Genomic DNA, 448,412 nt, shown 5'->3' with positions numbered 1-448,412 from the left:
CGCGGGGGCGGGCAGCCGGCTGAAGCTCGCCACCAACGCGTGGCTCGCCACCGTCGTCGAGGGCACCGCCGACTCGCTGCTGCTCGCGCGCGAGCTGGGGCTGCGACCCGAGCTCTTCCTCGAGGCGGTGCAGGGCAGCGCCCTCGACTCGGCGTACCTGCAGACCAAGGGCCGGGCGATGCTGGCCGGCGACCTGGAAACCTCCTTCGCGCTGAGCAGCGCTGTCAAGGACGTCGACCTCGTGCTGGCCGCGGCGCTGGAGGCCGGCGTCGACCTCGCCGCCCTGCCCGGCATCCGCGAGCACCTGCAGCGCGCGCTCGACCAGGGGCACGGCGACGACGACGTCTCGGCCACCTACCAGGCGCACTGAGCCCGGTCGGTCGCTGCTCAGGCGAAGGCCAGCCCGGTGCGCTCGGCGAGCTCGTCGGCGGTGAGGCCGTGCAGGTCGACGACCCTCGGGCCGTCGGCTCCGACCTCGAAGGTGCCGTGGTCGGTGTAGACGCGGCTCACGCAGCCCAGCCCGGTGGCGGGGTAGGTCAGCTCGGGCACCAGCTTGGAGCCGCCCTGCTTGTCGAAGAGCGTCATCATCACGAAGACCTGCTTGGCCCCGATCGCGAGGTCCATCGCCCCGCCCACGGCGGGGATCGCGTCCGGAGCACCGGTGTGCCAGTTGGCCAGGTCGCCGGCCACCGAGACCTGGAAGGCGCCGAGCACGCAGACGTCGAGGTGACCGCCGCGCATCATCGCGAAGGAGTCGGCGTGGTGGAAGTAGGACGCCCCCGGGGTCTCGACGACCGGGATCTTGCCGGCGTTGATCAGGTCGGGGTCGATCTCGTCGCCCGTGGCCGCGCGGCCCATCCCGAGCATGCCGTTCTCGGTGTGGAGCACCACGCCGCGCTCGAGGTCGAGGTGGTCGGCGACCAGCGTCGGCTGGCCGATGCCGAGGTTGACGAAGGCGCCCTCGGGGATGTCGGCGGCGATGCGCGCCGCGATCTGGTCACGCGTCAGGGACGCGTCGTGGGTCTCGCTCACAGGACCACCACCCGGTCGACGTAGATGCTGGGGGTCACGACGGCCTCGGGGTCGAGGTCGCCGGTGGGGACGACGCGCGAGACCTGCACCACGGTGGTCGTCGCTGCCGTCGCCATGACCGGACCGAAGTTGCGGGCCGTCCGGCGGTAGACCAGGTTGCCCATCCGGTCGGCGACGTGGGCCTTCACCAGGGCGTAGTCACCCGACAGCGGACGCTCGAGGACGAAGCGTCGTCCGTCGAGCTCGCGCTCCTCCTTGCCCTCGGCCAGGAGCGTGCCGACGCCGGTGGGGGAGTAGAAGCCGCCGATGCCCGCTCCCGCGGCGCGCATCCGCTCGGCGAGCGTGCCCTGCGGCACGACCTCCAGCTCGACGCGGCCGGCGCGGTAGAGCTCGTCGAAGTGCCAGGAGTCGCTCTGCCGGGGGAAGGAGCAGATCATCTTGCGCACCAGCCCCTCGCGCAGGAGCAGCGCCAGCCCGTGGTCCCCGTTGCCCGCGTTGTTGTTGACCACGGTCAGGTCACCGGCGCCGTGACGGCGCAGTGCGTCGATCAGCTCGACCGGCTGGCCGGCGCTGCCGAAGCCACCGATGAGCACGGTGGCGCCGTCGGGGATGTCGGCCACGGCCTCGTCGGCGGCGGCCGTGGCGTCGCTGCGCTCGATCACGTCGGTCATGCCGTGCCCTCCAGCACCACGGCGAGACCCTGCCCCACCCCGATGCAGATCGCCGCGACGCCCCAGCGGTGGCCGCCCTCGCGCATCACCTTGGCCAGCGTGCCGAGCACGCGGCCGCCGGACGCGCCGAGCGGGTGGCCCAAGGCGATGGCGCCCCCGCGGGTGTTGACGACCTCGGGGTCGAGCCCCGAGGCGCGCCACGCGTCGAGGCACACCAGGGACTGCACGGCGAAGGCCTCGTTGAGCTCGACGGCGCCGACGTCGTGCCAGCCGATGCCGGCCCGCGCGAGCGCCTTCTCCGCCGCCTGCACGGGTGCATAGCCGAAGCGCTGCGGGTCGAGCGCGTGCGCGGCGCGCCCCGCGACCCGCGCCACCGGGTCGCGACCGATGGTCGTCGCGGCGGCCTCCGACCCGAGCAGCACGGCGGCGGCACCGTCGGAGAGGGGCGAGGCGTTGCCGGGGGTGATCGTGCCGTCCTTGCGGAAGGAGGGACGCAGCCGGCCGAGCGCCGCGGTCGAGGCGTCGGGACGGATGCCCTCGTCGCGCGTGAGGTCGACCCCGGCGACGGGGACGACGAGGTCGTCGTAGAAGCCGTCCTCCCAGGCCTGGTGCGCGAGGGCGTGGGAGCGCGCCGCGAACTCGTCCTGCCGCTCGCGGGAGACCCGGAACTCGTCCACGAGCTGCTCGTTGCACTCGCCCAGCGACACGGTCCACTCCGCCGGCATCTCGGGGTTGACCAGGCGCCAGCCCAGCGACGTCGAGACTGCCTCGAGGTTGCCCGCGGGGAAGGCGCGGCTCGGCTTGGGCAGGACCCAGGGGGCGCGCGTCATCGACTCGACCCCGCCGGTCAGCACGACGTCGGCGTCGCCGGTCTCGATCTGCCGGGAGCCCGTCATCGCGGCGTCGAGCGAGGACCCGCAGAGCCGGTTGACGCTCGAGCCGGGCACCGAGGTGGGCAGGCCGGCCAGGAGCGTGGCCATCCGGGCGACGTTGCGGTTGTCCTCCCCGGCGCCGTTGGCGTTGCCGAGGACCACCTCGTCGACCAGCGCCGGATCGAGGTCGGGACTGCGCTCGACGACCGCCCGGACGACGGTGGCCGCCAGGTCGTCGGGGCGGGTGCCGGCCAGGGCGCCGCCGAACCTGCCGAACGGCGTGCGCACGGCGTCGTAGACGAAAGCGGAGGTCACTGCTCTCCCTCGGGGTCGGTGTCGGGGTGGGTGCCAGGGTCAGGGTCGGTGTCACGGGCGGGGTGCGGCTCGGCCAGCACCTGCTGGGCGACGCGGAAGGCGGAGTTGGCCGCGGGCACGCTGCAGTAGACGGCCGTCTGGAGCAGCACCTCGGAGATCTCCTCCGGGGTCAGCCCGTTGGTGCGGGCCGCGCGCAGGTGCATCGCCAGCTCCTCGTGGTGGCCACCCGCGACGAGCGCCGTGAGCGTGACGATCGAGCGGCTGCGGCGGTCGAGCCCCGGGCGCGTCCAGATGCCGCCCCAGGCGTACTCGGTGATGAAGCGCTGGAAGTCGCGGGTGACGTCGGTGATCGCCGCCGTGGCACGGTCGACGTGCGCGTCGCCGAGCACCTCCCGGCGCACCCGCATCCCGGCGTCGTGCAGCGAGGTGCGCTCGCCGGCGCCGGCGGGAGCGCCGTCCGAGGGCAGGTCACCGGTCAGGTGACGGCGCAGCAGCTCGACGACGCGCGCGGGCGACTCGGCGGGGGCGAGGTGGGCGACGCCGTCGAGCACCTCCAGCCGGCCGTGGCGCACTCCGTCGGCGACGGCGCGCATGCCCTCGACCGGGGTCGCGACGTCGTCGCTGCCGGCGACGGCGAGCACGGGGGCGTCGATCTCGCCGAGCCGGTCGCGCAGGTCGAGGTCGCCGAGCGCCTCGCAGGCGTGGGCGTAGCCGGCACGGTCGACGTGGCGCAGCTCGTCGAGCAGGCGGCCGGCGACGCCGGGGGAGCGCTCGAGGAAGCCGGGGCCGAACCAGCGCTGCGCGGACCCCTCGACGACCGCGGCGGTGCCGGCGCGGCGTACCAGGTCGGCGCGCTCCTGCCACATGGCCGGATCGCCGATGCGGGCGCCGGTGCACACCGCGACGACACGGTCGACGCGGTCGGGGGCGTCGAGCGCGAGCTGCAGCCCGACGGCGCCCCCGAGGGAGTCGCCGGCGTAGCCGAAGCGCGCACGGGGCCCGACGGTGCGGTCGACGAGCTCGAGCACGCCGCGCGCGAGGTCGGCGACGGTGAAGGCCCGTCCGTCGGAGCCCCGGTCGTGACCGTGACCGGGCAGGTCCCAGCCGACGACGTGGTGGGTGGCGCCCAGCGCCGGTGCCACCTCGCCCCACAGCGTGGCGACCGAGGTGCCCAGCGACGGGCCGAGCACGAGCAGGGGCTGTCCCTCACGGCCACCGAGCTGGGTGCCGGTCAGGGTCGGGACCTGGGTGTGCGGGGTCTGGCTCACGAGTCCTCCTCGTCGACGGCGTGGGCGCGCTCGAGCACCTCGTGGACCAGCGCCGCGGCCGCGCCGAGGTAGCTCCGCGGGTCCTGCTCGTGATCGTGGTCCCGATCCTGCTCCCTGTCCGGCGGCCGCTCGTCGCGGACCGCGCGGATGCCGGTGCGCTCGGCGAGCAGGTCGGGCGCCGCGGCCTCGGCGCGCTCGGCCATCCGGGCGGTGTCGACGTGCAGCCCCGCGACCAGCTCGGCCGCCTGGGACGCGCCGACCAGCGTGCGGCGCGAGAGCTGCGACAGCGTCGCCCACTCGACGTGCCAGCCGCCGTCGGGCCGCTCGTCGACGGCCTCGCCGGCCGCGAGGTGCAGCTGGGCGGCGAGGCCGGGACCGGCGAGGGCCGCGCGGCGGACGAGCACGGAGAGCACGGGGTTGCGCTTGTGCGGCATCGTCGAGGAGCCGCCGCGACCGTCGGCCGCCGGCTCGGCGACCTCGCCGACCTCGGGCCGGGCGAGGACCAGCACGTCGCGGGCGACGTGACCGAGCGCGTCGGTCGTGCGCACGAGGGCGTCGGCGTAGCGGGTCAGCGGGGTGCGGACCGTGTGCCAGGGCGGAGCGGGGTCCAGACCCAGGGTCGTCGCGGTGGCGGCGACGAGGTCACGCGCGGCGACGGGGTCGCCGGCGAGCTCGACCGCGGCCGCCAGGGTGCCGGCCGCGCCCCCGACCTGCACCGGGAAGTGCAGCCGCAGCAGGTCGTCGCGGGCGTCGAGCACCCCGTGCAGCCAGCCCGCGACCTTCAGGCCGAAGGTGGTCGGCACGGCGTGCTGGGTGAGCGTGCGGCCGACCATCACGTCGTCGCGGTGCCGGGCGGCGAGCTGGGCGAGGCTGTCGGTGAGGTCCTCGAGGTGGGCGAGCACCCGGCTGGTGGTGCTGCGCGCGCAGAGCACCAGCGCGGTGTCGACGACGTCCTGGCTGGTGAGGCCGCGGTGCAGCCAGCGAGCGGCGACGGGGTCGTCGTCCTGCAGCCGCGAGCGCAGCAGGGCCACCAGGGGCACGACCGGGTTGCCGCTGGCCTCGGCGGCCCGGGCGACGGACCCGAGGTCGTCCTCGCTGACGCGCTCCGCGAGCGCGCTCCGGTCGCCGGGGCGCAACGCCTGGAGCCAGGCCGACTCGACGTCGACCATGGCGCGCCAGAAGGCCTCGGCGGCGAAGCTGTCGCCGGCGCGCTCGTCGCCGGGCCAGAGGAGGTCGGTCACGCGTCAGGCCTCGTGCCGCGGGAAGGTGAGGAAGACGGTCTCGTCGTCGCCCTGCAGCCGGAGGTCGAAGCGGTAGCCGTGCTCGTCCGCCGTGGCGACCAGGGTGTGACGACGCTCCTGCGGCACGCCCGCCAGGAAGGGGTCCTCGCGCAGCGCGGCGTCGTCGACGGGCAGGTAGACGCGCGTGAAGAGCCGGTTGAGCAGGCCGCGGGCGAAGACCGTCATCGCGACGAAGGGTGCCCGCCCCGGCTCGGCGCCCGGGACGACGGTGGTGAACTCGTAGCTTCCGCCGCCGTCGGTGGCGGCGCGCCCGAAGCCGGTGAAGGGGTAGCCGCGCCGCAGCGACCCCTCGGCCCGGGGGAGGCTGCCGTCGGCGTCGGCCTGCCAGATCTCCAGCAGGGAGTCGGGCACCGGCGTCCCCTCCCCGTCGGTGACCGTGCCGTGCAGCCGGACGGCGCCCGGGTGCGTCGCGGGCACCAGCTGCTCGCCGCCGGCGACGGGGAGCGCGTAGCCGTAGAAGGGGCCGACGGTCTGCCCCGGCACGGGCACCTGGTCGGGCTGCTCGCGGACGTGGCTCATGCGTCGTCCTCCTGCTCCATCGGGGTGGCGTGGCTGCCGGTGAGCACGATGTCCCACCGGTAGCCGGTGGCCCACTCGTGGGTGGTCAGGTCGTGGTCGTAGGCGGCGACGAGCCGCTCGCGGGCCCGGGGGTCGACGATGCTCTGGTAGATCGGGTCGAGGGCGAGGAGCGGGTCCCCGGGGAAGTAGACCTGCGTGACCATGCGCTGGGTGAACTCGCTGCCGAAGACCGAGAAGTGGATGTGCGCGGGTCGCCAGGCGTTGTGGTGGTTGCGCCACGGGTAGGGGCCGGGCTTGATCGTGGTGAAGCGGTAGCCGCCGTCGTCGTCGGTGAGGCAGCGTCCCACCCCGGTGAAGTGCGGGTCGATGGGCGCGGGGTGCTGGTCGCCCTTGTGCACGTAGCGCCCGGCGGCGTTGGCCTGCCAGATCTCCACCAGCTGGCGGCGCACCGGCCGGCCGTCGGCGTCGACCACGCGGCCCGCCACGACCATCCGCTCGCCGATCGGCTCGCCGCCGTCCTGGATGGTCAGGTCGGCCTCGTCGACGGCCACGTCGCGGTGGCCGAAGACGGGGGCCACCAGCTCGATCGACTCGGGGTCGGCGTGGTGCAGGTCCTTGGTGGGGTGCCGGAGCCGGCTGCTGCGGTACGGCGCGTAGTCCAGCCGCGGCTGGGTGCGCGGCGCCGTGCCTGCCCTCAGCTCGGCGTCGTACGCCGCGCTCGCCGCCGAGATCTCGGCGTCGACGTCGGCCTGGGTGGCGGTGGGGGGTGTCGTGCTCACCCGAGGCAAGGTAGGGCAGCGACGCGCCGCAGCCCCGACACCTCTTCCACTGACCGGAAGGATCGGGTGGTGGCGGTCACACCGGGCTGGTTGCCTCCACGGAATGTCCACCACCTCGCCCGCCACCCCCACCCGCCGCAGCGCGGGCTCCTGGCCCGTCGTGCTGTGCTGGGTCGCCGTCGCGCTCGACGGCTTCGACCTGGTCGTCCTCGGTGCCGTGATCCCGACCCTCGCCGCCGAGGGCGCGCTCGGCTTCACCAACCAGTCGCTGACGCTGGCCTCCACGCTCGGTCTGGCAGGCGTGGGTGTCGGCGCCGTGGCCGTCGGTCCGCTGACCGACCGCTTCGGGCGACGGGTGACCCTGCTGACCTGCATCGCGTCGTTCTCGGTCTTCACCCTGCTGGTGGCGGTGGCGCCCTCGGTCTTCTGGTTCACCACCCTGCGCGTGCTGGCGGGTGTCGGGCTCGGGGCGTGCCTGCCGACCGCGCTGGCCTACATGAGCGAGCACGCCGCGCCCGGCCGCGGCGGCAGCGCGATGACCCGGCTGATGACCGGCTACCACGTCGGCGCGGTGCTGACCGCGCTGCTGGGTCTGCTGCTGATCGGGCGGCTCGGCTGGGAGTCGATGTTCGTCGTCGGGGGTCTCGCGGGGCTCGCGGTGCTGCCGCTGATGTGGTGGAAGCTCCCCGAGAGCGAGGCCTACCTGCGCGCCAAGGAGGCCGCCCGCGACGGGTCTGGCGCGGGTGCGTCGGTGGCACCGTCGCGGCCGGCCGACGTGGTCAAGGGGCGCTACCTGGCCGTGAGCCTCGGCCTCTGGACCGCGTCCTTCATGGGGCTGCTGCTCGTCTACGGGCTCAACACCTGGCTGCCCTCGATCATGGGCGCCGCCGGCTACTCCATCCAGAGCGGCGTCGCGCTGCTGCTGACCCTCAACGTCGGCGCCGTGATCGGCCTGCTGGTCGCGGGCGCGATCTCCGACTCGCGCGGCAACAAGCCGACCGTGCTGGTGTGGTTCGGGATCGCGGCCGTGGCGCTCGCCCTGCTCTCGATCCGCATCGAGTCGACCGCCGTGGTGTACGTCGCCGTGCTCATGGCCGGCGTCTTCGTCTTCAGCTCCCAGGTGCTCGTCTACGCCTTCGTCGGCCACCTCTACCCGCCGGAGATCCGGGGCACCGCCCTCGGCATGGCTGCCGGTGTCGGCCGGGTCGGCGCCATCGTCGGCCCCTTCCTCGGGGGTGCGCTCGTCAGCCTCGGCGTGGCCTACCCGTGGGGCTTCTACGCCTTCGCCCTCGCGGCGGTGCTGGCGGTGGCCGCCCTGGCCACGGTGCCCGCCCACATGCCTGCACACGTGCCCGGCGAGGGGCACGACGAGGGGCACGACCAGGTGCGCCCCGACCCCGCGTAGGTGAGCATGGCCCCATGGCCGGCAACGTCTCCTCCCCGAGCACCACGGTCACGGGCCGTGCCCTCTCGCTCGTGGCGGCCTTCGACGAGGACCACCGCCGGCTGACGCTGACCGAGCTGGCCACCCGTGCCGGCCTCCCGGTGCCGACCGCGCACCGGCTGCTGGCCGAGCTGGTGGAGTGGGGTGCGCTGGCGCGCGACCCCCGCGGCTCCTACGTCATCGGGCGCCGGCTGTGGGACCTCGGCATGCTGGCACCGGTGCAGCGCGGCCTGCGCGACGTCGCGTCGCCGTACCTGCACGACCTGTACGGCGCCACGCACGCGACCGTGCACCTCGCCGTCCGCGACGACCTGAGCGCGCTCTACCTCGACCGGCTGGCCGGTCACACCTCGGTGCCGGTGGTGAGCACGGTCGGCTCCCGACTGCCGCTGCACGCGACCGGGGTGGGCAAGGTGCTGCTCGCCCACTCCTCCGAGCAGGTGGTGCAGGAGGCGCTCGCCCGGCTCGAGCGCGTGACGCCGTACACCGTGACGCAGCCGGGCCGGCTGCGACGGCAGCTGGAGCAGGTCCGCCACGACGGCTACGCCGTCACGCGCGAGGAGATGAGCCTGGGCGCGTGCTCGCTGGCGGTGCCGGTGGTCTCCCGCGAGCGGGTGGTGGCGGCGCTCGGCATCGTGGTGCCCTCGCTGGAGAGCAGCCAGGTGCGGCTCGTGGCCGCGCTGCAGGTGGCGGCACGCGGGATCGCACGCTCGCTGGGCAGCGCCGACGACCCGCGCGCCACCCCCTGACGGCGACCCTGCTGCTTCCACTGGCCGGAACGAGGCGGTGGTGGGCGAGGAGCGGCCTGGCCATCCTCGTGGGCATGCCAGACGTGACGCGTACCCAGGTGGCGGTCGTGGGCGGCGGTCCCGCCGGCCTGCTGCTCTCGCACCTGCTGCAGCGCTCGGGGATCGACTCGGTCGTGGTCGACATCCGGACCCGCCGCGAGATCGAGGAGGCCCACCGGGCCGGGATCCTGGAGCACGACAGCGTGCGCACGCTGGTCGACTCGGGGGCCTCGGAGCGGGTGATGCACGAGGGCGCCCAGCACGACGGCATCGAGCTCGCCTTCGGCGGAGGGCGCCACCGGATCGACTTCGCCGGGCTCGTCGGCGCCTCGACGCGGCTCTACCCGCAGACCGAGGTCTTCGTCGACCTGGCCGACGTGCGCGAGCGCGACGGGGGAGACGTGCGCTTCGGCGTCACCGACGTCTCCGTGCACGACGTCGAGACGGACACCCCCGCGGTGCGCTTCACCGACGCCCAGGGGGTCGCGCAGGAGGTGCGCGCCGGGGTCCTGGTCGGCGCCGACGGCAGTCGCAGCGCCTGTCGCCGTGCGGTGCCCGAGGCCCACCGCACGCAGTACTTCCGGGAGTATCCCTACGCCTGGTTCGGGATCCTGTGCGAGGCGCCGCCCAGCGCCGAGGAGCTCATCTACAACCACTCCGAGCGTGGCTTCGCGCTGATCAGCCAGCGCACGGAGTCGCTGCAACGGATGTACTTCCAGTGCGACCCCGACACCGACCCCGAGGACTGGAGCGACGACCGGATCTGGGAGGAGCTGCAGACCCGGTTGCAGAGCAACGGCTGCACGCTGCGCGAGGGCCCGATCACCTCCAGGTCGGTGCTCCCCTTCCGCAGCTTCGTCCAGGAGCCGATGCGGCACGGCGCGATGGTGCTCGCCGGGGACGCCGCGCACACGGTCCCGCCGACCGGGGCCAAGGGGCTCAACCTCGCGATCGCCGACGTGACCGTGCTCGCCGACGTGCTCGCGCGCGCCGTCCCGGCCGGTGACCTCGGCCTGCTCGACGAGTACACCGAGCGGGCACTGGCCCGGGTGTGGAAGGCGCAGTACTTCTCCTACTGGATGACCACGCTGCTCCACCGGCCGCCCGAGGCCTCGCCCTTCGACGTGCGCCGGCAGCAGGGCGAGCTGGCGGCGCTCGTGTCGTCGGAGGCGGGCTCGACCTTCCTGGCCGAGGCCTACTGCGGCTGGCCGGGCGGGCGCTGACGCGGCTGCCGTGACCCGGTGCGTGACCCGGTGCGTGACCTGGTCCGTGACCTGGTCCGTGGGCTAGCCCAGAGTGGCCCAGTTCCGCGTGGCGCGGTGACTTCCGGGGTCCGACAGGGTCAAACTCAGTGATCCTTTCGAACTATCCGCGCGTGTTGTGCCCTCGGGCAAAACGGACAGGGCGTCTCATGGTCGAAAGGACTCACGAGGGGACGAACCAGACATGATCACCACCGACGCGGCGCTCTACGGTGCCGGCGGCGCCACGGCAGTGCTCGACGAGGTGCTGCCCGTGCGCAGCACCTGCGGCTGCGGCCAGGACCTGGGCGGCGTGCACCGCCAGCACTGCCCGCGCTGCGGCTGCTGCCTCGCCTGAGCCGCTGACCACGGGCCGCGCCGCCTGACGGCCCGGTCGCGCGGTGGCCGGCCGCCCGCTCCTGGTGCTGGTCGCTGCCTGTCGCCGCCCGGCACACGGGGTCGCGTCGGTAGGGTCTGGCCGACAGGGTGGTCGAGGAGGGGGAGCAGTGGGCGGGCAGCCGATCGAGCAGCGTCGCGAGGGGCGCGCCGCGGCGATCTGGACCATCCCCAACATCATCAGCATGATCCGGCTCGCCGGTGTGCCGCTCTTCCTGTGGCTCGTGATCGTCCCCGAGGCCGACGTGCTCGCCCTCGTGGTCCTGATGGTCTCCGGCTTCTCCGACTGGCTCGACGGGTACCTGGCCCGGCGCCTCGACCAGATGTCCGACCTCGGCCGCATCCTCGACCCCGTCGCCGACCGGCTCTACATCCTCGCGGCCGTGATCGGGCTGCTGTGGCGCGACATCATCCCCTGGTGGGTGGCGATCATCCTGCCTGCCCGCGACGCCTTCCTCTGGTGCCTCGTCCCCTTCCTGCGCACCCGCGGCTACTCGGCGCTGCCCGTGCACTACCTCGGCAAGGCCGCGACGGCCGCCCTGCTCTACGCCTTCCCGCTGCTCTTCCTCGGCGACGGGGAGGGCACCGTGGCGACGCTGGCCCTGGTCTTCGGCTGGGCCTTCGCGGTCTGGGGGATCGGCCTCTACTGGTGGGCCGGACTGCTCTACGCCTGGCAGGTGCGCACCCTGATGGCCGACCGCAGCCGGCACGCACCGCGGGTGGCCCCGGACGGGAAGCCCTGAGCGTGGCCGCGCCTCCCAAGCTGCCGCCCCAGGCGACCATGGGGCTGCTCGACTACCTGACCGCCCACGCGCTCGACGAGGACTACGCCTACGCCAGCGAGCGTCGCCGCCCGAGGGGCCCCCGGGCCGGCCCTCAGAGCGGTCGGGAGAGCGGTCCGGGGAGTGGTGGAGGCCGCCGCGGGGGGCGTCGCCCCGAGCGACGCCGTGTCGGCCTCGCCGGGGCCCTGGTGCTGGCGCTCTTCGGCGTGCTGCTCGTGGTCGCCGCCGCACGCACCTCGCAGGGTGCTGCCGCCGACGCCGCCCAGCGGGAGGACCTGGCCGCCCAGGTGTCAGCGCTGCGCGACCGCGTGTCCGAGGAGCGGCGCAGCATCCGTGCGCTGCAGCGCGAGACCGAGCGGCTCCAGGCCCAGCAGCTCGCCTCCGACGACAGCGCCACCGGGCTGCGCCAGCGGGTCGAGGGGCTCGGCCGGCTGACCGGCACGCTGCCGGTGCGGGGACCCGGCGTCGTCGTGGTGGCCGACGACGCCCCCGGCAGCGACAGCGACCGCACCACGGTGCTCGACAGCGACCTGCAGCGCCTGGTCAACGGCTGGTGGGCCGCGGGGGCCGAGGCGATCTCCATCAACGGCCAGCGGCTGACGACCCTCTCGACGATCCGGCTCGCCGGGTCGGCGATCACCGTCAACGCCCGCTCGCTGCGACCGCCGTACCGGCTGGAGGTGATCGGCGACCCCGACACGCTGCCCGCCCGCTTCGCCGAGAGCTCCAGCGGTCGGGCATGGTTGGACCTGCAGCAACAGGTGGGCCTGCAGCTCGACATCACCCCCGTCGAGGAGCTGCGGCTGTCGGCCACCGAGGCCACGCTGCGCTTCGCCAACCAGGACGACGAGCAGGGAGTGACGCCGTGATCGCGATCCTCGGGCTCGTCGTCGGGGTGCTGCTCGGTCTCTGGCTCAACCCCGACGTGCCGCTCGTGGTCCAGCCCTACCTGCCGATCGCGGTCGTCGCCGCGCTCGACGCCGTCTTCGGTGCGCTGCGCGCCTTCCTCGACGGCATCTTCGACGACAAGGTCTTCGTCGTCTCCTTCACCAGCAACGTGCTCATCGCCGCCCTGATCGTCTTCCTCGGGGACCAGCTGGGCGTCGGCGCGCAGCTCTCGACCGGCGTCGTCGTCGTGCTCGGGATCCGGATCTTCTCCAACGTGGCCGCCATCCGCCGCCATCTCTTCCATGCCTGACGACGAGCGTCCCGACCCGGGTCCCGCCGCGGCTCCGCCGACGGGGCGTGCCCGGCTGCGCGCGGCGCTGCTGCGTGCCTCGCGCGGCCAGCTCGTGGTGGCGGTGCTCGTCGGGCTGCTCGGCTTCGCGGCCGTCACGCAGGTGCGGCTGGCCAACTCCGACGACGACTACGCGGGCCTGCGCGAGGCCGAGCTGGTGCAGGCCCTCAACGGTCTGCAGGCGGCGGCGGCCCGGGCGGAACGCGACATCGCCGAGCTCGAGGCCACGCGACAGCGGCTGAGCAGCTCGAGCGATGCCCGCGGCGCCGCCATCGAGCAGGCGCAGCGCGAGCTCGACACGCTGAGCGTGCTGGCCGGCACCGCCGCCGCGACGGGTCCCGGCATCCGGGTGACCGTCGAGGACCCGCAGGGCGAGCTCAACCTCAACGACCTGCTCGACGGGGTCGAGGAGCTCCGCAACGCCGGGGTCGAGGCGATGGAGATCAACGACCGGGTGCGGGTCATCGCCCAGACCTCCTTCGAGACCGACCCGGCGGGCGTCCGCGTCGACGGCGTGGCGCTCGAGCCGCCGTACGTCATCGACGCCATCGGGGACCCCGCCACCCTCGCCGGGGCGCTGGGCTTCCAGGGCGGCTTCACCGACGACGTCGAGCTCAGCGGGGCCCGCGTGACGGTCGAGGAGCTCGACGAGGTGGAGGTGTCGGTGATCCGCAGCGCCGCCGCGCCCCGGTACGCCGACCCGGTCCCCGGGCAGTAGGGTGACCAACCCGGCACGAGCACGGGTGTAGCAGCCTGAGGAGCAGCGTTGACCTTCCCGGATGACCTGAAGTACACCGCGGAGCACGAGTGGGTGCGCGACCCCGGTGAGACCCCGGGCTCGGTGCGCGTGGGCATCACCTCCTTCGCGCAGGACGCCCTGGGCGACATCGTCTTCGTGCAGCTGCCGGAGGTGGGGGAGACCGTGGCGGCGGGCGCGGTGATCGGCGAGCTCGAGTCGACCAAGTCCGTCAGCGAGGTCTACGCCCCGCTCGGTGGCGAGGTCGTGGCGCGCAACGAGGCGCTCGACGCCACGCCCGAGCTGGTCAACACCGACCCCTACGGCGAGGGCTGGCTCTTCGAGATCCGCGCCGACGAGGGTGGCGCGGCCGACCTGCTCGACGCCGACGCCTACCAGGCGGGGCTCGACACCTGACGCACGGCTCGCTGGTAGGTTGGGGCCAACCCTGAACCTCCACCGAGGCTTCAGGGTTCTCGCCCCCCGACGGGTGGTCAAGAAACGGCGCTGACGGGAGATCCACACCATGCCTTTCTGCTCGCAGTGCGGCAGCCAGAACGCTGACAACGCGCGCTTCTGCTCGCAGTGCGGCACCCCGCTCGCCCAGGGATCGGCACAGGCTCCCGAGCAGGCGCCGGTGCCGGCGGCCGACTCGACGGCGACCATCACCTTCGGTGGCTCGGGCAAGCAGGAGCCCTCGGAGCGCCAGGCGCTCAACCCGGCCGACGCGTCCGCCGTCGACGCGCTGCCGGCCGGCAGCGCTCTGCTGGTGGTGCAGCGCGGACCCGGTGCCGGCAGCCGCTACCTGCTCGACCAGGACCTCTCGACGGTCGGACGCCACCCCGAGAGCGACATCTTCCTCGACGACATCACGGTCTCGCGCCGCCACGTGGAGTTCCGTCGCGAGGGCGACGCCTTCCGGGTGCACGACGTCGGCAGCCTCAACGGCACCTACCTCAACGGCGACCGCGTCGACGACGCGCTGCTCGCGAGCGGCGACGAGGTCCGGATCGGGAAGTTCCGGCTGATCTTCTTCGCCAGCGACGCGAAGGTCGGCTGAGCGTGCGCCAGACCGCGCGCATCACGATCGGTCAGGCGGTCGCGGACCTCAAGGCGGAGTTCCCCGACGCCGACATCAAGGAGTCGAAGATCCGCCACCTCGAGGGCGAGGGGCTGGTCCAGCCCGAGCGCACCCCCTCGGGCTACCGCAAGTACTCCGTCGAGGACATGGAGCGGCTGCGCTACATCATCCGGGCGCAACGCGAGCAGTACCTGCCGCTGAAGGTGATCCGCGAGCACCTCGACGCCCTCGACCGCGGGCTGGAGCCGCCGGCCCCCAACGGCGCCCCCACCGTGCCGACCTCGCTGCTGGCCAACCCCGCCCCGGGCGTGGAGTCGCTGCTCTCCCACAACTCCGACGTGCGCATCTCGCGCCGCGAGCTGGTCAAGACCGCGGAGATCACCGAGGAGATGCTCCAGCAGCTGGAGGCCTTCGGACTGGTGCGGGCGCGCTACGGCGCCGACCACTTCGACGCCGACGCCCTCGTGATCGCCAAGGCGGCCGGCGAGCTGGCGGCGTACGGCCTCGAGCCGCGCCACCTGCGTGCCTTCAAGACCGCCGCCGACCGTGAGACCGGGCTGATCGAGCAGGTCGTCACCCCGATGCGCCGCAGCCGCGAGCCCGGCGCCGAGGGCCGGGCGGCGCAGACCATCGACGAGCTGGCCGTGCTCTCGGTCCGGCTGCACGCCGCCCTGGTCAAGGCGGGGCTCCGCTCGCTGCGCTGATCCACGTCACGCCGCGTCGCCCGCGGTGCGCTCAGTGGGCGCCCTGCAGGTTGAGCAGCACCACGCCGACCACGATCAGCGTCAGCGCCAGCACCTTGACGGCGCTCACGGGCTCGCCGAGCAGCGTGATGCCGATGACCGCCACGGTGGCGGTGCCCAGGCCGGCCCACACGGCGTACGCGACGGAGACGGGGATCCGCTGCACCACCAGGGCGAGCAGCCAGATCGCGACGGCGTACCCGGCGAGGACGGTGAGGCTCCAGCCCAGGTGGGTGAAGCCGGCGGTGCGGGGCAGCAGGGCGGTGGCGAAGACTTCGGCGGCGATTGCCAGCAGCAGGAGGACGAAGGGCAGCACCCGTGCATCGTGCCAGTGCGTCGACGGGCCGCTGCGGCGCCTCACCCGGCGGGGCTAGGCTGGCCGGGTGCGCGAGGTCGAGGTCGTCGGAGTCCGGGTGGAGATGCCGTCCAACACGCCCATCGTGCTGTTGCGCGAGGCGGCGGGGGAGCGCTACCTGCCGATCTGGATCGGGGCGGTCGAGGCGACCGCCATCGCCTTCGCCCAGCAGGGCGTGGTGCCGCCCCGCCCGCTGACGCACGACCTGCTGCGCGACGTCCTCGAGGCGACCGGCAACGAGGTGGAGGAGATCCGCATCACCGAGATGCGCGACAACGTCTTCTACGCCACCCTCGTGCTGGCCTCGGGCGTCGAGATCAGCGCCCGGCCGTCGGACTCGATCGCCCTGGCGCTGCGCACCGGCTCGCGGATCGTCTGCGACGAGGGCCTGCTCGACGACGCCGGCATCCTGGTGCCCGACGAGCAGGAGGACGAGGTGGAGAAGTTCCGCGAGTTCCTCGACCACGTCACCCCCGAGGACTTCGAGCAGGGCAAGGAGTGACCTCGCCCGCCACATCCTTAACCTTGAAGTTCACGTTGAAGGTTGTCGCGACACACCGCGTGTCCCTTTGACCGTGCCGGGGGCCGGGTCTACGGTCGGGGATGTCGTCGCTGTAACTCCACGACTGCAACTCCTGCCCCCGGGCGCGAGCAGCGGTCCTCCGATCCCGGGAGCTACGCCCAGTGACGCGAGATGTGGAGGATGCTGTGAGCACCAAGGACCGTGACGCGGGCGCGACCGCCCCGAGCGACGAGCACGCCGCGCTCGAGGCCGCCCTCGAGGCCGGCGAGCAGGGACTCCTCTTCGACGACGACGTCTCCTCGCTGCCGCAGGACCTCGGCTACCGGGGACCGACCGCCTGCAACGCGGCCGGCATCACCTACCGCCAGCTCGACTACTGGGCGCGCACCGGCCTGGTGGAGCCCACGGTGCGCGGCGCCAGCGGCTCCGGCACCCAGCGGCTCTACGGCTTCCGCGACATCCTGCTGCTGAAGGTGATCAAGCGGCTGCTCGACGCCGGCATCTCGCTGCAGCAGATCCGCACCGCCGTGGCCCACCTGCGGGCCCGCGGCACCGACGACCTCACCCGCGTCACCTTGATGAGCGACGGCGCGAGCGTCTACGAGTGCACCAGCAACGACGAGGTCATCGACCTGCTCCAGGGCGGGCAGGGTGTCTTCGGCATCGCCATCGGCGGGGTGTGGCGCGAGATCGAGGGGTCGCTGGCCGACCTGCCCTCCGAGCGCACCGCGGCCGAGGCCGAGGCCGACGCCGAGCCCCAGGTCAGCGACGACGAGCTCGCCCGGCGTCGCCGCGCCAAGCTCACCGGCTGAGCCACGCGTCTCGTCATTCGCAACGCCGTAGGCCCGCTTGGTAGGGTCGGTGGTGCTGGCAAACCCGTGCGGGAGAGTCCGGTGGTCCGCCCACCGGCGCCGAAGGGGCAACTCCTCCCGACAACCTCTCAGGCATCCGGACCGCACGGGCTGGCACTCAGGAGGGTCCGACGACCCGACTGAGGGGAGGCGCTACACCGACCCGGTAGACCGCCTCGACCACTCCCAGGAGTGAGATGCCCGACCACCAGAGCCGTCCCTTCGCCGCCCGTCACATCGGTCCCGACGACGACCAGATCGCGACCATGCTCAAGGAGCTCGGGCTCGGCAGCCTCGAGCAGCTGATGGACGACGCCGTCCCCGAGCGCATCCGCGCCGAGCGGCTCGACCTGCCGGAGGCCGCCTCCGAGCACCGGACGGCTCGCGAGCTGCGCGAGATCGCGGCGCAGAACAACCCGCTCGTGCCGATGATCGGTCTCGGCTACCACGGCACGATCACCCCGCCGGTGATCCGGCGCAACGTGCTCGAGGACCCCTCCTGGTACACCGCCTACACGCCGTACCAGCCCGAGATCAGCCAGGGCCGGCTCGAGGCCCTGCTCAACTTCCAGACGATGGTCGCCGACCTCACCGGCCTGCCGACCGCCAACGCCTCGCTGCTCGACGAGGGCACCGCCGCCGCCGAGGCGATGACGCTGGTGCGGCGCGCCGACCGCAAGGCCAGCGGCCCCTTCGTGGTCGACGCCGACGCGCTGCCGCAGACCATCGCCGTGGTGCGCACCCGCGCCCGGGCGATGGGCATCGACGTGGTCGTGGCCGACCTGGCCGAGGGACTGCCGGAGGGGCCGGTCTCCGGGACGCTGCTGCAGTACCCGGGTGCCTCGGGCCGGGTCGTCGACCCGCGTCCGGTCGTCGAGGCCACGCACGCGCAGGGCGGCCTGGCCGTCGTCGCGGCCGACCTGCTGGCCCTCACCCTCCTGGAGGCCCCCGGGGCGCTCGGTGCCGACGTCGTCGTCGGCTCCTCGCAGCGCTTCGGCGTCCCGCTCTTCTACGGCGGCCCGCACGCCGGCTTCATGTCGGTCAGGCAGGGGCTCGAGCGTCACCTGCCGGGTCGGCTCGTCGGGGTGTCGGTCGACGCGAGCGGCAGGCCGGCCTATCGGCTCGCGCTGCAGACGCGGGAACAGCACATCCGCCGCGACCGGGCGACCTCCAACATCTGCACCGCCCAGGTGCTGCTCGCCGTGGTCGCCTCGATGTACGCCGTGCACCACGGCCCCGACGGTCTCACCGCCATCGCGCGCCAGACCCACGCCCAGGCCGCCTCGCTCGCGGCAGCGCTGCGCGAGGGCGGCGTGACGGTGGTGCACGACGAGCTCTTCGACACGGTGCTGGCCCGGGTGCCCGGCCGCGCCGCCGACGTGGTGGCCGCGGCCCGCGAGGCCGGCCTCCACCTGCGGCCGGTCGACGACGACCACGTGGGCGTCAGCACCTCCGAGGTGTCCGACGATGACGTGCTCCGGCGGGTGCTGCGCGCCTTCGGCGTCGACACCGAGCCCGCCGACGTGCCGGACGCGCTGCCGCAGGCGCTGCGCCGCGAGACGGCCTTCCTGACCCACGAGGTCTTCAACACCCACCGCTCCGAGACCTCGATGCTTCGCTACCTACGACGCCTCTCGGCTCGTGACTTCGCGCTCGACCGGGGCATGATCCCGCTCGGCTCCTGCACCATGAAGCTCAACGCCACCACCGAGATGGAGCCGGTGTCGCTGCCGGGCTTCGCCGATCTGCACCCCTTCGCGCCCGCCGAGGACGCCCGCGGCTACGCCCGGCTCATCGCCGACCTCGAGGGCTGGCTCGCGGCCGTCACCGGCTACGACCGGGTCTCGGTGCAGCCCAACGCGGGCTCCCAGGGCGAGCTCGCCGGGCTGCTCGCGATCCGCGGCTACCACCACGCCAACGGCGACACCGGCCGCGACGTCTGCCTGATCCCGGCCTCGGCCCACGGCACCAACGCCGCCTCCGCCGTGATGGCCGGCATGAAGGTCGTCGTGGTCAAGTCCGCCGACGACGGCTCGGTCGACATGGACGACCTGCGCGCCCACTGCGAGGCGCACCGCGACGACCTCGCCGCGATCATGGTCACCTACCCCTCGACCCACGGTGCCTACGAGGACACCATCGACGAGCTGTGCCGCGTCGTGCACGACGCCGGTGGCCAGGTCTACGTCGACGGCGCCAACCTCAACGCCCTGCTCGGCTACGCCAAGCCCGGCGAGTTCGGCGGCGACGTCTCGCACCTGAACCTGCACAAGACCTTCTGCATCCCGCACGGCGGCGGCGGGCCGGGCGTGGGTCCGGTCGGCGTCCGGGAGCACCTGGCGCCGTACCTGCCCTCGCACCCCGGGCACCCCGACGCGGAGCGCCGCGAGGGCATCGGGCCGATCAGCGCCGCGCCGCACGGCTCGGCGGGCATCCTCCCGATCTCGTGGGCCTACGTGCGGCTGATGGGTGCCGAGGGGCTGACCCGGGCCACCGCGGTCGCGGTGCTCGCGGCCAACTACGTCGCCTCGCGCCTCGACGACCACTTCCCGGTGCTCTACCGCGGCCACCACGCCCACGTCGCGCACGAGTGCATCCTCGACCTCCGGGGGCTCTCCAAGTCGAGCGGCGTCACCGTCGACGACGTGGCCAAGCGGCTGGTCGACCACGGCTTCCACGCCCCGACGATGAGCTTCCCGGTGGCGGGCACGCTGATGGTCGAGCCGACCGAGAGCGAGGACCTCGCCGAGCTCGACCGCTTCTGCGAGGCGATGATCTCGATCCGCGAGGAGATCGCGCGCGTCGAGGCGGGGGAGTGGAGCGCGGAGGAGTCGCCGCTGCGCGGCGCGCCCCACACCGCCGCGGTGCTGCTCGCCGACGACCGCGAGGCCGCCTACCCGGCGTCGCTCGCGGCGTACCCCTCCGGGCGGGTCGACCCCGACAAGTACTGGCCGCCGGTGGGCCGCATCGACCAGGCCTACGGCGACCGCAACCTGCAGTGCTCGTGCCCCCCGATCGAGGCCTTCGCGTGACCCCACGCCGGCTGTACGCCGCGCTGGCGCTGGCCGAGGTGGTCACGTGGACCCTGCTGCTCGGTGGCATGGTGCTCAAGTACGTGACGCGCACGACCGAGCTGGGCGTGCAGCTCGCCGGACCGGTGCACGGCTTCGTCTTCCTCGGCTACAGCCTGGTGACGGTGCTGCTGGCCCTCGACGCCCGGTGGTCCGTGGGCCGCACGCTCGCCGGGCTGGTGGCCGGCGTGGTGCCCTACCTCACCGTCCCCTTCGAGCGCGCGACCAACCGTGCCGGGCTGCTGCCCGATCACTGGCGGCTCCGTGAGGAGGAGGGGCGCACCGCGGCCGAGCGCGTGCTCGCGCGGGCGCTGCGCTCGCCCCTGCAGGCCGGCGCGGTGGCCGTCGTCGTGCTGGCCGTGGTCTTCGCCGCGCTGCTGGTGGCGGGGCCACCCGTCACAGTGCCTGGCTGACCGAGCTCATGTTGAAGTCCGGGACCCGCAGGGCGGGGGTCGCGGTGCGCGAGAAGTAGTCCTCGCCCCACTCCCGCGACAGGCTCGGCACCGTCTCACCGGCGTGGCTGAAGCGCCGGAGCAGGTCGAGCGGGCTCTCGTTGAAGCGGAAGTTGTTGACCGCCCCGGTGATCTCGCCGCCCTCGACCCGGTAGACGCCGTCGCGCGTCAGGCCGGTGAGCAGCATGCTCTGCTCGTCGACCTCGCGGATGTACCACAGGCAGGTCAGCAGCAGGCCGTCGTCGAGGTCGCCGACGAGGTCGAGGTCGCTCCCCGCGCCGCCGTCGACGCGCAGCACCAGGTTGTCGACCTCCGGGGTCACCGGGACGCCGGTCTCGGCGGCCGTGCGCCGGGTCTGGATCAGCGCCGCGAGACGGCCGTCGTCGAGCCACGACGTGCGGGAGACGGGCAGGCCGTTGTCGTAGACGCTGGAGCCGGCCGACGACCCCGCCGTCGCCACGAAGGGGGCGCACTGCAGCGGCGCCTGGGCCGGGTCGGAGAGCAGGTGGACGCCGGGACGCACGACCTGCTCGCCGAAGCGGACGCCGCCGCCGGGCCGGGCGAAGGGGCCGCGGCCGTCGGCCGCGTGCCGGGCCAGGGAGTGCCAGTAGGCGTCGACCATCAGGTCGGACACGGCGCTGGGCGGCAGTACGGTGTCGTAGCGCCCGGCCGGGAGGTCGACCCGGCGCGCGGCCCAGCCGAGACGTCGGGCGAGCTCGTCGGCCAGCGCGGTGGCGTCGACGTCGGCGAAGTCGCGGGTCGCGCCGCCCACCCAGGCGCTGGTGGTGAGGGCGCCGTCCTTGCCGGTGACGCCGTAGTGGCCGGTGGGCTGCTCGTGCCGCAGCCGCAGCCCGGTGCTGGAGCCGAGGTAGGTGGTGCTGACCTCGTGGAAGACGAAGCCGTAGAGCAACCGGTCGGCCGCCTCGGCCTGGCCGAAGGCCTCGCCGAGCTGGCGGGCGAAGTCGTCGAAGACGGCGATGGAGGTCTCGCCGGGGAGGTCGTCCCAGTCGTCGGAGACCTGCCCGGCCACGAGGTCCGCGCGGTCCTCGGCCGCGGTGGCGTCGGCGGCCGCGCGGTCGGCGGCCTCGACGAGCGCGGTGACCTGCGCCAGCGACGCCGCGCTGCCGCTCACCGAGGCGTTGCCGGCCCCGCGGAAGCTCACCACCGTCACGTCGGTGCCGCGCATGACGCCGTTGGTGGTCAGGGTGTTGTTGGCCCAGCGCAGGTTGGCCGAGGTCGAGTCGGAGACGAGCACGACGCAGTCGTCGGACGTGCTCGTCGCCAGGGCGTGCTCGACCAGCTGCTGCGGGTCGGGGGTGGCGGGGTGCATCAGGCCGAGCCCTCCTCGGTGGTGTTGAGGATGCGGACGTCGCGGAAGAGGGCGGCGGGCGCGCCGTGGCTGACGGCGCCGACCTGTCCCGGCTGAGCCTTGCCGCAGTTCATCACCCCGCCCAGCACGTAGGTCGAGGGTCCGCCGACGACCTCCATGGAGCGCCAGAAGTCGGTGGTGGTCGCCTGGTAGGCCACGTCGCGCACCTGTCCGCGCAGCTCGCCGTCGCGGATCTCGTAGAAGCGCTGCCCGGTGAACTGGAAGTTGTAGCGCTGCATGTCGATCGACCACGACTTGTGGCCGACGACGTGCAGCCCGCGCTCGACGCCGGCGACCAGCCCGGCGAGATCGGGCCCGGAGGGGTCGGGCTGCAGCGAGACGTTGGCCATCCGCTGCACCGGGATGTGGCCGGGGGAGTCGGCGAAGGAGCAGCCGTTGGAGCGCCCGCCGTTGAGCTCCGCGCCGTACGTCGCGGCCATGTCGCGGTCGAGCTGGTAGCCCCGCAGCACGCCGTCGCGCACGATGTCCCACGCCTGGGTCTGCACGCCCTCGTCGTCGTAGCCGATCGTCGACAGGCCGTGGGTGTCGGTGCGGTCGCCGGTGACGTGCATCGGCGGCGAGCCGTACTGCAGCGTGCCGAGCTGGTCGAGGGTGGCGAACGACGTGCCGGCGTAGCTGGCCTCGTAGCCCAGCGCCCGGTCGAGCTCGGTGGCGTGGCCGATCGACTCGTGGATGGTGAGCATGAGGTTGTTGGCGTCGATGACCAGGTCGTAGCGACCGGGCTCGACGCCGGGGGCGGCCAGCTTCTCCCTCAGCAGGTCGGGCAGCGCCGCCCGCTCGCCGTCGAAGTCGTAGGAGCCGTCGGAGAGGTACTCCCAGCCCTTGGCGACCGGGGGCGCGAGGATCGCCATCGAGTCGGAGCGGCCGGTGCGGGCGTCGCTGGCGTGCGCCTCGAGCGCGGGCTCGAGCCGGATGCGCTGCTGCGTGGTCATGGTGCCGGCGAGGTCGGCGTAGAACTTGTTCTCCTGCACCTGCTGCAGCGCGGCGGAGACGTGGTCGATCCCGGCGCGCAGGACGTCGTGGCTCCAGCCGGAGAGCAGGGCGACCTTGTCGGCCAGCGGCACCTCGAGCGGGTTGACGTCGTAGGCGGAGACCCAGGTGACGTCGTCGTGCACGGGCTCGGGCGCGAGCACCACCGGACGCCGCGTCATGGCACCGGCGACCTGCGCCACTCGGACCGCGGTCTCGGCCACGCGCACGGCCTCGTCGTCGGTGAGCGCCACCCCGGAGGCGAAGCCCCAGGCCCCGTCGAGCACGACGCGAACCGCGAACCCGAGGTCCTCGAGGTCCTGGGCTCCCTCCAGGGCTCCGTCGTGCAGGGAGACGTACTGCATCCGGTTGCGCTCGAGCCGGAAGTCGGCGTGGCTGACGCCGAAGTCTCGAGCACGCTCGAGGGCCGTGTGCGCCAGTCGGCGCATCGGCAGCTCCAGGAACGTCGGGTCGATCTCGCGCGCCATGCCGTCGACCCTATGTGCCGGGCTCAGGCGCGCTGCAGGACGGGGCCGACCGTGGAGCCGTCGCGGGACTTGCGGACCTCGAGCTGGGCCGTGACGCGGGCGCGCAGCTCGGCGACGTGGCTGACGATGCCGACGACCCGGCCACCGTCGCGCAGCGAGTCGAGGACGTCCATCACGGCGTCGAGGGTGTCGTCGTCGAGGGCGCCGAAGCCCTCGTCGACGAAGAGGGTCTCGATCGCGGTGCCGCCTGCCTCGTGGCTCACCGTGTCGGCCAGCCCCAGCGCGAGGGCGAGCGAGACCACGAAGCTCTCGCCGCCCGACAGCGTCGCCGGGTCGCGCACGGTGGCGCTCCAGTCGTCGCGGACCCGGAGGCTCAGGCCGCCACGCCGCTCGCCCGCGCCCTTCTCGTCGGTCTGCTCCAGGGCGAAGCGCTGGTCGGTCATGGCGGCGAGACGCACGTTGGCCGCCGCGACGACCTGCCGGAGCCGCTCGGCCAGGACGTATCCGGAGAGCCGCATCCGCCAGGCGTTGTCGGCGCTGGTGCCCTCGACCAGCGAGGTGAGCGAGGCCAGCGTGTCGTGCCGCGCGCGCAGCGGGGCCCAGGCGCCGAGGGCCGACTCCAGGTCTCCCTGCAGCTCCACGAGCCGCTCCACCTGCGCGTGGCAGGCGCGCGACGCCGCCAGGTGGAGGTCGCGCACGTCGCGACGGCGCCGTGCGACCCGGCCCGCCTCCTCGACGTCGACGTGGTGCGCGCCGAGTGCGGCGCGGACCTCGGGGTCTCCCAGCACGTGCTCGGCCCGGCGCCGGGCCTCGTGCCACGCCCGCACGCGCGCCTCGGCCTCCTCCACGGCCGCCGTGGGCAGCACCGCGGCCAGACAGGCGTCGACGTCGTCGAAGTCGGTGGAGCGCAGGCTCTCCTCGGCGGTGGCGCGGGCCTGGGCCTCGGCGACGGTGGCGTCGGCGGCGGCGCGCAGCCGGTCGAGGCCGTCGTCGAGCAGGACGCGGCGGGCGTCGAGCTGCTCCAGCAGCGTGGTCACGCTGTCGCACGGCACCTCGGTGCCCCGGCCGGAGGTGGTGCCGCCTGGCGTGGGGCCGTCGCCGGCGAGCAGGTCACTCAGCTCGGCGTCGAGGGAGGCGACCCGAGCGTGCAGGTCGGCGGTCTCGGCGGTCGTCGCCGCGAGCTCGGCGCGGCACGTCGCCAGCTCGGCGACGAGGTCCGCCCGCTGCTCGGAGCCGGCGGCGAGCAGCTCGTCGATCTCGTCGCGGCGGTCACGGTCGGCAGTGGCCTGCTGCAGCGCCACCCTCGCGTCGTGGTCACGGCGCTCCCACTCCGCCACGTCGTGGCCACCGGTGGCCGCCTCGAGCGCGGTCACGCGCGACCGCAGCGCCGCGACGGTCTCGGCCGCGGCCTGGCGGAGCACCTCGGCCGACTCGTGGGCCGCGCGCGCGGCGTCCTCGTCGTCGCGGCGGACCCGGTCGCGGTGGTGGGCGGGGCTCGGGTGCTCGACGCTGCCGCACACGGGGCAGGAGCAGCCCGCGGCGAGCCCGGTCGCGAGCTCGGCCGCCATGCCGGCGATGCGCAGCTCGCGCAGCTCGAGGTAGTGCTCGCGGGCGGCGAGGGCGTCGTCGGCGAGCCGGTGCTGCTCGCTCACGGCAGCCGCGAGCTCGGCTCGCACCTGCTCCAGCTGGACGGCGGCGTCACGGGCGGCCACGATCCGCTCGGCCTCGTCGAGGCACCTGGCGACGCGCTCGGACGACGTCGCCACGGTCTCGCGCTCGCGGGCGAGCCGGGCGACCTGCTGCTCGGCAGCCCCGAGCCGGGCGTCGCCGAGGCGGAGTCGCTCGGCGAGGTCGTCGGAGCGGCGCTCGGCCCGGTGCACCTGGTCGCGCAGCCGGGTCAGCTCGCGCTCCCGTGGGAGCCAGGAGCCGGCGAGCGCGTGACGGCGACCGACCTCGTCGCGGGCCTGCTCCAGCACCGAGGTGCCCAGGTCGGGGCCCACGCTCGCGGTCAGCCGGGGGCGCAGCTGCTCGGCGGCGGCGCGGGCGTGCGCCGCGGTGGTCGCGGCGTGCTGCACCCGGCGGGCCAGGGGCACCAGCGGCAGCGCGGCACGGTGACGGTCGAGGCGGCGCTGCGTGGCCTCGACGTCGGGCGCCTCGGCCTCGAGCTCGCCCAGGTGCCGCTCGGCGGCGAGACCGCGCGTGCGCAGCGCCGCGGAGGCCCCGGCCTCGCCCAGGGCTCGCGCGGCGCGGTCGTGGTCGCGGTCGGCGAGCGCGAGCAGGCGCTCCTGCTCCTGCTGCTTCGCGACGGCGGCGTCGCCGAGCCCTCGCACCCACGTGGCGAGGCTGCCGTCGTCGGCGACCGTACCGAGCCCGGCGGGGGTCCGCACCTGCCACGCCTCGGGCGGCTCGGCGGCGGCGACCTCGCAGACGCGGTCGAGCACCGCGAGGCAGCCGGCGTGGGCCGCCTCGGTGCGGGTGCGCGCCTGCCGGCGCTGCTCGCCGAGCCACCGCTCGACGTCGTCGAAGCGGGTGGTGCGGAAGAGGCGCTGCAGCAGGGCGTGCCGCTCGGGGGAGGGGGCCCGCAGGAAGGCCTGGAAGCGGCCCTGCGGGAGCAGTGCCACCTGGGTGAACTGCGCGCAGGTCATGCCGAGCAGCTCACCGACGAGCTGCCCGGTCTCGTCGAGCCGCGTGGTCACCGAGGTCCACGTGCCGTCGCGCAGCTCCTCGGCCACGACGGACGCCTGGATCCGACGGGTGCCGTGGCCGCGTCGCTTGGGCCGCTCCCACGCGGGGGAGCGCGAGAAGCGGAAGCTGCGCTGGCCCACGCTGAAGCGCAGCACCACCCGTGGCTCGGCGTCGGCGTCGGCGTGATCGCTGTGGAGCTGCCGGGCCCCGGCCCGGTCGCCCGGCACCTCTCCGTAGAGCCCGAAGCAGACGGCGTCGAGCACGCTGGTCTTGCCCGCGCCGGTGGCGCCGGTGAGCAGGAAGAGCCCGGCGGCCCCGAGGGCGTCGAAGTCGACGGCGACGGTGCCGGCGAAGGGCCCGAAGGCGGTGACCTGCAGCTCGTGCAGCCGCATCAGGGGCTCCCGCGCTCGGCGGTGGCCAGCGCGCGCTCCAGCGCCAGGTCGCGGTCGTCGGGGCAGCACTCCAGGGCTCGGCGCAGCAGCGCCACCTCGTCGGCGGAGGCCGGCGTCTCACGCACGTGGGAGACGAAGTCGAGGCAGACGTCGAGCGGGTCGCGCGTCGAGGGCGGTGGTGCCGGCTCGGCCGCGGCGTCGCGCCCCTCGGGCTCGAAGCGCAGAGCCAGCGCGTGCGGGAAGCGGGCGCGCAGCCGGTCCATCGGCTGGACCGGGCGCACGGGGTCGGTGAGGGTGGCCTGCACCCAGCTCTGCTCGTGCGCCGCGTGCTGCGGGTCGCCGAGCAGCTGCTCCAGCGTGCCGCGGAGGAGGGCCAGGGGTCGCGGCTGCGGTGCCTCGACGAGCTCGGCGTCGACGACACCCTGAGGCCCCAGCTCGACAAGCCAGGACCCCTTGCGATGACCGGCCTCGGAGAAGGAGTAGGCGATCGGCGAGCCGGAGTAGCGCACGGTCGGCGACAGCGTCGCCGCGGCGTGGAGGTGGCCCAGGGCCACGTAGTCGATGCCGTCGAAGAGCGTCAGCGGCACCGCCGAGACGCCGCCGACCGCGATGTCGCGCTCGCTGTCGCTGGGCTGTCCTCCGCTGACGAAGGCGTGGGCCAGCACCACCGAGCGGGTGCCCGGTCTGCCGGCGAGGTCGGCGCGCACCCGCACCATCGCCTCGGCGAGGGCGGCGTGGTGGCTGCGGGAGCCCAGGCCCCAGGCGGCCCGGGCGACGTCGGGGTCGAGGTACGGCAGGCCGTGGACGGCGACCGGGCCGTGCTCGTCGTGCAGCAGCACGGGCTCGCCGACGCGGTCGAGCGTGGTGCGCAGGTGCACCCCGGCGAGGTCGACCAGGCGGCTGCCGAAGCCCAGCCGGCGGGCGGAGTCGTGGTTGCCGCTGGTGACGACGACCCGTGCGCCCGCCGCCGCGAGGGCGTGCAGCCCCTCGTCGGCCACGGCGACGGCGTCGACCGGCGGCAGGGCGCGGTCGTAGACGTCGCCGGCGACCAGGACGACGTCGACGGCGCGGCTGGCGACGACGTCGACCAGGTGCTCGAGGTAGGCCCGCTGCGCGGACAGGAGGTCCTGCCCGTGGAAGGACCTGCCGAGGTGCCAGTCGGAGGTGTGCAGCAGCCGCATGACCTCAGGCTAGGAGCGAGGTCGGACAACCCGGGCGTGCACACGCCGGGTCCCCACACCGGGGGCTCGGGCCGGGGGCTCAGGAGAGCCGGTCGGCGCCGCTGTGGACGACGCAGCGGCCGCCCCGGGTGAAGCCGACGAGCAGCAGCCCCGCCTGCTCGGCCAGCGAGACCGCCAGCGACGTGGGGGCGCCGACGGCGACGACGGCACCGATGCCGGAGACGACGGCCTTCTGCACCAGCTCGAAGCCGATGCGACCGCTGAGCACGAGCACCGGGGCGAGCGCCGACCCGGTGAGCAGCCGTGCGCCCACGACCTTGTCGACGGCGTTGTGGCGGCCGACGTCCTCGCGCACCACCACCGGGGTGCCGTCGGTCTCGAAGAGACCGGCCGCGTGCACGCCGCCGGTGCGGTCGAAGCCGGGCTGCTGCTCGCGCAGCCGGTCGGGCAGTGCCAGCACGGTGTCGAGGTCGAGTCGGACCTCGCGCGGACGGGGCGCCCGGGCGAGCACGTCCTGCACCGTGTCGGAGCCGCACACGCCGCACGCCGAGCTCACCAGGCGTGCCGCGGGCAGGCGGAGCGGGGGAGCGGCCAGGTCGACCGTGACGACGTTGAACTCCTCGAGGTCGCTGAGCTCGGTGTCGGTGCAGTAGCGCACCCCCCGCAGGTCGTCGGGCCGCGTCACGCCCTCGTGCACCAGCCAGCCGGCCGCGAGCTCGAAGTCGTGCCCGGGGGTGCGCATCGTGACCCCCAGCCGCTGGGCGGCGGCGCCAGGCCAGCCCACCCGGATCTCCAGCGGCTCCTCGGTGACCACGCGGTCCTCGTGCTCGAGGCGCTGCCCGTCCCGGTGCTCGACCACACGGGTCCGGACGGTGGGTCCCGGGCGTCGGGTCCTGGTGCTCGCCACGGCCCGAACCTATCCCCGTCGACCCACGCGGCCGGAGGTGCCGGTGCTCACAGGTCGCGGTAGCGCCGCGCCCGAGCCAGCGCGTCGACCAGCTCGTCGCGGCCGACCGCCCGCGGCCGGGTGAAGTCGCCGTCGGTGGCGTAGATGCCGGCGTACGCCGGGAGGTCGCGCTGGTAGCGCCAGCCCTCGGCGAGCGCGCCCACGTCGTGGGCGTCGTACCCCAGCCGGTCGAGCAGCTCGACCGCCTCGATCTTCGCCTCGTCGTCGTCGCCGGCGATGGGGAGGACGGCGCGGTCGGGGACGTCGGAGCCACCGCGGGTGCGGGCGAGCGCGCGCAGGTGCTCGAAGTAGATGTTGTTGAAGACCTTGACGACCCGGGCACCGGGGAGGTGCCGCTGCAGCAGCTCGGAGGTGGTGGTCGACTCGTCGTCGAGCTCCGCGACGTGGCCGTCGCGGTCGGGGTAGTAGTTCACGGTGTCGAGCACGAGCTTGCCGGCCAGCGCCTCAGTGGGCAGGTCGGGCACGGCCTTCAGCGGCACGGTCACCACGACGGCGTCGCCCGCCTCCGCGGCCTCCTGCGCCGTGGCCGCCCGGGCCTGGGGCCCGAGCTCGTCGACGAGGTCGGCGAGCGTCTCCGGCCCGCGGCTGTTGCTCAGCACCACCTCGAGCCCCGCGTCGACCGCGAGGCGCGCGAGGGTGCTGCCGATGTGGCCCGAGCCGATGAGTCCCAGCGTTGCGATGGTCATGACGGTGCCAACACGCGAGCGCCGGTGGCTGTTCCGCGGTGGGGCCGCCGCCGGGGCAGCCCCACCGCGGTGGGTCAGGCGACGCGGGCCTGCGGGGCGCCCTCGGCGGTCTTGCCGGGGTCGGACTCGACGACGTCGCCGAGCGCCTCGTCGATGCGCGTCATCAGCTCGGCGGGGATGCGGACGCCGGCCGCCGCGACGTTCTCGGTGACCTGCTCGGGACGCGAGGCGCCCACGAGGGCTGCCGCGACGTTGTCGTTCTGCAGCACCCAGGCGACGGCCAGCTGGGCCAGCGAGAGGCCGAGCTCGTCGGCGACCGGCTGCAGCCGCTGCACGGCGGTGAGCGTCTCGTCGTTCATGAAGCGCTCGATCATCTTCGCGCCGCCCTTGTCGTCGGTGGCGCGCGACCCGGCCGGCAGCTCCTCGCCGGGCTTGTACTTGCCCGTGAGCACGCCCTGGGCGATGGGGGACCACACGATCTGGGAGATGCCCAGCTCCTCGCAGGTCGGCACGACCTCGCCCTCGATGACGCGCCAGAGCATGGAGTACTGCGGCTGCGAGGAGATCAGCTGCACGCCGAGCTCGCGGGCCAGCGCGTGACCCTCACGGATCTGGTCGGCGGTCCACTCGCTGACGCCGATGTAGAGGGCCTTGCCCTGTCGCACGACGTCCGCGAAGGCCTGCATCGTCTCCTCGAGCGGCGTCTCGGTGTCGTAGCGGTGGGCCTGGTAGAGGTCGACGTAGTCGGTCTGCAGCCGCGTGAGCGAGCCCTCGATCGACTCCATGATGTGCTTGCGGGAGAGGCCCGTGTCGTTCTTGCCGCGCGGTCCGGTGGGCCAGTAGACCTTCGTGAAGATCTCGAGCGACTCGCGCCGCTCGCCCTTCAGCGCCTCGCCGAGCACGCTCTCGGCCGCGGTGTTGGCGTAGACGTCGGCCGTGTCGAAGGTGCTGATGCCCTCGTCGAGGGCCGCGCGCACGCACTGCGTGGCGATGTCGTTCTCCACCTGCGAGCCGTGGGTCAGCCAGTTGCCGTAGGTGATCTCGGAGATCTTCAGGCCCGAGTTGCCGAGGTAGCGGAATTCCATGCTCCGACCCTACGGGTCAGTCGGCGACGCCCGTGATGGTGACCGGCTCCTTGGGAGCGACCCCGTCGGCGGCGTTGCCGTCGGCGGCGATGTCGCTGACGACCTTGAGACCCGCGGCGCTCATCCGGCCGAAGACGGTGTAGGCGGCCGGCAGCTGGCTGTCCTTGTAGACCAGGAAGAACTGCGAGCCGTTGGTGTCGGGACCGGCGTTGGCCATGGCCAGGGTGCCCGCCGAGTAGGTGCAGACCTCGGCGCCGCTGGTGGGGTCGACCTGCCCGGTGCACTGCTGGAGGCGGGGGTCCTGCTCGACCAGCTCGTCGGCGAAGCTGTAGCCGGGGCCACCGCTCCCGGTGCCCGTGGGGTCGCCGCACTGGAGCACGCTCAGCCCACCGGTGGTGAGCCGGTGGCAGGTGGTGTCGTCCAAGTAGCCCTGGTCGGCCAGCGAGAGGAACGAGCTGACGGTGCAGGGCGCCTCGTCGGCGTCGAGGCTCAGCGGGATGTCGCCGCGGTCGGTCTGCAGCGTCACCTCGGCGGGGGGCTCGGCCGGCGGGTCGGCCGGCGGCGGGTCGACCTCCTTGGCCGCGGCGGTGGCGGCCTCGGGGTAGTCGCACGAGCCGGTCTCGGCGGTGGGGGTCTCGGTCTCCTGCCCGCCGCAGCCGGCGAGGCCCAGCAGGGCGAGGCAGAGAGCGGGGGCGGTGAGGGCGCGGCGCAGCGTCGGCAGGGAGGTCATCGCCGCAGATGCTAGCCAGTGCTACAGCGCGACGAGCCGCAGGTGTGCGAAGCCCAGCACGCCGCGGTAGCCCCGGAGGTACGCCGCGTACTGGCGGTCGGCGCGCTCGCGCACCGCGGCCGCCTCGGGGTGGTCCGGCTCGTGGGCGGCGAGCCAGGCGACGTGGCCGGCCGCGAAGCCGGACTCGAAGTCGTCCCACTCCTGGAGGGTCGACTCCCCGAATCCCAGGACGCCGAAGCCCGCCTCCTTGGCCAGGTCGAGCAGCTCGGGGAGGGCGACGAGCTCGTCGTCGCGGCCTCCGAGGGGTGCCACCGCCTCGGGGGTCGGCGGCCGCGACCAGACGGCCTCGGCGTAGTAGACGCGCCCGCCCCGCGGCACCGCACGGCGCAGGGCGCGCAGCGCGGCGGTGTAGTCGAGGGGCTGGTCGTACGCGTCGTCCGGGCCGACCTCCGGCGTCGCGCCCCACACCTGGCTGGCCCCCACCGCGACGAGCGCTTCGACGCGCTCGGGAAGGTGCTCGACACCGGCACCGGCCACGAGCTCCACCCGGTCCCGAAGCCCGCGCTCGGTGGCCACCGTCCGGGCGTGCTCGACCCGGTCGGCGTCGAGGTCGACCCCGAGGCCGCGCGCCCGCGGCGCCCGGGCGACGACCCGGAGCAGCAGCTCGGCCCAGCCGCACCCCACGTCGGCGACCGTGCCGGCGCCGAGGCCCTCGGCGAGCCACGCGACGTGCGTCTCGGCCCGCTGCTCGGAGACGGGGGAGAGGAAGGTCAGCTGCTGCCAGAGGGGGAGGGTCACCCGCCGACCCTAGGCCGGGGACCGGGCGGGCCGGCGCCGCTCGGGGTTGACATGTGACGTGCGCCACGTGCAGAGTCTGTAACCGGTTTCTGAAACCGGTTACAGACGAGGAGCCGCATGCGCGCCACCATCCGCGACGTCGCCCGCGAGGCCGGCGTCAGCATCGCCACCGTGTCGCGCACCATGCGTGACCCGGGCAGTGTGCGCGTCGAGACGCGGGAGCGCGTCGAGGCGGTGGCCTCGCGGCTCGAGTACGTGCCCAGCCAGCTCGGACGCCAGCTCGCGGAGCGGCGTCACGCCGCCAACGGCATCGTCTTCCCCGACCTCTCCGGGCCCTACTTCGCCGAGGTGGTGCTGGGCTACGAGGCGGTGGCCGGCGAGCTCGGCCGCTCCGTGCTGATCCTCTCCACCGCGGGGCGCGACGACGCCGACCGCGCCGTGGCCGCGATGGCCGAGCGGTGCGACGGCCTCGTCGTGCTCGGCCAGACGATCAGCGACGCCGCCGTGACGGCGATGGTCCGGCGCGGCACCCCCGTCGTCCTGGTGGCGCGGCCCTCCCTCGACGGGATCGACAGCGTGCGCGCCCACAACCTCGACGGAGCCCGCGCCCTGGCCCACCACGTGCTCGACACGGGCGCCACCGACGTCGCCTTCGTCGGCGACCCCGGCTCGGGCCCCGACGTCGCCGAGCGCCACGCCGGCGTCGCCGCCGTCGTCGCGGAGCGGGGCGCGCGGCTGCGGCTGTGGCCCGTCACCGAGATGGACGAGGCGGCCGGCGAGCACCTGGCGGCCGGGCTCGGCACCCGTGACCTGCCCGACGCGCTGGTGTGCGCCAACGACGAGATGGCCCTGGGTCTCCTGGGTGCTCTCGCCGAGCGCGGCGTGCGCGTGCCCGACGACGTCGTCGTCACCGGCTGGGACGACGTCATGGCGGCGCGGTACGCCGGCCTCACCACCGTCCGGCAGCCGATGCGCGAGATCGGCGCCACCGCCGCCCGGCTGCTCGACGAGCGCATCTCCGGCGCCCGCGTCGAGGTCGCCCACGAGGTGCTGCCCACGACCCTCGTCCCCCGAGACACCACCAGCTCACCCACCCCCCGAAAGGTTGCACGATGAGAAGGTCCACCACCCGCCGCCTCGGTACGCCGCTCGCGCTGCTGAGCGCCGCCGCGCTCGTCCTGAGCGGCTGCGGCCGCGAGGAGTCCACGGCCGGAGGCGAGGAGCAGAGCGCCGCCATCGCCGACGGTCCCGCCGAGGGCACGATCGAGGTCTGGGCGATGGGCGCGGAGGGCGAGGCCCTCGAGGACTTCTCGGCCGCCTTCGAGGAGGAGAACCCCGACGCCGACGTCGAGGTCACCGCGATCCCGTGGGACGCGGCGCACGACAAGCTCTCGAGCGCGATCACCGCGGGGGAGACCCCCGACGTCGCCCTGGTCGGCACCACCTGGATGGGCGAGTTCGCCGCCGCGGGCGGCCTGATGCCGACGCCCGAGGGCCTGGTCGACGAGGGCGACTTCTTCCCCGGCGCGTGGGGCTCCACCGAGGTCGGCGGCACGTCCTACGGCGTGCCCTGGTACGTCGAGACCCGCGTGCTCTACTACCGCACCGACCTCGCGGAGGAGGCCGGCTGGGACCAGGCCCCCGAGTCGTGGGAGGAGCTCAAGGAGTTCGCCACCGACCTCAAGGCCGGGGGAGCGGAGCAGGGGATCAACCTCCAGCCGGGGCAGACCGGTGGCTGGCAGACGATGCTGCCCTTCGCCTGGAGCAACGGCGCCGAGCTCACCGACGAGGCGGGCGAGGAGTACACGATCGACAGCCCGGAGATGGCCGAGGCGCTGGAGTTCTACAGCTCCTTCCACGCCGACGGGCTCTCGGGCACCGGGCTGCTCGACCCGGGCCAGCTCGAGGGGGGCTTCGCCGACGGTGACATCGCCAGCTTCATCTCCGGCCCCTGGCACACCGCCCTGGTCGAGGAGGCCGGCGTCTCGCCCGACGACTACGCCGTCGTCCCCGTGCCCGGCGCGGAGGGCCTGCCCGGCGACTCCTTCGTCGGCGGCGGCGACCTGGCGGTCTTCGAGGACGCCGAGAACCCCGAGGGCGGCTGGAAGTACGTGCAGTGGCTGACCCAGCCGGAGACCCAGCAGGGCTTCTACGACCTCGTGGGCTCGCTGCCCTCCGTGCAGTCGGCGTGGGAGACCGGCGAGCTCGCGGACGACGAGCAGCTGCAGGTCTTCGCCACCCAGCTCGAGACCGCGGTCTCGCCTCCCGCCGTGCCGACGTGGGAGCAGGTCGCGGCGGTCATCGACGCGCGCACCGAGGAGGTGGCCAAGGGCGTCAAGGACCCCGAGGAGGCCGTCTCGGAGATGCAGTCCGAGGCCGCGTCGATCGGGACCGGGCTCTGACCCGTGCCCAGCACGCGCACCGTGGACCCCACGCGGCGGCGGCAGGCCGTCGCCGCGTGGGTCCTCGCCCTGCCCTTCACCCTGGTCTTCCTCGTCTTCACGGCGGGACCGGTCGTCGCGAGCCTGGCGATGAGCTTCACCGACATCCGGCGCACCGACGTCCGCACGCCCTTCAACGTCAACTTCGTGGGGTTGGAGAACTTCGCGGCGCTGCTGGGTGACGAGACCTTCCGCAAGGTCACGGTCAACACCTTCCTCTACCTGGTGCTGGGCGTGCCGCTGACGATGGTGGTCGCTCTGGCCGTGGCGGTGGCCCTCAACCGGGTCACCCGGCTGCGCGGCTTCTTCCGGGTCGGCTTCTACCTGCCGGTCGTCACCAGCATCGTGGCCGTCTCGGTGGTGTGGAAGTTCCTCTACCGCGAGGGCACCGGCTTCAACAGCGTCCTGGCCTGGGTCGGCATCGACGGTCCGGCGTGGCTCGACTCGACGTCGCTGGCGCTGCCCTCCCTCGTCGTGATGGCGGTATGGCGCAACTTCGGCACGCTCACGGTGATCTTCCTGGCGGGGCTGCAGACGGTGCCCAAGGACGTGCTCGAGGCCGCCGAGGTCGACGGCGCCGGCGCCTGGCAGCGCTTCCGGGCCGTGACGCTGCCGATGCTGCAGCCCGTGCTGCTCTTTGGTGCGGTCATCACCGGCATCGGCTACCTGCAGTTCTTCGAGGAGGCCTTCGTGATGACCGAGGGCGGGCCGCTGAACTCGACGCGGTCGGTCAGCTACTTCACCTTCGACCAGTTCGGCTTCGGCAACTGGGGCTACGCAGCGGCGGCGAGCTACCTGCTCTTCCTCGCGGTGGTGCTGCTGACGGCGCTCCAGTTCCGGCTCCTGCGGCAGAGGGACTGATTGACATGGCCGCCACCTCCCACCGCACCCCCCGCTGGCTCTACCTCGTGCTGACCGTCGGCCTGGTCGTGACCGTGCTGCCCTTCGTCTGGATGGTGCTCGGCTCCTTCAAGCCCGACGCCGAGGTGCGCGCCGGCGACACCTTCTGGCCCGCCGACGGTTCCCTGGACAACTACGGCACGCTCTTCAGCCGGCTGGACTTCCCGCGCTTCTTCCTCAACTCCGCGGTCGTCGCCCTCGCCGTCACCGCCGGCAACATGGTCTTCTGCTCGATGCTCGGCTACGCGCTGGCCAAGCTGCGCTTCCCCGGCAGCCGGGTGCTCTTCGCGCTGGTGCTCGGCACCCTGATGGTGCCCGGCGTCGTGACCTTCGTGCCGCTCTTCGTGCTCACCACCAACCTGGGGCTCACCGACACGCTGCTGGGCATGATCCTGCCCTTCGTGGCGGGGCCCTTCGGCGTCTTCCTGATGCGGCAGTACGTCCTGGGCCTGCCCGACGAGCTGATCGAGGCCGCGCGGGTCGACGGCGCGGGCGAGCTGCGCATCTTCTTCTCGGTGATCCTGCCGCTGTGCGGGCCCGCCCTGGCCACGCTCGGCGTGCTCACCTTCCTGTCCTCGTGGAACAACTTCCTCTGGCCGCTCGTCGTGGCCACCAGCGAGGACCGCTACACCCTGCCCGTCGCCCTGGCGCTGTACGCCGTGGGCGAGAACGCCACCCGCTACGGCCTGCTGCTGGCCGGCTCGGTGGTCGTCGTCATCCCCGTCATCGCGGTCTTCCTGCTGCTGCAGCGCTACATCATGCAGGGCATCGCGACGACGGGCTTCAAGTAGAGAACCCCCACCGAAGGAGCTGGACCCACGATGAAGTCCCGACGTCTCGGACGCGCGCTGGCAGGAGGGGTGGGCCTCGTGCTGGCCGGCACCCTGGCCGGCGTGCCGGCGGGCACCGCCAGTGCCGACAGCGACCGCGCCACCCAGAGCAAGCCGGCCAAGCCCGGCAAGCCCGGCAAGGACCAGCGCGCGGTCATGAAGCGCTACCTCGCGGACACCTGGCGCTCCTTCGAGGCGCTGACGCCGCGCTCCACCGGGCTGCCGGCCGACAACATCGGCGGCGACCTCGACCCGGCCACCCGCAGCGGCTACACCTCGCCCACCAACATCGGCGCCTACCTCTGGTCGACCGTGGTCGCCCGCGACACCGGCCTGATCTCGCGCAACGAGGCGCACCGCCGGATGAAGCGGACCCTCACCACCCTCTCGGGCATGCAGCGCCACGAGGGCTCCGGCATGTTCTACAACTGGTACGACGAGACCACCGGCGAGCGGCTGGAGGTCTTCCCCGGCGACGAGGCCGAGCTCGAGCAGTTCCTCTCCAGCGTCGACAACGGCTGGCTCGCGACGGGCCTGCTGATCGCGGGCAACGCCGACAAGCGGCTCGCGCGGCAGGCGGACGCCGTGCGCGAGAGCATGGACTTCAGCTGCTTCTACAACCCCGACGAGGGCCAGGGCGGCCAGATGCGCGGCGGCTTCTGGGACGAGCCGACCACCAACGACGCCGCCGTCACGGGCGACTACTGCGGGATGGGCCAGGACGTCTGGTACACCGGCCACCACTACGGCGCCTTCAACAGCGAGTCGCGGATCGCGTCGTACGTCGCGATCGCCGCCGGCCAGGTGCCGGCCAAGCACTACTTCGGCACCTTCCGCACCTTCCCGGGCGACACCTGCGACTGGTCCTGGACCGAGGCCCCGCCGGTGGGGCGCTGGGAGCGCCACCGCGGCGTCGACGTCTTCCAGGGCGCGTTGCGGTACCGCGGCATGCAGGTCGTCCCCAGCTGGGGCGGCAGCATGTTCGAGGCGCTGATGGTGCCCCTCTTCGTGCCGGAGGACCGCTGGGGCAAGCGCTCGTGGGGCCGCAACCACCCGCTCTTCGTCAAGGGCCAGATCGAGCACGGCATGGAGGAGGCCGGCTACGGCTACTGGGGCTTCTCGCCCTCCAACGACCCCGCCGGGGGCTACCGCGAGTACGGCGTCGACGCCCTCGGCCTCGACGGCGCGGGCTACACCTCCGACCAGGAGCGCACCGACTGGGAGCAGCCCTGGGAGGAGTGCGGGCGCGCGGGAGAGCCCGCCCCGACCGCCGCGGACTACGGCGACGGCGTCGTGACGCCGCACGCCTCCTTCCTGGCGATGCGCTTCGCGCCCCGGCAGGCCCTGCGCAACCTGGCCAACATCCGCGAGGACTTCGGCGCCTACGGTCCCGGAGGCTTCTACGACGCCGTGGGCACCAGGAGCGGTGACGTCTCGCGCGAGTACCTCGCCCTCGACCAGGGCATGATCGTCGCCGCGCTCGGCAACGCGCTGGCCGACGACACGCTGCGCGAGCACACCGCGCGCGGCGGCATGGAGCGGCGCCTCAAGCCGGTCATGGGCCTGGAGACCTTCAACGTGCGCGACCGGGAGGGACGCCGATGACCACCGACCAGTCCACGCGCGACCACAGCGCCCGGTCCGACTGGGAGGCGCGCATCGGCCTGGCCAGCGGCGAGGCCTTCGGCGGCGACGCACCCGAGCTGCCGGCCCCGGGCGGGCTCGAGGCCGTCGCCGGCGGCTCCCAGGTGACGCTGACCTGGGAGCCGGTGGCCGGCGCGATCGGCTACCTGCTGCACGTCTCCGACACCGGTCCCGAGGGGCCCTGGGCCGAGCTCGACCACCTCAGCGGCGACGTCAGGTCGGTGCCGCACCCGCCGTACGCCGACACGACCGGCACGCCCGGTCGCGAGCGGTGGTACCGGGTGCAGTCGATGAGCGACGTGCACGTGGGAGGTCCGCTCTCCGAGCCGGTGCCCGCGACCCCGGGTCACGACGCCGGCCCCGTCACCGTGCGGGTGGGGGAGCGGGTGGGCCCGCTGGCCCGCCCGTGGCGCCCCATGATCGGCAGCGAGCACCTCTCCCACACGGTGTCGACCGACACCACGGGCGGACGCGCGATCGGCGAGGAGCTCAGTGCCGCCCTGCGGGCCGCGCACGACGAGCTCGGCGTCGAGTCGGTGCGCGCGCACGCGATCCTCTGCGACGACCTCGGCGTCTACCGCGAGGTCGACGGCGAGCCCGTGCACGACTTCAGCGGCGTCGACCGGGTCTACGACCACGTGCGCTCCCTCGGCCTCTACCCGGTCGTCGAGGTGTCGTACATGCCGCACGACCTGGCGAGCGACCCCTCGCAGACCGTCTTCGACTACCGCGCGATCATCAGCCCGCCGAAGGACTGGCAGCGCTGGTACGACCTGGTGCGCGACCTCACTGCGCACCTGCTCGAGCGCTACGGCGACGAGGTGGTGGAGAAGTGGTCCTTCGAGGTGTGGAACGAGGCCAACCTCGAGGTCTTCTGGTCCGGCACCCCGGCGGAGTACCTCCGGCTCTACGACGTCACCGCCGACGCGGTCCGCTCGGTCGACGAGCGCCTCGTGGTCGGCGGGCCGTCGAGCGCGGCGTCCGGGTGGTGCGAGGAGCTGCTCGCGCACGCCGGCCGCACCGGCTCGCCGGTCGACTTCCTCTCCACGCACACCTACGGGAGCCCGCCGCTCGACTTCCGGCCGATGCTCGAGCGGCACGGTCGCGCCGGCACTCCGATCTGGTGGACCGAGTGGGGCGTCACGCCGACGCACTTCAACGAGGTCAGCGACGCGGTCTTCTCCGGCACCTTCCTGCTGCGGGGGATGGCCTCGGCCATGGACCGCATCGAGGCGCTGTCGTACTGGGTGGTCTCCGACCACTTCGAGGAGCTCGGCCGTCCGCCGGCGCTGCTGCACGGCGGCTTCGGCCTGCGCACCGTCGGCGAGCTGCGCAAGCCGCGCTGGTGGGCCCTGGCCCTGCTCGAGCGGCTGGGGGAGCACCGTCTCGAGGTGACCTACGAGGGCGACGGCGGCGGCTCGCTGGTCGAGTCGGTCGCCGCGGTCGACGACGACGGCTCCATCGGCGTCCTGGTGTGGAACGCCACGCTCGACCAGGGCAAGGCGGCCGGCCACGCCCCGCTCGACCGCGACGTCGTCGTGGAGGTGAGCGACCTCCGGCCCGGGACGACGTACGCCGTCATCGAGGAGCGGGTCGACGCCGACCACGCCGACCTGGCCGGCACGTGGCACCGGATGCGCGAGGAGGGCCAGGCCTGGCCGACCGAGGAGCAGTGGGAGGTGCTGCGTCGCGCCGACCGCCTGGAGCAGGAGGTCAGCACGGCGGTCGCCGACGAGGACGGCGTGCTGCGCCTGCGGGCTACGCTGCCGATGCCGTCCTTCGCGCTGCTCACGCTGCGGGAGGCCCCGGGCTGAGGTCCGGCGCTGGCGGAGGAGCGGTGGCGGCCCCCCGCCACTGCGTGGCGCCCGGGTGCGGTCGGGCTCGTGGCGACGTACGGTCGGCGCGAGCGCACCGGCCCGGGCGCGCCACAGCGTGAGGAGATCCCCGTGGGACGCATCATCGTGATCGTGCTCGTCGTCCTGGTCGTGCTCGTGCTGGCACGGATGCTGATGCGCCGCCGCTGATCGGACACCCGTGCACCCCGCGCTTGGTTGCCCGACGGGGATTGTGCAGACTGTGCCCAGAGCCCCGGCTCCTGGTCCGGCAGAGTGGCCACTCCCTGTCAGGTCGTTCCCGGAAGGCGATCGTTGAGCCCTCACCGTGATCCCGCCGACCGCCCGCTCTTCGGGCGGTGGCGCTACGTCTTCGCCACCGAGGAGTGGACGATCGAGCCCGAGCTGCTCGAGCTCTTCGACGCCGGCAGCGACGACGTCCACGACCTCGCGCCGCTGGTCGAGCGCATCCCCGAGCCCGCGCGGACGGAGTACGTCGCCCGGCTCGGCGAGGCCATCGAGAGCCGCACCGGCTTCGCGGGGCAGTACCCGATGCGCACCGACAGCAGGGGCATGGCCGTCTTCGCCCTCGTCGGCGACGTCGTGCGCGACGACGACGGCAACGCGGTGGAGCTGCGCGGCTACTCCACCGACGTGACCGAGGAGGTGCGGGTGGCCACCCGTGCCGCGGTCGACGCCGCCACCCGGCACCGACGCGCGATCGAGCAGGTCAAGGGCGCGCTGATGGTGACCTACCGGATCGACGAGGTCACGGCCTTCGCGCTGGTGCGGCAGCAGTCCAACATGCACAACGTCAAGCTCAACGTGCTCTCCGAGCACGTCAGCAGGGCGATGGGCGCGGCCCCCCGCGGTGGCCGGGTGCCCCTCATGGAGCTCATCGAGGGCGTCGGACGGCGCCTCAGCGGCGGGCACGACGACCTGCCTCCCGGCAGCCACCAGATCGCCACCTGAGCCTCCACCACCGAGCGGCGCCCGGGAACCCTTGTCACCTTTGGGTGACGGTGCTTGTGTCGGACTGTGACGCCGGTCACGTCCGGCGTCCAGAGCCCCGTCCGCGAGGACGGAGGAGGAGGCACACATGTCCGGAAACCGTGTCGTGGTCTACAAGGGCCCCGGGAAGGTGGCGGTCGAGAGCGTCGACTACCCGAAGCTCGAGATCCCGCAAGAGGTGGCCGAGGGCATGGGGATCAAGCGCGCCGCCCCCCACGCCGTCATCCTGAAGCTGGTCACCACCAACATCTGCGGCAGCGACCAGCACATGGTGCGAGGTCGCACCACCGCGCCGGAGGGCCAGACGCTCGGCCACGAGATCACCGGCGAGGTGGTCGAGGTCGGCGACGACGTGCTCTTCGTCAAGGAGGGCGACATCTGCTCGGTGCCCTTCAACATCGCCTGCGGCCGCTGTCGCATGTGCAACGAGGGCAAGACCGGCATCTGCCTCAACGTCAACCCGGCGCGTGCGGGAGCGGCGTACGGCTACGTCGACATGGGTGGCTGGGTGGGCGGCCAGGCGGAGTACGTGCTGGTGCCCTTCGCCGACTTCAACCTGCTGCGCTTCCCCGACCGCGACGCGGCGCTGGAGAAGATCCTCGACCTGACGATGCTCTCCGACATCTTCCCGACCGGCTACCACGGTGCCTACACCGCCGGCGTCACCACCGGGTCGACGGTCTACGTCGCCGGCGCGGGCCCGGTGGGCCTCGCGGCGGCGTACTCCGCGCAGCTGCTGGGGGCGAGCGTCGTCATCGTGGGCGACATGGTCGAGGAGCGCCTGGCCCAGGCCCGCTCCTTCGGGTGCGAGACCGTCGACCTCTCCAGCGGCGACAAGCTGGTCGACATGATCGAGCAGGTGGTGGGGGAGCCGGAGGTCGACGCCTCGGTCGACGCGGTGGGCTTCGAGGCCCGCGGTCACGGCAAGGACGCCGGCGAGGCGCCCGCCACGGTGCTCAACGACATCATGGACATCACCCGGGCCGGCGCCTCGCTGGGCATCCCGGGGCTTTACGTCACGGGTGACCCCGGCGGCGTCGACGAGCACGCCAAGGTGGGGCAGATCGGTGTCAGGCTCGGTCTCGGCTGGGCCAAGTCGCACGTCCTCGTCACCGGTCAGTGCCCGGTCAAGCAGTACAACCGCAAGCTGATGAACATGATCCTGGCCGACCGGGCGCACATCGCGAAGGCGGTCAACGCCAAGACGATCAGCCTCGACGACGCCCCCCGGGGCTACCAGGAGTTCGACGCCGGGGCCGCCACGAAGTACGTCATCGACCCGCACGGCATGGTCGCCTGACCCGGGACGGCCCTAGTCGCGCTCGTCGACCGGCTCGAGGCCGAGGTACGCCGCCAGCGCGGCGACCTCGGCCTCGATCGCGTCGCGGGTCGAGTCGTCGAGCGGCTCGTCCTCGTGCAGCGCGGCGACACGGAAGGCGCCGCCACGACGGTCGGAGGAGGCGTCGAGCTTGGCCACGAGCCGGTCGCCGACGAGCACCGGCATGGCCCAGTAGCCCCACCGTCGCGCCTCGACGGGCTTGTACATCTCGAGCTGGTAGTCGAAGCCGAGCAGCTCGGCGAGGCGCTTGCGGTCGAAGACCAGCCGGTCGATCGGCGAGAGCAGCGCGACCCGCCCATCGAAGGGCTCGTCGAGGCGGGCGAGCTGCTCGGGATCGACCTGCCAGGTGCCACGGACGCCCTCGACCTCGACCGTGGTGCCCTGAGCGCCGACCCCGTCCGGCTCCTGCGGCGTCTTGGGGGCCCGGGCGCGCGCGATGCCGAGCGAGGCGAGCCGGCGGCGGTCGCGCTCGGCCACGGCCGCCGCCGCGTCGGGGGCGTCGTCGGGGTCGTCGGGCCACACCCGCTCGGCGAGGTCCCAGCAGCGGGTGCGGCCCTCGCGCGACGCGACGGCCACCTCGCCCCGGGCCTCCATGATCTCCAGCATCTTCATCACGTTCTTGCCCTCGGTCCACCCCGAGGACCGCCAGGGCACCTCGCAGGTGTCGGGGAGCGCCTTCGCCGGCAGCGGGCCCTCGCGGCGCAGCTCGTCGAGCAGGTCGAGGCGGGCGGTGTCGTTGAGGGCGATCCAGTCCTGCGCGCCGCGCATCCAGACCTCGGGGGGCTCGGGGGAGTGCCACGCCGCCATGTCAGCGCGATAGAGCCTGATGTCCTCGGCGGGCCGGAGTACGCCGGCCAGCTCGACCAGCGAGCCGTCGCCGATGGCCTCCTCGAGGTCCGCGCGCTCGAACGTGGCGAGCCGGCTCCAGAGCACGAGCTCGGCGCTGGGCGCGACGTGCGCCGTGAGGTCGACCTGGAGCAGGGTCAGGCGGCGTACGACGTCGAGCAGGTCGGTGGGCCGCGGCAGGTCGAGCAGCTGGGCACGCACGGCGATGCGGCGTGCCTGCTCGCGGGTCAGCCTTTCCATGCCGCGGACGCTAGAGGAAGGTCACGACATCGCCCACCCGCACGTCGCCGCCGGTGAGCACCCGGCAGACCGCACCGGCGCGACGGCGCAGTGCCTCCGCGGCGCCGGGTCCCACCGAGTCGTCGAGGATCCGGCAGGGGGCCGCGACCCGCACGACCTCGAGCTCGAGCTCGCCGACCCGCAGGCGGGCTCCCGGCGTGGTCGGCACCTCGCCGTGGCTCAGCGTGAGGTTGCGACGGGTGCTGCCGGGCTCGATCGGGCGGCCCCACCGGGCGGCGGCGTCGGCGAGCTGCGTGGCCGACTGCACGGTCAGGTGCCGGTGCCGGGCGTCCTCGTAGCGGTCGCCGGTCAGTCCGTGGCCGGTCTCCGCCCGGGCCTCGCCGACCGCCCGCACCGGCAGGCGCCGCCCGGGGGCGAGGTGGATCGCGGTCAAGACGGGGTCCGGCTGCCGACGCGCGAGGGCGGGATCGCTGTCGGTGGCCGGTGGCAGGGTGCTCACCATGACCAGTCTGACCGACCGCCCCAGCACCGCCTTGCTCGTCGTCGACCTGCAGCAGGGCGTCATCGAGGGGGCTCCCCACCGCGACGACGTGCTGGCGCGCGTCAACGACCTCGTCGAGCGGGCCCGTGCCCAGGGCACGCCCGTGGTCTGGGTGCAGCACTCCGACGACGGGCTGGTCGAGGGCAGCCCCGCGTGGGAGCTCGCCCCCGAGCTGACGCCGCGTCGCGACGACGAGCCGCTCGTGGCCAAGCGCCACGGCGACTCCTTCGAGGAGACCGACCTCGAGCAGGTGCTCGCCGAGCGCCACGTCGGCCGGCTCGTGGTGACCGGCGCCCAGACCGACGCGTGCATCCGTGCCACCATCCACGGCGGCTTCGTGCGGGGCTACGACGTCACGCTCGTCTCCGACGCCCACACCACGGAGGACCTCACCGACTACGGCGCGCCACGGCCGGAGCAGGTCATCGCGCACACCAACCTCTACTGGGGCTTCCAGTCGGGGCCCGGCCGCACCGCCGACACGGCCACGGCGTCCGAGGTGCGGCTGTGAGCCTTACAGTGCCGCGTGCGTGGGGCATGCTCAGGGCATGACCGAGACGCCCGGCCACGACGTGCCCGCCACCGCCGACCTCTACGACGAGCACGAGGAGGCGCTGCAGTCCTGCGACCTCCAGCTGCGCCAGTACGGCGGCCGCACCGCCTTCCGCGGCACCATCAGCACCGTGAGCTGCCACCAGGACAACGCCTTGGTGAAGGCGGCGCTCGCCGAGCCGGCCGAAGGCCGCGTGCTCGTCGTCGACGGCGGCGGCTCGCTGCACACCGCCTTGATGGGCGACCTCATCGCCGCCTCCGCCGTCGAGCACGGCTGGGCCGGCGTGGTGATCAACGGCTGCGTGCGCGACGCCGCCGTGCTGGGCACGCTCGATCTGGGGGTCAAGGCGCTCGGCTCCAACCCGCGCAAGAGCGCCAAGTCGGGGGCGGGGGAGCGCGACGTGATCGTGCGCTTCGGCGGCGTGGAGTTCCTGCCCGGTCGCACGCTGGTCAGCGACGACGACGGCGTCGTCGTGCTGCCGGCCTGACCCGCGCGGGATCCGCGGGTGCTCAGCGCACCCCCGTGATCCGCCCGACCGACGGCGGCACCCCGATGTCGTCGCGCAGGTCGGGCGCCGCGTGCACCGAGGTCGGGGGAGTCCCGAGTCGCACCACGCCGGCCCAGGCCGGACCCGCGACGTCGTCGTCGGGGTCGTCGGGCCAGCCCTCGGAGACGCGCAGCGTCCAGCTCTCGATCGGCATGGCCAGCAGCATCGTCGCCGCCAGCTCGCGCCGGGTGGAGCGGCGTACCTCCTGGGTGCGGCCGGGGAGGAGCCGCTCGGTGACCGCGTCGAGCGCCGACTCCTTGTCCTCGCCCTGCAGGCGGGTGAAGCGCCCCCGCAGCACCGCGCTCCGGTAGACCAGCGAGGACTCGAAGGCGGACCGCGCGACGACCACGCCGTCGATCGCCGCGACGGAGACGGCGACGGGTGCCCCCTGCGCCACCCGGCGCATCCAGCGCGATCCGGTGGAGCCGTGGACCAGCAGCCGGTCGCCCCAGGCGACGGCCGCCGTCGGGATCACGACGGGTGCCCCGTCGTCGTCGACGAGGGCGACGTGGGCCAGCACCGTCGAGGCGAGCAGGGCGTCGAGCTCGGCGCGGTCGCGCGACATCTTCTCGGGCATCCGGGCAGGGACGGTCGGCTCCATGAGCGGAGCATGCCTCACGATGAGGCGGAACATTGTGCAACAATCTTTGAGTGCGTCCCGTCGTCGCGGTCCTGCTGGCCGCGCTCTGCTTCGCCACCACCGGCACGGCCCAGGAGCTGGCCGACCTCACGGCCTCTCCGCAGTCGATCGGCCTGGCGCGGGTGCTGCTGGGCGGCGGGCTGCTCGCGGCCTGGGCGCTGCTCGGCACCCGGGCCGGCGCGTCGCGCCGTCGTACGACGGGCGTGCTGGCGCGGGTCCCCACGCGCGTGCTGGTGCTGGTGGGCGCCGTGGGAGTGCTGGCCTACCAGCCGTGCTTCTTCGCCGGCACCGACTCCAACGGCGTCGCGGTCGGGACCGTCGTGGCGCTCGGCTCCGCGCCGGTGGTCACCGGCCTGCTCGACACCGGCCTGCGCCGCCGCGTGCCGGAGGCGCGCTGGCTGCTCGCGACGGCGCTGGCCATCGGCGGGGTGGCGCTCGTCTCGGGGCTGCTCGGCGAGGGTGGTGGCGTCGGCGGGGCCGGGGTCCTGTGGTCGGTGGGCGCGGGCGCGTCGTACGCCGTCTACGCGGTCACCGGCAAGGAGCTGCTCGACCGCGGGTGGGGCTCGGCCCGGGTGATGGGGACGATGTTCGGCGTCGCCGCCGCAGCCGCGCTGCCGCTGCTGCTCCTGCTCGGACCCAGCTGGATGCTCGAGCCCTCGGGGCTGGTGCTGGTGCTCTGGCTCGGCGTGGTCACCACGGCCGTGGCCTACCTGCTCTTCGGCTGGGGACTGGCGCGGCTGCCCGCCACGACGGTCGCCACGCTCACCCTGGCCGAGCCGCTGTGCGCGACGCTGCTCGGTGTCGGGCTGCTGGGGGAGCGACTCGGCGCCGTGCCGGCCGTCGGCCTCGTCGTGCTCGCCTCCGGGCTCGCCCTGCTGGCGCTGCCGGGGAGGAGTCCGCGTGTCGCCACGACGGCGTGAGACGCCACCCGGCCCGACGGCGGCCGCGCAGCTCGCCGACGCGCTGCGGGAGCAGATCCTGGCGGCGCGGCTGGCGCCGGGGGAGGCGGTCCGCGAGGAGGAGCTCGCCGCACGGACCGGGCACTCCCGGCACACGGTGCGCGCCGCCCTGGCCCTACTGGCCGACGAGCGGCTGGTCACCTTGGCGCCCTACCGCGGGGCTCGCGTCACCACCCTCGCCGAGGACGACCTGCGCGGCCTGCAGCAGCTGCGCTGCGCGCTGGAGAGCGAGGCGGTCCGTCTCACCCGCGAGCGCCACGGCACGGCGTGGCCCGCCGGCGTCGTGGGCCCCGTGGAGGAGGCGCTCGAGGACCTGGCCCGGGTCGGTAGGGCGCGGCCCGACGACTGGCCGGCCGTGGCCGGTGCCCACGCCGACGTTCACCAGGCGGTCGTCGACACCGCGCGGAGCGGCCGGCTCAGTGCCACGCACGCCCGGCTGCGCTCCGAGCTGCTGCTGGTGCTGGTGCACGTGCGCCCGGCGTACTCGCCCGACTCGCTGGTCGTCGAGCACCGCGACCACCTCGCGCGGGTGCAGGAGCAGGGGGAGCAGGCCGTGCGCGCGCACCTGGAGCACTCGACCGAGCTCATCCTCGGGGGGCGCGGGCCTGAGCGGACGTAGGGTCGGGCTCGAGCACATGGCCGCCAAGACCGACCTGAGGAAGTCGCTGGAGTCCTACCGCGCACGGCAGGGGGAGCTCCGGCTGGTCGACGTGCCCGACCTGACCTACCTGGTGCTCGACGGCCGGGGTGACCCCAGCGACCCGGGCTTCGCGGAGTCCGTGGAGTCGCTCTACCCGGTCGCCTACGCGATGAAGGCCGCCAGCCGCCGCGAGCTCGACCGCGACTACGTCGTCCCGCCGCTGGAGGGGCTGTGGTGGGCCGACGACATGGACGCCTTCACCGTCGCGTGCGACCGCGCGCAGTGGCGCTGGCGGCTGATGCTGCTGGTGCCGGACTGGCTCGACGAGGCGGCGTACGACGCGGCCGTCGCGGCGGTCCGGAGCAAGGGTCGCAGCCCTCGGATCGAGGACGTCCGCTGCGAGACGCTCTCGGAGGGCAGCTGCCTGCAGACGCTGCACGTCGGGTCGTTCGAGGCCGAGGCCGAGGTCGTGCAGCGGATCCACGACCACGCCGCGTCCCAGGGCCTGCGGCTCGGTGGCCGCCACCACGAGATCTACCTCAGCCACTTCCGGCGGGTGCCGCCGGAGCGACGTCGCACGATCGTGCGGCAGCCTGTCGTGAGCGAGGGCGGGGAGGACGATCTCTCCGGTAGTTGACATAATGTCGCTTATCGGCTCAATGTCGAGGAACGCGTCACGAGCGCTCAGGCGCCTTGTGCCGGGTCTCGTACCGGGTCACCACCACGCCCCCGTCGAACGTGCGCGTCTCCAGCAGACGCAGCTGCACCCAGCTGTCCAGCTCGGGGATCAGGCGCGTGCCGCGGCCGACGAGCACCGGCGCCGTGGCCAGCACGTACTCGTCGACCAGCCCGGCTCGCACGGCCGCGGCGGCCAGCGTGGCACCGCCGATGTCCATCGGGCCGCCGTCCTCGGCCTTGAGCCGCGCGATCTCGGCGACCGCGTCGCCGGTCACCAGCCGGGCGCCGTCGACCGCGCCGGCGGTGCTCGAGAAGACGACCTTCGGCATGGCGCGCCACCGCCGGGCGTACTCGGCGTGCGCCGGCGTGACGCCGGGCTGCTGGTCGGCCGTCGGCCAGTGGGAGCTCATCGACTCCCACAGTCCGCGCCCGTAGAGCGCGAGGCTCGTCGCCGCCACCCGGTCGGACCACCACGCGAAGAGCTCGTCGCTCGGCGCGCTCCAGCCGAGGTCGCCGCCCGGCGCGGCGACGTAGCCGTCGAGGCTCACGTTCATGGCCAGGGTCAGTCGTCGCACGGTGCCGGCCTCCTCCGGTGGGACCTCGACGGTGGCAGACCTGCGCGGCCACGGGAAGTCATCGCTCAGGCGTCGCGTCGTCGGTCGGTGGTCTCGCTGCTCCTGACGAAGCCCGCCGCCTCGTACGTCGCCACGGCCGCGACGTTGGCGCTGGGCGTGTTGACGAGCGCGCTGGAGCAGCCGAGCTCCCGCAGCGCCGCCGCGGCGGCGACGCTGATCGACGTGCCGTGCCCCCGGCCCCGGTGGTCGGCGTGCACGCCCAGGGGCTCGAGCAGCCCCGGCCGCCCCGGCCCGGCGGACCAGACCGTCGCGGCGGCCACCGGCACGTCGCCGTCGTAGCCCACCAGGCTGCGCGCACCGGCGTACGGCGTGCCGGCCGCCATCGCGTGCCAGCGCTCCTCGGCGGGCCGGGACGAGCCGAAGGCCGAGGCCACGACGCCGGTCCAGTCGCCGACCCGCGACGACGTGACGACCTCGACCCGCAGGCCGGTGTCGGGCACCGGGTCGGCGAGGTCGCGGCGCAGTGCGGTCCAGGGGGCGTCCACCTGCCAGCCGACCTCCAGCAGCGTGGTGCGGACCCGGGCCGTCGCCGGGGCCTCCAGGTACGCCGTCCCGGCCGGCAGCACGCCGGCGGCGACCGTGCTGACGTCGGCGGCCACGCGTGCGGCGAGCTCGTCGTCGTCCGTCGCGTCGGGGGCGAGCGTCATGCGCAGCAGGTCGTCGCCGTCGAGCAGGCCCACGGCCACGAGCCGTCCGTCGCGACGCCAGGTCCGCAGGGCCGCCGCCGTGGCGGTGGCGCCGTGGCGCCAGAACCAGCCGAGGTCCCCCGGGTGCAGCTGCATCGACGAGCCCTCGCGCTGCCACTGCCCCAGCTCGGCCACCACGCGGTCCAGGTCGGCCACGGGGGGTGTCTCGAGCGTGATCGGCACGGGTCCTCCGGTGTCGGTGTCGGTCCGTCACGGGGTCCGTGGCGTCGGTAGGGTGCCCGGCGTGACGAGGGCGGTCGTGGTCGGCGGGGCCAACCTCGACGTCAAGGCGCGGTCGACCGCGGCCCTCGAGCCGGGCACCAGCAACCCTGGCACGACCGTCACCGCGGCGGGAGGTGTGGGACGCAACGTGGCGGCCGCGCTGGCGCTGCTGGGCACGCCGACCACGCTGGTCTCGGTGGTCGGCGGCGACGACGCCGGACGCCAGGTGCTCGCGGAGACCGAGGCCGCCGGCGTCGACGTGTCGCTCGTCCGGCGCAGCGCCCCCCGCACCGGCAGCTACACGGCGGTGCTCGACGACCAGGGCGAGCTGGCCGTGGCGGTCGCCGACATGGAGGCCAGCGACCTGGTCGGTCCCGAGGCCGTCCTGGCGGCCCGCCGAGCCGTCTCGTCGGCCGGGCTGGTCGTGCTCGACGGCAACCTGCGCCCCGACGCGCTCGTGGCGGCCCTCGAGCTGGCCGGCGAGGCCGGCGCCCCGGTGGTGCTCGACCCGGTGAGCGCGCCGAAGGCACGACGCCTGGCGGGTGCCCTGCGTGGTCGCCCGCTGCACACGCTCTCCCCCAACACCACGGAGCTCGGTGCACTGGTCGGCCGTGACCTCGCCGGCGCGGCTCCCGCGGAGCTGGCCGCCGCTGCGGCCGGGCTCGGCGACGTCACGCACGTGTGGGTACGCCGCGGTCGCGACGGCTCGCTGCTGTGCACCGCCGGCGGGCGACCTCGGCAGCACGCGCGCGTCGACGGCCCGGTCGTCGACGTCACCGGTGCGGGCGACGCCATGCTGGCGGCGTACTGCCACGTGGTGCTGCAGGGTCGACCGCTCGACGACGCCGTGCGCCTCGGTCACCTGGCCGCCGCCGCGACCGTCGCCTCGCCCCACACCGTCCGCCCGGACCTGCGCTCGGTCCTCCCCCTCGACGACAGGAGCACCCCATGACCGCGCTGCGGCCCGACTTCACCTACGCCCCCGAGGTCGCGGAGGCCCTGGCCGAGGGCGCCCCGGTCGTGGCGCTGGAGAGCACGATCATCAGCCACGGCATGCCCTACCCCGACAACGTGGAGATGGCGGTCGAGGTCGAGCAGGTCGTCCGCGACGGTGGCGCCGTGCCGGCCACACTGGCGGTGCTCGGCGGGCGGCCGCACGTCGGGCTCGACCGCGACGCGCTCACCCTGCTGGCCAGCGACGACGGCGTGCGCAAGGTCAGCGTGCGCGACCTGCCGTACGTCGTGGCGCGCGGGCTGCACGGCGCCACCACGGTGGCCGCGACCATGCGGCTGGCCTCGCTCGCCGGCATCGAGACCTTCGTGACCGGCGGGCTCGGCGGGGTGCACCGCGGGGCGCCGCAGAGCTTCGACGTCTCGGCCGACCTCGTCGAGCTCGGCCGCACCTCGGTCGCGGTGGTGTGCGCCGGGGTGAAGTCGATCCTCGACATCGGCCTGACGCTGGAGTACCTCGAGACCCAGGGCGTCCCGGTGCTCGTCGACGGCAGCACGGAGTTCCCGTCGTTCTACTCCCGCTCCAGCGGCTTCGCCGCCCCCCTGCGCGTCGACGGCGCCGCCGAGGTGGCGGCCCTGATGCGCGCCAAGTGGTCGATGGGCCTCGACGGAGGTGTCGTCGTCGCCAACCCCGTGCCGGTGGACGACGAGATCCCGACCGAGCAGATGGCCGGGGTCATCGACCGGGCGCTCGCCGACATGGCGTCGCTGGGCATCACCGGCAGCGCGGCGACGCCGTACCTGCTCGGGCGGATCGTCGAGCTGACCGACGGCGCGTCGCTGCGCACCAACATCGCCCTGGTGCGGCACAACGCCCGCCTCGGGGCGGCCGTGGCCCGGGAGTACCGCGGAGACTGACCCAATATGTCCGTTTAGCGGCATACTGGCGTCGTGCCCGTGCTGTCGCGCCCTCGTCACCCCCGTGCCCACCGCCCGACCACGACCGGACTCCTCGTCGGTCTCCTGGTCCTCGGTCTGACCGCGGCCGGCGCGGTCGGCAGCCCGGCGGCGGCCGCCAAGCAGCGGACCCAGGTCGCCGGCTGGTCGCTGGCGCCGCTCTCGGTGCGGACCGCAGAGGTGGTGCGGGTGCGCGTCGACGTGCGCCGGGCCACCGCCCGCTCCCCCCGCACCGTGGGTCTGCAGCGCCGCGCCGCCGGGACGGACAGCTGGACGACGGTCGCGCGCTCACGCACCAACGGCGACGGCCGGGTCGCCTTCCGCGTCGACACCTCCAGGGGCTTCGACGGTCAGCTGCGGCTCCGGGTCGCCGCCTCGCGCGCGTCGCGGTCGCTGACGACCCAGCCCCGCCGCCTCGTCGTCCAGCGCCATGACAGCGTCGTCACCCCGCCCGCGCCCACCTCGGACGTCGAGCTCGAGGTGGTGCGCCTGGTCAACGAGGCACGGCGCTCCGCGCGCAGCTGCGGCGACGAGCAGTACGCCGCCGCGAGGCCGTTACGGGCCGACGACCGGCTCTCGCAGGCCAGCCGCGAGCACGCCCGCGACATGGGCGAGCGCGGCTACTTCGACCACACCTCCGCCGACGGCCGCAGCCCGTGGGACCGGGCCGAGGCGGCCGGCTACGACAGCGCCGGCGGGGAGAACATCGCTGCCGGATACGTCACGCCGGCGGACGTGGTGCAGGGCTGGCTCGACTCCCCCGGCCACTGCGCCAACCTGATGAGCCCCGACATGGTCGACATCGGGGTCGGCCACGCCGTGGTCGACGGCAGCCGGTACCGCAGCTACTGGGTGCAGATGTTCGGTCGCGGCTGAGCCAGCGGCAGCAGACGCGCGAGCGCCGTCGGGGCGGCTGACCTAGCCTCGAGTCGTGCAGCGCCGCGACCCGTCCGGTCCCGTCACCCGTGCCACGGGTCGGCGGCGCTGATGCTCCCCCGGCTGCTGCGCACCTACCTCGCGCCCTACCGGGGTGCGCTGACCGCGCTGCTCGTCGTCCAGCTGGTCTCGACGCTCGCGATGCTCTACCTGCCGAGCCTCAACGCCGACATCATCGACCGGGGCGTGGCCACCGGTGACACCGGCTACGTCGTGCGGACCGGGATGGTGATGCTGGGCGTCTCGCTGGTCCAGGTCGCCGGCGCCGTCGTCGGGGCGTGGTACGCCGCCCGCACCTCGATGGCCTTCGGCCGCGACCTGCGTCGCGCCGTCTTCGGACGGGTGATGTCCTTCTCGGGGCGCGAGGTCGCCCACTTCGGCGCCCCCAGCCTGATCACCCGCACCACCAACGACGTGCAGCAGGTGCAGATGCTGGCCATGCTCACCTGCACCATGGGACTGACGATCCCGATCATGCTGGTCGGCGGCGTGCTCATGGCGATGCGGGTCGACCTGGGACTCTCGTGGATCTTCGCGGTGGTGGTGCCGGCCCTGGTGGTGACCATCGGCTTCGTGGCGCGGCGCATGGTCCCGCTCTTCCGCCAGGTGCAGGCGCGCATCGACACGGTCAACCAGGTGCTGCGTGAGCAGATCACGGGCATCCGGGTGGTCCGCGCGTTCGTCCGCGAGCCGCTGGAGGCGGCGCGCTTCGCGCGGGCCAACGACGACCTGACCGGCGTGGCGATCTCCGCGGGTCGCTGGATGGCCGCGATGTTCCCGCTGGTGCTCCTCGTGGTCAACCTCGGCACCGTGGCCATCATCTGGTTCGGAGGCCACCGCGTCGACGACGGCTCCATGGAGGTCGGCGCGCTGACGGCCTTCATCGCCTACCTGATGCAAGCGATGATGTCGGTGATGATGGGCACCTTCGTGCTCATGCAGATCCCGCGCGCCGCGGTCTGCGCCGACCGCATCAGCGAGGTGCTCGACACCCGGACCTCGCTGGTGGTCGCGGAGCACCCGGTCACCGAGGTCCGCGAGCGCGGCCACGTCGACCTCGACCACGTCGGCTTCACCTACCCGGGTGCCGACGCGCCCGTGCTCAGCGACGTGACCTTCTCGGCGCGACCCGGCCAGGTCGTCGCCGTCGTCGGCTCGACCGGCGCCGGCAAGACGACCCTGATGAGCCTGCTCCCCCGGCTCTTCGACGTCACCGCAGGCCGCGTCCGCATCGACGGCGTCGACGTGCGCGACCTCGACCCGCAGGTGCTCTGGTCGCGCATCGGCCTGGTGCCGCAGCGGGCCTTCCTCTTCACCGGGACCATCGCCTCCAACCTGCGCCACGGCCGCCCCGACGCCACCGACGAGGAGCTCTGGGACGCGCTCGAGGTGGCCCAGGCGCGCGACTTCGTCGAGGCGATGCCCGAGGGTCTCGAGGCGCCGGTCGCGCAGGGCGGCACCAACGTCTCCGGGGGGCAGCGGCAGCGGCTCGCCATCGCGCGGGCCGTCGTCCGGCGTCCGGAGATCTACCTGCTCGACGACGCCTTCTCCGCGCTCGACGTGGCGACCGACGCACGGCTGCGCGCGGCGCTGCGCCCGGTCACCGCCGACGCCACGGTCATCGTCGTCGCGCAGCGGGTCAGCACCATCCGGGAGGCCGACCTCATCGTGGTGCTCGAGGACGGCCGGGTGGTGGGCACCGGAGCGCACGACGAGCTGCTCGAGACCTGTGCGACCTACGCCGAGATCGTGACCTCGCAGCTCGCGGCCGGGGAGAGCGCGGCATGAGCGACCTCAAGGCCACCGAGCGTCCGCAGGTGCAACGACCCGGTCCCATGGGCGCGCCGGCGGTCGGGGCCAAGGCCGAGGACTTCGCCGGGTCCGGACGACGGCTCGTGGCGCGGCTGGCGCCGTACCGGCTGCGCGTCGTGGTCGTGGGCCTGGCAGGCGTCGCCAGCGTCGTGCTCACGGCCCTCGGGCCCAAGCTCCTCGGTGACGCCACCGACCTGGTCTTCGCCGGCATGTTCGGACGCCGTCTGCCCGCGGGGCTCGACAAGGAGGAGGCCGTCGCCGGCCTGCGCGCCTCGGGCGAGGGCCGTCTGGCCGACCTGGTCTCCGGCATGGACGTCGTGCCCGGCCAGGGCGTCGACTTCGACGCCGTCGGCCGCGCGCTGCTCCTCGTGGTGGCGGTGTACGTCGCCGGCGCCGCGCTGGCGTGGCTGCAGGGCTACGTGCTGGCCGGCGTGGTGCAGGGCCTGGTGCGCCGGCTGCGCGGTGACGTCGAGGACAAGGTGCACCGGCTGCCCCTCGCCTACTTCGACCGGCAGCCGCGCGGTGAGCTGCTCAGCCGCGTCACCAACGACATCGACAACGTCAGCCAGACCCTGCAGCAGACGCTGAGCCAGCTGCTGACCGCGCTGCTCACGGTCGTCGCCGTGCTGGGCATGATGCTGTGGATCTCTCCCCTGCTGGCGCTGATCGCCCTCGTCAGCGTGCCGCTCTCGGTGCTCGTCACCACCGTGGTGATGCGGCGCAGCAAGCCGCAGTTCGTCGCCCAGTGGCGGCGTACCGGCGAGCTCAACTCCCACATCGAGGAGTCCATCAGCGGCCACGCGCTGGTCACGGTGCTGGGGCGCACGGCCGAGGTGGAGCGACGCTTCGCCGAGCACAACGACGGCCTCCACGACGCGTCGTACCGCGCGCAGTTCGTCTCCAGCCTGGTGATGCCGCTGATGATGTTCCTGGGCAACCTGAGCTACGTCGCGGTCGCCGTCGTCGGGGGGCTCCGGGTCACCCAGGGCGCGCTGAGCATCGGTGAGGTGCAGGCCTTCATCCAGTACAGCCGGCAGTTCACCCAGCCGCTCACGCAGCTCGCCTCGATGGCCAACCTGCTGCAGTCGGGCGTCGCGTCGGCCGAGCGCGTCTTCGAGCTGCTCGACGCCCCCGAGGAGTCCCCGGAGCCGGTCGAGCTGGAGGAGCGCGCCCCCCGCGGCCGTGGCGGCGAGGTGGTCTTCGACCGCGTCGCCTTCTCCTACGACCCCGAGCGGCCGCTGATCCGCGACCTCTCGCTGGTCGCCCGACCGGGCCAGACCGTGGCGATCGTCGGCCCGACCGGCGCCGGCAAGACCACGCTGGTCAACCTGGTCATGCGCTTCTACGAGCTCGACGCCGGCCGCATCACCCTCGACGGCGTCGACATCGCGACCATGCCGCGGGCCGCGCTCCGCTCGCGCACCGGGATGGTGCTGCAGGACACCTGGCTCTTCGAGGGCACCATCCGCGACAACCTCGCCTACGCGCGCCCCGACGCGACGGAGGAGGAGGTGCTGGCGGCCGCGCGCGCCACCTTCGTCGACCGCTTCGTCCACTCGCTCCCCGACGGCTACGACACCGCGGTGGAGGAGAACGGCGACAACCTCAGCGCCGGCGAGCGGCAGCTCGTCACCATCGCGCGGGCCTTCCTGGCCGACCCCGACCTGCTGATCCTCGACGAGGCCACCAGCTCGGTCGACACGCGCACCGAGCTCCTCGTGCAGCGCGCCATGGGGGCGCTGCGCACCGACCGCACCTCCTTCGTCATCGCCCACCGGCTCTCCACCATCCGCGACGCCGACCTCATCCTGGTGATGGAGGCCGGCGCCATCGTGGAGCAGGGCACGCACGACGCCCTGCTCGCCGCGGACGGCGCCTACGCGCGCCTCTACCGCTCCCAGCTCAGCGCCGCCGTCGACTGAGACCGACGGCCGCCGATGGTGGCGCCCGACAACCATCGTGTGCGACGGTGCCTGTGACCGCGCTCACCACTCGGGAGGTCAAGGATGCGCCGACGGAGCAGGACCGCACTCGTGCTCGCCAGCCTGGTGGCGATGGTCGCCGGCGTGCTCGCCGCACCACCGGTGTCGGCCTTCCCGGCGCCGGCCACCAGACCCGGCCACGCCCGGGACTGTCCGCAGCTGCGCCTGGCCGACGACTGGTACGGCGACAACGCGGCGCTCATCCAGCGGGCGATCGACCGGGCGGGGCGCTGTGGGCGGAAGCACGGGGGTCGCCCGGAGCCGCGGCCCTACGCCGTCTTCGACTTCGACAACACCCTGATCAAGAACGACATCTCCGACCAGACGATCTTCTGGATGCTGCGGCACGACAAGATCCTGCAGCCCGAGCGGCGCGACTGGCGCACCACGAGCCGCTTCATGACCGACGCCGGCGCCGCCGCGCTGCGCGAGGCGTGCGGTCACCTCGCCCGTCCCGGCACTCCCCTGCCGACCAGCACCGACGTCCGGTGTGCCGACGAGATCCTCTCGGTCCGCACCGAGGAGACCACCACCGACGGCGAGGAGGTCTTCGCCGGCTACCACCACCGCCGGATGCAGGGCATGTACGCCTGGGTCGGCCAGGTCCTGCGGGGCTACCGCCCCGCGGAGGTACGCCGCATCGCGGCGCAGGCGCGCCGAGCGGCGCTGCGAGCCCCGGTCGGAGCCACCCAGCAGGTCGGCTCGACCCGGCAGACCGCCTGGATCCGCTACTACCCGCAGATGCGCGACCTGGTCCGGACCTTGCAGCGGGCCGGCATCGAGCCGTGGATCGTCTCCGCCTCCCCGAAGGAGTTCGCCGACGTCTGGGGTGCCGGCATCGGCATCGACCGGGCGCACACCATCGGCGTCTCGCAGCTGACCACGCGCGGGCGGCTCAACGGGCACCTCGAGGGCTGCGGCGGCATCCCCGACGGGGCCGACACGATCATGACCTACGTCGACGGCAAGCGCTGCTTCGTCAACAAGCGGGTGCTCGGGGTGAAGGGCCCCCGCGCGCTGCGGCCGATGCCGCGGGCGCTGCGCCCCGTCGTCGCCGGCGGCGACGCCACCACCGACGTCTCGATGCTGCAGGACGCCACCGGCGTGCACGTGGTGCTCAACCGCAACGGCGAGGAGCTGATGTGCGTGGCCTACGACGACGCCGACGGTCGCTGGGCGGTCAACCCGATGTTCATCCAGCCGCTGCCGCGGCGCGCCGAGCCCTACCCCTGCTCGACGACGGCGTACACCACCGCCGCCGGCGACCCGGCACCCGTGCGCCGCCGCGACGGCTCGGTGATCCCGGACCAGGACGACACCGTCTTCGGCTAGTCGCCCACCCGGCACAGCAGCTCGCCGTGGAGCAGCGAGAACCAGCCGTCGGGGTGCACGGACCACTCTCGCCACGCGGCGCTGACGGCCTGCAGCTCGGCCCGGGTCGCGTGGCCCTCGTCGACGAGCTGGCGGGCGAGTGCCGACTCCAGGATGCGGTCGGCCCACATCCCGCCCCAGTAGGCGCGATCGTCGGGGGTGGCGAAGCACCAGGTGCTCGACGAGGGCGTCACGTCGTCGAGACCGGCCGCGTGGGCCCAGGCGATCAGCCTGCGGCCGGCGTCGGGCTCGCCCCCGTTGGCCCGGGCGGCGAGCTGGTAGAGCCGCATCCACTCGTCCAGCTCGGGCAGCCGCGGCCACCAGGCGAAGCCGGCGTAGTCGCTGTCGCGCACCGCGACCAGCCCGCCGGGCCGGGTGACGCGCGACAGCTCGCGCAGCGCCCGCACCGGGTCGGCGACGTGCTGCAGCACCTGGTGCGCGTGCGCCACGTCGTACGACGCGTCGGCGAAGGAGAGCGCGTGCACGTCCTCGACCGAGAAGTCCACGTGCGCGAGGCCGCGGGCGGCCACGGTCTCGCGCGAGAGCGCGAGCTCGCGCTCCCCCACCTCCGTGGCGGTGACGTGGGCGACGCGCTCGGCGAGGTCGGCGGTGATGGTGCCAGGGCCCGCGCCGACATCGAGCACCCGGTCGCCGGGTCGCAGGTGGGGCAGCAGGTGGGCCGCGGAGTTGTCGGCCGTGCGCCAGCGGTGCGAGCGCAGCACCGACTCGTGGTGGCCGTGGGTGTAGCTCACGCCACCACGCCCGCGCCGACGTACGCCGCGAGGTGCTGCCCGGTGAGCGTCGAGGCGTCGGCGACGAGGTCGGCCGGCGTGCCCTCGAAGACCACCCGGCCGCCGTCGTGCCCGGCGCCGGGGCCGAGGTCGATGACCCAGTCGGCGTGGGCCATCACGGCCTGGTGGTGCTCGATGACGATCACCGACCTGCCGCCGTCGACCAGCCGGTCGAGCAGGCCCAGCAGGTTCTCGACGTCGGCGAGGTGCAGGCCGGTGGTCGGCTCGTCGAGCACGTAGACCTCCCCCTTCTCCGACATCTGCGACGCGAGCTTGAGCCGCTGGCGCTCGCCGCCCGACAGCGTCGTCAGCGGCTGCCCCAGCGTCAGGTAGCCGAGGCCCACGTCGACCAGCCGCTCGAGGATCTTGTGCGCGGCGGGGGTCCTGGCCTCGCCCTCGGCGAAGAAGGCCTCGGCCTCCTGCACCGACGTGCCCAGCACCTCGGCGATGTTGCGGCCGCCGAAGGTGTAGTCGAGCACCGAGGCCTGGAAGCGGCGTCCCTCGCACTCCTCGCACGGCGACTCCACCGTCGCCATCACCCCCAGCTCGGTGAAGATGACCCCGGCGCCCTTGCAGGCCGGGCAGGCCCCCTCGGAGTTGGAGCTGAAGAGCGCCGGCTTCACGCCGTTGGCCTTGGCGAAGGCCTTGCGGATCGGGTCGAGCAGGCCGGTGTAGGTCGCCGGGTTGCTGCGGCGCGAGCCCTTGATCGCGGCCTGGTCGATCACCACGACCTCGTCGCGCGCGGCCAGCGAGCCGTGGATGAGCGAGCTCTTGCCCGATCCGGCGACGCCGGTGACCGCGCAGAGCACGCCGAGCGGCACGTCGACGTCGACGTCCTGCAGGTTGTGCGTGCCCGCCCCGCGGATCTCGAGCCGCCCCGACGGCTCCCGGACCTGGTCCTTGACCCGCGCCCGGTCGTCGAGGTGCCGCCCGGTCACGGTGTCGCTGGCTCGCAGGCCCGCGACGTCGCCCTCGAAGCAGATGCTCCCGCCGCTCGCGCCCGCGCCCGGCCCGAGGTCGACGACGTGGTCGGCGATCGCGATCGTCTCGGGCTTGTGCTCGACGACCAGCACGGTGTTGCCCTTGTCGCGCAGCCGCAGCAGCAGGCTGTTCATCCGCTCGATGTCGTGGGGGTGCAGCCCGATCGTGGGCTCGTCGAAGACGTAGGTGACGTCGGTGAGCGAGGACCCCAGGTGGCGGATCATCTTGGTGCGCTGGGCCTCACCGCCCGACAGCGTGCCGGCCGGCCGGTCGAGCGAGAGGTAGCCGAGCCCGATGTCGGCGAAGGAGTCGAGCAGGTGCTGCAGCCCGGCCAGGAGCGGCGCCACGCCCGGCTCGTCGACCTCGCGCATCCACCCGGCCAGGTCGCTGATCTGCATCTGGCACAGCTCGGCGATGTTCTTGCCCCGGATCCTCGACGAGAGTGCCTCCTGCGTCAGCCGCGTGCCGCCGCAGTCGGGGCAGGTCTGGAAGGTGATCGCGCGCTCCACGAAGCGGCGCACGTGCGGCTGCATCGCGTCGACGTCCTTGGAGAGCATCGACTTCTGGATCTTGGGGATGACGCCCTCGTAGGTGAGGTTGATGCCCTCGACCTTGATCTTGACCGGCGGGGAGTACAGCAGCGTGTCGAGCTCCTTCGCGGTGAACTTCGCGATGGGCTTGTCCATCGGCAGGCCGGCCCCGCTGAAGATCCGGCCGTACCACCCGTCCATCGAGTAGCCGGGCACGGTCAGCGCCCCGTCCTCCAGCGACCTGGTCTCGTCGTAGACCGCGGTGAGGTCGAAGTCGCTGACGCTGCCCATGCCCTCGCAGCGCGGGCACATCCCGCCCTGGTAGACCGCGTCCTTGACGACGCTCTTCTCCTCGCGGCCGCCCTTCTCGGTCTTCATGACGCCACTGGCGGTGCGGGTGGGCACGTTGAAGGCGAAGGCCGTGGGCGGGCCGATGTGGGGCTGCCCGATCCGGCTGAAGAGGATGCGCAGCATGGCGTTGGCGTCGGTCGCCGTGCCCACCGTCGAGCGCGGGTTGGCGCCCATCCGCTCCTGGTCGACGATGATCGCGGTGGTCAGGCCCTCGAGGTGGTCGACCTCGGGCCGCGCCAGCGACGGCATGAAGCCCTGCAGGAAGGCGCTGTAGGTCTCGTTGATGAGGCGCTGCGACTCCGCGGCGATGGTGGCGAAGACCAGCGAGCTCTTGCCCGAGCCGGAGACGCCGGTGAAGACCGTGAGCCGGCGCTTCGGCAGCTCGACGCTGACGTCCTTGAGGTTGTTCTCCCGCGCTCCCTGCACCCGGATCAGGTCGTGGCGGTCTGCGGTGTGCTGCTGCATGGGGGTCACAGTAGGTCCGACCAGTGACGCCGCGACTACTCAGCGGTGAGGAAGACCTTCAGTGCCGAGACGAAGGCCTCGGGCTGCTCGGAGTGCACCCAGTGTCCGGCGTCCTTGAGCGTCACCGCCCGGGTGCGGGGGAAGAGCCGCCGCATCTGCGGGCCGTGCTCCGGGAGGACGTAGTCGGAGCGCTCCCCCGCCACCCAGAGCACCGGGTGGTCGAAGACGCCCCCGACCTCGGGGAAGCCGCCGATCGTCGGCAGCTCCCGGCGCAGCAGCGCGAGGTCGGGCTGCCAGGCGAAGCCGTCGCCGCGGGCCCGCAGGTTGGTGAGCAGGAAGTGCCGCACGCCGTCGTCGGGGATCGGCTCGCGCAGCTGCTCCTCGGCCTCGCGCCGGCTGCCGATCGACGTCAGGTCGACCGCGGCCAGGCTGTCGAGGAGGTGCTCGAACTGGCCGACGCCGCTGCTGGCGACGGGTGAGATGTCGGCGACGACCAGCCGGTCGACCAGCTCGGGGTGCCGCAGCGCGAGCACCATCGCGACCTTGCCGCCCATCGAGTGACCCACCAGGTGCACCGGCGCGTCGGCCGCCGGCCCGTCGCGCAGCCAGTCGGCGACGCGGTCGGCGACGGCGACGTAGTCGGCCGTGCCGAGCCACTCCGAGCGCCCGTGGTTGGGCAGGTCGACCAGCACCGAGCGGAGCTCCGGCTGCAGGCCGCGCGCCACCTTGCTGAAGTTGCGGCCCTGGCCGAAGAGGCCGTGCAGGAAGACGACGGTGGGTCCGCTCTCGCCCACGGTGGTGCTGTGGATCCCGGGCTGCTCCTCGCTCACGTGCCGGACCCTACGGCCGGCCCCTCCGTGCCGACCCTCTGGGCGCCCGGGCCTGGTCGCGCTGCCACCTGGCGCAGGTCGTCGAGCCGGTGGCCGGCGTCGCACTCGAGCACCGCGGAGACCGGCTCGCCGCACTCGCGGTGGCGGAACTCCACGGCCGGTCCCTCCGGGTCGGCGTAGTAGCGGGCGCCCCAGGTCGCGAGGGCCACGAGGAAGGGGTAGAGGTCGAAGCCCTTCTCGGTGAGCTGGTACTCGTGGCGCTCCCGCTCCCCCGCGCGCTGGTAGGGCACCCGTCGCAGCACGTCGTGCTCCACCAGCAGCGCCAGCCGGTCGGAGAGCACCTGGCGCGAGAGCCCCGCGTGGCGCTGCATGTCGTCGAAGCGGCGGACGCCGTTGAAGACCTCGCGCAGCACCACCAGCGACGCCCGCTGCCCGACGATGCCGAGGGCGCGCTCGACCTGGCAGTTGGCGGTCGACCAGTCGAGCGCCGGGGGCCGCTCCCCCGTCGTGGTCGTGTCCATCGCCACATCCTAGCCCACCTGGGTCTGGTTGACAGACCCAGATGGCCGGCGCCAGGCTGGGCCCATGACGCAGACGCGGATCGACCTCGAGCAGCTGGCCGCGATGACCGGGCGCGAGCAGCTCGAGGCCATGCTCGACGGGCGCCTGCCCCCCGCGCCGATCGGCCTGCTGGTCGGCCTGGTCGACTTCGAGGTGCGCGCCGAGGGCGCCGTGGCGGTCTCCCTCGTGCCGCGGCCCGAGCACTACAACCCGATCGGCACGGTGCACGGCGGCATCCACTCCACGCTGCTCGACACCGCCGCCGCGTGCTCGGTGCACAGCACCCTGGCCCCCGGCGAGCGCTACACCAGCCTCGACCTGACGGTGAAGTTCCTCAGGCCGGTCACCGTCGAGACCGGTCGCGTGACGGCGCTCGGCGAGGTGCTCCAGCGCGGTCGGCGCACGGCGCTGGCCCAGGCGCAGCTGCGCGACGAGGCCGGCAGGCTGCTCGCCCACGCCACCTCCAGCTGCCTGATCGTCCCCCCGGCCGGGTAGTCGTCACCCGATGCGACGCACCGCCTCCACCAGGGCGGCGTACGTCGCGTCGGCGTCGCCCTCGGTGCTCGTCACCACGACCGCGTCGGGCCTGGCCCGCACCAGCGCGTCCAGCTGCGCGACGTACCCGTCCAGCAGGCGGTCGCCGCCCTGCGCCCGCACGATCTCGCGCACCTCCTCGTGCCACGGGTCGCCCGCGGCACCGCGCCGCCCGAAGCGCGCCACGGCGTCGTCCGCGGCGTCCACCAGCACGACCTCGACCCAGCGAGCGCCCACCTCGTGCACGGCGGCCTCGAAGGTCGCGAGCTCGGCGGGGTCGGCCAGCAGCTGCGGCAGCACGACGTCGCCGCTGTGCCGGAGGTACGCCGTCACCAGCGCCCGCGCCGCCCGGCGCACCAGTCCCCCGGCGCGCGGGAAGTCCTCGCGCCAGCCCCCGACGAAGGTGCGCAGCACGTCGACGTCGCAGCACAGCGTGCCCGGGTGATCCTCCGCCCAGCGCCGGGCGAGGGTCGACTTGCCGATCCCCGGCGGCCCGTTGAGGTGCAGCAGCGTGCTCACCGGCCGACCCTCGCACGGCACGCCCGGCGGGCCGCGCGCAACCGTCCGACCGGAGGGGGGCGTGTCGCGGCGCCGCGGTCTACGTTGGGCCGCACGCCGACGTCGTCGTACCCCGAGGAGTGCCCCATGCCGCTGGACAACCCCTTCTACACCGCCGAGCAGCAGGGCGACTACGAGCTCGTCTCACTCGGTCGCTTCGAGCTGGAGGAGGGCGGCGTGATCAATGACCTGCAGCTCGCCGTGGCCACCTACGGCGAGCTCAACGAGGCCAAGGACAACGCCATCCTGGTGCCCACCTGGTTCTCCGGCACGCACGCGACCTGGTGGCAGGTCTACCTCGGGGAGGGTCGGGCGCTGGACCCCTCGCAGTACTTCATCGCCGTGGTCAACCAGATCGGCAACGGCCTCTCCACCTCGCCGCACACCACCGACGACCCCTCGATCGCGATGTCGCGCTTCCCCCACGTGCGGATCGGCGACGACGTCCGCGCGCAGGAGCAGCTGCTGCGCGAGCACTTCGGCATCGACCGGCTCGCCCTGGTGGTCGGTGGCTCGATGGGGGCCCAGCAGACCTGGGAGTGGGCCGTGCGCTTCCCCGACAAGGTGCTGCGCGCGGCGCCGATCGCGGGCACGGCGCAGAACACGCCGCACGACTTCCTCTACACCCAGACCCTGATGGACGCCATCACCAGCGACCTGGGCTGGGCCGGCGGTGAGTACGCCGCGCACACCGACGTCGCAGCGGGCCTCGCGCGCCACGCCGACATCTGGGCCGTGATGGGACTGACCACCGACTTCTGGAAGACCGAGTTCTGGCGCGGGATCCCGCCCGTCGTCGAAGGTCTGGGCTGGGAGACCTTCGAGGAGTTCCAGCAGAACTTCACCCGGCTGCTCTTCGGCCTGATGGACCCCAACGCGCTGCTGACGATGGGGTGGAAGTGGCAGCGCGGCGACGTCGCCCGCCTCGCGGGCGGCGACCTGGCCGCGGCCCTGGGGCGCATCACCGCGAAGGTCTTCGTGATGCCGATCGAGCAGGACATGTTCTTCCCGCCCCGTGACTGCGAGGCCGAGCAGCGGCTCACGCCCGGAGCCGAGCTGCGGGTGCTCCACAGCATCGCCGGTCACTTCGGGCTCTTCGGCTTCGAGCCGTCCTACCTCGACGAGGTCGACTCGCACCTCAAGGAGCTGCTCGCCACCTGAGGCATGACATCTGTCAACACTTGGTTGACACTTGGGGCCGCCGCCGACGAGCCTGGCGGGCATGACGTCACGCGTGCTGACCGACCTCGCGGTGGCCGCCGTCATGACGGCGGTCGTCGCGCTGCTCTCGGGTGCCGGCTGGGCGGGGTGGCTGATCGGCGCGGTCTACGCGCTGGCGCTCGCCGTCGGCGTGTGGGTCAGCAGCGCCCCCCGCCTGGCCGACTGGACCCTGCGACCCTCGTCGTACGCCGCGGCCGCCGCGGTGGCTCTGGTCGTCGGCACGTCGGCCTGGTGGCTCACGGGCGCGGACAACGCGTCCTGGTGGGGCGTCGGCGTGGTGCTCGGCATCGCGCTCTCGGCCGGCACGACGGCGTCGGCACGACGGTGACACGACCACCGCTCGATCCGGTGGCCGAGGCCGCCGCCCGGCTGGAGGTCGCGCGCCGCGACCTGCAGCAGGCCGTCGACGGGGCGCGCGCCGAGGGCGCCTCGTGGGCCGACGTCGGACGGACCCTCGGCATCAGCAGGCAGGCCGCCTTCAAGCGGTTCGGCCGCCCTCGCGACCCACGGAACGGAGCCCCCATGACCACCCGCTCGCTCGACCACGTGCCCGACCTCACCGAGGAGGTCTTCCTCCGGATCGCCGCGGGCGACTACGCCGCCGTACGACGCCGGATGCCCGACGAGGTCGCCGCCCAGCTGACCGAGGAGGCGGTGATGGGCACCTGGACCCGGGTGGTGGGCTCCGTCGGCGAGCTGGAGGGCTTCTCCGGCACCACGGTCGACCTCGGTGACGGCAGCACCGACCACGAGTCCTTCGGCGTCGTCGTCGGCGACACGACGCTGCGCCACGAGGCGGGCGAGCTGCGCGGCCGGGTCGCGCTCGACGAGCACGACCGCGTCGTCGGCCTGCTCGTCGTCCCGCTGGGGACCACCGACCTGCCCTTCTGAGGCGCCGGGACCGATCAGGCGTCGAGCGCGGCGAGCTCCTCGGGCGTCAGCTCCAGCGAGGCCGCCGCGGCCGAGTCGGTGACCGACTGGGGCCGCTTGGCGCCGGGGATGGGGATCACGCGGGGCGACTGCGCGAGCTCCCAGGCCAGCGCCACCTGCTGCGGGCTGACCCCGCGCGCCTGCGCCACCTCGGCGAAGGCAGGGTGCTTCTCCGCCAGCGCCTTGGCGTCGCCCAGGCCGCCCAGCGGGCTCCACGGGAGGAAGGCGAGCCCGAGCTCCTCGCACACCGCGATCTCGGGGGCGCTGGAGCGGAAGGCGGGCGAGAACTGGTTCTGCACGCTCACCAGCGCGTCGCCCAGGATGCCGTGCGCGAGGCGGATCTGCTCCGGGTCGGCGTTGGAGAGACCGACCATGCGCACCTTGCCGGACTCGTGGACCTCGCGCAGGGTCTGCGCCACCTCCTCGTACGGCACGGCCGGGTCCGGGCGGTGGTGCTGCCACAGCGAGATCTGCTCGACGCCCAGGCGCTCGAGCGAGCGGTCGACCGCGGAGCGCAGGTGCTCCGGGGAGGAGTCGAGGTCCCACGAGCCCCCCTCGCCGCGGGTGTGCCCGGCCTTCGTGGCGAGGAGCACCTGGTCGCGCACGCCGAGCTCGTCGAGCAACGAGGCGACGAGGCGCTCGTTCTGCCCCATGGCGTCCGCCCCCTGTTCGCCGTGGCCGTAGGCGTCGGCGGTGTCGAGGAGGGTGACCCCCGCGTCCAGTGCCGCACGCACGGTGGCGAGGAGCTGGTCGCGCGGCGCCTGGCCGTCCTGGTCGAAGGTCATGCACCCCAGTCCGACGGCGCCCACGCGGACGCGCCCGACGGTGTCGTTGCCGATCTCTCGTGTCTGCACGCCAGGCACGTGCCCAGCCGCGCGCAGGTCACGCCTGGCGGGCCGGGATCCGCCACCAGCCGCGGTAGACCCACCGGGCCCCGTCCCATTCGAAGTGGTGCACGGTGTCGGTGGTGTTGCTGAAGGCGCGCTGGCCCACGTAGCTCCCCCGTCGGGTCCCCGGGCCGCCGAGTCGGCGTCCACGGGATCCGGCTGTCACCGGGGCGGGCGGCCCCGGGTCGATCCGCAGCACGGTGCTCTCCGCCAGGACCGTCAGGAGACGGCGCGGAAGGGGTCGTGCTCGGCGAGGATCCGCTCGACGCGTGCGGCGTCGAGGCGGGCCATGACGGCGGCCGACTCCTGGGCGTCGCGCACGACCTTGGCCAGCGTGAAGGTCGAGGTGGTGAGGAACAGCGCGCCCAGCGCCAGGAAGGCACGCTCCCAGGCACCGACGTCGAGGTTCCACACCCCCACGACCATGGCCAGGAGCGCCACCGCGAAGGAGACGCCGGCCATCACGAAGAAGGCCGTGGTGTTGCCGGCACTGCCGGACTTCTGGTTGCTCTCGCTCATGCCGCCACGCTGCCGCCTCAGGCAGGCGTGGGGCCTCCGCGCTCCTACTCAGACGGACGCCGCGGCGTACTCAACCCGGCTACTCCTCGATGGTGTGCATCGCGGCCTCCTCGGCGCTGGCGCCGGCGCCGTCGATGCCCTCGTCGTGCCCCACCAGCTCGGACTCCACGTCGTCGCCGAGCCCCTCGTCGCTCGCGGTGAGCCGGCCGGTGCGCTCGCCGCCGACCTCGCCGCCGACGTCACCGTCACGGATGTCGTCGGGGCCGTCCTGGGCCGCTTCCTCGGCGTCGACCCAGACCTCCGGCTCCTCGTCGGCGAGCCGCTCGTCGAGCGACTCCCCGCCCTCGGGGTGCTTGAGGTGGTCCGGCTCCCGCTCCGGCGGCGAGTAGCCCTCGTCGAGCACGTCGTCGACGCCCCGGTCGTCCAGGGTGTCCTCGGGCTGCAGCTGGTCTCCGCTCATGCTCATGGAGCACCCGTACCCAGGCCCTAGGCTCGGTCACGTGCCCCTGGTCAGAGCCGCGGACCTCGACCGCGACGTCGAGCCCTGCCGCGCGATCTACGCGCACTACGTCGAGCACACCGTGGTCAGCTTCGAGACCGAGGCGCCCTCCGCCGCCGAGATGCGGGAGCGCATGGCCGCCGCCGTGCGCAGCCACGCCTGGCTGGTCGCCGAGGACGACGGCGGCGAGGTCGTCGGCTACGCGTACGGCGCCCCTCACCGTGCTCGGGCCGCCTACCGCTTCCTCACCGAGGTGTCGGTCTACGTTGCCCCCGGCCACGAGCGGCGCGGCCTGGGCCGGGCTCTCTACGACCCGCTCCTCGGCCGGCTGCGGCAGCGGGGCTACCGCACCGCGGTCGCCGGCATGACGCTGCCCAACCCGGGCAGCCAGGGGCTCCACGCCTCGCTGGGCTTCAGCGTCATCGGCACCTTCCGCCGTGCCGGGTGGAAGCACGGCGCCTGGCGCGACACGGGCTGGATGGAGCTCTCGCTGGTCGACGACCCCGACGGCCCGCCCGCCGAGCTCACCTGAGCGAGACCGCTCGGGCGAGACCTAGGCGCGCAGGTCGACCTCGCAGACGCGTCGCAGCGTCGGGGCGGCCGGGTCGTCGCCGACGTCGCCCGTGGCCCACCACAGCGAGAGCCCGGTGTCGGTGACCTCGGCGGTGGCCAGGTTGTTGTCGAACCACGGACCGCGCAGGCGCTTCCAGCGCAGCGGCGGCGAGTGCACGTGCGCCGAGCGGATCGCCAGCCGGCCGAGCGCGCCCGCGACGCCGTACGACAGCACCGCCGTGACGAAGCGCATCCGCCGCGGCAGCGGGTTGCGGATCGGCGAGCAGACCAGCTGCAGCACGCGGCTGCGGAGCCGTCGGTGGTCGCCGCGGTCGAGCCGGGTGACCTCGGAGACGTAGCTGTGGTGCACGTCGCCGGAGAGGAAGCAGATCGTGCGCGGCGGCGTGCCACGCTCACCCGAGGCGACCTGGATGACCATCTCCGCGACCCGTCGGAAGGAGTCCTGGAAGGCGCCCCAGTGCTCCAGGTCGACGCCCTGGCGGGCCTTCTCCCCCAGCGCGCCCATGCGCGGCCCCCAGGCGCCGTCGGCGAGAGCCTCGCCGAACGCCTCGAGGTGCTGCAGGCCGGGCGGCAGCAGGAAGGGCAGCGAGGTGCCGACGAAGAGGTGCTCGACGTCGCCGGTCAGCTGCTCGTCGAGCCAGGCCAGCTCGGCGTCGTCGAGCATCGCGCGGTGCTCGGGGTCGAGCACGCGGGCGGCGCGGGAGTCGATCACCACCAGGCGGCTCCCCTCGAGCTCGCGCGCGTGGCTCCAGCGATAGGTCTCCGGCTCCTGGTCGACGCGCTCGGCCAGCCCGTCGAGCACGTCGGTGAGGTCGAGCTCGTCGTCGCCCTCGTGGGGGAGCACCATCCGCCACACCTCGTCGGCCGCGCGCTCGGCCGGCGAGAGGTTGCCCAGGTGCTGGTAGACCCAGTACGACGCGAGCCCGGCGACGATGCGCCCGTGCCACCAGCTGGTGGCCTCCATCTCGTCCTTCCACGCCTGCGAGGTGTTCCAGTCGTCGCGCACGTCGTGGTCGTCGAAGATCATCGAGCTGGGCAGCGTCGAGAGCAGCCAGCGGTTGGCCGGGTCGCTCCACGCCAGCAGGTAGAGGTGGGCGTACTCCTCGAAGTCCTTCAGCTCGGTCCACGGCGGCTCCTCGAGCGAGCGGCGCGAGGCGATGAAGTCGCGCATCTCCTCGGTGGTCTCGTCGGCGTAGACCTGGTCGCCCAGCAGCACCAGCAGGTCGGGCCACGGGTGGGAGGTGTCGGCCGCCATGTCGAGGGCGTAGGCACGCATCGCGTCGACGCCGTGCTGCTTGTTGCCCGCCTCGTCGTGCGGCACCGAGGTCCGGCAGGAGCCGAAGGCGAGCCGGGGGTGCTTGCCCGGACGCAGCGTGCTCACGACCGACGCCGGCAGCTCGACGTCGCCGACGCTGACGGGCTGCTCCGGCGGCCACACCTGGTGGGCGTCGCCGCCGGGCGCGGCCAGCGAGACGGTGTACGGCGTGACGGTGCCGGGCTCGAGCCCCTCGAGCCCGACCAGCGCGTAGTGGTGGCCGTGCACCGCGAAGGTGCGCGCCTGCGCCGACACCTCACCGGCGGCGACGGTGACGACGCAGTCGCCGGCGACCTCCACCCAGACCGCCGCGCAGTCGCGGTCGGTGTGTCGCAGCAGGGGTCCGAGGACGAGCGTGGGGGTGGTGGGCACGCACCGTTTCTACACCCCGGCGCGAGCCCACGCCCCCGGCGGTCAGCCCCGCTCCGCGGCTCCGACCGCCTCGTCGTCGAGCCCGTCGTGGCGCCCACCATCGTGCTCGGCGTCGTCCTGCCCGCCGTTGCGACGGTTGGCCAGCAGGCTGGTCACCGTGACCACGACGAGGATCGCCAGGATCACCAGCAGCGAGGTCACGTTGCCGATCTCCGGCAGCGGGAAGGCGTCGCCCCAGACCAGGTGGCCCCAGTGGATGACGAGCTTGGTGCCGATGAAGAAGAGGATCAGCGAGAGGCCGAAGCCCAGGTGCGTGAGCTTGCCGAGCGCGCCCTCGAGCACGAAGTAGAGCGCTCGCAGACCCAGCAGCGCGAAGGCGTTGGTGGCGAAGACCAGGAAGGGGTCCTCGGTGATGCCGTAGACCGCGGGCACCGAGTCGACGGCGAAGACCAGGTCGGCGCCCAGCACCGCCACGACGACGAGCGCGAAGGGGGTCAGCGCGCGCTTGCCGGCCAGCGTCGCGGTCATCCGGGGTCCCTCGTAGTCCTCGGTGACGGGCATGAAGCGTCGCGCCAGGCGCACGCTCCTGATCTGGGAGACGTCGATCTCCTTCTCCTCGTCCTTCAGCTCGTCGAGCAGCAGCTTCAGGCCGGTGAGCAGCAGGATGAGCCCGAAGACGAGGAAGGCGGCGTCGAAGTAGCTGAGGGCGGCGGCCCCGAGCGCGATGAAGACCGCGCGCATCACCAGCGCGCCGATGATGCCGTAGAGCAGCACCCGCTGGCGCAGCTCCTCGGGCACCGCGAAGGCCGTGAGCAGCAGCATGAAGACGAAGAGGTTGTCGACCGAGAGCGACTTCTCCACGAGGTAGCCGGTCAGGTAGTCGACGCCGGTCGACGCGCCGTACTGCTGCCACAGCCAGGCGCCGAAGCCCAGCGGCAGCGCGACGTAGAAGACCGACCAGCCGACGGCCTCCTTCATCTTCACGGCGTGGGGTCGCCGGGTCAGCAGGAAGTCGACGAGCAGCAGCAGGACGACCGCGCCGATCGTGACCGTCCACAGCAGCGGCGTGGCGATCGAGGGGCCGGGGTCGGCGGGGGCGCCGGCGGCAAGGGGCAGCAGCACGAGGTGGGTACCTCCTGGTCGGGGCCGCGCGTCGCGGCCGGGATCAGGTCTCCCTCACCCGGTACCCCGTGTGGTCACGGCGTCTCCGGGCGGACGGCCGAGGAGCCGTCTGGCTCCGTAGTGACCGGTCGTCGCTTGGCGAGGTACTCCCCCGCCGGCAATTCTACGGGAGGACGCCCAGATAGTTGAATCGGCCACGAGACACCGCTGACGTCAGGGCCTCAACAGCACCTTGATCGCCCGGCGCTCGTCCATGGCGGCGTACGCCGCGGCGACCTCGTCGAGCGGCAGCTCCAGGTCGAAGACGGGGCCGGGGTCGATGGTGCCGCTGACGACGAGCTCGGTGAGCTCGGGCAGGTAGTGGCGCACCGGCGCCATCCCGCCCCGCAGCCCGACGTTGCGCCGGAACATGGTGCGGATCGGCACCTCGACCCCGTGCGGCACGCCGACGAAGCCGACCGTCGAGCCCGGCCGGGCGCACCCGAAGGCCTGCTCCATGGCGGGTCCGTTGCCGACGCACTCCAGCACGGCGTCGGCGCCGACGCCGTCGGTGAGGTCGAGGATCCGGGCGACGCCCTCCTCGCCGCGCTCCTCGACCACGTGGGTCGCGCCGAAGCGGCGGGCCACCTCCTGGCGCTCGGGGTGGCGCGACATCGCCACGACCCGCTCCGCGCCGAGCTCGACCGCGGCGAGGACGCCGCACAGCCCGACCGCGCCGTCGCCGACGACGACGACCGTGTCGCCGGGGCCGACCCCCGCCGAGACCGCGCAGTGCCACCCGGTCGGCAGCACGTCGGAGAGCGTCAGCACCCCGGCGACCAGGTCCTCGCGCGGGGCCTCGGGCAGCTTCCACAACGAGCCCTCGGCCTGGGTGACGCGGGCCAGCTCGCCCTGCCCGCCCTGGGTGACGCCCAGGTGGTCGCAGGCCGAGGTCATCCCGGCACGGCAGTGCGGGCAGGTGTTGTCGCTGTGGCAGAAGGGCACGACGACGAAGTCGCCGGGGGCGAAGCTGCGCACCTCGCTGCCGACCTCGGCGACGACGCCCACGCACTCGTGCCCGATCGGGTCGCCGGGCGTGATGGGGTTCTCGCCCCGGTAGGGCCAGAGGTCGGAGCCGCACACGCACGCGGCGGTGACCTGGACGATGGCGTCGGTGGGCGCCTGGACGGTGGGGGCGGGGCGGTCCTCGAGCCTGATGTCGCGGACGCCGTGCAACGTGGTGACCTTCACGACACGCAGCCTGGCAGATGATGCGTTATCTCATATCTGAGATACGGTCTCGGGCGTGACTGAGGACTACCTGGCCCGCATCGGCACCCTGATCCGCGACGCCCGCAAGCACCGCGGCTGGACCCAGGCGCAGCTCGCTACCGAGCTCGGCACCAGCCAGAGCGCCGTCAACCGGATCGAGCGCGGCCACCAGAACCTCTCGCTCGACATGCTCGCCCGCATCGGCGCGGCCCTCGACTCGCCGCTGATGAACCTCGGGCAGGGCCCGGTGCACCTGCGCGTGACCGGCCCCACCACGCTCTCGGGCTCCATCGACGTCAAGACCTCCAAGAACGCCGGGGTCGCGCTGCTGTGCGCCTCGCTGCTCAACCGCGGCCGCACCGTGCTGCGCCGGGTGGCGCGCATCGAGGAGGTCAACCGGCTGCTCGAGGTGCTCGACTCCATCGGCGTGCGCACCCGGTGGCTCAACGCCGACAACGACCTCGAGATCGTGCCGCCCGCCACGCTCGACCTCGGCGCGATCGACGAGACGGCCGCGCGGCGTACCCGGTCGATCATCATGTTCCTCGGCCCGCTGATGCACCGCCACAGCGACTTCGAGCTCCCCTACGCAGGCGGCTGCTCGCTGGGCACCCGCACCGTCGAGCCCCACATGACCGCGCTGCGCCCCTTCGGCCTGGAGGTCAAGGCCACCGAGGGCAGCTACCACGCCAGCGTCTCCTCGGGCCTGGTCCCGGGTCGCCCGATCGTGCTGACCGAGCGCGGCGACACCGTCACCGAGAACGCCCTCATGGCCGCGGCGCTGTGCGACTCCACCACGGTGATCCGCAACGCCAGCTCCAACTACATGGTCCAGGACCTCTGCTTCTACCTGCAGAAGCTGGGCGTGCGGGTCGAGGGCGTCGGCACGACCACGCTGACCGTCACCGGCCGCAGCGAGATCGACGTCGACGTCGACTACGCCCCCAGCGAGGACCCCATCGAGGCCATGTCGCTGCTCGCGGCCGCCATCGTCACCGACTCCGAGATCACCGTGCGCCGGGTGCCGATCGAGTTCCTGGAGATCGAGCTCGCCGTGCTCGAGGAGATGGGACTGCGCTACACCCTCTCCGAGGAGTACGTCGCCGCCAACGGCCGCACCAGGCTGGCCGACCTCACCACGCAGCACTCGGTGCTGCACGCGCCGCTCGACAAGATCCACCCGATGCCCTTCCCGGGCCTCAACATCGACAACCTGCCCTTCTTCGCGGTCATCGCGGCGGTCGCCGAGGGCCAGACGATGCTGCACGACTGGGTCTACGAGAACCGCGCGATCTACCTCACCGAGCTCAACAAGCTCGGCGGCAAGGTCACGCTGATGGACCCCCACCGGGTGATGATCGAGGGCCCCACCCGCTGGTCGGGCACCGAGGTGGTCTGCCCGCCCGCGTTGCGCCCCGCCGTGGTCATCCTGCTCGCCATGCTGGCCTCCAAGGGCACCTCGGTGCTGCGCTCGACCTACGTCATCGCACGCGGCTACGAGGACCTCGCCGAGCGGCTCAACGAGCTCGGCGCCCAGATCGAGCTCTTCTCCGACCTCTGAGTCGACGCGGGCGACTGGGTACTACCGCCACCGTGGACGCCTTTGACGTGCGCGACTGGCGACGCCAGGTCTTCGCGCTGTACGCCGCCGTGCGCGCGGAGCCCGAGCCCGCCGCGGGGCACGACCTGTGGCGCCGGAGCCGCGACGAGCTCTTCCGCGACCACCCGGCGAGCCCGCTGCTCCCCGAGCAGCGGGCCGGCTTCGCCGGCCTCACCGTGGCGGCGTACGACCCGGCCTGGCGCTTCGAGGTCGAGGTACGACCCGCCGCGGAGGAGCGCTGGGACGCCCAGACCGGCACCGACGGGGTGGTCCCCTTCGAGCGCCTGGGCACGGTCTCCCTGCCGGGGGTCGGCGACCTCGACGTCTGGCGCCTGACGACCTACGGCGGCGGCCTCTTCGTGCCCCTCCGCGACGCCGGCTGCGGCCGTCCCGGTGGTGGCTACGGCGGCGGCCGCTACCTGCTCGACACGGTCAAGGGGGCCGACCTGGGGGGTGACGCCGACGGGCTCGTCGTCGACCTCAACTTCGCCTACCCGCCCTCGTGCGCCTACGACCCGTCCTGGGCCTGCCCCCTCCCCCCGCTCGGCAACCGCGTCGACACCGTCGTCCCGGTCGGGGAGCTGTACGACTGAGCCGCTAGGTCGTCCGTGACAGCCTGGTGCATGGGCTTCTGGATCTTCCTGGCCGTGCTCGGGCTCCTCGTCACCGGCGTGACGTGGCTCGCCGTCCGCGAGCGGCGCGCCGGCAAGCACCTCACCTGGGACCCCTACGCCTCCCGGGGCGACGCCGAGACGGAGTTCCGGATGCGCGAGGGCCCCGGCGGCACCTTCGGCGGAGGCCTCTGACCCACGCCCCTCCGTTCCTGGGTGGTCGAGGCGGTCGCGCACCTCCCCCGGGTGGTCGAGGAGGTCGCGCACGTCCCCCGGGTGGTCGAGGAGGTCGCGCAGCGACCGTCTCGAGACCCCGCAAGCCGGGCGACTCACCAGGTCTCGAGACAGGCGCTGCGCGCCTTCCTCGACCACCCGAGCCCAGGACTGCACACCCGCAGCGAGCCTCGTAGAGCCCGGCCGCCCTCTCCTGCCCCGGCTGGTCGAGGAGGTCGCGCAGCGACCGTCTCGAGACCCCGCAACCCGGGCGACTCACCCGGTCTCGAGACAGGCGCTGCGCGCCTTCCTCGACCACCCGAGCCCAAGGCTGCACACACGCAGCGAGCCTCGAAGGGCCTGGCCGCCCTCTCCTGCCCCCCGGGCGGTCGAGGAGGTCGCGCAGCGACCGTCTCGAGACCCCGCAACCCGGGCGACTCACGAGGTCTCGAGACAGGCGCTGCGCGCCTTCCTCGACCACCGGTGGGGCGCTGCGCGCCTTCCTCGACCACCGGTGGGGCGCTGCGCGCCTTCCTCGACCACCGGTGGGGCGCTCCCCGCCTTCCTGGGCCACCCGCGGCAACCGGTCGCTCAGGCGCGCACGGAGAGCCGCTGCAGGCCCCGGATGACGGTGGTGCTGCGGGGCACCGGGCGACCCGCGGCGCGCAGGTCGGGCCAGCGCTCCAGGAGGCTGCTCAGGGCGACCTCCCCCTCGAGCCGGGCCAGGGGTGCCCCGACGCAGTAGTGGGCGCCGCCGGAGAAGGCGAGCGACTCCGCGTCGGCGCGGCTCACGTCGAAGTCGGCAGGCCGGGGATGTCGCGCCGGGTCGCGGCCGGCCGCCCCGATCAGCACCAGCACCACCTGGTCGCGCCGCACCCGGTGGCCGGCGAGCTCGACCGGCTCGTGCGCCACGCGGCCCGTGAGCTGCACCGGGGGGTCGTAGCGCAGCGTCTCGGCGACCAGCCCCGGGGCGAGGCCTGCGGGGTCGCGGCGTACGGCGTCGAGCTGGTCGGGGTGGGCGAAGAGCGCACGCAGCGCGTTGCCGATGAGGTTGGTGGTGGTCTCGAAGCCGGCGAGCAGCAGCAGCTGCGCGAGCGAGACCACCTCCTCGGCCGTGGTCTCGCGGTCGTCGACCGCCACCAGCCGGCTCAGCAGGTCCTCCCCCGGGTCGCGGCGGCGCTCGGCGAGCAGCCGGTCGAAGAGCGCCTGCAGGTCCGCCTGCGCGCGGAGCAGCCGGTGGAGGTGGCGCACGGAGGAGACACCGTCGAGCGACGCCCCCAGTGTGCGCCCCCAGGCCGCGAAGCGGTGCTGCTCCTCGACGGGGATCGCCATCACGTCGCTGATCACCGCGATCGGGAGTGGGCTGGCGAAGGCGTCCATCAGGTCGGTCGCGCGACGCAGGTCGAGCCCGTCGAGGAGCCGGGCCGTGGTCGCCTCGACGGTCGGGCGCATCGCCTCCACCCGGCGGGCCGACAAGGCCGGGGTCGCGAGCCGCCGCAGCCGGGTGTGGTCGGGCGGGTCGAGCCCCAGGAGCGACAGGTCGAGGGTGTTGGTCTCGGCCTGCGCGTCGACCGGGCCGCCCGTGACGTCGAAGGGCTGCTGCCCGCTCGCGAGGCGTACGCCGAAGCGGCGGTCGCGCAGCACGGCCGCGCTCGTCGCGAAGTCGCTGCTCACCCAGGTCCCCGACCTGCTCCACACGAGCGGCCCCCGCTCGCGCACCGCGTCGTAGGTCTCGTAGGGGTCGTAGCGCCAGGGTGCCTGGAAGAGCCTGGCCACGGGGTCACCGGCGACGGCCAGGGCCAGCGTGCCGGCCCGCAGCACCGCCAGCCGGCGCCCCAGCTCGAGGTCGCTCCGCACCCGCCCCAGCAGCGCCGCCATGCCGCTAGCCTGCCGCACACCGGCAAGCCGGGACAGCACGACAGGAGCCGCCGCCATGATGATCCGCCCCGCCGAGCTCGCGGCGATCAGGACCGGTGAGGTCGACCTCGCCTTCCGACGGTGGGACCGGCCGCGCGTCCTGGTGGGCACCCGGCTGCGCACCGCGGTCGGCCTGGTGGAGGTCACGGCGGTCGAGCAGGTCGATCCGGCGGCCATCACCGAGGCGGAGGCCACCCGCTGCGGCGCCGCCTCCGCCGACGACGTACGCCGCGCGCTCGCCGCGAGGGCCGAGCGCCCGGCCTGGCGGGTGGGTCTGCGCTACGCCGGCCCCGACCCCCGCGCCGTCCTGCGCGAGCAGCCGCCCACCGCGGCCGAGCTGGAGGAGATCTGGCGCCGGCTGGAGCGGTTGGACCGCGCGTCCTCGTCGGGTCCGTGGACGAGCGAGACGCTCGCGCTGGTCGACCGGCACCCGGAGCGGCGTGCCCCCGAGCTCGCCGCGATGCAGGGCCGGGAGACCGCACCCTTCAAGCGCGACGTGCGCAAGCTCAAGGAGCTGGGGCTGACCGAGTCGCTCGCGATCGGCTACCGGCTCTCACCTCGCGGGGAGGCGGTGGTCGACGCGGCGCGCCGGGCGGCCGGCGGCCGGGCCCGGCGACGTCCGCCGCGGGTGGCGGGCACGCCCCTGCCGCGCGAGATCGGGGCGCCGGCGACGGCCGCGCTCCGCGCCGAGGGACTGGTGACGCTGGAGCGCGTCGCCGCCCGGACGCCCTCCGAGGTGGCGGGGCTGCACGGCGTCGGGCCGGTGGCCCTCACCCGGCTCGCCGCGGCGATCGAGGAGGCCGGGCTTCAGCCCTGGAAGAGCGACTCGACGTAGGACCGGGGTCGCGGCTTGGGGGCGGGCATGTCGGGCGTGATGCGCGGCAGCCGGGCCGTGTCGGTGGACCGGTAGGTGTGCCAGTCGGTCTCCGCCTCGATGAGGCTGCCGAGCTGGGCACGGTCGAGGAAGATGCCCTCGCAGCCGGCGCACTGACGCACCGTCACGCGGTCCTGGCTGCGGGTGGACATCTCTCCCTGGCAGGCGGGACAGGTGAGGTTGGCCATGTCCGCACCGTACTCCCCCGCGAGGCGCCGACCTGAGTTGCAACGCGGATGCCGGGCGGCGGTTCGCGCGCCAGGATCGTGGCATGGCTGTGGATACTGCCGACGTGAGAGACGTGGCCACCCCGACGACGGGCTACGCCTACCTCGACGCGGTGCACGACCAGCCCGGTGGCCGGTCGGCCGAGCGCCGCGGGGTGCTTGCGATGGCGCACCGCGGCGGCGCGCTGCACCCCGACCTGCTGGGCGCGGAGAACACGCTGCACGCCTTCCGGCACGCCTTCAGCCTCGGCTACCGCTACCTGGAGACCGACGTCCACGCGACCCGCGACGGGGCGGTGCTCGCCTTCCACGACGCCCGCCTCGACCGGGTCACCGACCACGCCGGACCGCTGTCGCTGCTGAGCGCGACCGAGGCCGACGCCGTGCGGATCGGAGGGCAGCACGCCGTGCCCCGGATGGAGCAGCTGCTCGAGGAGCTGCCGGAGGCCCGCTTCAACATCGACCTGAAGTCGCCCGGCGCGGTCGCCCCGCTGGCCGAGCTGCTCGACCGGACGCGCAGCCACGACCGGGTGTGCGTCGGGTCCTTCTCGCAGCGCCGGCTCGACGCCTTCCGCCGCGCCACCCGCGGCCGGGTCGCCACCTCGGCGTCCCCCGTCGAGGTCGCGCTCTTCCTGGGCTCGCCGTCGGGCCGCGCCGTGAGGCTGGCGACGCGTGGCCGGGTCGCGGCGCTGCAGGTGCCGCGGCGGCGCGGACCGGTGCCCATCGTCACGGCCGAGCTGGTGCGCCGGGCCCACGCGGCCGGCGCCCACGTGCACGTCTGGACGGTCGACGACCCGCAGGAGATGGTGGAGCTGCTCGACCTCGGGGTCGACGGCCTGATCACCGACCGGACCGACCTCCTCAAGGAGGTCCTGGTCGCCCGAGGACTCTGGAGTGCCCCGTGATGCACCCGTGAGCACCGAGCTGCCCATCGAGGCGCGTGACCTCACGCCCGTCGAGCGCCGCACCCAGCAGCGCGCCTGGAACTGGTACGACTGGGCCAACTCCGCCTACTACACGACCGTGCTCAGCGTGCTCTTCGGGCCGTACATGATAACGGTCGCGGGGCGGGCCGCGGGCTGCCCCGACCCCGACGAGGCGTGCAACCGCACCGTCAGCCTGCTCGGGCTCGACCTGGCCGCCGGCTCGCTGCCGAGCTACCTGACCAGCTTCGCCACGATCGCGGGCGCCTTCATCCTCCCGCTCGTGGGCGCCTGGGTCGACCGGTCGGCACGCAAGAAGGTCCACATGGCGACCTTCGCCTGGACCGGTGCCGGCTTCGCCTCGCTGCTGTTCTTCATGAAGGACGACAACTGGCAGCTCGGCGCGGTGGCCGTGGTCTGCAGCAGCGTGCTGGCGGGCTGCGCGATGGTGAGCTACTACGCGATCCTGGTCGACATCTCCACCGAGGACGAGCGCGACGCGGTCTCCTCCCGTGGCTGGGCCTTCGGCTACCTCGGCGGCGGGGTGCTGCTCCTGCTCAACCTCGTGGTGGTGCTGATGCCGGGCAGGTTCGGCATCGACACCGAGACGGCCGTGCGCCTCTCGATGCTCTCGGCGGCGCTGTGGTGGGCCGGCTTCACCGTCATCCCCTTCGTCCGGCTGCGCAACTACACCCCGGTCGCGGTCGTCGAGGTCGAGGGCGGCCTGGTGCGTCGCAGCTTCGGCCAGCTCGCCGACACCTTCCGCGACATGCGCAAGTACCCCATGACGCTGACGTTCCTGCTCGCCTACGTCTTCTACAACGACGGCATCCAGACCGTGATCTACGCCGCCTCCACCTACGGCCAGAAGCAGCTGGGCTTCGAGACCTCGGTCCTCATCGCCACCATCCTGCTGATCCAGTTCGTCGCCTTCGGCGGCGCGCTGGTCTTCGGCCGCCTCGCCGCCCGGTACGGCGCGTACCGCTGCATCCTCGTCGGCTGCTTCGGCTGGATGGCGATCGTGGTGGCGGCCCTCGCCCTCCCCGCGGGCAACCTCCCGCTCTTCCTGCTGGTCGCCGTGGCCATCGGCGTGGTCATGGGCGGCACCCAGGCGCTCTCGCGCTCCTTCTTCAGCCTGCTGATCCCCCGCGGGCGCGAGGGGGCCTACTTCAGCCTCTACAACGCCGCGGAGCGCGGCACGTCGTGGTTCGGGACGCTGCTCTTCGGCGTGGTCTTCCAGCTGACGGGGTCCTACCGTCCGGCGATCCTGGCCCTGATCGTCTTCTTCGTCCTCGGCGCCTTCTTCCTGTGGCGCCTCGACGCCGAGCGCGGCATCCGCGACGCCGGCAACCGCGTGCCGCGGGCGGTCTGAGCGGGTCGGGGTCCACTGGTCTACCCGCGATGTGTATCCGAGGGACGAAGCGGGAATCATGGTCCCCGTGTGTTCGTTGAACCGGACACCTGGTGCTCTCACGGCACCGGAGCACACGTGACGCACTCGGCTCATCGACGCCGTTCGCGTCGTCCCGCACAACCGCGGGAGACCCGCCACACCACCCAGCACCCGCACCGAGGGTCGGACCCCCTCGGCGGTGCAGATCTACGGAGGACACCCATGGCAGAGCGCACGCTGCGAGGAGCCCGGCTCGGCGGCCAGAGCTTCGAGGACGAGCGCGGCATCGAGTTCGCGGCCCGCCAGCAGGTCGGCTACGCCTGCGCCCGAGGCCACGAGTTCGAGATCACCATGTCGGTCGAGGCCGAGATCCCGGCCCTGTGGGAGTGCCCGCGCTGTGGCGCGGAGGCCCGTGCCACCTCGGGCATCGAGCCCGAGGTCAAGGCCGAGAAGCCCGCCCGCACGCACTGGGACATGCTCCTGGAGCGCCGCTCCGAGAAGGAGCTGGAGGAGATCCTGGCCGAGCGCCTCGAGCTGCTCCGCGGCGGCGAGATCGGCCCGGCGCACCTGCACCGCGCGAGCTCGCGCAAGCGCAAAGCCTCCGTCTAGGAGTCCTCAGCCCGACCGGGGTCGATGACCTCACCCTGCACCACGTCGCCCTCCGGGCGGCGTGGTGCTGTCGTGTACGCCGCCGTGAGCCGGCGGCTGATGAAGCCGGCGAGCAGCGCCCGGCCCACCGGACGGGTCACGGGCAGGATCATCAGCACCCCGAGCACGTCGGAGAGGAAGCCCGGCGTGATCATCAGCGTGCCGCCGATGAGGATCAGCACCCCGTCGGCGATCTCGCGGTGCGGCATCCGGCCCTCGCGCAGCGCCTGCTGCAGCGCGCGCCAGGCGCGTCCGCCCTCCCGCCTGACCAGCCAGCTGCCGACGACGCCCGAGGCCAGCAGCAGCAGGATCGTCCACCAGGGTCCCACCACCTGACCGACCTGGATGATCGTCCAGATCTCGACCAGCGGGACCACCACGAAGGCGATCCCGAGGAGCCACCAGGGGAAGCGGCGGGTGCGTGCGCTCATGTCCGTCTCAACGACCGGGACGAGCGCGCTGTTCCGCGCCGCGGGCCCGTCGTACGGCGGCGCGCAGCTGACGTCGCCGCTCGGCGAGCCCCCAGGCGGTGATGCGGCGCAGCGACTCGGTGGCGACGGAGCGGGTCATCTTCGACTCTCCTCGCTCCCGCTCGACGAACTCGATCGGGACCTCGACCACCCGCAGCCCGGCCCGCACGGTGCGGTAGGCGAGGTCGGCCTGGAAGACGTAGCCGAGCGACTGCACGCTGGCGAGGTCGATCGCCTCCAGGGTGGTGCGGCGGAAGAGTCGGTAGCCGGCCGTGGCGTCGCGCACGGGCATCCCGAGCAGGGCGCGGGTGTAGAGGTTGCCGCCCCGCGAGAGCAGCTCGCGGCTGCGGGGCCAGTTGACGATGGAGCCTCCGGGCACCCACCTCGACCCGATCACCAGGTCCGCGTCGCCCAGCGCCGCCAGCAGACGGTCCAGCTGCTCGGGCTGGTGCGAGCCGTCGGCGTCCATCTCCCCCACCACGTCGTAGCCGCGCTCGAGGGCCACGCGGAAGCCGTGCAGGTACGCCGCGCCGAGACCCTCCTTGGCGGTGCGGTGCAGCACCGAGACGCGGTCATCACGGGCGGCGGCCTCGTCGGCGAGCCTGCCCGTGCCGTCGGGCGAGTCGTCGTCGACGACGAGCACGTCGACCTCGGGCTGGGCCGCGCGCACGCGCTGCAGCAGCCCCGGCAGGTTGTCGGCCTCGTCGTAGGTCGGGACCACCATGACCACCCGACCCAGCCCGTGCGGTCCTGCCGGCGAGCTCGGCGTCATGCCCGGGAACCTATCGCGCCGGCGACGACGCCGGAGGGGCAGGACGGGGGGAACGACGAGGACCTTCGGACCGTCCCCGCACTGACCGGTTGCCAGTGTCGGGAGCGTTGTCTACTGGTCGCCTCGCTCCCCCCGCGTCCTCCCGTCCGTGACCGCGGCCGCCGACCCGCCAAGTGCGTCGAGCGGTGGCCATCTTGGCGAGATGGGCCGGTGACGCAACAGCCGGAGTCCGGGACCGGACGTGCTGCCCGGAGAAACTCCGAAGACCCTGTCTTCGGCACGCGCTCGTGTCAAGACTCCCCTGACCAGCGGCGATGGCACGAAGGTGCAGGTCAGGCGAGGTGGACGGGGGGCGACGACCCGGTGACGAAAATCGGTCTCCATCGGCGTGTCGCGCTGGACACGCCGTCCGGTCTAGGAGTGGGCCACGTCGACCAGGGTCAGTACCCCGCCCGCGCCCGCGCCCGCGTCGTCCGTGCACATGTTCCTCGTCATGTCGGACGTGCGTCGTCGGGCAGGAGATCTTCCGGCGTGTAGCTTGATCGGCCGCAAGGTCTCCGCTCATACTGCGGAAATGAGCATCGAGACGTCCATCGCGAGCCTGGTGGAGCACGAGACGGGCCAGCCGTACCCGTACCGACGCGTCGAGCTGGTCGAGCCCGACTGGCGCCGTTTCCCCGGCTGGCGCGACGTCACCCGCGAGCAGTGGGAGAGCGTGCAGTGGCAGCGCTCGCACTGCGTCAAGAACCTCCGGCAGCTCCGGGAGCTGCTCGGCGACCTGGTCGACGAGTCCTTCTACGCCGACCTGGAGCGTGACCAGGCGGAGCGGGCGACGATGTCGATGCTGGTCCCGCCGCAGATGATGAACACCATGGCTCCCCACGTGGAGCCGGCGGGCCCGGGGTCGCTGACCGACGCCTTCTACGCCGACCCGGTGCGCCACTACATGATCCCGGTCTACTCCGACCGGCGCACCGACTGGCCCTCGCACCCCCACGCCTCGCGCGACTCGCTGCACGAGCACGACATGTGGGCGGTCGAGGGACTCACCCACCGCTACCCCACCAAGGTGCTCGCCGAGCTGCTGCCGACCTGCCCGCAGTACTGCGGGCACTGCACCCGCATGGACCTGGTCGGCAACTCCACGCCCACCGTCGAGAAGCTGAAGTTCCTCGGCAAGCCGGTCGACCGGCACGCCGAGATGCTCGACTACCTGCGGCGCACCCCCTCGGTGCGCGACGTGGTGGTCTCGGGCGGCGACGTCGCCAACATGCCGTGGGCTCGTCTGGAGGGCTTCCTCGACCAGGTGCTCGACGTCGACAACATCCGCGACATCCGGCTGGCCACCAAGGCCCTGATGGGTCTGCCCCAGCACTGGCTGCAGGACGACGTCCGGGCCGGCATGGAGCGGGTCGCCACCAAGGCCCGGGCCCGCGGGGTGTCGCTCGCGCTCCACACCCACGTCAACCACGCCAACTCCGTCACGCCGCTCGTCGCCGACGCGACCCGGGCGATGTTCGAGGCCGGTGTGCGCGACGTGCGCAACCAGGGCGTGCTGCTCGACGGCGTCAACGCCGACCCCCACGCCTTGCTCGACCTGTGCTTCCGGCTGCTCGACGGCGCGCAGATCCTGCCCTACTACCTCTACATGTGCGACATGATCCCGGCCTCGGAGCACTGGCGGGTCTCGGTGGCCGACGCCCAGCGGCTGCAGCACCACATCATGGGCTACCTCCCGGGCTTCGCCACGCCACGGATCGTGTGCGACGTCCCCTTCGTGGGCAAGCGCTGGGTGCACCAGCTGGCGTCGTACGACCAGGTGCGAGGCATCTCGTACTGGACGAAGAACTACCGCACGTCGCTCGAGGCCAGCGACGTCGACGCCCTCGAGCGCACCTACGAGTACTACGACCCGATCCACACGCTGCCCGCCGAGGGCCAGGCGTGGTGGACGCGTCAGGGGGCCGTGACCTCCTGAGGACGCTCCGCCGGCCCGTCGAGCGGGTGGGCGAGCTCGTCGGCCGGCATCCTGGCCCAGAGCACCGCCACGACGGCGAAGACGACCGGAGCCACCCCGGCGACGACGAAGGTCTCGACGAGGCCCAGCAGCTCGCTGACGGGGCCGGCGAGCGCCATCGAGACGGGCATGAAGGCCAGCGAGACGAAGAAGTCGAGCGAGGACACCCGGCCGAGCAGCTCGGGCGGCACCCGACGCTGCAGCAGCGTGCCCCAGATGACCATCGGCGCCGAGAAGCCCAGCCCGAGCACGAAGGCCGCGACGTAGACCTGCCACAGCGCCGTCGCCAGCCCGATCGCGACCATCGGGAGGCACCCCACGCCCCACAGGAGGTTCATCCAGGTCAGGTAGCGGCGCGGGAGCGGCAGCGCCCCCATCGCCAGTGACCCCACCGCGCCACCGACCCCGAACATGGCCAGCACGGTCGCGTGGTCGCCGGGGCCTCCCCCGAGCTGGTCCTTGACCAGGAACGGGACCAGCACCTCCAGCGGGCCGATGAAGACCAGCACCATCAGCGAGGCGAAGAGCAGCGTGGCCAGCAGCCACGGGGTGCGCACCATGTAGCCGAAGCCCTGCCCGATGTCGCGCAGCGCGGCGACCACGACGTGGCCCGGAGGCTCCGCCGAGAGGTCCCTGCGCACGGCCGTCAGCGGCACCAGCGAGACCGCGAGCAGGCCGGCCAGCGAGACCACCGCCGCGACGGCCACGGCGGCCCCGGAGCTCACCGCGCCGACGACGACCCCCGCCGCGGCGGGCCCGGCCGCCTGCTGGAGCACCGGGCGCACCATGCCCTCGAAGCCGTTGACGGCCTGCAGCTCGTCGGCCTCCACGAGCGCGGGGAGCCACGCGGAGTACGCCGGGAAGTAGAACGCCATCGCCACCCCGAGCGCCAGCGACGCCAGGGCCAGGTGCCACAGCCGGGTGGCGTCGGACAGCGAGAGCAGCGCCACGACCGCGATCGTCAGCAGCTCGACGCCGGAGACGCCCTGCAGGATCCGCTTCTGCGGCACGCGGTCGGCGACGGCGCCCGCCAGCAGCGCCGGCACCAGCACACCGACCGACATCGCCGTCATGACCAGGGAGAGCTGCGTCGGGCCACCGCCGATGCGGATGACCTCCCAGACCATCGCCACCACCCAGACCCCGGCGGTGAAGGTGGTCAGCGCCATCGCCAGTGCGAGGCGTCGGTAGCCGCGGCGGCGGAAGGGCCGCAGCAGGCGCGGCGCGCGGCGTCCGGCGGTCGCCTCCGTCGGGTGATCGTGCATGCCGCTCGCTCCTCTCCTCGTCATCATGACGCCCTCCGGTGACAGGACTCATCGGTCCGGGTCGTGGGCGACAGTCCAGGACCTGAAGTCGACGTGAGGTCAAGCATGAGCAGCGGGGCGGGCGGGAACTAGCGGCGCATGGCACGTCTGCGCACCTCCAGGCCCCACGGCAAGGGCTTCTCACGACGCCGGGCCGGCCGGGGCTGGAGCTTCCGCGACAGCGACGGCACCCCGCTGGACGACCCGGAGCAGGTCGAGCGGATCAAGTCGCTCGCGATCCCGCCCGCGTGGAAGGACGTGTGGATCTGCCCGTGGCCCAACGGCCACATCCAGGCAGTGGGCACCGACGACGCCGGACGGCGGCAGTACCTCTACCACCCGCAGTGGCGGGTGCAGCGCGACAAGCTCAAGTTCGACCGGGTGCTGCTCGCGGCCGAGCGGCTGCCGGCCGCCCGGGAGGCCATCACCCGCGACCTGGGGCTGGAGGGGATGCCGCTGGAGCGCGCGGACGCCGTCGCGGTCCGGCTGCTCGACCTGGGCTACTTCCGGGTGGGCAGCGACATCTACGCCGACACCAACGGCTCCTTCGGGCTGACCACCCTCGAGCGGCGCCACGTGCGCAAGCACCGCGACGTGCTCCGCTTTCGCTTCGTCGGCAAGTCCGGCATCGAGCACAGCATCGACATCGACGACCCGGAGGTGCTGACCGCGCTCGACACCCTGCGCCGCCGCCGGGGCGGCAGCGAGCGGCTGCTCGCCTACCAGCTCGAGCGCCGCTGGCGCGACCTCGACGGCACGGCCGTCAACGCCTACCTGGGGGGTCTCTTCGAGGAGCTCACGGCCAAGGACTTCCGCACCTGGCACGCCACGGTGCTCGCGGCCGCCGCGCTGGCGGCGACCGACGAGCCGGGTGACACCAAGCGCTCGCGCCAGCGCGCCATCCGGACCGCCGTCACCGAGGTCTCCGAGTACCTCGGCAACACCCCGACCATCGCCCGCAACAGCTACATCGACCCCCGGGTGATCGACCTGTACGAGTCGGGCACGACCATCGACCCGGAGCTGGTGGCCAAGACCTACGACAGCCCGGCGGAGAAGCAGCGCACCCTGGAGGCGGCGGTGCTCGACCTGCTCCGGTGAGGGCTGTGTCGTGCGCGACGCAGCGCGGCTCATCACGCATGCTTGACCCGACCGACGACACCAGCGCGTAGGCTCCCGCCGAGCACCCTTCGACGCGCCTGCCCGGTCGCCAACGAGAGGCACACCTTCATGACCGCTCCGACCGCTCCGACCGTCCTCGAGGAACCGGCGCGACTGCGAGCCGCGGGCTGGGCCCTGCACGTCTACACCGCCAGCGGCACCGCGATCGCCTTCCTGGCGCTCGCGGCGGCCGTCGGGGGCGACGAGGTGGCCGCCCTGTGGTGGCTCTTCCTGGCGCTGCTGATCGACGGGACCGACGGCATGCTCGCGCGCCGGCTGCGCGTCAAGGAGGTCATCCCGGTCTTCGACGGCGCCCGGCTCGACGACATCGTCGACTACATCACCTACTGCTTCGTGCCGGTCTTCATGCTCTGGAACGGCGGCTACCTGCCCGACGGTCCTGCCGGGGTCGCGCTGGCCGTGCTGCCCCTGCTCGCCTCGAGCTACCAGTTCTGCCGCGCGGACGCCAAGACCGACGACCACTGCTTCCTCGGCTTCCCGAGCTACTGGAACGTCGTGGCCTTCTACGTCATCGTGCTCGGCCTGTCCCCGACCACCACCGCGGTCATCCTGCTCAGCTGCGTGGTGCTGGTCTTCGTGCCCGTCAAGTACATCTACCCCTCGCGCACGCGGCACGCCCGCGGGCTCAACCTGGCCCTCGCCGGCGGCTGGCTCGTGACGTACGCCGTGCTGCTGGCGCAGGTGCCCGACCCCAGCCTGCTCGTGGTCGTCGCCTCACTGGCGTACGTCGCCTACTACGCCGCCACGAGCGTGGCCATGACGCTGCGCGGCCGCGCCGCCGCCTGACCGGCACGACGGCGGCGCGGGGCAGCGGCCCCACCCTCACAGGGTCGGGCTGACCAGCACCTTCACGTTCTCCTCCTTGTTGTCGATCAGCTCGCGGAAGCCCTGCTCGACGATGTCGTCGAGCCCGATGCGGCCGGTGATGAACTGGAAGGGGTCGACCTTGCCGTCGCGCACCAGGGCGATGGTCGCGGGGTGGTCGCCGCAGTAGGCGAGCGAGCCGAGCACGTTGACCTCGCGGAAGACGAGGTCGTTCATCTGCACGGTCGCCTCGTGCCCCCAGATCGCGACGTTGACGCAGGTGCCGCCGGCGCGCGTCGACCGGATCGCCGTGGCGAGCACCTGGTCGATGCCGGCGCACTCGAAGGACACGTCGGCGCCCCGGCCCGAGGTGATCTCCTGCACCGCCTCCACCACGTCGACCTCCCGCGGGTCGAGCACGTGGTCGGCCCCGGCGACGCCGGCCTTCTGCTTGCGCACGGCGGCCGGCTCCACCACGATCACCTCCTCGACGCCCACCGCCTTCAGGGAGGCGGTGGTGACCAGCCCGATCGGTCCGGCGCCGAAGACGAGCGCCGAGTGCCGCGGCTGGGCCCCGGAGAGGCGCACCGCGTGGTAGGCGACGGCGAGCGGCTCCACGAGGGCACCCACGTCGGTGCCGAGCTCGCCGAGCGGATGGATCCACCGGCGCTCCGCGACGACGTACTGCGAGAAGCCGCCGCCGGCTCCGGAGAGCCCCACGAACCCCAGGGTGGCGCAGACGTTGTAGCGCCCCTGGGTGCAGGCGTCGCAGCGCCCGCACACGAGGTAGGGCTCCACCACCACCCGGTCGCCGACGGCGAGGTCGTCGACCCCCTCGCCGAGCTCGGCCACCACGCCCGCGAACTCGTGGCCGAGCGTCAGGGGGTAGCTCTCCCCCGTCAGCGGGTGGGGCGCCTCGGGGGTCGGCGCGAAGATCGGCCCCTCCAGGTACTCGTGCAGGTCGGTGCCGCAGATGCCGCCCCACTCCACCTCGACCTTGACGGTGCCGGCACGGGTCGCCGGCTCGGGGACGTCGTCGACGCGGACGTCGCCGCGCCCGTGGAAGCGCGCTGCCTTCATCGCCGCTCCCCTCAGCTGGTGTGGTGGACGGGCGCGAGGGCGTGGACGGGCGTGTCGATGCCCTCGAAGCGCGCCTTGAGCTGCAGCGCCAGGTAGAGCGAGTAGTGGCGCGACTGGTGCAGGTTGCCGCCGTGCATCCACAGGTGGTCGACCTGGGTCGGCTTCCACATGTTGCGCTGCTCGCCCTGCCACGGGCCCGGGTCCTTGGTGGTCTCGGAGCCCAGGCCCCAGCACTTGCCCAGCCGGTCGGCGGTCTCCTGGTCGACCAGGTCGGCCACCCACCCGTTCATCGAGTTGTAGCCGGTGGCGAAGACCACCACGTCGGCGGGCAGCTCGGTGCCGTCGTCGAGCACGACGGCGTCCTCGGTCAGGCGCACCACCTGGCCGTGGGCGAGCTTGACCTCGCCGTCGGCCACGAGGTCGGCCGCCCCCACGTCGATGTAGTAGCCGGAGCCGCGCCGCAGGTACTTCATGAAGAGCCCGGAGCCGTCGTCGCCCCAGTCGTGCCAGAAGCCGGAGGACTCCAGGCGCTCGTAGAACTCCTTGTCGCGCTCGGCCATCGCCTCGTACGCCGGGATCTGGAAGGTGTGCAGGATGCGGTAGGGCAGCGAGGCGAAGATCAGGTCGGCCTTCTCGGTGGTCACCCCGGCCTCGAGGGCGCGCTCGGAGTAGAGGTCGCCCAGGCCGATGTCCATCAGGCTGTCGCTCTTGACGATGTGGGTCGAGGAGCGCTGCACCATCGTGACGTCGGCGTCGTGCTCCCACAGCGCGCCGCAGATGTCGAAGCTGGAGTTGTTGCTGCCGATGACGACGGCCCGCTTGCCGGCGTAGGCGTCGGGGCCGGGGTGCCGCGAGGAGTGGTGCACGTCGCCGCGGAAGACGTCCATGCCCTCGATCTCGGGCATCCTGGCCTTGCCCGACATGCCGGTGGCGAAGACCAGGTGCGTGGGCCGCAGCGTCAGTGGCTTGCCCTCGCGCTCCACCTCGACGGTCCACTCCTGGGCCTCGTCGCTCCAGGTGGCGGAGGTGGCCGTGGTGTTCGACCAGTAGGGCACCTCCATGATCCGCGTGTAGGACTCCAGCCAGTCGCCGATCTTGTCCTTGGGGGCGAAGACCGGCCAGTTGTCGGGGAACTTCAGGTAGGGCAGGTGGTCGTACCAGACCGGGTCGTGCAGGCACAGGCTCTTGTAGCGGCTGCGCCACTGGTCGCCGGGTCGCGGGTGCTTGTCGACGACCAGCGCCGGCACCCCGAGCTGGCGGAGCCGGGCACCGAGCGCGATGCCGCCCTGGCCGCCGCCGACCACGAGCACGTAGGGCTGCGTCGTGCTGCCGAGGCTCTCGGCCTCGGCCTGCCGGGCCTCCTTCCAGGTCACCCGGTCCTTGCGCGCGCCGTGGTTGACGCCCTTGGGCCGGTGGGTGCCGCGCGGCTCCTCGTGGCCCTTGAGCTCGTACAGCGCCGTGAGCAGGGTCCAGGCCTTGTCGGCGCCGTCCTCCTCCTTGAGCCGGAGCAGGCCGTTGCCGCGGCCGACCTCGGTCTCGAAGGTGATCCAGGCGGTCACCACGCCGTCGGCCTCGTCGGCAGGCTCGGACGTCGCGAAGCCCGAGGGGGCGACGTGCTGGAGCTGGGCGTCGAGCATGCCGGCGATCTGCTCGCGGCCCTCCGAGGTGTGGATGTTCCAGGTGAAGGCGACCAGGTCGCGCCAGTAGGACTCCGTGGCGAACAGCGCCGCCGCGGCCTCGGAGTCACGGGCGCGCAGCGCCGCCTCGAAGTCGGCGAGCCAGCGCTCGGCGCGGGCCTGGGCCGAGGTGGCCTCGGCCTCGGTCGCGCGTTCGGGGGCCTGGGTCATGGGGTCTCCTCGCGTGGGGGCATGTGGGAAGGTGGTGTGACCGAGCACACATCGCCGGCGAGGGCCGGCGACAGGGTTGCAGCACGTTGCAAAGGACCACCCGTGACCGAGCCCACCGACGACGTCGCCCTGCGGCGCACGCGCGAGTCCACGCTGTCCGGTGCGCCCGGCCACTCCGCGAGGTCGCCACGCGGCGCCGTCGCGGCCTCGTGGCGCCGGGTGGCCGCGGGCGGGCTCGACCCCGGCTCGGCCCCCGAGGTCCCGCCGCTCTCCGGCGCCGAGCTCGAGCGGCGGCGTGCCGAGAGCGGGCTCGCCGACTTCGTGCCGCGGCTGACCCGGACGCTGACCTCGGTGATGGAGGCCGGGCAGATGGTCGTCGTCGCCGACGCCGACGGCCGGGTGCTCTGGCGCGCGGGCTCCAGCGGCGTGCGCCGTGCGGCCGACGACCTCGGCTTCGTGGGCGGCTCGGCGTGGACCGAGGGCAACGTCGGCACCAACGCGATCGGCACCGCCCTGGTGCTCGGTGAGGGCGTGCACATCCAGGGCCCCGAGCACTTCTGCGAGTCCCACACCCGGTGGGGCTGCGCTGCGGCCCCGATCAAGGACCCCTGGTCGGGGCGCACGCTGGGGGTCGTCGACGTCAGCGGGCCCTCCCGCGGGATGCACCCCGCGGAGCTGGCGCTCGTCGAGCTGGCGGCCCGCATGACCAGCCTCGAGGTCGCCGAGCGGCACCGCACCGAGCTCGACCGGCTGCGTGCCGTCGCCGCCCCCGTCCTGGCCGGCCTGACCGGTGACGCGCTCGCCGTCGACCGCTTCGGTCACCTGGCGGCGGCGGTGGGCTCCCGCGCCCCCGACCGGGTCGCCCTGCCGCACGACGTGACGGGTGGTCCGCTGTGGCTCCCGACGCTCGGGCCGGCCGTCGCGGAGCCGCTCGCGAGCGGGTGGCTGCTGCGTCTCGACGCCGAGGTCGGCGATGACGACGCCGCCACCTCGTTGACCCTCGACCTCACCGCCGGGCCGGTCGTGCACGTCGACGGCGTGGCGGGGCGCTGGTCGCGCCGGCTGACGCCCCGGCACGCCGAGATCCTGCTGGCGCTGGTGCAGGCGGGAGCCGCGGGGCGCACGGCCGCGCAGCTGGCCTACGACCTCTTCGCCGACCCCGAGCGGGTGGTCACGGTGCGGGCGGAGCTGTCGCGGCTGCGACGTGCGCTCGGTGGCGTGCTGCTCTCCTCGCCCTACCGGGTGGCACCGGGGGTGGGCGCCGAGCTGCGTCTGCCGACCGACCGCAGCGTGGTGCTCCCCGGCTCCAGCGCCCCGGTCGTGCACCGGCTCGTCGATGAGTCCTGACCCCGCGGCAGGTCATCCCCTCTGTCCACCCGAGCGAGGAGCCCATCATGTCCATGCGTCCCACCACGCCCATCACCCCCACCTTGTGGGTCAACGGCCACGACCTGCGCCAGGTCGCCGACTACTACCTCGAGGTCTTCGACGGCAAGGTCACCGGCGACTCCCCCTTCACCGTCCAGGTGACGCTCGACGGCGTCCCCTTTACCCTGCTCCAGGGAGGTGAGACCCGCTTCGAGCCCAACGAGTCGGTCTCCTTCGCGCTCTCGCTGCCCGACCAGGAGTCGGTCGACCGCGTCTGGGACCACTTCGCCAAGGAGGGCGTCCCCAGCGCCTGCGGGTGGATCAAGGACCGCTACGGCTTCTCCTGGCAGGTGGTGCCGACCCGCCTCTACGAGATGCTCACCGGCGACGACGCCGAGGCGACCGCCCGCGTCACCGAGTGCTTCCTGCAGGTGCACGGGCGCGCCTTCGACATCGCCGAGCTCGAGGCGGCGTACGCCGGTCGCTGAGCGGACCCGTGCTCCACGGCTGCTAGTGCAGCGACCTGTTCTCGTACGGCGTGGAGAGCACGATCGTCGTGCGGGTGGTGACGTGCGCCTGCGCGCGCACCCGTCCGAGCAGGTCCTCGAGGTCACCGGGGGTCGCCACCCGGACCTTGAGGATGTAGGACTCCTCCCCCGCGACCGACCAGCACGACTCGATCTCGGCGACGTCCTCGAGCAGCTGCGGGTAGTCGTCAGGTCGCGACACGTCGATCGGCGTGATGGAGATGAAGGCCGTGAGCGGCTTGCCGGCCGCGGCGTGGTCGATGGTGGCGCCGTAGCCCAGGATCAGGCCGCGCTCCTCGAGCCGCTTGACCCGCTGGTGCACCGCGCTGGTGGAGAGCCCCGTCGCCCGGCCGAGCTGGGTGTAGCTCATCCGCCCGTCGTCGGCGAGCAGGCGCAGGATCTGGCGGTCGATCTTCTCCACGAGGGATCACCCTAGGGTGTGACGGTGACGAACCGCCTGATGCTCCTCGACACCGCCTCCCTCTACTTCCGGGCGTTCTTCGGCGTGCCCGACACCATCACGGCACCGGACGGCACGCCGGTCAACGCGGTGCGGGGGCTGCTCGACTTCATCACGCGGCTGGTCGGGGAGTACCAGCCGACCCACCTGGCCTGCTGCTGGGACGACGACTGGCGACCGCAGTGGCGCGTCGACCTGATCCCGTCGTACAAGGCGCACCGGGTGGTCGCGGAGCGTCGCGACGACCCCGACGTCGAGGAGGTGCCCGACCCGCTGGAGCAGCAGGTGCCGCTGATCCGCGCCACCCTCGAGGCCTTCGGCATCGCCGTGGTGGGGCACGCGGAGATGGAGGCCGACGACGTGATCGGCACGCTCGCCACCGGCGCCGGGATGCCGGTGGACATCGTCACCGGCGACCGCGACCTCTTCCAGCTGGTCGACGACGAGGAGCAGGTGCGGGTGCTCTACGTCGCCCGTGGGGTCAGCAGGCACGAGCGGATCACCGACGAGGTGGTGCGCGAGAAGTACGGCGTCGGGGCCGACCAGTACGCCGCGCTGGCCACGATGCGTGGCGACAGCTCCGACGGGCTGCCCGGCGTGCCCGGCGTGGGCGACAAGACCGCCGCGACCCTGCTGTCGCGCTTCGGCGACCTCGACTCGATCATCGCCGCCGCCTCCGACCCCGACTCCGACATGGGGCCGGGCCCGCGCGGCAAGCTGAAGGCGGCCGCCGACTACCTCGCGGTCGCGCCGCAGGTCGTCGCGGTGGTGCGTGACCTCGACCTGGGCTCCCCCGGCCTGGCGCTGCCCCGCTCCCCCGCTGAGCCGGAGATGCTGGCGGCGATCGCGGCCCAGTGGGGGCTGGAGAGCCCCGTGGAGCGGCTCACCGACACCCTCGCGGGACTGCCCGAGGTCTAGCCCGCAGCCGGGGCGGGGGCGTCGGTGGAGCGCGCCCGGATGTGCATGCGCTCGCCCTCGCGACCGAAGATCGAGAGGAACTCGACCTGGCGCTCGTCGGCGCCGCCGAACCAGTGCGGCACCCGGGTGTCGAACTCCACGACCTCGCCCGGCTCCAGCACCAGGTCGTGGGGTCCCAGCACCATCCGCAGCCTCCCCGCGAGCACGTAGAGCCACTCGTAGCCCTCGTGCACCTGGGGGTCGGGCGTCCGGCGCCGCTTGCCGGGCGCCACGGTGAGCTTGTAGGCCTGCAGGCCGCCCGGCCGGCGCGTCAGGGGCACCATGGTCATGCCGCCGCGGCGCACGGCCTTCTGCTCCACGCGCGGGTCCTCCGTGGCGCTGGCGACGAGGTCGTCGAGGGAGATGCCGTAGGCCGAGGCCACCGGCAGCAGCAGCTCCAGGGTCGGCTTGCGACCGCCCGACTCGAGCCGCGACAGGGTGCTGACGGAGATCCCCGTGCGCGCGGCCAGCTCGGCGAGGGTGAGCTCGGCCTCGACCCGCAGCGAGCGCAGCCGCGGGCCGACGGTCTCGAGGACGGCGTCGATGTCCATGAGTGCGAGTTTGCCACTCCGGCAACGAACTTTGTCAATCGAAGTGACAACCGCGCAGGGTGGACGTCGTCGAGAGGAGACGGTCATGGAGACCTTTGACGTGGTGGTGGTCGGTGGCGGGCCGGCGGGTCTGTCGGGTGCGGTGGCGCTGGCGCGGTCGCGGCGCAGCGTGCTGGTGGTCGACGCCGGGGAGCCCCGCAACGCCCGGGCCGAGGGGGCCCACAACCTGCTGGGCCGCGAGGGCATCGCACCGCAGGAGCTGCTGGCCCGGGGCAGGGAGGAGCTGGCGTCGTACGGCGGGCAGGTGCGTCGCGGCCGGGCCGTGTCGGCCGAGCGCGACGGCGAGCTCCTCGTGGTGCACCTCGAGGGGGGCGGCGCCGTGGCCGGCCGTCGGCTGCTCGTGACCAGCGGCCTGGTCGACGAGCTGCCGGAGCTGCCGGGACTGCGCGAGCGCTGGGGCGAGCAGGTCCTGCACTGCCCCTACTGCCACGGCTGGGAGGTGCGCGACCGGCGGATCGTGGTGCTGGCGACGAGCGCGATGAGCACCCACCAGGCGCTGCTCTTCTCCCAGCTCTCCGACCGCGTCGTGCTGCTGACGCACGGGCTGGCGGTGGACGACGAGGAGCGCGACCGGATGCGGGCCGCGGGCGTGGCGGTGGTCGACGACGAGGCCGTGGGGCTCGAGGGTCACCCGCTGGGGGGCGTGCGCCTGCGCAGCGGCGCCCTGCTACCGGCGGACGCCGTGGTCGTGGCGCCGCGGATGCGCGCGCACTCCCCCGTGCTGGAGTCGCTCGGCCTGGCGGCGGTCGAGCACCCCTCGGGCACCGGCGAGCACTACCCCAGCGAGCTCGGCGGCACGACGACGCTCCCGGGCGTGCACGTGGCGGGCAACGTCACGGACCCGATGGCCCAGGTCGGGGCCTCGGCAGCCGCGGGCATGATGGCCGGCGCGATGCTCAACGCCCAGCTGGTGGAGACCGACGTGCGGGCCCGGCTCGGCGCCTGACAGTTGAGCGCGCAACGATGCTTGTGCCGCGCAACGGGTGCGGCCATGATGTGCGGACTGTCTCCCCGACTCTGCAGACGGGGACGACCCACCCGGCCGGGCAGCCTCGCTGCCCGGCCGGCATCCATTCCGGCCCGTCCGCGCGGCCGGCTCGATGGGACCCCGCTCAGGCGGGGCCGGGCTCGTAGCCCGCGACGACACCGCGGCGTACCAGTCGACCGACCTCACGGGCGGTCTCGCGCAGCGGGCCCCGACCGGCAGCGTCGGCCACCTGGTCGGCGAGGTCGAGCAGCTGCTTGCACCAGCGCACGAAGTCACCGGCCGGCAGGTCGCTGGTGCGGAGCACGTCGTCGAGGTCGTCGCCGAGCGCCCAGCGCCAGACCGCCCAGCACAGGCCGAGATCCGGCTCGCGCAGCTGGTCGACGTGGTGGTCGCGCTCGAGCGCGTCCAGCTGGCCCCAGGTGCGCACCATCTCCGCGATCACCTCGCGCACCGGCCCCTCGGGGAGCCGGGGAGCAGGCGCGTCGTCGGGCCGGCGCGACTCGTAGGCGAGCGAGGCCAGCACGCAGGCGAGCTCGGGCGCGTCGAGGCCGTCCCAGAGCCCGGCGCGCAGCGACTCCGCGGTGAGCAGGTCCATCTCGTGGTAGATCCGCATCAGGGTGCGTCCCCGGTCGGTGACGGCCAGACGGTCGCCCTCCCCCTCGAGGTAGTCCAGGGCGCGCAGCACCTCGCAGACCCGGTCGAACTGGCGGGCGATGGTGTTGGTGCGCTGCTCGATCCGCCGGCGCAGGGTGCGCGCGTCACGGTCGAGCTTGTGCCACCGCTCCGCCCACCGCGCATGGTCCTCGCGGTCGGGGCAGCCGTGGCAGGGGTGGGCGCGCAGCTCGCGCCGCAGCTCCTCGATCCGCCCGTCCTGACCACGTGCGCCCCCGCCCGAGCCGCTGCGCCGGCCGACCGGCGGCGGGGTCAGGCCGTGGGTCCGGTCCTTCAGCGCCGAGGCGAGGTCGCGGCGCGCCTGCGGGTTGCGGCCGTTGAAGTTCTTGGGCACGCGGATCCGCGTGATCGACGCGACCGGGGTCGGGAAGTCGCCGAGGTTGAGCCGCTTGGCGTGCCGGTCGGCGGTCAGCACGTAGGGACGCGGACCCTCCCGGTCTCCGGAGTGCCCGGGGTCGAGCACGACGGCCATGCCCGAGAAGCGCCCCGCGGGCACGTCGATGACGTCGCCGGGCTTGAGCGCCTCGAGCGAGGCGACGACCTCCTCGCGCCGGTCGGCCCGGCGGGCCCTCACCAGGTCCTTCTCGGTCTCGCTGAGCCGCTGGCGGAGGCGGGCGTACTCCATGAAGTCGCCGCGGTCGCAGGCCGCGGCCTCGGCGTACCCCGCGAGCGCGTCCTCGGCCTTGCGCAGCTGCTGGGCCAGCCCCACGACCGCCTTGTCGGCCTGGAACTGCGCGAAGGACGACTCCAGCAGCTCTCGCGCGCGCTCCCGGCCGAACTGGTGCACCAGGTTGACCGCCATGTTGTACGACGGGCGGAAGCTGGACCGGAGCGGATAGGTACGCCGCGACGCGAGCCCGGCGACCGAGCCGGGGTCGAGCCCGGGCTGCCAGAGCACGACGCCGTGACCCTCGACGTCGATGCCGCGCCGCCCCGCACGGCCGGTGAGCTGGGTGTACTCCCCCGGCGTGATGTCGGCGTGGGTCTCGCCGTTCCACTTCGAGAGCTTCTCGATGACCACCGACCGGGCGGGCATGTTAATGCCGAGGGCCAGGGTCTCGGTCGCGAAGACCACGCGGCACAGGCCGCGGAGGAAGAGCTCCTCGACGATCTCCTTGAAGGTGGGCAGCAGGCCCGCGTGGTGGGCGGCGACGCCACGGCTGAGGCCGTCGAGGAACTCGTGGTAGCCGAGCACGTGACGGTCCTCGTCGGGGAGGTCGGCGCAGCGGGTCTCCACGAAGGCGACGACCTCGTCGCGCTCCTGCGGGGTGGTGAGGCGCAGGTTGGCCTCCAGGCACTGCTGCACCGCGGCGTCGCAGCCGGCCCGGCTGAAGACGAAGACGATCGCGGGGAGCAGCCCGGCACGGTCGAGCTGCTCGACAACCTGGGAGCGTCGTGGCGTCCACGGTCCGCGGGTGCCGCCGGGACCGGGCCCAGGACGGCGCTCGCCCCGCTTGGGCCGCCGGTCCTTCATCCGGCCCCGCGCCCAGTCGTCACGCGCCACGCGCAGCAGCTGCGGGTTGACCTTCTGCTCGGTGTCGGCGCCGGGGTCGCCCCCCTCGTCGGCGAAGAGGTCGTAGAGGCGCCGGCCCACCATGACGTGCTGGTAGAGCGGCACCGGGCGCCGCTCCTCCACGATGGTGGTGGTCTCGCCGCGCACCGTGCCGAGCCACTCCCCGAACTCCTCGGCGTTGCTCACCGTGGCCGAGAGCGAGGCCAGGGCCACCGACTCGGGCAGGTGGATGATGACCTCCTCCCAGACCGCGCCCCGGGAGCGGTCGGCGAGGTAGTGCACCTCGTCCATCACGACGTAGCCGAGGTCGGCCAGGGTGCGCGAGCCGTTGTAGAGCATGTTGCGCAGCACCTCCGTGGTCATCACGACCACCGGCGCCTCGCCGTTGATGCTGTGGTCGCCGGTCAGCAGGCCGACCTGCTCCGCGCCGTACGTCGCCACCAGGTCGTGGTACTTCTGGTTCGACAGCGCCTTGATGGGGGTGGTGTAGAAGGCCTTGCGGCCCGTGGCCAGCGCGAGGTGGCAGGCGAACTCCCCCACGACGGTCTTGCCGGACCCGGTGGGCGCCGCGACCAGCACCGAGCGGCCCTCCTCCAGCTCGCGGCACGCCCGCGACTGGAAGTCGTCGAGGGCGAACTCCTGCCGGGAGGCGAAGTCGGCCAGCTCCGGGTGCTGCTGGCGGCGGCGGAAGCCGGCGTACTGCTCGGCGGCGCTCATGTCGTCGTCCTCTCCGGGGCCAGCATCCGCAGGGCGGCGGGCGCGACCTCGATCGTCAGGGGCAGGGCGGCGACGCGCTCGCCGTCGGCGTACGCCGTGATGCCGGGCGCGGCGACCGTGACGCGTCGGACGCGCTCGCGACGGAAGCCCGGGTGGTGCACGTGGGTGCCGCGGAAGAGCTTGGGGTAGGTGCGGAGCAGCTCGCGGCGCGACATCGGGGCGATGACGACCACGTCGAGGAGCCCGTCGTCGAGCTCGGCGCCCTCGGTGATGCGCAGGCCGCCACCGAAGGACGGCCCGTTGCCGACGGCCACCATGGTGGCCTCGAGGTGCTCGGTGCGGCCGTCGAGCTCGAGGGTGTAGGGGATCGGCCGCAGCGTGCGCAGCTCGGCGAGCGTCGCGAGGGTGTAGCGGGCCTGGCCGCGCGGCCACCGCATCGCGTTGGCCCGCTCGTTGACCACGGCGTCGAAGCCGGCGGCCAGCACGGTCACGTAGCGACGGTCCCCCGTGACCGCGAGGTCGGTGACGCGCTCGTGACCGGCCACGATCACGTCGACGGCAGCGTCGACGTCGCCCCGCGGGATGTCGAAGTAGCGGGCCACGTCGTTGCCGGTACCCGCCGGCACGAGGCCCAGCCGTGCCCGGCTCCCACCGATCGCCTGCAGCGCGAGGTGCACCATGCCGTCGCCGCCGACCACCACGAGCGTGTCGGCGCCGCCCTCGACCCGGCTGCTGGCCAGCGACAGCGCGTCCTCGGCGTCGCGTCCGCGAACCTCGAGCACGTCGTACCCGCGCGCGCGGAGCCGCTCGGCGGCCTGGACGCCGATCCTCGCCCCCGCGCCCTTGCCGGACGTCGGGTTGCTGAGCAGGACGATCTGCTGGGCCACGTGCGCGACCCTAGCCCCCGTCAGAGGGGCGAGGCCTCGTCGTCGTCCCACTCCTCCCACTGGTGCTTGCCGCGGCGCCGGTCGAGCAACCTGCAGATGACCTCGGAGACGAGCAGCAGCGTCAGCAGCGGGATCGCCAGCAGCAGCATGGAGAAGGGGTCGGTCGACGGCGTGGCGACCGCCGCGAAGACGAAGGTGCCGATGATGATCCAGGGTCGGTGACGACCGAGCGCGCGCCCCGAGACCACGCCGGCGAGGTTGAGCATGATGACGAAGAGCGGGATCTCGTAGGCGATGCCGAAGACGAGCAGCATCCGGATGATGAAGCTGAAGAACGTGCCGAACTCGGTGAGCTGGGTGATGTCGGACGGCGTGAAGCCGATCAGCGTGGCGATGGCGCGGGGCAGCACCCAGTAGCCCGTGGCGACGCCGGCGATGAAGAGCGGGCCGGCGACGACGGTGAAGAGCCGCGTGGCCCGCTTCTCCTCCGGGTGCAGACCCGGGACGACGAAGCCCCAGATCTCGTGGAGCCACAGCGGCGAGGTGGCCACGACCGCGGCCATGGCACAGATCTTGATGTTGAGCAGCAGCGGCTGGCCGACGCCGGTGAGCACCGGCTCGGTGGCGGTGTTGTCGGGCAGCAGCTCCGCGGCCTGGTTGTAGGGCTCGAGGAGCAGCGCGAAGAGCTGGTCGTAGAAGAAGAAGGCGACGACCGTGCCGACCACCAGGTAGAGCGCGATCCGCATGATGCGGGCGCGCAGCTCCCGGAAGTGGTCGGCGAGGGCCATCCGGCCGTCGTCGCCGATGGGGTTGCGTGGCTTGCCGCTGAAGAGGCCGGCGACGCCGCTGATCACTGACACCGCGGCGGGCGGTCAGCTGGAGGGGGTCGAGCCGCCCGGCTCGTCGGTGCGGTGCACCGGGTGGCGCCGGTCGAACTCCTCGTCGCGCTCGCGCTCCCGGGCGTCGAGCTCGCGCTGACGCGGCGTCGCCTCGTCCTTGTCGTCGTCGTCCATCAGGCCCTTGGTCTCGGCCTTGAAGATCCGCAGCGCCCGGCCACTGCCGCGCGCCAGCTCGGGCAGCTTGGAAGCGCCGAAGAGCAGCACGATCACCCCGACGATGATCAGCAGCTCGGTCGGACCGAGTCCGGCGATGAGGGGCGTCAGCTGGGAGCTCATGCCCTCACTGTACGCCGGGCGGGTGACGCGTCGTCAGTCATCGTGCCGACGGCGGACGACCTCACAGCGAACTCTCAGCGGTCGTAGAGGGCCAGCGACGCGGCCGCCGCCTCGCGGACCTGCGTGCGCAGCTCCGCGGGCGAGACGACCTCGGCGGCCGGGCCCAGGCGCAGCGCCAGCCGCACCAGCCATCGCGGGTCGGCCACGCGCAGGGTCACCTCCGTGCGCTCGTCGGCGAGCTCGCGCACGTCGTCGACCGGGTAGTACTCCGCGAACCAGCGCGCCCAGGGCTCCAGGCGCAACGTCGCCACCAGGTCCTCGGGTCCGGGCTCGAAGAGACCGGTCGCCAGGTCGCGGGGCTGCAGGTCGGGGCGCGAGCGGGCGGCGTCGAGCACCTGCACCGCCTCCACCCGGTCCAGCCGGAAGAGCCGGCGCGCCGCGGCGAGGTGGCACCACGCGTCGAGGTAGTCGTGGTCACCTCGGGTGAGCACGGCGACGGGGTCGACCACGCGCTCGCTGGTCTCGTCGCGCGCCGGCACGTAGTAGTCCAGTCGCACCTGCCGGTCGTCGCGGATCGCGTCGCGCAGCGCCGGCGCGTGCCGCGACGGCGTCCGGGTGCGGGGCATCCGCACCTCCACGGCAGGCAGGGGCCCGGCGGCCGTGGCCTCCTCCAGCTTGACCAGGACGCGGTCGACGACCTCGCGCGACTCCTCCGGGCTGCTCTCGCGCAGCGCCCGCAGCGCCACCATCAGGGCGGCGGCCTCCGAGCTGCCGAGCCGGACGGGACGGGCGAGGAAGTCGGCGTTGTCGATGCGCACGACCCCGTCGGGGTCGTCCTCGATCGCCTCCATGTCGACGTCGATCATCCGGTCGGGGGTCAGCCCGGGGAGACCACACATCCACAGCACGGCGAGGTCCTTGCGCACCTGCGCCGGCGTGACGCCGAACTCGGCCGCGACCTGCGAGAGCGAGACCGAGGAGCGGCTCTGCAGGTAGGGCACCATCGCCAGCAGGCGGGCGACCTGGTCGCGTGCGCTGCTGCTCACGAGGCACCCCCCGCGAGGGCGCGGAGCCGCTCGACCACGAGGTCGCGCAGCTCGGGCGGCTCGTCGACCACCACGGCGTCGGCGTACCCCATCAGCTCCTCGGCGGCGCTGTCGGGCCAGCCGTAGCGCATCGTGAGCCGGTCCCAGCCCGAGGTGCCGTCAGGCCCCTCGACGCCCGTCTCCAGCACCTCCGACCGACGCCGCAGCCCCAGCGCGGCGCCGGCCCGGGCGCGCACGACGGCGCGGTGGTCGGGCCGGGGCGGTGCCAGCGACTGCGAGAGCGCACGCAGGTCGGTGCCCTCGGGCACGACGTACGACCCCGGCTCGCCGTCGGGCTCCACCTCGGAGACGACGCGGCTGAGCCGGAAGAGCCGGGCGGCGCCGCGGTCGAGGTCGTGCCCGGCGACGTACCAGCGACCCTGGGCGGTGATGACGCCCCAGGGCTCGAGGTGCCGGGTCTCGGCCGCCTGCTGGTCGCTTCGCCGGTAGTCGAAGCGCACGGGCGTCCGCGAGGTCGCGGCCTGCCACATCGCCTCGAAGGCCGGCTCCTGCGCCACCAGGGTGGGCTGGACGGTGTCGAGCTGCTCGCGGTCGAAGTCGAGGCCGGCGGCCTTGAGCTTGAGCAGCGCCTCGGAGGTGGCCGACGCCAGGCCGGCGTGGCGCCACACCCGCGCCGCCAGCCCGAGCACGGCGACCTCCTCGGCGGTGAAGTCGAGCGGCGGCAGCTCGAAGGCGTCGCGCTTGATCCGGTAGCCCTGCTCGTCGTCGAAGTACTTGTCGACCGGCCCCGTCTCCAGCGGGATGCCCAGCGCGCGCAGCTCCTCCTTGTCGCGCTCGAACATCCGCTCGAAGGCCTCGGTGCTCGCGGTCTCGCGGTAGGGCTCCATCAGGGCCCGGATCTGCTCCTTGGTGGTGTAGTTGCGCGCCACCAGCAGCAGGATCACCAGGTTGAGCAGCCGCTCGGTCTTGCGTGCGATCATCCGACGCCCAGCACGTCGATGACGAAGACCAGCGTCGAGCCGGCGGGGATGCCCTCCCGGTCCTCGTCGCCGTAGCCGAGGCGCGGCGGGATCACCAGCATCACCCGGGAGCCCTCGCGCACGCCCTCCAGGCCGCGGCTCCACCCCTCCACCACCGAGAGCCCGACCGAGAAGGTGCTGGGCTCGCCCCGCTCGTAGGAGCTGTCGAAGGGCTCGTCGCCACCCCAGACCTGGCCGAGGTAGTGGGCGGTGACCCGCTCGGGGTTCTCGATGCGCGGCCCCTCGCCCTCGACGAGGGTGTAGGCCTGCAGCCGGCGCGGCGGGCGTCCGGTGAAGTCGAAGGAGGCCGGCGCGCCGCCCTGCTCGACGATGGTGGGCGCGCCCTCCGGGGCCGGGGTCTCCTTGCCCTCGGGCGCCTCGAGCACCGAGGTCGGGTCGGTGGAGACGACGTCGGCCACCATGACGACGGGGTCGCCGGCCTCGATGCCCAGCTGCGGCGAGCCCTCCTCGCCGTAGGCGTCCTCGGCGGTGGAGGCCACGACCACGCGGCTGCCGGCCGCCGAGCCCACCAGCGCCTCGGAGAGCGAGGGGAAGAGCTGCGCCACGGGGACCTCGAGCGGCTGCCCGTTGTCGTAGGTGCTGATCGCCTGCTCGCCGCTGGTGCCGTTGTAGAAGGTCAGCTGGAGGATCGTGGTGGCGGTCTGGGTGACCTCGTCGCCCTCCCCCGCCGTTTCCTCCCACGACGCGCTCTCCTCGAGCTCGAGGGGTGCGTCGATCTCGACCTCGGGCGCGGTGCCGAAGTCGCCGGAGACCGTGACGGCGTCGCGCGCCTCGGTCGCCTCGGGGCTCTCCTCTGGCGCGTCGTCACCCCCTCCGCCGCACGCGGCGAGGGGCAGGAGCAGGGTCAGGGCAGCGGTCAGCGCTGCCGTGCGGTGCCGACGGGTCACATTCCCTCGATCAGTCGTTCGACGCGCTCGTCGTGGGCGCGGAAGGGGTCCTTGCACAGGACGGTTCGCTGGGCCTGGTCGTTGAGCTTGAGGTGCACCCAGTCGACGGTGAAGTCGCGACGGCGCTCCTGGGCCTTCTTGATGAAGCTGCCGCGCAGCCGCGCCCGGGTGGTCTGCGGGGGCACCGACTTGGCGCGGAAGACCTGCAGGTCGTCGACGACGCGCTTGACCGCGCCGCGCTTCTCCAGCAGGTAGTAGAGGCCGCGGTCGCGGTGGATGTCGTGGTAGGCCAGGTCGAGCTGGGCCACGCGGGGGTGGCCCAGGGGCAGGCCGTGCTTGGCGCGGTAGCGGTCGATGAGCTTCCACTTGATGACCCAGTCGATCTCGCGGTCGACCATGGAGAGGTCGCCGGAGTCGACCGCCTTGAGGCCGCGCTCCCACAGGTCCAGGGACTGGTCGACCACCGGGGTGTGCAGCTCGCGGCGGTCGACGAAGTCACGCACCCGGGCGAGGTACTCCCCCTGGATGTCGAGCACGCTGGCCTCGCGGCCGTTGGCGAGCCGCACGCGGCGGCGTCCGGTGAGGTCGTGCGAGATCTCGCGGATGGCCCGGATGGGGTTCTCCATCGTGAGGTCGCGCATCACCACGCCCTCCTCGATCATCCGCAGCACCAGGTCGCAGCTGGCGACCTTGAGCATCGTGGTGGTCTCGCTCATGTTGGAGTCGCCCACGATCACGTGGAGCCGGCGGAAGCGCTCCGCGTCGGCGTGCGGCTCGTCGCGGGTGTTGATGATCGGCCGGGAGCGGGTGGTGGCGCTCGAGACGCCCTCCCAGATGTGCTCCGCGCGCTGGCTGACGCTGTAGGAGGCCCCGCGGGGGGTCTGCGTGACCTTGCCCGCACCGCAGATGATCTGCCGGGTGACCAGGAAGGGGATCAGCACGTCGGCCAGCTTGCTGAACTCGCCGTGCCGGCTCACCAGGTAGTTCTCGTGGCAGCCGTAGGAGTTGCCGGCCGAGTCGGTGTTGTTCTTGAAGAGGTAGACGTCGCCGGAGATGCCCTCGTCGTGCAGCCGCCGCTCGGCGTCGACGAGCAGGCCCTCCAGGACCCGCTCCCCCGCCTTGTCGTGGGCGACCAGGTCGACGATGTCGTCGCACTCCGGGGTGGCGTACTCGGGGTGGCTGCCCACGTCGAGGTAGAGCCGGGCACCGTTGGCCAGGAAGACGTTGCTGGAGCGCCCCCAGCTGACCACCTTGCGGAAGAGGTAGCGGGCCACCTCGTCGGGGCTCAGCCGGCGTTGGCCCTTGAACGTGCACGTGACGCCGTACTCGTTCTCGATGCCGAAGATGCGCCGGTCCACGACGCCCACCCTATGCGGCCGGGCACAGCGCGGCTGCTCCCCACGCGGACGGGCGTGCCCGGGGCGCTCCCGAGCACGGGGCTCAGGGGGCGACGGGCGGCTCGGTGTCCGGGGGCACCTCGCCGGGGGCGATCTCGGGCGAGGTCGACGCGACGGCGCCCGACGACGGGCTCGACGACGTGCTCGCGGCCGTCTCGGGCAGCACCTCGCGCAGCGTCGCCAGCGGCACCCGGCGGAACTTCCGGTCCTGGGTCCGGGTGCGGTCGAGCACGGCGACCTCGAGGTCGCCCGGCGGGACGTCGCGGTGGCCGCTCTCGGAGTGGCCGAGGGCCGCGGCGGCCAGGCGCAGCGCCTCGTCGCGCGACATGCCGGGGGCGTAGCGCTCCCGGAGGTAGGCCGTCACCGACTCGGCCGCGCCGCCCATGACCGCGAAGTCGTGCTCCTCGACGACCTGGCCGTCGAAGGTGAGCCGGAAGACCTGGTCGTCCTCGACGCTGTCACCGACCTCGGCGACGAAGATCTCGATCTCGTAGGGCTTCTCGCCGCCGCTGGAGAAGATGCTGCCGAGCGTCTGCGCGTAGGCGTTGGCCAGGCCCCGGCCGGTGACGTCGCGCCGGTCGTAGGAGTAGCCGCGCATGTCGGCCAGGCGGACCCCGGCGATGCGCAGGCTCTCGAACTCGTTGTAGCGCCCCACCGCGGCAAAGGCGATGCGGTCGTAGATCTCGCTGATCTTGTGCAGCGCGGCCGAGGGGTTCTCGGAGCAGAAGAGCACGCCGTCGGCGTACCGGACGACGGCCACGGAGCGACCGCGCGCGATGCCCTTGCGCGCGAAGTCGGCCCGGTCCTTCATCAGCTGCTCGGGCGAGACGTAGAACGGCATGCTCATGCGGGGAGTCCTTCTGCGGTGGTGCCGGTCGAGGTCATGTCAGCGTCGGGTCGGCGTCAGGTCAGGGGAGCGGCCGGGCCGTCGGGGCGCCGCATCCGCGCGGCGACGACGGTGTCGGCGACCGCCGCGACGTCGTCCTGCGGGAGCCGCATCTGGCCCTCGGCGGTGACCACCGAGACGACCGGGAAGATCCGGCGCGCCAGGTCGGGGCCGCCGGTGGCGGAGTCGTCGTCGGCGGCGTCGTACAGCGCCTGGACGACGGCCATGACCGCCTGGTCGGCGTCGAAGTCGTCGCGGTAGAGCTTCTTCAGCGCGCCCCGGGCGAAGACCGACCCGGAGCCCACGGCGTGGAAGGCGGTCTCCTCGTAGCGCCCGCCCGTGACGTCGTAGGAGAAGATCCGGCCCTGCTCGCGGGCGAGGTCATAGCCAGAGAAGAGCGGCACGACGGCCAGGCCCTGCATCGCCATGCCGAGGTTGCCGCGGATCAGCGCGGAGAGCCGGTTGGCCTTGCCGTCCATCGACAGCGTGGTGCCCTCGATCTTCTCGTAGTGCTCCAGCTCGGTCTGGAAGAGCCGCACCAGCTCGATGGCCAGGCCGGCCGAGCCGGCGATCCCGACGGTGGAGAACTCGTCGGCGGGAAAGACCTTCTCGATGTCGCGCTGGGCGATGACGTTGCCCATCGTCGCCCGGCGGTCGCCCGCCATCACCACCCCGCCGGGGAAGGTGACGGCCACGATGGTGGTGGCGTGGGGCGCCAGGGCGGCCGCGTCACCCGCGGGGAGCGCGCGGCGCGAGGGCAGCAGCTCGGGCGAGACGGCGCCGACGAACTCGGCGAAGGAGGAGGTGCCCGGGGTCAGGTACGCGGCCGACAGGCGCGGGTCGCTGGGGCTCACTGGCCACCCTTCTGGATGAACGACTTCACGAAGTCCTCGGCGTTGGTCTCGAGCACGTCGTCGATGTCCTCGAGGATGGCGTCGATGTCCTCGTCGAGCTGCTCCTTGCGCTCCGACACGGCCTCGGCGGGCGCCGCGGCGTCGGCGGGCTCCTCCTCGTCGTGGGACTTGCGCGGCTGCTTGTGCTCCTGCGCCATGACGACCTCCTGGGGGAAGACTTGCCTGCTGCCGGTGGACGGCGTGACGGACCTGTCGCCGTCGGTGTCGACCCTAGCGGCCCGACGTCCACGATCCTCGCCGACAGGTCACTCCCTGACCGCCCAGAGGTCACTGGCTGTCACCTGCCGCGTCAGCGAGTGACGTCTCGAGCGTCAGGGAGTGACGTCTCGGGGGTCGGGGAGTGACCTCTCGGCGGGGCGGGTGGTTCAGCCGGCGGTGAGGGCCTCGAAGAGGCCGAGGGCGGTGTCGTGGTCATCGAGCAGCGCGCCGACGTGGGCCCGGCTCCCCCGCATCGGGTCGATCGTGGGGACGCGCTGCAGCGAGTCGTGGCCGGGGAGGTCGAAGATGACGGAGTCCCACGACGCCGCGGCGATGCTGTCGGGGTAGCGCGCCAGGCACTGCCCCCGGAAGTAGGCCCGGGTGTCGTGCGGGGGCTCGGTCATCGCCCGCTGCACCTGCTCGTCGGTCACCAGCCGCTCGATCCGCCCGCCGCGCACCAGCCGGTGGTAGAGGCCCTTCTCGGGGCGCAGGTCGGCGTACTGCAGGTCGATCAGCGCGAGCTTGGCGTCGGACCAGGCCAGGCCGTCGCGGTCGCGGTACTGCTGCAGCAGCCGCAGCTTGGCCACCCAGTCGAGCTCGCGGGCGCACTCCATCGGGTCGCGCTCGAGCCGGGTCAGCACCGACTCCCAGCTGGCCAGCACGTCGCGGGTGGCCTCGTCGGGGTCGCCGGCGTACTTCTGGGCGACGTGGCGCTGCACGGCGTGGAAGTACTCCCACTGCAGCTGCACCGCGGTCATCCGGCGACCGTCGCCCACCTCGAGCTCGTGGGTGAGCGTGGGGTCGTGCGAGACCGCCTTGAGCGAGGCGACCGCACGGCTCACGCGCAGGTCCTCGGTCAGGAAGCGGTCCTCGATCATCGCCAGCACGAGCGAGGTCGTGCCGACCTTGAGGTACGTCGAGGTCTCGGCCAGGTTGGCGTCGCCGAGGATGACGTGCAGCCGGCGGTACTTCTCGGGGTCGGCGTGCGGCTCGTCGCGGGTGTTGATGATCGGGCGCTTCAGCGTGGTCTCCAGGCCGACCTCGACCTCGAAGAAGTCGGCCCGCTGGCTCAGCTGGAAGCCCTCGCCGCGGCCGTCCTGGCCGATCCCGACGCGACCGGCGCCGCAGACGACCTGCCGGCTGACGAAGAAGGGGGTCAGGTGCCGCACGATGTCGCCGAAGGGGGTCGAGCGTCGCAGTAGGTAGTTCTCGTGGGCGCCGTACGACGCCCCCTTGCCGTCGGTGTTGTTCTTGTAGAGCACCAGGTCGCCCTGGTCGCCGGTGCGGTCGGCCCCCGCCCCGACGGAGGCGAAGCGGCTGGCGTCGAGCGCGACCTGCTCGCCGGCCTTGTCCCACAGCACGACGTCGAGCGGGTTGGTGCACTCGGGCGTGGAGTACTCCGGGTGGGCGTGGTCGACGTAGAGCCGGGCGCCGTTGGTGAGGATCACGTTGGCCAGCCCGAGGTCCTCGTCGGTGAGCTGGCTGGCGTCGGCCAGGTCGCGCGCGAGGTCGAAGCCCCGGGCGTCGCGCAGCGGCGACTCCTCCTCGAAGTCCCAGCGCGCGCGGCGCGCCCGCAGCGTGCTGCTGGCGTAGGCGTTGACCAGGCGGGTGCTGGCCACCATGGGGTTGGCCTGCGGGTGGCCCTGCACGGAGATGCCGAACTCGGTCTCGGTCCCCATGATCCGCCGCACGCTCACGCGCTCGAGCCTACGGCGCCCGCGGGCACGCCCGACGGGGGTCTCAGTCGCGGGACCGTGCCTGCAGGGCGTGCGCGACGTTGATCGAGACGATCGCCGCGAGGGCGACCACGAGCGGGACGAGGGCGTCGTTGAGCCCCAGGACGATCGAGATCGGGATGCACGCGATCAGCGAGAGGATCGCCAGCGCCAGCTGGCGTGGGCCGGCGGCGGCCACCTGCCGGTCGCGCTCCGAGCGCGCCGCCACCCGGGTGTCGACCCGCTCGGCGACGGCGCGCTCCAGCCGCTCGGCGAAGGAGTCGACCAGCGCGGCGTCGTACGACGGCCCCAGCTCGCGGCGCGTCTCGAGCAGGGCCTCGACGTCGTCGCGGGTGGGGTCGTGCTCGCCCATGGTCGCGCCTACAGGTACTGGCCGGTGTTGGACACCGTGTCGATGGAGCGACCCGGCTCGGTGCCCTGCTTGCCGGTGATGAGCGTGCGGATGAAGACGATGCGCTCGCCCTTCTTGCCCGAGATCCGCGCCCAGTCGTCGGGGTTGGTGGTGTTGGGGAGGTCCTCGTTCTCCTTGAACTCGTCGACGCACGCCTGCAGCAGGTGGCCGACCCGCAGACCCTTGGAGTCCTGCTCCAGGAAGTCCTTGATCGCCATCTTCTTGGCTCGGTCGACGATGTTCTGGATCATCGCCCCGGAGTTGAAGTCCTTGAAGTACAGGACCTCCTTGTCGCCGTTTGCGTAGGTGACCTCGAGGAAGCGGTTCTCCTCGGTCTCGGTGTACATCCGCTCCACCGTCGCCTGGATCATGCCGGCGACGGTCGCCTCGCGGGAGCCGCCGAACTCGGCCAGGTCGTCGGCGTGCAGCGGCAGCTCGGCGGTGAGGTACTTGGAGAAGATGTCGCGCGCCGACTCGGCGTCGGGGCGCTCGATCTTGATCTTCACGTCGAGCCGGCCGGGGCGCAGGATCGCCGGGTCGATCATGTCCTCGCGGTTGGAGGCGCCGATGACCAGCACGTTCTCCAGCAGCTCCACGCCGTCGATCTCACTGAGCAGCTGCGGGACGATGGTGTTCTCGACGTCGGAGGAGACGCCGGAGCCGCGGGTGCGGAAGAGCGAGTCCATCTCGTCGAAGAAGACGATGACGGGGGTGCCCATGCTGGCCTTCTCGCGGGCCCGCTGGAAGACCAGGCGGATGTGGCGCTCGGTCTCGCCGACGTACTTGTTGAGCAGCTCGGGGCCCTTGATGTTGAGGAAGTAGGACTTCCCCTCCTGGCCGGTCTTGGCAGCGACCTTCTTGGCCAGGCTGTTGGCGACCGCCTTGGCGATGAGGGTCTTGCCGCAGCCGGGCGGGCCGTAGAGCAGCACGCCCTTGGGCGGCTTGAGCTGGTGCTCCTTGAAGAGGTCGGGGTGGAGGTAGGGCAGCTCGACCGCGTCGCGGATCTGCTCGATCTGGCCGCGCAGGCCGCCGATCGCCTCGTAGGCGATGTCGGGGACCTCCTCCAGCACGAGCTCCTCGACCTCGGACTTCGGGACCTTCTCGTAGACGTAGCCGGCCCGGGTGTCGAGCAGCAGCGAGTCGCCCGCGCGCAGGGTCTCCTGGCGCAGCGGCTCGGCGAGGCGGACGACGCGCTCCTCGTCGGCGTTGGCGATGACCAGGACCCGCTCGCGGTCGGCGAGCAGCTCCTTGAACATCACGACCTCTCCGACCTCCTCGAAGTCGAGGGCCGCCACGACGTTGAGGGCCTCGTTGAGCATGACCTCCTGGCCGCGAACCAGCGCGTCGAGCTCGACGGTGGGGCTGACGGTGACGCGCAGCTTGCGGCCGCCGGTGAAGACGTCGACGGAGTCGTCGTCGTTGCGCTGCAGGAAGGTGCCGAAGCCGGTCGGCGGCTGCGCCAGCCGGTCGACCTCCTCCTTGAGCGTCACGATCTGGTCGCGGGCCTCGCGCAGCGTGCCCGCGAGCCGCTCGTTCTGCGAGGTCACGGCGGCCAGCGAGCGCTGCGTGTCGAGCAGACGCTGGTCGAGGGCGCGGCTCGAGCCGGGGGCGTCGTGCAGCCGGCGGCGGAGCTCGACCACCTCGGCCTCGAGGAAGGCCAGCTGCTGGCGCAGCTCGGCTCCGCTCCGGCTCTCTGATGACTCTGGCACTGCGACCACCTCCACGCGGGGGATCCATCGGTTCCCGGAATCCGACCCTACTGCGCCGGACCCGGTTGCCAAGGCGTTGGACGCGTCACACGCCGAGGGGCTTGGGTCCGTGGTAGTCCTCGCCGTAGGCGCCGGGGGCCGGACGCCGCTTCTTCACCGGCGCGGGGTTGCCGGGGGCCATCCTGCGGGCGGTCACGAGGAAGCCGGTGTGACCGTTCATCTTGTGGCTCGGGCGCACCGCGAGCCCCTCGACGTGCCAGTCGCGCACCAGCGTCTCCCAGGGCTGCGGCTCGGTGAACTCGCCGTGGGCGCGCAGCGTCTCCACGACGCGGCCGAGCTGGGTGGTGGTGGCGACGTAGGCCACCACGAGACCGCCCGGCGCCAGGGCCTCCGCGACGACGTCGACGCACTCCCAGGGGGCGAGCATGTCGAGCACGACCCGGTCGACGCTGCCCGGCGCGGCGGCCTCCGGCAGCGACTCGACGAGGTCGCCGACCTGCAGCGACCACGCGGGGTGGGTCTCGTCGGCGGTGACGCCGAAGAACTGGCGCACGTTGCGGCGGGCGACGTCGGCGAACTCCTGGCGGCGCTCGAAGGAGAGCAGCCGTCCCTGCGGGCCGACCGCCCGGAGCAGGGAGCAGGTGAGCGCGCCGGAGCCGGCCCCGGCCTCCACCACGACCGCGCCCGGGAAGATGTCGGCCATGGCGACCACCTGCGCGGCGTCCTTGGGGTAGACCACCGCGGCGCCGCGCGGCATCGACACCACGAACTCGCTGAGCAGGGGCCGGAAGACCAGGTAGACGCCGCCCCCGGCCGAGGTGACGGTGAAGCCCTCGTCACGGCCGATCAGGTCGTCGTGCTGCAGCGCGCCCTTGTTGGTGTGGAAGGTGGCGCCCTCGGCCAGGCAGAGGTTGTGCCGGCGCCCCTTGGCGTCGGTCAGGCGCACCCACTCCCCGGCACGCAGTGGTCCGCGGCGTACGCCGGACCAGGTCGGCTCGTGCTGCTCGAAGTCACTCATCACTGGCGGGCGGTCTCCTCGAATGCTCGGTCGACGTCGGCGCTGGTCAGGACGCCGTAGATGGTGCCGTCGGGCTCGACCAGGACGTACTCCTCGGCCGGGGTGCGCCCCATGGCGCGGACGAGGTCCTCGCCCGCGAGGTCGACGGGGATGACCAGCCCGTCGTCGACCGAGCGTGCCACCGAGCCCACCGGGACCCAGGGGCGGCGGTCCTCGGGGGTGGCCCGCAGCGCGCGCTCGCTGACGACCCCGGCGAGCCGGTCGTCGCCGTCGTGGGTGACCACGGCGCCGGCCCCGCTCTCCTGGGCCCGGCGCACCGCCTCGGCCAGGGAGAGGTCGGCGCGCACGGCGACGACGCGACGGGCCAGGCGGCGGGCCTGCAGGGCGGGCAGCCGTCGGCGCAGCGTCGCCTGGACCAGCGACGCCGTGGCGCCGCTCCAGAGGAAGGCGGCCAGCACGAAGGCGACCAGGTAGGTGATCAGGTCGGCGGGCAGGCCCAGCACGACCTCGACGAAGACCGGCCACAGGATGACCAGCCCGGCGGCGACGCGGCCGCCCCAGGCGGCGACGACCGTCGCGCGGTGGACGTCGCGCCCGACCTGCCAGACCGCGGCGCGCAGCACGCGCCCACCGTCGAGCGGCAGCCCGGGCACGAGGTTGAGCACCCCGACCAGCAGGTTGGCGAAGGCCAGGCCCTCGACCGCGAGCCGGAGCAGCCCGTCGGGGGTCACCGGCACCGCGACCAGGGCGACGAGCCCGACGGCGATCGAGGTCAGCGGCCCGACGACGGCGATCCAGAACTCCTGCTTGGCGCTGCGCGACTCCGAGTCGATCTCGGTGGCGCCGCCGAGGAAGTGCAGCGTGATCGAGCGGACGCCGAGCCCGAAGCGCTGCGCGACGACCGCGTGGGAGATCTCGTGGAGCAGCACCGAGAGGTAGAGCAGCACGGCGAAGGCGACGCCCGCGACGTAGCGCCAGGCCCCGAGGCCGGGCTGGACCTGCTCGACGCGGGGCGCGAGGACCACGGCGATGAGCACCGCCACGAGCACCCACGACGACTTGACCAGCACGTCGACGCCCGCGATCGACCCGATGCGCAGCGTCCCCGGTGGCAGCGGACGCCGAGGGCCGCCCGGTCGCCCGGGACCGGCCTCGTTGGGCTCGGTCCCCGACGTGCTCACGCCTCCCACGCTACCGGTGGCGCCGCACTGTCCGACCCCCCGCCTACGGTGGCGGGGTGGAGCAGCAGGCATCGGTCGCGGTCGACCCCGCCACCGTCGAGGGGCGCGGCACCGTGGTCGACGGCGACCGCGTGGTGGGGGCGCTCTCACCGTCGGCCATCGCCGAGTTCCGCGACTGCGCACTGCGCTTCCGGCTGCGCCGCCTCGACCGGGTGCCCGAGCCACCGTCGCCCGCGGCGCTGCGCGGCACCCTGGTCCACCTCGTGCTCGAGCGGCTCTTCGACCTGCCGCCCGCGGAGCGCACCCCGGAGCGCGCCGAGGCGCTGGTGCTGCCCGGCTGGCAGGAGCTCGCCGACCAGGCGCCCGAGCTCGCCTCCCTGGTGCCCGACGACGAGCTGGAGGCCTGGCTGGCGCCCTGCCGCAGCGCGCTGGCGGCCTACTTCGACCTCGAGGACCCCCGGCTGCTCGAGCCGGCCGAGCGGGAGCTCTACGTCGAGGCGCTGCTCGACTCGCGGCTGCTGCTGCGCGGCGTCGTCGACCGGGTCGACGTGGCGGCCGACGGCCGGCTCCGGGTGGTCGACTACAAGTCGGGCCGGTCCCCCGGCGCCGGCTTCGAGCAGCGCGCCCTGGCCCAGCTGCGCTTCTACGCCCTGGTGATCTGGCGCAGCCGTGGTGTGCTGCCCGCCGAGCTGCGCCTGGTCTACCTGGGCGACACCCAGACCGTCTCCTACGTCCCCGACGTCGCCGAGCTGCTGGCCACCGAGCGGCTGGCCGAGTCGGTGTGGGAGGCGGTGCGCGACGCGACCGCCACGGGCGGCTTCGAGCCCCAGCCCGGACGTGCCTGCGGCTGGTGCAGCTACCAGGCGCTGTGCCCGGTCTACGACGGCACCCCGCCGCCCTACCCGCCCCCGGACCCGGTGCCGGTCACGACAGCGGTCACGACTGCGGTCACGACAGGGTCAGTGCAGCAGCGCCCCGAGGTCGGCGGGGGTGAGCCCCTCGAGGCTGTCGCGGAGGGCGCGGCGCTCCCCGGGCTCGACGGGGGCGTGGGCGGGCACGACGAGCACCAGGCAGCCGGCCGCCTCGGCGGAGGTGACGCCGGTGGGTGAGTCCTCGACCGCCACCGTGCGCCCCGGCGCCACCCGCAGCTCGGCCATCGCCCGCTCGTAGGGCTCCGGGTGCGGCTTGCCCTGGTCGACCAGGTCGCCGGTGACCACCACCTCGAAGGTGTCGGCCGGCAGCGAGCGCAGCATCGGCTCCGCGAAGCGCCAGTAGGAGTTGGTCACCAGCCCGCAGCGGACGCCGGCCTCCCGCAGCGCGGTCAGCAGCTCGTGGGCGCCCGGCCGCCAGGGCAGGTGCTCGGCCACCTTCACCAGCACGTCGTCGAGCAGCTCGGTGACGATCTGCTCCTCGGGAATCCGCAGCCCGCCCCGCTCCCGCAGGATGACCGCCGAGGCCCCCAGGCTGCGCCCGAGCAGCGTGCCCTCGTCGGCCGCGGTCCAGGTGCCCCCGTGCCGCTCGACCAGCGCCGCCGTGCACTCGGCCCAGTAGGGCTCGGTGTCGACCAGGGTGCCGTCCATGTCCCAGAGCACCGCGTCGGGCAGCGAGCCGTCCGGCTCAGTCATCGGGGTCGTAGCCCAGGTTGGCCGAGAGCCACCTCTCGGCCTCCGGCACCGTCCACCCCTTGCGCTCGGCGTACGACGCCACCTGGTCGCGGCCGACGCGGCCCACGACGAAGTACTGCGAGGCGGGGTGGGAGAAGTACCAGCCGCTCACCGAGGCGCCGGGCCACATCGCCATCGACTCCGTCAGCGTGATGCCGGTCGTCTTCTCGACGTCGAGCAGCTCCCACAGCGTCTGCTTCTCGGTGTGCTCGGGGCACGCGGGGTAGCCGGGGGCGGGCCGGATGCCGGCGTACTGCTCCTTGAGCAGCTGCTCGTTGTCGAGCTGCTCCTCGGGGGCGTAGCCCCACAGCTCGGTGCGGACCCGCTCGTGCATCCGCTCGGCGAAGGCCTCGGCCAGCCGGTCGGCCAGCGACTCGAGCAGGATGGCTGAGTAGTCGTCGTGCTCCTCCTTGAAGGCCGCGACGCGGTCCTGGCTGCCCAGGCCGGCGGTGACGGCGAAGGCCCCGACGTGGTCGGGCAGACCGGTCGCGGCGGGAGCGACGTAGTCGGCCAGGGAGCGGTTGGGCACGCCCTCGCGGTGCTCGCCCTGCTGCCGCAGCTGGTGCAGCACGGTCAGCACCTCGGTGCGCTCGTCGTCGGCGTACACCACGACGTCGTCGCCGTCCGAGGCCGCGGGGAAGAAGCCGACGACGCCGTTGGCGGTCACCCACCTCTCCGCGATCATCCGGTCGAGCATGTCCTGGGCGTCGTCGTAGAGCTTGCGGGCGACCTCGCCGGTGGCGGGGTTGTTGAGGATGTCGGGGAAGCGCCCCTTCATCTCCCAGGCGTTGAAGAAGGGCTGCCAGTCGATGTAGTCGCGCAGCTCGGCCAGGTCGTAGTCCTCGAAGACCCGGGTGCGGGACGCCCCCTCGGCCGTCATGACGGGAGCGGGCGGCTGGTAGCCCTCCCAGTCCACCGGCGTACGCCGCTCGCGGGCGGTCCCGATCGGGACCAGCCGGCGGTCCTGCTTGCCGGCGTGGCGCTCGCGCAACGACGCGTAGTCGGCCTCGGTCTCGGCCAGCAGCTTGCCGCGCCGGTCCTCCGAGAGCAGCGCCGCGGCCACCGGCACCGACCGGGAGGCGTCCTTGACCCACAGCACCGGGCCCTCGTAGCGCGGGGTCACCTTCACCGCGGTGTGGGCGCGCGAGGTGGTGGCGCCGCCGATGAGCAGCGGGATCGTGAAGCCCTGGCGCTGCATCTCGGTGGCGAAGGTGACCATCTCGTCGAGCGAGGGGGTGATCAGGCCGGACAGCCCGATCAGGTCGGCGTCGACCTCGCGGGCCTTGTCGAGGATCTTCTGCGCCGGCACCATCACGCCGAGGTCGATCACCTCGTAGTTGTTGCACTGCAGCACCACACCGACGATGTTCTTGCCGATGTCGTGCACGTCGCCCTTCACCGTCGCCATGACGATGGTGCCCTTCTTGGTCTCGGCGTCGCCGGGCTGCTTCTCGGCCTCGATGAAGGGGATCAGGTGGGCCACAGCCTTCTTCATCACTCGCGCCGACTTCACCACCTGCGGGAGGAACATCTTGCCGGCGCCGAAGAGGTCGCCCACGACGTTCATGCCGTCCATCAGCGGGCCCTCGATGACCTCGATCGGGCGGCCGCCGCGTGCCGAGATCTCCTGGCGGAGCTCCTCGGTGTCCTCGGTGACGTGGGCGTCGATGCCCTTGACCAGTGCGTGGGTGATGCGCTCGTCGACCGGTAGCGAGCGCCACTCCAGCACCGCCGCCTCCGCCTGCTCGCCGCTGCCCCGGTGGGCCTCGGCGACCTCGAGCAGCCGCTCGGCCGCGTCGGGACGGCGGTTGAGCACGACGTCCTCGATGCGCTCGCGCAGCTCGGCGTCGACCTGGTCGTAGACCACGAGCGCGCCGGCGTTGACGATGCCCATGTCGAGGCCCGCCTGGATGGCGTGGAAGAGGAAGACCGCGTGGATGGCCTCGCGCACCGGGTTGTTGCCCCGGAAGGAGAAGGAGACGTTGGAGATGCCGCCCGACACCTTGGCGCCGGGGAGGTTCTGCTTGATCCAGCGGGTGGCCTCGATGAAGTCGGTGCCGTACGCCGCGTGCTCCTCGATGCCGGTCGCGAGGGCGAAGACGTTGGGGTCGAAGATGACGTCCTCGGCCGGGAAGCCCTCCTCCTCGACCAGGATCCGGTAGGCGCGGGCACAGATCCGCTTGCGGCTCTCGAGGTCGGCGGCCTGGCCCTCCTCGTCGAAGGCCATCACCACGACGGCGGCGCCGTACTTGCGGCACAGCCGGGCGTGCTCCCGGAAGGGCCCCTCCCCCTCCTTCATGGAGATGGAGTTGACGATCGCCTTGCCCTGCACGCAGCGCAGGCCGGTCTCGATGACCTCCCACTTGGAGGAGTCGACCATCACCGGCACCCGGCTGATGTCGGGCTCGCTGGCGACCAGCTTGAGGAAGCGGTCCATCGCCGCGACGCCGTCGATCATGCCCTCGTCCATGTTGACGTCGATGACCTGCGCGCCGTTCTCGACCTGCTGGACGGCGACGGCGAGGGCGGCGTCGTAGTCGTTGTCCTTGATCAGGTTGCGGAAGCGCGCCGACCCGGTGATGTTGGTGCGCTCGCCGACGTTGACGAAGAGCGAGTCGGCGTCGATCACCAGCGGCTCCAGCCCCGAGAGCCGCATCGCCGGCGGCAGCTCGGGCACCTGGCGCGGGGTGGCGTCGGCCACGGCCGCGACGACCGCGGCCACGTGCTCGGGCGTGGTGCCGCAGCAGCCGCCGACCAGGTTGACCAGGCCGGCCGCGGCGAACTCGCCCACCACGGCGGCGGTCTCGTCGGGGCCCTCGTCGTACTCCCCGAAGGCGTTGGGCAGGCCGGCGTTGGGGTAGGCCGAGACGAAGGTGTCGGCGATCCGCGCGAGGTCGGCGAGGAAGGGCCGCATCTCCTTGGCGCCGAGCGCACAGTTGAGGCCCACGAGGAGCGGCTTGGCGTGGCGCACCGAGTGCCAGAAGGCCTCGGTGGTCTGGCCCGAGAGCGTGCGACCGGACGCGTCGGTGATGGTGCCGGAGATGACGACCGGCCAGCGGCGGCCGTGCTCCTCGAAGAGCGTCTCGACGGCGAAGATCGCGGCCTTGGCGTTGAGGGTGTCGAAGACGGTCTCGATGATCAGGCCGTCGCTGCCGCCGTCGAGCAGGCCGCGGGCCGACTCGGCGTACGCCTCGACCAGCTGCTCGAAGGTCACGTTGCGGGCGCCGGGGTCGTTGACGTCGGGGCTGATCGAGGCCGTGCGGTTGGTGGGGCCGATGGCGCCGAGGACGAAGCGGGGCCGCTCGGGCGTGCGCGCGGTCTGCTCGTCGCAGGCCGCACGGGCGAGCCGGGCGGACTCGTGGGAGAGCTCGTAAGCGAGGTCCGCCATGTCGTAGTCGGCCATCGCGATGCGGGTCGCACTGAAGGTGTTGGTCTCGATCAGGTCGGCGCCGGCCTCGAGGTAGCGCTCGTGCACCTCGCGCACCAGGTGGGGCTGGGTGAGGCTGAGCAGGTCGTTGTTGCCCTGCACGTCGGTGTGCCAGTCGGCGAAGCGCTCGCCCCGGTAGTCGGCCTCGCCGAGGCGGCTCCCCTGCAGCGCCGTGCCCATCGCGCCGTCGAGCACCAGGACGCGCTCGCGGAGCATCGCGGTCAGCTGCTCGGTGGCGTCGGGCCGGTGGTGGCTCCCAGGGGTCTGCTCGGGCACCGATCCAGCGTACGGACCCGGACCGGTGCGTCCTGACCGGTACCGCATGGTGGCCGCCTAGGCTGAGCCGGTGATCGAGATCGAGGACGTCCCGCCCCTGCGCGACGCCGTCATGGTGGCCGCCTTCGAGGGCTGGAACGACGCCGCCTCAGCGGCCTCCGGCGTGATCGACCACCTGATCGAGGTGTGGGACGCCCACGTCGTCGCCGTGCTCGACCCCGACGAGTTCTACGACTTCCAGGTCAACCGCCCCGTCGCCGGGGCCGACGACGAGGGGATGCGCCGCATCACCTGGCCCTCGACCCGCATCTACGTCGCCCACCCACCCGGGTCGACGCGCGACGTGGTGCTGCTCCGGGGGCTGGAGCCCAACATGCGCTGGCGGCAGTTCTGCGCCGAGCTGCTCGCCTGCGCCGACGACCTCGACGTGCAGCTGGTGGTGACCCTCGGGGCGCTGCTGGCCGAGGTCCCCCACAGCCGGCCGATCGCGGTCAGCGGCAGCGCCACCGAGCTCGACCTCGAGGACCGACTGACCCTGGAGCCGTCGACGTACGAGGGGCCGACGGGCATCGTGGGCGTGCTCCAGGACGCCTGCGTGCGCCTCGACGTCCCCGCCGTGTCGTTCTGGGCCGCGGTGCCGCACTACCTGCCGCAGCCGCCCTGCCCCAAGGCCACGCTGGCGTTGCTCGCCCAGGTCGAGGACGTGCTGCAGGTCAGCGTGCCGCTCGGCGACCTCCCCGAGGACGCACGCGCCTGGGAGCGCGGCGTCGCCGAGCTCGCCGAGGAGGACGAGGACGTCGCGGAGTACGTCCGCTCGCTCGAGGAGAGCCAGGACGCCGCCGAGCTGCCCGAGGCCAGCGGCGAGGCCATCGCGCGCGAGTTCGAGCGCTACCTCAAGCGGCGCGACGACCCCGGCACCTGAGCGGCGCCGACCTAGAGCGCCAGCCCGAGCGAGGCGTCGAGCAGGGCGCGGACGACGTCGGCGCTGCCGGCCTCGCCCGTCCCGGCCGGCGGCTCCGTCTGCGCCCAGCAGTCGACCAGCGCCAGCGCCCGGGGGGCGTCCAGGTCGGCGGCCAGCGCCTCGAGGACCTCGCGCACCAGGTCCGCGGTGGGGGCGCCGGCGTCGCGGTCCAGCGCCGCCCGCCACCGGGCGAGGCGCTCGCGCGCGGCCTCGAGGTCGGCGTCGACGTAGGTCCAGTCGCTGCGGTAGTGGTGGGCGAGCAGCAGCAGCCGGATCGCCATGGGGTCCTCCCCCGCCTCGCGCAGCCGCGAGACCAGCACCAGGTTGCCCTTGGACTTCGACATCTTCTCGCCGTCGAGGCCGACCATGCCCGCGTGCACGTACGCCGCCGCGAAGCGGTGGCCGTCGAGCACCTGCGCCTCGGAGGCGCTCATCTCGTGGTGGGGGAAGACCAGGTCGCTGCCGCCGCCCTGCACGTCGATCGGGCCGTGGGCCGCGACGTCGAGGTGCTGGCGCGCGATGGCCGAGCACTCCACGTGCCAGCCGGGTCGTCCCCGGCCCAGCGGGGAGTCCCAGGCGGGCTCGCCCGGACGCGCCGCCTGCCACACCAGGCAGTCGAGCGGGTCCTTCTTGCCGGGCCGCTCCGGGTCGCCGCCGCGGTCGGCGAAGACCTCGAGCATCTGCTCGCGGGTCCACCCCGAGACCTCGCCGAAGGCGGGGTCGTGGGCGACCGCGAAGTACAGGTCGGTGCCGTGCTCCCCGCCGACCTCGTAGACGCTGCCGGTCTCGACGAGCTGCTCGACCATCGGCACGATCAGCGGGATCGCCTCGACCGCCCCGACGTAGGCGTCGGGCGGCAGCACCCGCAGCGCCTCCATGTCGGTGCGGAAGAGCTCGGTCTCGCGCTCGGCCAGCTCCTCCCAGTCCTGAGCGGTGGCGGCGGCGCGCTCGAGCAGCGGGTCGTCGACGTCGGTGACGTTCTGCACGTAGCGCACGTCGTGGCCGGCGGAGCGCCAGGCCCGCTGCAGCAGGTCGAAGGCGACGTACGTCGCCGCGTGGCCCAGGTGGGTGGCGTCGTAGGGCGTGATGCCGCAGACGTAGAGCCGGGCGGCGCCGCTGCCCGGTCGGCTCTCGCGCAGCCCACCGGTGGCGCTGTCGTGCACCTGCACCTCGGGGCCGATGGCAGCGCCCGGGAGCCGTCCCGGGCCGGGCGAGGTCCACGCACGCATGCCGCGAGGGTAGTCGGGGGCCGACTCAGAAGGGCGGCCAGGGGATGCTCGGCCACCCACCCCGGGGCACCGGGAAGGCGCCCTGGCGCAGGAGCCGCTCGCACCGCCGGGCGACGGCGTCGACCTCGTCGAGCGTCAGCAGGTCCTCGAGCTGCTCGCGCAGGTCGCCGTGCAGCCCCGTGAGCACGTCCTCGACGCCACGGCGCTCGTCGTCGAGCAGCGGCAGCCCGGCCCAGCCCCAGAGCACGGTGCGCAGCTTGTCCTCGACGTGGAAGCAGACCCCGTGGTCGACGCCCCAGCGGTGGCCGTCGCCGGCGAGCAGCACGTGGCCGCCCTTGCGGTCGGTGTTGTTGGTGACGACGTCGAGGACGGCCATGCGTCGCAGGGCGGGCGTGTCCTCGTGCACGAGCGACAGCGGCTCGTCGTCGGCGCCGGTGGCGTCGAGCACGTGCAGGTAGCCCGGCGGCAGGGAGCCCTCGGGGACCAGGTCGACGGGGTCCGGGGTCCCGGGCTCCGGCTCGACCTGCTCCTGCCAGCGCTGCACCATGCCCGGGCCCGCGGGTCCGTCGCGCAGCACGGTCGGGGGCACCACGCCCCACCCGGCGTGCTCGGAGACCAGCCAGGCGGCGTACTCGCGCGCCGCGAGGGTGCCGTCGGCGAAGTCCCACAGCGGTCGCTCGCCGGAGACCGGCTTGTAGACGCACCGGGGCCCGTCCTCGCCGCCCAGGGCCGCGAGGAAGGTGTGGTTGGACGCGGGCATGATCCGGCCCAGGACCACCAGCTCGCCGGTGACCAGCTCGGTCATCGGGTCCTCGGAGGCCGCCGTGCTCATCCGCTGCTGCGGCGGTAGCCGTTGGCGCGCGGGCACAGGTGGCCGGAGGGGTCCATCGGGCTGCCGCAGAAGGGGCACGGCTCGCGGCCCGCCCCCACCACCGACTCGGCGCGGGCGGCGAAGGCCCGCGCCATGGCGGCCGGCATCCGCACCAGCAGGAGCTCCTCGGGCTCGGGCTCCTCGATCGGCAGGTCGGCCAGCTCCTGCTCGGCCGCCTCCAGCGGCACCTCGATCTCGACCTCGGCGACGGGGAAGACCTCGACGACGACGCGCTCGTCGGCGGCGTCCCAGGAGAGCGTGATCGTGCCGGCCCGGAAGTCCTCCTCGATCGGCTGCTCGAGCGGCTCGGCGTCGATCATCGAGACCGGCGTCATCGCCGGGATCGTGTCGCGGGTCTCCTCGCCGGCGATCAGCTCGTCGAGCAGCTCGCCGATGCGCTCGCCGAGGATCTGCACCTGCTGCTTCTCCAGGGCCACCGAGGCGATCCGGGAGCCGGCCCGGGCCTGCAGGAAGAAGGTGCGCTGTCCGGGCTCGCCGACCGTGCCGGGCACGAACCGGTCCGGCGGGTCGAAGCGGTGCACGACGGGCATGGCCCTGACTCTAGTCAGCCCGCCCCGGTGCCCCGTCCGGGCCTCGACCGGGTGCCCGTCAGGTCCCGGCGGGGCCGGCGCCCCCGCCCACGACGGCGTCGCTCGACGTACGCCGTCGGCGGCCGCGGCGCGGGGCGGCCGCGAGGTGCTTGAGGGACCCGGAGGTGGAGTTGGAGGTCAGCACGAAGGTGCGCTCCGGGGTGTAGCGGACCACCGAGAGGCTGGCGGGGTCGACGACCACGCGCTGGAAGGCGTCGAGGTGCATGCCCAGGGCGTCGGCCAGGACCGCCTTGATGACGTCGCCGTGGGAGACGGCCAGCCACACGGCGTGGTCGCCGTGCTCCCCGGCGACCAGCGCGTCGCGCTCCCGCACGGCACCGACGGCCCGGGCCGACATCTCCGCCATCGACTCCCCGCCGGGGAAGCGCGCGGCCGACGGCTGGGCCTGGACCACCTTCCACAGCGGCTCCTTGGCCAGCGACCGCAGCTCGCGACCGGTCCACTCGCCGTAGTCGCACTCGGTCAGGCCACGGTCGACGACGGCCTCCACCCCGGGCGCCAGCAGCCGGGCCGTCTCGCGGCAGCGGGTCAGCGGGCTCGACACGACGGCCGCCAGCGTCAGGCCCTCGAGCCGCTCCGCCGCCGCGGCCGCCTGCTCGCGCCCGCGGTCGTCGAGCCGTACGCCGCTGCTGCGTCCGGCCAGCACGCCGGAGGCGTTGGCCTTCGTGCGCCCGTGGCGCGCCAGGATCACGGTGGCCATGGGCGGAGACTACGCGTCGTACGGTGACCCCGTGAGGTCGCGATGATCGTCGACAACGCGCTCTACCGCGACGGGGAGCGCGTCCAGCTGGGGTGCAGCACCGAGGACCTCGGTGCCGTGCACGACCAGGCCACCGGTGAGCACGACTTCGTGTGGATCGGGCTGCACGACCCGACCAGCGAGGAGCTGGGCGCCGTGGCCGAGATCTACGGCCTGCACGAGCTCGCCGTCGAGGACGCCCTGTGCGCCCACCAGCGACCCAAGGTCGAGCGCTACGGCGACTCGCTCTTCCTGGTCCTCAAGACGCTCTGGTACGTCGACGAGGACGACGCCGTGGAGACCGGGGAGATCAACCTCTTCGTCGGGCGCGGCTTCGTGGTCACGGTGCGTCACGGCAGCGGCTCCTCGCTCGGCGACGCCCGCAGCCGCCTGGAGTCCAACGCGCCGCTGCTCGCCCACGGGCCGGCCGCGGTGGTGCACGCCGTCTGCGACGACGTCGTCGACCGCTACGAGGAGGTGGCCGCCGAGCTCGTGGAGGACGTCGACGAGGTCGAGGAGTCGGTCTTCTCCGACCAGCGCACCGACGACGGCGCCCGGATCTACGTCCTCAAGCGCGAGCTCGCCGAGATGCGCCGGGCCGTGCTGCCGCTGCGCGAGCCGATGGCGCGCTTCGCCTCGGGCAGCTCGCCGGCGGTGCCCAGCGAGGCCGCGCCGTACTTCCGCGACGTCGCCGACCACCTCTCGCGGGTCGCGGAGACCGTTGACACCCTCGACGGGCTGCTCTCCACGGCCTTCGACGCCCACCTGGCGCAGATCTCGATCCGGCAGAACGAGGACATGCGCAAGATCTCCGCCGTGGTCGGCCTGGTCGGCGCCCCGACCCTGATCGCCGGCATCTACGGCATGAACTTCGACCACATGCCCGAGCTCCACTGGACGCTCGGCTACCCGATGGCGATCGGGCTGATGGCGCTCAGCGTCGTCGCGGTCTGGGTGCTGTGCAAACGCGCCGGCTGGATCTGACGGCTGCTAGGCGCTCAGCACGCCGGCGTACAGCAGCCCCATGGTGAGCAGGCCGAGGGCGATCCGGTAGACCACGAAGGGCATGTAGGAGCGCGTCGAGACGTAGCGCAGCAGCCAGGCGATGGCGGCGTACCCGACGAGGAACGAGACCAGGGTGGCCACGAGCGTCGGCCCCCAGCCGTAGGCGTTGTCGCCCGCACCGATGTCGGGCAGCGTGAAGAGCCCGGCCCCGACGACCGCGGGGATCGCGAGCAGGAAGGCGAAGCGGGTGGCCGCCTCCCGCTCGAGCCCGAGGAAGAGGCCCATCGAGATGGTGGCGCCCGAGCGCGAGACTCCCGGGACCAGGGCGAGCGCCTGGGCGCAGCCCATCAGCACCGACTGCCGCAGGCCGATCTGCTTCATGCTGCGCTCCTGCGTCGCCGTGCGGTCGGCGACGCCGAGCACCACGCCGAGCACCACGAGCATCGTGGCGACGACCCACAGGTTGCGGAAGTCGCGCTCGATGACGTCCTTGAGCAGGATGCCCAGCACCACGATCGGCAGCGAGCCGACGATGACGTACCAGCCCATCCGGGCGTCGAGGTGGCCGCGGTACTCCGGCTTGACCAGCGACCTCAGCCAGGTCGTGGCGATGCGCCAGATGTCCTTGCGGAAGTAGAGCAGCACCGCGACCTCGGTGCCGATCTGGATCACCGCGGTGAAGGCCGCGCCGGGGTCGCCCCAGCCGAACCACTCCGGGAAGATCCGCAGGTGGGCGCTGCTCGAGATCGGCAGGAACTCGGTCAGGCCCTGGATCAGGCCTAGGACGACGGCCTTGAGGAGGTCGAGCACCCGATGAGTGTAGGAACGGCGAGGCGCGACCCGCTCGCCGGGACACGCTCGCTACCGTGCCGGGTATGCAGCAGCGTCAGCTGGGCCGCACCGGCCTCCGCGTCTCGCGGCTCGGGCTGGGCACGCTCGGCTGGGGCACCAGCACCGACGAGCACGAGGCCCGCGACCAGCTGACGACGTACGTCGCGGCGGGCGGCACGCTGCTCGACACCGCCCACGTCTACGGCGGCGGCGCCTCCGAGGAGATGGTCGGACGGCTCGTCGGCGAGGTGGTGCCCCGCGACGAGGTCGTGGTCGCCACCAAGGCGGGCTTCACCGTGCGCCGCGGCGCACGGCGCTACGACACCTCCCGCGGCCACCTGCTCGCCGCCCTCGACCTCTCGCTGCGGCGTACCGGCCTCGACCACGTCGACCTCTGGCAGGTGCACGTCTGGTCCGACGAGACCCCGTTGGAGGAGACGCTCGCGGCGCTCGACACCGCGGTGAGCAGCGGCCGCGCGGCGTACGTCGGCATCTCCAACTACGCCGGCTGGCAGACCGCCCAGGCGGCCACCTGGCAGCGGGCCGTGCCCGGCCGCGCGCCGCTGGCCAGCACGCAGGTGGAGTACTCCCTGCTCAACCGCGAGGTCGAGCACGAGGTGCTCCCCGCCGCGCGGGCGCTGGGTCTCGGCGTGCTGCCCTACTCCCCCCTCGGCCGCGGGGTCCTCACCGGCAAGTACCGCACCGGCATCCCCAGCGACTCCCGCGGCGCCGAGAGCGCGGGGCTGGTCGACCCCTACCTCGACGACGACTCCGGCCGGGTGGTCGAGGCGGTGCTCAAGGCCGCCGACGGGCTCGGCTGGTCGCCGGTCGAGGTCGCCCTGGCCTGGGTGCGCGACCGCCCCGGGGTCACCGCCCCGATCCTCGGCGCCCGCACCGCCGCCCAGCTCCGCGCCGCGCTCGGCGTCGAGGAGTGCGTCCTGCCCACCGAGATCGTCGACGCGCTCGACGACGTGTCCTCACCACGGGAGGCCCCGCGATGACGTCGGCCAAGGAGCGCAAGCGCCACGAGAAGGTCCTCCGGCCTGGGGTCGAGTACGAGTTCGAGCGGCTGCTGATCCCCCGCGAGGAGTCGCGCAGCGCCGTCACCCGGATGCTGGTCGAGCGTGCCGAGCGCGGCGGCTGGGAGCTCGACCGCGTGCGCATCTCCCACGACGGCACCCGGCGCGTGCAGCTGCGCCGCCGCATCATCCGGCAGCGCTACGCCTTCGTGGTCTGACACCCCGCCGAGACGTCACTCCCTGACACCCCACAGGTCACTCCCTGACAGCGGGCGGTCAGGCAGTGACTCCTCGGTGGTCAGCCAGTGACCTCTCGGCGGTCAGGCAGTGACCTCTCGGCGGTCAGCCAGTGACCTCTCGGCGGGCAGGGAGTGACCTCTCGGCGGGCGGGGGGCGACGTGGGGGCGGCGGAGGGCTAGAGCTTGCCGAGGAAGCGGTCGAAGACGCGGGCGCCGAACTCGAGTGCGTCGACCGGCACCCGCTCGTCGACCCCGTGGAAGAGCGCGGTGAAGTCGAGCTCCTCGGGGAGGCGCAGCGGGGCGAAGCCGAAGGCGCGCACGCCGAGCTCGTCGACGAACCACTTGGCGTCGGTGCCGCCGCTCATGAGGTACGGCGCCACGAGGGCGTCGGGGTCCTCCTCCAGGATCGAGGCGGTCATCGCGTCGGGCAGCTCGCCCGACCAGTCGGTCTCCAGGCCGTGCATGAAGGTGTCGAAGTCGACCTGCACGTCGGGACCGGCCAGCTCGCGCAGCGTGGCCTCGAACTCCGCCTCGTGGCCGGGCAGGAAGCGACCGTCGACGTGGGCGGTGGCCTCCCCCGGCACCACGTTGACCTTGTAGCCGGCGCGCAGCATCGTCGGGTTGGTGGTGTGGCGCAGGACGGCGCTGATCATCCGCGCCGCGCTGCCGAACTCCTCGACGAGGTCCTCGGCGTTCTCCGGCGTGGCCTCGGTGCCCGCGAGCTCGCCGACGGTGGCCAGCAGCACGCGCATCGTGGGGGTCAGCTGCACCGGCCAGCGGTGCCGGCCGATCCGCGCCACGGCCTCGGCCAGCGCCGTCACGGCGTTGTCGGGGTGACGCATCGAGCCGTGCCCGGCGTTGCCCCGCGCGGTGAGGCGCGTCCAGGCCATGCCCTTCTCGGCGGCCTCGACCAGGTAGAGCCGCCGGCCGCGCACGGTCGTGGAGAAGCCGCCGACCTCGCCGACGGCGTACGTGCAGTCCTCGAACCACTCCCGCTTGGCGCGCACGAGCGGCCCCGCCCCACGGTGGCCGCCCGCCTCCTCGTCGGCGGTGAAGCACATCACCAGCGGCCGGTCGGGCAGGACGCCGGCACGCGCGCGGGCGCGCACGACGGAGAGCAGCATGGCGTCGAAGTCCTTCATGTCGACGGCGCCGCGGCCCCAGACCGCCCCGTCGTGGATCTCGCCGCTGAAGGGCGGGAGCTGCCAGTCGTCCGCGTCGGCGGGGACGACGTCGAGGTGGCCGTGCACCAGCACGGGGTCACCCGTGCTGCCGCCCCAGCGCGCCAGCACGTTGGTGCGCCCCGGCTCGTGCTCCCACAGCGTCGTCTCGATGCCGACCTCGTCGAGCAGCGAGGCGACGTGCTCGGCCGCCTTGCGCTCCCCCGGCCCCTCGCCGTCGCCGTAGTTGGTGGTGTCGATGCGGATCAGGTCGCGACAGATCTCCACGACCTCGGCATCGGGCTGGTACGGCGCATCGGTCGGCTGGCTCATGGCCCCATCGTGCCCCGCGACCCGTGCCGGACAACCCCCGGACCCGCGCCGGCCCAGGAGACGGGGCTCAGCAGCGTAGGCTCAGGAAGGGAGCCGCGCACCCGCCCGGGGCGACATCGAGCGCGGCTCGGCCCAGCGCACCCGACCCTGGGCGTCGAGGACCCCCAGCTGCAGCATCTCGGCCACCGGGCGGTGCCGCTCGGCCTGCCAGGACCGCGCGCGCCACCAGGACTCGGCGAAGACCTGCACCTCGAGCACCTCGGTGCCCGGCGCCGCACGGGCGATGGTGCGCTCGCACCACGAGCGCGCCGAGGCCATGTCCGGCCAGCGACGCTCGACGACCACCTCGTCGTGCCCGCCCCCGGACTCGGGGACACGCAGCTGCAACCGACCGAGAGCGGTCGTGCCGATCCCCGACGCCGGCAGGGCGGAGGTGCCGTCCATGCGACCCACGGTAGGTCGCGCGCTGACCGAAACCCTCACACCGCGCTCGGCGGCGGCACACCTGTCTAGCCCGGTGGTGCCGGACCGGGCCGGACCCGTGTGGAGAGACCGCTGCGGGGGAATGTCGTGTACGTCGCTCGGGCTTCGCCGACGACGCGACGAGGACGTGAGTCCGCTCACGCCCCACGCCTGGGAGGCCGTGGAGGGCGTGACGCGGGTCACGATGCAAGCCCTCTCGACTTGCCTGGCCGGCACCGTGTCTGTCTCACTGGTGAGGCGTCCACCCGCCGACCTCTCGGTCGCTGCCGCGGTGGGCGCCCCTCACCACCCGTGGCTCGCGGACCCGCGCCCTGCTCGTCGCCGCCCACGGTGCACCCGACGCACGACCTCGACGAGCAGCTCACGGCCGGACTCGGGCTGACCCTGCTGGCGCCACGAGGTCGCCCACGGACCACTCATGCCTCACCGCACCCAGCACCCGCACCCGTACAAGCCCCGGCATCGCGCCCAGCGACACACCCGGCACCGCACTGCGGCGCGCCGGCCCCTCGCCGCAGGACTGCTCTCGGTGGCGCTCTCCGCGACCCTGGTCGCGGCCGCCCCCGGCCCGTCGGTCGCGGCCGACACCGCCGTCGCGCCACCGGGCGCGACGATCACGGGCACGGTGGTCGCCGGCACCACGCTGCAGCGCAAGCCGCCGCGCTGGTACTCCCCCGTCGACCAGGCCCGGCTGACCGCACGCTTCGGTCAGACCGGACTGTGGGCCAGCACCCACACCGGGCTCGACTTCGCCGCCCCCGAGGGCACGCCGCTGCGGGCGATCGGCGCCGGCGTCGTGGAGTCCGCCGGCTACGACGGCGCCTACGGCAACAAGCTGGTGCTCCGCCTCGCGGACGGCACCCGGCTCTGGTACTGCCACCTCTCGGCCTTCTCCGTCGCCCCCGGCGACCGGGTCGCCGCGGGTGGCGAGGTCGGCGCACTGGGCTCCACCGGCAACTCCACGGGTCCCCACCTGCACCTGGAGGTGCAGCCCCCGAGCACCGGGGCCGTCGACCCCGAGCCGTGGCTCGCCGAGCGCGGCGTGCTCTGAGCCCCGGAGCCCGGGCACCGGACCTCGGGACCGGGCGGGCTCAGGCGGGCTCGGCCAGCGTCGGCACCCGCCCGTAGAGCGTCGTCCGCTGCGCCAGCGGCCGTCCGGCGCGCTCGGCCAGACGGCGCAGGTCGTCGGGCGTGACCATCTGGCCGTGGGCCGCGCCGGCGGCCCGGCTGATGTTCTCGTCCATGAGCGTGCCGCCGAGGTCGTTGACCCCGGCCCGCAGCAGCTGCAGCGCCCCCTCCTGGCCGAGCTTGACCCACGAGGTCTGGATGTTGTCGACCAGCCCGCGGTAGGCGATCCGCGCGACGCTGTGCATCAGCACGGCCTCGCGCCAGGTCGGTCCGCGGCGAGCACCGCGCTTGAGGTAGATCGGCGCGGCCATGTGCACGAAGGGCAGCGGCACGAACTCGGTGAAGCCGCCGGTCTCGCGCTGCAGCGCGGCCGTGCGCAGCAGGTGCCTCGCCCAGTGCACCGGGCGCTCGACCGAGCCGAACATGATCGTGATGTTGCTCCGCAACCCCACGCGGTGGGCGGTGCGGTGCACCTCGAGCCACTCCTCGGTGTCGATCTTGTCGGGGCACAGCACGGCGCGCACCTCGTCGTCGAGGATCTCCGCGGCGGTGCCCGGCAGCGTCGAGAGCCCGGCGTCCTTGAGCCGCAGCAGGTAGGCCTCCAGCGGCTCCTCCAGGCGCCGCGCGCCCTCCATCACCTCCAGCGCGGTGAAGCCGTGCACGTGCATGTCGGGCACCGCATGCTTCACGGCCCGGGCGACGTCGACGTAGAAGCTGCCGTCGAAGTGCGGGTGGATGCCGCCCTGGAGGCAGACCTCGGTGGCCCCCCGCTCCCAGGCCTCGGCCGAGCGCTCGGCGACGTCGTCGAGGCTGAGCAGGTAGGGCTTGCCGCGCAGGTTCAGCGACATCGGCCCCTTGCTGAAGCCGCAGAAGGTGCACTTGTAGGTGCACACGTTGGTGTAGTTGATGTTGCGGTTGGCCACGAAGGTCACCTCGTCGCCGACGGTCTCGCGACGCAGCTCGTCGGCGAGGCCGGCCACGGCCGCGACCTCGCGCCCGCGCGCGCCGAAGAGCGTGACCAGCTCCGGCTCGCCCGGCACCTGGCCGTCGCGGACGCCGGCGAGCACCTCGGCGACGGCGCCTCCCGCGCGCGGACGCCCCGGCACCAGCGTCGGGGGCGTTGTGTCGGCGCCGGAGTACCACGCGGTGGATCGGCGTCCGATCTGCACGACCTCGGCCCCGGTGCCGACGTTGCCGGCGGCCTGGTGCCGCTCGGGCCAGGTGGCCCCGGGGTCGTCGCGGGCGAGCAGCTCGGCGTCGGCACGGTCGAGCACGGGGAAGCGGACGCGCTCGTCGAGCCAGCGCTCCGGGTCGGCGGCGTACGCCGCGTGCACGGTCAGGCGCGGCGCCATGGTCAGGCCGCGGCTCTCGACGGCCTCCCGCAGGGTGTCGAGCGCCGGCCAGGGACGCTCGGGGTTGACGTGGTCGGCGGTGACCGGGGAGACCCCGCCCCAGTCGTCGAGCCCGGCGTCGAGCAGGTCGCCCAGGCGGTCGGTCTCGGAGAGGTTGGGCGGCGCCTGCACGCGGACGTCGGGCGGCAGCACCAGCCGGGCCAGCGCGATCGCGCGCAGGTGGTCCTCCGGGGGGCACGGCGGCGCCGCACGCATGACCGTGCCCGGCTTGGGCAGGAAGTTCTGCACGATCACCTCCTGCACGTGGCCGTGCCGGCGGTGGCTCTCGGCGATCGCCTCGAGGGCCACCACGCGGTCGGCCTCGGTCTCGCCGATGCCGACCAGGATCCCGGTGGTGAAGGGGATGGCGAGCTCGCCCGCCGCCTCGAGCGTGGCCAGCCGGCGGGCTGGCACCTTGTCGGGCGCACCCCGGTGGGCCGCAAGGTCCTCGCGCAGCGACTCGATCATCATCCCCTGCGACGGGCTCACCTCGCGCAGCAGCGCCAGCTCCGCGGCCGAGACGGCGCCGGCGTTGGCGTGAGGCAGCAGCCCCGTCTCCTCGAGCACGAGCCCGGCGACGTGACGCAGGTAGTCGACGGTCGAGCCGAAGCCGTGCTCGTCGAGCCACGCCCGCGCCTCGGCGTACCGCAGCTCGGGCGCCTCCCCGAGGGTGAAGAGCGCCTCGTGGCAGCCGGCCTCGGCTCCCTGCGCGGCGATGGAGAGCACCTGCTCGGGGGTGAGGTACGGCGCCTCGACGTGCCGCGGGGCGGTGGCGAAGGTGCAGTAGCCGCAGCGGTCGCGGCACAGCCGCGTGAGCGGCACGAAGACCTTGGGCGAGTAGGTGACGCGGGTCCCCGTGGCGCCGGCGCGCACGTCGCGGGCCCGGGCGCCGAGGTCGCGGGTGGTCAGGTCGGTCAGTCTCGCGGTCACCGGGTGCCACTCCTCCTCGTGCTGTGCGGATGCCCTCGCTGCGTGAGGCACGCCTACCGTACTCGCGGGTCCGCGAGGCCAGGTGCTAGACGTACGGCGTGACCGCACACCGATCCGACGGCTGGGCCACTCCCGTCGCTGCGGGCCTGGTGACGGCGGTGGTCGGCTTCACGTCCTCCTTCGCGGTCGTCCTGGCCGGGCTGCGCGCGGTCGGGGCCGACGGGGCCGACGCGGCGTCCGGGCTGCTGGTGCTCTCGCTGACGATGGGGCTGGGGTGCGTCGGCTTCGCGCTGCTGACGCGGCGTCCCGTCACGCTGGCGTGGTCGACCCCCGGCGCCGCCCTGCTGGCGGTCCAGACGGTGCCCGAGGGGGGCTGGCCGGCCGCCGTGGGCGCCTTCGTGCTGACCGGGGTCGCGCTGACGCTGACCGGCCTGCTGCCGCCGCTCTCGCGCCTCGTGGAGCAGATCCCCACCTCGGTCGCGAGCGCGATGCTCGCTGGGGTGCTGCTCTCGCTGTGCCTGGTGCCCTTCCGGCTGCTGCCCGACGAGCCGCTCGCCATCGGCGCCGTCGTCGGGAGCTGGGTCCTCGTGACCTGCCTCTCCGCGCGCTGGGCCACCCCGGCCGCCGTCGTCGCGGCGCTGGTGGTGATGGCGGTCGACGGCAGCTACGGCGCGGTCGCCTGGTCGCAGACCGCCCCCTCGCTCACCTGGACGACGCCGCAGTGGTCGTGGCAGGCCGTGGTGGCTCTGGCGCTGCCGCTCTACCTGGTGACGATGACCAGCCAGAACATCCCGGGCATCGCCACCATGCGCAGCCTGGGGTACGACGTGCCGGTGCGGACGGCGCTCGGCTACAGCGGCACCGCCACCGCCCTCGGCGCCCCCTTCGGAGGGCACGCCATCAACCTCTCCGCCATCGCAGCGGCGCTCAGCGCCGGACCCGAGGCCGGGCGCGACCCGTCACGCCGCTGGGTCGCCGCGCTGACCTGCGGCCTGGGCTACGTCGCCTTCGGGCTCGCGGCCAACGCCGTCGTGGCGCTGGCAGGCGCCGCCCCCGCCGGGCTCTTCGCCGCCGTGGCGGGCGTCGCCCTGCTCGGCAGCTTCGCGGCCGCCACCTCCCAGGCGCTGGCGCACGAGTCCGGGCGCGTCGCGGCCGGCGTCACGCTCGTCGTCGCGGCGTCCGGCGTCACCCTGGGCGGCATCGGCTCGGCCTTCTGGGCGCTGGTGGTCGGCTGCACCCTCCACGCGGTCACCAGCCGCACGCGACGGGGATGAAGCCCCTCAGCGCCGCGCGGTCGGCGTCCGTCAGCGGCAGGTAGGCACCTGCCTCGGCAGGGACGCCGGGCGCCTCCACCCGCATCGCGAAGAGCGTGCCCACCTTGTCCTCGGCCAGCGCGTGCGGGTCGCAGCGCCCGGGTCCCACCCGCAGCAGCAGCCTCACCGGTGGGTCGCCGGGCCCGAGCGGCACCCGGGTGCCCGCCTCGACGGAGGCCGAGCCCGGCGCCTGGCGGAAGAGCACGGTGTCCTCGAGGCCGCCCCAGACGACGTCGTCGCGCGCGCCCGTGGGCCGCAGCTCCAGCGGCAGCTCCAGCACCGGCTCACCGCCGTCGTCCGCGCGACGGGGCTCGCCGACGCTGAGGTCGGCGGCCTCGGCGAGCACGCTGGCAGCGCAGTCGCGGTCGAGCAGCAGGCCGACGGCGCCGTAGCGGTCGGTCGCGGTCGCGACGCCCACCTGCTCCGGTCCGTCGCCGACCCGGTAGGCCAGCTCGACGCGCATGTCGGAGCCACGGCCGCAGCGGCCCTCGCCCAGCTCCAGGTCGAGGTCGGCCTCGTTGACGAAGCTCTTCTCGCCCTGCCAGCGCAGCGGATCCACCCGGTCGGAGGAGACGTCGGCCCGCGTGACCGTGACCCGACTCCCCGTGTCGTTGACCAGCCGCACCACGAAGCCGCGGCCCACCCGCTCGGCGCGCGGCTGGTCGACGTACGCCGTCAGGCCCTCGGGCAGCGCTCCGGTCGGGGCGCCGGTCGGGGCGGAGGCCTCGCCGCCGCACCCCGCGGCGGTCAGCAGGAGGACCGCCGACGACGTCAGTGCCCCCACCGCGCGCCACCGCCGGCCCCTGACCCGTGGAGGGTCGGGAGCCGGCGGCGGCAAGGGTGGCTCAGACGTCGTAGCGGTCCAGGTCCATCACCTTGGTCCACGCGCGGGCGAAGTCGCGCACGAACCGCTCGGCACCGTCGGCGGAGGCGTAGACCTCCGCCAGGGCGCGCAGCTCGGAGTTGGAGCCGAAGACGAGGTCGACCCGCGAGCCCGTCCAGCGGGTCTCGCCGGTGGCCCGGTCGACCGCCTCGAAGCCGTCGTCGTCGCCCTCGATCTCGTGCCAGTCGAGGTCCATGTCGAGCAGGTTGACGAAGAAGTCGTTGCTCAGCGTCCCGACGCGGTCGGTGAGCACGCCCTTGGGGTTGTCACCGGTGTTGGCGCCCAGCACCCGCAGGCCGCCCACGAGCACGGTCATCTCCGGGGCGGAGAGGCCGAGCAGGTTGGCGCGGTCGACCAGGCGGTACTCGCCGGGGAGCCGGCCCTCCTTGCCGAGCACGTTGCGGAAGCCGTCGGAGGTCGGCTCGAGGTGGCTGAAGGACTCCACGTCGGTCTGCTCCTGCGAGGCGTCGGTGCGCCCCGGGGTGAAGCCGACCTCCACGTCGACGCCACCGGCGCGAGCCGCGGCCTCGACCGCCGCCGTGCCGCCCAGCACGACCAGGTCGGCCAGCGAGACGTTGAGACCGGAGTCTGCCTGGACCTGCTCGAGCACCCGCAGCACCTGGGCGAGCTCGGCCGGGTCGTTGACCTCCCAGCTGCGCTGGGGCTCCAGGCGGATGCGTCCACCGTTGGCGCCGCCACGCTTGTCGCTGGTGCGGTGCGACGACGCGGCCGCCCAGGCGGCCTTGACCAGCTGCGGGACCGTCAGGCCGGAGTCGAGGATCTGCTGCTTGAGCGACGCGATCTCGTCGGCGCCGATGACCTCGCCCTCGTGGGCCGGCACCGGGTCCTGCCAGAGCAGCTCCTCCTCCGGCACCCAGGCACCGAGGTAGCGCTGCTTGGGGCCCATGTCGCGGTGGGTGAGCTTGTACCAGGCGCGCGCGAAGGCGTCGGCGAACGCCTCCGGGTCGTCCTTGAAGCGCAGCGAGATCTCGCGGTAGACGGGGTCCTCGCGCAGCGCGATGTCGGAGACCAGCATCGTGGGACGCCGGTCGAGCTCGCCGGTCTCGGGGTCGGGGATCTTGTTGGCAGCCTCGTCGCCGACGGCCTGGAACTGCCAGGCACCGGCCGGGCTCTTGGTCAGCTCCCACTCGTAGCCGAAGAGGTTCTCGAAGAAGCCGTTGCTCCACTGGACCGGCGTCGCGGTCCAGGTGACCTCGAGGCCGGAGGTGATGGCGTCGCGGCCCTTGCCCGAGCCGTAGGACTGCTTCCAGCCCAGGCCCTGCTCGACGATGGAGGCACCCTCGGGCTCGGGACCGACGTACTGCTCGGGGTCGGCCGCGCCGTGGGTCTTGCCGAAGGTGTGACCACCGGCGATCAGCGCGACGGTCTCCTCGTCGTTCATCGCCATCCGCCCGAAGGTCTCGCGGATGTCGCGGGCCGACGCCAGCGGGTCGGGGTTGGCGTTGGGGCCCTCGGGGTTGACGTAGATCAGGCCCATCTGCACGGCGCCGAGCGGCTTCTCCAGCTCGCGGTCACCGGTGTAGCGCTCGTCGCCGAGCCAGGTGCGCTCCGGACCCCAGTAGACGTCCTCGTCGGGCTCCCACACGTCGGCGCGGCCACCGGCGAAGCCGAAGGTCGTGAAGCCCATGGTCTCCAGCGCGCGGTTGCCGGCGAAGATCATCAGGTCGGCCCAGGAGACCTTCGCGCCCCACTTCTGCTTGACCGGCCACAGCAGGCGACGCGCCTTGTCGAGGTTGCCGTTGTCGGGCCAGCTGTTGAGCGGGGCGAAGCGCTGCATGCCCGCACCGGCTCCGCCGCGGCCGTCGTCGACGCGGTAGGTGCCCGCGGAGTGCCAGGCCATCCGGATCATGAAGCCGCCGTAGTGACCGAAGTCGGCCGGCCACCAGTCCTTGCTGTCGGTCATGACGGCGTCGACGTCGCGGGCGAGCTCGTCGAGGTCGACGCTCTCGAAGGCGGCGCGGTAGTCGAGCTCGCCACCGAAGGGGTCGGCGACCGCGGGGTGCTTGCGCAGGATCTTCAGGTTGAGCTGGTTGGGCCACCAGTCGGTGTTGCTCCCGCTCTCGGTGGGGTGCGCGAGACGGCCACCGTGGACCGGGCAGCCGCCGGCCTCCTCGGTGTTCATGTCGGCCTCGACGGTCTCGTGGTCGTGCCCGGTGGGCTGGTCAGTCACGGACGTTCCTCCTGCGGTGGTGGGGTGCGGTGGACGGGTGTGGTGCCTAGGGAGTGCGACAGGCCGAGCAGGTGCCCCAGTAGACGACCTCGGCCTCGTCGATGGTGAAGCCACGGTCGTCGCTCGCAGTCAGGCACGGAGCGTGGCCGACGGCGCAGTCGACGTCACCGATCGCGCCGCAGCTGCGGCACACGACGTGGTGGTGGTTGTCGCCGACGCGCACCTCGTAGCGCGCGACGGCGCCGGCCGGCTGGATGCGACGCACCAGACCCGCCTGGGTGAGCGCCGCCAGGACGTCGTAGACGGCCTGGTGCGACACGGCGCCGAGGTCGCGGCGCACGGCGTCGATCACGGTCTCGGTGTCGGCGTGGGGCCGTGCCTCCAGGGCACGCATGACGGCCAGACGGGGCCGGGTGACACGCAGCGACACCTCGCGCAGCCGCGTCTCGAGCTCCTCGGGCGTCGTCACGGTGGCGAACCTAGTGCACTTTCTGGAATGACTCAAGACTGGGGGTGGCGTGTCGCTGCGGACCCGTCCGGTCGGAGGGCCCGGACCGGGAGATCGGGGAGTGCCGGAGGCGCCGTCCGCCAGCGAGGCTGGTCGGGTCCGGGACCCCGAGCAGGAGGACCTGCCGTGTCAGCACCGACCTTTCCCGCCCTGACCCACGTGGCTGTCACCGTCACCGACCTCGAGCGCAGCACCGCCTGGTACGCCGCGCTCTTCGACGCCGATCCCGTGCTCGACGAGGACGAGGAGACCGGCGGCTTCCACCACACTGTCTTCGCGCTCGGCGGCGGGCAGCTCTTCGGCCTGCACACGCACCCCGCGGGGCGAGGCGGTGACTTCGACGAGCGGACCACGGGGCTCGACCACGTCGCCTTCGCCTGCGCCGACCGCGACGAGCTGGAGGCCTGGCGCGGGCGACTGGACGAGCTGGGGGTCGCGCACGGCGACGTCGTCGACGCGGCGTACGGCTCGGGGGTGTCCTTCCGCGATCCCGACAACATCGCCCTGGAGTTCTTCGCTCCCCCGTCCTGAGCCGCGTGCGTCCCGGGCCTCCGACGGTCCGGGAACGACGATGGGCCCCGCACCGCGGGGCCCATCGACTCGTGTGTCCGAGGGGGGACTTGAACCCCCACCCCCTAATACGGGGACTAGCACCTCAAGCTAGCGCGTCTGCCTATTCCGCCACCCGGACGAGCGGTGAAACACTAGCAAGGCCGAGCCCCCGCAGCCGAATCGGGGGCGCTGCTCACCAGCCCGCCGGCAGCGGCCGACCCTCGGCGAAGCCCGCGGCCGACTGCACGCCGACCGTGGCGCGCTCGTGGAAGGCCGCCAGGTCGTGCGCGCCGGCGTACGTCGCCGCGGAGCGGACGCCCGAGCAGATCTCGTCGACGAGGTCCTCCACGCCCGGGCGTGCGGGGTCGAGGAACATCCGCGAGGAGCTGATGCCCTCCTCGTAGAGCCCCTTGCGGGCGCGGTCGAAGGCCGTGTCGGTGGAGGTGCGGTTGGCCACCGCGCGGGCCGAGGCCATGCCGAAGCTCTCCTTGTAGGCCCGCCCGTCGGCGCCGACGTGCAGGTCGCCCGGCGACTCGTGGGTGCCGGCGAACCAGGACCCGACCATCACCTGGGAGGCACCGGCCGCCAGCGCGAGCGCGACGTCGCGGGGGTGACGCACCCCACCGTCGGCCCAGACGTGCTTGCCGAGCTCGCGGGCCGCCGCGGCGCACTCCAGCACGGCGCTGAACTGCGGGCGGCCGACCCCGGTCATCATCCGGGTGGTGCACATGGCCCCCGGACCGACGCCCACCTTCACGATGTCGGCGCCGGCCTCGACCAGGTCGCGGGTGCCCTCGGCGGAGACGACGTTGCCCGCGACCACCGGCACCTGCGGGCCCTGCGAGCGCACCGTGGCGAGCGCCTCGACCATCCGCTCCTGGTGGCCGTGGGCGGTGTCGACGACGAGGCAGTCGACACCCAGGTCGAGCAGCTTGCGGGCCTTGCCGCCCACGTCGCCGTTGACCCCGAGGGCGGCGGCCACGCGCAGCCGGCCGTGCGGGTCGAGCGCCGGCTCGTAGATCGTCGAGCGCAGCGCCCCGGTGCGAGTCAGGATCCCGACCAGGTCGCCCTGCTCGTCGACGGCGGGGGCCAGGCGGTGCCGCGAGGCGTGCAGCACGTCGAAGGCCTCCCGCGGCTCCATGGTGTGGCGCACCGTGGTCATCTCGGTGGTCATCACGTCGGCCACCAGGGTGAAGCGGTCGACGCCGGCGCAGTCGGCCTCGGTCACGACGCCGACGGGGCGACGTCCGTCGAGCACGACCGCGGCCCGGTGCGCGCGCTTGGGGAGCAGGGCGAGCACGTCGCTGACGGTGTCCTGCGGCCGCACCTGGATGGGGGTCTCGAAGACGGGGTGCCGGCTCTTGACCCAGGCCACCACGTCCGCGACGACGTCGAGCGGGATGTCCTGCGGGATCACGGCCAGGCCGCCGCGCCGTGCCATGGTCTCGGCCATGCGGCGGCCGGAGACGGCGGTCATGTTGGCCACGACGAGCGGGATGGTGGTGCCGGTCCCGTCGGACGACGCGAGGTCGACGGCGTAGCGGGAGCTGACGTCGGAGCGTCGCGGCACCATGAAGACGTCGTCGTAGGTCAGGTCGTACGGCGGCCGGTGGTCGTCGAGGAAGCGCACGTCGGCCCAATCTACGCTGCTGCGCGTGCCAGCATCCACTCCTCGCCCCGTCACCGGCGTCGCCCCGGGCCGCGTCAACCTCATCGGCGAGCACGTCGACTACAACGGCGGCCGCTGCCTGCCCTTCGCGCTGCGCCAGTCGACCACCGCCCGGGTGAGCCCGCGCGACGACGACCGTCTCGCCGTCCGCAGCGGCGAGCGCTCGTGGGAGGGACGGCCCTCGCAGCTCGACGACGCCCCCTCGTGGGTGCGCTACGTGGCGGGCGTCTTCGTGACCCTCGACGTGCCGGGGGGCTTCGACGTCGAGGTGAGCAGCGAGGTGCCCATCGGGGCGGGCCTCTCGAGCTCGGCCGCGCTGGAGTGCAGCGTGGCCGTCGCCCTCGACGCCGCGCTCGGCCTCGGCTACTCCCCCGACGAGCTCGTGGCGGCCTGCGTGCGCGCCGAGAGCGAGGTCGTGGGCGCGCCCACCGGGGGGCTCGACCAGGCCATCTCGGTGCACGCGCGCGAGTCGCACGCGCTGCTGCTCGACTTCGCCACCGACGAGCAGCGGCAGGTGCCCTTCGACCCCGCCGCCCATGACCTCGCCGTGCTGGTCGTCGACACGCGGGTGAGCCACGAGCTGACCGACGGCGGCTACGGCGCCCGGCGCGACCAGGCGTGGGAGGCCGCGCGCCACCTCGGGGTGCGGCACCTGGCACAGGTCGGCCCCGACGACCTCGCCGGCCTCGATGCCGCGCTGCTCCCCCGGGCTCGCCACGTCGTCAGCGAGGTACGCCGCGTCGACGAGGTCGTCGCGGCCCTCGGGGCCGGCGACTGGGCCGCGCTGGGGCCGCTGCTGGACGCCTCCCACGCGTCGCTGCGCGACGACTACGAGGTCTCCTGCGCCGAGCTCGACACGGCCTGCGAGACGGCGCGCGAGGCGGGCGCGCTGGGGGCCCGGATGACAGGCGGCGGCTTCGGCGGGTCGGCGATCGCCCTGACGCCGCGCCCCCGGCTCGGCGCGGTGGAGAGCGCCGTCCGCACGGCCTTCGCGGCCCGTGGGTGGACCGCGCCGGCCTTCTTCGTGGCCGAGCCCGGGGCCGGCGCGCGCGTCCTGGCCTGACGGATGTCCGCCACGGGCGGCTCGGCGCCGGTCGGCTTCGCCCCGAGTCGCCCGGTGCATCCCCTCCCACCGGTCTAGTGGAGCCTCCCAGCGGTCTGCACCAGTGGATGCGCGATCCGCTCGGCTGTGCGATGCCTGTGCGTGCGGGGGGATCACTTTGCCGGGAGGGACACATCCATGCGTGCAGCAACCAGGGCGTGCGTCGTCGCGCTCACCGTCGGCCTCGTGGCCGGCTCGCCGGCCCCGTCGTCGGGAGCGGCGCCGCGAGCCTCGGACGGAGGGCGCGCCGCCCCCGTCCAGGTCGTCGCCAAGGGGCTGAACAGCCCGTTCGGCCTCAGCGCCGCTCGCAACGGCAGCATCGTCGTCGCGCAGAGCGGCGCCGGTCAGGTCACCCTGATCCGCCGTGACGGCAGCCGTCGCACCCTGGTCTCCGACGCAGCCGGCGTCGCGGCCGTGGCGTCACGGGGCAAGTGGGTCTGGAGCGTGATCGGCGGTCCTGCGCCCGACGGGCCTCCGGTGGGCGGGGCCTACGGCCCGAGCAAGGTGCTGCGCACCAACCTCGACACCGGGCAGACGACGGTGATCGCGGACCTGCTGCAGTACGAGCTCGACAACAACCCCGACGGGCAGGTCCAGGAGGTCGACGGTCAGCCCGTCGACGCGCTGTCCAACCCCTTCGCGATGACGCTGACCCCGCGGAACCTGCTGGTCGCCGACGGCGGCGCCAACGCGGTGCTGCGGGTCAACCCGACCTCCGGCAGGGTCTCGACCTTCTTCGTGCCGCCGACGGTCAAGACCAAGCCCTGCCTCGCCGACGGCGCCCAGGCCAACCCGGGCACCGTGGGATGCGACCCGGTGCCGACGGGGGTCGACTGGCGCAACGGTCGCGCCTGGGTGAGCACCCTGGGTGCGGAGGTGCCAGGCGCCGGACGGATCTACAAGCTCACCGGACGCGGCGAGATCGCCCGGTCCTGGCGTGGCCTGGACTCCCCGACCGGGCTCGCGGTCGGCCCGGGCGGCGCCGTCTACTACTCCCAGGTCTTCTTCGGAGGGCCTCCCGGACCCGGGGTCGACATCAACAAGCTCGGTCGCATCGTGCGGGTGCTGCCCGACGGCGACGTCGAGACCTTCAAGGCCTCGCAGCCGACCGGACTGCTCTTCGAGCGCGGCAAGTTCCACGCCAGCACCCGCAGCCTCAACCCGGGCAAGGGACGCGTGGTCCGGATCCCGATCAGCAAGTTCCGCTGACGCAGGCCGAGGGGGGCAGAAGGGGGTATCGGCGTCGCGGCCGCTCACGTGGCCGCGACGCCGATGCGGCCGGCTCGGAACTCCTCGACGAAGGTGGCGTGGTCCTCCCGAACCTGGGCGGCGTAGTCGGTGGCGAAGCCGACCAGGTGGTCGGCGAAGGCACGGCGTCGCCCCTTCAGCGAGGCGACCACCGCCTCCTCGACCTGGAAGTCGACCAGGTCCTGGTCGCTGTCCTCGTCGGAGGAGCAGTGCACCTTGGCCGTCGCCCGGCCCAGCAGGTCGACCACCTGGGCCATCTGCGAGGGCTCGGTGAGGTCGTCCCAGTCGAGGTCGACCTCGTAGGGCGAGACCTCGGCGACCACGTAGCCCACACCCCGGACCCCGGTGTGGCCGAGCAGCGGGTCGGTGTGCACCTGCAGCGCCCGCTGGCTGACGACCGTGCGGTGCCCCTCGTGCTCGAAGTAGCGGTCGACCGCCTCGTGGTCGACGTAGCGGCTCACCGCCGGCACGTTGGCCTGCTTCATCGAGAGCACCACGTCGTTGTCACGGGCCTGGCTGTGCCCCTCGACCAGCAGGTTGTACGCCGGCAGCCCGGCACTGCCGATGCCGAAGCCCGACTTGCCGACGACGTCGTGCAGCCCGTAGAAGAGCTCGCGGTCGAAGCGCTTGGACTCCGGGATCGTCTCGAGGTAGCGCCCGAAGGCGCGCTCGACCTCGCGGCGCTCCTCCCGCGGCAGCCGCCGCACGCTCGGGTGGTCGGAGAAGCGGCGCGCCCCGTCGCGCTCGACGGTGGTGATGCGGTCGAGCAGGTCGACCCGGCGTACGCCGCGCGCCGCCACCAGCGCGTCGAGCACCGGACCCTCGGTGTTGTCGAGGTGGAGCCCGAAGTCCTCGTCGTCGCCGGTGGAGGCGTAGGAGTCGACCTGGGCGAGGTAGGCCCGCAGGAAGCGGCGGACCAGCCGCTCGACGTCGGCGGCGGGAAGCGCCTTCTGCCAGCCGACCAGGGCCAGGCTCGCGGCGAAGCGCCGCAGGTCCCAGGTGAAGTGCCCGAGGTAGGCCTCGTCGAAGTCGTTGACGTCGAAGACCAGCCGGCCGTCGGAGCTGAGGTAAGTGCCGAAGTTCTCGACGTGGAGGTCGCCGTGGATCCAGATGGCCCCGCTGCGCTCGTCGACCCACTCGTCCTCGAGCGCGGTCTGGTCGGCGTAGAAGAGGCAGGCCGAGCCGCGGTAGAAGGCGTGCGGGTCGGCGGCCATCTTGCGGAACTTCCCGCGGAAGGCCACCGGGTCCGCGCGCATCAGAGGGGCGAAGGCGTCCTGGATGCTGGCGACGACGAGGTCGCTGCGCTGCGCTGCCACGCCGTCACTCTGGCACGCGGCGCCGGCGCGTGCCCCTACTTCAGCTGCGCCGACCCCAGTCCGAGCAGGCGCCGGGCCACGATCAGCTGCTGGATCTGCTGGGTGCCCTCGAAGATGTCGAGGATCTTGGAGTCGCGGCCCCACTTCTCCAGCAGCTCGGCCTCGGAGTAGCCGAGGGTGCCGGCGAGCTCGACGCACCGCAGCGTCACCTCGCTGCCCATGCGGCCGGCCTTCGCCTTGGCCATCGAGGCCTGCATCGAGTTGGGCTCGCGGTTGTCGGCCATCCAGGCCGACTGCAGCGTGAGCAGGTACGCCGCCTCCCACTCGGCCTCCAGCGCCAGGAAGGTCGCCGCGGCCGCGGTCTGCAGCTGGGTGGGTCGGTCGTAGTCGACCTCGATGCCGGCGTCGGCCATTAGGTCGCGGGTCAGGTCGAGCGAGGCGCGGGCGCACCCGACGGCCATCGCCGCCACCAGCGGCCGGGTGTTGTCGAAGGTCGCCATGGCGCCGGCGAAGCCCTGCTTGGTGTCGACCTCCGGAGAGCCCAGCAGGTTCTCGGCCGGGACGCGGCAGTCGTCGAAGATGATGACGGCCGTGTCGGAGGCGCGGATCCCGAGCTTGTGCTCGAGGCGCTCGACCCGCATCCCGGGGGTGCCCTTCTCGACGACGAAGGACTTGATCGCGGCGCGGCCGAGCGACTTGTCGAGCGTCGCCCACACCACCACCGAGTCGGCGCGCTCCCCCGACGTCACGTAGATCTTCTCGCCGTTGATGACGTACTCGTCGCCGTCGCGCACCGCGGTGGTCGAGATGTTGGCCGAGTCGGAGCCCACCCCCGGCTCGGTGATCGCCATGGCGGCCCAGGTGCCGGCGAAGCGCTCGAGCTGCTCGTCGTCGGCGACCGAGGCGATGGCGGAGTTGCCGAGCCCCTGCCGTGGCATCGACAGCAGCAGGCCGACGTCGCCCCAGCACATCTCCATCACGGAGAGCACGCTGGCGAGGTTGGCGCCGTTGCGGTTGCCGGGCTGCTCCTCGGGCTTCTGGCTGCGGCGTACGCCGCTCGCGCCCGCGCCGCCGGTGGCTCCCGACTCGCTGATGCCGTCGATCATCGCGGCGAGCATGTCGAGCTCGCGCGGGTAGGCGTGCTCCTGCTCGTCGTACTTGCGCGAGATCGGGCGCAACATGTTCATCGCGACCTGGTGTGCCTGGTCGACCAGCGGTCGCAGCTTCTTCGGGGTCTCGAGGTTGATCATCGTGGCTCTCCTTGTCCGGGTCCTGGGTGGGCTGCGCGGTGGCGCCTCAGACCAGGACCGCCCCCTCCATCAGGCCGATCGCGCGCAGGTCGCGGTACCAGCGCTCGACCGGGTGCTCCTTGACGAAGCCGTGGCCGCCGAGCAGCTGCACCCCGTCGAGACCGATGCGCATGCCGTGCTCGGCGCAGAGCCGGCGGGCCAGCGCGATCTCCTTGCCGGCGTCGCGGCCCTGGGCCACGCGGGAGGCGGCCTTCCAGGTGGCCAGCCGCATCCCCTGCAGCTCGATGCCGATGTTGGCCACCATGAAGGCGACCGACTGGCGGTGGGCGATCGGCTCCCCGAAGGCCTCGCGCTCCTTGACGTACGGGATGACGTAGTCGAGCACCGCCTGCCCGGTGCCCACCGCCAGGGCGCACCACGCCAGGCGCGAGAGCCGCACCGCGTCGCGGTGGTCCTCGGTCGTGCCCAGCAGCGAGATCTCGTCGACCTCGACGTCGTCGAGCACCAGGCGCGAGAGGCCGGCGGCACGGAGGCCCATCGACGGATCGGACTCGATGGTCACGCCGTCGGTGCGGGACTCCACGACGAAGAGCCGCGGCTCCCCCTCGAGCGAGGCGCCCACGACGAAGAGCTCGGCCTCGGCGCCCCGGACCACGCCGGACTTGGTGCCGCGCAGCACGAAGCCCTCACCGCGGCGCTCGGCGGTCGCGCTCGGGGAGAGCGGGTCGTGCAGCGGCGTGGGCTCGGCCAGGGCCAGCGCGGCCGCGGGCACCTCCTGGCCGGTGAAGTGCGGCAGGTAGGTCTGCTGCTGCTCCTCGGTGCCCCACAGCGACAGCGCGGTGGCGACGGCGCCCGGAGCGAGTGCCGCGACCGCGAGACCCATGTCGCCGTGGGCGAGCGCCTCGTGCACCAGCACGCCCGTGACGGCGGAGCGCTCGGTCGCGATGCCCTCGAGCTCCTCCGGCACCCCGAGCAGCGGGAGACCGACCTCGAGCGTGGCGGCCAGCACCTCCTGCGGCGCCGTGCACGACGCGTCGGCGGCGGCCGCCGCCGGGCGCACCACCTCGGCCGCGAGCTCGCGCACGACGTCGGCGATCATCTGCTCGTCCTCGCCGGGGGTGAGGTCGAAGAGCCCGCTGCGCTGGGCGCTCGGCACCCGGTTGCCCGCCCGACGTCGGCCGGCGCGCGCGAAGCTGCGGCTCACGGTGCCCACGGTCCGGAAGCCGGCGCTCGTCACGCGGTAGACGCCCTGCTCGGTCTGCTTGCGGATGCCGAGGCGGTCCATCAGGTCCGACGACGCGAGCCGGTTGAGCGCCGCGATCGCCAACCCGATGGGGTCGCGCACCTCGCCGTCGGCGAGGCCGTGTCGCCCACCGGCGCGCAGCAGGGTCCAGGGCAGTCGCTGCGACTGCCGGGTCTCGTCGGCCTTCGGGGTCGTGGAAGCCATGACACCGAATGTAACTCGGAGTTACACTCGGCGCCACAGTCGCCCCGCGTGTCCCGGGTCATGCGTGCGCCACGGCTAGCATGCAGCCCATGCGCGACACCTCCGACGCCCAGGTGGCCCCCGGCTCCGCGACGCTGCCGACCGGCGGATCGGTGCTCCCCATCACCCGCTGGGGCACCGAGGTGATGCACCACCGGGCGCGCCCCGTGACGGCGTACGACGAGGAGCTCGCGACGCTGGTGGCCGACATGGTCGCCACGATGTACGCCGCCGACGGCGTCGGCCTGGCGGCCTGCCAGGTCGGGGTCGACCTGGCCGTCTTCGTCTTCGACTGTCCCGACGAGGAGGGCGTGATCCACCGGGGGGTCGTCTGCAACCCGGAGCTCGAGCTGCCCGAGGGCAGGGAGCGCCGGCTCGACGACGGCGACGAGGGCTGCCTGTCCTACCCTGGCGCCTTCGTGCCCTGCGCGCGCCCGGACCGCGCGCGGGTGACGGGCGTCGACCACACGGGGGCCGAGGTCGCCTACGAGGGCGACGGCCTGCTCGCGCGGTGCCTGCAGCACGAGACCGACCACACGGCCGGCACCGTCTTCGGCGACCGGCTCAGCGCCAAGCTGCGCAAGCGGCTGCGCAAGCAGATGGAGGCGGAGGCCGAGGACTACCCCCTCGGGTGGCCCGCGGGCTGAGCCTCCTCCTGCCGGCCGAGCCCCACGCGCTGCAGCCACACCGTCACCGTGGTGCCGACGTCGAGGTCGCTGTCGATGACGACCCGGCCCTGCTGCAGCTCCACGAGCTCCCGCGTGCTGGCCAGGCCCAGCCCGGACCCGCCGTCGTCGGTGGCCAGGCGCCCGCGCTCGAACTGGTCGAAGATCGTGGCGAGGTCGTCGGGGTGGATGCCGCGCCCCGAGTCGCGGACGCGCACCCCCACCTCGTCCCCCTCGCGCACGAAGTCGACGACGACGTCGGTCTGGCCACCGGAGTACTTCAGGGCGTTGACCAGCAGGTTGGTCACGACCCGGTGCATGGCGTCGCCGTTGGCGCGCACCAGGGCGACGTCGCCGGACACGGCGACCCGGCCCTCCCCCGGCCCCGTGCGCAGCGAGCGCGCGGCGCTGCGCGCCACGTGGGCGACGTCGATGTCGTCGAGCTGCAGGTCGGCGTGCGCGACCCGCTGCCTGGCGAAGCTCACCAGCCCCTCCACCATCGAGAGCAGGCGCTCGGTGCCCGCCTCGACCCGGTCGAGCAGCTCGTCGCGCTCCTCACCGTCGGCGTCGCGCAGCGCCTCCACGAAGCCCTTGATGACGGTCACGGGGGTGCGGAAGTCGTGGGTGAAGGTCGCGTAGAAGGCGTCCTGGGCCTCCTCGAGACGCTTGACGTCGGTGCGGTCGCGGGTGACCTTGGCGTAGCCGGTGAAGCGTCCTTGTGGGTCGTGCAGCGCGGTGAGGGTGACGTCGGCCCAGAAGCGCGACCCGTCTCGGCGTACCCGCCAGCCGGTGTGCTCGACGCGTCCCTGTCGGCGGGCCTCCTGCAGCAGCCGCGCCGGCAGCCCGTCGCGCTGGTCCTCCTGGGTGTAGAGCATCGCGAAGCTCCGGCCGATCGCCTCGTCCTCGCGGTAGCCCTTGAGGCGCTCCGCCCCCTTGTTCCAGGTCTCGATGGTGCCCTGAGGGTCGAGCGCGATGATGGCGTAGTCGACCACCTGGCCGACGAGCAGCCGGAGCCGCTGCTCGCTCTCGCGGAGCCGCACCTCGAGCTGGTGCTGCTCGGTCAGGTCGCGCACCACCTCGGCGAACCCCGTCGGTCGGCTCTCGACGTCGTGCAGGGCCGTGATCGTCACGTCGGCCCAGAAGGTGGTGCCGTCGTGCCGCACCCGCCAGCCCTGGTGCTGCCCGTGGCCGTCGTCGCGGGCGCGCTGCAGGAGCTCGCCGGGGAGCCCGGAGCGGCGGTCCCCCTCGGTGTAGAACATCGCGAAGCTGCGACCCATCACCTCGTCGCGGGTGTAGCCCTCGAGCCGCTCCGCCCCGGCGTTCCAGCTGACGATGGTGCCCTGCAGGTCGAGCGCGATGATCGACTGGTCGGCCACCTGCGCGACCAGGTCGGCGAGCAGGTCGGCGCGCACGGTGTCCGGGGTCTGCTCGGGTGACACCCGGTCAGGCTAACGGCACCCGGCCGCTCTCAGCCACGGTCTCGCGAGGCCGACACCCAGCAGGCCACCGCGGCCGCCGCGGCGACGTTGAGGGAGTCGACGCCCGCCTGCATCGGGATCACGGCGCGTCGCGAGGCCGTGCGCTGCCACTGCGTCGACAGTCCGTGGCCCTCGGAGCCGAGCACCAGGGCCAGCCGGTCGACCCCGGTGACGGCCTCGTCGAGCGGCTGGGAGTCCGGGGCCAGGGTGAGGGCCACCGTCGTGAAGCCGCGTGCCTCCAGGTCGTCCATCGCCCCCGACCAGCCGGGGAGCCGGGTCCAGGGCAGGGCGAAGACGGCTCCCATCGCGACCTTGACCGAGCGCCGGTAGAGCGGGTCGGCGCAGCGCGGGGAGAGCAGCACCGCGTCGACCCCGAGCGCCGCCGCGCTGCGCAGCACCGCGCCGACGTTGGTGTGGTCGACGACGTCCTCGAGCACCACGACCGTGCGCGCCCCGGCGAGCACCTCCTCGACCGGAGCCAGCGGCCGCCGGTGCAACGACGCGAGCGCCCCGCGGTGCACGTGGAAGCCGGTGACCTCCTCGGCGAGGCGCTCGCTCACGACATAGCAGGGGGCGTCGGTGCGCGCCAGCACGTCGGCCAGGCCGTCGAGCCAGCGCGGTGCCATCAGCAGCGAGCGTGGCCGGTAGCCCGCCTCGACGGCGCGGCGCACGACCTTCTCGCCTTCGGCGAGGAAGAGACCGTGCTCGGCCTCCAGGGAGCGCCGGAGCTGGACGTCGCGCAGGTCTCGGTAGTCGGCCAGGCGCGGGTCGCCGGCGTCGTGCAGCTCGACCAGCTCGGCCATCTCAGTCGCGCGCCGGATGGGCGACGGCGACGACCTCGCCCACCACGATCACGGCGGGCGGCCGCACCTGCTCGCGCTCGATCGTCTCGCCGAGCGTGGCGAGCGTGGCGAGCACGGTGCGCTGGGTCGGCATGCTGCCGTCGCAGACCACGGCCACGGGCGTGGTGCCGGCGCGTCCGGCGGCGACCACGGCCGCCGCGATGGCGGCGGCGTTCTCGACGGCCATCATGAGCACGATCGTGCCCCGGGCGTGGCCCAGCGCCTCCCAGTCGACGAGCGAGTCCGGGTGCCCGGGGGGCAGGTGCCCGCTGACCACGGTCAGGTCGTGGGTGACGCCGCGGTGCGTCACGGGGATGCCCGCGAGCCCGGGCACCGCGATCGGGCTGCTGACGCCCGGGACGACGGTGACCTCGACGCCGGCCGCGACGCACGCCTCGACCTCCTCGTAGCCCCGCCCGAAGACGAAGTTGTCGCCCCCCTTGAAGCGGGCGACCCGGTGACCGGCGGAGGCCTCCTCGACGAGGACCCGGTTGATCTCGTCCTGCAGCGCCGAGCGGCCGCGGGGCAGCTTGGCGACGTCGACGATGCGGGTGCTCGCGGGCAGCTCCGCGAGCAGCTCGCGGGGGGCCAGCCGGTCGGCGACCACGACGTCGGCCTCCATCAGCGCCTTGCGTCCGGCGACGGTGATCAGCTCGGGGTCGCCGGGGCCCCCACCGACCAGGACCACCCCCGGACGACGCCGCCGCTCTCCCACGGCCAGGCGTCCCTCGCGCAGCGCGGTGACGACCTCGTCGCGCAGGGCGGCGTGGTGGCGGGGGTCGCGGTCGGCGGCGCCCGTGGCCATCACCGCGACGGTGTCGCCCTGGTGCCGTCCGACCGCGGGTGTGAACGCCGTGGCGGCCTCGGCGTCGTCGGCTCGCACGCACCAGACGCGCCGCTCCTCGGCGAGGTCGCTGATCCGGGCGTTGACCGCGGCGTCGTCGGTGGCCGCCATCACGTACCACGCGCCGTCGAGGTCGGCGTCGCGGAAGCCGCGCTCGTGCCAGGTGACCTCCCCTGCGGCCGCCAGCCCCTCGATCGACGGCGTCACCGCCGGCGAGACCAGGTGCACGTCGGCGCCCGCGGCGAGCAGCGTCGGCACGCGCCGCTGGGCGACGTTGCCGCCGCCGGCCACGAGGACCCTGCGTCCCGCGAGCCGGAGGCCCACGGGGTAGGTCGGGTGGTCGGCTGGCGTCTCCGGCACGGCACCATTGTGAGGCGTCGCGGCCGCCGAGGCGCACCCGGGCTGAAGGATGGACGGGCTGGGTACGTTCGCCACCATGAGTCTCGAGCGTCCCGTGCACCCCGACCCCTACGAGCTGCTGCCGCAGGTCCCGTCCTTCACCGTCACCAGCGACGACGTGTCCGACGGTCAGCCCCTCAAGGCGGACCAGGTGGCCGCCGAGGGCAACACCTCGCCGCAGCTGTCCTGGAGCGACGTGCCCGAGGGCACCAAGAGCTTCACCGTCACCTGCTTCGACCCCGACGCCCCCACGCCGTCCGGCTTCTGGCACTGGGTGCTGGTCGACCTGCCGGCCGACGTGACCTCCCTCGACACCGGCGCGGGCGCCAGCGGCGCCACCCTGCCGGGCGCCGCCTTCACGTGCCGCAACGACGGCGGGTCGAAGGACTTCATGGGCGCTGCCCCGCCCGAGGGCGACCAGCCCCACCGCTACTACTTCGTGGTGCACGCCGTCACGGAGGAGCAGCTCGGTGTCGACTCCGACGCCTCCCCCGCGGTGGTCAGCTTCAACCTGGCCTTCAAGACCGCGGGCCGCGCGATCCTCCACGGCACCTACCAGCACTGATCACGCCCCTGCGGGTGACGGACGAACCCGCAGGTCCAGGGCGGGAGGTCGAGGAGCCGGATCCAGGCCCGACGGAGGAGGGACTGGCTCCGGCGTCTCGAGACCCCGTGAGCCGAGCGCCGGGCAGGACCACGGTCGTCTCACCGGGTCTCGAGACAGGCGCTGCGCGCCTTCCTCGACCACCCGGGCGTCGCCCAACACACGGGTCTCGAGACAGGCGCTGCGCGCCTTCCTCGACCACCCTGGCGTCGACCGGATCTTGAACAGGTCCAGAGAGGGTGCGTGGCGCGGGCAGGGTCGGGGTACTGGCCCCAGGTGGAGTCAGTCACCGACGAGAGGAACCCAGCCGTGTCCGAGAGCAGCCGTCCGCAGGGCGGATCGACCACCGTGACGGGAGCGCCGGCGCCGAGCGACCGCAACTCGCTCACCCTCGGCGACACCGGGCCGATCCTGCTGCACGACCACCACTTCCTCGACCAGATGGCGCACTTCAACCGTGAGCGCGTGCCGGAGCGCAACGTGCACGCCAAGGGGTCCGGAGCGTTCGGCACCTTCGTGACCACCGAGGACGTCTCGGCCTACACCAAGGCGGCGCTCTTCCAGCCCGGCGTCGAGACCGAGATGCTGGCCCGCTTCTCGACGGTGGCCGGGGAGCAGGGCTCCCCCGACACCTGGCGCGACCCGCGCGGCTTCTCGCTGAAGTTCTACACGACCGAGGGCAACTACGACCTGGTCGGCAACAACACCCCGGTCTTCTTCGTCCGCGACACGATGAAGTTCCCCCACTTCATCCGCTCGCAGAAGCGTCGTGGTGGCTCCGGGCTGCGCGACAACGACATGCAGTGGGACTTCTGGACCCACAACCCCGAGTCCGCCCACCAGGTCACCTGGCTGATGGGCGACCGCGGCCTGCCGCGCAGCTGGCGCCACATGAACGGCTACGGCAGCCACACCTACATGTGGGTCAACGAGGCGGGCGAGAAGCACTGGATCAAGTACCACTTCAAGTCCGACCAGGGCGTGAAGTGCCTGACCCAGGAGTCCGGCGACCAGATCGCGGGCGAGGACAGCGACTTCCACCGTCGTGACCTGCGCGAGGCCATCGAGCGCGAGGAGTTCCCGTCCTGGACCCTGCACGTGCAGGTGATGCCCTACGAGGACGCGAAGACCTACCGCTTCAACCCCTTCGACCTGACCAAGGTGTGGCCGCACGGCGACTACCCGCTGATCAAGGTCGGCACCATGACGCTCAACCGCAACCCCGACAACTTCTTCGCCGAGATCGAGCAGGCGGCGTTCGAGCCGAGCGCGGTGGTGCCCGGGATCGGCTTCAGCCCCGACAAGATGCTGCTCGGCCGGGTCTTCTCCTACGCCGACACGCACCGCTACCGGATCGGTCCCAACTACCACCAGCTGCCCGTCAACCGGCCGAAGAACGTCGAGTCCGTCAACACCTACACCTTCGACGGGCCGATGGCCTACGAGCACTCCGGTGACGCCCCCGTGTACGCGCCCAACAGCTACGGCCGCGGCTACAGCGACCTCACCGGCGGGGCGGAGGACGGCTGGGAGGCCGACGGTGAGATGGTGCGCCAGGCCTACGCGCTGCGTGAGGAGGACGACGACTTCGGGCAGGCCCGCACGCTGGTCAACGAGGTGTGGGACGACGACATGCGCGACCGCTTCGTCGCCAACGTCTCCGGCCACATCCTCGGCGGCGTGAAGGAGCAGACGCTCCCCCGGGTCTTCGACTACTGGAAGAGCGTCGACCCCGACCTCGGCAAGCGGATCGAGGAGACGGTGCGCGCCGGCGCCGCCGACCCGCCCGCCCCGCACCCCACCGAGCCCGAGGGCGTCATCGGCTGATCACGCCGTACGCCGACCCGCCTGAGATGTCTCCATCTCAGGCGGGTCGTCGGTCTGCGTGGCGGCCACGCGTGCCGGTCCTCGCCAGGGCGTCGACCTACTCCTCGCGCGGCGCTGCGGCCCTCTCGGCGGAGGGTGCGCGCAACAGCCTGTGCACGAGCAGGCCGAGACCCAGGAGCACGAGCACCAGGAGCAGGCTGCCCGCGTTGAGGCCGAAGCCGTTGATCCAGATGAAGGAGATCGCTCCTGCCGTCAGGCAGTAGTAGACGGTCGGGATGATCGTCTTGCGGATCAGGTCGCCCTCGCGGCCCAGCAGGCCCACCGTGGCGGAGGCGGCCACGATGTTGTGGATGGTGATCATGTTGCCCGCGGCACCTCCGACCGCCTGAGTGGCCACGACTACCTCGGGGCTGGCGCCGATCTGCTCGGCGGTCGAGAACTGGAAGAGCGAGAAGGTCAGGTTGCTGACCGTGTTGGAGCCCGCCACGAAGGCTCCCAGCGCCCCGATCCACGGCGCGGCCAGGGGCCAGGCGTCTCCCGTCGCCGCCGCGGCGCCCTCGGCGAGCGTGAGTGGCATGCTGGCGATGCCCGACGCGTTGAAGTCCGGTCCTGAGTTGATGAAGACCCGTACGAGGGGCAGCGCGAAGAGCAGCGCCACCGCTGCCCCGGCCAGTTGGCCACCCGCGACCTTCCAGGTCTCGGCGATCTGCCGTCCGCTCATCCGGTGCAGCACGTTGGTCATCAGGCACACGAGGATCAGCACGAAGCCCGGGAGGTAGAAAGGCTCGACCGCCTGGCTGATCCCGGTGCCGAAGATGTTCTCGAAAGTGACGGCGGTGGTGATCTGGAGGAACTCCTTCAGGGGCGCCACGGTCCGGGTCAGGACCAGGAGGGCGCCGACGATGACGTATGGCGCCCACGCGCGCACGATCGACATCTTGCGCTCGGAGAGGTCCTCGGCCCCGGCGCCTGCGGCGATGCTTCCCATCCAGCGGTCCTCCCAGCGATCGCGCGGCGGGAAGTCCCAGGTGTCCTTGGGCATCAGGAACCCCTTGCTGGAGGTCCACATGACCAGCGCGAGACCGATCGAGCCACCGAGCAGGGAGGGGAACTCCGGGCCCAGGAGGGCCGCGACGGTGACCGAGGGCACCGTCATCGCCAGCGAGGCGAAGACGGCGAACTTCCACACGCCGAGACCGTCGGCGAAACGCCGCTGCTCACCGAAGAAGCCGCAGAGCAAGCACACCAGGAAGATCGGGATCAAGATGCCGACCAGGGCGTGGATGAAGGCGACGTTCAGACCGATCTGGGCGATGTAGGAGTCGTAGGAGCCGGTGGTCGAGGCGACTCGCTCGTCGACCCCGCCTCCGCCGGAGAGCCCCTGGCTGACGCCGACCAGGATGGGGGTGCCGACAGCCCCGAAGCTCACCGGCGTGCTCTGGATGATCAGCCCCACCATGACCGCCGCCAGGGCGGGGAAGCCCAGGGCCAGCATGAGCGGCGCCACGACGGCCGCCGGAGTGCCGAAGCCGGAGGCTCCCTCGATGAAGCTGCCGAACAGCCATCCGATGATGATCGTCTGCACACGCCGGTCGGGGCTGATCGTGGTGAAGCCGGAGCGGATCGTGGCCATCGCTCCGCTCTTGGTGAGGGTCTCGAGCAGGAGCAGCGCACCGAAGATGATGTAGAGCAGCGTGGCCGCGATGATGAGGCCCTGCACCGAGGCGGCCGCGACGGCGACGAGCTCCATGTCCCAGGCCAGCAGTGCCACCGCCACGACGACCACGAAGCCGATCGGCATGGCGTACTTCGCGGGCCAGCGCAAGCCGGCGATGAGCACGCCGATCACGGCGATGGGTGACAGGGCGAGGAGACTGAGCACGGGCAGGCTGTCCATCCGAGAGCCTTCTTCCTGGGTGTGGGGCGGTCGTGGATCGCAGGCTAGAGCAGCTCGGCGACCGGCGCGCCGCGGATCGAGGCGTCGAGCACCTCGAGGGTGTGGGCCATGCCCATGGGGTGGCCCGAGCGCTCGATGGAGGAGGTGACCTGCATCAGGCAGCCGGGGTTGGCCGTCACCAGCAGCTCGGCGCCGGTGGCCACGATGTTGCGCGCCTTGCGGTCACCCAGCTCCTGCGCGGGCTCGGGGTTGAGGATGTTGTAGACACCGGCGGAGCCGCAGCACAGGTCGCCCTCGGCGATCTCCTTCAGCTCCAGGCCGGGGATGGCGCGCAGCAGCTCGCGCGGCTGCGACCGGACGCCCTGGGCGTGCGCCAGGTGGCAGGCGTCGTGGTAGGCGACGGTGACCTCGAGCGGGTGCCGCGGGGCGACCGGGCCGAGCTCCACGAGGATCTCGCTGACGTCGCGCACCCGCTCGGCGAAGGCCGCCGCGCGCTCGGCGTACGCCGGGTCGTCGGCGAGCAGCTCGGCGTACTCCTTCATCGTGGAGCCGCAGCCGGCCGCGTTGACCACGATGCGCTCGACGCCGGCCTCGTCGAAGGCGTCGACGAGCACCCGGGCGTAGTCCTGGCCCTCGGCCTCACGGCCGTTGTGCACCGAGAGCGCGCCGCAGCAGCCCTGGCTCGGGGGGACGACGACCTCGCAGCCCTCGGCGCGCAGCACCCGGGCGGTGGCGGCGTTGACGCCGGGGAAGAAGGCGCCCTGCACGCAGCCCACCAGCATGCCGACGGTCATCCGGCGCTCCCCCTGGGCGGCGATCCGCTCGGGCAGCGGCTGGGGCTTGCCCAGTCGCGGCGCGAGCCGCTCCATGGCGGCCAGCTGCGGCGCGACCCTGTCGAGCAGACCGGTGCGCCGCATCGCCTTGTCGAGCCGGGTGCGCTGCAGCACGCGCAGCGGGCCCCGGAGCAGCCGGAGCCGTCGCGGGTGCGGGAAGATCGAGAAGATCAGCCCGCGCAGCGCCTTGTCGCCCGGGCTCCGCTCGTGGCGGCGCTCCACCTGGGCACGCGTCTGCTCGATGAGGCGGTCGTACTGCACGCCCGAGGGGCACGCGGTGACGCAGGCCATGCACCCCAGGCAGGCGTCGAAGTGACCGACCATCGAGTCGGACATGGGCTCGCCCTCGAGCCCCTCCTTCATCAGGTAGATGCGGCCGCGGGGGCTGTCCATCTCCTCGCTCCACAGCACGTAGGTCGGGCACGTCGGCAGGCAGAAGCCGCAGTGCACGCAGTCGCCGATCAGGGCGGCGTCCGGCGGGTGGTGGTCGTCGAACGCCCCCACGGAGGGGCCGCCGAGCACGTCGGCGGGGTCGACGATGGACCCCATGTCGCCGAGCGTGCCGTCGGTGTCGCGCTGTGCGGTCATTCAGATTCCTCCCACGAAGCGACCAGGCGAGAGCCGGTGGTCGGGATCGAACTGCTCCTTGACCCGGCGCATCAGCGCCAGGGCGGGCACCGGACCCCAGGGGTCGACGGCGTCCTTGACGGCCGCGGGCGCGTCGACGACGACCACGCTGCCCCCGTGGCGTCCGCAGACGCCACGCAGCCGCTCGACGGTGGCCGCGACGTCGGCGGGTGCCGTGCGGTGCGGCAGGGCGGCGTACAGCACGCCGACGCCGGCCGACCCGCGCAGGCGCAGGCCGTCGAGGTCGCCGAGGGCGCCGAGCACGTCGGGGAGGCCAGAGAGCGCGAAGGTCGTCTTGAGGGCGGTGTCGCGCTCGTCGCCCGTCGCCGCCAGGTCCCACGGGTACGCCGCTCCGCCCGCCGGGGGCTCCTCGGCGTCGGTGGCGTCGGGCCCGAGGAGCGCGCGGAGCGCCTCGGTGCGGCCGGCGACCCCGTCGGGACGGCCCTCGAGGAGCACGTGCACCCGGCCGCCCTGCTCGTCCTGCTCGAGCTCGACCGCCGCGGGCACCACCTGGCTGTGCACGGCGGCCTGCACCAGCTCGTGCGCACGGGCCGGGCCGTCGAAGGCGGCGGAGACCCAGCGCGTCGCGGCGGGCACCGGGTGCAGCCGGAAGGTGGCGTCGACGATCACGCCCAGGGTGCCGAAGGAGCCGACGAGCAGCTTGCCGAGGTCGTAGCCCGCGACGTTCTTGACCACGCGGCCGCCGGCCTTCGCCACGACGCCGTCGTGGCGCACGACCGTGATGCCGATGAGCAGGTCGCGCGCGGTGCCGACGGCCTGCCGTCGGGGCCCGCTCGCGTTGGTCGCGAGCATGCCGCCGACCGAGCCCCCCGGGACGGTCTCGTCGAGCGTGAGCCGCTGGCCGCCCTCGGCGGCCACGGACTGCACGTCGGCGAGCCGGACGCCGGCCTGCGTGGCCAGGATCAGGTCACCGGCCTGGTGGTCGAGCACCCGGTCGAGGGCGGAGAGGTCGAGCAGCACGTCGGCACTCGCCGGCGGGGTGCCCCAGGTGAGCTTGGTGCCGCGTCCCCGGGGCACCACGGAGAGGCCGCGCTCGCTGCAGACCCGCATCACGGCGGCGACCTGGTCGACGTCGTTCGGCCCGGCCACCAGCCCCGGACGGACGCCGTCGACGCCGTCGGAGGCCTCCTCCAGCTCGCCCACCCGGCCGCAGACCGAGGTCAGTGCCTCGCGCGCGCCGTCGAGGTCGGTCGTCGTGCTCGCGGCCATCAGAAGACCTCGGCCAGACCGGCCGCCTGCAGCGGGTGCGGAGCCTTCTTGCGGCCGGGCACCTCGCCGCACAGGCGGGGGGTCGGGAAGAGCTTGCCGGGGTTGGAGAGGTGGTGCGGGTCGAAGGCGCAGCGCACCAGCTGCATGGTGTCGAGGTCGTCGTCGGAGTACATGCGCGGCATGTACTTCGCCTTGTCCATGCCGACGCCGTGCTCGCCGGTGATCGACCCGCCGTGCTCGATGCACAGGTCGAGGATCGCGCCGCTGACCTTCTCGGCCGCGTCGCCCGCGCCCTCGACGGCGTCGTCGAAGAGCACCAGCGGGTGGAGGTTGCCGTCACCGGCGTGGAAGACGTTGGCCACCCGTACGCCGGACTCCTCCGAGAGCGCGGCGATGCGCGAGAGCACCTCGGGCAGCGCCGTGCGCGGGATCACGCCGTCCTGGACGATGTAGTCGGGGCTGATCCGCCCGACCGCGGCGAAGGCGGACTTGCGGCCCTTCCAGATCAGCGCGCGGTCGGCCGGGTCGGTGGCCAGGCGCTGCTCGAAGGAGCCGTGCTCGCGGCAGAGCCGCTCGACGTCGGAGAACTCCGCCTCGACGTCGTGCACCGAGCCGTCGAGCTCGATCACCAGCACCGCGCCGGCGCCGTCGGGGTAGTTGCAGCGCACCGCGGCCTCGGCCGCCTCGATGGCCAGGGCATCCATCATCTCGATGGCCGCCGGCACGATGCCGGCCGCGATGATCGCCGAGGTCGCGGCCCCGGCCTGGTCGGTGGACGCGAAGCCGACCAGCAGGGTGCGCACCTCCTCGGGCAGGCGCGTCAGGCGCACGGTGACCGTCGTGACGATGCCGAGCGTGCCCTCGGAGCCGATGACCGCGCCGAGCAGGTCGTAGCCCGGCGCGTCGGGCGCCATGCCCCCCAGCGGCACGTGCTCGCCGTCGGGGGCCACGAAGTCGGCGCCGAGCACGTGGTTGGCGGTGAAGCCGTACTTCAGGCAGTGCGCACCGCCTGAGTTCTCCGCCACGTTGCCGCCGATGGAGCAGATCTGCTGGCTGGAGGGGTCCGGCGCGTAGTAGTAGCCGTGCGGCGTCGCGGCCCGGGTGACGTCGAGGTTGATGACGCCCGGCTCGACGACCGCGCGCTGGTCCTCGCGGCGTACCTCCCGGATCTCACGCATCCGTGACGTCACGACCAGCACGCCCTCGGCGTGCGGCAGCGCGCCGCCGGAGAGCCCCGTGCCCGACCCACGAGCCACGTAGGGCACCGCGTGGTCGGCACACGCGCGCACCACCTCGGCGAGCTGCTCGGCGGTCTCGGGCACCACGACCAGCGCGGGCGTCACCCGGTAGTGGGCCAGGCCGTCGCACTCGTAGGTGCGCAGCCGGGCCCGGTCGGTGATGACGCCCTCCTCGGGGAGCAGCCGTCGTGCCACGTCGGCCACCGCGGCGATGCGCTGGTCGACCGACTCGGGTGCTGGCGCCGTGGTCGCCGGGCTGCTCGACATGTGCTGGTCCTCGTCTCTAGTCGACCTGGGCGGTGAGCCCGGCGCTCTCGATCCCGGCCACCGCGGCTGCCTCGTCGTGGTCGGAGGTGTCGCCGGTGATGCCGACGGCACCGAGCAGGGCACCCTCGCCGTCACGCACCAGGACGCCGCCCGGGACGGGGACGAGCGAGCCGCCCACCGCGTGGGTGACCGCAGCGACGAAGTAGGCCTGGTCCTCGGCCCGCTTCATGATCGAGCGCGACCCCATGCCGAGGGCCAGCGCACCCTGCGCCTTGCCACGACCGATGTCGAAGCGGCCGATCGACGAGCCGTCCTCGCGCTCGACGGCCACGACGTGGCCCCCGGCGTCGAGCACGACGACGGTCAGCGGCTTGTAGCCGGCCTCGCGGCCGTGGGCACGCGCCCCGGCCACGATCGTGCGGGCGGTCTCCAGGTCCAGGGTCACGACAGCTCCTTCTTCTTCAGGGCACGGCGGCGGTGCAGGATCGGCTCGGTGTAGCCCGAGGGCTGGGTGAGGCCCTCGAAGACCAGGTCGTGCGCGGCGGCGAAGGCCTGGCCGTCGAAGTCGGGCGCCATCGGGGTGTACGACGAGTCCCCGGCGTTCTGCCCGTCGACCACCTCGGCCATGCGGCGCAGCGTCGCCTCGACCTGCTCGGCGTCGACGACGCCGTGGTGCAGCCAGTTGGCGACGTGCTGGGCGCTGATCCGGCAGGTGGCGCGGTCCTCCATCAGGGCCTCGCCCGTGATGTCGGGCACCTTGGAGCAGCCGACACCGGCGTCGACCCAGCGCACCACGTAGCCGAGCAGGCTCTGCAGGTTGTTGTCGATCTCCTGCTGCCGGTCGTCGTCGGACCAGTCGGCGGGGTCGCCGAGCGGGATGCGCAGCAGCTGCTCGCGGTCGCGGCGGCGTCCGCCGGCGGCGAGCTCCTCCTGACGGGCGCGCACGTCGACCTGGTGGTAGTGCAGCGCGTGCACGGTCGCCGCGGTCGGCGAGGGCACCCAGGCGCAGGTCGCGCCGGCCTTCGGGTGGCCGACCTTGGCCTCGTACATGTCGGCGAGGCTGTCGGGCGCGGGCCACATGCCCTTGCCGATCTGGGCGCGGCCCAGCAGGCCGCACTCCAGGCCGATGTCGACGTTGAGGTCCTCGTAGGCGGCGATCCAGTCGGTCTGCTTCATCGCGGCCTTGCGCACGACCGGGCCGGCCTGCATCGAGGTGTGGATGTCGTCGCCGGTGCGGTCGAGGAAGCCGGTGTTGATGAAGACCACGCGGTCCTTGGCCTCGGCGATGCAGGCCTTGAGGTTGAGCGACGTACGCCGCTCCTCGTCCATGATGCCGACCTTGATGGTCAGCGGGTCCATGCCGAGCAGCTGCTCGACGCGGCCGAAGAGCTCCACGGCGAAGGCGACCTCGTCGGGTCCGTGCATCTTGGGCTTCACGACGTAGACCGACCCCGTGCGGGAGTTGGCCCGCTCGGTGCGGCCCTGCACGTCCTTGAGGCTCCCGAGGCCGGTGACGACGGCGTCGAGCAGGCCCTCGGGCACCTCCTGGCCGTCGGCGTCGAGCACGGCGCTGGTGGTCATGAGGTGACCGACCTGGCGGATGAAGAGCAGCGAGCGGCCGCGCAGGGTGACGGTGTCGCCGCTCGGCGAGGTGTAGTCGCGGTCGGGGTTCATCGCTCGCGTGAAGGTCTTGCCGCCCTTGCTCACCTCCTCGGCGAGCGTGCCGTCCATCAGGCGCAGCCAGTTGCGGTAGCCGAGCACCTTGTCCTCGGCGTCGACGGCGGCCACGGAGTCCTCGAGGTCCATGATCGTGGAGACGGCCGACTCGACCAGCAGGTCCTTGACCCCGGCGGCGTCGGTGGAGCCGATCGCGTCGTCGGCGTCGACCTGGATCTCGACGTGCAGACCGTGGTGGACCAGCACGACGCCCTCGGGCGCCTCGCGCGCACCGCGGTAGCCGACGAGCTGGGTCGGGTCGGCGAGCCGGACGCCCTCGCCCTTCAGCGTGACGAGGAGGCCGTCGTCGTCGACGGCGTACGCCGTGGCGTCGGCGTGGGAGCCGGAGGCCAGCGCGAAGTGCTCGTCGAGCAGCGCGCGGCCCCGGGCGATCACCTCGTCGCCGCGGGCCTTGTTGTAGGAGTCGCCCGGGGCGAGCTCACCGTCGGTCGGGACCACGTCGGAGCCGTAGAGGGCGTCGTAGAGCGAGCCCCAGCGCGCGTTGACGGCGTTGGTCGCGAACCGCGCGTTGAGCAGGGGCACCACCAGCTGGGGGCCGGGGATGCGGGCGACCTCGTCGTCGACCCCGTCGGTCGTGACGGCCACGTCCTCGGGCTCGTCGAGCAGGTAGCCCAGCTCGCGCAGGAAGGCGGCGTAGGCGTCGGGGTCGGGGGTGCCGGGGTGCTCGCGGTGCCAGTCGTCGAGCGCCGCCTGGATCTCGTCGCGCCGCGCGAGCAGCTCGCGGTTGCGCGGGGCGAGGTCGCGCACCAGGGCACCGAGACCGTCCCAGAACTGCTGCGGGTCGAGGCCGGAGCCCGGGAGCGCCTCCTCCTCGACGAAGCGGTGCAGCTCCGCAGCCACCTGCAGTCCACCGGCCTGAACTCGCTCTGCCATGCCACTCCTTGCCGAGAATTTCGTATCGTGGAAGGTTTACTCCTGAGACCGGAATTTACGGACCTCGACGAGGCAGTGTCAACCGTCACAGCCGGGACCTTCTCCATGCCCAATCCCGGCCGATGCACGCACGGGGCGCGCGAGTCAGCGCACGACGTCGTAGACCTGCAGCGTCACGCCGTTGCCGTACGCCGCGTGCTCGGCCAGCGAGAGCCGGTGCAGGGTGCCGCTGATGTCGTCGAAGAGCCGTTTGCCGGCGCCGAGCACCAGCGGGAAGACGAGCAGGTGGTAGCGGTCGACGAGGCCGGCCTCCGCGAGCCCCTGCGCCAGCGTCGCGCTGCCGTGCACCAGCAGCGGACCGCCGTCACCCCGCTTGAGCTCGGCGACCTCCTCCAGGGAGCGCAGCACGCTGGTGCGGTGCCAGGCGGGGTCGGTCAGCGTCGAGGAGACGACGTACTTGGGCATCGCGTTGTAGCCGGCGAACTCCTCCATGCTCGGCCACACCGGCGCGAACTCGTCGTAGGAGACCCGGCCGAGCAGCAGGCCGCCGGCCTCCTCCTGCTCGCGGCCCTTGATCTCGTAGGCCGCCTCGTCGAAGGCCACGTGCTGGAAGGTCCACCCCGCGTGCGGGTGGTCGCCCCCGCCCGGCGCCTCGACGACGCCGTCGAGGCTGATGAACTCGGTGACGATCAGCTGGCGCACGGCGGACTCCTGGGGCTCGGGGTCAGGGACGGGTCGTCGGGTGCGACCCGCGAGCCCGAGGCGACTCATCGGCCCGGGGACGGCTCACCAGACGAAGGAGACCACGGCCACGAGGCCGACCACCACGATCACGCCGCGCAGCGCGAGGGGCGGCAGCTTGCGGCCGACGCTCGCCCCCAGCTGCCCGCCGACGACGGACCCGGCGGCGATCAGTCCGACGACGCGCCAGTCGACCGTGCCCAGCGCGCTCTCGAAGCCCGGTACCGGCACCACGGAGAGGACGATGAAGATCACGGCGGCGACGGCGTTGACCAGGCCGGCCAGCACGTTCTTGGTCGCGTTGTGCCGCTGCATGGTGTCGGCGATGCCGATGCCGAGCACCGCGACCAGCAGCACGCCCTGCGCCGCGCCGAAGTAGCCGCCGTACACGCCGGTGGCGGCCACGGCCGGCCAGACCCACCACGCGCCGGTGTCCTTGAGCCCGCCGCGTGACTCGGCCCGCGCCGCGACCCGCCGCTGCAGCGCCGGGCCGACCACCACGAGCAGGCACCCCAGGAGGATGAGCACGGGCACGACGGCGTCGAAGGCGGCCGACGGGAGCACCAGCAGGAGCACCGCGCCCGCGACTCCCCCGGCCAGCGAGGCCGAGCTGAGCACCAGCACCCGGCGGCCCTGGCCGCGCAGCTCGCGGCGGTAGCCGAAGGCGCCGGAGGCGGAGCCCGGGACCAGGCCGATGGTGTTGGAGACGTTGGCCGCGACCGGGGGGACGCCGAAGGCCAGCAGCGTCGGGAAGGTGATGAGCGTGCCCGAGCCCACGACGGCGTTGATGGTGCCCGCGGCCATGCCGGCGAGCAGGATCGCGACGGCCTCCCAGATCTCCACGGGCGCCTACTGTGCCCGACGCCCGCGCAGCCTCAGTCGCGGGGCGGCTCCGGCGCGGGCGGGTCGGTCGGGTCGGTCGGCGCGGGGCCCACCGCCGGGTCCGCCGCGACGGGCGTCTCGGACGACGGTCGCTGGGCCGGCGGCTGCACCGCCCGCGACGACTCCTCCGCGGCGGCGATGGCCTCCTGCACGGCGGCCGAGGCACTGGACTCGCCCGGGTCCGGGACCTCGACCTCGGTGGAGCCCATGTCGACCCGCGTGCGCGGACCACCGGTGTGCTGCGGGATCCCGGCGACCTGGTGCAGCGAGGAGCCCAGGCCCTCGAGCGCCTTGGTGATCTCGGAGGGCACCACCCAGACCTTGTTGGCGGAGCCCTCGGCGATCTTGGGCATCATCTGCAGGTACTGGTAGGCCAGCAGCGACTGGTCGGGCCGGCCGTCGTGGATCGCCTGGAAGACGGTCTGGATCGCCTGGCCCTCGCCCTGCGCACGCAGGATGGCGGCCTCGCGCTCGGCCTGGGCACGCAGGATCTGCGACTCCCGGTCGCCCTCGGCGGAGAGGATCGAGGCCTGCTTGTTGCCCTCGGCGCTGAGGATCGCCGACTGGCGCTGACCCTCGGCGGTGAGGATCGCGGCGCGCTTGTCGCGGTCGGCGCGCATCTGCTTCTCCATGGAGTCCTTGATCGAGGCCGGCGGGTCGATCGCCTTGATCTCGACCCGGTTGACCTTGATCCCCCACCGGCCGGTGGCCTCGTCGAGCACCTGCGAGAGCTCGCGGTTGATGCGGTCACGCGACGTCAGCGTCTCCTCGAGGTCCATGCCGCCCACGATGTTGCGGGTGGTGGTGATGGTCAGCTGCTCGACACCGCGGATGTAGTCCACGATCTCGTACGTCGCGGAGACCGGGTCGGTGACGCTGAAGTAGATGACGGTGTCGATGTCGACGCTCAGGTTGTCCTCGGTGATCACCTGCACCGGCGGGAAGGAGACGACCTGCTCGCGCAGGTCGATCTTGTAGCGCACCCGGTCGATGAAGGGGACGATCAGGTTGGGGCCTTCGGTCAGCGTCCGCTGGTACTTGCCCAGCCGCTCGACGATGCCCACCCGTGACTGCGGCACGATCTGCACCGCCCGGAACAGCAGCAGTGCCGCGAAGACCGCCAGCACCACCAGCACGATCGTGAAGCCCATCGTCTACCCCTCGTCTCCTGCGGTGCCGAGACCCGTGCCCGGCTCCGGTGTGTAGACGCGCAGCACGTACGCCGTCGCGCCCTTGATCTCGACCACGTCGACCTGGGCGCCGCTCGCGATCCGGTCGTCCTCGTCGTAGGGACGGGCGGTCCACTCCTGCCCGGCCACCTTGATCCGGCCCGGACCGTCACCCCCGAGCTCGTCGAGCACCACGGCCCGCTGCCCGATCAGGTTGTGGTGACCGATCCGCAGCGTCGGTGCGGTGTGGATCCTGCGGATCACGCTGGGGCGCACCAGCCCGAGCAGCGCCACCGAGGTGAGGATCGCGAGCCCCAGCTGCAGCAGGAAGGGCGCCCCGAAGGCGGCCACGACGGCGCCGGTGAGCGCGCCCCCCGCGAGCATGATCAGCCAGAGGTCGAGCCCCAGCATCTCGAGCCCACCGAGCACCGCCGCGAGCACCAGCCAGCTCTGCCAGCCGTACTCGCGGATCCACTCGGAGAAGTCCCCCATGGACCGACCCTATCGGGGCGACCCATCTCGGCAACGCCGCTGGTCAGGCGCGTCGTGCCGTCCAGCGGCCGGCTCGCTGCTCCACGGCCAGCGGCAGGCCGAAGGCCTCCGAGAGCAGCGGCTCGGTCATCACCTGCTCCATCGGCCCCGCGGCGACCACGCGACCCGCGCGGAGCAGCAGGGCGTGGGTGAAGCCCGGGGGGATCTCCTCGACATGGTGGGAGACCAGCACGGTCGCGGGGGCCGCCGGGTCGGCGGCGAGCTCGGCGAGCGTGGTCACCAGGTCCTCGCGCCCGCCGAGGTCCAGCCCGGCGGCCGGCTCGTCGAGCAGCATCAGCTCGGGGTCGGTCATCAGCGCGCGGGCGATCTGCACGCGCTTGCGCTCGCCCTCGCTCAACGTGCCGAAGGTGCGCTCGGCGAGGTGGTCGGCGCCGACGTCGGCGAGCAGCTCGCGGGCCCGCTCGTGGTCGAGGTCGTCGTAGGCCTCGCGCCAGCGGCCCACCACGCCGTACGACGCGGAGACGACGACGTCGCTGACCCGCTCGTGGCCGGGGATCCGCTCGGCGACGGCCGCGCTGGTCCAGCCGATCCGCGGACGCAGCTCGAAGAGGTCGACGGTGCCGACGACCTCGCCCAGCAGCCCCACCACCCCCGACGTGGGGTGGATCTGGGCCGAGCAGAGCTGGATCAGCGTGGTCTTGCCGGCGCCGTTGGGGCCGAGCACGACCCAGCGCTCGTCCTCCTCGACGGCCCAGTCGACCCCGTCGAGGAGGCGGGCCTCACCGCGTCGCACGGTCACGTCGGCCAGCTCCAGGACGGCGCTCATGGGGCCAACCTACGTGCGTCCTACGCTGCCTCGGTGACCGCCCTCCCGCTCTCGGCACGGCTGTGCCTGTGGCTGGACGCCGTGCGCTCGGGCACCGCCGGACCCGACGACCTCGCCGCCGCCGTGCGCGGCGACGCACCGCGCAGCCTGGTGGTCGGCCTGCCCGCGCAGTCCCCCGACGAGGGTGCCGTCGAGCTGCTCCGACTGCCGGCCCTGCTGCGCGGTCCCCTCTCGCTGGCGCTGCCCGCGCCGGGCGACCTCGTGGGGCTGGCCGGGCCCCCGGCGCTCAACCGTGCCGCGCTCGAGACCGGCGAGGCCGTGCTGGTGGGCGACGTCGCGCTGCTGCCCGAGGACGACGCGCGCACCGTGGTCTGGCGGGCCGTGCCGGCGGCCCGGGCGCCGTACGTCGACGAGCGCGAGACCGCGACCGCGCTGCGGCTCGCCCTCCAGGACGTCACCGCCCGCCTCGTCGAGCTCGACGTCGCCGCGTGGCGCCCCGAGGTGCCCGACCTGCTGCTCAACCTGCGCCACCGTCCCCCGCTGCCGCTGCCACCCGGCGTCGACCCGCGTCGCCGGGAGACCCTGGAGCGGGCGGTGCTGTGCCTGGAGATCGTCGACCTGGCCGGCGGCGACGACGGCGGGGCGGTCTCGGCGTACGAGGCGCAGCGGCGTCGCGACGCCCTCGCCGACCTCGACCGCGCGGCCCGGCACGCGCTGGTCGGCGCGTGCACCGGGCGCGCCGCCGGTTAGTGTCGGCCTGTGCCGGAGCCGTCGTCCCCCACCCGCACGCTCCTGATCACCCTCACCGGGCGTGACCGGCCCGGGGTGACCTCCCGCCTCTTCGACACCCTGGCGCGCTTCTCGGTCGAGGTGCTCGACATCGAGCAGATCGTGCTGCGCCGCCGCCTGATCCTCGGCGTCCTGGTCAAGGCGCCGCGCACCACCACGGTGCTGCGCTCGGCGATGGAGACGGTCGCGCGGGAGCTGGAGATGACCCTGGAGCTCGACGAGGGGTCGGGCGACAACCGGTCGCGCCCGGAGGGACGCAGCCACGTGACCGTGCTGGGCACCCCGCTGCAGTCGCGCGGGGTGGCGGCCATCGCGGGGCGCATCGCCGACACCGGCGCCAACATCGACCGGATCGAGCGCATGGCGCGCTACCCCATCACCGCGATCGAGCTGCACGTCTCCGGCACCGACCCCGACACGCTGCGCGAGGTGCTCGCCCGCGAGGCCAGCACCCAGGGCGTCGACATCGCCGTGCAGCCCGCCGGCCTGCTGCGCCACGGCATCCGCCTGATCGTGATGGACGTCGACTCCACGCTGGTGCAGGGCGAGGTCATCGAGATGCTCGCCGCCCACGCGGGGTGCCTCGACGAGGTCGCCGACGTCACCGAGCGGGCGATGCGCGGCGAGCTTGACTTCGAGGAGAGCCTGCGCGCCCGCGTCGCCCTGCTCGAGGGCCTCGACGCCGCCGCGCTCGACCAGGTCTACGCCGACCTGCAGCTCACCCCCGGCGCCCGCACCACGGTGCGGGTGCTCAAGCGCCTGGGCTACCGCTTCGCCATCGTCAGCGGCGGCTTCACCCACCTGACCGATCGGCTCGCCGCCGACCTCGGCATCGACTTCGCGCTGGCCAACGAGCTGGAGGTCGTCGATGGACGCCTCACCGGCCGGGTGCTGGGCGACGTCGTCGACCGCGCCGGCAAGGCCACGGCGCTGCGCCGCTTCGCCGACGACGCCGGCGTCCCGGTCGCGGCCACCATCGCCATCGGCGACGGTGCCAACGACCTCGACATGCTTGCCGCCGCCGGCTTCGGCATCGCCTTCAACGCCAAGCCGATCGTCCGCGAGCAGGCCCAGACCTCGGTCAACGTCCCCTACATGGACGCCGTGCTCTACCTCCTCGGCATCAGCCGCGAGGAGGTCGAGGCCGCCGACGCCGCCGCCGGCTACACCACGCCCGCTCCCCCGGTCTGACGCCTCCCGAGCCCGCGGTTCCCCATGTTGACTGGTGAAACTGGCACTTGCCCACGGAAGCTTCAGCCGCGAAGTGCGGGATTCCCCAGTTGACTTGGGAAACCGTCACGCGTCGTCCAGGGCACGCTCCAAGACAGCGAGGTAGCGACGTGCGAAGGCAGCCTGGGCGTACCGGGCCAGGGGCCCGGCCAGCCGGGTGAACCAGCGGCCGGGACGCGAGAAGGCCCGGACCTCGGCGTACGTCGCCAGGTCGTCCCGCTCCACCAGGAAGAGCTCCTCCCCAGACTCCGGGTGGCCGTCGAGGGTCCCGTACGCGAAGCCGGTGCGTCGCGGCTCGTCGATGACGTAGACGACCCTGGTCGGCACGGCGAGGTGAAGGCGACCGGGACCGAGTCGCATCGTCACGTCCGCGCCCGGCGCCACCACCGTGTCCGGCACCCGGAGCCCGGCACCCCGTTGCATCCCCAGGGACATGACGAAGGCACCGGCCTCCTCGAAGCAGGTGGCGTCACCGACGCGACGGCGCAACCTCAGCCCGGTGTAGCCGTCGGGCACGTCCCCGGTCCGCGTGGCACCGACCTCGGCGTACGTCAGGCTCACCCGTCGTACGCCACCAGGGTGGCGCCGCCGGCGTCGAGGGCGGCCCAGGTGCCGGGGACGTCGTAGACGGCGACGCCGGCGGGGGGCAGGCCGCCGCTGAGCCGCGCGAAGCCGGCGGGGTCGCCCGAGCCGTCGTCGAGGGTGACCGCCAGGTCGGCCGCGGTCGGGTTGTGGCCGACGTAGACGACCGAGGTCACCGACTCCGGGAGCTGGCGCAGCAGGTCGAGCACGGCGTCGGGCGAGGCGCCGTAGAGCGCCTCCTCGACGCGGACCTCCACCTCCCCGTCGAGCTCGGCGGAGACGAGCTCCCAGGTCTCGCGGGTGCGGACGGCGCTGGAGACCAGCGCCAGCGCCGGGACGCCGGTCACCCCGGCCAGCCAGCGGCCCCGCGCGGTGGCGTCGTCGCGTCCCCGCTCGGTGAGGTGTCGGTCGGCGTCGTCCGCGGCGAAGGCCTCGGCGCGGGCGTGGCGGAGCACGACCAGGCGGTGACCACCCGGGGAGCTGGGCGTGGTGGGCATGGGTCACTTTCCCACGGCCACCACCCCCCGGCACCAGGGGTCGTCCAGCGACCTCGGGCGGCCTCTAGGCTGCCCCCATGCCGCACCCAGGAGACGCCGGTCCCGACGCTCCAGCCCCCGGTCCGCTGATGGTCATCGGCGGGGCGGAGGACAAGCTCGGCAAGCGCCGCGTGCTGGCCGAGTTCGTCGAGCGGGCCGGTGGTGAGCGCGCCCGCATCGCGGTGGTCCCGACCGCCAGCTCGCTCGGACCCGAGATCGTCGACGTCTACGCCGCCGTCTTCGCCAAGCTCGGTGCGGCCGAGGTCTGGGGCGCCCGGCCCGAGGACCGCGCACAGGCCGCGGACCCCGACGTGGTCGGACTCCTCGACGACGCCACCGGGATCTTCATGACCGGCGGCAACCAGCTCAAGCTCTCCACGGTGGTGGCCGGCACGCCGTTCGGCGAGGCCATCCGGCGGGCGCACGCCCGCGGCGCCGCCGTCGCCGGCACCAGCGCCGGAGCGAGCATCCAGTCCTCGCACATGGTCGCCTTCGGACCCGGCGGCTCGACGGCGAAGCAGCGGATGACGCAGGTCGCGGCCGGGCTCGGCCTGCTGGAGCAGTGCGTCGTCGACCAGCACTTCGCCCAGCGCAACCGCTACGGCCGGCTGCTGATGATCGTGGCCCAGAGCCCGCAGCTGCTCGGCATCGGCGTCGACGAGGACACCGGTCTCGTCGTCACCCCCTCGACCGACGGTCACGTGGTGGGCGAGGTGGTGGGGCGCGGCGCCGTCACCGTGCTCGACGGCAGCGCGATGGTCACCGACGCCCACGCCGTCAAGGAGCACCGCCCGGTGCTGGCCTCCGGCGTGGTGCTGCACGCCCTGACCGCCGGGTCCCGCTTCGACCTCACCACCCGCACGCTGCTGCCGGTCGCGCCCGAGGTCGACCCGCGCGAGGCCGACGAGCTGGCGCTGGCCAACCGCGACCTGCAGAAGATGGCGCGCGACATCGCCGCGGACGACGCCTCGCCGTCCGTCTTCCGGCGACGTCGCGCCCGACGCACAGGAGGACCGACCCGATGACCCAGCAGACGCAGCCCCCCACCGGCTCCGGTGACACGACGTACCGCAGCGGTGGCCGCCCGGCCCCCGACCTCGACATCGTCGAGACCCGCGTCTACCGCGGCCCCAACGTCTGGTCCTACGAGAAGGCGATCCACCTCGTCGTCGACCTCGGCGTCCTGGAGGACTTCCCGACCAACACCCTGCCGGGCTTCAGCGAGCACCTGCTCGAGGCGCTGCCCGGGCTGCGGGAGCACTCCTGCTCGCGCGGGCGCCGCGGCGGCTTCGTCGAGCGGCTCCACGAGGGCACCTGGCTGGGCCACGTCGCCGAGCACTGCGCCCTCGCCCTGCAGCAGGTGGTCGGCCACGACATCCGGCGCGGCAAGACCCGCCAGGTCAAGGGCCACAAGGGCCGCTACAACGTGGTCTTCGGCTACGTCGACGAGACCGTCGGGCTCGCCGCCGGACGGCTCGCCTGCCGGCTGGTCAACCACCTGGTCGAGGCCGAGCCGGAGTTCGACTTCGCCGACGAGCTCGACCGCTTCATCGTGCGCGCCCAGCGCACCGCCTTCGGGCCGTCGACGCAGGCGATCCTCGACGAGGCGGTCTCGCGCGACATCCCCTGGATCCGGCTCAACCAGCACTCGCTGGTGCAGCTCGGCCAGGGCGTCCACGCCCAGCGGATCCGCGCGACGATGACCTCCGAGACCAGCTCGATCGCGGTCGACATCGCCTCCGACAAGGACCTCACCACCAAGCTGCTCGCCGCGGCGGGCCTGCCGGTGCCCAAGCAGGACTCCGTGCGCAGCGCCGACCAGGCGGTGCGCGTCGCCGAGCGGATCGGCTACCCGGTCGTCGTCAAGCCGCTCGACGGCAACCACGGCCGCGGCGTCTGCCTCGACCTGCAGGACGCCGACGCGGTGCGCGAGGCCTTCCCGGTCGCCGAGGAGCAGTCACGGCGCGGCTGGGTGATCGTGGAGTCCTTCGTCACCGGCAGGGACTACCGCTGCCTGATCATCGACGGCCGCATGGCCGCCATCGCGGAGCGGGTGCCGGCCTCGGTCACCGGCGACGGCACCAGCACCGTGCGCGACCTGGTCGACCTCACCAACGCCGACCCGCGCCGAGGGGTGGGCCACGAGAAGGTGCTCACGAGGATCAAGGTCGACGCCGCCGCGGAGGAGGTGCTCGCCTCCCAGGGGCACACCCTCGACTCGGTCCCCAGCGAGGGCGAGACGGTCAAGCTCGCGCTCACCGGCAACATGTCGACCGGCGGCATCTCCATCGACCGCACCTTCGAGGCGCACCCGGAGAACGTCGAGATCGCCGAGGAGGCGGCCCGCATGGTCGGGCTCGACATCGCCGGCATCGACTTCATCTGCCCCGACATCACCGAGCCCGTGCGCGAGACCGGGGGCGCGATCTGCGAGGTCAACGCCGCGCCCGGCTTCCGGATGCACACCCACCCGACCATCGGCGAGCCGCAGTTCATCGCCAAGCCCGTGGTCGACATGCTCTTCCCGCCGGGCGCCACCAGCCGGATCCCGATCGTGGCCGTCACCGGCACCAACGGCAAGACCACCACCAGCCGGATGGTCAGCCACATCTTCAAGGGCATGGGGCGCAAGGTCGGCATGACCTCGACCGACGGCGTCGTCATCGACGAGCGACTGGTGATCCGGTCCGACGCCTCGGGGCCGCGCAGCGCCCGGATGGTGCTGCAGAACCCCCGGGTCGACTTCGCGGTCTTCGAGGTCGCCCGCGGCGGCATCCTGCGCGAGGGCCTCGGCTACGAGCGCAACGACGTGGCCGTCGTGCTCAACGTGCAGCCCGACCACCTCGGCCTGCGTGGCATCGACACCGTCGAGCAGCTCGCCGACGTCAAGGCGGTGGTCGTGGAGGCGGTGCCTCGCGACGGGCACGCCGTGCTCAACGCCGACGACCCGCTGGTGCGCGAGATGCGCCGGCGCTGCTCGGGCCAGGTGGTGTGGTTCTCCATGGCCGAGCCCGGCTCCGAGGCGCGCGAGATGATCGACGCCCACTGCCGCCGTGGCGGCAAGGCACTGGTGCTGCAGCCCACCGACCGCGGCGAGATGATCGTGGTGCGCCACGGCTCGCGCGACATGCAGCTCGCCTTCACCCACCTGCTGCCCGCGACCTTCTCGGGACGGGCACGGATGAACGTGCAGAACTCGCTGGCCGCCGCTGCGGCCGCCTTCGCCGCGGGCGCGCCGCTGCACGACATCCGGCAGGGGCTGCGCACCTTCTCCACCAGCTACTACCTCTCCCCCGGGCGCCTCAACGAGGTCGAGGTGGCCGGCGTCAACGTCATCGTCGACTACTGCCACAACGCCCCCGGCATGCGGATGCTGGGCGACTTCGTCGACCGGGTCGGCGAGTCGCTCGACCAGGGCCACGAGCTCGGCAAGCCGTCGCGCATCGGCGTCGTCGCGACCGCCGGCGACCGCCGCGACGAGGACCTGCGCGAGCTCGGCGAGGTCGCCGCCCACCACTTCGACGTCGTCGTGGTGCGCGAGGACGAGGCGCTGCGCGGCCGCGAGCGCGGTGAGACCTCCTCGCTGGTCGCGGAGGGCGTGCGCCGGGCGATGGAGGACGGCTCGGTGCGCTGCAAGCAGCTCGAGGTGGTGCTCGACGAGATCGAGGCCGTGCGCCACGCGATGAGCCGCGCCAACAAGGGCGACCTGCTCGTCGTGTGCGTCGACCAGCACCCCCAGGTGATGGCCGAGCTGGAGACGTGGTCCGACCACGCGCAGGCCGGGGCGGCGTACGGCGACGGCGACGTCGAGGCACATCCCGCCGCCGACCCCGACTACACGCCCTCGTCGTAGCCGCTACGACTTGCCCCGCTCAGCGGTGCCGGTCGAGGAAGTCGATGATGACCTCGAGCGCCTCCCGCTGCACCTCGTCGACGACGGGCACGCCGTCGGCGTCGCACTCGGGGTAGATGTAGCCGTGCACCGGGTGGCTCCACGAGCGCCACTCCACGTCGTCGCGCTTCTCGGCGAGCAGCTCGTAGGTGAGCCGGAAGATGCCCTGCAGCTCGTCCTCGTCGCGCCCCAGGACCAGCACGGGCACGTCGACGCCGTCGAGCCGACGGGAGACCTCCTCGGGATCGGTGACGCGCGAGCGCGCGTGCTCCACGCTGCGCATCTCCAGGCTCTCGATGTCGCGCAGCCCGTCGACCGAGGCCACCGTCGGCTCGCCGTCGAGGCTCAGCGTGAGCAGCTCGTGGCTCGCGGGCTCGGCCGCCACCCCGGCGCGCAGCAGCCCGTCGTACTGCGAGAGCAGCTTGAGCAGCATCTCCCCCGCGTGGCTGACCCCGAGGTGGAAGAGCCGCTCGGCGTCCACCGACGCCTGGGCGCCGACGTGGCGCAGGATCGCGACCTCGTCCTCGTACTCGAGCGGCGCGCGGTTCATCAGCTCCATGCCCTGCCGCCCCTCGACCTTCAGCGGGCCACCGTGCTCGTAGCCGAGCTCGACCTCGGTCCGGTAGCGCGCCCAGCCGCACGCGTAGCCCGCCTCGAGCAGCACGTCGGTGACGTGGCGGAAGCGGTGGGAGCGGTCGCGCAGCCACGCCAGCCCGCCGCCGCCGTTGCCGTAGGCGACGAGGACGAAGGGGTGCGGCCCGTCACCCGCGGGCGTGCGCAGCGCGTAGGGGACGTAGAGGCCGTCGCGGGTCTCGGCCAGCAGGTAGTCGACCGGGTGGTCCGACCCGGCCAGCCGCTCGGTGAGCACGGGTCGGTCGAACGCAGGGCCGTCGAGGTCGGGGCCGTCGAAGGCGGGGCTGGACGGGGCAGCAGCGATCACGGACGTCTCCTCGGTCAGGCACTGCAAACGTGTGCAGGCTGGCAGCGACGAGCCACGGTGTCAACGGCCGCGCCGGCGGGGTCTCAACTCCCGTTGCGGCCCCGGCGGCCCTTCAGCCGGACCCACAGCTCGCCGCGACCCTTCTCCCCCGTGACCGTGCGCGTCTCCACGAAGCGCTGCGCCTTGACCAGGTCGCTGAGCTTGCCGAAGCCGAAGGTCCGCGGGTCGAAGGAGGGGTCGGTGCGCCGCAGCACGTCGCCGACCGAGGAGAGCGTCGCCCAGTCGTCGTCGTCGGCGTCGACCCGGTTGAGCGCCCGGGCGAGCTTGCTCTGCAGCGCGGCCTCCGGACGACGGCCGGAGCCCTCGCTCGGCTCGGTGTCGTCGGGGTTCGCCGGCTCCGACACCTCGGGCTCGGCCACCGGGTCCGGCTCCGTGTCGCCGAGGTTCTCCAGGTAGACGAACTGGTCGCAGGCGTCGCGGAAGGCCTTGGGCGTCTTCTTCGCCCCCAGGCCGTAGACCGTCATCCCCGACTCGCGCAGCCGGGTGGCCAGGCGGGTGAAGTCGCTGTCGCTGGAGACGATCACGAAGCCGTCGAGGTTGCCGGCGTAGAGCAGGTCCATCGCGTCGATGATGAGCGCCGAGTCGGTGGAGTTCTTGCCCTGCGTGTAGGCGAACTGCTGCATCGGGCTGATGGCGTGCTCGTGCAGCCGCTTCTTCCACCCGCCCAGCTGGTCGGTGGTCCAGTCGCCGTAGGCACGACGGACCGTCAGGTTGCCGTAGCCCGCCAGCTCCGCGAAGAGCTCGGTCGCGTGCTTCGGCGAGACGTTGTCGGCATCGATCAGGACGGAAAGCCGGGGGTCGCTCACACTTCTCCTTCGTCAAGGGCGGCGCGCACCTTGGCGGCCAGGTCGTCAGGTCCGTCGGCGGTGGCGCCCATGGAGTCGAGCCAGTCGTAGACCGGCTGGCGCTCGGCGTGGCACATCAGCCCGACGACGTCGCCAGGGCCTGCCTGCGCCACCAGGGCCTGCAGCGAGGCCAGCTCGGTGTCGTACGACGCGACGTCGGTCGCGCCGACGCGCTCGGCGCCGGTGCGGAGCAGGGCGTCGACCTCCTCGACGGTCCGGCCGCGCAGGTACTTCTGCTTGTGGCCGATGGCCACCACGTCGGCGTCGCGGCCGGCGATCTCGCCGAGCATCTCCAGCAGGTCGTCCTGCCGGTCGCCGACGGCGCCCAGGCCGAGCAGCAGCCGGGCCCCCGGTCGGCGCAGTCCGCGCATGACCTCGATCATCGCCTCGAGCCCCGCCTCGTTGTGGGCGAGGTCGACCACGACGGTGGCGTCGTCGAGGCTGAAGCAGTTCATCCGGCCCGGGTTGTGCGCCGCGTCGGGCCGGAAGCTGCGCAGCCCCGCGACGACGTACTCACGGTCGATCCGGGCGGCCAGCGCCGCGGAGGCGGCGGCCAGCGCGTTCTCGACGTTGAAGCGGGAGAGGCCGGCCAGCGTCATCGGCACGTCGACGACCTCGACCAGCGGGTCGGTGCCGTGCGCGTCGAGCACGGTGATCCAGCCGTCGATCACCGTCGTGGCCCGACCTCCCGCGCCGAGCACCTCGCGCAGCGCCGGCGAGTCCGGCTCCCGGGAGAAGACCCACGGCCGGGCCTTGGTGGTCAGCCGCATCGCGAAGACGCGCGGGTCGTCGGCGTTGAGCACCGCCCAGCCGGTCTTCTTGGTGATCCGCGGGACCACGCCCTTGACCTCGGCGAGCTGGTCGACGGTGCCGATGCCCTGCATCCCGAGGTGGTCGGCGCTGACGTTGGTCACGACCGAGACGTCGTTGGCGACCACGCCGATGCCCTTGAGCAGGATGCCGCCGCGCGCGGTCTCGGTGACCGCGAAGTCGACCGCCTTGTGGGCCAGCACGAGCCCGGCGCCCGAGGGCCCCGAGTAGTCGCCCTCCTCGACCTGCACGCCGTCGACGTAGATGCCGTCGGTGTTGGACCACCCGACGTGGTGGCCGGCGGTGCGCGCGAGGTGGGCGATCATCCGCGAGGTCGTGGTCTTGCCGTTGGTGCCGGTCACGGCCACCACGGGCACCCGCGGGCGCAGCGTCGTCGGGCCCGGACCCCGCCCGACCGCGCGCACCCGCTCGCCGGCCTCGGCCACCAGCCGGTCGACCGCGGCCTCGACGTCGCTCGCCGCGACCTCAGGCGTCGCGAGCCCGTCGAGCACGGCCACGACACCCTCGCCGAGCGCCCTGGCCCGCGAGCGGTCACGCCACGGGTAGACCACCACCAGCCGGTCGGCGTCGGAGGTGAGGCGCGTGCGCACCCCGAGCCGCGTGGTGCCGGCGGCGTGCGCCGTGCGCCGGACGAGCTGGGTCACCAGCCGCAGCAGCGCGCGCTGGCGGAAGCCGGTGCCGGGAGGGCCGGGGCGCAGCGAGCGCAGTCCGAGGGCGCTGCCGACAGCACGCACCCGCGCCTCGTCGGCCGCCGTCAGGTCGGCCACGTCGAGGGTCAGCTTGACCGCGGCACGGGAGAAGTAGAGGTTGGGCCCCTCCAGGATCCGCAGCTCGACGAGGGCGGTGGGGTCACTGCCCTCGTCGGGGGTGAAGACCGACATCTCGGACGTCGGCTCAGTCGTCCTCGAGGCGGAAGCCGATCTTCAGGCCGACCTGGAAGTGCTCCACCGTGCCGTCCTTGACCTGGCCGCGGACCTGGGTCATCTCGAACCAGTCGACGTGGCGCAGGGTCGTGGCGGCGCGCTCGACGCCGTTGCGGATCGCCTGGTCGATGCCGTCGGGCGAGGTGCCCACGATCTCGGTCACGCGGTAGGTGCGGTTGCTCATCGGGCGGCTCCTGTGCCTGCGACATGTCTGGGACTCGGGGTCCCCCGCAGTCTGGCACGGGGAACGGGTACTCCTCGTGGGTGGGACGACGGGACCGGCCCCCGCGGCCGCGACGTACTGTTGGTCGGGTGCCCTCCACGCGCAGGACCACCCGACGCGTCGACCCTGTCCGCATCACCACGGCCCCCACCAGCCACCGCGACGACCTCGACCGGCGCCGGCGCCGCTACGTCGTCTCGATGGTGGTGCGCTCGCTGTGCTTCGTGGGCGCCGTGGCCGTCGGACCCGGGTGGCTGCGCTGGGTACTCATCGCCGGGGCGGTCGTGCTCCCCTACGTCGCCGTCGTGGTGGCCAACTCCGCGGCCCCGCGCATCGAGGGCACCGACCTGCGCGGCAACGACGGCGAGCACCGGGAGCTCGAGTGAGCGAGCGCGAGACGGAGGCTGAGACCGTGACCGAGACCTGCTCCGCCAAGGGCTGCCAGCAGCCGGCGCGCCACCAGCTGCTCTGGAACAACCCCAAGCTGCACACCCCCGAGCGCCGCAAGGTGTGGCTGGCCTGCGACGAGCACCGCGAGCACCTCAGCGACTTCCTCGGCGCCCGCGGCTTCCTGCGCTCGGTGGAGCCGCACGCGTCCTGACGGCGGCGAAGTCACCGGCCGGCCGGTGAATCTGCCACTGGGACGCCGAAGTATCGGCGCTCCAGTGCCAGTTCGGGCACGCCAGTGTCCAGGATGTCCCGTACGCCGTCGCGGCGCAGGTGCGCCGCTCAGCCGCCGATGGCGGACATGGGGCGGGTGGGCTGCAGGAAGGCCACGTCGTCGATGCCGTGGCCGGGGCGCTTGGAGGCCATCGCGAGACGCCAGCGGTCGGCGATCTCCTCGTCGCTGGCCCCCGAGCGCAGGGCGCCGCGCAGGTCGGACTCCTGCCGGGCGAAGAGGCAGTTGCGCACCTGGCCGTCGGCCGTGAGCCGCACCCGGTCGCAGTCGCCGCAGAAGGGGCGCGTCACCGAGGCGATCACGCCCACGGTGGCGGGGCCGCCGTCGACCAGGAACGTCTCGGCCGGGGCACTGCCGCGGTGCTCGGGGTCGGGGGTGAGCTCGAAGTGGCGCCCGAGGATCTCGAAGATCTCCGCCGCCGTCACCATCGCCTCGCGCGACCAGTCGTGCTGCGCGTCCAGCGGCATCTGCTCGATGATGCGCAGCTGGTAGTCGCGATCGAGGCACCACTGCAGCAGCTCGGGAGCCTGGTCCTCGTTGACGCCGCGCAGCAGCACGGCGTTGACCTTGATCGGGCCGATCCCCGCGGCGTCGGCCGCCTCGAGGCCCGCGATCACGTCGTGCAACCGGTCGCGCCGCGTGATCTGCGCGAAGGTGTCGGCGCGCACGGTGTCGAGGCTGGCGTTGATGCGGTCGAGCCCGGCCTCGGCCAGGGCGGGCGCGGTGCGGGCGAGACCCAGCGCGTTGGTCGTCAGCGAGACCTCGGGCCGCGGGTCCAGCTGCGTCGTGCGCCGCACGATGTCGGTCAGGCCACGGCGCAGCAGCGGCTCGCCGCCGGTGAAGCGCACCTCGCGGATGCCGAGCATCTCGACGCCGATGCGCACCAGACGCACCACCTCGTCGTCGGTGAGGGTCTGGTCGGTGGGCAGCCAGTCGAGGCCCTCGGCCGGCATGCAGTAGTTGCAGCGCAGGTTGCAGCGGTCGGTGAGCGAGACGCGCAGGTCGGTGGCGACACGGCCGAAGCCGTCGACCAGACCAGCCCGCTCGTCGTGGACGGTGGTCGGCTCGGAGGTCACGCTCCCAGCATAGGTTCGCCAGCCAGCGGCGCCACCGTCCGTCCGGGTGGTGTGGCCGCCTACGCTCGTCCTGTGCGCTTCCTGCTCTCGCGCCGGTGGCTCGGCTTCGCCGTGGTCGTCGTGCTGCTCGCGTGGCTGGCGCTGCTCCTCGGGCAGTGGCAGTTCCACCGGCTCGACGACCGTCGCGCGGAGAACAGGGTGCTGGCCACCAACCTCGCCGCCGACCCCGTGCCGGTGGCCGACGCCCTCTCCACCGAGCGGCAGCCCACGGCCGACCAGCAGTGGCTGCCGGTGGAGGTCTCGGGCACCTGGGACGACGAGCAGACGGTGGTGCTGAAGTACCAGACGCGCGACGGCGGACCCGGCGTCGACGTCGTCACCCCCCTCGTGACGGACTCCGGGGTCGCGGTGCTGGTCAACCGAGGCTGGCTGGCCACCCCCAACTCCGGCTCGGAGACCCCCGACCCGCCGCCGGCGACGCAGGGCGAGGTGTCGATCACGGGCTACGTGCGTGCCGACGCCACGGGTGCGGCGACCACGATCGCCGACGGTGGCACCCGCGCGGTCTCGTCGCGGGCCGTCGCCGAGCTCACCGACTACCCGCTCTACCAGGGGTTCGTCGACCTGGCCTCCGAGGAGCCCGCACCGGCCACGGCGCTCGAGCCGCGACCGCTGCCCGACGACACCAGCGAGGGCCCGCACTTCTTCTACGGGCTGCAGTGGTGGTTCTTCGGCGCCCTGGCGGTCTTCGGCTTCCTGTACCTGGCCTACGACGAGACCCGCGGAGGCGCCGGCCGTGAGGCCGCCCGGCGGCGCCGGGAGCTCGTCGCGAGCCGGCGGGCGAGCCGCCGGCAGCAGCGTGCCGAGGAGGCCGCCCAGCTGGTCGCCTGGCGCTACGGCGAGCGCCCGGACCGGCCCACCGACCAGGCGCCCGAGCGCTCACCCGAGAGCCCGCAGGAGCACCCACCCGAGCGCCCGGTGCGCTGAGCGGGCACCGCCGGCCTCAGAGCGCCGGCTCGGCCTCGGGCCCGGGCTCGGAGGCGTCGGTGGCGAACTGGGTGCGGTAGAGGTGGGCGTAGAGCCCGCCGCGGGCCAGCAGCTCGGTGTGGGTGCCGCGCTGCACGATGCGGCCGCGGTCGACCACCAGGATCAGGTCGGCCTCACGCACCGTGGAGAGTCGGTGGGCGATGACGAGGGAGGTGCGGCCGCTGAGCGCCTCGTCGAGCGCCCGCTGCACGTAGTACTCCGACTCGGAGTCGAGGTGGGCGGTCGCCTCGTCGAGCACCACGATGCCCGGGCTCTTGAGCAGCAGACGGGCGATCGCGAGCCGCTGTCGCTCGCCGCCGGAGAGCCGGTAGCCGCGGTCGCCGACGACCGTCTCGAGGCCGTCGGGCAGCGAGCGCACCAGCGTCGCGACCTGGGCGGCCTCGAGCGCCCGCCAGATGCGGTCGTCGTCGGCCGACGGGTCGGCGTAGCTCAGGTTGGCGCGGATGGTGTCGTGGAACATGTGGGCGTCCTGGGTGACGTAGCCGACCGCCTGCTCCAGCGACTCCAGGGTCATCTCGCGCACGTCGCGGTCGCCCACCAGCACCGCGCCGGAGTCGACGTCGTAGAGCCGGGCGACCAGGTGGGTGATCGTGCTCTTGCCCGCGCCCGAGGGACCCACGAGGGCCACCATCTGCCCGGGCTCGGCCACGAAGGAGACCTCCTCGAGCACCTGACCCGACTCGCTCTCGGAGCCCGAGACCCGCTCCAGGCTGGCCAGCGACACGTCGGCCGCCCGCGGATAGCTGAAGTCGACCTGGTCGAACTCGACCCTGGAGGCACCTCGCGGCAGCACGGTGGCGTCGGGACGCTCGGCCACCGTGGAGCGCAGGTCGAGGACCTCGAAGACCCGCTCGAAGCTGACGAGCGCGGTCATGACGTCGACCCGCACGTTGGAGAGCCCCTGGAGCGGGCCCAGCAGCCGCAGCAGCAGCGTGGCGAGCGCGGTCAGCGTGCCGATGGTCATCGAGCCCTGCACCGCGAGGGCACCGCCCACGCCGTAGACGAGGGCCGTCGCCAGGGCGGGGATCAGCATCATCACGGCCATGAAGATGCGGGTGACCAGGCTGATGCGCACCCCGAGGTCGCGCACGACCCCGGCCCGCTCGGCGTACGCCGCGTCCTCGTCGTCGCGGCGCCCGAAGAGCTTGAGCAGTAGCGCACCGCCGACGTTGAAGCGCTCGGTCATCATGTTGCCGAGGTCGGCGTTGGCGTCCATCTGGCGGCGGGTCAGCCCGCTGATCTGCCTACCCACCCAGCGCGAGGCCAGGAGCAGCACCGGGAAGAGCGCCAGGCAGGCCAGCGTCACCTGCCAGCTGAGCACGAACATGGTGATGCCGACGACCACGACGCTGATCGCGTTGGACACCGTGCCGGAGAGCGCCGAGGTGAAGGCACGCTGCGCGCCCATCACGTCGTTGTTGAGGCGGGAGACCAGCGCGCCGGTCTGGGTGCGGGTGAAGAAGGCGAGCGAGAGCCGCTGCACGTGGGCGAAGACGCGGGTGCGCAGGTCGAAGATGAGCCGCTCACCGATGCGTGAGGAGAGGTAGCCCGAGCCCACGCCCAGCACGGCATCGACGATCGCGACGCCGGCCATCGCCAGGGCGAGCCACACCACGACCGCGACGTCGCCCGCGATGATGCCGTCGTCGAGCAGGTGCTTGATCAGCAGGGGGTTGGCCACGACGAGGGCGGCATCGAGCACCACCACGACGAGGAACGCTCCGATCAGCCGCCGCTGCGGCTGCGCGAACCCCAGCACGCGCTGCAGCGTGCCGCGGGTGATCGCCTCGTCCTGGCCGTCGGCACGCCGCTGCGCAGCGCGCAGCGCCGACCACGGCTGCATCCCACTGCCCATCGACATCCCGCCTCACTTCCGCTCGCTGCATCACAACACCCGGGTACGACACTCCTGTTCCCGGTGCGCCGCCGACGACGCTAGGAGCTCGAGTGGACTCGAGGTCAGGCGAGCGCGACCAGGTCGGCGTAATCGGGCGACCAGAGGTCCTCGTCGCCGTCGGGCAGCAGCAGCACCCGGTCGGGCTCGAGGGCGTGCACGGCGCCCTCGTCGTGGGTGACGAGCACGATCGCACCCTGGTAGGCCCGGATCGCCGCGAGCACCTCCTCGCGGGAGGCGGGGTCGAGGTTGTTGGTGGGCTCGTCGAGCAGCAGGACGTTGGCGCTGGAGACGACCAGGGCGGCCAGCGCCAGCCGGGTCTTCTCGCCACCGGACAGCACCCCTGCGGGCTTGGTGGCGTCGTCGCCGGAGAAGAGGAAGGAGCCGAGAACCGAGCGCGCCTCGGTGTCGGTGAGCTGCGGCGCCGAGCCGTGCAGGTTCTGCAGCACCGTGCGCGAGGTGTCGAGGGTCTCGTGCTCCTGGGCGTAGTAGCCGACCTTGAGGCCGTGGCCCGGCACCACCATGCCGGTGTCGGGTGAGTCGACGCCCGCCAGGATCCGCAGCAGGGTGGTCTTGCCGGCGCCGTTGAGCCCCAGGATCACCACGCGGCTGCCGCGGTCGATGGCCAGGTCGACGTCGGTGAAGACCTCCAGCGAGCCGTAGGACTTCGAGAGCTCCCGCGCGGTCAGCGGGGTCTTGCCGCAGGGCGCGGGCTCGGGGAAGGAGATCCGGGCCACGCGGTCGGCGCGACGCTCGCCCTCGACGCCCTCCAGCAGGCGCTCGGCCCGCTTCAGCATCGACTGGGCGGCCTGGGCCTTGGTGGCCTTGGCCCGCATCTTGTTGGCTTGGTCGGTGAGCTGCTTGGCCTTGCTCTCGGCGTTGACGCGCTCGCGGCGACGCCGCTTCTCGTCGGTCTCGCGCTGCTGCAGGTAGCGCTTCCAGCCCATGTTGTAGACGTCGACGACCGAGCGGTTGGCGTCGAGGTGCAGCACCTTGTTGACGCACGCGTCGAGCAGCGCGACGTCGTGGGAGATGACCACCAGACCGCCGGGGAAGGTGCGCAGGAACTCGCGCAGCCACACCACGGAGTCGGCGTCGAGGTGGTTGGTCGGCTCGTCGAGCAGCAGCGTCTCGGCGCCGGAGAAGAGGATGCGCGCCAGCTCGACGCGGCGCCGCTGGCCACCCGAGAGGGTGCGCAGCGGCCGCTCGAGCAGCCGCTCCTCGATGCCCAGGCTGGCGGCGATCTGCGCGGCCTCGGCGTCGGCGGCGTACCCCCCGGCGGCGTGCAGCTCGGCGTCGGCGTTGCCGTAGCGGCGCATGGCGCGCTCGCGCACCGCCTCGTCGTCGCTGCCCATCTCGGCCTCGGCGGCACGCAGGCGGCGTACGACGTCGTCGAGGCCGCGGGCCCCGAGGATGCGGTCGCGGGCGAGCTGCTCGAGGTCTCCCGTGCGCGGGTCCTGCGGGAGGTAGCCGACGGAGCCGGACCGGGTGACCTGCCCGCCCGCCGGGAGCGCCTCGCCCGCCAGGATGCGCGTCATCGTGGTCTTGCCGGCGCCGTTGCGCCCGACCAGGCCGACGCGGTCGCCGGTGGCGATCCGGAAGGAGACGTCGCTCATCAGCAGGCGCGCGCCGGCGCGCACCTCGAGCTGGGAGACGGTGATCACGGAGGAAGACTTTCGTGGGGAGGGCCGACCGGGCAGTCTAGGTGGCGACGGCCGCCGACGACGCATCGCCGGTGCGTCGACCACCTCACAATGCGAGGCCCTCCTCACATCTGGTAGAAACGCTGTCGTACGCGGCCCGGCCGCCCCCGACCCCCGGAGGTCCCATGTCCAGCTCCGCACTCTCCGCCCCGCTCCCCCGCCAGGGCCTGGTGCTCGCCGACCTGGTGCCGGGCACCCTGACCCGTGACGCCGCGCTCGTGGTGGGTGGCGCCGCCCTCACCGGCCTGGCTGCGCAGATCGCGATCCCGGTCGCCGGCTCGCCGGTGCCCGTGACGATGCAGACCTTCGCCGCGCTCACGGTCGGCGCGGCCCTCGGCTGGCAGCGCGCCGCGCTCGCGATGGTGCTCTACATGGGCGCCGGCATGGCCGGGATGCCGTGGTTCGCCCAGGGCACCTCCGGCGGTCTCGCGCTGCCGTCCTTCGGCTACATCATCGGCTTCCTGCTGGCCGCCACCATGATCGGCGCCCTCGCCCGCCGCGGGGCCGACCGCTCGCCGTGGCAGACGGCCGGCGCGATGCTGCTCGGCAACGCCGTCATCTACGCGGTCGGGGTGCCCTACCTCGCCGTGGCGCTCGGTGTGAGCCTCCCCGAGGCACTGGCCCTCGGGCTCACGCCGTACCTCCTCGGCGACGCGCTCAAGATCGCGCTCGCGGCCGGGCTGCTGCCGCTCACGTGGAAGCTGATGGACCGGCTGCACCGCGGCGCATGAGCTTCTCCCGCGACGACTACCTCGGCCTCGCCGCCGGCGAGGCCGAGGAGCTGGCGCGGGCGCAGGGCTGGCAGGTACGCCGCCTGCGACCCGGCCACATGGCGACGATGGACTTCCGCGACGACCGGCTCAACCTCCTCCTCGACGAGTCCGACATCGTCACCGACGTCACCCTGGGCTAGCTCCCGGGGCAGCTCCCGGGCTGGCCTCGGGTGTCAGCACGCTGGTCATCTCGTAGTCCTTCTCCGGCCCCTGCGCGGTCCATCGCACCGTCCAGCGCAGCGGCGTGCCCTCGACCGCGCCCGTGTAGGTGTCGGGTGCACAGGGGTGCACCACGGTCTCGCCCGGTGCCCAGGGATGGAAGTCGCGACCGTCCTCGAAGCGCACCCACCAGTCGCCGTCGACCCGCGCCAGCCGCAGCCCGCGCCGCGCCTCCACGTCGCCGTCGTGGCGGTGCCAGACCAGCGACTCCTCCCAGCGCAGCTCCGCGCCGGCCTCGACGATCTCGAGCGTGCCCTCGATCTCGTGGTGCTCCCCTGCCCTGCGGTCCTCGACCACGCGCTCCAGCCGCCAGCGCCCGAGCAGCGCGCGGGGGTCGGCGAGACCGCTCACAGCAGCGCCTCGATCTGCGGGAACTGCCGCTGCACCGCCCGCAGGTACGGCGCGACCGCCGGGTGGCGGAACTTCCCGGCCAGCGCGCCCTCTCCCGCCGCGGCCTGCGCGAGCGCCCACTCCGCGCGCGAGAGCACCGAGTACGCCGCCGTGACGCGCGCCGCGACGGCTGCGGACGTGCGGTCGACGCCCGGCACGCAGAAGGCGTCGAGCAGCACCTCGAAGTCCTCCCGCGAGGAGAGCGCCCAGTAGCCGACGTCGGTGCCCACCGGACCCACCCCGACCGCCTGCCAGTCGGCGGTGACCACCTCCGCACCGCGGGTCGCCAGGAAGTTTCCGGGGACGGCGTCGCCGTGCAGCCGGCCCTGCGGCAGCTGCTCGAGCCTCGCGAGCCAGTGGCTGCGCCGGTCCCACAGCGCGGCGGTGACGTCGGCCAGCGTGGTGCGCGCCAGCGTGCGCCACCCCCCGCGCTGCTCCGCGAGCTCGAGCCGGCGTCGCAGCAGGTCCCGCGACGCCCAGGCCGGCGCGTCGTACGCCGCCGACGCGAAGCTGCCCAGGCACCGGGCCACCAGCAGCCCCGTGGGCGGCTCGCCGAGCACCTCCTCGGCCCAGACCGTGACGCCGTCGGCGTCCTCCTCGACAGCGCCGAAGCCCGCCGGGACCAGGCCGGGCCCGTCGACGAAGCCGGGCGCCTGCGCGACGTGGGCCTCGCGGCGCCAGTAGCCCGGGTGGTCGGCGCGACCGACCACGGCCGGCTCGTCGACGTCGGGTCGGGCCAGCCGCTTGACGACCCAGCCGCGCCCGTCGGCCTCGACGCGCCACAGCCGCGCACCGGACGGCCCGCCGGGCAGCGGCTGCCAGTCCGGGTGCGGCTCCCACACGGGCGTCATCGTCGCAGGTCGGCGCGGTCCTGCGTGGGAGGTTCGGGTGTCGGTGCGTGGGGCGCGGACGTCCGGGGTATTGGATGCGTGGGGCAACCATCGTCGAGAGCGAGCGAGGTCACCATGGCCACCGACACCGACCAGCCCGGAGGCTCCGCGGCGACACCGGGGCTGCAGCAGGGTCTCAAGCAGCGGCACCTGACCATGATCGCGATCGGCGGCGTCATCGGCGCGGGCCTCTTCGTGGGCTCCGGCGTGGTGATCAACCAGACCGGGCCGTCGGCCTTCCTCTCCTACCTGATCACCGGGCTGCTGATCATCCTGGTGATGCGGATGCTGGGCGAGATGGCGACGGCCAATCCCTCGACCGGGTCCTTCGCCGACTACGCGCGGCGGGCACTGGGCGGCTGGGCGGGCTTCTCCGTCGCCTGGCTCTACTGGTACTTCTGGGTCATCGTCGTCGGCTTCGAGGCGGTCGCGGGCGCGGAGATCCTGCGCTTCTGGATCGACGCGCCCCTGTGGCTGGTCTCGCTGGTGCTGATGGTGCTGATGACGGCCACCAACCTGGTCTCGGTGCGCTCCTACGGCGAGTTCGAGTACTGGTTCGCCGGCATCAAGGTCTTCGCGATCATCGCCTTCCTGGTGCTGGGCACGCTCTTCGTCGTCGGCCTGTGGCCCGACAAGGACTTCGACGTCAGCCTGATGACCAGCCAGGGCGGCTTCTTCCCCAACGGCGTGGGCGCCATCTTCGCCAGCATCGTGGTCGTGGTCTTCTCGATGGTGGGCGCCGAGATCGCCACCGTCGCCGCCGCGGAGTCCAGCGACCCCGAGCGCGCGATCGCCAAGGCCACCCAGTCGGTGATCATCCGGGTCGCGACCTTCTTCGTCGGCTCGATGGTGCTGCTGGTCCTGATCGTGCCCTGGGACGACAACGAGCTCGGCGCCTCGCCGTACGTCGCCGCCTTCAGCGAGATGGGCATCCCGTACGCCGACCACCTGATGAACGCCGTCGTGCTCACCGCCGTGCTGTCGTGCCTGAACTCCGGGCTCTACACCGCCTCGCGGATGATCTTCGTGCTGGCCGACCGGCGCGAGGCGCCGCAGGTGCTGACGAAGGTGAGTGGCAGCGGCGTCCCGCGCAACGCGATCCTCTTCTCCACCGTGATCGGCTTCCTCAGCGTGGTCGCGGCGTACGTCTCCCCCGACACCGTCTTCCTCTTCCTGCTCAACTCCTCCGGCGCGGTGATCCTCTTCGTCTACCTGCTGATCTCGATCAGCCAGCTGCTGCTGCGCCGTCGTACTCCCGACGACGAGCTGGTGGTGCGGATGTGGGCCTACCCGGCACTCACCATCGTCGCGATCGTGGGCATCGTCGCGATCCTGGTGCAGATGATGTTCACCGCCGACACCCGCTCGCAGATCCTGCTGAGCCTGCTGTCGTGGGGCGTGGTCGTGGCGCTGTACGTCGTGACCAGGCGCGCCGGCGGCTCGGTCAGCGCCGAGGAGCTGGAGCGCCAGCGCAGCCGCTGACGCTCAGGCGTTGGTGACGCGCACCCGCACGCTCGTCGCGTCGCGCACGGCCTGCTCCAGCACGCTGCGGCGGGGGTCTGGCACCGGGAGCCAGGGGTCGACCACCCGCAGGCCGCGGAGCCTCGGGTCCTCGAGCACCGCGGCCACGGCGTCACGGTCGCCGCCGGTCACGACCCGCTCGACCGACTCGTCACCGGCCAGCAGCCGAGCGGCGTGGTCGGCCGCGGCGTCGTACGCCGCCCGCGCCTGGTTGGCCCGGCGCCGGGCGAAGCGCTGCTGGCTCTGCCCACCCGCCTTGGTGCGCCCCTGCACGTGGCGCTGCCCCACCTTCGACTCCGCGACCTCCGGCCCGTGCAGCCGCGCCACTGCGAAGCCGCCCTTGCGCACCAGCAGCACGCCCCAGGTCCCCTCGGGTGCGAGCGCTGCGTCGTCCCACACCTGGTCGAGCGGGCCCCGCGCCTCGAAGACCGACCCGTCGGCCGCCTCCCCGCGCAGGGCGTCGCCGCTCACCGTCGCCGTGGTCTCCCCGTGCCGGGTCGCGAAGTTCTCCCGCCAGCGCGCCCAGCGCTCGACTGGCACGAGCACCTCACGCACGTCGCTCACCCGGGACTCACTCGGGACTCACTCGGGGCTCGGCAGCCGCGGGTGGTCGGTCGGGTAGATGCCCACGGCGAAGCCGTAGACGGTGTCGCCGTCGCGCGGCAGCTCGTCGAACTCGCGCACCAAGGCGGCGATCCGGTCCCAGAACTCCCCCGCGCGCTCCTCGGGGAGTCGCGCGTGCCGGATGAAGCCCCACAGCCGTCCCTCGCGGAAGGCCGCCGCGGACTCTGCCGCGGCCACCTCGAAGTCGTTGAAGTCCGTCGGGAGGTCCTCGCCGTCGCCGCGCTCCGCCGCGACGTAGAACATCCGGGCGGTGCGCCCGTAGAAGCGCTCCTCGATGGCCCGCACCCGCCGGGTCCGGACCACGCGCAGCAGCCCGGCGTCGGCGAGCACCTTGACGTGGTGCGCGACCGTGCTCTTGGGCCGTTCGACGGCCGCGGCGAGCTCGGTCACCGTGGCGGCGCGCTCGTGCAGCAGGCGCAGCAGCGTCGTCCGCAGCGGGTTGCCCAGCGCGCGGACCTGCTCGGCCGTGGTGAGGGCGAGACGCTCGTCGAGCTCGTAGTCGGGAGGGGGGTTGCTGGCCATGGCGGCATCAGTCTAGTCTCACAGAACGTTCGGGATTGTTGGATCAATAGCAAGGACTCGCGCCATGACCGAGGTCGTCCTCTACCACCACGTCCAGGGGCTCACCGACGGCGTCGCCGCCTTCGCCGAGGAGCTGCGCGGGGCCGGGCACACCGTGCACACGCCGGACCTCTTCGACGGCCGCACGTTCGCGACGATCGACGAGGGCATGGCCCACGCCCACAGCATCGGCTTCGGTGTGCTGCTCGAGCGTGGCGTGGCCGCCGCGCCCTCCTCGTCGTCGGACGGACTGGTGTACGCCGGCCTCTCGATGGGCGCGATGCCCGCCCAGCAGCTCGCCCAGACCCGCCCCGACGCACGCGGCGCGCTGCTGCTGCACGCCTGCCTCCCGGTCTCGGAGTTCGGCGAGCGGTGGCCCGAGGGCGTCCCGGTGCAGGTGCACGGCATGGACGCCGACCCCTTCTTCGCCGAGGAGGGCGGCGACCTCGACTTCGCCCGCGAGCTCGTCGCCTCCACCGACCAGGCGGAGCTCTTCCTCTACCCGGGCGACCAGCACGTCTTCACCGACTCCTCGCTGCCGGCGTACGACGCCGACGCCGCGCGGCTGCTGACCGACCGCGTGCTCCGCTTCCTCGATCGCCTCTGACCGCGCCCGCTCGCGCGGCGTCGCGCTCAGACTCCGATACCGCCGGCCCAGACGGCGTCCAGGGCACGCGACGGCAGCAGCGCCTTCGCCCCGAGGATCGCGCGGGCGTCGCCCCCGACCAGCGTGCGGGGCCGCATCCGCGGCCGGTCGAGCTGGCGCTCGACGGCTACCGCGACCTGCTCGGGTGGCTTGGCGTTCTGGTGGATCTTCTCGATCAGCCGGCGCTCCCCGGCGAAGTGCGGCGCGTAGAGCTCGCGGTGCTCAGGGGCGAGGCCGGCCTCGAGGTCGTCGAGGGTCCGGTCCATCTCGTGCCAGGGGTCGGTGTCGATGACTCCCGGCTCCACGAGACCCACCTGCACCCCGAAGGGCCGCAGCTCCACCCGGAGGCAGTCGGCCACCGCCTCGGTCGCGTACTTGGAGGCGTTGTAGATGCCGGTGAAGGGGAAGGAGACCCGGCCGTTGATCGAGGAGACGAAGACCACCCGCCCCCGGGCCCGGCGCAACCGGGGCAGCACTCCCCGGGTCAGCGCGAGCGGTCCCACGAGGTTGACGTCGAGCTGGCGGTGCATGTCGTCGCGCGACAACGTCTCCAGAGGACCCGCGACGGCGACGCCCGCGTTGTTGACCAGAGCGTCGAGTTGCGGCGGCAGCAGTCGGTCGAGCGCCTCGAGGTGCGCGGGGACGGTCACGTCGAGCTCGACGGGCGTGATCATCTCGGACTCGGCGGCCAGGTCCTGCGACGCAGCGTCGGTGCGGACACCGCCGTAGACGCGCCAGCCGGAGCGTGCCAGGCGGACGGCGATTGCCCGGCCGATGCCGCGGCTCGCGCCGCTCACCAGGACGGTTCGGGTGCTCATGGACGGACTCTGGGGCCGACCAGACCGGTGGCGACGAGTAGTGCACTACCCGACTCGGTCTCGCTAGCCTGACCCCCATGGAGCGGCCGTGGCCGCTCACCGGACGTGACGACGAGCTGCGCAGGGTCGCGGTGGCCATCCGGCCCGGTGCGGCGGGGATCGTGGTGGCAGGCCCCGTGGGCGTGGGCAAGACCCGCCTCGCTCGCGAGGCAGTCGCGGTCGCCACCGGCGCCGGAGCATCGGTCGTGTGGGGCCACGGCAGCGTGGCCGCGCGGCCCTTCCCCCTCGGTGCGTTCGCCGGCCTCCTCGGCGTCCCGGGCGGCGAGGCCGCCGCGACGATCGGCGGAGCCCTGGAGCAGATCGCTCAACGGCAGCCGCTGGTGCTGGCCGTCGACGACGCCCACCTGCTCGACGAGCACTCCGCGATCGTGCTGCACCGCGTGGTGGTGCGACGGCTCGCCCCGGTCGTGGTCACGCTCCGGACGGGCGAGCCGACCAGCGACACGGTCGCCGCGCTGTGGAAGGACGAGGACCTCCCGCGTCTCGACCTCGCCCCGCTCGACGTCGCCCAGCTCACGGCGCTGGTGGCCCGTGTGCTCGGAGGGCCGGTGGAGTCGGCCTCCGCGCACCGGCTGTGGGCCCTCACCGAGGGGAGTCCGCTCTTCCTGCGGCACCTGCTGGCCGGCGAGGTCGACGCGGGGCGCATCACGCCCGCCTCCGGGATCTGGCGGTGGACCAGCGAGCCCACCCTCACCCCCGAGCTGGCCCACCTGCTGGAGCGCCAGATCGGCGCACTCACCGGGAGCGTGCGCGACGTCGTGGACCTGGTGGCACTGGCGGAGCCCGTGTCGGTGAGGACCCTGTCCTCGCTGACGTCGGTGGCGGACTTGGAGGAGGCCGAGGCGCGGGGACTGGTGCGCTCCGACGGTCTCGTCGCCCGGCTGGTGCACCCGCTGTACGGCGAGGTCCGCCGGGCGACCATGGGCCGGCTCCGGGCCCGCCGCCTGCGCGGGCTCGTCGCGCCGACCCTCGACGCGAAGAGGGACCTGATCGCCCGGGCGGTGCTCACCCTCGAGTCCGACCTGCCACCGGACCACCAGGTGTTCCTCCGAGCCGCCCAGGCGGCCACCCGTGTGTACGACCTGCCGCTGGCCGAGCGGCTCGCCCGCGCGGCGGCCTCCACGGGCGATCCCGCCGCCCGCCTCGTGCACGCCTCGATCCTGTCGTGGCTGAGTCGCGGGGAGGAGGCCGAGACGACCCTCACGGACCTGGCTCGCAGCGCTCCGGACGCCGGCACACGTGCGATGGTGCACGTGCACCGCACCGGCAACCTGCTGTGGACGATGGCACGGCCGGACGAGGCCCGTCGGGCCCTCGCCGCGGCCGAGGCCGCCGGAGCCGCATCCCTGCACGTCGCGGGGATGACCCTCGCCCTCGACGCCGCACGCGGCGAGCTCTCCGGCGTGCTGGCCCGAGGACCCGCACTGCTGCGCAGCGACCTCCCGGACGACCTGGCCCGCATCCTCGTCGCGTCGGCGGTCTCCGCGGCCGCCGCCGTCACCGGGGAGCCCGAGCTGCTCGAGGAGGCCGCCGACGTGGGCGGGCTGACGGCCGATCGGGTGCCCACGGTCATCCCCGGCTTCGGCCTGGCGGACCTGCAGGTGCTGGGGCAGCGCCTCCTCGGCGCACCTGACCGGGCCGAGGACCTCGCCCGGAGGATGCAGTCCGCGTCGGCCGACCTGCCCGGACCGGCCAGGTTGATGGGGCTGGTCGTCGCCGGCCACGCCGCGCTCGCTGCGGGCCGGGTCGGCGAGGCACTGCGCGCCCTGCACGAGGCGTGGGCCGGGCTCGCCGGCTCGGGGCACGAGTTCCGCTTCCGCTGCCGCACCCTCCTGGCCACGGCCCTGGGCCAGGCGGGCCGGGCCGGGCCGTCCGCCCCCCTGGTGACGGACATCGGCGCCGGACAGCACCCGGCCTACCGGCTCTTCGCGCCCGACGACCTCCTGGCACGCGCCTGGGGCGCGGCCGCCGCGGGGTCGACCTCCGTGGCCCTCGAGCACGCCGTCGCAGCGGCCGACCTCGCGCGCGAGACGGGCGCGGCCGCCTACGAGGTGCTGGCGTGGCAGACGGCCGTCCAGCTCGGGGACGCCAGCGGGGCGGTGCCCCGGCTCAACAGGCTCGCCGCGCTCGGGCCGCGGGCCGCCGTGGCCGGCGCCCACGCCCGGGCCTGGGCCGAGGCCGACGGGCAGGCCCTGCTCGAGGCCGCCGACCTCTGGGCGCGGCTCGGCGACCTCGTCGCCGCCGGTGACGCCGCGGCCCAGGCGGCCGAGGTGCACCGTCGTCAGCGGCGACGAGGCTCGGCGCTCACCGCCGCGGCGCTGGCCGAGCGGTGGGCGGGGCGCTCCGGTGCGCGGACGCCCGCCCTGGCGGCCGCAGCCCACCCGCTGCCCCTGACCGTCCGGGAGCGTGAGATCGCCGTGCTGGCCGCTCGGGGACTGTCCAACAAGCAGATCGCGGAGCGGCTCACCGTCTCGGTGCGGACGGTCGAGGGTCACCTCTACCGCTCGAGCCGCAAGCTCGGCGTCTCGGAGCGCACCGCCCTGGCCGACGTCCTGGGGGTCGAGTAGCGCACCACTCGTGGTCGTGCCGCGCGACCGTCGCATGCTGCTCCCGAACGCACCGGAGGAGGAGACATGACCATCCACGTGAGGCCCGGAGAGGGCCACCACCACCCCATGATCGACGGCGACCACGTCGCCAAGGCCCTCGTGCAGGACGACGAGGGCGCCTTCGAGGTCTTCGAGGTGAGCGCACCCGCGGCGCCCATGGCACCCCCGCACGTCTCGCCGTGGACCGGGGTCCTCTACCTCGTGGAGGGCCGGGTCACCGCGGTCGTGGAGGGCACGTCGTACGACGTCGAGCCCGGCGGGGTGGTCGTGTTCCCCGCCGGGCGCCCGAGCACCTTCGCGGTGGTCGGCGACTCGGCCCGCTTCCTCGCGATCACGTCCGGCGTGGGCGCCGGGCGCTTCTTCGCCGACTTCGCCAGCTCGGTCCCGGCGGACCGGCCGGTCGAGGAGTCCATGCCCGCGATCCTGGAGGTCACCCGGCGGCACGGCGTGGCGCTCGGCGTCCCGTGAGGCCGGGCCCGCCGGAGCATCAGCCGCGAGGCCTGCCGTCGCGGACCATGCGGATCTCCGGCGTCCCTGAGTCGACCGTGCTCGCGCCGTCGGGGACGAAGCCGTGCTTGCGGTAGAACCTCTGGGCACGTGGGTTGGGTCGGCCACCCAGAGAGCCACCGACTCCTCAGGGGGGACCACGGCCTCCAGCAGCGCAGGTCCGACGCCGGTCCCGTGGTGGGCGGCCAGCACGTAGAGCACGTAGACCTGCCGGCTCCACCGGGCCCCGGTGTCCAGGGGCGGGCCCGACATGGCGATCCCGACGAGCTCCGCGTCCCGCTCTGCCACCGCCACCACGTTGTCGCGGTAGCGCTCGTCCGACAGCGCCGCCGTCCAGAACGTCTCGCGCCTCCCCAGCAGGGTCGGGTCGTCGAGCACGGCGTCGGGCATGAGACCCCGGTAGGTCTCGTGCCAGCACTGCACGTTGACCCGCGCCATCTGCGCGGCGTCCTCGATCCGGGCGGGGCGGACGGCTCCCGACGGGCTCACCCTCGGATCGTAGGTCTCACCCCGGTGCGGGTCAGCCGACAGGCAGTCGCCGGCCCAGGAAGCCCGCCGTGCGCTCCCACGCCAGCGCGGAGGCCCCGGGATCGTGGAGCTGAGGCATGTCCGGGTTGTCGAAGGCGTGGTCGGCGCCGTCGTAGAGGTGGAAGTCGACCTCGTCACGCTCGACCGCCCTCTGGATCTCCGCCACCGTCTCGGGCGGGATGAACGAGTCGTCGAGGCCGAAGTGGTGCAACGACGGCGCAGTGACCTGCGGCGCGAGACCGAGCAGGCCGGGGAGCGCGGAGCCGTAGTAGCTGACCAGGCAGTCGGGGTCGCGGACGGCGGCCAGGTTGAAGGCCAGTCCCCCACCGAAGCAGAAGCCGACGACGCCCGTCCGGCCGCGCACCTCGTCTCGGCCGCGAAGCACGTCGAGGGCGGCGCTCACGTCGCCGACGGCGGCGTCCCAGTCGACCTGCTGGAGCAGACCCATGGCGCGGTCGAGGGCGTCCGGTCCCTCGGGCACGCGTGCGACACCGAGCCGCCAGAAGACCTCGGGCGCGAGGACGACGTACCCCAGGTCGGCGAGGTCCTGGGCGCGCTGCTCGACGTAGCGGCTGATGCCGAAGATCTCCTGGAGCAGCAGGATGCCCGGGCCGCTGCCCGACTCGGGGAGCCAGACGTGGGCGGGCATGTCACCGGCGTCGGTCGGGACCGCGACCGTGGGGGTGCTGGGCATGTGGTCAACCTACGGGGCGGTCCACGGGTCTCGACAGGCTCGACCAGCGGGGGCTGGGGTGAGCGAGCCGGTCACCGGGTCTCGACAGGCTCGACCAGCGGGGGCTGGGTGAGCGAGCCGGTCACCGGGTCTCGACAGGCTCGACCAGCGGGGGCTGGGGTCAGAGAGCCGGTCACCGAGTCTCGAGACGGTCGCTGCGCGACCTCCTCGACCAGCCGGGGGCGCGGGGCTGGGGTGAGCGAGCCGGTCACCGGGTCTCGACCCGCCCGTCGCGACCTCGTGCCTCGGTCGCGGGGCTCGCTCGACCTCTTCGCGTCAGACGTTGAAGCCGAGGGCGCGGAGCTGCTCGCGACCGTCGTCGGTGATCTTGTCGGGACCCCACGGGGGCATCCAGACCCAGTTGATCGTGACGTCGGAGACGAGGCCCTCGAGGGCGGAGTTGGTCTGCTCCTCGATGACGTCGGTCAGCGGACACGCCGCGGAGGTGAGCGTCATGTCGAGCACCGCGGCGGAGGCGTCGTCGATGTGCACGTCGTAGACCAGGCCGAGGTCGACGACGTTGATGCCGAGCTCGGGGTCGACGACGTCCTTCATCGCCTCGAAGACGTCGTCCTTCGCGACGGCCGTGGTGGCGCCACCCGAGGCGGCGGGCACGTCGGGCAGGTCGCTGTGGTCGGGGGTGACGGGGTGCTGCGTCATGCGTCCTCCTTGGGAGCATCGGTCGCGAGGGCGGTGGAGGCGGCGTCCTTGAACGCCATCCAGGAGAGCAGGGCGCACTTCACGCGCGCGGGGAACTTCGAGACACCGGCGAAGGCGATGCCGTCCTCGAGGACGTCCTCGTCGGGCTCGATCGTGCCACGCGACTGCATCAGCTCGAGGAAGGCCTCGTGCTTGGCCAGCGCGTCGGTCAGCGGCTTGTCGATCACCAGGTCGGCCATCACCGAGGCGGCGGCCTGGCTGATGGAGCAGCCCTCGGCGTCGTACGACACGTCGCGCACGACGCCGTCGTCGAGGTGCACCCGCAGGGTGATCTCGTCGCCGCACGTCGGGTTGACGTGGTGCACCTCGGACTCGAAGGGGTCCCGCAGGCCCGCGTGGTGCGGGTTGCGGTAGTGGTCCAGGATGATCTCCTGGTAGAGGCTGTCGAGGTCCATGCTGCTCACCTGACCTTGAAGTAGTCCTGGGTGGCGATGATTCCCTCGAGCAGGGCGTCCACCTCGCTCGGCGTCGTGTAGAGGTACGACGACGCCCGGGTCGAGCTCTGCACCCCGAAGCGCTTGTGCGCCGGCTTGGCGCAGTGGTGACCCGCCCGGACGGCGATGCCGCGGCTGTCGAGCAGCTGGGCCACGTCGTGGGGGTGGACGCCCTCGATCTCGAAGGCGACCGCTCCCCCGCGCTCCGTCGTGTCGAGCGGGCCGAGCACGGTCACGCCCGGGATGTCGGCCAGCCCGCCTAGCAGGTGGCCGGTGAGCGCCTGCTCGTGGCGGTGGATCGCGTCGAGCCCGATCTCGGCGAGGTAGTCGAGTGCGGTGGCGAGCCCGACCGCCTCGGCGATCGGCGGGGTGCCGGCCTCGAAGCGGTGCGGCGGGGCGGCGTATGTCGAGCGCTCCATCGCGACGGTCTCGATCATCTCGCCGCCGCCGAGGAAGGGCGGCAGCTGGGCGAGCAGCTCGTGACGCCCCCAGAGCACACCGATGCCCGTCGGCCCCGTGACCTTGTGGCCGGTGAAGGCCAGGAAGTCGGCGCCCACGGCCTGCACGTCGACCCGCAGCTGCGGCGCGGCCTGCGAGGCGTCGACGACGACGAGCGCACCGACCTCGTGGGCGCGCCGGGCGATCTCGGCGACCGGGTTGATGGTGCCGAGCATGTTGGAGACCCAGGTCAGCGCCACCACCTTGGTGCGCTCGGTGATGAGCTCGTCGATGTTCGAGAGGTCGAGGTGGCCGTCGTCGGTGAGCCCGAACCAGCGCAGCTCGGCACCCTTGCGCTGGGTGAGCAGCTGCCACGGCACGATGTTGGAGTGGTGCTCCATCTCGGTGATCACCACGCGGTCGCCCTCGCCCACGCCGAGCGGACCGTCGGCCCAGGCCAGGGTGTTGGCGACCAGGTTGAGCGCCTCGGAGGCGTTCTTGGTGAAGATCACCTCGTCGCGCGACGGCGCGTTGACGAAGCGCGCCACCGTGTCGCGCGCGGACTCGAAGGCCTCGTTCGCCTCGGCACCGAGCTGGTGCATCGCGCGCGCCACGTTGGCGTTGTGCCGCTCGAGGTGGTCGACCATCGAGTCGATCACGACCTGCGGCTTCTGGCTGGTGTTGGCGCTGTCGAGGTAGACCAGCGGGAGGTCGTCGGCCAGGCGCCGCTCCAGGATCGGGAAGTCCTTGCGGATGACGTCGAGCCCGGGCAGCAGCCCGTCGAGGTCGTGGGTCATCTGCAGTCCTTTCGTCTCACCGGGTCTCGAGACGGTCGCTGCGCGACCTCCTCGACCACCCGGGTCCTGTGTGTCACCGGGTCTCGAGACGGTCGCTGCGCGACCTCCTCGACCACCCGGGTCCTGTGTGTCGCCCGGTCTCGAGACGGTCGCTGCGCGACCTCCTCGACCACCCGGGTCCTTGTGGGTCAGACCTTCGCGTTGACGTACTTGTCGTAACCCTCGGCCTCGAGCGCCTCGGCGAGCTCGGGGCCACCCTGCTCGGCCACCTTGCCGTCGACGAAGACGTGCACGAAGTCGGGGGTGATGTAGCGCAGGATGCGGGTGTAGTGCGTGATCAGCAGCACGCCCTTGTCGCCCTCGGCCTTGAAGCGGTTGACGCCCTCGCTCACGATCTTGAGCGCGTCGATGTCGAGGCCGGAGTCGGTCTCGTCGAGCACCGCGACCTTGGGGTCGAGCAGCTCCAGCTGCACGATCTCGTGACGCTTCTTCTCACCGCCGGAGAAGCCCTCGTTGACCGAGCGCTGGGAGAAGGTGGGGTCCATCTTGACCGCCTCCATGGCGGTGTTGACGTCCTTGACCCAGGTGCGCAGCTTGGGGGCCTCGCCGTCGACCGCGGTCTTGGCGGTGCGCAGGAAGTTGGCGACCGAGACGCCGGGCACCTCCACCGGGTACTGCATCGCCAGGAAGAGGCCGGCGCGGGCGCGCTCGTCGACGCTCATCTCGAGCACGTCGACGCCGTCGAGCGTCACCGAGCCCTGCGTCACCTGGTAGCGCGGGTGGCCCGCGATGGAGTAGGCCAGGGTCGACTTGCCGGACCCGTTGGGGCCCATGATCGCGTGCGTCTCGCCCTCGTTGATGGTGAGGTCGACGCCCTTGAGGATCTCCTTGGGACCGTCCTCGGTGGCGACGGTGACGTGGAGGTCCTTGATCTCCAGGGTGGCCATGCGTGGTGCTCCTTGTCGTTGGTCGAGCCCGTCAGGGCCCAGTGAGTTCGTGGTGTTCAGGGGATGTCGACGAGCACGTCGTCGCCGTCGACCTTGACGGAGAAGACGGGGACGGGCTCGGTGGCGGGGAGGCCGGTGGGATCCCCCGTGCGGAGGTCGAAGCGGGAGCCGTGGAGCCAGCACTCGATGGTGCAGTCCTCCACGTCGCCCTCGGAGAGCGCGACGGCCGCGTGGCTGCACTCGTCCTCGATGGCGAAGACGTCGTCACCGTGGCGCACCACGGCGACGTCGACGTCGCCCAGCTCGACCCGCAGCGGGGTGTCGGCGGTCAGCTCGGAGAGGGCGCAGGCGCGCTCGAAGGCCATCAGGCGCCCTCCGCCACCAGCGATCCGCCCAGCACGTTCTTCGCGAGCTCCTCCTCGACCGTGGCCGTGAGGCGCTCCTCGATCGAGGGGACGCCGATCTTGCGGATGACGTCCTGGAAGAAGCCGTGCAGCACCAGGCGGCGCGCCTCCTCCTCGCTGATCCCGCGCGAGCGCAGGTAGAAGAGCTGGTTGTCGTCGAAGCGGGCGGTCGCCGAGGCGTGGCCCGCTCCCTCGATCTCCCCGGTCTCGATCTCGAGGTTGGGCACCGAGTCGGCCTGGCAGCCGTCGGTGAGGACCAGGTTGCGGTTCTCCTCGAAGGTCTCGATGCCCTCGGCGATCTTGCGGATCAGGACGTTGCCGATCCACACGGTGTGCGCGCCGTCGCCCTGCAGTGCGCCCTTGTAGACGACGTTGCTCTTGGTGCGCGGGGCGTTGTGGTCGGCGAAGAGCCGGTGCTCGAGGTGCTGACCGGCATCGGCGAAGTAGAGACCGAGCATCTCGGCCTCGCCGCCGGGGCCGGCGTACTCGACGTTGGCGTGCATCCGGACCACGTCGCCGCCGAAGCTGATCGCGCTGTGGCGCACGCTGGCGTCACGACCGACCCGGACGGCGTCGCGCGCGAGGTGCACCGCGTCGTCGGCCCAGTCCTGCAGCGTGAGCACGTTGACCTGGGCGCCGTCGCCCACGACGTACGACGTGGTGGCGCAGTAGCGGGCCGATCCGGTGTGGCTGACCACGATCGTCACTCGAGCGTGGTTGCCGATGCGGAAGAGCAGCTGCCCCCACACCAGGTCGTCGACCGACTCGCCGTGCAGGTGCAGCAGCAGCGGCTCGTCGCCGTCGAAGTCGGCCGGCACGTCGATCAGCGTCGCGCCGCCCGCACGGGCGATCGCCAGCGCGGCGGGACGCTCGCTGGGCGGCAGCTCGCCGAGCTCACGCGCCTCGGCCGCCGAGACCGTCGAGATCGTGATGCCCTCGGGCACCTGCGTCTCCCAGGTCAGGTGGGCGTCGGACTTCTCACCGTCGAGGATGCCGCGCAGCCGCTTGATCGGCGTGAAGCGCCACACCTCCTCGCGCCCGGTGGGCACCGGGTGGTCGTCGAGGTCGTAGCTCGGCGGCGGGTTGAGGTGGGACACCACCTGGTCCTGCTCGAGCGCGTCGCGCACGCTCTCGCGGGCAGCGTCAGTCACGGTCACGAAAGGTCTCTCCTGGGATCGGGGTCGTGCGGGAGGCGGGGCGCTGCGGCGTCAGCCGACCGCGCCCTCCATCTGCAGCTCGATGAGGCGGTTGAGCTCGAGGGCGTACTCCATCGGCAGCTCCTTGGCGATCGGCTCGACGAAGCCGCGCACGATCATCGCCATCGCCTCGTCCTCCTCCATGCCTCGCGACATCAGGTAGAAGAGCTGGTCGTCGGAGACCTTGGAGACGCTCGCCTCGTGGCCCATCGACACGTCGTCCTCGCGGATGTCGACGTAGGGGTAGGTGTCGGAGCGGCTGATCTGGTCGACCAGCAGGGCGTCGCACAGCACGTTGCTGCGCGAGCCGTGGGCGCCCTCGTTGACCTGCACCAGCCCGCGGTAGGACGTGCGCCCGCCGCCGCGCGCCACCGACTTGCTCAGGATCGAGCTCGAGGTGTGCGGGGCCGCGTGCACCATCTTGGCGCCGGCGTCCTGGTGCTGGCCCTCGCCCGCGAAGGCGATGGAGAGCGTCTCGCCCTTGGCGTGCTCGCCCATCAGGTAGACCGCGGGGTACTTCATCGTCACCTTGGAGCCGATGTTGCCGTCGACCCACTCCATGGTCGCGCCGGCCTCGCAGGTCGCCCGCTTGGTGACGAGGTTGTAGACGTTGTTGGACCAGTTCTGGATGGTCGTGTAGCGCACCCGCGCGTTCTTCTTGACCACGATCTCCACGACGGCCGAGTGCAGCGAGTCGGAGGAGTAGATCGGCGCGGTGCAGCCCTCGACGTAGTGCACGTAGGAGCCCTCGTCGGCGATGATCAGCGTGCGCTCGAACTGGCCCATGTTCTCGGTGTTGATCCGGAAGTAGGCCTGCAGCGGGATCTCGACGTGGACGCCCTTGGGGACGTAGATGAAGGAGCCACCCGACCACACCGCGGAGTTGAGCGCGGAGAACTTGTTGTCGCCGACCGGGATCACCGTGCCGAAGTACTCCTGGAAGATCTCCGGGTGCTCCTTGAGCGCGGTGTCGGTGTCGAGGAAGAGGACGCCCTGGGCCTCCAGCTCCTCGTTGATCTTGTGGTAGACGACCTCGGACTCGTACTGCGCGGCGACGCCGGAGACCAGGCGGGCCTTCTCGGCCTCGGGGATGCCGAGCTTGTCGTAGGTGTTCTTGATGTCCTCGGGGAGGTCCTCCCAGGTCTGCGCCTGCTTCTCGGTGGACCGCACGAAGTACTTGATGTTGTCGAAGTCGATCCCGCCGAGGTCGGAGCCCCAGGTGGGCATCGGCTTGCGGCCGAAGAGCTTGAGGCCCTTCAGGCGCAGGTCGAGCATCCAGTCGGGCTCGGACTTCTTGGAGGAGATGTCGCGCACGACCGCCTCGCTGAGACCACGCTGCGCGGTCGCGCCGGCGTCGTCGCTGTCGGCCCAGCCGAACTCGTAGCGGCCGATGCCCTTCAGCTCGGGGTTCAGCTCTTCGATGCTGGTCATCGTGAGACCTTCCTGGTCGGGGGCTGGGTGTCGGGGATGCAGGTGGTGCAGACGCCGTCGCCGTGGGCGATGGTCGCGAGACGCTGGACGTGGCGGCCGAGCATCCGGCCGATCGCCTCGGTCTCGGCCTCGCACAGCTCGGGGAACTCGTGGGCCACGTGGGAGACGGGGCAGTGCTGCTGGCAGAGCTGCTCGCCGACCGGTACGTCGCGCACGGTGGCGGCGTACCCCTCCTCGGAGAGTGCCCGCGCGAGCGCTTCCGACGCCTCGAGCTCGGGATTGCTCTCGCGCACCGTGGCGAAGCGCTGCTCCATGCCGGTCGCCCGGCGCTCGGCGAAGGCCCGCACGGCCTGCGGGCCGCCGGTCTCGGCGAGGAAGCGCATCGCCTGCACGGCCAGGTCGTCGTAGGCCTGGTCGAAGCGGTCGCGACCGGCGTCGGTGAGGGCGAACTCGCGCGCGGGACGGCCACGACCGCGGTGGCCGCGGGGCCGGGGGTCACGGGCCTCGATGGCGCCCTCCTCGACCAGCTGGTCGAGGTGGCGGCGCACCGCGGCCGGCGTGAGGTGGAGCCGGTCGGCCAGGGCCGCCGCGGTGGAGGGTCCTCCGTCCAGGATCGACCGTGCGACGCGCTCACGCGTCGGCTGGTCGGTCGCCTGGATCATTTCCACAACGCCAGTGTGCTCTTATTGCTCCGGCCCTTTCAAATAAGGTCCGCCTAACCCGCGCGCCGCCCCGGCCGGGAGCCGCCCGTCGGGGTACTCCCCCGCCATGGAGACCCGAGACCTGCTGGCCGACCACGCCGAGCGCATCCAGGAGCTGTACGCCGCGGCGCTCGACGGGCTCGGCCCCGAGGACGCCCACGTGCGGCCGGGGGGACGCGGCAACCCGATCGCCTGGCTGCTCTGGCACACCGCCCGGGTGCAGGACGACCACGTGGCCGCCCTCGCCGGGGTGCCCCAGGCCTGGGAGTCGTGGGCCGACCGCTTCGACCTGCCCTTCTCGCGCTCCGACATCGGCTACGGCCACGACAGTGCCGAGGTCGACGCCGTGCGGGTGGCCGACCTCGGCCTGCTGGGCGGCTACCACCGCGACGTGCACGCCCTCACCCTCGACTACCTGCGCCGGGTCGACGGCGACGAGCTCGACCGGGTGGTCGACGACGCCTGGGACCCGCCCGTGACCGCGGGCGTCCGCCTGGTGAGCGTGGTGGGCGACTGCCTGCAGCACCTGGGCCAGGCGGCCTACGTCCGCGGGCTGCTGGCCGGTTCGTAGACTTCCGGGGTGTCCCTGTCCGACGAGCCCGCCGTGCTCGTCGAGGGTCTCCGGATGACCTACGGCGACGTCGTCGCGGTCGACGGCCTCGACCTGCGCGTCGAGCGCGGGACCATCGCGGCGGTGCTCGGCCCCAACGGGGCCGGCAAGACCACGACGCTCGAGACCTGCGAGGGCTACCGCGCCCCCCAGCACGGCACCGTGCGGGTGCTCGGGCTCGACCCGCAGCGGCAGCGGCGCGAGCTGCTGCCCCGCATCGGCGTGATGCTGCAGGACGGCGGCGCCTGGAGCGGCGTCCGCGCCCTGGAGATGCTGCGTCACGTCGCGGCGCTGCACGCCCACCCCCTCGACCCCGGCGCGCTCGCCGAGCGACTGGGGCTGCACGAGTGCGGGCGCACGCCCTACCGCCGCCTCTCCGGCGGCCAGCAGCAGCGGCTCAAGCTGGCGCTGGCGCTGGTCGGACGCCCCGAGCTCGTCTTCGTCGACGAGCCGAGCGCCGGTCTCGACCCGGCCGGGCGGCGTACGACGTGGGAGCTGCTGCGCGACCTGCGCGCGGCCGGAGCCACCTGCGTGCTGACCACGCACTACATGGAGGAGGCCGAGCGCCTCGCCGACCACGTGCACGTGATCGACCGGGGGCGCGTGATCGCCCGCGGCACCCCCGCCGAGCTGACCCACGGCGGCACGTCCACCATCCGGCTCGTGGTCACCAAGCCCTTCCCACCCGGCTCCCCCGTGTCGCTGCAGCAGGCACTGGGCGGGCCGACCGACGTCACGACGATCAACGAGGTGAGCCTGCTGATCACCGGCCCGGCCGACAGCACCACGCTCGCGACGGTCTCGTCGTGGTGCGCGACCCAGGGCGTGCTGCCCGAGTCGCTGCACCTGGGGCAGCGCACCCTGGAGGACGCCTTCCTCGAGCTGACCGGCAGGGGGCTCACGTGAGCGCGCCGCTCGACCTCTCCCCTCGCCCGGGCGGGGCGCCACTGCCGCGCCAGGTGCTGGCGCAGGCCCGCATGGAGGCGCGGCTGATGCTCCGCAACGGCGAGCAGCTGCTGATCGCGCTGGTCATCCCGGTGCTGGTGCTCGTGGGCGGCGTGCTGGCCGCCCAGCGCCTCGACCTCGACCTGGGTCGCAGCCCCGTCGACGCCCTGACCCCGGGCGTGCTGGCCCTGGCCGTGATGTCGACCGCCTTCACCTCCCTCGCCATCGCGACCGGCTTCGAGCGCCGCTACCACGTGATCAAGCGCCTGGGCTCCAGCCCGCTCCCCCGTCTCGGGCTGCTGCTGGGCAAGGTCGGGGCGCTGCTCGCGGTGCAGCTGGTGCAGCTCGTCGTCGTCGCGGCGCTCGCGCTCGCGCTCGGCTGGCGGCCCGCCCTCTCGCTGCCCGGCGCCGGGCTCGCCGTGGTGCTCGGCACCGCCGCCTTCGCCTCCCTCGGGCTGCTGCTGGCGGGCGTGCTGCGCGCCGAGGCGACGCTGGCGGTCGCCAACCTGGTCTACCTGCTGCTGCTCACCGGCGGTGCCGTGGTGCTCCCGGCCGCGCAGTACGGCGGCTTCGGCGGCGTCGCCGCCCTGCTGCCCTCGGGCGCCCTGGGCGAGGCGATGCGCGCCGCCGCCTGGGACGGCGCCGTGGCCTGGGGCTCGCTGCTGGTGCTCGCGGTGTGGGCCGTGGTGGCCGCCGTGCTGACGGCGAGGACCTTCCGATGGGACTGACACGCGAGCTCGGACGGCTCGGCGAGCGCGTCTGGCTGCTGCGGCTCGGCGTCGCGACGCTGGTGGCCAACATCGGCATCGTCGTCACGGGCGGCGCCGTCCGCCTGACGGGGTCGGGGCTGGGGTGCCCCACGTGGCCCCGGTGCACCGACGAGTCCTTCGTGCCGCACGGCGAGATGGGCATCCACGGCGCGATCGAGTTCGGCAACCGGCTGCTCACCTTCGTCCTGGTGGCCGTCGCCGTGGCCACCTTCGTCAGCGCCTGGCAGTCGCGGCGCCGCGACCTGCGGGTGATGGCCCTCGTCCTGGCCCTCGGGGTGCCGGGACAGGCGATCGTGGGGGGCATCACGGTGCTCACCGACCTCAACCCCTGGATCGTGTCGCTCCACCTGCTCCTCTCGCTGGCCATGATCAGCCTGGCCGTGCTCTACCTCTGGCGCATCGACCGGCCCGGCTCGGCCTCCGCGCCGACGCCGCGCGGGCTCACGGCGCTCGCCTGGACGACGTACGCCGTGTCGTGGTTGACCCTCTACATCGGCACCGTCGTCACCGGCGCGGGCCCGCACGCGGGCGACCTGCGCTCCCCGCGCAACGGCCTCGACCCCCGGGCGCTCGCGCAGCTGCACGCCGACGCCGTCTTCCTCTACGTCGGCCTCTCGCTCGGGCTGCTGCTCGGCCTGATGGCGGTCGGTGCGAGTGCCGGCCAGCTGCGCGCGGCGCGCGCCCTGCTCGTGGTGCTGCTCGCCCAGGGCGCGGTGGGCTTCGTGCAGTACTTCACCGACCTGCCCGAGCTGCTCGTCGGCCTCCACCTGCTCGGGGCCGCCGTGATCTCGGCCGTGGTCACGTGGGCCCTCCTGGCCGTGCGCGAGGGCGGACGGCCCGTCGCGGAGCGCGTGGGGACATAACCCCCCGGTGCCGGTCGGCGTTGTGGGAGCATCCGGAGGCGGTCCGGGAGGACCGGGACGAGGAGGACCCATGCCGCGCCGTGTGCCCGTCGTGCTGCCTGCCGTCGCCCTGGCTGCGGCCACGGTGCTCGGCCTGGCGGGCTGCGGCACCGAGCCGGAGGCCCTCGAGCCGCTGCCCCCTGCCGCCCCCGCCGACCTGTGCGCGCTGCTCCCCGAGGCGGCGGTCGGCGACCTCACCGGCACGGCCTCCAGCGACGACGACGGCGACCCCACCGCGGCCTGCGCGCTGCGGGGCGGCACCGACGCGAGCGTGCTGGTCATCTGGCTGCAGCTCTCCGACGAGGCCCAGGCGACCACGGCCTACGAGAGCCAGTGCGCGGCCATCGACCGGCGGGTGCTGCCCGAGCGGGAGGCCGCGGTCGAGGGGGCCGGCGAGACCTGCGCCGGCAGCGGCGACGGACGCGCCAGCCTGGCGCTCGTCAGCGGCCGCGAGGTCGTGACGGTCCGCGCCGACCTCCCCCGCGGCGAGGACGCCCTGGGCCGGGCCACGGCGCTGGCGGACGGGCTGCTCGAGGACCTCCCTCGACCGCAGTAGTGCTGCCCCGGCCGGGAGGCGGCGTCAGAGACCCAGGATCGGGTCGAGCGCGACGGCCACGAAGAGCAGCGAGAGGTACATGTTGGACCAGTGGAAGAGCCGCATCGGACGGACCACGGCCAGGTCGTCGCTGCGGCGGGCGCGGTGCCACATCAGGTGCGCCTCGACCAGGAAGGCGCCGCCGAGCAGGGCGGCCACGACCGGGTAGACGAGCCCGGTGCCGGCGACCGGCCACAGCAGCATCGAGGTCAGCACCGTCACCCAGGTGTAGGCGACGACCTGACGCGCCACGCCCTCGGCGTCCTTGACGACGGGGAGCATCGGCACGTCGACGCGGGCGTAGTCCTCGCGGTAGCGCATCGCCAGCGCCCAGGTGTGCGGCGGCGTCCAGAAGAAGACCACCAGGAAGAGCACGAAGGGCGTCCAGGACAGCTCGCCCGTCACCGCCGTCCAGCCGATCAGCGTCGGGAAGCAGCCCGCGATGCCGCCCCACACCACGTTCTGCGTCGTACGTCGCTTGAGCAGCATCGTGTAGACGAAGAGGTAGAAGGCGCTGGCGCCGACCGCGAGCCACGCCGAGAGCCAGTTGACGAGCAGGCCCAGCACCAGCGTCGAGGCGACGAGCAGGACCAGGCCGAAGACCAGGGCCGCCCGAGGCGTCACGATGTGGCGCGGGAGCGCCCGGCGACGGGTGCGCCGCATGTGCTCGTCGATGTCGCGGTCGTAGACGCAGTTGAGCGCGTTGGCCGCACCGGCCGACATGGTGCCGCCGACGACCGTCGCGACGACCAGGCCCAGCGGCGGCACGCCGCGCTGGGCGGCGAACATCACCGGCACGGTCGTGAGCAGGAGCAGCTCGATGACGCGCGGCTTGGTGAGTCCGACGTACGCCGCCACCACGTCGAGGGCGCGGGGGCGCCCCTGCGGGGACGCGTCGGTCTCGGTGGAGTCGACCCCGGAGCTCAGCGCCGTCATGCGGGGTGCCCCGACCGGCACCGCACGACGGGCGGACGGACGTGTCGGGTGCTCACGCGACTGCTCACGGGGCTGCGGCCTCTCCTTCGAGATGCCCGGGGCTGGCGGACGTGCTCCCGAGGTCGGATCTGGACCCCTCGGAGCCGATTGACGGGCATCGATCGGGTACCCGCCGCGTTGAGTCTAACGGGGCCTGGACCGCGGACCGAACCGACAGGTAGCCACCGGCGCGTGACCCCCGTCGCAGCCGCGCACTAGGCTCGAACCGCCTGCCCGCGAACGAGAGGAAGCCCGACGTGCCCGTGACCGAGACCCTTGACTGGGACGAGCTCGACGACAAGGCGGTCGACACCGTCCGCGCACTCGCGATGGACGCGGTGCAGAAGGTCGGCAACGGTCATCCCGGCACCGCGATGAGCCTGGCGCCGGCGGCGTACCTGCTCTTCCAGAAGGTGATGAAGCACGACCCCGCCGACCCGGAGTGGACCGCCCGCGACCGCTTCGTCCTCTCGGCCGGCCACTCCAGCCTCACGCTCTACATCCAGCTCTACCTCGGGGGCTTCGGCCTGGAGCTGGAGGACCTCAAGGCGCTGCGCACCTGGGGCAGCAAGACGCCCGGCCACCCGGAGTACGGCCACACCGCCGGGGTCGAGATCACCACCGGTCCGCTGGGCCAGGGCATCGGCAACGCCGTCGGCATGGCCATGGCCGCCCGCCGGCAGGTCGGGCTGCTCGACCCGGGCTCCGTGCCGGGCCCCTCGCTCTTCGACCACCACGTCTACTGCATCGCCAGCGACGGCGACATCGAGGAGGGCGTCTCGTCCGAGGCCTCCTCGATCGCCGGCACGCAGAACCTCGGCAATCTCACGCTGATCTACGACGAGAACAAGATCTCGATCGAGGACGACACCGACATCGCGCTCTCCGAGGACGTCCCGGCGCGCTACGCGGCGTACGGCTGGCACGTGCAGGTCGTCGACTGGGTCAACGGCGGTGACACCTACAAGGAGGACGTGCACGCCCTCTTCGACGCGCTCAAGGCGGCGGAGGCGGTCACCGACCAGCCCAGCATCATCGTGCTTCGCACCCTGATTGCCTGGCCCGCGCCCAACGCGCAGAACACCGGCAAGGCGCACGGCTCGGCCCTGGGCGACGACGAGGTGCGCGCCACCAAGGAGCTGATGGGCTTCGACCCCGACCTCACCTTCGAGGTCGACGCCGACGTGCTGGAGCGCACCCGCAGCCTCCGCGAGCGCGGGGCCGCCTGGGGGGCGGAGTGGGACGAGCAGTACGCCGCCTGGTCCGCCGCCAACCCGGAGGCCGACGCCCTGCTGCACCGGCTCAAGCAGCGTGAGCTGCCCGAGGGCTACGCGGACGACCTGCCGGTCTTCGAGGCCGACGAGAAGGGCGTCGCCACCCGCAAGGCCTCCGGCGCGGTCATCAACGCGCTGGCCGCCAAGCTCCCCGAGCTGTGGGGCGGCTCGGCGGACCTGGCGGAGTCCAACAACACCACCATCGAGGACGCTCCGAGCTTCGCCCCCACCGAGCGCTCGACCGACATGTGGCAGACCGACCCCCACGCGGGCCGGGTGCTCCACTTCGGCATCCGCGAGCACGGCATGGGCGCGATCCTCAACGGCATCACCGCCCACGGCGGGACCCGCGTCTTCGGCGCCACCTTCCTCACCTTCTCCGACTACATGCGGCCCTCGGTGCGGCTGGCGACGCTGATGCACCTGCCGGTGACCTACGTCTGGACCCACGACTCGATCGGGCTCGGCGAGGACGGCCCCACCCACCAGCCGGTGGAGCACCTGGCGGCGCTGCGCGCCATCCCCGGCCTCGACGTGGTCCGCCCCGCGGACGCCAACGAGGTCACCGCCTGCTGGCAGACCGTGATGGGCCACGTCGACCACCCGGCCGGCATCGTGCTGTCGCGGCAGAACCTCCCGGTCTACCCCCGCGGCGAGGACGGCTACGCCACCACCGAGGAGGTCTGGCGCGGCGGCTACACCCTGCTCGACACCGAGGGCACGCCCGACGTGATCCTCATCGGCACCGGCTCCGAGGTGCAGCTGGCCGTGCAGGCCCGCGAGCTGCTCGCCGCCAAGGACATCAAGGCGGCCGTCGTCTCGATGCCCTGCCGCGAGTGGTTCGACGCCCAGGACGACGCCTACCGCGAGCGGGTGCTGCCGCCGGTCGTCAAGGCGCGGGTCTCCGTCGAGGCCGGGATCTCGCTGGGCTGGCGCGAGCTCGTCGGCGACCACGGGCGCTCGGTCTCGCTCGAGCACTACGGCGCCTCCGCCGACTACCAGCGCATCTACACCGAGTTCGGCATCACCGCGCAGGCCGTGGCCGACGCCGCGGAGGACAGCCTGCGCACCGTGACCGGCTGATCCGCCACCTTCCACGAGAGGAACCCCCCCATGACCGACCGCCTCAAGGACCTCAGCGACGCCGGCGTCTCCATCTGGCTCGACGACCTGTCGCGCGAGCGCATCGAGACCGGCAACCTGCAGTCGCTCGTCGACGACGACCACGTGGTGGGCGTCACCACCAACCCCTCGATCTTCGCCACCGCGCTCGCCGACGGCGAGCGCTACGACGAGCAGGTGCGCGCGCTCGCGGCCGAGGGCGCCGACGTCGACAAGACCGTCTTCGCGCTCACCACGACCGACGTCCGCAACGCCTGCGACGTGCTCAAGCCGGTGTACGACGCCACCAACGGCGTCGACGGCCGTGTCTCGATCGAGGTGTCGCCGCTGATGGCGCACGACGCCGACGCGACCTTCGCCTCCGCCCAGGAGCTGTGGGCCGAGGTCGGGCGCGACAACCTCTTCATCAAGATCCCCGCGACCACCGAGGGCGGCGAGGCCATCAGCCAGACGCTCGGGCAGGGGATCAGCGTCAACGTCACGCTCATCTTCGGCCTCGACCGCTACCGCGAGGTCATGGAGGCCTACGTCCTCGGGCTCGAGAAGGCCCAGGCCAACGGCCACGACCTGGCCGGGATCCAGTCCGTCGCCTCCTTCTTCGTCTCGCGCGTCGACAGCGAGATCGACAACCGGCTGGAGAAGTCGGGCGCCGACACCGCGCTGAAGGGCAAGGCCGCCGTGGCCAACGCCCGACTGGCCTTCAAGGCCTACGAGGAGTTCTTCACCGGCGAGCGCTGGGAGGCGCTCGAGGCCGCCGGGGCGCGCAAGCAGCGACCCCTGTGGGCCTCCACCGGGGTCAAGAACCCCGACTACTCCGACACCCTCTACGTGACCGACCTCGTGGTCGAGAACACCGTCAACACGATGCCGGAGAAGACGCTGCAGGCGGTCAAGGACCACGGCGTGGTCACCGGCGACCAGGTCCGCCCCCACTACGCCGACGCGCAGCAGGTCATGGACGACCTCGCCGCGGCCGGCATCGACTACGACGACGTCATCGCCACCCTGGAGCGGGAGGGCGTGGAGAAGTTCGAGGACGCCTGGAACGACCTGCTCGGGACGGTGCAGGCCAACCTCGAGGCCGCCCGCTCGTGAGCGAGCCGCTCGCGAGCGGGCCGGTCGACCCCACGTCGACGGCGGCGTGGCAGCGGCTGCAGGCGCTCGCCGACGGGTTCGCCCCCGACCTGCGCGGCTGGTTCGCGCAGGACGACGCGCGCGTCGAGCGACTGACCTTCGCGGCGGCCGACCTACACGTCGACCTGTCCAAGGCACTGCTGGTCGACGACGTGCTGGCCGCGCTGCTCGACCTGGCGGGCGAGGTGGGGGTCACCGAGCGTCGTGACGCCATGCTCGCGGGCGAGCGGATCAACGTCACCGAGGGCCGCTCGGTGCTCCACACCGCGCTGCGCCTCCCCCGCGAGGCCTCGCTCGTGGTCGACGGGCACGACGTCGTCCCCGACGTCCACGAGGTGCTCGACCGGGTCTACGCCTTCGCCACGTCCGTGCGCGACGGCTCGTGGACCGGCGTGACGGGGCAGCGCATCCGCACGGTCGTCAACATCGGGATCGGCGGCTCCGACCTCGGTCCGGTGATGGCCTACGAGGCGCTCGCGGCCTACCGGCACGACTCGATCGAGTGCCGCTTCATCAGCAACATCGACCCGACCGACGCCGCGACCACGCTCCAGGGGCTCGACCCGGCGACGACGCTCTTCATCGTCTCGAGCAAGACCTTCGGGACGCTGGAGACCCTCACCAACGCCCGGCTCTGCAAGCAGTGGCTGCTCGACGGCCTGCCGGACGCCGACGCGACCGAGGCCGTGGCCCGCCACTTCGTCGCGGTCTCCACCGCGCTCGACAAGGTGGCCGACTTCGGGATCGATCCCGACAACGCCTTCGGCTTCTGGGACTGGGTGGGTGGGCGCTACTCCCTCGACTCCGCGATCGGCACCTCGCTGGTCGTGGCCGTCGGACCGGAGCGCTTCGCGGAGATGCTCGCCGGCTTCCACGCCATGGACGAGCACTTCCGCACGGCGCCGCCCGAGCGCAACGTGCCGCTCCTGCTGGGGCTCCTCAACGTCTGGTACACCAACTTCCTCGGTGCGGAGAGCCACGCCGTGCTGCCCTACTCGCAGCTGCTGCACCGCTTCCCGGCGTACCTGCAGCAGCTGACCATGGAGTCCAACGGCAAGGGGGTGCGGTGGGACGGCTCGCCCGTGACCACCGAGACCGGCGAGATCTTCTGGGGCGAGCCCGGCACCAACGGTCAGCACGCCTTCTACCAGCTGATCCACCAGGGCACCCGGCTCGTCCCGGCCGACTTCCTCGCCTTCGCCGAGCCGGCGTACGCGCTGCGCGACGGCGACCAGGACGTGCACGAGCTCTTCCTGGCCAACTTCTTCGCCCAGACGCGGGCGCTGGCCTTCGGCAAGACGGCCGAGGAGGTGCGCGCCGAGGGCACCGACGAGGCCGTGGTGCCCGCCCGCGTCTTCCCGGGCAACCGGCCGACGACCTCGATCATGGCGCCCGCGCTGACCCCCGGCGTCCTGGGCCAGCTGGTCGCGCTCTACGAGCACCTCACCTTCGTCGAGGGCGTGGTGTGGGGCATCGACAGCTTCGACCAGTGGGGCGTCGAGCTCGGCAAGCAGCTCGCCCAGCAGGTCGGGCCCGCCCTCGACGGCGACGCCGACGCGCTCGCCGCCCAGGACGCCTCGACCCGCGCCCTGATCGCCTACTACCAGGAGCACCGCCGCCGATGACGCCCCAGGTCCGGACCTACCCCGACGCCCCCGGCCTCGCCTCCGCCGTCGCCGAGGCCTTCGTGGCCCGGTTGGCCGAGATCCAGGCCGAGGGCCGCATCCCCGAGGTGGCCCTCACCGGCGGCACCATCGCCGAGGAGATCCACCGGCTCGTGCCGACCATCGACAGCGCGGCCGTCGACTGGTCCTCGGTGCGCTTCTGGTGGGGCGACGAGCGCTACGTGCCGGCCGACTCCTCCGACCGCAACGACCTGGCCGCCGGCCGCGACTTCCTCGACAAGGTCGGCGTCGACGCGCTGCGCGTGCACCACATGCCGGCCAGCGACGAGGCCTACCCCGACGTCGACACCGCCGCGGCGGCGTACGCCCAGCTGGTGCGCGAGCACGGCGACGGACTCTTCGACCTCGTGATGCTGGGCCTCGGCCCCGACGGCCACGTCGCCTCGCTCTTCCCGGGCCACCGGCAGCTCGCCAGCGACGACATCGCCGTCGGCGTGACCGGCTCCCCCAAGCCGCCGCCCGAGCGGATCACGCTCACCTTCCCCTGCCTCAACCGCACCCGCGAGGTGTGGTTCCTGGTCAGCGGCGAGGGCAAGGCCGACGCCGTGCGCCGCGCGCTCGCCGAGACCGGCACGGTCGAGGAGACCCCCGCCCGCGGCATCACCGGCGGCACCCACACCTGGTGGCTCGACTCCCCCGCCGCCTCCCAGCTCCCCTGACCCCCCACACGTCACTCCCTGACCGCCGAGACGTCACTCCCTGACCGCCGAGACGTCACTGCCTGACCGTCGAGACGTCACTGCCTGACCGTCGAGGCGTGCCGGTCGCTCAGGCGGTACGCCGCAGCCCGTGCCGTGCGCGCGACCGCTCCCAGCCCGCCTGCAGCACGTCGACCGGGTGGGGCGACAGGTCGTAGACGTGTCGCTGGGTGAAGGGGTCGACCTCCCACCCGCGGCCGTCGAGCCAGCGGCGGCGGCGCTCGTCGTACGCCACGTCCGCGCTCGCGGTGTGGTGCTGACGCCCGTCGTACTCGGCGCCGTACCGCATCGCCTCGTTACCGAGGTCGAGCCGGTAGACCCCGTGACCGTCGTCGTCGAGGACCCACAGCTGCGGCTCCGGAGGGGCGGTGAGGGCGTCGTACCAGTGCAGGCGGAGCGCGGACTCCGGCATCGACTCGGCGCGAGGGTCACCGAGCGGGACCAGCATCCGCGCCTGCCTGACCCAGCGGAAGCCGCGGAAGCGACCCAGCTCGTCCAGCATCTCCTCGCGAGGTACGCCGAGCGCCAGGTACTGGTCGATGGCGCCCAGCGCGTCGTAGCGCCACATCAGCCTGGCGAGGTCGAGGCACGTGCGCAGCGGCGTCGTCACCGGTACGCCGCCGATCTCGGTCACGTCGCGCGGCAGCAGGGCACGGGTGCCCGAGTCGACGGCGTCGCGCCGCATCCGCGTGCCGCCGACGACGTACACCTCGACGGGCGGCGCCTCGAAGACGGAGCTGCGCCGGAACAGGTCGAGGCCGTGCAGCCAGGCCGCCGTCCGGTCGACGACGACTCCGCCGGGCGGCAGCACGAGCGAGACGGCGCGGATCCGCAGCGCCAGGTCGAGCGGGAGCGAGGCGTCGGCGTACACCCCGACGAGCAGGCGATGGAGCCGACGCTCCCCCACCAGGGCGTGGAGGTCGCGGCCACCGAGGCCGAGGTCGGCGGCCATGGCGGTGGTGAAGGGACCCGGGGGCAGCAGGCTGAGATCGCGCACGACCCCGAGGCTGCCCCAGGAGCAGCAGCGTGACGGAGTTGTCCACAGGCCTGTCAGGCAGTGACCTCTCGGTGGTCAGCCAGTGACCTCTCGGCGGTCAGCCAGTGACCCCTCGGCGGTCAGCCAGTGACCTCTCGGCGGTCAGCGAGTGACCTCTCGGCGGGGTCAGAAGATGAGGTCGCCGGACTTGCGGCGCTGGCGCAGGGTGGAGAGGGCCTCGTCGAGGATGTCCTGGGCCTCGGCGTCGGAGCGGCGCTCCTTCACGTAGGCCAGGTGGGTCTTGTAGGGCTCGTTCTTGGGCACCGGGGGCGGGTTGTCGGCGTCCATGCTGGCGGGCATGCCGCAGCGCGGGCAGTCCCAGGACTCCGGCACCACGGCCTCGACCGCGAAGGCGATCAGGGTGCGGTGACCGCTGGAGCAGAAGTAGTCGATGCTCTGCCGCGGGGCGGCCTCGCCGCGCTCCGCCTCGCCCATCGGGCCCGAGCCGATCCGGCTGCCCCGGATCGCGTTGCCTGCGCCTGCCACGGTGGACTCCTAGGGTGCTCGGTCGGTGTCGTGCTGAGTGAGTGTCAGGCCGTCGTCTGCAGCAGCAGGCCGAGTCCGACGACGCAGGCGAACCAGACCAGCCCGATCCCCACCGTGATGCGGTCGAGGTTGCGCTCGGCCACCGAGGATCCACCCAGTCCGCTCGACATCCCGCCGCCGAACATGTCGGACATGCCGCCGCCACGCCCCTTGTGCAGCAGCACCAGGAGGATCAGCAGCATGCTCGAGATGACGAGCAAGACCTCGAAGAAGATAACCACGGCGCAGAGCCTAACTGATGGTCGACCCGCCGGATCAGAGCACGGGCATGTCGTAGAAGCGGCAGATCCCGCCGAACTCGTCGACCTGCAGGCTGGCCCCACCCACGAGGCAGCCGTCGACGTCGGGCTGCTGCATGATGCCGCCGACGTTGGCGGCCTTGACCGAGCCGCCGTAGAGCACGCGGACGGCGTCGGCCGCGGCGTCGCCGTGCGTCTCGCGCACCCAGGCACGGATGGCGGCGCACACCTCCTGCGCGTCGTCGGGCGTGGCCACCTCGCCGGTGCCGATGGCCCAGACGGGCTCGTAGGCGATCACCAGCCCGCCCACCTGCTCGGCGGTGAAGCCGGCGAGCGAGCCGGCCACCTGGGCGACCGAGTGCTCGACCTGACGGCCCTCCTGGCGCACCTCGAGGCCCTCGCCGACGCAGACCAGCGGCGTCATGCCGGCCGCGTGGGCGCGGTGGGCCTTGGCGTTGACCAGCGCGTCGTCCTCGCCGTGGTGCTCCCGGCGCTCGGAGTGGCCCACGACGACGTAGGAGCAGCCGAGCTTGGCCAGCATCGCGGCGGAGATGTCACCGGTGTGCGCCCCGCTCTCGTGCTCGGAGACGTCCTGGGCGCCGTAGCCGATCTGCAGCCGGTCGCCGTCGACCAGCGTCTGCACGCTGCGCAGGTCGGTGTAGGGCGGGCACACGACGACCTCGACCTTGCCGTAGTCGTGCTTCTTGTCCGACAGCGACCAGGCGAGCTTCTGCACCAGGACGACGGCCTCCTGGTGGTTGAGGTTCATCTTCCAGTTGCCCGCCATCAGCGGGGTGCGTCCACGGGACGGTGCAGCCACGATCAGTCCTCCAGCACGGTGAGTCCGGGCAGTTCCTTGCCCTCGAGGTACTCCAGGCTCGCCCCACCACCGGTGGAGATGTGTCCGAAGCCCGACTCCGGGACGCCGAGCTGGCGCACGGCCGCGGCCGAGTCGCCCCCGCCGACGACCGAGAGGCCGTCGACCTCGGTGAGCGCCTCGGCGACGACGCGGGTGCCCGCGGCGAAGGAGTCGAACTCGAAGACGCCCATCGGCCCGTTCCAGAAGACGGTCCGGGCGCCCCTGACGATCTCGGCGAAGGCGGTCGCGGAGTCGGGGCCGATGTCGAGGCCGATCTGGTCGGAGGGGATCTCCGCGACCGGGACGACGGTGGGCTCGGCGTCGGCCTTGAACTCCGGCGCCACGACCACGTCGGTGGGCAGCACGATCTCGACGCCGCTCTCCGCCGAGCGCTCGAGGTAGGCCCGGCAGGTGTCGACCTGATCCTTCTCGAGCAGGCTCTGCCCGACGCCGTGACCCTGCGCCGCCAGGAACGTGAAGACCATGCCGCCGCCGATGAGCAGGGTGTCGGCCTTGCCGAGCAGGTTGTCGATGACGGCGAGCTTGTCGCTGACCTTCGACCCGCCCAGCACCACGACGTACGGGCGCTCGGGGCTCTGGGTGAGGCGGCGCAGCACCTCGGTCTCGGTGCGCACCAGGCCGCCCATCGCGTGCGGCAGCCGCTGGGCGACGTCGTAGACGCTCGCCTGCTTGCGGTGCACCACGCCGAAGCCGTCGCTGACGAAGGCGTCGCCGAGCTCGGCGAGGCGGTCGGCGAAGGCCGCGCGCTCGTCGTCGTCCTTGCTCGTCTCGCCGGCGTCGAAGCGCACGTTCTCCAGCACCGCCACCTGGCCGTCCTGCAGCCCGGAGACCACCGCGCGGGCCGACTCGCCGACGGTGTCGTCGGCGAAGGCCACCTCGGTGCCGAGCAGCTCGCCCAGCCGGGCGGCGACCGGGCGCAGCGAGTACGCCGGGTCGGGCTCGCCCTTGGGACGGCCGAGGTGCGCCATCACGACGACCCGGGCCCCCGCCTCGCTGAGCTCGCGGATGGTGGGGACGCTGGCGCGGATGCGACCGTCGTCGGTGATGCGGGCACCGTCGAGCGGCACGTTGAGGTCGGATCGGACCAGCACCCGCTTGCCGGCGACGTCACCCAGGGAGGCGTACTCCGCCATCAGAGGCTGGCGCCCACGTGGGTGATGAGGTCGGCGAGCCGGTTGGAGTAGCCCCACTCGTTGTCGTACCAGCCGATGACCTTGACCTGGTTGCCGTTGACCTTGGTCAGCGGCGCGTCGAAGATGCACGACGCCGGGTCGGTCACGATGTCGGTGGAGACCAGCGGGTCGGTCGAGTAGCGCAGGAAGCGGCCGTCGGCGGCCTTCTCGATCGCCGCGTTGACCTCCTCGACCGAGGTCTCGCGACCCGCCTCGAAGGTCAGGTCGGTGGCCGAGCCGGTCGGGACCGGGACGCGCAGCGCGAAGCCGTCGAGCTTGCCCTTCAGCTCCGGCAGCACCAGGCCGATCGCCTTGGCCGCGCCGGTCGAGGTGGGCACGATGTTGAGGGCGGCGGCGCGGGCGCGACGCGGGTCCTTGTGGATGTTGTCCTGCAGGTTCTGGTCGGCGGTGTAGGCGTGGATGGTCGTCATCAGGCCCTTGACGATGCCGAACTCGTCGTTGAGCGCCTTCGCCATGGGCGCGAGGCAGTTGGTGGTGCACGAGGCGTTGGAGATCACGGTGTGCTTCGCCGCGTCGTAGTCCTGGTGGTTGACGCCCATCACCACGGTGATGTCCTCGTTGGAGGCGGGGGCCGAGATGATGACCTTCTTGGCACCACCGTCGACGTGGGCCTTGGCCTTGGTCGCGTCGGTGAAGAAGCCGGTGGACTCCACGACCACGTCGGCGCCGATGTCGCCCCACTTCAGCGCGGCGGGGTCGCGCTCGGCGAAGGCGGCGATCTCCTGGTCGCCGACGACGATCGAGGTGTCGGTGGACGACACGTCGGCGTCGAGGCGGCCGAGGATCGAGTCGAACTTGAGCAGGTGCGCCAACGAGGTGTTGTCGGTCAGGTCGTTGACCCCGACGATCTCGATGTCGGCGCCGGAGGCGCGCACAGCGCGGAAGAAGTTGCGGCCGATGCGGCCGAAGCCGTTGATGCCTACGCGGACGGTCACGGGTGGGCTCCTGGGACGGGAGGATGGCTTACCCGGCCGACCCTATCGCCGTCGCGGACCCCCGGGGAACCGCCTCCGCCCTACGCCGCGGTAACCGGGCGCAGGCGAGGGCTCAGGCCTCCTCGGCCAGCATCTCCGGCGTCAGCGACGACTCGGTGTCGGGGATGCCGAGGTCCTGCGCGCGCTTGTCGGCCATCGCGAGCAGGCGGCGGATCCGACCGGCGATCGCGTCCTTGGTGAGCACGGGGTCGCTGAGCTGCCCGAGCTCCTCCAGGGAGGCCTGCTTGTGGTCGAGCCGCAGCCGGCCGGCCTGGGAGAGGTGGTCGGGGATGTCGTCGCCGAGGATCTCCAGGGCCCGCGCCACCCTCGCGCCAGCCGCCACGGCGGCGCGCGCGGAGCGACGCAGGTTGGCGTCGTCGAAGTTGGCCAGCCGGTTGGCGGTCGCACGCACCTCGCGGCGCATGCGGCGCTCCTCCCAGCCCAGCAGCGACTCGTGGGCGCCCAGCCGCGCGAGCAGCTGGCCGATCGCGTCACCGTCGCGGATGACCACGCGGTCGACGCCACGGACCTCGCGGGCCTTGGCCGAGATGCCGAGCCGGCGCGCGGACCCGACGAGGGCGAGGGCCGCCTCGGGACCGGGGCAGGTCACCTCGAGCGAGCTGGAGCGGCCCGGCTCGGTCAGCGAGCCGTGGGCGAGGAAGGCGCCGCGCCACGCGGCCACGGCGTCGCAGCCCGCGCCGTTGACGACGGCGGGCGGCAGCCCGCGCACGGCCCGGTTGCGCTGGTCGATGAGCCCGGTCTGCCGCGCCAGCGACTCGCCGTCCTTGACCACCCGCACCAGGTAGCGCGGCCCCCGGCGGATGCCGGCGCCCTTGAGCATCACGACCTCCGGCTGGTGGCCGTAGACCTCGGCGATGTCGCGCCGGAGACGTCGTGCCGCCGCGCCCGTGTCGAGCTCGGCCTCCACCACGATGCCGCCACCGACCAGGTGCAGGGAGTCGGCGAAGCGGAGCATCGAGGAGACCTCCGCCTTGCGACAGCAGGTCTTGGTCACGCTCGTCCCGGCCAGCTCGGCCTTCACCTGCGCCGTCATCGCCATGTGACCACCGTGCTGTGCCTGCCTACCGCCATGGCCCTCACTCTAGGCGCGTGTCAACAACCGCGAGTAGGCGGCAGCCAGCTTGGCGGGATCGTGCACCCCGGGAGCGGACGACGCCACGTCGACCACGTCGACGCGTGCCCCCAGCCGCTCGGCCGAGAGGCGCAGGCGCTCCTCGTCGCGGACGGCGCTGCGGTCGGCCAGCACCGTGTGCACCCGGAGCTCGGGGGCGTGGCGGTGGAGCAGGTCGAGGTGGTCGGCGAGGTCGGAGCCGCGTGTCTCGTCGCCCTGCGGCTCGAGGTTGGTGGTCACCACCACCCGGCCCTCGGTCTGGCACAGCGCCTCGCGCAGCTCGCGGACCAGCAGGTGCGGGATGACGCTGCTGAACCACGACCCGGGGCCCAGCACCACCCAGCCCGCCTCGCGGACCGCCTGCAGCGCCTCCGGGCACGCCGCCGCGTCGTCGGGGTCGAGCCGGACCGAGACGACCTGGCCCTCGGTGGTGGCCACCTCGACCTGGCCGCGGACGACGCTGAGGCCGCCGTCGGCGTCCAGGCCGGCCACCTCGGCCACGATGTCGAGGGGGGTCAGCGCCATCGGGAGCACGCGTCCGTGCGCGCCCAGCAGGCCGGCCACCCACTCCAGGCCGTCGACGTGGTCACCCAGCAGCTCCCAGAGCGTGACGAGCAGCAGGTTGCCCATCGAGTGGCCGTCCATCTCGCCGGAGGTCTCGAAGCGGTGCTGCAGCACGCGCGCCCAGGTGCTCCCCCAGCGGTCGTCGCCGCAGAGCGCGGCGAGCGCCATCCGCAGGTCTCCCGGGGGCAGCACGCCGAACTCGTCGCGCAGCCGGCCCGACGAGCCGCCGTTGTCGGCCACCGTGACCACGGCCGTGACGTCGGGCGTCACCTGGCGCAGTGCCGCCAGCGAGGCGGCCAGCCCGTGGCCGCCACCCAGTGCCACGACCCCCGGCTCGGCGGACCAGCGAGACAGCGGCACGGCTACTCCCGCCCCAGGTCGCGGTGGACGGTGTCGGCCTCCAGCCCCACGGCTCGCAGCCGGCGGGCGATCTCCTCCGACATCGCCACGCTCCGGTGCCGGCCCCCGGTGCAGCCGATCGCCACGGTCATGAAGCGCTTGCCCTCGCGCAGGTAGCCGGTGCCGACCGTCTGCACGACCGGCACGTAGCGGGTGAGGAACTCCTCGGCCTCCTCGCGGCCCACGACGTAGGACGACACGGTGTCGTCGAGCCCCGACAGCGCCCGCAGGTCGGGCACCCAGAAGGGGTTGGGCAGGAAGCGCATGTCGGCGAGCAGGTCGGCGTCGACGGGCACGCCGTACTTGAAGCCGAAGCTGACCACCGTGATCCGCAGGCGGACCGTGTCGGGGGTGCCGAAGGAGCGCGCCACCCGCGACTTCAGCTGGTGGATGTTGAGCGGCGTGGTGTCGATGACCAGGTCGGCCTCGCTGCGCAGCGCCGCCATCACCACGCGCTCCTGGGCGATGCCCTCCAGCAGCCGGCCGCGGCCCTGCAGCGGGTGGGGACGCCGGGCGGCCTCCTGCCGGCGCACCAGCACGTCGTCGGTCGCGTCGAGGTAGAGCAGCGTGGCCCGACGCGTCTCGAAGCGCTTCGCCAGCTGCTCGCGCAGCGAGTCGAAGAAGATGCCGGCGCGGACGTCGACCACGGCGGCCACCGGCTGGTCCACGCCCTGCTTGTCGTCGATCAGGCGGACGACGTCGCCCACCAGCTCGGGCGGCAGGTTGTCGACGACGAAGTAGCCGAGGTCCTCGAGCTCCTTGGCCGCGGTGCTCCGGCCGGCGCCGGTCATGCCGGTCACGATCACCAGCTCGCCACGGCCGGCCTCGGAGGGGTCGCGTCCTGCCGGCGCAAGGTGCTCGTCCATCAGCCCTCCTCGATCTCACCCGTGGCCGTGTTGACCGACGTACGCCGCGGCGCGGCCGAGACCGCCTCGGCGATCGCGGTCGCGGTGCGCTGGCCGATGCCCGGCACCGCGGCGATGTCGTCGACCGTCGCGGCTCGGAGCTTCTTCAGCGAGCCGAAGTGCTTGATCAGCGTGCGGCGGCGTACCTCCCCGAGGCCGGGCACGTCGTCGAGGGTGCTCTCCACCATCGTCTTGGAGCGGCGCGAGCGGTGGTGGTTGATCGCGAAGCGGTGCGCCTCGTCGCGGATGCGCTGCAGCAGGTAGAGGCCCTCGCTGCTGCGGGGCAGGATGACGGGGTCCTCCTCGCCCGGCAGCCAGACCTCCTCGAGCCGCTTGGCCAGGCCGCACAGCGGCACGTCGTCGATGCCGAGCTCGTCGAGCGCCCGCTGCGCGGCGGCGACCTGGGGCGGTCCGCCGTCGACGACGACGAGGCCGGGCGTGTAGGCGAACTTGCGGGGGCGGCCGGTGTCGGGGTCGACCAGCATCGGACCGCTGTCGCCGTCGACCTCGCCCCCGGCCAGGTCGCCGTGCTCGATGCGCTCGTCGAGCAGCCGGCGGAAGCGGCGGGTGATCACCTCGTGCATGGAGGCGACGTCGTTCTGCCCGTCGACGCCACGGATCACGAAGCGGCGGTACTCGCTCTTGCGGGCCAGGCCGTCCTCGAAGACCACCATCGAGGCCACCACCTCGTGCCCCTGCAGGTTGGACACGTCGTAGCACTCGATGCGCAGCGGGGCGTCGGGGAGGTCGAGCGCCTGCTGGATCTCCTCGAGCGCCTGGTTGCGCACGGTGAGGTCGCTGGCGCGCTTGGTGCGGTGGAGCGCGAGCGACTGCTTGGCGTTCTGCGCCACCGTCTCCTGCAGCGTGCGCTTGTCGCCGCGCTGGGGGACGCGGATGCGCACCTTGCTGCCGCGGCTCTCGCTGAGCAGCTGCTCGAAGGTGTCGACGTCCTCGGGCAGGGCCGGCACCAGCACCTCGCGCGGGATCGCGTCGCCCTCCTCGCCGGCGTAGAGCTGCAGCAGGAACTCCCCCACCAGGCCGCCGGTGTCGAGGTCGGCCACCCGGTCGGCCACCCAGCCGCGCTGCCCGCGGATGCGCCCGGAGCGCACGTGGAAGATCTGCACGGCGACCTCGAGGGGGTCCTCCGCGAGCGCCACGACGTCGGCGTCGGTGCCGTCGCCGAAGACGACCGCCTGCTTCTCCAGCGCCTTGCGCAGCGCTCCCAGGTCGTCGCGCAGTCTCGCCGCGCGCTCGTAGTCCTGCGCCTCGGAGGCGGCGTACATCTCGGTCTCGAGGCGCTTGACGAAGGCGTCGGTGCGACCGCCCATGAACTCCGCGAAGTCCTCCGCGATCTCGCGGTGCTCCTCGGCGTCGACCTTGCCGACGCACGGCGCCGCGCACTTCTCGATGTAGCCCAGCAGGCACGGGCGCCCGATCTGGGCCGAGCGCTTGAAGACGCCGTTGCTGCACGAGCGCATCGGGAAGACGCGCAGCAGCAGGTCGACGGTCTCGCGGATCGCCCAGGCGTGGCTGTAGGGGCCGAAGTAGCGCACCCCCTTGCGCTTGGCGCCGCGACCGACCATGACGCGGGGGAACTCCTCGCCCATCGTGATCGCCAGCCACGGGTAGGACTTGTCGTCGCGGTACTTGACGTTGAAGCGCGGGTCGAACTCCTTGATCCAGGAGTACTCCAACTGCAGCGCCTCGACCTCGGTCTTGACCACGGTCCACTCCACCGACGCGGCGGTGGTCACCATGGTGGCGGTGCGGGGGTGCAGCGCCGAGAGGTCCTGGAAGTACGACGACAGCCGCGGGCGCAGGCTCTTGGCCTTACCGACGTAGACGACGCGGCCGTCCTTGTCGCGGAAGCGGTAGACCCCCGGACGGGTCGGGATGGATCCCGGCTCGGGTCGGTAGGTCGCCGGATCCGCCACGCCCACCAGCCTACGGCCGGGCCCCGACAGTCCCCACCGCGCACGGTCGCAGGAGGCCGGTGCTTGCGGTCCGTCCCCGACAGGAGTACGGATGGGAGCCGACTCGGGAGGTCACAGCGTGGTGGCACGACGGACGAGGCGCGGGGCGGTGACGCTGCTCGCCCTGGCGCTGGCAGCGGTGCTCGCCGGCTGCGCCGGCGACGGCGGCGACGACGAGGGCCCCGGCGTCTCGCTGATCCTCAAGACGCAGACCAACCCGTTCTTCGTGGCGATGCGCGACGCCGCTCGCGAGGAGGCGCGGGCCGGGGGCACCCGGCTCTCGGTCGCGGCCGGCACCGCCGACGGCGACACGCAGAACCAGATCAACGCGATCTACACCGCCATCGCCCGCGGCGACGAGGGCATCCTGATCACCTCCAACGGCCCCGCGGTCAACGCCGCACTCCGACTGGCCGAGGAGTACGGCCTCTACGTCATCGCCCTCGACACCCCGCTCGACCCCGTCGAGACCGCCGACCTGACCTACGCCACCGACAACTTCGCGGCCGGCCGGCTGATCGGTGAGTACGCCGCCGCCCGCCTCGACGGCGAGAAGGCCGTGATCGCGATGCTCGACCTCTACGACGACCAGGTCGTCTCCGTCGACGTCGAGCGCGATACCGGCTTCCTCGACGGCATGGGCATCGAGGTGCCCGACAAGCGCGTCTACGGCAGCGAGGAGCCCACCGGCCGGTACGCCGCCGGGCGCGGCGGCGACTACGAGATCGTCTGCCACGAGGCCACCCAGGGCGCCATCGACGGCGGTCGCCAGGCCATGGAGCAGTGCCTCTCGCGCAACCCCGAGGTCAACGTCGTCTACACGATCAACGAGCCGGCCGGCGAGGGTGCCTACGCCGCCCTGCGCGCGGAGGGTCGCGAGCGCGACGCCTTCATCGTCACGATCGACGGCAGCTGCGGCGGGCTGGAGAGCGTGCGCGAGGGCGTCTTCGCCGCCGACGCGACGCAGTACCCCGGCAAGATGGCGCAGCTCGGCGTCGAGTCCGTCGCCGAGATCGGCGCGGGCGGCGAGGCCCCCGAGCTGCCCGACGGCGAGTCCTTCGTCGACACGGGCACCAACCTCGTCACCGCCGAGCCGATCGACGGCGTCGAGAGCCAGAGCGTGGACCAGGGGCTCGAGGAGTGCTGGGGATGACGGGAGACACCGAGTGAGCGAACAGACCGCACCCGCGTCCGCCGAGGAGCTGGTGCCGAGCCGGCACTCCCCCGCGCAGCGGGTCCAGCACCTGCTGCACCGCAACCCCGCGCTGAGCCCGCTGATCGTGCTCGTCGTGGCGGTGCTCGTCTTCGGCGTGGTCTCGGAGAACTTCCTGCGGCCGCAGTCGCTCTCGCTGCTGGTGCAGCAGATGGCAGTCGTGGGCGCCCTGGCGGTGGGTCAGACCGTCATCGTCCTCACCGCCGGCATCGACCTCTCCATCGGCATGGCGATGGTGCTCTCGTCGCTGGTGATGGTGAAGCTCAACTTCGACCACGGCGTCCCCGGCCCGCTGGCGCTCCTGATCGGCATCGCCGCGGGCATCCTCACCGGCGTCGTCAACGGCGTGCTGGTGACCCGCATCAACCTGCCGCCCTTCATCGTCACGCTCGGCACCTTCTCGATCTTCACCGCGGTCGCCCTGCTGTACGCCGCCGGCCAGACCACCGCACTGCCCGACGACTCCTTCCTGCTCTGGACCGGCGAGACGATCCGCATCGGCAGCGTCGGCATCACCTGGGGCGTGCTGCTGATGCTGGTGCTGTACGCCGGCGTGGGCTTCGCGCTGCGCAACACCGCCTGGGGTCGCCACCTCTACGCCACCGGCGACGACCGCGACGCCGCCGAGCTCGCCGGCATCCGCACCAAGCGGGTGCTGCTCTCGGCGTACGTCGTCGCGGGCGTGACCGTCGGCGTGGCGGCGTGGATCCTGTGCGGCCGTGTCGGCGGCGCCGACCCCAACGCCGGGCTCAACTACAACCTAATGAGCATCACCGCCGTCGTCATCGGCGGCACCAGCCTCTTCGGCGGGCGCGGCCTGGTGATCGGCTCGCTGCTGGGGGCGCTGATCGTGCAGGTCTTCAACTCCGGCCTGGCGCTCGCGGGCGTCGACCCCAACTACCAGGTGCTCGCCACCGGCATCCTGGTGATCCTCGCGGTGGCGGTCGACCAGTGGATCCGGAGGGTCAAGGCATGAGTCAGACCGAGGCACAGGAGCGGTCACCGGCCGCCCACGACACCGGCCCGGTCCTCGAGGCCGAGGGCCTGGTGAAGCTCTTCGGCCGGGTGGTGGGGCTGCGCGGCGTCGACGTGCGGCTCTTCCCCGGCGAGGTGCTGGCCGTGATCGGCGACAACGGCGCGGGCAAGTCGACCCTGATCAAGTGCCTCTCGGGTGCCATGACGCCCGACCGCGGCACCATCCGGGTCGACGGGCGCGAGGTGCGCTTCGGCTCGACCCAGGAGGCGCGGGCGGCCGGGATCGAGACCGTCTACCAGACGCTCGCGGTCGCCCCGGCGCTCGACATCGCGAGCAACCTCTTCCTGGCACGCGAGATCCGCCGGCCCGGCTTCCTCGGCAGCGCGCTGCGGATGCTCGACAAGAAGGCGATGCGCGACCAGGCCGAGCAGCACATCAAGGACCTCGGCATCTCGACGCTGCAGAACATCAACCAGTCGGTCGAGACGCTCTCGGGGGGCCAGCGGCAGGTCGTCGCCGTTGCCCGCACCGGGGCCTTCGGCAGCAAGGTCGCTATCCTCGACGAGCCCACCGCCGCCCTCGGCGTGCGCGAGACCGGGCAGGTGCTGAGACTGGTCCAGGACCTGCGCGAGAAGGGACTCGGAGTCATCCTCATCAGCCACAACATGCCCAACGTCTTCGAGGTCGCCGACCGCATCCACGTGCAGCGGCTGGGGGGCCGCGCCGCCGTGATCAGCCCCCAGACGCACTCGATGCAGGACGCCGTCGCCATCATGACCGGCGCCGCCGAGGTGCCCGACGACGAGCAGAGCCTGCGATGAGCGCGGCTCCCGGACCGGCCGAGCTGCGCACCGTCGTCGTGGGCTACCTGCCCACCCCGGAGGGCGCCGCGGCGTACGAGACCGCGCTCGCCTGGGCCAGCGCGAGCGGCGCGAGGCTCGTGGTGGTCAACACCGGCCGGCACGGTGACAACTCCCATCCCGACTTCGCCTCACCGCAGGACCTCGACGCGATCGCCGCCGAGCTCACCGCGGCGGGGATCGAGCACGAGGTGCTCCAGCCCGTCGACGGTCGCTCGGCGGCCGAGGCCGTGCTGGGCGCCGCGACGAGCGAGCGAGCGGACCTCGCGGTGATCGGGCTGCGCCGCCGCAGCCCGGTCGGCAAGGTGATCACCGGCAGCACCGCCCAGCAGGTGCTGCTCGACGCCCCGTGCGCGGTGCTGGCGGTCAAGCGCCCCGACTGACCCGCGCCCCGGCGCCGCGTCAGCTGACGCTGATGTTGTCGCCGTCGACGGTGACGGTCATCTCGGCGAGCGCCTCCTCGGCCGGGCCCTCGACCACCGAGCCGTCCTCGATGCTGAAGATGCTGCCGTGGCAGGCGCAGTCGATGCCGCCGTCGGTGACCTCGGTGACCAGGCACCCCTGGTGCGTGCAGGTCGCCGAGAAGGCCTTGAAGTCACCCTCGGTGGGCTGGGTGACCACGACCTTCTGCTCCTCGAAGATCGCGCCACCGCCGACGGGCACGTCGCCGGTCGTGGTGAGCGCGTCCGCGGCGCCGCTGGAATCGCTGTCGGCGCTGCCGCCGGCGTCGCCCGAACCGCCCGCGCTCGACTCGGCCTCGCTCGGGCTCCCTCCCGACGAGGCCTCCTCGTCGCCGGACCCGCAGGCAGCGAGCACGGGCAGGGCGACGCCGAGGCCGAGCACCCCGCCGAAGACGGCGCGCCGTGACGAGGGGTGACGGGTGGGGACGGCGTGCAGGTCCTCGGTCGCGGTGCGGTCGTCCATGAAGGTCCTCCGGAGGGGATGTGGGCCCGCCTGGCCCGCGTGAGCACCACCGTACAAACGTCAACCAGCCCGCAGGAGGCCCGGCACCGGACTCACAAGGTCCTCACAAGGTCCTCACACGGGTCGCTCGGCCACCGGATGGCGGTCTGGTCGGGTCCTGCGCGGCGTGGCCGCTTCGTCCCACCGCGATCGTGGGCCACGGTTGGCCTACCTTCCCCTCCTGGACAGCGAGGCCCCGCAGTGCGCTCCTCCCCTCTCCTCACCGCCGCCGCCGCGTCGCTCGCGGGCGCGCTGGTCACGACGCTCGTCGGGCCGGCCGCCGCCGCACCCGCGCCCTCCCCGGACTCGCCCGACACCCGCGGCTCCTCCTCCGACGTCGCCGCGACGGAGCTCGCCGAGCTCGGCGCCCAGATGCGCGACGCCGGCATCGGCACGCTGCAGCGCAGCGTGTCGCCGGCCGTCTCGCTGCCCGCGCCGCTCGCGATGCCGACGTCGTACCCAAGCCAGCCACGGCTGCGCACCTTCCCCGACGCGACGCCCGACGACGCAGCCGACACCGGCGAGCTCATCGCCTACGACGAGATCGGCCGCACCCTGACCGACCTGATGGAGCGCAGCCGCCGGGTCTCGACCCAGGTCGTCGGTCGCACCACGGGAGGCCGCGACCTCTACCTGGTCACGGTCACCTCGCCGGAGTCGCGGGCCGAGACCGGCCGGCAGACCGCCTGGCGGGAGAAGATGCGCGAGGAGCCCGCCCGCGCCGCTCGCGACGCCAAGCTCCGCGCCGGCTACAAGACCCCGATCTGGATCAGCGCCAACATCCACGGCAACGAGTGGGAGGGCACCGACGCCGCGCTGAACTACATCGAGGACCTGGCCACCGCACCCCGCAGCGAGGTCGGCGAGCTGCTCGACGGCCACCGGCTCTACTTCAGCGTCGCCCTCAACCCCGACGGCCGCACCGTCGGCACGCGGCGCACCGGGCTCGCGCTCGACGCCAACCGCGACATGATCACCAACACCACCCCCGAGGCCACCAGCTACGTCCGGACGGCGCAGGCGATCCAGCCGATGTACGCCGCGGACCTGCACGGCTACACCGACGTGCTGCAGGTGGAGCCCTGCGGTCCGCCCCACGGCGAGAACTACGAGTACGACCTCTTCCTGCCGCACGGCTACGCCGCCGCGCTGAAGGTCGAGCAGGACGTGGTCGCGGCCGACATCCCCGGCAACACCTACTACAACGTCGCGACAGGCGACGTCGTGGAGGAGAACACCTCCGAGGACACCGCCCACATCGCCATCCCCTACCGCGACACCCCCTCGGGCTGGGACGACTACCCGCCGATCTTCACCGCGCAGTACGCCGCCTACCACGGCGCCGTCACCAGCACCGTCGAGCTCCCCCTCGCCCGTCCCAACGGCTCGAGCCAGACGCCGAGCAACGCCGTGACCAACGTGGCGGTGGCCGAGCAGACCATCACCAGCCTGGTCGAGTACGTCGCCGACAACTCCGAGGACATGCTGGCCGACCAGATCGAGGTCTTCCGCCGCGGGGAGGCGGGCGAGGCCAAGCAGGCGCTCACCGCCGACGACATCGCCGCGGTCCCCGGCCCCGACCAGTGGAAGCAGCACTGGGACGTCGCCGACGACCAGGACGCCGTCACCGTCCCGCGGGTCTACGCGATCCCGATGGGCGCCCGTCAGCGCTCGCGGAGCGACGCCAGCGCGCTGGTCCGCCAGCTGCTCTTCCACGACGTCGAGGTCAGCCGCCTGACCAGGCCGACGCGCCTCGGCACCCGCACCTACCCGACCGGCACCTACGTCGTCGACATGGCCCAGCCGCTGCGCGGCCTGGCCAACACGCTGCTCGACCTCGGGGGCGACATCTCCGAGAAGGTGCCCACGATGTACGACATCTCCGCGTGGAGCTACTCCTACCTGTGGGGGGCCACCGTCGACAAGATCGGCCGGGTCAACGCCCGCACCGTGCCCCACCTGCGTCGGGTCTCGGCCCCCACCCGCGTGGGCGGTGTGGCCCGACCGGCGCGCAACCTCACCTTCAAGCTCGCCGGCGTCGCCGACTACCGCGCCCTCAACGCCCTGCTCGACCGCGGGGTCGGGGTCCGGCTGCTGCGTGACGGCACCCCCGTGACCGGGCGTGACTCCGAGACGGTCCGGAGCATCGCGCGGGCCCACGACGTGCGGATGGTGCCGGCGTCCGCGCGACAGGTGCGCGCGCTGCGTGCCCCGACCACGAAGAAGCTCGACGACCTCCGGGTCGCCTACACCGGCACCCAGGACGACATGCTCGCGCTGCGCGAGCTGGGCTTCGACGACCTGGTGCCGGTCGACGGCACCGCGATCGACGACTCGCCGGCGGTGCTCAACGGCGTCGACGTGATCTGGCTGGGCTCCGAGCTGGAGTTCGAGGACGACCAGGTCGTCGGGCGCCGGGCGGTCGCGTCGTTCGTCCAGGGCGGCGGCGGGCTCGTCGGCAGCGGCGCGGGCGCCGCTCGCACGATGTCGAGCCTCGGTGTCGTGCAGGCCACCCCGGTCGAGGGCGAGGGCAACAGCAACGGCATCGTCCGCGTCGACGCGGTCGACAACGGCGTGCTGGGCGGCCGGCACGAGCAGCGCTCGGCCTTCGTCTACCCGGCCGTCTCCTTCGTCGACCTCGGCGCACGGGCCAGCATCCAGGAGCGGTACGCCGCCCGCGGACCGCTGCTCGCCGGCCACTGGGTCGGCACGGGCGAGGAGGGCGAGGCCTATGCCGCCGGCAAGCCGTCGGTGGTCTCCGGGACCTCGGCCTCGGGCTCGCGCGGCCTGGTCTTCGGCACCTCGGTCTTCTTCCGGACCCACCCCAAGGGCGGTCTGAGCCAGGGCGCCCGTGGCATCTTCTGGGCGGCGCCCCCCGCCTGAGGCATCGCCCAGCACGACGCCGGCCGGTCACCCGTGGGGGGTGACCGGCCGGTGGTGCGCCAGGGGTCGGGGGTCAGCCGCGCGCGGCAGCCCGCTTGCGCGGGGCAGCGCGCTTGCGGGGCTTGGCGGAGGCCCGCTCCACGCGTCCCTCCAGCAGCGGCGCCAGGAACCGGCCGGTGAAGGACTCCGGCTCGCCCGCCACCTGCTCGGGCGTGCCCTCGGCGACGACGGTGCCGCCCTTGTTGCCGCCCGCCGGCCCCATGTCGACGATCCAGTCGGCGGTCTTGATGACGTCGAGGTTGTGCTCGATCACCAGGACGGTGTTGCCCTTGTCGACCAGGCTCGAGAGCACGCCCAGGAGCTTGCGGATGTCCTCGAAGTGCAGCCCGGTGGTCGGCTCGTCGAGCACGTAGACCGTGCGGCCGGTCGAGCGCTTCTGCAGCTCGCTGGCGAGCTTGACCCGCTGGGCCTCGCCGCCCGAGAGCGTCGTGGCGGGCTGCCCCAGCCGGACGTAGCCGAGCCCGACCTCGACCAGGGTCTTCAGGTGCCGCGCGATCGACGGGATGGCGGCGAAGAAGTCGACGGCCTCCTCGATCGGCATGTCCAGCACGTCGGCGATGGTCTTGCCCTTGTAGTGCACCTCGAGCGTCTCGCGGTTGTAGCGCGCCCCGTGGCAGACCTCGCACGGCACGTAGACGTCGGGCAGGAAGTTCATCTCGATCTTGAGCGTGCCGTCGCCCGAGCAGGCCTCGCAGCGACCGCCCTTGACGTTGAAGGAGAAGCGGCCCTGCTGGTAGCCGCGCATCTTGGCCTCCTGCGTGGAGGCGAAGAGCTTGCGCACGTGGTCGAAGACGCCGGTGTAGGTGGCCGGGTTGGAGCGCGGCGTGCGGCCGATGGGCGACTGGTCGACGTGGATCACCTTGTCGACGTGCTCGACCCCGCTGATCCGCTTGTGCCGGCCGGGCACGGTGCGGGCGTTGTAGATCTGCTTGGCCAGCGAGGTGTAGAGGATGTCGTTGACCAGCGTCGACTTGCCGGAGCCGGAGACCCCGGTGACCGCGACGAAGCAGCCGAGCGGGAAGCTCACGTCGATGTCGCGCAGGTTGTTCTCCCGCGCCCCGTGCACGGTGAGCTGGCGGCCCTTGGTGCGCGGGCGGCGTACGTCGGGCACCGGGATCGACTTGCGGCCCGAGAGGTAGAGCCCGGTCTCGGAGTCGGGGTGCTCGAGCAGGTCGGCGACGCTGCCGGAGTGCACCACCTGACCGCCGTGCTCGCCGGCGCCGGGCCCGATGTCGACGACCCAGTCGGCGGTGCTGATGGTGTCCTCGTCGTGCTCGACCACGATCAGGGTGTTGCCGAGCTCCTTGAGGCGCACCAGGGTCTCGATGAGGCGCTGGTTGTCGCGCTGGTGGAGACCGATGCTGGGCTCGTCGAGCACGTAGAGCACCCCGACCAGCCCGGCCCCGATCTGGGTGGCCAGACGGATCCGCTGCGCCTCGCCGCCGGAGAGCGACCCGGAGGGACGGTCGAGGGAGAGGTAGTCGAGGCCCACGTCGAGCAGGAAGCGCAGCCGCTCCTGGATCTCCTTGAGCACCCGCTCCGCGATCTGCCGCTCGCGCGCGCTCAGCTCGAGCCGGCCGAGCCAGTCGGCGGCCTCGTTGATCGGGAGCGCGCAGACCTCGGCGATGGTCCGGCCGCCCTCGCCGAAGCCGCCACCGAGGGTGACCGCCATCGACACCGGCTTGAGCCTGCTGCCGCCGCACTCGGGGCAGGGCACCTCGCGCATGAAGCCCTCGAAGCGCTCCCGGCTGGTGTCGGTCTCGGCCTCGGCGTGCCGCCGCTCGATGTAGGGGCGCACGCCCTCGAAGGCGGTGTAGTAGGAGCGCTCACGGCCGTAGCGGTTGGTGTGGCGCACGTGGACCTTGGTGGCGTGGCCCTCCAGGATCGCCTTGCGGCCCTTGGCCGGCAGGTCCTTCCAGGGCGTGTTGAGGTCGAAGCCCAGCTCGTCGCCGAGCGCGCCCAGCAGCCGGGTGAAGTAGTCGGCGACGTGGGCGCCGGACCACGGCTGGATGACCCCCTCGCCGAGGGTGGCGTCGGGGTCGCTGACCACGAGCTCGGGGTCGACCTCCATCCGGGTGCCGAGGCCGTGGCACTCGGGACAGGCCCCGAAGGGCGAGTTGAAGGAGAAGGAGCGGGGCTCGAGGTCGTCGGTGTCGATGTCGTGCTCGTTGGGGCACGACATCTTCTCGGAGAAGCGGAGCTCCTTGTGGGGGTCCTTGGGGTCGAGGTCGACCAGGTCGAAGACCACGAGCCCGGAGGCGAGGCCGAGCGCGGTCTCCACCGAGTCGGTGAGCCGGCGCTTGCTGCTCGGCTTGACCACCAGCCGGTCGACCACCACCTCGATGGTGTGCTTGCGCTGCTTCTCCAGCGCGGGCGCGTCGGCCAGCTGCACGGTCTCGCCGTCGACCCGGGCGCGGCTGTAGCCCTGCGTCTGCAGCGTGCGGAAGAGCTCGACGTACTCGCCCTTGCGGCCGCGGATGACGGGGGCGAGCACCTGGAAGCGGGTGCCCTCCTCGAGCTGCATCACCCGGTCGACGATCTGCTGCGGGGTCTGCCGCTCGATCGGTGCGTGGCAGACAGGGCAGTGGGGGCGGCCGGCGCGCGCGAAGAGCAGCCGGAGGTAGTCGTAGACCTCGGTGATGGTGCCGACGGTGGAGCGGGGGTTCTTCGACGTCGACTTCTGGTCGATCGAGACCGCCGGGCTCAGGCCCTCGATGAAGTCGACGTCGGGCTTGTCCATCTGGCCGAGGAACTGCCGGGCGTAGGCCGAGAGCGACTCGACGTAGCGTCGCTGGCCCTCGGCGAAGATGGTGTCGAAGGCGAGGCTCGACTTGCCCGACCCCGACAGCCCCGTGAAGACGATGAGGCTGTCGCGGGGCAGGTCGACGGAGACGTCCTTGAGGTTGTGCTCCCGCGCTCCCCGGACGACCAGCTGATCAGCCACAGATGTACCCCTGCTGCGTTGTGATGTGGTGCTTCGCGAGCGGCGCCGACGAGATGGCGCTTCGAACACGTGTTCGTCACCCTAGCGGACGCCGCCAGGACGACGTACCCATCCGGCACCACCCGATCGGTGTCACCGGCAACCTACGTCGGCCCACCGACAGTCACCCGCGCGGCCCCGGCGAGCGGCTGGACAGCCCTCCGCGCGTGACGCGGCACACCCTAGGGTTGGCCGCATGAGCCAGCACACCGGCCAGTACACCGGCAAGGTCTCCCCCGGCGGCAAGCCCGACGTCCGCGAGCTCGCCGGGCTGGTGGTGACCAAGATCGCGGTCGACCACGAGATGTCCAACAACTGCTACCTGCTGCGCTGCCGCGCCACCGACGAGCAGCTGCTCGTCGACGCCGCGGCCGAGCCCGAGGCGCTGCGCACCCTCGCCGGCACCGGCGGCCTCACCACCATCGTGACCACCCACCAGCACTGGGACCACCACCGCGCCCTCGCCGAGCTGGCCGCGGCCACGGGCGCCACCACCGTCGCCGGGGCCGCGGACGCCGCGGCGATCGCCGAGCAGACCGGTGTCACGGTCGACGACACCGTCGAGCACGGCGACGTGGTGCAGCTGGGGGAGGCGCGGCTGGAGGTGATCCACCTGCGTGGCCACACGCCCGGCTCGATCGCCCTGCTCTACGACGACCCGCAGGGGACGCCGCACCTGTGGACGGGCGACTCGCTCTTCCCCGGGGGCGTGGGCAAGACCTGGTCGAGCGAGGACTTCGTCTCCCTGGTCGACGACGTCGAGGAGCGCCTCTTCGGCCGCCTGCCCGACGAGACCTGGTTCTACCCCGGCCACGGCGACGACTCGGTGCTCGGCGTCGAGCGGCCCCACCTCGCGGAGTGGCGCGAGCGCGGCTGGTAGCGACCGCCGGCGGCGCTCGGCCTCAGGTCGACCAGAGCGTGCTGTCGGCCCCGGCCTCCGCGACCAGGCGGCGTACGTCGTCGGCGTCGGAGGCGGCCACCAGGAGCAGCAGGCCGCGACCGGGCGGCTCGGTGAGGCCGGCGTGCAGCGCCTCGAGCCGGACCACGCGGCACCCGGGCGGCCGGCCCGGGTCGGCGAGCTCGGCGTAGGAGTCGGCCAGGGCCACCGAGCCCGCGTCGTCGACACCCCACACGACCACGAAGTGCCCGACGTCGAAGGGTGCGTCGGGGTCGACGGCACCGGTGCGCACGTTGGCCACGACCCCCACCGCGGGACCGTCCACCAGCGCCCGGAGCAGCGTGCCGAGACCCGTGACCGGCACGTCGCGGACGGGCACCACCACCGCCTCGGTCAGCGCCTCGACCCCGGTGGCGACCCCGCGGGCGTCGGTGCCGCTCCCGGCGGGCGTCGCCACGTGCGGCAGCACCCCCCACCCGGTGGTGTCGAGCACGGTGCCCGGCGGGCGCCACTCGGCGACGTCGCTGGGGAAGATCCGGGAGCCGGAGGCCAGCGCGAGGTCGACGACCGACGGGGGTGCCGCCACGACGGCGTGCAGGGCCACGTGGGCCGACCACGGCCCGCAGAGCTGGTCGGGCTGCGGCAGCGCCTCGGCGTGCCGCGCGAGCACCCGCTCGTGACCGGGGAGGCCCCGCAGCCGGGTCGCCCCGGTCACCGGGCCCCGCACGTCAGTACAGCCATCGCAACGACCCGAGCACCTCGGCGTCGGTCCTGTCGGCGGCCCAGGCGGCGTCGGCGTCGCGGCAGGCCACGAAGGCCCCGAGCAGGTCCTCGCCCAGCACCTCGCGGACCAGCTCGCTGGCGAGGAGGTGGCGTCGCTGCTCCTCCCACGTGGTGGCCAGCGGCGCCACCCCGGCGGCGGCCCGCTCCTCGTCGGTGAGGCCGCCGGGATCGACCTGCACGGGTTCGGGCGGGGTCAGCCCCTCCTGCACGCCGGCGAGACCGGCGGCGAGCACCACCGCCATGGCCAGGTAGGGGTTGGCCGAGGCGTCGCACGCCTTGAGCTCGACGTTGGTGACCTCCTCGCCCAGCAGGCGCGACGGCGGCACCAGCCGCAGCGCCGCCTCGCGGTTCTCCACCCCCCACACCCCGTAGGCGCCGGCCCAGTAGTGCGGTCGCCGTCGCAGCAGGGAACCGGTGGACGGCGCCGTCACCGCGACCACGCCCGGGAGCTCGCGCAGCAGCCCGGCCACGTAGCCCCGCCCCACGTCGGAGAGGCCGTGCGGGCCCGAGCCCGTCAGCGCGTTGCGGCCCTCGCGCAGCAGCGAGGTGTGCAGGTGCCAGCCGTTGCCCGCCACGTCGGGTCCCGGCAGCGGTGCGAGCGAGGCCCGCAGCCCGTGGTCGCGGGCGGTGGCGTGGATGGTCTGGCGGGCCAGCACCTGCGCGTCGGCCGCGGCCAGCGGGTCGAGCGGGGCCAGGGCGAGCTCGACCTGGGCGCCGCCGTACTCCGCGTGCACCTGGCCCACGCGCAGGCCGTTGGCCTCCAGGTCGCCGAGCAGGCCCACCACGAAGTCCTCCGCGTCGCGCACGGCGTTGGCCGAGTACGCCGGCCCGCGGTGCGCGGGGAGCAGCGCGCCCTCCTCGCCCTCGCGGGAGAGGTAGAGCTCGATCTCGAAGCCCGCCCGCGCCTCGAAGCCCGCGTCGGCCAGCCGCGCCACGGTGCGCTCGAGGACGGTGCGCTGGCAGTACGGCCAGGGCTCGCCGTCGGCGGCGACCTGTCGGCCGTGGGCCCACGCGAGGCCGGGCTGACCCGCCAGGGCGACCACGTCGGAGGGCGCGTCGACGGCCGGCACAAGCCGCACGTCGCCCGACGGCGTCGCGAGGCCCTCGTGGGCGAAGGTGATGCCGTCGTGGCTGTCGAAGACGGCGAAGACCGCCGTCACCCCCACCCCGCGGCGCAGGGCGGCCTCCAGGTCGCCCGTCGGCACCACGCGGCTGCGCACGATGCCGTTGTTGTCGACCCACCCCACCTGCAGGCCGCGCACGCCCTCCACGGCGAGGCGCTCCGCCAGGGCGACGGCGTCGACGGTCTCGACGGCGGGGTGGGGCTCCGGGGTGTGGCTCATGGAGGGAAAACTACCGTCGCCGTCCCTGCCCACCGGTCAGAATCGAGCCGTGAGACCCGTCGTCCTGGTGCCCCTGACCGCCGCGCACGTCCCGGCACTCCTCGACGCGATGCAGGACGCGCAGGTGCGTCGCTTCACCCGGGTACCGGTGCCGATGCCCGACGGCTGGATCGACACCTGGGTCGCCGGCTTCGACGGCGAGCGCCGCCACGGGTGGGCGGTGCTCGACCCCGACGACGGGCGCTTCCTCGGCTACGCCGTCACCGGCCCCGTCGACCGGACGGCGCGCGAGGTCGAGCTCGGGTACGCCGTGGTGCCCGGCGCCCGCGGGCAGGGCGTCGCGACGGCCACGCTGCACGCGCTGAGCCGGTGGGCGCTCGACGAGGGGATGCTCCGCCTGACCGCGCTGGTCTCCACCGGCAATCCCGCCAGCTCACGGGTCTGCGCCCGGGTCGGCTACACGCTCGAGGGCGTGCTGCGCTCCGTGCACCACCGCGGCGAGGAGCGCCAGGACCTGGAGTGCTGGTCGCTGCTGCCCGGTGAGCTCGCCGGAGACGTGGCCGGTGAGCCGGCCGATGCGCCGCCGGGACCGTCGCCCGCCGCGAACTAGGCTGGCGCCATGGCTGAGCTCGAGCGGGGGGTCTGGCAGCGCTTCGACCACGACCCACGACTCCCCTCGCACGCGCACCTGCGGGCCTCCGACCTCGACCGCGACGTGATCGCCGACGTCCTCGCGACGGCGTACGCCGAGGGCCGGCTCGACCGCGACGAGCTCGACGAGCGCAGCGACCGGCTGCGCGCGACCAAGACGCTCGGCGAGCTGCCGGTGCTGGTGGCCGACCTCGTCGTCGACCGGTCGGCACCGCGGCCCGCGGTGCGCTCGATGCGCCGCGAGGCCGAGGAGAGGTACGCCGCCCGGCGCAACGCGGCGCTGTGGTCCTTCCTGGTCCCGACGGTGATCTGCTGGGTGATCTGGGTGTCGGTGCTCCTGGGCGGCGGCGGCACGGCCTTCCCGTGGCCGATCTTCGTGACCCTGGGGACGGGCGCCGGGTGGTTCCGGATGCTCACCGCGCGCGAGGCGCAGGTCGCCGAGCTCGAGCGGCACCTCGAGGAGAAGCAGCTGCGGCGCGAGGAGCGGCGCCGGCGTCGCCTGGAGGGCCCCTCCTGATCAGCCGCTGGCCCGCGCCACCAGGCGCGGCGCCAGCATGAGTCGCTGGGTCTCGGCGGCCCCGCCGCGGTCGACCTGCTCGAGGAGCAGCCGGGTGGCGCGCTCGGCCATCTCGGCCACCGGCTGCCGCATCGTCGTGAGGGGCGGTGTGCACGCGGCCGCGACCCCGAGGTCGTCGTAGCCGACCACGGCGACGTCGTCGGGCACCCGGCGTCCGGTCTCGGCCAGCACGTGGAGCACGCCGCGGGCCATCAGGTCGGACGCCGCGAAGACCGCGTCGAGGTCGGGGTGGTCCTGCAGCAGGCGGCGGGCCGCCTCGCGGCCGCCGGTCTCGGTGAAGTCGCCGTGCGCCAGCGCGTCGTCCGGGAGCCCGGCGGCACCCAGCGCCTCCTGCCAGCCGGTGAAGCGGTCGACGGCGGCGGTCATGTCGGTCGGGCCGGCGACGTGGCCGACGTGGCGGCGTCCCCGTGCCACGAGGTGCTGGGTGGCGTGCCGGCCGCCGGCCACGTTGTCGACGTCGACCGAGGACACGTCGCCCACGGGGTCCCAGGGTCGGCCACCCAGCACCCAGGGCACCCCGCCGGCCGCCAGGGCGGCGGGCAGCGCGTCGTCGCGGTGGGCGGAGAAGAGCAGCACGCCGTCGACGGCGGCCCGGGAGAGGTAGCGCACGACGCGCTCGCCGTCGGCGCCCGGACGCGCCAGCAGCAGCACCAGCTGGATCTCCCGCTCCGCGAGCACGCGGTCGACGCCGCGGAGCGCGCGGGCGAAGAAGGGGTCGCCGAAGACCCGCTCGTCCGGCTCCGGCACCACCACGGCGACCGAGTCGGTGCGCCGGGTGACCAGCGCCCGCGCCGACCGGTTGGGCGCGTAGCCCAGGCTGCGCACCGCGTCGTCGACCGCCCGCTGCGCCGCGGCGCTGACCCGGTGGCCGCCGTTGACCGCGCGCGACGCCGTGGCCCGCGACACCCCGGCCAGGCGCGCGACCTCGTCGAGCGTGGGCGCGGGGCCGGCCACGGCGCGGCCTAGCTCTCCGGCAGGGCGGGCAGGCGCCCGGAGCGCGCGACCTCGGCGTAGTAGCGGGCGCTGTCCTTCGGGGTGCGCACCAACGTGTCGTAGTCGACCCGGACGATGCCGAAGCGCTTGGCGTAGCCGAAGGCCCACTCGTAGTTGTCGAGGAAGGACCACACGAAGTAGCCGCGCACGTCGGCGCCCTGCTGGACGGCGTCGTGCACCGCGCGCAGGTGCTGGTCGACGAACTCGACCCGGTCGGTGTCGTGCACCTCGCCGTCGGCGTCGACGACGTCGGGGAAGGCCGCGCCGTTCTCGGTCACCACCAGGGGCACGCCCGGGTAGTCCTCGGAGAGCCGCAGCAGCAGCCGGGTGAGCCCCTCGGGCTGGATCACCCAGTCCATGTCGGTGCGCGGCAGGTCGCGCTCCGGGAAGCCGACGTGGTCGGCACAGACGAAGGGCGTGGGGCCGTCCTGGGTGTTGTGCCCCGGATCGCTGCCGGGCTCGACCCGTCCGGAGACGAGGTCGCCGCGGTAGTAGTTGACGCCCAGCACGTCGATCGGCGCCGAGATGGTCTCCAGGTCGCCGTCGAGCACGACGTCGGTCCAGCCGAGCGACGCGGTGTCGTCGAGCACGTCCTGGGGGTAGCTGCCGCGCAGCACCGGGTCGAGGAAGACCCGGTTGTGCAGGCCGTCGATGCGCCGGGCGGCGTCGACGTCCTCGGGGTCGGAGGGGTCCTGCGGGTCGGCGACCGTGAGGTTGAGGGTGATGCCGAGGCCGGTGGCGCCGCGCTCGCGCAGCGCCTGCGTCGCCAGGCCGTGGCCCAGCAGCAGGTGGTGCATGGCCCGCATCGCCTCCGCCGGGTCCTGGTGCCCGGGGGCGTGGGCACCGCTCGCGTGCCCGAGGAAGGCCGAGCACCAGGGCTCGTTGAGGGTCGTCCACGTGGGCACGCGGTCGCCCAGCGCCTCGTGCACGGAGACGGCGTACTCGGCGAAGCGGTGGGCCGTGTCGCGCACCGCCCAGCCGCCGGCGTCCTGCAGCGCCTGCGGCAGGTCCCAGTGGTAGAGCGTCAGCCAGGGCGCGATGTCGTGCGCCAGCAGCTCGTCGACGAGCCGGTCGTAGAAGGCGAGGCCGGCGGGGTTGACCGGGCCGGCGTCGGGTCGCACCCGCGGCCACGACACCGAGAAGCGGTAGGAGCCGATGCCGTGCGCGGCCATCAGCGCGACGTCCTCGGGCATCCGGTGGTAGTGGTCGCACGCGACGTCGCCGGTGTCGCCGTCGACGACCGCGCCCGGCACCCGGCTGAAGGTGTCCCAGATCGACGCCGAGCGGCCGTCCTCCCAGGCAGCGCCCTCGATCTGGTACGCCGCGGTGGCGGTGCCCCAGAGGAAGTCGGTGGGGAACTGCACGGCGTCGGGGCGCTGCTCGGTCATCGGATCGGTGCTCCTGGAGAGTCGGTGAGAGCGCTTCCACGCGCGGCGCCATCAGACCAGCCGAGCTCGGGCGCTGTCAACGACCACGACCCGCACGGCCGGGTCAGCGGAAGGGCAGGGCTCCCAGAGCACCGCGGGCGCGCTTGAGCACCAGACCGGCGCCGGCCCGCACGGTGGCGGGGGCGGGGACCCAGTCGAGCAGCGGCAGCTGCTGGGAGGTCCACGGCTCGTCGCTGGGCAGCGGCGCCTCCGGGGTCTCCCCCGGCTCGCCGAAGCACCGCAGCAGAGCGGCCCGCAGCGAGAGCTGGGGCTCGGCGTCGGCGGGTTCCCACGTGGCCGACGGGCGGCAGACCATGTCGTGCCGCAGCGACTGCACCAGGGCCGTGACGGTCCAGAAGGGGGCGGCCACCAGCGCCGCGGTGCCGACGCCCGCCAGCCCGCTCGGGACGGCGATGACGGGCACGCGCAGCCGGAGCAGCCCGGCGGCGCGGGAGCACTCGGCGAGCAGCCGCGAGTAGCTCAGCACCCGCAGGCCCCCGACGTCGACGGCCCCCTCGAGCGCCGGCACGCGGTCCTCGTCGAAGGCCTCGGTCATCGCGCGCAACAGGTCGGTCACCGCGACCGGCTGCACCTTGTGCTCCAGCCAGGTCGGCACGGGCTGCACGACCAGCAGGGTCGCGAGCTGGCGGATCACCTCGAACGACGTCGAGCCAGCGCCGATCACCACCCCGGCGCGGAGCGCGGCCACGGTGCAGTCCTCCGACGCGGCCTCGAGCAGGACCTGCTCGACCTCCAGCCGGGAGCGGATGTGCGGGGAGAGGTCGCAGAGCGGGGCGTCGGGCACCAGGCCCGACAGGTAGACCACGCGCCGCACGCCGGAGCGGCGTACGGCGTCGCGCACGACCTCGGCGCCGATCCGGTCGACCTCCTCGAAGCCGCGACGGTCGAGGGAGTGCACCAGGTAGCAGACCGCGTCGACATCGGCGACCGCCGCGGCGACCTCGCCCGCCTCGGTCACGTCGCAGCGCGCCCAGTCGACCTGGTGGCCCCAGGCGAAGCGGTCGGGGCGCGGCGCCGAGGAGGAGGCGGCCACCACCTCGTGACCGGCGCCCAGCAGCGCCGGGACCAGCCGGGAGCCGACGTAGCCCGAGGCTCCGAGCACGAGGATCCTCATCGCTCCCCCAGGTGGCGCAGCAGGTTGCGGGAGAAGGCGACGCCCATGCCGGCCATCACCGTCGCGATGCCGCGCTCGACGGCCGGTCGGGCCACGCGGGGGAAGGGCAGCTCGACGCTGACCTCGATGTCGATCGAGACCCGGGTGCCGGTGCCGCGCGACTCGAGGTGGTACTCGCCGCGCACCAGCGTCTGCTGGTCCGGGTGGTCCGGGTGGGGGCCGTAGCCGATCCGCGACGGCTCCTCGAACTCCATCCGCTCGACGAAGGTCGAGCCGATGGAGCGGCCCAGCACCGGCACCTTGGTGACGTGCCAGGTCCAGGTGCGTCCGCCGTCGGAGACCTCGATGCGCTGCAGGTACGGCGTGAGCCGGGGCAGGAGCTCGGGGTCGGTGAGCGCCTCCCACACCTGCTCGCGCGAGGCCTTCACGGTGGCAGCGGACTGCTTGCTCGCGGTGAAGCGGGTCATCGGGCTCCTGTCTGCGTGGTCGGCGCCAACCTACGGGTACTCCGGGCGCATGGCTGCCGTGACCCTGAGTACCCGAGGAGCCGCCCCACCCGACATCGCCTGGGAGCGGTACGCCGACCCGGCCGCCTGGGCGGGCTGGGCGCCGCAGATCCAGCGCGTGGAGACCGACGCCGCCCGCATCGCGGCGGGCGTCCACGGCACCGTGCACGCCGGGCTGCTGCGGCGTCCGACCCTGCCCGTGCGGTTCCGCGTCGACGCGGTCGACGAGGACGCGCGCACGTGGGCGTGGCAGGTGCGGCTGGGTGCCGGACCGGCGCGGGTCACGCTGCGGCTCGAGCACGGCGTCACCGAGGAGGCCGGCGGCAGCGGCACCTGGCTGCGCGTGCGCGGCCCGCTGCCCGTCGTGGCGGCGTACGCCCCGCTCGCCCGGCTGGCCCTGGGGCGCCTCGTGGCGCCCTGAGGCCCCGGATGCGGGCGGCGGGGAGGGGTACCTTCGAGACCGTGAGCACTGACGCGACCGCCGACATCGGACTGACCGGCCTGGCCACCATGGGCCGCAACCTGGCCCGCAACATGGCCCGCCACGGGCACACCGTGGCCGTGCACAACCGCTCGTACGCCAAGACCGCCGCGCTGCTCGAGGAGCACGGCGACGAGGGCGACTTCGTCGGGTCGGAGTCGCTGGAGGACTTCGTCGCGAGCATCCGGCGCCCGCGCGCCGTCGTGGTGATGGTCAAGGCGGGCGAGGCCACCGACGCCGTCGTCGACGCGCTGGTCCCGCTGCTCGAGGAGGGCGACATCGTCGTCGACGCGGGCAACGCGCACTACGAGGACACCCTGCGGCGGCAGCAGGCGCTGGCCGAGCACGACCTCCACTTCGTCGGCATGGGCGTCTCCGGCGGCGAGGTCGGCGCCCTCGAGGGCCCCTCGATCATGGTCGGCGGCTCCGAGCACGCCTACGAGCGCCTCGCACCGGTCGTGGAGGCGATCGCCGCGCAGGTCGACGGCACGCCGTGCGCCGCGCACATCGGCCCCGACGGCGCCGGCCACTTCGTCAAGATGGTCCACAACGGCATCGAGTACGCCGACATGCAGCTGATCGCGGAGGCCTACGACCTGCTCCGCACCCTGCTGGGGCTCTCCCCCGCCGAGATCGGCGAGATCTTCCACGAGTGGAACGACGGCGACCTCGAGTCCTTCCTGATCGAGCTCACCGCCGAGGTGCTCACCCACGACGACGCCGACGGCCGCCCCTTCGTCGACGTCGTGCTCGACCAGGCCGAGCAGAAGGGCACCGGGCGCTGGACCGTGCAGAGCGCCCTCGACCTCGGCGTGCCCGTCACCGGCATCGCCGAGGCCACCTTCGCCCGCAGCGTGTCGGGCCACGCCGAGCAGCGCGCCGCCGCTCGCGAGGTCTTCTCCTCCGCCGCCGACGTGCCGACGATCGAGGACCGCGACCAGCTCGTCGAGGACGTCCGCACCGCGCTCTACGCCTGCAAGGTCGTCGCCTACGCGCAGGGCTTCGACATGATCACCGAGGGCAGCAACACCTACGGCTGGGACGTCGACCCCGGCGTCTGCGCCACCATCTGGCGCGGCGGCTGCATCATCCGCGCCCGCTTCCTCGACCGCATCCGCGAGGCCTACGAGCAGGAGCCCGACCTCACCACCCTGATGACGCAGGAGTACTTCGCCCGGGCCCTCAAGGACGGCGAGGCCGGCTGGCGGCGCGTGGTCTCGCTCGCGGCGGCCGCCGGCGTACCCGTGCCCGCCTTCGGCTCGTCGCTCTCCTACTTCGACGCGCTGCGTCGCGAGCGTCTCCCCGCCGCCCTCGTGCAGGGTCTGCGCGACCACTTCGGCGCCCACACCTACCAGCGCGTCGACCGCCCCGGCTCCTTCCACACCCTCTGGGCCTCCGACCGCTCCGAGGTCGACGCCCCCTGACCCTCCGCCGAGAGGTCACTCCCTGACCGCCGAGGCGTCACTCCCTGACCGCCGAGAAGTCACTGCCTGACCGCCGAGAGGTCACTGCCTGACCGCCCAGAGGTCACTGCCTGACCGCCCAGAGGTCACTGCCTGACCGCCGAGGCGTCACTGCCTGACGGGCCGTACGTCATCCATTGACCTCTCGGACGTCAGCGAGTGACGCCTCGGACGTCAGCGAGTGACCTCTCGGCGGGAAAACCGGTTGCCGCCCGCCGCCACGACGTTCGACGCTGGGTCACCGTGAGCACGGGACGGGCCCGGGCCGGGAGGAGAGGAGGACGAGATGCGCATCGCTGTCGTCGGCCTGCCCGCCGACCCCCTCTCGCCCCCCTGGAGCACCCGTGTACTTCCTCGAGGACTCGACTGACCCGGTCGACCCCGACTTCGTCGTCGACTTCACGCCGTACGACGACCCCGACGACGCGACGCAGCGCTGGACCACCTGGTGGTCGGTGGAGCCGCTGTGCCGCGGACCCGAGCCCCGTCCCGCGTGGGTGGTGACCGACCGCGGCGCGGTCGACACCGAGCTCGGCGTCCTGAAGACCGGCAAGGAGGCCGACGTCCACCTGCTGGAGCGCGCCGTGCGCGACGGTCCGGCCGTCGTGATGGCCGCCAAGCGCTACCGCGACACCGGCCACCGCGACTTCCACCGCAACGCCGCCTACACCGAGGGGCGTCGTGGCAAGGACGGCCGCGAGGCCCGGGCGGCGGCGAAGGGCTCGGCCTTCGGGCGCGCCGTGGCGGCCGGCCAGTGGGCCGGCGCCGAGTGGACGACGCTGGTGCGCTGCTGGGAGGCCGGGCTGCCGGTGCCCTACCCGGTGCAGCTCGACGGCACCGAGATCCTCATGGAGTGGGTCAGCCACGACGGCGAGACCGCGCCTCGGCTCGCGCAGTCGCGACCTGCGCCGGACCCGCTGCGCGACCTCTTCGAGCAGCTCCGCGAGGCGCTGGCGACGATGACGCAGCACGGGCTCGTGCACGGCGACCTGTCGGCCTACAACCTGCTCGTGGCCGGCGACCGGCTGGTCGTCATCGACCTGCCGCAGACCGTCGACCTGGTCGCGAACCCGCAGGGGTTCGACTTCCTGCTGCGCGACTGCGCCAACGTCTGTCGCTGGTTCCGGAGCAAGGGCCTCGAGGTCGACGAGCACGAGCTGTACGCCGACCTGCTCGCCACGGCCTTCTAGCCGCGGCGCGCAGGCCGGCGCGGTCGCTCAGCGCGCGGCGTCGGCGGCCCCAGTCTCGGTGGAGGTGCCACCCGAGACCAGCTGGCCGGAGGCGTTCTCCAGGTGGGCGCGCACGAACCACTGGAACTTCTCCAGCTCCGCGGTCTGGCCGATCACCATGTCCTGGGTCACCGGGTCGAGCTCCTCGGTCTCCGCGATCACCGCGCGGTTGGAGGAGACGACGCCGTTGTAGACCTTGTCGAGCGCGGCGAGGTGGGCCTGCACTGTGTCGCGGCGCAGGTCGTAGTCGTCCCAGTCGCGCAGCGAGGCGATGTCACCGGTCCGGCCACCGGGTGAGCCGCCCATCGTGGCGATGCGCTCGGCGACCTCGTCGGCGTAGCCGCGCACCAGCTCGACCTGGGGGTCGATCATCTCGTGCACCGCGATGAAGTTGGGACCCACCACGTTCCAGTGCACGTGCTTCAGCGTCAGGTGGAGGTCGTTGTACGCCGCCAGCCGGTGCTGCAGCAGCTCGATGGTCTTCGTGCTGGCCTCGTCGCTGAGGCCGGGCAGGGTGTAGCTGATGTCGGTCACGACGATCGCTCCTTCGCTCTCGTTGGCGTCTCGTCCGTGCAACGCGTACCCGAGGGCGCGTCATCCACTCCGCCTCGACCGCACCCTCCCGGAGCCGTGGGATCGGTCACATCGCGCGAGCCCGACCCGTTGGTAGGTTCCGCGCATGCGCAGCGCCAAGGACTTCTTCCGCCCGCTCGCGGTGGGGGCCCCCGAGCCCCTCCGCGAGATCCCGGCCCGGCCCAGCAGGGCGATCCACTTCTTCGACCCGAGCAACGCCAAGATGGCGGCCAAGGTGCCCGACATGATCGGGAGCGTCGACGTGCTGCTCGGCAACCTCGAGGACGCCGTCAAGGCCGACCGCAAGGAGGCGGCCCGCCAGGGCCTGGTCGACATCGCCCGGGCCAACACCTGGTCCGGCTCCCAGCTGTGGACGCGGGTCAACGCGCTCGACTCCCCCTGGGGCCTGGACGACCTGACCACGCTGGTCGGCGAGATCGGCGACCGGCTCGACGTCGTGATGGTGCCGAAGGTGCAGGGCGCCGAGGACATCCACTACGTCGACCGGCTGCTGGCCCAGCTCGAGGCCAAGGCCGGCCTGGAGCGCCCGATCCTGGTGCACGCGATCCTGGAGACCGCCCGTGGCGTCGCCAACGTCGAGGAGATCTGCGGGGCCAGCCCGCGGATGCAGGGCCTCTCGCTCGGGCCGGCCGACCTCGCGGCCGACCGCCGGATGAAGACCACCCGCGTCGGCGGCGGCCACCCCGGCTACCTGGTGCGGGAGGACCCCACCGAGGGCGACGTCGACGGCACCACCACGCCGCGCGCGACCTACCAGCAGGACCTCTGGCACTACACCATCGCGCGGATGGTCGACGCCTGCGCGATGCACGGCATCTACCCCTACTACGGGCCCTTCGGCGACATCACCGACGTCGTGGCCTGCGAGGACCAGTTCCGCAACGCCTTCCTGCTCGGCTGCGTCGGCACCTGGACGCTGCACCCCAAGCAGGTCGCCATCGCCAAGCGGGTCTTCTCCCCCGACCCGCGCGACGTCGCCCACGCCCGGCGCGTCGTCACCGCCATGGGCGACGGCACCGGTGCGGTGATGCTCGACGGCAAGATGGAGGACGACGCCTCCCTCAAGCAGTGCCTGGTGATGGTCGAGCTGGCCGAGCAGCTCGCCGCGATCGACCCCGACCTGAAGCAGCAGTACGACGCGATCGGCCAGGAGGCCTCCTGATGGGCGACGACACCCGCGACACCTTCCGGCCCCGCCGCTCGGTGCTCTACATGCCGAGCTCCAACGCCCGCGCCCTCGAGAAGGCCCGCTCGATCCCCTGCGACGGCCTGATCCTCGACCTCGAGGACGCCGTCTCCCCCGACGCCAAGGCGTCGGCTCGGGAGGCGGCCTGTGCCGCCGCGGCCTCCGGCGACTACGGCCGGCGCGAGGTGACCATCCGCGTCAACGCCGCCGACACCGAGTGGCACGCCGCCGACCTCGAGGCGGCCTGCCAGGCGGGCCCCGACGCGATCGTCGTGCCCAAGGTCTCCTCGACCGAGGCGGTGCACGCCCTCGAGCACGCCCTCGAGCGCCACGGCGCCCCCGACCGGACCACGCTCTGGGCGATGGTCGAGACCCCGCGCGCGATGCTGCACGCCGAGGAGATCGCCGGCGCCTCCGAGCGGCTCACCGTGCTGGTGATGGGCACCAACGACCTGGTCAAGGAGCTGTACGCCGCGCACCTCCCCGGCCGCGGCCCCATCCTCACCGCCCTCTCGCTGGCGCTGCTGGCGGCCCGGTCGACGGGCAAGGCGATCGTCGACGGCGTCTACAACGACGTCAAGGACACCGAGGGCTTCCTCGCGGAGTGCCGCCAGGGCCGCGACCTCGGCTTCGACGGCAAGACGCTGGTGCACCCCGGCCAGGTGGAGGGCGCCAACGAGGTCTTCGCCCCCAGCGCCGAGGCCGTCGAGGAGGCGCGGGGCCTGATCCAGGCCTTCGAGGAGGGCCAGGGCGCCGGCGTCGTGACCTACCGGGGCCGCATGGTCGAGGCGCTGCACGTCGAGTCGGCGCAGCGCGTGCTGTCGATCCACGAGGCGGTCCAGGCGCTGGGCTGACCGCTCGCTCACCCCACCTCGCGGAGCAGCGCCTGGTGGAACTCCCGCTCCAGGTGACGGCGCACCTGGCCGGGCTGCCGGCCGAGCACCGCGGCGTCGGGCACCTCGACCAGCCACCACCCTGCCTCCCGGACGCGGGCGACGTCGTCGGCCGCCGCGTCCGGCCCGCCGCACGCCGAGCCGAGCAGGGCCCCGAAGCGGCGGTCGGGGACGCCGAGGGCGAGGCGTACGGCGGCGCGCCGTCCGGGCACCACCAGGCCGGGCACCGGCGTGGGCAGGGCCGACGCGTGCCAGTGCAGCCGCAGCACCGACTCGGCGGCGCCGCGGGCGCGGCCGTCGGCCTGGGCGAGCACCGCCCGCGCCGCGCCGTCGGGCGTGCTCGCGAGGGTCGCCAGCAGGGCGCGCCGGGAGACGACACCAGCTGCCAGCAGGTGGTCGGCGGCCGCCAGCGCCACCTCGGCCTCGTCGTGGCGCGCGAGGTCGAGCAGGGTGCGCAGCGGCGTGGTGAGCGCGAGGCCGTGCAGCCGCACGACGTCGCGCGCCGGCCGGACGCGGCGCCTGCGCGAGGTCGGCACCGGCGGGGCGCCCGGGCGGGCGAAGGCCGCCACGTCGACCCCGTGCACCCAGGCGGCCGTGCGCCCGGTGGCGACGGCGTCGTCGCTGCGCTGCGCCAGCCGCACGGCCTCCGCGCGGAAGGCGGCACTCCGTGGGGCGTGCGCGCCGGCGTACACCCCGAGGAGGACTCGCTCGACCACGCCGTCGCGCAGCAGTCGCTCGAAGCGCGAGCGGGAGGTGCCCGCGGCGGCCACGTCAGCTCGGGTGAAGGGCCGCTCGTGCGCTGGAGGCACGCCTGGCAGGGCCGGGTCGGGGGACGACGTCACCCGGGGATCCTGCGTCGTCCGCGCGACGGGCGCGAACGACGATCCACAGGCCCGACCAGGCCCAGCCGGGCTCAGGCCCCCGCGCGCTCCCGGCCACCGAGCGACGCCACGAAGTCGAGCTTGTCGAGCACCGCGCGGGGGATCACGAAGGGGTAGAGGTCGTCGTGGCCCATCGACCGGTTGATGGCGTTGAGCGCGACCGACAGCGGCCCCCACACGCCCGTGACGACCTCGCTGAAGCGCTCGGAGCCGGTCGCCTCGCTCCGCGTGAGGAGGCCGTACGCCGTGGCGGTCTCGATGGTGTCGCGGATGTGCAGGTGGTGGGCCCAGGTCTCGGCGAAGTCCTCGAAGGGGTGCATCGTGGCGTAGGCCGAGATGTACGACGCCTCCCACCCGGGCGGCGGGCCCTGCTCGTAGTGCCGGGCGAGGGCGTCCTGGTAGCTGGCCGTCTCGTCGCCGAAGAGCTCGCGGGCGCGCTCCACCAGGTCGCCGCGCACCAGCTGCCACTCGTAGTAGTGACCGGACTCGTGCCGGAAGTGGCCGAGCATCGTCCGGTAGGGCTCGTCCAGCTGGGCGCGGAGCCGCTCGCGGTGCGAGGCGTCCGACTCGGCGAGGTCGATGGTGATGACGCCGTCGGCGTGGCCGATGGTGACCTGCTCCGCGACGCTGGAGAGCAGGTCGAAGGCCAGGCCGTCGACGGGGTCCTCGTGCTTGCTGACCACGGGGAAGCCGAGCCCGTCGAGCTCGTGCACGAGGTGGCGCTTGGCCCGCTCGGCCGACCAGAACTGCGCCAGCCCGACGGCGTCGGAGTCGTTGGGCCGGGTGCGGGTCAGGTCGCAGCCGGCGCACTGGGCGCCGTCGGCCGTCGCGAGCCAGGTGCAGCCGGAGAGCCCGAGGTTGCGGCACACCCACCACTCCCGCTCCTGGGCGTCGACGTAGCGGCCCTTCGCGTCGACCGGGACGATGGCGCGCTCGGCGCGGGCATAGCCGAGACGGGTGCCGCAGGAGACGCAGCGGGAGTTCTCGAAGTGCAGCGTCTGGCCGCAGACGCGGCAGGCGAAGGACTGCATGCGGATCACCCTTCCACAGGGGTTCGGAGGGGCCGGGGGTCCCGGCGGGGTCTGGTGAGACTCAGAGGGCGGCGAGGAAGGTCGCGAAGCCGCCGGCGGCACGCCCCACCAGGCGGCCGGAGGTCCGCACCGGGGCACGGTCGTGGGCGCCGACGCGACCACCGGTGCGGCGTACCTCGTGCACCAGGGCGACGTCCTCCCCCACCGGCAGCGGCGCGAAGCCACCGGCCGCGTCGTACGCCGAGAGCCGCACGCCGAGGTTGGCGCCGTGCACGTGCGGGTGGTCGTCGCGCAGGGTGTGCAGCGCCAGCCACCGCCGCGTGAGGTCGGGGTCGGCGTCGGGCCGCACCGTGCCGAGCCACAGGTCGAGGCCGTCGCGGCAGGCGGCGGCGTGGTGCAGCAGCCAGTCGGGCGGCACCTCGGTGTCGGCGTCGGTGTGCGCCAGCCAGGTCTGCTCGGGAGACGCGGCGCCGCGCTGGCGGGCCTGACGTACGCCGGCGGCACGCGTGGCGCCGACGCAGCCGTGGGCCACCTCCAGCACCTCCAGCCAGGGCTGCGCCCACGTCGCCACGACGGCGGCCGAGTCGTCGACGCAGCCGTCGAGCACGAGCGTCGCCGTGACCTCGGTGCCGGGCAGGGCGCCCAGCGCGAGCTCGACCGCACGCGCGAGCGAGGCGAGGTGGCCCGGCAGGGCGTCGGACTCGTCGCGGCAGGGCACCACCACGTGCATCGCCTGCGGATGCGCGCTCACAGGTAGGGGTCCGGCCAGGTGCCGTCGGCGGCGTGCACGCGGACCTCGACGTCGCGGTCGGCGTACGTGGCCTGCAGCGGCAGCGCGAGCCGGGCAGCGACGCGCTCGTGCACCTGCGACCCGTCGAGCGCCCAGCCCTCGACCGGGTGGCGCCAGTGGCACAGCACCAGCGCGCCGGTGGGCTCGAGGCAGGCGTCCAGCCGCGCCACCAGCCGGTCCAGCGAGGCCGGGGAGAGGAAGTAGCCGACCTCGGAGACCACGGCGAGGTCGAAGCGACCCTCGGGCCACTCCGAGGGCACGTCGAGGAGGCGGACGTCGACGTGGTCGCCCAGGCGCTCCCGGGCGCCGCGCACCGCGGCCGGCGACCGGTCGACGGCCACCAGCGAGTCGACCCGCTCGCGCAGCGCGGCGGCGAGGTCGCCCACGGAGCAGCCGATCTCCAGCGCGCGACCGTGCCGCTTGCGGGGCAGCGCGGCGAGCACCAGGTCGCGCTTGCGCTCCTCGTACCAGCGCCGCGAGGCGCCCCACGGGTCGGGCTCCCGCAGGTGCACCTGGTCGAGCGCGTCGTCGGGGCAGTCCTCGGCCGGGGTCACGACGTAGCGCTCGACGGGGTCGGCGGCACGCGCCAGCATCTCCGGCCCCACGACGGCCTCGTCACCGGGGAGGTCGGAGAGCGGCGCGACCTGGCTGCGGTGGGCCCGCACGGCGTGGGCCTTGGCCTGCCGCGCGTGCTCGTCGAGGGCCCACGGCCGCAGCCGGTGCCACGGCGCGGTGTCGGGCGAGGCCCAGTGCCAGAACCACACGGGGTACTCCCACAGCGTCGCGTCGGTACGCCGGCACGCGGCCGCCGCCGCCCGGCCCGCCGCCTCGTGGTCCGGATGGCCGTCCTCGCGCCAGGGGGCCACCACGACGGTGCCCGGGCCGGTGGCGACCTGCTGCACCAGGGCGGTGGTCAGCGCGGCCTCGTGCTCGGCCAGGTCGCCGTCGGGCAGGCGCAGCCGCACCAGGTGGTGCTGGCCGACGCCGAGCTCGAGCAGCGCCGCCCGGCCCTCGTCGCCGCGGATCCGGGCGAGGTGCTCGGGCGTGAGCGTCGGCGAGGCCGGATGGCTGCGCTCGCCGTCGGTGGCGCAGACCACCGTGACCGGGATGCCGTGGTCGGTGGCCGAGGCGACCAGCCCGCCCGCGCCGAGGGACTCGTCGTCGGGGTGCGCGGCGAGCACCACGAGCCGCTCCACACCCGCCAGCGACAGCGGCTCGGCGAGGCCGCGCCCCGGGGCGGCGAGCCAGGAGGAGGCCGGGGTGCCACGCGTCGCGTGGTGGAAGGCCGGCACGCCGGCGGTGTCGGTCACCACGGCCGACCCGCCAGCACCAGCTCGCCCTGGCGGGCCAGGTCGCGCTCGGCGTGGTGCTGCCGCAGGTAGAGCTGCAGGTCGGCGACGCGCCGGGCGTGCTCCTCCTCGGTGGCCAGCGGCCCGGGTCCGAGCGCGCGCCCGACCACGTCGAGCACCTCCGCCGCACCGTCGGCGACCACCTGCCGGGCGCGGGCGGCGACGAGCGAGAGATCCCCGTCGTCTCCCCCGTCGTCCGCCCCGGCCGCCTCGCGCAGGGCCGCGCGTCCGGTGGCCAGCAGCGTGTCGATCCGCCCCAGGTGCAGCAGCGCGACCTGGTCCGGCTGGCGCTGGGCGCAGGCCTCCCGCAGCCGGCGCGCGAGCGCGACCGTGGCGCCGTGCCAGACCGCCGCGACGCCCACGCCGCCCCACCAGAAGCCGGGGCGCTCGAGGTACCAGCCGGGGCCGCCGACGGGCTCGGCCCAGACGTCGTCGAGCCGCAGGCCGGTGCTGGTCACCTGCGAGAGCCCCCGCGCGACCCACCCCGGACCGTCGAGCGGGAAGATGCCGGGGTCGTCGAGGCGCACGGCGAAGAGCCCGCGGCGGTCCTCGTCGACCCAGGCCGTCAGCAGCGCGTGGCTGACGCTGCCCGCCAGCGAGCACCAGGGCTTCTCGCCCTCCAGGCTCCAGCCCTCGCCGTCGCGCTGGGCCCGCAGCCGCCGCGGTCCTTCGGCGGCGTACACGCCCCAGGTGCAGGTGTCGGCGAGCAGGCGCTGCTCCTGCGCCTCGTGCAGGATGGCGACGGCGTCGAGGTGCGGCTCGACCGCGCGGGCGACGGTCAGGTCGACCGCGCCCAGGGTCGCCAGCACCTGCCAGCGCTCGGCACGGGCCGCGGCGCCGGCCGCGTCGCCGAGCACGTCGCCCAGGTCACGGGCCAGGCCGAGGGCCGCGCCCAGGTCAGGCGTACCTCCCGGACCCGAGGTGGCCGCGGCCGCGGCACGCTCGGCGACGTCGGCGAGCCAGGTCGAGGGCACGCCACGGAGGGTGACGGCACGAGCCACGCAGACTCCTGGGGGACGAGCCGCGTCGATGACGGCGGCGGGGGCCGACGCTCGTGGCTGAACGTCGCGGAGGAGCGCCGGCGACCGGCGCACGACTCCGCGTACCCGGGGCGGCGTCGTGCTAACGCTCCTGCTCGTCGGCGAGGAGCCGCAGCGCGACGCGGTAGCCGTCGACGCCCTGGCCGACCACCTCGTGGGTCGCGTGCGGGGTGACGTAGGAGGTGTGGCGGAACTGCTCGGGGCGCTGCTTGGGGTCGGAGATGTGCACCTCGACCAGCGGCGCGACCAGCTGGGCGCAGGCGTCGTAGATCGCCAGCGAGTAGTGGGTCCAGGCGGCGGCGTTGAGCACGACGGGCGTGGCGTCGTCGGCCGCGGCGTTGAGCCAGTCGAGCATCACGCCCTCGTGGTTGGTCTGGCGCACCTCGACCTCGAGCCCCAGCTCGGCGCCCCACGCCGCGCAGCGCTCGGCGAGCTCGGCGTGGGTGGTGTGGCCGTAGATCTCGGGCTGTCGCTTGCCGAGCCGGCCCAGGTTGGGTCCGTTGAGCACCAGGACGCGCATCAGCCGCTCCCCCTCAGGTGGTCGTACGCCGCCCGCAGCAGCGCGTCGTCGGGTCCCGCCAGCACGCGCGGCGTCGCGAGGCCCTCGAGCACCACGAAGCGCAGCGTCGTCCCGCGCGACTTCTTGTCGACCCGCATCAGGGCGAGCGCCTCGTCGTACGTCGGCGCGTCGGTGGCCGTCACCGGCAGCCCGACCAGCTCGAGGACCGACCGGTGCCGCGCCGCGGTCTCGTCGTCGAGGAGACCCGCGCGCCGCGCGAGCTCCGCGACGTAGACCATGCCGAGCGCGACGGCCTCGCCGTGACGCAGCCGGTAGTCGCTGTGGCGCTCCAGCGCGTGCCCCATGGTGTGGCCGTAGTTGAGCACCTCACGGCCGGGGTGGCCCCCGGTGCCCCCGGTCTCGCGCAGGTCGCCGGCGACGACCTCGGCCTTGACCGCGACCGCCCGCTCGACGAGCTCGCGCAGCACCGAGCCGGCCGGGTCGAGGGCGGCCTCCGGACCCGCCTCGACCAGCCGCAGGATCTCGGGGTCGGCGACGAAGCCGCACTTGACGACCTCCGCCAGCCCGGCGACGAGCTCGGGCCGCGGCAGCGTGGCGAGCAGGTCGAGGTCGCAGAGCACGCCGGTCGGCTCGTGGAAGGAGCCGACGAGGTTCTTGCCGGCGTCGGTGTTCATGCCGGTCTTGCCGCCCACCGCGGCGTCGACCATCGCCAGCAGCGTCGTCGGCACGTGCACCACCCGGACGCCTCGCAGCCACGTGGCCGCCACGAAGCCGCCCATGTCGGTGGTGGCGCCGCCGCCGACCGTCACCACGGCGTCGGAGCGGGTGAAGCCGGCGGCGCCGAGCCGCTCCCAGGCGTCGACGGCCACCGCGGCGGTCTTGGCCGCCTCCCCGTCGGGCAGCGGCAGGCGCAGCACCTCGACGTCGGCGGGCAGCGCGTCGAGCACCCGCTGGGCGAGGTCGGGCAGCTCGGCCGCGTGCGCGACGGCCACGCGGCATACGCCCTCGCCGAGCAGGGCCGGCAGCTCGCCGAGCACGTCGTGGCCGACCACGACGTCGTACGGCGCGGCGCCGGCGACGTGGAGGCGGCGTACCTGCGAGGCGTCAGCCACCGAGCACCTCCTGCACCCGGCGGGCGACCTCGGCGGCGTCGGCGCCGTCGGTGTCGACCACGTGGGTGGCGACGGCCTCGTAGACCGGGGCGCGCTCGTCGATCAGCTGCTTGAGGCGACCCCGCACGTTGCCGAGGAGCAGCGGCCGCGAGACGCCGAGCCCGACCCGCTTGGCGGCGTCGGCCAGGCCCACCCGCAGGAAGACCACGCGGTGGCCGGCGAGCAGCGCCCGGGTGTCGGGGTCGACCGGGGCGCCACCGCCCAGGGCGAGCACCCCGTCGTGCTCCGCCAGCGCCCGGGCCACGGCCTCGCGCTCCATCGCGCGGAAGGCGGACTCGCCGAGGTCGACGAAGATGTCCTGCACCGTGCAGCCCTCGGCCGCCTCGATGTCGGAGTCGGTGTCGCGGAAGTCCACCTGCCACTGCTGCGCCAGCTCCTGGCCGACGGTCGACTTGCCGGCGCCCATGACGCCGACCAGCACGGCTCGCGGCGCGGTCACCGGAACCGGAGGGTGTCGAGGTAGGACTCGACGTTGCGCCGGGTCTCCTGCACCGAGTCCCCGCCGAACTTCTCGAGCACGGCGTCGGCGAGCACCAGGGCCACCATCGCCTCCGCGACGATGCCCGCGGCCGGCACGGCGCAGACGTCGGAGCGCTGGTGGTGGGCCACGGCGGCCTCGCCGGTGGCGACGTCGACCGTGCGCAGTGCCCGCGGCACGGTGGCGATCGGCTTCATCGCCGCGCGCACCCGCAGCGCCTCGCCCGTCGACATGCCGCCCTCGGTGCCGCCGCTGCGGCCCGAGGTACGCCGCAGCTCGCTGCCGTCGGGGCCCGCGCTGACGATCTCGTCGTGCGCCAGCGAGCCGGGGGTCGCGGCGGTGCGGAAGCCGTCGCCGATCTCGACGCCCTTGATCGCCTGGATGCCCATGAGGGCGCCGGCGAGCCGGCCGTCGAGCCGACGGTCCCAGTGCACGTGGGAGCCGAGGCCGGGCGGCAGGCCGTGCACGACGACCTCGACGACGCCGCCGAGGGTGTCGCCGTCCTTGTGGGCCTGGTCGATGCGCTCGACCATCAGGCGCGAGGCCTCCGGGTCGAGGCAGCGCACCGGGTCGGCGTCGAGGCGCGCGACGTCGTCGGGTCCGGGGACCGAGCCGTCGGGGGCCGGGACGCCGCCGAGCTCGACGACGTGGGAGACCAGCCGCGCACCGGTGGCCTGCTCGAGGAAGGCGCTGGCCACGCGGCCGAGCGCCACCCGCGCGGCGGTCTCGCGCGCCGAGGCGCGCTCGAGCACCGGACGGGCCTCGGTGAAGTCGTACTTCTGCATCCCGACCAGGTCGGCGTGGCCGGGACGGGGGCGGGTCAGCGCGGCGTTGCGGGCCAGGCCCTCGAGGATCTCGGGGGCCACGGGGTCGGCCGACATCACCTGGTCCCACTTGGGCCACTCGGTGTTGCCGATCTCGATCGCGACCGGACCGCCCTGGGTCTCGCCGTGTCGGACGCCGCCGACCAGCCGCACCTCGTCCTGCTCGAACTTCATCCGCGCACCACGGCCGTAGCCGAGCCGGCGCCGGGCCAGCGCGTCCGCCAGGTCGTCGGTCGTCACCCGCACGTGGGCCGGCAGGCCCTCGAGGATCGCGGTGAGCAGGGGTCCGTGGGACTCCCCCGCGGTGAGCCAGCGCAGCATGGCCCGCAGTCTCCCACGGTGCTCCCCCCACCCCGCCGACCGGTCACTCCCTGACCGCCGACACGTCACTCCCTGACCGCCGAGACGTCACTCCCTGACCCCCGACACGTCACTCCCTGACGCTGGACGTCAGCGAGTGACCTCTGGACGGTCAGGCAGTGACCTCTGGGCGGTCAGGCAGCGACCTCTGGGGGGTCAGGGAGTGACCTCTGGGCGGTCAGGGAGTGACGTCTCGGCGGGTGGATCAGAGGGGGGTGTAGCCGAGGGCGTGGGCGAGGTCGCCGGCGAAGGGGACGGCGAGGGCCGCGCCGAGCAGCATGAAGGGGCCGTACGGGAAGCGGCGGCGCAGCTCGCGGTGGCGCAGGGTCAGCAGCACGCCGCCCAGCGCCCCGAGCACCAGCATCAGCAGCAAGCCGACGAGGATCTCGGCCCAGCCGAGGTAGCCCAGCGCGGGACCCAGCACCCGGGCGAGGCGTACGTCGCCGAAGCCCCACGCCCCCAGCACCCGCCAGAACACCCAGAACCAGCCGCCCACCACGAGCCACCCCAGCGCGGCGCGCCACAGCGCTTCGAGGTCGCGGTCGACCAGCGCGGCGAGCGGCACCAGCACCGCCAGGGCGGCGTACGTCGGATGGATCAGCCGGGTGGGCAGCAGCGTGGTGCGCCAGTCGACCACGAGCAGCAGCGCCCCGACCGGCACCAGCGGCACCAGGTAGACCAGCGCGCCGGTCCAGCCGAGCGTGGCGCCGAAGACCGCCCCGACCACGGCGCTCGCCACGACGAGCGCGGGCCGCAGCCATCGCAGCGCGGCGAGGTCGGCGTAGGGCTCCTTCTCGCGCGCCGGCGCCAGCACCGTGCCCGGCACCCCCTCCGTCTCCTCGGCAGCAGCTGCCGGCTCCGGCTCGGGGAGCCGCGCCAGCCAGGCCGGCATCACGAGCGCCAGCGCCCCGCACGCGAGCGCGCAGGCGGCGGCGCACAGCAGCGGGGACATGGCCCGAGGCTAGGTCAGGGCGACGCCGTCGGAGGCACGATCCACAGACCCGCGGGAGCGGAGCTCGCGCAGGGCGGCCGCCCGCAGCACCCCGGCGGAGACCGACTGACCGGCCATCACCTGCAGCTGCAGCACGGCCTGCTGCGCCAGCAGGTCGAGGCCGGTCACGCAGCGGCGCCCCGACTCCTGGGCCGCCAGGCACAGCGGCGTGGGCCACGGGTCGTAGACGACGTCGAAGACCGCCGGCACCGCGGCGGCGGCCGCCAGCAGCGCCGGCGTCTGCGCGCTCACGGGCACCGTGGAGACCAGCAGGTCGGCCCGCACGTCGCCGGCCGCGACCGCGGCGTCGAGCACGTCGACGCTCACCGACGGCGCCCGCCGGTGGGCGCGCACCTGGCGCACCGTCTCTTCCGCCCGCGCGGGATCGCGCACCAGCAGCCGGGCGCGGGTGCAGCCCAGCTCGACCGCGGCCAGCAGCGTCGAGGTCGCCGTCGCACCGCCACCGACGACGACCACGTCGCGGATCGGCTCGTGCACCTGCTCCAGGATCGCCGCCATCGCCCCCGGCACGTCGGTGTTGAAGCCGAGCCGACGACGCTCGGTGAGCAGCACGGTGTTGACCGCGCCCGAGACCGACGCCCAGTCGTCGAGGCTGTCGACGAGGGGGACGGCGCGCCGCTTCAGCGGCATCGTCAGCGACAGCCCACGCCAGGACCCGTCGAGACCCGCCAGGAAGTCGGGCAGGCCGTCGTCGCCGACCTCGACGGCGTCGTAGGTCCAGCCCTCCAGGCCGAGCTCGGCGTACGCCGCCCGGTGCATCGCGGGCGAGAGCGAGTGGGCCACCGGCCGGCCCAGCACGGCACACCTCACGACCCGGCCTCAGCAGGCATCGGAGGTCTCGCAGTACTCCTGGTAGACCCGCCTGTTCTCCAGGAACTCCTCGTAGGTCTCGGAGAATCGGGTCTCACCCGTGCGCAGGTCGACGGTGACGTAGTAGTACCAGGGGCCGTCGGCCGGCTGCACGGCTGCCGCGATCGCCGCCTCGCCGGGGTTCTCGATCGGCGTGGGCGGCAGCCCCGGGTAGAGCCTGGTGTTGTACGGCGTGTCCTCGGCGAGCTGCTCGGCGCTGAGCGCGACGTTGCCCGACTCGCCGATGCCGTAGGCGTTGGCGGCGTCGACCTGCAGCAGGCCGTTGGTGCCGCCCTTGTCGCCGGGGCCGTCGAGCCGGTTGTAGATCACCCGCGCGACCTTGGGCAGGTCCTCGCCCCGGCCCTCGGCCTCCACCAGCGAGGCGATGATCATCAGCTCCGCGGGGGTCTTGCCCAGCTCCTCGGCGCGCTCCTCCAGCCCCGCGTCGTCGGCGGCCTGGCGCCAGCGGCCCACCATCTGCTGCAGGATCGACAGCGGCGTGTCGCGCGGGCCGACGGTGTAGGTCGCCGGGAAGAGGTAGCCCTCGGCATTGCCGTCGGCGTAGTCGGGCAGGCCCAGCTCGGGGTTGCGCAGCGCCCGGGCGAACTGGCGGCGCGAGAAGTCGGTCTCCTCGGCCAGCACGCCGAGCACCTGCCGCACCTGCAGGCCCTCGGGCACGGTGACGGTGGCCTGCACCAGGTTGTCGGGGTCGACGAGCACGGCCAGAGCGTCCTCGGCCCGCATCTCGCGCTGCAGCTCGTAGAAGCCGACCTGGATGTTGACCGAGGCGGCGTCCTCGCGGGCGGCGGCGGTGAAGGCCTCGACGCTCGCCACCACGCCCTGGTCCTTCAGGTCGCGCCCGATGTCGACCGAGGTCGCCCCCTCGGGCACCTGGACCAGCACCTCGCCGGTGCCGGGTCCCTCGAAGTCCTCCGGACCGGCGAGCCTGGTGCTCAGCTCCTCGAAGGCCCACCGCCCGCCGAACCACAGCACCGAGCCCAGCACCGCCAGCACCAGCAGGACCGGCAGGCAGCTGCGGGCGCGCCGGCGCCGGGGCGGCGCCGTCACCCACTCGTCGTCGCCGAGGAGGCGGTCGTCGTCGGTCTCCACGTCGGGACCGGGGTCGGCCGCGCGTCCGTCGTCCACCTGGCTCAGTCGCTCTCGTCGTGGCCGGTCACGGTCACGGGCTCCCCCGGCGTGCCACCGGTCAGCCGCTCCCTCTCCAGCGCTCCTTGCAGGATCACCACCGCGGCGGCCTGGTCGACCACCGCCCGGCGCTTCCTGCCCTTGCGGCCCTGGGCCCGCAACTGCCCCTCGGCGGTCACGGTGCTCAGGCGCTCGTCGGTGAGCCGCACCGGACAGGGATGGACCCGTCTGGCGAGGTCGCCGGCGAATGCTCGAACCCTACCGGCCGAGGGTCCCTCTCCCCCGGACATCGAGCGCGGCAGACCGACGTAGACCAGCACCGCGCCGAGCTCCTCGACGAGCGCGGCCAGGCGGTCGAGGTCGCCGTCACCGCGCCTGACGGTCTCCACGGGGGTCGCGAGGATGCCCGAGGGGTCGCTCGACGCGACCCCGATCCGGGCCTCGCCCGGGTCGATGCCGAGGCGTACGCCGCGCACCGGGGCCGGCTCGCTCACCGCTGGGCGAGCGCCCGGCGGATCGCGGCGATCGCGTCGTCGGCCTTCGTCGGGTCGGTGCCACCGCCCTGCGCCACGTCGGCCTTGCCACCACCCTTGCCGCCGAGCTGCTCGGAGCCCGCCCGCACCAGGTCGGACGCCGACACGCCCGCGGCCTGCCCCGCCTCGTTGACGGCGACCACCAGCGACGGACGTCCCTTGGCCTCGCCGATGACCGCGGCGACGCCGGGGCGGTCGCCGGGCAGCCGGCCGCGCACGTCGAGCGCGAGCGTGCGCACGTCGTTGCCGGCGGCACCCGATGCCACGGTCCCGACGAAGGAGACGCCGGCGACGTCCTCGGCCCCCGCCACCAGGTCGGCGGCCGACCCCAGCAGCTGCTGCAGCCGGAGCCGCTCCAGCTCCTTCTCGGTGGTGCGCAGCCGCTCGACGACGTCGGCGACCCGCGTGGGCAGCTGGTCGGGCTGCACCTTGAGCATCGAGGTCAGCTGGCCGACCAGGTCGCGCTCCTTGGCCAGGTAGGCGTAGCCCTCCAGGCCGACCAGGGCCTCGACCCGTCGGCTGCCCGAGCCGACGGACGACTCCGAGGTCAGCACCACCGTGCCGACCTGCGAGGCGTGGTCGACGTGCGTGCCGCCGCAGAGCTCGCGCGACCACGGGCCGCCGATCTCGACGACGCGCACCGCGCTGTTGTCGTAGGTCTCGCCGAAGAGCGCGATCGCGCCCCACTCCTTGGCCTCCTCCAGCGTCATGTACTGCGACGACACGGGAAGGTCCTCCCGCAGCGCCGCGTTGGAGACCTCCTCCACGGCGTGCAGCTGCTCCGGCGAGAGCGCCGTCGTCCAGCCGTAGTCGAGCCGCAGGTAGCCGGGCCGGTTGTAGGAGCCCGACTGCAGGGCCGAGGGGCCGAGCACCTCGCGCAGGGCCGCGTGCACGACGTGGGTGCCGGAGTGGGCCTGCCGGGCGCCCAGGCGCCACTGCGGGTCGACCTGGGCCACCAAGGGCGTGCCGGCGCGCAGCTCGCCGTCGGTGACGCGCACCTGGTGCACCACCAGCCCGCGCACCGGCCGCTGCACGTCGAGCACCTCGACGGCGCCGCCGTCCCAGGCCATCGTGCCGGCGTCGGCGGCCTGGCCGCCCGACTCGGCGTAGAAGGGCGTGCGGTCGAGCACGAGCTCGCCGACCTCGCCGGCGCCCAGCGCGTCGACGGCCGCGCCCTCGCGCAGCACCGCGAGCACGGTCGACTCGGTGCGCAGCGTGTCGTAGGCCAGCCACTCGGTCGGCCCCGAGGCGTCGAGCAGCCCCCGGTAGACGCCGGTGTCGGCGTGCTTGCCGCGCTTGGCGCGCGCGTCGGCCTTGGCGCGCTCCCGCTGCTCGGCCATCAGGCCGCGGAAGCCCGCCTCGTCGACCTCCAGGCCCTTCTCGGAGGCCATCTCGAGGGTGAGGTCGATCGGGAAGCCGTAGGTGTCGTGCAACGTGAAGGCCTGCGACCCGCTCAGCGAGGATCCGCCCGAGTCGCGCACCTGGGCGGCCGCGGTGTCGAAGATCGTGGTGCCGGTGGCCAGCGTCTGCCGGAAGACCTGCTCCTCGTTGTAGGCCACCCGCGCGATGCGCTCCCAGTCGGTGACCAGGTCGGTGTAGGTCTCGCCCATCCGGTCGCGGCTGACGGGCATCAGCTCGGGCAGCGCCGGGTCGGCGTACCCCAGCAGCCGCATCGAGCGCACGGCGCGCCGGAGCAGCCGCCGCAGCACGTAGCCGCGTCCCTCGTTGCCGGGCGTGACGCCGTCGCCGATGAGCATCATCGAGGAGCGCACGTGGTCGGCCACGACGCGCATCCGCACGTCGTCGCCCGCGTCGGCGCCGTACCGCTTGCCGGTGAGCTCCTCGGCGCGCTGGATCACGGGGAACATGACGTCGATCTCGTACATGTTCTCCCGGCCCTGCAGCAGGAAGGCGACGCGCTCGAGGCCCATGCCGGTGTCGATGTTCTTCTTCGGCAGCGACCCGGAGATGTCGAAGTCGCTCTTGGAGCGCACCTCGGAGAGCTCGTCCTGCATGAAGACGAGGTTCCAGATCTCCAGGTAGCGGTCCTCGAGCGCGGGGTCCATGTCGGTGCCCATGGCCGCCCAGTCGGCGTCGGGCCCGTAGGCCGGGCCGCGGTCGTAGAGGATCTCCGAGCAGGGGCCGCCGGGTCCGGGCACCCCCATCGACCAGTAGTTCTCCTTCGGGCCGAGCTTGACGATGCGACTCTCGGGCAGGCCGGTCACCTTGCACCACAGCGCCAGCGCCTCGTCGTCGCCGGCGAGCACGCTGGGGTGGAGCCGGCTCTCCTCCAGGCCGAAGCCGCCGTCGGCGACCGGCTTGGTCACCAGCTCCCAGGCGAGCTCGATGGCGCCCTGCTTGAAGTAGTCGCCGAAGCTGAAGTTGCCGCACATCTCGAAGAAGGTGCCGTGCCGCGTGGTCTTGCCGACGTCCTCGATGTCGGGGGTGCGGATGCACTTCTGCACGCTCGTGGCGCGGGGGTACGGCGGCGTCTCCTGGCCCAGGAAGTAGGGCTTGAAGGGCACCATGCCGGCGTTGACGAAGAGCAGCGTCGGGTCGGGCACCAGCAGCGACGCCGAGGGCACGGCCGTGTGGCCGGCGGCTTCGAAGTGCGCGACGAAGCGGCGGCGGATCTCGGCGGTGTCCATGACTAGCGGTCCTCCTGGTCGGGCTCGGTCGTGCCTGCTTCGAGGGCGGGGCTGTCGGTGGAGCCCACGAGGTGCAGGCGCTCGCGCAGCTCGGTCTCCTTCTCGGCCATGCCGGTGCGGACCTCCTGGGCGAAGAGCTGGGCGCCCAGGCTCAACCCGGCGGCACGGTCACGCAGCCCGTCGGGGGTGAGCGTCTCGGCGGCGCGGCGGGCGCGCACGACGCCGTAGACACCGGCGGCGGCACCCGCGACGAACCACGCCGCCCTACCCACGGGGCCGGCTCATCGTCGGCTCCTCATGCGGCGTTGGCCGCCTCGGACTGCTCGGTGCGGCGGGGGTCGCGCTCGGCGCGCTTGTGGGCCAGCCACACCTCGCGCATCTCACGGCGCCGCTGCTTGCGCGCGCGGCGGCTCTCCTGGCGCATCGCGAAGCGGATCCGGTGGCGCGACTCGGCCCCGAGCGCGCGGCGCACGCCGTGGGTCAGCGCGACCGCCCTGACCAGCGGCTCACCCACCGCCGCGCTGAGCACCAGCCGGTCGTCGAGCATCGGGGCGGGCGTGCGGTCGCCGGCGTCGGTGATCAGGTACGACGCCTCCTCGCGCCCCCGCCGGGCGTCGGCCACGGCGTCGAGCCGGTCGGCCAGCTCGCCCAGGCGCTGCTCGAGCCGCGCGGTCTCGGCGCGGGCCGCGGCCGCGTCGGCCTCGGCACGGGCGCGGTCGCGCCGGGCGAGCAGCAGCAGGCCGGCGCAGGCGAGCGCCAGCGCGAGCAGCAGCCCGCCCCCGACGAGCACCACGGTCCGGTCCATGCCGAGAGACCCTACCCGCCCCGCACGCGGCGCCGGACGCGCTCCCACCGCTCCCGCAGGCCCGCCTCGGCGCCGAGCGCGGTCGGCTCGTAGTAGGTCGCGTCGGCGACGACGTCGGGCGCGTACTGCTGCTCGGCGATGCCGTAGGGCTCGTCGTGGGCGTACTTGTAGCCGGTGCCGTGGCCGAGCTTCTTGGAGCCGCCGTAGTGCGCGTCGCGCAGGTGGGGCGGCACCGGGCCGACCTTGCCCGCCCGGACGTCGGCGCTGGCGGCGTCGATCGCCTTGATGACGGCGTTGCTCTTCGGGGCCAGCGCCAGGTGCAGGGTGGCCTGGGCGAGGTTGAGCCGCGCCTCGGGCATGCCGATCAGCTGCACCGCCTGCGCCGCGGCGACGGCTGCCGGCAGCGCGGTCGGGTCGGCGAGGCCGACGTCCTCGCTGGCCAGGATCACCAGCCGGCGGGCGATGAAGCGCGGGTCCTCCCCCGCCTCGACCATCCGCGCCAGGTAGTGCATCGCGGCGTCGGCGTCGGAGCCGCGGATCGACTTGATGAAGGCGCTGGTCACGTCGTAGTGCTGGTCGCCCTGCCGGTCGTAGCGCACGGCGGCGCGGTCGACGGCGCGTTCGGTGGTGGCGAGGTCGATGCGGCCCGGGCCGTCGGTCTCCGTGGCGGCCGCGCCGGCCGCCGCCTCCAGGTAGGTCAGCGAACGCCGTGCGTCACCCCCGGCCAGCCGCACGAGGTGGTCGAGGGCCTCCTCGTCGATCTCCAGCTCACCGGCCAGGCCGCGCTCGTCGACGAGCGCGCGGCGTACGACGTCACGCACGTCGTCGTCGGTGAGGGGCTCCAGCGTGAGCAGCAGGGAGCGCGAGAGCAGCGGCGAGATCACGGAGAAGAAGGGGTTCTCGGTGGTGGCGGCCACGAGGGTGACCCAGCGGTTCTCGACGCCCGGCAGCAGGGCGTCCTGCTGCGCCTTGGTGAAGCGGTGCACCTCGTCGACGAAGAGCACCGTCTCCTGACCGGTGCGCACCAGCCGCTTGCGGGCGCCGTCGATGGCGGCCCGGACCTCCTTGACCCCGGCGGCGACCGCCGAGACCTCGACGAACTGCCGGTCGGTCTGACGGCTCAGCACGGAGGCGATCGTGGTCTTGCCGGTGCCCGGGGGTCCCCACAGCAGCAGCGACATGGGCTGGTCGCCCTCCACCAGGCGCCGCAGCGGCGCCCCGGGCTGGAGCAGGTGCTGCTGACCGACCAGCTCCTCGAGGGTCCGCGGCCGCATCCGCACCGCGAGCGGCGCCGACGCGTGCTCGTTGCCCGCCAGGCTCCCCCCGGACGCCGCCGGCTCCGCACCGGGAGCGTCGTACTCGAAGAGGCCGTCCACCCCCTGACCCTACGAGTCCACCAGGCGCGCGTGTACGCCGAGCCCGGTCGGCGTCAGGAGACGCCGGCCTCGGCGATGAGGGCGTCGCGGGCCTCGCGGCGGCGGCGCTGCTCGGCGGGGTCGGGCACGGGCACCGCGGCGACGAGGCGTCGGGTGTAGTCGTGCTGGGGGTGGTGGACGATCTGCTCGGTGGGGCCGACCTCGACCAGCTTGCCGTGGAGCAGGACCGCGATCCGCGAGGCCAGCAGCTCCACGACCCCGAGGTCGTGGCTGATGAAGAGGCACGCGAAGCCCTGCTCTCGCTGCAGCTCCTGGAAGAGCGCGAGCACCTTGGCCTGCACCGACACGTCGAGCGCCGAGGTGGGCTCGTCGGCCACGAGCAGGTCGGGCTCGAGCGCGAGCGCCCGGGCGATGCCGACGCGCTGGCGCTGCCCTCCCGACAGCTCGTGGGGGTAGCGGTTGCGGAAGCCGCGCTGCAGGTGCACGCCGTCGAGCAGTCGCTCGACCTCGGCGCTGAGCTCCTTGCCGCGCAGGCCCCGGTGCAGGTAGAGCGGCTCGCCGATCGACTCACCTACGGGGAGCCGGGGGTTGAGCGAGGAGCCCGGGTCCTGGAAGACGATGCCGACCTTGTCGCGCAGCGGCTTGAGCGCCTTGCGCTTGGCGCCGGCCAGCTGCACGCCGGCGACCTCGAAGCTGCCGCCGGCCACCGGCAGCAGCCCCATCGCGGCCCGGCCGATGGTGGTCTTGCCGGAGCCGGACTCCCCCACGAGCCCGACCACCTCGCCGGGCTGGATGGTCAGCGACACGTCGTCGATGGCGCGGAAGACCGGCTGGTTGCCGCGCTTGGGGTACTCCAGCACGATGTTCTCGGCCACGAAGATGGGGCCGCGCCCGGCGCGCTCCTCCGCCCTCCCGGGCGCCTTCGCCCAGGTGTCGCCCGTCGTGGACGTCGCCTGGTCCGGTGCCTCGTCGGGCACCTCGTCCGGCACCACGCCGGTCACCTTGTCGGCCTCGCCCGACGTGACGGCACCGAAGTGGGGCACCGACCCCAGCAGCTGCTGGGTGTAGGGGTGCTGCGGAGCGCCGAAGATCTGCTCGGCCGTGCCGCTCTCGACCACGCGCCCGTGCTGCATCACCAGGATCCGGTCGGCCATGTCGGCGACGACGCCCATGTCGTGGGTGATCAGCACGATGCCGGCGTTGACCCGGTGGCGCAGGTCGCGCATCAGCTTGAGGATCTCGGCCTGCACCGTGACGTCGAGCGCGGTGGTGGGCTCGTCGGCCACGAGCAGCTGGGGCTCGCAGGCGAGCGCCTGGGCGATCATGGCGCGCTGCCGCTGGCCGCCGGAGAGCTGGTGCGGGAAGGCGTCGAAGCGCCGCTCGGGCTCGGGGATCTCCACCAGGCGCAGCAGCTCCAGCGCCCGCTCCTTGGCCTTCTTGGGGCTCATGTCGAAGTGCGAGCGCAGCGTCTCCACGATCTGGAAGCCGATCGTGTAGACGGGGTTCATCGCCGTCATCGGCTCCTGGAAGATGACGGCGATCTCCTTGCCGCGCACCCGCCGCTGGGCGGCGCCCCGGAGGCCGATGAGCTCCTTGCCCCGGAGCCGGGCGCTGCCGGTGGCGCGACCGTTGGAGGGCAGCAGCCCGAGCAGCGACATCGACGACTGCGTCTTGCCCGAGCCGGACTCGCCGACGATCGCGAGGACCTCTCCGGCGTCGACGTAGTAGTCGAGGTTGCGCGCCGCGGGGACCCACTCGCCGTCGACGTAGAAGGCGACGCTGAGGTCCTCGACCTCCAGCAGCGGGGCGTCGCGGTCGAAGCCCTCCTCGGACGCGTCGTCGCGGACGGGCTGGTCGGGACGGTTGCTGCTCACTGAGTCACCTCTCGGGTCACCATGCGGGCGGTCGGGGTGGCCGCGACGGCCGGCAGGTCTGACAGGCTGGTCGCATGGGAGAGACCGTCGTGCTGCGCTCGCGCGCGGCACGGGCCCTCGGGGCGACGATGGTCGCGGTGGGGGCGCTCGGCGCGGTGGCCACGCTGGCGGCGGGCTCGGCCGTCACCCTGCGGTACGCCGCACTGCTGGCGCTCTTCGCGCTGCTGGGCTGGGCGGCCTTCTGGCGCCCGGGCGTCGAGGTCTCCGACGGGGGCGTGCTCGTCGTCAACACGCTGCGCAGCGTGCACGTGCCGTGGCCCGCCGTCGAGGAGGTCGAGGGCCGCTACGGCCTGCGCCTGGTGACGGCGTACGGCGCGGTGCAGGCCTGGGGTGCCCAGGCACCGTCGGGCACGGCCCGCGCGCGCCGGCAGGACAGCCGGGCCGCCGTCGTCGTGCGCGAGCGCTGGGAGGCGCTGCGCGACGCCGGCTTCCTCGACCGACGGGTGCTGGAGCGGCCCGACCTGGCGGTCACCTGGCACCGGGGCACCCTGCTGGCGGTGCTCCTGCTCGGGCTGTGCGCCGCGGCGGGGCCCGCCCTGCTGGCCGTGGGCTGACCCCGGGTCGCGGCGGGTCACGACGTCGTCCCCGCGGGGGACTTCTCGTCCTGCAGCGCCTTGCGCATCTCGCGCTCGGAGGGGATCTTCTTCTGCCGCGGGTCGAAGGCGTCGCGCAGCCCGTCGCCAATGAAGTTGACGGTCAGCGCGATCACGATGATGAAGAGGCCCGGCCACCAGAAGAGCCACGGCCGCGTGGAGAAGGCCGACTGGTACTCGCTGATCATCTGGCCGAGCGAGACGTCTGGGCTGCGGATGCCGAAGCCCAGGTAGCTCAGCGCCACCTCGAGCAGCACCGCGGCCGACGCGAGCAGCGTGGTGTTGACGATGATCACGCCCATGGCGTTGGGGATGATGTGCTTGCGCATGATGCGGATGTCGCTGGCCCCGGCGACGCGCGCCGCGTCGACGAACTCGCGCTCGCGCAGCGTCAGGAACTCACCACGCACCAGACGGGCCAGCGTCGGCCAGCTCACGGCGCCCAGCGCCAGCCCGAGGTAGAGCGTGCCCGAGCCGCCCGCGAGCTTCCCGAGCACCGCGCCGATCACGATGATCGGGAAGGTGAGGAAGAGGTCGGTCAGGCGCATCAGCGCGTTGTCGGCCGCCCCGCGGTAGAAGCCGGCCAGCGCGCCGACCACGATGCCGACGAGCGCCGCCACGATGCTGATCAGCAGCATGATGTTGATCGAGGTCTGGGTGCCCCGCATGGTGCGCGCGAAGATGTCGCGCCCGATCTCGTCCTGACCGAAGGGGTGGTCGCCGATCGCGAAGCCGGACCCGCCGAGCCACCCCGGGAGGGACAGCGTCGGGTCGGTGCCGTTCTGCACCGGCAGCGGGGTCGTCGGGTCCCACTTCCACCAGCCCGGCGAGCCGAAGATGCCGATCGAGGTGTAGGCCAGCACCATCAGCCCCACCAGCGTGGCTAGGCCGACGACCGCGCCGCGGTGCCGGAAGAACTTGCGCCGGACGATCTGCCCCTGCGAGAGACCCTCCACCGAGCGCAGCTCGATGGCGTTCTCGTTGGTGTCCTCCGTGGTGCCGGGGGGGTCGGTGGGCAGGCTCATCGCCGGCCTCCTCTCGCGTCGTGGGCGCTCATGCCGCCACCCGGATCCGCGGGTCGAGCACGGCGTAGACGAGGTCGGCGACGAAGTTGGCGAGGACCGCCAGGATGCCGACGATCAGGATGTAGGCCATCACCGGGTCGATGACGTTGTCGGCGAGCGAGGCCGCGAAGAGCCGCCCCATGCCGAACCAGCCGAAGACCGTCTCGGTGATCACCGCGCCGCCGATCAGCGTGATGATGTCGACGGGCACGATCGAGGCCAGCGGCAGCAGCGCGTTGCGGAAGGCGTGCCGCATCACCACGGTGCGCTCGGTCAGACCCTTCGACCTCGCCGTGCGGATGTAGTCCTGGTTCATCACCTCGAGCATCGAGGCCCGGGTGTAGCGGGTGTAGGTGGCGAAGGAGATCAGCACCAGCGTCGCCGTCGGCAGCACCAGGTGGGTGGCGACGTCGAGGGTCTGGATCCAGAAGTCGCCCTGCAAGTTGGGGGTCACCCGGCCGATCGTCGCGATGGGCCGCCCGCGGATGGCGATGTTGTCGTTGTAGGACTGCCAGCTCTGCAGCAGCCGGTCGACGAAGAGCATCATCGACACCGGGATGGCGGTCAGCACCGCCGTGCGGGCCGAGCTGCCGCGGTCGGGGCCGCCCCAGGCGTAGCCGACGCCGGCGGCGACGGCCAGCGCCACCACGAAGAGGCCCAGCACCAGGGGCCAGCCGAGGATGCCCGCCGACCGGGCGTACTGCCAGACGTAGAGCATCGGCAGCCACAGCACGGCGCCGAGGGCGGCCACGGTGAGCGCGGAGTAGAGCGCCTTCCGGTTGCGCAGACCCGTGGAGAGGATCGTCATCACGTAGGCCCAGCCGACCGAGCTGAGCGCGATGATCACGATGCCGATCGAGGGGTTGGCGTACCAGTTGGTCAGGTTGAGGTAGACGAGCAGCACCAGGGTGATGCCGGCAGCGGCGCCGAAGACCTGCAGCCGGCGGGTCCGGGAGCCACCCAGCGCGGCCATGATCGTGAGGCCCACGAAGACCGACACCACGACCACCGTCAGCCAGCCGAGCGTGGAGCTGTCCCGTCCCAGGAAGTTGTTGAAGTTGATGGCCAGGAAGACCTTGGCCAGCACCGCCACCCAGAAGACGGGCAGCGAGTAGAGCAGGAAGGACAGGAAGGTGATCGAGTAGTCGAAGCCGCTGTACTGCCGCAGCGCGCTGACGATGCCGACGAAGGCGCCGAGCACGATGGCGAGCACGGTCGCGGCGGTCACCAGCTGGATCGTGGTCAGGATCGCGCCGCCGAGCAGGGCGGTGACGGGTTGGTCGCTCTGCCAGTTGGAGCCGAGGTCGCACTGGCCGTAGAGGCAGCCGCTGGCACCGCGCAGCCAGTCGAGGTAGCGCACGAGCACCGGCTCGTCGAGCCGGAGCTCGGCGACGCGTCGGGCGATCAGCTCCTCGCGGTTGGGCGAGGTGCTGGTGCGCAGGTCGAAGAGGGGGTCGATCGCGATGTCGACCAGGACGTACATCAGCAGCGTCGAGACCAGCACGACGAGCAGCGACATCAGCAGCCGCTTGACGAAGAAGACAACCATGGGGTCAGTACCGCCTGGGCAGGTTCAGCATGCGGAAGGGCCGGGCACGGCACGTGGTGGGCACCGCACGACGGTACCCACCACGTGTGGGGGTTGCCAGGGTCGCCGGCCTCCGCGGAGGCCGGCGACCCCGTGAGGGCTCAGCCCTCCGGAACCTCCCAGTTCCAGAAGCCGTAGAACATCGTCGGGGCCAGGGTGGCCGGCTCGAGGCCGGTCACGCGGGTCTCGTTGGAGATGTTGGCCGACGGGAACTGGTAGATCGTCAGACCGATCGCGTCCTCGACGAGCTGCTGCTCGATCTGGACCTGCAGCTCCACCTGCTCCGACTCCTCGGTGGTCAGCACCAGCTGGTCGAAGAGCTCGTCGACCTCCTCGTTGCTGTAGCCGTTGAGGTTGTTGATGCCGCCCGTGCCGAAGATGGCCTGGTCGGAGGAGACCGCGGGGGTCGTCGACTGCCAGCCGAAGAAGACCGCGTCGTAGGTGCCGTCGCCGAGCTTGGAGCCCCAGTCGGGGTTCTGCCCGTCAATCAGGTTGAAGCCCGCCTCGCGGAGCGCCGGCTGCATCAGCTGGAAGGTGTTGGCACGACGCACGTTGTCGGCGGCGTACATGACGCGGACGTCGATCGGGGTGTCGACCCCGGCCTCCTCCAGCAGCTGCTGGGCGCGCTGCGGGTCGGTCTCGGCGTACTCCGAGGTGCCGTTCTGCGCCACGATCTCGTCGTAGCCCGGCGTGCCCTGGGTGCGCAGGAAGGAGTTGCGGACCTCGGCCTCGGCGTTGATCGGCTGGATCAGCCGCTCGACGATCTCGTTGCGGGGCATCGCGGCGAGGAAGGCCTGGCGCACGGCCAGCGCGGTCTCCTCGTCGCCGCCGTAGCTCTCGGGGTCGAAGGGACCACCGTTGTTGAGCACGAGGTCGATGTGCTCGTAGGTGCCCTCGACGCCGGTCTCGATGGCGACGTTGGGCACCTCCTCGGCGGCCTGCGCCACGTCGGTGGTGACCTGCGGCGACATCATGTCGATCTCGCCGTTCTCCAGCGCCTGCACCTGGGCCAGCGGGTCCTCGTTCCAGCGCACGGTGAGCTGGTCGATGGAGGCGCCCTGCTCGCCGGCGTAGTCCTCGTTGGCCTCGAGCGTCATGTACTGGTTCTCGACGAACTCGGTCATGACGTAGGCGCCGTTGGAGAGGGCCAGGCCCTCGTCGTCGGGCATCGAGGTGTAGTCGAAGCCGTCGTTCCAGAACTGCGAGATCGGCGCGAGCGCCTCCTCGTCGTTGTTGACGATGGCGTCGATGAGGGCCTGCTTGGCCTCGGCCGGGTCGTCGATGTCGAGCGCGCGCATCGCCACGATGTGGGCGGGCACCGAGACGCTCATGTCGTACTGCCAGTCGGCGAAGGGCTCGTCGTAGACCAGGGTCAGGCCCTGGCCGTCCTCGCTGAGCTCGGGCAGGTCGGTGACCAGCTCGAGGCCGGGCGAGGAGGTGTCGAAGAAGACCTGGTTCTCACGCGGGTCGGCCGCACCGGTCGCCTCGTCGCGACGGACGTCGTCGGTGCTGACGCTGTTGCGCTGGCCGGAGCCGGCGGCCCACCACAGCAGCAGGTCGGCGGCGTCGACGGGGACGCCGTCGGACCAGGTCATGTCCTCGTTGACGGCGTACTCGACCGTCAGCGGGTCCTCGCTGGTCTGCTCGTAGGTGCCGAAGCTGGTGTCCTGCTGGATGTTGCCCTCGGCGTCGACGTACCAGAACTGCTTGTTCATCAGGTACTTGATGTTGTTGTTCGCCGTGGCGTTGCCGTCCGACGTGTCACCGTTGTACGAGAAGAACGGCTGGTTCCAGCCGAGGTTGAGCGAGGTCGGCTGGTCAGAGTTGCCGCCGTCACCTTCGTCGGCGGCGGGCGCGCCACACGCCGTGCCGATCATGGCGAGCGACGCCACGACGGCACCGATGCCGAACAGACGCTTGTTTCTCACGTGGTCTCCTTCTGCGCGCGGCCCGACGGATGAGGGCCTGCAGTCGACGTCAGTCACGTCCTGACTGATCGCAGCGACCCTAGGCACACGGGATGGTCCGGGTTAACCCCTGTGACCCGATGTCGACCGGATCGTTACCAAGGCGCGACGTACGCCTGCCCGCCCCGCCGCGCTCCTCCGCCGCGGGGGCGCGAGCACGCGCAGATCTCCGCCGGCGGGCGCCCAGCGCGGGCAGGCTTGCGCCGTGCCGCCTGCGGCGCCGTGGCCCTTCCCGACCCCGGCGTACGCCGTGGGGCTACGCGTCCTGCGTCTCGGCGTGCTTCTCGGCGCTCTTCTCGGCGGCCTGCACCGCGTCGACGCCGGCCTCCTTGCGCTGCTGCTCGGTGATGGGCGCCGGGGCCTGGGTCAGCGGGTCGAAGCCGCCACCGCTCTTGGGGAAGGCGATCACCTCGCGGATCGAGTCGGTGCCGGAGAGCAGCGCGCAGATCCGGTCCCACCCGAAGGCGATGCCGCCGTGCGGCGGGGCGCCGTAGGCGAAGGCGTCGAGCAGGAAGCCGAACTTCTCCTGCGCCGCCTCGGCGTCGATGCCCATCAGCGCGAAGACGCGCTCCTGCACGTCGCGCCGGTGGATCCGGATCGAGCCGCCGCCGATCTCGTTGCCGTTGCACACGACGTCGTAGGCCCACGCCAGCGCCTGACCGGGGTCGGCGTCGAAGTCGTCGAGGTCCTGCGGGCTGGTGAAGGCGTGGTGCACGGCGGTCCACTGGCCGCCGCCGACGGCGACGTCACCGGCTGCGACGGCGTCGGAGGCGGGCTCGAAGAGCGGTGCGTCGACGACCCAGCAGAAGGCCCAGGCGCTCTCGTCGAGCAGGTCGCAGCGCCGGCCCACCTCGAGCCGGGCCGCGCCCAGCAGCGCGCGGCTCGACTTCGCCGGACCAGCGCCGAAGAAGATGCAGTCGCCCGGCTTCGCACCGACGTGGGCCGCGATGCCCTCGCGCTCGGCGTCGCTGATGTTCTTCGCGACCGGGCCGGCGAGCTCGCCGTCGTCCTTGACCAGCAGGTAGGCCAGGCCGCGGGCGCCGCGCTGCTTGGCCCACTCCTGCCAGGCGTCGAGCTGCTTGCGCGGCTGGCTCGCCCCACCGGGCATGACCACCGCGCCGACGTACGGCGCCTGGAAGACGCGGAAGGGCGTCTCGGAGAAGAAGTCGGTGCAGTCGACCAGCTCGAGGTCGAGCCGCAGGTCGGGCTTGTCGGAGCCGTAGCGGGCCATCGCCTCGGCGTAGGTCAGCCGGGGGAAGGGCGTGGGGATCTCGACGTCGACCAGTCGCCACAGGCTCGCCAGGATCTCCTCGGTCAGGGCGATCACGTCGTCCTGCTCGACGAAGCTCATCTCGAGGTCGAGCTGGGTGAACTCGGGCTGCCGGTCGGCGCGGAAGTCCTCGTCGCGGTAGCACCGCGCGATCTGGAAGTAGCGCTCCATGCCCGCGACCATCAGCAGCTGCTTGAAGAGCTGCGGGCTCTGCGGCAGGGCGTACCAGCTGCCGGGCTGCAGCCGCGCCGGCACCAGGAAGTCGCGCGCGCCCTCCGGGGTCGAGCGGGTCAGCGTGGGCGTCTCGACCTCGACGAAGCCGTGGCCGTGGAGCACCTCGCGCGCCGTCCGGTTGACCTCGCTGCGCAGCCGCAGCGCCGCGGCGGGGCCGCTGCGGCGCAGGTCGAGGTAGCGGTGGCGCAGCCGCGCCTCCTCCCCCACCTCCACGTGCTCGTCGATGGGGAAGGGCAGCGGCGCGGCCTCGGAGAGCACCTCGAGCTCAGCGGTGACCACCTCGACGTCACCGGTGGCCAGGTTGGGGTTCTGCGCCCCCTCCTTGCGAGAGACGACCTCGCCGGTGACCTTGAGGCAGTACTCGTTGCGGAGGCTGTGCGCGACCTCCTCGTCGCGCACCACGACCTGCACCACGCCGCTCGCGTCTCGCAGGTCGAGGAAGGCGACGCCGCCGTGGTCACGGCGACGGGCCACCCAACCGGCGAGGGTCACGGTCTGGCCGACGTGGTCGGCACGCAGGGTGCCGGCGTCGTGGGTGCGGATCACGAGGGGGTTCTCCTCAGGAGTCGGTGGGCGTGCGGGTCGAGACCTGCGGACGCAGGTCGTCGGGCGATGGTGTCCAGGTGGCCGGGTCGGAGTCCACCTGGTTTCCGTCGCGGATGTCCTTGACCTGGTGGCTCTGCCCTCCCCCGCCGTCGGACGGGGGGAACCAGACGTACGGGATGCCGCGGCGGTCGGCGTGGCGGATCTGCTTGCCGAACTTCGCGGCGCTCGGGGCGACCTCGCAGGGGATGCCCCGGGCGCGCAGCGCGTCGGCGACGGCGTCGCTAGCGGGGCGGTCGTCCTCGGAGCCCACCGCGACGAGCACGGCGCTGGGCACCGAGCGGCTCGCCGAGACGGCCCCCTGCGCCAGCAGCGGCACCAGGGTGCGACTGACGCCGAAGGAGATGCCGACCCCGGGGTACGTCGTGCGCCCGTCGGTGGCCAGGGCGTCGTACCGCCCGCCCGAGCAGATCGAGCCGAGGCCCTCGTGGCCGCGCAGCCGGGTCTCGAAGACGGTGCCGGTGTAGTAGTCGAGCCCTCGCGCGATCTTGAGGTCGGCCACCACCTCGACGCGGTCGGTGACCAGCGTGGCGCAGCCCTCGACGACCGCGGCCAGCTCGCCGAGGCCCTCCGCGAGGAGAGGGTGCTCGACGCCGAGGGCACGGACCTGGTCGACGAAGCCGGCGTCGGAGGTGCTGATGCGCGCCAGCGCCAGGCAGCGGCCGGCCTGCTCCTCGCTCAGGCCCGCCTCGTCGACGAGCGCCGTGCGGACGGCGTCCTCGGGGAGCTTGTCGAGCTTGTCGACCTGACGCATCACGGCGTCGACGTCGGGTGCGCCGAGGCCGGCGTAGAAGCCCTGGATCAGCTTGCGGTTGTTGACCTGCAGCGTGAAGCCGGGCAGGAAGTCGAGCCCGCGCAGCGCGTCGACCATCACCCGGGCCACCTCGACGTCGTGGTGGAAGTCGAGCACGTCGCGGCCGATCACGTCGATGTCGGCCTGCGTGAACTCGCGGTAGCGACCCTCCTGCGGGCGCTCGCCCCGCCAGACCTTCTGGATCTGGTAGCGGCGGAAGGGGAAGTCGAGCTTGCCGGCGTGCTCGAGCACGTAGCGCGCGAAGGGCACCGTGAGGTCGAAGTGCAGCCCCATGCCGGCGTCGGAGCCCGCCTCGGTGTCCTGCAGCCGCTTGAGCACGTAGACCTCCTTGGAGGTCTCGCCCTTGCGCAGCAGCTGGTCGAGCGGCTCGACCGCCCGGGTCTCGAGGTTGGCGAAGCCGTGCAGCTCGAAGGTGGCCGCCAGCCGCTCCAGCACCTGCTGCTCGACGGCCCGCTCGGCGGGCAGCAGCTCGGGGAACCCGCTCAGCGGGGTGACGCGGGCCATCTCAGAGCCCCCGCGTGACCGGGCGGCTGGGAGCGTCGTCCTGGAGCTCGCGCAGGAAGGGGTTGGTCGCCCGCTCCTGGCCGATGCTCGTCTGCTCCCCGTGGCCGGGCAGCACCACGATGTCGTCGGGCAGCGTGAGCACCTTCTCGCGCAGGCTGCGCAGCATGGTCGGGTGGTCGCCACCGGGCAGGTCGGTGCGGCCGATCGAGCCGGCGAAGAGCAGGTCGCCGGAGAACATGACCTCCGAGACCTCCTGCTGCTCGTACGGCGACCGGAAGGTGACCGAGCCCTGCGTGTGACCGGGGGTGTGGTCGACCACGAAGTCGAGCCCCGCCAGCTGCAGCCGCTGGCCGTCGGACAGCTCAGCGACGTCGTCGGGCTCGACGAACTCGTGGTCGCCGCCCAGCAGCATGCCGGCGGTCTCGGGCGAGATCCCGGCCATCGGGTCGGTCAGCAGGTGGCGGTCGTCGGGGTGGATCCACGCCGTGGCGTCGTAGGCACCGGCGACCGGGGCGACGCACCACATGTGGTCGACGTGGCCGTGGGTCACCAGCACCGCGACGGGCTTGAGCCGCTGCTCGCGGACGACCTGCGCCACGCCGGCGGCGGCGTCCTTGCCGGGGTCGATGACGACGCACTCGCTGCCGGGGCCGGTCGCGGCGACGTAGCAGTTGGTGCCCCAAGGCCCCGCGGGGAAGCCGGCGATCAGCACGAGGGCTCCTGCCTGGTCGGGACGGTGACGGACCGGCCCAGCCTACTGTCCGGCTCCGGTGCGCCTCAGCCCGCTCCGGGGTCTTGGCTAGAGTGGCCGACGTGACCGCAGAGGAGACAGCCCTCACGACGGACCATGGTCGGGTGGCCACCGACGGGACCGTCTACGTCACCACCCCCGAGGGCGAGAAGGCCGTGGGCCAGTACCCCGAGGGGTCCCCCGAGGAGGCGCTCGCCTTCTTCACCAAGCGCTACGACGCGCTCGCCTTCGAGGTGCACCTGCTCGAGCAGCGGGTCCGTGGCGGCAAGGTGGGGCCCGACGAGGCCGACAAGGCGATCGAGCAGGTGACCGAGCAGCTGGTCGAGCCGCGCGCGGTCGGCGACCTCGTGTCGCTGGCGGCCCGCCTCGACGCGCTCCGCCCGCTCCTCGGCGTCCAGCGTGGTCAGCGTCGCGAGGAGCGCGCCCAGCGGCTCGAGGAGAGCCGCACCCGCAAGCGCGCCATCGCCGAGGAGGCCGAGTCGATCTCGCGCGGCAACGACTGGCGCAACGGCGTCAACCGGCTGCGTGACCTGCTCGAGGAGTGGAAGGGGCTCCCCCGGCTCGACAAGCGCACCGACGACGAGCTGTGGCACCGCTTCTCCGGCGCCCGCACGGCGTACACCCGACGCCGCAAGGCGCACTTCGCCGAGCTCAACGAGAAGCGCGAGGGCTCGCGCGTCGTCAAGGAGCGGCTGCTCCGGGAGGCCGAGGCACTGCGCGAGTCGACCGAGTGGGGACCGACCTCGGGCAAGTACCGCGACCTGATGCAGCGCTGGAAGGCCGCGGGCCCCGCGCCCCGCGAGGTCGAGGAGGACCTGTGGCAGCGCTTCCGCGCCGCGCAGGACGCCTTCTTCGGCGCCCGCGACGCCGCCAACGCCGAGCTCGACCGCGAGTTCGCCGCCAACGCCGAGGTCAAGGTCGCCCTGCTCGGCGAGGCGGAGGCGCTGCTGCCCGTCACCAGCGAGGGTCTCGACGACACCAAGCGCCGCTTCCGCGAGATCGCCGACCGCTGGGACGCGGCCGGCAAGGTGCCCCGCGATCAGGTCAAGTCGCTCGAGGCCCGGATGCGCAAGGTCGAGCAGGCGATCCGTCAGGTCGAGCAGGATCAGTGGCAGCGCTCGGACCCCGAGAAGTCGGCGCGCGCCGGCGACCTGCTCGGTCAGCTCGAGCGCGCCGTCGCCGACCTGGAGGCCGACCTCGCCAAGGCCCGCGCCGCCGGCGACGACAAGCGGGTGGCCGAGCTCGAGGACTCCCTCGGCTCGCGCCGCCAGTTCCTCGAGATGGCCCGTCGTACCGCCTCCGACTTCTCCTGACGCCGAGAGGTCACTCCCTGACCGCCCACACGTCACTGCCTGACCGCCCACACGTCACTCCCTGACCGCCCACACGTCAGTCACTGACACGCGTCCGTCAGGGAGTGACCTCTCGACGGTCAGGGAGTGACCTCTCGGCGGTCAGGCAGTGACCTCTCGGCGGTCAGGGAGTGACGTGTCGGCGGGTCAGTGGGTGACGCGGTAGGCGTCGAAGACGCCGTCGACCTGGCGGACGGCCTTGAGCACGTGGCCGAGGTGCTTGGGGTCGCCCATCTCGAAGGCGAACTTGCTCTTCGCGACGCGGTCGCGGCCGGTGGTGAGGCTGGCCGAGAGGATGTTGACGTGCTGGTCGGAGAGCACCATCGTGATGTCGCTGAGCAGCCGGGCGCGGTCGAGCGCCTCCACCATGATCTGCACCAGGAACGTCGACTGGGTGGTCGGCGCCCACTCGACCTCGACCAGCCGCTCGGGCTGGGCCAGCAGCTGGGTGGCGTTGGTGCAGTCGCGGCGGTGCACCGAGATGCCGTCGCCCCGCGTGACGAAGCCGAGGATGTCGTCGCCGGGCACCGGGGTGCAGCAGCGCGCGAGCTTGACCAGCACGTCGGAGACGCCCTTGACCACGATGCCGGAGTCGGAGCCCGCGGAGCTGCGGCCGGTGCGCGGCCGCGTGATCGTGACGGCCTCGGCCAGGTCCTCCGCCGCTCCGGCCGCACCGCCGGAGACCTCGATGACCTTGCGTACGACGGCCTGGGCGCCGAGGTTGCCCTCCCCCACGGCGGCGTACAGCGCGGAGACGTCGACCAGGCGGAACTCCCGGGCGACCTCGGTCAGCGACTCGTGGGTCATCACCCGCTTGAGCGGGAGGCCCTCCTTGCGCAGCAGCCGGCCGATCTGCTCCTTGCCCTGCTCGATCGCCTCCTCGCGGCGCTCCTTGGTAAACCAGTGGCGGATCTTGCTGCGGGCCCGCGGCGACTTGACGAACTGCAGCCAGTCGCGTGAGGGCCCGGCGTTGGGCGACTTGGAGGTGAAGACCTCCACGACGTCGCCGTGCTCGAGCGCGGACTCCAGCGGCACCAGCCGACCGTTGACCCGCGCGCCGATGGTGTGGTGGCCGACCTCGGTGTGGATGGCGTAGGCGAAGTCGACCGGCGTCGACCCGATGGGCAGTCCGATGACGTCGCCGCGCGGGGTGAAGACGAAGACCTCGGCGGAGTTGATCTCGAAGCGCAGCGAGTCGAGGAACTCCCCCGGGTCCTCCACCTCGCTCTGCCAGTCGAGCAGCTGGCGCAGCCAGGGCATCTCGGAGTCGACGCCGTCGGACGTCTTGCCCTCGGTGCCCGAGCGCATCTGCTCCTTGTACTTCCAGTGCGCCGCGACGCCGTACTCCGCGCGCCGGTGCATGTCGACGGTGCGGATCTGCATCTCCACCGGCTTGCCCTGCGGGCCGATCACCGTGGTGTGCAGCGACTGGTACATGTTGAACTTCGGCATCGCGACGTAGTCCTTGAACCGCCCGGTCAGGGGGTTCCAGCGGTTGTGCAGGACGCCGAGCACGGCGTAGCACTCGCGGTCGGAGTCGACCAGGATGCGGATGCCGACGAGGTCGTAGATGTCGGAGAACTCCCGGCCGCCCAGGATCATCTTCTGGTAGATCGAGTAGTAGTGCTTGGGCCGGCCGGTGACGCGGGCGTTGATCTTGGCCGCCCGCAGGTCCTGCTCGACCGAGGCGCTGACCTCGGCGAGGAACTGGTCGCGCGAGGGCGCCCGCTCGGCCACGAGCCGCACGATCTCGTCGTAGATCTTGGGGTGCATCGTGGCGAAGGCGAGGTCCTCGAGCTCCCACTTCAGGGTGTTCATGCCCAGCCGGTGCGCGAGCGGGGCGTAGATCTCCAGCGTCTCGCGGCTCTTGCGCTCCTGGGTCTCCTGCTTGACGTAGCGCAGCGTGCGCATGTTGTGGAGCCGGTCGGCCAGCTTGATGACGAGCACGCGGATGTCGCGGCTCATCGCCACGATCATCTTGCGGATCGTCTCGGCCTGGGCGGAGTCGCCGTACTTGACCTTGTCGAGCTTGGTGACGCCGTCGACGAGCAGCGCCACCTCGTCGCCGAAGTCGGCGCGCAGCTGGTCGAGGGTGTAGGGCGTGTCCTCCACGGTGTCGTGGAGCAGCGCCGCCACCAGCGTGGGCTCGGTCATGCCGATGTCGGCGAGGATCGTGGTGACCGCGAGCGGGTGGGTGATGTAGGGGTCGCCGCTCTTGCGCGTCTGGCCGCGGTGGTGCTTCTCGGCGATGAGGTAGGCCCGCTCGAGCAGCGCGAGGTCGGCCTTGGGGTGGTTGGCCCGCACCGTGCGGAAGAGCGGCTCGAGCACCGGGTTGCCCACCTGGCGGCTGCTGCCCATCCGCGCGAGCCGGGCGCGGACGCCGCGACCGGTCAGCGCCGGGGCCCGCTCGGGGGCCGGCTCGGGCTTGGCCGGGGCGCGGGGGGCGACGCGCGCGGGCGCGCCCACGCTCTCACCGCCGGGCGACGTGCCCGTCGGCGTGGGGGACTCGGTGGTGACCGGGTCCTCGGCCAATGGCTCCCCCTCGGGTGGCTGCGGGTCTGCGGACCCAGTGTAGGCGGGCGCTACACGACGTGGAGCGCGGTGAGCGGCAGGTCGCCGATCGTCGCGCGGCCGGGCAGGAAGCTGAGCTCGAGGAGCACCGCGACGCCGTGCACCGAGCCGCCGGCCTGCTCGACCAGCTGCTGGGTCGCGCGGGCGGTGCCGCCGGTGGCCAGGACGTCGTCGACCACCAGCACGCGGTCGCCGGCGTCGAGCGCGTCGGTGTGCATCTCCAGCGTCTCCTCGCCGTACTCCAGCGCGTAGGAGACCGCCCGGGTCTCCCACGGGAGCTTGCCGGGCTTGCGCACCGGCACGAAGCCGACGCCGAGCGCGAGGGCGACCGGCGCGGCGAGGATGAAGCCGCGGGCCTCCATGCCGACGACGCGGTCGACGACGACGCGGCCCTCGGCGTCGCGTCCGGCCGCCGCCAGCGCCGCGACGGTGCGGGTCAGCGCCTCGTGGTCGTCGAGGAGCGGCGTGATGTCCTTGAAGACCACGCCCGGCTGGGGGAAGTCGGGCACGTCGCGCACCAGCCGACCGATCGTCGCGTCCAGCGGCTCGACGTCGCCCACCACGGCGCTCACCGGCGCTTGGAGCGGGGCTCGCGGCGCGGCTGGCTGCGCTTGGACGAGCCGCCCTCGCGCATCGGCGCCTTGGACTCCGGGACGACGCGCCCCGCGCCCATCGCGTCGGTGCGCGGTGCCGTGCGCATGCCCGGCCGGGGCTCCTCGCCGTCGGCGAGCTCCGGCGGGTCGTCGTCGGTCAGCGGTCCGCCACGCCTCGCGGCACCCTCCTGGTCGGCCTCCATGCCGTCGGCGAAGACGGGCACGTCGGCGTACCGGTCGACGGCGCGACGGCGCCGGGCCTTCGCCCGGGCGTCGGAGTCGCTGATGTCCTTCTCGCCCTGCTTGAGGTGCACCGCCAGCGGCGTCGCGATGAAGATGGAGGAGTAGGCCCCGGCCGCCATGCCGACGAAGAGGGAGAGGGAGAGGTCCTTCAGCGACCCCACGCCGAGCGTCGTGATGCTGACGTAGAGGATCGCCGCGACCGGCAGCAGCGCCACGATGGAGGTGTTGAGCGAGCGCACCAGCGTCTGGTTGACCGCGAGGTTGGCCAGCTGCGCGTAGGTCTGGGTGCCCCGGCGCCTGCCCCGGGTGTTCTCCTTGACCTTGTCGAAGACGACCACCGTGTCGTACAGCGAGAAGCCGAGGATCGTCAGCAGGCCGGTCACGGTCGACGGGGTGACCTCGAAGCCGGACCAGGCGTAGATCCCGACGGTGATGATGACGTCGTGGGCGAGCGCCACGAGCGCGGCCACCGACATCTTCCACTCGCGGAAGTACGCCCAGATGAAGAGCACGACCAGGACCAGGAAGACCACCAGGCCGAGCACGGCCCGCTCCGCCACCTGGGCGCCCCAGCTCGCCCCGATCTCGTTGGTGGAGATCGCGTCGGCACCGCCCTCGACCGGCACGGTCTCGGCGATCGCCTCACGCACCTCGGTCGCCTCGGCGTTGGTCATCACCTCGGTCTGGATCCGGATCGAGCTGCTGTCCTGCCCGCCGACGGTGTTGACGATCGGCGAGGCGGCGCCGTCGATGCCGGTCTCGACGACCGCGTCGCGCAGCAGGTCGGCGTTCTCCTGGGTGACCTGGTCGGCCGGGAGGTTGACGGTGTACTCGACGCCGCCCTCGAACTCGATGCCGAAGTTGAGGCCACGGAAGAGCAGACCGCTGGTCGCGGCCAGGATGATGGCGACCGAGACGGCGTACCAGAGCCACTTGCGACCGACGAAGTCGATCGAGGTCTCACCGGAGTAGAGCGCGTTGCCGAGCCTGCTGACGCGTCCCATCAGGCACCTCCTGCCATCTCGCGCTCACGCGGTCGGGTGCTGGGCTCGCCGTCGAGGCCGAGGCTGGACGCGGAGAGCCCGGACCAGCGGCCCCCGGAGTTGAAGAAGGTCCAGCGGGCGAAGATCGTCATCAGCGGCTTGGTGAAGAAGAAGAAGATGATGATGTCGATCAGCGTGCTGATGCCGAGCGCGAAGGCGAAGCCCCGGACCACGCCGATGGCGAAGATGTAGAGCACCACCGCCGCCAGCAGCGACACCGCGTCGGCGGCCAGGCAGGTCATCCGTGCGCGCGCCCAGCCCAGCTCGACCGCCACGCGCATCGACTTGCCGTCGCGCATCTCGTCGCGTATTCGCTCGAAGTAGATGATGAAGGAGTCGGCGGTGATGCCGACACCCACGATCAGCCCGGCGATGCCCGGGAGCGTCAGCGCGAAGCCAGCGGCGACAGCGAGCACGAGCACCGCGGCGTACGTCATCAGCGCGGAGATCACCAGCGAGGCGATCACCACGAGACCCAGCCCGCGGTAGTAGCCGAGGCAGTAGATCATCACGATCAGCAGCCCCGCCGCGCCGGCGGTGATGCCGGCGGAGAGCTGGTTGCCCGCGAGCGACGGGCCCACGGTCTCCACCGAGGGCTCGGCGAAGCGGATCGGCAGCGCGCCGAACTTCAGCGAGTTGGAGAGCGACCTGGCCTCGGCCTCGGTGAAGTCACCGGTGATCTGGGCGTTGCGAGGCACGGAAGCTCAGCTGCACGGCGTACTGCGTGTCGTTCTGCGGGATGCCGAAGGACGCCGTGCGCAGCTCGGTGCCCTCGATGACCGCGGCGGAGAGCAGGAACTTGTTGCCGTCCTCGTCGCACGCCACCAGGGGACGCTCGGGGTTGTCGCTGGACGGCGGGAGCGCCTCGCCCGGGGGCGGGCAGGTGAACTCGGCGAAGCGCTGCTGCCAGCGCTCGGGCGGGTTGGCGGCGAAGGCGAGCGCGCCCTCGGGGCTGGTCGGGTCGCCCTGGGCCTCCTGCTGGCCCGGCTCCTGGGCCGGCTCCTCGGCAGGGGCGTCACTGGGCGCGTCGCTGGGCGCGTCACTGGCGGCCTCGCTGGGAGCCGCGCTCGGGGACTCGCTCGGGGCGGGCGTCTCGCTCGGCTCGGCCAGGGGCACCGGGCGCGGACGCGGGGTGCTCTGGTCCTGCGCAGGTGCGGGAGCGCCCTCGCCCTCGGTGGCGTCGTCGCCCGGCTGGGCGGTCTCGGAGGGAACCGACTCGCTCGGCTCGGGCGACGGCGAGGCCGCCGGCGACTCGGAGGCGCCCTCGGACGGGCTGGCCGACGGCTCCTCGGCAGGAGGCTGGTCGGCGGCGCGACCGGGGGCGGCGCCGGCCACGATCCGGAAACGGAGCTGGGCGGTGCGCGCCACCGTGTCGACGATGTCGCTGCGGTTCTCCCCCGGGATCTCCACGATGATGTTGCGGTCGCCCTGGGTGGAGACCTCGGCCTCGGTGACGCCGGTGCCGTTGACCCGCTGGTCGATGATCGTCTGCGCCTGCTGGAGGTTCTCCCGGGTGACGGCGCTGCCCTCCAGCGCCGACAGCGTGATCCGGGTGCCGCCCTCGAGGTCGAGCCCCAGGCGGGGCTTCCAGGTGCCGCCGAGCGCGGCCAGGCCGCACAGCACCGCGAAGGTGAGGAAGAAGATGATCAGCGTGCGCGCGGGCCGCGGGTCGCGATTGGGTGCCACGTGGGCCTCTCAGACCTGGCCGCGGGGGGTGCCGTGCTCGTCGCCCGGCTCCTGGTCGGTCTCGCGCGGCGTCTCGTGCTCCTGCACGGGCTCGCGCTCCTTGGCCGGGGTGACGGCGCCGGGGCGGGCGGCCGGCGGCAGGTCCTCCACGCGGCGTACGACGGCCTGGCGCGCGACCGTGACGACCGTGCCGGGCGCGATCTCGATCTGCGCCTGCTGGTCACCGAGCCCGCGGATGGTGCCGAAGATGCCGGAGTTGAGCACGATCTCCTGGCCGACGGTCAGCTCGGCCTGCAGCTGGCGTGCCTGCTTCTGCTGGTTGCGGGCCGGCCGGAGCAGCAGGAACCAGAACACCACCAGGGTGAGCAGGATGAACAGCAGTGGGCCTGCTTCAGACACGAAAACCCAACTCCCAGGGAAGACGACGGCGGAGATCGTGTGCTCGGGTGCCGCAGGACCGCATCAGGCCCCCGTCCGGCACCGCCGAGGCACAAGTGGGGAGTGTAACTTCTGCGCCCGGCCACGGCGGCCAACGGGCGTGCTCCGCGGGTCCTACTCCTCGGTGACGGTCCCGAAGAGGGCGGCGTCGCCCCACTGACCGGCCGGAGCGGCGAGACCCAGGTGCGCCCAGGCGGCCGGGGTCGCGATCCGCCCGCGCGGCGTGCGCGCGAGCAGCCCGAGCCGGACCAGGAAGGGCTCGGCGACCTCCTCGACGGTCTCGCGCTCCTCGGAGACCGCGACCGCGAGCGTCGAGAGCCCCACGGGACCGCCGCCGAACTTGCGGCACAGCGCGTCGAGCACGGCGCGGTCGAGCCGGTCGAGCCCCGAGGCGTCGACCTCGAAGAGGTCGAGCGCCGCCTGGGCCACCGGCCGGGTGAGCACGCCGTCGGCGCGCACCTGGGCGTAGTCGCGCACCCGCCGCAGCAGCCGGTTGGCGATGCGCGGGGTGCCGCGGGAGCGACCGGCGATCTCGGCGGAGCCGTCGGGACGCAGCTCGACGCCGAGCAGGCCCGCGGAGCGCCGGACGATCCGGTCGAGCTCGGGCGGGTCGTAGTACTCCAGGTGGGCGGTCAGGCCGAAGCGGTCGCGCAGCGGGCCGGGCAGCAGCCCGGCACGGGTGGTGGCGCCCACCAGGGTGAAGGGCGGGATCTCCAGCGGGATCGCCGTGGCGCCCGGCCCCTTGCCGATGACGACGTCGACCCGGAAGTCCTCCATCGCCATGTAGAGCATCTCCTCCGCCGGCCGGGCGGTGCGGTGGATCTCGTCGACGAAGAGCACGTCGCCCTCGTTGAGCCCCGAGAGCACGGCGGCGAGGTCGCCGGCGTGGGTGAGCGCCGGGCCGCTGGTCAGCCGCAGCGGCGCGTCCATCTCGGCGGCGATGATCATCGCGAGCGTGGTCTTGCCCAGGCCGGGCGGGCCGCTCAGCAGCACGTGGTCGGGCACGCCGCCGCGAGCCCGGGCGGCGTCGAGCAGAAGGCCGAGCTGCTCGCGCACACGCTCCTGACCCACGACGTCGTCGAGCGTGCGCGGCCGCAGGGCCGCCTCGACGACGCGCTCGTCACCCTCGGCCTCGGCCGCGACGAGCCGCTCGGCGACGTACGCCGCCTCGGCCGCGTCGAGGGCGTGGTCGTCCACCGGTCAGCTCCTGCTCAGGGTGCGCAGGGCGCTGCGCAGCAGCGCGGCGACGTCGGGAACGGTGGTGAGCCCGGCCTCGGGGGCGACCGCCGCCACGGCCTTGTCGGCCTCCTTGGCCGACCACCCGAGCCCCACCAGCCCGGCGTGCACCTGCCCCTCCCACTCGGCGGCGACGGGGGCCCCCGCCGCCACGGACGACGCGGCCTGCGCTCCCCCGGTGGGAGCACCGATGCGGTCCTTGAGCTCGAGGATGATGCGCTGGGCGCCCTTCTGACCGATGCCGGGCACCGTGGTCAGCGTGCGGACGTCCTCGGTGGCGACCGCACGACGCAGCACATCGGGACGCAGCACCGCGAGCATCGCCTGCGCCAGCTTGGGCCCCACCCCGCTGGCCGTCTGGACCAGCTCGAAGAGCTGGCGCTCGTCCTCCTCGGCGAAGCCGAAGAGAGTCAGCGAGTCCTCGCGCACCACCAGGCTGGTCGGCAGGGTCACGGCCTCGCCGTGCCGCAGTCCGGCGATGGTGTCGGGCGCGCACTGCAGCTCCAGCCCGATGCCCCCGACCTCGACGACCACCGAGGTCAGGCCGAGCGCGGCCACCTGGCCGCGGACGAAGGCGATCACGACGCCCCTCCCGCCCGCGCCGCCGCGGCGGCGAGCCGGTCGTGCGCCGCGCCCCGCCAGACGTGGCAGATGGCCAGCGCGAGCGAGTCGGCGGCGTCGGCGGGCTTGGGCGCGGCGTCGAGGCGCAGCAGCCGCGCGACCATCGCCCCCACCTGGTCCTTGTCGGCGCGGCCGTGACCGGTGACGGCGGCCTTGACCTCGCTCGGTGTGTGCAGGGCGACGCGGATGCCGTGGCGCGCCGCCACCACCAGCGCCACCCCGCTCGCCTGCGCCGTGCCCATGACGGTGCGGACGTTGTGCTGGCTGAAGACGCGCTCGACGGCGACCGCGTCGGGCCGCGTGCGCAGCACCCAGCTCTCGATGCCGCGCTCGATGGCGAGCAGCCGCTGCTCCAGCGGCAGGTCCGGACTGGTGCGCACCACGCCGACGTCGACCAGCCGCAGCGGCCGTCCGACGGACCCCTCGACCACGCCGATGCCGCAGCGGGTCAGGCCGGGATCAACCCCCAGCACGCGCATGCGGACTCCTCACCTCGTACGAACAGGTGTTCGGAGGCTAACCCGAGCGGCGGGTGGTGGCCTCGGTGACACGCCCGCCGCAGGTTTCCCAGGTTCACCTGGGAAACCCGCACCTCACACGCGTTGCAACGTGTGGGAAGAGCGCGTTTCCCAGGTGAACCTGTGAAACCGTCACCCGGCGACAGTCACCGCCGTCACGCGTCGACGGTCTCCATGACCTCGTCGGAGACGTCGAAGTTGGCATAGACGTTCTGGACGTCGTCGAGGTCCTCGAGGGCCTCGACGAGGCGGAAGACCTTGCCGGCGCCGTCGGCGTCGAGCTCGACCTGCATGCTCGGGACGAAGGAGGCCTCGGCGGAGTCGTAGTCGATGCCGGCCGCCTGGAGCGCCGTCCGGGCCGCGACCAGGTCGGTGGCCTCGGTGACGACCTCGTAGGACTCGCCCAGGTCGTTGACCTCCTCGGCGCCCGCCTCGAGCGTGGCCTCGAGCACGTCGTCCTCGGAGACGCTGCGGTCCTCCTGCTGGGTGGGGACGATGACGACGCCCTTGCGGTGGAAGAGGTAGGACACCGAGCCCGGGTCGGCGAGCGAGCCGCCGTTGCGGGTCATTGCCGTGCGCACCTCCATGGCGGCGCGGTTCTTGTTGTCGGTGAGGCACTCGATCAGGAAGGCCACGCCCTGCGGGCCGTACCCCTCGTACATGATCGTGCTGTAGTCGGCACCGCCGGCCTCGGCCCCCGAGCCGCGCTTGACGGCACGGTCGATGTTGTCGTTGGGGACCGAGGACTTCTTGGCCTTCTGGATCGCGTCGTAGAGCGTCGGGTTGCCCGTGGGGTCGCCGCCGCCCATCCGGGCGGCGACCTCGATGTTCTTGATCAGCTTGGCGAACATCTTGCCGCGCCGGGCGTCGATGACGGCCTTCTTGTGCTTGGTGGTCGCCCACTTGGAGTGGCCGGACATCAGCTCCCCTTCGTCACACCCGCCGGGCGACGGGCGCCGTCGATCCTACCCAGGCTCGAGTCGCGGCCCGCCGCGCCGGGGACGGGCGCCACCCGGACGCACCAGAGCCCGGCGCGGACCTCCTCGCGGTGGTCCACTCCGGGCTCCGGCCGGGCACCGGGGACGCCTCCCCCCGTGGTGGCGTCCGCCGGTACGCCTGGGTCCCGGTGTGACGCCTCCCCCGCGGTGGCGTCACACCGAGACGGCTGTGGCGGCGCCTCCCGGTCCCACCGGGAAGCGCAGGACCATCGTGCCTCAGGCGACCTGTCCGAAATGCCATAATTCTGGAAACGCCGTCAGTGGACTATACCGCCACGAAGGGGATGAAACGCCAGGTCAGGCCGGTCGCGCCGACCCGTCGTCGGCGAGCGCCTGGCGACGCACCATCAGCACCCGCTGGACCACGGTCACCGTGCTGGCCACGGCGAGGAGCCAGAGCGTCGCCTGCAGCAGCACGGGCAGGTCGAGCAGGTCGGAGAAGCCCGTCATCACCAGCACGGCGACGAGCCGGTCGGCACGCTCGGCGAGGCCACCCTTGGCCTGCATCCCGAGCGACTCCGCCCGCGCCCGGGCGTAGGAGGTCACGGCCCCCATCACCAGGCAGTAGAGCGTGAGGCAGGTGTAGAGGAAGCTGTCGCCCGGTCCGGCGAAGTAGAGCAGCAGCCCACCGAAGATCGCCCCGTCGCCGAGACGGTCGAGGGTCGAGTCGAAGAACGCGCCGAACCGCGACGTGCGGCCCAGGCGTCGCGCCATGGCGCCGTCGACGAGGTCGCTGAAGACGAAGGCCGTGATCACCATGACCCCGACGAAGAGCTCACCCCGGGGGAAGAAGGCCAGGGCGCCCACGCTGACGCCGAGGGTGCCGACGAGGGTGACGACGTCGGGACTGATGCCGAGGCGGATGAAGAGCGTCACGAAGGGCGCCAGCACGACGCCCTGCCAGAAGTCCTTGAATCGGTCGAGCATCTAGCGTCCGTCCCCCCAGGCGTCGGCGAGCAGGTCCCGCGTGTCCGCGAGCAGCATCGGCAGGGTCTTGGTGCCACCGACGACGGTGATGAAGTTGACGTCGCCCGACCACCGCGGCACCACGTGCTGATGCAGGTGCTGCGAGAGCGACCCGCCCGCGACGCCGCCCAGGTTGAGGCCCACGTTGAAGGCGTGCGGGCCGCTGACCTCGCGGAGCACGCGGATGGCGTGCTGGGTCGTGGTCACCATCTCCAGCGCCTCGGCCTCGTCGAGGTCCTCGAGGTCGGCCACGTGCCGGCGGGGCAGCACCATCAGGTGGCCGGGGTTGTAGGGGTGGAGGTTGAGCACGGTGAAGCAGCGCTCCCCCGTCGCCACGACCAGGCTCTCGCGCGGGTCGGCGCCGACCATGGCGCAGAAGGGGCACCCGTCGTCGTCCGCCGTGCGGGTGGGGGCGACGTACGCCATCCGGTGCGGGGTCCAGAGCCGGTCGAACCCCTCGAAGCCGTCGCGCGAGCCTGCGTCTGGGTCGTGGGTGCTCACGGGCGCAGTCTTCCCGACCGACCCCGGGACCGTGCCGGGGGTCTCACGTCGCAGCGGCGGCGGCACGCGCGAAGAGGGTCGAGACCTCGGCGAGGCGGTCGCGCAGCGCGGCCGGCTCGACCTCGTCGAAGGCCGTCCCGACCTGCGCCAGCACCATCACGGGCCACTCCAGCGAGTCGACCTGCATCAGCAGTCGGCAGCGGTCGGGGCCCAGCTCCTCGACCGTGCCCCAGTCCCCCACCGCGCGGCGTACGACGTCGGACGGCGCGTGCAGGCGCACGCTCACGGCGTACCGCTGGGGCATCGACCAGAGACCTTGCTGCACGAACTGCCACGCGTCGGGCGCGGGCAGCTCGCGCTGGCGGAACTTCTGGCCGGTCAGCGTCGGGCGCTCGATGCGGTCGACGCGGAAGCTGCGCCAGTCGTGGCGGTCGCGGTCGTGGGCGACGAGGTACCAGCGTCGTCCGACGGAGACCAGCCGGTGCGGCTCCACGCGACGGTGCGTCGTCTCCGCGCCGCGGGCGGTGTAGTCGAAGGTCAGGCCCTCGTCGTCGCGACACCCCTGGGCGAGCGTCGTGAGGGTCTCGGGGGCGACCGTGGGTCCGGAGTACGCCGGCGCGGGCACCGTCTGGGTGCGCAGCGCGTCGATGCGGCGGCGCAGCCGGGGCGGCATCAGCGCGACCACCTTGGTGAGCGCCTGCACCGAGGTCTCCTCCAGCCCGCTCACCGAGCCCGCCGCCGCGGTGCGCAGCCCGACGGCGATGGCGACCGCCTCGTCGTCGTCGAGCAGCAGCGGCGGCAGCTGTCCCCCGGCCCGCAGCTGGTAGCCGCCGGCCACGCCGCGCACCGCGTCGACGGCGTACCCGAGCCCGCGCAGGCGGTCGATGTCGCGGCGCAGCGTGCGTGGACTCACCTCGAGCCGCTCGGAGAGCTCGCTGCCGGGCCAGTAGCGGTGGGTCTGCAGCAGCGACAGCAGTCGCAGCATCCGGGCGCTCGTGCTCATGGAGCCGAGACTAGTTCTGATTGCGGCCAGGAGCTGACCGCAACCGCTCCTAGCGTCGGACGCATGACGACGAGCAACCCCTCCGGTCCGGTGATCCGGACGCGACAGCTGACCAAGACGTTCACCCGTCACAAGCAGACCGTCGAGGCCGTCCGCGGGCTCGACCTCGACGTGGCCCCCGGCGAGCTGGTCGCCTTCCTCGGGCCCAACGGCGCGGGGAAGTCGACCACGCTGCGGATGCTCACGACCCTGCTGACCCCGACCTCCGGCACCGCCGAGGTCGTGGGCCACGACGTGGTCGCGGCGCAGCGGCAGGTACGCCGCAGCATCGGCTACGTGGGCCAGGGCAACGCCGCCGCCCACCAGCAGCGCGGGCGCGACGAGGTCGTGAGCCAGGCGCGGGCGCACGGGATGTCGCGTCGGGCGGCCCACGCGCGGGCCGAGGAGCTGCTCGACGCCTTCGACCTCGCCGAGCACGCGGGGCGTCCCGTCTCGACGCTCTCCGGCGGGCAGCGCCGGCGGCTCGACGTGGCGATCGGGCTGGTGCACGCCCCGCCCCTGCTCTTCCTCGACGAGCCCTCGACCGGGCTCGACCCGCAGAACCGCGTCAACCTGCAGGAGCAGGTCCGGCGCCTGCACGAGGAGGTCGGCACCACCATCGTGCTCACCACGCACTACCTCGAGGAGGCCGACGCCCTGGCCGGCCGGGTCGTGGTCATCGACCACGGCCGCGTCATCGCCGACGACACCGCCCCGCGGCTGAAGTCGGCGCTCGGCGACCTGGTCTCGCTCGGCTTCGACTCCCCCGACCTCGCCGCCGCGGCGGCCGAGCGGGCGGCGCGCCTGCCCGGCGCCACGGTGCACCACCACGGGGCTGACGTCGACGTCCGGGTCGCCGGCGGACGCGACCTCGCGGCCGGGCTGGTCACCGACCTCGCCGCGGCGGGGAGCGCCGTACGCCGTCTGGAGGTGTCGGGCCCGACGCTCGACGACGTCTTCCTCGACCTGACCGGCCGCAGCCTGCGCGAGAGCGACCAGACCACGACCGCTGCCTCGACCCCTGCCACGACCTCTGCCACCGAAGGAGCAGCAGCATGAGCGCGACCACGATGACCCACCCGACGACGTACGCCGACGGCACCACGCAGGCCCGCGACCCGGGCTTCCTCGCCGACACGTGGAACGTGATGACCCGCGAGCTCAGGCCGGTGTGGCGCGAGCCGGTCTCGGTGCTCTTCGCGATGGTGCAGCCGCTGGTCTTCCTGGCGCTCTTCGCCCCGCTGCTGCCGTCGGGCAGCCTCGGCGGCGGCTCGGCGCTGCAGTGGTTCGTGCCCGGCATCGTCGCGATGACCATGCTCATGGGAGCGTCGTTCACCGGCGCCAACCTGACCAACGAGATCATGACCGGCTCCCACGAGCGCCTGCTGGTCTCGCCGCTGTCGCGCTCCTCGCTGCTGGTGGGCCGCGCGCTGAAGGAGGTCGTGCCGCTGCTGATGCAGACGGCGATCATCCTCGTCGTCGTGACGCCCACCAGCTTCGACCTGCACCTGCCGGGCGTGCTGCTGGCCGTGGTGATGCTCGGCGCCTTCAGCGTCGGCGTGGGCTCGCTGTCCTTCGCGCTGGCGCTGGCGTCGAAGGACCAGGAGTGGCTCTTCTGGACGGTGCAGCAGACGCTCGTCTTCCCGGTGCTGCTGCTCGCGGGGATGATGCTGCCGATCACCCACGACTCCCCCGGCTGGCTCCGGGTCGGCTCGGCGATGAACCCGCTGACCTACGTCGTCGACGCCGCCCGGGCGCTCTTCGGCGGGACCTTCCCGGTCGGCACCGTCACCCAGGGGTTCCTCGCCGCCGCGGCTGTCGCCGCCCTCGGCCTGGCCGTCGGCCTGCGGTCGATGCGCCGCTCGAGCTGACGACCCCACCGCCGGTCGAGCCTGTCGAGACCCGGGTCTCGACAGGCTCGGCCAGCTCCTTGCCGTCCCTCAGACCTGCACGCGGTCGGCGACGGCCTGGGCGACCCGGTCGATCGCCTCGGCGACGGGGACGCCGTTGTCCTGGCGGCCGTCGCGGTAGCGGAAGCTCACGGCGCCGGCCTCGACGTCGTCGTCGCCGGCGATGACCATGAAGGGCACCTTCTGCAACTGGGCGTTGCGGATCTTCTTCTGCATCCGGTCGTCGGAGTGGTCGACCTCGACGCGCAGGCCTCGGGCGCGCAGCTGCCGGGCGACGTCGGCGAGGTAGTCGCCGTGGCGCTCGGCGATCGGGATGCCCTGCACCTGCACCGGCGCCAGCCAGGGAGGGAAGGCACCGGCGTAGTGCTCGGTGAGCACGCCGATGAAGCGCTCGATCGAGCCGAACTTCGCCGAGTGGATCATCACCGGCTGCTGCCGGGTGCCGTCGGCGGCCTGGTACTGGAGGTCGAAGCCCTTCGGCTGGTTGAAGTCGTACTGGATCGTCGACATCTGCCAGGTGCGGCCGATCGCGTCGCGCGCCTGGACCGAGACCTTGGGGCCGTAGAACGCCGCGCCACCCGGGTCGGGCACGAGCTCGAGCCCGGAGTCGCGGCAGACCTGCTCCAGCACCGCCGTCGCGGTCGCCCACTCCTCCTCGGTGCCGACGAACTTGTCGGGCTTGGAGTCGTCGCGGGTGGAGATCTCCAGGTAGAAGTCGTCGAGCCCGAAGTCGCGCAGCAGCCCGAGCACGAAGTCGAGCAGGTGCTTGATCTCCGCGGGCGCCTGCTCGCGGGTGACGTAGGAGTGCGAGTCGTCCTGGGCGAAGCCCCGCACCCGGGTGAGCCCGTGGATCACGCCGGACTTCTCGTTGCGGTAGACGTGGCCGAACTCGAAGAGCCGCAGCGGCAGCTCGCGGTAGGACCGCCCGCGCGACCTGAAGATCAGGTTGTGCATCGGGCAGTTCATGGCCTTGAGGTAGTAGTTGGCGCCCTCCATCTCCATGGGCGGGAACATGCCGTCGGCGTAGTACGGCAGGTGGCCGGAGAGCTGGAAGGTCTGCTCCTTGGAGATGTGCGGGGTGCCGACGTAGTCGAAGCCCTCGTCGATGTGGCGCTGGCGGACGTAGTCCTCCATCACCCGCTTGATCACGCCGCCCTTGGGGTGGAAGACGGGCAGGCCGGAGCCGATCTCGTCGGGGAAGCTGAAGAGGTCGAGGTCGCGACCGAGCCGACGGTGGTCGCGCTTCTCGGCCTCCTCGATCCGGTGCAGGTAGGCGTCGAGGGCCTCCTTGCTCTCCCACGCGGTGCCGTACAGGCGCTGCAGCTGCTTGTTCTTCTCGTCGCCGCGCCAGTACGCCGCCGCGGAGCGCATCAGCTTGAAGGCCGGGATCCGCTTCGTGGTCGGCAGGTGCGGGCCGCGGCACAGGTCCTTCCACGCGACCTCGCCGTTGCGGTCGAGGTTGTCGTAGATGGTGAGCTCACCGGCCCCCACCTCGGCTCCCGCACCTTCAGCGGCGTCGGCGGCCCCGCCCTTGAGCCCGATCAGCTCCAGCTTGTACGGCTCGTCGGCCAGCTCTGCGCGCGCGTCGTCGTCGGAGACCGCCCGGCGGGAGAAGCGCTGGTTGGCCTTGATGATCTTGCGCATCCGCGACTCGATCTTGTCGAGGTCCTCGGGCACGAAGGGCGTCTCGACGTCGAAGTCGTAGTAGAAGCCGTCGGTGACCGGGGGGCCGATGCCGAGCCTGGCGTCGGGGTAGAGCTCCTGCACGGCCTGCGCCATGACGTGGGCGGTCGAGTGGCGCAGGATGTCGTGGCCGTCGGGGCTGTCGATGGCCACGCCCTCGACCACGGCGCCGTCGGCCAGCTCGTGCGCGAGGTCCCGCAGCTCCCCGTCCACGCGCGCCGCGACCACCGCGGCGTCGTCGCGGAAGAGCTCCCAGGCCTTGGTGCCCGCCGTGGTGGTCAGCTCTTCCTTGCCGTCGGCGCGGACGAGGGTGACCTGGATGTCGGACACGGGTGCTCCTGGGCTGGGGGACGTGGCCGGTCGATCGTATCGACGCGCCGCCACCGCGTTTCGTCGCCCGCCGCCCCGGTCGGTGAGTCGTACGGCGTCCGAGGGGGCACTGGCACGTGACACCCGGACCCTCGAGAGGACCCCATGACCACCTGGCTCATCACCGGCTGCTCCACCGGACTCGGACGCGCCTTCGCGCTGGAGGCGCTGGGCCGCGGTCACCGCGTCGCCGTCACGGCTCGCGACGCCTCCTCGGTGCAGGACGTCGTCGACCGTCACCCCGAGACCGCCCTGGCCCTCGCGCTCGACGTCACCGACCCCGACCAGGTGACGGCAGCCGTGGCCGCGACCGAGGAGCGCTTCGGCGGCATCGACGTGGTGGTCAACAACGCCGGCTACGGCTACCGGGCGGCGGTCGAGGAGGGGGAGGACGACGCGGTGCGGCGGCTCTTCGACACCCACGTCTTCGGCACGGTGCGCACGACCAAGGCCGTGCTGCCCGGGATGCGCGAGCGGCGCGCCGGGACGATCGTCAACCTCTCCTCGATCGGCGCGCGCATCATGCCGGAGGGCTCCGGCTACTACGCCGCGGTCAAGGCGGCCGTCGAGGCCCTCACGGCGTCGCTGCGCAAGGAGGTGGCGCCCCTCGGCATCACCGCCGTGGTGGTGGAGCCGGGTGGGTTCCGCACCGACTTCGCCGGACGCTCGCTGACGCAGGCGGCCGAGCCGATCGCCGACTACGCCGAGACGGCGGGCAGACGCCGCAAGGAGCAGGACACCGCCGACGGCAACCAGCCCGGCGACCCCGCCAAGGCGGCCGTGGCGCTGGTCGACGTCGTCGAGTCGGGCGAGGCGCCGTACCTGCTGATGCTCGGCAACGACGCCGTCGACGCCGTACGGAGCTCGCTCGACGCCCTCCGGGCCGACGTCGACGCCTGGGAGCACGTCAGTCGCAGCACCGACCTGGACGAGCCCGTCTGAGGACCTCGTACGGGGGCTCGCACCGGCCCCGGCACGACCCGTGACCGGGCCCTGACGCGATCGGCGCCGCCGGTGCTAGCCTCGCACCGCCAGCCACACGGGAACCCGGTGAGAATCCGGGACTGACGCGCAGCGGTGTGGGTGACGGACGAGGCAGGTCACGTGCGTGACAGCCACTGGACCGCGAGGTCCGGGAAGGCGCCTCGGCCCGGTCGAACCCGAGTCCGAAGACCTGCTGGCCCTTGCGGTGACCGCCGCGAGGTCAGCACAGGGTGACGCGACGAGCCCGAGACCTCCAGGGATCACGATTGCCTGTCCGTGACCGGCGCGACCTCTGCCCCGGCGTGCTGCGCCCCTGGCCCGCCGACGACGGGGGCCTGGTCCGCATCCGGCTCGTGGGCGGGCGGGTGCGCCCTGCCGCGCTGGTCGCGCTCGGGGAGGTCGCCGCGGAGCACGGCGACGGCGAGCTGCACCTGACCACCCGGGCCAACCTGCAGCTGCGCGGGCTCCCGCTCCACGACGGTCGGCTGCCCGCCCAGGTGCTCGCCGCGGTCGAGGCCACCGGCCTGCTCCCGAGCCGCACCCACGAGCTGGCCCGCAACGTGCTGGTCTCGCCGCTGACCGGCGTGGCCGGCGGCCGCGCCGACCTCCGGCCCGTGGCCGCGGAGCTCGACGCCCGGCTCTGCGCCTCCCCGGCGCTCGCCTCCCTGCCGGGACGCTTCCTCTTCGTCCTCGACGACGGCCGTGGGGACCTCGTCGACCTCCAGGGCCTGGTCCGCCGGGGGCCCGACCTCGGCCTGGTCGCCCTCGACGCGACGACGGCGCAGCTCCGGCACGGACGTGAGGGCTGGGGCGACGTCGTTCCCCTCACCGACGCGGCCGCAGCGCTCGTGCACCTCGCCGAGCGCTTCACGCGGCTCCGCGGCACCGAGGCCTCCGCCCCGTGGCACGTCGACGAGCTCGCGGCGCCTCTCGCGGCGCGGCGCCCACGCGACCCCCGCACCCGGGTGCGGGAGGAGCCGATCGACCGCGGCACCGCGAGCGGGCCCGGCTGGACCCATCTCGCCGTGCCCGACGGCACCCTCTCCCCCCGGCTGCTCGCCGAGCTCGACCCGTCCGGACCGGACCTGGTCGTCACGCCGTGGCACGGCATCGTCATCCCGAGGAGCACCCGTGAGCACGACTGAGCCGCGAGCCCCGCGCCGTCACTACGACTACGTCAAGGACGGGCCGGCGATCTACCTCGACTCCTTCGCGACGATCCGGCGCGAGAGCGACCTCGGGGCGGTGCCTCCGAGCGCGGAGAAGGTCGCCGTCCGGATGATCCACGGCAGCGGTCAGGTCGACCTGGTGCGGGACCTCGTCGTCCACCCCGACCTGGGTCCGGCCGCGCGTGCCGCGCTCCGGGAGGGGGCGCCGATCCTCACCGACGCGCGCATGGTGGCGATGGGCATCACCGCCGGCCGGCTCCCCGCCGCGAACGAGGTGCACTGCTACCTCACGGACCGACGCGTCCCGGAGCTCGCCGCCCGCTTCGGGACCACCCGCACCGCCGCCGCCGTGTCGCTGTGGGAGCCGCACCTGGAGGGCGCCGTCGTCGCCATCGGCAACGCGCCGACCGCGCTCTTCCACCTGCTGGAGATGCTGCTGGACGGCTCCCCGAGACCCGCGGCGATCATCGGCTGCCCGGTCGGCTTCATCGGCGCGGCGGAGTCGAAGCAGGCCCTGGTCGACCTGGGCCCGACCCACGGCATCGACGTCCCCTACGTGACCGTGCGGGGCCGGCGCGGCGGCTCGGCGATGGCCTCGTCCGCGGTCAACGCCCTCGCCACGGAGGACGAGTGATGACCACCCCGCTCCCCGCGACCGGACGCCTGTCGTGCGTGGGCATCGGCCCCGGCGACCCCGAGCTGCTCACGCTGAAGGCCGCCCGCCTGATCGACGCCGCCGATGTCGTGGCCTACCACGCGGGCGTGCGCAAGAGCTCGCACGCGCGACGCATCGCCGGTGACCTGGTGCGCCCCGGGACGATCGAGGAGGAGCTCCGCTACCCGGTCACCACCGGCACCACCGACCACCCGGGCGGCTACGCAGGTGCCATGGCCGACTTCTACGAGGAGTCGGCCGCGCGGCTGCGCTCCCACCTGGTCGCGGGTCGCCACGTGGTCCTCCTCGCCGAGGGGGACCCCCTCTTCTACGGCTCGGCGATGTACATGCACGACCGGCTCGGCACCGAGTTCGAGACCGAGGTCGTCCCCGGCGTCACCTCGGTCAGCGGCGCCACGGCCGCGGCCCAGCTGCCGCTCTCCCGCCAGACCGACGTCCTCACCGTGCTGCCCGGCACGCTCCCCGAGCCCGAGCTGGCCCGGCGGCTGGCCGACACCGACGCGGCGGTGATCATGAAGCTCGGGCGCACCTTCCCCGCGGTCCGCCGCGCGCTGGAGGCGGCCGGACGCCTGACCGGCGCGGTCTACGTCGAGCACGCCACGACCGGCCGGGAGCGTCGGATGCCGGTGGCCGAGGTGGACCCGGACGAGGTGCCGTACTTCTCGATCATCGTGGTGCCCGGGGACAGCAAGCCCGCCGTCTCCCGACCGGCCTCCCCCGCGGCCGCGGCCGACCAGCCGGCCGCCGAGCTGGTGGTGGTGGGCCTCGGCCCCGGGCCGGACCACTGGCTCACGCCCGAGGCCGACGAGGCGCTCGCGCAGGTGTCGCACGTCGTGGGCTACGCGCCGTACGTCGACCGCGTGCGGCAGCGCCCCGGCCTCACCCGCCACGCCTCGGGCAACACCGTGGAGACCGACCGCGCCCGCCTGGCTCTCGGGCTCGCGGCCGGGGGCGAGCGCGTGGCGATCGTCTCCGGTGGCGACGCCGGGGTCTTCGGGATGGCCGCCGCGGTCTTCGAGGTGGCCGACGACTTCCCCCAGGTGCCCGTGCGCGTCGTCCCCGGCGTGAGCGCCGTCCAGGCCGTCGCCGCCCGCGCCGGGGCCCCCATCGGCGGCGACTTCGCCGTCATCTCGCTCAGCGACCGGCTCAAGCCCTGGTCGGTGCTGGAGCAGCGTCTGCGGGCCGTGGCCCGTGCCGACCTCGTGCTGGCGATCTACAACCCCGCCTCCCGCAGTCGCCGCGAGCAGGTGGCGACCATGCAGAAGGTGCTGCTGGAGGAGCTCCCGGCCGACCGGGTCGTCGTGGTGGGGCGCGACGTCGGGCGGGCCGAGGAGGAGCTCACCGTCACGACCCTGGCCGAGCTCGACGTCGACCGGGTCGACATGAAGTGCCTGCTGCTCATCGGCGCCAGCGGCACCGGGGTCAGCGCGAGCGGTCGCGTGTGGACGAGTAGAGGAACGACTCCCCCGCGCTGAGGTCGTCGCGCCCGAGGGCCCGGCCGACCAGGACGACGGCGGCCTGGCGGAGTCCGGCGGCCTCCACCTGGTCGGCGATGTCGTCCACGGTCCCCCGCAGCACGAGCTCGCCCGGCTGGCTGGCACGGTGCACCACGACCACGGGGCAGTCCTCGCCCTGGTGGGGTGCCAGCTCGCGCATCGCCTCGCCGACCCGCGCCGTGGCCAGGTGCAGGACGATCGTGGCGCCGGTCGCGCCGAAGGCGGCCAGCGACTCGCCCTCGGGCATCGGCGTCGACCTGGCCTGGACCCGCGTCAGCACCACCGACTGCGCGAGCAGCGGCACGGTCAGCTCGCGCCCGACCAGGGCCGCCGCCGCGGCGTACGCCGGCACCCCGGGCGTCACCTCCCACGGCACCGCGAGGGCGTCGAGCCGGCGGGTCTGCTCGGCGAGCGCGGAGTAGACGCTCGGGTCGCCGCTGGTGAGGCGGACGACCTCGCGCCCGCGCCCGCTGGCCTCCGCCATGACGGCGACCATGGCGTCGAGGTCCAGGTCCTGGGTGTCGACCAGCTCGGCGTCGTCGCGGCAGTGCGCGAGCACCTCCGCATCGAGGTAGGTGCCCGGGTAGAGCACCACGTCGGCGGCGCTCAGCAGGCCGACCGCCCGCAGCGTGAGGAGGTCGTCCGCCCCGGGGCCGGCCCCGACGAAGTGCACGGTCACCGTGCCCCTCCCACGACCAGCGACCACTGGGTGACCGCGCGCGCCGGCGTCCACCCCGTGTAGGAGCCCACGGGCGCGGCGGTCTCGACCGAGATGCGCGTCAGCTCACCGCCGTGGGTCGCGCGGGCGTCCGCCAGCACCCGCTCGGTCTCGAGGGTCACGCCGTGGACGACCAGCCGGCCACCGGGACGCAGGCGGGCGACGCAGCGGTCGACCAGCCCCGCCGTGGTGGCACCTCCCCCGACGAAGACCGCGTCGGGGTCGGGCAGCTCGTCGAGCAGCGCGCCCGAGTCGCCCACCAGCACCTGCACGTCGGGCACGCCGAGCCGGCGCGCGTTGCGGGTGATCGTGGCGGCGCGCTCCGGCTGCCGCTCGACGGCGTACGCCGCGCAGGTCGCGTGCGACCTCGACCACTCGATCGCCACGGACCCTGCGCCCGCTCCCAGGTCCCAGAGCAGCTCACCCGGGCACGGCGCCAGCCGTGCCAGGGCGCTGGCACGGACGTCGCGCTTGGTCAGCTGGCCGTCGTGCTCGTAGGCCGAGTCGGGGAGCCCCGGCGCCCATCCGAGGACCGGGCCACCCTCCCCGCACGCGACGGCGAGCACGTGCAGCGCGGGCGCCTCGACCGACCAGCTCTCCGCGCGCCCGCTGTGCCGCGACTCCCCGGGGCCACCCAGGTCGCCGAGCACCGTCAGCTCGGCCGATCCCCAGCCGTGCGCGGTCAGCAGGCCGGCGACGGCCTCCGGCGTCGTGGCGTCCGAGGAGAGCACGAGGAGCCGGCAGTGGGGGGCGACCTCGCGCAGCACCCGCTCGACGTGCCGCCCGACCGTGGTCAGCACGACCGACTCCTCGGCCGACCAGCCCATGCGGGCCCGGGCCAAGGCCACCGACGAGACGTGGGGGTGCACCGCCACGGCCCCGGCACCGAGCCGCCGCACCAGCGTCGTCCCGACGCCGGAGAGCATCGGGTCGCCGCTGGCCAGCACGACGCAGCCGGGGTGCTGCTCGACGACGCCGACGTCGAAGGGCCGCGGCCACGCGACCCGCCGCTGCCCCGGCACGGCGGGCAGCAGGTCGAGGTGCCGCTCGCCGCCCACGACCACCGCGGCGGACGCCACCAGCTCCCTCGCCGCCGCAGCCAGACCGGGCCAGCCGTCCGCGCCGATGCCGACGACGGTCGCACGCACCTGGCCGGTGGCGTCGGAGGGCTCCTGGGGCACGGCCGCGACCCTAGTCCCCCCGCGTCCGCGGACGTGAGTAGCCTGAGCCGCAGTCGCGAGGTGCCCCCACGGGGGAGAATCTGGGAAGCCGGTGGGAGTCCGGCACAGGCCCGCTGCGGTGACCCGGCCCCGAGCCGGGAAGTCCGAAGACCGGCCTCGCGACGTCACATCCGATGGCGGACGAGCGGGAGCCTCCCATGCCACAGCAGGACCCGACCTACCCCTTCGCCGCGGTCGTCGACCCCGGCGACATGTCGCTGGCCCTGGTGCTCACGACGATCTCGCCCGAGATCGGGGGCGTGCTGGTGCGCGGGGAGAAGGGCACCGCGAAGTCCACCATCGTGCGCGGGCTGGCACGCGTGCTGCCGCCGGTCGAGGTCGACGGCGAGCTCCGCGACGTCCGTCTCGTGGAGCTGCCGGTCGGCGCCACCGAGGACCGCGTGCTCGGCTCGCTGCACCTGGAGAAGGTGCTCTCCACCGGGGAGGCCGAGTACGAGCCCGGGCTGCTGGTCAAGGCCCACCGCGGCCTGCTCTACGTCGACGAGGTCAACCTGCTCCACGACCACCTGGTCGACGTGCTGCTCGACGCGGCCGCCATGGGGCGCTGCACGGTCGAGCGCGACGGGGTCTCGGTCTCGCGCGAGGCGCGCTTCGTGCTCATCGGCACGATGAACCCCGAGGAGGGCGAGCTGCGCCCGCAGCTGCTCGACCGCTTCGGCCTCACGGTCGAGGTGGCGGCCCCTCGCGAGCCCGCCCTCCGCACCGAGGTCGTCCGGCGCCGCATCGCCTACGACGCCGACCCGGAGGCCTTCACCGCGTCGTACGCCGCCGCGCAGCGCGCCCTCACCGAGCGCCTCGCCGAGGCACGACGCCGGATCCCCACCGTTGCGCTTCCCGACGCGATGCTGCTGAAGGTGGCCGAGGTCTGCGCGGCCTTCGAGGTCGACGGCCTCCGCGCCGACCTCGTCACCGCCCGCGCCGCCGTCGCGCACGCGGCGTGGCAGGGCCGCGACGCCGTGACCCTCGACGACGTCCGCGTCGCCGCGCGACTCGCGCTCCCCCACCGTCGCCGCCGCAACCCCTTCGACGCCCCCGGACTCGACGAGGACCTGCTCGACGAGGTGCTGGGTGACGAGGCCGACCCCGAGCCCGACCCCGAGCCGCCCTCCCCCGAGGGCCACCCGGACGGCGAGGGGGACGGCGACGGGGACGGGGACGGCGGGCCCCAGGACGGCGACAGCAGTCCCGGGGACGGGACGTCCTCGGAGGCGGTCGCCGGGGCAACCGACCCGCACGACGTCCCGGCGGCCCAGGAGCAGGCCCAGGAGGAGCCACATGAGCAGCCGCAGCACGGCCCGGGCTCCGGGAGCACGACGACCACCGGGGCGGGAGCGCCGTACCGGGCGCGGCTCTTCCAGGTCGGCGGCACCGGCGCGGGCGAGGCCGGCAAGCGCAGCCGGGCGACCACCGACACCGGCCGCCGGGTCGGCGCCCGACCGGGCGACCACGGCGGCGTGCACCTGCTCGAGACCGTCCGGGCCGCCGTCCCGCACCAGGTCGCGCGCGGACGGGCGTCCGGCCGGCTGCGGCTGCGCGCCGACGACCTGAGGGTCGCCGTGAGGGAGGGCCGCGAGTCGAACCTCGTGCTCTTCTGCGTCGACGCCTCGGGCTCGATGGCCGCGCGACGCCGCATGGAGCAGGTCAAGACCGCCATCCTCAGCCTGCTGCTCGACGCCTACCAGCGCCGCGACAAGGTCGGACTGGTCACCTTCCGCGGCCACGGGGCCGACCTGGCGCTGCCGCCCACCCACTCCGTCGAGGTGGCGGCCCGGCGGCTGGAGGAGCTGCCCGCCGGTGGGCGTACGCCGCTCGCCGAGGGTCTGCTCGAGGCCGGGCGGGTGCTCGCGCTGGAGCGCGTGCGCGACCCCCGGCGCCGCCCGCTGCTCGTCGTCGTGACCGACGGCCGCGCCACGGCCGGCGCCGACCCAGTAGGCCGCAGCCGGCTCGCCGGGTCGTGGCTGGCCGAGCAGGGCGTCGCCAGCCTCGTCGTCGACTGCGAGGCCGGGCCGATGCGGCTCGGGATGGCCGGGGTGCTGGCCGAGCACCTGCGGGCCGAGCACGTGCCGATCACCGAGGTGACCGCCGACCGGCTGGCCGACGTCGCTCGCGCAGGGCGGGCCGCGTGACGACCGCGGGCACCCTCACGACGCCCGAGCGGCTGCGCGACGCGCTCTACGAGGTGGTCGGCCGGCGCCGCGACGTGCGACGCGAGTTCAGCGACGTACCGCTCGACGACGACGTGCTGCACCGCGTGCTCGCCGCCGCCCACGCCGCACCGAGCGTCGGCAACAGCCAGCCGTGGGACTTCGTGCTGGTGCGCGACCCCGCGACCCGCGAGGCCTTCCGCGACCACGTGGCCGCCGAACGGGGGGTCTTCGGCGAGTCGCTGCCGCCCGAGCGCCGCGAGACCTTCGCCCGCATCAAGGTCGAGGGCATCTGCGAGGCCGCGCTCGGCGTGGTCGTCACGTACGACGCCACCCGCGGCGGGCCCCACGTGCTGGGCCGCCACGCGATCGCCGACGCCGGGCTCTACTCGACCTGCCTGGCCGTGCAGAACCTCTGGCTCGCCGCCACCGCGGAGGGCCTGGGCGTCGGCTGGGTGTCGTTCTACCGGCCGCCCTTCCTGCGCGACCTGCTGGGCATCCCCGGGCACGTGCTGCCGGTGGCGTGGCTGTGCCTCGGGCCGGTGACGCACCTCGAGGAGGTGCCCGACCTGGAGCGCCACGGCTGGCGCTCGCGACGTCCGCTGGAGGCAGCCGTGCACCACGACCGCTGGCACGACGAGCAGGGAGACGCCTGATGCCGCAGGGCAAGCCGCTGGAGGTGCCCGACGACGGGCTGACGACCGCGCAGCGACGCCGGCTGCCGCTGCTGATGGTCAACACCGGCGACGGCAAGGGGAAGTCGACGGCCGCCTTCGGGCTGGCGATCCGGGCGTGGAACCACGGCTGGGACGTCGGGGTCTTCCAGTTCGTGAAGTCCGCCAAGTGGCGCATCGGCGAGCAGTCGGTGCTCGAGCGGCTCGGCGAGCTGCACCGCGAGACCGGCGAGGGCGGGCCTGTCGAGTGGCACAAGATGGGCTCGGGCTGGTCGTGGTCGCGCAAGGAGGGGTCCGAGGAGGACCACGCCCGCGACGCGGCCGAGGGCTGGGCCGAGGTCAAGCGGCGGCTGGCCGAGGAGCGCCACGACCTCTACGTGCTCGACGAGTTCACCTACCCCATGGAGTGGGGCTGGGTCGACGTCGACGACGTCGTCGAGACCCTGCGCGACCGACCGGGCCGCCAGTTCGTCGTGGTCACCGGCCGGCGGGCGAACCCGAGGCTGGTCGAGGTCGCCGACACCGTCACCGACATGGGCAAGGTCAAGCACCAGATGGACCGAAGCCAGAAGGGCCAGCAGGGGATCGAGTGGTGAGCCCGTGCTGACGTCCCTGCCGCGGCTCGTCGTCGCCGCCCCCGCCACCGGCTCCGGCAAGACGACGGTCACCACGGGCATCATCGCCGCGCTCGCCCGGCGCGGCCTCGAGGTCTCGGGCCACAAGGTCGGACCCGACTACATCGACCCCGGCTACCACGCGCTCGCCTCGGGGCGCCCCGGCCGCAACCTCGACCCCCACCTGTGCGGGCCCGACGCGATGGTCCCGCTGCTGCTGCACGGGGCGCGGGGCGCCGACGTCGCGGTCGTCGAGGGCGTGATGGGTCTCTTCGACGGCAAGGTCGGCACCGACGGCTTCTCCTCGACCGCCCACGTCGCCACCCTCACCTGCTCCCCCGTCGTGCTCGTCGTCGACGTCTCGCGCGCCTCCCGCTCGCTCGGGGCGGTGGTCCACGGCATGGCGACGTACGACGACGCGGTGGACGTCGTGGGCGTCGTGCTCAACCAGGTCTCGTCGCCCCGCATGGTCGAGGAGGTACGCCGCGCCATGCCGCTGCCCGTGCTGGGCGCGCTCCCCCGCGACGCCGACGTCAGCGCCCCGTCGCGCCACCTCGGGCTGGTGCCCGCCGCCGAGCGCGGCCTCGCCGCCGACGCGCTCGACCGGCTGGCCGCGCAGGTCGAGGCGCACCTCGACCTCGACGCCCTGCTCGACGTCGCCCGCGCCGCCCCCGCCCTCGACGGCGAGGCCTGGGACGCGGGCGCCGCGCTGGAGGCCTCTGGGGCCAGGGGTCAGCGGCACGCGGGCCCGGACGGACCCGTTGCCCCGAGGACCCGCCCCGTGGTCGCCGTCGCGGGCGGACGGGCCTTCACCTTCCGCTACGCCGAGACCGAGGAGCTGCTGCGGGCGGCAGGGTGCGAGCCGGTCGCGTTCGACCCCATGGGCGACGCCGGGCTGCCGGCGGGCACGCGCGGGATCTACCTCGGTGGCGGCTTCCCCGAGGTGCACGCCGCCGAGCTGACGGGCAACGCGCCGCTGCGCCGGGAGCTGGCCGCGGCCGTCGCCGACGGGGTGCCGACCGTCGCCGAGTGCGCGGGCCTGCTCTACCTCGCCGACACCCTCGACGGCGCCCCGATGGTGGGGGCGGTGCCGGCGAGCGCCGCCATGCACGAGCGGCTGACGCTGCGCTACCCCGAGGCGGTCGCGCCGCACGACACGCTGCTGACCCGGGCGGGCGAGCGGGTCACCGGCCACGAGTTCCACCGCACCCGCACCGACCCCGGTCACGGACCGGTGCCGGCGTGGGAGGTCGACGGGACCGCCGAGGGCTTCGCCGGCCCGACGCTGCACGCGTCGTACCTGCACACCCACTGGGCGGGCCACCCGCAGCTGGCCGCCCGCTTCGCCGAGGCGGTCCGCTCCCACGACCACGCGCATGCCTGACCTGCGCCACCACGGCGACGTCGAGGCCACGCCGGGCCTCGTCGACCTCGCCGTCAACGTCTTCCCCGGCTCCCGCCCCGGCTGGCTCGACGACGCGCTGCGGGTCAGCCTCGACCACGTCGGCCGCTACCCCGACCCCACCGCCGCCGAGGCCGCACTGGCGGCCTACCACCACCGCCCGGCCGCCCACTGCGTCGCCACCGCCGGCGCCGCGGAGGCCTTCACGCTGCTGGCCCGGCGGCCGTGGCGGCACCCGGTGGTGGTGCACCCGCAGTTCACCGAGCCGCACGCCGCGCTGCTGGCCGCGGGCCACGAGGTCGACGCCGTGGTCGCGCCGGAGCCCTTCGCGCTGCCCGCCGTTCCTGACACCGCCGACCTCGTGGTGCTCGGCAACCCCACCAACCCGACCGGCGTGCTCCACCCGGCCGGCGCCGTGAGAGCGCTGCTCCGGCCCGGGCGGCTCGTGGTGGTCGACGAGGCCTTCATGGACGCCGTGCCCGGTGAGCCCGCGTCGCTAGCCGACGTCGTGACGCCCGGTCTCGTCGTCGTGCGCAGCCTCACCAAGCAGTGGTCGATCCCCGGCATCCGGGCCGGCTACCTGCTGGGCCACCCCGACGACGTCGCCCCGCTGCGCGCCGCCCGTACGCCGTGGTCGGTCTCGACCCCCGCCGCGGCCGCGATGACGGCGTGCGCGAGCGAGCGGGCCCGCACTGAGTCCGTACGCCGCGCCGGCCTGCTGGCCGGCTGGCGGGCCCACCTCGAGGCCGGCCTCGCCGACGTCGGGGTCCACCACGTGCCATCGAGCACCGCCTTCGTGCTCGCGCGGCCCGGCGACGGCGTGCACGCCCGGCTGCGCGAGGCCGGGGTCGCCGTACGTCGCTGCGACACCTTCCCCGGGCTCGACGCGAGCTGGGTCCGGCTCGCCGTGCGACCACCCGAGGTCACCGACCGGGTGCTGCCGCTGCTCGCCGCAGCGTCCCGCTCCTGAGTCCTCGTCCGACACCGGCGCGGGGGGTGCAGACGTCGACGCGTGGATGCCCTAGGGTGCGGAGCGCAGGTCGCGGAAGCCGGTGCAAGTCCGGCACGGTCGCGCCACTGTGAGCCACCCGGGCGACCGGGTGGTGAGTCAGACACGACGGCCTGCACACCACCCCGACAACCAGGGACGCTGAATCCCTGAGGAGGCACCATGTCGTCGTCGCACGCCGCCACACCCGCCACCGCCCTTCCCGGCGCACTTCCCGGCGAGGTGCCGAGCATCCCGCTGCGGCGGCTCGCCCCCTGGGCGCTGTTCCTCGGCCTCGCCGCACTGCTCGTGCTCTTCTTCGTCTCCGCCGACCAGGGCGCGGTCTCGATCCCCGCCGGCACGGCGATCCACGAGTTCGTGCACGACGGCCGGCACCTGCTCGGCTTCCCCTGCCACTGACGCGCGCAGGAGCCACCGCGATGAATCCCCGATCGTTCCTGGTCCGGGGCCTGCTGGTCGGTCTCGTGGCCGGCCTGCTCGCCTTCGCCGTCGCCTTCGTCGTGGGCGAGCCCCACGTCGAGCGCGCCATCGAGCTCGAGGAGAGCGCAGCGGCCCCGGCCGAGCCCGCCTCCGACGGCCACTCCCACTCCCACTCCGACGACGAGGCGACCGCCGGTCACAGCCACGGCGACGAGGCCGGCGGCACCAGCCGGGAGACCCAGCGCACCTGGGGCCTGCTGACCGCCACCGTCGCCGTCGGCGTCGCCCTGGGCGGCCTGGTCGGGCTGGTCTCCGCCGCCGCGGCGGGACGCCTCGGCCGGCTGTCGCTGCGTGGCTCGACCCTGGTCGTCGCCGGCGCCGGCTTCGTGGCCACCGCGCTGGTGCCGTGGCTGAAGTACCCGCCCAACCCGCCCGCCGTCGGCAGCGGCGAGACCATCGGGTCGCGCACCGCCCTCTACTTCGGGCTGCTGGCGCTCTCGGTGCTCGCGGCGTGGGCCGCGGTGCTGCTGGCCCGGCGGGTCGCGGCCGGCCGGGGGGCCTTCGACGGGGTGCTGGCCGGCGTGGCGGCGTACGTCGTCGCGATGATGCTCGTCACGGCCCTGATGCCGGCCGTCGACGAGCTGGGCGACTTCCCCGCCAGCACGCTGTGGGCCTTCCGGCTCGCCTCGCTGCTCACCCTCGCCACCACCTGGGCGGTGATCGGCCTCGGTCTGGCGTGGTCGCTCGGCCGGGTGCAGCGCGAGGCGCAGGAGCAGGCGGCGCGCCGCGAGCTGGCCGCCAGCCTGTGAGGGCCCCGGACGCGCAGGCTGCCCGGGAGGCCGCCGCGCGGCTCGCCGGGCTGGCCGTGCCGGCGGGTGCGCTCGGGCGGCTCGGTGACCTCGGCACCTGGCTCGCCGCCTGCCAGGGCGGGGTGCCACCGGAGCCGCCGGGCAACGTCCGCCTCGCGATCTTCGCCGGCGACCACGGCGTCGCGGCGTACGGCGTCAGCGCCTACCCGCCGGCCATCACGCAGGCCATGGTCGGCACCTTCCTGGCCGGTCGGGCCGGGGTCAACGCCCTGGCCCGGGCACACGACGTCAGCGTGCGCGTCGTCGACGTCGGCGTCGACAGCGACGACGCGGGGCCGCTGAGGGTGCGCCGCGGGTCGGGAGCGATCCACCTCGAGGACGCGCTGTCCCGCGACGAGACCGCCCGTGCCCTCGACGTCGGCCGCCTGGTCGCCGAGGAGGAGGTCGCCGCCGGTGCCGACCTGCTGCTCTCCGGCGACATGGGCATCGGCAACACCACGCCCGCCGCGGCGCTGGTGGCCGCCGGGCTCGGCCTGCCCGCCGCGGAGGTCGTCGGCCGCGGCACGGGCGTCGACGACGCCGGCCTGGCCCGCAAGGCCGAGGTCGTCGACGCCGCCCTCCGGCGCGCGGGCGAGCGGGTGACCGACCCCCTCGAGACCCTCACCGCCCTCGGCAGCGCCGACCTGGCCGCGGCCACGGGCTACCTGCTGACCGCCGCGCGGCTCGGCGTGCCCGTGCTCCTCGACGGCCTGATGGCCGTGGCCTGCGCGCTCACGGCCGACCGCATCGAGCCGGGCGTCGCCGCCTGGTGCGCGGCCGGCCACCGCTCGACCGAGCCCGCCCAGTCGCTCGCGCTCGACAAGCTCGGCCTGGCGCCGCTGCTCGACCTCGACCTGCGCCTGGGCGAGGGCAGCGGGGCCGTCGCCGCCGTGCCGCTCGTGCGTGCCGCGGCGGCGCTGCTCTCCGAGGTCGCCCTGCTGGCGGACCTGCTGCCACCGGATGCGTGACGGCTGGCGGCTCGCGCTGGGGATGCTGACGGCGGTGCGCGTCGGCATGCCCTCGCGGGTCGACCGGGCCGTCGCACGCGACGCGATGCTGCTGGCCCCGCTCGCCGTCGCTCCGCTGGGGCTGGGCGTGCTCCTCGTCGGCCTCGTGGGGCTCGGGCTCGACCTCCCGGGCCTGGTGGTCGGGCTGCTCTCGGTCGCCGTGCTGGTGCTCGGCACCCGCGCCTTCCACGTCGACGGGCTCTCCGACACCGCCGACGGGCTGACCGCCTCGCTCGACCGCGACCGGGCGCTCGCCGCGATGCACACGAGCACCTCGGGGCCCGCGGGCAGCGCGGCCGTCGTGCTGGTGCTGGGGCTGCAGGCGGCCGGGCTCGCCTCGCTGGTCACCACCTGGCGCGGCGTCGTGACCGCCGCGGTCGTCGTGTGCCTCTCGCGGCTCGCGCTGTGGCTGGCCTGTCGTCACGGTGTCCCGGCGGCACGCGAGGGCGGGCTCGGGTCGACGTACGCCGGCACCGTCCCGACCCCTCTCGCCGTCGCCGGCTGGCTCGTCGCGGGGATGGTGCTCACCCTCCTGGTCACCTGGGACGACGGCGACTGGTGGCGCGGGCCGCTGGCCGCGGCGCTCGGCGCCCTCGTCGTCGTCCTCGTCGTACGTCGTGCCGTCACGCGGATCGGCGGCACCAACGGCGACGTCTACGGCGCGAGCATCGAGCTGTGCCTGGCCGGGCTGCTGGGTGGCACTGGCGCTGGAGCACCGGCTGCACCCGCCCGGACCCCACCGCGTGCCGAGGCCGCCGGCCGCGCTGCGGCGTCGCGGCGTGGCGCACGTCGTGGTGCTGGTCGGCGGCGCGGCTGCGTTCGGCGTGCTGCTCGAGCGCGCGACGAGCGACCGCCCCACGGCGCACGTCCTGGCCACGGCCGCGGCCACCTGGGCCGTGCTCGGTGGCACGTCGCTGGAGCGCGAGGCGCACGCCGTCGCGGGCCTGCTCGAGCGCCGGGACCTGCCCGCTGCCCGCCAGCGGCTGACCCACCTCGTGGGCCGCGACCCGAGCCGACTCGACGAGGACGAGGTGGCCCGGGCCGTGGTGGAGTCGGTCGCCGAGAACACCTCCGACGCGGTCGTCGCCCCGCTGGTGCTGGGCGCGGTGCTCGGGGTCCCGGGACTGGTGGGCCACCGCGCCGCCAACACCCTCGACGCGATGGTCGGCCTCCGCAGCGAGCGGTACGCCGACTTCGGCTGGGCGTCGGCCCGCCTCGACGACCTGCTGGCCCTGCCCGGGTCGCGCCTGAGCGCCCTGCTCGCCGTCGGCCTCGGTCACGACCACGTCGGGGCGTGGCGCACCTGGCGGCGCGACGCGCCGGGGCACCCCTCCCCCAACGCCGGACCCGTCGAGGCGGCGTTCGCCGGGGCCCTCGGGGTGCGGCTCGGGGGCCGCAACACCTACGGCGACCGCGTCGAGCACCGTCACCTCCTCGGCGACGGCCCACCGCCCCGGGTCACCGACGTGCGCCGCGCCACCGCCCTCGCGCGCCGGGTCGACGCCGGCGCGATCCTCCTCGCCGCCATGGTCGCCGGTCTCGGCCGGCGTCGGGCGGCGTCCGGGCTCCCGCTCAGCCCCGCCGGGCGGCCACGAAGGAGCGGATGCCGACCACGAGGTAGACGACGAGCACCACGAAGGTGACGGTGCCGCTGACGACGGCCAGCGGACGCTCGCTGTCGCCCGAGACGAGGTCGCCGAGGCCGAGCACGTTGGGGACGGTGCCGAGCACCCCGACGAGCGCCACCACGAGCGCGGCGTGGATGCCGATCTTGGGCCGACGGGCGCCGACGACGCCGCACACCACGAGGAGGGCGCCGAGCACCGACGGGATGAAGGCCGTCAGGCTGCGGGAGTCGGACAGCAGGTAGCCCAGCACGCCCACGACGACGAGGATCGCGCCCACGACCACCGTGGTGCGGGGGACGCTGCTGGTCGACGGGCTGGTGACCGGAGTGCTCACGGGGGGTGCTCCTCGCTCGGGTGGGCTGGCGTCTCGAACCTACCGAGCGACGGCGCGGTGCTCACGCCGCGCCGACGTGAGGTCGCCCACCTCTCCCTACAGCCGCAGCACCCGTCCCGCGACGACCAGGTGGACCTCGTCGCAGGCAGCGGCGAGCCGCTGGTTGCCGGTGCCGAGCAGGTCGCGGAAGAGCCGGCCGGAGCGGTGCGACGGCACCACGCCGAGGCCGACCTCGTTGGTCACCAGCACGACCGGTCCCGCGGCCGCGGTGAGGGCCGCGACCGCGTCGACGAGCAGCGCGTCGACGTGGGCGTGCACCTGTGCCCCCGGCGCCTCCCACAGCGCGGCGGCGTCGACGACCGCGGAGAGCCAGGTGCCGAGGCAGTCGACGATCACCGGGCCGGGGGTGGCGAGGGCGGCGGCGAGGTCGCGGCTCTCAAGCGTCGTCCAGCCGGCCGGGCGGCGGGCGCGGTGGGCGGCGACCCGCTCGGCCCAGTCGGGGTCGGGGTCCTCCGCGGTCGTCGGCCCGGGGGCGACGTACGTCGCGGGCCCGTCGCCGAGCAGGGCCTCGGCGTGGCGCGACTTGCCGGAGCGGACGCCGCCGGTGACGAGGACCTTCACCGGTGCATCCTCACCCACGCCGCGGCCTGAGCGACGTCGGCCACGGTGCGTGCGCCGGTGGGGGCGGGGGGCCGCGCCACCACGACGACCGGGACGCCCAGCGTCGCGGCGGCGTCGAGCTTGGCGCGGGTCAGCGCGCCGCCGGAGTCCTTGGTGACGAGCACGTCGACGCCGTGGCGCGCCATCAGCGAGCGCTCGCCCGCGACGTCGTAGGGCCCCCGGTCGCGCAGCAGCGTCCACGCGGGCGGCAGCCGGTGCTCGGGCGCGTCGACCACGCGCACCAGGGCGGCCGCCCCCTCCAGGGGTGCGACGAAGTCGCCGAGCGACTGCCGGCCCACGGTCAGGAAGGGTCGCTCCCCCAGCCCTGCGGCGAGTCGGGCCGCCGCGGCATGGTCGGGCACCGGACGCCAGTCGCCGACCGGCTCCCAGCCGGGGCGCTGCAGCCGCAGCAGCCGGTCGCGCGCCACGGCCCGGGCCGCGTGGTCGGAGATGGTGGCGGCGAAGGGGTGCGTCGCGTCGACCACCAGGTCGTACGCCGCCGCCGCGCGCGCGAGGCCGTCGACCCCGCCGAAGCCGCCGATCCGCACCTCGCCGACGGGCAACGCCGGGTCGCGCACCCGCCCCGCGAGCGAGGTCGTCACCTCGACGCCGTCGTCGACCAGGGCGCGGGCCAGGCCCCGCGCCTCCCCCGTGCCGCCGAGCACCAGCACCCTCACCGCACGCCCTCCCGCGCGAGTGCGAGAAGGCCATCGACGTCGAGGTGCTCCTCGACGAGGTCGCCGAGCAGCTCGAGCCGGGCCTCGCGCGCGGCGGGGAAGCCGGCCTCGGAGGCGACCCCCAGCGCACGCCGCAGGTAGGCGTCGCGGTGGGCGTCGTCCTCGAGCGCGCCGTGGACCATGGTGCCGGTGACCTCCCCGGCCTCGCGCTCGCCGGTGACCCGGCCGTGGTGGATCTCGTAGCCGGCGGGCTCGTGCCGCCGGAGCACCTTGTCGGCAGTGAACTCGGTGCGCAGGTCGAGCAGGCCCAGGCCCTCGACGGTGGTGGGCGGGCCCTCGACGCCGTGGGGGTCGGCGACCTCGCGCCCCAGCATCTGGCAGCCGCCGCAGATGCCGAGCACCGGTCGTCCCGCCCGGGCGTGGGCCACCACGACCTCGTCGAGACCGCGCTCGCGCAGCCACGCCAGGTCGCTGATGGTCGCGCGGGTGCCGGGGAGCACGACGAGGTCGGCGTCGGCCAGGGCGCGCGGCGTGGAGGCGAAGTAGACGTCGAGCGCCGGCTCGAGCCCGAGCGCGTCGACGTCGGTGAAGTTCGAGATCCTCGGGAGTCGCACCACGGCCACGCGCACCCGTCCCGCGCGGGCGCGCCGGCCCTCGAGGTCGAGCGCGTCCTCGCTGTCGAGCCACAGGTCGGGCCGCCACGGCAGCACGCCCCACACCGGTCGACCGGTGCGCGCGGCGATCTCGTCGACCCCGGGCTGCAGCAGGCCGCGGTCGCCGCGGAACTTGTTGACCACCCAGCCCGCCACCAGCCGCCGGTCGGCCTCGTCGAGCAGCATCAGGGTGCCGTAGAACGCCGCGAACACCCCGCCGCGGTCGATGTCGCCGACCACCACGGTCGGCAGGTCGGCGTGCCGCGCGAGCCCCATGTTGACGTAGTCGCTGCTGCGCAGGTTGATCTCGGCGGGGCTGCCCGCCCCCTCGGCGACCACCACGTCGTAGCGCGAGGCGAGGTCGTCGTACGCCGCCCACGCGGCCTCGGCGAGGTGGCGCCGCCCGGTGGCGAAGTCGGTCGCGCTCACCGAGCCGCCCGGGCGTCCCATCACGACGACGTGGCTGCGGTGGTCGCTGCCGGGCTTGAGCAGCACGGGGTTCATCGCCGCCTCGGGCTCGGCGCGCGCGGCCAGCGCCTGCACCCACTGGGCGCGTCCGATCTCGTCGCCGGCGCCGGTGACCATCGAGTTGTTGGACATGTTCTGCGCCTTGTACGGCGCCACCCGCACGCCCCGGCGCGCCAGCGCGCGGCACAGGCCTGTCGTGACCACGCTCTTGCCTGCGTCGGAGGTGGTGCCGGCGACCAGCAGACCGCTCACGCCAGCCGCCCGCCGCGGGTGCGCTCCATCCGGTGGGGCTCGAGGGCGTGCGGGAGCGGACCGCCCTCGCTGATCCAGCCGACCAGCTCCTCGGTGGCGCCCTTGTCCAGCACCCCGCCGAGCCAGGTGTCGGTCGGGCGGCGGCCACGCGTGAAGTCGCGCACGAGCACGACGTTGCTGCGGTCGCACTCGTCGAGGCACTCCACGACTCGCACGCGGACGCCGTCGACGTCGCCGCAGGCGAGCAGCGCGTCGCGCTGTGCGTCGTGGTCGGTGCGGGGATGCTTGCTCGCCGTGCCGCAGCAGCAGTCGCGGCACACCAGCACGTCGCGCTCGGGCAGGGTCATGCAGGCCCCCTCAGCAGGTAGAGATCCATCACCCAGCCGGCGTCGGTCTCGGCCTCGGCACGCGCGCGCTCCAGCGCCTCGCGCACGTCGCCGACGCGGCCGCTCACGAGCCGCTCGCCGCGGGCGCCGAGGTTGGCGCCCCACCAGATGCTCCAGTCGTCGAGCCCGTCGAGCCGCACCCCGCTGGTCAGCATGACGACGAGGTTGCGCTGGCCCTGCTCGACCGCTTCGGCCTGGCGGCGCTGGGTCGTCACGTGCACCGGGCGTCCGACCTCGTGGAGCACGACGCCGTGGCGCGCGGCCAGCAGCTGCGGCGCGCTGATGCCGGCGACGACCCTGGTGCGGGCACCGAGGTCCGCGGCGACGCGGTCGACCACGCGGATGGTCGAGTCGTAGAGCGCCGGGTCGCCCCAGACCAGGAAAGCCGGGTCGCCCTCGCGCCCGGCCACCGCGCTCCCCCAGGCCCGCGCCCGGGCGTCGTGCCAGTCGCGCACGGCCCCGTCGTAGCTGCTCGCGTCGCGGTGCTCCGAGCGGTCGCGCGGCGGGTCGTCGACCTCGACGACCTCGAGCCCGTGAGCCGCGGCGAGCTCACGGCGCACCGCGAGCAGCGGGTCGTCGTCGCGCTTGCGCGCCGCCACGACGTACGCCGCCTCCCCCAGCGCCGCCGCGGCCTCCGGCGTCACGTGCTGGGGGCCCATGCCCACGCCGACCACGTGGATGGTGAGGGCGCTGGTCATGCCGGCGCTCCTCGGTGGTCGAGGTGTCCGAGCCCCTGGGCGAGGACCTCGAGACCCCCGCACCCGACGACGGCGCGCACCTCAGCGGTCCTCGAGGTCACCCTCGAGCTCCAGGTAGACGGCCTGCATCTGCGCCAGCAGGTCGGGGTCGGGCGACTCCCACAGGCCGCGCTCGACGGCCTCGTGGAGCTTCTCCACGATGCCGCGCAGCGCCCACGGGTTGGCGTCCTTCATGAACTGCTGGTTGGTCTCGTCGAGCACGTACTCCTGCGCGAGCGAGGCGTACATCCAGTCGTGCACCACACCGGCGGTGGCGTCGAAGCCGAAGAGGTAGTCGACGGTGGCGGCGAGCTCGAAGGCGCCCTTGTAGCCGTGGCGCTGCATCGCACCGATCCAGCGCGGGTTGACCACCCGGGAGCGGAAGACGCGGTTGGTCTCCTCCTGCAGGGTGCGGGTGCGCACGGCGTCGGGCGAGGTGGAGTCGCCGACGTAGGCCCGCGGCGAGGCGCCGGTGAGCGCACGCACCGTCGCGACCATGCCGCCGTGGTACTGGAAGTAGTCGTCGGAGTCGGCGATGTCGTGCTCGCGGGTGTCGACGTTCTTGGCCGCCACCTTGATGCGCCGGTAGTTGGCGCGCATGTCGTCGGCGGCCGGGCGGCCGTCGAGGTCGCGGCCGTAGGCGAAGCCGCCCCACTGCGTGTAGACCTCGGCGAGGTCCTGGTCGTCGCGCCAGGTGCCCGACTCGACGACCTGCAGGATGCCGGCGCCGTACGAGCCCGGCTTGCTGCCGAAGACCCGGGTCGTCGCACGCCGCTCGTCGCCGTGCTCGGCGAGGTCGGCCTGGGCGTGAGCACGCACGAAGTTCTGGTCCAGCGGCTCCTCGAGCGCCGCGACCGTGCGCACGGCGTCGTCGAGCATCGCCACGACGTGCGGGAAGGCGTCGCGGAAGAAGCCGGAGATCCGCACCGTGACGTCGATCCGCGGACGGCCGAGCTCGTCGAGCGGCACCACGGCGAGCTCGTGGATGCGGCGCGAGGCCTCGTCCCACACGGGCCGCACGCCGAGCAGCGCCAGCACCTCGGCGACGTCGTCGCCGCTGGTGCGCATCGCGCTGGTGCCCCAGACCGACAGCCCCACCGACTCGGGGTAGCCGCCGGTCTCGTCGAGGTACTTGGCCACCAGCGACTCGGCCATCGCCTGGCCGGTGTCCCAGGCCAGGCGCGACGGCACGGCACGGGGGTCGACGGTGTAGAAGTTGCGCCCGGTCGGCAGCACGTTGACCAGGCCACGCAGCGGCGACCCCGACGGGCCGGCCGGCACGAAGCCGCCCTCGAGGGCGTGCAGCACCATGTCGAGCTCGCGGTCGGTGCCCGCGAGCCGCGGCACGACCTCGGTCGCGGCGAAGCGCAGCACCTGCTGCACGACGGGGTCGTCGTGCAGGCCGGGGACGGCGTCGACGGACCAGCCGGCCGCCTCCATGCGCTCGACCAGGCTCCGGGCCTGCGCCTCGATCTCGTCGACGGCGCCGACCTGCTCGGAGCCCTCCTTGAGACCGAGCGCCGTGCGCAGCCCGGGCACGGCGTGCTGCTGACCGCCCCAGACCTGCTGGGCGCGCAGGATCGCGAGCACGAGGTCGACCCGGGCCTGGCCGGTCGGTGCGCCGCCGAGCACGTGCAGGCCGTCGCGGATCTGGGCGTCCTTGATCTCGCAGAGCCAGCCGTCGACGTGGAGCAGGAAGTCGTCGAACTCCTCGTCCTCGGGCCGCTCGTCGAGGCCGAGGTCGCGGTGCATCTCGGCGGCGTGCATCAGCTGCCAGATCTCGCCCCGGATCGCCGGGAGCTTGGCGGGGTCCATCGCGGCGATGTTGGCGTGCTCGTCGAGCAGCTGCTCCAGCCGCGCGATGTCGCCGTAGGACTCCGCCCGGGCCATCGGCGGGATCAGGTGGTCGACGATCGTGGCGTGGGCGCGGCGCTTGGCCTGGGCGCCCTCCCCCGGGTCGTTGACGAGGAACGGGTAGACCAGCGGCAGGTCGGCGATCGTCTGGTCGGTGGCGCAGCTGGCCGACAGGGCGGCGTTCTTGCCCGGCAGCCACTCCATCGAGCCGTGCTTGCCGAGGTGCACCACGGCGTGGGCGCCGAAGCCGCCCTCGGTCTCGGGCGCGCGCAGCCAGCGGTACGCCGCGAGGTAGTGGTGGGTGACCGCGAGGTCGGGGTCGTGGTAGATCGCGACGGGGTTCTCGCCGAAGCCACGGGGCGGCTGGATCAGCAGCACGACGTTGCCCGCCTGGATGGTGGCGAGCACCATCTCGCCGGCGTCGTTGACGAAGAGCGTGCCGGGCGCGGGGCCCCACGCCTCCTCGATGTCGGAGCGCAGGTCGTCGGGCAGGTCGGCGGTCCACGCGGCGTACTGCTCGCCGGTGATGCGTACGTGCGCGTCGGTGAGCTGCGCGTTGGTCAGCCACTCCTCGTCCTGGCCGCCGGCGTCGATGAGCGCGTGGATGAGGGTGTTGCCGGCCTCGGTCTCGTCGTCGAGGTCCAGGCCCGGAATCGCTCCGGGGGCGCCGAGGTCGTAGCCGGCGTCGCGCATCTTCCGGAGCAGCCGGATGGTCGAGGCGGGCGTGTCGAGGCCGACGGCGTTGCCGACGCGGGAGTGCTTGGTCGGGTACGCCGACAGCATCAGCGCGACCTTGCGCTCGGCCGCCGGGATGTGCCGCAGCCGCGCGTGGTTGACGGCGATGCGGGCCACGCGGTCGCAGCGCTCGGGGTCGGCGACGTACCGCGGCAGGCCGTCCTCGTCGATCTCCTTGAAGGAGAAGGGCGCGGTGATGATGCGGCCGTCGAACTCGGGGATGGCGATCTGGGTGGCGGAGTCGAGCGGCGTGACTCCGTCGTCGTTGGCCTCCCACTCGGCGCGGCTGCTCGTGAGCGAGAGCGCCTGGAGGACCGGGATGTCGAGGGCGGCGATGCGCTCGACGTCCCACGCGTCGTCGTCGCCGCCGGCGCTGACGTCGGCCGGGGTGCTGCCGCCGGCGGCGAGCACGGTCACGACGAGGGCGTCGAGGGTGCCGAAGGCGTCGAAGAGCTCGTCGGGCGCCGAGCGCAGCGAGCCCGCGAAGACGGGGACGCCGACCGCCTCGCCCGTCGCGGTGACGGCGCGGGCCAGGTCGTGGGCGAAGGCGTGGTTGCCGGAGGCCTCGTGGGCCCGGTAGTAGAGCACCCCGACGCGCGGCCGAGCGCTGGCCCCGCTGGTCGATCCCGTCGAGACCGCTGCCGGCTCGTGCATCCCCCACTGCGGCACGCTGACGGGCGCCTCGAAGCCCTCGCCGGTCAGCAGGACGGTGTCGGAGAGGAAGGCGTGCAGCTGGGCGAGGTTGGCCGGGCCGCCCTCGGCGAGGTAGCGGTGGGCCTCGGCGGCGACCCCGATGGGCGCGCTGGAGAGCTCCATCAGCTCGGCGCTGGGCTGCTGCTCCCCTCCCAGCACGACCATCGGCATGCCCGTGCCCTTGATGCGGGCGAAGCCGGAGCAGAGGTCCTCGGCGCCGCCGAGCACGCGACCGACCACGAGGTCGCAGCCCTCGATGGTCTCGGCCATCGACTGGTGCCCCGGGCGGCCGGGGTTGGCCCACACGTAGTCGGCACCCGAGGCTCGCGCCGAGAGCAGGTCGGTGTCGGACGTCGACAGCAGGGCGATCTTCACGAGAGGGCCTTCCGGTGGCGGGGCAGCTGGAGGTCGGAGACGGGTCGGTGCTCGACCAGGTGCTCGGTGGCGATGCGGCGCACGGCGTCGGGGGTGACGGCGCCGTACCAGGTGTCGTCAGGCTGCACGGCGACGACGGGAGCGTGGTTGCACGGGAACAGGCAGGCGGTGTGGGTCAGCAGCACGTCGTCGTCGCCCTGGCCGAGCCGCATGAGCTCGAGCACGAGGGCCTCGGCGACGGCCTCGGAGCCCCTCGCCGTGCAGCGAGGGCCGCGGCAGAGCAGCACCTGGTGGGCGTGGGCGGGCACGTCCTCCCAGGCGGCCGAGACCATCGGGGCCTCGCGTCCGTCGAGCGGGCGGAGGAGCGCGCCGGAGGAGTCGGTGACGATGGCGCGGAGCACGTCGGCGTCCCCGACGAGGGTCGGGGCGACGGCCACCTCGGGCCGCGGCCCGGTGCGCTCACGCCACCAGTGGCCGGCCACGCGGCGCAGCCAGCTCGCGCCGGGCGCCAGCCGCGCCTGGGACACCCCGACGACGTCGACCGGCACGTCGCTCTCGTCGGCGAGCCGGTCGAGCACCCGGGCCAGCGACGGGTCGCCGAGCTGCAGGTGCGCGACGTGGGCGGCGTACGGCGCCGCCAGCGCGCGCAGCGCCTCGTCGTCGGCCGCCTCGCGTGCCGACATCCCGACGAGCAGCAACCGCCGCGCGTCACGGGTCGCCCCGTCCATCACCTGCTCCAAGCCCTCGTGGAATGCGTTGCCCCGGGGGGCGTGCCGTGGCCGGTCTCCTGGCTTCCGTGTCACCACCCGGCGACCGACCTTCCCGGGCTCGCACCCAGTGGCCCTGACCGGTCTCCCGGACAGCGGGGGTCGCCGTGCTCGACGGCTACAGTGGCGAGGGCCGCGCCGGCTTCAGACCGGCTTCCCGTGCACCACGGCAACCGCAACGTACCAGGGCACCGACGCGCCGTGCTCGTGCGCCACCCGCGGTCCTCGCGGGTCCAGGACGGCTGCGACACAGACGCCACAGCCCCCGATCCGCAGGGCTGCGGAGTCAGGGGCTGGATGGTCTCGGTGGGCGATACTGGGTTCGAACCAGTGACCTCTTCGGTGTGAACGAAGCGCGCTACCACTGCGCCAATCGCCCGAGCGGTGCACACCTTAGCGCAGCCCACCGTCCCCTCCGACCGGGGGTTGCGGGGACGCGGCGCCGCAGCCACGCCACCGGTTTTCGTCACTGCTGTTACACCTGTGACTCGAAAACTCGCAGCAACTGGGCCAACCGTGACTAGACCACTGGTAGTTGAAAATAGACCAGTCGAGGTCAGCGGATAGACCACCTCGTGTACATAACGGACATTTGGAGCGACGACCTGCGGACGCGACTCGGAACAAGGCACTGTTCTCCCATCGCGTTGAGGGGCGCGAAGAGGTTCCGTGGAGGGGGCCTCACGTAGACCAAAGGGACAACACCATGACTAAGCACACCCGCACCGCCGAGACCATCACCGAGCTCGTCGACCTCGAGTTCGTCGACCAGCAGGGTGAGGCCACGGCCCTGCAGGCCGACCTCGTCTTCGACCCGGCCGACCCGTTCGCCGTGACGATGGTCTTCCGCAACTCCACGCAGGAGGTCCGCTGGACCTTCGGCCGCGAGCTGCTGGTCGAGGGCCTCTACGAGCCCACCGGCGACGGTGACGTGCACGTGTGGCCCTGCCTGAGCTCCAACGGCACCGCCGTCGTGATCGTCGAGCTGTGCTCCCCCGACGGCGAGCTGCTCGTGCAGGCGCAGTCGCGGGTGGTCAACAGCTTCGTCAACCGGATGCTGGCCGCCGTGCCCGACGGCCAGGAGGGCACCTTCGTCGACCTCGACACCGAGCTCGCCCGCTTCTTCGACGCCGCCTGAGAGCCGTACGACGGGGCCCGTGCCCCTCGCGCGGCCCCGGCACCACGACCCCCCGGCCTCCGCCAGGTCCGGGGGGTCGAGTGCGTCACGGGGTCCGTGACGTCGGCGTGGCGAGCTCCGCGGCCACCGAGTGCTGCACGTAGGTCATCGCGGCCTGCGCGGCAGGATCAGCGAAGCGCGCGGCGAGATCCGCCGCGTCGACGTCCTCGACCCGCTCGTGCATCCACCACAGGTGGCCCTGAGGGTCGCGGGCCCGCGCCACCCGCTCGCCGAAGGCGAGCTCCGTCGGCACGGTCACCGGCCGAGCGCCGGCGCCCAGCGCCCGGTCGAAGGCCTGCTGGGCGTCGGCGACGTAGACGCGCAGGTGCGAGGGCAGCGGGGGCCACTCGGGGTGGGCGTCGAAGAGCATGAGGACGGCGTCGCCGACCTCCACCTCGACGTGGCCGACCCGCCCCTGCGGGTCGAGCATGCGGGACCCGGGGGTCTCGACGGCGCCGAAGGCGGCGCCCAGGAACGCGATCTCCGCGTCCGTGTCCTGGCTGATGACCCAGGGATCCACCCGTGAGTACCGAGCCGGCACCCGCACCTCCGGTGATCCGTCCATGACGCCGTCCTCTCCTCGTCGCTGCGTGGAGGACCAGCGTGGCCGGGCTTCAGGTCAGGTCCCGTCCTCAAAGGTGGGCGTTCTGCCCCGGGCCAGCACGGCGGGTGGTTGACAGGCGGACGGACCTAGGGGTCGGGGTGCTCGGCCTCGCGCGCTGCCCACAGGGCCTGCAGCTCGCGGGTGACCGGCCCGGGGGCGGCGAGGCCGCGGTCGTCCCAGCGGCGTACGGGCTGCACGTCGCGGGTGGTGGAGAGCAGGAAGACCTCGTCGGCCCCCGCGGCCACCTCGATCGGCTCGTCGACCTCGACCACGTCGGCCCACTCGCAGAAGAGCTCCCGGGTGATGCCGGCGAGGCAGCCCGACGCCAGCGTCGGCGTGCGGACCTCGCCGTCGACGACGTACGCCACGTTGGAGCCCGTGCCCTCGCACAGGTGACCGGCCAGGTTGGCGAAGACCGCCTCCTGCGCCCCGTGGCGGTCGGCCTCGGCCAGCGCCACGACGTTCTCGGCGTACGACGTGGACTTGACGCCGGCGAGCGCCCCGCGCTCGTTGCGCGGCCACGGCACGACGCGCACGGCGACCGACTCCAGGGCTGGCGGCAGCTCGGCCGCCGCGACCACCAGGGTCGGCTCGCCCCCGCCACGACCCGACCCCATCGGCGCGGGTCCGGCGGTGAAGGTGATGCGCAGCCGGCCGCGCTCGAGCGGCTCGGCCGAGAGCACGGCCGCGACCCCGGCGCGGACGACGTCGAGGTCGGGGGCGGGCAGCCCGAGCGCGTGCGCCGAGCGCTCCAGGCGCCGCAGGTGGCGGGTCAGGGCGAAGGGCACCCCGTCGACGACCTTGCACGCCTCGAAGACGCCGTCGCCGACCGTGAAGCCGTGGTCGGCCACGGCGACGGCCGGCGCCGCAGGGTCCTCCAGCACTGTCCCGTTAACCCACACCTGCACGCCGCCGACCCTAGCGATCGGCGACCGCGGATCGCCGCAGCGACAGGGTCTTAGGGCGCCGATCCACGGTCCCCTCCCCCGAATTTGTGCTCCCGCACGGGTGGGCTATGGTTACGTCCGCACCTGAGGGATCGCCTAGATCCAGACGGTTGCAAGCGGACGTAGCTCAGTTGGTAGAGCGCAACCTTGCCAAGGTTGAGGTCGCGAGTTCGAGCCTCGTCGTCCGCTCGAGGAAGCCCCGTCTGCCGGGACTCCACGGTGGGTTGGCCGAGAGGCGAGGCAACGGACTGCAAATCCGTGTACACGGGTTCGAATCCCGTACCCACCTCCAACTCAACACCCCGGGCGATTGGCGCAGTGGTAGCGCGCTTCCTTGACACGGAAGAGGTCACTGGTTCAAACCCAGTATCGCCCACCAGAGTCACTGCAGGTCAGAGGCCCTCTCGGGGGCCTCTTTCCATGCCCGCACCCGACTGGCGCGACGCGCTGCTGGCGTGCCCCGTGGGCCTAGCGTCGCTGTCGTCGCACGGCACGCACGACCAGCAGCGCCGCGAGCACGAGCAGGACCACGACGACGACGCCGAGGGCGATCTCGCCGAGGGTGGGGCTCAGGGTGCTCTGCTCGTCCACGGGCCGACGATCTCACGGCGGCAGTCCGGCCGCCCCGAGTCTGGTCCGGGTCGGTGGCGCCGGGAGGCGGGCGGCGGGCGATGAGTCGCGTGCCGGCGACAGGTCAGTCCCGGCACACCATCCCTCGCCGCCGGAAGGCCGGAGCATGTCGTACCAGGCGTACCTCGACGCGATCGAGGCCAAGACCGGCAGGACCCCGCAGCAGCTGCTCGACGAGGCGGCCGCGCGGGGCTTCAGCGGCCAGAGCAAGGCCGGCGAGGTCGTGGCGTGGCTCAAGGACGAGCACGGGCTCGGGCGCGGTCACGCCATGGCGCTGTACGGCGTGCTGAAGAACGGGCCGGTCGCACCCGCCAAGCACGTCGGCTCGAGCGGCACCCATCGCGATGCGTCGGCCGAGCTGAGGCTGGACGGCGTCGCGCGGCGCGGCGACTGAGCGGCGTACGCCCTGGAGGTGGCAGCCGTCCTCCGCGGTGCGCCCCTCCCCTCCACGGCGGGTGCGCACCGCGGTCCCCCCGGAGGACGGTGCACCAGGACCATCGGCCGGCCCGAGCGGAACATTTGGGTTCTTCGCGTCGTTGTTGGCCTTTGCGTCGATTGCCCACCGACGGAAAGGTCCCTGATGTCTGCCGCCGTGCCCGGCTGGTACCGCGATCCCTGCGCCAGCGGAGGCCACCGCTACTGGGACGGCGACGCCTGGGACGCCCTCACGGGCGAGCAGCGGTACGGCGAGAAGGACTGAGGTACGCCGCCGCGTCAGCGCCGCGACCGCATCGCGGCCACGAGCTCGGGGCGGGAGCCGATGCCGAGCTTGGTGTAGACGTGCCGCAGGTGGTACTCGACGGTCTTGGGGCTCAGGAAGAGCGTCGTGGCGGCCTGCCGGGTGGTGCGGCCGCCGGCGAGGAGCAGCGCCACCTGGAGCTCCCGGCTGGTGAGCTCGGTGACGGGCCCGGTGTCGCGCCGGGTGATGGTGACGCCGGTCGCGTCGAGCTCCGCGATCGCGACGTCGGCCCAGGCACGCGCCCCAAGACGCTCGAAGTCGTCGAGGGCGCGCTGCAGGTGGGGGCGGGCGTCGGCGCGGCGCCGCTGCCGGAGCAGCCGCTGGCCGCGGAGCAGCGTCGTGCGCGCGGTCTCGAAGCGGTCGGGGGTGAGGGCGTGCTGCGCGAGCGCGGCGGCCGAGGCCGCGTCGGCCCCGTCGTCCCCGTCGTCGGGCGCCAGCAGCGCCCGCACCCGGGCGGCGCGGGCGAGGGACCAGGGCAGGCCCTTGCGCTCCGCCCGGACGAGGTAGTCGGCCACCGTCGGGTCCGAGAGGTCCGGTGCGTCACCGAGACGCGCCCTGCCCTCGACCCACTCGGGCACGGGTGAGAGGTCCGGGTCGCGCACGGCCAGCCGGTCCAGGTCGCGCAGCAGCGCCGCGAAGCCGGCGACGGACTCCTCGACCCGGCCGACCGCGAGGTCCAGCTCGGCCAGCCCGTACGCCGTCCACACCGACGCCAGGTGCACGTCGTTGCGCTCGGCGAGCGCCCGGGCCTCCTCGGCCAGCGCACGACACGCCTCCTCGCGTCCCTGGCGCGCGTGCAGCCAGCAGAGGCCCGCGAGGTTGAGGGCCAGCTCGGTGCTCTGCCCGCACTCCCGGGCCAGTCCGATCGCCTCGCCGTACGCCGCCTCCGCCCGCTGCCAGCGCTCCCCGGCCGCGTCGTCGCGCGCCAGGTGGAAGAGCAGGTGGGGCAGCTCCGCCAGGGCGCTGGCGCGGCGGCGCTCGGCCAGCGCCGCCTCGATGCCCTCCCCGGCGCCCACCTCGCGCAGGTAGAGCGGACCGAGGGCCTCCCACGCCGAGCGGGCACGACGCTCGTCGCGGGGGTGCCGGGCGAGGGAGTCGACGCCGAAACGCAGCTGCTCGGCGCCCGACTCCCCCTCCAGCGTCCGCGCCATGCCCACGGCGATCGAGGCGATCGCGGCCGGCACCGCCGGGACCCCGGCGCTCGTGGCCAGCAGGCGCTCGACCTGGTCGGCCACCGCGGCACCACCGGGTGCGTCGAGCAGGTGGAAGCACACGTCGATCGCCTCGGCGTACAGCAGCAGCGCCTCGCCGGGCTCGTCGGCCGCCACCTGGTCGGCGGCGTCGAGCAGCACCGAGCGCGCCTCGCTGAGCCGGCCGCCGCGGGCGGCGGCGAGTCCGGTCACGGCACGGGCTCGTGCGCGCAGGACGGGCTCGTCGAGGTGGAGCAGGGCCTCGTCGAGCACCGTGGCGGCGCGCGCGTCGTCGCCCGAGAGCCAGGCCGACTCCCCCGCGGCGAGCAGCCGGCGGCCCGTCCCTGCCGAGCCCGCCGAGAGCCGGGCGGCCCGCTCGTGCGCGGACGCCGCCACCGCGTGGGCCCCGCGCGCCGCGGCACGCTCGCCCACCGCCTCCAGCTCGGCGGCGACGCGCTCATCGGGTCCGAGTGTGGCTGCGCTGCGGTGCCAGGCGCGGCGGTCGAGGTCGCCGGGGGGCAGGCTCCCGGCCACCAGCGCGTGCCAGCGCCGACGATCAGCGGCGGGCGTGGCGGCGTACACGGCCGACCGCACCAGCGGGTGCACGAAGGTCAGCCGGTCGGGCCCGATGACGACCAGCCCCGCCGCCTCGGCCGCCTCCAGCGCGGCCGCCGGGATCCCCGCGGCCGCGCAGGCCCGCGCCACGAGGCCGAGGTCGTCCCCCGCCACCGCCGCGACCCGGAGCGCCTCGAGCACCGGCGGCGCCAACCGGGCGAGCTCGACCCCGAAGGCCTCGGTGGCCACCGAGGCCAGGTCGGCGGCGGGGGGCTCCGGGATCGCCGTCCCGGTGGGCTGTGGGAGGCGCCGCGCGAGCACCCGCAACGCCAGCGGGTTGCCCTGCGCCTGGGCGAGCACCTGCTCCGCCTGCTCCCCCGTCAGCCCGGGGGCCGAGGTGTCGAGGAGCGCCCGCGCCGCCTGGTGGTCGAGTCGCTCGAGCTCCAGGACGGGCAGCCCCGCCCAGACCGCGCCGTCCGCCGGTCGCAGCGCCGCGAGGACGAGCACAGGGTCGGCGACGAGCCGCCGGCAGACGAAGGCCAGCGCCTGCGCCGACGGCGGGTCGAGCTGGTGCGCGTCGTCGACCAGGACCGCCACCGGGTGCTGCTCGCTGGCCGTGGTCACCAGGGTCAGCACGGCGGCCGCCACCGCGAAGCGGTCGGTCGCGACGCCCTCGCGCAAGGCGAGCGCTGCGCCCAGCGCGTGCGCCTGCGGCGCGGGGAGCGCGTCGATCCGCCCCAGCAGCGGCTGCAGCAGCGTCGCGAGCCCCGCGAAGGGCAAGTCGCGCTCGGACTCGGTGCCCCGCGCCCGGAGCAGCTGCAGGCCCTCGGCGCGGGCGGCGGCGTCCTCCAGCAGCACGCTCTTGCCGATGCCCGCCTCACCCCGCACGACGAGCACACCGCTCTGGCCGAGCCGGGCCCCGGCGAGCAGGGCGCCGATCTCGCGTCGGGCCTGATCCCGGCCGACCAGCATGCTCCGGAGTCTAGGGACCAGGCGGCCTCCTCGGGACCCACTGAAGGACCCATCCGGGGACCACGACCAGGGGGGCCACCGGATGCGCTCCGGAGGACTCCGACGCGAGTCTCGGAGCACCGGCGGCAGCACGTGTCGCCGCACCGAGGAGGACACCGACCATGACCGACCAGACCACCGAGACCCGCCCGTCCACGCACCCGAGCACGCCGCCGACCGGCGAGATCGACGGCGAGGCACTGATGCGCTTCGTCTTACGCGCCGTCGACGAGGTCGGGGCCGCGCTCGGCTGCGCCCTCGTCGTGATGGGCGACCGGCTCGGCTACTACCGCGCCCTCGCGGACCGCGGGCCGCTCACCGCAGCCGAGGTCGCGAGCGTGAGCGACACCGGCGAGCTCTACGCCACCGAGTGGCTCAACGCCCAGGCCGCGGGGGGCGTCGTGCACTACGACCCGAGCACGGGTCGCTACACGCTGCCGGCCGAGCACGCCGTCGCCCTGACCGACGAGACCTCCCCGGCCTACCTGCCCGGCTTCTTCCAGATCGCCTTCGGCACCATCGTCGACGCCCCCAGGATCTTCGACCTCGCCCGCGACGGCGACGGCCTGGGCTGGGGCGAGCACAACCACGACGTGCACGACGGCTGCGAGCGCTTCTTCCGGCCCGGGTACGCCGCCCACCTCACCGCGGAGTGGCTGCCCGCGCTGACCGGCGTCGTCGACAAGCTGCAGCGCGGCGCGAGGGTCCACGACCTGGGCTGCGGGCACGGCGCCTCGACGGTGCTGATGGCGCAGGCCTACCCACGATCGACCTTCGTCGGGTCCGACGCGCACGCCCCGTCGGTCGAGGTCGCCGCCGAGCGCGCACGCGAGGCCGGCGTCTCCGACCGGGTCGGCTACCAGGTCGCCGGCGCCACGGCGCTCGAGGGGAGCGGCTACGACCTGGTGACGACCTTCGACGCGTTGCACGACATGGGCGACCCGGTGGGGTGCGCCCGACGCGTCCTCGGCCTGCTCGACGACGACGGGACCTGGATGATCGTCGAGCCCGCCGCCGGTGACCGGGTCGAGGACAACCTCAACCCCGTCGGTCGCGCCTACTACGGCTTCTCCACGCTGCTGTGCACGCCCTCGGCACTCTCGCAGGACGTCGGCCTGGCGATCGGCACCCAGGCGGGACCGGCCCGCGTGCGCGACATCGTGACGGCCGCCGGCTTCACACAGTTCCGCATCGCGGCGCAGACTCCCTTCAACAACGTGCTGGAGGTCCGCAAGTGACCCGGACCCCCTGCGCGGGGTCGGAGGAGCAGCACGCATGACCGCGACGACCAGGTACGGCGACGCCGACGGCGACGCGAGCCGCGCCGTGCTCCCGACCCGCACGGATACCGCCGTGCGCGACGGCGTCCGCCTGGCCTGGGCGTCGTACGGCGAGGGCGGGTCGGGACCGACCGTGCTGCTCATGCCCACCTGGTCGGTCGTCCCGTCGCGGGTGTGGAAGGCGCAGGTGCCCTACCTCGCCCGCCACGCGCGGGTCGTCACCTTCGACGGGCGGGGAAGCGGGGAGTCCGACCGTCCGCGGGGCGCGGCGGCGTACACCGACGGGGAGTACGCCGCCGACGCCCTCGCGGTGATGGACGCAGCGGGGGTCGACCGTGCCGTCCTCGTCGGGCTCTCCTGCGGCGCCACCTGGGCGGTGCACGTCGCGGCCCGTCACCCCGACCGCGTCGCCGGCCTCGTCGCCATCGCCCCGTCCTGCGGACTGGCCTCGGTGAGCTCGCCGAGCCGGGAGCAGTACGCGTGGGACGAGCGGCACCCGCACGCCGACGGCTGGGCGAAGTACAACCGGCACTACTGGCTGGAGGGCGGCTACGAGGACTTCCTGCACTACTTCTTCTCCCAGATGTACACCGAGCCTCACTCGACCAAGCAGGTCGAGGACGCCGTGGCCTGGGGCCGCGACGTCGGTCCCGAGACGCTCGTCGACTCCACCGCCGGCCGGCTCGGCCACGACGGCGCGGTGTGCGTCGCCCTCGAGCCGCTCTGCGCCGAGGTGACCTGCCCCGTCCTGGTGCTGCACGGCAGTGACGACCAGGTCCGCAGCCCGCAGGTGGGCCGCCGCCTGGCCGAGCTGACGGGGGGTGAGCTGACGCTCGCCGAGGGCAGCGGGCACGGGCTCCCCGGGCGCGAGCCGGTGTGGGTCAACCACGAGATCCGCCGCTTCCTGGAGCGCTGCGCGCCGGTCGTCGCCCGGGCCGCGCCTCCGGCCCGGCGTCGCACCAGGGCCGCCGGCCGACCTCGCCGCGTGCTGTACCTCTCCTCGCCCATCGGGCTCGGCCACGCCCGTCGTGACCTCGCCGTGGCCACCGCGCTCCGGGCGCTGCGGCCCGACGTGCAGGTGAGCTGGCTGGCGCAGGACCCCGTCACGCGCGTCCTCGAGCACCACGGCGAGCAGGTGCATCCCGCCTCGGCCCACCTGGCCGGGGAGAGCCGCCACGTCGAGGCCGAGTGCGGCGAGCACGACCTGCACGCCTTTCGGGCGATCCGCCGCATGGACGAGATCCTGGTCAGCAACTTCATGGTCCTCGACGAGCTGCTCGAGCGCGAGCAGTTCGACCTCGTCGTCGGCGACGAGGCCTGGGAGGTCGACCACTTCCTGCACGAGAACCCCGAGCTCAAGCGGTCGGCGTACGCCTGGCTCACCGACTTCGTCGGGTGGCTGCCGATGCCCGACGGCGGTGAGGCGGAGGCCCTGCTGACCGCCGACCTCAATGCCGAGATGCTCGAGCACCGGGCGCGCTACCCGCGGCTGCGCGACCGCTCCGTCTTCGACGGCGATCCGGACGACGTCGTGCCCGACGCCTTCGGTCCCGGCCTCCCCGGCATCCGGGAGTGGACCGAGCGGGAGTTCGACTTCGCCGGCTACGTCACCGGCTTCGACCCCGCCGAGTTGGGCGACCCCGGGGAGCTGCGACAGGCCTTGGGCTACCGCGACGACGAGGTCGTGTGCGTGGTCAGCGTCGGTGGGTCCGGGGTGGGCACCCCGCTGCTCCGACGCGTGCTGGACGCCGTGCCGCAGGCCCGGCGGCTGGTGCCGGGCCTGCGCTTCGAGGTGGTCGCAGGACCTCGCATCGACCCGGCGTCGCTGCCGGAGACCGTCGGCGCCCGCGTGCACGGCTACGTGCCCGACCTCACCCGCCGCCTCGCCGCCTGCGACGTGGCCGTGGTGCAGGGAGGGCTCACCACCTGCATGGAGCTCACGGCCCTCCGTAGACCCTTCGTCTACGTGCCGCTGCAGCACCACTTCGAGCAGAGCTTCCACGTGCGCCACCGGCTCGACCGCTACGGCGCGGGCACCTGCCTCGACTACGAGCGCGCCCGGGACCCCGACGTCCTCGCCGCCGCCATCGCCACCGAGCTCGGCCGCGACGTCAGCGCCGTGGGACGCGTCGCGACCGACGGCGCCGCACGGGCCGCTGCGATGCTGGTCGACCTGCTCTGAGGGCCGCGCCGCGACCTCAGGGTGCCCCGGGTCCGCCGGCGCCGCACTCGCACGGCAACACCGGACCGGACCCCGCGGCCAGGTGGTCGACCACGACCTCGCAGCCACACTCCGAACACAGGGCGGTGATCTCGCTCGTACCGGGCATGCCTCTGCCCATACCCCGAAGCCGACGCCCGACACGGTCACCGGGCCAGGTCACCCCCGGGTCGGGCGTCGAGCCGCGCGAGACGTGACCGTGGCCGCATTCCGAGACGCGGCCGGCGAGCCCAGTCTCGGTGCCGGGTGTGGCGAGGCCCGACCGGGGCACGTGAGAGGTGTGGCTGCAAACCTCGCCGGCCACACGACGGCCCTCGACGGGCACATCCCCCTGTGACGCCCGCCGGGGGTCGTCGGCGGCAGATCTTCCTCGATGACGGAGATCCGCCCACGGCAATCGGCTCGAACGCATTGCGGGCACGCCCGCCGCTGGGCACCCTGCTCGCGGGGGCCCGCGGTGTCGCGGGCGGGGAGGCGCGTGGTGGACCAGAGAGAGCCGGGTTGGTACCGGGATCCACACGACGTCAGGGTGCACCGTCACTGGGACGGCGAGCGCTGGACGGCGGTCATTCCCCCCGTCGCGGCGCTGCCCGGCGACCGCGGCGAGGATGCTGCCCCGAGCCGAGTGGGTACTGCCAGCGGCATGACCACCACACCTGCCGAGCCCGTCCAGGACCCCGCCTACGAGCCGATCATCCGGCCGGGCGAGGACCCCGGCAACACACCTGACACGGAGCCCGGTACCGAGCCCAGTCCCGAGCCACAGCCCGAGCCGCAGCCCGCGTGAGGGAGGATCCCCCCGTGAGCAACGAGCAGACCCCGCCCCCCGCCGACTCCCCGCAGGAGCAGGCACCCCCCTCCGGCGCCAAGCGGACGGCGGGCGACCCCCTGCGCGGGTCGCGCACCAGCGGCATCTGGGTCGCGGTCCTGGCCCTGGTCGTCGTGGTGATCCTGCTGGCCGTCTTCATCCTGCAGAACACCCAGACCGCCGAGGTCCGCTTCCTCGGGTGGACCGGCACGGCGCCCGTCTCCGCGACGCTGCTGATCGCTGCCGCGGGCGGCGCGCTCCTCGTGGCGGCCGCAGGGGCGCTGCGCATCCTGCAGCTGCGCCGTCGTGTGAAGCGCGAGCGCAAGCGGGCCTGACCGGGCCCGCTCGAGGGCCCACCGGACCCTCAGGTCAGGTCGGGCCCGAAGGGCGGCTGCATCCGCTGGTGCAGGTCGATCACGGGCGCTGACGGACGCAGGTCGTCGACGACGACCGGCTGGACCCGCTCCGGGCCACGCAGCGTGCGCACGCTCACGCGAGCCCCGGCGCCCTCCGGACGGATCACGGCCTCGAGCACCTCGGCGCGGTGGCCGTGCTCGCGCACCTCCCACACCAAGCGGTCGCCGCGCTCGGAGACGTGCATCAGCCGCCACCCTGCGTCCTCGATGGCGTGCGTGAGCACGACGCAGACGATGCCTGGAGACTCGTCGAACAGCTCGTCGTCCATCTGGACAGACACGGGAGCTCCGATCGTGGGGTGCTCCCCCTTCGTGCCCCTAGTGGGCCCCGCTCATGCCCCTGGTCAGGATCGCGGACCGTCCTCGGGCGCGTCGCGTCGTGCCTCGTCCGGCGGCTCGGTGTCGGCGGGACCGTCGACCGGGGCGTCGTGGGTGGGCTCCGCGTCAGCGCGGTGGGCCCTGGAGGCACCCCGGGAGTGGGCGTGGGCGCGGACCTCGTCGTCGGCCACCCCGTCGACGTACGCCGGCGACGCCCCGGGTGTCGTCCGGGTCTCGACCACCTCGTCGAGGTAGCGCAGCACGACGGCGGCCACGGCCAGCACCGGCACCGCAAGGAAGGCGCCGGTGATGCCGAACTGGGTGGAGCCGAGCGTGACACCGAGCAGCACGACCGCCGGGTGCAGCGACATCGACTTCGACTGCAGCCACGGCGAGAGCACGTTGCCCTCCAGCTGCTGCACCGCGATGACGACGCCGAGGATGATCAGCGCTCCGGTGAGCCCGTTGGCGACCAGCGCGACCAGCACGGCGAGGCCGCCGGCCACGAAGGCACCGACGATCGGGACGAAGCCGGCGAAGAAGGTCAGCACGGCGAGCGGGATGGCCAGCGGCACCCCCACCACGAGCAGCCCGATGCCGATGAAGACCGCGTCGATGAAGCTGACCAGCGCCTGGGTGCGGATGAAGCCGCCGAGCGTGCGCCACGCCCGGGAGCCGACCTCGATGAGGTGGTCACCGGCGCGCGGGCCGGCCACCCTTCCCACCAGCGGCAGGAACTTGCGACCGTCCTTGAGCAGCAGGAAGGTCAGGATGAGGCTCAGGACGAGGGTGACCAGCGCGTTGGTGACGGCGGTGACGCCCACGATCACGCCGCCCGCGATCTGGGAGGCCGAGCCGGTCACGTAGTCCTGCAGCCCCTGCAGGGCGCTGTCGATCTGGTCGGCGGTGATGAAGTCGGTCGTCTGCACCCACTCCTGCAGCTGCTGCAGGCCCTGGTTGACGTCACGGGCGATCTCGCCAGACTGACCGGCGATCTGCGGCGTGATCGCGAAGCCCGCACCCACCACGACGAGGATGGCCCCGACGAGCGTCAGCCCGGACGCCGCCCCGCTTGGCAGTCCGACGCGCTCGCGCAGCAGCCGGCTGATCGGGGCCAGCACGGTCGCGAAGAGGATGGCCAGGAGCACCGGGAAGAGCGCGAACCAGGTGTACTTCACGACGTAGCCGAGCAGCAGCACGCCGAGCGCGATGCAGACCCAGCGCAGGCTCCAGCGCGAGAGCCAGGAGATGCCCTCGCCGATGGTGTGGGCCCGGCTGGCCGGTGGGACGACCACCGGTCCGGGTGCGGCGGGGTCGGGCACCGCGCGGGTGGGGTCGTTGGCCATGGTCACAGCCTGTCACCCCACAGCCCCCGCGCACGACCTGGCCGCTCCACCGGGTCGGGCGACAGGCTCACTCGGGGAGTGGCCGCTCGGGGAGGTCGCCCAGGCCGGCGAAGGCGGGCAGGTAGGCCGCGACGTCGCCGCGCTCGACGTAGGAGACGAGCTGCTCCCGGGTGCGGCGCGAGGTGAGCGCGCGGCCCAGGTCGTAGCCCGGCGCCCGGAGCAGGGTGGGCGCCTGCGCGACCGACCCGTCGGAGCACCACGACCAGTCCGGCGCCACCAGGGCGACCGGCGGGAGCTCCGCGACCGCCGTGGCGAGGCGGCCCGCCATGCGGTCGCGCACCAGCGCGAAGCCGGCGCTCTCGCGAGCACCGGGCACGCCGAGCGCACCCCGCAGGTCCTGCTCGTGGATCACGACGTCGTTGAGCGGCCTGGAGCCGTGGGCCTGCATCCAGCGCTCCAGGTCGGGCGCCAGCAGGTCCCACTCGGCGAGCAGCGCGTCGGCGTCGTGGTCGCGGCGCTGGTCGACCTGCGCCTGCGTCCAGCTCGCGTCGTGGTCGTCGGGCTCGTTGCCGGCGAGTACGTCGGCGCCCAGGCCCACCATGTGGCGCAGCAGGTCGAGCACGGTCCAGCCGGGGCAGGCCGGCACGCGTCGCGCGAGCGCCGTCGCGTCGGCCTCGCGCACCAGCACGGAGACCCGGGCTCGGGCGCGAGCCCACTCGTGGACGGGGTCGCCCTCGCCCGCGGTCACGCCGCGCTCACGAGTCGGCGCGCTCGCTCTCGCGCGCGACCTGCTGCTCGCGCTGCTTGAGCCGGCGCTTGTGCTGCGAGAAGTCCTTGCCGCGCAGCTTCACGAAGCTGTAGACCAGCAGCCCGAGCGCCACAAAGCCGGAGGCGATCAGCGTGCCGGCGGTCCACCAGCCCCCGGGGAGCCACAGCGACTCCGGGAGCGGCCACCAGCCGGGCGAGGGCGGCTGCGTGCCCCAGTAGGTGCCGAAGCCCACGAGCCAGACCACGCCGAGCAACGAGACGAAGATGCGGGGCCAGGTCTTGACGCTGTCGGCCGCGCCCTCCAGGGCCCACAGCTTGACCCGGTCGAGACGCCGGTCGGCCCACTCGTACTGCGTGGCGAGCACGAACATCGAGGCCAGGATGATCATCGCCCCGGGCCCCGGCAGCGGGATGGCGGCGATGCCCACGACGAGCAGCACCCAGCCCAGTACCTTCAGCCCGATCTGCTTGGCCGCCTTCACAGGAACACCATACGAGGCCACCCCGACAACCGCGCGTCCGATCCGGCCCAACCGCGCGGGAAGAGGAGGTGAACGGCGCTCACTCATCGTCCGCGAGCGGCTCGTTGTGGGTGCCGGGACGCGGGGCCCAGGGCAGCTCGCGCGAGGGTCGCACCACGATGAGCTGGTCACCCCGGGCCAGCAGCGAGATCGTGGGATCGAAGTAGCGGTAGACCTTCTCGTCGCGCACCACCGCGATCACCTGGTCCGGCAGCGACTGCGGCGCCTTGCCGACCTCGTTGACCATCAGGTCGCGCTGGGCGACCTCGAGGCCCTCGCCGTAGGTCAGCAGGTCCTCCATCACCGCCCCCAGGTTGGGCGAGTACGACGCCAGGCCCAGCAGCCGGCCGACCGCCTCGGAGGAGGTGATCACCGAGTCGGCGCCGCTCTGCCGCACCAGCGGCACGTTGTCCTGCTCCCGGACCGCGGCGACGATGTAGGCGTCGGGGTTGAGCTGGCGCACCGTCAGCGTGGCCAGCACCGTGGTGTCGTCGCGGTTGGCCGTGATGATCACCTGCCTGGCCAGGTCGACCCGGGCGCGTCGCAGGACCTCGCGGCGGGTCGCGTCGCCGGTGACCACGGCGAGCCCGTCGGCGTGCGCCTCCTCCTGGCCCGTGCCGCTCTGGTCGACGATGGTGATCGACTCGCGCGGCGTGCCGTTGTTGACCAGGGTGTCGACGGCGCTGCGGCCCTTGGTGCCGTAGCCGATCACGACGACGTGCTCCTGCATGTTCTTCCTCCAACGGGCGGCGCGGAACATCTCCCGGCCCTGGGTCGCGAGCACCTCCAGGGTGGTGCCGATCAGCAGCACGAGGAAGCCGATGCGCAGCGGGGTGATGACGAAGGCGTTGACCAGCCTGGCGGTCGGCGTGTACGGCGCGATGTCGCCGTAGCCGGTCGTGCTGAGCGTGACGGTGGTGTAGTAGATCGCGTCGAGCAGCGTGACCTCGTTGTCGGGGTCGCTGTTGTCGACGTAGCCGTCGCGGTCGACCCAGACGATCAGCACGGTGACGGCGAGGATGCCGATCGCCAGCAGCAGCCGCCTGCCCAGCTCCCACCACGGTGAACGCGTGGTCGCAGGGAGTCGGAGCAACCCGAAGGCGCGGGGCTGGTCGGCCACGTGCCGAAGCATCGCACGAGCGCGCGACGCAGCCCGGTCAGGCCCGCCGGAGAGGCAGCACGCGCGCCAGCCGCGGCGTCTCGCGGCGGCGTACGCGGTCGACGGTGACGGGGCCGTCGGGCCACCAGCACAGGTCGACCCAGTCGCCGGGCTGCGGCGCGGAGGCGGGGTCGGCCGCGAGCCGTGCCAGCGCGGCGCCGCCGAGGGTCGCGCTCAGGCGGCCCCGGTCGGTCAGCACCTCGACGAGCCCGTCACCGGCACCCAGCACGCAGCCGGCGCCGTGGCGTGCCCTGGCCGCGGCCGTCACCGCAGCGCCGTACCCGGGGTGGTCATGGCGCGAGCGTACGCCGGGCCCACACCCGGTGCAGGTGGATATCAGCCCTCGCGCGCCGGTGCCGTGCGCCCGGGCGCGGGGTTGACGGCGGGGTCGGGCGTGAGCGTGGCCGGCTCCTCGGCCGCCTCCGCCGCGGCGGCGTCCACCGCGGGCTGCCGGGTGTCGGTGCGCCACGGCAGCACGGTGCCGAGCGTGGCACTGAGCGAGAGCCGTCGCTCCCGCTCCTGCCGGGCGGTGGTCAGCTCCACCTGCGGCCAGACCTGGTCGATCGCGGCGTTGAGCGCGGCACCGATGAGCACGGTGATGGAGAGCAGGTAGAGCCAGAGCAGCACCGCGATCGGGGCCGCCAGCGGACCGTAGATCGAGGTCGACTGCGCGGCGGTCTCGACGAGCACCAAGCGCAGCAGCGCCGAGCCGAAGACCCAGCACAGCATCGTGAAGACCGCACCGGGCAGGTTGTAGCGCCAGCGGGTCCGGACCGGGACCGACACGTGGTAGAGCAGCGCCAGGAAGCAGGTGCCGAGCACCAGCACGATCGGCCAGTAGAGCGCGTCCAGCGCCGCCAGCTCCCGCGGGAGCCAGCGCGAGATCAGCGTCGGGCCCGCCACGATGAGCGGGATCGCGACCACCCCGGTGACCATGCCCACGACGTACAGCAGGAAGGACAGCGCCCTGGTCGGCACGATCCCCCGCTGACCGCCCAGGCCGTACATGATCGTGATGGTGTCGACGAAGACGTTGAGCGCGCGCGACCCCGACCACAGGGCGAGCACGAAGCCGATCGAGATCACGTCGTAGCGACCGCCGGCCAGCACCTCGTCGAGGGTCGGCCGGATGATGCTGTCGACCGCGGGCGCGGTGAGCGCCTGGCTGGCCAGGTTGATCACGGTCTCGCGGACCTCGTCGATCTGGGTCTCGCTGAACTGGGCGAAGACGTAGCCGATCGACCCCGCCAGCGCGAAGATCAGCGGCGGCAGCGAGAGCACCGCGAAGAAGGCGGCCTCCGCGGCCAGCCCCGTGACGCGGTTGTGCATGCAGGTCTGGATCGTGTTGACGACCAGCCGCCAGAGGGAGGCGCGGACCGTCGCCCAGGAGAGACCCCGCACCTGACGGCGCGGGCTGCTCTCCACCGCCCTCTCCCCGCCCATGGCCACTACGTTAGGCCCATGAGCGACGCGACCCGTGTAGCCCCGAACCAGGCGCCGCCCCTCGTCGGTCACGACGTGGTCGGGGGCGACGCGGCGATGGTCGAGGGCCTGCTGCGCCACAGCTCGCAGGAGGTGGTCGACTCGCTCGCCGGGCTCGGCCGCCTGGCCGGCTCCGCCGAGGCGCGCGAGCACGGCAGGCTCGCCAACCGGCACCACCCCGAGCTGGTCACCTACGACCGCTACGGCAACCGGGTCGACGAGGTCGCCTTCCACCCCTCCTGGCACTGGCTGATGGAGCGGGCCGTCGGCTTCGGCCTCCAGGCCGCGCCGTGGGAGAGCGAGGCGGCGTACCCGCACCTGCGGCGGGCGGCCGGCTTCATGGCCTGGTCGCACACCGAGCCCGGCCACGGCTGCCCCGTCTCGATGACGTACGCCGCGGTGCCCGCCCTGCGCGCCGACGACGCGCTGGCCAAGGAGTGGGTGCCGCGCCTCGCCGCGACGGCGTACGACCCGGAGCTGCGGCCCGCGGCGGAGAAGTCCGGGGTCCTGGCGGGCATGGGCATGACCGAGAAGCAGGGTGGCTCCGACGTCCGCGCCAACCAGACCGTGGCGACGCCGACGGCGGTCGACGGCGACTACGAGCTGCACGGGCACAAGTGGTTCACCTCCGCGCCGATGAACGACGTCTTCCTGGTGCTGGCCCAGGCGCCCGACGGGCTCACCTGCTTCCTGGTGCCCCGGGTGCTGCCGTCGGGCGAGCGCAACCGGCTCGACGTCGTACGCCTCAAGGACAAGCTGGGCAACCGCTCCAACGCCTCCTCCGAGCTGGAGCTCCGCGGCACCTGGGCGCAGCGGCTCGGCGACGAGGGGCGCGGTGTGCGCACGATCATCGAGATGGTCGCGGCGACGCGGCTCGACTGCGTGCTGGGCTCGGCCTCCCTGATGCGGCGGGCGCTCGACGAGGCGGCCTGGCACGTGGCCCACCGCGCGGCCTTCGGCGGCGTCCTCGCCGACAAGCCGCTGATGCGCAACGTGGTCGCCGACCTCGCCGTGGAGTCGGAGGCCGCGACGACCCTGGCGCTGCGGCTGGCGGCCGCGGTCGACCGGCGTACGGACCCCCACGAGGCGGCGCTGCGCCGCATCGCGCTGCCGCTCGCGAAGTTCTGGGTCTGCAAGCGGACGCCGATGATGGTCGCCGAGGCGCTGGAGTGCGTGGGCGGCAACGGCTACGTCGAGGACTCCGGCCTGCCGCTGCTCTTCCGCGAGTCGCCGCTGAACTCGATCTGGGAGGGCTCCGGCAACGTCAACGCCCTCGACGTGATCCGGGCGCTCACCCGCGAGCCGGAGGTGCTCGAGGCCTGGCTCACCGAGGTCGGCCAGGCCCGCGGCGAGGACCCGCGCCTCGACCGCGCCATCGAGGGCGTCCTGGGGATGCTCGCCGACACCGCCACGCTGGAGCAGTCGGCCCGTCGCCTCGCCGGCCAGATGGCGGCGGTGCTGCAGGGCTCGCTGCTCGTCCGCTTCGCCCCCGCCGCCGTCGCCGACGCCTTCTGCGCCACCCGCCTCGGCGGCGACTACAACGGCACCCTCGGCACCCTGCCCCCCGGCACCGACCTCCCCCTCCTCCTCACCCGCGCCACCCCCACCCTCCCCTGACCCCCGCCGGTCGAGCCTGTCGAGACCCCTGCCTGTCGAGCGGTCGGCTGCGCAGGGCTCGCATACGCGCGGGCACAAGTTCGCCGCCTGCCCTGACTTGTCATGACAGATCGGGCGCCGTCCATGACTTGTGTCCGCGCGTATGCGATCCATCGCGATCTGATCTCGACAGGCGGGCCTGTGGGCCTGTGGATTCCGGAGGCAGCCAGGCGCCGGATGGACCACAGTGCCGCGATGACCCCGGCAGTCAGGCTCGTGTGGCAGCAGGGCGGCTTCGCCACCCGCGCACAGGTCGTCGCAGTCACCGGCCGGGCGGAGTTCGACGGCGCCGTACGCCGCGGCGAGCTGCACTGGATCTCCCACGGTCGCTACGGGCTCCCCACACTGGGCCGCGACGTGGTCGTGGCGCACGGCGTCCGGGGAGTCCTCAGCCACCAGAGCGCAGCGATGTGGCACGGCTGGGCGGTGAAGGCCCCGGGCTCGATCACCCACGTCACCGTGCCCCGGCGACGACGGGTCGCTGCCTCACCGCACCTCGCGCCTCACTTCACCGACCTGGAGCCCAGTGAGGTGGTGAGTGGCATCTGCACCTCGGTGTCACGGACGCTGCTCGACTGCCTGCGCACGCTCCCGCCCGATGAGGCCCTGGCCATCGCCGACTCGGCCTTGCGCGACGGCGTACCGAAGGCCGTGCTCGACGACGTCGCCGCGGCCGTACGTGGCCCCGGTCGACCAGCGGTGCTCCGGGCCGCCGAGCACGCGGACGGTCGCGCGGCCAACCCCTTCGAGTCGTGCCTGCGCTCGATCGCCCTCGAGGTCCGCGGGCTCGACGTACGGCCCCAGGTGGAGGTGCGCGGTCCACGACAGACCGTGCGTCCCGATCTCGTCGACGTACGCCGCAGGGTCATCCTCGAGGCCGACTCCTTCGGCTGGCACGGCGACCGGGCCGCGCTGCGGCGCGACGCCCGGCGCTACAACCTCCTCGTCGTCGACGGGTGGCTGGTGCTGCGCTTCGCCTGGGAGGACGTGATGTTCGACCGCGACTACGTGCGCGACGTGCTTCAACGGGTCGCAGACGCGCGGGCACGAGTGCCGCGGAGAACGGGATGAACCGCCAGCAGCCGGGCACGTTTCAGGACTTGTGCCCGCGCGTCTGCGAGCCACGGCACCGCACAGGTCAGTCGGCCAGGGCGGCGGAGACGACGTCGCGGGCCTCGGCCTGGACCTCGGCGAGGTGGTCGGGGCCGCGGAAGGACTCGGCGTAGATCTTGTAGACGTCCTCGGTGCCGCTGGGGCGGGCGGCGAACCAGGCTGACTCGGTGGTCACCTTCAGCCCGCCGATGGCCGCGCCGTTGCCCGGGGCCTCGGTGAGCTTGGCGGTGATCGGCTCCCCCGCCAGCGAGGAGGCGGCGACGTCGTCGGGCGAGAGAGCGGCGAGCTTGGCCTTCTGGGCCCGGTCGGCGGGCGCGTCGACCCGGGCGTACGCCGGGGCGCCGTGCTCGGCGACGAGGTCGGCGTAGTGCTCGCTCGGCGAGCGGCCGGTGGTGGCCAGGATCTCGGAGGCGAGCAGGCACAGCAGGATGCCGTCCTTGTCGGTGGTCCACGTCGACCCGTCGCGCCGCAGGAACGACGCACCGGCCGACTCCTCGCCGCCGAAGCCGAAGGAGCCGTCGATCAGGCCGGGCACGAACCACTTGAAGCCGACCGGCACCTCCACCAGGGGCGCCCCCACGGCCGTCGCGACCCGGTCGATCATCGAGGAGCTCACCAGCGTCTTGCCGACCCTCGCCCCGGAGGGCCAGTCGGGCCGACCGCCGCCGAAGAGGTAGCCGATAGCCACGGCCAGGAAGTGGTTGGGGTTCATCAAGCCGGCGTCGGGGGTGACGATGCCGTGCCGGTCGGCGTCGGCGTCGTTGCCCGTGGCGATGTCGTAGTCGTCCTTGCGCCCGATCAGCGAGGCCATGGCCGAGGGCGACGAGCAGTCCATCCGGATCTTCTCGTCCCAGTCGAGCGTCATGAAGCGCCACGTCGGGTCGACCAGCGGGTTGACCACCTCGAGCGCCAGGCCGTGCCGCTCGGCGATCTCGCCCCAGTAGTGGACCGACGCGCCGCCCAGCGGGTCGGCGCCGATCCGTACGCCGGCCTCCCGCACCGCCTCGAGGTCGACCACCGACGGCAGGTCGTCGACGTAGCAGCCGAGGAAGTCGTAGCGCTGCACCGAGCCCCTGGCCCGGGCGTACGGCGTGCGCCGCACGCCGCGCAGGCCCTCGCGGACCAGCTCGTTGGCGCGGGCGGCGATCACCTTCGTGGCGTCGGAGTCCGCGGGGCCGCCGTGGGGCGGGTTGTACTTGAAGCCGCCGTCGGCCGGCGGGTTGTGCGACGGCGTGACCACGATGCCGTCGGCCAGGCCAGCGCCGGAGGTGCGACCGCCGTTGGCGGTGATGATGGCGTGCGAGACCGCGGGCGTGGGCGTGTAGCCGTCGCGGTCGTCGACCATGACGGTCACGTCGTTGGCGACCAGGACCTCGATGGCGGTGGTCCACGCCGGCGTGCTCAGCGCGTGGGTGTCGGCGCCGAGGAAGAGCGGGCCGTCGTACCCCTGCTCCCGGCGGTACTCGACGATCGCCTGCGTCGTGGCCGCGATGTGCACGTCGTTGAAGGACGTGCGCAGCGACGACCCGCGGTGGCCGCTGGTGCCGAAGACGACCTGCTGCTCGGGGTCGTCGGGGTCGGGGTCGCCGGCGTAGTACGCCGTGACGAGCCGCGGCACGTCGACGAGGTCCTCCGGTCGCGCCGGGGTGCCGGCACGGGTGGCGGGCTCGGCCATCAGCCGACCTCCTGGTCCTTGGCCAGCACGGTGAGGCCGTCCTGCACCACGAAGCCGCGGGCGAGGTCGGCCTCCTGGTCGACCCCCACCTGGGCCCCGGGCGGGACGACGACGTTCTTGTCGAGGATGGCGTTCTTGACCACCGCCCCCTCCCCCACGCGGACGCCGTTGAGCAGCACCGAGCCCTCGACCCGGGCACCCGAGCCGACGCGCACCGACGGCGAGAGCACCGACTCGCGCACCGAGCCACCGGTGACGACGACGCCCGGGGAGAGGATCGAGTTGTAGGTGCTGACGGGGGCCATGCCCTCGCCCTCGACGAGCTTGGCGGGGGGCTGCGGGCCGTACGTCGTGTAGATCGGCCACTGCTGGTTGTAGAGGTTGAAGACGGGCAGGTGGGCGACGAGGTCCATGTGGGCGGCGTAGTAGGAGCCCATCGTGCCGACGTCGCGCCAGTAGCCGCGGTCGCGGTCGTTGGACCCGGGCACCTCGTTGTCCTTGTAGTCGTAGACGCCGGCCTCGCCCCGCTCCACGAAGGCGGGGACGATGTCGCCGCCCATGTCGTGCTTGGTGTCGGCGTCGGCGTCACGCGTGACGGCCTCGCGGAGCGCGTCGGCGTCGAAGACGTAGTTGCCCATCGAGGCCAGCACCTCCTCGGGACTGTCGGACATCCCGACCGGGTCGGTCGGCTTCTCCAGGAAGGCGCGGATGCGGCCGCTGTCGGCCGGGTCGACGTCGATCACGCCGAACTGATCGGCGATCGAGCGCGGCTGGCGGATCGCCGCGACCGTCGCGGCCGCACCGGACTCGACGTGCGCGGCCACCATCTGGCTGAAGTCCATCCGGTAGACGTGGTCGGCCCCGACGACCACGACGATGTCGGGCCGCTCGTCGTTGAGCAGGTTGAGCGACTGGTAGATGGCGTCGGCGCTGCCCAGGTACCACCGCTTGCCGACGCGTTGCTGCGCCGGCACCGGCGTCACGTAGTTGCCCAGCAGCGTCGACATCCGCCACGTCGTGGTGATGTGACGGTCGAGGCTGTGCGACTTGTACTGCGTCAGCACCACGACCTGCAGGAAGCCGGAGTTGACCACGTTGGAGAGCGCGAAGTCGACGAGGCGGTAGATCCCGCCGAAGGGGACGGCAGGCTTGGCGCGGTCGGCCGTGAGCGGCATCAGCCGCTTGCCCTCGCCTCCGGCGAGCACGATCGCGAGCACCTTGAGGCGGCCGAGCCGCTGGGGCATGACGCTCATGGCACGACCCTAGGGGTGACGGGGGTCACCGCGCGAGCGTTCCTCGCGGGGTGGTCGCCCGAGCGACTACGTTGCGGGCATGCGGATCGACGTGCTGTCCAGGGAGTACCCGCCGGAGGTGTACGGCGGCGCCGGCGTCCACGTCGCGGAGCTCGTGCGGGCCCTGCGGGCCGTCGACGGCGTCGACGCGCGCGTGCACTGCTTCGGCGCCCCGCGCCAGGAGGCCGGCACCACGGCGTACGCCGACCCGCCCGGGCTGGCCGGCGCCAACGCCGCCGTCCGCACCCTCGGCGTCGACCTCGAGATGGTCGTCGGCTGCGAGGGGGCGTCACTGGTGCACAGCCACACCTGGTACGCCAACATGGCCGGCCACCTCGCCAAGCTGCTGCACGGCGTCCCGCACGTGGTCTCTGCCCACAGCCTGGAGCCGATGCGTCCGTGGAAGGCCGAGCAGCTCGGCGGCGGGTACGCCGTGTCGAGCTGGGTCGAGCGCACGGCGTACGAGGCAGCCGACGCGATCGTGGCGGTGAGCGCGGCGATGCGGGACGACGTGCTGCGCAGCTACCCCGCGGTCGACCCGGCTCGGGTGCACGTGGTGCACAACGGCATCGACACCGACGACTGGCAGCCCGCGGCCGACCCCGACCGGGTGCGCGAGCTCGGCGTCGACCCCGACCGCCCGAGCGTCATCTTCGTCGGCCGGATCACGCGCCAGAAGGGCCTGCCGCTCTTCCTGCGCGCCGCCGCCCAGCTGCCGCCCGAGGTGCAGCTCGTGCTTTGCGCCGGCGCGCCCGACACCGAGGGGATCATGGCCGAGGTGCGCGGCCTCGTCGACGGTCTCGCCGCCACCCGCGACGGGGTCGTCTGGATCGACGAGATGCTCCCCCGCGCCGACGTGGTGGCCCTGCTCACCGCGGCCACCGTCTTCGCCTGCCCGTCGGTCTACGAGCCGCTCGGCATCGTCAACCTCGAGGCGATGGCCTGCGAGACGGCCGTCGTCGCCACCGCCACGGGCGGCATCCCGGAGGTCGTGGTCGACGACGAGACCGGCTGGCTGGTGCCGATCGAGCAGCTCGACGACGGGACCGGCACGCCGGTCGACCCCGAGCGCTACGTCGCCGACCTCGGCGCCGCCCTCGTCGACGCCGTCAGCGACCCGGCTCGTGCCTCGGCGTACGGCGCGGCGGGGCGCCGGCGCGCGCAGGAGCACTTCAGCTGGCCCGCCATCGCCGAGCGGACCCTGAAGATCTACCGCTCGCTGCTCTGACCCGCGGCGAGCTCCTCGAGCACGGCGCGGAAGGTGGCGTAGCGCTCCTCCCCCACCTCTGCCGCCCACGCCTCCTCGATCGTCGCGATGCGCCGGCGGACCGAGGCGTAGAGCCGGCCTCCCTTGGCGGTGCGCCGGACCAGGCGCACCCGGCCGTCGTGGGGCGCGGGGGCGATGCGCAGGTGGCCCGACTCCACGAGCGGCGTCACCAGCTGCCCGCAGCCCTGCTTGGTGACCTGCAGCCGCTCCGCGAGGTCCGTGACGCTCGCGCCCTCCGGCGGGACCGCGGCCAGGAGGCGGAAGTGCGACTGCCGCAGACCGCCGCGGTCCCGGTCGTGGATCTCGATGCCCAGCCGCCGGAAGAGCAGGCCGACGAGCACCGGCGTGTGCACCTCGTCGTCGCGAAAGGGCTTGACCGAGCTCATAAAGCCACTTTACCTTCATGACAGATGGTCAAGCAGCTTTACGGATCGAGAGCACCATGGTCGACCTCACCGCCCTCGGGCCCGCCGCCGTCGACGAGTCCGTGCTCACCGGGATGGTGGCCCGGCTGCTGAGCCGACCGGTCGACCGGCTGGTCGACGTGGGGGTGGAGGAGGTCGACTACGACACCCCCGCCATCACCACCGCGTCCCGGCACTGGGTCCGCGGCTCCACCGACGAGGGCGTGGCGTGGTCGCTCTTCTGCAAGCACGTGCAGTCGTGGGAGCGTCACCCCTTCTTCGCCTTCGTCCCGCCCGAGGTGCGCGAGCGCGCCGCCGGCGGCGTGCCGTGGCGCAGCGAGCCGGAGGTCTACCGCTCCGACCTCGCCGACCGACTGCCGCCCGGCCTGACGATGCCCCGGGCCGTGGGCGTCTTCGACCTCGACGAGCTCTCGGCCGCGGTCTGGCTGCCGGCCCTCGACGTCGTCGACGTCCCGTGGGACCGGGCCCGCTACACGGCGGCGGCGTACGCCGTGGGGCGCTTCGCTGCCTCCCCCGGCGTGCGGGCCGTCGCCGACGGCGTCGGCCACGACGTGACCGTCTGGACCTACCTGCACGGTCGGCTGGCAGCCCAGGTGCTGCCGGCCCTGCGCGACGACGCGACCTGGGAGCACCCGCTGGTGGCCCAGACCTTCGGTCCCGAGCTGCGCGACGGCCTCCGCTCGGCCGCCTACCGCGCCGAGGCGTTGACCGCGGAGCTGGCGGGCCTGCCGCTCCTGGCCTCCCACGGCGACACCTGCCCCAACAACCTGCTCGGCGTGCGGGGGGTCGAGGGCCTCTGCCTGATCGATTACGGCTTCTTCGGGCCCATGCCCGTCGGCTTCGACCTCGCCCAGCTCCTCGTCGGCGACGTGCAGACCGGTGCGGCGCCGTACGACGACCTGCCGGGGCTCGACGACGCGCTGGTGTCGGCGTACGCCGAGGGCCTGCGCGCCGAGGGCGACCGCACCCCGCTCGACGTCGTACGCCGGGGGCACGCGCTCAAGCTGGTGCTCTACGCCGCGCTCTCCGCCGTACCGCTCGAGCACCTGCACGAGCCGCCGAGCGAGCGGCTCCTGGAGGTGGCACGAGGCCGTGCCGCGATCGCGCGGCACGGCCTCGAGCTGCTGGAGCGGACGGGCTAGCGGTGCTCAGGTGGTGGCGACCGGCTCCCGCGGCGTCGTCTCGGCAGCCGCCGGACCGTGGTCGTCGTCGAGCATGGTGGTCTCGTCGAAGGGGTCGTCTCCGGCCAGCACCCGGTCGAGCTGGGCCCGGTCGAGCGTCCCGGTCCAGTGGCCCACGAGCAGCGTGGCCACCGAGTTGCCGGCGAAGTTGGTGACGGCGCGCGCCTCGGACATGAAGCGGTCGATCCCGACGATCAGGCCCACGCCGTCGAGCAGCTCGGGACGGTGCGAGGAGAGCCCGCCGGCCAGCGTGGCCAGCCCGGCGCCGGTGACGCCGGCCGCGCCCTTGGAGGCGATGATCATGAAGACCAGCAGCGAGAGCTGCTCGCCGAAGGAGAGCGGCATGTTCATGGCGTCGGCGATGAAGATCGAGGCCATCGTCAGGTAGATCGCCGTGCCGTCGAGGTTGAAGGAGTAGCCGGTCGGGACCACGATGCCGGTGGTCGAGCGGTCGACGCCCGCGTGGTTCATCTTCGCGATGAGGCGGGGCAGCGCGGTCTCCGAGGAGGAGGTCGAGACGATCAGCAGGAACTCGCGGCCGAGATACTTCAGCAGGCTGAAGACGTTGATCCCCGTGGCCAGCTTGAGCAGCCCGCCGAGCACGACGAAGACGAAGACGGCGCAGGTGATGTAGAAGGCGATCATGATCGTCGCCAGGGCCTTCAGGGCGTCGACGCCGGTCTCGCCCACGACCGCCGCGATCGCGCCGAAGGCGCCGACCGGGGCAGCCCACATGATCATCGCGAGGACGCGGAAGACCAGCCGCTGCAGGTGGCCGATGCCGGTGAGGATCGGCTGGCCCGCGGAGCCCATCGCCTGCAGCGCGAAGCCCACCAGCAGGGCGACGAGCAGGGTCTGCAGCACCTCGCCGGAGGTCAGCGAGCTGAAGAGCGAGTCGGGGACGATGTGCAGCAGGAACTCGCTGGTGCTGCCCGAGCCCGAGGCCTGCTCCTCACCGGCCCCGGCCATCTCGTCGGTGATGTTGAGGCCCTCGCCCGGGTCGAGCAGGTTGCCGACGGCCAGGCCGATGAAGAGCGCGGCGGTCGACATGGTGAGGAAGTAGGCCAGTGCCAGGCCACCGATCTTGCCGACGCTCGCGGCGTTGCGCACCGCGCCGACGCCGAGCACGATCGTGCAGAAGATGACCGGCTGGATCATCATCCGGATCAGCGCCACGAAGCCCTCGCCGATGGGCTTGAGGCCCGTCGCGAAGCCGGGGGCGACGAAGCCCACCACGATGCCGAGGACCACCGCGGCGATCACCGCGATGTAGAGGTAGTGGGTGCGGTCCCTCTTGACCGTCCCCTGCTGGGTGCTGCTCATGGGTGCTCCTCCTGCTGGTGCTGGGACCGGGGTGTGCCGGCTGCCACATCCTGCGAGGCGCTGTGAGCGCGGTCACCCTTTCGTGCGTTGTGTTCGCCGTCACTCGCCGTGGTGCGGCTCTGGCACGATGCGGCCATGGCGCGCACGGGTGATCGGGAGAGCCCCGTGGCCCGCCAGATCCTGGGGCTGCAGGTCGTCGTGGTGCTGACGCTCGTCGTGACGGCCGTGGCGCTGGCGGCGTACGACGCCCGCCGCGACACCCGCGACGGGGCGCGCGACCAGGCGCTCGCGGTGGCGCGGTCGATGGCCGACTCCCCCACCGTGCGCGGCGCCGTGCTCACGCCCGACGCCGGGCCGACGCCGGTGCTGCAGCCCTACGCCGAGGAGGTGCGTCGCGACACCGACACCGACTTCGTGGTGGTGATGGACCTCGACCGGGTGCGCTGGACGCACCCCAACCCCCACGAGATCGGCCGGCGCTTCGTCGGCGACGTGGGCGGGGCACCCCAGGGCCGCGACTTCTCCCAGGAGTTCGCCGGGACGCTGGGGCCGTCGGTGCGCGCCGTGGTGCCCGTCGTCGCCGACGACGACCGCGTCGTGGCGCTCGTCGCGGTCGGCATCACCGTCGACCGGATCGACCAGCGGCTGCTCGAGGACCTGCCGGGGATCCTGCTCGCCGCGCTCGTCACGCTGGGCGCCGGGCTCGTGGGGGCGTGGCTGATCTCGCGGCGGCTGCGCCGCCAGACCCACGGCATGGGCGAGCAGGAGATCACCCGGATGTACGAGTACTACCGAGCCGTGCTCGGCGCCGTCCGCGAGGGCCTGCTGCTGGTCGACCACGAGCGCCGGGTGCAGCTGGTCAACGACGAGTCGCGCCGGCTGCTCGCCCTGCCCGACGACGTGGTCGGACGCCGTCTCGACGAGCTCGACCTGCCACCCGACCTCGTCGCGGCCGTGCACGACGAGTCGACCCTGGAGGACCAGTCCTACGTGCTCGGCCAGCAGGTGCTCGTCTTCAGCACCGCGCCGGCCTACTGGGGCGGCGCCGGGGTCGGTGCCGTGCTCACCGTGCGCGACCGCACCGAGCTGCAGACCGTGACCGGCGAGCTCGACCTCGTGCGTGGGCTCACCGAGTCGCTGCGGGCGCAGAACCACGAGGCGGCCAACCGGCTGCACTCCGTGGTCTCCCTCGTCGAGATGGGACGACCGGAGGAGGCGGTCGACTTCGCCACCGAGGAGCTGCAGGTCGCGCAGGCGCTCACCGACGAGGTCGTGACCGCGGTCGACGAGCCGGTGCTCGCCGCCCTGCTGCTCGGCAAGACCGCGCAGGCCGCCGAGCGGGGCATCGAGCTCGACGTCGAGGGCGAGCTCGCCGCCGACCTGCCGCTCGACTCCCGCGACCTCGTCACGGTGGTCGGCAACCTGCTCGACAACGCCTTCGACGCCGTCGCCGCCGGGTCCGACCGCCGCGTCGCGGTGCGGCTCTCCGGCGACGCTCGGGAGCTGGTCGTGGAGGTCGACGACAGCGGCCCCGGGATCGCGCCGGAGGACGCCGCGCGGGTGCTCGAGCGCGGCTGGTCGACCAAGGCGGCCGACGGGCGGGGGCTCGGCCTCGCGATCGTGGCCCAGACCGTCGCCCGGCACGGCGGCCGGCTCGAGGTCGGCACCGCACCGCTGGGCGGCGCCCGCTTCACCGTCGACGTCACCGGGGAGGCCTCGTGAGCGTGCGCGTGCTCGTCGTCGAGGACGAGGAGCTCGCGTCGGAGGCGCACGCGGCGTACGTCGCGCGGGTGCCCGGCTTCGAGCTCGCCGGCGTCGCCCGCTCCGCCCACGACGCGCTCCGGCTGCTCGGGCAGGACCCCGACGTCGACCTGGTGCTGCTCGACATGCACCTGCCCGACGGGCACGGCCTCGCGCTGCTCCAGCGCATCCGCGCCGGCGGTCACGCCGCCGACGTCATCGCCGTCACCAGCGCCCGCGACAGCGACGTCGTACGACGGGCGGTGTCGCAGGGCGTGGTGCTCTACCTGCTCAAGCCCTTCTCGTTCGCGGCCTTCCGAGGCAAGCTCGAGCAGTACGCCGCCTACCGCGAGCGGCTCGAGACCGCCGCCAGCGACGTCGTCCAGGACGACGTCGACCAGCTCTTCGGCGCGCTCCGCGCCCGCCCCACCGGCGAGGCGCTGCCCAAGGGCATGAGCCTCGACTCGCTGCGCCAGGTCACCGACGCCCTGCGCGCCCACCCGGAGGGGCTCTCGGCCAAGCAGGTCGGCGACGTCGTCGGCGTCTCGCGCGTCACGGCCCGCCGCTACCTCGAGCACCTCGCCGACGAGGGCCGCGCCGACCGCGCCCCTCGCTACGGCGGCACCGGCCGCCCCGAGGTCGCCTACGTCTGGCGCTGACCCGCCCCAGATGCATGCCCATCCGCCCCAGATGCACGCCCATCCGCCTGAGATGACGGCATCTCGGGCGGATCGGCGTACGAGGGGGTGGGTCAGGACTCGTGGAGGGGGTCCGCGGGGAGCTTGCGGATCTTGCGGGTGCGCCGGCGGCGGCTGGGGATCATCGAGCGCATCTCCTCGAGCTTGCCGAAGCACAGCAGCCGGTCCTCGGGCTCGAGCACGTGCCGGTTGCGCGGGTTGGGGATGACGCTGGTGCCGCGCTGCAGCGTGAGGACGCTGATGTCGCGCTCGCCGAGGCCGGAGTCGCCGATGGTCTTGCCGACCATGTCGGAGGCGGAGTGCACCAGCACCTCGGCGACGCCGTACCCGGTGGAGACGGTGAGCCGCTGCCGCACGTCGATCTCGGGGAAGGCGACCTGGTTGTCGATGTGGTCGATGATCGCGCCGGCGACGTCGAGGTTGGTGGCGGTCTCGATGCCCTCCAGCCCCGGCGAGGAGTTGACCTCCATCACCAGCGGGCCGTCGTTGCCCTCGAGCATGTCGACGCCGGCGACGCGCAGGCCCATGATCTGCGCCGAGCGCACCGCCGCCTCCTCGAAGGCCGGGTCGAGCGTGACCGGCTCCACCGACCCGCCGCGGTGCACGTTGGAGCGGAACTCGTCGCCCTTCGCCACGCGCCGCATCGCCGCGACCACGCGGTCGCCGACGACCAGGGCGCGGATGTCGCGACCGCGGCTCTCGCTGACGAAGCGCTGGATCAGCACGTTCTGCTTCGTGCTTTGCAGCGTCTCGATGATCGCCTCGGCGACCTTGCGGTCGGGGGCGAGGATCACGCCGATGCCCTGGGTGCCCTCGAGCAGCTTGATGACGACGGGCGCGCCTCCGACCCGCTCGATGGCGGGGAGCACGTCGGCGCGGTCGCGCACGAAGGTCGTCGCCGGCATCCCGATCTCGTGGCGCGAGAGGATCTGGGTGGCGCGCAGCTTGTCGCGGCTGTTGGCGATGCCGTACGACGTGTTGGGCGTGTAGACGTCCATCTGCTCGAACTGACGCACCACGGCGGTGCCGAAGTACGTGATCGAGTTGCCGATGCGCGGCAGGATCGCGTCGTACTGCGAGAGTCGCTTGCCCCGGAACTGCAGGTCCGGCTCGTCGCCCGAGAGGTCGATGCCGAAGCGGAGCGTGTTGAGGACCTTGACGTCGTGGCCACGGTCGAGCGCGGCGGTCCGCAGGCGCTGCGTACTGTACGCACGGGGTGCCCGGGACAGGATCGCGAGCTTCATGCACACACCTTGCCTTCAGGAGTAGACGACGTGGACGTACCCGGCGGGGCCGAGCTCGGCCCCTACACCCGGACCGGGTGGCGGGAGTGGGTGAGCCTGCCCGACCTCGGCGTCGACTGGATCAAGGCCAAGATCGACACCGGGGCGCGCACCTCCTCGCTCCACGCCTTCGACCTCGAGCACGAGCGCGAGGGCGGCGAGCGGGTGGCGCGCTTCACCGTACGCCCCTGGCAGGGCAACGAGGACGACCTGGTCCCCGCCACGTGCCCCGTGCTCGACGAGCGCGAGGTGCGCAGCAGCTCCGGCCACGCCGAGACCCGGATCGTCGTCGGCCTCCGGATCCGCCTGGTCGGGCGCAGCGTGCCCGCCGAGGTGACGCTGAGCCGCCGCGACGAGATGGACTTCCGGATGCTCGTCGGACGCGAGGCGCTCGCGCAGGGCTTCCTCGTCGACCCGGCGGCGTCGTACGTCGGGGGCCGGCCGCCGCTCGCGCTGCGCCGGCGCAACCGGGGGCGCTGAGGTGGCGCGACCTTCGTTCGAGATCGGCAGCGTGCGGGTGCGTCCCGGGCGCGCGCAGTCGCTGTCGCTGCCCATCATGCGGCTCGTCACGGGTGCCGACGTCGACCTGCCGCTGCGGGTGCTCCACGGCCGCGACGACGGCCCCGTGGTGTGGGTCGACGCTGCCGTCCACGGCGACGAGGCGGTCGGCGTCGAGGTGGTGCGGCAGGTGCTCGCCGACCTCGACCCCCGGACGCTGCGCGGCACGCTGGTGGCCGTGCCGATCGTCAACGTGCTGGGCTTCATGAACGGCGACCGCTACCTGCCCGACCGCCGCGACCTCAACCGGTCCTTCCCCGGCTCGCCGCGCGGATCGCTGGCCAGCAGGGTGGCGCACCTGATGATGACCGAGGTGGTCAGCAAGTGCTCGGTGGGCATCGACCTGCACACCGGCTCCGACCGCCGCACCAACCTCCCGCAGGTGCGCGCCGACCTCGACGACCCCCGCACGCGCGAGCTCGCGGAGGCCTTCGGTGCCCCGCTGATGCTGCACGCGCCGCTGCGCGACGGCTCGCTGCGGCAGGCGGGCCGCGACGCCGGCGCCAAGGTGCTGCTCTACGAGGCCGGCGAGGCCTGGCGGATGGACCCCTGGGCGATCGCCGCCGGGGTGCGCGGCGTACGCCGGGTGCTGGCGCTGCTCGGCATGGTCGACGACGCCCCCGAGCCCGACGGCGAGGTCGCCGAGTCGCGCCGCAGCGGCTGGGTGCGCTCGCGCGGCACCGGGCTGCTGCACTTCGAGGCGTCGCTCGGCCAGCGGGTCGAGAAGGGCGAGCGCCTCGGTGGCCTCTTCGACGGCTTCGGCAAGCGCGTCCGCCTCGTGCACGCCGACCGCGACGGCCTCGTCATCGGCCACACCACCGCTCCCGTGGTCAACCGCGGCGACGCCGTCGTCCACCTCGCCGAGCTGGTCTGAGGCGGCCCGCCGCTGGGGCGAAGTCACTGGTTGACCAGTGAGACTGCCACTTCGCCAAGAAGATCTCCTTGGTCACGTGGCGAAGTCACTGGTGAACCAGTGACTTCGCCTCCCCCAGCAGCCAGCCGACCCTCAGCCGAGCTCGAGGCCCGGGTAGAGCGGGTTGGCTGCGAGGAGCTCGGCGGAGCGGGCGCGGACGCGGTCGGCGACGCCGTCGGCGAGCACGTACGACGCCTTCGAGGGGCCGCCGGCCTTGGTGGTGCCGGGCTGGGTCTGCGAGAGCACCTCGACGATCATCGAGGCGACGGTGTCGAACTCGGCGGGACCGAAGCCGCGCGTCGTCAGCGCGGGGGTGCCGAGGCGCACGCCGGAGGTGTACCAGGCGCCGTTGGGGTCGCGCGGCACCGAGTTGCGGTTGGTGACCACGCCGGCCTCGAGCAGCGCCGACTCCGCCTGCCGGCCGGTCAGGCCGTACGACGAGACGTCGAGCAGCACCAGGTGGTTGTCGGTGCCACCGGTGACCAGCGTCGCGTCGCGGGTCAGGAAGCCCTCCGCGAGCGCCTTGGCGTTGTCGGCGATAGCCTGCGCGTAGGTCTGGAAGGCGGGCTGGCGGGCCTCGGCGAGGGCCACGGCCTTGGCGGCCATCACGTGCGAGAGCGGGCCACCGAGCACCATCGGGCAGCCGCGGTCGACGTCGGCGGCGAACTCCTCCTGCGCCAGCACCAGGCCGCCGCGCGGGCCGCGCAGCGACTTGTGCGTCGTGGTCGTGACCACGTGGGCGTGCGGGACGGGGTCCTCGTCGCCGGTGAAGACCTTGCCGGCCACCAGCCCGGCGAAGTGCGCCATGTCGACCATCAGCACGGCGCCGACCTCGTCGGCGATCTCGCGCATCCGGGCGAAGTCGACCCGGCGGGGGTACGCCGAGTAGCCCGCGACCAGCACCAGCGGCTTGAACTCGCGCGCCTTGGCGGCCACGGCGTCGTAGTCGAGCAGCCCGGTCGTCGGGTCGGTGCCGTACTGCTGCTGGTGGAACATCTTGCCGCTGATGTTGGGCCGGAAGCCGTGGGTCAGGTGGCCGCCGGCGTCGAGCGACATGCCGAGCAGACGCTGCTCGCCGAAGCGCTTGCGCAGCGTCTCCCAGTCGTCCTCGGTGAGCTCGTTGACGTTGCGCACGCCCTTCTCGGCGAGCGCGGGCGTCTCGACGCGGTTGGCCAGGATCGACCAGAAGGCGACCAGGTTGGCGTCGATGCCCGAGTGCGGCTGGGCGTAGGCGTACGGCGCGCCGAAGAGCTCGCGGGCGTGCTCGGCCGCGAGCGCCTCCACGGTGTCGACGTTCTGGCACGCGGCGTAGAAGCGGTGGCCCACGGTGCCCTCGGCGTACTTGTCGCTGAACCAGGTGCCCATCGTCAGCAGCACGGCCGGCGAGGCGTAGTTCTCCGAGGCGATGAGCTTCAGCGAGCTCCGCTGGTCGGCCAGCTCCTGCCGTGTGGCCTGCGCCACACGCGGCTCGACGGCGGCGATCACCTCCAGCGCGGCGTCGTACGCCGCCGAGACGGTCTTGCCCATCGGCTCACCTGTGGAAGCAGCGCTCATGACGCCAGACTAGGAGCCGCCGCGGCCCGCCGTCACCTCCCCCGCAGTCTGTCCACATCGTGGATGCGCGTCTCACCACATGAGATTCGAGTTTGGTGTCGGGGTGTCCACGAGTCGAGACTCGGGTCCATGGCCACCGCTGCGCGCACCCTCCGCCTCGTGACGCGTCGTCACGTGGACCTCGGTCGCACCCGCAGCATGATGTGTCGCCACGGCTGACGGTCCGTCTCCCCCAGCCCCGACCGCGCCGGCGACCAGCGACGACACCGCTGTCGTCCGAGCCCGCGGTCACCTCCACCGCCCGAGGACTCCAGACACCATGAGCAGCTCCAGCAGCAGCGCAGCCCCCGACACCACGGCAGCGACCTCCGGACGCGTCGGCCGCTCCGGTCGCGCCCGCCCCAAGCGCGGCGAGGGCCAGTGGGCGCTCGGCTACACCGAGCCGCTGAACAAGAACGAGCAGGCCAAGAAGGACGACAACCCGCTCAACGTGCGGGACCGCATCCGCTACGTCTACTCCAAGCGTGGCTTCGCCTCCATCGACCCGGCCGACCTGCGCGGTCGCTTCCGGTGGATGGGTCTCTACACCCAGCGCGCCCCGGGCTTCGACGGCGGCAAGACCGCGGTGCTCGAGGAGGAGGAGCTCGACGACGAGTTCTTCATGCTCCGCGTCCGCAGCGACGGCGCGCTGCTCGACTCGGCCAAGCTGCGCGCCCTCGGCAGCATCGGCACCGACTTCGCCCGCGGCACCGCCGACATCACCGACCGGCAGAACATCCAGTACCACTGGATCCGGGTCGAGGACGTGCCCGAGATCTGGCAGCGGCTCGACGACGTCGGCATGACCAGCCTCGAGGCCTGCGGCGACTCACCCCGCCCCTTCCTGGGCTCCCCCGTGGCCGGCGTGGCCGCCGAGGAGATCATCGACGCGACGCCCGCGCTCGAGGAGATCAAGCGCCGCTACATCGGCGACCCGGCGTACTCCAACCTGCCGCGCAAGTTCAAGACCTCCGCCAGCGGCCACCCGGGGCACGACTGCGTGCCGTCGGTCAACGACGTCTCCTTCGTCGGCACGGTGCACCCCGAGCACGGGCCCGGCTTCGACCTCTGGGTCGGCGGTGGTCTCTCCACCAACCCGATGCTGGCGCAGAAGCTGGGCGTCTGGATCCCCCTCGACGAGGTGCCCGACGCCTGGTCGGCCGTGGCCGGCGTCTTCCGCGACTACGGCTACCGGCGGCTGCGCTCGCGGGCGCGGCTGAAGTTCCTCGTCGCCGACTGGGGCGTGGAGCGCTTCCGCGAGGTGCTCGAGACCGAGTACCTGCACCGCGAGCTGGTCTCGCTGCCCTCGCCCGAGCCCGTCGCCGGCGCCTCCGACCACATCGGCGTGCACCCGCAGAAGGACGGCCGCTTCTACATCGGCGTCGCCCCTGTCGCCGGTCGCATCAACGGCGAGGTGCTCACCGGCGTCGGTGACGTCGTGGAGCGGTACGCCGCCGACGGCGCCCGCCTGACCGCGCACCAGAAGCTCGTGGTGCTCGGCGTGGAGGAGCAGCACGTCGAGGACGTCATCACCGACCTGCGCGAGATCGGGCTGGAGGCCCGGCCCTCCGGCTGGCGCCGCGCCACCATGGCGTGCACCGGCATCGAGTACTGCAAGCTCGCCATCGTCGACACCAAGCAGCGCGCGATCGACCTGGTCGCCTCGCTCGAGCAGCGATTCCCCGACCTCGACACCACCATCTCGGTCAACGTCAACGGCTGCCCCAACGCCTGCGCCCGCACCCAGGTCGCCGACATCGGCCTCAAGGGCATGCTGGTGCTCGACGACGAGGGCGAGCAGGTCGAGGGCTTCCAGGTGCACCTCGGCGGCGCGCTCGGCCTCGACCCGGTCTTCGGCAAGAAGCTGCGGGCCCACAAGATCACCAGCGCGGGGCTCGACGACTACGTCACCGTCGTGGTCGGCAACTACCTGGCCGACCGCGAGCCCGGCGAGGAGTTCGCCCGCTGGGCCGCACGCGCCGACGAGGTGCTGCTGCGCGGCGAGAAGTCGCTCTCCGAGGCGGCGTCGTGAGCGGCCGCTCGGTGCCCTTCCACTGCCCCTACTGCGGCGAGGAGGACCTGCGCCCGCACGAGGTCGACCCCCCCCAGGGCTCGGGCCACGGCGCGTGGGAGTGCCACTCCTGCCTGCGGGCCTTCAAGGTCTCCCTGCTGGGCCAGCTGCGGCCACCGGCCAGTGTGGCCGCCGAGCGCACGGAGCGTGCCCGGTGACCGCGCTGTCGACGACCCGCGCCCGCGCCAACCGCGGCTCCGACACCGAGGGTCGCGACACCGACGAGCTGCGCGAGATCGTCTCCCACGTCGGCGCCGAGCTCGAGCTCGCGCCCGCCGAGGACATCATCGAGTGGGCGGTCGCCACCTTCGGCGCCCGCTTCTGCATCACTTCCTCGATGGGCGACGCCGTGCTGGCGCACTTGGCCTCGACGGTCGCCCCCGGCATCGACGTGGTCTTCCTCGACACCGGCTACCACTTCGCCGAGACGGTGGGCACCCGCGATGCCGTGGCGGCCACGATGCCGGTCAACCTGGTCACGCTGCTGCCCAAGCAGACCGTGGCGGAGCAGGACGCGGCCTACGGCCCCGACCTCTTCCAGCGCGACCCCGACCTGTGCTGCGCGCTGCGCAAGGTCGCGCCGCTGCGCGAGGGCCTCGCGTCGTACGACGCCTGGGCCACGGGCCTGCGCCGGGCCGAGACCCACGACCGCGTCATCGCGCCGGTCGTCGGCTGGGACGAGGGCAAGCAGAAGGTCAAGGTCTCGCCGCTGGCGCGCTGGAGCGACGACGACGTCGACCGCTACATCGACGAGCACGGCGTCCTGGTCAACCCGCTGCAGTACGACGGCTACCCGTCCATCGGCTGTTGGCCGTGCACCCGCCGCGTCGCGCCCGGTGACGACCCTCGCTCGGGTCGCTGGGCCGGCACCAACAAGACCGAGTGCGGGATCCACATCTAGCGCACCGGTCCCCCGTCCCACCGCCGGACGCCGCCGTCCGTGCCACCACCACTTCGTCCGAAGGGAGCCGGCCATGACCGCTCCAGCACTGCTGACCATCGCCCACGGCAGCCGCGACCCCCGCTCTGCCGCCACCATCAACGCCCTGACCGACCTGATCCGCCGGATGCGCCCCGACCTGCGGATCGAGAGCTCGTTCCTCGAGCTCGCCCAGCCCTCCGTGCACGACGTCGTCGACCGGCTCGTCGCCGACGGCGTGGAGGAGGTCGTGGCCGTCCCCCTGCTGCTCAGCGAGGCCTACCACGCCACCGTCGACGTGCCCCGGGTCGTCGAGGAGGCGATGCAGCGGCACCCGGGCCTGCGGGTGCGGGCCAGCCGCATCCTGGGCCACGAGCCCTCCTTCCTCGGCGTGCTCGACGAGCGCCTGCGCGAGACGCTGCGGCGTGAGCGGGTGCGCGAGCTCGACGCGCTGGTGCTGGCCACGGCCGGCTCCAGCGACCTCGTGGCCAACCAGGCCGTCGCGCGCCTGGCCCGCGTCTGGGGCGCCCGCCACAAGCTGCCGGTGACCGCGGCCTTCGCCTCGGCCGCTCCCCCGGCCACCGGCGAGGCGGTGCGCGCCTTCCGCGCCGAGGGCAAGCGCCACGTGGCCGTCGCGTCGATGTTCATCGCCCCCGGCTTCCTGCCCGACCGGGCGGCCGAGCTGGCGCGCGAGGCCGGCGCCATCGCCGTCTCCGACCCGCTCGGCCCGGCGCCCGAGCTCGCTCGCGCCGTGCTCGCCCGCTACGCCGTCGGCGCCGTGGAGCTCGTCCCCGTCTGAGGCTGCGCGACGGCGTACCGGGACGAGCTGGTCACTGGCGCGTCGAAACCGGCACTGACGCGACGGTGTTTCGGCGCGCCAGTGCCGGTTTCACCGGCCGGCCGGTGAATCCGTCGCGGCCGGCTGGCTACAGCACGTACGCCGCGAGCAGCCGCGTGAGCTCGGCGGCGGGGTCGCCGGTGGTGCCGCCGTGCACGGGCCCGGGCTGGACGACGGTGCTGCGGGGAGCGCGGAGCAGCCCGAAGCGAGTGCCCAGGGTGTCGGCGACCTCGCGGGTGCCGTAGGCCGTGGCGCGCGAGCCGACCGCCAGGTCGAGGCTGGCGCCGCCGCGGCAGACCTCCGCGACGCCCCGGAGCGCCCGCCGCACCGACGCGACGTCGACCTCCGCGTCGAGGGCGCGCAGCCGTGCGTCGTCCACGTGGGAGGCGGTGTCGAGGAAGCCCGCGGCCTCGCAGTAGAGGACGACGCCGACGTTGACGAACTCCTCGCGCTCGACCCGCGGCACGCAGCGCAGCACGAGGTACTGGAAGGCCGTGCGCGACGAGGCGTCCGGGAGGGTCACGGCAGCCACCCCCGCGGACCGGCGACGCGCGCCAGCAGGTGGTCGACGTAGCGAGCCCGGAGCGCGGCGGCGTCGTCGGCGCCGGGCACCGGCTCGAGCCACTCCTCCGGCACCTCGGCCAGCACCGCCTCCAGGGCCGGACGGGTGAGCCGCGCGGCGAGGTCGGCGTCCTGGGCGCGCGCCCGGTCGGCGTGACGGCGCAGGATGTGCTCGCCGGCGTCGTAGGCCTGCGCCGCGAACCGCGCGGGGTCGCTGCTGCCCCCGGGCCACGAGTAGTGGAAGTAGAGCGAGGCGCCGTGGTCGATGGCGTAGAGGTCGCTGCGACCGACCCGCGGCCACAGCAGCAGGTTGGGGTTGCGCCACGAGCGGTCGACGTTGGCGGTGAGCGCGTCCAGCCACAGGATCCGGCCGGCGAGGTCGGGGTCGGGCTCGAAGGACGCGTCGTACCCGAAGGCACGGTGGAGCAGGTCGACGCCGAGGTTGAGCCCGAGGCTGGCGGTCAGCAGGTCCTGCACCTCCTCGTCGGCCTCGTAGCGCGCGATGTCGCGCGGCAGGTCGACCGTCACCAGCTCGGGCACCGGCACGTCGACCAGGGCGGCCACGCCGGCGACGACGACCTCGGCCACCAGCACCCGCAGGCCCTGGCCGGCGCCGCGGAACTTCACCACGTAGGTGCCGAGGTCGTCGGCCTCCACGATCCCGGGGAGCGAGCCCCCCTCGCGCAGCGGCGTGACGTAGCGGGTGGCCGTGACCGTCCTCATCGGCGCCTCACGCACCCTCCCCGAGCAGCCGCGCGCGCTGCTCCTCCACGTCGTAGTCGGGCTCGGGCCACTGCAGGTCCATCCCGCGCAGCAGCTCCAGCAGCAGCGTGGCGACGGCCCAGTTGCGGTACCACTTGGTGTCGCTGGGCACGACGTGCCACGGCGCCACGTCGGTGTGGCAGCGCTCCAGCGCTTGGGTGTACGCCGCCTGGTAGGCCTCCCAGTGGGCGCGCTCGTCGATGTCGCCGGGCTTGAACTTCCAGCGCTTCAGCGGGTCGTCCAGCCGCGCCAGCAGCCGCTCGCGCTGGGTCTGCTTGCTGATGTGCAGGAAGCACTTGAGCACCGGGGTGCCTCCCGCGACCAGCGCACGCTCCCACGCGTCGATGGCGTCGTACCGGCGGTCGAGCTCGGCCTCGTCGGCGTACGCGTGCACCCGCGGCACCAGCACGTCCTCGTAGTGCGAGCGGTCGAAGACCCCGACGACGCCCGGCCCGGGGAGCGCCCGGTCGATGCGCCAGAGGAAGTCGTGGGCGAGCTCCTCCTCGGTGGGCTTCTTGAAGGAGGTGATCCGGACGCCGATGGGGTCGAGCAGCCCGATCGCCTTGTTGACCACGCCGCCCTTGCCGGAGGTGTCCATGCCCTGGAGCACGACGAGCACCCGGCGCGAGCCGCCGGTGTAGGCGTCGGCGTGCAGCCGCTCCTGCAGGTCGGCCAGCTCGGCGCCGAGCTCGACCATCGCAACGACGGCGTCGCGCTTGCGGCCCTCGAAGCCGGGGCGGGCGTCGGTGGGCAGCCGAGCCAGGTCGACCGGGCCGTCGGGCAGCCGCAGGGACTCGCTCAGGGCACTCATGCGGGTGAGTATGTCGCAGGGCTGTCGTAGGTTCGGCCACGTGCACCTCCCCGTGATGCCGCCCGTGCGCCCGATGCTCGCCAAGTCGGTCAAGGGCGTGCCCGACCCCGCGAAGTTCGACGGCGGGCTCTCCTTCGAGCCGAAGTGGGACGGCTTCCGCTGCCTGGTCTTCCGCGACGGCGACGAGGTCGAGCTCACCTCGCGCAACACCAAGCCGCTCACGCGCTACTTCCCCGAGGTCGTCGAGGCCGTGCGCGACCAGCTGCCCGAGCGGTGCGTGCTCGACGGAGAGCTCTTCGTGGCGCAGGGCGACCGGCTCGAGTTCGAGGTGCTGCAGGAGCGGATCCACCCCGCCGCGTCGCGCATCGCAACGCTCGCCGAGCGCACGCCCGCGTCGTTCGTCGCCTTCGACGTGCTGGCCCTGGGCGAGGAGTCGCTCGTCGACGCACCCTTCTCCGAGCGTCGCGCCCGCATGGAGGCGAGCCTGGCTGGTCTCGCGGGGCCGTGCTTCCTGACCCGCACCACGACCGACGCGGCCGAGGCCGAGGAGTGGTTCGAGCACTTCGAGGGCGCCGGGCTCGACGGGGTGGTCGCCAAGCCGCTCGGGGCGCCGTACGTCGAGAACGCCCGCACCATGCTCAAGGTCAAGCACGCCCGCACGGCCGACGTCGTGGTGGCGGGCTACCGGCTCCACAAGACCTCCACCGAGGCGCGCCCGCTGCTCGGCTCGCTGCTGCTGGGCCTCTACGACGGCGACGCGCTGCAGCACGTCGGCGTCGCCGCCTCCTTCACCGAGGCCCGGCGGGCCGAGCTGATCGAGGAGCTGCGCCCGCTGGAGTGCCCGATCGCCGAGCACCCCTGGGCCCGCTGGGCAGGTGACGCGGTGGCCAACCCCGACCGCGTGCCGGGCACCCAGAGCCGGTGGAGCCAGGGCAAGGACCTCTCCTTCACGCCGCTGCGCCCCGAGCGGGTGCTGGAGGTCGGCTACGAGCACATGGAGGGTCGGCGCTTCCGCCACACCGCGCAGTTCAAGCGCTGGCGCCCCGACCGCAACCCCTCCTCGTGCGGCTACGACCAGCTCGAGGAGGTCGCCCGCTACGACCTCGGGTCCGTGCTGCGCGTCGACAACGCCTAGGCGGCGCGGCATGCTGGGGAGATGGGCCCCGGCAGCGGCTTCTACGACGTCGTCGTGCTCGTCGAGCGCGAGATCGACCAGGTCGACGCCGCCCAGCTGCTCGCGCTCCACCAGGGCATCGACGAGCAGGTCTGCTACCACGTGCTGCTGCCGGTCGAGGACCCCGCCGGCGGGGTCGAGGGGGCGATGGGCGCGCTCTCGACCGGCGAGGTCTTCGTCGCGCCGTCGGTCACCCTGCCCGGCAGCGACGACGACCTGCGCGAGGAGCTGCTCGACGAGTGCCGGGCGCGGGTGCGCTCGTCGGTCACGGCGCTGGAGGCGACCGGGGCCCGGGCCACGGGGTCGCCGGTGTGCCAGGAGCCGGTGCAGGCCCTGATCGACAAGGTCGCCGAGCTCGACGCCCGTGAGGTCATCGTGCTCACCCGCCCCCACGTGATCCGCGAGCTCTTCCACCTCGACTGGACCTCCAGGGCCGAGCGGCGGCTCCGCGTCCCCGTGCTGCACCTGCTCGAGCACGAGCACCGCGACCCGGGCGACGGGCCCGGGCCCGTGGCGGCGCGGCGATGACCTAGGCTGCGGCAGCCATGGCCCTGTTCCGCAAGCGCGGCGCGGCACCCCGACCGCCGCTCGCCGACCTCACCAGCACCCTCGACGTGGCCGGCCGCAGCCTCAGACTCGGTGACGTCGCCGTGGGTGCGCGCGTCGACGCCGGTCGCCTCTCCGTCGAGGTCCACCACCCCGACCTCGCGTCGCTCCCCGACGACGAGCGCCTGCTCGCCGCCCAGGAGGTGCTCGCGGCCGCCCTCGGCGACAAGGGCGTGCGTCAGGTCGTCCACCGCCTCACCGCGACGGCATACCCGCCCATCGACTCCTTCGGGCTGGAGAGCCTGCGCTCCTTCGCCCGCTCGCTGGGCGCCGACGTCGACCCCCCGGCCTGAGCGCCGCTACAGCTCGAGTCTCACCACGACCCTCGGCCGGCCGCCGCTGCGGGACGTCGTGGGGCCGACGAGGGCGAAGCCGTGCCGCTCGAAGAGGGCGCGGGTGCCGACGTACGCCAGCACGGCGCTGACCCGCTGTCCGTCGTTGTCGACCGGGTAGCCCTCGACCGCGCTCGCCCTGTGGGCGCGGGCGAGCTCGACGACGCCCTCGAGGAGGTGGCCGGCGACCCCCTGCCCCCGGTGCCCTGTCCGCACCACGAAGCAGGGCGCGACCCAGGTGGCCGCCGGGTCGCCGGGCGGGGGCAGCGTGCGCGAGCGGCTGAGCCGGCCGTACGCCGCGTGCGGACCGGCCGAGGCCCAGCCCACCGCCCGCTCGCCGTCGTAGGCGAGCACACCGGGAGCCGGGTCGCGCCCGCACAGCCCGCGCGCCACGCCGGCCCGCTCCCCCGGGTCGAGGGCCGCCAGCTCTCCCGAGGTCAGCCGCTGCGAGAGGCACCAGCAGGCGGAGGCCCCCGGCGTGGCCGGCCCCACCAGCGTGGCGACGTCGTGGAAGCGCTCGGGCGTGGCCGGTCGGATCTCGATCATGCGGGCAGCATGGTCCCTCAGCAGGACAGGATCAGTCCTCGATGCGACGCCCGTGCTCGTCCCAGTGCGAGGCGACCTTCTTCGAGGGCTGCACCCGCGGCGGCTCCCCCGGCATCTTGGGGTAGTCGGGCGGGTAGTTGGCCTCGCCCTCGGGCGACGCGTCGTACAGCTCGATGAGCGGGGTGAGGTCGCCGGCCGCGTCGTCGATGCCGGCCCACGGGTCGCCGTCGGCCACGCGCTCCGGCACGCTCCACAGGTTGAGCTCGCGCGGGTCGGTCAGCTCGGCCAGCTCCTCCCAGGTGACAGGCGTCGACACGGGGGCGCCCGGCTGCGGGCGCAGGGAGTACGCCGAGGCGATGGTGCGGTCGCGGCAGTTCTGGTTGAAGTCGACGAAGATCCGCTCCCCCCGCTCCTCCTTCCACCACTTGGTGGTCACGCCGTCGTCGCGCTGCTCCAGCGCGCGGCCGAGGCCGAGCGCGGCGTGGCGCACGTCGACGAAGTCCCACCGGGGCTCGATGCGCACGTAGACGTGCACGCCCCGGTTGCCGCTGGTCTTGGCCCACCCGGTCAGGCCGTGCTCGGCCAGCAGCTCCCGGGCGACCCCGGCCACGCGCACGGCGTCGGCGAAGGTCGTGCCCGGCTGCGGGTCGAGGTCGATGCGCAGCTCGTCGGGGTGGTCGTTGTCGTCGCGGCGGGTCGGCCACGGGTGGAAGGTGATCGTGCCCATCTGCGCGCACCAGCCGACGGTCGCCAGGTTGGCCACGCAGACCTCGTCGGCGGGTCGCCCGCTCGGGAAGGCGACCCGGGTCGTCTCGACGTACGCCGGAGCACCCTTGGGCACGCGCTTGGAGTAGAAGGCGTCGCTCTTGTCGCCCCGGCCGGTCGCGAGGTTGATGCCCTCGTGCACGCCCGTGGTCCAGCGCTCGAGCGCCGTCGGGCGGTCTCGCAGGGCGCGCATCACCCCGTCGCCGACGGAGAGGTAGTACTCCACCACCTGCTGCTTGGTGACCTCGGGAGTCCGCTCGGTGGCGGGGTAGATCACCCGGTCGGGGCTGGTGACGCGCACCTCGAGCCCGTCGGCGTCGAGGAGCACGGGCTTGGTCGCCATGGGCACAACCTACGCGCGGGTCAGGCGGGGAGCGGCAGCTCCTCGACCAGCGAGTTGGGTGCGAAGGTCGGCCGCCGGTCGACCAGCTCGCGCGTCGGGCGCACGAACTCGAAGCCGGAGGTCGCCACCATCACCCAGCGCGCGACCGGCTCCCGCTGGCCCATGGAGGCCGGCCAGTCACGCGCCCAGGTGCGCAGCGCGTGCTCGGCGCAGGAGCGGTGGGTCGGCGGGAACCAGAAGGCGTTGCGGGCGGCCTCCTGCTCGCTGCCCAGGAAGACCACCGGCCGGTCGAGGGTCTGCGCGCAGACCCCGCAGATGCGGCTCAGCGCGCACTGCACGACGCGCATCTTGTCGAGGCCGAGGTCGCCCCGGCTGGCGAAGGGGATCGCGCCGATGCCGACGCGGGGCTGGTCGATCATGCGCTCGCCCTCGAGCTCCACCCGCCCAGCTCGCGGCGCTTCTGCTGCCGCTCGGCGTCGCTGAGCCGACCGCGCTGCACCTCGGGACCGTGCGGCCCGTCGGGCCGGTCGGCCTTGGTCATGCGGTTGGGCAGCGAGAGCTTCATGATCGTGCGCAGCGCCTGGCCGTACTGCCGGTGCAGCGGACCGGTGGTGTACGGGATCCCGTACTTCTCGCACAGCGGGCGCACCCGGTCGCTGATCTCGGCGTAGCGGTTGCTCGGCAGGTCGGGGAAGAGGTGGTGCTCGATCTGGTAGCCGAGGTTGCCGCTCATCACGTGCAGCAGCGGGCCGCCGGTGAAGTTGGCCGAGCCGAGCATCTGCCGCAGGTACCACTCGGCGCGGGTCTCGTCCTCGATCTCCTCCTCGCTGAAGTGCAGCGCCCCGTCGGGGAAGTGACCGCAGAAGATGATCATGTAGGACCACAGGTTGCGCATCAGGTTGGCGGTCATGTTGGCGCTCATGGTGCTGCGCCAGGCGGGACCGGTGAGCAGCGGGAAGATGACGTAGTCCTTGCCGACCTGGCGACGCACCTTGCGGCCGATCTGCGCCAGCTGCTTCTTCATCACCTCCGGGTCCTTCTCCATCTTGCGGATGGCCTCGATGTCGAGGTCGTGCAGCGCCACGCCCCACTGGAAGAGCGTCGCGAGCAGGGCGTTGTAGACCGGCTGCCCGAGGTTGGCCGGGTGCCACTTCTGCTCGCGCGCCATCCGCAGGATGCCGTAGCCGATGTCGTTGTCGTGGCCGAGCACGTTGGTGAACTGGTGGTGCACGTAGTTGTGGCTGTGCTTCCACTGCTCGGCCGGCTGGGCGGTGTCCCACTCCCAGGTGCTGGAGTGGATCTCGGGGTCGTTCATCCAGTCCCACTGGCCGTGCATCACGTTGTGGCCGATCTCCATGTTCTCCAGGATCTTGGCCACGCCGAGCATCGCGGTGCCGGCCACCCAGGCCGGCCGCCAGCGGCTGGCGAAGAGCGTGACGCGCCCGGCCGCCGCGAGGCCGCGCTGCACCTTGATGAGGCGGTTGATGTACGCCGCATCGGCGTCGCAGCGCGACTCCTCGATGTCCTGCCGGATCTGGTCCAGCTCACGACCGAGCTCCTCCACCTCCTCGCTGCTGAGGTGGGTGTACTCCTTGACGTCCGCGATGGCCATGTGGCTTCCCTTCGGGTCGGCGGTCGAGCTCGGGGGTCGGTGATCGGGGTGGGTGGTGGAGCCTGGTGAGGCTCAGATGTCGAGGGTGCAGTCGCCCGCGAGCGCGGTGACGCAGGTCTGGATCCGCTCGTTGGGACCCGAGAGCTCCTCACCGCTGCGCAGGTCGCGCACCGTGCCCTCGACGAGCGTGAGCGTGCAGGTGTGGCAGATGCCCATGCGGCAGCCGTAGGGCATGCCGACGCCGGCGGCCTCGCCCGCCTCGAGCACGGTCTCGGCGCCGTCGGCGTCGTAGGACTTGTTGGTGTTGGAGAAGGTCAGCGTGCCGCCCTCGGCGCCGTCGCCCCCGAGGTCGAGCGAGAAGCGCTCGAGGTGCAGCCGCTCCTCGAGCCCGGCCGCCTCGAAGGCCTCCTCGCAGGCGTCGAGCATGGGGGCGGGACCGCACGCGTAGGTCTCGCGCTCGCGCCAGTCGGGGCACAGCTGCTCGAGGTCGTCGGGGAAGGACAGCACGCCGTCGCTGTCGGTGTACTGCTCGTGCAGCGAGAAGCCGTCGTGCTCCTCGGCCAGGCTGCGCAGCTCGTCGCGGAAGATCATCCGCTCCTCGGTGGTCGAGCTGTAGACGAGGCGTACGTCGGGCAGCGAGCCGCGGCGGTGCAGCGTGCGCAGCATCGCCATCACCGGCGTGATCCCGCTGCCGCCGACCAGGAAGAGCATCCGTGCCGGCGGCGGGTCCGGCAGCACGAAGTCGCCCTGCGGCTTGGCCAGCCGGAGGATCGTGCCGGGCTCGAGACCGGAGACCAGGTGCTCGGAGAGGAAGCCCTCCGGCATGGCGCGCACCGTGATCGCGATGGTGCCGCCGGAGCGCCGCGGGGGCGAGGAGACCGAGTAGGAGCGCCAGTGGAACTTGCCGTCGACCTGGATGCCGATGCCGACGTACTGACCGGGCTTGTGGTCGTAGTGCCAGCCCCAGCCGGGACGGATCACGATGGTGGCCGCGTCGTCGGTCTCCCGGACGACCTCCTCGATGCGGCCGCGCAGCTCGCGCGAGGTCCACAGCGGGTTGACCAGGCGCAGGTAGTCGTCGGGGCTCAGCGGCGTGGTGATGCGCGAGCCCACGCGGCGTACGGACTCCCAGCTGATGCGCTCCGCGACCATCCGGCTCCCCTCTCGTGACGTTCCTGCTTGAGTGAACGACTGTCCACTCACGTGGTTATTACCCAGGGGTCACCAACTGAACCAGTGCCGCGCCCCCTTGTCCGGAGAACTACGATCGGGGCATGGGATACGAGGTCGAGAAGACCGACGCGCAGTGGCGCGAGGAGCTCTCCGCGGAGGAGTTCCACGTGCTGCGCCAAGCCGGCACCGAGCGCCCCTTCGTGGGCGAGTACACCGACACCAAGACCGAGGGCGTCTACTCCTGCCGCGCCTGCGGGGCGGAGCTCTTCCGCTCCGAGACCAAGTTCGACTCCCACTGCGGGTGGCCGTCGTTCTACGCGCCGCTCGCCGAGGACCGGGTGGAGTACATCCAGGACAAGAGCTTCGGCCAGGTGCGCACCGAGGTGCGCTGCGCCACGTGCGGCTCCCACCTCGGGCACGTCTTCGAGGGCGAGGGCTACGGCACCCCGACCGACCTGCGCTACTGCATCAACTCGGTGAGCATGAAGCTCGAGCCGGTCAGCGAGACCGCCGAGGGCTAGTCAGCCGACGGGTCGCAGCGCCGAGGTGACGCGGACGACCCCGTCGCCGTACGTCGCGTCGAGCTCGTCCTGGAGCGTGCCGTCGTCGTGCACGACCTCCAGGTCGACGTGCGCCCCCGTGCCCGACACCAGCACGCCGAGGTCGTCGCGCTCCCGGATCTCCTGCGCGACGGCCTCGAGGTCGCGGCGCGAGTGGTCGGCGCGCGAGACGCACACGTCGCCGTCGTACGCCGCCCGCAGCGTGCGCGCGGCTGCCTCACGGGCGGCGGCGTCGCCGGTGACCGTCACGTTGAGCACGAGGCGCTCGGGGTCGCCGGCACCACCCTCGAAGCCGTCGCGCGCGCCGTCGTCGCCCCACACCTGCCCGACCCCGTCGACCTGCTCCGCCAGGAGCAGGGCACGCTGGAAGCCGGCGTCCTGCCAGCCGTCGGGAGGGGCGGGGGCCCACCCGCCGCGCGGCACGCGGCACGGCGTGCCGAAGTCGCTCCCGTCGGACGCCGGGGCCGGGTAGTCGTCGGCGCGAGCGCGTCGCGGGGAGTCGGTGAGGGTGAGGGTCTCGCCGTCCCACGTGCCGGTCACGGCGTACTCGCCCCACCGGACGCCGGAGGCCGACTCGTGCTCGACCGACCGCCAGGACCACCCGGCCACCGCCGGTCCGCCGCACTGCGGCGGGTAGGAATCCGCCACCCCGCCCAGGCAGAGCTCCGGACCACGACCGGCGTCGAGCACGGTGCCGACGGCGGCGTACTCCTGCTCCCGCTCGGGGTCGGGCTGCGGGCTGGACGCGGACCCGGGGCCGCCGGGACCACTGCCGCACGCCGTCACGACCAGCGCCAGCAGGAGGAGCCCCGGGGTCCGCATGGTGGTGCGACGCGCCACGCGCGGCTCGGGTTCCGCCCGGCTCGTCTCCGGCCTCCGTCCAGGGGACGGGTCAGGGCAGCTGGGCCAGCAGCTCCGCGGGCTCGCGGCGTCGCCCGGTGTAGAAGGGCACCTCCTCGCGCACGTGGCGCCGCGCCTCCGAGGCGCGCAGGTGACGCATCAGGTCGACGATGCGGTGGAGCTCGTCGGCCTCGAAGGCCAGCAGCCACTCGTAGTCGCCGAGGGCGAAGCTCGCGACGGTGTTGGCGCGCACGTCGGGGAAGCCGCGGGCCATCTGGCCGTGCTCGGCGAGCATGGCGCGGCGCTCGGAGTCCTCCAGGAGGTACCACTCGTAGGAGCGCACGAAGGGGTAGACGCAGATGTAGTCGCGGGCGTCCTCCCCGGCCAGGAAGGCGGGGATGTGGCTCTTGTTGAACTCCGCAGGACGGTGCAGCGCCACCTGGCTCCACACCGGGTCGAGGCGCCGGCCGAAGCGGGTGGAGCGCAGCTGGTGGTAGGCCGCCTGGACCTGCTCGACGGTCGCGGCGTGCCACCAGACCATGACGTCGGCGTCGGCCCTCAGCCCGGCGACGTCGTAGATGCCACGCGTGACGACGTCGTCGGCCGCGAGCTTGGCGAGGAGGTCGGCGACCTCGGCCGCCTCGGCGTCACGGTCGGCGTCGCCGATCAGGTCGCGGAGCCGGAAGACCGACCACATCGTGTAGCGGATGGTGTCGTTGAGCTCCTTGGCCCGCTTGCCGACGCTGGTCTCGCTGCTCATGGCGCCATTGTGTCAAGGGAGCCCAGCAGCCCCGTCACCGCCAGGTCGGCGGAGGCGATGCAGGCGGGGATGCCGACGCCGTCGTACGCCGCCCCGCACACGGCGAGGCCGGGCAGGCCGGCCACCTGCCGCCGCACCAGCGCCACCCGGTCGAGGTGGCCGACGGCGTACTGCGGCAGCGCACCGCCCCACCGCTGCACGTGGGTGTCGACGGGTCGCAGGTCGCCGCCGAGCGCACGGGCGAGGTCGTCGAGCGCCAGCCGCACCAGCTCGTCGTCGGTGCGCTGCAGCGTGTGCTCCTCGCGGTGGCGGCCGAGCGAGGCACGCAGGAGGAGCAGCCCGTCGCCGCGCTCGCGGACCCAGTCCCACTTGGCGAAGGAGAAGGTCGAGGCCTTGATGTCGCGCCGCTCCGTGGCCGGCACCAGGAAGCCGGAGCCCTCGGTCGCGGGCAGGGCGTCGGCCGGGACGGCGAGGGTCACCACGGCGACCGAGGCCGACTCGATGCGCCCCAGGGCCAGCGCGGCGTCCGGCGCGACGTCGGCGAGGAGTCGCGCGGTCGCGCGGGCCGGGGTGGCCAGCACCACGGCGTCGGCCTCGACGAGCTCGGGGTCGTGGGCCGAGCCCACGACGAGCCGCCAGCCTCCGTCGGCGCGATGCGCGAGGTCGCGCACGGTCGCCCCGGTGCGCACGACGACGCCCGCTCGGCGCAGCGCCGCGGCCACGGACCCGGGCAGCCGGCCGACCCCGCCGTCGATCCCGGCGAAGACAGGGCTCGACGGCGCGCCCGCGGCGGGCAGCACCCCGGCCGCGGCACGCGAGAGCGACCGGTGCCGCTCGAGCAGCGCCACCACCTGCGGCACGGCGGCGCGCGCGGAGATCTCGCGGGCATGGCCGGCGTACACGCCTCCGAGGAGCGGCTCGACGAGACGGTCGACCACCTCGGCGCCCATCCGCTCCTCGACGAGGTCGCCGACGCTGACGTCGCGGCCGGCGAGGTCGGTGGCGGGGAGCACGGTGTCGAGCCGGGCGCGCGCCACCCCACGGGACGAGAGCACGCCCTCGAGCGCGCGCAGGTCGCCGGGGACGCCCATCAGGGTGCGCGGCATCGGCACGAGCCGGGCGGCCGAGCCCTGGCGCAGCCACAGCCGCGCGGCCGTCGTCGCCGGGACGACGAGGTCCTCGGCCAGGCCGACCTCCTCGGCCAGGGCGACGCCCTCGGGACGGCGCCGCAGCATCGCCTCGGCGCCGACGTCGACGCGCACGCCCCCCACCTCGGCGAGGCGCAGCGCACCACCCACGTGCGGCGATCCCTCGAGCACGGTCACCGTCAGGTCGGGACGCCGCTGCGTCAGCCGCCAGGCGGCGGTGAGACCGGCGATGCCGCCTCCCACCACCACGACCTGCCCCACCACTGCAGCGTCGCACACCTGGCCCGGCGGAACCGCCGCGAGGTCCGCGGCGTCCCAGCCGCATGACCCGTCGCCGCCCGCTGCTCCTCCGCCTCGCTGCTCCCACGCTGCTCCTGACCCTGGCGCTGCCGCTCGCGGCGTGCGCCGGGAGCACCTCCACGTCCGACAGCGGCGCCAGTGGCAGCTCGGCCTCCGACAGCGGCGGCGCCGACTCCGGGAGCGAGCCCGCGCCGGCTCCCGACGAGGGGGGCGACGCGGCCCTGGCCCAGGCCGAGGACGGCGACGCGGCCGGCGGGGACGGCGCGGCCGGGCGCGCCGAGCCGATGCAGCGCGCGGTCGTCTCGACCGGTCGCCTCGACCTCCGCACCGACGACGTGGCCCGGGCTCGCGCGCGGGCGCTGAGCCTGGTGCAGGGCTGGGGCGGCCTGGTCGCCGACGAGGAGGCGAGCAGCGACGAGGGTGAGGTGGCCTACACGACCATGACGCTGCGGGTGCCGAGCGAGCGCTTCGCGGCGGCGATGACCGACCTCGCCGGGCTGGGCGAGGTGCAGGACCAGAGCCGCTCCGCCGAGGACGTCACCACCGAGGTCGTCGACGTCGGTGCCCGGGTGCGCGCGCAGGAGCGCAGCGTGCGGCGCATCGAGCAGCTGCTCGCCGAGGCCGAGGACCTCGGCGACGTCATCGCCATCGAGTCGGACCTCGCGCGGCGCCAGGCCGACCTCGACTCCCTGAAGTCGCAGCAGGCCTACCTCGACGACCAGACCTCGCTGTCGACCATCTCGCTGACCCTCGACCGCGAGCCCGGCGACGTACCCGCCGACGACGACGCCACCGGCTTCCTGGCCGGGCTCGACTCGGGCTGGTCGGCGTTGCTCGCCGCCACCACCGTGCTGGCGACCGCCGCCGGCGCGGTGCTCCCCTTCGCCGCCCTCGTGCTGGTGCTCGGCGTGCCGCTGCTGCTCGTCGTACGCCGCCGGCGCGGTCGCGGCACCCCTCCCGCCGAGGCCGCGGCCTAGCGCCCGGCTGCCCCTGCGGCCAGGGCGGCGCTAGCGGGCGCTGGTCTCGTGGACGAAGTCGGTGAGCCGGGCCAGCTGGTCGGGGTCGGTGTCGGGGAGCACCCCGTGACCGAGGTTGAAGACGTGGCCGGAGGCCTGCTCCCCCGCCCGCAGCACCTCGGCGGCGCGGGCGAGCATGACCTCGGTCGGGGTGAAGACCAGGGTCGGATCGAGGTTGCCCTGCACCGCCCGGCCCCCGACGCGGGCGATGCCGTCGGCGAGCGGCACCCGCCAGTCGACCCCGACCACGTCGGCGCCCGCCTCGCCCATCAGCCCGAGCAGCTCGCCGGTGCCGACGCCGAAGTGGATCCGCGGCACGTCGTGCGCCGCCACGGCCTGGAGCACGCGGGCCGACCACGGCATCACCGAGGCGGCGTAGTCGGAGGGCGACAGGGCGCCCGCCCAGGAGTCGAAGAGCTGCACCGCCGAGGCGCCGGCGGCGATCTGCACCTCGAGGTAGGCGGCGGAGATGCCGGCGATCTTGTCCATCAGCGCGGCCCAGACCTCGGGCGCGCCCAGCATCATCGCCTTGGTGCGGGCGTGGTCCTTGGAGGGCCCGCCCTCCACGAGGTACGACGCGACCGTGAAGGGCGCGCCGGCGAAGCCGATCAGCGGCGTCGCGCCGAGCTCGCCGACCAGGGTGCGCACCGACTCGGTGACGAAGTCGACGTGCTCGGGCGTGAGGTCGGGGATCGCCGCGACGTCGGCCAGCGTGCGCACCGGCTCGGCGACCACCGGGCCGACCCCGGGCTTGATGTCGAGGTCGACGCCGACCGCCTTGAGCGGCAGCACGATGTCGCTGAAGAAGATGGCGGCGTCGACGCCGTAGCGTCGGACGGGCTGCAGGGTGATCTCCACGACCAGGTCGGGACGCATGCAGGACTCGAGCATCGTGATGCCCTCGCGCAGCCGGCGGTACTCCGGCAGCGAGCGGCCCGCCTGCCTCATGAACCACACCGGTGTGTGCGACGGCTGCTCGCCCCGGGCGGCGCGGAGGAAGGGGGCGTCGTGCAGCGGGGAGGGCATGCCCCGATCCTCCCAGGTCAGGCGGCGAGTCGAGGACGCGGTCCCGGCGATGCGGCCTAGTCTGGCGGCATGGCGGCACCCGACCACCCCCGTCGCGACCCGCGACGGGAGCAGGCACCCGCACCGCCCGAGTTCACTCGGGCGGTGGCCCAGCTGCACGCCGCCACGACGCGCCCCGAGGTGCTCGTGGAGCAGATGCCCGCCCCCCAGCGCATCGCCCCGCACGCCGCGGCGCTCAGCGCCGACGTCGTCGTCGACGGCGAGGAGACCGGCTCGGGCCGGCTGGTGCTGCTGCACGACCCCGCCGGCAACGACGCGTGGGACGGCACCTTCCGCTGCGTCGCCTACGCCCGCGCCGAGATCGACCCCGAGCTCGTGCAGGACCCCGTGCTGGCCGAGGTCGGCTGGAGCTGGCTGGTCGAGGCGCTCGACGCGCACGGCGCGGCGTACTCCGCCCCCTCCGGCAGCGTCACCTGCGTGGCCTCCCAGGGCTTCGGCGGCATGGCCGAGGAACCACAGACCGCGCAGCTGGAGATCCGGGCGTCGTGGTCGCCGACCGGCGACATCACGCCCCACGTCGAGGCGTGGAGCGAGCTGCTGTGCACCGCGGTGGGGCTGCCGCCGGTGCCCGAGGGCGTCGCCGTGATGCCCTCGCGTCGAGCGCATCGCGGCCCCGCCTGATGGCCCCCGACACTCTCGACGACGAGGCCCACGACGCGACCGACCGCTCGGAGCAGTCACCGCCGCCCGAGGAGCCCGAGCAGCTGCCGCTGCTGACCCTGCGCGACGGGCTGCCCCCGGTCACCGACACCGAGCCGGCCCTGGCCGAGGTGGTCGAGGCGATCGCGAGCGGCACGGGCGCCGTGGCCATCGACGCCGAGCGCGCGTCCGGCTACCGCTACTCCTCGCGCGCCTACCTGATCCAGCTGCGGCGCGAGGGCTCCGGCAGCGCCCTGGTCGACCCCATCCCCTTCGACGACCTCCGCGCGCTCGACGCCGCCATCGGCGACGCCGAGTGGATCCTGCACGCCTCGACCCAGGACCTGCCCTGCCTGCGCGAGGTGGGCCTGGTCCCCCGCCGGCTCTTCGACACCGAGCTCGCGGCCCGGCTGCTCGGCTACCCGCGCGTCGGCCTCGCCACGCTCGTCGAGACCATCGTCGGGCGCCGGATGCGCAAGGAGCACTCGGCCGTCGACTGGTCCAAGCGACCGCTGCCCGAGCCGTGGCTGGAGTACGCCGCGCTCGACGTGGAGGTGCTCCTCGAGCTGCGCGACGTGCTCGCCACCCAGCTGGTCGCCGAGGGCAAGCAGCGCTGGGCCGAGGAGGAGTTCGCCCACCTGCTCGGCTTTGCGCCCACCCCCCGCACCGACCCGTGGCGGCGTACGTCGGGCATCCACAAGGCCAAGGGACGACGCGCCCTCGCGGCCGTGCGCGAGCTCTGGACGACGCGCGACGACCTCGCCCGCCAGCGCGACACCACCGCCGGCCGCCTGCTCCCCGACAGCGCGCTGATCGCCGCTGCCAACGCGCTGCCCACCAGCCCCAAGGCACTGCTCGACACCCCCGGCTTCCACGGCCGCGCGGCCCGCCGCAGCTCCGCCGACTGGGTCGCCGCCCTCGACCGTGCCCGCGCCCTCGACGAGCGCGAGCTGCCGCCGGTCACGGTGCGCAGCGACGCGCCGCCGCCTCCGCGCACCTGGGTCGACCGCGACCCCCAGGCCGCCGCGCGGCTCACCGTCGCCCGCGACCTCGTCACCGCCTTCTGCGAGGAGCACAGGCTGCCGGTCGAGAACCTGCTGACGCCCGACTACCTGCGCCGCGTGCTCTGGAAGCCGCCCAAGGCCGAGGCCGAGCAGCTCCCCGAGGCGGTCGCCGAGGCCCTGCGCACGCTCGGTGCCCGCGAGTGGCAGGTCGAGCTGACCGCGCCGATGATCACCACCGCGATCCTGCAGGCGCGCGCCGAGGCCTGACGCGCCTACGGCGTCGCGTCCTCCGTGGGCTCGGGGGTCTGCGACGGCTCCTCGCCCTCGTCGTCGCCCTCCTCGTCTCCCTCGTCCGAGGTGACCAGCAGGGGCACCGAGGCGGCGTCGATGGCGGCGAGCCGGTCCTCGAGCGGGTCGATCAGCGGGTCGGTGAAGAGGCGCTCCAGCTGCCGGCTGGCGACCGCGCTCACCGATCCCCAGTTCTCGCTGGCGGGCTGCGGCTCGATGTCGCGCATCTCGCGGGCGTAGACCATGGAGTGGAGCGGCCGCTCGCCGGACTGCAGGAACGACTCGCTCCCCAGGCTCTCGACGTTGGTCGGCACGACGGCACCCGTCTCGGCCAGGGCGTTCTGCGACTCCGTGCTGATGAGGTCGACCAGCAGGTCGGCCGCGGCCTCCTGCGCGTCCTCGGGCGAGTCCGCGGAGAGGCAGAGCCCCGACATGCGACCGCTCGTGGCGCCCGTGTCGATCACCGGCATCGGCATCACGTCGAAGGTGAGCTCGGGGGTCTCGCGCAGCGTCGCCACCAGGTCGCGGTAGCCGAGCATCATGCCGAGCTGACCGTCGATGAAGCGCTCCAGCGCCGGCTTGCGCTCCAGCGCCCGGGGCCCGAAGGTCAGCGCCGGGTCGCGCACCACGGTCAGCAGCTGCTCCATCGCCTCGGCGCTGGCGTCGTCGGAGAAGGTCAGCGTCGTGGGCGCCGCGACGTCGTCGGCGATCGCCCCGCCACCGGACCAGACGAAGGGCGCGACCTGGTCGAGCGTCGGAGCGACGTACAGACCACGGACGCCGCGTGCCTGCGGCTGGCTCGCGCCCCGGGCGAACTCCTCGAGGGTCCAGCCGCGCTGCTGGCTGATGTCGCGGCGGCCCTCCTCCGCGATCTCGCCGAGCTCGACCAGCTGCGGGTTGTAGTAGACGACGAGCGGGGAGACGTCGACGGGCATGCACTGCAGCGCCGCGTCACGTCCGAAGGCCTCGAGGCCGCGGCGGTTGTAGCCGTCGCCGAAGTCGACCTGCCGGGCGGAGAGGAGGTCGTCGACGCGCCGCAGCGCCCCGCTCGTGGCGAGGCCCGCCAGATCGTCGAGACCGGCCAGGAAGAGGTCGGGTGGGTCGCCCGCCGCGCGGTCCTGCCGCAGCGCGGCCATCGCCTGCGCCCGGCCGCCGTAGGTCTTGACCTCGAGCTCGACGCCCTGCATGCCGCCCGCCCAGACCTCGGCGAGCCGCCGGTAGGTGTCGGTGACGGACTTCGGCCCGTAGACCGACATGGTGAGCTGGGTGCCCGGGGGTGCCGACGACGCCGTGGGCGTGGGCTCCCCGTCGGGGCTGCCGTCGGCGGCACAGCCGGCGGCCAGCAGTGACCCGGCCAGCACCGCGCTGATCGCCGCGACGACCCGTCGTCGTGACCCTCGCACCAGCCGCCGCACCACTGTCCTTCCCCTGGGGAGCCGTTCGGCCCCGCCCCGTCACGCCCCGGACACGATAGCCGGGAGGGTGGTGACGCCCGGACACCCGTCGGGGGCGGCGGGGACACGCCTGCCCGCGTCGTACGGCCTCCGGATGACCGCCCCGCCCTACCCTGGGCCCATGCCTTCCTCCCCCCGACGCAGGGTCACCTGGCGCGCGCTCGCGCCCCTGTCGACGCTGCTGCTCCTGGGCTCGCTGGTCGCGTGCGGCAGCGACGACGAGCCGGACGCCGCCCCCTCGCCCTCGGCGTCCGAGTCCGCCGACGAGACGCCCACGCCGAGCCCCAGCGAGACCCCGACGGAGTCGGCCAGTGCCTCGCCGAGCGCGAGCGACACGCCCACGACGTCGCCGACACCTTCGGAGAGCGCGCCCAGCAAGCCGGCGACGCTGCGCGACGCGCTGCTCCCCGCGAGCGAGCTGCCGGGGCTCAACGAGGAGTCGTCGTGGACGGCCGCAGGCACCGGCCCGGTGGGCACCCGGCCCTTCGGCTGGTGCGCCCAGTTCGACGCCCTCACCATCGGGGCGCGCGACGGCGTGCAGCGGCAGCTCCGCTCCGGCGACGACCGCGCCGCGCAGCAGGTGCTCGACTTCGTCGACGAGACCAACGCCGTGCGCGCGGAGCGCGTCTTCCGCAGCTGGCACCAGGACTGCCGGCGTGGCGACGTCACCGTCCGGCCCGTCCAGCAGGTCGACGCGGGCGGGGCCACGGCGTGGTGGTACCTCTCGAGCACCGGTCGCGCTGGCGGCCAGTGGGAGTCCTTCGGCCTCGCCCGCTCGGGCAACCGCGTCACGCTGCTCCGCATGCAGCACGCCGGGCAGGACCACAGCTACCCGCGTGGGCAGGACCCGCTCGAGCTCGGCCTGCAGGCGGCCGCGTCGAGGCTCGGCTAGGGGCCCTGGCGCCGGCCGGGCCTCGCTGGTCAGGATGGTGACATGAGCGAGCGCCGCCACCACCGTCCGTCGATGCCCGGCGCGCGTCACTTCGAGGCCATCGAGGGCTCCACCGACCCCGCCGAGCTCGGCGTCGCCGCCGAGCGTGCCGCGACCGCCCTGGTGCGCGGCGGGCGCAGCCACGCCGACCAGGCGCTGGTCGACCGGGTGGTGCACCTCGCCGACGTGGAGGGGCTCGACACGCTCGCCGAGCTGTGGTCGGGCGCGGCTGCCGACTCCCTCGCGGGGTCGCTGTGGCGGCTGTACCTGCTGCGGACCTGGGTGCACGCCTCCCCCGCCGTCGCGGCCGAGGAGTTCGACCGCGGTCGCGCCCACGTGCCGGTGAGCGAGGTGGTCTCGGGGGTGGTCGAGCCACCCGGACCGCGCGAGGTGCGCCTGCTGGTCGACCAGGTGCTGCGCGGCGTGGTGCAGGGCGACTTCGCCGACACGCTCTTCCGCGCCGCGGCCTTCGCCCGCGTCACCGCGGCCGGTCGCGCCCACGACGAGCGCGAGCACGACCGCTACGACGCCGACCTGTCGGCGGCGCGGCTGCTCACGCTGGCCGAGCAGCTCGAGCGCGCCGCGCGGCTGGAGCTCGCCGGCACGCTGTCCTGAGCAGGTGCTGCGCCGGCTACAGGTGCGGCCGGGCGGCCGCCACCACGCGCTCGAAGGTGGCACGATCGAGCGCGGCGCCCTCGCGACGCACGTCGCCGACCTGGAGCCGCAGCACCCGGTTGGTGCGGACCTCGCTGGCACGCCCCTGCCGGTCCCAGGCGCCGCTGCCGACGTCCATCCACTCGCGACCGGCGCGACGCTCCTGCTCCACGTCGCGGTCGTGGTCCTTCGAGGTCATGGCCAGCGCGAGCAGCGTCGCGCCCTCGGTCCCGACCACGAGCACCGGACGGTCCTTGCCCCGGCTGGGGTCGTCCTCGTAGGGCACCCAGGCCCAGACGACCTCGCCGGGATCGGGCCGGCCGTCGGCTCGCGGCGCGTAGGAGACGTCGGTGTCGGGCGCGGCGACGGTGCCGGGCGGCGCGGCGGCCTCCGCGACGCGTCGTACGGCGCGTCGCAGGAGGCCGGCGAGGGGGCGGGGTGCTCGCACTGGACCTCCTGCGGAAGCTTGGGCGTCGGGCCGGGAGCGCCTCACGGCGCGTGGCCGCTCGTAGCGGCTTGTTGTGGGACCCGGGGCTGCCGCGGCCCGACGCCTGCCCAACCATACAAGCGAACCCGATGTTCCCGTGGCACATCGCGCCCGCTGTGCACAACCTCACGCCGGGTGTCGCCGCGTCATCCCAGGAGCTTGCGGATCCGGGCGTCGGAGACGGCCTCGGAGGTGCCCAGGTGCTGGGCCCAGAGGCTCACCCGGTACTCCTCCAGCAGCCAGCGCACCCGACGCAGTCCCGCGTCCGGCGGCACGCCCTCGGGCAGCGCCTCCACCTGGTGCCGCCAGGCCTCCTGCAGCGGCACCACACGGTCCATCAGCTCGCGGTCGCGCCGCAGGTCGCCGAGACGGTCCAGCCGCTCGGACATCGCGCGCAGGTAGCGCGGGTAGTCGCGCAGCCGAGCGGGTCCCGCCTCGCCGACGAAGCCGGGGGCCATCAACCGCTCGAGCTGGCCGCGCATGTCGTTCATCGCCGGGAGCGCCGCCATCTCGACCCGGCCGCGCAGCGACTTCTCGACCGGGCGCCAGGTCTCCAGCACGCGCAGCACCTGCTGCAGCACCGCCTCGGCGTCGCGCCGCAGCTCGCGCCGCGCCCGCTCGACGAGGGCGTCGTACGCCGCGCGGTCGCGCACCGGGGGCGAGGCGTCGACCAGGGCGGTGGCCGCCGCGACCACGCAGTCGGCGGCGAGGGCACGGGCGTCGGGGTAGGGCGAGGCCGCGAGCCCGAGCTTGGCGGCGTTGTCGAGCCCCTCGAGCAGCGCGGCCGGCGACACGGGCACGGCGAGCAGCACCAGCCGGCGCACGCCCAGCCGGTGACGCGCCTCCTGCTCGCGCTCGGACGCCGCGACGACGAGCCCCACCGTGTCGCCCTCGTCGACCAGCGCCGGGTAGCCGCGCACCTCGTGGCCCGCGCGGGTGCGTGTGAAGGACTCCTCCACCGTGCCGAAGGTCCACGTCGTCTGGCCGGTCGCGCCGACCCCGGACTCGGCGGCGACCTGGTGCACGGCCGCGTCGAAGGAGGCCCGGAGCGGACGCTTGAGCTCCTCGAGGTCCTTGCCCGCCGCCACCTCCTGCTGGTCCTCGTCGACCACGCGGAAGCGGGGCCGTAGGTGGGCGGGCACGCGGTCGAGGTCCCACGCCTCGCGCGGCACCAGGATCCCGGTCGTGGCCCGGCACCAGCGCGACAGCGCGTCGAGCAGGTCCTCCTCACCGGGTGGCACCGCCTCGAGGAAGCGACGCGCGACGTCGGGGGCGGGCACGAAGCTGACGCGCAGCCGCTTGGGCAGCGAGCGGATCAGCGCCGTCACCAGCTCGTGGCGCAGGCCCGGCACGTTCCAGCTGAAGGGCGCCGGCCCGACGGTGTTGAGGGTGGCCAGCGGCACGTCGACGGTGACGCCGTCGTCGTCGGCCCCCGGCTCGAAGTGGTAGCGCAGCGAGAAGGTCAGCGGTCCGTCGGCCCAGGCGTCCGGGAAGTCGCCCTCGGTCACCTGGTCGGCGGTGTCGTGCACCAGCATCGCGGGGTCGAAGGTCAGCAGGTCGGGACGACGCCGCCGCTCCTGCTTCCACCAGGTGTCGAAGTGCGCCCCGGAGACGACCTCGGGCGGGATCCGCGCGTCGTAGAAGTCGACGAGGGTCTCCTCGTCGACCACGATGTCGCGGCGGCGCGAGCGCCGCTCGAGCTCCGCGGCGTCGTCGAGCAGCTCGCGGTTGGTCTCGAAGAAGCGGTGCCGGGCCCGCCACTCGCCGCCGACGAGCGCGTGCCGGATGAAGAGCTCCCGCGCGGTCTCGGGATCGCGGCTCCCCAGCCCCACGGTGCGGTCGGCGACCAGCGGCACGCCGTACAGCGTCACCCGCTCGCGGGCCAGGGCCTGCTCCCGCTTGCGCGACCAGTGGGGCTCGGAGAGCTGCCGCGAGACCAGGTCTCCCGCGAGCTCCTCGGCCCACTCGGGCCGGATCGCGGCGACCTGCCGGGCGAAGAGCCGCGAGGTCTCGACCAGCTCGCCGGCCATCACCAGGTCGGGCTGCTTCTTGGCCACCGCGGAGCCGGGGAAGATCGCGAAGCGGGTCCCGCGCGCCCCGAGGTACTCCGTCATCGGGCGTCGCGCCCGCTCGCGCCCACCGCGCGGCTTCTCGGCCACCTCCTTGAGCCCGATGTGGGAGAGCAGCCCGGCGAGCAGCGCCCGGTGGATGCCGTCGGCGTCGGGCTGGTCGGCGACCGGACCCGGTTTGAGGCCGACCTGCTTCGCCACCTGGCGCAGCTGCGACTCGAAGTCCTGCCACTCGCGCACGCGCAGGTAGTTCAGGTGCTCCTCGCGGCACATCCGCCGGAAGGAGCTGGAGCCCCGCTCCTGCTGCTGCTCGCGCAGGTGCCGCCAGAGGTTCAGCAAGGTCAGGAAGTCGCTGGTCGGGTCGCGGAAGCGGGCGTGCAGCTGGTCGGCGTGCGCGCGGTGCTCGACCGGCCGCTCGCGCGGGTCCTGCAGCGACAGCGCGGCGGTGACCACGAGCACCTCGCGCAGGCAGCCCTCGCGGTCGGCCTGCAGGATCATCCGGCCCAGGCGCGGGTCGATGGGCAGCCGGGCCAGCGAGCGCCCGGTGCGGGTGAGGCGGCCCTGGCGCAGCGCGCCGAGCTCCTCGAGCAGCTGCACCCCCGCGCGCACGGCGCGCGTGTCGGGCGGGTCGAGGAAGGGGAAGCGATCGACCTCGCCGAGGCGCAGCGAGGTCATCTGCAGGATCACGCTGGCCAGTGACGTGCGCAGGATCTCGGGGTCGGTGAAGCGCGGTCGGCTCTCGAAGTCCTCCTCGCTGTAGAGGCGCACCGCCACGCCCGCCTCCACCCGGCCGCAGCGTCCTGAGCGCTGCTGCGCGCTGGCCTGGCTCACCGGCTCGATGGGCAGCCGCTGCACCTTGGTGCGGGTCGACCAGCGGCTGACCCGCGCGAGCCCGGTGTCGATGACGCCGGTGACGCCCGGGACGGTCAGCGAGGTCTCGGCGACGTTGGTCGCGAGCACGACGCGCCGCCGGGTGTGCCGCTCGAAGACGCGGTGCTGCTCCTTGCTCGAGAGCCGGGCGTAGAGCGGCAGCACGTCGAAGCCGCCCACCCCGTTGCCCCGCCCCTCCGCCAGCCCGCTGAGGGCCTCGGCGGCGTCGCGGATCTCGCGCTCGCCGGGCAGGAAGACCAGCACGTCGCCCGCGGTGTCGCGCACCAGCTCGGCCACCGCGTCTCGGATCGCCTCGGTCTGGTCGCGCAGGACCGCCTCGCCGTCCTCGTCGTCGTACGACTCCTCCAGCAGCGGCCGGTAGCGGACCTCGACGGGATAGGTGCGCCCGGAGACCTCGATGACCGGCGCCGGGCGGCCCTGGGCGTCGGCGAAGTGCGCGGCGAAGCGGTGCGGGTCGATCGTCGCCGACGTGATCACGACCTTGAGGTCGGGACGCCGGGGCAGCAGCCGCTTGAGGTAGCCGAGGATGAAGTCGATGTTGAGGCTGCGCTCGTGCGCCTCGTCGATGATGAGGGTGTCGTAGCGACGCAGGTCGCGATCGTGCTGCAGCTCGGACAGCAGGATGCCGTCGGTCATCACCTTGACGCGGCTGCGCTCGCTCGCCCGCTGGGTGAAGCGCACCTGGTAGCCGACGAGGTCGCCGATCTCGGTGCCGAGCTCCTCGGCGATGCGCTCGGCCACGCTGCGCGCCGCGATCCGCCGGGGCTGGGTGTGGCCGATCATCCCGGCGCTGCCCCGGCCGAGCGCCAGCGCGATCTTGGGCAGCTGCGTGGTCTTGCCCGACCCCGTCTCTCCCGCGACCACCACGACCTGGTGCTCGCGGATCGCCTCGGCGATGTCGTCACGGCGTGCCGAGACCGGCAGCTCGGGTGGGAAGGCGATCCGGAGGTCGGTCTCGGGCTGGGGTGCGCTCACAACCCGACCAGTCTGACGCAGGGGGCGTCAGGACGGCGCTCCGGTCAGGTGGTCGGGTCGTCCTGGCCGGAATCGGGCGCCGTGCCGTCCGGCGTCATCCCGTCCGGCGGCGTCATCCCGTCCGGCGGCGTCATCCCGTCCGGCGGCGTCATGTCGTCGGGCGCCGTGCCGCCGGGTGGCGCCGGCCGGCCGTCGTCATCGTCGTCGTCGCGACCGCGCTGGCCCCAGCCGCCCTGGCCCGGACCCTGGCCGGGCGAGAGGTAGCCCATGCCGGGACCGTGCCCGCCGCGGCCGTCGCGACCCCCGTCCCTGGTGTCGCCGGAGGCCGAGGCGATCGCGGCGCCGGCGGCACCGCCGAGCAGGACCGCCACGACGCCGACCACCACCACCCCCTTCCACCCCGAGACATGGGGACGCACCCGCTCGCGCATCGATGCGCGGGACGAGTCGGAAGGACTTGCTGCGGGACGGTCGGCAGGGTCGGGGTCCGGTGCCTGCATCGGACGGGTGTCGTCGGTCATGCCGGGAAGCCTGCGACGGCCGCCTGTGCGGACGCTGTGACGGCGCCCAGGGCGCCCTGGGCATCTGGGTGATGCGCGAGATCGACTCACAGGTGACTCACAGCGTGCCCACGGGTCCGCCACGCACAGGTGGCGCACAGTGGGGGCATGAAGAACGCCGCTCCTGAGCTCACCCGGCCCGACGGGAGCCCCCTGCGCGTGCTGGTCGTCGACGACGAGCAGAACATCGCCGAGCTGCTCCGCATGGCGCTGCGCTACGAGGGCTGGGACGTCGAGGTGGCGCTCACCGGCAGCAAGGCGGTCTCGACGGCCAAGCAGCACCGCCCCGACTCGGTGGTGCTCGACATGATGCTGCCGGACTTCGACGGCATGGAGGTGCTGCGGCGGATGCGCGCCGACCAGCCCGACGTACCGGTGCTCTTCCTCACCGCCCGCGACTCCGTCGAGGACCGCGTCGCCGGGCTGACGGCGGGAGGCGACGACTACGTCACCAAGCCCTTCTCGCTGGAGGAGGTGGTGGCGCGGCTGCGCGCCCTGATGCGGCGCGCCGGCGCCCGCCACGCGGAGTCCGACTCCACCCTCACCGTCGGCGACCTCACGCTCGACGAGGACAGCCGCGAGGTCGTGCGCGACGGCGAGGAGATCTCACTGACCGCCACCGAGTTCGAGCTGCTCCGCTTCCTGATGCGCAACCCGCGCCGGGTGATGAGCAAGGCCCAGATCCTCGACCGGGTGTGGAACTACGACTTCGGCGGCCAGGCCAACGTGGTGGAGCTCTACATCTCCTACCTGCGCAAGAAGATCGACGCCGGCCGCGCGCCGATGATCCACACCATGCGGGGCGCCGGCTACGTGCTCAAGCCCGCCGACCCGGCCTAGCCTGACGCCCGTGCTGTCGCGCCTGCTCCCCCGCACCCTGACCGCGCGCCTCGTGGTCACCGCGGTCGGACTCGTCGCCGTGGTGTCGCTGGTCATCGCGACGCTGACCACGCTGGCCATCCACCGCTCGCTGGTCGACCGGCTCGACTCCGACGTGCAGTCGGCACTGCGCCGCGTCACCGAGATGCCGATGCCCGGCAGCCCCCCGCGCGAGGCGCCGTACGGCGATCTCGACGACGACCGCCCGGGGCCGGGCAACCAGGCGCCCGGCACGCTCATCGGCTTCCTCGACGGCACCGGATCGCGGGCCTTCGTGCTCACCGAGGCCTACGACGAGCCCCGGGACCTGCCCGACGAGGCGGTCGAGGAGCTGGACGACGTACCGGTCGACGGCCGCGTGCACGCGGTCGACCTCGAGGGCGCCGGCGACTACCGGGTGGCCGCCCGCACGCTGCGCGACGGCACCACCCTCGTCAGCGGGCTGCCCACCCGCGACGTCGATGACACCGTCGCCGCGCTGCTCGGGATCGAGCTGCTGCTGACGCTGCTCGGGGTGGGTGCCGCCGCCGGTCTCGGCGTCGTGCTCGTACGCCGCCAGCTCCGGCCGCTGACCGAGGTGGCCGCCACCGCCGACCGGGTCTCGCGGCTCCCGCTCGGCGCCGGCGAGATCGACCTCGACGAGCGTGTGCCCGACCACCTCACCGACGAGCGCACCGAGACCGGGCAGGTCGGGGCCGCGCTCAACCGGCTGCTGGTCCACGTCGAGTCGTCGCTGGAGGCGCGGCACCGCAGCGAGCAGCAGGTGCGGCAGTTCGTGGCCGACGCCTCCCACGAGCTGCGCACGCCGCTGGCCACCATCCACGGCTACGCCGAGCTGTCACGGCGTACGCCCGACGACCCGGTGTCGCTCGGCTCGGCGCTGCACAAGGTCGAGACGGAGGCCGACCGGATGTCGGCGCTGGTGGAGGACCTGCTGCTGCTGGCCCGGCTCGACGCCGGCCGGCCGCTGGAGCGCGCCGAGGTCGACCTCACGCACCTGCTGCTCGAGTCGGTCACCGACGCGCGGGTGCTCGGCCCGGACCACCACTGGCGGCTCGCGCTGCCCGACGAGCCCTTGACCGTCACCGGCGACGAGCACCGCCTGCACCAGGTCGTCCGCAACCTGCTCGGCAACGCCCGCGCCCACACCCCGCCCGGCACCACGGTCACCGTCGCTGCGGCCCCGACCGCGCAGGGCGACGGCGTACGTCTCACCGTGCACGACGACGGCCCCGGGCTCGGGCCCGGGCTCGCGGCCGAGGCCTTCGACCGCTTCACTCGCGGCGACAGCTCGCGTACCCGCTCCTCGGGGGGCGCCGGCCTCGGCCTCTCCCTGGTCGCCGCGATCGCGGAGGCCCACGGCGGCACGGCCCAGGTCGGCTCCGAGCCCGGCGACACGACCTTCGCCGTCACCCTCCCCCGCTGACACGTCACTCCCTGACCGCCGACACGTCACTGCCTGACCACCGACACGTCACTGCCTGGCACGACCCCACCCCGTGGTGTCAGCCAACTCTCGGCGGTCAGCCAGTGACCTCTCGGCAGTCAGCCAGTGACCTCTCGGCAGTCAGCCAGTGACCTCTCGGCGGTCAGCCAGTGACCTCTCGGCGGGGAGCGGTGCACAGGTCGGGCACAGGCGGGAGCCACGGTGCTCGCAGGTGGGGCGGTGAGCGTGGGCCCCATGACGACGAGTGCCCTGTCCCGGTCGGCCACGGAGCCGCCCGGGGGTCCCGCCCCGACCACCTCACGCGCCCAGACCCCAGCCCGGTCCCGAGGATCTCGGGTGTGGCGGGGCGACCCGGACGAGCCGGCGTGGGCGCGACCGGCGCTCCTCGCGCTCCTGGGAGGTACGGCGCTGCTGTACCTGTGGGGCCTCGGCGAGAGCGGCTGGGCCAACTCCTTCTACTCCGCCGCGGCCCAGGCAGGCTCGGAGTCCTGGACCGCCTTCTTCTTCGGCTCCAGCGACGCCGGCAACGCGATCACCGTCGACAAGACGCCGCTGGCGCTGTGGCCGATGGCGCTCTCGGTACGCCTCTTCGGTCTCTCGACCTGGAGCATCCTGGTGCCGCAGGCGCTCATGGGCGTCGCGACGGTGTGGCTGCTCCACCGCACCGTGCGGCGTACGACGGGCTCCGCGGCCGCCGGCCTCGTCGCGGGGGCCGTCATGGCGCTCACCCCGGTGGCGGTGCTGATGTTCCGCTTCAACAACCCCGACGCGCTGCTCGTGCTGCTGCTCGTCGGCTCGGCCGCGGCGACCCTCCGCGCGGTGGAGGAGGCCCGGCCCGAGGCCGGCGCCGGACGGCCCGTGCGCTGGCTGGTCCTGGCGGGCGCCCTGGTGGGCCTGGCCTTCCTGGCCAAGATGCTGCAGGCCTTCCTGGTGCTGCCCGCCCTGGGCCTGACCTACCTGCTCTTCGCCCGCACCCCCGTCGGCCGGCGACTGCTGCACCTGCTCGCGGCCCTCGGCGCCATGCTGCTCGCCGGCGGGTGGTGGGTCGCGGTGGTCGAGCTGTGGCCCGCGGGCAGCCGGCCCTACATCGGCGGCTCGCAGTCCGACTCGATCCTCGAGCTGACCCTCGGCTACAACGGGCTCGGACGGCTCAACGGGGAGGAGACCGGCTCCGTCGGCGGGCAGATGGGCTGGGGGGAGACCGGCCTGCTGCGGCTCTTCGACAGCGAGATCGGCGGCCAGGTCGCCTGGCTGCTCCCCGCTGCCCTCGTGCTCGGCGCCGTGGCCCTGTGGCTGGTACGCCGCCACGCCCGGCTCGCCCCCGCGCTCACCCTGTGGCTGACCTGGCTCGTCGTCACCGGCCTCACCTTCAGCCTCATGGCCGGCATCTTCCACGCCTACTACACCGTGGCGCTGGCCCCGGCGGTCGCCGCGCTGGTCGGCGTCGGTGGCTGGGTGCTCTGGGAGCGGCGCGACCGCCTGGTCGCCACCGGCACGCTCGCCTTCGCCGCCGCCCTCACCGCGGTGCTGGGCTTCGCACTGCTCAGCCGAGCCGAGGGCTTCGCACCCGGGCTGCGCTGGGTCGTGCTCGTCGGCGGGCTCGGCTGCGCCCTCCTGCTGGCGGGTCTCGGCCGGCTCCCCCGCCGCCTCGCGGCCGTCGCCGTCGTCGCGTCGCTCGTGGTCGCCCTGGCCGGCCCGGCGGCGTACTCCCTCAGCACGGCGGCGACGCCCCACACCGGGTCGATCCCGAGCGCGGGGCCCTCGACCGGCGGCTTCGGCGGCGGGATGCCGGGCGGCATGCCCGGTGCCGCACGCGGCCAGGCACCTGGCGGGGCGACCGGCCAGGCACCCGGGGGTGCAACCGGAGGACCGGGCGGCGGGGTCGGCGGGCTGCTCAGCGGCAGCGAGTCGACCACCGAGATCACGGCGCTGCTGCAGCAGGACGCCGCGCTCTACACCTGGGCGGCCGCGACCGTCGGCTCCAACTCGGCGGCCGGCTACCAGCTGGCCAGCGAGGAGCCGGTGATGTCGATCGGCGGCTTCAACGGCAGCGACCCGAGCCCGACCCTCGCGCAGTTCCAGGAGTACGTCGCGAGCGGCCAGGTGCACTGGTTCATCAGCGGTGGCGGCGCCGGGCCGGGTGGCTCGCAGGGAGGCAGCAGCACGGCGGCCGAGATCACGGCGTGGGTGGAGAGCAGCTTCACCGCGCAGACCGTCGACGGCGTGACGATGTACGACCTCTCCGGGGGTGCCCGGTGAGCGACCCCGCCGCGCTGTCCGGCGTACCCGAGGTCCTCGCGGGCGGCCTGCCGGTCGCCACCGTGCTCGACGTCGTGATCCCGGTCTACAACGAGGAGACGCAGCTCGAGGCCTCGGTGACCCGCGTCGTGGAGCACCTGGCGACGCTGCCGTGGAGCGCGAGGGTCACCATCGCCGACAACGCCAGCACCGACCAGACCCCGCTGATCGCGCGGCGCCTGGCGCACCGCCACCCCGACGTCCGCGTGGTGCACCTGGAGGAGAAGGGCCGTGGCCGGGCCCTGAAGCGAGCGTGGTCGACGTCGGGGGGCTCGGTGCTCGTCTACATGGACGTCGACCTCTCCACCGACCTCGGCGCGCTGCTGCCGCTCGTGGCGCCGCTCGTCAGCGGTCACTCCGACCTCGCGATCGGCACCCGGCTGAGCCGGGCGTCGCGGGTCGTGCGTGGCCCCCGCCGGGAGCTGATCAGCCGCGGCTACAACGCGCTGCTGCGTACGACGCTGCGTGCGCGCTTCAGCGACGCGCAGTGCGGCTTCAAGGCCATCCGGCGCGACGCCGCCGCCGAACTGCTCCCGCTGGTGCACGACGACGCGTGGTTCTTCGACACCGAGCTCCTGGTCGTCGCCGAGCGCGCCGGACTGCGGATCCACGAGGTGCCGGTCGACTGGGTCGACGACCCCGACAGCAGCGTCGACGTGCTGCGGACGGCGCTCGAGGACCTGCGCGGCATCGCCCGCCTCGGCACCGCCCTGCTGCGCGGCGACCTGCCGCTGCGCGAGGTCGGCGAGCGGCTCGGACGCACCAGCTCGGAGGCCGGGCGTGGACGGCTGGGCATGCAGATCGGCGTCTTCGTGATGATCGGCGTGCTCTCGACGCTGGCCTACGCGCTGCTCTACGTCGTCCTGCGCAGCGTCGCGATGTCACCGTGGTGGGCCAACTTCACCGCCCTGCTGGTCACCGCGGTCGCCAACACCGGCGCCAACCGGCGCTTCACCTTCGGCGTCCGCGGTCCACGGCGGCTGCTGCGCCACCAGGTGCAGGGGCTGGTGGTCTTCGGCGTCGGGCTCGGCGTCACCTCGGGTGCGCTGTGGCTGCTGCACGCCGCGGGCTCCCCCACCGCCGCCGTCGAGGTCGTCGTGCTGACCCTGGCCAACCTGGCCGTCACCGTGCTCCGCTTCGCCGCGCTCCGGTTGTGGGTCTTCGCCCGCCGACCCGCCTGAGATGAGCCCCCATCCGCCTGAGATGTCGACATCTCAGGCGGATGGGCGTGCATCTCAGGCGGATGGGCGGCGCGACGGGTCAGGTGGTGCCGAGGAGGCCGGGGAGGGAGGCGCCGAGGGTGGCGAGGAGCTGCTCACGGGTGACGTCGCGGGGGTCGCGGACCCACTCCACGACGACCTCCTCGACGAAGGCCGACCAGCCGCGCACGACCAGCCGCACCTGCGGGGTGCCGACCAGGCCGAGGGCGGCCGCCTCATCCGGGGAGGCCTCGAAGAGCCGGTCGGTCAGCGAGGCCCGGGCCGACTCGTAGATCGCCCGCAGCTCCTCGTGGCCCCCCGCCGCGCCGCGGACGAGCGAGACGTAGCCGTGGTAGTTGGCGGCGACGTAGTCGACGTAGCGCTCCAGCGAGCGCGCGAGCTGCACCAGCGGCGAGGCGTCGCCCTCCGGCGCCGTGACCTCGTAGAGGTGCTCGGCCGCGCGGCGGCAGACGGCCAGGTGGAACTCCTGCTTGCCGCCGAAGTAGTGGTAGAGCAGCCCGCGCGAGATGCCCGCCTCGTCGGCCAGCACCTCGATCGAGAGCTCCTCGAGCGAGCGCGTCGCCAGCAGCCGCACGCCGAGGTCGACCAGCTGCTCGCGGCGTCGCTCCGGCGCCATGCGCACCCGGGTCGCCGTGGTCTCGCCCATGTGGGCCACCTTACTGAACTCACGTCAACAACGCTATTGACACGCGTTCAACAGCATGACCACGATGGGCACATGACCGCAGTGACCGCTCCTGCCCTGCCCGCGCACGTGCACACCGTCGTCGTCGGGGCCGGCTTCTCCGGCCTCGGGGCGGCGATCCGGCTGGACGAGGAGGGCGAGCCCGACTACCTCGTGGTCGAGCGCGGCGAGACGGTGGGCGGCACCTGGCGCGTCAACACCTACCCCGGCGCCGCGTGCGACGTGCCGAGCCAGCTCTACTCCTTCAGCTTCGCGCCCAACCCGTCGTGGAGCCGCTCCTACTCCCCCCAGCCGGAGATCCTGCGCTACCTGGAGGACCTGGCCGAGCGCTCCGGCGTGCTCAACCGCTTCCGCTTCGGCACCGAGGTCGAGAGCATCACCTGGGAGGACGCCGACCAGGCCTGGCGCGTGGTCACCTCGCGGGGCAGCCTCACCGCCGACGTGGTCGTCTCCGCCGCGGGCGGCATCACCGAGCCGCGGATGCCCGACATCGAGGGCCTCGAGGACTTCGCCGGCCCCGTCGTCCACACCGCGCGCTGGGACCACGACCAGCAGTACGCCGGCCGCCGCGTCGCCGTCATCGGCACCGGCGCCTCGGCGATCCAGGTGGTGCCCGAGCTGGCCGAGGTCGCGAGCCACCTCGACGTCTACCAGCGCACGCCCCCTTGGATCATCCCCCGCGGGGACCACGCCTACCACCGGCTGCACCAGCTGGCCTTCCGCCACGTGCCCGGCCTGCAGCGGCTGGCCCGGCTCGGGGTCTACCTCAGCCAGGAGTCGGTCGCGCCGATCTTCACCGTCGCGCCGGGCACGGCCCGGCCGGCCGAGGAGTTCTGCCGGCGCTTCATCCGGCGCTCGGTCGGCGACACCGACCTCGCGGAGCTGCTCACGCCGGACTACCGGATCGGCTGCAAGCGGGTGCTGCGCTCCAACGACTACTACCCCGCGCTCACCCGCCCGCACGTCGACCTCGTCACCGACGGCATCGAGCGGGTCACCCCCACCGGCATCGTCACCCGCTCCGGCGAGCACCGCGAGATCGACGTGCTCGTGGTCGCGACGGGCTTCGACGTCGTGCACCCGCCCGTGGCCGACCTGATCAAGGGCCGCGACGGCAGCACCCTGGCCGACACCTGGCGCGACGGCGGGCTGGCGGCGTACAAGGGCACCACCATCGCCGGCTTCCCCAACCTCTTCATGGTCTTCGGCCCCAACACCGGGCTGGGGCACAACTCGATGATCTACATGTTCGAGAGCCAGCTGGCCTACATCCTCTCGGCGCTGCGCCACCTGCGCACCACCGACGTCGCGGCCGTGGAGCCGCGCCAGGAGGCCCAGGACCGCTTCAACCGCCGGCTGCACCGCCGGATGCGCCGCACGGTGTGGACCACCGGAGGCTGCGCGAGCTGGTACCTCGACGAGCAGGGTCGCAACACCACGCTGTGGCCACGCTCGACGCTCGCCTTCCGGCGGGCGCTCAAGGAGTTCGACCCGGCGGCGTACGACGAGACGCCGCGCCGCACCACACAGGAGGAGGCCGCATGAGCCGGCTGGACAGGCTGCAGGGCAAGGTCGTCGTCGTCACCGGCGCGGCCGGGGGCATGGGGCGCGAGATGGCGGTGCTGGCCGCACGGCACGGCGCCCGGGTGGCCGTCTCCGACGTCGCCGCCGACGCGCTCGCCGAGACCGTCGACCTGGTCAAGCACGCGGGCGCGGAGGTGCACAGCGAGGTCGTCGACGTCGCCGACCGCGCCGCGATGACGGCGTACGCCGCCGCCGTGGCCGCGCACTTCGGCCGGGTCGACGTCGTGGTCAACAACGCCGGCGTCACCGTGACCGGCGACTTCGAGGACATGACCTACGACGACTTCGACTGGATCCTGGGCATCAACCTCATGGGCGTGGTGCACGGGACCAAGGAGTTCCTGCCCCACCTGATCGCCTCCGGCGAGGGCTACCTGGTCAACATCTCCAGCCTCTTCGGCCTGATCAGCGTCCCCGGGCAGTCGGCGTACAACACCACGAAGTACGCCGTGCGCGGCTTCACCGAGGCGCTGCGCGAGGAGATGCTCGTCAACCGGCACCCGGTCTCGGTGACCTGCGTGCACCCCGGCGGCATCAAGACCGGCATCTCGCGCAACGGCCGCAAGAACGCCGGGCTCGACGCGAGCGCCATCGACGAGCTCTTCGACACCCAGCTCGCCACGATGCCCGCCGACAAGGCCGCGCGGATCATCCTCGAGGGCGCGCTGCGCCGCAGGCCGCGCCAGCTGGTCGGCCTCGACGCGCACGTGCTGCACCACTTCGGCCGGCTCACCGGCGCCCGCTATCAGGACGTCGTCGCCAGGGTCACCGCACGCCGGATGCCTGCCAAGCGGCCCTCGTAGGCTGCACGGGTGAGCCGCCCGAGCGCCGTCCGCGTCGAGTGCCGCAAGTGGCCCGACTCCCCGCACTGGGAGTTCGACGCCCTGCGGCTCGGGCACGACGTCCACGGCACCTGGCTCGGCATCACCCGGGGCACGCTGCTGGCGAGCCCGACGCGCGCCTTCCAGGCCGTGGCCGACCACGTCACCCTGGTGCCGGACGACGCGTGGTGGCTCGCCACCTTCTACGGCGACGACCCGGTGCTCGACGCGGGGCGGCCCTTCGCCACCTACGTCGACGTGGCCACCCCCGCGACGTGGCGGGACGACGTGGTGCGCGCGGTCGACCTCGACCTCGACGTCATCGAGGGCACGACCGGACGGGTCTGGGTGGACGACGAGGACGAGTTCGCCGCCCACCGCATCAGCCTCGGCTACCCCGACGAGCTCGTCGAGGGAGCGGTCGAGAGCGCGCAGTGGCTGATGGACCGGGTCCAGGGGCACCGGGCCCCCTTCGACGGGAGCCACCTCGCCTGGCTCTCCCGGCTGCGTGGCATGGAACGATGACGGCGTGCCGTCCGAGCCGCGGGTCCCGAGCATCGACTTCCACGACTCCCCCGAGCCCACCCTCGGGGTGGAGTGGGAGTTCGCCCTGGTCGACCGGGTCACGCGCGACCTGGTCAACGCCGCCTCCGAGCTCTTCGCCCGGGTCACCTCCCAGCACGGCCCACAGCCGCGGCTGCACAAGGAGCTGCTGCGCAACACCGTCGAGCTGACCACCGGCGTCTGCCGCACCGTCGACGAGGCCGTGGGCGAGCTCACCGACCTGCTCGCCTTGGTCCGGCCGGTCGCCGCCGACCTCGGCGTCGACCTGTACGCCGCCGGCACCCACCCCTTCGCGACGTGGTCGAGCCAGCTGCTCACCCCGGGGCACCGCTACGAGGAGCTGATCGAGCGCACCCAGTGGTGGGGGCGGCAGATGATGATCTGGGGCGTCCACGTGCACGTGGGCATCAAGCGCGAGCACGTGATGCCGGTGGTGACCTCGCTGCTGAAGTGGTACCCCCACCTGCTCGCGCTCTCCGCGTCGTCGCCGGTGTGGGCGGGCACCGACACCGGCTACGCCAGCAACCGCGCCATGATGTTCCAGCAGCTGCCCACCGCCGGCCTGCCCTTCCACTTCGACGACTGGGCCGGCTTCGAGGCCTACGCCGGCGACCTGCTCACCACCGGCGTGATCGAGGAGATCGACGAGATCCGCTGGGACGTCCGGCCCGCGCCGCGCCTGGGCACCGTCGAGGTGCGGGTCTGCGACGGCATCACCTCGGTCCGCGAGATGCGGGCCGTCGTCGCGCTCACCCACTGCCTGGTGGTGCACCTGGTCGACCGGCTCGAGGCCGGGGAGTCGCTGCCCACGCTGCCGCCCTGGCACGTGCAGGAGAACAAGTGGCGGGCCGCCCGATACGGCCTCGACGCGTGGATCATCCTCGACGACCGCTCGCGGGAGCGGCTCCTCCTCGAGGACCTGGAGGACCTGCTCGACGACCTGGCGCCGGTCGCGAAGCGACTTGGCTGCGCCGACGACCTGGCGCTCGTGCGCGAGATCCCGCAGCGCGGGGCGTCCTACCAGCGGCAGCGCACCGCGGCCGAGCGGGCGGGCCACGACCTCGTCGCCGTCGTCGACAGCGTCGTGCGCGAGCTCTAGTCAGTCCAGCGGCGCGATCACGTCGGTCGCCACCAGCGGGTCCATGCCGCAGACCGCCAGCAGGTCGGCGGTGATGGAGCGCAGCTGCGCGAGCACCACCTCCGAGGAGAGGTCGTGCACCCGCTCGACCTCGGTCGTACGCCGCCCGAAGGCGACCAGCGCACTGCGCACCGAGCGCGGCAGCCGGTCGTTGGCCAGCTCCTCGGCCACGGCGTCGCTGCAGTCGGCCAGCTCGCGGCACAGGGCGGCGTACTCCGGAGGCGGCAGCCGCCGGTGGTGGGCGGCGACGGCGACGCGCCGCACCAGCACCCGGGTGTTGCGCAGCGCGAAGTCGAGCGGCTCCACGAGCTCGGCCATCGCCCGGACCCGCCCCGCGTGGCGCCGCCGGAAGGGCGAGGAGCGCACCACCGAGAGACCCTCGTCGGCCGCCGCCCGCAGCTCGCGCACGAGGCCGTCGGTGCTCCTGGCGTCGGCGAGCACCACCAGCGCGCGCTCGACGTCGCCGTCGGTGATGCTGTCGGCGGCCGCGCGCAGCAGGGTCGAGACCTTCGCGACGACCTCGCCGGCCTGCTCGCGCGGACGGCGCAGCGGCGCCCGCGGCACCACCGCGGCCGCCACGAGCGCCACCCCGCCACCGATCAGGGCGTCGGTCCAGCGCAGGAAGGCGTCGCCGGGCTCGGGAGCGAGCGTGGCCACGATGATCGCCTGCACCGCCGCCTGCGTCACCAGCAGCGTGCCCGCGTCGAGCAGCAGCGCCACCGACATCGCCACCCCGACGATGAGCACCAGCTGCAGGGCCCCCTGCCCCAGCTGGTAGGTCACGAGGTCGCCGAGGAAGACCCCCAGGGCGACCCCCACCGCGACCTCGACGACACGTCGCATCCGCTGCCCGTAGCTGGTGCCGAGGCTCACCACGGCGGCGATGGGGGCGAAGAAGGGCAGCGGGTGGTCGAGCAGGTCGTCGGCGATGAACCACGCGACGCCGGCCGCCACCGCGCACTGCGCGACCTGGAAGGACTTCTGCCGCAGCCGCTGCCGGCGCTGCCGCATGCTGGTGCGCCCCCGGTGCAGCCCCCGGTCCCAGGCGGTGCCGAGGTGGTGCGGCAGCTGCAGCCGCTCGCCCCCGCTCTGCCCGGCCCTGGCCACGAGACCTCCCACAGCTCGACTGCGGCGAACCTATACCCGTCGCGACGTCGTCCGACCCCGAGGGACATTGCCGACATCGGTTGTGACGGGCGCCACGACACGACAGGATCGGTCTGCTCCCCTCAGGTCTTCCCCACGCAGAGAGGCACCCACCCGTGCCGGTCCCCATCGACCCCACCTCGGCGGCGTTCCTCTACGCCGAGAACCGTCAGATGCCCATGCACGTGGGCGGGCTGCAGCTCTTCGAGCGACCCGAGGGAGCGCCGTCCGACTACGTGCGCCAGATGTACGAGTCCATGAGCCAGCCCACCGACGTCGCGCCGCTCTTCCTCAAGCACCCCTACCGCGGCCTCACCACCGCCGGGCAGTGGGTGTGGACCCCCGACGACGACTTCGACCTGGAGTACCACTTCCGGCACAGCGGGCTCCCGGAGCCGGGGCGCGTGCGCGAGCTGCTCGAGCTCTGCTCCCGGCTCCACAGCACGCGGCTGGCCCGGGAGCGGCCGCTGTGGGAGGCCACCCTGATCGAGGGTCTCGCCGACGGCCGCGTCGCGATGTACACCAAGCTCCACCACGCCTTGGTCGACGGCGTCTCGGCGATGCGGCTGATGCAGAGCGTCATGACCACCGACCCCGACCGTCGCGACGTGCTGCCCATGTGGGCCGACCGGCCCCGCAGCCGCTCACGCCGGGCGCAGGACGACGCCGACGGCGGAGGCAGCGTCGGCGGGGTGCCGCTGGAGGTGCTGCGCTCCACGCTGGGCTCCGCCATGGGGACGGCGCTGAGCATCAGCGCCGACGCCGCCGGGCTGCCGGGGGCGCTGGTGAAGACCCTCTCGCGCGGGCTGCGCAACGAGACCTCCGCGCTCTCGCTCTACGCGCCGCGCACGATGTTCAACACCACCATCACGGGCTCGCGCCGCTTCGCCGCGCAGGGCTGGCCCCTGGAGCGGCTCCGCGCGATCGGCAAGGCCAGCGGCACCACCCTCAACGACGTGGTGCTGGCGATGTGCTCCGGCGCGATCCGCCACTACCTGGTCGAGCAGCAGGCACTCCCGGAGTCGAGCCTGGTCGCGATGGTGCCGGTCGGTCTCAAGGCCAGCCAGGCCCACGCGGCCGGCAGCGAGGGCGGCAACGCCCTCGGAGCGGTGATGGTGCGGCTGGGCACCGAGCTCGACGACCCGGCCGACCGCCTCGCGGCCGTGCACGAGTCGATGCGCAGCGGCAAGCAGGCCCTCAGCTCGATGACGCCGCTGCAGATCACGGCGATGAGCGCGCTCGGCATGGCGCCCGCGATCGTGACGCCGATGCTGCGGCTGCACGGCATGGTGCGCCCGCCCTTCAACCTGATCATCAGCAACGTGCCGGGTCCGCGGTCCACGCAGTACCTCAACGGCGCCAAGATGGTCGGCACCTACCCGCTGTCGATCCCGATCAACGGCATGGCGCTCAACATCACCTGCAACAGCTATGTCGACGACATGTGCTTCGGGCTCACCGGGTGCCGGCGCAGCGTCCCCTCGCTGCAGCGGCTGCTGGGCCACCTCGACGACGCGCTCGGCGACCTCGAGAAGGCGACCGGGGCCTCCTGACCGCGGCGGACGGGTCGGGCCGCGGCGATCAGGCTGCGGCGACCACGCCGGGGCCGCCGGCGAGGTCGACGGCCTCCTGCACGCGGCTGGTGATCTCGGCGAGCTCGACGCGCTCGCTCACCTCGCGCAGCACCTCCGAGAGCGGGCAGTCGAGCGCCTCGCACAGCGCGGCGAGCAGCTCGGAGGAGGCCTCCTTCTGGCCGCGCTCGATCTCGGAGATGTAGCCCAGGCTGACCCGGGCCTCCGCGGAGAGCTGCCGCAGCGTCAGGCCGCGGCGCATCCGCTCGGCACGCAGGACCTCACCCAGGGCAGCCCTGAACAGCAGTGCTCCCGAGGTGGTGCTCCCCATCGCGTGCTCCTTCCGGCGGACCTGTGGCCAACGCTACCGGCCACCCGGTTCTTCCCGTGGCAGGTACCCCGAGTCCGTCGACACGCACGAGGTCCGCAGCCGCAGCGGCTCCGGGGTGCTCAGCCGGGCTGGTCGTCGTCGAGGCCCTGCTCGAGCGCGTAGCGGACCAGCTGCACGCGGTTGTGCAGCTGCAGCTTGCGCAGGGTGTTCTGCACGTGGTTCTGCACCGTGCGGTGCGAGATCACCAGGCGCTCGGCGATCTGCTTGTAGGAGAGCCCCTTCGCGACCAGTCGCAGCACCTCGGTCTCCCGGTCGGTCAGACGGGGCGTCTCGGTGTCGGCCTCCGGCGCGGCGGGCACGTCGGAGAGACGTCGGTACTCCCCCAGCACCAGGCCGGCGAGCCCCGGGGTGAAGACGGTGTCGCCGTCGGCCACGCGGCGCACGGCGTCGAGCAGCTCGGCCCGGGAGGCCGACTTGACCAGGTAGCCCGTCGCCCCGGCCTTGACCGCCTCGAGCACGTCGCTCTGCTCGCCGCTCGCCGAGAGCACCAGCACACGGACGCTCGGGTCCTGGCGCACCACCTCGCCGGTGACGGCGACGCCGTCGGGCTCGGGGATCTGCAGGTCGAGCACGAGCACCTGGGGTCGTGCCGCCGGGAAGCGGCTGAGCGCCTCCTTGCCGTCGGCCGCGGTGGCCACGACCCGGTGGCCGGCCTCCTGGAGGTCGCGGGCGACCCCCTCGCGCCACATCGGGTGGTCGTCGACCACCATCACCCTGAGCTGCTCCCCCTCGGACACGCGCCCAACCTAGTGCCTGGCGGCCCCCGGCGCCCGGTGGTAGCGACCGCGGCGGTGCTCCAGCGGGTCCTCGTCCGGCTCGATCGCGACCTCGACGAGCCGCGCCGTGACCAGGTCCGACCAGCCGACGCTGCGGACCTCCTCGAGCTCGACGCCGGCCCGGGTGGGGGCCGGGTCGAGCACCGGACCGTGGTCACCCTGGGTCCACCGCGCCGTCCGGAAGGCCCCGCCCGGGGCGGGCATCAGTCCCGCGAAGACCTCGGCGAGGTCCCGGTGGCGCCACTGCAGCAGGTGCACCACCGCCCGGCCGGTCTCCTCCACCACCTGGCGCAGCTCGCTCTCCGGGTCGACCAGGGCGAGCACGAGGCCGGGCTCCCCCCGGGCCACCATCACCGAGGAGATGGTCAACCCGGCGTGGGCGCCGTCGAGGTCGCCGGCGGTCCAGAGGGTGACGGCACCGCCGAGCCGGCCGCGCAGACGGCGTACGGGGTCGGGATCGCCCTGGGCGAAGGGGTCGGTCGCGTGGATGGTCATCACGGAGAAGTGTGCCGCGGCACCGAGAGCTCCCACTCCGTGCCCTGCCCCGGGGCGGAGCGCACCTGCGCCGAGCCGCCGAGGTCGACCAGCCTGCCGACGATGGACTGCTGCACTCCCAGGCGCCCCTCGGACGCCGAGTCGTCGAGCCGGCCCGCGGGGATGCCGGGGCCGTCGTCGCGCACCGAGACCACCCAGCGGTCCGGCAGCTCCTCGAGCAGCACCCAGGCGTCGGCGTCGCGGCCGACGTGGTGGCGCACGTTGGACAGGCACGCCTCCACCGCCGCCAGCAGCTCGCTGGCCGTCTCCGCCGGCAGCACCGCGGGGGTGGCGGGCGTGGCCACGTGCACGTGCGGGCTCTCCAGCTCGCCGAGGAGCTCCACGAGGTCGCGCTCCCCCAGCGGCGCGACGAGCTCGCGGGAACCCTGCTGCACCAGCCCACGCAGCCGCGACTCCTGCTCACCCGCCAGCCGGCCGAGCTCCATGCCGTCGGGCCCGAGCTCGGGACCGCGGCGCTGCACCAGCGCCAGCACCTGCAGCACGCCGTCGTGCACCACCCGGGAGAGGCGCTGCCGCTCCGCCGCGGCCGCCGCGGCCCGCTCGGCGGCGTCGCGCTGGGCCGCGGTGTCCTGCAGCAGCGCCGAGAGGAAGCCGATGACCGCGCCCCCGATCACCAGCAGGAAGATGTTGCCGTAGTTCTGCTGGGTGAATTCCAGCCGGATGCTCACGTCGGTGATGCTGACGGCGACCGCCGCGAACAGGCCCCCCTGCCAGCGCCAGACCACGGCCCACGAGAGCACCGCGCACATCACGTAGAAGCCGGGCAGGGTCGCGCTCGGCCCGGCGCCCTTGACCAGAGGCGTGAGCGCGATCGTGAGCACGGCGACGCCGAGGTCACCGACCAGCAGCGGAGCCCTGCGGCGCTCCGGGGCGGCGTACGCCCAGACCGAGACGAGCGTCCACCCGACCAGGAGCGCCATCACCGCCCACCCCAGGAGCGGGCGGGGGTAGTCCTCGAAGCGCATCGCGTAGAGGACCAGGCTGTTGGCGAGCACGATCACGCGCAGCACCGCCATGGCGCGCAGCAGCAGGTCCTGCACCGGGACGTGGGTCAACGACCGGCGGACCGCCGGCTCGCCCGACACGGGTCAGGCGACCTTCTCGGAGCGCTCGTGGCCCCGCTCGGCCTTCTCGGCGCGCTTGGCCTCCTCCTTGGCGACGGCCGCGTAGCGGTCGACGTACTCCTGCCCGGAGAGTCGCATGATCTCGTACATGATCTCGTCGGTGATCGAGCGCAGGATGTAGCGGTCGTTCTCCATGCCCTCGTAGCGGGAGAAGTCGAGGGGGCGGCCATAGCGCACGTAGGGGCGGGTGAAGCTGCCGAACTTCTTGCCGGGCGGGGCGACGACGTCGGTGCCGACGACGGCGACCGGGATGACCGGGACCTTGGTCTCCAGCGCCAGCCGGGCGACGCCGGTCTTGCCGCGGTAGAGCCGGCCGTCGTGCGAGCGGGTGCCCTCGGGGTAGATGCCGAAGAGGTCGCCGTCGCCGAGGATCCGCTTGGCGGTGCTGAGCGCCCCCTCGGCGGCCGAGCCGCTGGCCCGGTCGATCGGCACCTGCCCGGCGCCGGAGAAAAACTTCTTCTGCAGCCAGCCCTTGAGCCCCGGGGTGTTGAAGTACTCCGCCTTGGCCACGAAGGTGACCCGCCGCGAGATCGTCAGCGGCATGAAGAGCCAGTCGGCGTAGGAGAGGTGGTTGCTGGCCAGGATCGCCGGACCTGTCGCGGGCACGTGCTCCCCGCCCTCGACGTGCGGCCGGAACACCACCCGGAGGATCGGCCCCAGCGCGATCCACTTCAAGAACCAGTAGAACACCGGCAACCTCCCAAGCTGTCGGTCGCAGCGTAGGCCATGACGGGCCGCGCGCCGAACGATCGCGACGACCGCCGGCGGCACTCGTCCGGGTGCGCCGGTTCGGTGCGCCGTGACACGATGAGCAGGGCTTGCCGATCGAGCCCCGACCCAGGAGCTGTCTTGTCCGTCCCGCACCGAGACGACGAGCCCGACGACCCCCGCGAGGCGGCGGAGCCGGGCGACGGAGCCGACGACGGCCGCGCCCGCGAGGAGGCGGCCTGGGAGGCCATCGTGGCGGCCTACGGCGACCGCCCCGAGTGGGACGACGCCGCGTCGGCGCCGGCTGCCGAGCCGCCCGCCTCGCCGTCGCGTGCCGACCACCCGGCGGGTCGCGGCGCGGAGCTGCGCGACGCCGACGAGCCGGCGGAGCCGGACCTGGCCCGGGTGCCCGAGGAGCACTTCGTGCCCGAGCCGACGCCGCCCGTGCCGTGGCCGACCCCGCAGCGCCTCGTCGCCTGGCTCGGCGTCTTCGGGGTGCCCACCTTCGTGCTCGTCGCGCTGCTGGCGCGGCTCGAGGTGGCGTCGTGGATCGGCGTCCTGCTGATGCTCTGGTTCGTCGGCGGCTTCTGCTACCTGGTCGCCTCGATGCGCACCGAGCGCGACGGCCCCGACGACGGCGCCGTCGTCTAGCGCGGTCTCAGAAGACCTCGCGGGCCAGCTCGGCGGCCCCGACCACGCCCGCGAGCGGCCCGAGCCGGGCGCCGACCACCGCCGGCAGCTCGCGGTGACCGGCCCCGACCAGCGTGCCGGCGAGCTCCTCGCGCGCCGGGGCGAGCAGCAGCTCCCCGGCGGCGGAGACACCGCCCCCCACCACCACGAGGTCGGGGTCGAGGGCGGCGACGACGTTGGCCGTGCCGACCCCGAGCCACCGCCCGACCTCGGCGTACGCCGCCACGGCCGCCGGGTCGCCCGCCTGGGCGGCCTCGGTCAGCGCCGGACCGGAGAGGGTCGACCCGTGGGCCTGCGCGCTGCGGGTCAGCGCGCGGCCGGAGCAGTACTGCTCCCAGCAGCCGTGGCCGCCGCACTCGCACGCCCGGCCACCCGGCACCACCGTCATGTGGCCGAACTCGCCGGCCATGCCGTTGCGCCCGCGGTGCAATGCTCCGCCGAGCAGCAGCGCGCCGCCGATCCCGGTGCCCAACGTGATCATGACGACGTGCTCGGCGTCGCCGGCCGCCCCGAAGCGCGCCTCGGCGGCCAGGGCGCAGTTGGCGTCGTTGTCGACGTAGACGTCGCCCACCACGCTGCTGCCGAGCCGGCCGGTGAGCCGCTCCGAGAGCGGCTCGTCGCGCCAGGGCAGGTGGGGGGCGAAGCGGACCCGCTCACCACGGGCGTCGACGAACCCCGCGGCGGCGACGCCCACGCTGCAGCGTCCGTGCACGCGGGTGAGCGCCTCCACCACGCGCACCAGCGCGTCCTCGACCTCGGAGACCGAGGCCCGCTCGATCCCGGGTCCCACGCCGGGCGTCGCGGTGGTCTCGGTGTCGACGACCCGACCGGCCTCGTCGACGACGGCGGCGAGGACCTTGGTGCCGCCGATGTCGACGCCGATCGACGGCGGGCCCGACGCGGTGGTCGAGTCCCTCACCGCCGGTGGGCGAGGTCGGCGACGCCGACGAGGCCCGCGTCGGGCAGCAGGGCGCCGCGCACCTCGAGCATCGGGCGGTAGCCGCGTGCCGTGACGTGCTCGGCGAAGCTCGCCCGCACCGGGTCGAGCAGCAGGTCGCCCGCCTCGGCGACGCCGCCGCCGACCACCACGACCTCGGGGTCGAGCACGGCGGTCAGCGAGGCGATGCCGCGTCCGATCCACGACCCCAGCTCGGCCAGGCGCTCGACGGCGAAGGGGTCGCCCTGCTGCGCCGCCTCGGTGATCATCTGCCCGCCGATCTTCTCGGCCTCGCCGCCCGCGCGCTCCAGCAGCAGCGCCGCCGCGTCGGGCCGGGCCACCGCCGCCTCCCGCGTCATCCGGACCAGGGCGGACCCGGAGGCGTAGGACTCCAGGCAGCCGAGGTTGCCGCAGCCGCAGCGGACGCCGCCCGGCACCATCGGGATGTGGCCCACCTCGGCGCCCATGCCGAAGCCGCCGCGCACCAGCTCGCCGTCGAGCACGATGCCGCCACCGACGCCGGTGCCGATGGTCAGCATCAGCAGGCTGTCGACGTCCTCGGCGGCCCCGAAGCGGAACTCGCCCCACGCGGCGGCGTTGGCGTCGTTCTCCACCACCACGGGGAGCCCCACCGCCCGCTCGAGGTGGTCCTTGAGCGGCTCGTCGCGCCAGGCCAGGTTGGGCGCGAAGACGAGCATCGCGCGACTCTTGTCGACGAAGCCGGCGGCCGAGGCACCGACCGCCTCGACCTCGGTGCCCGCGGGCAGCTGGGCCACCAGGTCCGCCACCAGTCCGGCGATGGTGCGCACGATCTGGGAGGGGTCGGTGGCCGGTGAGCGGGTGCGCCGCTGGTGGAGCACCTCGCCCGACTCCGTCACGACGCCGGCGGCGATCTTGGTGCCGCCGATGTCGACGCCGATGGTCAGGCTCATCGCTCCGGCTCCCGGTCGTCCCAGCCGGCCTCGTCGTCGAGGTCGATGCGCTCGACCGGGCCTCGCTCGCGCGGCGGCGGGGCGAGCAGTCCGGCGGCCGCCTGCACCAGCGAGGTGGCGGCGCTGGCGAGGTGCTCGCGGACCTCGGGGCTGGTCTGCCGCACCGCGTGGATCACCTGGCAGACCGGGCAGTAGCGGCAGTCCTGGCCACCGGTCGCCACGTGCTCGCCCAGACCGTGGAGCCCCTCGGCGAGGGCGTCGCGGGCACCTGCCGCCGCGGCGCCCGCCCGGTCCCCGACCTGCTCGGCGCCCTGGTCGCGAGCCCAGTCGGAGAGGGCGCCGAAGAGCTTGGCGGCCTCCTCCCCCACGGAGCCGACCGCCTCCCCGGGTCCCTGCGGGTCGCCGTGCCCCTCCCGGGGCTCGTCTCGGGGTCCACCTGGGTCGCTCACGACTGCTCCTCCTGCTCGAAGCGGAACCGTACCCGCAGCGCCCCGTCGACGACGCGGGCACCGCTCACCCGGTGGCGGCGCAGCGCCGCGGGCAGGGCGAGCAGCCGACGGTAGGAGCCCACGGTGACGACCAGCTCGTCGCCGTGGCGTGCCAGGTCGACGTCGCTGCGTCGGGCGAAGGGCAGCGCGATGCGCAGCTCGGCGCCCGACTCCGTCCTCGTGATGGTCATCGGCCCGTCGCCCTCGGGCACGGCGAGCGGGTCGCCGCCGTCGTACGCCGCCTCGGCGAAGCCCACCAGGTCGTCGACGCCGACCGGCTCGGAGGCCGTGAAGCCCGAGCGCCAGACCGGCAGCCCCGCGAAGGACTGGGTGACCTCGGTCAGCACCTCCGACTGCGCCGCCACCCAGCCGGCGCGCCAGGGGTCGTCGCCGCTGTCGGGGAAGACCCGGTTGGCGAGCACGCCGTCGACGCGGTAGCCGTAGAGCGAGAGCGTGGTCAGGCTGCGCCGGGCCTCGGCGACCACGACCTTCTCGGGGGTCAGCACCAGCCGCACCGACGCCCCCGGGGCGGTGAGCAGGCGGCGTACGTCGTCGAGGTCGGCGTGGAGCCGCTCGACGGCCTCGAAGACGGCGTCCTCGGGCATCGGCACGCCGGCGGTCCGGCTGAGCACCGGCCGCAGCGCCCGCACCACCCGGCGCTGCACCCCGAACATCCGGTCCATGTACCAGTTCAGCGCCTCGGGGAGCGCGAGCAGCCGCAGCGTCTCGGCGGTGGGCGCGCAGTCGACCACGACGACGTCCCACGACCCGCTGAGCACGTGGCGCCGCAGCTCGAGCAGCGCCAGCACCTCCTCGGCGCCCGGGATGACGGTCAGCTCCTCGGCGGTGATCGGGTCGACCCCCGCGGCGTCGAGCACCGACATCAGGTAGCCCTGGATCTCGCCCCAGGACCGCTCGAAGCTGCGCTGCGCGTCGACCTGGTGCATCCACAGCCGCGGCGCCACCTCGGTGGGCTCCGGACCGGCCGCCACCCCGAAGGCGTCGGCCAGGGAGTGCGCCGCGTCGGTCGAGACCACGAGGGTGCGCCGGCCGTCACGGGCCGCCAGCGCCGCGGTGCCCGCGGCCGACGTGGTCTTGCCGACCCCGCCCTTGCCGGTGAAGAGCACCACCCGCACCTCGGCGGGCGCCTCGCTCACGGACGCGACTCGACGCGCTTCTTCAGACCCTTGAGCGCGGTGTCGATGATGACCTTCTCGGCCTTGCGGCGCAGCATGCCGATCATCGGGATGGAGAGGTCGACCGCGAGCCGGTAGGTCACCTCGGTGCTGCCCCCCTGCTCGCGCAGCACGTAGGCGCCCGTCATCGCCTTGAGCATGCGCCCCTCGACCAGCTGCCAGGTGACCTGGCGGTCGCCGTCCCACTCGTAGGCCAGCGTGTAGGCGTCCTTGATCGGGGCGGCCTCGAGCTCGAAGTGCACCTGCTCGGCGCGCCCGTCTGCGCCCGTGGCCACGACCTCGGCGCGCTTCATGCCCTGGGCCCACTCGGGGTAGGCCTCGAAGTCGGCGATCACGGCCATCACCGCTGGGGCGGGTGCGTCGACGACGATGCTGCTGGTGGTCTGCTCAGCCATGTGCCCCTGCCGTGTGACTCCGCGGTGAGTGGTGACGGACGCCTGAGACTAGCCGAGCGCACGGCCACGAGTAACGTGCGGCCTGCCGCCGGCGAGGGCCGGCAGGCGGGCCGTCGGTGGGAGGTGTGCGAGTGCGCGAGTACGCCACCGCCCTGGACGTCGAGGTGCCCCGCGAGGGCAACCTCACCGACGACGTGGTGCGCAACGGCACCGACCACCCCGACTCGGTCGTGATCTCACGTCGTAGCGGCCCGCACGAGCCCTGGGAGCACCTCACCGCGGCCACCTTCCTGGCGGAGGTGCGCGACGTCGCCAAGGGTCTGCTGGCGGTCGGGATCGAGCGCGGCGACCGGGTGGCCCTGATGGCCCGCACCCGCTACGAGTGGACGCTGCTCGACTACGCCATCTGGTTCGCCGGCGCCGTGACCGTGCCGGTCTACGACAGCGCGGCCGCCGACCAGGTCGCGTGGGTGCTCGCCGACTCCGGCGCCCGTGCGATCGTGGTCGAGTCCGACACGCACGCCTCGCGCGTGCGGGAGGTGCGCGGCGACCTCACCGAGCTGCACCACGTCTGGACCATCGAGCGCGACGCGGTCGGGCTGCTGCGTCGCCTCGGGGCGGACGTCGACGACGAGGCGCTGGAGCACCGCCGCACCGGCACCGGCCCCGACGACCTCGCCACGCTGCTCTACACCTCGGGCACGACCGGGCGGCCCAAGGGCTGCATGATCACGCACGGCAACCTCGGCTTCGAGCTGACCGTCGCGCTGGCGACCCTCTCCGACCTCTTCACCCCCGGCGGCACGCCCGACGACGAGACCGACGACGAGGGCGACGACCAGGCCGGCCACGGGCCCGCCGACCAGCAGTCCGGCGGCCCGGAGCTCGACACCGCCCCGGCCACCCTGCTCTTCCTCCCGATGGCCCACGTCTTCGCGCGCATCATCCAGGTCGGCGCCATGCGGGCGCGGGTCCGGCTGGGCCACTCCGCCGACGTACGCCGCCTGGTCACCGACCTCGAGGAGTTCCGCCCGAGCTTCGTGCTCGCGGTGCCGAGGATCTTCGAGAAGATCTTCAACACCGCCTCCCAGCAGGCCTTGGCCGACGGGCGCGGCGTGACCTTCGACCGCGCCGCCGACACGGCCATCGCGTGGTCGCGGGCCCAGGACGCCGGACGCGTGCCGCTGCGTCTGCGGCTGCGCCACCAGCTCTACGACCGGCTGGTCTACGCACGCCTGCGCCGCACCCTGGGCGGACGGTGCCGCTACGCCGTCTCGGGCGGGGCTCCGCTCGGCGACCGCCTCGGCCACTTCTACCGGGGCATCGGCCTCACCGTGCTGGAGGGCTACGGGCTCACCGAGACCACCGCCGCGGTCACGGTCAACGACCCCGACGCGCTCAAGCTCGGCACGGTCGGGCGGCCCCTCCCCGGCACCGCCGTCCGGGTGGCCGACGACGGCGAGCTGCTCGCCCGCGGCCCGCAGGTCTTCCGCGGCTACTGGGGCGACGACGAGGCGACCGCCGCGGTGCTCGACGCGCACGGCTGGCTGCACACCGGCGACGTCGGCGAGATCGACGACGAGGGCTTCGTGCGGATCACCGGCCGCAAGAAGGAGATCCTGGTGACGGCCGGCGGCAAGAACGTCGCCCCGGCCGTACTGGAGGACCGGCTGCGGGCGCACCCGCTGGTCGACCAGGCGCTCGTGGTCGGCGACGGCCGGCCCTTCGTCGCCGCCCTGGTCACCCTCGACCCCGAGACGCTGCCCGGGTGGGCCGAGCGGCACGGCAAGCCCCACCGTCTCGCGGAGCTCTGCCGCGACCCCGACCTCCGCGCGGAGATCCAGGCCGGCGTCGACGACGCGAACGGCGCGGTCTCGCGGGCCGAGTGGGTGCGCGCCTTCGAGGTGCTCCCGTCGTCGTGGACCGAGGAGGGTGGCCAGCTCACCCCGAGCCTGAAGCTGCGCCGCCAGGTGGTCCTGCGCGAGCACCGCGACGACGTCGACGCCCTCTACGGGAGCTGATCCGGCCTCCTGTCCGCAGGTGGTCCACCCACTGGTCTACCTGGAATCCCCCGAGAGTGTCATTTCGCGGACAAATCGGACTCAGCGGCGTCACGCTGTCCCCGAACGCGTCACCTCACGACGCGGCACATCCCACGGACGGGGCCCGGCACCACCGACCCCGCTGCACGAGACAGGGTCGGCTGAGTCGCATGGATCGCAGGAAAGCTCTCCTCTTCGTCGCCGCGTTCGTGGCGGCGCTGGGCACCTTGCTGGTGTTCGTGTACGTCCGCGGCGCCGACGCCCGCGCCGACGCGCGCTACGACGCGGTGCAGGTGCTCCGCGTCGCCAAGCCGATCGAGGCCGGCGAGACCGTCGCCCAGGCTCAGGCGGCCGGCAAGTTCGTCACCGGCACCATCTCCAGCCAGGACCGGCTGGCCGGGTCGCTGAGCACGCTCGACAGCCTCGAGGACAAGGTCGCCCTGACCGCGCTGTACGCCGGCGAGCAGGTCATGGAGACGAAGTTCGGCGAGGTCGGCTCGCAGGCCGAGCTGCCGCTGCCCGACGGCAAGCTGGCGATCTCGATCAACATGGACGACCCGGCACGGGTCGCCGGCTTCCTCGACCCGGGCGACAAGGTCGCCATCCTGATGAGCGGCAGCAGCGCCGAGGGCACCCCCTGGACCCGCCTGCTGCTGCGCAACGTCGAGGTGATCGGCCTGGGGTCGACCAGCTCGATGGCCAGTGCCCAGGCGGCCGTCGACCCGGAGGTGGCGCCCGCCGAGACCGACACCCTCTCGAAGGCGCTGCTCACCCTGGCCGTCTCCCAGAAAGAGGCCGAGAAGGTCACCTTCGGCAACCTCAACGGCACCCTGTCCCTCGCGCTGCTCAACGACGACTCCGAGGTCGCGCTGGGCTCCGAGGTCAACATGACCAACCTCTTCAACTGACCTGACCGCCACCACCCCCACGACTCGAGGACGACGATGCCGCTCCTGCTCGAAGCCGACGCTGCGTTGGCCCGGACGCTGGTGCCCACGCTCGGGCCCCACGCCGAGGTGATCGCCCGGCCCGAGGAGCTCGACACCCTGCTCCAGCGCCGACCGCACTTCGCGGTCGTGATCGGTCCGGGCGTCGACCTGCAGGTCGGGCTGGTCACGGCCGAGCACGTCAAGCTCCGCTACCCCGCCACCGCGGTCGTGCTCGTGCGCGAGACGATCACCTCCGACGTCTACGCCCCGGCGCTCGACGCCGGCGTCGGCGCCGTGGTCGCCCACGACGACAGCCAGGCGCTCGCCGCGGCGGTCGGACGCGCCCGGCTCACCTGGGAGTCCATCCAGGGGCCCGCCACCGAGGGCCGCCAGGCCGGCCACGTCATCACGGTCTTCTCCCCCAAGGGCGGGGTCGGCAAGACCACCATGAGCGTCAACATCGCGCTGGCCCTCACCGCTCTGGGCTCACGGGTGTGCATCGTCGACCTCGACCTCGCCTTCGGCGACGTCGCCATCACGCTGCAGCTGATCCCGAGCCACACGCTCGCCGACGCCGCGGGCTTCGAGGACCAGCTGGACTGGTCGATGCTGCAGAGCATCACGACCGAGCACCGGTCCGGCCTGAGCGTGCTGGCGGCCCCGACCAACCCGGAGGGGCGCGAGCGCATCACCGCCACCCTGGTACGCCGCCTGCTCGCCCAGCTACGCGACCACTTCGACCACGTCGTCGTCGACACGCCCCCCGGCTTCGACGACCAGGTGCTCGGCGCCTTCGACGAGACCGACGAGGTCGTCGTCGTCGCCACCCTCGACGTGCCCACGATCAAGAACGTCAAGGTCGCCATCGAGACCCTCGACCTGCTGCACCTGGTGCGCGACCACCGTCACCTGGTGCTCAACCGCGCCGACCAGGAGGTCGGCCTCACCGCGGCCAACGTCGCCGAGCTGCTCGGCGTACCCGTCGACCTGACGCTGCCCAGCGACCTGGCCGTGGCGCTCGCGACCAACAACGGCGACCCGATCGTCTCCGCCGCACCGGACCACGTCGTGGCCCGCAGCATCCTCGACTTCGCCCGCGGCCTACCCGGCGTCGAGGTCAGCCCCGAGGCCGTCGTCTCCGGCCGCCGCGGCCTCTTCGGTCGTCGCCGCAAGGAGGTCGCGCGATGAGCAGCCTGGGAGAGCGCCTGGCCAGCCTCGGCGGCGCCCACGAGCGCAGCACCGCCGCAGGGCAGCACCTGACCCGCGCCGGCGAGGCCGAGCCCGCCGTCACCGCCGTGCCCGCCGTCGTCGAGGAGCCGTCGCTGCCGGCCGCGGCCGAGGCCCGGCTCCCGACCACCAGCCCGGAGGGCGCCGCGGCGCGCATCGGGGCACAGACGGCGCGCTTCGACGACCTCAAGGAGCACGTGCACACCGAGCTGCTCCAGCTCCTCGGCCCGCAGCTCTACGACGCCGACCTCGACGTGCGCGAGCTCGAGGCGAAGGTCCGGGTGGTGCTCTCCGAGGTGCTGACCGCGACCAACCGCCCGCTCACGCGAGCCGACCGCGAGCGGCTGACCCAGGACATCTCCGACGACATCCTCGGCCTCGGGCCGATCGAGCCCTACCTGCGCGACCCCGACGTCGCCGAGGTCATGGTCAACGGGCACGCCGACATCTGGCTCGAGCGCCACGGCAAGCTGACGAAGGTCGACGGCAAGTTCAAGGACGAGGTCCACCTGCGCCGGGTGATCGACAAGATCGTCTCCCGCATCGGACGCCGCGTCGACGAGTCGTCGCCGATGGTCGACGCGCGGCTCCAGGACGGCAGCCGCGTCAACGCGGTGGTCCCCCCGCTCGCGATCGACGGCAGCGTGCTCACGATCCGCAAGTTCGCCACCGACCCGCTCACCGCGCGCGACCTCATCGACTTCGGCTCGCTCACCGAGACCGCCGCCGACTTCCTCGACGCCTGCGTGCGCGGTCGTCTCAACGTGGTGGTCTCCGGCGGCACGGGCGCGGGCAAGACGACCACGCTCAACGTGCTGTCGTCCTTCATCCCCCCCGACGAGCGCATCGTCACCATCGAGGACGCCGCGGAGCTGCAGCTCAAGCAGGACCACGTGGTCCGGCTGGAGTCCCGGCCCGCCAACATCGAGGGCAAGGGCGCGGTCACCATCCGCGACCTGGTGCGCAACTCGCTGCGCATGCGCCCCGACCGCGTGGTCGTCGGCGAGGTCCGTGACGCCTCGGCGCTCGACATGCTGCAGGCGATGAACACCGGCCACGACGGCTCCATCTGCACCGTGCACTCCAACGGCCCCCGCGACACCTGCTCGCGGCTCGAGACCCTGGTGCTGATGGCCGGCATGGACCTGCCGGTGCGGGCGATCCGCGAGCAGATCGCCTCGGCGGTCGACCTGATCGTGCACCAGTCGCGGCTCAAGGACGGCACCCGCCGGATCACGCACATCACCGAGGTCGAGCGGATGGAGGGTGACGTCATCACCCTCCAGGACGTCTTCGTCTTCGACGCCTCCGCCGGCTTCGACCGCGAGGGCCGCTCGCTCGGCTCGCTGCGGCCGACCGGGCTGCGCCCGAAGTTCCTGGAGAAGATGAAGAACGCCAACGTCACGGTCGACCCGCGCGTCTTCGCGACGTCGCCCGGGGTGCGCCGATGACTCGTCCCTCCCACCGACCGGCCCTGCGCCGGGCGGTGGCGGCAACGTCGCTGGGGGTGCTGCTCGCCCTGGCGACGGCCGCACCCACCTTGGCGGCAGACTCCGCCGAGCCGTCCGGCGCGACCATCGACCACGCGCAGCCGGGCGACGGTCGCGTGCAGCTGCTGGTCTCGCTGCCCAGCGGCGACGTCGACCCCGACGCCGTCGAGGTCAGCATCGGCGGCAAGTCCGTCGAGGCCCGTACGACGACCGCCTCGGCCGACGCGCAGGTGCGGCGTACGTCGGTGCTGGCGATCGACACCAGCCTCAGCATGCGCGGTGCCCGGATCGAGGCGGCCCGCACCGCCGCCCTGAGCTACCTCACCGCGGTGCCCGCCGACGTCGAGGTCGGCCTGGTCACCTTCGACGACGACGTCACCGTGGCGCTGGAGCCGACGCGCGACCGCGACGCCGCCCGGCGTGCCCTCGGCGACCTGCGGCTGCAGCGCGAGACCGCGCTCTACGACGGCATCGCCGGGGCTGTCGAGGCTGCCGGGCCCGGGAGTGCCGAGGCGGGCCAGCGCTCGGTGCTGGTGCTCTCCGACGGCCAGGACACCACCTCGACCCCGCTCTCCGAGACGCTGCGCCGGGTCGAGGAGTCGGGCGTGCTGCTCGACGTCATCTCGCTGCAGCAGCAGGGGCAGGCCGCGCTCCCGCTGCGGCTGCTGGCGGACGCGGGTCGCGGCGCCGTGCTCGACGCCAGCCGGCCCGAGGCGCTCGACGCGGCCTTCAGGGCCCAGGCCCAGGCGCTCGCCCGGCAGGTCGTGGTGACCGCCGAGGTGCCCGAGGGCGCCGGCACCAGTGCCGACGTCGAGGTGCGGCTCCCCTCGGGCGACGCCACGCTCACCGCCGCGGCGCACCTGCCCGTGCGCGGCGGCGTCGACGAGCGCGAGGAGCAGGCCGCGACGGCCTCGTCGTCGGGCATCCCCGGTCCGGTCACCCCGTCCTTCGAGGTCTCCCAGCTGGTCGCGTACGGCGCGATCGCCGCCATCGGCCTCGGTGTGCTGGGCGCCTTCGTGACGCTCGGGCTCGTGCGCAAGGGCCCCGACCGCGACGACAAGCTGCGCCAGCAGCTCGAGGCGTACGGCGTCTTCGGTCCCACGGCCGCGGCGCAGGCCGCTCCCGAGCCTGGAGGCGCCACGATCGGGCAACAGGCCAAGGACGCGGCCGAGAAGGTGCTGGCCGGCCAGGCGGGTCTGGAGACCCGGATCGCGGCGCGCCTCGAGGGCGCGGGGGTGGCGCTGAAGCCCTCGGAGTGGCTGCTCGCCCACGCCGGCATCGCGATCGCCGCCGGCGCCCTCGGCCTGTTGCTCGGGGGCGGCAGCATCCTGCTGCTCCTGCTGGGCGTGGTGCTCGGGCTGGTCGGCCCGTGGGTCTTCCTCGGGCTGAAGAAGGCGCGCCGGCTCAAGGCCTTCGCCGAGACACTGCCCGACACGCTGCAGCTGATGTCGGGCTCGCTCTCCGCAGGACTCTCGCTGGCGCAGTCGATCGACACCATCGTGCGCGAGGCCGCCGACCCGATCGCGAGCGAGTTCCGCCGCGTGGTGGTCGAGGGACGCATCGGCATCCCCTTCGAGGAGGCCCTCGACGGCGTGGCGCACCGCATGGAGAGCCGCGACTTCGAGTGGGTCGTGATGGCCATCCGGATCCAGCGCGAGGTCGGCGGCAACCTCGCCGAGCTGCTGCTGCAGGTGGCCGCCACGCTGCGCGAGCGCGAGTTCCTGCGCCGCCACGTGCGCGCGCTCAGCGCCGAGGGCCGGCTCTCGGCCTGGGTGCTGGGGGGACTGCCGCCGGCCTTCATGCTCTACCTGCTCGTCTCACGGCCCGAGTACGTCGCGCCGATGTACACCACGCCGCTCGGCCTGGTGATGCTCTGCGGCGGCGGCCTGCTGATGGCCGTCGGCATGTTCTGGATGTTCAAGGTCGCGAAGGTGGAGCTCTGATGGATCTCGTGCTGCTGCTCGGTGTCGGGATGGTCTTCACCGCGCTGTTCCTCGTGCTCGCCGCGGTCGGTGGGCTGACCGGCGAGCGGGCGGGCGTCGCCCGCTCGATGGAGGTCCTCGAGGCGCTCACCACCGCGCCCGACGAGCTCAAGCAGGAGCTCAACCCCTCCTTCGAGGAGCGGGTGCTGGTGCCCTTCCTCGGCTGGGCCCAAGGGATCGGTCGCAAGATCACGCCCGCCGACGCCAACGACCGCATCCGCGAGAAGCTCGACCAGGCCGGCAACCCCGGGGGCTGGACCGTCGAACGCGTCGTGGCGGGCAAGGCGGTCGGCTTCGGTGTCGCCCTCGTGCTCTCGGTGCTGCTGCTGATGCTGATGGGCGTGTCGTTCCCGGTGATGCTCGGCTCCGCGGTCGTCGCGTCGCTGCTCGGCTACCAGGCGCCCAACCTCTACCTCTACCAGAAGGCCTACGACCGCAACGCCTCCATCCAGCGCGCCCTGCCCGACGCCATCGACCTGCTCACGATCTCCGTGGAGTCGGGCCTGGCCTTCGACGCCGCCGTCTCGCAGGTGGCCCGCAACACCGACGGCCCCCTGGCCGACGAGTTCGCCCGGATGCTGCAGGAGATGCAGATCGGGCGCACCCGGGCCGACTCGCTGCGCTCCCTGGCCGACCGGTGCGGGCCGCCGGAGGTGCGCGCCTTCGTCGGCGCCATGGTGCAGGCCGACAGCTTCGGCATCCCGATCGGCCAGGTGCTCCGGGTGCAGTCGGCCGAGATCCGCGTCAAGCGGCGGCAGTGGGCGGAGGAGAAGGCCCAGCAGGTGCCGGTGAAGATCCTGGTGCCGCTGATCTTCTGCATCCTGCCCTGCCTCTTCATCGCGGTGCTCGGTCCTGCGGGGATCTCCCTCATGGAGAGCTTCGGGGGTGGCACCCTGTGACGCATGAGCGACGTGGGGCGGGCCGCACTGGCCGCCCGCGCCTTCGTGCTGGCGGTGCTGCTCCCCCTGGCTGCCCTCTCCCAGGGCGCTGACCTCCGCCTGACGCTCGTGGTCGCGGCGGTGGCGGCGCTCGCCACCCTGGTCACCTCGACGACGCAGGTGGCGCACTGGCAGGTGGCCGCCGCCGAGGCGGTCCCCGTCGCGCTCGTGGCTGTCGTGGCCTACCCCGCCACGGCGGCCGTGGCGCCGTACCTCGTGGTGCCCGCGCTCGTCGCCGCGCTGGACGGCGGCCGCTCCCGGCTCGCCGTCGTGGTCGGGCTGGAGGCGGCGCTGATGGCCCTGGCCTGGCTCGTCGTGCTCGACGCCGCGCCGCGCCGCGAGCTGCTCGCGGGCGGCACGCTGTGGCTGGCCGCCGCCGTCGGGGTCGGCACGATCGGCGTCGCGCTGCAGCGGGCGCTGACCCCCGCCGAGGACGACCAGCCCTACCGCAGCGCCGTCGGGCTGATCCGCCGGCTCGAGGCGCTCTCGGGCCGGCTCAGCGGCGGCCTCGACGCCGTCGGCATCTCCGAGGAGATCATGGACCTCGCCGAGGAGCAGGTGCCGCTGCGCTCGGCCGGGGTCTTCGTGCGCAGCAGCGGCGGCAGCGTCGTGCCGGTGCGCTACACCGCCGGCACCGCACCCGGGGCCATGGGCTGGGCCGCGGAGATGTCGGAGCGCTGCTGGGAGTACGAGGCGATGATGCTGCGCGAGCGACGTCTGGCACTCCCGCTCGCGGTCAACGACGAGATCGTCGGGGTGCTGGTGCTCGACGCGGTGCAGCCGGTCGAGGCCGCCGCCGTGCCGCGGCTCCGCTCCGAGCTGGCCCGCCCCACCGTGCAGCTGCAGGCGGCGCTCCTCTTCGGTCGCGTGCGCGACGCCGCGATGGCCCAGGAGCGGCAGCGGATCGCCCGCGAGGTGCACGACGGCGTGGCGCAGGACGTCGCCGGGCTCGGCTACCTCGTCGACAACCTGGTCGCGCAGACCCGCGACGCCGCGCTGCACGAGCACCTGCTGACGCTGCGCCGCGAGGTCTCCAAGATCGTCACCGAGCTGCGCTACAGCGTCTTCGACCTGCGCCAGGAGCAGGCGTCGACCGCCGGACTCGGCGAGAGCATCGCCACCTACGCCAACCAGATCAGCGCGACCTCCGCGATGACGGTGCACCTGACCCTCGACGAGGAGGGCTCACGGCTCCCGCGCGACCAGGAGTTCGAGCTGATGCGCATCGCGCTGGAGGCGATGACGAACGCGCGCAAGCACTCGGGCGCGGGCAACCTGTGGGTGCGCTGCGCGGTGCGGGCGCCGTACGCCGAGGTGGAGGTGACCGACGACGGCGTGCGCGCCCACGCGCCCCGCTCCGACTCGCAGGGGCTGAAGATCATGCGCGAGCGGGCCCACGCGATCGGGGCCGACCTGACCCTGGAGCCGCCGGGCGCCGACCGCCCCGGCACCCGTGTGCTCGTGCGGGTCGGCACGCCGCCCACCTGACCTGCGCCGCCGCGCCGCGCCCGGGCACTAGCCTGCACCCGGAGGTCGGGTCGACGGGTGCCCGGGACAGATGACGACGGTGCTGCTGATCGACGACCACGAGCTGATCCGCCAGGGCCTCGCCGGCGCCTTCGGCGCCGTCGACTCCTTCGAGGTCGTGGGGCAGGCCGGATCGGTCGCCGACGGCATCGCCGCGGCCCAGTCGCTGCGCCCCGACGTCGTCGTGACCGACGTCCGGCTCCCCGACGGGTCGGGCCTCGACGTCGTGCGCACGCTGCGCCGTGCCGACAAGCAGATCGGCCTGGTCGTGCTCACGATGTACGCCGGCGACGAGCAGCTCTTCGCGGCCCTGGACGCCGGCGCCTCGGCCTTCGTCGGCAAGGACGCGCCCACCGCGACCGTGATCAGCGCGGCACGGCAGGCCTCGATCGCGCCCCTGACCTTCACCTGCACCGGGCTCGCCGAGGCGATGGTCCGGCGGATGAGCTCGGGTGCCGCCCGCCTCACCGACCGCGAGCGCCAGGTGCTCGAGCTGCTGGCGGAGGGTCACGGCGTCGCGGCCATCGCCGGGCGGCTCTACCTCAGCGAGTCGACGGCCAAGAGCCACATCGGCCGGATCTACGACAAGCTCGGCGCGGCCAACCGCGCCCAGGCGCTGGTCACGGCGATGCGGATGGGCCTGATCAGCAGCGTCGCGCCCCCGGGCTGACCTTCACCGCCCTGGTTCCGGAACGCATAGTCCGGACGGACTATGACAAAAACCGCGGGTGGGCTAGTCAGGACGACCTGCACGGGGGATGTCCAGTTATGTCCCAATTTGGGAGACTCTAGAAACGTCGCAGAAGACCCGCGACCGCCACCACCCCTCTCACGGAAGAGACCTCCCATGCTCGAGTACCTGCGCTCCCTGCTCCCCTCCGTCCGCCGCACCGAGGACGGCGCCTCCGCCGTCGAGTACGGCCTGCTCGTCGCCGGCATCGCCGCCCTCGTCGTCGCCATCGTCTTCCTGCTCGGCGGTGTCATCGAGGAGTCCTTCTCCGACACCTGCACCGAGATCACCGACGGCGCCACCGCCGGCGGCAACACCCTCACCGCCGACTGCTCCTGATCCAGCTGGATCCACCCTGCAGCGCTGCACCGGCACCCCGTGCCGTAGCCGCAGCTCCCGCGCGACCACGCGCGCGGGGGGACGGCGGCTGAGGCGGGTGCGACCGAGCAACGCACCCGCACTGCCGAGGTGGTGAGTCGCCGTCCCGCACGCCCGGTCCCTCTCGGGGCCGGGCGTGCTGGCGTCTACGGCCTGCCCGCCGCGTCCCGGCCGGCCTCGAGCACGCCCCGCCCGAGCCCGACCCGCTGCACCAGGGTCGGGTGGCTGCCGAACCACCACTGGCTGAGCGCCGGCGGGTCGGGGTCGGCCAGCGAGCGGGTGGCCAGCCGCACCTGCATCGCCTCGAACGCCGCCTCGTCGCCGGTCGCCTGCAGCGCCACCCGGTCGGCGCGCGCCTCGATCGACCGGCTCACGGCGTTCTCCACCGGGCTCGCGAGCAGCGTGCCCGCCGCGGTGAGCGCGAGCACGAGCGCCGCCACCTCCGGCCGCGCCGCTCCCCCGGCGCCGCTGCGACGCAGCAGCCGCTCGGAGCCGAGCAGCAGCCCCAGCACCCCCACCCCGAAGCCGACGCCCAGCGCCGCGAGCGTGGTCCCGAGGGCCACGTCGTGCTCGCGTGCGTGGGCCAGCTCGTGCGCCACGATCGTGAGGGCCTCGTCCTGCGGCACGTCGTCGACGAGCGTGTCGTAGAGCACCACCCGCCGGGTGCCGCCGAGGCCGGAGACCCACGCGTTGAGCGTCGTGGTGCGGCGCGAGGCGTCGGCGACCAGCACCTGCGAGACGTCGACGTCCTCGCGGTCGGCGAGCTCCAGCACCGCGGTGCGCAGCTCGCCGTCGGGCAGCGGCTCGAAGTCGTTGAAGAGCGGCTCGACCAGCACCGGGTAGGCCCACGAGCCGGCCACCACCAGCGCGGCCGCGACCGCGCCGACGACCGCCGGCCAGGTGCGGGGCAGCCGGCGCGCCGTCCCCACGACGAGCAGCACCACGACCGCGGCGTAGACCCACGAGACCGCGAAGGAGACCGCCACGTCACGGGTCCACGGCCCGAGCGTCTGGGTCGAGAGGCCGGCCTCGACCGCGTTGGCCCGGATCATCAGCCGCAGCGGCACCGTGGCCAGCAGGCCGGCGAGCAGCACCAGCGCGCTGCCGAGCGCCGCCCGCCACCACCAGGGTCCGCGAAGCCACGCCACGAGCCGGGCGCCCAGCGTGGTCAACCCGAGCCAGAGCGCGACCGCGAGGGAGAGAGCGAGCGAGGCCCACGAGAGGTGGCGCTGCGCGGTGGCGTAGTCCTCCGCTCGCGCCAGCTGTGCCGGGGTCAGCAGCTCGTCGGCTGAGACCGGCACGACCCGGCCGCCGGGCACCCAGTCCCACGGCACGACGAGGGCCGCGACGACCACGAAGGCCAGCAGCGTCGTCGCGGCCACCCACCACGACATCCGCCTCGACCTCGACCTGACCTGAGGCGGCGGGGCTGTCGGCGCGACCACGCCGTCAGCCTGCCACGCCGGCCAGACGGCGTACGTCGTCGCGCCAGCGCGCCACGAAGTCGGCCTGGCTGGTGCCGAGCTCCTCCTCGAAGGCGCGTGCCACCGGGACGCCGTCGTCGACCGCCTCGTAGAGACGCACCAGCCCGGCCTCGCCGTGCTCCTGCGCGAGGAAGCGGCACGCGAGCCACGCCTCCTCGTAGGTCGCGGCGAGGTCGGCGGCCGTGGGCCGCAGGTCCGCGGCCGTCGGCAGGCCGTCGGGCGGGCCGTCCTCGCGCACCCGCTGCAGCACCTGGCGGGCGGCGACGTCGACCGGCACCGAGCCGTCAGCCAGCGCGACGTAGTCGGCGAAGCCCTCGAGCAGCCACACCGGCACGTCGGCGAAGGGGGCGTCGACCGCGACGTGGGTGGCCTCGTGGGTCAGCACGACCTGCGCGCCGCGCTGCGAGAGCCCGTCGAAGACCGCGGGGTTGACCATGACGCGCACCGGCGCGCCGCGCCCGTCGGCGCCGGAGACGGCGGTGGCGAGGCCGGCGATCGCGTCGTACTCCCCCGCGGGTGCCGCCAGCGCGGCGTCGAGCTGCGCCTGGTCGGCGGGCACCTCGACCACGAGCGCTCCGTCCCAGGCGGGCAGCACGGCCCGCACCTGCTGCAGGGCGCGCCGCGCCAGCGCCGGGTAGCGACCGGCACCCTCGCCGGCCACGGCGAGCAGGAGACGCCCGTCGCGCACGACGTCGAGCGGGGCCTGCAGCCACAGCGGCGTCCGCGTGCCCGCACTGCCACCCGGGCCGCCGAAGCCGACCACCCGCGGCCCGTCGTCCGTCGGCTCGAGCAGCACCCGGCTCTCGACGGTCGTGGCGCGTCGGTCGGCGCCGGCGTACCCGAAGCGCAGCGAGAGCCGCGCGGCCCGCACGTCGTCGCCGTGCTCGCCGCGCTCCGCGTCGCTCGGCGGACCGTCGTCGGTCAGGTAGCGCAGCCGGAGCCGGTCGACCTGCAGCGCCTCGGCGTTGGCGACGACGGCGCGGAGCAGGGCGGAGCCGGCACCCGTGCCCAGCGCCTGCGCCGCCTGCGCGTCGCGGTCGCGGAGCGCGGCGCCGAGGTCGTCCACGAGCCGGCGGACCTGCGTCGCGTCACCGGCCGCGTCGGAGGAGGCGGAGGGGCGGGGCGGCTCCACCTCGACACCGCCCTGGCACGCCGTGCCGGTGAGCAGCCCGAGGGCGAGCAGGAGCGCGACGAGGAGCCCCCGGGGCACACCCCAGGAGCCCCCGCACGGCTCAGCCGGGACGCACCGCCCCGGAGAAGGGCATGTCGTGGAGACCGGAGACCTGGACACCGCTGCCGGGGTTCAGCGCGTTCACGACCTGGCCGTTGCCGACGTACATGCCGACGTGGCTGATCGGTGAGTAGTAGAAGACGAGGTCACCTGGCTGCAGCTCGCTCTCGGAGACGGGCGTGCCCGAAGCGTACTGGGCACCGGAGTTGTGCGGCAGCGAGACGCCCTCGGTCGCCCAGGCGGCCATGGTCAGGCCGGAGCAGTCGTAGGCGCTGGGGCCACTGGCACCCCAGACGTAGGACTTGCCGACCTGGGCCATCGCGAAGTCGACCGCGCTGGTGGCAGCCGCCTCGGCCGCTGCGGCGGCAGCCTCCTCCTCGCGCTGCGCCCGCTCGGCCTCGAGGCCGTCGAGCTCGCCCTGCTCGGCGGCGAGCGCCTTGCCCGCCTGGGCGGCACGGGCGCCGGCGCGCTCGGCCTTGGCCCGCCGCTCCTGCAGCACCTCGCGCACCTCGCTGCGACGCTCGCGCAGCGTGTCGACCGCAGCGGCGGTCTCGGTGATGCGCTGGGCGCGTCCGTCGGTGTCCTCGGTCACCATGGCGACCCCGGCGAGGAGGTCCTCGGAGGTCTGGGGGAGCGGCTCGTCGGCCACCGGCACGACGGCGCCGCCGCCCTCGGTCTCACCGACGATCACCCCTCGCGCCACCTGGCCGCGCAGCGTGTCGGCCAGGCGGTGCTGCTCGCGGATGCGCTCGGTCAGCCGCTCGACCTTCTCGCGGCTGGCGGTGGCCCGCTCGCGCGCCGCGTCGTGGTCGGCAGCGCGCTGCGCGGCGCGGGCGTCGATACGCTCGACCTGCGCCTGCGCCTGGTCGATGCGGGCGTCGAGGTCGTCGGCGCTGGCCGGCGAGGCGGCGAGCAGGCCGACGCCGGTGAGTCCGAGCGTCGAGCTGAGGGTCATGGCCGCCACTCGTGGGACGACGCCCTGGAGGGAGACGAGCGGCGGGCGGTGGGCGCGATGGGCAGGCTGGTACTTCCGGCCGTCGGTCACGAGCGGACGGTCTCCTCTTTGTGTAAACGCCTACCAGGTCAGCTGACGGGTTCGGGCCCAAAGAACGCCCTACCGGTGCCCCGCGCCGCGGTCAGCGGCACAGTACCCCGGACTCACCCCGTGGTCCGCGCGGTCGCCCACGTGGACCGGTTGGGTCCCCGGCTCCGGCACCCCTCTCCCCCGAGGTAGTGGTGCCCGATTCGGCGCGGCCCTCGAGCACACCCGGTCGGTGCGCTGGTCCGAGGGCCAACAGCGCGCCACGGTAGGACACTGCGGCGGCGACCTCCAACTCCTCCGTCGCCCGCGTGCCTGTGGCGCCCGTCACGTCCGGGTCGACACGCGCGGGTCGCCACACCGGCGTGTCGCCGCGTGTCGCGACCCAGGGAGGGCCTCACGCGCTCTCGACGTCGGGTCCCGAGACGGGCAGGACGAGGCGCAGCGGCGGCACCAGCCCGGACCCCGCGAGCACCTCCAGGGCGTGACGCTCCTCCTCGTCGAAGGCGAGCTCGGGCGGCGGGCCCAGCAGGGCGGTGACCACGCAGTCCTGGCACGCGGGTCCGCGGACCATGCAGGCGTCGCAGTCGATGTGGACGCTCATGTGCGCTCCTCGTGTGAGTCGGTGCGCCGCCGGGGGAAGTCGACGACGCGGCACACGCAACCACCCGCCACCGACAGCCGCTCCCGCGTCGGCCAAGCGGTCGGGCTCGTGAGGGTGCCCACCCCGGCCGCCCGCGCGCCGCGCCCTCCGCTGTCGCACCTCCCGCCTACCGTCGGGCGACATGGGCAGGTGGGACGACCAGATGAGCTTCGACGAGCTCGGTCGTCCCCTGCGCGACATCACCTTCTGCGTGGTCGACCTCGAGACCACGGGCGGCTCGGCCGCCGCCGGCTCGATGATCACCGAGATCGGTGCCGTCAAGGTGCGTGGCGGTGAGGTGGTGGGCGAGTTCCAGACCCTGGTCAACCCGCACGCCGCGATCCCGCCCTTCATCGCTGTGCTCACCGGCATCACCGACGCCATGGTGGCGGGCGCGCCCGCGATCGAGAGCGCGCTGCCGGCCTTCCTCGAGTTCGCCGAGGGCTGCGTGCTGGTCGCGCACAACGCGCCCTTCGACATCGGATTCCTGCGCCACTTCGCGACGGCGCAGGGGCGCCCGTGGCCGCGCTTCGAGGTCGTCGACACCGCCACCCTCGCGCGGCGGGTGGTCACCCGCGACGAGAGCCCCAACTGCAAGCTCTCCTCGCTCGCCGCCCTCTTCGGCGCCTCCACGACGCCCGACCACCGCGCGCTGCACGACGCCCGCGCCACCGTCGACGTGCTCCACGGGCTGGTCGCCCGGCTGGGCGGGCTCGGCGTCCACACCCTCGAGGAGCTCGTCACCTTCAGCTCCAGGGTCAGCCCGCAGGTGAGGCGCAAGCGCCACCTGGCCGAGCACCTCCCCCACGCGCCGGGCGTCTACCTCTTCCGCGACGCCCAGGAGCGGGTGCTCTACGTCGGCACCTCGCGCGACCTCCGCACCCGGGTGCGCTCCTACTTCACCGCCTCCGAGACCCGCACCCGCATCGGCGAGATGGTCGGCATCGCCGAGAGCGTCTCCCACGTCGAGTGCGCCACGCCCCTCGAGGCCCGCGTGCGTGAGCTGCGGCTGATCGCCGCGCACCGGCCGCCCTACAACAAGCGCAGCCGCCACCCCGACAAGGTGCACTGGCTCAAGCTCACCGTCGAGCCCTGGCCGCGGCTCTCGCTGGTGCGCCGGGTGCTCGACGACGCCGAGGGCGGCGCGGAGTACCTCGGCCCCTTCTCCTCGCGGCGCACGGCCGAGAAGTGCCTGGCCGCGCTCCACGAGGGCTTCCCGCTGCGCCAGTGCACCGGTCGGCTGCCCATCGTGCCCACCGGCACCGCCTGCGCGCTGGCCGAGCTGGGTCGCTGCACCTCGCCCTGCGACGGCAGCGTCGACCTCCCGTCGTACGCCGCGCTCGTCGAGGCCGTGCGCGACGCGCTCCGGGGCGACCCCGGCCGCGTGGTGGAGGCCCTGGAGGCACGCATGGCGCGGCTCGCCGCCGAGGAGCGCTTCGAGGAGGCCGCCGTCCACCGCGACCGGCTGGCGTCCTTCGTGCGCTCCGTGGCGCGCTGCCAGCGCCTCTCGGCGCTCACCCGTCTGCCCGAGCTGGTGGCGGCGCGCCGCGAGGACGACCACCGCTGGGCCGTCCACGTGGTGCGGCACGGTCGCCTCACCGCGGCGGGGGTGATCCCCGCCGACGCGCACGCCGGCACCTGGGTCCGGGAGCTGCGGATCTCCTCCGACACCGTGCTCCCCGGCCTGGGGCCCACGCCGGCCGCCAGCGCCGAGGAGTCCGAGCAGCTGCTCCGCTGGCTCGAGCAGCCCGGGGTGCGTCTGGTGCACGTCGAGGGCGAGTGGGCCTGCCCGGTGCGCGGCGCCACGCGCCACCTGGAGGTGCACGACGCGGTCGAGGCCTCGCGCGCCGAGCTGGTGCCCTTCGACGAGCGCAGGCCGCTGGCGACGGTCCACCAGCCGGTACGTTGACCCCATGATCACCGCCATCGTCTTCGTCAAGGCCGACGTGGCCCGGATCCCGGAGGTCGCCGACGCGATCGCCGGGCTCGACGGGGTGAGCGAGGTCTACAGCGTCACCGGCCAGATCGACCTGATCGCCCTGGTGCGGGTGAGCGACCACGACGACGTGGCACGGGTGGTGGCCGACCAGCTCAACAAGGTGGCCGGGGTGCTCGAGACCGAGACACACATCGCCTTCCGCACCTACTCGCGTCACGACCTCGAGGCCGCCTTCTCCCTCGGCCTCGACTGAGCCCTGAGCGGCTGCCGGCGGCGGCCTGCAGTCGGCGGCGACTACCCTCGCGCCCCATGACGTGGCTCGACCTGCTCGGCTGGGCCGGCTCGGCCCTGCTCGTGGTCTCGGTGATGCAGAGCCGGGTGCTCCGGCTGCGCGCGCTCAACCTGGTGGCGTGCGTGGTGCTGACCTGGTTCAACGCCGCGCTGGAGATCTGGCCGATGGTGGCGATGAACCTCGCCCTGGTCGCCATCAACCTGTGGCACCTGCGCTCCCTCCTCGGCACGCGGCACGACGAGGCGGCGTACACCGTGCTCGAGGTCGGTCCCGACGACGAGTACCTGCGGCACGTGCTGCGCGTGCACGAGGCCGACATCCTCCGCCACCAGCCCGACCTGGTCTGGGACGGCGCGGAGCCGGGGCGGGTGGCCTTCCTGGTGCAGCGCGGCGACGAGACCGTCGGCGTGGTGCTGGTGCGCGACGACGGCGACGGCGTCGCGCGCGTCGAGCTCGACTACGTGACGCGGCGCTACCGCGACTTCACGCCCGGCGAGTTCGTGTGGCGTCACAGCGAGGTCTTCCGCGACCGCGGCTGGACCGAGGTCGTCACGCCTCCCCGGATGGTGGCGCCGTACTACGAGCGGCTCGGCTTCAGCCCCGCCCCTGACGGCTCGGGCAGCTGGCGACTGCCGCTCTGAGCGGGTCAGCGGCTGGCGGCGACCCAGCGCTCGAGGGTGGCGGCGGCGGCGCCGGAGTCGACGGCGTCGGCGGCGCGCTCGAGGCCGGCGGCGAGCCGCTCCGTGAGCGTGCGGCCCGCGCCGTCGCCCTCGTGCACGGCGAGGGCCGCCGCGGCGTTGAGCAGGACGGCGTCGCGCACCGGCCCCTGCTCCCCGGCGAGCACGCGGCGCACGACCTCGGCGTTGTACGCCGCGTCGCGCCCGCGCAGCTGCTCCGCCGTGCCCGGCGGCAGTCCGAGCTCCGACGGGTCCACGGTCCGGGGCACGACCTCGCCGCCCTCGACCAGCCAGACCGTCGAGGTCGTCGTGGTGGTGAGCTCGTCGAGGCCGTCGTCGCCGCGGAAGACCCACGCGTCGACACCGCGACGCGCGAAGACGCCCGCCATCACCGGCGCCATGGCCGGGTCGGCGCAGCCGATGGCCTGGGCGGCCGGGCGCGCCGGGTTGGCGATGGGGCCGAGGAAGTTGAAGGTCGTGGCGATGCCCAGCTCGCCGCGAGCGGCCGCGGCGTGCCGCATGGCGGGGTGGAAGGCCGCGGCGAAGCAGAAGGTGATGCCGGCCTCCTCCGCGACCCGGGCGACGTCGTCGACGGGCAGGTCGAGGCGGATGCCGAGCTGCTCGAGCACGTCGGCGCTGCCCGCCTTGGAGGAGGCCGAGCGGTTGCCGTGCTTGACCACGGTCGCGCCGGCGCCCGCCGCGACGATCGCGGCCATGGTGGAGATGTTGACCGAGAAGGAGCGGTCGCCCCCGGTGCCGACCACGTCGAGCAGCCGGCCCTCGACGTGCAGCGGCTTCGCGGCGGCGTACATCGCGGCGACGAGGCCCTCCATCTCGGCCACCGTCTCGCCCTTGGCCCGCAGCGCGACCGCGAAGCCGGCGACCTGCGCGGTCGTCGCCTCGCCGGCGAGCACCTGGCCCATGGCCCAGGCGGTCTGGTCGGCCTCGAGGTCGTGGCCCTGCACCAGCCGGGTGAGCACCTCGGGCCAGGTGTGCGACACGCCGCCTACCGGGCCGGGACGCGCGAGGAGAGCAGCCGCGCGGCCGTCTCCGCGAGCTCGACCGGGTCGATGGGGTGGGCCACGGCGCCCTCGGCGCGCGACCAGGTGGCCAGCCAGTTGTCCTGCACGCGCCCGGTGAGCACGAGCAGCGGCGGGCACTGGTAGATCTCGTCCTTGAGCTGGCGCGCGATGCCCATGCCGCCGGCGGGCACGGCCTCGCCGTCGAGGATCGCCAGGGCGATGCCGCCGGCGTCCATCTGCTGGATCACGACCGGCTCGGTGGCCACCTCGACGTACTCGGCGGGCGGCAGGTCGGGGTGCGGCCGCTTGCCGAGCGCCAGCATCACCTGCTGACGGGTGTCGACGTCGTCGCTGTAGACCAGGATCCGCAGGGACCCCTCGGGGTCCGCGGTGCCCGGGGTGCCGGAGCCGGTGCCGGAGTCGGTGACAGAGTCGCTCACGGGCCGGAGCCTACCGTCGCCGGACTCACACGGACTTCTGCGTCCCTGCTCAGCGGCCTCTCATCTCCCGGCGGCGACGAAACACCAGCCCCAGGGGTGCTCACCTTCGAGGCGTCGGGCAATAATGGGCGCGTGGCGACAGCAACGGCTATCCCGGCGTCCCGGCTCCACGGGCACCACGACCGTCCCAGCATGGTCAGCGTGGGCACGATCGTGTGGTTGTCCAGCGAGCTGATGTTCTTCGCGGCGTTGTTCGCGGCGTACTTCACGATCCGCTCGGTGAGCCCCGAGCTGTGGGCCCAGGAGACCGAGCTCCTCAACATCCCCTTCTCCACGACCAACACCATCATCCTGGTGCTGTCGTCGGTGACCTGCCAGCTCGGCGTCTTCAAGGCCGAGGACGGCCAGGTCGGGCGCACCGGCTCGGTGTGGCAGTTCAAGCTGTGGGGCCTGCGGGAGTGGTTCATCCTCACCTACGTCATGGGCGCGATCTTCATCGGCGGCCAGGCCTTCGAGTACGCCGAGCTGGTCCACGAGGGCCTCACGCTGAGCTCCTCGGCGTACGGCACGGTCTTCTACCTGGCCACCGGCTTCCACGGCATCCACGTCATCGGCGGCCTGATCGCCTTCCTCTTCGTGCTCGGCCGCACCTACCTCGCGCGCAAGTTCACCCACGAGCAAGCCGTCACCGCGATCGTCGTGTCCTACTACTGGCACTTCGTCGACGTGGTGTGGGTCGCTCTGTTCGCCACGGTCTACCTGATCCGCTGAGCGTTCCCTTCCCCCACCCAGCCCCGCAGCACTGACCACGAAGGACTCACTGGTGCGACTCACCCAGAAGCTCCGTCGCCGGCCCTCCCGGCCCGGTCGCTCCGACGCAGGTGTCGCTCGGCGGATCTCCGACCGTCTCTCCTCGCGGCGACGCAGCCGCTTCGCGGCCCCCGCCGTGCTGATGCTCGGACTCCTGCTGGCCGGCGGCGCCTACGCCGTCGCCAACGCCGCGCTCGTCCCCGGCACCGCGCAGGCCTCGACCACCGACGAGGACCTGGTCGCGCAGGGCCGCGCCCTCTTCCTGGTCGGCTGCTCCTCCTGCCACGGCAAGAACGCCGAGGGCATCCCGACCAACAAGGACAACAACTACGGTCCCTCGCTGGTCGGCGTCGGCGCCGCCTCGGTCGACTTCCAGGTCGGCACCGGCCGGATGCCGATGTCCAACCCCGGCACCCAGGCCCAGCGCAAGCCCCCGGTCTACGACGACCAGGAGATCGAGGCGCTGGCGGCGTACGTCGCCTCCCTCGGCCCCGGCCCCGCCGTCCCCGACTCCGAGCAGTACTCCACCGAGGGCCTCGACAACGAGTCGGTCGTGCGCGGCGGCGAGTTCTTCCGCACCAACTGCACCGCGTGCCACAACTTCGCCGGCGCCGGCGGCGCACTCCCCCGCGGCCGCTACGCGCCGAAGCTGACGGGCGTCTCCAACAAGCACATCTACGAGGCCCTGCTCACCGGCCCCCAGCAGATGCCGGTCTTCTCCGACGCCGTGCTGACCCCCGAGGACAAGCGCGACATCATCGCCTACATCAACTACACCAACGAGATGCCGGACCAGGGCGGCTTCTCCCTCGGTCGACTCGGCCCCGTCACCGAGGGCCTGGCCGCGTGGCTGATCGGCATCGGCAGCCTGGTCGGCTTCGCCGTCTGGATCGGCACCGCCTCCACGCGCACCACGAAGAAGCAGAAGAAGGAGGCGGCGTCGTGAGCACCACCGACCGCGACCTCGCCCAGGTCGAGGGCGACCCGATCGCCGATCCCGGCCTGCCCGCCCACCTGCCGCGCGCCACCGACGTCGACGAGGCCGCCAGCAGGCGGGCCGAGCGGCAGGTGGCGATGCTCTTCGGGCTCTCCAGCGTCTTCACGGTGCTCTTCATCGTCGCCTACTTCGCCTTCGGCGTCGGCGACGACCTCGACACCTTCCTCGGCTTCGGCGCCTCCAACCTCTTCCTGGGTCTCACCCTCGGCATGGCGCTGCTCCTCATCGGCGTCGGCACCATCCACTGGGCCCGCAAGCTCATGGCCGACCACGAGATCGTGGAGTACCGCCACGCGGCGGCGTCCACGCCGGAGGACCGCGAGGAGACCGTCGGCATCCTGCAGACCGGCCTCGAGGAGTCGCAGATCGGGCGCCGTCCGCTCATCCGCAACTCGCTCCTGGGCGCGGTCGGCCTGCTGGTGGCGCCCGCCGGGGTGCTGCTGTGGGACCTCGGCCCCACGCCGGGCAACAAGCTCAACACCACGGTCTGGCGCGAGGGCATGCGGGTGGTGCAGGACATCTCCGGCACCCCGATCCGGCCCGAGGACATGGAGGTCGGCCAGCTCGTCAACGGTGAGCCGGAGATCTTCTTCAACGACGTCGGCGACGAGGAGCAGATCGAGGGCCACGAGCTGCTCGTCGAGAAGGCCAAGGCCGCCGTCGTCATCGTGCGGATGGACCCCGCCGACGTCACCCCGTGGCCCGGCCGCGAGGACTGGGGCGTCGACGGGATCCTGTGCTACTCCAAGATCTGCACCCACGTCGGGTGCCCGATCTCGTTGTGGGAGCAGACCACCCACGACCTCCTGTGCCCCTGTCACCAGTCGACCTTCGACCTCGCCGACAACGGCAAGGTCGTCTTCGGACCCGCGGCGCGACACCTGCCGCAGCTGCCGTTGGCGGTCGACGACGAGGGGTACCTGATTGCCAGGAGCGACTTCACCGAGGCGGTGGGGCCCAGCTTCTGGGAGCGCGACAACGATGAGCCCGGACCGGAGTGAGTGAATCATGAGCGCTGAGACGAGCTCGGCAGGCGTGGCGCCGTCCAACGGACGCAGCGCAGCCAAGGCCGGCAAGCCCTCGCGGGTCGGTGCCGCCGCCACCTGGGCCGATGACCGGCTCGGGCTGGCAGGGGTGGCGAAGAAGAACCTGCGCAAGGTCTTCCCCGACCACTGGTCCTTCATGCTGGGCGAGATCGCCCTGTGGAGCTTCGTCGTGCTCCTGCTCAGCGGCGTCTTCCTGACCTTCTGGTACCGCCCGAGCATGGCCGAGGTCATCTACGAGGGCTCCTACAGCCCGCTGCGCGGCCTCCACATGTCCGAGGCGATGGCCTCCACCATCCACATCTCCTTCGACGTGCGCGGCGGTCTGCTGATGCGCCAGGTCCACCACTGGGCCGCGATGGTCTTCGTCGCGTCGATGATGGTCCACCTGCTGCGCGTCTACTTCACCGGCGCCTTCCGCAAGCCCCGCGAGCTCAATTGGGTCATCGGGTGCCTGCTGCTGCTCCTGGGCACCCTCGAGGGCTTCACCGGCTACTCGCTGCCCGACGACCTGCTCTCCGGCACCGGCATCCGGGCCGCCGACGGCTTCATGAAGTCGATCCCCATCGTGGGCACCTACGCCAGCTTCCTGCTCTTCGGCGGGGAGTTCCCGGGTGACTCGATCATCCCGCGGCTCTACACCGTGCACGTGCTGCTGATCCCCGGCATCCTCGTGGCGCTGATCGCCGCCCACATGCTGCTGCTCGTCTACCACAAGCACACGCAGTGGCCCGGTCCCGGCCGCACCGAGCAGAACGTCGTCGGCTACCCGATGCTGCCGGTGTACGCCGCCAAGGCCGGTGGCTTCTTCTTCGTCGTCTTCGGCGTGCTGACCCTCATGGGCGGGCTGATCGGCATCAACCCGGTCTGGCGCTACGGCCCCTACAACCCGGCCGAGGTGACCGCGGGCTCGCAGCCCGACTGGTACATGGGCTGGCCCGACGGGTTGCTGCGCCTCATGCCCGGCTGGGAGACCCACGTCTTCGGCACGACCTGGTCGTGGAACGTCTTCTTCCCGATCATCGTGATGCCCGGGCTGATGTTCACCATCCTGCTGATGCTGCCCTTCATCGAGTCGTGGATCACCGGCGACAAGCGCGACCACCACCTGCTCCAGCGGCCGCGCAACGCGCCGACCCGCACCGCGGTCATGGTCGCCCTGATGACGTTCTACGGCCTCTCCTGGGCCGCCGGCGGCAACGACATCATCGCCATCCGGATGGGGCTCTCGATCAACCAGATCACCTACTTCCTCCGGGGAGCGGTGTTCATCGGTCCGATCATCGCCTTCATCATCACCAGGCGCTGGTGCCTGTCGCTGCAGCGTGCCGACAACGAGCGGCTGCTGCACGGCTACGAGTCGGGCGTGATCATGCGCGACCCGCAGGGTGGCTACAGCGAGAAGCACCTGCCGCTGCCGGAGGCCAAGGCCTACACGCTGACGGCGCGCGACCGCGACCTGGTGCTCTCGGCGCCCACGGGGTCCGACGGCAACGGCGTCGCCTCCCCCACCGCCCGCAAGGACCGGCTCCGCGCCCGGCTCTCGCGGCTGTGGATGGCCGACAACATCCAGAAGCCGACGCGAGCCGAGCTCGAGGAGGCACGGCACCACGCCGAGCACGAGCACGCCCACGAGGCGGCACTGTCGGGCCACCCCGCCGACGGCCACCAGTTCGACGGTCGCGACGAGGCCACCGGCCACGGCCACCAGCTCAGCGGTCACTGACGCAGCACCCTCCGAGGGCCCGCACTCCACCAGGGGTTGCGGGCCCTCGGCCGTCTCCGGGGGTCTCGAGACGGTTGCTGCGCAACCTCCTCGACCACCCGGACGGCGTCCTGGTGCGGTCGCGGGGGTCTCGAGACGGTTGCTGCGCAACCTCCTCGACCACCCGAACGCCCCGGGTGGTCGACGAAGGCGCGCAGCGCCTGCTCGAGACCCGGTGAGTCGATCGCCGGGCAGGTCCCGGGTCAGAGGGAGGAGCCGGCCTGCCACTCGGCGTAGGGCAGGTTCCAGTCGCCGTAGCCGTTCGCGACGGTCATCGGGCGGTCGCTCCCGACGTACTCGACGACGTCGCCGATGGAGGAGTTCTGGTAGAGCCACTCGGCGTCCGCGGTGCTCATGCCGGTGCAGCCGTGGCTGACGTTGGCGCTCCCCTGGCTGGGGACCGACCAGGGAGCGGCGTGGATGAACTCGCCGGAGTAGGTCAGCCGCATGGCGTACCTGACGTCGTCGAGGTCGTAGCCGTCGGCGCTGTCGACGGGGATGCCGGTGGTCTCCGAGCTCATCCGGCGCGACTCGAACTTCTCCATGATGACCTTGGTGCCGGTGCGCGTGGTGAACTTCGGCTGCTCCCCCGTCGTGATGGGGATCGTGCGCAGCAGGTCGCCGTTGCGGTAGACCTTCATCTGGTGCGAGCGCATGTCGACCTTGCTCACCATGGCGTCGCCGACGGTGAAGCCGACGGTGCGGTCGAGCTGCCCGTAGATGCCGTTGCCGGCCGGGACGCCGCCCACGTCGGCCTTCACGGTGACCTCGGTGCCGGGCTTCCAGTAGGCCTTGGGGCGGAAGTGCACCTCGGTGTCGCTGAGCCAGTGCCAGGAGCCGGGCTGTGCCGGCGCGCTCGTCACCTTCAGGTGCCGCTCGATGGACGCCTTGTCCGTGACCGGGATGTCGAAGCGCACGATGGCGGGCATCCCGACGCCCACGGTGGCGCCGTCGGCGACGAAGCTGGGGTAGGTCTGCTCGTCGAGGGTCAGCGCACGGGTCGCGAAGCGGGCCTGGTACGCCGTCGCCACGCCATCGGCGTCGACCGCGTTGCCGCGCACCCGGTAGCGGGTGTCCTGACGCAGCAGGCCCTCGGAGGTCCAGAGCGTGCGCGCGGGGTTGAGCGCACCCGCCACGGGGTCGCCCTTGGCGGTGGTGACCCTGAGGTCCTCGAAGGTGCCGCGCACGACCCGGACCCGCACCTGCTGGTCGAGGTCGACCTGCGTGGCCCCGGCGCGCACGTTGCTGCGCACCACGGCTGCCGACGTCGGAGCGTCGGTCGTCTGGTCAGCCGCCGCCGGCGCGGGACTGGCCGGGTCGTCGGCGTCGCCCGTCACCGCGCAGGCGCTGACGGAGAGCAGAACGCAGAGCCCCGCGGCGGCGAGCAGGCGGGGACGGGGGGCCCGGGACATGGGGATGGGACTCCAGGATCGGTGTCGACGACAACCGTCCCAGGCTAACAACGCAACCCTGAGGTCTCGCAGGCCCGCGTCCCGTGCAGGGTCCAGTCGCGTCACGAGGACGCGTGCGACTCAGTGCGCGTGCTCGCCCCGGTAGTACTCGAAGACGAACCCGCACAAGGCCACAGCCCCCAGGACGGCGCCGATGATGACCAGCCACCACTGATGCACTCCTACGCCAAGGGTCATCGTCGCAAGACAGAGCCCGCACCACAGCGGCCACCAGCTGTACGGCGGGAAGAAGCCCAGCTCGCCGGCACCCTCGGCGATCTCGCCGTCCTTGCGGTCCTCGGGACGCGGCTCCATCTTGCGGGCGTGGAAGCCGAGGTAGAAGGCGACCAGCGTGGTCAGCAGGAAGGTCATCACCAGGGCGGTCGTGCCGGTGATGTCGCTGCTCGACCAGTAGTAGAGCGGCGTCACCAGGACGAAGAAGATGCTGCACGAGGCAAAAAGCCAGGTCTCGGCCTTCACTGCTGCTCACCCTCCTTGTTGCGCTGCGCCTGGGCGCCCAGCTGCTCGGCACGCCCGTCCATGTCGGGCGCGTCGGACGGTCCGTCCTCGAGGTCGTTGTCGGCGTACTCGAGTGCCGCGACCTCCGGGTGGTGCAGGTCGAAGGCGGGCGACTCCGAGCGGATCCGCGGCAGCGTCACGAAGTTGTGGCGCGGCGGGGGGCAGCTCGTGGCCCACTCCAGCGAGCGACCCCAGCCCCACGGGTCGTCGACGGAGACCTTGGGTCCGCGGGCACTGATGTAGACGTTCCACAGGAACGGCAGCGTCGAGAGCGCCAGCAGGAAGGCACCGACGGTCGAGATCTGGTTGAGCAGCGTGAAGCCGTCGTCGGGACCGTAGTCGGCGTAGCGGCGCGGGAAGCCCTCGACGCCGACCCAGTGCTGCACCAGGAAGGTCGTGTGGAAGCCCACGAAGAGCAGCCAGAAGTGCAGCTTGCCCAACGGCTCGCTGAGCATCCTGCCGGTCATCTTGGGCCACCAGAAGTAGAAGCCCGCGAACATCGCGAAGACGACCGTGCCGAAGACCACGTAGTGGAAGTGCGCGACCACGAAGTAGCTGTCGGAGACCTGGAAGTCGAGCGGGGGCGAGGCGAGGATGACGCCGGTGAGACCGCCGAAGAGGAAGGTGGTCAGGAAGCCGACGCTCCACAGCATGGGCGTGTCGAAGCTGATCGACCCGCCCCACATCGTGCCGATCCAGTTGAAGAACTTCACCCCGGTGGGCACCGCGATCAGGAACGTCATGCCGGAGAAGAAGGCCAGGTCGACAGCGCCGGTGACGAACATGTGGTGGGCCCACACCGCCACCGACAGGACGGCAATGCCCATCGTCGCGCCGACCAGGCCGACGTAGCCGAAGATCGGCTTGCGGCTGAAGACCGGCAGGATCTCGGTGATGATGCCGAAGAACGGAAGCGCCAGGATGTAGACCTCGGGGTGCCCGAAGAACCAGAAGAGGTGCTGCCACAGGATCGCCCCGCCGTGGCTGGGGTCGAACGTGTTGGCACCGAAGGCCCGGTCGGCCTCCAGCGCGAGCAGCGCGGCGGCGAAGATCGGGAAGGCGATCAGGACCAGCAGACTGGTGACGAAGCTGTTCCACACGAAGATGGGCATCCGGAACATCGTCATGCCCGGGGCGCGCATGCACACGATCGTGACGGTGAAGTTGACCGCGCCGAGGATCGTGCCGAGGCCGGCGAGCCACAGGCCCATGATCCAGAGGTCACCACCGATGCCGGGGCTGCGTGCCGCGTTGGAGAGCGGGGTGTACGCCGTCCAGCCGAAGCTCGCGGCGCCCTCGTTGCTCAGGAAGCCGGAGACGGTGATGAGGCCGCCGAAGAGGTAGAACCAGTAGGCCAGCATGTTGAGCCGCGGGAAGGCGACGTCGGGCGAGCCGATCTGGAGCGGCACCAGGATGTTGGCGAAACCGAAGAAGAGCGGCGTCGCGAAGAGCAGCAGCATGATCGTGCCGTGCATGGTGAAGAGCTGGTTGTAGACCTCGTCGCTGACCACCTGCGAGCCGGGGAAGGCCAGCTCGGAGCGGATCACCAGCGCCATCACGCCACCGACGAGGAACCACACGAAGGAGGTCGTGAGGTAGAGCTTGCCGATGAGCTTGTGATCGGTGGTCGTCATGATCCGGGCGAGCTGGGTGCCCAGGCTGTGCTTGGGCTGCTCGACGGTGACGTGCGACGGCGCGTCGGAGACGGCGGTCATTCTTCCCCTCCCTGCTCCGCGGGCTGCAGGCCCGGCACGGAATCGGCGTCGGCCCCACCGAGAGCCGGACCGGTGTTGCCCTGGTCGGCGAGGTCGGCGAGGTGCTGGTCGTACTCGTCCTGCTCGACGACCTTGACGTCGAAGAGCATCCGGCTGTGCCGGGTGCCGCAGAGCTCGGCGCAGCGGCCCACGTAGGTGCCCAGTCGGTCGGGCGTCACGGTGAAGCTGTTGGCGCGTCCGGGGATCACGTCCATCTTGAAGAGGAACGCCGGGACCCAGAAGGAGTGCGCCACGTCGGGGCTGAAGAGGTTGAGCTCGACGGTCTTGTCCTTGACCAGGTAGAGCGTCGGGGGCTCGGCCGGGGTGCCGACGTCGAAGACCGTGTCGCCACCCTCGGGCTCGTAGGAGCGGGACTCGTCGTCGTAGCCGAGGTTGTAGTTGAAGGTCCACGACCACTGCTGGCCGACGACCGTGACGACCTCCTCGGCCTCGCGGTCGGGGTCGAGCACCTCGTTCTGCGTCTCCACGGTGAACTTGAAGAGCACGATCACCATCATCAGCGGGGCGACGGTGTAGAGGATCTCGATCGGCAGGTTGTAGCGCGTCTGCACGGGGATCTCGGACTCGCTGCGACGCCGGAAGCGGATCGAGGCGTAGCCGATCAGACCCCAGACGAGCACGCCGGTGATGGCCGCGGCCAGCCAGGACCACATCCACAGGTCGTGCATCGCCGGCGCCTGGACCGACGCCGTCTCGGGGTTGGCGAGCCGCTTGATCTGGTCCTGCGTCTCGGTCGAGCAGCCGCTGAGGACCGAGGCCGCCAGCATCACGCTCGCGGCCACGGCGCCGCGACGGCGCGTCGGGGACTTCAGACTCACGTACCGAGCCTCTCTGCGGGGGAAACCCAGACCTCGTGCGGACGGGCTGGGTGACCGACGACGGACAGGGAAACCCTACTACTCACCTGTGCCCGTCCCGTGCCCGGCCTATCGGTCCGAGGACGTGGCGGTTGTGACCCGTGGGACGGGAGTCGCGACCTCAGCCGGCCAGGTGCGGACGCACCTCGACGGCGGCGCGGTCGCCGTACGCCGTCGCCAGTCGCTCGGCGAACTGCTCACGGGTGAAGGAGTACTCCTGGGTGCCCACGCCCTCCACGACGTACGCCGCCAGGGTGCACCCCACCTGTGCCGCGCGCTCGTGGTCCAGCGACCACTGCAGCGCCGCGAGGAAGCCGGCCCGGAAGGCGTCGCCGACACCGGTGGGCTCGACCGCGACCACGCCCGGCACGGCGCCCACCTCGACGGTCTCGGCGCCGCGCGCGACCACGCGCACGCCGTCCTTGCCCAGCGTCACGACCTGCGTGCCGACGCGCGCCAGGACGTCGTCCTCGCTCCAGCCGGTCTTGCTCTGGATCAGGTGCGACTCGTACTCGTTGCTGAAGAGGTACGCCGCCCCGTCGATCAGGCGGCGGATCATGTCGCCCTCGCCGAAGGCGAGCTGCTGGCTGGGGTCGGCCACGAAGCGGTAGCCGCGCTGCCGGCACTCGTCGGTGTGGCGCAGCATCCCCTCGGGGTCGTCGGGCCCCACGAGCACGTAGCTCGGCTCCCCCACCCGCTGCGCGATCGGGGCCAGCTCGACGAGCCGGGCCTCGCTCATCGCGCCGGGGTAGAAGCTCGCGAACTGCGCCATCGAGGTGTCGGTGGTGCACACGAAGCGGGCGGTGTGCCGCTCGGTGGAGATGTGCACGGAGTCGCAGTCGACGCCGTGGCGCTCCAGCCAGGAGCGGTAGTCGGCGAAGTCCTCGCCCGCGGCGCCGACCAGGACCGGCCGCAGGCCGAGCGCGGCGAGCCCGAAGCTGATGTTGCCCGCGCACCCCCCGCGACGGATCTCCAGGTCGTCCACGAGGAACGAGACCGAGAGCTTGTCGAGCTGGTCGACCACGAGCGAGTCGGAGAAGCGGCCTCCGAAGCTCATCAGGTGGTCGGTGGCGATCGAGCCGGCGACGAACAGCGACAACGGGAGCTCCTGGAGCATGGGTCGCGGACCTGGGCAGGCACCCGGGATGGGACACCGGAACACTACCCAGCGGTACCGCTGCCCCTACCTCGCGGTAGCCCCTAGCGTCGGCGGCATGACCTACGAGCGACGCCCGTACGACGAGGCCGACACCGCCGGCCAGATGACGCTCGACTGCGCGGCCTGCGCCCACCACGTCGACCTGCCGGGCCGCCGCGCCCTGCTCGACGTCGCCGGTCGCGCGCCCCGCCTCGACTTCGACGCCGACGACCGCGCCAAGACCAAGGCCGGCATCACGGTCAGCGACGCCGCGGCACACCTCGCCTCACGGCTGCACCTGCACCTGGCCTGAGCCGCCCGGCGCAGCGCCCGGACGCAGCACGAGGGCCGGCGACCACGTGGTCGCCGGCCCTCGCCGCGTGCTGGGGGTGGTGCCTCAGTGGAAGCTGTCGCCGCAGGCGCACGAGCCGGAGGCGTTGGGGTTGTCGATCGTGAAGCCCTGCTTCTCGATCGAGTCGACGAAGTCGATGGTCGCGCCGTGCAGGTAGGGCACGCTCATCCGGTCGACGACGACGGCCACGCCGTCGAAGTCGGTCACCACGTCACCGTCGAGGTGGCGCTCGTCGAAGAAGAGCTGGTAGCGCAGACCCGAGCAGCCCCCGGGCTGCACGGCGATGCGCAGCTGCAGGTCGTCGCGACCCTCCTGGGAGAGCAGGCTCGCGACCTTGCTGGTCGCCGTCTCGGTGATGTTGATGCTGTCGGCGCGGTGCTCACGGGTGGTCTCGACCTGCTCGGTCATGTTCGCTCCAGTGCTGCTCGGTGGCCAGGGGGTGCGAGACGGGGACACTCACCGTCTCGACCTCTCAATGGTGACACACGGCCGCCTATTCCCCGACCCGTCCGGTCACGGTGCGTCGACCGGACGTCGGGCGCGTCGCTCAGTGCGACCAGGTCCGCGCGGTGCGCTCGGCCAGCTGCTCGAGCGACTCGACCGGTGCGGCCATCGCGCGCTCCTCCCCCACCAGCTCGACCAGGGAGTACGCCGACTCCACGCCGAGCGCGCGCATCTCCCGGCTGCCGACCAGCACCTGACCGGCCAGGGCGACGCACGGGACCAGGTGCTGGGCGGCCAGCTGGGCGACGCCGTAGGGCACCTTGCCGGCGCGCGAGGAGAAGTCGAAGGCGCCCTCGCCGGTGAGCGCGAGCCCCGCCCCGGTGAGGAGGTCGTCCAGGCCCACGGCCTCGGCGACGACGTCGAGACCGCTCACGCGGTGTCCGCCCAGCAGCAGCAGCGCGAAGCCGAGGCCGCCGGCGGCTCCCGCGCCCGTGCCGGTGCGCGTGGCGAGCTTGCGGTCGGTGGCGTCGGCGAAGACCTGGAGCCAGCCGTCGACGGTGACCAGGCGCTCGTCGGGCAACCCCTTCTGGGGACCGAAGATCTTGGTGGCGCCGTGGATGCCGAGCAGCGGGTTGTCGACGTCGGAGGCGATCACCAGCTCGACGTCGCCCACCGCCTCACGGGCCGCGGCCAGGTCGACGTCGCCGACCTCGGCGAGGCCCGTCGGGCCCGACGTCAGCGACCCCTGACCGGCCGTCGCCCCGAGCGCGGCGAGCATGCCCGCCCCCGCGTCGTTCGTGGCCGAGCCACCGAGCCCCACGACCACGCGGCGCGGACCCGTCTCGAGGGCGGCGCGCAGCAGCTCGCCGAGCCCCACCGTGGTGCCGTGCTCGGGCCTGCGGTCGTCGGGCTCGGTCAGGTGGAGCCCGACCGCCTGCGCGCTCTCGACGTACGCCGTGTCGCCGACGCGCAGGACGGCCGCGGGCACGGGGACGCCGTACGGGTCGGGCACGGTGACGGCGTGGAGCTCGCCGTCCAGCGCTGCGTGCAGCACGTCGAGGAAGCCCGGGCCGCCGTCGGACATGGGCACCTGGACGAGCTCGTCGTCCGGCGCGCGCCGGGCCCAGCCGCGCGCCATGGCGGCAGCCGCCTCCACGGCGGAGAGGGTGCCGGCGAACTTGTCAGGAGCGATGACGACCCTCATGGCGACGACCCTAGGCCATCTCCGCGCGGCGTCCGCTAGGGCGTCGATGCGTGCGAGAGGGCGGCCGGCAGCTGGCCGCGGGTGTGCTCGGCGGCGGGGAGCTCGAGCCAGAAGCACGCTCCGCCGAGCCGCTCCGAGGTCTCGACCCCGACGCGCCCGCCGTGGGAGGCGGCGATCCGGCGACAGGTGTCGAGTCCGATGCCGTGGCCGGCGACAGCGGAGCTCCGGGCGTCGTCGCCGCGCACGCCGCGGGCGAAGACGTGCTCGCGCAGCTCCGGCGGCACGCCGGGGCCGGTGTCGTGCACCCGCAGGCGCACCACCTCGTCCCGACGCTCGCCGTCGACCAGCACGCAGCCGCCCGGGCGCTCGGCGTGGGTGAAGGCGTTGGCCAGGAGGTTCTGCACCACCGCGCGCAGCTGCACCGGGTCCCCCAGCAGCAGGGGCAGCTCCTCGACCACGACCAGGGTCTTGCCGCGACGGGCCGAGAGGTCGACCAGTGCCGCGTCGACGAGGCCCTTCGCCTCGACCGGCTCGCGACGCAACCGGCCGCCGAGGCCCGCGAACTCGAGCAGCCCGCTCACGGTCGTCTGGGCGCGTCGCGCGGCGCCGACGGCGGTGCCCACGAAGCCGCGCAGGACGGCAGGGTCGGCGTCACCCTCGTCGAGCTGCTCCTCGACCAGGTCCAGGGCGAGCGACACCGCGGAGAGCGGCGCCAGCAGGTCGTGGCTCACCTGCCCGGCGAAGGCGGCCAGGTGCATGTTGGAGCGCTGCAGCTCGTCGCTGTCGCGGACGGCGCGCGTCAGCGTCTCGGCCATCGCGTCGCGGGCGCGCTCGGCCTCCAGCACCCGCGAGGCCGTGCGCGCCAGCTGCTCCAGCGTGCGGCGAGCGCGCTCGTCCCACTGCAGCGGCTTGTCGTCGAAGACGCACAGCGTGCCGATGGGCAGGCCGCGCTCGGTGACCAGCTGGCTGGCGGCGTACCCCACGACGGCGCCGGAGGTCACGAAGTCGAGGTGGGCGAAGCGCTCGTCCTCGCGGGCGTCGGACACCAGGTGGGTGCGCTCGGTCGACTCGACCACGCGAAGGCACAGCGACTGCTCCTTGGCGACGACGCCCTCCGCACCGTCGGCGTCGAGGAGCACGTGCTGGTGCTGCGAGGAGAGCAGGTTGAAGCGGGCGCTGCTCGCGCCGCAGGCGACGCGCGCGACCTGCAGGAGCTCCGACATCACGTCGGGGAGGGGTCGGTCGAGCAGCGCGAGCGACGTCAGCTCGACGTCGCGAGCCCGATCGGGGGAGGTCACCGCTGAATGATAGGGAACGAATGTCCGATCTTGACGCTTTCGCACTACTGGTCTACTCGGTGCTCACGCTCCTGGGAGCGTCCAGATCGGCATCCAGCGACCGGGGTCTGGCTCGAAGGGGAGGTCCGCACCCACGGCGTCGCGGACCTGCCGCTCGCGCAAGGTGTCGCGCGACTGGGGACCGGTCGGCACGAAGGGGTAGAAGGTGCCCTGCTTGTAGAGGTAGACCAGGTGCGCGCGCCCGCCGACGTCGTCGACGAAGCTGATCACCGAGCAGAGCAGGCTGGAGGAGAAGCCCTGGGCCTCCAGCGCGGCGTTGACGGCGTGCAGGTCGGTCACCAGCCCGGCGGGGTCGGGCGGGTCGGTGCGCACGGTGAGCCAGGTGTAGCCGTAGTCGTCGACCACCGACTCGGTGCGCGGGCCGCCGCCCGTGCCGACCAGGCCGGCGGCCTCCTCCTGGCTGAGCCGTGAGGCATGGCCCTCCGCGGCCCGGAAGCACACCGATCCGGTGCCCGTGGGCCGCAGCCCGAGCGCCGCCTCGAGGCTCATCGCCGCCGACGGCACCGCGAAGAGCGCGTCCAGCTGTGCCGCCTTGGGCGTCGTACGCCCGCGCAGCGCGTCCCAGAGGCCCAAGGTCAGTACGCCTTGCCGAGCTCGGCCTGGATCTTGGCGAGCTGGTCGAGGCGCTGCTCCAGCGGGGGGTGGGTCGAGGTCAGCGTGCTCAGCGAGGCGCCCTTGATGGCCGGGGCGATGAAGAAGGCGTTCATCGACTGCGAGGCACGCAGGTCGCGCTCGGGCACGTTGTTCATCTGCCCGCTGATCTTCTGCAGCGCGGAGGCCAGCGCGCCCGGCTTCTGGGTCAGGTAGGCGCCCGACCGGTCGGCGCACAGCTCGCGGTAGCGCGAGAGCAGCCGCAGAGCGATGAAGCTGACGGCGTAGACGACCACGCTGACCAGGACGGCGATCAGCACGGCGGGGACGCCGCCGCTGTCGCGGTTGCCACGGCCGAGCGCGCCGAACTGCGCGCCCTGCAGGGTCATGCCCGCGACGATGCCTGCGGAGGCCGCCGCGGTCATGACGAGCACGTCACGGTGCGCGACGTGGGAGAGCTCGTGGGCCAGCACGCCCTCCAGCTCCTCGGCGTTCAGCGTCTGCAGGATGCCGGTCGTGACGCACACCGCCGAGCGCTGAGGCGACCGGCCCGTGGCGAAGGCGTTGGGGATGGGGCTGTCGGAGATGGCGACGACCGGCTTGGGCATGTCGGCCATGGCGCAGAGCCGGTCGATCATGCCGTGCAGCTCGGGCGCCTGCTCGGGGGTGACGACCCGGGCACGCATCGCGCGCAGCGCCACCGTGTCGGAGCGCCACCACTGGAAGATGCCGATGCCGATGCCCGCGATGCCGACGACGACCCCGAGGCCGGGGCTGTAGGCCATGACGGCGACCACGATCGCCACGAAGAGCGCTCCGAGGAGGAACATCGTGGCGGTCATCCGCGCGGTCAGGCCGGAGTCGGACTGGAATCTGGTGCGTGCCATGTGAGGTGAACGCCGTGCCTTCGTGGGTTCGTTCCGCGGACGGGATGAGAAGTTGGTGAGAAATCCGGGGTCAGCCGGGGATGAGGCCATCGTCGCCCAGCAGGGCGCGGACCTCCTCGAGCGTCGCGTCGGGCGGCGGGAGGATCAGGTCGGAGTCGTGCAGGAAGTCCTCGCCGACCGGGCGTCCGAGCTCGCGCACGCGCGTGAGCAGCGTGCCCAGCGCCTCGGCGAAGACCTCGTGGTCACCGGCTTCGACGGCCTGCTCGACGGCGTCGTCGAGCCCGTTGAGGGCCGAGACCTCGTCGTCGCTGACCTCCAGCTGACCCTCCCCCATGATCCGGACGATCATCGCTGCTCCTCCGGCCGCTGCGCGGGCGCCTCGGTCGGCGACTCGGCCGCCTGTGGCTCCCCGGGTGCCTCGGAGGCCTCGAGCTGCTGCGGCGCGCTGCTGGTGCCCTTGAGGGCGGCGAGCTCGGCCTCGACGTCGGCGCCGCTGCTCATCGCCTCGAGCTCGCGGGAGATGTCGTCGCCCCGCGAGAGCGAGCTGGCGTCGTCGAGCGCGCCCGAGGCGATCAGCTCGTCGACGGCACCCGCGCGGGCCTGCATCTGCAGGGTCTTGTCCTCGGCGCGCTGGATCGCCATGCCGACGTCGCCCATCTCCTCGGAGATCCCGGAGAAGGCCTCGTTGATGCGTGTCTGCGCCTCGGCGGCCGTGTAGGTGGCCTTGATCGTCTCCTTGCGGGTGCGGAAGGACTCGACCTTCGCCTGGAGCCGCTGCGCGGCGAGCGTCAGCTTCTCCTCCTCGCCCTGCAGCTGCGTGTGCTGGGCCTGCAGGTCGGAGATCTGCCCCGTCAGGGCCGACTTGCGGGTCAGCGCCTCGCGGGCCAGGTCCTCGCGGCCGACGTCGATGGCCTTCTGCGCCTGCTGCGTGAGCTTGTCGGACTGCGCGGTGAGCTGGTTGACCTGCAGCTCCACGCGCTTGCGGCTGGTCGCCACGTCGGCGACGCCACGGCGTACCTTGGTCAGCATCTCGAGCTGTCGCTGGTAGCTGTAGTCGAGGGTCTGGCGCGGGTCCTCGGCCTTGTCGAGGGCGGAGTTGGCCTTGGCCCGGAAGACCGTGCTGATGCGCTTCATGAGGCTCATGGGCAGAACTTACCCGCTGTCGCCTCAGCCGTCCCGTGCCGGACGGCTCCGCGCACGACGTCGTCGGGCAGATGTCCGACAGGTAGGCTGCGCACCCCAGCCCGTCCCGTCCGTCGCCCGGCCCCCGCGCCGTCGTACGCCCGTCGTCCCCGAGGATCCGTCACCCGTGTTTGGCCGCAACAAGACCGACTCCCCCGCCGGAGCCACGCCCGTCGCGAGCGAGGCTTCGCAGCCGGCCGCCGGTGGCGCCCACACCCCCGGCCACACCCCCGGCAAGGGCCGTCCGACGCCCTCCCGCAAGCAGGCGCAGGCCGAGGCCAAGCGCCGGGCCCGCGCCGCGGTCGACACCAAGGAGGCCCGCCGGCAGCAGCGCAGCAAGCGCTCGGAGCTGGCGCGCAAGCAGCGCCAGGGGATGAAGGAGGGCGACGAGCGCTACCTCATGGCCCGCGACAAGGGGCCGGTCAAGCGCTTCACCCGCGACTACGTCGACGCGCGGCTCTCGATCGCCGAGCTGCTGCTGCCGATCCTGGTGCTCGCGCTCGTGCTGCAGTCGGCCGGCAGCGCCAGCATGGTCAACCTCGGCTCCTCGCTGATGACCACGACGATCCTCGTCGTCTTCGCCGACTCCGCCTTCGCGATCTGGCGGCTCAAGCGCCGGCTGCGCGCGGAGATGCCCGACGAGAGCCTCAAGGGCGTCACCTTCTACGCCCTGATGCGGATGCTGCAGCTGCGGCCCACCCGGATCCCGAAGACCCGGGTCAAGATCGGCGGCCGGCCTAAGTGACGACGCCCGGGCCTGAGCTTGCGAAGGCCCGATGGCGTCGGCAGGTCGAGGTGCGAGCCGTCCGGCTCGACGGAGGAGAGCCGGACGACGAAGCCTCGAGACCCGGTGAGCCGAGAGACGCGCCGAGGAACGCGCGAGGAGCAGTCCCTCCCTCGTCAGGGCGAGAGCGACATCGGCCCGTAGACCTCACGGTCGCCCTCGAGGAGGGTGACCGAGGCGACGCCGTCGTCGGCCAGGTCGGGGTAGACCTCCCCCAGCCAGCTCTCGGCGTCGCTGCGACTGGGGAACTCCGTGCGCTCCCGGTCGAGCACGCGGCCGTCGGCGTCGAGCAGCTGCCACCACCACGGCACCTGGTCGCTGCGGCTGCTGGCGAAGGTCGGCTCGGGGGCGTTGGTCACGAGGGTCTCCCGGAGGTCAGGCGCGGACGTCGGTCACGACGAACGGCGGCTTGGTGACGACGAAGGACTGACCGCGGCCCCGCACGTCGACCAGCACCTCGTCGTCGAGGCCGACGGCGCGGTCGAGGAGGGCCAGGGCGACACCCTGCTTGAGGGTGGGGCTGAAGGTGCCGGAGGTGACCGTGCCCACCGGGGTGCCGTCGGTGGTGGTCACCTGCATGCCCGGGCGCGGGATGGCGCGCACCTGCGCGAGCAGGCCACGCAGCAGCCGCGACGGCTTGGCCGCACGCTCGGCGACCAGCACGTCCTTGCCGGCGAAGCGCGGCTTGTCCCAGCCGACCGCCCAGCCCAGCCGCGCCTGGACGGGCGTCACGTCCGGGGAGATGTCCTGCCCGTGCAGCGGGTAGCCCATCTCGGTGCGCAGCGTGTCGCGGGCGCCGAGCCCGCAGGCCACCAGGCCGTACGCCGCGCCGGCGGCGACCAGCGCGTCCCACACCGCGACGGCGGAGGACGCGTCGACGACGAGCTCGTAGCCGACCTCGCCGGTGTAGCCGGTGCGGCAGACGACCACGGAGGCGCCGTCGAGGTCGGCCTCGACGAAGCTCATGTAGTCGTGGCCGACGGGGAGCCCCACCTCGCGCAGCACGTCCTCGGCGCGGGGCCCCTGCACCGCCAGGACCGCGCGCGCGGCGTGCAGGTCCTCGACCTCGACGCCCTCGGGCGCGCTCTCGCGCACACGGCGCAGCACCTCGGCGCTGTTGGCGGCGTTGGGCACGAGCATCGCGCGCTCGGCGTCGTGCAGGTAGACGATCAGGTCGTCGACCACGCCACCGGTCTCGTCGTCGCAGAGCAGGGTGTACTGCGCCTGCCCCGGACCGATCCGCGCCAGGTCGTTGGTGAGCAGGCCGTCGAGGTGGGCGACCGCCCCCGGACCCCGGACCTCCGCGGTGCCGAGGTGGCTCACGTCGAAGAGCCCGACGGCCTCGCGCACCGCGGTGTGCTCGCGGACGACGCCGCCCCCGGCGTACTCCAGCGGCATCTGCCAGCCCCCGAAGGGCGCCAGCTTGGCGCCGAGGGCGACGTGCCGCTCGTGGAGCGGGGAGGTCTGCAGCGGGGTGCCCTGGTCGGCCTCGTCGGACATGCGGCGAACGTACAGCAGCCGTCGGTCGGGACGTCCGCCTACGATGCCTCGCGTGACGACCTACACGCTGCGCAAGGGCAGTCCGGCCAAGACCCGCACCGACGTCGTGGTGGTCGGCGTGGTCCGACGCGGCGAGGGCGCGCCTGCCGTCGCCGCCGGCGGCGAGGAGGTCGCGGCGGCGTACGGCCGCAGGCTCAGCCCGCTGCTGAGCGCCAGCGCCTTCCGGGGCGACCTGGGCGAGGTGCTCCGCGTGCCCACCGGCGACACGCTGCGCGCCGGTCAGCTGCTGCTCGTCGGCCTCGGCGCCGACGAGGCGGTCGACGACGACGCCCTGCGACGCGCAGCCGGCACCGCGGCGCGCCACTTGGGCAACGCCGCGTCGGTCTCCCTGGCGCTCCCGATGACCACCCCCGCCCAGGTCGGTGCCGTGGCCGAGGGCTTCGCCGGTGGCAGCTACTCCTTCACCCGCTACAAGTCGGGCGCGGAGCCGACCGCGGTCGGCGAGGTCTCGCTGCTGAGCCCGGTCGCGCGCGACCCCGAGGCCGTGGCCGCGCTCGAGCGGGCCGAGGTGCTGGCCGCCCACGTGGCGCACGCCCGCGACTGGGTCAACACGCCTCCCAACGACCTGACCCCGGCCGCCTTCGCCGACGCCGTCGTCGCCCTCGCCGCCGCGCAGAAGGGGCGCGGGCCGAAGGTCGAGGTGGAGGTGCTCGGACCAGACGAGCTCCGCGAGCTGAGCTGCGGCGGCGTGCTCGGCGTCGGCCAGGGCTCGGCCAACGAGCCGCGCCTGGTCAAGCTCACCTGGCGACCCGCCGACGCCGCCGCCCGCCTCGCCCTGGTGGGCAAGGGGATCACCTACGACTCCGGCGGCCTGACCATCAAGCCGGGCAGCTCGATGACCACGATGAAGTACGACATGGGCGGGGCGGCCACCGTGCTGGCCGCCACCTTCGCCATCGCCGCGCTGGGTCTGCCGGTCGAGGTGACCTGCTACGCACCCATGGCGGAGAACATGCCCTCCGGCTCGGCGATGCGACCCGGCGACGTGCTGACGATGCACGACGGCCAGACCGTCGAGGTCACCAACACCGACGCCGAGGGCCGGCTCCTGCTGGCCGACGCGCTCGCCATGGCGGTCGCCGAGCGACCCGACGCCGTCGTCGACGCCGCCACCCTGACCGGGGCCTGCATGGTGGCGCTGGGCGACCGCTACGCCGGCGTCTTCGGCGACGACGCCACGGCCGGCGGCGTCCTCGCGGCGGCGGAGCAGGCGGGCGAGCTCGCGTGGCGGCTCCCGATCCCCGAGCAGAGCCGCACCGCCGTGGGCGAGAGCCCCGTCGCCGACGTGCTGCAGAGCAACTGGGTGCGCTGGGGCGGCGCCCTCTTCGCCGCGGCCTTCCTGGAGCGCTTCGTCGGCGACACCCCCTGGGCGCACGTCGACCTCGCCGGTCCGGCGTGGAACACCGGGGGCGCGAGCGGCCACGTGCCGTCGGGTGCCACCGGCTACGGCGTCAGCACCCTGGTGCAGTACGCCGCCTCACTCGTCGTCGACTGACCTCTCGGCGGAGCCCTCGATGGGCCGGCGCAGCAGGTCGCGCTGCTGCTGCTTCTGCCGCCGGTTGTAGTCGCGCATCCGCTGGGGCACGCCCACCAGGCCCGCGTCGTACGACGGCACGCCGTGGCGGTTGCAGAAGTCGTGGGCCCACTGCACCGAGGGCACCCGGCGCCGGGTCCACTCCCCGTCGTAGGCGACGAGCAGCACCGTCACGTCGGTGACGGTGGTGCGCGGCTCGACGAAGCCCTCGACGCCGCGCCGCGTGCTCACGAAGTCGGCCAGGTGCTGCTGGTCGGCTCCGTCGGAGGCGCGTACGACGGGACCGTCGCCGCCACGACGTCGCGGGCGACGACGAGGACGGCCTCGGAAGCGGTCGAGCAGGCCCATGGCACCAGTGTGCGGCATCGACCCCGCCCCGCGGCTACCGACGGGTCACGACGGGGGTGTGATCGACGCCCGACGGAGGTGGTTGGATGGAAGCCGACGATCAGGGAGGTCAGTCGTGTCCGACGGTTCCGCGACCGCACCCAGCGGGCGGGAGTTCGACGTCGTGGTGCTCGGCGCAGGCTCGGGTGGCTACGCCTGTGCGCTGCGCGCCGCCGAGCTCGGGCTCTCCGTGGCCCTCGTCGAGAAGGACAAGGTCGGCGGCACCTGCCTTCACGTCGGCTGCATCCCCACCAAGGCCCTGCTGCACGCGGCCGAGGTCGCCGACACCGCCCGTCACGGCGAGCGCTTCGGCGTGCGCACGACGCTCGAGGGCGTCGACATGCAGGCCGTCAACGCCTACGCCGACGGCGTCGTCTCGCGCCTCCACCGGGGCCTCACCGGGCTGGTGAAGGGTCGCGGCATCACCGTCGTCGAGGGCACCGGGCGGCTGAGCGGTCCGCGCACCGTCGAGGTCGATGGCCAGACCTGGACGGCCTCCCGCGCCGTCGTGCTCGCCACGGGGTCGCAGCCGCGCACCCTCCCCGGCGTCGAGGTCGACGGCGAGCGGGTGCTCACCTCCGAGCACGCGCTGGGCCTGACCGAGGTCCCCGGCTCGGTGATCGTGCTGGGTGGCGGCGTCATCGGCGTCGAGTTCGCCAGCGTGTGGCGCTCCTTCGGGTCCGAGGTCACCGTGCTCGAGGCGCTGCCCCACCTCGTGCCGGCCGAGGACGAGCACTGCTCCAAGGCCCTCGAGCGCGCCTTCCGCAAGCGCGGCATCCGCTTCCACACCGGCACCCGGGTCGAGGCCGTCAAGGCCACGGAGTCCGGCGTCAGCGTCACCGTCGAGGGCGGCGCGACCCACGACGCCGACCTGCTGCTCGTGGCCGTCGGCCGCGGCCCGGTCTCCGACGGGCTCGGCCTGGAGGAGCAGGGCGTGGCCACCGAGCGCGGCTTCGTGACGGTCGACGCCACGCTGCAGACCTCGGTGCCGGGCGTGTACGCCGTCGGCGACCTCGTCGCCGGGTTGCAGCTGGCCCACCGCGGCTTCCAGCACGGCATCTTCCTGGCCGAGCAGCTCGCCGGGCTCGAGCCCGTGCCGGTGGCCGAGAGCACCATCCCGCGCGTCACCTACTCCGAGCCCGAGGTCGCCTCCGTCGGTCTCACCGAGGCGCAGGCCCGCGAGCAGCACGGCGACGCCGTCGAGACGCTGGTCTACGACCTCGCCGGCAACGGCAAGAGCCAGATCCTGGGTACGTCGGGCTTCGTGAAGCTCGTGCGCGTCTCCGACGGCCCGGTCGTGGGCGTGCACCTGGTCGGGAGCCGCGTCGGCGAGCTGGTGGGCGAGGCCCAGCTGATCGTCGGCTGGGAGGCCCATCCCGACGACGTGACGCCGCTCGTCCACGCCCACCCGACCCAGCACGAGGCGCTCGGCGAGGCGCACCTCGCCCGCCCCTGCTCGAGGTCTCCACCGACAAGGTCGACACCGAGATCCCCTCCCCCGTCGCCGGCACCCTGCTGGAGATCAAGGCCGAGGAGGACGAGACCGTGGAGGTCGGCGCCGAGCTCTGCGTGGTGGGCGACGAGGGCGAGGGCGGCGGCTCCGACGACGCCTCCGGCTCCTCCGACGAGGCCTCCGACGACACCGACGACGAGCCGCCCCTGCTCGAGGTCTCCACCGACAAGGTCGACACCGAGATCCCCTCCCCCGTCGCCGGCACCCTGCTGGAGATCAAGGCCGAGGAGGACGAGACCGTCGAGGTCGGCGCCGAGCTCGCGCTCGTCGGTGACGCCGACGCCGCGGACACCTCCGACGAGCCCGAGCCGGAGCCCGAGCCGGAGCCCGAGCCGGAGCCCGAGCCGGAGCCCGAGCCGGAGCCCGAGCCGGAGACCGAGCCGGAGCCGAAGCAGGAGCCGAAGCAGGAGAAGGCGCCCGCGCCGTCGAAGGAGTCGAAGCAGGAGGAGCAGACCTCCGGCGCCCCCAAGGCCGGGCCGCAGGACGACAAGGGCTCGAGCAGCTCCCAGGGCAGCTCCCAGGACAGCTCCCAGGCAAGCTCCTCGGGCGACACGGCGTACGTGACCCCCCTGGTGCGCAAGCTCGCGGCCCAGCACGGGGTCGACCTCGGGAGCATCGAGGGCAGTGGCGTCGGCGGCCGGATCCGCAAGCAGGACGTGCTCGCGGCCGCCGAGGCGGCCAAGCAGGCGTCGTCGGCCGACGAGCCGGCCGCGGCCGACGCCGGCGAGGCGTCGTCTGCGGGACGCAGCAGCGACCGCGCCCCGCAGCCCACGGCCCCGAGCCCGTTGCGCGGCAAGACCGAGAAGATCAGCCGGCTGCGCAAGGTCATCGCCACGCGGATGGTCGAGTCGCTGCAGACCTCGGCCCAGCTGACGCAGGTCGTGGAGGTCGACGTCACCAAGATCGCGCGGCTGCGGGATCGCGAGAAGGCCGACTTCCTGGCCCGCGAGGGCGTGAAGCTGTCCTACCTGCCCTTCTTCGCCAAGGCGGCGGTCGACGCGCTCAAGACCCACCCGGCGCTCAACGCCACCTTCGACCTGGAGGCGGGCGAGGTGACCTACTACGACCGGGAGAACGTCGCCTTCGCCGTCGACACCGAGAAGGGTCTGCTGACCCCGGTCGTCAAGGACGCCGGTGACCTCTCGATCGCCGGGCTGGCGAAGAAGATCGCCGACGTCGCCGAGCGCACGCGCACCAACAAGATCGGTCCCGACGACCTGTCGGGCGGCACCTTCACGATCACCAACCTCGGCAGCGTCGGGGCCCTGTGGGACACCCCGATCATCAACAAGCCGCAGGTGGCGATCCTCGGTCCGGGCACGGTCGTCAAGCGCCCGGTCGTCATCGACGACCCCAACCTGGGCGAGACGATCGCGGTGCGTCACATGGTCTACCTGGCGCTGACCTACGACCACCAGCTGGTCGACGGCGCCGACGCCGGCCGCTTCCTGCAGGACGTCAAGGCGCGCCTGGAGTCCGGCTCCTTCGACGTCTGAGCACCTCCACGACGCGGACCGAAGTGTCGGTTTCCCAGGTTCACCTGGGAAACCGGCACTTTGCATGCGTTGCAACGTGTGTGAAGTGCGGTCAACCCGTGTGAAGTGAGGCTGGGTGCGCCATCACGCGGCTCGGCGACGCCTGACGTGGTCCCAGAAGCGGCTCTCGAGCTGCCGCGGACGACCCAGGTCGGTCCAGTCCCAGCGGAAGAAGGACTTCCCGGTCAGTCCCCGGACGAGGTCCTCGCGCTGCTTCTCCTCATAGACGACCTGATCGGGGCTCTTGTCCGGGTCGTAGGCGCGGAAGTACTTGCCGCGGCCGTCGAACTCGCCCAGCGTCCCGAGCTCGTCCCAGTCGAAGTCAGCGACCGCGACCAGCCGTCCGGCGTCGTCATACACCTCTCGCTGGGGCTCAGGCAGCGGGATGCTCGTCCTGTGGAAGAGGACCATGGACCGGGTCTCGCCCACCGACTCGTGCCGCCCATCGGTGTACATCAGCAGCACGTGGATCTTCTGCGAGCCGGGCCAGTGCGACAGCCTCTCGAAGGTCCGGTGCAGGTCGTCGATGTCGGTGAGCCCGAGGAACTGCGCGTTGTCGGCCGACACGAGGGCCGGCTCCAGATGGGCCACCGTGGCGGTCTCGACCACGGCGCGGGCCGGCGCGCTGACGTCGAGCCCGCGAACGTGCAGCACCTCGTCCTCGGGCAGCCGACCCACGTGGTGCACGACGTCGGGCTGCCGCCTGGCCGCTCCGGCATCGAGACGGGTGACGTGCACGCGCGAGAGGTCCACGCCCCAGACCGCGATCCCGAGCGCGACCAGCGCCGTCGCGTGGGTGAAGACGACCGGGCCCGGCGTGCTGCGCCTCACGGCGTGGGCCAGGACCAGGTGTCGCTCGGTGGCGTCGAGAGTGTCCCAGACGTCGTACGGCAGGTAGCAACCGCGGCGCACGCGGTGCCAGACCCTCGCGCGGACGAGCGCGGCGATCTGCCGGTCGTCGTACCCGCAGTCCAGCGCCTCGCGTCGCAGGAAGACACCCTCTGCCGCCGCGATCAGCCGTAGGGGATCCATGGGTCGAAGCCTCGACGAGGCGCCCGCCAGCCACCACGGTGAATTCGCGACTGTGGACAAGCGCGCCCTTCGGCAACCCTGTGGAGCACGAGGACTTCACACGAGCTCCTGGCACCTCACATGCGTTGCAACGCGTGTGAGGTGCTGGTTCCCCAGGTGAACCTGGGGAACCAGCGCCGCGAGAAGACCACTCACATGTGGATCATGTGGCCCGCGATGCCCTCGATGGCCTCCTTGACGGCCTCGGAGAGCGTGGGGTGGGCGAAGACGTTGCGGGCGACCTCGTCGGCGGTGAGGTCCCACTTCTGGGCGAGCGTGAGCGCGGGGAGCAGCTCGGTGACGTCGGGGCCGATCATGTGGGCGCCGAGCAGCTCGTTGTGCTCGGCGTCGGCGACGATCTTGACGAAGCCGACGGCGTGGCCCAGGCCCTGGGCCTTGCCGTTGGCCGAGAAGGGGAACTTGGCGACCTTGACGTCGTAGCCCTTCTCCTTGGCCTGCTCCTCGGAGTAGCCGAACGACGCGATCTGGGGCTGGCAGTACGTCGCCCGCGGGATCATGTCGAAGTCGACCTCCATCGTCTCCGCGCCGGCGATGGTCTCGGCCGTCACCATGGCCATCGCCTCGGCCGTGTGGGCCAGCATCAGCTTGCCGGTGACGTCGCCGATGGCGTAGACGCCCTCGACGTTGGTGCGACCGCGCTCGTCGACGGCGATCGCGCCGCGGTCGGTGGTCTTCACACCGGTCGCCTCGAGGCCGTAGCCCTCCAGCCGCGGCGCGAAGCCGATGGCCTGGAGGACCTTGTCGGTCTCGATGACCTCCTCCTTGCCGTCCTTGGAGACGGTGACCTTGACGCCCGAGCCGGTGTCCTCGAGCTTCTCGACCTTGGTGCCGAGGCGGACGTCGACACCGAGCTTCTTGTAGTGCTTGAGCAGCTCCTTGGAGACCTCGGCGTCCTCGGTCGGGACCATCCGGTCGAGGAACTCCACGATGGTGACGTCGACGCCGAAGTTCTTCATCACGTAGGCGAACTCGACGCCGATGGCGCCGGAGCCCGCGATCACGATGGAGCCGGGCAGCTCGGCGTCGAGGATCTGCTCCTCGTAGGTCACGACGTTGTCGGAGAGCGAGGTGCCGGGGATCAGCCGGGTGGTGGCACCGGCGGCGATGATGACGTGGTCGGCGGTGACGGTGCGCTTCTCGCCGTCGTTGTCGACCTCGATCGTCTTGGCGTCCTTGAAGGTGCCCCAGCCGTGGATCTCCTCGACCTTGTTCTTCTTCATCAGGAAGTGGACGCCCTTGACGATGCCCGCGGAGACGTCGCGCGAGCGCGAGTGCGTGGCGCCGTAGTCCATGGTGGCGTCGCCGCTGATGCCGAAGAGCTTCTTCTCGTGCTGCAGCGTGTGCGCGAGCTCGGCGTTGCGCAGCAGGGCCTTGGACGGGATGCAGCCGACGTTGAGGCACACGCCGCCCCAGTACTGCTTCTCGACCACGCCGACCTTCAGGCCGAGCTGCGAGGCACGGATGGCGGCGACGTACCCACCGGGTCCGGCGCCGAGGACGAGGACATCGAAATCGCTCACGACGCGAGCCTAGTGCGGCCACCACCTGCACCGACACCCGGTGGGCAACCCGCGGGTCACATGGGTGGGCCCGCATCGGGCACACGCCTACCGTGTCTCCCATGCGTGTGCTGATCGGCGGATCGACCGGATTCCTCGGGACCCGTCTGCGCGAGCGACTGGAGTCGCTCGGGCACGAGGTGACCGGACTCGTACGACGGGAGCCGGGCGCCGGCGAGGTCCGGTGGGACCCGTACGGCGCCGCGCTCGGGCCGGAGGTCGTCGACGCCCACGACGTCGTGGTCAACCTCGCCGGGTCGCCGCTGATCGGCAACGTGCACTCCCAGCAGTGGGCCCGCGCCGTGATGACCAGCCGCGTCACCACCACGCAGGTGCTGGCGCGGGCGATCGCGGAGGGCGACCGCAAGCCGGCCTTCCTCGCCGGCAACGGCATCGCCTGCTACGGCGACCACGGGGCGACCCCGCTGCCGGAGTCCGCCCCCAGCGAGGGCGAGGCCTTCCTGGCGCGCGTGACCCGCGCGTGGGAGGCGGCCGCCGCACCGGCCGCGGAGGCGGGCGCCCGCGTCTGCGTGCTCCGCACGAGCCCCGTGATGGACCGACGCAGCCAGCCGCTCGGGATGCTGCGGCTGCTCTTCAAGTCCGGTCTCGGCGGGCCTCTCGGCTCCGGCGAGCAGCACATGCCGATGATCTCGGCTCGCGACTGGGTCGACGCCGTCGTTCACCTCGCCGGCGGCGACGTCAGCGGTCCGGTCAACCTGTGCTGCGCGCAGACCCCCACCAACGCCGACTTCACCCGGGCGCTCGCGTCCGCGCTGCACCGCCCCGCCCTCCTCAAGGTGCCGGGCCCCGTGCTGGCCCGGGCCGCCGGCCCGATGGCCCCGGAGCTGCTCGGCTCCGTCAACGCCGTGCCCCAGGTGCTGCTCGACTCCGGCTACCGCTTCCACGACGCCGACGTCACGGCGGTCGTGGCGGAGGCGCTGCACCCGACGCGCTGACCCGCCAGTCGCCGCCGCGTCGCTCGAGCACGAGCGAGCGTGCGCGGGGTGGGGTGCCGGGCAGCACCCGCTCGTCGCCGGCCCGCGAGACCAGCCGTCCGCCGGCCAGGCGGTCGACCACCCTCAGCTCCAACCGGCGGGCCGCGGCGAGGCGCACCCGCACCGAGACCAGCTGGGTCGTCAGCCACTCCACGCGCCAGCCGGCGTCGCGCCAGCGGCGCAGCAGCCGGACGTCGGCGCGGCCCGCCGAGGAGCCGGGCGCGTAGAGGGCGCGCAGCGCAGAGGCGTCGACGGCGGCCCAGGCCGCGGCGCGACGCTCGTCCCACGCGGTGAGCACCGCGACCGCGCGGCGTACGTCGTCGCGCGCCGGCGCGGCCTCCGACCGGGTCGGGGCGTCGCGGTCGGGCGCCTGCGCCGGGCCGCCCGGGGCGAGCAGCGCGAGGGCAACGACGCAGGCGGTGATGCCGAGTCCGACCCACCGCCAGCTGCTCACCCGGTCACCCTGCCCCCGATCCCGCGGGGTGCCTGCGTCGTCCACAGGTAATCTCGACGGCGTGGCCCTCGAGCACCGCGACCTGACCGACGCCCCCGTCGACTACCTCGACGCGTGGGAGCGACAGCGCGCGGCGCACGCCGAGGTGGTCGAGGGCGCGCCCGACACCGTGCTGCTGCTCGAGCACCCGCCCGTCTACACGGCGGGCAAGCGCACCGAGCCCCACGAGCGCCCGCAGGACGGGACCCCGGTCATCGACGTCGACCGGGGCGGCAAGATCACCTTCCACGGCCCCGGCCAGCTCGTCGGCTACCCGATCGTGCGACTGCCCGACCACGTGCTCGTCGTCGACTACGTGCGCCGCCTCGAGGAGGCGCTGATCGCGGTCTGCCGCGACCTCGGCGTGGCCACGGCCCGGGTGCCGGGTCGCAGCGGCGTGTGGCTGCAGGCCGACGCCGCCGGCCGCCCGGAGCGCAAGATCGCCGCGATCGGCATCCGGGTCAGCCGCGGGGTGACGATGCACGGCTTCGCGCTCAACTGCGACGTCGACTTGGGCTGGTACGACCGCTTCGTGCCCTGCGGCATCGCCGACGCCGGCGTCACGACGCTCTCCGAGGAGCTCGGGCGACGGGTCACGGTCACCGAGGTGCTGCCGTCGGTGCGCCGCCACCTCGACGCGCTGCTCGCGTGGACGCCGTACGACGCCACGCCCGACTACGAGGCCCGGCCCGACCCGTCGAAGCGGACCGCGGCAGCCGCGGCCGACAGCCTGCGTGTCCCGGTGCTCAATCCGCTGACCTGACCCCCGGCTCCGCCATGCTGGGGGACTGCCAGCACGGTGCCGGACGGAAGGGTGTGACCGGGTGAGCGAGCTCGTGATCGAGACGAGCGGACTCCGCAAGTCCTACCGCCACGGCCTGCGCCGACGGGTCGCCGTCGACGGCCTCGACCTGGCCGTGCCGGCCGGCGGGGTGCACGGCTTCCTCGGGCCCAACGGCTCGGGCAAGACCACCACGATGCGGATGCTGCTCGGCCTGGCCCGGCCCGACAAGGGCGTCGCGCGCGTCTTCGGGCTCAAGGTGCCCTCGCAGCTGCCGCAGGTCGTCGACCGCGTCGGCGCCGTGATCGGCTCCCCCGGCTTCAGCCCCCACCTCTCCGGTCGCACCAACCTGCAGCTGGTCGGCCGCACGCTCGGCCTCTCCCGCACCGGCGTCGACGAGGTGCTCCACCAGGTGGGCCTGGAGAGCCGGGCCCGCTCCTCCTACGCGTCGTACTCCCCCGGCATGCGGCAGCGGCTCGCCATCGCCGCCGCGCTGCTCAAGACGCCCGACCTGCTGCTGCTCGACGAGCCCACCGCGGGTCTCGGCCCCGCCGGCGGGCGCACGGTGCGCGACCTCGTGCGCCGCCTCGGCGACGGCGGCACCACGGTGCTGCTGAGCTCGCACAACCTGGTCGAGGTGCAGCAGCTGTGCCACTCCGTCTCCGTCATCGACCACGGGCGGCTGCTGGCCTCCGGCCGCGTCGACGAGCTGCTCGGCGAGCGGACGTCGCGCACCCGCGTCAAGGTCGCTGACCTCCGCGGTGCCCAGCACGTGCTGCGCTCGGCGGGCCGCACCGTCGCGCGCGACGGCGACGCGCTGCTCGTCGAGGGCCACGAGCGCCCTGAGGAGATCACTCGGGCGCTGGCCGCCCGGGGCCACTACGTCACCGAGCTGATCGAGGTCCGCCCCGACCTCGAGTCGGTGTTCCTCCAGCTCACCGGTCGCGCGCCGGACGGGTCGAGCACGCCGACCCCGGCGGACGGGGAGCGCTGATGGGTCTCCTCGGAGTCGAGCTCACCCGCTGGCGCGCCCGGCCGGCCGTGGCGGCGCTGATGCTCGCCGCGGTCCTCTTCGCCCTCGTCGCCGCCGGGCTCACGGCCTGGGAGTCACGCGCGCTCACCGAGGCCGAGCGCGACGACGCCGTCAGCCAGGCCGAGCTGACCCTGCGCGACCCCGGGGTCCGCGCCGAGGTCGAGGCCTGCCGCGACTCCCCCACCGACTACCTCGGCCCCGACGCCGTCGCCGACGACTGCCTCGGCGTGCTGGCTCCCGACCCGGAGCGCTTCTGGCCGCGCACCCCGCTCGACCTCGCCGAGGTGCTGCCCCAGCGTGGCGTCGAGGTGGCGCTGGTGGTGGTCTGCCTGATGGTCGTGGCCGCCAGCACCTTCGTCGGCGCCGACTGGGCCACCGGGTCGATGCGCACGCAGCTGCTGGTCGAGCCGCGCCGCCTGCGGGTCTGGCTGGCCAAGGCGGTCGCCGCGCTGGTCTGGTCGGCTGCCACGACCGCGGTCGCGCTGCTCGCCTTCTGGGGCGTGCTGGCCGCGGTGGCCCGGGCCCGCGGTCTCGAGGTCGGCGACGGTGTCGCCCTCGACGCCGCCGCCCAGGTGGGCCGCAGCGTCGTCCTGGCCGCCTGCGCCGCGCTCGGCGCCTTCGCGCTGACCATGGCGCTGCGCCACACCGTCGCCACGCTCGGCCTGCTCTTCGTCTACGCCGTCGGCGGCGAGATCGCGCTCGGGCTGCTCCCCGTGCCCGACGTCGCGAGCTGGTCGGTCGGCCGCAACGCCCTGGAGTGGGTGCAGGACGGTCCCGGAGAGGCCTTCACCCTGGCGGGCTCCCCCTACCTGGGGCCGGCGGCCTTCCTGGGGGCCCTCACGCTGCTCGCGGTGCTGGTCTCGCTCCCGGTCTTCACCCGCCGCGACGTCTGACGCGCAGCCGGACCCGCCTCAGCGCGCCTGGTCGCGGTAGTGCCCGACCATCGCCGGGTAGTAGTCGCGCTCGAAGTCGATCGCGTCGACGTCGCCGCCGGTCTCGGCCGCCACCAGCCGGTCGAGGTAGTACTCCCAGCCGGGGCCGGTGCTCTCGGCCTCGGTGGGGTCGACCCCCGGCTGCTCGAAGGTCAGCGTCGTCACGCCGTCGTCCTCCTCGAGGACCAGGTCGAGGTGCCAGCGCGCCTCGCCGACGTGCGAGGTCAGCCGCAGCACCCGCGGCGGCACGCACTCGCGGATCTCCATCTCCTCGCCCGTCGCGTCGCCCTCGGCCTCCATCACGAAGGTGACCCGGCCGGTGGCGGGCTCGCCGGACCAGGTGCCGATCCAGCGTCGTAGCCGCTCGGGCTCGGTGACCGCGGCCCACACGTCCTCGCGCGGGGCGCGGAAGGTGCGCGTGAGGCGCAGCACGGGTCGACCGTCCTGCTGCAGGATGCGTCCGGTGGGCGTGCGGCTCATGCCGACTCCTCTCGTGCCGGGGCGGGCGAGGCTCGCCGCTCCCGGGTGGTGCGGCGCACCTCGGTCTCGAGGGCGTCGAGGTGGTGGTCGGTGACGAGGGGCGCCTCCGGCCGGAGCTCCCGGAGCAGTGCGGCGACCGGCTCCAGGCCCTCGGTGCGCAGCGAGTAGTGCCTCTCGCGCCCCTGCTCGGCCACCTGCACCAGGCCGGCCTGGTGGAGGTGGCGCAGGTGCCGGCTGATCGCCGGTCGCGACACCGGGTGGTCCCGCGCCAGGTCGACGACGCGCTGCGGACCGGCGCGCAGCTGCCGGAGCACGCTGCGGCGTACCGGGTCGTCGAGAGCGGCGAAGGCGTCCACCCACAAAAGGTAACGCAGCGGTTACGCATTGGCCAGGTGCGGACGACGGTGCGCTGGGGCGCGACGTACAGTGGAGCGTGTGACATCAGCACCTGAGCAGGCCACACGACCGGCGTCGACCAACCCCGCCGAGCCCGCAGGACGCAAGCTGCTGCGGCTGGAGGCCCGCAACGCCGAGACCCCGATCGAGCGCAAGCCGGAGTGGATCAAGACCCGCGCGCGGATGGGTCCGCAGTACACCGAGCTGCAGCAGCTGG

General features: G+C 73.4%; 431 protein-coding genes, 5 tRNA genes, 6 pseudogenes and 6 riboswitches (1 of these 448 running past the window's edge). Of the genes and pseudogenes, 189 read left to right on the top strand and 253 right to left on the bottom strand.

Going from position 1 to position 448,412, the window contains the following annotated elements; all coding sequences use genetic code 11:
• On the top strand, window positions 1-370 hold the final stretch of the coding sequence (locus tag IG63_RS0111065) for an NAD(P)-dependent oxidoreductase (RefSeq protein ID WP_030484432.1). The gene continues 485 nt to the left of window position 1, outside the view; the window shows 370 of its 855 coding nt (coding positions 486-855); the start codon falls outside the window, past its left edge; the stop codon is at window positions 368-370.
• A gap of 17 nt (window positions 371-387) precedes the next feature.
• Here IG63_RS0111065 and IG63_RS0111060 read toward each other — a convergent pair whose 3' ends face one another.
• The 7 genes from IG63_RS0111060 to pcaH are packed head-to-tail and all read right to left on the bottom strand — an operon-like array spanning window position 388 to window position 6,757.
• Window positions 388-1,032 (bottom strand): 3-oxoacid CoA-transferase subunit B, encoded by a 645-nt coding sequence (locus tag IG63_RS0111060; protein ID WP_036195070.1) that lies wholly within the window; start codon window positions 1,030-1,032, stop codon window positions 388-390.
• On the bottom strand, window positions 1,029-1,703 hold the full coding sequence (locus tag IG63_RS0111055) for a 3-oxoacid CoA-transferase subunit A (RefSeq protein WP_084596950.1): 675 nt from the start codon (window positions 1,701-1,703) through the stop codon (window positions 1,029-1,031). Before IG63_RS0111055 ends, IG63_RS0111060 begins: the two co-directional genes overlap by 4 nt.
• Window positions 1,700-2,890 carry a thiolase family protein gene (locus IG63_RS0111050; protein WP_030484429.1) on the bottom strand — a complete coding sequence of 397 codons (1,191 nt, stop codon included), beginning with the start codon at window positions 2,888-2,890 and terminating at the stop codon, window positions 1,700-1,702. Before IG63_RS0111050 ends, IG63_RS0111055 begins: the two co-directional genes overlap by 4 nt.
• Entirely contained in the window at window positions 2,887-4,158 is a 1,272-nt protein-coding gene (pcaDC, locus tag IG63_RS0111045) for a bifunctional 3-oxoadipate enol-lactonase/4-carboxymuconolactone decarboxylase PcaDC (protein ID WP_051706577.1), read from the bottom strand. The genes IG63_RS0111050 and pcaDC overlap by 4 nt, the downstream gene beginning before the upstream one ends.
• On the bottom strand, window positions 4,155-5,399 hold the full coding sequence (locus IG63_RS0111040) for a lyase family protein (RefSeq protein WP_030484427.1): 1,245 nt from the start codon (window positions 5,397-5,399) through the stop codon (window positions 4,155-4,157). The genes pcaDC and IG63_RS0111040 overlap by 4 nt, the downstream gene beginning before the upstream one ends.
• 3 nt (window positions 5,400-5,402) lie before the next feature.
• Window positions 5,403-5,978: a protocatechuate 3,4-dioxygenase subunit alpha gene (gene pcaG / locus IG63_RS0111035; RefSeq protein WP_030484426.1), complete on the bottom strand. Its 576-nt coding sequence runs from the start codon at window positions 5,976-5,978 to the stop codon at window positions 5,403-5,405.
• Window positions 5,975-6,757 (bottom strand): protocatechuate 3,4-dioxygenase subunit beta, encoded by a 783-nt coding sequence (pcaH, locus tag IG63_RS0111030; RefSeq protein ID WP_030484425.1) that lies wholly within the window; start codon window positions 6,755-6,757, stop codon window positions 5,975-5,977. The genes pcaG and pcaH overlap by 4 nt, the downstream gene beginning before the upstream one ends.
• Before the next feature lie 103 nt (window positions 6,758-6,860).
• Here pcaH and IG63_RS0111025 point away from each other — a divergent pair, with 103 nt between their 5' ends.
• The 11 genes from IG63_RS0111025 to ftsR all read left to right on the top strand — a co-directional run bounded on the left by IG63_RS0111025 (window position 6,861) and on the right by ftsR (window position 15,166).
• Window positions 6,861-8,162: an MFS transporter gene (locus IG63_RS0111025; protein ID WP_051706576.1), complete on the top strand. Its 1,302-nt coding sequence runs from the start codon at window positions 6,861-6,863 to the stop codon at window positions 8,160-8,162.
• A gap of 14 nt (window positions 8,163-8,176) precedes the next feature.
• Window positions 8,177-8,950 carry an IclR family transcriptional regulator gene (locus IG63_RS0111020; protein ID WP_030484423.1) on the top strand — a complete coding sequence of 258 codons (774 nt, stop codon included), beginning with the start codon at window positions 8,177-8,179 and terminating at the stop codon, window positions 8,948-8,950.
• A 74-nt stretch (window positions 8,951-9,024) separates the two neighbouring features.
• Complete coding sequence (locus tag IG63_RS0111015; protein WP_030484422.1) at window positions 9,025-10,212, top strand: 4-hydroxybenzoate 3-monooxygenase; 1,188 nt, start codon at window positions 9,025-9,027, stop codon at window positions 10,210-10,212.
• Window positions 10,213-10,435: 223 nt separating this feature from the next.
• Window positions 10,436-10,588, top strand: coding sequence for a hypothetical protein (locus IG63_RS22645; RefSeq protein WP_157210111.1), 153 nt, complete (start codon window positions 10,436-10,438; stop codon window positions 10,586-10,588).
• 148 nt (window positions 10,589-10,736) lie between these two features.
• The gene (gene clsA / locus IG63_RS0111005) at window positions 10,737-11,369 is read left to right on the top strand and encodes a cardiolipin synthase ClsA (RefSeq protein WP_281174282.1); all 633 of its coding nucleotides are present in this window, start codon (window positions 10,737-10,739) and stop codon (window positions 11,367-11,369) included.
• 2 nt (window positions 11,370-11,371) lie between these two features.
• A complete protein-coding gene (locus IG63_RS0111000; RefSeq protein ID WP_051706574.1) occupies window positions 11,372-12,277 on the top strand; it encodes a DUF881 domain-containing protein in 906 nt (301 codons plus the stop codon).
• Entirely contained in the window at window positions 12,274-12,606 is a 333-nt protein-coding gene (locus IG63_RS0110995) for a small basic family protein (RefSeq protein WP_030484419.1), read from the top strand. The genes IG63_RS0111000 and IG63_RS0110995 overlap by 4 nt, the downstream gene beginning before the upstream one ends.
• The gene (locus IG63_RS0110990) at window positions 12,599-13,363 is read left to right on the top strand and encodes a DUF881 domain-containing protein (RefSeq protein ID WP_036195065.1); all 765 of its coding nucleotides are present in this window, start codon (window positions 12,599-12,601) and stop codon (window positions 13,361-13,363) included. The genes IG63_RS0110995 and IG63_RS0110990 overlap by 8 nt, the downstream gene beginning before the upstream one ends.
• A gap of 48 nt (window positions 13,364-13,411) precedes the next feature.
• Complete coding sequence (gene gcvH, locus IG63_RS0110985; RefSeq protein WP_030484417.1) at window positions 13,412-13,798, top strand: glycine cleavage system protein GcvH; 387 nt, start codon at window positions 13,412-13,414, stop codon at window positions 13,796-13,798.
• A gap of 109 nt (window positions 13,799-13,907) precedes the next feature.
• Window positions 13,908-14,441: an FHA domain-containing protein gene (locus tag IG63_RS0110980; RefSeq protein ID WP_030484416.1), complete on the top strand. Its 534-nt coding sequence runs from the start codon at window positions 13,908-13,910 to the stop codon at window positions 14,439-14,441.
• 2 nt (window positions 14,442-14,443) lie between these two features.
• The gene (gene ftsR / locus IG63_RS0110975; RefSeq protein ID WP_245604395.1) at window positions 14,444-15,166 is read left to right on the top strand and encodes a transcriptional regulator FtsR; all 723 of its coding nucleotides are present in this window, start codon (window positions 14,444-14,446) and stop codon (window positions 15,164-15,166) included.
• A gap of 31 nt (window positions 15,167-15,197) precedes the next feature.
• Here ftsR and IG63_RS0110970 read toward each other — a convergent pair whose 3' ends face one another.
• On the bottom strand, window positions 15,198-15,521 hold the full coding sequence (locus IG63_RS0110970; protein ID WP_245604394.1) for a DMT family transporter: 324 nt from the start codon (window positions 15,519-15,521) through the stop codon (window positions 15,198-15,200).
• Window positions 15,522-15,588: 67 nt separating this feature from the next.
• Here IG63_RS0110970 and IG63_RS0110965 point away from each other — a divergent pair, with 67 nt between their 5' ends.
• The 4 genes from IG63_RS0110965 (at window position 15,589) to IG63_RS0110950 (ending at window position 20,418) form a co-directional block, all read left to right on the top strand.
• On the top strand, window positions 15,589-16,062 hold the full coding sequence (locus IG63_RS0110965) for a bifunctional nuclease family protein (protein WP_030484414.1): 474 nt from the start codon (window positions 15,589-15,591) through the stop codon (window positions 16,060-16,062).
• A 206-nt stretch (window positions 16,063-16,268) separates the two neighbouring features.
• Window positions 16,269-16,895 (top strand): MerR family transcriptional regulator, encoded by a 627-nt coding sequence (locus IG63_RS0110960; RefSeq protein ID WP_030484413.1) that lies wholly within the window; start codon window positions 16,269-16,271, stop codon window positions 16,893-16,895.
• A 59-nt stretch (window positions 16,896-16,954) separates the two neighbouring features.
• Window positions 16,955-17,049, top strand: a riboswitch (glycine riboswitch).
• 82 nt (window positions 17,050-17,131) lie between these two features.
• Window positions 17,132-19,966 (top strand): aminomethyl-transferring glycine dehydrogenase, encoded by a 2,835-nt coding sequence (gene gcvP / locus IG63_RS0110955; RefSeq protein ID WP_030484412.1) that lies wholly within the window; start codon window positions 17,132-17,134, stop codon window positions 19,964-19,966.
• Window positions 19,963-20,418: a DUF3817 domain-containing protein gene (locus IG63_RS0110950; RefSeq protein ID WP_030484411.1), complete on the top strand. Its 456-nt coding sequence runs from the start codon at window positions 19,963-19,965 to the stop codon at window positions 20,416-20,418. Before gcvP ends, IG63_RS0110950 begins: the two co-directional genes overlap by 4 nt.
• On the opposite strand, the gene IG63_RS0110945 is transcribed toward IG63_RS0110950, so the two are convergent.
• The 9 genes from IG63_RS0110945 to IG63_RS20665 all read right to left on the bottom strand — a co-directional run bounded on the left by IG63_RS0110945 (window position 20,402) and on the right by IG63_RS20665 (window position 31,828).
• Entirely contained in the window at window positions 20,402-21,787 is a 1,386-nt protein-coding gene (locus IG63_RS0110945) for a metallopeptidase TldD-related protein (RefSeq protein ID WP_030484410.1), read from the bottom strand. The two genes, IG63_RS0110950 and IG63_RS0110945, sit on opposite strands and share 17 nt — an antisense overlap.
• Window positions 21,787-23,304: a TldD/PmbA family protein gene (locus IG63_RS0110940; RefSeq protein WP_030484409.1), complete on the bottom strand. Its 1,518-nt coding sequence runs from the start codon at window positions 23,302-23,304 to the stop codon at window positions 21,787-21,789. The genes IG63_RS0110945 and IG63_RS0110940 overlap by 1 nt, the downstream gene beginning before the upstream one ends.
• 23 nt (window positions 23,305-23,327) lie before the next feature.
• Window positions 23,328-26,381, bottom strand: a complete 3,054-nt coding sequence (locus IG63_RS0110935; RefSeq protein ID WP_030484408.1) for an AAA family ATPase — start codon at window positions 26,379-26,381, stop codon at window positions 23,328-23,330.
• The gene (locus tag IG63_RS0110930; protein WP_051706571.1) at window positions 26,381-27,562 is read right to left on the bottom strand and encodes an exonuclease SbcCD subunit D; all 1,182 of its coding nucleotides are present in this window, start codon (window positions 27,560-27,562) and stop codon (window positions 26,381-26,383) included. The genes IG63_RS0110935 and IG63_RS0110930 overlap by 1 nt, the downstream gene beginning before the upstream one ends.
• Before the next feature lie 79 nt (window positions 27,563-27,641).
• Window positions 27,642-28,469, bottom strand: a complete 828-nt coding sequence (gene fdhD / locus IG63_RS0110925) for a formate dehydrogenase accessory sulfurtransferase FdhD (protein ID WP_030484406.1) — start codon at window positions 28,467-28,469, stop codon at window positions 27,642-27,644.
• 47 nt (window positions 28,470-28,516) lie between these two features.
• Entirely contained in the window at window positions 28,517-29,293 is a 777-nt protein-coding gene (locus tag IG63_RS0110920; protein WP_281174285.1) for an NADPH-dependent F420 reductase, read from the bottom strand.
• Complete coding sequence (locus IG63_RS0110915) at window positions 29,290-30,300, bottom strand: aldo/keto reductase family protein (protein ID WP_030484404.1); 1,011 nt, start codon at window positions 30,298-30,300, stop codon at window positions 29,290-29,292. Before IG63_RS0110915 ends, IG63_RS0110920 begins: the two co-directional genes overlap by 4 nt.
• A 16-nt stretch (window positions 30,301-30,316) precedes the next feature.
• Window positions 30,317-31,030 carry a peptidylprolyl isomerase gene (locus IG63_RS0110910; protein WP_051706569.1) on the bottom strand — a complete coding sequence of 238 codons (714 nt, stop codon included), beginning with the start codon at window positions 31,028-31,030 and terminating at the stop codon, window positions 30,317-30,319.
• Window positions 31,031-31,051: 21 nt separating this feature from the next.
• Window positions 31,052-31,828: a class I SAM-dependent methyltransferase gene (locus IG63_RS20665; protein ID WP_051706567.1), complete on the bottom strand. Its 777-nt coding sequence runs from the start codon at window positions 31,826-31,828 to the stop codon at window positions 31,052-31,054.
• Window positions 31,829-31,945: 117 nt separating this feature from the next.
• On the opposite strand from IG63_RS20665, the gene IG63_RS0110900 reads away from it, so the two are divergent.
• The 9 genes from IG63_RS0110900 to fdhA all read left to right on the top strand — a co-directional run bounded on the left by IG63_RS0110900 (window position 31,946) and on the right by fdhA (window position 41,786).
• Window positions 31,946-32,944: a LacI family DNA-binding transcriptional regulator gene (locus IG63_RS0110900; RefSeq protein WP_030484402.1), complete on the top strand. Its 999-nt coding sequence runs from the start codon at window positions 31,946-31,948 to the stop codon at window positions 32,942-32,944.
• Complete coding sequence (locus IG63_RS0110895) at window positions 32,941-34,230, top strand: sugar ABC transporter substrate-binding protein (RefSeq protein ID WP_030484401.1); 1,290 nt, start codon at window positions 32,941-32,943, stop codon at window positions 34,228-34,230. The genes IG63_RS0110900 and IG63_RS0110895 overlap by 4 nt, the downstream gene beginning before the upstream one ends.
• A gap of 21 nt (window positions 34,231-34,251) precedes the next feature.
• Complete coding sequence (locus IG63_RS0110890) at window positions 34,252-35,130, top strand: carbohydrate ABC transporter permease (protein WP_030484400.1); 879 nt, start codon at window positions 34,252-34,254, stop codon at window positions 35,128-35,130.
• Between the two features lie 5 nt (window positions 35,131-35,135).
• Window positions 35,136-35,960 carry a carbohydrate ABC transporter permease gene (locus IG63_RS0110885; protein ID WP_030484399.1) on the top strand — a complete coding sequence of 275 codons (825 nt, stop codon included), beginning with the start codon at window positions 35,136-35,138 and terminating at the stop codon, window positions 35,958-35,960.
• A gap of 30 nt (window positions 35,961-35,990) precedes the next feature.
• The gene (locus IG63_RS0110880; RefSeq protein WP_030484398.1) at window positions 35,991-37,604 is read left to right on the top strand and encodes a glucoamylase family protein; all 1,614 of its coding nucleotides are present in this window, start codon (window positions 35,991-35,993) and stop codon (window positions 37,602-37,604) included.
• Window positions 37,601-39,457, top strand: a complete 1,857-nt coding sequence (locus tag IG63_RS0110875; RefSeq protein ID WP_051706566.1) for a GH39 family glycosyl hydrolase — start codon at window positions 37,601-37,603, stop codon at window positions 39,455-39,457. Before IG63_RS0110880 ends, IG63_RS0110875 begins: the two co-directional genes overlap by 4 nt.
• A gap of 69 nt (window positions 39,458-39,526) precedes the next feature.
• Window positions 39,527-39,667: a hypothetical protein gene (locus tag IG63_RS22640; protein WP_157210109.1), complete on the top strand. Its 141-nt coding sequence runs from the start codon at window positions 39,527-39,529 to the stop codon at window positions 39,665-39,667.
• 123 nt (window positions 39,668-39,790) lie between these two features.
• Entirely contained in the window at window positions 39,791-40,447 is a 657-nt protein-coding gene (locus tag IG63_RS21520; protein ID WP_030484396.1) for an ANTAR domain-containing protein, read from the top strand.
• Between the two features lie 127 nt (window positions 40,448-40,574).
• Window positions 40,575-41,786 carry a formaldehyde dehydrogenase, glutathione-independent gene (gene fdhA, locus IG63_RS0110860; RefSeq protein WP_030484395.1) on the top strand — a complete coding sequence of 404 codons (1,212 nt, stop codon included), beginning with the start codon at window positions 40,575-40,577 and terminating at the stop codon, window positions 41,784-41,786.
• Window positions 41,787-41,798: 12 nt separating this feature from the next.
• Here fdhA and IG63_RS0110855 read toward each other — a convergent pair whose 3' ends face one another.
• Together IG63_RS0110855 and IG63_RS0110850 are read right to left on the bottom strand one after the other, a co-directional pair.
• Window positions 41,799-42,911, bottom strand: a complete 1,113-nt coding sequence (locus tag IG63_RS0110855) for a DNA glycosylase AlkZ-like family protein (RefSeq protein WP_030484394.1) — start codon at window positions 42,909-42,911, stop codon at window positions 41,799-41,801.
• A 10-nt stretch (window positions 42,912-42,921) separates the two neighbouring features.
• The gene (locus IG63_RS0110850) at window positions 42,922-43,410 is read right to left on the bottom strand and encodes an MOSC domain-containing protein (RefSeq protein WP_211249280.1); all 489 of its coding nucleotides are present in this window, start codon (window positions 43,408-43,410) and stop codon (window positions 42,922-42,924) included.
• A 1-nt stretch (window position 43,411) separates the two neighbouring features.
• Here IG63_RS0110850 and IG63_RS0110845 point away from each other — a divergent pair, with 1 nt between their 5' ends.
• Together IG63_RS0110845 and rraA are read left to right on the top strand one after the other, a co-directional pair.
• Window positions 43,412-43,963, top strand: coding sequence for a cysteine hydrolase family protein (locus IG63_RS0110845; protein ID WP_030484392.1), 552 nt, complete (start codon window positions 43,412-43,414; stop codon window positions 43,961-43,963).
• 37 nt (window positions 43,964-44,000) lie between these two features.
• Complete coding sequence (rraA, locus tag IG63_RS0110840; RefSeq protein WP_030484391.1) at window positions 44,001-44,492, top strand: ribonuclease E activity regulator RraA; 492 nt, start codon at window positions 44,001-44,003, stop codon at window positions 44,490-44,492.
• A 22-nt stretch (window positions 44,493-44,514) separates the two neighbouring features.
• On the opposite strand, the gene IG63_RS0110835 is transcribed toward rraA, so the two are convergent.
• Window positions 44,515-45,153 carry a pyridoxamine 5'-phosphate oxidase family protein gene (locus IG63_RS0110835; protein ID WP_030484390.1) on the bottom strand — a complete coding sequence of 213 codons (639 nt, stop codon included), beginning with the start codon at window positions 45,151-45,153 and terminating at the stop codon, window positions 44,515-44,517.
• A 50-nt stretch (window positions 45,154-45,203) separates the two neighbouring features.
• Here IG63_RS0110835 and IG63_RS0110830 point away from each other — a divergent pair, with 50 nt between their 5' ends.
• From IG63_RS0110830 to IG63_RS0110820, 3 genes are read left to right on the top strand one after another with little or no spacing between them, the layout of a single operon-like run.
• Complete coding sequence (locus tag IG63_RS0110830; RefSeq protein WP_030484389.1) at window positions 45,204-46,112, top strand: DMT family transporter; 909 nt, start codon at window positions 45,204-45,206, stop codon at window positions 46,110-46,112.
• Window positions 46,093-46,770, top strand: coding sequence for a GntR family transcriptional regulator (locus IG63_RS0110825; protein WP_030484388.1), 678 nt, complete (start codon window positions 46,093-46,095; stop codon window positions 46,768-46,770). Before IG63_RS0110830 ends, IG63_RS0110825 begins: the two co-directional genes overlap by 20 nt.
• A gap of 16 nt (window positions 46,771-46,786) precedes the next feature.
• Window positions 46,787-47,428: a GyrI-like domain-containing protein gene (locus IG63_RS0110820; protein ID WP_030484387.1), complete on the top strand. Its 642-nt coding sequence runs from the start codon at window positions 46,787-46,789 to the stop codon at window positions 47,426-47,428.
• Window positions 47,429-47,465: 37 nt separating this feature from the next.
• Here the strand turns inward: IG63_RS0110820 and IG63_RS0110815 are convergent, their stop codons facing one another.
• Window positions 47,466-48,023, bottom strand: a complete 558-nt coding sequence (locus IG63_RS0110815) for a dihydrofolate reductase family protein (RefSeq protein WP_425411786.1) — start codon at window positions 48,021-48,023, stop codon at window positions 47,466-47,468.
• Between the two features lie 86 nt (window positions 48,024-48,109).
• The gene (locus IG63_RS0110810) at window positions 48,110-48,946 is read right to left on the bottom strand and encodes a GNAT family N-acetyltransferase (RefSeq protein WP_245604393.1); all 837 of its coding nucleotides are present in this window, start codon (window positions 48,944-48,946) and stop codon (window positions 48,110-48,112) included.
• 88 nt (window positions 48,947-49,034) lie between these two features.
• Between IG63_RS0110810 and IG63_RS22140 the strand changes: the two genes are divergently transcribed.
• From IG63_RS22140 to IG63_RS0110780, 6 genes are all read left to right on the top strand, one after another.
• On the top strand, window positions 49,035-49,964 hold the full coding sequence (locus IG63_RS22140; RefSeq protein WP_036195215.1) for a carbohydrate kinase family protein: 930 nt from the start codon (window positions 49,035-49,037) through the stop codon (window positions 49,962-49,964).
• Window positions 49,961-50,881, top strand: a complete 921-nt coding sequence (locus IG63_RS0110800) for a pseudouridine-5'-phosphate glycosidase (RefSeq protein ID WP_030484383.1) — start codon at window positions 49,961-49,963, stop codon at window positions 50,879-50,881. Before IG63_RS22140 ends, IG63_RS0110800 begins: the two co-directional genes overlap by 4 nt.
• Before the next feature lie 33 nt (window positions 50,882-50,914).
• Entirely contained in the window at window positions 50,915-51,796 is an 882-nt protein-coding gene (locus IG63_RS21515) for a CAP domain-containing protein (RefSeq protein ID WP_051706562.1), read from the top strand.
• Between the two features lie 111 nt (window positions 51,797-51,907).
• Entirely contained in the window at window positions 51,908-53,644 is a 1,737-nt protein-coding gene (locus IG63_RS0110790) for an ABC transporter ATP-binding protein (protein WP_030484381.1), read from the top strand.
• Window positions 53,641-55,590, top strand: coding sequence for an ABC transporter transmembrane domain-containing protein (locus IG63_RS0110785; RefSeq protein ID WP_051706560.1), 1,950 nt, complete (start codon window positions 53,641-53,643; stop codon window positions 55,588-55,590). Before IG63_RS0110790 ends, IG63_RS0110785 begins: the two co-directional genes overlap by 4 nt.
• Before the next feature lie 111 nt (window positions 55,591-55,701).
• Complete coding sequence (locus tag IG63_RS0110780) at window positions 55,702-56,982, top strand: HAD family hydrolase (RefSeq protein WP_211249279.1); 1,281 nt, start codon at window positions 55,702-55,704, stop codon at window positions 56,980-56,982.
• Here IG63_RS0110780 and IG63_RS0110775 read toward each other — a convergent pair.
• Genes IG63_RS0110775 through IG63_RS0110760 form a run of 4 tightly spaced genes read right to left on the bottom strand, consistent with a single transcriptional unit; the run spans window position 56,979 to window position 61,490 of the window.
• The gene (locus tag IG63_RS0110775) at window positions 56,979-57,773 is read right to left on the bottom strand and encodes a class I SAM-dependent methyltransferase (protein WP_030484378.1); all 795 of its coding nucleotides are present in this window, start codon (window positions 57,771-57,773) and stop codon (window positions 56,979-56,981) included. The genes IG63_RS0110780 and IG63_RS0110775 overlap by 4 nt on opposite strands.
• The gene (locus IG63_RS0110770; RefSeq protein WP_030484377.1) at window positions 57,770-60,139 is read right to left on the bottom strand and encodes an ATP-binding cassette domain-containing protein; all 2,370 of its coding nucleotides are present in this window, start codon (window positions 60,137-60,139) and stop codon (window positions 57,770-57,772) included. The genes IG63_RS0110775 and IG63_RS0110770 overlap by 4 nt, the downstream gene beginning before the upstream one ends.
• A 35-nt stretch (window positions 60,140-60,174) precedes the next feature.
• Complete coding sequence (locus tag IG63_RS0110765) at window positions 60,175-60,969, bottom strand: alpha/beta fold hydrolase (RefSeq protein WP_030484376.1); 795 nt, start codon at window positions 60,967-60,969, stop codon at window positions 60,175-60,177.
• Entirely contained in the window at window positions 60,966-61,490 is a 525-nt protein-coding gene (locus IG63_RS0110760) for a winged helix-turn-helix transcriptional regulator (RefSeq protein ID WP_036195056.1), read from the bottom strand. Before IG63_RS0110760 ends, IG63_RS0110765 begins: the two co-directional genes overlap by 4 nt.
• Before the next feature lie 64 nt (window positions 61,491-61,554).
• Between IG63_RS0110760 and IG63_RS0110755 the strand changes: the two genes are divergently transcribed.
• Window positions 61,555-62,025 carry a PaaI family thioesterase gene (locus tag IG63_RS0110755; protein WP_036195053.1) on the top strand — a complete coding sequence of 157 codons (471 nt, stop codon included), beginning with the start codon at window positions 61,555-61,557 and terminating at the stop codon, window positions 62,023-62,025.
• Between the two features lie 3 nt (window positions 62,026-62,028).
• On the opposite strand, the gene IG63_RS0110750 is transcribed toward IG63_RS0110755, so the two are convergent.
• Window positions 62,029-62,583: an AAA family ATPase gene (locus IG63_RS0110750; protein ID WP_036195051.1), complete on the bottom strand. Its 555-nt coding sequence runs from the start codon at window positions 62,581-62,583 to the stop codon at window positions 62,029-62,031.
• 126 nt (window positions 62,584-62,709) lie between these two features.
• Here IG63_RS0110750 and IG63_RS0110745 point away from each other — a divergent pair, with 126 nt between their 5' ends.
• The 3 genes from IG63_RS0110745 (at window position 62,710) to IG63_RS0110735 (ending at window position 64,734) form a co-directional block, all read left to right on the top strand.
• Window positions 62,710-63,783, top strand: coding sequence for an alpha/beta fold hydrolase (locus IG63_RS0110745; protein ID WP_030484372.1), 1,074 nt, complete (start codon window positions 62,710-62,712; stop codon window positions 63,781-63,783).
• A gap of 61 nt (window positions 63,784-63,844) precedes the next feature.
• Window positions 63,845-64,171, top strand: a complete 327-nt coding sequence (locus IG63_RS0110740; protein WP_030484371.1) for a hypothetical protein — start codon at window positions 63,845-63,847, stop codon at window positions 64,169-64,171.
• Between the two features lie 20 nt (window positions 64,172-64,191).
• Complete coding sequence (locus IG63_RS0110735; RefSeq protein ID WP_051706558.1) at window positions 64,192-64,734, top strand: DUF3887 domain-containing protein; 543 nt, start codon at window positions 64,192-64,194, stop codon at window positions 64,732-64,734.
• Between the two features lie 14 nt (window positions 64,735-64,748).
• Here the strand turns inward: IG63_RS0110735 and IG63_RS0110730 are convergent, their stop codons facing one another.
• The 3 genes from IG63_RS0110730 to IG63_RS0110715 all read right to left on the bottom strand — a co-directional run bounded on the left by IG63_RS0110730 (window position 64,749) and on the right by IG63_RS0110715 (window position 66,645).
• On the bottom strand, window positions 64,749-65,627 hold the full coding sequence (locus tag IG63_RS0110730; RefSeq protein ID WP_030484369.1) for an aldo/keto reductase: 879 nt from the start codon (window positions 65,625-65,627) through the stop codon (window positions 64,749-64,751).
• Between the two features lie 252 nt (window positions 65,628-65,879).
• Window positions 65,880-66,179, bottom strand: a complete 300-nt coding sequence (locus tag IG63_RS0110720) for a YiaA/YiaB family inner membrane protein (protein ID WP_030484368.1) — start codon at window positions 66,177-66,179, stop codon at window positions 65,880-65,882.
• 79 nt (window positions 66,180-66,258) lie between these two features.
• On the bottom strand, window positions 66,259-66,645 hold the full coding sequence (locus IG63_RS0110715) for a DUF5709 domain-containing protein (RefSeq protein ID WP_245604392.1): 387 nt from the start codon (window positions 66,643-66,645) through the stop codon (window positions 66,259-66,261).
• A gap of 34 nt (window positions 66,646-66,679) precedes the next feature.
• On the opposite strand from IG63_RS0110715, the gene IG63_RS0110710 reads away from it, so the two are divergent.
• Window positions 66,680-67,210: a GNAT family N-acetyltransferase gene (locus IG63_RS0110710; protein ID WP_030484366.1), complete on the top strand. Its 531-nt coding sequence runs from the start codon at window positions 66,680-66,682 to the stop codon at window positions 67,208-67,210.
• Window positions 67,211-67,231: 21 nt separating this feature from the next.
• On the opposite strand, the gene IG63_RS0110705 is transcribed toward IG63_RS0110710, so the two are convergent.
• The 3 genes from IG63_RS0110705 to IG63_RS0110695 form a co-directional block, all read right to left on the bottom strand.
• Window positions 67,232-68,938, bottom strand: coding sequence for an alkaline phosphatase D family protein (locus IG63_RS0110705; RefSeq protein ID WP_036195048.1), 1,707 nt, complete (start codon window positions 68,936-68,938; stop codon window positions 67,232-67,234).
• A gap of 42 nt (window positions 68,939-68,980) precedes the next feature.
• Window positions 68,981-70,060: a TerC/Alx family metal homeostasis membrane protein gene (locus tag IG63_RS0110700; RefSeq protein WP_245604391.1), complete on the bottom strand. Its 1,080-nt coding sequence runs from the start codon at window positions 70,058-70,060 to the stop codon at window positions 68,981-68,983.
• 213 nt (window positions 70,061-70,273) lie between these two features.
• Window positions 70,274-71,290: a zinc-dependent alcohol dehydrogenase family protein gene (locus IG63_RS0110695; protein WP_030484363.1), complete on the bottom strand. Its 1,017-nt coding sequence runs from the start codon at window positions 71,288-71,290 to the stop codon at window positions 70,274-70,276.
• 55 nt (window positions 71,291-71,345) lie between these two features.
• Here IG63_RS0110695 and IG63_RS0110690 point away from each other — a divergent pair, with 55 nt between their 5' ends.
• From IG63_RS0110690 to IG63_RS0110675, 3 genes are read left to right on the top strand one after another with little or no spacing between them, the layout of a single operon-like run.
• The gene (locus IG63_RS0110690; protein ID WP_030484362.1) at window positions 71,346-72,872 is read left to right on the top strand and encodes a UDP-N-acetylglucosamine 1-carboxyvinyltransferase; all 1,527 of its coding nucleotides are present in this window, start codon (window positions 71,346-71,348) and stop codon (window positions 72,870-72,872) included.
• A gap of 32 nt (window positions 72,873-72,904) precedes the next feature.
• Window positions 72,905-73,504 (top strand): DUF1684 domain-containing protein, encoded by a 600-nt coding sequence (locus IG63_RS0110685; protein ID WP_211249278.1) that lies wholly within the window; start codon window positions 72,905-72,907, stop codon window positions 73,502-73,504.
• Between the two features lie 15 nt (window positions 73,505-73,519).
• On the top strand, window positions 73,520-73,717 hold the full coding sequence (locus tag IG63_RS0110675; protein WP_157210106.1) for a hypothetical protein: 198 nt from the start codon (window positions 73,520-73,522) through the stop codon (window positions 73,715-73,717).
• A 609-nt stretch (window positions 73,718-74,326) separates the two neighbouring features.
• On the opposite strand, the gene IG63_RS23830 is transcribed toward IG63_RS0110675, so the two are convergent.
• The gene (locus tag IG63_RS23830; protein WP_030484360.1) at window positions 74,327-75,613 is read right to left on the bottom strand and encodes a cytochrome P450; all 1,287 of its coding nucleotides are present in this window, start codon (window positions 75,611-75,613) and stop codon (window positions 74,327-74,329) included.
• Window positions 75,614-75,668: 55 nt separating this feature from the next.
• Here IG63_RS23830 and IG63_RS0110665 point away from each other — a divergent pair, with 55 nt between their 5' ends.
• On the top strand, window positions 75,669-76,487 hold the full coding sequence (locus IG63_RS0110665) for a helix-hairpin-helix domain-containing protein (protein ID WP_030484359.1): 819 nt from the start codon (window positions 75,669-75,671) through the stop codon (window positions 76,485-76,487).
• Here the strand turns inward: IG63_RS0110665 and IG63_RS20655 are convergent.
• The gene (locus IG63_RS20655) at window positions 76,460-76,714 is read right to left on the bottom strand and encodes a TFIIB-type zinc ribbon-containing protein (RefSeq protein ID WP_036195045.1); all 255 of its coding nucleotides are present in this window, start codon (window positions 76,712-76,714) and stop codon (window positions 76,460-76,462) included. The two genes, IG63_RS0110665 and IG63_RS20655, sit on opposite strands and share 28 nt — an antisense overlap.
• An 83-nt stretch (window positions 76,715-76,797) precedes the next feature.
• Here IG63_RS20655 and IG63_RS0110655 point away from each other — a divergent pair, with 83 nt between their 5' ends.
• The 3 genes from IG63_RS0110655 (at window position 76,798) to IG63_RS0110645 (ending at window position 79,678) form a co-directional block, all read left to right on the top strand.
• Window positions 76,798-77,658 (top strand): glycerophosphodiester phosphodiesterase family protein, encoded by an 861-nt coding sequence (locus tag IG63_RS0110655; protein ID WP_084596942.1) that lies wholly within the window; start codon window positions 76,798-76,800, stop codon window positions 77,656-77,658.
• Window positions 77,659-77,665: 7 nt separating this feature from the next.
• A complete protein-coding gene (locus IG63_RS0110650; RefSeq protein WP_245604390.1) occupies window positions 77,666-79,048 on the top strand; it encodes an MFS transporter in 1,383 nt (460 codons plus the stop codon).
• Window positions 79,049-79,291: 243 nt separating this feature from the next.
• Window positions 79,292-79,678 carry an RNA polymerase-binding protein RbpA gene (locus IG63_RS0110645; protein WP_030484356.1) on the top strand — a complete coding sequence of 129 codons (387 nt, stop codon included), beginning with the start codon at window positions 79,292-79,294 and terminating at the stop codon, window positions 79,676-79,678.
• Here the strand turns inward: IG63_RS0110645 and IG63_RS0110640 are convergent.
• Both IG63_RS0110640 and IG63_RS0110635 read right to left on the bottom strand, forming a co-directional pair.
• On the bottom strand, window positions 79,675-80,148 hold the full coding sequence (locus IG63_RS0110640; RefSeq protein ID WP_030484355.1) for an FxsA family protein: 474 nt from the start codon (window positions 80,146-80,148) through the stop codon (window positions 79,675-79,677). The two genes, IG63_RS0110645 and IG63_RS0110640, sit on opposite strands and share 4 nt — an antisense overlap.
• A 7-nt stretch (window positions 80,149-80,155) precedes the next feature.
• Window positions 80,156-80,959 carry a polyprenol monophosphomannose synthase gene (locus IG63_RS0110635; RefSeq protein ID WP_051706556.1) on the bottom strand — a complete coding sequence of 268 codons (804 nt, stop codon included), beginning with the start codon at window positions 80,957-80,959 and terminating at the stop codon, window positions 80,156-80,158.
• A gap of 574 nt (window positions 80,960-81,533) precedes the next feature.
• On the opposite strand from IG63_RS0110635, the gene IG63_RS0110625 reads away from it, so the two are divergent.
• Window positions 81,534-82,937 (top strand): KamA family radical SAM protein, encoded by a 1,404-nt coding sequence (locus tag IG63_RS0110625; protein ID WP_051706553.1) that lies wholly within the window; start codon window positions 81,534-81,536, stop codon window positions 82,935-82,937.
• Here IG63_RS0110625 and IG63_RS0110620 read toward each other — a convergent pair.
• Entirely contained in the window at window positions 82,916-84,241 is a 1,326-nt protein-coding gene (locus IG63_RS0110620) for an MFS transporter (protein WP_036195043.1), read from the bottom strand. The genes IG63_RS0110625 and IG63_RS0110620 overlap by 22 nt on opposite strands.
• A 138-nt stretch (window positions 84,242-84,379) precedes the next feature.
• Between IG63_RS0110620 and IG63_RS0110615 the strand changes: the two genes are divergently transcribed.
• Together IG63_RS0110615 and IG63_RS0110610 are read left to right on the top strand one after the other, a co-directional pair.
• The gene (locus IG63_RS0110615; protein WP_030484351.1) at window positions 84,380-85,381 is read left to right on the top strand and encodes a DNA topoisomerase IB; all 1,002 of its coding nucleotides are present in this window, start codon (window positions 84,380-84,382) and stop codon (window positions 85,379-85,381) included.
• A 129-nt stretch (window positions 85,382-85,510) separates the two neighbouring features.
• Complete coding sequence (locus IG63_RS0110610; protein WP_051706551.1) at window positions 85,511-86,248, top strand: CDP-alcohol phosphatidyltransferase family protein; 738 nt, start codon at window positions 85,511-85,513, stop codon at window positions 86,246-86,248.
• A 36-nt stretch (window positions 86,249-86,284) separates the two neighbouring features.
• Here IG63_RS0110610 and IG63_RS0110605 read toward each other — a convergent pair whose 3' ends face one another.
• A complete protein-coding gene (locus IG63_RS0110605) occupies window positions 86,285-87,346 on the bottom strand; it encodes a 2,3-butanediol dehydrogenase (RefSeq protein WP_030484349.1) in 1,062 nt (353 codons plus the stop codon).
• Between the two features lie 11 nt (window positions 87,347-87,357).
• On the bottom strand, window positions 87,358-89,193 hold the full coding sequence (locus IG63_RS0110600) for an NAD(P)/FAD-dependent oxidoreductase (RefSeq protein WP_030484348.1): 1,836 nt from the start codon (window positions 89,191-89,193) through the stop codon (window positions 87,358-87,360).
• 102 nt (window positions 89,194-89,295) lie between these two features.
• Here IG63_RS0110600 and IG63_RS0110595 point away from each other — a divergent pair, with 102 nt between their 5' ends.
• Window positions 89,296-90,540, top strand: coding sequence for a helix-turn-helix domain-containing protein (locus IG63_RS0110595; RefSeq protein WP_030484347.1), 1,245 nt, complete (start codon window positions 89,296-89,298; stop codon window positions 90,538-90,540).
• A gap of 47 nt (window positions 90,541-90,587) precedes the next feature.
• A complete protein-coding gene (locus IG63_RS0110590; protein WP_051706550.1) occupies window positions 90,588-91,049 on the top strand; it encodes a VOC family protein in 462 nt (153 codons plus the stop codon).
• A 22-nt stretch (window positions 91,050-91,071) separates the two neighbouring features.
• Here the strand turns inward: IG63_RS0110590 and IG63_RS0110585 are convergent, their stop codons facing one another.
• On the bottom strand, window positions 91,072-91,509 hold the full coding sequence (locus IG63_RS0110585) for an Lrp/AsnC family transcriptional regulator (RefSeq protein ID WP_030484345.1): 438 nt from the start codon (window positions 91,507-91,509) through the stop codon (window positions 91,072-91,074).
• A 24-nt stretch (window positions 91,510-91,533) separates the two neighbouring features.
• On the opposite strand from IG63_RS0110585, the gene IG63_RS0110580 reads away from it, so the two are divergent.
• Window positions 91,534-92,466, top strand: coding sequence for a 5'-3' exonuclease (locus IG63_RS0110580; RefSeq protein WP_342665952.1), 933 nt, complete (start codon window positions 91,534-91,536; stop codon window positions 92,464-92,466).
• Here IG63_RS0110580 and IG63_RS0110575 read toward each other — a convergent pair.
• Window positions 92,463-93,056, bottom strand: a complete 594-nt coding sequence (locus IG63_RS0110575) for a helix-turn-helix domain-containing protein (RefSeq protein WP_030484343.1) — start codon at window positions 93,054-93,056, stop codon at window positions 92,463-92,465. The two genes, IG63_RS0110580 and IG63_RS0110575, sit on opposite strands and share 4 nt — an antisense overlap.
• Before the next feature lie 85 nt (window positions 93,057-93,141).
• Here IG63_RS0110575 and IG63_RS0110570 point away from each other — a divergent pair, with 85 nt between their 5' ends.
• A complete protein-coding gene (locus IG63_RS0110570; protein WP_036195040.1) occupies window positions 93,142-94,062 on the top strand; it encodes an NAD(P)/FAD-dependent oxidoreductase in 921 nt (306 codons plus the stop codon).
• A 166-nt stretch (window positions 94,063-94,228) separates the two neighbouring features.
• On the opposite strand, the gene IG63_RS0110565 is transcribed toward IG63_RS0110570, so the two are convergent.
• From IG63_RS0110565 to IG63_RS0110490, 16 genes are all read right to left on the bottom strand, one after another.
• Window positions 94,229-97,006, bottom strand: coding sequence for a DEAD/DEAH box helicase (locus tag IG63_RS0110565; protein WP_030484341.1), 2,778 nt, complete (start codon window positions 97,004-97,006; stop codon window positions 94,229-94,231).
• On the bottom strand, window positions 97,003-97,893 hold the full coding sequence (locus tag IG63_RS0110560; protein ID WP_036195038.1) for a diacylglycerol kinase: 891 nt from the start codon (window positions 97,891-97,893) through the stop codon (window positions 97,003-97,005). The genes IG63_RS0110565 and IG63_RS0110560 overlap by 4 nt, the downstream gene beginning before the upstream one ends.
• A gap of 20 nt (window positions 97,894-97,913) precedes the next feature.
• The gene (gene tatC / locus IG63_RS0110555; RefSeq protein WP_245604389.1) at window positions 97,914-98,753 is read right to left on the bottom strand and encodes a twin-arginine translocase subunit TatC; all 840 of its coding nucleotides are present in this window, start codon (window positions 98,751-98,753) and stop codon (window positions 97,914-97,916) included.
• A 12-nt stretch (window positions 98,754-98,765) separates the two neighbouring features.
• Window positions 98,766-99,068, bottom strand: a complete 303-nt coding sequence (locus tag IG63_RS0110550) for a Sec-independent protein translocase subunit TatA (protein ID WP_051706547.1) — start codon at window positions 99,066-99,068, stop codon at window positions 98,766-98,768.
• Between the two features lie 74 nt (window positions 99,069-99,142).
• On the bottom strand, window positions 99,143-100,114 hold the full coding sequence (locus tag IG63_RS0110545) for a helix-turn-helix transcriptional regulator (protein ID WP_030484337.1): 972 nt from the start codon (window positions 100,112-100,114) through the stop codon (window positions 99,143-99,145).
• A complete protein-coding gene (locus IG63_RS0110540) occupies window positions 100,111-101,094 on the bottom strand; it encodes a helix-turn-helix transcriptional regulator (protein WP_030484336.1) in 984 nt (327 codons plus the stop codon). The genes IG63_RS0110545 and IG63_RS0110540 overlap by 4 nt, the downstream gene beginning before the upstream one ends.
• The gene (locus tag IG63_RS0110535; RefSeq protein ID WP_030484335.1) at window positions 101,091-102,041 is read right to left on the bottom strand and encodes an FKBP-type peptidyl-prolyl cis-trans isomerase; all 951 of its coding nucleotides are present in this window, start codon (window positions 102,039-102,041) and stop codon (window positions 101,091-101,093) included. The genes IG63_RS0110540 and IG63_RS0110535 overlap by 4 nt, the downstream gene beginning before the upstream one ends.
• Window positions 102,038-103,399 carry a Pup--protein ligase gene (gene pafA / locus IG63_RS0110530; RefSeq protein ID WP_030484334.1) on the bottom strand — a complete coding sequence of 454 codons (1,362 nt, stop codon included), beginning with the start codon at window positions 103,397-103,399 and terminating at the stop codon, window positions 102,038-102,040. Before pafA ends, IG63_RS0110535 begins: the two co-directional genes overlap by 4 nt.
• Window positions 103,400-103,481: 82 nt before the next feature.
• The gene (gene prcA, locus IG63_RS0110525) at window positions 103,482-104,285 is read right to left on the bottom strand and encodes a proteasome subunit alpha (RefSeq protein WP_030484333.1); all 804 of its coding nucleotides are present in this window, start codon (window positions 104,283-104,285) and stop codon (window positions 103,482-103,484) included.
• A gap of 56 nt (window positions 104,286-104,341) precedes the next feature.
• Window positions 104,342-105,178 (bottom strand): proteasome subunit beta, encoded by an 837-nt coding sequence (gene prcB, locus IG63_RS0110520; protein WP_030484332.1) that lies wholly within the window; start codon window positions 105,176-105,178, stop codon window positions 104,342-104,344.
• On the bottom strand, window positions 105,175-105,375 hold the full coding sequence (locus tag IG63_RS0110515) for a ubiquitin-like protein Pup (RefSeq protein ID WP_030484331.1): 201 nt from the start codon (window positions 105,373-105,375) through the stop codon (window positions 105,175-105,177). The genes prcB and IG63_RS0110515 overlap by 4 nt, the downstream gene beginning before the upstream one ends.
• Window positions 105,376-105,603: 228 nt before the next feature.
• On the bottom strand, window positions 105,604-107,133 hold the full coding sequence (gene dop, locus IG63_RS0110510; RefSeq protein WP_342665951.1) for a depupylase/deamidase Dop: 1,530 nt from the start codon (window positions 107,131-107,133) through the stop codon (window positions 105,604-105,606).
• Between the two features lie 43 nt (window positions 107,134-107,176).
• On the bottom strand, window positions 107,177-107,524 hold the full coding sequence (locus tag IG63_RS0110505) for a hypothetical protein (protein ID WP_051706545.1): 348 nt from the start codon (window positions 107,522-107,524) through the stop codon (window positions 107,177-107,179).
• An 8-nt stretch (window positions 107,525-107,532) separates the two neighbouring features.
• On the bottom strand, window positions 107,533-109,272 hold the full coding sequence (gene arc, locus IG63_RS0110500) for a proteasome ATPase (protein WP_030484328.1): 1,740 nt from the start codon (window positions 109,270-109,272) through the stop codon (window positions 107,533-107,535).
• Between the two features lie 85 nt (window positions 109,273-109,357).
• A complete protein-coding gene (locus tag IG63_RS0110495; protein ID WP_030484327.1) occupies window positions 109,358-110,290 on the bottom strand; it encodes a tRNA (adenine-N1)-methyltransferase in 933 nt (310 codons plus the stop codon).
• The gene (locus IG63_RS0110490; RefSeq protein WP_245604388.1) at window positions 110,290-111,471 is read right to left on the bottom strand and encodes a site-2 protease family protein; all 1,182 of its coding nucleotides are present in this window, start codon (window positions 111,469-111,471) and stop codon (window positions 110,290-110,292) included. The genes IG63_RS0110495 and IG63_RS0110490 overlap by 1 nt, the downstream gene beginning before the upstream one ends.
• On the opposite strand from IG63_RS0110490, the pseudogene IG63_RS0110485 reads away from it, so the two are divergent.
• Window positions 111,399-112,334, top strand: a pseudogene (locus tag IG63_RS0110485) (RecB family exonuclease); the annotation flags it as partial. The gene IG63_RS0110490 and the pseudogene IG63_RS0110485 overlap by 73 nt on opposite strands.
• A 96-nt stretch (window positions 112,335-112,430) precedes the next feature.
• Here IG63_RS0110485 and IG63_RS0110480 read toward each other — a convergent pair.
• Together IG63_RS0110480 and metH are read right to left on the bottom strand one after the other, a co-directional pair.
• Complete coding sequence (locus IG63_RS0110480) at window positions 112,431-113,096, bottom strand: HAD family hydrolase (RefSeq protein WP_030484324.1); 666 nt, start codon at window positions 113,094-113,096, stop codon at window positions 112,431-112,433.
• Window positions 113,089-116,778 (bottom strand): methionine synthase, encoded by a 3,690-nt coding sequence (gene metH, locus IG63_RS0110475; RefSeq protein ID WP_245604403.1) that lies wholly within the window; start codon window positions 116,776-116,778, stop codon window positions 113,089-113,091. Before metH ends, IG63_RS0110480 begins: the two co-directional genes overlap by 8 nt.
• Window positions 116,779-116,908: 130 nt before the next feature.
• Here metH and IG63_RS0110470 point away from each other — a divergent pair, with 130 nt between their 5' ends.
• Complete coding sequence (locus IG63_RS0110470; protein WP_030484322.1) at window positions 116,909-117,760, top strand: PAC2 family protein; 852 nt, start codon at window positions 116,909-116,911, stop codon at window positions 117,758-117,760.
• A gap of 11 nt (window positions 117,761-117,771) precedes the next feature.
• Here IG63_RS0110470 and mshC read toward each other — a convergent pair whose 3' ends face one another.
• Genes mshC through IG63_RS0110450 form a run of 4 tightly spaced genes read right to left on the bottom strand, consistent with a single transcriptional unit; the run spans window position 117,772 to window position 121,210 of the window.
• The gene (gene mshC / locus IG63_RS0110465; protein ID WP_030484321.1) at window positions 117,772-119,028 is read right to left on the bottom strand and encodes a cysteine--1-D-myo-inosityl 2-amino-2-deoxy-alpha-D-glucopyranoside ligase; all 1,257 of its coding nucleotides are present in this window, start codon (window positions 119,026-119,028) and stop codon (window positions 117,772-117,774) included.
• Window positions 119,029-119,053: 25 nt separating this feature from the next.
• Window positions 119,054-119,860 (bottom strand): SCO1664 family protein, encoded by an 807-nt coding sequence (locus tag IG63_RS0110460; RefSeq protein WP_036195034.1) that lies wholly within the window; start codon window positions 119,858-119,860, stop codon window positions 119,054-119,056.
• Entirely contained in the window at window positions 119,857-120,450 is a 594-nt protein-coding gene (locus IG63_RS0110455) for a DUF3090 family protein (RefSeq protein WP_030484319.1), read from the bottom strand. The genes IG63_RS0110460 and IG63_RS0110455 overlap by 4 nt, the downstream gene beginning before the upstream one ends.
• Window positions 120,451-120,508: 58 nt before the next feature.
• On the bottom strand, window positions 120,509-121,210 hold the full coding sequence (locus IG63_RS0110450) for a histidine phosphatase family protein (protein ID WP_030484318.1): 702 nt from the start codon (window positions 121,208-121,210) through the stop codon (window positions 120,509-120,511).
• Window positions 121,211-121,252: 42 nt separating this feature from the next.
• Between IG63_RS0110450 and corA the strand changes: the two genes are divergently transcribed.
• Window positions 121,253-122,233 carry a magnesium/cobalt transporter CorA gene (corA, locus tag IG63_RS0110445; RefSeq protein WP_030484317.1) on the top strand — a complete coding sequence of 327 codons (981 nt, stop codon included), beginning with the start codon at window positions 121,253-121,255 and terminating at the stop codon, window positions 122,231-122,233.
• Between the two features lie 6 nt (window positions 122,234-122,239).
• Here the strand turns inward: corA and IG63_RS0110440 are convergent, their stop codons facing one another.
• Complete coding sequence (locus IG63_RS0110440) at window positions 122,240-123,064, bottom strand: undecaprenyl-diphosphate phosphatase (RefSeq protein WP_030484316.1); 825 nt, start codon at window positions 123,062-123,064, stop codon at window positions 122,240-122,242.
• 65 nt (window positions 123,065-123,129) lie between these two features.
• Here IG63_RS0110440 and IG63_RS0110435 point away from each other — a divergent pair, with 65 nt between their 5' ends.
• The gene (locus IG63_RS0110435) at window positions 123,130-124,086 is read left to right on the top strand and encodes an aldo/keto reductase (protein ID WP_030484315.1); all 957 of its coding nucleotides are present in this window, start codon (window positions 123,130-123,132) and stop codon (window positions 124,084-124,086) included.
• Window positions 124,083-124,322, top strand: coding sequence for a DUF5703 family protein (locus tag IG63_RS20650; RefSeq protein ID WP_036195031.1), 240 nt, complete (start codon window positions 124,083-124,085; stop codon window positions 124,320-124,322). Before IG63_RS0110435 ends, IG63_RS20650 begins: the two co-directional genes overlap by 4 nt.
• Before the next feature lie 197 nt (window positions 124,323-124,519).
• Here IG63_RS20650 and IG63_RS0110425 read toward each other — a convergent pair whose 3' ends face one another.
• Window positions 124,520-125,836, bottom strand: coding sequence for a M20/M25/M40 family metallo-hydrolase (locus IG63_RS0110425; RefSeq protein ID WP_030484314.1), 1,317 nt, complete (start codon window positions 125,834-125,836; stop codon window positions 124,520-124,522).
• 81 nt (window positions 125,837-125,917) lie between these two features.
• Window positions 125,918-126,280 (bottom strand): hypothetical protein, encoded by a 363-nt coding sequence (locus IG63_RS0110420; protein WP_030484313.1) that lies wholly within the window; start codon window positions 126,278-126,280, stop codon window positions 125,918-125,920.
• A gap of 457 nt (window positions 126,281-126,737) precedes the next feature.
• Here IG63_RS0110420 and IG63_RS20645 point away from each other — a divergent pair, with 457 nt between their 5' ends.
• On the top strand, window positions 126,738-127,370 hold the full coding sequence (locus IG63_RS20645) for a M23 family metallopeptidase (protein WP_157210104.1): 633 nt from the start codon (window positions 126,738-126,740) through the stop codon (window positions 127,368-127,370).
• A gap of 40 nt (window positions 127,371-127,410) precedes the next feature.
• Here the strand turns inward: IG63_RS20645 and IG63_RS0110410 are convergent, their stop codons facing one another.
• Window positions 127,411-129,768 carry a bifunctional FO biosynthesis protein CofGH gene (locus IG63_RS0110410; protein WP_051706539.1) on the bottom strand — a complete coding sequence of 786 codons (2,358 nt, stop codon included), beginning with the start codon at window positions 129,766-129,768 and terminating at the stop codon, window positions 127,411-127,413.
• A 98-nt stretch (window positions 129,769-129,866) separates the two neighbouring features.
• Between IG63_RS0110410 and IG63_RS0110405 the strand changes: the two genes are divergently transcribed.
• The gene (locus tag IG63_RS0110405) at window positions 129,867-131,042 is read left to right on the top strand and encodes a benzoate/H(+) symporter BenE family transporter (protein WP_030484310.1); all 1,176 of its coding nucleotides are present in this window, start codon (window positions 129,867-129,869) and stop codon (window positions 131,040-131,042) included.
• On the opposite strand, the gene IG63_RS0110400 is transcribed toward IG63_RS0110405, so the two are convergent.
• From IG63_RS0110400 to IG63_RS0110390, 3 genes are all read right to left on the bottom strand, one after another.
• The gene (locus IG63_RS0110400) at window positions 131,017-131,865 is read right to left on the bottom strand and encodes a hypothetical protein (protein ID WP_030484309.1); all 849 of its coding nucleotides are present in this window, start codon (window positions 131,863-131,865) and stop codon (window positions 131,017-131,019) included. The genes IG63_RS0110405 and IG63_RS0110400 overlap by 26 nt on opposite strands.
• A 61-nt stretch (window positions 131,866-131,926) precedes the next feature.
• The gene (gene katG, locus IG63_RS0110395) at window positions 131,927-134,107 is read right to left on the bottom strand and encodes a catalase/peroxidase HPI (protein ID WP_157210122.1); all 2,181 of its coding nucleotides are present in this window, start codon (window positions 134,105-134,107) and stop codon (window positions 131,927-131,929) included.
• Window positions 134,108-134,201: 94 nt separating this feature from the next.
• On the bottom strand, window positions 134,202-134,624 hold the full coding sequence (locus IG63_RS0110390; protein WP_030484307.1) for a Fur family transcriptional regulator: 423 nt from the start codon (window positions 134,622-134,624) through the stop codon (window positions 134,202-134,204).
• A 165-nt stretch (window positions 134,625-134,789) separates the two neighbouring features.
• Here IG63_RS0110390 and IG63_RS0110385 point away from each other — a divergent pair, with 165 nt between their 5' ends.
• Window positions 134,790-135,194 (top strand): VOC family protein, encoded by a 405-nt coding sequence (locus tag IG63_RS0110385; RefSeq protein WP_030484306.1) that lies wholly within the window; start codon window positions 134,790-134,792, stop codon window positions 135,192-135,194.
• Between the two features lie 74 nt (window positions 135,195-135,268).
• On the opposite strand, the gene IG63_RS0110380 is transcribed toward IG63_RS0110385, so the two are convergent.
• Window positions 135,269-135,354, bottom strand: a tRNA-Leu gene (locus IG63_RS0110380).
• A 54-nt stretch (window positions 135,355-135,408) separates the two neighbouring features.
• Window positions 135,409-136,845 (bottom strand): GuaB1 family IMP dehydrogenase-related protein, encoded by a 1,437-nt coding sequence (locus IG63_RS0110375; protein WP_030484305.1) that lies wholly within the window; start codon window positions 136,843-136,845, stop codon window positions 135,409-135,411.
• A 25-nt stretch (window positions 136,846-136,870) separates the two neighbouring features.
• Between IG63_RS0110375 and galK the strand changes: the two genes are divergently transcribed.
• Window positions 136,871-137,947, top strand: coding sequence for a galactokinase (gene galK / locus IG63_RS0110370; RefSeq protein ID WP_245604387.1), 1,077 nt, complete (start codon window positions 136,871-136,873; stop codon window positions 137,945-137,947).
• A gap of 177 nt (window positions 137,948-138,124) precedes the next feature.
• A complete protein-coding gene (locus IG63_RS0110365) occupies window positions 138,125-139,195 on the top strand; it encodes a ScyD/ScyE family protein (RefSeq protein ID WP_030484303.1) in 1,071 nt (356 codons plus the stop codon).
• A 44-nt stretch (window positions 139,196-139,239) separates the two neighbouring features.
• Here IG63_RS0110365 and IG63_RS0110360 read toward each other — a convergent pair whose 3' ends face one another.
• The 3 genes from IG63_RS0110360 to IG63_RS0110350 are packed head-to-tail and all read right to left on the bottom strand — an operon-like array spanning window position 139,240 to window position 143,247.
• On the bottom strand, window positions 139,240-140,550 hold the full coding sequence (locus IG63_RS0110360; protein ID WP_030484302.1) for a DUF2252 domain-containing protein: 1,311 nt from the start codon (window positions 140,548-140,550) through the stop codon (window positions 139,240-139,242).
• 35 nt (window positions 140,551-140,585) lie between these two features.
• On the bottom strand, window positions 140,586-141,800 hold the full coding sequence (locus tag IG63_RS0110355; protein ID WP_030484301.1) for an acyl-CoA dehydrogenase family protein: 1,215 nt from the start codon (window positions 141,798-141,800) through the stop codon (window positions 140,586-140,588).
• 46 nt (window positions 141,801-141,846) lie between these two features.
• Window positions 141,847-143,247: an acyl-CoA dehydrogenase family protein gene (locus tag IG63_RS0110350; protein ID WP_084596934.1), complete on the bottom strand. Its 1,401-nt coding sequence runs from the start codon at window positions 143,245-143,247 to the stop codon at window positions 141,847-141,849.
• 89 nt (window positions 143,248-143,336) lie between these two features.
• Between IG63_RS0110350 and def the strand changes: the two genes are divergently transcribed.
• Window positions 143,337-143,933 (top strand): peptide deformylase, encoded by a 597-nt coding sequence (def, locus tag IG63_RS0110345; protein ID WP_030484299.1) that lies wholly within the window; start codon window positions 143,337-143,339, stop codon window positions 143,931-143,933.
• Here the strand turns inward: def and IG63_RS0110340 are convergent.
• From IG63_RS0110340 to cobA, 3 genes are read right to left on the bottom strand one after another with little or no spacing between them, the layout of a single operon-like run.
• Entirely contained in the window at window positions 143,906-145,390 is a 1,485-nt protein-coding gene (locus tag IG63_RS0110340) for a sensor histidine kinase (RefSeq protein WP_051706536.1), read from the bottom strand. The two genes, def and IG63_RS0110340, sit on opposite strands and share 28 nt — an antisense overlap.
• Window positions 145,391-145,419: 29 nt before the next feature.
• Window positions 145,420-146,232: a TrmH family RNA methyltransferase gene (locus IG63_RS0110335; RefSeq protein ID WP_030484297.1), complete on the bottom strand. Its 813-nt coding sequence runs from the start codon at window positions 146,230-146,232 to the stop codon at window positions 145,420-145,422.
• 1 nt (window position 146,233) lies between these two features.
• On the bottom strand, window positions 146,234-147,475 hold the full coding sequence (gene cobA / locus IG63_RS0110330; protein ID WP_030484296.1) for a uroporphyrinogen-III C-methyltransferase: 1,242 nt from the start codon (window positions 147,473-147,475) through the stop codon (window positions 146,234-146,236).
• A 76-nt stretch (window positions 147,476-147,551) separates the two neighbouring features.
• On the opposite strand from cobA, the gene IG63_RS0110325 reads away from it, so the two are divergent.
• Together IG63_RS0110325 and IG63_RS0110320 are read left to right on the top strand one after the other, a co-directional pair.
• Window positions 147,552-148,079 carry a YbhB/YbcL family Raf kinase inhibitor-like protein gene (locus IG63_RS0110325; protein ID WP_030484295.1) on the top strand — a complete coding sequence of 176 codons (528 nt, stop codon included), beginning with the start codon at window positions 147,552-147,554 and terminating at the stop codon, window positions 148,077-148,079.
• Between the two features lie 348 nt (window positions 148,080-148,427).
• On the top strand, window positions 148,428-149,945 hold the full coding sequence (locus IG63_RS0110320; RefSeq protein ID WP_030484294.1) for a catalase: 1,518 nt from the start codon (window positions 148,428-148,430) through the stop codon (window positions 149,943-149,945).
• Between the two features lie 97 nt (window positions 149,946-150,042).
• Here IG63_RS0110320 and IG63_RS0110315 read toward each other — a convergent pair whose 3' ends face one another.
• The 11 genes from IG63_RS0110315 to IG63_RS0110265 form a co-directional block, all read right to left on the bottom strand.
• A complete protein-coding gene (locus IG63_RS0110315) occupies window positions 150,043-151,842 on the bottom strand; it encodes an L-lactate permease (protein WP_030484293.1) in 1,800 nt (599 codons plus the stop codon).
• 44 nt (window positions 151,843-151,886) lie between these two features.
• The gene (gene glcF / locus IG63_RS0110310) at window positions 151,887-153,263 is read right to left on the bottom strand and encodes a glycolate oxidase subunit GlcF (protein ID WP_245604386.1); all 1,377 of its coding nucleotides are present in this window, start codon (window positions 153,261-153,263) and stop codon (window positions 151,887-151,889) included.
• Window positions 153,264-154,532, bottom strand: coding sequence for an FAD-binding oxidoreductase (locus IG63_RS0110305; RefSeq protein ID WP_030484291.1), 1,269 nt, complete (start codon window positions 154,530-154,532; stop codon window positions 153,264-153,266). It lies immediately after the preceding gene.
• Window positions 154,532-156,037 carry an FAD-linked oxidase C-terminal domain-containing protein gene (locus IG63_RS0110300; protein WP_084596931.1) on the bottom strand — a complete coding sequence of 502 codons (1,506 nt, stop codon included), beginning with the start codon at window positions 156,035-156,037 and terminating at the stop codon, window positions 154,532-154,534. The genes IG63_RS0110305 and IG63_RS0110300 overlap by 1 nt, the downstream gene beginning before the upstream one ends.
• Before the next feature lie 16 nt (window positions 156,038-156,053).
• A complete protein-coding gene (locus tag IG63_RS0110295; RefSeq protein WP_030484289.1) occupies window positions 156,054-156,482 on the bottom strand; it encodes a GlcG/HbpS family heme-binding protein in 429 nt (142 codons plus the stop codon).
• Complete coding sequence (locus IG63_RS0110290; RefSeq protein WP_030484288.1) at window positions 156,479-158,647, bottom strand: malate synthase G; 2,169 nt, start codon at window positions 158,645-158,647, stop codon at window positions 156,479-156,481. Before IG63_RS0110290 ends, IG63_RS0110295 begins: the two co-directional genes overlap by 4 nt.
• 144 nt (window positions 158,648-158,791) lie before the next feature.
• Window positions 158,792-159,349 carry a dihydrofolate reductase family protein gene (locus tag IG63_RS0110285; protein WP_030484287.1) on the bottom strand — a complete coding sequence of 186 codons (558 nt, stop codon included), beginning with the start codon at window positions 159,347-159,349 and terminating at the stop codon, window positions 158,792-158,794.
• A gap of 84 nt (window positions 159,350-159,433) precedes the next feature.
• Window positions 159,434-160,231, bottom strand: a complete 798-nt coding sequence (locus IG63_RS0110280) for a sulfite exporter TauE/SafE family protein (protein WP_030484286.1) — start codon at window positions 160,229-160,231, stop codon at window positions 159,434-159,436.
• A gap of 32 nt (window positions 160,232-160,263) precedes the next feature.
• Window positions 160,264-161,421: an SPFH domain-containing protein gene (locus IG63_RS0110275; protein ID WP_051706534.1), complete on the bottom strand. Its 1,158-nt coding sequence runs from the start codon at window positions 161,419-161,421 to the stop codon at window positions 160,264-160,266.
• A 3-nt stretch (window positions 161,422-161,424) separates the two neighbouring features.
• On the bottom strand, window positions 161,425-161,931 hold the full coding sequence (locus IG63_RS0110270) for an NfeD family protein (protein WP_036195027.1): 507 nt from the start codon (window positions 161,929-161,931) through the stop codon (window positions 161,425-161,427).
• A 43-nt stretch (window positions 161,932-161,974) separates the two neighbouring features.
• Window positions 161,975-162,757 (bottom strand): ABC transporter ATP-binding protein, encoded by a 783-nt coding sequence (locus IG63_RS0110265; protein WP_030484283.1) that lies wholly within the window; start codon window positions 162,755-162,757, stop codon window positions 161,975-161,977.
• A 33-nt stretch (window positions 162,758-162,790) separates the two neighbouring features.
• Here IG63_RS0110265 and IG63_RS0110260 point away from each other — a divergent pair, with 33 nt between their 5' ends.
• The gene (locus IG63_RS0110260) at window positions 162,791-163,507 is read left to right on the top strand and encodes a hypothetical protein (RefSeq protein ID WP_030484282.1); all 717 of its coding nucleotides are present in this window, start codon (window positions 162,791-162,793) and stop codon (window positions 163,505-163,507) included.
• A gap of 9 nt (window positions 163,508-163,516) precedes the next feature.
• Complete coding sequence (gene serB, locus IG63_RS0110255; RefSeq protein WP_030484281.1) at window positions 163,517-164,737, top strand: phosphoserine phosphatase SerB; 1,221 nt, start codon at window positions 163,517-163,519, stop codon at window positions 164,735-164,737.
• A 105-nt stretch (window positions 164,738-164,842) separates the two neighbouring features.
• Here the strand turns inward: serB and IG63_RS0110250 are convergent, their stop codons facing one another.
• Both IG63_RS0110250 and IG63_RS0110245 read right to left on the bottom strand, forming a co-directional pair.
• Entirely contained in the window at window positions 164,843-165,337 is a 495-nt protein-coding gene (locus tag IG63_RS0110250; RefSeq protein ID WP_030484280.1) for a DUF1990 domain-containing protein, read from the bottom strand.
• Entirely contained in the window at window positions 165,334-165,855 is a 522-nt protein-coding gene (locus tag IG63_RS0110245) for a SixA phosphatase family protein (protein ID WP_030484279.1), read from the bottom strand. Before IG63_RS0110245 ends, IG63_RS0110250 begins: the two co-directional genes overlap by 4 nt.
• Before the next feature lie 77 nt (window positions 165,856-165,932).
• Between IG63_RS0110245 and IG63_RS0110240 the strand changes: the two genes are divergently transcribed.
• Window positions 165,933-166,919: a cyanophycinase gene (locus tag IG63_RS0110240; protein ID WP_036195023.1), complete on the top strand. Its 987-nt coding sequence runs from the start codon at window positions 165,933-165,935 to the stop codon at window positions 166,917-166,919.
• Window positions 166,916-169,747 carry a cyanophycin synthetase gene (gene cphA / locus IG63_RS0110235; RefSeq protein WP_084596929.1) on the top strand — a complete coding sequence of 944 codons (2,832 nt, stop codon included), beginning with the start codon at window positions 166,916-166,918 and terminating at the stop codon, window positions 169,745-169,747. The genes IG63_RS0110240 and cphA overlap by 4 nt, the downstream gene beginning before the upstream one ends.
• Before the next feature lie 19 nt (window positions 169,748-169,766).
• On the opposite strand, the gene IG63_RS0110230 is transcribed toward cphA, so the two are convergent.
• The 4 genes from IG63_RS0110230 to IG63_RS0110215 all read right to left on the bottom strand — a co-directional run bounded on the left by IG63_RS0110230 (window position 169,767) and on the right by IG63_RS0110215 (window position 173,569).
• Window positions 169,767-170,726: an alpha/beta hydrolase family protein gene (locus tag IG63_RS0110230; protein WP_030484276.1), complete on the bottom strand. Its 960-nt coding sequence runs from the start codon at window positions 170,724-170,726 to the stop codon at window positions 169,767-169,769.
• Between the two features lie 83 nt (window positions 170,727-170,809).
• Window positions 170,810-171,592 carry an NYN domain-containing protein gene (locus tag IG63_RS0110225; protein WP_030484275.1) on the bottom strand — a complete coding sequence of 261 codons (783 nt, stop codon included), beginning with the start codon at window positions 171,590-171,592 and terminating at the stop codon, window positions 170,810-170,812.
• Window positions 171,589-173,343 (bottom strand): Mur ligase family protein, encoded by a 1,755-nt coding sequence (locus IG63_RS0110220; protein ID WP_030484274.1) that lies wholly within the window; start codon window positions 173,341-173,343, stop codon window positions 171,589-171,591. The genes IG63_RS0110225 and IG63_RS0110220 overlap by 4 nt, the downstream gene beginning before the upstream one ends.
• 13 nt (window positions 173,344-173,356) lie before the next feature.
• Window positions 173,357-173,569: a dodecin gene (locus IG63_RS0110215; RefSeq protein ID WP_030484273.1), complete on the bottom strand. Its 213-nt coding sequence runs from the start codon at window positions 173,567-173,569 to the stop codon at window positions 173,357-173,359.
• A 128-nt stretch (window positions 173,570-173,697) separates the two neighbouring features.
• Between IG63_RS0110215 and IG63_RS0110210 the strand changes: the two genes are divergently transcribed.
• Together IG63_RS0110210 and IG63_RS0110205 are read left to right on the top strand one after the other, a co-directional pair.
• Window positions 173,698-173,994 carry a DUF3099 domain-containing protein gene (locus tag IG63_RS0110210; protein ID WP_030484272.1) on the top strand — a complete coding sequence of 99 codons (297 nt, stop codon included), beginning with the start codon at window positions 173,698-173,700 and terminating at the stop codon, window positions 173,992-173,994.
• A gap of 26 nt (window positions 173,995-174,020) precedes the next feature.
• Window positions 174,021-174,209 (top strand): acetone carboxylase, encoded by a 189-nt coding sequence (locus tag IG63_RS0110205; RefSeq protein WP_245604385.1) that lies wholly within the window; start codon window positions 174,021-174,023, stop codon window positions 174,207-174,209.
• A gap of 128 nt (window positions 174,210-174,337) precedes the next feature.
• Here the strand turns inward: IG63_RS0110205 and moaA are convergent, their stop codons facing one another.
• Entirely contained in the window at window positions 174,338-175,363 is a 1,026-nt protein-coding gene (gene moaA, locus IG63_RS0110200; RefSeq protein ID WP_051706532.1) for a GTP 3',8-cyclase MoaA, read from the bottom strand.
• A 72-nt stretch (window positions 175,364-175,435) separates the two neighbouring features.
• Between moaA and IG63_RS20640 the strand changes: the two genes are divergently transcribed.
• On the top strand, window positions 175,436-176,350 hold the full coding sequence (locus IG63_RS20640) for an SURF1 family cytochrome oxidase biogenesis protein (protein WP_030484269.1): 915 nt from the start codon (window positions 175,436-175,438) through the stop codon (window positions 176,348-176,350).
• Between the two features lie 16 nt (window positions 176,351-176,366).
• Here IG63_RS20640 and IG63_RS0110190 read toward each other — a convergent pair whose 3' ends face one another.
• Both IG63_RS0110190 and IG63_RS0110185 read right to left on the bottom strand, forming a co-directional pair.
• Window positions 176,367-178,265, bottom strand: coding sequence for an ABC transporter ATP-binding protein (locus IG63_RS0110190; RefSeq protein ID WP_157210103.1), 1,899 nt, complete (start codon window positions 178,263-178,265; stop codon window positions 176,367-176,369).
• A 104-nt stretch (window positions 178,266-178,369) separates the two neighbouring features.
• Window positions 178,370-179,968 (bottom strand): ABC-F family ATP-binding cassette domain-containing protein, encoded by a 1,599-nt coding sequence (locus tag IG63_RS0110185; RefSeq protein ID WP_030484267.1) that lies wholly within the window; start codon window positions 179,966-179,968, stop codon window positions 178,370-178,372.
• 164 nt (window positions 179,969-180,132) lie between these two features.
• Here IG63_RS0110185 and IG63_RS0110180 point away from each other — a divergent pair, with 164 nt between their 5' ends.
• Both IG63_RS0110180 and IG63_RS0110175 read left to right on the top strand, forming a co-directional pair.
• Window positions 180,133-180,738 carry a biotin transporter BioY gene (locus IG63_RS0110180; protein ID WP_030484266.1) on the top strand — a complete coding sequence of 202 codons (606 nt, stop codon included), beginning with the start codon at window positions 180,133-180,135 and terminating at the stop codon, window positions 180,736-180,738.
• Window positions 180,735-180,920, top strand: a complete 186-nt coding sequence (locus IG63_RS0110175) for an I78 family peptidase inhibitor (RefSeq protein WP_030484265.1) — start codon at window positions 180,735-180,737, stop codon at window positions 180,918-180,920. The genes IG63_RS0110180 and IG63_RS0110175 overlap by 4 nt, the downstream gene beginning before the upstream one ends.
• On the opposite strand, the gene IG63_RS0110170 is transcribed toward IG63_RS0110175, so the two are convergent.
• Both IG63_RS0110170 and IG63_RS0110165 read right to left on the bottom strand, forming a co-directional pair.
• The gene (locus IG63_RS0110170; RefSeq protein ID WP_051706530.1) at window positions 180,907-181,350 is read right to left on the bottom strand and encodes a DUF6314 family protein; all 444 of its coding nucleotides are present in this window, start codon (window positions 181,348-181,350) and stop codon (window positions 180,907-180,909) included. The genes IG63_RS0110175 and IG63_RS0110170 overlap by 14 nt on opposite strands.
• Window positions 181,347-182,231 carry a phosphotransferase gene (locus IG63_RS0110165; protein ID WP_030484263.1) on the bottom strand — a complete coding sequence of 295 codons (885 nt, stop codon included), beginning with the start codon at window positions 182,229-182,231 and terminating at the stop codon, window positions 181,347-181,349. Before IG63_RS0110165 ends, IG63_RS0110170 begins: the two co-directional genes overlap by 4 nt.
• A 123-nt stretch (window positions 182,232-182,354) precedes the next feature.
• Between IG63_RS0110165 and IG63_RS0110160 the strand changes: the two genes are divergently transcribed.
• On the top strand, window positions 182,355-183,761 hold the full coding sequence (locus IG63_RS0110160; protein WP_030484262.1) for an amino acid permease: 1,407 nt from the start codon (window positions 182,355-182,357) through the stop codon (window positions 183,759-183,761).
• Between the two features lie 3 nt (window positions 183,762-183,764).
• On the opposite strand, the gene IG63_RS0110155 is transcribed toward IG63_RS0110160, so the two are convergent.
• Entirely contained in the window at window positions 183,765-184,364 is a 600-nt protein-coding gene (locus tag IG63_RS0110155) for an acVLRF1 family peptidyl-tRNA hydrolase (RefSeq protein ID WP_245604384.1), read from the bottom strand.
• Between the two features lie 18 nt (window positions 184,365-184,382).
• The gene (locus tag IG63_RS0110150) at window positions 184,383-184,946 is read right to left on the bottom strand and encodes a helix-turn-helix domain-containing protein (RefSeq protein WP_030484260.1); all 564 of its coding nucleotides are present in this window, start codon (window positions 184,944-184,946) and stop codon (window positions 184,383-184,385) included.
• A gap of 64 nt (window positions 184,947-185,010) precedes the next feature.
• On the opposite strand from IG63_RS0110150, the gene IG63_RS0110145 reads away from it, so the two are divergent.
• Window positions 185,011-185,592 (top strand): dienelactone hydrolase family protein, encoded by a 582-nt coding sequence (locus tag IG63_RS0110145; RefSeq protein ID WP_030484259.1) that lies wholly within the window; start codon window positions 185,011-185,013, stop codon window positions 185,590-185,592.
• A 26-nt stretch (window positions 185,593-185,618) separates the two neighbouring features.
• Here the strand turns inward: IG63_RS0110145 and IG63_RS0110140 are convergent, their stop codons facing one another.
• Window positions 185,619-186,449 carry an SDR family oxidoreductase gene (locus IG63_RS0110140; RefSeq protein WP_030484258.1) on the bottom strand — a complete coding sequence of 277 codons (831 nt, stop codon included), beginning with the start codon at window positions 186,447-186,449 and terminating at the stop codon, window positions 185,619-185,621.
• 77 nt (window positions 186,450-186,526) lie between these two features.
• Between IG63_RS0110140 and IG63_RS23825 the strand changes: the two genes are divergently transcribed.
• Window positions 186,527-189,076 carry a helix-turn-helix transcriptional regulator gene (locus IG63_RS23825; RefSeq protein WP_030484257.1) on the top strand — a complete coding sequence of 850 codons (2,550 nt, stop codon included), beginning with the start codon at window positions 186,527-186,529 and terminating at the stop codon, window positions 189,074-189,076.
• A gap of 66 nt (window positions 189,077-189,142) precedes the next feature.
• On the top strand, window positions 189,143-189,586 hold the full coding sequence (locus IG63_RS0110130) for a cupin domain-containing protein (protein ID WP_030484256.1): 444 nt from the start codon (window positions 189,143-189,145) through the stop codon (window positions 189,584-189,586).
• A gap of 559 nt (window positions 189,587-190,145) precedes the next feature.
• On the opposite strand, the gene IG63_RS0110125 is transcribed toward IG63_RS0110130, so the two are convergent.
• The 9 genes from IG63_RS0110125 to IG63_RS0110085 form a co-directional block, all read right to left on the bottom strand.
• Window positions 190,146-190,847: a dienelactone hydrolase family protein gene (locus IG63_RS0110125; RefSeq protein WP_030484255.1), complete on the bottom strand. Its 702-nt coding sequence runs from the start codon at window positions 190,845-190,847 to the stop codon at window positions 190,146-190,148.
• Window positions 190,848-191,162: 315 nt separating this feature from the next.
• The gene (locus tag IG63_RS0110120) at window positions 191,163-191,546 is read right to left on the bottom strand and encodes a metal-sulfur cluster assembly factor (protein WP_030484254.1); all 384 of its coding nucleotides are present in this window, start codon (window positions 191,544-191,546) and stop codon (window positions 191,163-191,165) included.
• Complete coding sequence (gene sufU / locus IG63_RS0110115) at window positions 191,543-192,001, bottom strand: Fe-S cluster assembly sulfur transfer protein SufU (protein ID WP_030484253.1); 459 nt, start codon at window positions 191,999-192,001, stop codon at window positions 191,543-191,545. The genes IG63_RS0110120 and sufU overlap by 4 nt, the downstream gene beginning before the upstream one ends.
• 5 nt (window positions 192,002-192,006) lie before the next feature.
• Window positions 192,007-193,275: a cysteine desulfurase gene (locus IG63_RS0110110; protein WP_030484252.1), complete on the bottom strand. Its 1,269-nt coding sequence runs from the start codon at window positions 193,273-193,275 to the stop codon at window positions 192,007-192,009.
• Between the two features lie 188 nt (window positions 193,276-193,463).
• Window positions 193,464-194,222 (bottom strand): Fe-S cluster assembly ATPase SufC, encoded by a 759-nt coding sequence (gene sufC / locus IG63_RS0110105; RefSeq protein WP_030484251.1) that lies wholly within the window; start codon window positions 194,220-194,222, stop codon window positions 193,464-193,466.
• A 56-nt stretch (window positions 194,223-194,278) separates the two neighbouring features.
• A complete protein-coding gene (locus IG63_RS0110100) occupies window positions 194,279-194,587 on the bottom strand; it encodes a non-heme iron oxygenase ferredoxin subunit (RefSeq protein WP_030484250.1) in 309 nt (102 codons plus the stop codon).
• Window positions 194,587-195,783, bottom strand: coding sequence for a Fe-S cluster assembly protein SufD (gene sufD / locus IG63_RS0110095; RefSeq protein WP_030484249.1), 1,197 nt, complete (start codon window positions 195,781-195,783; stop codon window positions 194,587-194,589). Before sufD ends, IG63_RS0110100 begins: the two co-directional genes overlap by 1 nt.
• Before the next feature lie 51 nt (window positions 195,784-195,834).
• Window positions 195,835-197,253 carry a Fe-S cluster assembly protein SufB gene (sufB, locus tag IG63_RS0110090; protein ID WP_030484248.1) on the bottom strand — a complete coding sequence of 473 codons (1,419 nt, stop codon included), beginning with the start codon at window positions 197,251-197,253 and terminating at the stop codon, window positions 195,835-195,837.
• Window positions 197,250-197,915 (bottom strand): helix-turn-helix transcriptional regulator, encoded by a 666-nt coding sequence (locus IG63_RS0110085; protein WP_030484247.1) that lies wholly within the window; start codon window positions 197,913-197,915, stop codon window positions 197,250-197,252. Before IG63_RS0110085 ends, sufB begins: the two co-directional genes overlap by 4 nt.
• Before the next feature lie 106 nt (window positions 197,916-198,021).
• Here IG63_RS0110085 and IG63_RS0110080 point away from each other — a divergent pair, with 106 nt between their 5' ends.
• The 5 genes from IG63_RS0110080 (at window position 198,022) to IG63_RS0110060 (ending at window position 201,737) form a co-directional block, all read left to right on the top strand.
• Window positions 198,022-198,525, top strand: coding sequence for a mycothiol transferase (locus IG63_RS0110080; RefSeq protein WP_030484246.1), 504 nt, complete (start codon window positions 198,022-198,024; stop codon window positions 198,523-198,525).
• A 9-nt stretch (window positions 198,526-198,534) separates the two neighbouring features.
• Window positions 198,535-199,470, top strand: a complete 936-nt coding sequence (locus tag IG63_RS0110075; RefSeq protein ID WP_245604383.1) for an ABC transporter ATP-binding protein — start codon at window positions 198,535-198,537, stop codon at window positions 199,468-199,470.
• The gene (locus IG63_RS0110070) at window positions 199,467-200,237 is read left to right on the top strand and encodes an ABC transporter permease (RefSeq protein ID WP_030484244.1); all 771 of its coding nucleotides are present in this window, start codon (window positions 199,467-199,469) and stop codon (window positions 200,235-200,237) included. Before IG63_RS0110075 ends, IG63_RS0110070 begins: the two co-directional genes overlap by 4 nt.
• Window positions 200,228-201,142, top strand: coding sequence for a COX15/CtaA family protein (locus IG63_RS0110065; RefSeq protein ID WP_051706528.1), 915 nt, complete (start codon window positions 200,228-200,230; stop codon window positions 201,140-201,142). The genes IG63_RS0110070 and IG63_RS0110065 overlap by 10 nt, the downstream gene beginning before the upstream one ends.
• A gap of 70 nt (window positions 201,143-201,212) precedes the next feature.
• A complete protein-coding gene (locus IG63_RS0110060) occupies window positions 201,213-201,737 on the top strand; it encodes a hypothetical protein (RefSeq protein WP_030484242.1) in 525 nt (174 codons plus the stop codon).
• A gap of 24 nt (window positions 201,738-201,761) precedes the next feature.
• Here the strand turns inward: IG63_RS0110060 and IG63_RS0110055 are convergent, their stop codons facing one another.
• Window positions 201,762-202,712 (bottom strand): heme o synthase, encoded by a 951-nt coding sequence (locus IG63_RS0110055; RefSeq protein WP_030484241.1) that lies wholly within the window; start codon window positions 202,710-202,712, stop codon window positions 201,762-201,764.
• Between the two features lie 302 nt (window positions 202,713-203,014).
• On the opposite strand from IG63_RS0110055, the gene tkt reads away from it, so the two are divergent.
• Genes tkt through pgl form a run of 4 tightly spaced genes read left to right on the top strand, consistent with a single transcriptional unit; the run spans window position 203,015 to window position 208,625 of the window.
• On the top strand, window positions 203,015-205,108 hold the full coding sequence (tkt, locus tag IG63_RS0110050) for a transketolase (RefSeq protein WP_425411779.1): 2,094 nt from the start codon (window positions 203,015-203,017) through the stop codon (window positions 205,106-205,108).
• Between the two features lie 30 nt (window positions 205,109-205,138).
• Window positions 205,139-206,242 carry a transaldolase gene (gene tal, locus IG63_RS0110045; protein WP_030484239.1) on the top strand — a complete coding sequence of 368 codons (1,104 nt, stop codon included), beginning with the start codon at window positions 205,139-205,141 and terminating at the stop codon, window positions 206,240-206,242.
• Window positions 206,239-207,906, top strand: coding sequence for a glucose-6-phosphate isomerase (gene pgi, locus IG63_RS0110040; protein WP_030484238.1), 1,668 nt, complete (start codon window positions 206,239-206,241; stop codon window positions 207,904-207,906). The genes tal and pgi overlap by 4 nt, the downstream gene beginning before the upstream one ends.
• Window positions 207,903-208,625 carry a 6-phosphogluconolactonase gene (gene pgl, locus IG63_RS0110035; protein ID WP_030484237.1) on the top strand — a complete coding sequence of 241 codons (723 nt, stop codon included), beginning with the start codon at window positions 207,903-207,905 and terminating at the stop codon, window positions 208,623-208,625. The genes pgi and pgl overlap by 4 nt, the downstream gene beginning before the upstream one ends.
• Before the next feature lie 109 nt (window positions 208,626-208,734).
• Here pgl and IG63_RS0110030 read toward each other — a convergent pair whose 3' ends face one another.
• From IG63_RS0110030 to uvrC, 10 genes are all read right to left on the bottom strand, one after another.
• Window positions 208,735-209,661: a PDDEXK family nuclease gene (locus IG63_RS0110030; RefSeq protein ID WP_051706524.1), complete on the bottom strand. Its 927-nt coding sequence runs from the start codon at window positions 209,659-209,661 to the stop codon at window positions 208,735-208,737.
• 165 nt (window positions 209,662-209,826) lie between these two features.
• Window positions 209,827-210,186, bottom strand: a complete 360-nt coding sequence (locus IG63_RS0110025) for an RNA polymerase-binding protein RbpA (protein WP_030484235.1) — start codon at window positions 210,184-210,186, stop codon at window positions 209,827-209,829.
• Between the two features lie 44 nt (window positions 210,187-210,230).
• Window positions 210,231-210,467, bottom strand: a complete 237-nt coding sequence (gene secG, locus IG63_RS0110020; RefSeq protein ID WP_030484234.1) for a preprotein translocase subunit SecG — start codon at window positions 210,465-210,467, stop codon at window positions 210,231-210,233.
• A 34-nt stretch (window positions 210,468-210,501) separates the two neighbouring features.
• Window positions 210,502-211,272 carry a triose-phosphate isomerase gene (gene tpiA / locus IG63_RS0110015; RefSeq protein ID WP_030484233.1) on the bottom strand — a complete coding sequence of 257 codons (771 nt, stop codon included), beginning with the start codon at window positions 211,270-211,272 and terminating at the stop codon, window positions 210,502-210,504.
• Window positions 211,273-211,307: 35 nt separating this feature from the next.
• Window positions 211,308-212,498 (bottom strand): phosphoglycerate kinase, encoded by a 1,191-nt coding sequence (locus IG63_RS0110010; RefSeq protein ID WP_030484232.1) that lies wholly within the window; start codon window positions 212,496-212,498, stop codon window positions 211,308-211,310.
• Window positions 212,498-213,493 carry a type I glyceraldehyde-3-phosphate dehydrogenase gene (gene gap, locus IG63_RS0110005; protein ID WP_030484231.1) on the bottom strand — a complete coding sequence of 332 codons (996 nt, stop codon included), beginning with the start codon at window positions 213,491-213,493 and terminating at the stop codon, window positions 212,498-212,500. Before gap ends, IG63_RS0110010 begins: the two co-directional genes overlap by 1 nt.
• Before the next feature lie 112 nt (window positions 213,494-213,605).
• Window positions 213,606-214,592: a DNA-binding protein WhiA gene (whiA, locus tag IG63_RS0110000; protein ID WP_030484230.1), complete on the bottom strand. Its 987-nt coding sequence runs from the start codon at window positions 214,590-214,592 to the stop codon at window positions 213,606-213,608.
• A gap of 42 nt (window positions 214,593-214,634) precedes the next feature.
• Window positions 214,635-215,588, bottom strand: coding sequence for a gluconeogenesis factor YvcK family protein (locus IG63_RS0109995; RefSeq protein WP_030484229.1), 954 nt, complete (start codon window positions 215,586-215,588; stop codon window positions 214,635-214,637).
• A gap of 2 nt (window positions 215,589-215,590) precedes the next feature.
• The gene (rapZ, locus tag IG63_RS0109990; protein ID WP_030484228.1) at window positions 215,591-216,493 is read right to left on the bottom strand and encodes an RNase adapter RapZ; all 903 of its coding nucleotides are present in this window, start codon (window positions 216,491-216,493) and stop codon (window positions 215,591-215,593) included.
• Entirely contained in the window at window positions 216,493-218,466 is a 1,974-nt protein-coding gene (gene uvrC / locus IG63_RS0109985; protein ID WP_030484227.1) for an excinuclease ABC subunit UvrC, read from the bottom strand. Before uvrC ends, rapZ begins: the two co-directional genes overlap by 1 nt.
• 148 nt (window positions 218,467-218,614) lie before the next feature.
• Here uvrC and IG63_RS0109980 point away from each other — a divergent pair, with 148 nt between their 5' ends.
• From IG63_RS0109980 to IG63_RS0109965, 4 genes are read left to right on the top strand one after another with little or no spacing between them, the layout of a single operon-like run.
• On the top strand, window positions 218,615-219,658 hold the full coding sequence (locus IG63_RS0109980) for a substrate-binding domain-containing protein (protein ID WP_211249277.1): 1,044 nt from the start codon (window positions 218,615-218,617) through the stop codon (window positions 219,656-219,658).
• Window positions 219,659-219,671: 13 nt separating this feature from the next.
• On the top strand, window positions 219,672-220,694 hold the full coding sequence (locus IG63_RS0109975) for an ABC transporter permease (RefSeq protein WP_030484225.1): 1,023 nt from the start codon (window positions 219,672-219,674) through the stop codon (window positions 220,692-220,694).
• Window positions 220,691-221,515 (top strand): ATP-binding cassette domain-containing protein, encoded by an 825-nt coding sequence (locus IG63_RS0109970; protein WP_051706522.1) that lies wholly within the window; start codon window positions 220,691-220,693, stop codon window positions 221,513-221,515. The genes IG63_RS0109975 and IG63_RS0109970 overlap by 4 nt, the downstream gene beginning before the upstream one ends.
• A complete protein-coding gene (locus IG63_RS0109965) occupies window positions 221,512-221,937 on the top strand; it encodes a universal stress protein (RefSeq protein WP_030484223.1) in 426 nt (141 codons plus the stop codon). Before IG63_RS0109970 ends, IG63_RS0109965 begins: the two co-directional genes overlap by 4 nt.
• Window positions 221,938-221,956: 19 nt before the next feature.
• On the opposite strand, the gene IG63_RS0109960 is transcribed toward IG63_RS0109965, so the two are convergent.
• On the bottom strand, window positions 221,957-222,478 hold the full coding sequence (locus tag IG63_RS0109960; protein ID WP_051706520.1) for a Rieske (2Fe-2S) protein: 522 nt from the start codon (window positions 222,476-222,478) through the stop codon (window positions 221,957-221,959).
• 240 nt (window positions 222,479-222,718) lie between these two features.
• On the opposite strand from IG63_RS0109960, the gene IG63_RS0109955 reads away from it, so the two are divergent.
• On the top strand, window positions 222,719-225,400 hold the full coding sequence (locus IG63_RS0109955; protein WP_036195016.1) for a M14 family zinc carboxypeptidase: 2,682 nt from the start codon (window positions 222,719-222,721) through the stop codon (window positions 225,398-225,400).
• Window positions 225,401-225,473: 73 nt separating this feature from the next.
• On the opposite strand, the gene uvrA is transcribed toward IG63_RS0109955, so the two are convergent.
• The gene (gene uvrA, locus IG63_RS0109950) at window positions 225,474-228,404 is read right to left on the bottom strand and encodes an excinuclease ABC subunit UvrA (protein WP_036195013.1); all 2,931 of its coding nucleotides are present in this window, start codon (window positions 228,402-228,404) and stop codon (window positions 225,474-225,476) included.
• 235 nt (window positions 228,405-228,639) lie between these two features.
• Between uvrA and IG63_RS0109945 the strand changes: the two genes are divergently transcribed.
• Window positions 228,640-229,323: an MBL fold metallo-hydrolase gene (locus IG63_RS0109945; RefSeq protein WP_030484219.1), complete on the top strand. Its 684-nt coding sequence runs from the start codon at window positions 228,640-228,642 to the stop codon at window positions 229,321-229,323.
• A gap of 22 nt (window positions 229,324-229,345) precedes the next feature.
• Here the strand turns inward: IG63_RS0109945 and IG63_RS0109940 are convergent, their stop codons facing one another.
• Together IG63_RS0109940 and IG63_RS0109935 are read right to left on the bottom strand one after the other, a co-directional pair.
• Window positions 229,346-230,056: a DUF6885 family protein gene (locus tag IG63_RS0109940; RefSeq protein ID WP_157210102.1), complete on the bottom strand. Its 711-nt coding sequence runs from the start codon at window positions 230,054-230,056 to the stop codon at window positions 229,346-229,348.
• A gap of 13 nt (window positions 230,057-230,069) precedes the next feature.
• Window positions 230,070-231,467, bottom strand: coding sequence for a type I glutamate--ammonia ligase (locus IG63_RS0109935; protein WP_051706518.1), 1,398 nt, complete (start codon window positions 231,465-231,467; stop codon window positions 230,070-230,072).
• Between the two features lie 49 nt (window positions 231,468-231,516).
• On the opposite strand from IG63_RS0109935, the gene IG63_RS20635 reads away from it, so the two are divergent.
• Window positions 231,517-232,077 carry a GNAT family N-acetyltransferase gene (locus tag IG63_RS20635; RefSeq protein ID WP_051706517.1) on the top strand — a complete coding sequence of 187 codons (561 nt, stop codon included), beginning with the start codon at window positions 231,517-231,519 and terminating at the stop codon, window positions 232,075-232,077.
• A 9-nt stretch (window positions 232,078-232,086) separates the two neighbouring features.
• A complete protein-coding gene (locus IG63_RS21510; protein WP_051706515.1) occupies window positions 232,087-232,635 on the top strand; it encodes a DUF1707 SHOCT-like domain-containing protein in 549 nt (182 codons plus the stop codon).
• Here the strand turns inward: IG63_RS21510 and IG63_RS22635 are convergent, their stop codons facing one another.
• From IG63_RS22635 to IG63_RS0109905, 4 genes are all read right to left on the bottom strand, one after another.
• Complete coding sequence (locus IG63_RS22635; RefSeq protein WP_030484214.1) at window positions 232,636-233,649, bottom strand: LacI family DNA-binding transcriptional regulator; 1,014 nt, start codon at window positions 233,647-233,649, stop codon at window positions 232,636-232,638.
• A gap of 8 nt (window positions 233,650-233,657) precedes the next feature.
• Complete coding sequence (locus IG63_RS22630; RefSeq protein WP_030484213.1) at window positions 233,658-235,076, bottom strand: GH1 family beta-glucosidase; 1,419 nt, start codon at window positions 235,074-235,076, stop codon at window positions 233,658-233,660.
• Between the two features lie 103 nt (window positions 235,077-235,179).
• Window positions 235,180-236,250 carry an NAD-dependent epimerase/dehydratase family protein gene (locus IG63_RS0109910; RefSeq protein WP_084596920.1) on the bottom strand — a complete coding sequence of 357 codons (1,071 nt, stop codon included), beginning with the start codon at window positions 236,248-236,250 and terminating at the stop codon, window positions 235,180-235,182.
• Window positions 236,247-236,717, bottom strand: a complete 471-nt coding sequence (locus IG63_RS0109905; RefSeq protein WP_030484211.1) for an SRPBCC family protein — start codon at window positions 236,715-236,717, stop codon at window positions 236,247-236,249. Before IG63_RS0109905 ends, IG63_RS0109910 begins: the two co-directional genes overlap by 4 nt.
• 49 nt (window positions 236,718-236,766) lie before the next feature.
• Here IG63_RS0109905 and IG63_RS0109900 point away from each other — a divergent pair, with 49 nt between their 5' ends.
• The 3 genes from IG63_RS0109900 (at window position 236,767) to IG63_RS0109890 (ending at window position 239,890) form a co-directional block, all read left to right on the top strand.
• A complete protein-coding gene (locus tag IG63_RS0109900; protein WP_030484210.1) occupies window positions 236,767-237,177 on the top strand; it encodes an SRPBCC family protein in 411 nt (136 codons plus the stop codon).
• Window positions 237,178-237,185: 8 nt separating this feature from the next.
• Window positions 237,186-238,661, top strand: coding sequence for an NADP-dependent phosphogluconate dehydrogenase (gene gndA / locus IG63_RS0109895; RefSeq protein ID WP_051706511.1), 1,476 nt, complete (start codon window positions 237,186-237,188; stop codon window positions 238,659-238,661).
• 383 nt (window positions 238,662-239,044) lie between these two features.
• Window positions 239,045-239,890, top strand: a complete 846-nt coding sequence (locus IG63_RS0109890) for a serine protein kinase RIO (RefSeq protein ID WP_030484208.1) — start codon at window positions 239,045-239,047, stop codon at window positions 239,888-239,890.
• A gap of 27 nt (window positions 239,891-239,917) precedes the next feature.
• On the opposite strand, the gene IG63_RS0109885 is transcribed toward IG63_RS0109890, so the two are convergent.
• Complete coding sequence (locus IG63_RS0109885) at window positions 239,918-240,463, bottom strand: Dps family protein (RefSeq protein ID WP_030484207.1); 546 nt, start codon at window positions 240,461-240,463, stop codon at window positions 239,918-239,920.
• A gap of 145 nt (window positions 240,464-240,608) precedes the next feature.
• Between IG63_RS0109885 and IG63_RS0109880 the strand changes: the two genes are divergently transcribed.
• Both IG63_RS0109880 and IG63_RS0109875 read left to right on the top strand, forming a co-directional pair.
• Window positions 240,609-241,685 (top strand): HpcH/HpaI aldolase/citrate lyase family protein, encoded by a 1,077-nt coding sequence (locus IG63_RS0109880; RefSeq protein WP_030484206.1) that lies wholly within the window; start codon window positions 240,609-240,611, stop codon window positions 241,683-241,685.
• Complete coding sequence (locus IG63_RS0109875) at window positions 241,685-242,563, top strand: HpcH/HpaI aldolase/citrate lyase family protein (RefSeq protein WP_030484205.1); 879 nt, start codon at window positions 241,685-241,687, stop codon at window positions 242,561-242,563. Before IG63_RS0109880 ends, IG63_RS0109875 begins: the two co-directional genes overlap by 1 nt.
• A gap of 8 nt (window positions 242,564-242,571) precedes the next feature.
• Here IG63_RS0109875 and IG63_RS21505 read toward each other — a convergent pair whose 3' ends face one another.
• From IG63_RS21505 to IG63_RS0109785, 18 genes are all read right to left on the bottom strand, one after another.
• On the bottom strand, window positions 242,572-243,444 hold the full coding sequence (locus IG63_RS21505) for a type IV toxin-antitoxin system AbiEi family antitoxin domain-containing protein (RefSeq protein ID WP_157210101.1): 873 nt from the start codon (window positions 243,442-243,444) through the stop codon (window positions 242,572-242,574).
• 71 nt (window positions 243,445-243,515) lie between these two features.
• A complete protein-coding gene (locus IG63_RS0109865) occupies window positions 243,516-244,514 on the bottom strand; it encodes a zinc-binding metallopeptidase family protein (protein WP_036195011.1) in 999 nt (332 codons plus the stop codon).
• A 61-nt stretch (window positions 244,515-244,575) separates the two neighbouring features.
• Complete coding sequence (locus IG63_RS0109860; RefSeq protein WP_211249276.1) at window positions 244,576-245,265, bottom strand: glycosyltransferase family 2 protein; 690 nt, start codon at window positions 245,263-245,265, stop codon at window positions 244,576-244,578.
• Entirely contained in the window at window positions 245,262-246,614 is a 1,353-nt protein-coding gene (locus tag IG63_RS22625; protein ID WP_169741780.1) for a PIG-L family deacetylase, read from the bottom strand. Before IG63_RS22625 ends, IG63_RS0109860 begins: the two co-directional genes overlap by 4 nt.
• Window positions 246,611-247,627 carry an acyl-CoA dehydrogenase family protein gene (locus tag IG63_RS23035; RefSeq protein ID WP_169741779.1) on the bottom strand — a complete coding sequence of 339 codons (1,017 nt, stop codon included), beginning with the start codon at window positions 247,625-247,627 and terminating at the stop codon, window positions 246,611-246,613. The genes IG63_RS22625 and IG63_RS23035 overlap by 4 nt, the downstream gene beginning before the upstream one ends.
• 148 nt (window positions 247,628-247,775) lie before the next feature.
• The gene (locus IG63_RS0109845) at window positions 247,776-248,213 is read right to left on the bottom strand and encodes a type II 3-dehydroquinate dehydratase (RefSeq protein ID WP_030484199.1); all 438 of its coding nucleotides are present in this window, start codon (window positions 248,211-248,213) and stop codon (window positions 247,776-247,778) included.
• A complete protein-coding gene (gene aroB, locus IG63_RS0109840) occupies window positions 248,213-249,325 on the bottom strand; it encodes a 3-dehydroquinate synthase (RefSeq protein WP_030484198.1) in 1,113 nt (370 codons plus the stop codon). Before aroB ends, IG63_RS0109845 begins: the two co-directional genes overlap by 1 nt.
• Window positions 249,318-249,824 carry a shikimate kinase gene (locus IG63_RS0109835; protein WP_425411778.1) on the bottom strand — a complete coding sequence of 169 codons (507 nt, stop codon included), beginning with the start codon at window positions 249,822-249,824 and terminating at the stop codon, window positions 249,318-249,320. The genes aroB and IG63_RS0109835 overlap by 8 nt, the downstream gene beginning before the upstream one ends.
• Window positions 249,821-251,008 carry a chorismate synthase gene (aroC, locus tag IG63_RS0109830; RefSeq protein ID WP_030484196.1) on the bottom strand — a complete coding sequence of 396 codons (1,188 nt, stop codon included), beginning with the start codon at window positions 251,006-251,008 and terminating at the stop codon, window positions 249,821-249,823. Before aroC ends, IG63_RS0109835 begins: the two co-directional genes overlap by 4 nt.
• Window positions 251,009-251,252: 244 nt before the next feature.
• On the bottom strand, window positions 251,253-251,999 hold the full coding sequence (locus IG63_RS21500; RefSeq protein WP_051706506.1) for a prepilin peptidase: 747 nt from the start codon (window positions 251,997-251,999) through the stop codon (window positions 251,253-251,255).
• A 9-nt stretch (window positions 252,000-252,008) separates the two neighbouring features.
• Window positions 252,009-252,869, bottom strand: a complete 861-nt coding sequence (locus IG63_RS0109820) for a shikimate dehydrogenase (protein ID WP_036195007.1) — start codon at window positions 252,867-252,869, stop codon at window positions 252,009-252,011.
• A 9-nt stretch (window positions 252,870-252,878) separates the two neighbouring features.
• Complete coding sequence (gene mltG, locus IG63_RS0109815; RefSeq protein WP_051706504.1) at window positions 252,879-254,054, bottom strand: endolytic transglycosylase MltG; 1,176 nt, start codon at window positions 254,052-254,054, stop codon at window positions 252,879-252,881.
• Window positions 254,055-254,059: 5 nt separating this feature from the next.
• Window positions 254,060-254,548 carry a Holliday junction resolvase RuvX gene (gene ruvX, locus IG63_RS0109810; protein ID WP_245604382.1) on the bottom strand — a complete coding sequence of 163 codons (489 nt, stop codon included), beginning with the start codon at window positions 254,546-254,548 and terminating at the stop codon, window positions 254,060-254,062.
• Window positions 254,545-257,235 carry an alanine--tRNA ligase gene (gene alaS / locus IG63_RS0109805; protein ID WP_030484191.1) on the bottom strand — a complete coding sequence of 897 codons (2,691 nt, stop codon included), beginning with the start codon at window positions 257,233-257,235 and terminating at the stop codon, window positions 254,545-254,547. The genes ruvX and alaS overlap by 4 nt, the downstream gene beginning before the upstream one ends.
• A 2-nt stretch (window positions 257,236-257,237) precedes the next feature.
• On the bottom strand, window positions 257,238-257,507 hold the full coding sequence (locus IG63_RS20615; protein ID WP_051706503.1) for a DUF6167 family protein: 270 nt from the start codon (window positions 257,505-257,507) through the stop codon (window positions 257,238-257,240).
• Between the two features lie 23 nt (window positions 257,508-257,530).
• On the bottom strand, window positions 257,531-258,040 hold the full coding sequence (locus IG63_RS0109795; RefSeq protein WP_030484189.1) for a hypothetical protein: 510 nt from the start codon (window positions 258,038-258,040) through the stop codon (window positions 257,531-257,533).
• An 11-nt stretch (window positions 258,041-258,051) separates the two neighbouring features.
• The gene (locus tag IG63_RS0109790) at window positions 258,052-259,416 is read right to left on the bottom strand and encodes a replication-associated recombination protein A (RefSeq protein ID WP_030484188.1); all 1,365 of its coding nucleotides are present in this window, start codon (window positions 259,414-259,416) and stop codon (window positions 258,052-258,054) included.
• Between the two features lie 53 nt (window positions 259,417-259,469).
• The gene (locus IG63_RS0109785; protein WP_030484187.1) at window positions 259,470-261,290 is read right to left on the bottom strand and encodes an ABC transporter ATP-binding protein; all 1,821 of its coding nucleotides are present in this window, start codon (window positions 261,288-261,290) and stop codon (window positions 259,470-259,472) included.
• 74 nt (window positions 261,291-261,364) lie between these two features.
• Here IG63_RS0109785 and IG63_RS0109780 point away from each other — a divergent pair, with 74 nt between their 5' ends.
• On the top strand, window positions 261,365-261,904 hold the full coding sequence (locus IG63_RS0109780; protein WP_051706502.1) for a PH domain-containing protein: 540 nt from the start codon (window positions 261,365-261,367) through the stop codon (window positions 261,902-261,904).
• A 17-nt stretch (window positions 261,905-261,921) separates the two neighbouring features.
• Here IG63_RS0109780 and IG63_RS0109775 read toward each other — a convergent pair whose 3' ends face one another.
• The 6 genes from IG63_RS0109775 to IG63_RS0109750 form a co-directional block, all read right to left on the bottom strand.
• Window positions 261,922-262,968 (bottom strand): ABC transporter permease, encoded by a 1,047-nt coding sequence (locus IG63_RS0109775; protein ID WP_030484185.1) that lies wholly within the window; start codon window positions 262,966-262,968, stop codon window positions 261,922-261,924.
• A gap of 28 nt (window positions 262,969-262,996) precedes the next feature.
• Window positions 262,997-264,556, bottom strand: coding sequence for an ABC transporter permease (locus tag IG63_RS0109770; RefSeq protein ID WP_030484184.1), 1,560 nt, complete (start codon window positions 264,554-264,556; stop codon window positions 262,997-262,999).
• A 140-nt stretch (window positions 264,557-264,696) separates the two neighbouring features.
• Window positions 264,697-266,523 (bottom strand): ABC transporter family substrate-binding protein, encoded by a 1,827-nt coding sequence (locus IG63_RS0109765; protein ID WP_030484183.1) that lies wholly within the window; start codon window positions 266,521-266,523, stop codon window positions 264,697-264,699.
• A 295-nt stretch (window positions 266,524-266,818) separates the two neighbouring features.
• Complete coding sequence (aspS, locus tag IG63_RS0109760) at window positions 266,819-268,612, bottom strand: aspartate--tRNA ligase (RefSeq protein WP_030484182.1); 1,794 nt, start codon at window positions 268,610-268,612, stop codon at window positions 266,819-266,821.
• 13 nt (window positions 268,613-268,625) lie between these two features.
• Complete coding sequence (gene hisS, locus IG63_RS0109755) at window positions 268,626-269,987, bottom strand: histidine--tRNA ligase (protein WP_030484181.1); 1,362 nt, start codon at window positions 269,985-269,987, stop codon at window positions 268,626-268,628.
• Window position 269,988: 1 nt separating this feature from the next.
• Entirely contained in the window at window positions 269,989-270,699 is a 711-nt protein-coding gene (locus IG63_RS0109750) for an MBL fold metallo-hydrolase (protein WP_030484180.1), read from the bottom strand.
• 143 nt (window positions 270,700-270,842) lie between these two features.
• On the opposite strand from IG63_RS0109750, the gene IG63_RS0109745 reads away from it, so the two are divergent.
• Window positions 270,843-272,051: a DUF349 domain-containing protein gene (locus IG63_RS0109745; RefSeq protein ID WP_245604381.1), complete on the top strand. Its 1,209-nt coding sequence runs from the start codon at window positions 270,843-270,845 to the stop codon at window positions 272,049-272,051.
• 186 nt (window positions 272,052-272,237) lie between these two features.
• Here the strand turns inward: IG63_RS0109745 and IG63_RS0109740 are convergent, their stop codons facing one another.
• The 13 genes from IG63_RS0109740 to IG63_RS0109680 all read right to left on the bottom strand — a co-directional run bounded on the left by IG63_RS0109740 (window position 272,238) and on the right by IG63_RS0109680 (window position 284,507).
• Window positions 272,238-274,448, bottom strand: coding sequence for a RelA/SpoT family protein (locus IG63_RS0109740; RefSeq protein WP_030484178.1), 2,211 nt, complete (start codon window positions 274,446-274,448; stop codon window positions 272,238-272,240).
• Between the two features lie 224 nt (window positions 274,449-274,672).
• Window positions 274,673-275,224 (bottom strand): adenine phosphoribosyltransferase, encoded by a 552-nt coding sequence (locus IG63_RS0109735; RefSeq protein WP_157210119.1) that lies wholly within the window; start codon window positions 275,222-275,224, stop codon window positions 274,673-274,675.
• A 5-nt stretch (window positions 275,225-275,229) separates the two neighbouring features.
• Window positions 275,230-276,501, bottom strand: coding sequence for a protein translocase subunit SecF (secF, locus tag IG63_RS0109730; protein WP_030484176.1), 1,272 nt, complete (start codon window positions 276,499-276,501; stop codon window positions 275,230-275,232).
• Entirely contained in the window at window positions 276,501-277,238 is a 738-nt protein-coding gene (locus IG63_RS23560; RefSeq protein WP_051706500.1) for a SecD/SecF family protein translocase subunit, read from the bottom strand. Before IG63_RS23560 ends, secF begins: the two co-directional genes overlap by 1 nt.
• The gene (locus IG63_RS23555; protein ID WP_051706498.1) at window positions 277,210-278,226 is read right to left on the bottom strand and encodes a hypothetical protein; all 1,017 of its coding nucleotides are present in this window, start codon (window positions 278,224-278,226) and stop codon (window positions 277,210-277,212) included. Before IG63_RS23555 ends, IG63_RS23560 begins: the two co-directional genes overlap by 29 nt.
• Window positions 278,227-278,235: 9 nt before the next feature.
• Complete coding sequence (yajC, locus tag IG63_RS21485; protein WP_051706496.1) at window positions 278,236-278,625, bottom strand: preprotein translocase subunit YajC; 390 nt, start codon at window positions 278,623-278,625, stop codon at window positions 278,236-278,238.
• A gap of 153 nt (window positions 278,626-278,778) precedes the next feature.
• Window positions 278,779-279,861 carry a Holliday junction branch migration DNA helicase RuvB gene (ruvB, locus tag IG63_RS0109715; RefSeq protein ID WP_036195003.1) on the bottom strand — a complete coding sequence of 361 codons (1,083 nt, stop codon included), beginning with the start codon at window positions 279,859-279,861 and terminating at the stop codon, window positions 278,779-278,781.
• Window positions 279,862-279,864: 3 nt separating this feature from the next.
• The gene (ruvA, locus tag IG63_RS0109710) at window positions 279,865-280,482 is read right to left on the bottom strand and encodes a Holliday junction branch migration protein RuvA (RefSeq protein ID WP_030484173.1); all 618 of its coding nucleotides are present in this window, start codon (window positions 280,480-280,482) and stop codon (window positions 279,865-279,867) included.
• Window positions 280,479-281,000 (bottom strand): crossover junction endodeoxyribonuclease RuvC, encoded by a 522-nt coding sequence (ruvC, locus tag IG63_RS0109705; RefSeq protein ID WP_030484172.1) that lies wholly within the window; start codon window positions 280,998-281,000, stop codon window positions 280,479-280,481. The genes ruvA and ruvC overlap by 4 nt, the downstream gene beginning before the upstream one ends.
• A gap of 194 nt (window positions 281,001-281,194) precedes the next feature.
• Window positions 281,195-281,959: a YebC/PmpR family DNA-binding transcriptional regulator gene (locus IG63_RS0109700; RefSeq protein WP_030484171.1), complete on the bottom strand. Its 765-nt coding sequence runs from the start codon at window positions 281,957-281,959 to the stop codon at window positions 281,195-281,197.
• A 375-nt stretch (window positions 281,960-282,334) separates the two neighbouring features.
• The gene (gene pgsA, locus IG63_RS0109690; protein ID WP_030484170.1) at window positions 282,335-282,964 is read right to left on the bottom strand and encodes a phosphatidylinositol phosphate synthase; all 630 of its coding nucleotides are present in this window, start codon (window positions 282,962-282,964) and stop codon (window positions 282,335-282,337) included.
• Window positions 282,965-283,504: an HIT family protein gene (locus IG63_RS0109685; protein ID WP_030484169.1), complete on the bottom strand. Its 540-nt coding sequence runs from the start codon at window positions 283,502-283,504 to the stop codon at window positions 282,965-282,967.
• A gap of 43 nt (window positions 283,505-283,547) precedes the next feature.
• On the bottom strand, window positions 283,548-284,507 hold the full coding sequence (locus IG63_RS0109680; RefSeq protein ID WP_030484168.1) for a helix-turn-helix transcriptional regulator: 960 nt from the start codon (window positions 284,505-284,507) through the stop codon (window positions 283,548-283,550).
• Between the two features lie 63 nt (window positions 284,508-284,570).
• Here IG63_RS0109680 and IG63_RS0109675 point away from each other — a divergent pair, with 63 nt between their 5' ends.
• Together IG63_RS0109675 and IG63_RS0109670 are read left to right on the top strand one after the other, a co-directional pair.
• Window positions 284,571-285,605, top strand: coding sequence for an ABC transporter ATP-binding protein (locus IG63_RS0109675; RefSeq protein ID WP_051706494.1), 1,035 nt, complete (start codon window positions 284,571-284,573; stop codon window positions 285,603-285,605).
• A complete protein-coding gene (locus tag IG63_RS0109670; RefSeq protein ID WP_157210099.1) occupies window positions 285,602-286,417 on the top strand; it encodes an ABC transporter permease in 816 nt (271 codons plus the stop codon). The genes IG63_RS0109675 and IG63_RS0109670 overlap by 4 nt, the downstream gene beginning before the upstream one ends.
• 69 nt (window positions 286,418-286,486) lie before the next feature.
• On the opposite strand, the gene thrS is transcribed toward IG63_RS0109670, so the two are convergent.
• On the bottom strand, window positions 286,487-288,469 hold the full coding sequence (gene thrS, locus IG63_RS0109665; protein WP_030484165.1) for a threonine--tRNA ligase: 1,983 nt from the start codon (window positions 288,467-288,469) through the stop codon (window positions 286,487-286,489).
• Between the two features lie 144 nt (window positions 288,470-288,613).
• On the opposite strand from thrS, the gene IG63_RS0109660 reads away from it, so the two are divergent.
• The 4 genes from IG63_RS0109660 to IG63_RS0109645 all read left to right on the top strand — a co-directional run bounded on the left by IG63_RS0109660 (window position 288,614) and on the right by IG63_RS0109645 (window position 292,812).
• Window positions 288,614-289,450 carry an oxidoreductase gene (locus IG63_RS0109660; protein WP_030484164.1) on the top strand — a complete coding sequence of 279 codons (837 nt, stop codon included), beginning with the start codon at window positions 288,614-288,616 and terminating at the stop codon, window positions 289,448-289,450.
• Window positions 289,451-289,509: 59 nt separating this feature from the next.
• Window positions 289,510-289,704: riboswitch (cobalamin riboswitch) on the top strand.
• Between the two features lie 54 nt (window positions 289,705-289,758).
• Window positions 289,759-290,637: a hypothetical protein gene (locus IG63_RS0109655; protein WP_030484163.1), complete on the top strand. Its 879-nt coding sequence runs from the start codon at window positions 289,759-289,761 to the stop codon at window positions 290,635-290,637.
• Window positions 290,624-291,295, top strand: a complete 672-nt coding sequence (locus tag IG63_RS0109650; RefSeq protein WP_030484162.1) for a precorrin-8X methylmutase — start codon at window positions 290,624-290,626, stop codon at window positions 291,293-291,295. The genes IG63_RS0109655 and IG63_RS0109650 overlap by 14 nt, the downstream gene beginning before the upstream one ends.
• Window positions 291,295-292,812 (top strand): precorrin-2 C(20)-methyltransferase, encoded by a 1,518-nt coding sequence (locus tag IG63_RS0109645; protein ID WP_030484161.1) that lies wholly within the window; start codon window positions 291,295-291,297, stop codon window positions 292,810-292,812. Before IG63_RS0109650 ends, IG63_RS0109645 begins: the two co-directional genes overlap by 1 nt.
• Here the strand turns inward: IG63_RS0109645 and IG63_RS0109640 are convergent.
• Both IG63_RS0109640 and cbiE read right to left on the bottom strand, forming a co-directional pair.
• A complete protein-coding gene (locus tag IG63_RS0109640; RefSeq protein WP_030484160.1) occupies window positions 292,760-293,512 on the bottom strand; it encodes a cobalt-precorrin-4/precorrin-4 C(11)-methyltransferase in 753 nt (250 codons plus the stop codon). The two genes, IG63_RS0109645 and IG63_RS0109640, sit on opposite strands and share 53 nt — an antisense overlap.
• Complete coding sequence (gene cbiE, locus IG63_RS0109635) at window positions 293,509-294,732, bottom strand: precorrin-6y C5,15-methyltransferase (decarboxylating) subunit CbiE (protein ID WP_051706491.1); 1,224 nt, start codon at window positions 294,730-294,732, stop codon at window positions 293,509-293,511. Before cbiE ends, IG63_RS0109640 begins: the two co-directional genes overlap by 4 nt.
• 41 nt (window positions 294,733-294,773) lie before the next feature.
• Window positions 294,774-294,905: riboswitch (cobalamin riboswitch) on the top strand.
• Between the two features lie 24 nt (window positions 294,906-294,929).
• Here cbiE and IG63_RS0109630 point away from each other — a divergent pair.
• From IG63_RS0109630 to cbiB, 10 genes and pseudogenes are all read left to right on the top strand, one after another.
• On the top strand, window positions 294,930-296,918 hold the full coding sequence (locus IG63_RS0109630) for a VWA domain-containing protein (RefSeq protein WP_030484158.1): 1,989 nt from the start codon (window positions 294,930-294,932) through the stop codon (window positions 296,916-296,918).
• Window positions 296,915-297,592: a 5,6-dimethylbenzimidazole synthase gene (gene bluB / locus IG63_RS0109625; protein WP_245604380.1), complete on the top strand. Its 678-nt coding sequence runs from the start codon at window positions 296,915-296,917 to the stop codon at window positions 297,590-297,592. The genes IG63_RS0109630 and bluB overlap by 4 nt, the downstream gene beginning before the upstream one ends.
• Window positions 297,592-298,206, top strand: coding sequence for a cob(I)yrinic acid a,c-diamide adenosyltransferase (gene cobO, locus IG63_RS0109620; protein ID WP_030484156.1), 615 nt, complete (start codon window positions 297,592-297,594; stop codon window positions 298,204-298,206). The genes bluB and cobO overlap by 1 nt, the downstream gene beginning before the upstream one ends.
• Before the next feature lie 4 nt (window positions 298,207-298,210).
• A complete protein-coding gene (locus IG63_RS23550; protein WP_245604379.1) occupies window positions 298,211-299,608 on the top strand; it encodes a cobyrinic acid a,c-diamide synthase CobB in 1,398 nt (465 codons plus the stop codon).
• Window positions 299,601-300,596, top strand: coding sequence for an Rv2231c family histidinol phosphate aminotransferase CobC (gene cobC, locus IG63_RS23545; protein WP_245604378.1), 996 nt, complete (start codon window positions 299,601-299,603; stop codon window positions 300,594-300,596). The genes IG63_RS23550 and cobC overlap by 8 nt, the downstream gene beginning before the upstream one ends.
• Before the next feature lie 50 nt (window positions 300,597-300,646).
• A riboswitch (cobalamin riboswitch) is annotated at window positions 300,647-300,766 on the top strand.
• A gap of 31 nt (window positions 300,767-300,797) precedes the next feature.
• The gene (locus IG63_RS0109610; RefSeq protein ID WP_030484155.1) at window positions 300,798-301,034 is read left to right on the top strand and encodes a CbtB domain-containing protein; all 237 of its coding nucleotides are present in this window, start codon (window positions 300,798-300,800) and stop codon (window positions 301,032-301,034) included.
• A 20-nt stretch (window positions 301,035-301,054) separates the two neighbouring features.
• Window positions 301,055-301,864: a CbtA family protein gene (locus IG63_RS0109605; RefSeq protein ID WP_030484154.1), complete on the top strand. Its 810-nt coding sequence runs from the start codon at window positions 301,055-301,057 to the stop codon at window positions 301,862-301,864.
• The gene (cobT, locus tag IG63_RS0109600) at window positions 301,861-302,871 is read left to right on the top strand and encodes a nicotinate-nucleotide--dimethylbenzimidazole phosphoribosyltransferase (RefSeq protein WP_030484153.1); all 1,011 of its coding nucleotides are present in this window, start codon (window positions 301,861-301,863) and stop codon (window positions 302,869-302,871) included. Before IG63_RS0109605 ends, cobT begins: the two co-directional genes overlap by 4 nt.
• Window positions 302,864-303,583 (top strand): annotated as a pseudogene (locus tag IG63_RS22110) (adenosylcobinamide-GDP ribazoletransferase); the annotation flags it as partial. The gene cobT and the pseudogene IG63_RS22110, both read left to right, overlap by 8 nt.
• Before the next feature lie 22 nt (window positions 303,584-303,605).
• Window positions 303,606-304,553: an adenosylcobinamide-phosphate synthase CbiB gene (gene cbiB / locus IG63_RS0109590; protein WP_084596911.1), complete on the top strand. Its 948-nt coding sequence runs from the start codon at window positions 303,606-303,608 to the stop codon at window positions 304,551-304,553.
• Here the strand turns inward: cbiB and IG63_RS0109585 are convergent.
• From IG63_RS0109585 to IG63_RS0109545, 9 genes are all read right to left on the bottom strand, one after another.
• Window positions 304,483-304,872, bottom strand: a complete 390-nt coding sequence (locus tag IG63_RS0109585) for a hypothetical protein (RefSeq protein WP_051706489.1) — start codon at window positions 304,870-304,872, stop codon at window positions 304,483-304,485. The genes cbiB and IG63_RS0109585 overlap by 71 nt on opposite strands.
• 96 nt (window positions 304,873-304,968) lie before the next feature.
• The gene (locus tag IG63_RS0109580; protein WP_030484150.1) at window positions 304,969-305,493 is read right to left on the bottom strand and encodes a bifunctional adenosylcobinamide kinase/adenosylcobinamide-phosphate guanylyltransferase; all 525 of its coding nucleotides are present in this window, start codon (window positions 305,491-305,493) and stop codon (window positions 304,969-304,971) included.
• Window positions 305,490-306,209 carry a cobalt-precorrin-6A reductase gene (locus tag IG63_RS0109575; RefSeq protein ID WP_030484149.1) on the bottom strand — a complete coding sequence of 240 codons (720 nt, stop codon included), beginning with the start codon at window positions 306,207-306,209 and terminating at the stop codon, window positions 305,490-305,492. The genes IG63_RS0109580 and IG63_RS0109575 overlap by 4 nt, the downstream gene beginning before the upstream one ends.
• Window positions 306,206-307,582: a cobyric acid synthase gene (locus tag IG63_RS0109570; protein ID WP_030484148.1), complete on the bottom strand. Its 1,377-nt coding sequence runs from the start codon at window positions 307,580-307,582 to the stop codon at window positions 306,206-306,208. The genes IG63_RS0109575 and IG63_RS0109570 overlap by 4 nt, the downstream gene beginning before the upstream one ends.
• On the bottom strand, window positions 307,579-307,929 hold the full coding sequence (locus IG63_RS0109565) for a hypothetical protein (protein WP_036194993.1): 351 nt from the start codon (window positions 307,927-307,929) through the stop codon (window positions 307,579-307,581). Before IG63_RS0109565 ends, IG63_RS0109570 begins: the two co-directional genes overlap by 4 nt.
• Entirely contained in the window at window positions 307,926-308,666 is a 741-nt protein-coding gene (gene cobF, locus IG63_RS0109560) for a precorrin-6A synthase (deacetylating) (RefSeq protein WP_030484146.1), read from the bottom strand. Before cobF ends, IG63_RS0109565 begins: the two co-directional genes overlap by 4 nt.
• A gap of 81 nt (window positions 308,667-308,747) precedes the next feature.
• On the bottom strand, window positions 308,748-312,362 hold the full coding sequence (gene cobN / locus IG63_RS0109555) for a cobaltochelatase subunit CobN (protein WP_030484145.1): 3,615 nt from the start codon (window positions 312,360-312,362) through the stop codon (window positions 308,748-308,750).
• Window positions 312,359-313,090, bottom strand: coding sequence for a (2Fe-2S) ferredoxin domain-containing protein (locus tag IG63_RS0109550; protein WP_157210098.1), 732 nt, complete (start codon window positions 313,088-313,090; stop codon window positions 312,359-312,361). Before IG63_RS0109550 ends, cobN begins: the two co-directional genes overlap by 4 nt.
• Window positions 313,091-313,122: 32 nt before the next feature.
• A riboswitch (cobalamin riboswitch) is annotated at window positions 313,123-313,313 on the bottom strand.
• Window positions 313,314-313,436: 123 nt separating this feature from the next.
• Window positions 313,437-313,508: transfer RNA gene (locus IG63_RS0109545), tRNA-Val, on the bottom strand.
• A 327-nt stretch (window positions 313,509-313,835) separates the two neighbouring features.
• Here IG63_RS0109545 and IG63_RS0109540 point away from each other — a divergent pair.
• Complete coding sequence (locus IG63_RS0109540) at window positions 313,836-314,267, top strand: SsgA family sporulation/cell division regulator (protein ID WP_051706488.1); 432 nt, start codon at window positions 313,836-313,838, stop codon at window positions 314,265-314,267.
• 85 nt (window positions 314,268-314,352) lie between these two features.
• Here IG63_RS0109540 and IG63_RS0109535 read toward each other — a convergent pair whose 3' ends face one another.
• Both IG63_RS0109535 and IG63_RS0109530 read right to left on the bottom strand, forming a co-directional pair.
• On the bottom strand, window positions 314,353-314,871 hold the full coding sequence (locus IG63_RS0109535) for a VOC family protein (RefSeq protein ID WP_036194990.1): 519 nt from the start codon (window positions 314,869-314,871) through the stop codon (window positions 314,353-314,355).
• 125 nt (window positions 314,872-314,996) lie between these two features.
• Entirely contained in the window at window positions 314,997-315,818 is an 822-nt protein-coding gene (locus tag IG63_RS0109530; protein WP_030484141.1) for an aminotransferase class IV, read from the bottom strand.
• 155 nt (window positions 315,819-315,973) lie between these two features.
• Between IG63_RS0109530 and IG63_RS0109525 the strand changes: the two genes are divergently transcribed.
• The 3 genes from IG63_RS0109525 (at window position 315,974) to IG63_RS0109515 (ending at window position 316,236) form a co-directional block, all read left to right on the top strand.
• A tRNA-Gly gene (locus IG63_RS0109525) sits at window positions 315,974-316,046 on the top strand.
• 29 nt (window positions 316,047-316,075) lie between these two features.
• Window positions 316,076-316,149, top strand: a tRNA-Cys gene (locus tag IG63_RS0109520).
• Window positions 316,150-316,161: 12 nt separating this feature from the next.
• A tRNA-Val gene (locus IG63_RS0109515) sits at window positions 316,162-316,236 on the top strand.
• An 89-nt stretch (window positions 316,237-316,325) separates the two neighbouring features.
• Here IG63_RS0109515 and IG63_RS23820 read toward each other — a convergent pair.
• Window positions 316,326-316,448, bottom strand: a complete 123-nt coding sequence (locus IG63_RS23820) for a hypothetical protein (RefSeq protein ID WP_281174281.1) — start codon at window positions 316,446-316,448, stop codon at window positions 316,326-316,328.
• 145 nt (window positions 316,449-316,593) lie between these two features.
• Between IG63_RS23820 and IG63_RS0109505 the strand changes: the two genes are divergently transcribed.
• Together IG63_RS0109505 and IG63_RS22105 are read left to right on the top strand one after the other, a co-directional pair.
• On the top strand, window positions 316,594-316,881 hold the full coding sequence (locus IG63_RS0109505) for a DUF4287 domain-containing protein (protein ID WP_030484140.1): 288 nt from the start codon (window positions 316,594-316,596) through the stop codon (window positions 316,879-316,881).
• A 186-nt stretch (window positions 316,882-317,067) separates the two neighbouring features.
• Window positions 317,068-317,187 (top strand): DUF2510 domain-containing protein, encoded by a 120-nt coding sequence (locus tag IG63_RS22105; RefSeq protein ID WP_084596909.1) that lies wholly within the window; start codon window positions 317,068-317,070, stop codon window positions 317,185-317,187.
• A 14-nt stretch (window positions 317,188-317,201) separates the two neighbouring features.
• Here IG63_RS22105 and IG63_RS0109495 read toward each other — a convergent pair whose 3' ends face one another.
• Window positions 317,202-319,943: a helix-turn-helix transcriptional regulator gene (locus tag IG63_RS0109495; protein ID WP_030484139.1), complete on the bottom strand. Its 2,742-nt coding sequence runs from the start codon at window positions 319,941-319,943 to the stop codon at window positions 317,202-317,204.
• Between the two features lie 161 nt (window positions 319,944-320,104).
• On the opposite strand from IG63_RS0109495, the gene IG63_RS0109490 reads away from it, so the two are divergent.
• From IG63_RS0109490 to IG63_RS0109475, 5 genes and pseudogenes are all read left to right on the top strand, one after another.
• The gene (locus IG63_RS0109490) at window positions 320,105-321,220 is read left to right on the top strand and encodes a class I SAM-dependent methyltransferase (RefSeq protein ID WP_084596907.1); all 1,116 of its coding nucleotides are present in this window, start codon (window positions 320,105-320,107) and stop codon (window positions 321,218-321,220) included.
• A gap of 37 nt (window positions 321,221-321,257) precedes the next feature.
• Complete coding sequence (locus tag IG63_RS0109485) at window positions 321,258-323,444, top strand: alpha/beta fold hydrolase (protein WP_084596905.1); 2,187 nt, start codon at window positions 321,258-321,260, stop codon at window positions 323,442-323,444.
• A 412-nt stretch (window positions 323,445-323,856) separates the two neighbouring features.
• Window positions 323,857-324,054 (top strand): annotated as a pseudogene (locus IG63_RS23970) (DUF2510 domain-containing protein); the annotation flags it as partial.
• A 72-nt stretch (window positions 324,055-324,126) separates the two neighbouring features.
• Complete coding sequence (locus IG63_RS23540) at window positions 324,127-324,270, top strand: hypothetical protein (RefSeq protein WP_245604377.1); 144 nt, start codon at window positions 324,127-324,129, stop codon at window positions 324,268-324,270.
• Window positions 324,271-324,284: 14 nt separating this feature from the next.
• The gene (locus IG63_RS0109475; RefSeq protein ID WP_211249274.1) at window positions 324,285-324,626 is read left to right on the top strand and encodes a lipopolysaccharide assembly protein LapA domain-containing protein; all 342 of its coding nucleotides are present in this window, start codon (window positions 324,285-324,287) and stop codon (window positions 324,624-324,626) included.
• Window positions 324,627-324,655: 29 nt separating this feature from the next.
• On the opposite strand, the gene IG63_RS0109470 is transcribed toward IG63_RS0109475, so the two are convergent.
• The 7 genes from IG63_RS0109470 to IG63_RS0109440 form a co-directional block, all read right to left on the bottom strand.
• A complete protein-coding gene (locus IG63_RS0109470; RefSeq protein ID WP_030484134.1) occupies window positions 324,656-324,976 on the bottom strand; it encodes a hypothetical protein in 321 nt (106 codons plus the stop codon).
• 75 nt (window positions 324,977-325,051) lie between these two features.
• Complete coding sequence (locus tag IG63_RS0109465; protein ID WP_084596970.1) at window positions 325,052-326,371, bottom strand: AI-2E family transporter; 1,320 nt, start codon at window positions 326,369-326,371, stop codon at window positions 325,052-325,054.
• Between the two features lie 67 nt (window positions 326,372-326,438).
• Window positions 326,439-327,119: a maleylpyruvate isomerase N-terminal domain-containing protein gene (locus IG63_RS0109460; RefSeq protein WP_030484132.1), complete on the bottom strand. Its 681-nt coding sequence runs from the start codon at window positions 327,117-327,119 to the stop codon at window positions 326,439-326,441.
• 7 nt (window positions 327,120-327,126) lie between these two features.
• Window positions 327,127-327,621 (bottom strand): PGPGW domain-containing protein, encoded by a 495-nt coding sequence (locus IG63_RS0109455; protein ID WP_030484131.1) that lies wholly within the window; start codon window positions 327,619-327,621, stop codon window positions 327,127-327,129.
• A gap of 79 nt (window positions 327,622-327,700) precedes the next feature.
• Complete coding sequence (locus IG63_RS0109450; protein ID WP_036194988.1) at window positions 327,701-328,780, bottom strand: potassium channel family protein; 1,080 nt, start codon at window positions 328,778-328,780, stop codon at window positions 327,701-327,703.
• Window positions 328,781-328,817: 37 nt separating this feature from the next.
• Window positions 328,818-329,087, bottom strand: a complete 270-nt coding sequence (locus IG63_RS0109445) for a hypothetical protein (protein ID WP_030484129.1) — start codon at window positions 329,085-329,087, stop codon at window positions 328,818-328,820.
• A gap of 68 nt (window positions 329,088-329,155) precedes the next feature.
• Window positions 329,156-330,262, bottom strand: a complete 1,107-nt coding sequence (locus IG63_RS0109440) for a YihY/virulence factor BrkB family protein (RefSeq protein WP_245604376.1) — start codon at window positions 330,260-330,262, stop codon at window positions 329,156-329,158.
• Window positions 330,263-330,280: 18 nt separating this feature from the next.
• Between IG63_RS0109440 and IG63_RS0109435 the strand changes: the two genes are divergently transcribed.
• Both IG63_RS0109435 and IG63_RS0109430 read left to right on the top strand, forming a co-directional pair.
• The gene (locus IG63_RS0109435) at window positions 330,281-331,918 is read left to right on the top strand and encodes an acyl-CoA dehydrogenase family protein (protein ID WP_030484127.1); all 1,638 of its coding nucleotides are present in this window, start codon (window positions 330,281-330,283) and stop codon (window positions 331,916-331,918) included.
• A gap of 234 nt (window positions 331,919-332,152) precedes the next feature.
• On the top strand, window positions 332,153-333,028 hold the full coding sequence (locus IG63_RS0109430) for a DUF559 domain-containing protein (protein WP_030484126.1): 876 nt from the start codon (window positions 332,153-332,155) through the stop codon (window positions 333,026-333,028).
• Between the two features lie 67 nt (window positions 333,029-333,095).
• Here the strand turns inward: IG63_RS0109430 and pgm are convergent, their stop codons facing one another.
• Together pgm and glgC are read right to left on the bottom strand one after the other, a co-directional pair.
• Window positions 333,096-334,745, bottom strand: coding sequence for a phosphoglucomutase (alpha-D-glucose-1,6-bisphosphate-dependent) (gene pgm / locus IG63_RS0109425; RefSeq protein WP_030484125.1), 1,650 nt, complete (start codon window positions 334,743-334,745; stop codon window positions 333,096-333,098).
• Window positions 334,745-335,989 carry a glucose-1-phosphate adenylyltransferase gene (gene glgC / locus IG63_RS0109420; protein WP_030484124.1) on the bottom strand — a complete coding sequence of 415 codons (1,245 nt, stop codon included), beginning with the start codon at window positions 335,987-335,989 and terminating at the stop codon, window positions 334,745-334,747. Before glgC ends, pgm begins: the two co-directional genes overlap by 1 nt.
• Before the next feature lie 88 nt (window positions 335,990-336,077).
• Here glgC and glgA point away from each other — a divergent pair, with 88 nt between their 5' ends.
• Window positions 336,078-337,265 (top strand): glycogen synthase, encoded by a 1,188-nt coding sequence (gene glgA / locus IG63_RS0109415; RefSeq protein ID WP_030484123.1) that lies wholly within the window; start codon window positions 336,078-336,080, stop codon window positions 337,263-337,265.
• Here the strand turns inward: glgA and IG63_RS20600 are convergent.
• On the bottom strand, window positions 337,247-337,690 hold the full coding sequence (locus tag IG63_RS20600; RefSeq protein WP_051706482.1) for a MarR family winged helix-turn-helix transcriptional regulator: 444 nt from the start codon (window positions 337,688-337,690) through the stop codon (window positions 337,247-337,249). The genes glgA and IG63_RS20600 overlap by 19 nt on opposite strands.
• Window positions 337,691-337,746: 56 nt before the next feature.
• Here IG63_RS20600 and IG63_RS0109405 point away from each other — a divergent pair, with 56 nt between their 5' ends.
• Complete coding sequence (locus tag IG63_RS0109405; protein ID WP_030484121.1) at window positions 337,747-338,871, top strand: phosphotransferase; 1,125 nt, start codon at window positions 337,747-337,749, stop codon at window positions 338,869-338,871.
• A 6-nt stretch (window positions 338,872-338,877) separates the two neighbouring features.
• Here IG63_RS0109405 and IG63_RS0109400 read toward each other — a convergent pair whose 3' ends face one another.
• The gene (locus tag IG63_RS0109400; RefSeq protein WP_030484120.1) at window positions 338,878-340,233 is read right to left on the bottom strand and encodes a cation:dicarboxylate symporter family transporter; all 1,356 of its coding nucleotides are present in this window, start codon (window positions 340,231-340,233) and stop codon (window positions 338,878-338,880) included.
• Between the two features lie 135 nt (window positions 340,234-340,368).
• On the opposite strand from IG63_RS0109400, the gene IG63_RS0109395 reads away from it, so the two are divergent.
• Complete coding sequence (locus IG63_RS0109395; protein WP_036194986.1) at window positions 340,369-341,955, top strand: ATP-binding protein; 1,587 nt, start codon at window positions 340,369-340,371, stop codon at window positions 341,953-341,955.
• Window positions 341,952-342,632: a response regulator gene (locus IG63_RS0109390; protein WP_030484118.1), complete on the top strand. Its 681-nt coding sequence runs from the start codon at window positions 341,952-341,954 to the stop codon at window positions 342,630-342,632. Before IG63_RS0109395 ends, IG63_RS0109390 begins: the two co-directional genes overlap by 4 nt.
• A 92-nt stretch (window positions 342,633-342,724) precedes the next feature.
• On the opposite strand, the gene IG63_RS0109385 is transcribed toward IG63_RS0109390, so the two are convergent.
• Window positions 342,725-343,915 carry a RimK family alpha-L-glutamate ligase gene (locus IG63_RS0109385; protein ID WP_030484117.1) on the bottom strand — a complete coding sequence of 397 codons (1,191 nt, stop codon included), beginning with the start codon at window positions 343,913-343,915 and terminating at the stop codon, window positions 342,725-342,727.
• Between the two features lie 30 nt (window positions 343,916-343,945).
• Between IG63_RS0109385 and IG63_RS0109380 the strand changes: the two genes are divergently transcribed.
• Together IG63_RS0109380 and IG63_RS0109375 are read left to right on the top strand one after the other, a co-directional pair.
• On the top strand, window positions 343,946-344,434 hold the full coding sequence (locus IG63_RS0109380; RefSeq protein ID WP_030484116.1) for an ATP-dependent zinc protease family protein: 489 nt from the start codon (window positions 343,946-343,948) through the stop codon (window positions 344,432-344,434).
• A gap of 1 nt (window position 344,435) precedes the next feature.
• Window positions 344,436-345,386: a succinylglutamate desuccinylase/aspartoacylase family protein gene (locus IG63_RS0109375; protein WP_030484115.1), complete on the top strand. Its 951-nt coding sequence runs from the start codon at window positions 344,436-344,438 to the stop codon at window positions 345,384-345,386.
• Between the two features lie 132 nt (window positions 345,387-345,518).
• Here IG63_RS0109375 and IG63_RS0109370 read toward each other — a convergent pair whose 3' ends face one another.
• On the bottom strand, window positions 345,519-346,979 hold the full coding sequence (locus IG63_RS0109370) for a glycine hydroxymethyltransferase (RefSeq protein WP_030484114.1): 1,461 nt from the start codon (window positions 346,977-346,979) through the stop codon (window positions 345,519-345,521).
• A gap of 319 nt (window positions 346,980-347,298) precedes the next feature.
• Between IG63_RS0109370 and IG63_RS0109365 the strand changes: the two genes are divergently transcribed.
• The 4 genes from IG63_RS0109365 (at window position 347,299) to IG63_RS0109350 (ending at window position 350,807) form a co-directional block, all read left to right on the top strand.
• A complete protein-coding gene (locus IG63_RS0109365; protein ID WP_036194983.1) occupies window positions 347,299-349,050 on the top strand; it encodes a nitrite/sulfite reductase in 1,752 nt (583 codons plus the stop codon).
• Window positions 349,047-349,247: a hypothetical protein gene (locus IG63_RS0109360; protein ID WP_030484112.1), complete on the top strand. Its 201-nt coding sequence runs from the start codon at window positions 349,047-349,049 to the stop codon at window positions 349,245-349,247. The genes IG63_RS0109365 and IG63_RS0109360 overlap by 4 nt, the downstream gene beginning before the upstream one ends.
• Window positions 349,244-349,990 carry a phosphoadenylyl-sulfate reductase gene (locus IG63_RS0109355; protein ID WP_211249273.1) on the top strand — a complete coding sequence of 249 codons (747 nt, stop codon included), beginning with the start codon at window positions 349,244-349,246 and terminating at the stop codon, window positions 349,988-349,990. Before IG63_RS0109360 ends, IG63_RS0109355 begins: the two co-directional genes overlap by 4 nt.
• A gap of 73 nt (window positions 349,991-350,063) precedes the next feature.
• Window positions 350,064-350,807: a sirohydrochlorin chelatase gene (locus IG63_RS0109350; protein ID WP_030484110.1), complete on the top strand. Its 744-nt coding sequence runs from the start codon at window positions 350,064-350,066 to the stop codon at window positions 350,805-350,807.
• Window positions 350,808-350,934: 127 nt separating this feature from the next.
• Here IG63_RS0109350 and IG63_RS0109345 read toward each other — a convergent pair whose 3' ends face one another.
• From IG63_RS0109345 to IG63_RS0109335, 3 genes are read right to left on the bottom strand one after another with little or no spacing between them, the layout of a single operon-like run.
• Window positions 350,935-351,369 (bottom strand): DUF3037 domain-containing protein, encoded by a 435-nt coding sequence (locus IG63_RS0109345; protein WP_030484109.1) that lies wholly within the window; start codon window positions 351,367-351,369, stop codon window positions 350,935-350,937.
• Window positions 351,366-352,130 (bottom strand): HipA family kinase, encoded by a 765-nt coding sequence (locus IG63_RS0109340; protein WP_030484108.1) that lies wholly within the window; start codon window positions 352,128-352,130, stop codon window positions 351,366-351,368. The genes IG63_RS0109345 and IG63_RS0109340 overlap by 4 nt, the downstream gene beginning before the upstream one ends.
• 7 nt (window positions 352,131-352,137) lie before the next feature.
• On the bottom strand, window positions 352,138-352,992 hold the full coding sequence (locus IG63_RS0109335) for a PPK2 family polyphosphate kinase (RefSeq protein ID WP_425411785.1): 855 nt from the start codon (window positions 352,990-352,992) through the stop codon (window positions 352,138-352,140).
• Window positions 352,993-353,020: 28 nt separating this feature from the next.
• Between IG63_RS0109335 and IG63_RS0109330 the strand changes: the two genes are divergently transcribed.
• The 3 genes from IG63_RS0109330 to IG63_RS0109320 are packed head-to-tail and all read left to right on the top strand — an operon-like array spanning window position 353,021 to window position 355,053.
• Complete coding sequence (locus tag IG63_RS0109330; RefSeq protein ID WP_030484106.1) at window positions 353,021-354,115, top strand: ATP-dependent DNA ligase; 1,095 nt, start codon at window positions 353,021-353,023, stop codon at window positions 354,113-354,115.
• Between the two features lie 21 nt (window positions 354,116-354,136).
• On the top strand, window positions 354,137-354,682 hold the full coding sequence (locus tag IG63_RS0109325) for a hypothetical protein (protein WP_030484105.1): 546 nt from the start codon (window positions 354,137-354,139) through the stop codon (window positions 354,680-354,682).
• A gap of 17 nt (window positions 354,683-354,699) precedes the next feature.
• Entirely contained in the window at window positions 354,700-355,053 is a 354-nt protein-coding gene (locus tag IG63_RS0109320; protein ID WP_030484104.1) for a hypothetical protein, read from the top strand.
• A 6-nt stretch (window positions 355,054-355,059) separates the two neighbouring features.
• Here IG63_RS0109320 and IG63_RS0109315 read toward each other — a convergent pair whose 3' ends face one another.
• From IG63_RS0109315 to IG63_RS0109295, 5 genes are all read right to left on the bottom strand, one after another.
• Entirely contained in the window at window positions 355,060-355,638 is a 579-nt protein-coding gene (locus IG63_RS0109315; protein WP_030484103.1) for a GNAT family N-acetyltransferase, read from the bottom strand.
• A gap of 31 nt (window positions 355,639-355,669) precedes the next feature.
• Window positions 355,670-356,746, bottom strand: coding sequence for a DNA polymerase domain-containing protein (locus tag IG63_RS0109310; RefSeq protein ID WP_030484102.1), 1,077 nt, complete (start codon window positions 356,744-356,746; stop codon window positions 355,670-355,672).
• 20 nt (window positions 356,747-356,766) lie between these two features.
• The gene (locus IG63_RS0109305) at window positions 356,767-357,165 is read right to left on the bottom strand and encodes a hypothetical protein (RefSeq protein ID WP_157210096.1); all 399 of its coding nucleotides are present in this window, start codon (window positions 357,163-357,165) and stop codon (window positions 356,767-356,769) included.
• The gene (locus tag IG63_RS0109300) at window positions 357,162-358,358 is read right to left on the bottom strand and encodes a fatty acid desaturase family protein (RefSeq protein ID WP_030484100.1); all 1,197 of its coding nucleotides are present in this window, start codon (window positions 358,356-358,358) and stop codon (window positions 357,162-357,164) included. Before IG63_RS0109300 ends, IG63_RS0109305 begins: the two co-directional genes overlap by 4 nt.
• A gap of 72 nt (window positions 358,359-358,430) precedes the next feature.
• Window positions 358,431-359,510 (bottom strand): ferredoxin reductase, encoded by a 1,080-nt coding sequence (locus tag IG63_RS0109295; RefSeq protein ID WP_030484099.1) that lies wholly within the window; start codon window positions 359,508-359,510, stop codon window positions 358,431-358,433.
• A gap of 122 nt (window positions 359,511-359,632) precedes the next feature.
• Between IG63_RS0109295 and msrB the strand changes: the two genes are divergently transcribed.
• Window positions 359,633-360,052 (top strand): peptide-methionine (R)-S-oxide reductase MsrB, encoded by a 420-nt coding sequence (msrB, locus tag IG63_RS0109290; RefSeq protein ID WP_030484098.1) that lies wholly within the window; start codon window positions 359,633-359,635, stop codon window positions 360,050-360,052.
• Here the strand turns inward: msrB and IG63_RS21480 are convergent, their stop codons facing one another.
• Genes IG63_RS21480 through hemG form a run of 3 tightly spaced genes read right to left on the bottom strand, consistent with a single transcriptional unit; the run spans window position 360,053 to window position 363,100 of the window.
• Window positions 360,053-360,931 carry a hypothetical protein gene (locus IG63_RS21480; protein ID WP_051706480.1) on the bottom strand — a complete coding sequence of 293 codons (879 nt, stop codon included), beginning with the start codon at window positions 360,929-360,931 and terminating at the stop codon, window positions 360,053-360,055.
• A 52-nt stretch (window positions 360,932-360,983) separates the two neighbouring features.
• Complete coding sequence (gene hemQ, locus IG63_RS0109280; protein WP_030484096.1) at window positions 360,984-361,691, bottom strand: hydrogen peroxide-dependent heme synthase; 708 nt, start codon at window positions 361,689-361,691, stop codon at window positions 360,984-360,986.
• Window positions 361,688-363,100 (bottom strand): protoporphyrinogen oxidase, encoded by a 1,413-nt coding sequence (gene hemG / locus IG63_RS0109275; protein WP_030484095.1) that lies wholly within the window; start codon window positions 363,098-363,100, stop codon window positions 361,688-361,690. Before hemG ends, hemQ begins: the two co-directional genes overlap by 4 nt.
• 62 nt (window positions 363,101-363,162) lie before the next feature.
• Here hemG and IG63_RS0109270 point away from each other — a divergent pair, with 62 nt between their 5' ends.
• A complete protein-coding gene (locus IG63_RS0109270; protein ID WP_030484094.1) occupies window positions 363,163-364,116 on the top strand; it encodes a DUF4349 domain-containing protein in 954 nt (317 codons plus the stop codon).
• Window positions 364,117-364,146: 30 nt separating this feature from the next.
• On the opposite strand, the gene hemE is transcribed toward IG63_RS0109270, so the two are convergent.
• Window positions 364,147-365,181 (bottom strand): uroporphyrinogen decarboxylase, encoded by a 1,035-nt coding sequence (hemE, locus tag IG63_RS0109265; protein WP_030484093.1) that lies wholly within the window; start codon window positions 365,179-365,181, stop codon window positions 364,147-364,149.
• 69 nt (window positions 365,182-365,250) lie between these two features.
• Here hemE and IG63_RS0109260 point away from each other — a divergent pair, with 69 nt between their 5' ends.
• Together IG63_RS0109260 and IG63_RS0109255 are read left to right on the top strand one after the other, a co-directional pair.
• Window positions 365,251-365,862, top strand: a complete 612-nt coding sequence (locus IG63_RS0109260) for a DUF3000 domain-containing protein (protein ID WP_051706479.1) — start codon at window positions 365,251-365,253, stop codon at window positions 365,860-365,862.
• Window positions 365,862-367,151, top strand: coding sequence for a ribonuclease D (locus IG63_RS0109255; RefSeq protein ID WP_030484091.1), 1,290 nt, complete (start codon window positions 365,862-365,864; stop codon window positions 367,149-367,151). Before IG63_RS0109260 ends, IG63_RS0109255 begins: the two co-directional genes overlap by 1 nt.
• A gap of 5 nt (window positions 367,152-367,156) precedes the next feature.
• Here IG63_RS0109255 and IG63_RS0109250 read toward each other — a convergent pair whose 3' ends face one another.
• Window positions 367,157-368,587, bottom strand: a complete 1,431-nt coding sequence (locus tag IG63_RS0109250; protein WP_030484090.1) for an ABC transporter substrate-binding protein — start codon at window positions 368,585-368,587, stop codon at window positions 367,157-367,159.
• Between the two features lie 160 nt (window positions 368,588-368,747).
• Here IG63_RS0109250 and IG63_RS22620 point away from each other — a divergent pair, with 160 nt between their 5' ends.
• On the top strand, window positions 368,748-369,518 hold the full coding sequence (locus tag IG63_RS22620; protein ID WP_157210094.1) for a hypothetical protein: 771 nt from the start codon (window positions 368,748-368,750) through the stop codon (window positions 369,516-369,518).
• Between the two features lie 42 nt (window positions 369,519-369,560).
• A complete protein-coding gene (locus IG63_RS0109235; protein ID WP_030484087.1) occupies window positions 369,561-370,172 on the top strand; it encodes a hypothetical protein in 612 nt (203 codons plus the stop codon).
• 16 nt (window positions 370,173-370,188) lie between these two features.
• Here the strand turns inward: IG63_RS0109235 and IG63_RS23025 are convergent, their stop codons facing one another.
• The 3 genes from IG63_RS23025 to IG63_RS0109220 form a co-directional block, all read right to left on the bottom strand.
• Complete coding sequence (locus tag IG63_RS23025) at window positions 370,189-370,659, bottom strand: type II toxin-antitoxin system PemK/MazF family toxin (protein ID WP_036194978.1); 471 nt, start codon at window positions 370,657-370,659, stop codon at window positions 370,189-370,191.
• 185 nt (window positions 370,660-370,844) lie between these two features.
• Window positions 370,845-374,633 carry an ATP-dependent RNA helicase HrpA gene (gene hrpA / locus IG63_RS0109225; protein WP_030484085.1) on the bottom strand — a complete coding sequence of 1,263 codons (3,789 nt, stop codon included), beginning with the start codon at window positions 374,631-374,633 and terminating at the stop codon, window positions 370,845-370,847.
• A gap of 44 nt (window positions 374,634-374,677) precedes the next feature.
• A complete protein-coding gene (locus IG63_RS0109220; RefSeq protein WP_157210093.1) occupies window positions 374,678-375,154 on the bottom strand; it encodes a hypothetical protein in 477 nt (158 codons plus the stop codon).
• A 147-nt stretch (window positions 375,155-375,301) separates the two neighbouring features.
• On the opposite strand from IG63_RS0109220, the gene IG63_RS0109215 reads away from it, so the two are divergent.
• The 4 genes from IG63_RS0109215 (at window position 375,302) to IG63_RS0109200 (ending at window position 380,998) form a co-directional block, all read left to right on the top strand.
• Window positions 375,302-376,033 carry a response regulator transcription factor gene (locus tag IG63_RS0109215; RefSeq protein WP_030484083.1) on the top strand — a complete coding sequence of 244 codons (732 nt, stop codon included), beginning with the start codon at window positions 375,302-375,304 and terminating at the stop codon, window positions 376,031-376,033.
• 10 nt (window positions 376,034-376,043) lie between these two features.
• Window positions 376,044-377,498 (top strand): sensor histidine kinase, encoded by a 1,455-nt coding sequence (locus IG63_RS0109210; RefSeq protein WP_245604375.1) that lies wholly within the window; start codon window positions 376,044-376,046, stop codon window positions 377,496-377,498.
• Between the two features lie 357 nt (window positions 377,499-377,855).
• Window positions 377,856-379,778 carry a mannosyltransferase YkcB-related protein gene (locus IG63_RS0109205; RefSeq protein ID WP_051706475.1) on the top strand — a complete coding sequence of 641 codons (1,923 nt, stop codon included), beginning with the start codon at window positions 377,856-377,858 and terminating at the stop codon, window positions 379,776-379,778.
• Window positions 379,775-380,998, top strand: coding sequence for a bifunctional glycosyltransferase family 2/GtrA family protein (locus IG63_RS0109200; protein WP_245604374.1), 1,224 nt, complete (start codon window positions 379,775-379,777; stop codon window positions 380,996-380,998). The genes IG63_RS0109205 and IG63_RS0109200 overlap by 4 nt, the downstream gene beginning before the upstream one ends.
• Before the next feature lie 79 nt (window positions 380,999-381,077).
• Here IG63_RS0109200 and IG63_RS0109195 read toward each other — a convergent pair whose 3' ends face one another.
• Entirely contained in the window at window positions 381,078-381,683 is a 606-nt protein-coding gene (locus IG63_RS0109195; protein WP_036194975.1) for a TetR/AcrR family transcriptional regulator, read from the bottom strand.
• Window positions 381,684-381,755: 72 nt separating this feature from the next.
• Here IG63_RS0109195 and IG63_RS0109190 point away from each other — a divergent pair, with 72 nt between their 5' ends.
• From IG63_RS0109190 to IG63_RS0109175, 4 genes are read left to right on the top strand one after another with little or no spacing between them, the layout of a single operon-like run.
• Window positions 381,756-383,267: a flavin-containing monooxygenase gene (locus IG63_RS0109190; RefSeq protein WP_030484078.1), complete on the top strand. Its 1,512-nt coding sequence runs from the start codon at window positions 381,756-381,758 to the stop codon at window positions 383,265-383,267.
• A complete protein-coding gene (locus tag IG63_RS0109185) occupies window positions 383,264-384,109 on the top strand; it encodes an SDR family NAD(P)-dependent oxidoreductase (protein ID WP_030484077.1) in 846 nt (281 codons plus the stop codon). The genes IG63_RS0109190 and IG63_RS0109185 overlap by 4 nt, the downstream gene beginning before the upstream one ends.
• 9 nt (window positions 384,110-384,118) lie before the next feature.
• Window positions 384,119-384,652: a DUF402 domain-containing protein gene (locus tag IG63_RS0109180; RefSeq protein WP_030484076.1), complete on the top strand. Its 534-nt coding sequence runs from the start codon at window positions 384,119-384,121 to the stop codon at window positions 384,650-384,652.
• 4 nt (window positions 384,653-384,656) lie between these two features.
• Entirely contained in the window at window positions 384,657-385,790 is a 1,134-nt protein-coding gene (locus IG63_RS0109175) for a glutamate--cysteine ligase (RefSeq protein ID WP_030484075.1), read from the top strand.
• Here the strand turns inward: IG63_RS0109175 and IG63_RS0109170 are convergent, their stop codons facing one another.
• Window positions 385,791-386,936 carry an FUSC family protein gene (locus tag IG63_RS0109170; RefSeq protein ID WP_245604373.1) on the bottom strand — a complete coding sequence of 382 codons (1,146 nt, stop codon included), beginning with the start codon at window positions 386,934-386,936 and terminating at the stop codon, window positions 385,791-385,793.
• A gap of 155 nt (window positions 386,937-387,091) precedes the next feature.
• Here IG63_RS0109170 and IG63_RS0109165 point away from each other — a divergent pair, with 155 nt between their 5' ends.
• Window positions 387,092-388,528 carry a WS/DGAT/MGAT family O-acyltransferase gene (locus tag IG63_RS0109165; RefSeq protein ID WP_030484073.1) on the top strand — a complete coding sequence of 479 codons (1,437 nt, stop codon included), beginning with the start codon at window positions 387,092-387,094 and terminating at the stop codon, window positions 388,526-388,528.
• A gap of 28 nt (window positions 388,529-388,556) precedes the next feature.
• On the opposite strand, the gene IG63_RS0109160 is transcribed toward IG63_RS0109165, so the two are convergent.
• The 5 genes from IG63_RS0109160 to IG63_RS0109140 form a co-directional block, all read right to left on the bottom strand.
• Window positions 388,557-388,877, bottom strand: a complete 321-nt coding sequence (locus IG63_RS0109160; protein ID WP_051706473.1) for a helix-turn-helix domain-containing protein — start codon at window positions 388,875-388,877, stop codon at window positions 388,557-388,559.
• 119 nt (window positions 388,878-388,996) lie between these two features.
• Window positions 388,997-389,674, bottom strand: coding sequence for a response regulator (locus IG63_RS0109155; protein ID WP_030484071.1), 678 nt, complete (start codon window positions 389,672-389,674; stop codon window positions 388,997-388,999).
• 9 nt (window positions 389,675-389,683) lie between these two features.
• Complete coding sequence (locus IG63_RS0109150) at window positions 389,684-390,208, bottom strand: flavin reductase family protein (protein ID WP_030484070.1); 525 nt, start codon at window positions 390,206-390,208, stop codon at window positions 389,684-389,686.
• Window positions 390,208-391,353, bottom strand: coding sequence for a MacS family sensor histidine kinase (gene macS / locus IG63_RS0109145; protein ID WP_245604372.1), 1,146 nt, complete (start codon window positions 391,351-391,353; stop codon window positions 390,208-390,210). The genes IG63_RS0109150 and macS overlap by 1 nt, the downstream gene beginning before the upstream one ends.
• A gap of 3 nt (window positions 391,354-391,356) precedes the next feature.
• A complete protein-coding gene (locus IG63_RS0109140; RefSeq protein WP_030484068.1) occupies window positions 391,357-392,082 on the bottom strand; it encodes a lysophospholipid acyltransferase family protein in 726 nt (241 codons plus the stop codon).
• A 159-nt stretch (window positions 392,083-392,241) separates the two neighbouring features.
• Here IG63_RS0109140 and IG63_RS21475 point away from each other — a divergent pair, with 159 nt between their 5' ends.
• Window positions 392,242-392,751, top strand: coding sequence for a hypothetical protein (locus IG63_RS21475; RefSeq protein ID WP_051706471.1), 510 nt, complete (start codon window positions 392,242-392,244; stop codon window positions 392,749-392,751).
• A 7-nt stretch (window positions 392,752-392,758) separates the two neighbouring features.
• Here IG63_RS21475 and IG63_RS0109130 read toward each other — a convergent pair whose 3' ends face one another.
• The 5 genes from IG63_RS0109130 to IG63_RS0109110 are packed head-to-tail and all read right to left on the bottom strand — an operon-like array spanning window position 392,759 to window position 396,738.
• Window positions 392,759-393,709: an ROK family protein gene (locus IG63_RS0109130; protein ID WP_030484066.1), complete on the bottom strand. Its 951-nt coding sequence runs from the start codon at window positions 393,707-393,709 to the stop codon at window positions 392,759-392,761.
• The gene (locus IG63_RS0109125) at window positions 393,706-394,659 is read right to left on the bottom strand and encodes an ROK family glucokinase (RefSeq protein ID WP_030484065.1); all 954 of its coding nucleotides are present in this window, start codon (window positions 394,657-394,659) and stop codon (window positions 393,706-393,708) included. The genes IG63_RS0109130 and IG63_RS0109125 overlap by 4 nt, the downstream gene beginning before the upstream one ends.
• Window positions 394,656-395,108 carry a hypothetical protein gene (locus IG63_RS21470; RefSeq protein WP_051706469.1) on the bottom strand — a complete coding sequence of 151 codons (453 nt, stop codon included), beginning with the start codon at window positions 395,106-395,108 and terminating at the stop codon, window positions 394,656-394,658. Before IG63_RS21470 ends, IG63_RS0109125 begins: the two co-directional genes overlap by 4 nt.
• On the bottom strand, window positions 395,105-396,304 hold the full coding sequence (locus IG63_RS0109115) for an ArsA family ATPase (RefSeq protein ID WP_245604371.1): 1,200 nt from the start codon (window positions 396,302-396,304) through the stop codon (window positions 395,105-395,107). The genes IG63_RS21470 and IG63_RS0109115 overlap by 4 nt, the downstream gene beginning before the upstream one ends.
• Complete coding sequence (locus IG63_RS0109110; RefSeq protein ID WP_030484062.1) at window positions 396,301-396,738, bottom strand: SRPBCC family protein; 438 nt, start codon at window positions 396,736-396,738, stop codon at window positions 396,301-396,303. Before IG63_RS0109110 ends, IG63_RS0109115 begins: the two co-directional genes overlap by 4 nt.
• A 131-nt stretch (window positions 396,739-396,869) precedes the next feature.
• Between IG63_RS0109110 and IG63_RS0109105 the strand changes: the two genes are divergently transcribed.
• The 9 genes from IG63_RS0109105 (at window position 396,870) to IG63_RS0109065 (ending at window position 407,942) form a co-directional block, all read left to right on the top strand.
• The gene (locus tag IG63_RS0109105; protein WP_030484061.1) at window positions 396,870-398,759 is read left to right on the top strand and encodes an AMP-dependent synthetase/ligase; all 1,890 of its coding nucleotides are present in this window, start codon (window positions 396,870-396,872) and stop codon (window positions 398,757-398,759) included.
• A gap of 191 nt (window positions 398,760-398,950) precedes the next feature.
• Window positions 398,951-399,688 carry a Flp pilus assembly protein CpaB gene (gene cpaB, locus IG63_RS21465; protein WP_084596896.1) on the top strand — a complete coding sequence of 246 codons (738 nt, stop codon included), beginning with the start codon at window positions 398,951-398,953 and terminating at the stop codon, window positions 399,686-399,688.
• A gap of 36 nt (window positions 399,689-399,724) precedes the next feature.
• The gene (locus tag IG63_RS0109095) at window positions 399,725-400,897 is read left to right on the top strand and encodes a CpaE/TadZ family protein (protein ID WP_030484059.1); all 1,173 of its coding nucleotides are present in this window, start codon (window positions 399,725-399,727) and stop codon (window positions 400,895-400,897) included.
• Complete coding sequence (locus tag IG63_RS0109090) at window positions 400,894-402,387, top strand: TadA family conjugal transfer-associated ATPase (RefSeq protein WP_036194972.1); 1,494 nt, start codon at window positions 400,894-400,896, stop codon at window positions 402,385-402,387. Before IG63_RS0109095 ends, IG63_RS0109090 begins: the two co-directional genes overlap by 4 nt.
• Window positions 402,384-404,369, top strand: a complete 1,986-nt coding sequence (locus IG63_RS21460; protein WP_084596894.1) for a type II secretion system F family protein — start codon at window positions 402,384-402,386, stop codon at window positions 404,367-404,369. The genes IG63_RS0109090 and IG63_RS21460 overlap by 4 nt, the downstream gene beginning before the upstream one ends.
• Complete coding sequence (locus IG63_RS0109080; RefSeq protein WP_030484056.1) at window positions 404,369-405,307, top strand: type II secretion system F family protein; 939 nt, start codon at window positions 404,369-404,371, stop codon at window positions 405,305-405,307. The genes IG63_RS21460 and IG63_RS0109080 overlap by 1 nt, the downstream gene beginning before the upstream one ends.
• Before the next feature lie 3 nt (window positions 405,308-405,310).
• Complete coding sequence (locus IG63_RS23815) at window positions 405,311-406,834, top strand: sensor histidine kinase (protein ID WP_051706466.1); 1,524 nt, start codon at window positions 405,311-405,313, stop codon at window positions 406,832-406,834.
• Between the two features lie 70 nt (window positions 406,835-406,904).
• On the top strand, window positions 406,905-407,543 hold the full coding sequence (locus tag IG63_RS0109070; RefSeq protein WP_030484054.1) for a response regulator transcription factor: 639 nt from the start codon (window positions 406,905-406,907) through the stop codon (window positions 407,541-407,543).
• A 177-nt stretch (window positions 407,544-407,720) separates the two neighbouring features.
• Window positions 407,721-407,942 carry a Flp family type IVb pilin gene (locus IG63_RS0109065; protein WP_051706464.1) on the top strand — a complete coding sequence of 74 codons (222 nt, stop codon included), beginning with the start codon at window positions 407,721-407,723 and terminating at the stop codon, window positions 407,940-407,942.
• 185 nt (window positions 407,943-408,127) lie between these two features.
• Here the strand turns inward: IG63_RS0109065 and IG63_RS0109060 are convergent, their stop codons facing one another.
• The 4 genes from IG63_RS0109060 to IG63_RS0109045 form a co-directional block, all read right to left on the bottom strand.
• Window positions 408,128-409,375: a M48 family metalloprotease gene (locus IG63_RS0109060; protein WP_036194971.1), complete on the bottom strand. Its 1,248-nt coding sequence runs from the start codon at window positions 409,373-409,375 to the stop codon at window positions 408,128-408,130.
• A gap of 55 nt (window positions 409,376-409,430) precedes the next feature.
• Entirely contained in the window at window positions 409,431-410,675 is a 1,245-nt protein-coding gene (locus tag IG63_RS21450) for a hypothetical protein (protein WP_051706462.1), read from the bottom strand.
• A gap of 22 nt (window positions 410,676-410,697) precedes the next feature.
• Window positions 410,698-411,651 carry a C40 family peptidase gene (locus IG63_RS21445; RefSeq protein WP_051706460.1) on the bottom strand — a complete coding sequence of 318 codons (954 nt, stop codon included), beginning with the start codon at window positions 411,649-411,651 and terminating at the stop codon, window positions 410,698-410,700.
• 102 nt (window positions 411,652-411,753) lie between these two features.
• Window positions 411,754-411,957: riboswitch (cyclic di-AMP (ydaO/yuaA leader) on the bottom strand.
• Window positions 411,958-412,132: 175 nt separating this feature from the next.
• Window positions 412,133-412,339: a hypothetical protein gene (locus IG63_RS0109045; RefSeq protein WP_030484049.1), complete on the bottom strand. Its 207-nt coding sequence runs from the start codon at window positions 412,337-412,339 to the stop codon at window positions 412,133-412,135.
• 181 nt (window positions 412,340-412,520) lie between these two features.
• Between IG63_RS0109045 and IG63_RS0109040 the strand changes: the two genes are divergently transcribed.
• From IG63_RS0109040 to IG63_RS0109030, 3 genes are read left to right on the top strand one after another with little or no spacing between them, the layout of a single operon-like run.
• Window positions 412,521-414,287, top strand: coding sequence for a DEDD exonuclease domain-containing protein (locus IG63_RS0109040; protein ID WP_030484048.1), 1,767 nt, complete (start codon window positions 412,521-412,523; stop codon window positions 414,285-414,287).
• 4 nt (window positions 414,288-414,291) lie between these two features.
• The gene (locus IG63_RS0109035) at window positions 414,292-414,570 is read left to right on the top strand and encodes an Lrp/AsnC family transcriptional regulator (RefSeq protein ID WP_030484047.1); all 279 of its coding nucleotides are present in this window, start codon (window positions 414,292-414,294) and stop codon (window positions 414,568-414,570) included.
• Between the two features lie 56 nt (window positions 414,571-414,626).
• Window positions 414,627-415,250: a hypothetical protein gene (locus IG63_RS0109030; RefSeq protein ID WP_030484046.1), complete on the top strand. Its 624-nt coding sequence runs from the start codon at window positions 414,627-414,629 to the stop codon at window positions 415,248-415,250.
• A gap of 5 nt (window positions 415,251-415,255) precedes the next feature.
• Here IG63_RS0109030 and trpD read toward each other — a convergent pair whose 3' ends face one another.
• Together trpD and IG63_RS0109020 are read right to left on the bottom strand one after the other, a co-directional pair.
• The gene (gene trpD, locus IG63_RS0109025) at window positions 415,256-416,287 is read right to left on the bottom strand and encodes an anthranilate phosphoribosyltransferase (RefSeq protein ID WP_030484045.1); all 1,032 of its coding nucleotides are present in this window, start codon (window positions 416,285-416,287) and stop codon (window positions 415,256-415,258) included.
• A gap of 5 nt (window positions 416,288-416,292) precedes the next feature.
• Window positions 416,293-416,748, bottom strand: a complete 456-nt coding sequence (locus tag IG63_RS0109020; RefSeq protein ID WP_030484044.1) for an Rv3143 family two-component system response regulator — start codon at window positions 416,746-416,748, stop codon at window positions 416,293-416,295.
• A 132-nt stretch (window positions 416,749-416,880) separates the two neighbouring features.
• Here IG63_RS0109020 and ctaE point away from each other — a divergent pair, with 132 nt between their 5' ends.
• The 4 genes from ctaE to qcrB all read left to right on the top strand — a co-directional run bounded on the left by ctaE (window position 416,881) and on the right by qcrB (window position 421,324).
• On the top strand, window positions 416,881-417,519 hold the full coding sequence (gene ctaE, locus IG63_RS0109015) for an aa3-type cytochrome oxidase subunit III (protein WP_030484043.1): 639 nt from the start codon (window positions 416,881-416,883) through the stop codon (window positions 417,517-417,519).
• Between the two features lie 124 nt (window positions 417,520-417,643).
• Window positions 417,644-418,504 carry a cytochrome bc1 complex diheme cytochrome c subunit gene (gene qcrC, locus IG63_RS0109010; protein WP_030484042.1) on the top strand — a complete coding sequence of 287 codons (861 nt, stop codon included), beginning with the start codon at window positions 417,644-417,646 and terminating at the stop codon, window positions 418,502-418,504.
• Window positions 418,501-419,556, top strand: a complete 1,056-nt coding sequence (gene qcrA / locus IG63_RS0109005; RefSeq protein WP_036194968.1) for a cytochrome bc1 complex Rieske iron-sulfur subunit — start codon at window positions 418,501-418,503, stop codon at window positions 419,554-419,556. The genes qcrC and qcrA overlap by 4 nt, the downstream gene beginning before the upstream one ends.
• Before the next feature lie 7 nt (window positions 419,557-419,563).
• Complete coding sequence (gene qcrB / locus IG63_RS0109000) at window positions 419,564-421,324, top strand: cytochrome bc1 complex cytochrome b subunit (RefSeq protein WP_051706459.1); 1,761 nt, start codon at window positions 419,564-419,566, stop codon at window positions 421,322-421,324.
• 242 nt (window positions 421,325-421,566) lie between these two features.
• On the opposite strand, the gene IG63_RS0108995 is transcribed toward qcrB, so the two are convergent.
• From IG63_RS0108995 to IG63_RS0108975, 5 genes are all read right to left on the bottom strand, one after another.
• Window positions 421,567-422,775: a L,D-transpeptidase gene (locus IG63_RS0108995; protein WP_030484039.1), complete on the bottom strand. Its 1,209-nt coding sequence runs from the start codon at window positions 422,773-422,775 to the stop codon at window positions 421,567-421,569.
• A gap of 120 nt (window positions 422,776-422,895) precedes the next feature.
• Window positions 422,896-423,294: a cytochrome c oxidase subunit 4 gene (locus IG63_RS0108990; protein WP_030484038.1), complete on the bottom strand. Its 399-nt coding sequence runs from the start codon at window positions 423,292-423,294 to the stop codon at window positions 422,896-422,898.
• Window positions 423,291-425,048 carry an aa3-type cytochrome oxidase subunit I gene (gene ctaD, locus IG63_RS0108985; protein WP_051706457.1) on the bottom strand — a complete coding sequence of 586 codons (1,758 nt, stop codon included), beginning with the start codon at window positions 425,046-425,048 and terminating at the stop codon, window positions 423,291-423,293. The genes IG63_RS0108990 and ctaD overlap by 4 nt, the downstream gene beginning before the upstream one ends.
• On the bottom strand, window positions 425,045-425,926 hold the full coding sequence (ctaC, locus tag IG63_RS0108980) for an aa3-type cytochrome oxidase subunit II (protein ID WP_245604370.1): 882 nt from the start codon (window positions 425,924-425,926) through the stop codon (window positions 425,045-425,047). Before ctaC ends, ctaD begins: the two co-directional genes overlap by 4 nt.
• 160 nt (window positions 425,927-426,086) lie before the next feature.
• Window positions 426,087-427,064: a carbohydrate kinase family protein gene (locus IG63_RS0108975; RefSeq protein WP_030484035.1), complete on the bottom strand. Its 978-nt coding sequence runs from the start codon at window positions 427,062-427,064 to the stop codon at window positions 426,087-426,089.
• A 115-nt stretch (window positions 427,065-427,179) separates the two neighbouring features.
• On the opposite strand from IG63_RS0108975, the gene IG63_RS0108970 reads away from it, so the two are divergent.
• The gene (locus IG63_RS0108970) at window positions 427,180-427,416 is read left to right on the top strand and encodes a hypothetical protein (RefSeq protein ID WP_030484034.1); all 237 of its coding nucleotides are present in this window, start codon (window positions 427,180-427,182) and stop codon (window positions 427,414-427,416) included.
• 84 nt (window positions 427,417-427,500) lie between these two features.
• On the opposite strand, the gene erpA is transcribed toward IG63_RS0108970, so the two are convergent.
• From erpA to IG63_RS0108935, 7 genes are all read right to left on the bottom strand, one after another.
• Complete coding sequence (erpA, locus tag IG63_RS0108965; protein ID WP_030484033.1) at window positions 427,501-427,863, bottom strand: iron-sulfur cluster insertion protein ErpA; 363 nt, start codon at window positions 427,861-427,863, stop codon at window positions 427,501-427,503.
• Between the two features lie 139 nt (window positions 427,864-428,002).
• Complete coding sequence (locus IG63_RS0108960) at window positions 428,003-429,103, bottom strand: glycerate kinase family protein (RefSeq protein WP_030484032.1); 1,101 nt, start codon at window positions 429,101-429,103, stop codon at window positions 428,003-428,005.
• Between the two features lie 35 nt (window positions 429,104-429,138).
• Complete coding sequence (locus IG63_RS0108955) at window positions 429,139-430,401, bottom strand: sensor histidine kinase (RefSeq protein ID WP_030484031.1); 1,263 nt, start codon at window positions 430,399-430,401, stop codon at window positions 429,139-429,141.
• Window positions 430,402-430,464: 63 nt separating this feature from the next.
• A complete protein-coding gene (pspAB, locus tag IG63_RS0108950) occupies window positions 430,465-431,034 on the bottom strand; it encodes a PspA-associated protein PspAB (protein ID WP_030484030.1) in 570 nt (189 codons plus the stop codon).
• Window positions 431,035-431,036: 2 nt separating this feature from the next.
• A complete protein-coding gene (gene htpX, locus IG63_RS0108945) occupies window positions 431,037-431,939 on the bottom strand; it encodes a zinc metalloprotease HtpX (RefSeq protein ID WP_030484029.1) in 903 nt (300 codons plus the stop codon).
• 70 nt (window positions 431,940-432,009) lie between these two features.
• Window positions 432,010-432,288 carry a PspA-associated protein PspAA gene (gene pspAA, locus IG63_RS0108940; protein ID WP_030484028.1) on the bottom strand — a complete coding sequence of 93 codons (279 nt, stop codon included), beginning with the start codon at window positions 432,286-432,288 and terminating at the stop codon, window positions 432,010-432,012.
• A complete protein-coding gene (locus IG63_RS0108935; RefSeq protein ID WP_030484027.1) occupies window positions 432,285-433,082 on the bottom strand; it encodes a PspA/IM30 family protein in 798 nt (265 codons plus the stop codon). Before IG63_RS0108935 ends, pspAA begins: the two co-directional genes overlap by 4 nt.
• 166 nt (window positions 433,083-433,248) lie before the next feature.
• Here IG63_RS0108935 and IG63_RS0108930 point away from each other — a divergent pair, with 166 nt between their 5' ends.
• Window positions 433,249-433,866: a DUF3043 domain-containing protein gene (locus tag IG63_RS0108930; RefSeq protein ID WP_030484026.1), complete on the top strand. Its 618-nt coding sequence runs from the start codon at window positions 433,249-433,251 to the stop codon at window positions 433,864-433,866.
• Between the two features lie 155 nt (window positions 433,867-434,021).
• Here IG63_RS0108930 and IG63_RS0108925 read toward each other — a convergent pair whose 3' ends face one another.
• Together IG63_RS0108925 and gcvT are read right to left on the bottom strand one after the other, a co-directional pair.
• Window positions 434,022-434,264, bottom strand: a complete 243-nt coding sequence (locus IG63_RS0108925; protein ID WP_245604369.1) for a hypothetical protein — start codon at window positions 434,262-434,264, stop codon at window positions 434,022-434,024.
• Window positions 434,265-434,280: 16 nt separating this feature from the next.
• Entirely contained in the window at window positions 434,281-435,405 is a 1,125-nt protein-coding gene (gene gcvT / locus IG63_RS0108920; RefSeq protein ID WP_030484024.1) for a glycine cleavage system aminomethyltransferase GcvT, read from the bottom strand.
• A 43-nt stretch (window positions 435,406-435,448) separates the two neighbouring features.
• Here gcvT and IG63_RS0108915 point away from each other — a divergent pair, with 43 nt between their 5' ends.
• Window positions 435,449-436,960: a leucyl aminopeptidase gene (locus IG63_RS0108915; RefSeq protein WP_157210090.1), complete on the top strand. Its 1,512-nt coding sequence runs from the start codon at window positions 435,449-435,451 to the stop codon at window positions 436,958-436,960.
• On the opposite strand, the gene IG63_RS0108910 is transcribed toward IG63_RS0108915, so the two are convergent.
• Window positions 436,943-437,347 carry a hypothetical protein gene (locus IG63_RS0108910; RefSeq protein ID WP_051706455.1) on the bottom strand — a complete coding sequence of 135 codons (405 nt, stop codon included), beginning with the start codon at window positions 437,345-437,347 and terminating at the stop codon, window positions 436,943-436,945. The genes IG63_RS0108915 and IG63_RS0108910 overlap by 18 nt on opposite strands.
• Here IG63_RS0108910 and lpdA (IG63_RS22090) point away from each other — a divergent pair.
• Together lpdA (IG63_RS22090) and sucB are read left to right on the top strand one after the other, a co-directional pair.
• Window positions 437,346-438,770: pseudogene (lpdA, locus tag IG63_RS22090) on the top strand (dihydrolipoyl dehydrogenase); the annotation flags it as partial. The gene IG63_RS0108910 and the pseudogene lpdA (IG63_RS22090) overlap by 2 nt on opposite strands.
• A 65-nt stretch (window positions 438,771-438,835) precedes the next feature.
• Window positions 438,836-440,395, top strand: a pseudogene (gene sucB, locus IG63_RS0108895) (2-oxoglutarate dehydrogenase, E2 component, dihydrolipoamide succinyltransferase); the annotation flags it as partial.
• Between the two features lie 123 nt (window positions 440,396-440,518).
• Here sucB and IG63_RS0108890 read toward each other — a convergent pair.
• Both IG63_RS0108890 and lpdA (IG63_RS0108885) read right to left on the bottom strand, forming a co-directional pair.
• Window positions 440,519-441,466 carry a type IV toxin-antitoxin system AbiEi family antitoxin domain-containing protein gene (locus tag IG63_RS0108890; protein WP_030484018.1) on the bottom strand — a complete coding sequence of 316 codons (948 nt, stop codon included), beginning with the start codon at window positions 441,464-441,466 and terminating at the stop codon, window positions 440,519-440,521.
• 191 nt (window positions 441,467-441,657) lie between these two features.
• A complete protein-coding gene (lpdA, locus tag IG63_RS0108885) occupies window positions 441,658-443,046 on the bottom strand; it encodes a dihydrolipoyl dehydrogenase (protein WP_030484017.1) in 1,389 nt (462 codons plus the stop codon).
• A gap of 101 nt (window positions 443,047-443,147) precedes the next feature.
• On the opposite strand from lpdA (IG63_RS0108885), the gene IG63_RS0108880 reads away from it, so the two are divergent.
• Window positions 443,148-444,041 (top strand): TIGR01777 family oxidoreductase, encoded by an 894-nt coding sequence (locus IG63_RS0108880; RefSeq protein WP_030484016.1) that lies wholly within the window; start codon window positions 443,148-443,150, stop codon window positions 444,039-444,041.
• Here IG63_RS0108880 and IG63_RS0108875 read toward each other — a convergent pair.
• The gene (locus tag IG63_RS0108875; RefSeq protein WP_030484015.1) at window positions 444,001-444,534 is read right to left on the bottom strand and encodes a hypothetical protein; all 534 of its coding nucleotides are present in this window, start codon (window positions 444,532-444,534) and stop codon (window positions 444,001-444,003) included. The two genes, IG63_RS0108880 and IG63_RS0108875, sit on opposite strands and share 41 nt — an antisense overlap.
• A gap of 61 nt (window positions 444,535-444,595) precedes the next feature.
• Here IG63_RS0108875 and lipB point away from each other — a divergent pair, with 61 nt between their 5' ends.
• The 3 genes from lipB (at window position 444,596) to IG63_RS0108860 (ending at window position 447,280) form a co-directional block, all read left to right on the top strand.
• Window positions 444,596-445,336, top strand: a complete 741-nt coding sequence (lipB, locus tag IG63_RS0108870) for a lipoyl(octanoyl) transferase LipB (protein ID WP_051706450.1) — start codon at window positions 444,596-444,598, stop codon at window positions 445,334-445,336.
• Between the two features lie 61 nt (window positions 445,337-445,397).
• Window positions 445,398-446,348 (top strand): ABC transporter ATP-binding protein, encoded by a 951-nt coding sequence (locus tag IG63_RS0108865; RefSeq protein WP_030484013.1) that lies wholly within the window; start codon window positions 445,398-445,400, stop codon window positions 446,346-446,348.
• A complete protein-coding gene (locus tag IG63_RS0108860; protein WP_030484012.1) occupies window positions 446,348-447,280 on the top strand; it encodes an ABC transporter permease in 933 nt (310 codons plus the stop codon). Before IG63_RS0108865 ends, IG63_RS0108860 begins: the two co-directional genes overlap by 1 nt.
• A gap of 18 nt (window positions 447,281-447,298) precedes the next feature.
• On the opposite strand, the gene IG63_RS0108855 is transcribed toward IG63_RS0108860, so the two are convergent.
• Window positions 447,299-447,799, bottom strand: coding sequence for an SRPBCC family protein (locus tag IG63_RS0108855; protein ID WP_030484011.1), 501 nt, complete (start codon window positions 447,797-447,799; stop codon window positions 447,299-447,301).
• The gene (locus IG63_RS0108850; protein WP_030484010.1) at window positions 447,796-448,155 is read right to left on the bottom strand and encodes an ArsR/SmtB family transcription factor; all 360 of its coding nucleotides are present in this window, start codon (window positions 448,153-448,155) and stop codon (window positions 447,796-447,798) included. The genes IG63_RS0108855 and IG63_RS0108850 overlap by 4 nt, the downstream gene beginning before the upstream one ends.
• A 148-nt stretch (window positions 448,156-448,303) precedes the next feature.
• On the opposite strand from IG63_RS0108850, the pseudogene IG63_RS23530 reads away from it, so the two are divergent.
• Window positions 448,304-448,412, top strand: a pseudogene (locus tag IG63_RS23530) (lipoyl synthase); the annotation flags it as partial.

The organism is Nocardioides aequoreus, from assembly GCF_000720335.1.
Classification (GTDB): Bacteria; Actinomycetota; Actinomycetes; order Propionibacteriales; family Nocardioidaceae; genus Marmoricola; species Marmoricola aequoreus.
This window is presented reverse-complemented; position numbering and strand designations above follow the sequence as displayed.

Bases quoted from the DNA above. Each gene is read 5' to 3' on its own strand.
- IG63_RS0110065 (WP_051706528.1), top strand. From the start codon at position 200,228: ATGGGACTGACACGCGAGCTCGGACGGCTCGGCGAGCGCGTCTGGCTG.
- IG63_RS0109970 (WP_051706522.1), top strand. From the start codon at position 220,691: ATGAGTCAGACCGAGGCACAGGAGCGGTCACCGGCCGCCCACGACACC.
- IG63_RS22620 (WP_157210094.1), top strand. From the start codon at position 368,748: ATGCCTTCCTCCCCCCGACGCAGGGTCACCTGGCGCGCGCTCGCGCCC.
- IG63_RS0109630 (WP_030484158.1), top strand. From the start codon at position 294,930: ATGCCACAGCAGGACCCGACCTACCCCTTCGCCGCGGTCGTCGACCCC.
- IG63_RS23830 (WP_030484360.1), bottom strand. From the start codon at position 75,613: ATGGCGGCGCTGCTGGGGCGGGTGCGGAGCGACCTCGAGCTGGGGCGC.
- IG63_RS0109150 (WP_030484070.1), bottom strand. From the start codon at position 390,208: ATGACCATCCACGCGACCGACCCCTTCGCCCAGGGCGATCCCGACCCC.
- mshC (WP_030484321.1), bottom strand. From the start codon at position 119,028: ATGCGTGCGTGGACCTCGCCCGGCCCGGGACGGCTCCCGGGCGCTGCC.
- IG63_RS0108910 (WP_051706455.1), bottom strand. From the start codon at position 437,347: ATGGGCCTGCTCGACCGCTTCCGAGGCCGTCCTCGTCGTCGCCCGCGA.
- IG63_RS0109350 (WP_030484110.1), top strand. From the start codon at position 350,064: ATGACCGCTCCAGCACTGCTGACCATCGCCCACGGCAGCCGCGACCCC.
- IG63_RS0110565 (WP_030484341.1), bottom strand. From the start codon at position 97,006: ATGAGCGCCGCCGAGCAGTACGCCGGCTTCCGCCGCCGCCAGCAGCAC.
- IG63_RS0110325 (WP_030484295.1), top strand. From the start codon at position 147,552: ATGAGTCTCGAGCGTCCCGTGCACCCCGACCCCTACGAGCTGCTGCCG.
- IG63_RS0110715 (WP_245604392.1), bottom strand. From the start codon at position 66,645: ATGAGCATGAGCGGAGACCAGCTGCAGCCCGAGGACACCCTGGACGAC.
- IG63_RS0109340 (WP_030484108.1), bottom strand. From the start codon at position 352,130: ATGAGGACGGTCACGGCCACCCGCTACGTCACGCCGCTGCGCGAGGGG.
- IG63_RS0110875 (WP_051706566.1), top strand. From the start codon at position 37,601: ATGACCACCGACCAGTCCACGCGCGACCACAGCGCCCGGTCCGACTGG.
- sufB (WP_030484248.1), bottom strand. From the start codon at position 197,253: ATGACCAGCATCGAAGAGCTGAACCCCGAGCTGAAGGGCATCGGCCGC.
- IG63_RS0110515 (WP_030484331.1), bottom strand. From the start codon at position 105,375: ATGGCGCAGGAGCACAAGCAGCCGCGCAAGTCCCACGACGAGGAGGAG.
- IG63_RS0108880 (WP_030484016.1), top strand. From the start codon at position 443,148: ATGCGTGTGCTGATCGGCGGATCGACCGGATTCCTCGGGACCCGTCTG.
- IG63_RS0109215 (WP_030484083.1), top strand. From the start codon at position 375,302: ATGAAGAACGCCGCTCCTGAGCTCACCCGGCCCGACGGGAGCCCCCTG.
- IG63_RS0109065 (WP_051706464.1), top strand. From the start codon at position 407,721: ATGCTCGAGTACCTGCGCTCCCTGCTCCCCTCCGTCCGCCGCACCGAG.
- IG63_RS0110120 (WP_030484254.1), bottom strand. From the start codon at position 191,546: ATGACGCAGCACCCCGTCACCCCCGACCACAGCGACCTGCCCGACGTG.
- IG63_RS0108970 (WP_030484034.1), top strand. From the start codon at position 427,180: ATGACCTACGAGCGACGCCCGTACGACGAGGCCGACACCGCCGGCCAG.
- IG63_RS0109430 (WP_030484126.1), top strand. From the start codon at position 332,153: ATGACCCCGGCAGTCAGGCTCGTGTGGCAGCAGGGCGGCTTCGCCACC.
- qcrB (WP_051706459.1), top strand. From the start codon at position 419,564: ATGAGCGCTGAGACGAGCTCGGCAGGCGTGGCGCCGTCCAACGGACGC.
- fdhA (WP_030484395.1), top strand. From the start codon at position 40,575: ATGTCCGGAAACCGTGTCGTGGTCTACAAGGGCCCCGGGAAGGTGGCG.
- IG63_RS0109295 (WP_030484099.1), bottom strand. From the start codon at position 359,510: ATGGTCGCGGAGCGCATCAGCTGGGAGTCCGTACGCCGCGTGGGCTCG.
- IG63_RS0110665 (WP_030484359.1), top strand. From the start codon at position 75,669: ATGATGATCCGCCCCGCCGAGCTCGCGGCGATCAGGACCGGTGAGGTC.
- IG63_RS0109495 (WP_030484139.1), bottom strand. From the start codon at position 319,943: ATGCTGGTCGGCCGGGATCAGGCCCGACGCGAGATCGGCGCCCTGCTC.
- IG63_RS0110845 (WP_030484392.1), top strand. From the start codon at position 43,412: ATGACCAGTCTGACCGACCGCCCCAGCACCGCCTTGCTCGTCGTCGAC.
- IG63_RS0110570 (WP_036195040.1), top strand. From the start codon at position 93,142: ATGGAGACCTTTGACGTGGTGGTGGTCGGTGGCGGGCCGGCGGGTCTG.
- IG63_RS0110240 (WP_036195023.1), top strand. From the start codon at position 165,933: ATGCCGCACCCAGGAGACGCCGGTCCCGACGCTCCAGCCCCCGGTCCG.
- IG63_RS0110615 (WP_030484351.1), top strand. From the start codon at position 84,380: ATGGCACGTCTGCGCACCTCCAGGCCCCACGGCAAGGGCTTCTCACGA.
- IG63_RS0109300 (WP_030484100.1), bottom strand. From the start codon at position 358,358: ATGGCCATCGCGGACGTCAAGGAGTACACCCACCTCAGCAGCGAGGAG.
- IG63_RS0109700 (WP_030484171.1), bottom strand. From the start codon at position 281,959: ATGTCCGGCCACTCCAAGTGGGCGACCACCAAGCACAAGAAGGCCGTC.
- IG63_RS0109610 (WP_030484155.1), top strand. From the start codon at position 300,798: ATGTCGTCGTCGCACGCCGCCACACCCGCCACCGCCCTTCCCGGCGCA.
- IG63_RS0110450 (WP_030484318.1), bottom strand. From the start codon at position 121,210: ATGGCCACCGTGATCCTGGCGCGCCACGGGCGCACGAAGGCCAACGCC.
- IG63_RS0109470 (WP_030484134.1), bottom strand. From the start codon at position 324,976: ATGGACGACGAGCTGTTCGACGAGTCTCCAGGCATCGTCTGCGTCGTG.
- IG63_RS0109395 (WP_036194986.1), top strand. From the start codon at position 340,369: ATGGCGCGCACGGGTGATCGGGAGAGCCCCGTGGCCCGCCAGATCCTG.
- IG63_RS0109485 (WP_084596905.1), top strand. From the start codon at position 321,258: ATGACCGCGACGACCAGGTACGGCGACGCCGACGGCGACGCGAGCCGC.
- cphA (WP_084596929.1), top strand. From the start codon at position 166,916: ATGACCCAGCAGACGCAGCCCCCCACCGGCTCCGGTGACACGACGTAC.
- IG63_RS0110140 (WP_030484258.1), bottom strand. From the start codon at position 186,449: ATGAGCACCCGAACCGTCCTGGTGAGCGGCGCGAGCCGCGGCATCGGC.
- IG63_RS21460 (WP_084596894.1), top strand. From the start codon at position 402,384: ATGACTCGTCCCTCCCACCGACCGGCCCTGCGCCGGGCGGTGGCGGCA.
- IG63_RS0109030 (WP_030484046.1), top strand. From the start codon at position 414,627: ATGACGTGGCTCGACCTGCTCGGCTGGGCCGGCTCGGCCCTGCTCGTG.
- ruvC (WP_030484172.1), bottom strand. From the start codon at position 281,000: ATGCGCGTGCTGGGGGTTGATCCCGGCCTGACCCGCTGCGGCATCGGC.
- IG63_RS0110130 (WP_030484256.1), top strand. From the start codon at position 189,143: ATGACCATCCACGTGAGGCCCGGAGAGGGCCACCACCACCCCATGATC.
- IG63_RS0110945 (WP_030484410.1), bottom strand. From the start codon at position 21,787: ATGCACCCCGCCACCCCCGACCCGCAGCAGCTGGTCGAGCACGCCCTG.
- IG63_RS0110915 (WP_030484404.1), bottom strand. From the start codon at position 30,300: ATGGAATTCCGCTACCTCGGCAACTCGGGCCTGAAGATCTCCGAGATC.
- IG63_RS0110620 (WP_036195043.1), bottom strand. From the start codon at position 84,241: ATGCACGATCACCCGACGGAGGCGACCGCCGGACGCCGCGCGCCGCGC.
- alaS (WP_030484191.1), bottom strand. From the start codon at position 257,235: ATGGACACCGCCGAGATCCGCCGCCGCTTCGTCGCGCACTTCGAAGCC.
- htpX (WP_030484029.1), bottom strand. From the start codon at position 431,939: ATGGCACGCACCAGATTCCAGTCCGACTCCGGCCTGACCGCGCGGATG.
- IG63_RS0109905 (WP_030484211.1), bottom strand. From the start codon at position 236,717: ATGACCCGCTTCACCGCGAGCAAGCAGTCCGCTGCCACCGTGAAGGCC.
- IG63_RS0109605 (WP_030484154.1), top strand. From the start codon at position 301,055: ATGAATCCCCGATCGTTCCTGGTCCGGGGCCTGCTGGTCGGTCTCGTG.
- IG63_RS23815 (WP_051706466.1), top strand. From the start codon at position 405,311: ATGAGCGACGTGGGGCGGGCCGCACTGGCCGCCCGCGCCTTCGTGCTG.
- IG63_RS0109900 (WP_030484210.1), top strand. From the start codon at position 236,767: ATGGCTGCCGTGACCCTGAGTACCCGAGGAGCCGCCCCACCCGACATC.
- IG63_RS0110145 (WP_030484259.1), top strand. From the start codon at position 185,011: ATGACCGAGGTCGTCCTCTACCACCACGTCCAGGGGCTCACCGACGGC.
- gcvP (WP_030484412.1), top strand. From the start codon at position 17,132: ATGCCCGACCACCAGAGCCGTCCCTTCGCCGCCCGTCACATCGGTCCC.
- IG63_RS0109310 (WP_030484102.1), bottom strand. From the start codon at position 356,746: ATGGCGACCAAGCCCGTGCTCCTCGACGCCGACGGGCTCGAGGTGCGC.
- cobO (WP_030484156.1), top strand. From the start codon at position 297,592: ATGCCGCAGGGCAAGCCGCTGGAGGTGCCCGACGACGGGCTGACGACC.
- IG63_RS0108890 (WP_030484018.1), bottom strand. From the start codon at position 441,466: ATGGATCCCCTACGGCTGATCGCGGCGGCAGAGGGTGTCTTCCTGCGA.
- IG63_RS0110880 (WP_030484398.1), top strand. From the start codon at position 35,991: ATGAAGTCCCGACGTCTCGGACGCGCGCTGGCAGGAGGGGTGGGCCTC.
- IG63_RS0109670 (WP_157210099.1), top strand. From the start codon at position 285,602: ATGAGCGCGACCACGATGACCCACCCGACGACGTACGCCGACGGCACC.
- IG63_RS0110575 (WP_030484343.1), bottom strand. From the start codon at position 93,056: ATGGACATCGACGCCGTCCTCGAGACCGTCGGCCCGCGGCTGCGCTCG.
- tal (WP_030484239.1), top strand. From the start codon at position 205,139: ATGACCGACCGCCTCAAGGACCTCAGCGACGCCGGCGTCTCCATCTGG.
- IG63_RS21445 (WP_051706460.1), bottom strand. From the start codon at position 411,651: ATGACCCTCAGCTCGACGCTCGGACTCACCGGCGTCGGCCTGCTCGCC.
- IG63_RS0109550 (WP_157210098.1), bottom strand. From the start codon at position 313,090: ATGGACGGGGCGACCCGTGACGCGCGGCGGTTGCTGCTCGTCGGGATG.
- IG63_RS0110720 (WP_030484368.1), bottom strand. From the start codon at position 66,179: ATGAGCGAGAGCAACCAGAAGTCCGGCAGTGCCGGCAACACCACGGCC.
- IG63_RS0110990 (WP_036195065.1), top strand. From the start codon at position 12,599: ATGCCTGACGACGAGCGTCCCGACCCGGGTCCCGCCGCGGCTCCGCCG.
- def (WP_030484299.1), top strand. From the start codon at position 143,337: ATGCGCGACACCTCCGACGCCCAGGTGGCCCCCGGCTCCGCGACGCTG.
- IG63_RS0110080 (WP_030484246.1), top strand. From the start codon at position 198,022: ATGGAGACCCGAGACCTGCTGGCCGACCACGCCGAGCGCATCCAGGAG.
- IG63_RS0109070 (WP_030484054.1), top strand. From the start codon at position 406,905: ATGACGACGGTGCTGCTGATCGACGACCACGAGCTGATCCGCCAGGGC.
- IG63_RS0109270 (WP_030484094.1), top strand. From the start codon at position 363,163: ATGACCCGTCGCCGCCCGCTGCTCCTCCGCCTCGCTGCTCCCACGCTG.
- IG63_RS20645 (WP_157210104.1), top strand. From the start codon at position 126,738: ATGCCTCACCGCACCCAGCACCCGCACCCGTACAAGCCCCGGCATCGC.
- IG63_RS0110180 (WP_030484266.1), top strand. From the start codon at position 180,133: ATGTCCAGCTCCGCACTCTCCGCCCCGCTCCCCCGCCAGGGCCTGGTG.
- rapZ (WP_030484228.1), bottom strand. From the start codon at position 216,493: ATGGACGAGCACCTTGCGCCGGCAGGACGCGACCCCTCCGAGGCCGGC.
- IG63_RS0109780 (WP_051706502.1), top strand. From the start codon at position 261,365: ATGGGAGAGACCGTCGTGCTGCGCTCGCGCGCGGCACGGGCCCTCGGG.
- pgm (WP_030484125.1), bottom strand. From the start codon at position 334,745: ATGGCCGAGCCCGCCACCCGTGCCGGCACCCCGGCGCGACCGGAGGAC.
- IG63_RS0109110 (WP_030484062.1), bottom strand. From the start codon at position 396,738: ATGGCTGAGCAGACCACCAGCAGCATCGTCGTCGACGCACCCGCCCCA.
- IG63_RS0111015 (WP_030484422.1), top strand. From the start codon at position 9,025: ATGCCAGACGTGACGCGTACCCAGGTGGCGGTCGTGGGCGGCGGTCCC.
- IG63_RS0110815 (WP_425411786.1), bottom strand. From the start codon at position 48,023: ATGAACGTGAGCCTCGACGGCTACGTCGCCGCGCCGGGCGGCGACCTC.
- IG63_RS0109660 (WP_030484164.1), top strand. From the start codon at position 288,614: ATGACCACCTGGCTCATCACCGGCTGCTCCACCGGACTCGGACGCGCC.
- cobF (WP_030484146.1), bottom strand. From the start codon at position 308,666: ATGACCAGCGCCCTCACCATCCACGTGGTCGGCGTGGGCATGGGCCCC.
- IG63_RS0110245 (WP_030484279.1), bottom strand. From the start codon at position 165,855: ATGCCCACCACGCCCAGCTCCCCGGGTGGTCACCGCCTGGTCGTGCTC.
- glgC (WP_030484124.1), bottom strand. From the start codon at position 335,989: ATGCCCCAGCGGCTCGGCCGCCTCAAGGTGCTCGCGATCGTGCTCGCC.
- IG63_RS0109435 (WP_030484127.1), top strand. From the start codon at position 330,281: ATGAGCGACGCGACCCGTGTAGCCCCGAACCAGGCGCCGCCCCTCGTC.
- IG63_RS0110640 (WP_030484355.1), bottom strand. From the start codon at position 80,148: ATGAGCGCACGCACCCGCCGCTTCCCCTGGTGGCTCCTCGGGATCGCC.
- IG63_RS0110300 (WP_084596931.1), bottom strand. From the start codon at position 156,037: ATGTCGAGCAGCCCGGCGACCACGGCGCCAGCACCCGAGTCGGTCGAC.
- IG63_RS0110085 (WP_030484247.1), bottom strand. From the start codon at position 197,915: ATGATCCAGGCGACCGACCAGCCGACGCGTGAGCGCGTCGCACGGTCG.
- IG63_RS0108915 (WP_157210090.1), top strand. From the start codon at position 435,449: ATGCCTCGCGTGACGACCTACACGCTGCGCAAGGGCAGTCCGGCCAAG.
- IG63_RS0110885 (WP_030484399.1), top strand. From the start codon at position 35,136: ATGGCCGCCACCTCCCACCGCACCCCCCGCTGGCTCTACCTCGTGCTG.
- IG63_RS0110060 (WP_030484242.1), top strand. From the start codon at position 201,213: ATGCCGCGCCGTGTGCCCGTCGTGCTGCCTGCCGTCGCCCTGGCTGCG.
- IG63_RS0111055 (WP_084596950.1), bottom strand. From the start codon at position 1,703: ATGACCGACGTGATCGAGCGCAGCGACGCCACGGCCGCCGCCGACGAG.
- IG63_RS0110645 (WP_030484356.1), top strand. From the start codon at position 79,292: ATGGCAGAGCGCACGCTGCGAGGAGCCCGGCTCGGCGGCCAGAGCTTC.
- IG63_RS0110635 (WP_051706556.1), bottom strand. From the start codon at position 80,959: ATGACGCCGAGCTCGCCGGCAGGACCGCACGGGCTGGGTCGGGTGGTC.
- IG63_RS0109795 (WP_030484189.1), bottom strand. From the start codon at position 258,040: ATGGACCGGACCGTGGTGCTCGTCGGGGGCGGGCTGCTGCTCGCGCTG.
- IG63_RS23540 (WP_245604377.1), top strand. From the start codon at position 324,127: ATGACCACCACACCTGCCGAGCCCGTCCAGGACCCCGCCTACGAGCCG.
- IG63_RS0110590 (WP_051706550.1), top strand. From the start codon at position 90,588: ATGTCCATGCGTCCCACCACGCCCATCACCCCCACCTTGTGGGTCAAC.
- cpaB (WP_084596896.1), top strand. From the start codon at position 398,951: ATGGATCGCAGGAAAGCTCTCCTCTTCGTCGCCGCGTTCGTGGCGGCG.
- IG63_RS0110745 (WP_030484372.1), top strand. From the start codon at position 62,710: ATGCCGCTGGACAACCCCTTCTACACCGCCGAGCAGCAGGGCGACTAC.
- IG63_RS0110150 (WP_030484260.1), bottom strand. From the start codon at position 184,946: ATGGCCAGCAACCCCCCTCCCGACTACGAGCTCGACGAGCGTCTCGCC.
- IG63_RS0109960 (WP_051706520.1), bottom strand. From the start codon at position 222,478: ATGGACGACCGCACCGCGACCGAGGACCTGCACGCCGTCCCCACCCGT.
- IG63_RS0109040 (WP_030484048.1), top strand. From the start codon at position 412,521: ATGGGCAGGTGGGACGACCAGATGAGCTTCGACGAGCTCGGTCGTCCC.
- IG63_RS0108855 (WP_030484011.1), bottom strand. From the start codon at position 447,799: ATGAGCCGCACGCCCACCGGACGCATCCTGCAGCAGGACGGTCGACCC.
- IG63_RS21510 (WP_051706515.1), top strand. From the start codon at position 232,087: ATGGCTGAGCTCGAGCGGGGGGTCTGGCAGCGCTTCGACCACGACCCA.
- IG63_RS0108995 (WP_030484039.1), bottom strand. From the start codon at position 422,775: ATGTCCCGGGCCCCCCGTCCCCGCCTGCTCGCCGCCGCGGGGCTCTGC.
- IG63_RS0109770 (WP_030484184.1), bottom strand. From the start codon at position 264,556: ATGGTTGTCTTCTTCGTCAAGCGGCTGCTGATGTCGCTGCTCGTCGTG.
- IG63_RS0109910 (WP_084596920.1), bottom strand. From the start codon at position 236,250: ATGAGGATCCTCGTGCTCGGAGCCTCGGGCTACGTCGGCTCCCGGCTG.
- IG63_RS0110790 (WP_030484381.1), top strand. From the start codon at position 51,908: ATGCTCCCCCGGCTGCTGCGCACCTACCTCGCGCCCTACCGGGGTGCG.
- IG63_RS0110125 (WP_030484255.1), bottom strand. From the start codon at position 190,847: ATGCCCAGCACCCCCACGGTCGCGGTCCCGACCGACGCCGGTGACATG.
- pspAA (WP_030484028.1), bottom strand. From the start codon at position 432,288: ATGATCGTCCGGATCATGGGGGAGGGTCAGCTGGAGGTCAGCGACGAC.
- IG63_RS0109440 (WP_245604376.1), bottom strand. From the start codon at position 330,262: ATGGGCGGGGAGAGGGCGGTGGAGAGCAGCCCGCGCCGTCAGGTGCGG.
- IG63_RS0109565 (WP_036194993.1), bottom strand. From the start codon at position 307,929: ATGACCCTGCCCGAGCGCGACGTGCTGGTGTGCCGCGACTGCTGCTGC.
- IG63_RS0110190 (WP_157210103.1), bottom strand. From the start codon at position 178,265: ATGGGCAGTGGGATGCAGCCGTGGTCGGCGCTGCGCGCTGCGCAGCGG.
- IG63_RS0109370 (WP_030484114.1), bottom strand. From the start codon at position 346,979: ATGAGCGCTGCTTCCACAGGTGAGCCGATGGGCAAGACCGTCTCGGCG.
- corA (WP_030484317.1), top strand. From the start codon at position 121,253: ATGATCGTCGACAACGCGCTCTACCGCGACGGGGAGCGCGTCCAGCTG.
- whiA (WP_030484230.1), bottom strand. From the start codon at position 214,592: ATGGCGATGACGGCGCAGGTGAAGGCCGAGCTGGCCGGGACGAGCGTG.
- IG63_RS0109645 (WP_030484161.1), top strand. From the start codon at position 291,295: ATGACCACCCCGCTCCCCGCGACCGGACGCCTGTCGTGCGTGGGCATC.
- IG63_RS0110010 (WP_030484232.1), bottom strand. From the start codon at position 212,498: ATGGCGGAGTACGCCTCCCTGGGTGACGTCGCCGGCAAGCGGGTGCTG.
- IG63_RS0109060 (WP_036194971.1), bottom strand. From the start codon at position 409,375: ATGTCGTGGTGGGTGGCCGCGACGACGCTGCTGGCCTTCGTGGTCGTC.
- IG63_RS22630 (WP_030484213.1), bottom strand. From the start codon at position 235,076: ATGACCGAGCAGCGCCCCGACGCCGTGCAGTTCCCCACCGACTTCCTC.
- IG63_RS0110600 (WP_030484348.1), bottom strand. From the start codon at position 89,193: ATGACCCAGGCCCCCGAACGCGCGACCGAGGCCGAGGCCACCTCGGCC.
- IG63_RS0110110 (WP_030484252.1), bottom strand. From the start codon at position 193,275: ATGACCCACGACCTCGACGGGCTGCTGCCCGGGCTCGACGTCATCCGC.
- secF (WP_030484176.1), bottom strand. From the start codon at position 276,501: ATGGGACGCGTCAGCAGGCTCGGCAACGCGCTCTACTCCGGTGAGACC.
- pcaG (WP_030484426.1), bottom strand. From the start codon at position 5,978: ATGAGCCACGTCCGCGAGCAGCCCGACCAGGTGCCCGTGCCGGGGCAG.
- IG63_RS0110055 (WP_030484241.1), bottom strand. From the start codon at position 202,712: ATGACGGCGCTGAGCTCCGGGGTCGACTCCACCGAGACCGACGCGTCC.
- IG63_RS0110980 (WP_030484416.1), top strand. From the start codon at position 13,908: ATGCCTTTCTGCTCGCAGTGCGGCAGCCAGAACGCTGACAACGCGCGC.
- prcA (WP_030484333.1), bottom strand. From the start codon at position 104,285: ATGAGCATGCCGTTCTACGTCTCGCCCGAGCAGCTGATGAAGGACCGG.
- msrB (WP_030484098.1), top strand. From the start codon at position 359,633: ATGGGATACGAGGTCGAGAAGACCGACGCGCAGTGGCGCGAGGAGCTC.
- IG63_RS0110365 (WP_030484303.1), top strand. From the start codon at position 138,125: ATGCGTGCAGCAACCAGGGCGTGCGTCGTCGCGCTCACCGTCGGCCTC.
- IG63_RS0109235 (WP_030484087.1), top strand. From the start codon at position 369,561: ATGAGCGAGCGCCGCCACCACCGTCCGTCGATGCCCGGCGCGCGTCAC.
- IG63_RS0110480 (WP_030484324.1), bottom strand. From the start codon at position 113,096: ATGACTGAGCCGGACGGCTCGCTGCCCGACGCGGTGCTCTGGGACATG.
- rraA (WP_030484391.1), top strand. From the start codon at position 44,001: ATGACCGAGACGCCCGGCCACGACGTGCCCGCCACCGCCGACCTCTAC.
- IG63_RS0110460 (WP_036195034.1), bottom strand. From the start codon at position 119,860: ATGAGCACGGCGGCCTCCGAGGACCCGATGACCGAGCTGGTCACCGGC.
- IG63_RS0109185 (WP_030484077.1), top strand. From the start codon at position 383,264: ATGAGCCGGCTGGACAGGCTGCAGGGCAAGGTCGTCGTCGTCACCGGC.
- IG63_RS0109875 (WP_030484205.1), top strand. From the start codon at position 241,685: ATGGGCGACGACACCCGCGACACCTTCCGGCCCCGCCGCTCGGTGCTC.
- IG63_RS0109035 (WP_030484047.1), top strand. From the start codon at position 414,292: ATGATCACCGCCATCGTCTTCGTCAAGGCCGACGTGGCCCGGATCCCG.
- IG63_RS0109255 (WP_030484091.1), top strand. From the start codon at position 365,862: ATGGCCCCCGACACTCTCGACGACGAGGCCCACGACGCGACCGACCGC.
- IG63_RS0110435 (WP_030484315.1), top strand. From the start codon at position 123,130: ATGCAGCAGCGTCAGCTGGGCCGCACCGGCCTCCGCGTCTCGCGGCTC.
- IG63_RS0110265 (WP_030484283.1), bottom strand. From the start codon at position 162,757: ATGAGCGCCGTCCTGGAGCTGGCCGACGTGACCGTGCGACGCGGTGAG.
- IG63_RS20650 (WP_036195031.1), top strand. From the start codon at position 124,083: ATGACGTCGGCCAAGGAGCGCAAGCGCCACGAGAAGGTCCTCCGGCCT.
- IG63_RS0109865 (WP_036195011.1), bottom strand. From the start codon at position 244,514: ATGCAGTCCTTCGCCTGCCGCGTCTGCGGCCAGACGCTGCACTTCGAG.
- IG63_RS0110100 (WP_030484250.1), bottom strand. From the start codon at position 194,587: ATGGCCTTCGAGCGCGCCTGCGCCCTCTCCGAGCTGACCGCCGACACC.
- IG63_RS0110770 (WP_030484377.1), bottom strand. From the start codon at position 60,139: ATGCAGCAGCACACCGCAGACCGCCACGACCTGATCCGGGTGCAGGGA.
- IG63_RS0109880 (WP_030484206.1), top strand. From the start codon at position 240,609: ATGCGCAGCGCCAAGGACTTCTTCCGCCCGCTCGCGGTGGGGGCCCCC.
- IG63_RS0109260 (WP_051706479.1), top strand. From the start codon at position 365,251: ATGGCGGCACCCGACCACCCCCGTCGCGACCCGCGACGGGAGCAGGCA.
- katG (WP_157210122.1), bottom strand. From the start codon at position 134,107: ATGAACACCGAGGAGGCCGGCGGCTGCCCGGTCCACGGTGGCCGTCTC.
- erpA (WP_030484033.1), bottom strand. From the start codon at position 427,863: ATGACCGAGCAGGTCGAGACCACCCGTGAGCACCGCGCCGACAGCATC.
- IG63_RS0110350 (WP_084596934.1), bottom strand. From the start codon at position 143,247: ATGGCTTCCACGACCCCGAAGGCCGACGAGACCCGGCAGTCGCAGCGA.
- IG63_RS0110935 (WP_030484408.1), bottom strand. From the start codon at position 26,381: ATGCGGCTGCACGAGCTGCAGGTCACCGCCTTCGGGCCCTTCGCCGGC.
- IG63_RS0109320 (WP_030484104.1), top strand. From the start codon at position 354,700: ATGGCCCTGTTCCGCAAGCGCGGCGCGGCACCCCGACCGCCGCTCGCC.
- metH (WP_245604403.1), bottom strand. From the start codon at position 116,778: ATGCTCCGCGAGCGCGTCCTGGTGCTCGACGGCGCGATGGGCACGGCG.
- IG63_RS0110540 (WP_030484336.1), bottom strand. From the start codon at position 101,094: ATGATCGCACGCAAGACCGAGCGGCTGCTCAACCTGGTGATCCTGCTG.
- IG63_RS0108860 (WP_030484012.1), top strand. From the start codon at position 446,348: ATGGGTCTCCTCGGAGTCGAGCTCACCCGCTGGCGCGCCCGGCCGGCC.
- IG63_RS0110900 (WP_030484402.1), top strand. From the start codon at position 31,946: ATGCGCGCCACCATCCGCGACGTCGCCCGCGAGGCCGGCGTCAGCATC.
- IG63_RS0110215 (WP_030484273.1), bottom strand. From the start codon at position 173,569: ATGAGCAACCGCACCTACCGCGTGACCGAGATCGTGGGCACCTCGCCC.
- IG63_RS0109965 (WP_030484223.1), top strand. From the start codon at position 221,512: ATGAGCGCGGCTCCCGGACCGGCCGAGCTGCGCACCGTCGTCGTGGGC.
- sufU (WP_030484253.1), bottom strand. From the start codon at position 192,001: ATGGACCTCGACAGCCTCTACCAGGAGATCATCCTGGACCACTACCGC.
- IG63_RS0110175 (WP_030484265.1), top strand. From the start codon at position 180,735: ATGAGCTTCTCCCGCGACGACTACCTCGGCCTCGCCGCCGGCGAGGCC.
- IG63_RS0109535 (WP_036194990.1), bottom strand. From the start codon at position 314,871: ATGGACGGATCACCGGAGGTGCGGGTGCCGGCTCGGTACTCACGGGTG.
- IG63_RS0111025 (WP_051706576.1), top strand. From the start codon at position 6,861: ATGTCCACCACCTCGCCCGCCACCCCCACCCGCCGCAGCGCGGGCTCC.
- IG63_RS0110760 (WP_036195056.1), bottom strand. From the start codon at position 61,490: ATGGACACGACCACGACGGGGGAGCGGCCCCCGGCGCTCGACTGGTCG.
- IG63_RS0109400 (WP_030484120.1), bottom strand. From the start codon at position 340,233: ATGAGCAGCACCCAGCAGGGGACGGTCAAGAGGGACCGCACCCACTAC.
- IG63_RS0109315 (WP_030484103.1), bottom strand. From the start codon at position 355,638: ATGATCGAGATCCGACCGGCCACGCCCGAGCGCTTCCACGACGTCGCC.
- IG63_RS0111020 (WP_030484423.1), top strand. From the start codon at position 8,177: ATGGCCGGCAACGTCTCCTCCCCGAGCACCACGGTCACGGGCCGTGCC.
- IG63_RS0109465 (WP_084596970.1), bottom strand. From the start codon at position 326,371: ATGGCCAACGACCCCACCCGCGCGGTGCCCGACCCCGCCGCACCCGGA.
- IG63_RS0110755 (WP_036195053.1), top strand. From the start codon at position 61,555: ATGACGCAGACGCGGATCGACCTCGAGCAGCTGGCCGCGATGACCGGG.
- IG63_RS0110290 (WP_030484288.1), bottom strand. From the start codon at position 158,647: ATGGCAGAGCGAGTTCAGGCCGGTGGACTGCAGGTGGCTGCGGAGCTG.
- IG63_RS21500 (WP_051706506.1), bottom strand. From the start codon at position 251,999: ATGTCCCCGCTGCTGTGCGCCGCCGCCTGCGCGCTCGCGTGCGGGGCG.
- glcF (WP_245604386.1), bottom strand. From the start codon at position 153,263: ATGACCGCACAGCGCGACACCGACGGCACGCTCGGCGACATGGGGTCC.
- IG63_RS0110425 (WP_030484314.1), bottom strand. From the start codon at position 125,836: ATGAGCCAGCCGACCGATGCGCCGTACCAGCCCGATGCCGAGGTCGTG.
- IG63_RS0109540 (WP_051706488.1), top strand. From the start codon at position 313,836: ATGACTAAGCACACCCGCACCGCCGAGACCATCACCGAGCTCGTCGAC.
- IG63_RS0109195 (WP_036194975.1), bottom strand. From the start codon at position 381,683: ATGGGCGAGACCACGGCGACCCGGGTGCGCATGGCGCCGGAGCGACGC.
- IG63_RS0109505 (WP_030484140.1), top strand. From the start codon at position 316,594: ATGTCGTACCAGGCGTACCTCGACGCGATCGAGGCCAAGACCGGCAGG.
- IG63_RS0110820 (WP_030484387.1), top strand. From the start codon at position 46,787: ATGGCCGCCAAGACCGACCTGAGGAAGTCGCTGGAGTCCTACCGCGCA.
- IG63_RS0110550 (WP_051706547.1), bottom strand. From the start codon at position 99,068: ATGAGCTCCCAGCTGACGCCCCTCATCGCCGGACTCGGTCCGACCGAG.
- IG63_RS0109405 (WP_030484121.1), top strand. From the start codon at position 337,747: ATGGTCGACCTCACCGCCCTCGGGCCCGCCGCCGTCGACGAGTCCGTG.
- sufC (WP_030484251.1), bottom strand. From the start codon at position 194,222: ATGGCCACCCTGGAGATCAAGGACCTCCACGTCACCGTCGCCACCGAG.
- IG63_RS0109680 (WP_030484168.1), bottom strand. From the start codon at position 284,507: ATGAGCACGAGCGCCCGGATGCTGCGACTGCTGTCGCTGCTGCAGACC.
- IG63_RS0109190 (WP_030484078.1), top strand. From the start codon at position 381,756: ATGACCGCAGTGACCGCTCCTGCCCTGCCCGCGCACGTGCACACCGTC.
- IG63_RS0110740 (WP_030484371.1), top strand. From the start codon at position 63,845: ATGACGTCACGCGTGCTGACCGACCTCGCGGTGGCCGCCGTCATGACG.
- pgsA (WP_030484170.1), bottom strand. From the start codon at position 282,964: ATGCTCGACCGATTCAAGGACTTCTGGCAGGGCGTCGTGCTGGCGCCC.
- IG63_RS0110160 (WP_030484262.1), top strand. From the start codon at position 182,355: ATGGCCACCGACACCGACCAGCCCGGAGGCTCCGCGGCGACACCGGGG.
- IG63_RS0109125 (WP_030484065.1), bottom strand. From the start codon at position 394,659: ATGAGCCTGACCATCGGCGTCGACATCGGCGGCACCAAGATCGCCGCC.
- IG63_RS0110315 (WP_030484293.1), bottom strand. From the start codon at position 151,842: ATGGACAGCCTGCCCGTGCTCAGTCTCCTCGCCCTGTCACCCATCGCC.
- IG63_RS0110270 (WP_036195027.1), bottom strand. From the start codon at position 161,931: ATGGGGGACTTCTCCGAGTGGATCCGCGAGTACGGCTGGCAGAGCTGG.
- IG63_RS0110505 (WP_051706545.1), bottom strand. From the start codon at position 107,524: ATGGGCGAGCACGACCCCACCCGCGACGACGTCGAGGCCCTGCTCGAG.
- IG63_RS0110895 (WP_030484401.1), top strand. From the start codon at position 32,941: ATGAGAAGGTCCACCACCCGCCGCCTCGGTACGCCGCTCGCGCTGCTG.
- IG63_RS0110610 (WP_051706551.1), top strand. From the start codon at position 85,511: ATGACCGCTCCGACCGCTCCGACCGTCCTCGAGGAACCGGCGCGACTG.
- IG63_RS0110495 (WP_030484327.1), bottom strand. From the start codon at position 110,290: ATGAGTGACTTCGAGCAGCACGAGCCGACCTGGTCCGGCGTACGCCGC.
- IG63_RS0109945 (WP_030484219.1), top strand. From the start codon at position 228,640: ATGAGCCAGCACACCGGCCAGTACACCGGCAAGGTCTCCCCCGGCGGC.
- IG63_RS0109775 (WP_030484185.1), bottom strand. From the start codon at position 262,968: ATGAGCCTGCCCACCGACCCCCCCGGCACCACGGAGGACACCAACGAG.
- IG63_RS0109365 (WP_036194983.1), top strand. From the start codon at position 347,299: ATGAGCAGCTCCAGCAGCAGCGCAGCCCCCGACACCACGGCAGCGACC.
- IG63_RS0110335 (WP_030484297.1), bottom strand. From the start codon at position 146,232: ATGGCCGAGCTGGTCGAGCTGCACGACGCCGGCGACCCGCGCCTGGCC.
- cobC (WP_245604378.1), top strand. From the start codon at position 299,601: ATGCCTGACCTGCGCCACCACGGCGACGTCGAGGCCACGCCGGGCCTC.
- IG63_RS0110655 (WP_084596942.1), top strand. From the start codon at position 76,798: ATGGCTGTGGATACTGCCGACGTGAGAGACGTGGCCACCCCGACGACG.
- gcvT (WP_030484024.1), bottom strand. From the start codon at position 435,405: ATGTCCGACGAGGCCGACCAGGGCACCCCGCTGCAGACCTCCCCGCTC.
- IG63_RS0110420 (WP_030484313.1), bottom strand. From the start codon at position 126,280: ATGGACGGCACCTCCGCCCTGCCGGCGTCGGGGATCGGCACGACCGCT.
- IG63_RS23825 (WP_030484257.1), top strand. From the start codon at position 186,527: ATGGAGCGGCCGTGGCCGCTCACCGGACGTGACGACGAGCTGCGCAGG.
- IG63_RS22105 (WP_084596909.1), top strand. From the start codon at position 317,068: ATGTCTGCCGCCGTGCCCGGCTGGTACCGCGATCCCTGCGCCAGCGGA.
- IG63_RS0109845 (WP_030484199.1), bottom strand. From the start codon at position 248,213: ATGCGCGTCCTGGTGCTCAACGGACCCAACCTGGGCCGGCTCGGCAAG.
- IG63_RS0108960 (WP_030484032.1), bottom strand. From the start codon at position 429,103: ATGAGGGTCGTCATCGCTCCTGACAAGTTCGCCGGCACCCTCTCCGCC.
- IG63_RS0109675 (WP_051706494.1), top strand. From the start codon at position 284,571: ATGACGACGAGCAACCCCTCCGGTCCGGTGATCCGGACGCGACAGCTG.
- IG63_RS0110220 (WP_030484274.1), bottom strand. From the start codon at position 173,343: ATGTCGGTCTTCACCCCCGACGAGGGCAGTGACCCCACCGCCCTCGTC.
- IG63_RS0110625 (WP_051706553.1), top strand. From the start codon at position 81,534: ATGAGCATCGAGACGTCCATCGCGAGCCTGGTGGAGCACGAGACGGGC.
- aroC (WP_030484196.1), bottom strand. From the start codon at position 251,008: ATGCTGCGCTGGCTCACCGCGGGGGAGTCCCACGGACCCCTGCTCACC.
- pgl (WP_030484237.1), top strand. From the start codon at position 207,903: ATGACGCCCCAGGTCCGGACCTACCCCGACGCCCCCGGCCTCGCCTCC.
- IG63_RS0109160 (WP_051706473.1), bottom strand. From the start codon at position 388,877: ATGGGGAGCACCACCTCGGGAGCACTGCTGTTCAGGGCTGCCCTGGGT.
- IG63_RS0110275 (WP_051706534.1), bottom strand. From the start codon at position 161,421: ATGGGCTTCACGATCGTGCTGGTGGTGCTGGCGGTCTTCGCGGCACTG.
- IG63_RS0110605 (WP_030484349.1), bottom strand. From the start codon at position 87,346: ATGAAGGCAGCGCGCTTCCACGGGCGCGGCGACGTCCGCGTCGACGAC.
- IG63_RS0109045 (WP_030484049.1), bottom strand. From the start codon at position 412,339: ATGAGCGTCCACATCGACTGCGACGCCTGCATGGTCCGCGGACCCGCG.
- IG63_RS0110910 (WP_051706569.1), bottom strand. From the start codon at position 31,030: ATGACCTCCCTGCCGACGCTGCGCCGCGCCCTCACCGCCCCCGCTCTC.
- ctaD (WP_051706457.1), bottom strand. From the start codon at position 425,048: ATGACCGCCGTCTCCGACGCGCCGTCGCACGTCACCGTCGAGCAGCCC.
- hisS (WP_030484181.1), bottom strand. From the start codon at position 269,987: ATGGCCCGCGTCACCCCGCTGAGCGGGTTCCCCGAGCTGCTGCCCGCC.
- IG63_RS0109740 (WP_030484178.1), bottom strand. From the start codon at position 274,448: ATGGGCAGCAGCCGCCAGGTGGGCAACCCGGTGCTCGAGCCGCTCTTC.
- IG63_RS0110355 (WP_030484301.1), bottom strand. From the start codon at position 141,800: ATGATCAACCTCGAGACCCCGAAGAAGCTGCGACCGCTGGTCGACCAG.
- IG63_RS0109325 (WP_030484105.1), top strand. From the start codon at position 354,137: ATGGGCCCCGGCAGCGGCTTCTACGACGTCGTCGTGCTCGTCGAGCGC.
- IG63_RS0110785 (WP_051706560.1), top strand. From the start codon at position 53,641: ATGAGCGACCTCAAGGCCACCGAGCGTCCGCAGGTGCAACGACCCGGT.
- glgA (WP_030484123.1), top strand. From the start codon at position 336,078: ATGCGGATCGACGTGCTGTCCAGGGAGTACCCGCCGGAGGTGTACGGC.
- IG63_RS20600 (WP_051706482.1), bottom strand. From the start codon at position 337,690: ATGAGCTCGGTCAAGCCCTTTCGCGACGACGAGGTGCACACGCCGGTG.
- IG63_RS0110800 (WP_030484383.1), top strand. From the start codon at position 49,961: ATGACCGCGCTGCGGCCCGACTTCACCTACGCCCCCGAGGTCGCGGAG.
- IG63_RS22645 (WP_157210111.1), top strand. From the start codon at position 10,436: ATGATCACCACCGACGCGGCGCTCTACGGTGCCGGCGGCGCCACGGCA.
- IG63_RS0110455 (WP_030484319.1), bottom strand. From the start codon at position 120,450: ATGCCCGTCGTGCACCGCTTCGACCCGCCGGACCGGTTCGTGCCCGGC.
- IG63_RS0110835 (WP_030484390.1), bottom strand. From the start codon at position 45,153: ATGGAGCCGACCGTCCCTGCCCGGATGCCCGAGAAGATGTCGCGCGAC.
- IG63_RS0110940 (WP_030484409.1), bottom strand. From the start codon at position 23,304: ATGGCGCGCGAGATCGACCCGACGTTCCTGGAGCTGCCGATGCGCCGA.
- IG63_RS0109305 (WP_157210096.1), bottom strand. From the start codon at position 357,165: ATGATCGACCAGCCCCGCGTCGGCATCGGCGCGATCCCCTTCGCCAGC.
- hemE (WP_030484093.1), bottom strand. From the start codon at position 365,181: ATGCCCTCCCCGCTGCACGACGCCCCCTTCCTCCGCGCCGCCCGGGGC.
- hemQ (WP_030484096.1), bottom strand. From the start codon at position 361,691: ATGAGCAGCGAGACCAGCGTCGGCAAGCGGGCCAAGGAGCTCAACGAC.
- gndA (WP_051706511.1), top strand. From the start codon at position 237,186: ATGCGGGCGGCGGGGAGGGGTACCTTCGAGACCGTGAGCACTGACGCG.
- IG63_RS0109090 (WP_036194972.1), top strand. From the start codon at position 400,894: ATGAGCAGCCTGGGAGAGCGCCTGGCCAGCCTCGGCGGCGCCCACGAG.
- IG63_RS20655 (WP_036195045.1), bottom strand. From the start codon at position 76,714: ATGGCCAACCTCACCTGTCCCGCCTGCCAGGGAGAGATGTCCACCCGC.
- IG63_RS0109080 (WP_030484056.1), top strand. From the start codon at position 404,369: ATGGATCTCGTGCTGCTGCTCGGTGTCGGGATGGTCTTCACCGCGCTG.
- IG63_RS0110855 (WP_030484394.1), bottom strand. From the start codon at position 42,911: ATGGAAAGGCTGACCCGCGAGCAGGCACGCCGCATCGCCGTGCGTGCC.
- IG63_RS0108935 (WP_030484027.1), bottom strand. From the start codon at position 433,082: ATGAGCCTCATGAAGCGCATCAGCACGGTCTTCCGGGCCAAGGCCAAC.
- IG63_RS0110930 (WP_051706571.1), bottom strand. From the start codon at position 27,562: ATGCGGCTGCTGCACACCTCCGACTGGCACCTCGGCAGGTCCTTCCAC.
- IG63_RS0110305 (WP_030484291.1), bottom strand. From the start codon at position 154,532: ATGGCCGCGAGCACGACGACCGACCTCGACGGCGCGCGCGAGGCACTG.
- IG63_RS0109385 (WP_030484117.1), bottom strand. From the start codon at position 343,915: ATGAAGCTCGCGATCCTGTCCCGGGCACCCCGTGCGTACAGTACGCAG.
- IG63_RS0109490 (WP_084596907.1), top strand. From the start codon at position 320,105: ATGACCGACCAGACCACCGAGACCCGCCCGTCCACGCACCCGAGCACG.
- IG63_RS0109935 (WP_051706518.1), bottom strand. From the start codon at position 231,467: ATGAGCCACACCCCGGAGCCCCACCCCGCCGTCGAGACCGTCGACGCC.
- tpiA (WP_030484233.1), bottom strand. From the start codon at position 211,272: ATGGCGGGCAACTGGAAGATGAACCTCAACCACCAGGAGGCCGTCGTC.
- IG63_RS0109095 (WP_030484059.1), top strand. From the start codon at position 399,725: ATGCCGCTCCTGCTCGAAGCCGACGCTGCGTTGGCCCGGACGCTGGTG.
- IG63_RS0109220 (WP_157210093.1), bottom strand. From the start codon at position 375,154: ATGACCGACGACACCCGTCCGATGCAGGCACCGGACCCCGACCCTGCC.